Below are 458,084 nucleotides of genomic sequence, written 5' to 3' on the forward strand. Positions count from 1 at the left end.
CGGCGGCAGCAGCGGGACGAACCGCTTGGCGGAACGATCGAGGTTGCGATCGACGGCGTGACGGTGCGCATCGGCGCGGGCGCTCCGTCGGACACCATCGCCGCGGTGTTGCGGGCGCTGAAAGCCGGAGCGTGATCGGCCCGACGGGCGCGGTCCGGGTGATGGTGGCGACCAGGCCTGTGGACTTCCGCAAGGGCGCCGATGGGTTGGCGGCCCTGGTGCGGGAGAGCATGGCGGCGGATCCGTTCTCGGGCGCAGTCTACGTGTTCCGCGCCAAGCGCGCGGATCGGATCAAGCTGGTGTATTGGGATGGCACGGGTCTGTGCCTGTTCGCCAAGCGGCTGGAGGACGGCATCTTCCGCTGGCCGAAGATCGAAGATGGCGTGATCCATTTGTCGGCCGCGCAATTGTCGGCGCTGCTCGAAGGGTTGGATTGGCGGCGTGTCCACGCGGCGCGCGAGACGGTGACGCCGGCACAGCCCGGCTAACGCCTGGACGTTTGTTGCTGTGGCAAAGTGAATCAGCAGCATCGAGCACGTCGCAAAATGCTGGTAAACATGATCTGATTTGATCATGCCGCGCGACGCATTGCCCGATGATTCCGAGACCTTGAAAGCGATGCTGCTCGCCGAGCGGGTGCAGAACGAACGGCTGCGTCAGATCATCAGGGACCTGCAGCGCCACCAGTTTGGCCGCCGGGCGGAGACGCTGCCCGAGGACCAGATGCAGCTCGGTTTGGAAGACGTCGAGCAGGCGGCGGCGCGTGACGTCGCGGAAGCTGAGCAGGCGACACCGGCCGCACGACAGGCCGGAGCTGCGAAGCGTCGGGCCAATCGCGGCGCGCTGCCGGCGCATCTGCCGCGGATCGAGACCACCATCGATATCGACGACAAGACCTGCCGCTGCTGCCAGGGCGCGTTGCACCGGATCGGCGAAGACAAGAGCGAGCGGCTGGATATCGTGCCGGCGAAGTTCCGGGTGCTGGTCACGATCCGGCCGAAATACGCCTGTCGCCAATGTGAGGATGGCGTCGTGCAGGCCCCAGTGCCGGCGCGGCTGATCGAGGGTGGGCTTCCGACCGAAGCCACCATCGCCCAGGTGCTGGTCTCCAAATATGCGGATCATCTGCCGCTGTATCGGCAGGCCCAGATCTATGGCCGCCAGGGCGTCAACCTAGACCGCTCGACGCTGGCAGACTGGGTGGGCCATGCCGCCTGGCATCTGCGTCCGCTGCACCAACGCCTGCTCGACAAGCTCAGAGAGCGGCCAAAACTGTTTGCCGATGAGACGACGTTGCCGGTGCTGGATCCTGGTCGTGGTCGCACCAAGACCGGGCAGTTGTGGGCCTATGCCGCCGACGACCGGCCATGGAACGGATCCGAGCCGCCAGGCGTGGCCTATGTCTACGCGCCGGACCGCAAGGCCGAGCGGCCGATCGCCCATCTCGACAGCTTCAGGGGCATCTTGCAGGTCGATGGCTATGCCGGCTACCGCCGGCTGGCCGAGCGCGGCGACGTGCGGCTGGCGTTCTGTTGGGTCCATGTGCGGCGCAACTTCTACAAGCTCGCCACACCCGGACCTGCGCCGATCGCCAGCGAAGCACTGCAGCGCATCGCCGCGCTTTATGCGATCGAGAACGACATCCGCGGCCGCATCGCCGAGGAGCGTCGGACCGTGCGGCAGCAGAAAAGCCGCTCGCTGGTCGACGCATTGGAGAGTTGGCTGCGCGCAAAACTCGGGCTGATCAGCCAGAAGGGCAAGCTCGCCGAGGCAATCCGCTATGCGCTCTCGCGCTGGGAGGGTTTGGTCCGCTTCCTCGACGATGGCCGTATCGAGCTCGACAACAACGCCGTCGAGCGTTCTATCCGCCCGATCACACTGAACCGGAAAAATGCCTTGTTCGCGGGATCCGACGGAGGTGCCGAGCACTGGGCCACCATCGCCTCGCTGATCGAGACCTGTAAACTCAATGATATCGATCCGCTCGGCTACCTGACAGACGCCCTTACCAGGATCGCCAGCGGTCATCCCAACCGCGACATCGACGCGCTCTTGCCTTGGGCCTACCAAAAGCAAGACCTCAGAGCCGTGGCCTGAGAACGACGCTTACCCGGCTTCTTGTCTCGGCCACTCCTCAAGATAGATTCAGCCGTCAGTAGCGATTGACCGGAAGCACCATGATCTCCGCGATCTGCACATGGGCGGGTTGGTCGAGCGCGAACATGATGACGCGCGCCACGTCTTCCGGGTCGAGCGCCATCTTGAACTGGTCGAAATAGGCCTGCTCCTTCTCGCGGTCGCCGCGGTAGCGCGTCACGATGATGCCGGTGCGGGCGAGGCCGGGCAGGATTTCGGTAATGCGGATTGCGGTCTCCGCCAGTTCGCCGCGGATGGTCTCGGTGAACATGCGGATGCCGGCCTTGCTGGCGGAATAGGCCGCCATGTCCGGCACAATGCGCACCGCGTTGATCGAGCTGATATTGACCACATGGCCGTGGTTGCGCGTCACCATCTTCGGCAGCACCGCGCGGCTCATCCGCATGGTGCCGACCAGGTTGGTGTGGATGATATCGGTCCAGTCGTCCGCCGAACCTTGGTCGAAGCGGGTGCGGCCGCCGATGTCATGGCCGGCATTGTTGATGAGGACGTCAACCTGGCGGAAATCCTCGGGCAGGCCGTCGAGAATGCGATCGACGCCGGCGTGGTCGTTGATATCGAGGCGCACGGCATGCGCCATGGCGCCGAGCTCGGCAGCGAACTCCGCAAGCTGCTCGGCGTTGCGGTCCACCAGCACGATCCTTCGCCCCGATGCCACCACGGCGCGGGCGATTGCGCGGCCGAGTCCGCCCGCCGCGCCGGTCAAAAGTACGGAGTCCTTGCTATCTCTGGTCATTTGATCTCCCTCGGCGCACCGCATTGTTGGTCTGCAGCTTCGGGGTGCGTCCTGCGGTAAAATGGCAGAGCCGCGACGCTGTGTCCGCCATCCCGCGCGTGCTAACTGTTATGCCGAAACAGTGCGCCGTTCGAACGAAGCGCAAACGGGAGACCCATGGACCTCAAGCAACTCAAGGCATTTGCTACGCTCGCCGAATTCGGCTCGTTCTCACGCGCCGGTGCGGTGCTGTCGATCGCCCAGCCGGTGCTCAGTCGGCAGATCAAGGCGCTGGAGCAGGAGCTCGGCATCGAACTGTTCTACCGCAACGGCCGCGGTATCGTGCTCACCGAGGCGGGCAAGGTGCTGCAGAACTATGCCGGCGGCGTGCTTGATACCGTCGAGCGGGCTACGACGGAGGTGATCGCGCTGCGCAGCAGTCCGCGCGGCACCATCGCCATCGGCATGCCGCCCTCGGTCGGGTCGGTGCTTACCGTGCCGCTGGTGCAGTGCTTCCGTCAGGAATTCCCCGACATCGCCATGCATGTCGTGGAAGGTTTTAGCGGCCATCTGCTGGAATGGCTGATCACCGGCAAGATCGATGTGGCGGTGCTGTACAACGCGCCGCGTACCAGCAACCTGCGCGCCGAACCGTTGATCACCGAGGAGATCACCTTGCTCGGGCCCATGAGCGATCCCGCGGGTCTCGGCGACGGGCCGGTGCCGGCGTCGCGGCTGACCGAGATCCCGATGATCCTGCCGGGCCGCCCGCATGGCTTGCGGCTGGTGGTGGATGCGCTGCTCGGCGAAGCCGCGATCGCGCCGCGCATCGAACTGGAAGTCGACGCGATGCCCTCCACGCTTAGCCTCGTCGAGCAGGGCATGGGCTACACGTTGCTGTCCTATGGGCCGGCGCGGCATCTCGTCGCTGCCGGCCGCATGAAAAGCTGGTCGATCGTCGATCCCGTGCTGACGCGGCAACTGATCCTGGTGACATCGAGTCAGCGGCCGACCACTGCGGCGACGCGCGCACTGGCGCAGATGGTGCGGCAGCAGATCAAGGATCTGGTGCGCCGCGGGCTATGGGCCAAGGGCACCGGGCCATTGATGAGCTGACGATTTCGCTGCGCCGCAAACGACTGCGCGCGGCAAAGCTGTTATTCCGCAAACGACGATGCCCCCCGCCGGCAACTCCCGCTAGCTTCCGTCCAACATGAAACGGACCGGCGCGGTTGTGCGCCGGCAAGGGAGAGCGTTGATGGCTGGAGAGCTTCTCGGATTCGTTGGCGTCGGTCGCATGGGCGGTCCCATGTGTTCGCGTCTCCTGGACGCAGGCTACACACTGTGCGTCTATGACCGCGATCCGAATGCCACGGCGCCGCTCAAGGCGCGCGGCGCACAGGTCGCCAACTCGCCCGCAGAGGTCGCTTCCGCGGCCGAGATCGTGCTGATGAGCCTGCCGACGCCGGACATCGTCAAGGCTGTCGCACTTGGCGACAACGGCGTCGCCCACGGCAATCGCGTCCGCACATTGATCGATCTGTCGACCACCGGGCCGGGCGCCTCCACTATCGTCGCCGCTGGGTTGGCCAAGCACAACATCATCTTCGTCGACGCGCCGGTCAGCGGCGGTATCGCCGGCGCCAAGGGCGGCACGCTGGCCGTCATGGTGTCGTGCCCCAAGGATGTCTACGCGCCGCAGGTCGAGCCGATCCTGAAAAATTTCGGCAAGCTGTTCTACACCGGCGAGAAGCCGGGCCTCGCGCAGACCGCCAAGCTCGTCAACAACCTCCTGGCCGCCGCCGCGCTGGTGATCTCGTCCGAAGGCATGGCGATGGGCGTCAAGGCCGGGCTCGATCCGAAAATCCTGCTCGACATCATCAACGTGTCCTCCGGCCGCAACAGCGCCACGCAGGACAAATTCCCGCGCTCGGTGCTGACCGGCACCTTCGACTTCGGCTTCGCTACGGCGCTGTCCTACAAGGACGTCCGGCTCTGCCTCGACGAGGCCGAAGCGATGGGCATTCCCATGATCATGGGCGCGGTCGTGCGTCAGATCCTGGCGTTGACCCAGGCCAAATACGGCCCGGACTCCGACTTCACCTCGATCGCCAAGCTTTCCGAAGAATGGGCCGGCGTCGAGATCCGGGGATAGACGACAGCACCTTCGCGAAAAAGGGAAGCACGACAATGACGACGGCCGACAGGTCCAACAACAGGCAGGCATCGCTGGCGCGCACCATGGTGCGTGCGGCGAACGCCGTGCATTTGTCGGATCTGTCGCCGGCCGCCTGCGACAAGCTCAAGATCTGCCTGCTGGATTTCCTGTCCTGTGCCTTCGAGGCGCGCGACCTCGCCTGGAGCCGGCAGGCGATCGCCATTGCCGGCAATGCGGCGTCGGGCGCCACCATCGTCGGCACCGACATCGCGGCGTCGCCGGCCGATGCCGCCTTCGCCAATGCCACCATGGGCCACGGCCTGGTGCGCGAGGACATGCACGCCGGCAGCATCGGTCATCACGGCGTTGTGCTCTGGCCGGTGTTGCTGGCGCTGGCGCAGCGCAGCCAGGTGTCCGGCGCGCAACTGCTGATAGCGGCGGCGGTTGGCTACGAGGTCGGCGGCCGGCTCGGCCGCGCGCTATTCGATGCGGACCTCGCCCGGCTGTTTCGCCCCACCGGCATTCTCGGCCCGGTCGCGGGCGCGGTAGCCGGAAGCCGCCTGCTGTCGCTCGACGAGAATGCCGCGGTGTCTGCGCTGGCGCTGGCGGCCAATGCCTCGGCGGGCCTCAACCAGTGGCCGCATGACGGCGGCAGCGACATGTACTTTCATCCCGGCGCCGCCGCGCGCAGCGCCATCACCGCGGTCGCGCTGGCGGAAGCCGGCGCCTATGGCTCCGAACTGATTCTCGAGGGCGAGGCCGGGCTGTTCGCCGCGTTCCGTCGCGCCCTGGCGCCGCCTGTCATCACGCTGTTTCCCGGCGGCGAGGAAGAGATCCTGGCGGTCTACAACAAGCCGGTTCCGGCCTGCAATTTCGCCCAGACGGCCTGTCAGGCGGCCCTGCGTGTGGCGGAAGAGATCGACAACATTGCCGCGGTCGAGCAGATCACCGTGCACCTTCCGGATGCCGCGATCCGCTATCCCGGTTGCGATTTCACCGGCCCCTTCGAACGCGCGCTGCAGGCCAAGATGAGCATCCAGTACGGCGTCGCCGGCGCGCTGGTGCGCAAGGTGGTCGACGAGGACAATTATCGCAGGCTCGATGATCCCGACATCCTGCGCCTTGCGTCGATGATCCGGCTGAAGAGCGATCGCGAATTCACCGCGGCGTTTCCCGCGGCGCAGGGCGCGGAGGTCGAGGTCAGCCTCGCTGTCGGCGCGCGGATCAGCCGCCGGATTTCCGACGTCATCGCCGCCACCGAGGGCGAAGTGCGTGCGCGTCTCCGCGACAGCGCCGGTGCCGTGCTCGGCGTCAATCGCGCCGACGCCATCGAGGAAGCCATCGATCGCATCGAACGGAGCAGTAACGCCGGGCGCATTGCCGGGTTATGCGCGCTGACCGTGCGCGGCGGCAGATCACGTAGCTCCGCGGCGCGCGTCGCGGGCAGGGCAACCTGACGCGCAACGTTTTTGAGAACAGGCCACGGCCACAACGGGCGCCAAGTCCGAGGGTCGCGACAAGGGGAGAAACGACATGAAGGACAGGGGCAATGGCCTGCGCGCCATCGCGGCAAGGCGGCATCGATGATGTCGCAGGTCATCGAAAACATCCTGCAGGCACTGGTCGCTGGCCTCCTGGCCGGAGCGATCTACGGCCTGATGTGCGTCGGACTCGGCCTGATCTTCGGCGTGATGCGCGTCATCAACTTCGCCCAGGGCGATTTCATGATGCTCGGCATGTATGTCGCCTATTACCTGTTCCTGTCGTTCGGCATCCAGACTGCATTCGGTAACGTGCTCGGCCCCTATGTGGCGATCCTGCTGTCCGGCCCGCTGCTGTTCCTGTTCGGCTTCTGGATCCACAAGTTGCTGATTTCTCGGGTCACCGGCCAGCGCACCGCGACGCTGGAGGGCGAGGGTCACTTCGCCCAGTTGATCCTCACGCTCGGCGTTGCGCTGGTGCTGCAGAACGGCGGGTTGATCGTGTTCGGCTCGGTGCTGGCCTCGATCCGTACGCCGCTGTCGTCCAGCGCCTGGGAGATCGGGCCGCTCTGGAACGACCTCATCAGCATCTTTGTCAACAAGGCGCGCGGCATCGCCGCCATCATCTCGATCGCCGCGATGATCGGGCTTGCCGCGCTGATCACCCGCACCCGCATGGGCAAGGCATTGCGCGCCGCCGCCGACAACCCGGTCGCCGCCACCTATATGGGCATCGACATCGACAAGGCGCACCGCATCGCCTTCGGGCTCGGTACCGCGGTCACCGCGGTGGCCGGCGGGCTGCTCGCCACCAACTATCCGTTCCATCCCTATATCGGCATCGACTACGTCATCGTGATGTATGCCGGCGTCGTGCTGGGCGGCATGGGCAGCATCACCGGCGCGTTCTGGGGCGGCATGACCATCGGGCTCGTGCAGCAGCTTTCGACGCTGGTCCTGCCGACCCAGCCGCAGAACGCCGCGATCTTCGTCGTCTTCCTTTTGATCATTTTCCTGCGCCCTCAGGGGTTCTTTGGCCGCATGGTGGAGAGAACCTGATGCCGATGCTGTTGCGTTCTCTCGCGCCGACATTGCTCGCTGCCGCGATCTATGCCTGCCTCGCTCTTTTCGTTACCAACTCCTACTATCAGCTCACGCTGACTCTGGTGCTGGTGTGGGCGAGTTTCGGCCTGTCGTGGAATGTGCTGTCCGGCTACACCGGTCTGGTGTCGTTCGGCCACGCCGCGTTCTTCGGTCTCGGCGCCTACACCACGGCGCTCGGGCAGATCTATTTCGACATCACGCCGTGGCTGCTGATCCCCGCCGCCGCGGTGATCGGCGGCATTGCCGGCCTGCTGGTCGGCTTCCCGACCTTCCGGCTGCGTGGTCACTACTTCGCGCTGGCGATGCTGGCCTATCCGCTGGCGCTGCTCTACGTGTTCGAATGGCTCGGCTATCAGGAGCTGACGCTGCCGATCAAGCGCGACAATCCGTTCGCCTACATGCAGTTCTCCGATCCGCGGGTCTACACCTTCGTCGCCCTGGCGATGTTGCTCTGCATCGTCGCCATCACCCGCGCGGTGGAGCACTCGCGCTTCGGCATGGCGCTGCTGGCGATCAAGCAGAACGAGGCGGCGGCGGAGGCCGCCGGCATCGACACGCTGTCGTGGAAGCTGCGCTCCATCGCGCTGTCCGGCGCCATCGCCGGTGCGGTCGGCGCGTTCTATGCGGTGGTACTGCTGGTGGTCACGCCGCCCTCGGTGTTCGGCATGCTGGTGTCGGCGCAGGCACTGACGGTTTCGATGTTCGGCGGCGTCGGCACCGTGTGGGGGCCGCTGATCGGCGCTGCGGTGCTGGTGCCGGTGTCGGAGATCCTGCACGCCGAGCTCGGCGCAAAGATTCCCGGCATCCAGGGCGTGATCTTCGGCCTGGCTATCATCACCGTGATCCTGGTGGCGCCGGAAGGCGTGTTCTGGAAGGTGCGCGACCGCTGGATGAAGCGTCGTGCCGGCGCAGCAGCGGCACCAGCCGCCGACGCCGCGACTGCGCCGGAGCGTGTGATTCCGTTCGTAGCGGCCGCCAGGCGCACGGAACGGCCGCAAGGCAATGTGTTGCTCTCGGTCAAGGGCCTGTCGAAGTCCTTTGGCGGGTTGAAGGCGGTGCAGGATGTCAGCTTCGATATCCACGAAGGCATGATCCTCGGCATCATCGGCCCGAACGGCGCCGGCAAGACCACGCTGTTCAACCTGCTCAACGGTTTCTCTTTGCCGAACACCGGCGAGGTGCTGTTCGAGGGCCGCAACATGGTGGGGCGCAAGCCGCATGAACTGTGCCAGGTCGGCGTCGGCCGCACCTTCCAGGTGATGCGCCCGTTCCTGCGCATGTCGGTGCGCGACAACGTCCGCGTCGGCGCCTATGTGCAGGCGGCCAGCGAGGACGAGGCGCGCCGCTTCGCCGACGATGCGGTGGAACGGGTCGGGCTGACAGGTGTCGCCGACAAGGTTGCGGCCGAGCTGACTACCAAGGAGTTGCGGCTGATGGAGCTGGCGCGCGCGCTGGCCGGCAAGCCGCGCCTGCTGTTGCTCGACGAGACGCTGGCCGGGCTTGGCCATGGCGAGGCCGAGGAGGTCGTCGCCGTGGTGCAGCGGCTGGCGCGCGAGGGCGTCACCATCGCCATCATCGAGCACACCATGCAGTCGATGGTGAAGCTGGTCGACAGCTTCCTGGTGCTCGATCACGGCGCGGTGCTGGCCGATGGCGATCCCGTCAGCATCACCCGCAATCCCCGGGTCATCGAGGCCTATCTTGGAAAGAAATGGGTGAACCGTGCTCAAGCTTGATGGTATCTGCGCCGGATACTCCGTCGTTCCCGTCCTCAAGGATGTCTCGCTGACGGTCGAGGCCGGACAGTTCGTCGCCATCGTCGGGCCGAATGGCGCCGGCAAGACGACCCTGTTCAAGACCATTTCCGGCATCGTGCAGCCGAGCGCCGGTGCCATCCTGTTCGAGGGCGTCGACCTCGCCGACATTCCCGCCGCGAAGCGGCCGCATCTCGGCATCGCCCACGTTCCCGAAGGCCGCCAGGTGTTTCCGTCGCTGTCGGTGATGGAGAATCTCGAGATGGGCGCCTTTACCGACGCCGGTCGCCGCGCCTGGAAACAGAACCTCGAACGCATTTTCGCCCTGATGCCGGTACTGGCCGAGCGGCGCGATCAGTTCGCCGGCACGCTGTCCGGCGGCGAGCAGCAGATGGTGGCGATCGGCCGCGGTCTGGCATCTGCGCCAAAACTGCTGATGCTCGACGAGCCCTCCATGGGGCTGGCGCCGGCGATCGCCGATTTCATTTTCGAGAAGCTGATCGAGATCCGCGCCGAAACCAAGCTCACCATCCTGCTGGTCGAGCAGCGGGTCGCCGAGGCGCTGGAATCCGCCGACCGCGGCTATGTGCTGGAAGCCGGCCGTGTCGTGCTCGAGGGCAACAACGCGACGCTGCGGGCCGACGACCGGATCCGGCAGGCCTATCTCGGAATGTAAATCAAGCTCGCGGCCTCAACAGCGAGCCCAATGGGAGGATACAAAGATGACGAAGATACTTCCGGTGACACGGCGTACATTCGTGTCGGGTGCGGCCGCCATCGGTCTCACCGGCGTGGCGCGCGCGCAAGCGCCCGCCGACGTCAAGGTCGGCCTGATCGTGCCGCTGTCCGGCCTCTATGCCCGGCCCGGCGCGGTGATGAAGATGGGCGCCGAGCTGGGCATCGCCGATGTCAATGCGGCCGGCGGCATCAAGGCGCTGGGCGGCGCCAAGCTGCAGCCGGTCGCACTGGATTGCGGCGACACCGTCGAGAAGGCCAAGAACGCCGCGCAGCGCATGGTGGCGCAGGAGCCCGATCTGGTCGCCGCCACCGGCTCCTATCTCAGCCTCGTTCACGCTGGCCGTCAGCGAGGTCACCGAGCGCGCCGGCCTGCCGCTGCTGACGCTGTCCTATTCCGACCTGCTTACTGACCGCGGTTTCCGCCACCTGTTCCAGACCTCGGCCACCGCCGCGGCGCAGTCTGAACTTGGCCTGCCCGAACTGATGAAGCTCGCGGAAGCGGCCTCCGGCAAGCGGCCGAAGACCGTGGCCATTGCGATGGACAACACCGGCACATCGATTGCGACGGCCAAGGCGCTGAAGGAAAAGCTATTCCCGAAGCTCGGCCTCGAACTGGTGATGGACGAGGTGTGGACACCACCGCTGGCCGATGCCACGCCGCTGATCCAGAAGGTGCGCGCCACCAGGCCGGACCTGTTCCTGTTCATGCCGAACGCCGTGTCCGACGCCAAGCTCGGGCTCGAGAAGATGAACGAGTTCGGCCTCGGCCAGGGGCGTATCCCCACCATCTCCTTCAGCATTACCATCGCCGAACCCGACATGCTGCAGAGCGTGTCGCCGGAAGTCGTGCAGGGCATCATGACCATCGTCGCCAACTGGGGCGTCAAGGGCCAGGAGAAGCTGCTGGCGGATCTCAAGACCAAGTACAAGGAGCCGTGGATGACCCAGAACGTGGTCTCCACCTATGGCGACATGTGGCTGATCAAGGAAGCGCTGGAAAAATCCGGCAAGGCCGATCGCGCCGCTGTGTCCGAGGCGCTGCGCACCCTCGATGCCGGGCCCGCAAAATACTATCCGGGCGGCACGCTGAAGTTCGACGACAAGGGCCGCCGCGTCGGGGCCGGCGTGGTCATCGTGCAGTGGCAGAACGGCATTCCCGTCACAGTCTACCCGAACGATCTCGCGGTGGCGGCACCGTTCTGGCCCAAGAAGAGCTGAAAAAGAAGCGCTGAACAATCAAAACAAAATCATTTGGAGGACATCATGACCGATATGAGCAGGCTGGCCCTGACACGACGCACGATGCTGGCGGCGAGTGCCGCGACGCTGCTCGCGCCGCGCGCCTTCGCGCAATCGCCGGCCGAGGTGAAGGTGGGATTGCTGGTGCCGCTGTCCGGGCTTTATGCGCGCCCGGGCGCGGTGATGAAGATGGGCGCCGACATGGCGATCGATCACATCAACAAGGCCGGCGGCGTCAAGGCGCTGGGCGGCGCCAAGCTCAAGCTGGTGGTGCTGGATTCCGGCGACACCGTCGAAAAGGCCAAGAACGCCGCGCAGCGGATGGTGGCGCAGGAGACCGACTTGGTCGCCGCCAGCGGCGCCTATCTGAGCTCGTTCACGCTGGCTGCCACGGAAGTCACCGAGCGCGCGCAGTTGCCGATGCTGACCCTGTCCTATTCCGACCTGATCACCGACCGCGGTTTCAAATACGTATTCCAGACCTCGGCGACTGCGGCGTCGCAGGCCCGCCAGGCGCTGCCGCTGCTGATGAAGCTGGCGCAGAGCGCGTCCGGCAAGATGCCGAAGACCGTGGCGATCATCACCGACAACACCGGCGCGTCGGTGGCCTCGGCCAAGCCGATGCGCGAGGGTCTGCTCAAGGAGGTCGGCCTCGATCTGGTGATGGACGAGACTTTCACGCCGCCGCTGTCGGACGCCACGCCGCTGGTGCAGAAGGTGCGCGCCGCCAAGCCGGATCTGCTATTCTTCCTGCCCACGGTGATTTCCGACGCCAAGCTGGTCTTGGAGAAGATGAACGAGTTCGGCCTCAGCCAGGGCCGTATCCCGACCATCTCGTTCGGCATCGCCATCGCCGAGCCGGACATCCTGCAGACCATCAATCCGACGCTCCTGCAGGGCGTTATCACCTGCGTCGGCAGCCGGGCCACCAAGGGCCATGAGGCGCTGATCGCCGAATTGAAGAGCCGCTACAACGAACCGTGGATGACCCAGAACGCCATCTCGACCTATGGCGACATGTGGCTGATCAAGGACGCACTGGAAAAAGCGGGCAAGGCCGACAAGGTGGCGGTGGCCGACGCGCTGCGCAGCATGGATGGCGGGCCGTCCAAATACTATCCCGGCGGCATTCTCAAGTTCGACGACAAGGGACGCCGCGTCGATGCCGAAATGACGGTGGTGCAGTGGCAGAACGGAATTCCCGTCACTGTGTTCCCGCAGAAACTCGCCGTTGCCGAGCCGTTCTGGCCGAAGCGCTGAGCCACGATCCACCCGCCATCTTGGCGGGTGGCCCTATCCGACCAACACAGAAAGAAAAGTACATGAGCAAGGAAGTCTTCGATCGCGGTCTGGCTATTCGCAAGGACGTGCTGGGCAAGGAATTCGTCGAGAAGTCATTCGCGTCGGCGGATGATTTCAACATGCCGATGCAGGAACTGACCACCGAATATTGCTGGGGCGCCGTCTGGGGCCGCGACGGCCTGCCGCGCAAGACCCGCAGCATGCTCAACATCGCCATGCTGAGCGCGCTCAACCGGCCGCACGAGCTGCGCATGCACCTGAAGGGCGCGCTGGTCAACGGCGTCACCAAGGAAGAGATCAAGGAAGTGCTGCTGCAGGTCGCGATCTATTGCGGCATCCCGGCCGGTGTGGATTCGTTCCGTACCGCGCGCGAAGTGTTCGCTCAGATCGAAGCCGAGAAAGCCGGCAAGTAGGTCGCCTGCACCGACCTGACCGTCGCGGTCGCCGTTCTGCGCATGCTGAACGGCGGCCGCGTTGAAGTAAGAACGCTTCCATGAGATTTACCGTCAGTGAGGCCCGCGATCTCGCCGCGCGCGTGATGGCCGGGCTCGGTCACGATGTCGCAGATTCGGCGCTGATCGCCGATCACCTGATCGACTGCGAGCTGCGCGGGCTTGGCTATGGCGGCCTGGCGCGCGCCATCAGTATTGCCGAACGGCTGGCACGCACCGGCGATCATCGCCGCGCCATCCGCACACTGCACGAGACGCCGGTGTCGGCGCGGCTCGATGGCGGCGACCAGCTCGGCTATCTCGTCGCGCACCGCGCCACCCAGATCGCCATCGACAAGGCGGAGGCCACCGGCATCGCCGTGGTCGGCGCCAGCGACACCTGGTACACCGGCATGCTGTCGTACTATGCGGAGATGGCCGCGGCGCGCGGGTTGGTCAGCGTCATCGCATCCAATGCCTCGCCCTGGGTCGCGCCGCACGGCGCCACCGAAGGCCGCTTCGGCACCAACCCGATCTGCTTCGGTTTCCCCAGTGCCGATGAGCCGGTGATCTGGGACATCGGCACCTCCGCGATCATTCACGCCGAGGTGACGCTGGCCGGCCGGCTCGGCCGGCAGCCGCCTGTCGATGTCGCGTTCGACGCGGAAGGCCGGCCGACGCGCGATCCCGCCGCGGCACTCGCCGGCGCCTTTGCCGCCTGGGGTGGCGCCAAGGGATCGGGCCTCGGCATCGTGGTGCAGTTGCTCGGCATCATGGCCGGATCAAAGCCGATCCCGCCGGAGCTCGCCGGCTTCGGCTTCGTCATCATCGCCATGCGGCCGGATCTGATGGGCTCCGCCGACGAATTCCGCGCCAATGTCTCGGCCTATGCCGAAGCGGTGCGTGGCGCGCGGCCGGTCGAGGGCGGCGCGCCGGTGCGGATGCCGTTCGATCGCTCGCGCGCCGATCGCCAGCGCCGTCGCGATCTGGATGCGATCGAAATCCCCGACGAGATCTGTCGCCAGCTCGATGCTATCGTCGCGCGTCAACCTGCGAGTGAGACTTCATGACCACGTCATCCCATGCCATGAGCGGCATCGAGCCGTTCGAACTGTTCGCGATCCGCTACGGCGAGCACACCGGCCGCCGCGCCTCCGACAATTTCATCGGTGCCGACGTCCACGAGGCCGGCCGCAACCTCGACTACTTCGTCTGGGTGGCGCGTCGCTCCGACAAGGTGTTCGTCATCGACACCGGCTTCAATCCGACCTCGGCGGCGCAGCGCGGCCGCACCATGCTGCGGCTGCCCGCCGACGGCGTGCGTGCGCTCGGCATCGATCCGGCAGAGGTCGACCAGGTCATCCTCAGCCATCTGCATTACGATCACGCCGGCTCGCTCGGCGCATTCCCGCGCGCCTGCTTCCATGTCCAGGATGCCGAGGCGGCCTATGCCACCGGCCGCTGCATGTGCCACGGCTATCTGCGCCATCCCTTCGATGTAGAAGACGTCGTCGGCTTCGTGCGCAACGTCTATGCCGACCGCGTCGCGTTCCACGACGGCTTTTCCGAACTGGCGCCGGGGCTCACGCTGCACAAGGTCGGCGGCCATTCGGCGGGACTGCAGATCGTGCGGGTGTGGACGAAGCGCGGCTGGGTCGTGGTGGCGTCGGACGCCACGCACTATTACGACAATATGCTGCGCGGCCTGCCGTTTCCCGCGGTCTACAATGTCGGCGACATGATGGAGGGGTTTCGCACCGTACAGGCGCTGGCGGATAGCTCCGATCACATCATCCCCGGCCACGATCCTCTGGTGATGGCGCTGTATCCGCCGGTGTCGCGCGAACTCGACGGCATTGCGGTGCGGCTCGACGTGGCGCCGCGCGTGGACCGCGGCTGATGGCCGCGCAGCCGCGATCGGCGCTGGTCACCGGCTCCACCGGCGGGCTCGGCCTTGCCGTGGCCGACAGTCTGGCGGCGGCCGGCTTCAACATCATCCTGCACGGACTCGACGACCCGGCCGCCATGCAGCCGGCGACGCAAGCGCTGACGCAGCGTCACGGCATCGGCGCGGTCTATTGTCAGGCAGATCTCGCCGATCTCGCCGCGGTGGATCGGCTGATGCAGGCCGCGCGTGACGCGTTCGGCGGGCCCGACGTCGTGGTCAACAATGCCGTGGTGCGCCACTTCGCCCCGGTGGAGGACTTGTCCATCGACGACTGGCAGCGTTCGCTGGCGGTCAACCTCACCGCGCCGCTGCGCCTCATCCAGCTCGCACTGCCCGCCATGCGCGCGTGCGACTTCGGCCGCATCGTCAACCTGTCCTCGCAGTACGGCCAGCGCGGCGCCAAGGGCCGCGTCGACTACGTCACCACCAAGACCGGCATCCTCGGCCTGACCCGCACCGTGGCGCTGGAAACCGCCGGCACCGGCATCACCTGCAATGCCGTCAGTCCCGGCACCCTGCCGACGCCGGCGATCGCCAAGCGCATCGAGGCGCTCGCCGCGGCGCGCAACCTGTCCCACGACGACGCTGTGCGTGACTACATGAAAGAGCGGCAGCCGAGCGGCCGCTTCGTCGAGCTCGCCGATGTCGGCGCCGCCATCGTGTTCCTGTGCGGCCCTGCGGCGCGCGACATCACCGGCGCGGTGATCCCCATCGATGGCGGCTGGTCGGCCGCCTAGCCCGACAGTGCCGCGACGAGATCGCCGAGATCCGGCGCATGTTCGAGCGCTCGGATCGTCTCGATCGCTCTCGTGCTGTCGATGCCGGGCGCGCCGTCGCGCGCGCAGGCGCGAAACTTGGCTTCGATATCGGCGTCGGTGAGTGGCCGTGCCAGGCTGCCGCGCGCGGCGACGACCTCCATCGACAGCTTGCGGCCGTCGCGGCAGGCGATGCCGACGCGCGCGGCGCCGACCGGCATGGTGTCGTCGCGGACCGCACTCACCCTGCTGCGCATCGCAACGACATCGGCGTCGAACACGACGGTGTCGGAGAACTCATGGACGCCCGCACGGCCCAGCAGCAGCGCCACTGCGGCACAGTGATGGACACTGACGCGGGCGTCGCCGGCGGTGTTCACCACGCGGTCGCCGCGCGCCAGCAGCAGCGTGTCGCCGGTGACGTTCACCGCATCGATGTCGTCAGGCTTGAGCGCGTGGGCGGCGCGCAGGTCGAGGCAGGCGTCGATCACCGCATGCATGACAATGCCGGCCGGGTAGGGCTTGAAGGTGTTGCTCGCAAACTCCCAGCGCGTGCCGAGCTCGCCGATCATCGCGTCGATATCCGGCGTGTCGCCGCAGGCGCGCGCCCAGCCGAGCGGCCCCTCGATCGCGGTCGGCGCGGCCTGCTGGCCGGCTTCGGCGAGCATCGCGGCGAGCATGCCGCTGCGCGCGGTGTTGCCGACGCTGGCGTTCTTGCCTGCTGTCGGGAGATTTTCCACCAGCCCGGCGGACAGGCTGGCGGCGATGCCCAGCGCGTGGGCGGTGCGCGCGGCATCGAGGCCGAGCAGGCGCGCGCAGGCGGCTGCCGCGCCAAACACGCCACAGGTTGAGGTAATGTGCCAGCCGCGCGCGTAATGGCCCGGTGAGACGCCGAGCCCGATGCGGCAGGCGGTCTCGCCGCCGGCGACGAAGGCCTGGAGCAGTTGCCGGCCCGACAGGCCGCGCCATTCCGCCAGCGCCAGCGCCGCGAAAGCCACTGGCGCGGTGGGATGGATGATGGTGGGCAGATGGGTATCGTCGAAGTCGAGCAGGTTGCTGGCCACCGCGTTGACGAAGGCGGCGCTGCCGGCGTCCATTCGCCTGGTGCCGCCAACCAGCATGGCGTGCCGGTGATCGGAAAAGCATTGCAGCGTCTGCGCCAGCGTGACGACCACCGGCGCGCGCGCCGAACCGAATGCGGTACCGATGCCGTTCAGCAGCGAGCGTCGCGCAGCCCCACGGACGGCTTCGGGGAGGTCCTCCCACTGCATCGCGGAAATCAACTGCGCGAGGGCATGGGTGACGGTTGGCGTGGTTTTCATCGAGAAGCCCGAAAGTGCGCGATCTGGAACGAGATGCGTCGCCGAGGATGGTCGGCAATACATTGCCTGACAATGCCTATCGCTGGCCGGCAAATTGGTGCGCCGATCGCTATAACTGCTATTCCGATGTGAATTCCTTGGCCTGTCAGCGCCGAGGGATAGCTGCGCGCTGCATAGCTGCGGTCCCGTACCGAACCATTGAAGGCATCACGGCCGCAACGCGGGCGCGTCCATCGCCATGCCCCGCGCGCGAGACATCAGATAGAGCTCCAGTTCGACCAGCTCCGGTGCGCCGTAGTCGTAGGCCTGGGCGCGGACGCCGGCCATGCAGTTGCGCAGCCGGCGCTGCAGCGAGCCGATGGACTGCCATTCCAGCCGGTACAGCGGATAGCCGGTCGGATGGGCCTGGGTGATGGCGGAACCGGCGAGGTGCTTGTCCCAGTTGTCGTCGTGGCAATTGCTGCAGCCGAGATTGAGCTGGCCCTGCCGGCGCATGAACAACGCGTGGCCGGCGGCAACGAACGGCGCCAGCCGCGGGTCAGCGCCGGCGTCGATCGCCATGCCGCGCGATTGCCGGGCGACCAGGGCGGTCAGCGCCAGCAGCTCCGGGCTTTCATAGGCCAGGGGCGTGGCCTGCTGGTGCTGGCTGCGGCACAGGTTGATGCGCTGCTCGAGATTGACCGGCCGCCCCAGTGTCGCATCGAAAGCGGGATAGTGCGCCGCGACGCCGCGCATGCTTGCGGGATCGTTGTGGCAGTCGGCGCAGGCCAGGTTCGCCGTGCCGGATTTGTCCTTCCACAGTTTCTCGCCGTCGAGCACCGACAGCATGGCGGGATTGGCGGTGTCGTCGTTCTGGATCGCCTGCGTTTGTGGCGTCATGAACGTCGCGCCGGAGCGGCGCTCGGCCGGCGGGATCTCGGTGGCGAAGCCGAGCGCTCCCGCCTGCATCAGCAGCGTTGCCGCGATGATGCCAGTGCCTTTCATTCGACGATGATCGAGGCCGAGGCGGTTTCGGAAAAGCCGCGGTCGCCGGTCCAGTTGAATTCCAGCGTGCCGCTGTCGCTGGCGACCGTAAAGAATGACAGGAAGGGATTGGCGGCGATGGCCGGAAACAGCTCAGCACGAAAGATCTCCACGCCATTGTAGCGGCAGGAGAAGCTGGTGATGATGTTGCGGGGAATGGCCTCGCCGGTCACGGTGTGGCGGAAGCCGGTTTCCATGATATGCGACATCAGCGCCTTGATCTCGATGATGTCGCCGCGCTTGGCCTTCGGCGGCACGTTGATGAGGGCGGAGGGCATCAGCCGGCTTCCTCGGTGCAGGCGGCCAGAGTCACCACCACGTCGGCGCTGACCGACCAGAACGAACCGTCCGACAGTCGCGCGATGGCCACGATCTTCTGGGTATCGGCGAGCCGCATCCTGGTGCCGACCTCGGCGCGGCCGGCGCACGGGCCGATGAAGAAGTTTCCCACATTGGGTTGCGGGTTCTTCTCGTTGAACAGATGGATGCTGCGCACGAAGTCGGTGTCCGTCATCGGGCTGGAGACGCTGACAGTGACCGGCACGGTATTGCCGTTCTCCACCAGCGGCGGCACGTCGAGCTTGACGCGGCCGGCATGCACCACCGCGCCGCCCACGACGGCGTGGATGGCCGCGGCCAGCGAGTCGGGCGTCGCCTGTGCACTCGTCAGCGCGAACGGCGTGACGGTGATGGCCGCCATGCCGCCAGCCATCGTCAGGAAGCCGCGCCGTGTCGCGTCGGTGCTCGTGCTCATCATCCGTCCCTGTTCAATCCCGCAGCGTGGTGAGATAGGCCACCACGTCCTCGATCTGCCCAGCCGAGAGGATCGGCCGGTCGCGCCATGTCGCCGCCACCCGCTGCAGGCTGTCGACCCGGTAATAGGATGGCATGATGGTCGCGGGATTGAGGCGCGTCGCATCCACCAGCCGCAGCCGCAATTGTCCCTCGCTCCAGCGGCTGCCGCTGCCCGCGAGACCCGGCGCCAGATCGCCCTGCAGCACGGCCGCGTTCTGCGGCACCGCGTGGCACAGCACGCAGGTGGTCTGCCGGTTGGCGACCAGCGCGCGTCCGCGCGCGGCATCGCCCGGTGCGCCGGTCAACGACGCCGCGATGGCATCGCCCTCGACCACGTAGCCGACAAGCTGTTGCGCGCGGGACGCGCCGGGCAGCGCTGTGCAACACAGTGCCGCGAGCAGCAGACGCGCGATCCCCGGTGCTCTAGCCAAAGGCTTCGGCCGTGATGGTAGCGAACCAGGCATCGGCAAAGGCGGCCTCCTGCGCGCGTACCGCGGCCGGCGCATCGAGCGGGCTGACGCCGCCGGCGCCCTCCACATCCGCGAACAGGCCGTTCTTGGGCTGGTACACGCCGGCGATGGAGATGCCGTAATCGGGCGTCACCAGGCTGTAGCAGGTGTTGATCAGCTTGGGCTGCGGCGGCGCGTTGCCTGCCAGCAGGGTGACCACCGCGCCGGCGCAGGCCTTGGCCTGGGCATTGGCCGAAAAAGCCGATTTGGGCATCGCGCCGGCGATGCAGGCGTCGCCGATGACATGGATGTTCGGCACCAGCCGCGATTCGAAGCTGACCGGATCGATACTGCACCAGCCGGTCTTGTCGACGGCACCGGCCAGCACGGCGATCGCGCCGGCTTTCTGCGGTGGGATCACATTGGCGACCTGCGCGGTGTGCTTGCCGAAATCGGTGGTCAGCGTGTTGGTGGCCGGATCGACCGACGTCACCTTGCCGCCCTGTGACAGCGCAACCCATTCCACCATGCCGGGATACAGCTCTGCCCAGGCGCTCTGGAACAGTTTCTGTTTCGAGAAGGCATCCTTGGCGTCGAGGATGATCAGCTTGGAGCGCGGCTTCTTCGTCTTCAGATACCAGGCGATCAGGCTGGCGCGCTCATAGGGGCCGGGCGGACAGCGGAACGGATTGGCCGGTGCCGCGATCACCACCAGACCGCCATCGTCCATCGCCTCGAGCTGGCGGCGCAGCAGCGTAGTCTGCTCGCCGGCCTTCCAGGCGTGCGGCATTTTCCCGGCGGCAGCCTGGTCGTAGCCCTCCAGCGCGTCGAAGCGCAGGTCGATGCCCGGCGCCAGGACCAGCCGGTCATAGGTCAGCGACGAGCCGTCAGCGAGTTTGACGCTACGCGCCTGCGCGTCGATCCCTGCCGCCATCTGCGGGACCACGGCAATGCCCTCGGCCGCGAACTTTCCGTAACCGAATTGCTGCGCTTCCAGAGGCCGCATTCCGACGATCACCGCATTGCTGAACGGGCAGGAAGTGTAGGTGGCGTTGGGTTCGACCAGCGTGATCTGGATGCTGGGGTCGAGTTGCCGCAGCGCGCGGGCGCAACTGGCGCCGCCGAAACCGCCGCCGATCACCACGACCTTTGCCGCGCCCTGCGCCAGCGCCGGCCGCGCAAATCCCAGCGCGGCGGCGCCCATCGCCGCGCCGAAAAACTCCCGCCGGTTCGGATGACGCAAGCGGCTCATCTTGTGTCCTGTTGCTGTGCAGCGAGCCATGCCGCGATCGGGCGCACCTCGTCGTCGGAAAACCCCTTGGCGATGCGGTTCATCACCGTGGCCGGCCTGGAGCCGTCGCGAAACGCTGCCATGGCAGCGACGATCTCGCCGGCGTCGCGTCCACGCAGATGCGGCACCGGCGAGGTCGCACTACTGATCGTCGTGTGGCAACCGGAGCACGAAGCCGCGCCCGGTGGCGGCAGCGATGCTGCCTGCGACGGCGTGGCCGCAATCGCAAACAGGGCCATCGCCAATCCAACGGAACTGCGAAGCTCATTCATTCCCGTCATCCAGTGGAAAAGCGGAGGCTGCTTGCCTCTGCTCATATCAGGCAAAGCTGATGTCGTGGTTGCGCAGCGGCACCGAGCGGATGCGTTTGCCGGTGGCGGCGAAATAGGCGTTGAGCACCGCGGGCGCCGCGACGCAGATGGTCGGCTCGCCGACCCCGCCCCAGAATCCGCCGCTCGGCATGATGATCGACTCCACCTTGGGCATTTCGCTGATCCGCATCGAATTGTAGGTGTCGAAGTTATTCTCCTCGATGCGTCCGTCCTTCACCGTGAGTCCGCCATAGAACAGCGCGGACAGGCCGTAGACGAAGGAGCCAGCGATCTGCCGCTCGATCTGCGCCGGATTGACGGCGTAGCCGGGATCGGTGGCGGCAACGATGCGATGCACCTTGATCTTGTTGCCTGATGTCACCGAGATCTCGGTGGCGCCGGCCACGTAGCTGCCATAGCCCATGTGCTGGGCGATGCCGCGGAACACGCCCTTGGGCGGCGGCGTGGTCCAGCCGATCTTCTCGGCGACGGCATTGAGCACAGCGAGGTGCTTGGGGTGCTTGCCCATCAGCTTGCGGCGGAATTCGAGCGGGTCCTGCCCGGCAGACAGCGCCAGCTCGTCCATGAAGCATTCGAGATAGATGGCATTGTGGTTGACGTTGACACCGCGCCAGAAGCCGGGCGGCACGTGCGGGTTGCGCATGGAGTGTTCGACCAACAGGTTCGGCAGACTGTAGCCGATCGCCGCCTCGCCCTGCGGCGCAAGGCCCTGGAACGCCGCCGGATCCATGCCATTGACCAGCGCATCCGGACGCACGCTGAACAGGATCGACTGGCCGGACAGCCGGACCTGCAGCGCGGTCAGATTGTTGTCGGCGTCGAACGCGCCGGTCAGCTTGCACTGGGTGATCGGATGATACCTGCCGTGCTGCATGTCCTCTTCGCGCGACCAGATCAGTTTGATCGGCGTACCCGGCATCTGCTTGGCGATCGATACTGCCTGCCGCACATAGTCGGTCATGCTGCGGCGACCGAAGCCGCCGCCGAGCATCAGCTTGTGCACGTCGCATTTGTCGGCCGGCAGGCCGGAGGCCTCCAGCACCGCGGCGAAGGCGGCTTCGCCGTTCTGGGTGCCGGTCCACACTTCGCATTTATCCGCCGTGTAGAGCGCAGTAGCGTTCATGGGCTCCATGGTGGCGTGGTTCTGGTAGGGGTAGGAATAGACCGCCTCGATCTTGCGCGCGGCGCCGGCGACTGCGGCCTTGGCATCGCCGTTCTGGTTCCCGATAAAGGCGGGCTGCGCCGGGTCGAGGCCTTCCTCGAGCCATTTGGCGATGGAGGCACTGGACACCTTGGCGTTGTCGCCTTCGTCCCAGACGATGGGCAGTGCGTCGAGCGCGACCTTGGCGTGCCACCATGTGTCGGCGACCACGGCGACTGCGCTGTCACCCACCTTCACCACCTTCTTGACGCCCTTCATGGCGGCGACCTTGGAGTCGTCGAAGCTTTTCAGTCTGCCGCCGAACACCGGGCAATCCTTGATCGCGGCGTTGAGCATGCCCGGTAGCACCACGTCGACGCCATAGGTCATCTTGCCGGTGGTCTTGTCGGCGGTGTCCAGCCGCTTGACGCCCTTGCCGACGATCCGCCAGTCCTTGGGGTCCTTCAGCTTGACGTCGGCGGGTGGCGAAAGTTTTGCGGCGGCCTCGACCACCTTGCCGTAGGTGGTGGTGCGGCCCGACGGCTTGTGGGTGATGACACTGCTGGCGGCGCTGCATTCGCCGACCGGCACGTTCCATTCATTGGCGGCGGCCTGCACCAGCATCATGCGCGCGGTGGCGCCGCCCTTGCGGACATAGTCCTGCGAGGTGCGGATGCCGCGGCTGCCGCCGGTGGAGAAGTCGCCCCAGGCGCGCTTGCGGGCGACGCTCTGGCCCGGCGTCGGATATTCCGTCGTGACCTTGGACCAGTCGCATTCGAGTTCCTCGGCGACCAGCTGCGCGAGGCCGGTCAGGGTGCCCTGGCCCATTTCCGAACGCGCGATGCGGATCACCACGGTGTTGTCCGGGCGTATCACCACCCAGGCGTTGACTTCCGGCGATCCGTCGGCGGCGCGCACCACGCCGGGACCGCCGAACGGCAGGTCGAGCCCGAGCGCGAGGCCGCTGCCCACGGCGGCGGATCCGATGACGAAAGAGCGGCGGCTGAGGCTTGGCATATGGGTCATGTCATGTTCCTCAGGCGCTGGCGGCGGCGTGGATCGCTTCGCGCACCTGCTGGAAGGTGCCGCAACGACAGATATTGGTGATGGCCTCGTCGATGTCGGCGTCGGATGGTTTCGGCTTGTCGCGCAGCAGCGCGGTGACCGCCATGATCATGCCGCTCTGGCAATAGCCGCACTGCGGCACGTCGTTGTCGATCCAGGCCTGCTGCACCTTGTGCAACGTGCCGCCGGCGGCCAGTCCCTCGATGGTGACGATCTGCTTGCCGACGGCCTCGCCGACGGTCACGCCGCACGAACGGGTCGCGGCGCCGTCGAGATGTACGGTGCAGGCGCCGCATTGTGCAATGCCGCAACCATATTTGGTGCCGGTCAGGCCGGCATTTTCGCGGATAGCCCACAGCAAGGGCGTGTCAGCTTCGGCATCGATCTCGAATGTCTTGCCGTTGATCGTGAGGCTTGGCATCTTCCGTCCCCTTGCCGGGATTGTTGCTCCCATGAACGGCAAGGTGGCGCGAAAACTGGAATAGTTCAAATAAACAATTTGCGTTCGGCATGTGACCGACCGCGACGTTCCGCAACGTGTCGAACGCATGACGCGATCAACGGCGGTCTAGCGCTCGCTTTTCGGAAGTGACCACGGCGCGAATTTGCGCTGCACGATCACACACAGGCGGAACATCGCAAGGCTCAGCGCGACCAGCACGATCAGGCCGGCAAAGGCTTGGGGAACCTTGAAGAACGAGGTCGAGAACATGATAAAGAAGCCGAGCCCGCGCTCGGCCGCCACGAATTCCGCCACCACCGCGCCAACCACCGACAGGGTGGTGGCAATTTTCAATGCGCTGAAGATATAGGGCAGCGCGAAGGGCAGGCGGATATGCAGCACCTCGCGGGCGCGGCCGGCCTTGAGCGAGCGCGACAGCTCGATCAGTTCTTCAGGTGTCGCCAGCAGGCCGGTCACGGTGGAGACGACGATCGGAAAGAACGCGATCATGAAGGTGATCAGCACCCGCGGCAGGTCGGCGGCGCCGAGCGTGGTGACGATGATCGGCGCCACCGCGACCACCGGCGTCGACTGCACGATGATCAGGATCGGGTACAGCGTGCGCGACAGGAAGCGCGAATTGGCCAGCGCGATGGCCAACGGAATCGACACCACCACGGCGAGCACGAAGCCCATCGCCGCCACCCGCAGCGTCGCCCAGATATGGCCGAGCCACAGCGTCCATTCGATATTGGCGCCGGCGGTGACGATGGCGCTCGGCGACGGCAGCAGGAACGACGGGATGGCGAAGAAGCGGCATGAGCCTTCCCACAGCAGCAGCAGGGCGATGAAGGTCAGCGCCGGCGCGAAGCGGTTGAGTTGCACGAGGGTGCGGGAGAGGCGCGGGCTCATGGTCATGTCACCGGCCGGGTAAAGAGCTGGCCGCGAATGTAGTTGGCCATCTCGTTGAATGCCGGGTCGGACAGCGACGCCAGCGACCTTGGCCGGGCCAGCGGCACGTCGAGGATCTCGCGGACCCGGCCCGGGCGGGCGCTCATCACCACGATGCGGTCGGCGAGCAGCAGCGCTTCGGGGATCGAATGGGTGATGAACAGCACCGTCTTCGGCCGCTCGGTCCAGATCCGCAGCAGCTCGAAGCTCATCTCCTCGCGGGTCAGCGCGTCGAGCGCCGAGAACGGCTCGTCCATCAGCAGGATGTCCGGGTCGAGCAGCAGGGCGCGGGCGATGGCGACGCGCTGCTGCATGCCGCCGGACAGTTCGTCGATCTGCTTGGCGGCGAAATCGGACAGGCCGACCAGCGCCAGCAGCTCCTGCGCACGGACGCGCTCCTCCGCGGTGACGCGGCCGTATTTGTGGCGCATCGGGAAGGTGACGTTGTCGAGCACGTTGAACCAGGGCAGCAGCGTCGGCTTCTGGAACACGATGCCAATGTCGTCGCGCGGCTCGGTCACCGGCATGCCGTAGATGTCCAGCGTGCCGCCGGTCGGCTTGATCAGGCCGGCGATCAGCCTCAGCAGGGTCGATTTGCCGCAGCCGGACGGTCCGAGCACCGCGATGAACTCGTGGCGCCCGATATCGAAGGTGATGCCGTCGAGCGCCGTGACGGACGAGCCGTCATCCTTGCCGAAGGTCTGCTTGAGGTCGGCGAAGTGGATGACGGGCTGCGAGGTCAAGAGCGATGTCCGGGCAAATGATGGCTGGCAGGAACGGCGGGCGCCGGATCGCTCCGGCGCCCGTGCAGGATCACTTCGGCAGGAACGAGCGGTCGACCGCGGTCTCCGGGTCGAGCTTCTCGATCGGCATGTTCTGCGACTTGGCGGTCCATTCCCAGGTCTTGGCGAGCAGCGCCTTCTCGAAGGCGCCGGCGCCGTCCTTCTTGGCGATAGCGTTGTCCATCAGCGGAATGGAAGCTGCGAACTGCTTGTCGGCAACGGCCGCATCGATATCGCCCACCGAGGCCTTCACCGAGGCGCCGGCAAGTTTCGGATCGGCGATGGCCATCTGGTTGCCGGCCAGGAACGCCTTCAGGGTGCGCCGTGCCACGTCGGGCCGCTCGGCCAGGAATTTTTCCGATGCAAACACCGACAGGCCGTAGCCGGTGAAGCCGTAGTCGGACCACGAGATCACCTTCAGCTTCTTCTTGACCTCGTTCATCGGCCCCTCGAAACCGGGCGCCACCGTCACCCAGTTGATGGTGGCGTCGACCTTGCCCGATGCCAGCATCGGCGCCAGTGCGCCGGGGTCGACCTTGAGCAGTTCGACCTTGGCGGGATCGATGCCGTTGGCCTGCAGCAGCAGCGGCCACACCACGTTCGAGGAAGAGAAGGTGGCCGTGGCGATCTTCTTGCCGGCAATGTCCTTCAGCGAGTTGATGCCCGAGCCCTCCGTGGTGAAGATTGCATCCGGCTCGATAGTATAGAGCGAGGCGATCGCCTTGACGGGGACCTTGCTCTCCGCCCTGGCCTGCAGCAGCGCGGCGAGCCCGCCGGTGCCCATGTCGCCGGCGCCGGTGCCGAGCTTGGTCACCACGTCGGAGGAGCCGCGGCCGGACTGGATCGTCACCTCGAGACCCTCGGCGGCGAACAGGCCCTTGGCCTGCGCCACATAGACGGCGGCCTTGTCGCCGGCCGGCAGCCAGTCGAGCAGGAACGTCACCTTGTCGGCGGCGAAGGCCGGCGCCGCGGTCGTCAAGACAAGTCCGGTGACAGCCAGGGTGCGCGTGAGCAGTGAGCGGATCATTCGAGGGACTCCTTGTTTGAGGCTTCGTTTTGTTCGAGCTCTTGCACGAGCCGGACCAGATTTCGAACGCGGGCGAACGAGGGGGCGCAGCCAAACCGGGGGACTTGTCGGTCTGCCGCAAAATCATGAGCGGGCTGCCAGCCACGGGATGACGCAGGCTGCCAGTTTTTCAGGCATCGCCAGTTGCGGCGCGTGCCCGCTGTCGAGACCGACAACCCATGCGCCGGGGACCATGGCCTGCATGCGGCGCTGCGCAGCCAGCACCACCGAGCGATCCTGCAGCGCCTCGACATAGAGCCGGGGGACGGTGCCGAAGCGTTGCGACGTCAGCTGCGGGCTGATGGCGCGGCCGCCTTCCGCTTGCGGTGTCAGCCGCACGCTCGCCGCTTCGGCGTCGTCCTGGGCGCAGTCGTGATAGAAAATCTGCCGCGCCGCATCGGGCGGCACCGTCGATGTCACCCCATCGGCAGACCACACCAGATGCGGGCGAATTCCCGCCGCGGCCGGATCGGCGGCCACCAATGGGCCGACCACGTCGCCGAAGCTGCCGCCGTTCGGCAGCATCATGCCGGCCACATAGACCACGCCGCTGACGCGGTCGTGGCAACGTTCCGCGACTTCCGAGGCGATCACCCCGCCGCCGGAATGCGCCAGCAGCACGACCGGATCGTCGCCGGAACGAATCCTGTCGCCGACATGTGCGGCATAGACATCGAGCGAGACGTCCGCCGCCGGGGTTGAATCGTGGCCGTTGCCGGGAAGGTCGATCGCCTCGGCGCGGAAGCCGGCCTGCGCCAGCGCTGGCAGGAAGCGGGACCACGCCCAGCTTCCCTGCCAGGCGCCGTGGATCAGGATCAGTCTCACGTCGCGGGCGCGTAGGTGCGGGCGTACATGGTGCGCAGATGCGCCTCGACGGTGGTGGGCGGATATTTCGGCGCTTCGCCGGCGGCGAGGCAGGTCGGAATGCAGGCGACTTCGTGGTCGTAGTTGCCGACATAGAAGAACGGCACCGAATAGCGCTCGCGCCCGGAGGTGTTGATCACGCGGTGCAGGGTGGAGCGGTAGAGATCGTTGGTCCAGCGCGCGATCATGTCGCCGAGATTGACGATGTAGGTTCCCGGCACCGGCTCGGCGTGGACCCAGCCCTGGCTTTCCTGATCCCAGACCTGCAGGCCGCCGACATTGTCCTGGCGCAGCAGGGTCAGCCCGCCGAAGTCGGTGTGGGCACCGGCGCCGCGCTGCTCCGGAGCGTCGCCCGGCTGTTGCGGCGGATAGTGCAGCAGCCGCAGCGTCGCCATCGGATCCGCGCAGAAGTCCTTGAAGTAGTCCTCGTCGAGGTCGAGCGACAATGCGATGCCGCGCATCAGGCGCTCGCCGAGACCAAGCAAGGCCGTGAAGTAGTCGGTCATGGTGTCGTGAAAGCCGGGCCCGGCATTGGCCGGCCACTGGTTCGGGCCGTGGTTGAACTTGCCCGCCAGCACGCGCGGGTCATCGGCGGCGTGTTCTGGACCGATATAGAAGCCCTCCTTGAGGTCCGGCGGCGCGCCGGCCTCCAGCGTCTGGGCCTTCAGCGGCTCGTAGCCGCGATTGGCCTTCGAATGCGCCTTGTCGAGCGCCAGCTTGTCGGCAGCGGGGAGCGCGAAGAAGGTTTCCGCTTCCGCGAACACCTGCGCCACCAGCGTTTCGGGGATGCCGTGGTTCTTCACATAGAAGAAGCCCTTGTCGAGACAGGCGCGCCGGAGCTCCTGGGCCACGCCCCGGCGGTCCGCTGGATCGGCGCTCGAGAGACCGGAGATGTCGATGATCGGAAGCGCGGACGCGGCGACGTGGACTGCTTTCAGGGTGGCTGGCATGGTCGATCCCTCTGCGAGTTCCCGAGCCTTGCATGGGATGCCTGTGCTCAAAAGAACAGAGTTTCGAGCATGCCGATGCCGAAGCGGCATCAGCCAGGGCCAAGCGCCGCATTTTCCTCGGCTTCCCGCCGGTTCAATTCGTCGGCAAGGATCTGCACGAAGCGGTCGACGGCGGTTGGCAGGGCTCGGCCGGCGCGGACATAGACGCCGAGATCACTCCAGATCGGGCCATTGGCCTCCAGCGGCACATGGACCAGCCGGCCGGACGCCATGGCGCTGGTGAGGCCGATTCGGGTCTGGAACGCGACGCCGACCCCGCGCAACGCCAGTTCGCGCATCAGCTCGACCGAACCCGACATGACGGCCGGCTCGAGCGCGCGGGATATGCGCGAGATCTCCGGCGCCAGCAGCCGGTTGATCGACAGGTCGGGCGTCGCCAGGATGATCGGCGAATTGAGGCAGGCCGCCAGCGATGTCGTGGATTTGGCGGCAATGGGGTGATCCGGCGGGACCACCGCGCCGAGCCGGAAGCGATTGAGCGCGACCTGGTGCAGATCGCCGTTGCGCGGCAGCGCGAAGGCCAGGCCGATATCGCAAAGGCCCTCCGCGATCACGGACGGGATGGCGAAGGATCCCATCGTCTCGACGGTCACCGTGACACGCGGCGCGCGTGCGCGCATGCGCTGGATCGCATCGGGCAGGATCTCGCCGCACACGCCCTCGACAGCAGCGATGCGGATCTGTCCGGCGTGGCCGCCCTTGAGTGCGCCGATGTCGGTGCGCACCCGCTCGAGGTCCTGCAGCACTGCGATGACGTGACGCGCCATCGCCTCGCCGCTGGCCGTCAGCTTCAGCCCCGTTACCGTGCGGTCGAACAGTGCCGCGCCGACTTCCTTTTCCAGCTTCAGGATCTGCCGGTTCACCGCGGAGGACGCCACGTTCAATCGGCGGGCGGCTTCGCGGATCGACCCGGCACGCCGCACGGCCTCGAAATAATGGATCGCGGCCGAGTGGATGCGCATGGTCTACCCGGCCGCCGCCGTCACCAGCGCGATCAGCTCGGTGCCGTAACGCTCCAATTTCTTGTCGCCGATCCCCGGAATGCCGCGCAGTTGCGCCAGCGAGGTCGGGCGTGCGGTGGCTATGCCGTCGAGGGTGGCGTCGTGCAGGATGACGTAGGCCGGCACGCTGGTCTTCTTGGCGAGTTCGGAGCGCCAGGCGCGCAGAATGTCGAGCAGGTCCGGGTTGGCGTCGCCGTTGCTTGCCGTCGGAACGCCGCGCCGTCGTGCGCCACCGCGCTTGCCGAGCGGACCGGCGGCCTCTTCGCGCAGCATCACTTGCGTCTCGCCCTTCAGCACGCCGCGAGCTGATTCGGTTAGCGTAAGAGCGTTATAGGCCTCGCTGTCGGGGCGCAGATGGCCGAGCGCCACCAGTTGCCGGATCGCGGCGCGCCACTGCTTGTCGCTGAGGTCGGCGCCGACGCCGAACACCGAGAGCTTGTCGTGGCCGAACTGCTTGACCTTGTCGGTGTCGCGCCCGATCAGCACGTCGATCAGGTGCATGGCGCCGAACCGCTGCCCGGTGCGATAGGCGGTGGACAATAGTTTTTGCGCAATCACGCTGCCATCCTTCACCAGCGGCGGCGTCAGGCAGTTGTCGCAGTTGCCGCATTTCGCGTCCGTTACGGTCTCGCCGAAGTAGCCCAGCAGTGTTGTGCGTCGGCAATAGGTGGACTCGGCCAGGCTCACCAGCGCCTCGAGCTTGCTGATAGACACTCGCTTGAACGCTTCGGCGCCGGTGGATTCGTCGATCATGCGGCGCTGCTGCACGATGTCCGAGAGGCCGTAAGTCATCCAGGCATCGGACGGCTTGCCGTCGCGGCCGGCGCGGCCGGTCTCCTGGTAATAGGCCTCGATGCTTTTCGGCAGGTCGAGATGGGCGACGAAGCGCACGTCGGGCTTGTCGATGCCCATGCCGAACGCCACGGTGGCCACCATCACGATGCCGTCCTCGTTGATGAAGCGGTCCTGATTGCGCGCGCGCAAATCGGCGGGGAGGCCTGCATGATAGGGCAACGCCGGAATGCCCGCCTTGGTCAGCGCCGTGGCGGTGTCCTCGACCTTGGCGCGCGACAGGCAATAGACGATGCCGGCGTCGCCGGAATGGAATTCGTTGATGAAGGCCTGCAGCTGGGTCTTGCCGTTCAGCTTGTCGACGATCTGATACTTGATGTTCGGGCGGTCGAAGCTGGCGACGAAGCGCGGCGCGTCGTCGAGCTGCAGGCGATGGGCGATCTCCTGCCGGGTGAGATCGTCGGCGGTGGCGGTGAGCGCGATGCGCGGCACGTCGGGGAAGCGCTCGGCAATGACCGACAGGCCGATATATTCCGGGCGAAAGTCGTGGCCCCATTGCGACACGCAATGCGCCTCGTCGATGGCGAACAGTGCGATCTTGGCGCGGCCGAGCATGGTCAGGCAGCGTGGCGTCAGCAGCCGTTCCGGCGCCACATAGAGGACGTCGAGGTCACCGGCGAGTAGCCGGCGTTCGACCTCGTTGGCCTCGTCCCATGTCAGCGATGAGTTCAGCACCGCCGCCTTGACGCCGGCCTCGATCAGGCCCGCGACCTGATCGCGCATCAGTGCGATCAGCGGCGACACCACGATGCCGCAGCCCTCGCGCAGCAGCGACGGCAGCTGGTAGCACAGCGACTTGCCGCCGCCGGTGGGCATCAGCACCAGGCAGTTGCCGCCATTGGTGACGTGGCGGACGATCGCTTCCTGCTCGCCGCGAAAGCCGGGCAGGCCGAATACCGAGTTCAGGATCGACAGCGCATCGGGCGCCATATCGGACTCCCGGAGACGGGCGGTGAGGGTAGCGGGAGCGGGCATACAGCGGAAGATCCCTGATTCGTCCCCCACCTATAGCAGACAGGACGGCCGTTTCGGCCGGATGCGCGGCTTTACCCACGGCGGCCGAAGTTATATGACGAAACCGTGTCCGGCCTTGCCGCCGCCACACCGATCGCGCAGAGAACGCCGATGTCCTTCATCTTGCGCATTGTGTCATGGCTGACCAGCCGCGGTCCCCACGTCCGGCGGGTCGCGGCCAATGAGAATGCCGCGCCCAAGGGCCGGATTCGCAAAAAGAAGACGCCAAAGGCGCCGGTCGTCGTCCATGTGATCGGCCATCGGTTGCCCATCGCCCGGCTGGGGCGCGCCGCGGCGCTCGACATCTGGAACCTGTCGGATCCGACCCGGCTGGCGCTGCTCTATCTGCAGCACGGCCGCCGCCTGCGCCTGCCGGCCCCGCAGACCATCGTCGAGTTCGGCAAGGCTGCACAGCGCAGCAACTCCCGCGACTAGCGAGCTATCGTTCCGGGGCCGAAGCGGCGCCAGCCGCGACCGAACCCGGAATCTCGGCATGTTCATCGTCCCGTCTCGGGATTCCCCGCCAATCCGATTGGATGCGCTGAGGTTCACGTCCGGCCAACGCCGCCCGCGCACCGGAAGGACAATGTGTGGCTGCCCCCTTGCGGAACCAACGCGGTTCCGGTCGATTGACGGGCACACTCAACCGCGAGGCCAGCGATGACCGACAACAATTTCATGGGTGCCGAGCCCGGCTTTACCGAGCGCGTCAGGACCACAGCGCGTGAAGCCGCCAAGACCGGTGGCGAGATCGGCGAGATCTTCAGCGATGTCGTGGATCGCCTGAGCGACGTGGTGGATAACGCCCGCCGTCCCGGCAAGCCGCTCGATACGCTGAGCAAGGTTGTCCGCGAAGCGCCATTGGCGTCGCTATTCGTCGCCTTTGTCGTCGGCGTGGCGTTCGCGCGCAGGCGCTGATCGGATGGATGCGCGGACGCCGGCAAAACCGAATTTCGACGATCCGGACAGTTTCGTCCGCGTTCGCGGCGCCCGTGAACATAATCTCAAGAACGTCTCGCTCGACATCCCGCGCAACGCGCTGGTGGTGTTTACCGGCGTGTCCGGGTCCGGCAAATCCTCGCTGGCATTCGGCACGCTCTATGCCGAGGCGCAGCGCCGCTATCTGGAATCCGTATCGCCCTATGCACGGCGGCTGTTCAACCAGATGTCCATTCCGGAAGTCGACGAGATCGAGGGCCTGCCCCCCGCCGTCGCCTTGCAGCAGCAAAGGGGGGCGCCGACCACGCGCTCGTCGGTCGGCAGCGTCACCACGCTGTCGAACCTGCTCCGCATGCTGTATTCGCGCGCCGGCGATTACCCGCGCGGACAACCGCTGCTCTATGCGGAATCGTTTTCGCCCAACACGCCGGAGGGCGCCTGCCCCAATTGCCACGGCATCGGCCGCGTCCATGATGTCGCCGAAAAATCCATGGTGCCTGACGACAGCCTGACGATCCGCGAGCGGGCCATCGCGGCATGGCCGACCGCATGGGGCGGCCAGAACTTGCGCGATATCCTGGTCACGCTCGGCTACGACGTCGACACGCCGTGGCGCAACCTGCCGAAGAAGGACCGCGATTGGATCCTGTTCACCGACGAGCAGCCGACGGTACCGGTCTATGCCGGCTATACGCCGGCAGAAACCAGACGCGCGCTGAAGCGCAAGGAAGAGCCGAGCTACCAGGGCACTTTCACGGGCGCGCGAAAATACGTGCTGCAGACCTTTGCGACCACGCAGAGTGCGATGATGAAGCGCCGTGTGTCGCAGTTCATGCTGTCAAGCAATTGCCCGGTGTGCCACGGCAAGCGGCTGAAGCCGGACGCGCTATCGGTGACATTCGCCGGTTTCGATATCGCCGATCTCCAGCGCCTGCCGCTGAAGCGGCTCGACGCTCTGCTGCGGCCCTTTCCCGGCGCCCGGAACACGGTCTCCGCCGCGCATCCTGAAAAGGCGCTGGTGATTCATCGTATCGTTGAGGACCTGCTGGCGCGTCTTGCGGTGCTGCTCGATCTCGGCCTCGGCTATCTCGCGCCGGAAAGGAGTACGCCGACGCTGTCGCCGGGCGAGCTGCAACGGCTGCGGCTGGCGACGCAGGTGCGCTCCAACCTGTTCGGCGTGGTCTATGTGCTGGACGAGCCCTCCGCCGGGCTGCATCCGGCCGACACCGAGGCGCTGTTGCGCGCGCTCGACCGGCTCAAGGCCGCCGGCAACTCGTTGTTCGTCGTCGAACATGAACTCGACGTTATCCGCCATGCCGACTGGATCGTCGATGTCGGCCCCGGTGCGGGCGCGCACGGTGGCGACGTGTTGTACAGCGGGCCGCCCGCGGGACTGGCCGAAATCGAGGCGTCGCAGACGAGGCGCTATCTGTTCGACGATGGCGGCAGGCGAGAACGGCTGCCGCGGCCGCCGCGACAATGGCTCAAGCTCCGCGGTGTCACCCGCAACAATCTCGATCGTCTCGATGTCGACATTCCCCTCGGCGTGTTCACCTCGGTGACCGGCGTGTCCGGCTCCGGCAAATCCAGCCTGATCAGCCAGTTTCTAGTCGAGGCGGTGGCCGACCGGCTCGGCCAGCGCAGCGAGCCGGTCGAAGACGACGCTGACACGCTGCAGGAGGAGGGCATCAAGACACTCGGCGGCGATATCGTTGCCGGCATGGAGGGCATCAAGCGGCTGGTGGTGGTCGATCAGAAGCCGATCGGCCGCACCCCGCGCTCGAATCTGGCGACTTATACCGGCCTGTTCGACCATGTGCGCAAACTGTTCGCCGCGACCAAGCAGGCAAAGGCCCGCCGCTACGATGCCGGCCGGTTCTCCTTCAACGTCGCGAAGGGCCGCTGCGAGACCTGCCAGGGCGAGGGGTTTGTCAGCGTCGAGCTGCTGTTCCTGCCGTCGGTCTATGCACCATGCCCGACCTGCCATGGTGCGCGCTATAACGCCAAGACCCTGGAAATCAGGATCCGCGACAAGTCGATCGCCGATGTTCTCGCCATGACCGTTGATGCCGCATTCGACTTCTTTGCGGATGACGCCGCGTTGCAGCGCTCGCTCGGCGTGATCCGCGAGGTCGGGCTCGGCTATATCCGGCTCGGGCAATCGGCCACCGAACTGTCCGGCGGCGAGGCCCAGCGCATCAAGCTCGCCACCGAGTTGCAACGCGCGCACCGCGGCATGACGCTCTACGTCCTCGACGAGCCGACCACCGGGCTGCATCCGTCCGATGTCGACAAGTTGATGAGGCAGCTCGATGGCCTAGTGGCCTCCGGTAACACGGTGGTGGTGGTCGAGCACGACATGGACATGGTCTCAGCCAGCGACTGGGTAATCGATATCGGACCCGGGGCCGGCGACGAGGGTGGCACGGTGGTGGCGTCAGGAACACCCGCTGACGTGGCGCGGTCCCCGGAGAGCCGCACTGCTCTATATCTGGAGCGGGCGCGCCGCGGTCGCGCCTGACCGGATGGCGGTCAGGCCGCCATATCCCACAGCCGCGGTGAGCCGCGCAGCACCACCTTGCGGCCTTCGGTGGTGATCACGGGATGTCCGTCGGCGATCGCCGCCAGGTCGAGCGCGATCAGTTGCTCGATCATGTGCCCGCCGAGCTTGGCGGAAGCCGGTCCTGTCGGGCGCAGCGCCTTCAGGGCCGTCCATTGTTCGATTGTCAGTTGGTCGTCGATATCTGCGGTCATGGTCTTTCAGTTCTGAGTTCGTGCAGCACGGCTCTAGGCAACGACCATGAAGGTGATGCGACCATATTGCGCCGGTATCTTGTTTTCGTGGGGAAGGTCACGAACTGCGCGGTTTGGACGAGCGTTTTACGCGACTGTCACGTCAACGTGTCAACAGATCGACCCTGAACGGGGCGCGAATCGTGTGCGTGATTCGCGCGGTTTGGCCAAGGGAGAAATCTGCTGCGTGCGCTGCAAAAGGTGATCGGGGTGATTCGCAAGCGCGCGGGCTGGCGCGGCCTTGGCATGCTGGTCAGCCTGGTCATCGCCGTGGTCGCGTTCATGGCGCTGGCGCGGGCGCTCAAGGGCGTCGATCTCGACCAGGTGCTCGCCGCAGTCCGGCAGACGCCGGCCCTGCAGATCGTGCTGGCGGTGCTCTTCACGATTCTCTCTTATGCCAGCCTCACGCTCTATGATCTCCTTGCACTGCGCCTGATCGGCCGCCGCGACATTCCCTATTGCGTGGCGGCGCTGGCCAGTTTCACCAGCTATCCCATCGCCCACGGCACCGGCGCCGTGCTGCCGGTGTCGTCGGCGATTCGTTATCGCATCTATGCCGCCCATGGCGTCACCGTCGCCAATGTGGCGCGGATCTGCTTTCTCACTGGGCTAACCTTCTGGCTCGGCAATCTCGCGGCACTCGGGCTGAGCATCCTTTATGCGCCCGACGCCATCAGCCGCATCGATCATGTCTCACCGCAGGTCAACCAGATGATCGCCGGGGCGATGTTGCTTGTGCTCGCGCTCTATATCGCCTGGACCTGGAACAGCGCGCGGCTGTTCGGCGCACGGCGCTGGTCGGTGCCGCTGCCCTCGGGCAAGAACGTCTTCATCCAGATCGGCATCGGTATCGTCGATCTCGGCGCCGCGGCGCTGGCCATGTATGTGCTGATTCCCGCCGACATGAATGTCGAACTCGCCCGCGTCGTGGTGGTGTTCATCGCCGCGACCTTGCTCGGCTTCGCAAGCCACTCGCCGGCCGGCATCGGCGTGTTCGACGCCGCCATCCTGGTCGGCCTGGGTGGCGAGCATAACGAGCCGCTGCTGGCGGTGTTGCTGCTGTTCCGCCTGATCTATCACGTCACGCCGTTCATGCTGGCGCTGGCGCTGTTCAGCCTGCGCGAAGTGCTGCGCGCCATGGAGCGCCGTCGCGAACTCGCGCGCCAGGCCGCGGGCTAGCGCAGCGTCAGCACTGCCTGTTGCGCATAGCCGCGGAACGGTCGCTTGAAGGTGAGTTCGGCGCCGGATCGCGCGGCCAGGCGCTCGACGGCATTGCGCAAGTCGTTGCGCGGCGTCACGTCGAACAGGGCCAGCCAGCGCAGCAGTAGCTTTGCCGCAATTGTGGGAAGGCCGGACTGGTCGCCGAAATCGACGATGTGCAGTTTTCCGCCATGCTTGAGGCAGGCCAGCGCATTGTCGAGCACCAGTTGCCAGTCGGGGATCATCGACAGGCTGTAGCAGATCATCACATGGTCGAAGCGGGCGACCTGAAACATCTTTCCCGGATCGAAATGGGTGGCGTCACCGTGGGCGACGCGCACCGATCGGGCGAGACCGGCGCGGTCGATCGCCGCAATCGCGGTGGTCAGCATTTCCGTGGAAATATCGAAGCCGAAGATGGCGGCTTGGGGATAGCGCCGCGCGGTGTGGACCAGGTTGCGGCCGGTGCCGCAGCCGATCTCCAGCACGCTGGCGCCGGGCTTCGGCTGCAGGCCGTCGATCAGCTGGTCGCGGCCAAGCAGGTAGTAGCGTCGAGTCATGTCATAGATGTAGCGCTGCCAGCGGTACATCTTGTTCATGCGGACGGCGGCTTCCGCCGGCCGCACGGCCTCCACGCCTTCATCGGTCTCGAATACAGCCAGCATGATCACCTCGTCGCGCAGGGGTGGCTGCATTCTGCATTCCACTGTTACGCGACGGTCATGTGACAGCGCGCAGCACATGGAGCATGAGACTGTCGCAAAACCGCAGTCTGCGCTTGATATTTGTTTCAGATTGACGATTCGAGGGAACAATGAACACGCAGCAGCTCATCGCCGACGCCGTTCGCAACAGCCGCGGTCACCACGAGGCCACCATCTGGGACCGGCTGTTTGCCCTCTGGTTCCGCCGGCTGGTCTACACCCAGATCTGGGAAGACCCCGAGGCCGATCTTGCGGCGCTGCAACTGCCGCCCGGCGCCACCATCGTCACCATCTCCAGCGGCGGCTGCAACGCGCTGTCCTATCTCGCGGCGAGCCCGATGCAGATCTTTGCGGTCGATCTCAACGAGGCGCATCTGTCGCTGCTCAAGCTGAAGCTCGCCGGCTTTCGCGCGCTGACCGACTACGCCGACTTCTGGGAGTTCTTCGGCGAGGGCAATGCGGTCGCCAACGCCACGATCTATCGCGAGCGGCTGCGGCCGGTGCTCGACGCCGAGGCCCGCGCGTTCTGGGACGAGCGCGATTTCCGCGGCCGGCCGCGCTCGAGCTACTTCACCAACGGATTCTATCGTCACGGCGCGCTCGGGCATTTCATCGGCTTCGCGCACCGGCTGGCGCGGCTGGCCGGAATCGATCTCGCCGTGCTGCTGAAGGACGACGCGCAGTCGCCGGCGCGGCAGCGCGCACTGGCAAAGGTGCACCGGCTGTTTCATTCCCGGCTGGCGCGCTGGATGACGCGGACGCCGGCGCTGCTGTTCAGCCTCGGCATCCCGCCGCAGCAGCGCACGCTGCTCGGCGGCGACCAGCCGCTCAACGAGGTGCTGCACCAGCGCCTGTTGCGCCTGATCGACGTGCACCCCAACGCCACCAACTATTTTGCCTGGCAGGCGCTGGCGCGCAGCTATCCCGGCCCGGGTGACACATGCCTGCCGCTGTACCTGCAGCAGGGCCGCTTCGATGCCATGCGCGGCGGCGCCGGGCTGATCACCCCGGTGCACGCCAATCTCCGCGTGTTCCTGGAAAACCAGCCGGCGCGGCAGATCGATGCTGTCGTGCTGCTCGATTCCCAGGACTGGATGGCGCCCGATGAGATCCGCGCGCTGTGGAATGCGATCGACCGCGCCGGCAGCGACAAAGTGAAGATCATCTTCCGTACCGCAGGCGCGGAATCCTCGCTCGATCATCCCCACCTCGCCTCGCTGCAGCAGACCTGGCAGCGCGACGACGTGCGCAGCGCGCAGGGCCTGGCGCAGGATCGCTCGGGAATCTATGGCGGCTTTCACCTCTACACCCGCAAATGAGCGGCGGTGGGCGCTTGCGCGAATTGACGCGAGTGTCCTCCGCGCGTACATAGCCTTCCATTCGGACGACATCGCGGAGGGTAAAACCGTTCGCGATGTCAATGAGTTAATAGCGACGACGGACTTGCGCCGGTCGTCGTAGCCAACCGCTCTCGCATGGAAGATTGCATCATGATCAAGCGCCTCGTTCCCGGCAAGCGTCTCAGCCAGGCCGCCATCTACGGCAACACCGTCTATCTCGCCGGCCAGGTGCCCAACGATTACACCGGCAGCATCGAGGCGCAGACCACGGAAGTGCTCGCCAAGATCGACGCGCTGCTCAAGGAAGCCGGCACCGACAAGACCAAGATGCTGTCGGTCACCGTGTGGCTGCCCAGCATGGGCGATTTCGCCAAGTTCAACACCGTGTGGGATGCCTGGGTGCCGCAGGACAACACGCCGGCGCGTGCCTGCGTCGAGGCCCGCCTCGCCGATCCCTCGATCAAGGTCGAGATCGCCGTCATCGCCGCCATCGGCTGAAGCTGGTCATTCCGGGGCACGCTTCGGTCGGCGAAGGCCAGCTGAAGCGTGAACCCGGAATCCCGATCTATGCAGCTTCGCTAGGCCGGAACGTCTCCGGGACAAGGTTAAGCCGCTTCGATTTTAAAGGATCAAACTCTAGCAGTCTGCTGAAAAACCAGCTCGCCAAGCGGTTTTCTTGATGATTCACTTTGTCATCTCGAATCGGTGGAGACGAGCATGCGCGGCAATTTTGTGGATCAGGGCGGGTTGTTTTCGTACATTTCACCAGACAAGCGGGTGCCGACGAACCACCCTCTGAGGAAGATCCGCGAGCTTGTCCGGGATGTGCTGGGTGAGTTGAGCCGTAGCCTGGCGAAGCTTTACGCCAGCGAGGGACGTCCTTCGATTCCTCCCGAACAATTACTGAGCGCGCTGTTGCTGCAGGTGTTCTACGGCATCCGCTCGGAACGCCAGCTGATGGAGCAGCCTGAACTATAATCTTTTATATCGCTGGTTCGTAGGGCTTTCACCGGACGATCCGGTCTGGGACCCGACCACCTTCACCAAGAACCGCGACAGGCTGCAGAACGGCGAGGTGTTTGCGAAGTTCATGGCCAGGCTCCTGAACCATTCCCAGGTCAGGCCGCTATTGTCGAACGAGCATTTTTCGGTGGACGGGACGCTGATCGAAGCCTGGGCTTCGCAGAAGAGCTTTCGTCCCAAGGACGGCAGTGGCGACGATGACAACGGCGCCAATTTCCATGGCCAGAAGCGCAAGAACGACACCCATGCCAGCACCAGCGATCCCGACAGCAGGCTCTACCGCAAGGCGGCCGGGCGCGAGGCCAGGCTTTGCTATATGGGCCACGCGACCATGGAGAACCGGCATGGCCTGGCAGTCGCCGGCATGGTTACGCACGCCAATGGCACGGCCGAGCGCCGCGCTTCGGAGACGATGTTGAAGGCTCGGCGCAAGACGGCCCGCCGCCGCATCACGGCCGGTGAGGACAAGGCCTACGACACCGCCGATCATGTGGCCAAGCTTCGCGCCATCGACGTGACGCCGCATGTGACGCAAAACAACGCCGTCACCAAAGCCGGCAAGACCCGCACCAGCGCCATCGACGATCGCACCACACGACATCCCGGCTATGGCATGTCGCAATCACGCCGAGCGATGATCGAGTGCATCTTCGGCTGGGGCAAACAACACGGCACCATGCGCAAGACCAAGCATCGCGGCATCGGTCGCGTCGCCGCCGACTTTCTCCTTAACCTGATCGCCTACAATCTGATCCGCATCCCCAAACTGCTCGCAGCATAGGCCACCGGCTTCGGGGACAACCCCGGCACCCCGCCGATAAGCGCGCTCCCTCACCGCTCCCCACTTCGATAACGACCGCAGAGAGACAAGAAAACTCTCAAATCTAGGGTTTTTCAGCAGACTGCTAGAGATTGCGTTTCAGCGTCTCGGACGGGAGTTCGTCGAATTCCTTGCGGTAGTCGCGCGCAAAATGGCCGAGATTGGTGAAGCCGCATTCGAAGGCGACGCCGGTGATGGATGTCTTGCGGTCGGGGCTGGACAGTCGCCGATGCGCGCAGCGCAGCCGGGTCTGCTTGACGAATTTCATTGGTGTGGTGCCCAACGCCGAGAAATGCTTGTGGATGCTGCGCGGGCTGACGTCGTATTCGGCAGCGATCTCCGGAATCGAGATAGGCTTGTGCGAGTTGGCCTCGATGTGCCGCATGATGTCGCGCATGGCTTTCGGCGCGATCTCGGGCTGTTTGCGCGTCTTGGCATCGGAAATGTCGATCGTGGCGCCAAGGACGCTGGTCACCTCGTTGGCTGCATCGACGACGCAGGTTGCAATGCCGCGCATCCAGCGAATCGATCCGTCGGCGCGCACGATGCGATACTCGTGGGAATACGCCCCGCCATTTATCGCGCGTCTCATTGCCGAACATACCGACGCCCGATCATCGGGATGAACAAGCTCAAGAAACCGCTCGATCGACAGTTCGGATGTGGTGTCCGGAATGCCGAACAGGGAATTGTAGCGCTGCGACGGCTTCGCCTTGCGAGACTTGACGTCCCAGTTCCAGGTGACGAGGCCGCCCAACTCTTCGGCGACCTCGAGCTGCTGCTGCAGAACCTTCTCTTTTGTAATGTCCTCGATGACGGCCGCAGTCCAGCGGACACAACCATCGGGTCCGCGAATAGCCGTTGCCGTCACATTCACCCACAGCATCTCGCCATTTTTGAGCAGGTATCGTTCTTGGATTTTATATTGGTCGATCTCACCATGCAGCAGGCGCCGATTCTGCTCGACATTCCGGCCCCGGTCGTCGGGGTGCGTGAGGTCGATAAAGAAAATGCGGTTGCGCCGGATCTCGTCGCAGGAATAGCCGAGGATGCGGCTGAATTCCTTGTTGGCATAGATGATGTGCCCGTCGCGTGGGTCGACCAGCGAAATGCCGACCGCTAAAGCGTCAAGGAAGGCCGTTGGCAAATTTCCGATCAGTTCGAGTTCCGCGACTGACATTACCAAATGCGCTTACTTGCCGGCGTTCTGACAATCCGATTCATGGCAATCATTTAACAATAAAGCTTTGCCGTGCCAGCAGAACATTCACTCACGGACTGCGCAGTCTACTAAAAACGCGCACGCGGCGCCAGATTTTCGCTGGTGGTAACACGTCGCGGGTGCAACGCGTTCGTGTTGCACCGTTAAGCAATCAGCCAATAGCCAGCAAAGCAATAAGTACTACTGCGAGACAGGATTTGTCACAAATTGAGCGGGACGGGCGCTCGCAGGCGTAAGCCGTCCCTTACTAAGTCAGGCTATCTATCGCAGCTGGCAATGGTCGAACGTTGGGCGTCGAATTGCCGGCGCGGCGACGCTCGAGGGGCGGAATAGTCCGGCTCGATTGTAAGGGGGATTCATTGTGGGAAGCGTCTTTCATCTGCCCGGTGTTGCCGTCGCTGGCCGGTCTTGCCGCCGGACTCACCGACAAGGCCAGCAAGCTGGAAGCGGCGATTGCCACGATCGGGAAGTGCATCAGGGCCTGCGAACAATTCGTTCATACCTTTGAGGCTCTAATCGCTCGCGCGCGGTTCGAACAGGAAGCCGAACGTCCGTCTGCACGATCAGCTGTCGCTGGCATCGATCTAACTCGTCAGACTCAGTCTCACCTGTGTCACCGCCGATCGGTGCGGCGCAATCTCCGATACGCCGAGGGCTATGCATCGGCTGGGCTGAAACACCTGGGCCGCGTAGTTACCGCCGATCCAACCTGAAGTTCGAGCAAATCCGACATGAAGATGCGTCTGACAATTTCCCGTGCGGTCATCGTTTTTGGTGTGGTGACCGCGATCGGTCTCGCGGTCATCATCGGTACCAGTCTTTACGGCTTGACCCAGCTCAAGGTAGGCGGGCCGGTATACGATCGCGTCAAGCTTGGCAATGATCTGGTCGCCGATATTCTGCCGCCGCCTGAATATGTGATCGAGGCCTATCTCGAAGCCACGCTGGCGCTTCATGATCCGGCTTCGCTGGCGGTGCGTACGGAGCGGTTGACGCAGCTCAAGAAGGATTATGACGACCGCCGCGCGTTCTGGTCGGCGTCCGAACTCGAGCCGGGCATCAAATTCCTGCTGGTCGAAAAATCCGACAGTGAGGTGAAACGATTCTGGGAGGCCGTGGAGCAGAAACTGCTGCCGGCGCTCGGCAGGGGGGATGGCAATGCGGCGGCCGCTGCCTATGCCGTGATTACGGCTGCCTATACCGCGCACCGCGTCGTCATCGACGAGATCGTCAAGCGCACCAATGATGCCAATGCGGCCACCGAGGCGGCCGCGACCGATCGCGTTGCGACGTTCACGGTGCTGCTGTGGATTCTGTCAGGGTCGGTTTCCCTGCTCATCGGGGCCGGTCTCATTGGCGTCGCGGTCGGGGTGATCCGGCCGATCACCGGCATGACCGGCGTAATGCAGCGCCTCGCAGACGGCGAGCTGGAAACGATAGTGCCGTCGCTCGGTCGCGCCGACGAGGTGGGGGCCATGGCTCGCACGGTACAGGTTTTCAAGGACAGCGCGTTGCGGGTACGCTCCATGGATGCCGAGCAGGCCGTCATCAAGCGGCAGAACGACGAAGAGCGCAAGATGGCCATGCGGCAGGTTGCCGATGGCTTCGACCAGGCCGTGGGCCAGATCGTGCAAGCGGTGTCAGCGGCATCATCGGAGATCGAGGCGGCAGCGGGCAGCCTGACCAAAACGGCCGAGACCACGCAGTCGCTGTCGGCGACCGTGGCAGCGGCGTCGGAGCAGTCCTCCGCCAACGCTCAGTCCGCCGCGGCGGCGTCCGAGGAAATGGCCTCGTCGGTGACCGAGATCGGGCGCCAGGTTCAGGAGTCCCAGCGCATCTCCCGTGCCGCCGTCCAACAGGCGGAGCAGACCAATGCGCGCATCGGTGAACTGTCGCAGTCGGCGGAACGCATCGGCGAAGTGGTGAAGCTGATCGGCGCGGTGGCCGAACAGACCAACCTGCTGGCGCTCAATGCCACCATCGAGGCGGCGCGGGCCGGCGAGGCCGGCCGCGGCTTCGCTGTGGTCGCTTCAGAGGTCAAGGCCTTGGCTGCGCAAACAGCCAAGGCAACCGAGGAGATCAGCTTGCAGATCGCGCAGATGCAGTCGGCGACCGACCTGTCGGTGACAGCGATCCGCGATATCGGCGCCACTATCGGCCAGGTCTCGGAAATTTCGCAGGCGATCGCCGCGGCCGTCGAAGTGCAGGGCGCGGCCACCCAGGCGATTTCCCGCAGCGTGCAGCAGGCGGCGCAAGGTGCCACCCAGGTGGCCAGCTCCATCGTCGACGTCAACCGCGGCGCGTCGGACACCGGCGCGGCCTCCGAGCAGGTCCACGGTCTCGCCTGCGCGCTGATGAGCGAGAGCGATCACCTGCAGAGCGAGGTACAGAAGTTTCTCGCAGCCGTGCGCGCGGCGTGAATTTTACTGTCATTCCAGGGCGCGAGAGCGAAGCTCGAGCGGACCAGCAACCTCGATATGTCTTGAACATATCGGGATTCCGGCTTCGCGCGCAGCCAACACGACGTCCGCCCCGGAATGACCATCAATCGTACCACGGCCATTCGGCGCCGCCGTCATGGGTGACGGCGCCACCCGGCGCCTGGCCCACCAGCCGCGCGTATTTCGCTAGCGCGCCGGCGCGATGCCGCGGCGGACGCTGCACCCACGCGGCTTTTCGCGAAGCGAACTCCGCGTCGTCAATGAGCAGGTCCATGCGCCGCGCCGGCGCGTCGATGCGGATGCGGTCGCCGTCGCGCACGAGCGCCAGCGGCCCGCCGACAAAGGCTTCCGGCGACACGTAACCGATGCACATGCCGCGGGTTGCGCCCGAGAACCGGCCGTCGGTGATCAGTGCCACCTTCTCGCCCATGCCCTGGCCATAGATCAGGGCGGTGACGCCGAGCATCTCGCGCATGCCGGGGCCGCCGACCGGACCCTCGTTGCGGATTATCAGCACGTCGCCGGCGCTATAGGTCCGGGCCTTCACGGCGGCTACGCAGCTATCCTCGTCCTCGAACACCCGTGCGGTGCCCTCGAACACCGTGTTCTTCAACCCGGCGACCTTGATCACCGCGCCGTCCGGCGCGAGGTTGCCCTTCAGCACCGCGACGCCGCCATCCGGCATGATCGGTTTGGCTGCGCTGTAAATCACCTCGCCATCGGCCTTGTTGGCATTGCCGTATTCCTCGGCCAGCGTCGTGCCGGTGATGCTGAGACAGGAGCCGTCGATGTGCCCGCTCTCGATCAGCGCGCGCATCACCACCGCGCAGCCGCCGATGTCGTAGACGTCCTTGGCGGTGTACTTGCCGCCGGGCCTGAGATTGCCGATCAGCGGCGTGCGCGCAAACACCTCGCCGACATCATCGATGGTGAAGGTAATGCCAGCCTCGTTGGCGATCGCCGGCAGATGCAGTGCGGCGTTGGTCGAGCCGCCGGTGGCGGCGACCATGGCAGCGCCGTTCTCTAGCGATTTGCGTGTCACGATGTCGCGCGGCAGCGGACCGCCTTTACGCAGCATCTCCATGATCAGCCGGCCGGCGCGGCGCGCGGTGTGCGCGCGCTCGGCATAGACGCCGGGCACCATGGAGATGTTCGGCATGGTCAGGCCCATGGCCTCGGAGACCATCGCCATGGTATTGGCGGTGAACTGCCCGGCGCAGGCGCCCACTGTCGGCAGGCAGGCACGCTCGATGCCTTCCAGCGTGGTGGCATCGATCTCGCCGGTCATGAACGAACCGACCGCTTCGTAGGAGTCCAGCGCGGTGATGGTCTTGCCTTCATACTTGCCGGGCAGCGAGCTGCCGCCGTAGATGAAGATCGCCGGCACGTTGCAGCGGACCATGCCCATGATCACGCCGGGCAGCGTCTTGTCGCAGCCGCCGAAGCCGATCAGCGCGTCGAACGCGTAGCTGTGCACCACGGCCTCGATGGAGTCGGCGATGATCTCGCGCGACAGCAGCGAGAACTTCATGCCCTCATGTCCCATGCTGATGCCGTCGGACACCGAAATGGTGGAGAAGTCGCGCGGCGTGCCGCCGGCCTCGCTGATGCCGTCCCGCGCCGCCGCGACCTGGAAGTCGTGGGTCATGTTGCAGGGCGACAGGTCGCCCTTCATGCTGACCACGCCGACCATCGGCTTGGCGATGGCGTCGTCGTCGAGCCCGCTCGCGCGCATGAAGGCGCGATGCGGCGCGCGATCGAGGCCGTCCGTAGTGATGCGGGAGCGCAGTTTGGTCATAGGGGTGGCTTTCGGATTGGTCTCGCAGTTGCGTCACCCTCCCCTGGAGGGGGAGGGTCGGCGAACGTCGCGCGAAGCGCGTGTTCGGCGGGGTGGGGTGACGGCGGCAATGATGGAGCGCAACACTTCACCCCACCCCAGATCGCGCCGCGCTACGCGCTTTGCGATCCGACCCTCTCCCTCTAGGGAGGGTAAGAGAACAAGCCTTACTGGATCGGTGCCACGATGGTCGGGTGCTTCCACTGCATCGCGTCCATCTTCGGCAACATGCCGGCCTCGGTGTAGATGTCGAGCATCTTCTGCATCGCCGGGAAGTTCGGTGCGGCGCCGGGATCGCGCGCAAAATCGTTATCCTTCAGCAGATAGGTCTCCAGCACCGGGATCGGTGCCTTCATAACCTCGTTGACGACCTTCAGCGTTTCGTCGCGGTTGGCCAGCGCCTTCTTCATGCCCAGCGTGATGTCCGACACATAGGCCTTGGCGATCTCGGGGTTCTTGTCGACGAAATCAGCGCGGCAGGCTTCGAGGATGTGCACGATGTTCGGCATCGCCTCGTTCAGCGAGAACAGTTTTCGCGTGCCGCCCTTGGCTTCCATGCGCGCCGCGAACGGCTGGTTCATGTTGATGGCGTCGACGCGGCCCTGGCGCAGCGCGTCCTCGGAGGCGGCGAAGCCGATCTCGACCAGCTTGATGTCCTTCTCGGGGTCGACGCCGGCGCCCTTCAGCAGCATCTTGAACGGCCCGTAGGTGCCGCCGCCGATGACGGAGATGCCGACGTTCTTGCCCTTGAGGTCGGCGATGGTCTTGATCGGCGAGTCGTCCTTCACGGCCCAGTACACCGAGAAGCTGCCCGGCTTTTCCGAGACGTGCTGGGCGACGATGTAGGCTTTCAGGTTGCCGCCGTTGACGCCGTTGGCCAGCGACAGCACGCCCTGCGTGGCGCAGTCGAGTGCGCCCGCGGCCAGCGCCTGGGTCATCGGCGAGGTGCCCTGGAATTGGGTCCACTCGATATTGTAGACCTTGCCGAGATTGCTGAACTCGGTCGGGCGCTTCATCATCCAGTACTTGGATTCCTCGGCGGGAATCGTCCAGCCGACCTTGATGGTCGGAATGCTCTGCGCCTTCGCACCTGCGCTGGCCAGCGCACCTGCAGCAAATGCCGCAGCCATCAACCATTTCGATGTCGTCCGCTTCATGTCCGCTCTCCACTAAAGATGACCACCCGCGGTCTCGCGACCGTCGCTGGTGCAAGCCTTTCATGCTTCAAACAATCAGGCAAGTTGTCCGATGCTCAACATGTGCGCGGGGCCTGCTGCATCCTGCGGCAATGGCCGGCGCCGATGATATCACCGTTGATGCTGTGGCTGGTGCAGCGTAGACACCGCCTAGGACACGCGACAAGGGAGCCAGAACGTGCAGGCAGAACGACAGGAAAAGCTCGGCTATCTCGGTCTCGGGCTGATGGGACTGCCGATGACGCGGCGGCTGCTTCATGCCGGCCACAACGTCACGGTGTGGAATCGCTCGCCGGGCAAGGCCGCAGCCCTGGTCGAGGCCGGCGCCACCGCCGCCGCAAAACCCTGTGACGTTGCGGCCGCCGCCGAAATTATCTTCATGTGCCTGACCGACGCGTCGGCGGTGGAGGAAGTGGTGTTTGGCGCCGATGGATTGGCGAGCGTTCCGGGGGACGGAAAACTCGTCGTCGATTTTTCCTCGATCCATCCCGATGCGGCGCGCTCCATCGCGATCCGGCTGAAGGCCGCGAACGGCATGGTGTGGATCGATGCACCGGTGTCCGGCGGCACCAAGGGCGCGGAAGAAGCGACGCTGGCGATCATGGCCGGCGGCGACGCCGCCGACATCGAACGCGTCCGGCCCTATATCATGGCGATGGCCCGCGGCTTCACCCATATGGGTCCGATCGGCGCCGGCCAGACCACAAAACTCTGCAACCAGGTGATCGTCGGCTGTGCCATGGCGGTGCTGGCGGAGGCGACGCGGCTGGCCGTCAATGCCGGCATCGACGCCAAGCGGCTGCCGGAGGCGCTGGCCGGCGGCTTTGCCGATTCGATCCCGCTGCAGCTGTTCGTGCCGCGGATGGTGGCCGGCATCCACTCGCCGCCGCTCGGCCATATCGCGACCATGCTCAAGGACCTAGACACGGTGGTCGACGTCGCCCACGACACGCAGACCCCGGTGCCGATGGCGGCGCTCGCCGCGCAGTTGTTCCGCATGGCCGCTGCGACCCGCGGAACTGACGCCGACGCGCTGGAAATCTACAAGCTGTCGGCGCCGAAAGCATGAAGGTATTGGTGATCGGCGCCGCCGGCATGATCGGCCGCAAGCTGTGCGAGCGGCTGCTGAAGGATGGCCGCATTGGCGATGCCGACATTGCCGACCTCGTGATGGCTGACGCCGTTGCCGGCGATTTCGGCGCCGATGCTTCCTTCGCGCGACATATCGTCGTCGATCTGGCATCGCCCGAGGCGCCGGCGAAGCTGCTGGCGTCACGGCCCGATGTGATCTTCCATCTCGCTGCCATCGTGTCCGGCGAGGCCGAGCAGAATTTCGACAAGGGCTATGCCGTCAATCTCGACGGCACCCGCGCGCTGTTCGAGGCGATCCGCGCCAAGGAAAGCTACACTCCGCGCCTGGTCTATACGTCGTCCATCGCGGTGTTCGGCGCGCCCTATATTGGCCCGATCGCCGACGATTTCTTCCACACACCGCTGTCGAGCTACGGCACCCAGAAGGCGATCTGCGAATTGCTGCTGGCGGATTACAGCCGCCGCGGCTTTTTCGATGGCATCGGCATTCGCCTGCCGAACATCTGTGTGCGGCCCGGCAAGCCGAATGCAGCGTCGTCCGGCTTTTTCTCCAGCATCATCCGTGAACCGCTGGCCGGGCGGGAGGCAATCCTGCCGGTCGATCACAGCGTGGCGCAGACCCATGCCAGTCCGCGCGCCACGGTCGGCTTCCTGCTGCATGCGGCGACCCTCGACAGCGCCCGGCTCGGCGCCCGCCGCAGCGTGATGATGCCGGGCGTGCCCGCAACCGTCGGGCAGCAGATCGCAGCGCTGCGTCATGTGGCCGGCGATGCCGTGGTGTCACGCATCCGTCATGTGCCGGATCCCGCTGTCATGGCCATGGTCGCCGGCTGGCCTGGGACCTTTGAGACGCCGCGCGCATTGTCCCTGGGTTTCAGGGCTGACGACAGTTTCGAATCGATTATTCATAGCCATATTGAGGATGACCTCGGCGGTGCCTTCGTCGGCTGAGGCCAATTTGAACATTCGCGCATTGCGGAAAAGGATCACCGATGGCGCGAGAGCCTGTCGTAGTTGCCGCAGGCGGCATTGTCGTAAAGCGGGGCGCGTCGCCACTGATTGCAGTGGTGCAGATGCGCAAGCGCGCCGACTGGGTGCTGCCCAAGGGTAAGCTGGACCCGGGCGAGGCGCCGCGCGATGCGGCCGAACGCGAGGTGCTGGAAGAAACTGGCCATGCGGTGTCGGTGCACGAGTTTCTGGGAACGCTGGCCTACCCGCTCGGCGAACGCACCAAGGTGGTGCACTTCTGGCGTATGGAAGCCGACGCCGCGCCGAGCCGCAAACTGATGAAGGACATTGCTGCCGTCGAATGGTTGCCGATTGACAGCGCGCTGCTGCGGCTCACGCGCCAGCACGAGCAGGCCTTCCTCGCCCAGGTCGGGCCGCAGGCAATTGCGCCGGACGACGGGGCGCAGCCGCTGCCGCGCCCGCCGCTGGCGCCGGTGGCGGCGCCCGCACCGCGCGACGTGCTGCAAAAGATCTGGCGCTGGCTGGCAGGCTAGCGAGGAGGCGCTTTCTGTCTTCCCTCTCCCACCTGCCGGAGCTTCGCTTCGCGCGGGGGAGAAGGAGGAGCCCTCACTTGATCGGTGGCCGCGGCCATTTCGCCTCGCCGGGCTCCATCATGAAACGATAGTCCAGCGAATACCACGGCGCGGATACGTCTGCGGCGGTGGGGTGCGGCTGATCATGGCGCATGAAGCGACCGACCAGCGCCTCGGTGACGCCGAACTGCACGTCGCTGCCGAGGTGGGCATCGTCGTCGGCATAGACCTGCGAGATCACCGTCTTGAAGCCGGGTTTGTAGATCAGTGCATGGACATGGGCCGGCCGGAACGGGTGGCGGTCCTGTGCGTCGAGCAGCCGGCCCACCACGCCGTCGGTGGGAATCGGATAGCCGGCCGGCTTGACCGAGCGAAACCAGAATCTGCCCTCAGCGTCGGTGGTGAATTTTCCGCGCAGGTTGAAGTTCTCCTGGTCGGGGTCCTGGTTCTCGTACAGTCCGACCGGCGAGGAGTGCCAGATGTCGACCTCGGCCGCGGGCACCGGCGCGCCGCCGCGGTCCTGCACCACAGCGGTCATGAATAGCGCCGGGCCCGGGGTGTCGGAGCGGACGATCGAGCCGCCATTGTCGACCCGGGGCGAATTCAGACGCCAGAACGGCCCGAGCAGGCTCTGCGACGTCTCGGTGGTGCCGTTGGCGCCGTTGTTGAGCAGGCAGACCAGCGACGACACCCCGAGCGAGCCGGCCATCAGCACGGCCTCGTTGTGAGTGTCGGTGGTCAGCTTGCCGATCTCGTTGAGGATCGCGGCGGCGTCGCGAAATTCCTCTTCGGTGAGGCGGACGTCGCGGACGAAGCCGTGCAGGTGAGTGACCAGCGACACCATGATCTCGCGCATCCGCGGATTTTTCGTGCGTTCCATCACTTCCAGCACTGCCGGCGTGACGTCTTCTTGTCGCTTGATGGTGGTCATGGCGTGCTCCCGACTTTCTGCGCTTTTCCCACAAGGGAAGAACGGAAGAAAGCAAGACTCGCCTCAAACTTCAGCCTACGCCCCTCTGACAATCACCCCGTACCAGCCCAGCCCCTTGTAGGTTTCGTAGCCCGGTGTGGCATGGAATGCGACCTGGGCGCCGGAGCTTTGGTGGTAGAACCCGCTGCGGCGGCCGTTCAGTTGCAGCGGAATACGCTCGGTCAGCAGGCCCTCGCCGTCGGAGGCTGCGATGACGCGGAAATTGGAGTCCACCAGCAGCACGCGGGTGCGATCGTCGCCGACGCGCACGCCCTCGACGATGGCGCGGGCCTGAGCTTCCCAGTCGAAGTGGATGGCCAGCACGCCGAGAGGCCTGCCATTGGCCTTGCCGCCCTCGCGCACGCTGGCGCAATAGGTCGCCACCTGGGCGTTGTTCAGCAGCGGCTGCTTCTCCACGTCGCCGGCCACATAGTCGTCGCCGGAGCGCAGCTTTCTCGCGTCGCGAAACCATGCTGTGTTGGCGACATTATGGCCGCGGACGTTGAAGCGATCGCCGCGTCCGCTCGCCAGCACGTTGCCGTCGAGATCGCACAGCCACAGGTCGAGATACACGGTGTAGGCGCCGAGGATCACCGCAAGGCGCTCCGAGACATGGGCCACGGTGGAATTATCCGGCGCAGCGGCGCAGTCGACCACCGCAGAATCGGTTGCCCACCAGCGCACGTCGCAGGTGCGCTCATAGAGGTTGCGGTCCATCAGTTCGATGGCGTTCAGCGACAGGTCGACCATGCGCTCGCCGCGCGACCGTTCGGTCATGCGGTCGATGGATTGCATCAGGCTTCCTGTGCGTCCGGTGAGCTGGGTCTCCAGCTCTTTGGCGATGGTCTCGACCAGTTGGCCGACATTGCGTACTTCCTGCGCCACTACCGCGAAGCCCGCGCCGTGGACACCGGCGCGCGAACTCTCGATCAGCGCATTCAACGCCAGCATCTTCATCTGGTTGGTGATGTTCTGGATCGACTTGGTCTTCTCGCAGGCGATCTGGTTGACCTCGGACGTCAGCCGCGCGATCAGCGTCGAGATGTCCGAATCAGTTTCCGTTTCGCCAGGTTGGTTTGTGATCGCCCGCATGGGACTGCTGGCACGATCCATCGTCATAACCATCCCTGGTATCTCCTAATGGGAGCGGTGCACCGTGCCGGCCTGCGCGGTACGCGAATACAATTCCGCTACTTTCCATCATTTCGGCTAATGAGACATTAACCCAGCGGGCGTGTGGACTGCTCGTGAAACGCCAAAAGTGCTTATTCTTTCGGCAATTAGGCCGTTGTTGCAGCCGCCGGTACCTACGCTGGACCGCTGCCGGCGAAAGGTCGGCAACCCGATCTCAATCAAATGCCGGCAAGCTGCGCGTTTCCTGCTCCGGACCATTTCATGACCATGATCGACGACGACAGCAGAGCCACCGCCGCTGAACTGTCAGAGGAACTGATTTTCCTGATTGCAACGGCGCTGACCGACGCGCAGCGCAAACGCGCCACCGACCTGTTTCGCCGATTCGCGCGCCAGATCGAGTCCGAGGCCTGGCGTCGAGGTCGCGACAGCATCACGCCGGTCGTCAGTCCCACGGTCGCTCCAGTGGAGCCGGTGGCACAAGAGAGCGTCGCTGTTGGCGAAGCTGATGGGGCTGCTATCGAAACTGTTAGCGAAACCCTACCGCCCGATTACCGTGTCAGCCTGATCCCGCTAGTCGGCTGGCAGGATTGACGCGTCGCGACAGGCCGGATGACGGCCTTCGCGCATGTATCAATTGGCTTAACTATTTCAGGGCCAAATGGCGTTCGATGATTCGTGCCAGGGTAATCCAGTGACAAATGTGATTCAGTTTCCAGCGCGTGCCGTACTGCAATCTGACGACGACGAACTCGACCTGCTGAGCGCGGTCGACCTGGCGATCCGCGACCTGCGCGAGATCGCGCAGAGCGCAGGCGCCTCGGCGCAGGAGCGCGCCCTCGAATGCCTGTCGATGCTGGAAGGCGCCTACGCCGTGGCGACCGGCGGCTGATCGCGCCTCACCGAACTGCGACGCCATAGTAGTCGTCGATGTCGGCGGTGCCGCGACCCCAGTTCCAGTCATCGGCTCGGCGATGTTTCGGCGCGTCGTTGAGCTGGTCGGTTGTCACCATGGTCTGGTAGCCGCCGAGATCGACATTGTACTTCAGTGACGGCCACGGCAGCGGATAGAAATCGTCGCCGATGCCCAGGAAGCCGCCGAAGCTCAGCACCGCATAGGACACCCGGCCGCTGACTTTCTCGATCATCACCCGCTCGATGGTCCCGATCCGCTCGCCATCGGGCCCGTAGACCGCGGTTCCCTCCACCTTGTCGCTGCCGATCAGGCTCACGGTCTCGCGCGCTTCTGTGGTCATGGTCGTCTCCCGTATCGCTGGTTTTCGCAGAGGCAACGGCAGGGCAGCGTCAGCGTTCCCGGGCTCCGATGTCGCATCGCCCAAGTTGCGGTCGAAGCCATGGACTCCCGAAAATCGTATGCCTATATCCGTGCTTTCCCCTGACCGTGATCGAGCCTCCCGCATGACCACCACCGACATTCCCGCCGCCGAATCCCAGCCGTTCCAGGCCGAAGTCGCCGAATTGCTGCATCTGATGGTGCACTCGGTCTATTCCGAGACCGACATCTTCCTGCGCGAGCTGATTTCCAATGCTTCCGACGCCTGCGACAAGTTGCGTTACGAGGCGATCGCGCAGCCGGATCTGATGGCCGACGGCGCGCCGCTGAGCATCCGGATCGTGCCGAACAAGGCCGCCGACACCCTGACGGTGGTCGATAACGGCATCGGCATGAGCCGCCAGGAACTGATCGACAATCTCGGCACCATCGCCCGTTCCGGCACCAAATCGTTCCTGTCGCGCCTCACCGAGGCCAAGGATGGCGCCGGGCTGATCGGCCAGTTCGGCGTCGGCTTCTATGCCGCCTTCATGGTAGCCGACCGCATCACCGTCACCAGCCGCCGCGCCGGCTCTGAAGAGGCCTTCATCTGGTCGTCGTCCGGCGGTGCCGGGTTCGAGATCGCGCCAGCCAGCGAGGCCGACGCCGCCAGGATCGGCCGCGGCACCGAGATCGTGCTGCATCTGAAAGAGGACGCGAAGAAATATCTCGCAGGGTACGAGATCGAGCGCGTGGTCGGCGCCTATTCCGACAACATCCAGTTTCCGATCATGCTGCAGCCGGACGCCCCGGCAGCCGATTCGGAGCCGAAAGCCGAGGGTGAAGACGAGGCCAAGGACGAAGAAAAGCCCGACAACGAGCCGCGGCAGATCAATTCGGCCAGCGCGCTATGGCAGCGCTCCAAGTCGGAGCTGACGCCGGAGGATTACACCAAGGCCTACAAGTCGATCGCCTCCGCCTGGGACGAACCGGCGATGACCCTGCACTACCGCGCCGAGGGCCGCTATTCCTATGCGGTGCTGCTGTTTGCGCCATCGGCCAAGCCGTTCGACCTGTTCGAGCCGCAGCGCAAGGGCCATGTGAAGCTCTATGTCCGCCGCGTCTTCATCACTGCAGATGCCGACCTGCTGCCATCCTATCTGCGCTTCATCCGCGGGGTGATCGACAGCGAGGACCTGCCGCTCAACCTGTCGCGCGAGATGCTGCAAAACAATCCGCAACTGGCGCAGATCCGCAAGGCGGTCACCACCCGCGTCATAGGCGAGCTGGAAAGCCTCGGTGACAAGGAGCCGGAGACCTTTGCAAAGATCTGGGACGCCTTCGGACCGGTGATCAAGGAAGGCATCTACGAGGATTTCGAGCGCCGCGAAAAGCTGCTGGCGCTGTCGCGTTTCACCACCACGTCGGGCGAGAAGCGCTCGCTGAAGCAATATATCGCCGACCTCAAGCCGAACCAGACCGAGATCTACTATCTGGTCGGCGACAGTATCGAGCGGCTGAAGTCGAATCCGAAACTGGAATCCGCGACCGCCCGCGGCATCGAGGTGCTGCTGCTGACCGATCCGGTCGATGCATTCTGGACCTCGGGCGGCCTCGATTTCGACGGCAAGCCGCTGAAGTCGCTGAGCCAGGGTGACCTCAACCTCGACCTGATCCCTGTCGTTGACGAGGACAAGAAGGACGAGCCGACCTCGGAGACCGACGAGGCTGCCGTCATCGCCGTGATCAAGGAGGCGCTCGGCGATCGCGTCTCCGATGTGAAGGTATCGACCCGCCTCACCACCTCGGCCTCCTGCCTGATCGCCGGCGGCTTCGGACCCGACCGCGCGCTGGAGCGCATGCTGGCGCAGCAGAACCGCGGCGCTGTGACAAAACCGGTGCTCGAGATCAACATGAAGCATCCGCTCGTTGCGGCATTGGCCAAGGCCGACACCGCCAAGGGCGGCGAAGCCGCCGATCTGTCGATGCTGCTGCTGGAGCAGGCGCAGATCCTCGACGGCGAGTTGCCGGAGGATCCCGCGGCCTTCGCCAGCCGCCTGAACCGGCTGGTGCTGCGGGCGTTCTGACACCGAACCTTTTTGGCGCGGCGCCGAAGGCGCCGCGTCTTCTTTTGCCGGAGGTTCCCGCCATGAGCAGCGTGTTCGAAAAACTGATCAATAAATATGCCGAGCGCGGCGACTTCGAGCGCCTCAAGGGCTATCAGACCGATCGTCGGGCGATGCTCGAAAGCTTGCAGAACGGCACTTACGACAAGATGCACCTGACCTCCGACAACGACCCTGTGCCGTTGATGGCCGAGATCGAGCGGGAACTCGCCTGTATCGAAGCGGCGCTGCGCCAGCAGCAGTGACAAGAGTGCGTTGCAGCAAATGCTGCGCGCGTGCTTCATCGTGCCAATCGCTGATCCGGTCTGCGCTTTCCAGCTACGCCGAAAGATTAGCTGGGCAGTCACGAACTTCTAAAATAGCCTGCGCCCAATTAAAAATATTGGGAGGCTTGTGATGAAGTTCGGACCTTTGCTGTCGGCTGTTGCGGTATGCAGCCTGTGTCTCGCTGCGCCGGCTCTGGCGCAGGGAACTGCTCAAGGCGTCAAGATCGGAATTCTCAACGATCAGTCTGGCGTCTACGCCGATTACGGCGGCAAGTATTCCGTCGAGGCCGCAAAGATGGCGATCGAGGATTTCGGCGGCGAGGTGCTCGGCCAGAAAATCGATCTGGTCACTGCCGACCATCAGAACAAGCCCGACACGGCGATCGCGATTGCACGCAAGTGGTATGACGTCGACGGCGTCGACATGATCACCGAACTGACCACTTCGTCGGTGGCTCTGGCGGTTCAGGAATTGTCGAAGGAAAAGAAGAAGATCGACATCGTGGTCGGTGCCGCAACCTCGCGCATCACCGGCGATGCCTGCCAGCCCTATGGTTTCCACTGGGCCTATGACACCCACGCGCTCGCCGTCGGCACCGGCGGCGCGCTGGTGGAAGCCGGTGGCGACACCTGGTTCTTCCTCACCGCCGACTACGCCTTCGGCTACGCGCTCGAGCAGGACACCGGCGACATCGTCAAGGCCAAGGGCGGCAAGGTGCTGGGTTCGGTGCGTCACCCGCTCAACTCGTCGGACTTCTCGTCCTTCCTGCTGCAGGCGCAAAGCTCGAAAGCAAAAATCGTCGGCCTCGCCAATGCCGGCCTCGACACCGCCAATTCCATCAAGCAGGCGGCGGAATTCGGCATCGTCGCCGGCGGCCAGAAGCTCGCCGGCCTGCTGCTGACGCTGGCGGAAGTGCACGGTCTCGGCCTGCAGGCTTCGCAGGGACTGGTGCTGACCGAGGCTTATTACTGGGACCGCGACGACAAGTCGCGCGAATTCGCCGAGCGCTTCTTCAAGCGCACCCAGCGCATGCCGAACATGATCCAGGCCGGTACCTATTCGGCGACGCTGTCCTATCTCAAGGCGGTGAAGGCCGCCTCGTTCCAAGGACTCCGATGCGGTGGCCAGGAAACTCAAGGAATTGCCGGTGGACGATGCCTTCGCCAAGGGCAACGTGCTGGCCAACGGCCGCTTCGTGCATGACCTCTATCTGTTCGAGGTGAAGAAGCCGTCGGAATCCAGGAAGCCGTGGGACTATTACAAGCAGCTCGCCACCGTGCCCGGCAACAAGGCGTTCCCCACCGCCGCGGAGAGCGGCTGCCCGCTGACGAAGTAAAAAGACAATGCGGTCCTTTAACCTCTCCCCGCCCTTTGCGGGGAGAGGTTAATACCCCGTCATCTCCAGATAGCCGACGCCGCTATGGCTGCCGCGCAACGCGATCGGTCCTTCCCAATAGGCAAAGCTCGTCGCCATCCAGCTCATCGGATTGAGCGGCGCGGTGTCGATCGCGACGCCGCGCGATGCAACGACGATGCGCCACGATGTCGGTAGCTTGCGGCCGGCGACCTCGGTGGTGGCCGTTGGCGTCATGGCGATGGCCGTTGAGGCGATCTGCTCGGAGCGGCCATCGGGCGTGATCCAGTTGCCGGAAAAGTAGTTTGCGCCGCTCGCCTGCCGCAGCCGGAACAGCATCAGTTTTTCGCCGGACGAAAGATGCAGCGAGAACCAGTCCCAGCCGGTCTGGTCGGAGGCCAGCGGCTGGCTCGAATACTCACGGTCCATCCATGCCTGTCCGCTGACGTCGATGGTCCGGTCGTCGATCGTCAAGCTGCCCGCGGCCCTGAACCACGGCTGGCTGTAGTAATACGAAGCCTGCCCACGCTCGGATTTCCTGCTGTAGCCGCCGTCACCCTGCAGCACCAGGGGACGATCCGCGTCGAGCCGCAACGCGTAGCTGAAGTCGGCGCCCGACGCCGTGACCGCCAGCGGTGCTAGACTTGCGTCGGACATGCCGTCCAGTCCGCGCATCTCCCAGGCATCGATCCAGGCGCGAAACGGCTGTGCCGTCGCGCCTGCCTGGCCGATACCGCCGCGGGCAAGTGTCTCGCTCGACCGGTGGGTGCCGGCCGATGTCACCGCCGCGTGCCCCATCCAGATCTGCGGATTGGCCCAGCCCTCCGCTTGCGTGCCCGCGGCCATCGCCTGCCGGAACAGTGTCCACTGCACGCCATAGGCGGCGCCGTTGGCGTCGTTGAGATCTCGCGGTGAGGTACCACCACTCGATGCGATAGTCCGGATGCGGGCCGTGGTCGGCGGGAAATGACAGGGCCTTGCCCGGCACCACCGCCGCGAATCCTCCGGCGTCGCGGCCGAGGCCGGCAAAGCCCTGTGCCCCCGCGCGCGGCGCGCCGAGGCCGAGGAGTGCAAGGCCGCCGGCAAAGCCACGGCGCGTGATTCGGGGGCTATCGTTCATCGGCAAAGATCTTCACCAGTCGCGCGGGCTGCATCCGCAGCAACCCGATGATCGGCAGTAATGATGCCAGCAACGCGGCCAGCATCGCTACGCCCAGCAATTGCAATAACTGGAACGGAAAGACGGTGAACGGCAGCCGCCAGCCGAAAGCCTTCACGTTGACCACGGCGATCAGGCACCACGCCACCGACAAACCCAGCGGCAGCGCCAGCAGCGACGTGATCAGCGCCACCGCCATGGTCTTGAGCAGTTCGATGGCGGCGAGCCGACGCCGGGTGATACCGATTGCCCACAGCGGCGCCAGTTGCGGCAGCCGCGAATTGCTCAGGGTCAGCAGGCTGGTCAGCAGCGCCACGCCGGCGACGCCGAGGGTAAAGGCGTTCAGCGCCGCCGTGACGGCGAAGGTGCGGTTGAAAATCCGCAGCGACTCCGTCTTCACCGTCGCCTGGTCAGCGAGGTTGCGGCCGTCCAGGCTAAAGCGTTGCTGGATATCGGCCATCAGCTGCGGCACTGCGGCCGGCACGACCCGGAGCCCGAAGCGGGTGCGCGGAATATCGGGGAAGTGCTGGAACAGTGCGTCGACGGCGACGCCAAGCTGACCTTTCGGATTGCCGTAGTCGGCATAGATGGCCACGACGTCGAGTGTCCATTTTCCGGAGGCCACGGGCACCTCGACCTGGTCGCCGATCTTCAGCTTCAGGCGGCGCGACAATTGTTCGCTGATCAACGCGGCGTTGCCGGTCTTCACGCGGTCCCACGCGTCGACCGAAGATTCGAGCAAGGGCCACTGGTCGCGATAGGTGGCGTGATCGGCAAAGCCGAGCAACTCCACCGGCAGACCGGCCAGTCTGCACATCGGCGCGGCCACTCTGCAATGTGGCCTGCACTTCCGGGCGGTGCGCCAGCCAAGCCTTGATCTCCCCGGCCTGTGGGTCGCTGGCGGCGTTGAGATAGATCTCCGACGCCAACCGTCCGTTCAGCCAGCCCGTAAACGTGCGGCTGAAGCTCTCCACCATGGTGCCGACGCCGACATTGACCGCCAGCGCCAGCAGCAGCGCCATCAGCGCCAGCGACAGGCCGGACAGTTGCAACCGGCTGTCAGCCCAGAACCACGTGGTCAGCGGTCGCCGCGCCAGCCGTTCGCCGAGCGCCAGCACGCCGCCGAGGATCACCGGCAATGCCAGCGCCGCGCCAAGCAGCAGCGCCGCCAGCACGGCGAAGCCTGCGCTCAGCGAATCGCCGAAGCCGAGGAAGCCGATAGCCGATGCGAAGACGAGAAGTGCGGCGCCGCCCTGCCAGCACAGCCAGCGGTGTTGCGCCTGCTGCCAGGCGTAGGGTTGCGCCGCAACCAGCAAAGGCAGCCGCGCCGCTTTCACGAGACTTGCTGCCGCAGCCGCGACTGCGCCGATCACGGAGATGGCGAGTCCGGCCAGCCACCATTGCGGCTTCAATTGCAGCCGGCCGGGAATATCGGCGCCGTAGAGTCCGCGCAGGCTGGCGGCGACATCGGGCAGCAGCGATGCCGCGATCAGATAGCCGCAGACCAGGCCGACGAGGCCGGACAGCAGCGCGATGCTGACCAGTTCGCTCAGCAACACGGCGTTCAGCATCCGAGCCGACACGCCGCAGGCGCGCACGGTGCGCAGCATCGACCGGCGCTGTTCGAAGGCGAGACCGACGGCGGAATTGACGATGAACAGCCCGACCAGGAACGACAGCAGCCCGAAGGCCGTGAGGTTGAGATGGAAGCTGTCGGTGAGCCGCTGCAGGTCGGTCTCGGCCTCCGGCTCGACCAATCGCAACCGGTCACCGGCGACCGCTTCGAGCGGCGGGCGGGCGCCCTTGGTCTTGCCGATCGCCAGCCGCGAGATCCGATTCGGCATGTGCAGCAGCCGCTGCGCCACGCCGATATCGACGATCAACACGCTCGGCGCCAGTTGCCGCTGCATTTTGAGCGGTGGCAGGGCGCCAGCGCCGGCAATCTCCGGCGTGGCGCCTTCCGGCAGTGCGAGGTCAGCCAGCGTCTCCGGCGCCACCAGCGTCTGGCCGGGCGGCAGCAGGAAAGCCTGCACGCCGGCGCGGCCGATTTCCGGCGTCGCCGTCGTCTCCGCCGGCAGCGTCACCGGCTCGATGCCGAGCAGGCGCACCGAGCGGCCGCCAATGGTGACGCGGCCCTCCAGCATCGGCGACACCGGCCAGCCGGCGCGGCGCAAGTCGACGAACAGCTGTTGCGGAGAAGTGGCCCGGTCGCGGCCGACCAGCATCGCAGTGCGCGCACCGCCGAAGGTTGCCGCTGCGCGATCGTAGCTCGCGCGTGCCTGCTGGTTCAGAGCCTGCACGCCGCTCCACAGCGCGGTCGCCGAAATCAGCCCGACCAGCAAGGTAGCCAGTTGCATCGGGTGTCGGCGCCAGTGGCTCAGCAGCACCGCGAGGACCCACGCTGCGCGTGTCACGCGATCAGCCCGGCATGAAGACGGACCTGACGGTCGAGGGTAGCGGCGAGCCGCGCGCTGTGTGTCACCATCAGGAAGCCGCAGCCGGTGCGCGCCACAAGATCGCGCGCCAGTCCCAGCACCTCGTCGGCGGTGGCCTCGTCGAGATTGCCGGTAGGTTCGTCGGCAAGCAGCAGCAGCGGTTTCGCCGCCAGCGCGCGGCCGATGGCGACGCGCTGCTGCTGCCCGCCGGACAGTTGTTCCGGGTAGCGCTTGAGCAGCAATGCGAGGCCGAGGCGTTCGATGAGTTCCGCATGCCACGCCGCATCATGACGTCCCGCGATGCGCGACTGGAACGCCAGATTGTCGGCTACGCTGAGGCTGGGGATCAGGTTGAACTGCTGGAACACCAGCCCGAGACGGTCGCGGCGCAGCGCGGCGCGTGCCGGGTCGGGCAGGGCGGTCACGACAGTGTCGCCGAGCCGCACCTCGCCGCCGTCAGCCTGGTCGAGGCCGGCGATCAGATGCAGCAGCGTGCTCTTGCCGCTGCCGGATTCGCCGGTCAAGGCGACGCTCTCGCCGGCAGCGACATCGAGGTCGACGCCGCGCAGAACCGCCACCTGTTCCTGGGCCGAGCGATAGGATTTTGTGAGATGGCGGACGGTCAGCATGCCGGTCCATCCTAGCACGCCGGTTTGCGGGGCGTCCCGGGTGGCCGGCTGCCGGATGTTGCGCGAGTGTCACGACACAAGTCCTGGCGCAAATAGGAAGCCAGTCTACAAGTATCGCTGTTCGTCGTCGCGATCGCGCTTGGGGGTGGCGATGTCGCCGTCTTCGTCCTCATCGTCTTCTTCGGCCGGCGGGGGCGGCAATTTTGCCTTGTCGTCCTCTCGGACAGCGTCGCCATCCTCCGGCGTCTTGCGCTTTCCAGTCATCGTGGCGCCTTTCGTGTCGGATCGCACGGGAAAGGTGCTGCTCCGACCTCAATCTGAACGTCATTATGGGGCATATTCGCCGCTAACCAGCAATCTTCCCTGCCTTTTTTCACCATACGGTGCTAACGGGAGCCGAGTTTGCCAGCAATCCCGTTTTCCGGAGCGACGATGAAAAAGCCGAAGATCGAAATGGACGACCCGCAGCCCCGCAAGATCATCCGCGCCGACAAGGCACCGACCGAGGGTTACTCGCTGGTCGTGGACGGCCATTTCAAGTCGCATCACGACACGGTGGAAGCGGCCGAGGAAGCCGGCATGGCCTTGAAGAACAAGTACCCGATGCTGCAGATCCAGGTTTACGATTCCGCGACCAAGACCCGCACCATGATCGAATGGCCGGCTCCGGCGGCCTGAACCGTCAGGTTCTGCGACCGCCGCTCTGCTGACCGGCCAGCCAGTCCGCCAGCGCCGGGGTCTTTTCCGCCTTCTTGCTGCCCGGCTTCGCCGCCGCCTTCTTCTTGACGGTGGTGGCGCGAGGCGGCTCGGCGGCCTCGCGGGCCAGCCGCAGCGCTTTCAGCTTGGCCATGTTGTCAATCACGGCCTTCGCCGCCGCGTCGCGCTCGGATCGCCCGCTTTTGGCGTCGTGGGCGGCGCGTTCGGCCTTGCTGGTGCGCGCTTCCGCGCGGTCGCGATCGTCCTTTGACATCAGGTTGTCTTCTTTTTCTTTGGTTTCGGTTCGACCGGCTTGGCGCGGTCTTCTTCTTCCTTCGCAAGCCGCGCGGCGCGCAGGGTCTCGGTGCGCTTGCGAATCGCAATGTCGGCGGCCGCGATATCGGCCATCGCCTTGATGCCCTCGGCATCCTGCGCCAGTTTGCGGTTCAGCCGGATTTCCTTCATCTCGGCAGGGGTCTTGGGTTCCGGCTCGGTGTCCATGGTGTGCCTCAAAATTGGCCGCGAAGATGGCGTTGCGGCTACTGCTGCGCCACTCCTACCATGAAACATCGCGGCAAAGGCACCCCACCCGTCATATAACCGTGTCGCGCGGGTGTTTCGGGCGTGCAGTACATTCCGTCACAGGAATGCGCCGAGGTTAAATACCGGCCGCAGCGGTACGCTGGTGAACGGCGAGGGAGGGGCGAGGCGTGGCTGAATACGTGATCCAATTCGGCAAGGACGGCGGGCGCATCGAAGCCGACGGTCGGCTTGATGCCAAGGCGTTTCACCGCAATCACGAGGCGATCTGGGGCGTGCTGGCTCCATTTCTGGGCGGAAAGTCAGGCAACGTCGTCGAAGTCGGCAGCGGCACCGGTCAGCACGTGGTCGAATTCGCCGCGCGCAGTCCCGGCATCACCTGGTGGCCGAGCGATTTCAACGAGGCGCATCTCAAAAGCATCACCGCATGGACCATGCATACGCAACGCGCCAACGTCCGCGCGCCGCTGCGCATTGATGTGAGCGAACCCGCGTGGCTCGCGCACATGCCGGAGGGCGCCGCACCGGACCCGCTTTTGGCGGTGTTCTGCGCCAACGTCGTCCACATCGCCCCGTGGCCGGTGACCGAAGGCCTGCTGGCGGGCGCTGCACGCTACCTGCGCGCCGACGGTCGGTTGTTCATGTACGGGCCGTTCAAGCGCGGCGGTCACCATACCGCCGTCAGCAATGCGGTGTTCGACACCAGCCTCCGAAGCGGCAATCCTGAATGGGGCGTCCGCGACGTCGAGGAGCTGGAGCGCGTTGCCGGCAGCGTCGGTCTGAAGCTGATCGAGGTCGTCGAGATGCCCGCCAACAATCTTATCCTGGTTTTTGGAAGGATCGCGGAAGGCTGAAGCGTCCGATGCATGGGGCTGCCTCGTTTGCGCGTGTTGATTGCCGGTTGGCCGGGCTTCATAGTCCGCGGCGAAGCAACAAGGCCCGGACATACCGGGCCGCATCCGGGTGGATTCCCCCAAATGATCGATGTGACCGGCACACCCGAACTGTTCGATGACGCGCGGGCACGCTCCAATGTGCTGCGGCTGGCGGTCGCCCAGGCGCTCGCCGGCGCCAATTCGGCGGTGATTTTCGCCACTGGCGCCATCGTCGGTTCGACGCTGGCCCCCGATGCGTCCTACGCCACGGTACCGATCTCGATGTATGTGGTCGGCCTGGCCTGCGGGACCTTGCCGGTCGGTGCGATTTCCCGTGCCTACGGCCGTCGCGTCGCTTTCATCATCGGCAGCGGCTGCGGCGCGCTGTGCGGCGCGCTCGCTGCCGTGGCCATCCTGCGCGGTTCGTTCGCGTTGTTCTGCTGCGCCACCTTCTTCGGCGGGCTGTATGGCGCGGTTTCGCAATCCTATCGCTTTGCTGCCGCCGACGGCGCCAGCGTCACGTATCGTCCGAAGGCGGTCTCATGGGTGATGGCTGGGGGCGTCTTCGCCGGCGTGCTCGGGCCACAGCCGGTGCAGTGGACCATGGATGTCTGGCCGCCTTACCTGTTTGCGTTCAGCTTCACGGCGCAGGCACTGGTGGCGCTGATCGCCATGGCGCTGCTGTCCACCGTCGATGCGCCGAAGCCCGCAGCCGCGGATCTCCATGGCGGCAGGCCGCTGGCCGTGATCGCGCGGCAGCCGCGCTTCATCGCCGCGGCGATCTGCGGCGTAGTGTCCTATTCGATGATGAACCTGGTAATGACCTCGGCGCCCCTGGCGATGAAGCTGTGCGGACTGCCGCTCAGCGATTCAAACTTCGGCCTGCAGTGGCATATCGTGGCCATGTACGGACCGAGCTTCTTCACCGGATCTCTGATCGCGCGCTTCGGCGCGCCCCGCATCGTCGCTGCCGGCCTCGCGCTTGAAGCGCTGGCGGCAACCATCGGCATGTCGGGCATCACCACCATGCATTTCTGGTCCGGGCTGGTGATCCTGGGCATCGGCTGGAATTTCGGCTTCATCGGCGCCTCGGCGCTGGTGCTGGAAACCCACCGGCCGCAGGAGCGCAACAAGGTGCAGGCGTTCAACGACTTCCTGGTGTTCGGGCTGATGGCGGTGGGGTCGTTCTCGTCGGGCCGGCTGCTGGCGAATTTCGGCTGGTCGACGGTCAATGCCGTCGTGTTCCCGCCAATTCTCCTCGGTCTGATCGTGCTCACGCTGGCGGGTTTTGCCAAGCGACGTTCGTTGCAACAGGCGGGATCGATTCCGGAGCCGCTTTAGGCGGAGACGACCTACGACGTCAGCGGCCGGGCGGCGGTCTCGAAGCTGTCCCGCGGCCAGGTGATCTGCACCACGGCGCCATGATCCGGGAAGGTGCGGTTTGCGAATGTCACTTTCGCACCGGTGCGCTCCAGCAGCGTGCGCGCAATGAACACGCCGAGCCCGAGGCCGCCATGCCCGCTTTGGGCATCGTCGGAGCTGCGCCGCCGCGACAAATAGGGCTCGCCGATCCGCTTCAGAAGGTGCGGCGGAATGCCCGGTCCATCGTCCGAGATCGAGATCACCACGGTTTCCGCGTTCCACCAGGCGTTCACCTCCACCGTGCCGCGGGCAAAATCCACGGCATTCTCCAGGATGTTGCCGACGCCATAGAGAATCGCGGGGTTGCGCATGCCGACCGGCTCCGCCGCGCCAGTCACCGCGATGCGAATCCTGATGGCGACGCCGAAATCGCGGTGCGGGGCCACGGCTTCCTCGATCAGCGTGGACAGTGGCATCCGGTCGAATGGCGCGCCGCTCGACGACAGCTGCGTGATCTTGGAGAGAATATCGCGGCAGCGCTGCGCCTGTTCGCGCAGGGTCTTGAGATCCTCGGTGAGGGACGGATTGTCGTGCACGGTCTTTTCGAGCTCGCGCGAGATCAGGAAGATGGTGGACAGCGGCGTGCCGAGTTCGTGCGCGGCCGCGGCGGCAAGGCCGTCGAGCTGGGTGAGGTGCTGCTCGCGGGTCAGCACCAGCTCGGTCGCCGCCAGCGCGTCGGAGAGCTTGCGTGCCTCCTCGGTGACCTGGAATGCGTAGAGGCTGGTGACACCGATCGCCAGCAGGATCGAGAGCCAGACGCCGAGCAGATAGATCTGCGGCAGTACAAGGGGCTCGTCGGCATCCCATGGCAGCGGCAGGTGAAAGAAAGCCAGCAGCGTGGCGCAGGCGGCCGCGAGCACGCCGAGTGCGATGGTCAGCCGCGTCGGCAGCGCGGTTGCGGAAATCAGCACCGGGGCGAGAAACAGGAACGAGAACGGATTCTGCAAGCCGCCGGTGAAGTACAGCAGCGCCGCCAGTTCGGCGATGTTGAGCGCCAGCAGCGCCGCCGCATAGGCCGGTTCCAGCCGCTGCATCGGATTGAACACGGTCTGCAGCGCCAGATTGAGCGCTGCAGAGAGTCCGATGACAATGACGCAGGGAATGATCGGAACGTCGAAATCGAGGCCCTGGACCACGACGAAGATCGCCGCGAGCTGTCCCAGCGCTGCCAGCCAGCGCAGCCGCAGGATGGTATCCAGTCGTACGTAACGGCGCGGATGGCGAAGGTCGGACGCATCGAAATCGGTCATGCCGCAATTCTATCTGCATGATCAGCCGATCACAAACCGGAGCCGTCGGCGAACGGGCCTTGCATCGTGCGCTTCGATGCCGCAAGGAACGGCCCGCATGGTGATCGAAACCACATCCGCTCCCGAGCTGCGCGCAGCCGTCCCGGCCGGACCGGCGGCGATCGAGGTCGCGCATCTGGTCAAGGTCTACAAGGCCACCCGTGCCGTCGATGACGTCTCGTTCCGCATTGCCCAGGGCAGCATCACCGGCCTGCTCGGCGGCAACGGCGCCGGCAAGACCACGACCATCGCCATGATCATGGGGCTGGTGCTGCCGACCTCCGGCAACGTTCGTGTGCTCGGCTGCGCCATGCCCGAGCAAAGCGCGAGCGTGCTCGGCCGGATGAATTTCGAAAGCCCTTACGTCGACATGCCGATGCGGCTTACGGTGCGGCAGAATCTCACGGTGTTCGGCAAGCTCTATGCGGTTCCCGACCTGCGCGGACGGATCGCTGAGCTGGCCGAGGATCTCGATCTCGGCGATTTCATCGATCGCGCCAACGGCAAGCTGTCGGCCGGCCAGAAGACCCGCGTGGCGCTGGCCAAGGCGCTGATCAACCGGCCGGAGCTGCTGCTGCTCGACGAGCCGACGGCGTCGCTCGATCCCGACACCGCGGACTGGATCCGGCAGCATCTGGAGAACTACCGCAAGACCCACAACGCCACCATCCTGCTGGCGTCGCACAACATGCTGGAGGTCGAGCGGTTGTGCGACCGCGTCATCATCATGAAGCGCGGCCGGGTCGAGGACGACGACAGTCCGGCAAACATCATGCTGCGCTACAACCGCAATACGCTGGAGGAGGTGTTCCTCGACGTCGCCCGCGGCCGGGTCCAGGACCCCGCACCATGAGCATTGTCGAAACCCGCAACGGCATTGCCCTGCACCGCATCAACGCGATGGTTCTGCGCTACTGGTACCTGCTGCTGTCGTCGTGGCCGCGGCTGCTGGAACTGATCTACTGGCCGGCGCTGCAGATCATCACCTGGGGCTTCCTGCAGAATTACATCTCGCAGAATGCCGGGTTCTTCGCCCAGGCCGGCGGCACGCTGATCGGCGCGGTGATCCTGTGGGACATCCTGTTCCGCGGCCAGCTCGGTTTCTCGATCTCATTCCTTGAGGAGATGTGGGCGCGCAACCTCGGCAACCTGATGATGAGCCCGCTGAAGCCCATCGAGTTCCTGATCGCCCTGATGATCATGAGCCTGATCCGGCTGGCCATTGGCATCATTCCGATGCTGCTGCTGGCAGTGATCTTCTTCAACTTCAACATGCTCGGGCTCGGCCTGCCGCTGATCGCCTTCTTCTGCAATCTGATCTTCACCAGCTGGTCGGTCGGGATCTTCGTGTCCGGTCTGGTGCTGCGCAACGGGCTCGGCGCCGAGAGCATCGTGTGGACGCTGATGTTCGCGCTGATGCCGCTGGCCTGCGTCTACTACCCCGTGTCGGTGCTGCCGCACTGGCTTCAGGCCGTGGCCTGGACGCTGCCGCCGACCTATGTGTTCGAAGGCATGCGCTCGTTGCTGATCGATCACGTGTTTCGAACCGATCTCATGCTGACCGCCCTGGCGATCAACGCGGTGCTGTTTATTGTCTCATTCGTGGTGTTTCTCCTGCTGCTGAGAAGTGCACGCCGCGTCGGCTCGCTGGTATCGGGCGGCGAATAAGACCAGATTTCCAGGGAAAACACGGGGTTTTGCGCTGCAATCGCGGCAGCTGTGCCAATCGACCGGTTGACGCTTTCTTATGCAGTCCCCACTATCTTGCGGTGCAGAATAATCGTCAGTGAGGAAGAAATGCCGATCGGTGAATTTGGCAGGCCGCCCGACCTGCCATCGGAAGTAAGTCCGGCGCTGACCACGCCGATGTACTGGATGTATGAGATGGCGCATGCGTCGCTCAATCCGGCGCGCGCGGTGACCGATGCCACCAAGCTGCTGTTCCAGCATCCGCTCAATCCCTTCAGCCACACGGACTTCGGCAAGTCCGTCGCCGCCGGCTGCGAACTGTTCGAGCGCACCACGCGCCGCTACGGCAAGCCGGAATGGGGCCTCGACGATACCGAGGTGAACGGCGTGCGCACGCCGATCGAGATCCGTTCTGTGTGGGAGAAGCCGTTTTGCCGGCTGCTGTATTTCGATCGCAAGCATCCCCGCCCGCTGCGTGCGCCGCAGCCGCGCGTGCTGATCGTGGCGCCGATGTCCGGCCACTACGCGACGCTGCTGCGCGGCACCGTCGAGGCGTTCTTGCCGACCCATGAGGTCTACATCACCGACTGGGCCGACGCCCGGATGGTGCCGATCTCCGAGGGCCGCTTCGACCTTGAGGACTACATCGATTACGTCATCGAGATGCTGCACGCCTTGGGCGGCAACATGCATGTGATCGCGGTATGCCAGCCCTCGGTTCCGGTGCTGGCTGCGGTGTCGCTGATGGAAGCCGAAGGCGATCGCTTCGTGCCGGTCTCGATGACGCTGATGGGCGGGCCGATCGACACCAGGCGCAATCCCACCGCGGTGAACAATCTGGCCGCCGAGAAGGGCATCGACTGGTTCCGCAACCACGTCATCACCAAGGTGCCGTTTCCCAATCCGGGCGTGATGCGCGATGTCTATCCGGGCTTCCTGCAGCTGAACGGGTTCATAAGCATGAATCTCGACCGCCACATGGACGCGCACAAGAACCTGTTCAATCACCTGGTGCAGGGCGACGGCGACCTCGCCGACAAGCATCGCGACTTCTACGACGAATATCTGGCCGTGATGGACCTCACCGCCGAGTATTATCTGCAGACCGTCGACACCGTGTTCGTCAAGCACGCGCTGCCGAAGGGCGAGATGGTCCACCGCGGCCGGCGCGTCGATCCCTCTGTCATCACCCACGTGGCGCTGATGACGGTGGAGGGCGAGAACGACGACATCTCCGGGCTTGGCCAGACCGAAGCGACCCATTCGCTGTGCACATCGATCCCCGACGATCGCCGTGTGCACTACGTGCAGAAGGGCGTCGGGCACTACGGCGTGTTCAACGGCTCGCGTTTCAAATCGGAAATCGTGCCGCGCATTTCGGATTTCATGTTGTCGGCGGCGCATTCGAAGCAAACTGCAGACGCTGCTGAGTAGAAGTTCCGCATCACATAAGCAGGGACATCGCATCGACGATGTTGCTGTGTGACTCGATGCTTGCGCGCGCGGTTCGACTCGAAACCGCGCGCGTTAACCCTCTGAAATAGCGCCAGGAAATCGGCGTCAGCAGTCCGCTTGAAGAAATGAGGAAAATCTCATTTCTTCAAGCGATGAATCTATGTTGATTTGAATCAAGATTCCTGTTCCAGCCTACATCGGGTAGGTGACGTCGTTCAGGCGGCCCCTGTATATTGGGCAAATGATTTGTTTTTGCGCCGAGCGATTCCCCTGGCGGCAGATATGGCAGAATCCGGTCGACTTCCTGACGTCCGGATCTGCAGACATGGCCTTTCGCGCGCTTCTTTATCGTCGTCCCACCGAGCCTTCGACCCTTGCCGTCAAGCATGGCTCGCAAATATTCGCTGTCCGTCTGCGCCGCCACCGGCGCGCGCGGCGCTACACGCTGCGCATTCACCCAAGCGATCGCGAAGCGATCCTGACCATGCCGCCGCGTGGCACGCTCGCCGACGCCAAGGAGTTCGCGCAGCGCCACGGTGCATGGATCGCCGCGCGTCTCGGTCGTCTGCCGAAGGCTGCGCCGTTCCAGCCGGGAACAATCGTCCCGCTGCGCGGTGCCCCGCATAAGATCGTCCATCGCGCCGGCGTTCGCGGCACGGTGTGGGTGGAGACCCGCGACAGCGGCGACAAGATCATCTGCGTGGCCGGCGAGGCGGAGCATATCGACCGCCGCGTCCACGACTTCCTCAAGCGCGAGGCACGCAACGATCTGCAAAAGGCGTCGACGCATTATGCCGCGACGCTCGGCGTCAAGGTCAAGCGGCTGTCGATCCGCGACCAGTCGAGCCGCTGGGGCTCCTGCACCTCGGCGGGGTCGCTGTCATTCTCGTGGCGGCTGATCCTGGCACCGCCGCATGTGCTGGACTACCTCGCCGCCCACGAGGTCGCGCATCTAGTCGAGATGAACCATTCGGTGCGGTTCTGGAAGGTGGTGGCGAAGATCTGCCCGGCCACCGAACGCGCCAAGACCTGGCTCGACACCCACGGCAACGATCTGCACCGTTACGGGATTGCGGAGTAGCGATCCGTGTCCCGGACGCGCTGCGGCATTCTTATGCCGCTGCGCAGATCCGGGACCGTATCAAACGCCGGTGCCCGTAACGGCCGGCTCTGCGAAGCAATACTTCGTATTGCATCGCGTCCGGGGCACGAGACCGAGCGTTTCTCGCTCTATCTCCCGAACAACCGTTCCGTCAGCCAGCCATCCAGTCCGCTCGCCGCTTCCGGCCGCACGTTTTGCGGCGGCGGGGATCGCGTCGCGGGATAGTTCGCCTGGGTCGGCGCCGCCGGCTGCGGGCGATTGCCCGTATAGACCGGCGCGCTCGGCACGTAGCCGCGCGCCGGCGCCTGCTGTTCCGGCGGCGGGAGTTGCGATTGCGGCGCTGCGCCGGGCACCACCTGCGACACCGTTTGAGCGACGCTCGCGAAGAAGCTGCTCGGCACGGCGCCCGGGATCGGCGCCGGCGTGATGCCCTGATGCGCGGCCTTCATGAAGCGGGTCCAGATCTCCACCGGCAGGCCGCCGCCGGTGGCCTTCTTGGTCGGCGAGTTGTCGTCATTGCCGAGCCACACGCCGGTGACCAAGCGCGAGGTGTAGCCTATGAACCAGGCGTCGCGGAAATCCTGGCTGGTGCCGGTCTTGCCCGCCGCCTGCCAGCCCGGCAGTTCGGCTTTCTTTGCGGTGCCTGTCAGCAGCGTCTCGGTCATCATGGTGTTCATCATCGCCACCGCGCGGGCGTCGATCACCGCTGCGGGCGTGTCGGCCGGGCGCTTGTAGATCACCTTGTTGCCGTCGACGGTGCGAATGCGCTCCACCACATGCGGCGAAACACCGAGCCCGCCATTGCTGAACGGCGTATAGGCGCCGACCAGCTCGGTCAGCGACACTTCCGAGGTGCCGAGCGCGATCGAGGCATTGGCGTCGAGCTTCGAGGCAATCCCCATCCGGTGCGCGGTGCGCACCACGCTCTTGGCGCCGACCTCGAGTCCCAGTCGCACAGCCACCGTGTTCAGCGACATCGCCAGCGCCTGGGTCAGCGTCACCGCGCCAAAATATTCGTGGGTGTAGTTCTCCGGCTTCCAGCCCTTCACGTCCAATGGCGCGTCCTGGCGGATCGTTTCCGGCGTCAGGCCCGCCTCAATGGCGGTGAGATAGATGAACGGCTTGAACGACGAGCCCGGCTGCCGCTTGGCGGTGACCGCGCGGTTGTACTGGCTCTCGGCGTAATTGCGGCCGCCGACCATGGCGCGCACCGCGCCGTCCGGCGTCATCGCCACCAGCGCGCCCTGCGAGACGTTGAACTTGACGCTCTTGGCCGCCAGTTCGTCGATAATCGACGCCTCGGCCACCGCCTGCAGCTTCGGATCGATCGAGGTCTCGACCACGATGCTCTGGTCGATTTGACCGACCAGGTCGTCGAGCACCTCGCCGATCCAGTCGGCGACATAGTTCACGGTGCCGGCGCCGACCGCCTTCACATTGTACGAGGCGTGCGAGGTCGAGGCCTGCGCCTGCGCCGCGGTGATGAAGCCGGCGTCCTGCATCGATGCCAGCACGATCTTCGCGCGCGCCTCGGCGCCTTCCGGGTTGCGGTTCGGCGCCAGCCGCGACGGCGATTTGACGAGGCCGGCCAGCATCGCCGCTTCCGCCACCGTCACGTTCTTGGCCGACTTGCCGAAATATTTCTGCGCCGCGGCTTCCACGCCATAGGCGCCGGAGCCGAAATAGACCCGGTTGAGATACAGTTCCAGGATCTCGTTCTTGGAATGCTTGCGCTCCAGCCAGAACGCCAGCTCCATCTCCTGCAGCTTGCGCTTCATGGTGCGTTCCTCGGTGAGGAACAGGTTTTTCGCCAGCTCGCTGGGTCAGCGTCGAGCCGCCCTGCGACACGCCGCGATGCGCGATGTTGGCCACCGCGGCGCGCGCGATGCCCAGCGGATCGACGCCGTAATGCGAATAGAACCGGCGGTCCTCGATGGCGATGAAGGCCTTCGGCAGATACGGCGGCAGGTCCTTCAGCGCCACATTGGTGCCGGCCTGTTCGCCGCGCGTGGTCATCACCGTGCCGTCATAGCCGACGATCTGGATGGTCGGTGGCCGCTTGGGAATTTCCAGCGACTGGATCGGCGGCAGATGCGCGCCCACATAGATGATCACGCCGACCACGGCGATGGCGCCCCACAGCCCGAGCACCGCGCCCCAGTAGAAGGTTTTTCGGAAGAACGCGCCGATCCGGCTGTTGCCGCGCGCGCGGCTGGCCTTGCGCGGCTTTCGCGCGCCGCCGTCCGAGGATTTTCGCGGGTTCGCTTTCGGCGCGTCGTCGCCGCCCGAGACGCGATCGTCCGGCTTCAGCCGCAGCTCCGACAGCGAAGCTGCGAGCCCGAACACCGGCTCCTTGCGTCCGCCGCCTTTTTTCTTCGCCATCCGCCACCGCGCTTGTTGCTGCCGGACCCTACTGTTCCCGGTTTAAAGCGCCGTTAAGCGGAGGTTAACGGGATGCAAATGCGGGCGGGATTGGTGCAGGCCACCCCGCACTCCGCCTGTTGTCCCCGCGGATGCGGGGATCCAGTAAACGCGGGCATTATGATGATCGCCAGCGCCTGCGTGTACTGGGTCGCCGCTTTCGCGGCGATGACAACCGAGCTCCGCTGCGCGTCGCATGCTGCACCGCGTCGGGTAAAAACAGCGCCGCGGTTCATCCTCGGTGCACGTAGCAACAGCATTGCTTCCCGCGCACTGACGTTCCTGTGATCGGCAATTGATCGCACGCCATTGTTCCTCGGGCCTTTGCGAGGAACGTAATTTGGTGCTTCTCATTGATAGCAGGCGAAACAAATCACCTGGAGGTCACATGAAGAAGATCATTCTCGCCACTGCACTCGCCACCCTGATGTCGGGTTCCGCTGCCTTCGCGCAGGCCAATCCGAATGCACCGCAGCCCGGTTCGACCGGCGCCGGCGTCAACCAGCCCGCCACCACGGGAACCGGAACCGCGGTCGACCGTCCCGATTCGATGAAGAAGGACGGCATGCACTCCACCAAGAAGGAAGGCATGGCCAAGGACGGCATGCACAAGGGCAGCATGAGCAAGTAAGTCGCGTCAGCGGAGAAGAAGCCGCGCTGGAAACAGCGCGGCTTCTTTTAGTCAATGCTCTCGTGTCCCGGACGCGGTGCAGCGTGAAACGCTGCTCCGCAGAGCCAGGACCCACATTTTTCAAAAGGGAATGGACGCCGGATCTGCGGCGCACCACGCCGCAAGGGCGGCGTAGGGCGCCGCGTCCGGCGAACGATACAGCGGCACACGTTGCACTCACATCCCGAAAGTGGGTGCGGCGCTCATCCCGCCACGTCGTCCTCGATGATCGGGCCGAACAGCTCCCAGCGCTCGCCGTTGAATTTCATCATCTGCAGCCGCTTGTTGACGCGATAGTCGGTCGGCGAGGTGGTGATGCTCATGCCGGGCAGGCCGATATCGATCTTGATGTTGGACAGCGACGTCGCCTGCTTCATCACATTGGCGCGAGTGAGGTCGTCGCCGCAGCGCTTCAACACTTCGACCATCAGCTGCGCATTGCCGTAGCCATAGGTGTTGAAGTTCGAGTTCTTGTCGCCCTCGGGATAGTACTTCTCCATGAACGCCAGGTAGCGCTTCATGCCGGCATCGTCCTTCCATTGCGGGTCGGCCGGGTCCTTGCCGTAATTCACCGAGATCAGGCCTTTTGAGTTGTCCAGCCCCGCCGGCTGCAGCACCGCGCCCACCGAGGTGGCGTTGATGTCGACGATGTGTACCGGCTTCCAGCCGAGATCGGCGACTTTCTTGATCGCCTGCGCCGCGAATTTCGGCGTCGAGGCGCTGAACAGCAGGTCGGCGCCGGAGGATTTCAGCTTGACGATCTGCGAGTCGACGGTGGGGTCTGCCAGTTCGTAGGACGTGTCCGCCACGACCATGGTCGCCGCCTTGTCGCCGAGCCCGGCCTGGATGCCGGCGACGTAGTCGCGGCCGAGATCGTCATTCTGCCAGAGGATGCCGATCTTGGCATTGGGATAGTTCTTCAGGATGTACTTGCCGTAGATCCGGCCCTCGCTCTGGTAGTTGGGATTGTAGCCCATAGTCCATGGAAAGTTCTTGGGGTCGGTGAAGCGGGTTGCGCCGGTGGCGGCAAACAGTTGCGGCACCTGCTTCTGGTTGAGATATTTCTGCACGGCGGCGTTGGACGGCGTGCCGACGATCTGGAAGGTCAATAGTACTTCGTCGGATTCGACCAGTTTGCGCACCTGTTCGACGGCCTTGGGCGGCGAATAGGCGTCGTCATACTGGATCAGGTTGATCTTGCGGCCGTTGATGCCGCTCTGTTCGTTGATCATCTTGAAATAGGCGGCCTGGGTCTTGCCGATCGATGAATAGGCCGAGGCCGGACCCGAGAACGGCACTGTCTGGCCGATTTTTATTTCGCTGGCGGAGGCGCCGGGATCATATTTCGGTTCGGCGGCTGCCGGTGTGGCGAGCAGCGCAAGGCTTAATGCAGACGCGGCGAAGCAATGGAGATGCGATGCTCTCATGTGGTTGCCTTCCCTGATATGCGTCGACGTCATTCCATTGCTGGTGCCATCGTTGCCCGGAGTGTGGCGCAGGTGTTTTGCGAAGGCAAGAAGACAAGGAAGGTGTCGCGTTGCACGCGCTGCTGCCGCCTGCCGCTCGACCTGTCATCCCCGCGGATGTGGGGATCCAGTAGACGCGGGCGTCGCGGCTTCACGACCGATGCCGGAGATTTGTCGGGTCGCCCGCCTCCGCCGCCGATGACAGGCGGCCAAGGCGCGCAGCGTTGCGTCGAGCTACCCCAGCCAGACCGCGACCAGAGCCAGCGCCGCCGGCAACGCCTGGACCAGCAGGATCTTGCGGCTGACGCTGTAGGCGCCGTAGAGGCCGGCGACGATGACGCAGAGCAGGAAGAAGATCTTGATCTGCGATGCCACGGCGGCGACGGGGTGCAGCAGACCCCACAGCAGGCCGGCGGCGAGGAAGCCGTTGTACAGCCCCTGGTTGGCGGCGAGCACTGCCGATGCCTGCGCCTTCTCGCGCGTATTGCCGAAGGTCTTCAGGCCATAGGGGGTGGTCCAGAGAAACATCTCCAGCACCAGAAAATAGAGGTGCAACGCCGCCACCAGCGCCACCAGCGTGTTACCGATCATGGTCATATGAAGTCCCCCATTGCCGACCAATAGTGCACATCAGTCGGTGCGTGGTCCGACATAGCATGGCCGCGAGGCCTGCGTGTTCCCTATCTCTTTACCTAAACCGCCTCGCATCCTGTGTCAGATGCCGCATGGGTCTTGTCAAATCACCGGGGCGCGGTTCACATGCACCCAGTACGGGATAATTGATCGCTTCGTGCGGCGAGCGGCGTGCGGATTCCAGCATGAATCTTTCGACACGCCTGATGATCGCGATGACCGGGCTGGTGCTCGGCACCGCGGCGGCGGGACTGATCGGCTATCACAGCGTCGAGTCTTCGGTGGTGCCGCCGGCACTGGAGCGGCTCGGCACCCAGGCGCGCGCCCGGCTCGGCGTGCTCGACATCTATCTGAGCGGTCTGCGCAGCGACGTGCTCGGCATGCGCGCGGTGCCCTCCCATGACGCGCTGGTGCGCTCCATCCAGGCCGGAGGCAACGATCCGGTCGGCGGCACTGCGACCGAGGTCTGGCGCGAGCGCATCGAGCGCATCTATCTCGCGCAGCCGAAGGCCAAGCCGGCCATCCAGCAGTTTCGCCTGATCGGCCTCGCCGATGGCGGCCGCGAGATCGTCCGCGTCGACCGCTCCGGACCGGACCATTCCGCGCGCATTGTGCCGCAACAGGAGCTCGCGCCCAAGGGCGACCGTGGCTATTTCCGCAGCAGCATCATGCTGCCACCCGGCGAAGTTTACGTTTCGCCGATCGAGCTCAACCAGGAGCATGGCACGCTGGAAGTGCCGCACGTGCCGGTGATGCGCTTCGCCACGCCGCTGCACGACGCCGCTGGCCAGCCGTTCGGCATCGTCATCATCAACCTCGACCTGCGTCCGATCTTCGAACGGATCCGCGCCGCCATGGACGAGGATTCGCTGATCTACCTGGTCAATGCCGATGGCGACTTCCTGTTGCACCCGGACCCCGGCCATACCTTCGGTTTCGAGCTCGGCCAGCGCTACCGCTGGCAGGAGGAGCTGCCCGGGCTTGCCCGCGCGGTCGGCACCGCCGGGCGCGGCGCCGCGGTGGTCGCGGATCCCAGCGGCGCGCAGGTGGCGGTGGCGCTGGCTACTGCGCAGGTGGCTGATGGCCCGCGGCTCGGCATCATCGAGACCGATTCCTATGCCGTGCTGCTGGCTCCGGCCAGCGCGGCGCGGCGCTCCGACCTGCTCGCCGCCTGCGCCGCCGTGCTGCTCGCCATCCTGCTGGCGGTACTGTTGGCCCGATCGATGACAAGGCCGCTGATCGAGATCACCCAAGCGGTCGACCGATTCGCCGGTGGCGGGCCTATGACGGTGCCCCGGGGGCTCACCGGCGAGGTCGGCATCCTTGCCGCCGCCTTCACCCACATGGCCGAGGGCCTCACCGAGAAGGCCGAGGCGCTCCGTCGCAAGTCGGAGATGCTCGACAAGACCATCGACAGCATGGCCGATGCGGTGCTGATGATCGACGCCGAGGGCGGCGTGCTGTTCGGCAATGCGGTGTGGAAGCGTTTGATCGGCGATGTGCCGCCATACGGCACGCCGGGCTGGTCCAGGGCCTTTGACCGCTTCTACCCGGATGGCGCCACGCCGATCCCGGCGGATGAGACCCTGCTCGGACGCGCCGCGCGCGGCGAGGATTTTGACAATGTCGAGATCTGTATCCGCCGGCCCGGCGAAACCCGCATGATCCGGCTGGTCGCCAGCGGGCGCGCCGTTACCGACGGCGCCGGCGAGCGGCAGGGCGCCGTCATCGTCTATCACGACGTCACGGCATCGCGGGAGACCGAACGGCAGTTGTACCAGGCCCAGAAGATGGAAGCGGTCGGCCAGCTCACCGGCGGCGTGGCGCATGATTTCAATAACATCCTCACGGTGATCACCGGCGGCATCGAGATGATCGCCGACGGGGTGCAGGATCGCCCCGAACTGGCCAAGATCGCCGGGATGATCGACGAGGCGGTGGACCGCGGCAGCGGACTCACGCATCAGGCTGCTGTCGTTCGCTCGCCGGCAGCCGCTGCAGCCGCGCGCCATCGACGTCAATGCGCTGGTGCTGGACGCAACAAGGCTGCTGCGGCCGACGCTCGGCGAGCGGATCGAGATCGAGACCAGGCTGGTGCAGGGGCCGTGGCTGGCGCTGGCCGATCCGGTGCAGCTCGGCAACGCGCTGATCAACCTGGCGATCAACGCCCGCGACGCCATGTCGTCGGGTGGCCGACTCACCTTCGAGACCGCGAATGTGGTGCTCGACGAGGACTACGCGGCGCAGAACGCCGAACTCACCTCCGGCGCCTATACCATGGTGGCGGTCAGCGACAATGGCACAGGCATACCCGCCAGCGTGCGCGACCGGGTATTCGATCCGTTCTTCACCACCAAGCCGGTGGGCAAGGGCACCGGGCTTGGCCTCAGCATGGTCTATGGCTTCGTCAGGCAGTCCGGCGGCCACATCAAGATCTACAGCGAGGAGGGCGTCGGCACGACCATGAAGATCTATCTGCCGCGCGCCGTCGGCGCGGCCGATGCGCTACAGTCTGGAATGGCCCCGGAAATTATCGGCGGTCGCGAAACCGTGCTGGTGGTCGAGGACGACGATCTGGTCCGCCAGTACGTCATGACCAATCTGGCGGCGCTCGGCTATGCGGCGGTCGCCGCTGCCAGTGCATCGGACGCGCTGGCGCTGGCGGCGCACAGCCCACCGTTCGACCTGCTGCTCACCGACGTGATCCTCGGCGCCGGCGGCAATGGCCGGGAGCTGGCCAACGAGCTGGTGCGGCGGCAGCCGTCGCTCAGGGTGCTGTACACGTCCGGCTACACCGAGGATGTCATCGTCCACCACGGCCGCCTCGACCCCGGCCTGCACCTGCTCACCAAGCCGTATCGCCGCGCCGATCTGGCGCGGATGATCCGCCTGGTGCTGGGTGAGAAGGCCGTAGCGAAAGTCGCCGCGGAGAAGGCTTAGGGACTGCGCCACCTGGCGGATGGCCGCCTTCAGCCGCGCCAATCCGGCGCGGCTGAGAATACCACCGACGGCAAAGCCGGCTGACGCAGGCCCAAGCAAAACCGGTCGCGATCGCCCCGGCGGTCGCCGTGCGCGCACCATCCGATTGATACTGGGCGAAAAGTCCGACGAAAAGACGGGCTGCCGCTTCGTTCCGGTATAGGATCGTGCTGCTAGGTGGCGCATCGCATGGCCATGAGGTACTTTCGTCGCTCTGCTGCCGTCCAGGCGACCGGAGTTGAAGCATGCGATTGTCGGTGCGTCTCTCATTGGCGATGACCGCGCTCGTGCTGGCAGCGGTCGCTGCGATCGGTATTCTGGCCTATGTCAATATCGGCCGTGCGGTGGTGCCGACCGGCCTGACGGAGCTGGTCGGCAAGGCCAAGGCCCGGCTCAGCGGTTTCGAGTCGATCCTGCGCGTCGTCCGCAACGAAGTGCTGTCGGCCCGCAGTCTGCCGGCGCATCAGGGATTGATCCGGGCCGAGCGCAATGGCGGCGTCGATCCGCAGGATGGGCTCAGCGCCGACAAGTGGCTGCGTCATCTCACGGCCGACTACGTTGCGGTGATGGGTGCAAAGCTCGGCTTCGGAGCCTACCGCCTGATGGGGGTCGGGGGCGGCGGCCGCGAACTGATCCGGGTCGAGCGCCAGGGCGCCGATGGCGTCGTTTCCGTCGCGCCCCATGCCGAACTGACGCCGCGCGACCACGACCTGATGCGTCGCGCGCTGGCCGTGCCGCCTGACGAGGTCTATTTCTCGCCGATCCGCTTCGTGGCGCCGGGCGACAGCAGCGAATCGGTCGTACCGCGAATATCAGTTGCCGTCACGGTCCGGGATCCATCCGGTGATCCGTTCGCTGTGCTGGTGCTCGATTTCGATCTACGTCCGACGTTCGAGCGGATTCGCGCGGCGCTCGGTAACGACACCGAAGTCTATTTCGTCGACGCCAGCGGTCCCTATCTGCTGAATTATAGCGAAGGACGGATCGTAGCGGCCGAACCGGATCGCCGCTGGCAGGACGATTTCCCGAAGCTGGCCGACTCACTCGGCGACAAGCAGGGCACCGCGACCGTCTTTACCGCACCGGACGGTCGGCGGATCGCCGTGGCGATGGTGGTCGCGCCGCTGACCAGCGGCGTGCGTACCGGCGTGATCGAAACCCAACCGTTTGACAGGATTATCGCGCCGGCGATAGCGCTGCAAGGCACCGGCCTGATTGTCGCGCTGGTCGCCGTGATAGGTGCGGTGCTGCTTGCGGTGCTGCTGTCGCGCTCGCTGGCGCGGCCGGTCGTGCGGATCACCGCCGCCGTCGACGATTTCTCCCGGACCGGCCACCTCGTGGTGCCCAAGGGCCTCAGCGGCGAGACCAGCGTCCTCGCCTCTGCCTTTGCCCAGGCGGTCGGCAAGATCGAGGAGACGACCGCGGCGCTGCTTGGCAAGTCCGAGTTGCTCGACAAGATCATCGCCAGCATGGCCGACGCAGTCGTGGTGATCGACGCGGAGGGGCGGCGGGTGTTCGCCAATCCGACCTGCGTCGCGGTGTTCGGCGAGGCCGCCGAGATCGGCTCCGAGCGCTGGAAGATGAAATACAAGCGCTTTCTCGGCGACGGCGTGACGCCGATGCCGGAAGGCGAAAGCCCGTCGGTGCGCGCCCTTCGCGGCGAAAGCTTCGACAATGTCGAGCTCGGAATCCGGCATGGGGATCAGGCGCTGATCCAGCTCGCCGCCAGCGGCAGGCCGATCAAGAATGCCGACGGGTCGTTTGGCGGTGCGGTGGTCGTCTATCGCGACGTCACCGCGCTGCGCGAAACCGAGCGACAGCTTCGCCAGTCGCAGAAAATGGAAGTCATCGGTCAGCTCACCGGCGGCGTCGCCCACGATCTGAACAACATTCTCACGGTGGTCACCGGCGGCGTCGAAATGCTGTCCGACGGCGTGGCCGGTCAGCCCGCGCTCGAGCAAGTCGCCGAGATGGTCGACAGTGCCATCGGGCGCGCCGCCGACCTCACCAACGGGCTGCTGTCGTTCGCGCGCAAACAGCCGCTGCGTCCGCGCAGCATCGACGTCAATGCGCTCATCGCCGATACAGCGAAGCTGCTGGCCGCCACCCTCGGCGAGCAGATCGAGATCGAGATCGACCCGGGCCAGGGTCTGCGGCCGGTGCTCGCCGATCCCTCGCAACTCGGAAGCGCCTTGATCAACCTCGCCCTCAACGCGCGCGACGCGATGCGCGGCGGCGGCAAGCTGCTGCTGGAAACCAGCAATGTCGACCTGGACGATAGCTACGCGAATCAACACGACGAGGTCTCCGCCGGGCGCTATGTGATGCTGGCCGTCAGCGATACCGGCTCCGGCATCCCTGCAGCCATCCGCCACCGGGTGTTCGAGCCGTTCTTCACAACCAAGGACGTCGGCGAAGGCACCGGGCTTGGGCTCAGTATGGTGTATGGCTTCGTCAAGCAATCCGGCGGCCATATCGAGGTCTACAGCGAGGAAGGCCACGGGACCACGATCCGGTTGTATTTGCCGTGCGCCGCCGCACGGCAGCCGGAGGCCGATGCCACCGCGCCGCCGCCAGTACAAAGCGGTCGGGAGACGCTGCTGGTGGTGGAGGACGATCCGCTGGTGCGCAACTCCGTGATGACTCACCTCGCAGCACTCGGCTACACCGCCCATTCAGCCGCAACGGCGGCGGACGCGCTGACGATGGTCTATGGCGGCCTGGAATTCGATCTGCTGTTCACCGACGTGATGCTTTCGGGCGGCATCCACGGCCGGCAGCTTGCCGATGCGTTGCGCAAGTCGCGGCCGGGACTCAAGGTGCTGTTCACGTCCGGCTATACCGAGAACGCCATCATTCATCACGGCCGGCTCGATGCCGGCGTGCACCTGCTGTCGAAGCCGTATCGCCGGGCTGACCTGGCGCGGATGATCCGGCTGGTGCTGGACGAGAAGGTGGCGGAGGGCGTGTAGGGCGGCTGTCATTTCTGGATGCGGCAGACGGCGAGGCGCGCGGTTGTCCACTCTCGCACGCAGGCGGGGAGAGGGTGGCGCTCGCGTCAATCGGGATCGATCAAACCCTTGCGGGATGTAACAGTATGCCGGGTGAGGTGCCGGAGGCGATCCCGGCCCGGCGCAGTTTACCCGTCATGCGCTGCGGACGGTGAGCAGGAACTGCTCGACTTCGCGCTTGAGAAGCCCGCTTTCCCTCACCAGCGATGATGCAAGGGCGTGGACCTGACCGGAGGCCGCGCCGGTGTCGGTTGCACCGCGATTGACGTCGGCGATACTGTCGGACACCTGCGTGGCCCCTTGGGCTGCCTGCTGAACATTGCGGGCGATCTCCTGGGTCGCGGTGCCCTGCTGCTCGATCGCGACAGAGATCGTCGAAGATATCTGTGATATCTCCATGATGGTGTCGCCGATCTCTCTGATCGCGATCACCGAATGTTCGGTGGCGGCCTGCATCTGGGCGACCTGCTCGGTGATCTCGTCGGTGGCCCGCGCGGTCTGCGCCGCGAGTGCCTTCACTTCGGAGGCCACCACCGCAAAGCCGCGGCCGGAATCGCCGGCCCGGGCGGCTTCGATGGTGGCGTTGAGGGCCAGCAGGTTGGTCTGGGCGGCGACAGCGCCGATCATCTTGACCACTTCGCCAATCCGTGCGGCGGAGCGCGACAATTCGGCGATCCGGCCGTTTGTCTGCGCGGCCTGTTCGACAGCGGCGCTGGCGATCCGGCTGGAGTTCCGGACTTGCCGCGCGATCTCCGTGACCGACGCATCCATCTGCTGCGCCGCCGCGGCCGCCGACTGGACGTTGCCGGACGATTGCTCTGATGCGGCGGACACGGTCGCGGACAATTGCTGGGTGATTTCCGCTGTTCGCGTCAGGCTACCGGATGCCAACTCGATTTCGTTGGACGCCGATGAGACCGCTACGACGATCTGGCCCACGGCCTTCTCAAATCCGTCGGCAACCTCAAGCATGGCCGCCTTCCGATCAAGTTCGGCCACCAACCGCAACGACTCCTGGTCCGCGTTGAGCTGCCGGTTGTCGAGCAGCTTGTCCCTGAAGATCGCCAACGCGCGTGAAATGGTGCCGACTTCGTCGCGGCGGTCGAAGCGCTCGATCGGACTATCGAGATCACCCAGCGACAACGCCTGCATGGCGCCGGTCATCCTGACCAGCGGCGCTGCCAGCCAGCGCCCGAACAACAGCGCCGCCAGGGCGACGCCGCCGATGGTCGTACAGATAGCCCAGAAGATTCCTTGCCTTGTGGTCTGCAGTTCGGCCCGTACGGCATCGAGGCGCTGATTGGCTGCCTGGCGCACCTCGGTCAGGATCGGCCGGATGCGATCATAGATCTGGACCAGGTCAAGCGCTTCTTCATTGAGCGAACTTTGCCCCGCCATGAAGGCCTGGAAGCTGGTCCGGTAGATCTCGGTGAGGCTGGCGAGGTCGGCTTTCACCGTGGCGGGCAGTTCGGATTTTGAAAGTTCGATTGTGAATTCCCGTGCCCGCTTTTCGAGCTCCTCGCCGTATTTTTCGTCGCCGCGCAGCAGGAAATCCTTCTCGTGCCGGCGCATCATCAGCATCAGGACCGCAAGCCGCGGCTGGTCAAATTTCTTGAGTTGCTGCTCCACGGCATGCACGGCGGCGCGCAACTTGCCCTGCAGTCCGTCGTTCTCGTCGAAGCCGATCACCTTCTGCGCCGCCATCACATTGGAGAAGCGCGTCGTATACATATTGATTCCGCCGCGGAAGGATGCTGCGCGGCGAAGCTCGTCGTTTGCAGGCAATGTCGCGGCCAGCGTGTCGATGGCGGCAAGGTCGCTGTTGGCGGCGGCCAGGACCTCGCTGTGAGCAGCGATCTTCTTTTCGGTGGGTTTCTGCAGGAATTCGGTAGCGATCTGCCGCGCCTGCAGCAGGTCTTCGGAAATGCGCGCAGTGTGCAGCGCCAGAGCGGCAATGCTGTCGGCGGTTCGCTGGCTGCTTGTTTCGACGGCGAGGCCGATAAGATAGATCGTGCCGATCAGAGCCACTCCCGACAGGCCGAGTGCAAAGATCTGTGAGCGAAGGCCAAACGAGCGCATTCCACGTGGAATCGCGATCCGAAATCTCATCGAGAACCTTCAATTTGATTGATACTAAAAATTCGCAAGACAATTCGGTGATGATTATTTGAGATGCAATAATGAAGGCTTAAGCTCAAGACTGCACCGCTGCTCGGCCGCGGCCAGTCGGAATGCTCCGGTGGTACTCGCGTCAAGGACTCCGGCGCAGCTTACATTGCGCGCAGCCACTGCCGGACATTTGACCTCGCGTCGCATATGCCTGACATGCTCTGATCAGGCTGAGTGATCCCCCTTTGAACTGGAGAAACCGTGCGAATTTCCTCCATGCTGGCCGGCGCGCTGTTGCTGGCGCTTCCTGTGACCAGCCGGGCCGAGACGGTCTGGGACATGGCGACGGAGTACCCTCAGAACACCATGCCGGGCCTCGGCGTCACCACCTTCGCGAAACGCCTCGAAGAACTCAGCTCGGGAAATATCCGGATCAAGCCCGGATTCGATGCTGCGGCAGGGATCAAATCGGCGGGCATGCTCGCCGCGGTGGCGGACAATCGTGTGCAGGCGGGCGATGCGTTTGCCGGCGCGCTGGAAAATGAGGATCCGATCTTCGCGCTGCCGTCATTGCCGTTTCTGGCGACGTCGATCGCCGACGCCAGGCGTCTGGCCGACCTAGCGCGCCCGGTCATTGCGGCGGCGCTGCAGCAGAAGGGCCAGCGGCTGTTGTACCTGACGCCGTGGCCGCCGTCGGGCATCTGGTCGAAGGGACCACTGAAGACGCCCGCCGATCTGGCAAGCCTGTCGATCCGTACCTACGACAAGGTGTCGAGCGACGTTTTCGCTGCCGCCGGCGCCAAAGCGGCGAGCATCAGTTTTGCGGACACGATGCCGAAGCTGGTCGACGGCAGCATGAACGCGGTGCTGTCCTCGGGGGATGGCGGCGCCGGCAAGCGGATGGCCGAGTTTCTGCACCAGTTCACCGAGATCACCTATTCGCTGCCGCTTTCGGTGGCGAGCCTCAATCAGTCAGCCTATGACGGGCTTACCCCGGAGCTGAAAGCGGCGGTGGATGCCGCCGGCCGACAGACGGAAACTGAATTGTGGACTGCGCTATCGATCCGGCTGCAGGCGAACTACAAGCGCATGGCCGAGGATGGCGTCACCATCGATTCCAGCCCGGCACCGGACGTGGTCGCGGCGCTGAGGTCGGGATCCGTGTCGGCGCAGCGCGCATGGTGCAGTCGCGCCGGGGCCGTCTGCAACCAGATTCTGGATGCGTTTAACGCGGGCAAGAAATAGAGCGTCATCGATATGATGGCCACCCAACACGGCGATTCCGGGTGCGAACCCGGAATCGACCATTTGTTCTGCCGTGGCAGGTCGTTCCCGAAGTTACTGCTTCTCGATCTTCGTGATGCTCTTCGTCGCGCCGGTCTCGCTGACGGAGAACTTGACCTTGTCGCCGGCATGAATCGGCTCCAGCATTCCGCTCTCGACCTTGAACCGTTCGGCCGCGCCGGCACTGTTCGCGCCGACCGTTCCGCTTTGCGTGGGCTGGATCGCGATTGCGCCATTGATCCGATCGATCAAGGTAACCGTTCCCGTCCGTGCCTCCTGTGCCCAGGCAGCCGAACCGATGGTCATCAGTACAGCGCCCGCCACGATCATCTTTGCGAGTCTCATTGATTATCCCTCGGTTTGAAAGCAAGTGAGTACAAGCCGGAGGGAGGCGATTGGTTCCCGCCAAAGGCCGACGGGAATGCACGCGCCAGCGGACGCCCGCGGAACGCCTTGATTCCAGTCGCTTATATCCGCTCAGGCTGCCGGCGCGGCGGCGACGTCGCCGTTGGCAAGCAGGTGGATCAGCGCGCGCTTGATGGCCGCCTGCCGTGTCGGCGCGTTGATCTGCGCGCCCAAGAGGTCGGTGACGTAGAACACGTCGCGGGCGCGTTCGCCGAAGGTCGCCACATGGGCGGAGGCGATGTTGAGGTTGAGCTTGGAGATCGCGGTGGTCAGTTCGTAGAGCAGGCCGGGGCGGTCGAGGCCGGACACTTCGATCACGGTATAGCGTTCCGACCACTGGTTGTTGACGATGACCTCGGGCTCCACCGTGAACGGCCGCAGCTTGCCCTTGCTGGCGGCGCGCTTGGCGACGGTCTCCGGCAGCCGCAGCTTGCCTTCCAGCACGTCCTCGATCATCTCGCCGATCCGCGTGGCGCGGCGGCCCTCGTCGTCGTCGCGGTCGTATTCCCTGCGGATGGCGATGGTGTCGAGCGCACGGCCGTCGGTGGTGGTGTAGATCTGCGCGTCGACGATGTTGGCGCCGGCCGAGGCGCAGGCGCCGGCGATGATCGACAGCAGCCAGGGATGGTCGACCGCCAGGATCGTCAGCTCGGTGACGCCGCGAGCCTCGTCGAAGCCGACATTGATCGCCAGCTTGTGGCCGGCGGTCTCGGAGGCGCGCAGGAAGCGGGCGTGGCGCAGTTTGCGGTCGAGGTCGACCTTGAGCCAGTAGGCCGGATAGTGCCGCGCGATATAGGCGCTGAGCTCGGCCTCCGGCCATTCGGTGAAGGCGGCGCGGAATTCGCGCTGCGCGGCCTCGATGCGCTGGGCGCGGTTGACCTCGGAGAAGCCGCCGGTCAGCACCGGCTCGGTCTCGTAATACAACGTGCGCAGCAGCCGGGCCTTCCAGCCGTTCCAGACGCCCGGACCGACGCCACGGATGTCGGCGGTGGTGAGGATGGTCAGCAGCTTCATCTGCTCCACCGACTGCACCACGGCGGCGAAATTCTCGATGGTCTTGGAGTCCGACAGGTCGCGCGACTGCGCCACCGTGGACATGGTGAGGTGTTCCTCGATCAGCCAGGCGATCAGCTCGGTGTCGGCGGCATTGAAGCCGAGCCGCGGGCACAGCCGCCGCGCCACCTTGGCGCCGGCGGTGGAGTGATCCTCGGGCCGCCCCTTGGCGATGTCGTGCAGCAGCACGGTGGCATAGATCACTGCGCGGTGCTCGGGCTGGATCTTGCGCATCAGGTCGGAGGCGACAATGAACTCGTCATTTCCGCCGCGCTCGATCTCCTGCAGGATTCCGACGCAGCGCAACAGATGCTCGTCCACGGTGTAGTGGTGATACATGTTGAATTGCATCATGGAGACGATGCGGCCGAACGAACGGATGAAGTGGCCGAGCACCCCGGTCTCGTTCATCCGCCGCAGCACGATCTCGGCATTCTCCGAGGTCAGGATCTCCATGAACAGCTTGTTGGCTTCGGGATTCTCGCGCAGCGGCGCGTTGATCAGCCGCAACGAGCGGGTCACTGCGCGCATCAGGTCGGGATGGAATGCCAGGTTGTTCTTCTGCGCGAGGCGAAACAGCCGGATCATGTTGACAGGATCGTGCTTCAGCACGTCGGGGGCGGCAAGGTTGATGCGGTTGTTGTCGATGATGAAGTCGTCGCTCTCCGGCACCCGTTGACGCCGGGCGGTCGGCCGCAGCCGCGCCATCATCCGGCTCAGCACCAGCGCCGGCGCCGGCTTGGCCTGCTGGTCTTCCAGCTTCGCGCACAGGATCGCGGTGAGGTTGCCGACCTCCTTGGCGATCAGGAAGTAGTGCTTCATGAAGCGTTCGACGTCCTGCATGCCGGGATGCGAGGTGTAGCCGAGCCGCTGTGCGATCTCGCGCTGCATGTCGAACGACAGTCGCTCTTCCGGCCGGCGGCTGAGGAAGTGCAGGTTGCAGCGCACCGACCACAGAAAGTCCTCGCAGCGGCGGAAGGTGCGGTATTCATGCGCGTCGAACACGCCGCGCTCCACCAGCTCGCCGCTGTCACGCACGCGGTAGACGTACTTGGCGATCCAGAACAGGGTGTGCAGGTCGCGCAGGCCGCCCTTGCCGTCCTTGACGTTGGGCTCGACCAGGTAGCGCGACTGTCCGGCGCGCCGATGGCGCTCCTCGCGCTCGGCCAGCTTGGCGGTGACGAATTCGGTGGCGGTGCCCTGCACCACCTCGCTGTCGAACCGCGCGACCAGTTCGTCGTAGAGCGGCTGGTCGCCGGTCAGGAAGCGGGTCTCGAGAATCGCGGTGCGGATGGTCATGTCGCCGCGCGCCTGGCGGATCGATTCGTCGACCGAGCGGGTGGCGTGGCCGACCTTGAGGCCCATGTCCCACAGGCAGTACAGGATGGCCTCGGCGACCTGCTCGCCCCAGGCGGTCTGCTTGTAGGGCAGGATGAACAGCAGGTCGATGTCGGAGTCCGGCGCCATCAGCCCGCGCCCGTAGCCGCCGGTGGCGACCACCGCCATGCGCTCCGAGGCCGACGGAATCGACGAGCGGTACAGATGCCGCGTCGCGGCGGCATAGAGCATGCGGATGATCTCGTCCTGCACGACACACAATCGCTCGGCGCAACGCCGGCCGTGACGATCGATCAGCAGCACCGCTTCGGCGGTTTCCTTGGCCTTCTGCAGTTCGGCCTTCAGCATCTTGGCGACGGCGCCGCGGAACTGGTCGCCATGCCCGTGGTGCGTCGCAGCAAGCTCGTCGATCACGCCGGTGATCCGTGCGGTATCGAAGCCCTCGTCGGCGGCGGGTTTTGTGTCGGTCGCAACGCTGTCCATGGATAATCCCGATATCGGACGGCGCAGGCGCTGTCACGGTCATTGTGGCGATAGGGTTGCTGACACTGCACTTTTCCGGTCGCGGGCAGCCGGGCGTGCCGGATTGGTGCAATGCAGCACGGCAGGGCCGGCCGCGACCGCGTGATCGTCATGTAGTCGGGCCCGCGGCAAAGCGCTATATCTGGCGGGCAGGACAAGGAACAGCTCATGGACGCCGCCACCCTTCGCGCGACGCAGGCCCCGATCAAGGAGCGCTACAGGTCGGATCCCGCCGCCGCCCTCATCACACTGACGGCGAGCGGCTCGCTTGAGAGCGAGGGCATTGCCTGCAAGTTGGAAACCGGGCGTGCGCTGGGTGTCGCCGGGCTGCATCCCGGCGCCGGCGGCTCCGGCCTCGAACTGTGTTCCGGCGACATGCTGCTGGAGGCTTTGGTCGCCTGCGCCGGCGTCACCCTGAAGTCGGTAGCCACTGCGGTGGAAGTCCCCCTGCGCTCCGGCATCGTCATTGCGGAAGGTGATCTCGATTTCCGCGGCACCCTCGGCCTCGACAAGGAAGCCCCCGTCGGCATCAAGGCGATCAGGCTGCGCTTTGAGGTCGATACCGACGCGCCGCAGGACAAGCTCGATCTGCTGCTGAAACTGACCGAACGCTATTGCGTGGTCTATCAGAGCCTCAGGAACGGTCCGCAGATGTCGGTATCGATGACGCGGGTGTAGGACACGGCGCATCTTCACCCTCCCTTGAGGGGGAGGGGCGTATCGCGTAGTGCATCCCGCGAAACGATACGGGCGGGTGATTCCTCAGTTCCGCAACTATCGCAGTCGCCACCGCGACGCGCATCACGTTTCGCGTGCTGCACGCCGACCCTCCGCCTCCTCAAAGAGAGGGGGGCAAGAAAGAAGCGATGTCCCCCGAACTTGCCTTTGCCCTGACGCTGCTGCTGCGCATGGCGGTGACCGCCGCCTTCGTGGTCAGCGCCTCGATCATCATCGAACGCTCCGGACCGGTGATCGGCGCGCTGGTGGCGACGCTGCCGATCTCGGCCGGGCCGTCCTATGTCTTCCTGGCGATGGATCACGACGCCGCCTTCATCGCGCAGGGCACACTGGCGAGCATCCCGGTCAACGCCGCGACCATGTTCTTCTGCCTGACCTATGTATGGCTGGCGCAGCGCCGCAGCGTGATGGTCAGTCTCGGTGCCGCGGTGCTGGTGTGGTTCGCCCTGGCGGCGCTGGTGCGCAGCTTCGACTGGTCGCTCACTGCCGGAGTCCTGGCCAATGCGCTGGCCTTTGCGGTCTGTCTGCCGCTGATGGCGCGCTATCGCCATGCGCGGATGCCGCTGGTGACGCGGCTCTGGTATGACATTCCGTTGCGCGCCGTGCTGGTCGCAACGCTAGTCGCCACTGTGGTGACACTGTCGCACACCATCGGGCCGGCCGGCAGCGGCATCCTGGCGCTCTATCCGGTGGCGCTCACCAGCATGATCGTGTTGATGCACCCGCGGATCGGCGGCGTGCCGACCGCCGCGGTGATCGCCAACAGCGGCTGGGGCCTGATGGGGTTTGTGCTGTCGATCATGGTGCTCAACCTCACCGCGGTGCGACTGGGCTCGGCGCCCGCGCTGTGCCTCGCGCTGGCGATCTGCGTGGTCTGGAATCTCGGGCTGTGGTCGTTGGGACGATGGCGGGTGGCGCGATAGAAGCGACACATTCCTCGGACGCGGTGCACTGCGCCGCACTTCGCGGCGTGGTGCACCGCAGATCCGGGGCCCATCAATTTCGATTGGCTTTTGGGTCCCGGATCTGCGCGGCAGCGTGAAGAACGCTGCAGCGCGTCCGGGACACGTGCCTCACCCCTTCGGCAGTTTCGCCTTCAGCGCATAGAGTGCGTCCAGCGCATCGCGCGGCGACATTTCGTCGGGATGGATCGCTTTCAGTGCCTCGATGAGCTGCTCGGCCTCGGTCGGTGGTACGATTTCCACCGCGGAGCGTGAAGGGACCGCGAACAGCGGGAGATCGTCGACCAGCGCTCGCGCGCTCTGGCCGCGGTCCTGTGCTTCCAGCTTTGCCAGCACCGACTTTGCACGCGCAATCACCGGCGCAGGAAGCCCGGCGAGCTTCGCGACCTGGATGCCGTAGGAACGATCCGCCGAGCCCGGCAGCACCTCGTGCAGGAACACCACGTCGCCGTGCCATTCCTTGACCCGCACCGTGGCGTTGAACAACCGCGGCAGCTTGGCCGACAGCGCGGTCAGTTCGTGATAGTGTGTCGCGAACAAAGCACGGCAGCGGTTGCTCTCGTGCAGATGCTCGATCGAGGCCCAGGCAATGGAGAGGCCGTCGAAGGTCGCGGTGCCCCTGCCGATCTCGTCGAGGATCACCAGCGCGCGCTCGCTCGCCTGGTTCAGAATCACCGCGGTCTCGACCATCTCGACCATGAAGGTCGAGCGGCCGCGCGCCAGATCGTCGGCGGCGCCGACGCGGGAGAACAGGCGATCGACAATGCCGATGCGGGCGCGGCTGGCCGGCACGTAGCTGCCGATTTGCGCCAGCAGCGCGATCAGCGCGTTCTGCCGGAGGAACGTCGATTTGCCGGCCATGTTGGGGCCGGTGATCAGCCAGATCTGGCCGGATTTTTGCGCCGGACCGGGTGATAGATCGCAAGCATTGGCAACGAAGGAATTCCCGTCGCGGCGCAAGGCCTGCTCCACCACCGGATGGCGGCCGCCCTCGATGGCGAAGCCAAGCGACATGTCGACGTCCGGGCGCACATAATTGTCGTCGACCGCGAGCTTGGCCAGCGAGGTCGCGACATCGAGCAGCGCGAAGGCATGCGCCGCGGCGTGCAGGTCGTCGGAGGCGTCCATCACCATCGACTGCAGCCGGTCGAAGATTTCCAGCTCGAGTCCCAGCGCCCGGTCGCCGGCATTGGCGATCTTGGCCTCGATCTCGCCGAGTTCGGCGGTCGTGAAGCGGGTCTGCCCGGCCAGCGTCTGGCGGTGAATGAAGGTGGCATTCAGCGGCGGCGTCATCAGCTTGTCGCCGTGCTGCGCGGTCACTTCGACGAAATAGCCGAGCACGTTGTTGTGGCGGATCTTGAGGCCCTTGACGCCGCAGTCGTCGGCGTAGCGCGCCTGCATTGCCGCGACCACCAGCCGTGAGGCGTCGCGCAGGTTGCGGGTCTCGTCGAGCGCGGCTTCAAATCCCTCGCGGACAAAGCCGCCGTCGCGCTTCATCAGCGGCAGCTCTTCTGCGAGTGCGCGGGTAAAGGTATCGGCCAGTTCGCGCGACGATCGGCGCAGCGCGTCCATCGCCGCCGCGATATCGGCCGGCAGGCTGTCGATGCCGGACAGCCGCGCCAGCACCTTTTCGGCGGCCAGCACGCCGTCGCGCAAGGCGGCGAGGTCGCGCGGTCCGCCGCGGCCGACCGTCAGTCGCGCCAGCGCGCGCGACATGTCGGGGGCGGCCTTCAGCGCGGAACGGATGTCGTCGCGCAGCGCGCTGTCGGCCACGAACGCCGCCACCGCATCGAGCCTGCGGCCGATCGCGGCGGCGTCGGTGAGCGGGGCTGCGAGGCGTTGTGCCAGCAGCCGCGAGCCGGCGGCGGTCACGGTGCCGTCAATGGCGTCGAGCAGCGAGCCCTTGCGCTCGCCGCCGAGTGTGCGCGTCAGTTCGAGGTTGGCGCGGGTGGCGGGGTCGATCGCCATGGTGGTGCCGGCGGCCTCGCGTGATGGAGGCGACAGCGGCGGGCGTTTGCCGAACTGGGTGCGGTCGATATAGGTGACGGCGGCGGCCGCCGCGGCGGCTTCGAGCCGCGACAGGGCGCTGAGCCCGTCCATGGTGGCGACAGCGAAATAGTCGCACAGCCGGCGTTCCGCGGTGGCGCCGTCGAACACGTCGCGGGTCACCGGTGTCACCGCCGGCAGTTCGCGCAGCAGCCTGGCTGAGGTCGGGGTCGCTGTACAGCGCGTCGGTGACGATGGCCTCGTTGGGATTGATCCGCGCCAGCGTGGCGCCGAGCTCGGCCACGCTGCATTCGGTGACGTTGAATTCCGCGGTGGAGATGTCGATCCAGGCGAGACCCATGCGGTCGGTGCCGGCGGAGCCCTTCGCCCGGGCAATCGCCAGCAGGTAGTTGTTGGTCTTCGCGTCGAGCAGGGTGTCTTCGGTCAGCGTGCCCGGCGTCACCACCCGCACCACGTCGCGTTTCACCACGCTCTTGTTGCCGCGCTTGCGCGCCTCGGCCGGGTTCTCCATCTGCTCGCACACCGCGACGCGGTGGCCGAGCGCGATCAGCCGGTGCAGGTAGTCGTCGGAACGTTCCACCGGCACGCCGCACATGGCGATGTCGGCGCCCTGGAACCGGCCGCGCTTGGTCAGCACGATGCCGAGCGCCCGCGAGGCGATCTCGGCGTCCTCGAAGAACATCTCGTAGAAGTCGCCCATCCGGTAGAACAGCAGCAGGCCGGGATTGGCGGCCTTGATTTCGAGATACTGTTCCATCATCGGCGACACCTTGGTGGTGTCTTCGACGGGCGGTGCGGCGGGCTCGGGAGCCGGGATGTTCTGCTGGATCGTCATGGCGGCGGACGCTAGCAAATTTTACCGGGGCCATCACAGGGGATCGGGAAATTGCGGGTGTTTTCCCCGCCTTCGGACAACCTCCGCGCATATCGGCTCCGGCGCGAAAGCGGTCCTTCCTGACAGCGAGCATTTGACGGGCCGGGTGTGCCTTCCTAAAACACCTCCAAATCGGCGGTCCCCTGGGGATGGCGCCTTCAGGGAGACTCCAATGAGCGATGTATTTGTCTGCGACGCCGTCCGCACCCCGATCGGCCGCTTTGGCGGCTCCCTCGCCAAGGTCCGCGCCGACGACCTCGCAGCCAGCCCGATCAAGGCGCTGATGGAGCGCAACCCCGGCATCGACTGGAATGGCATCGACGAGGTCTATTTCGGCTGCGCCAACCAGGCCGGCGAGGACAACCGCAACGTCGCGCGCATGGCGCTGCTGCTGGCCGGACTGCCGGCGTCGGTGCCCGGTCTGACCCTGAACCGGCTGTGCGCCTCCGGCCTCGACGCCGTCGGTGCCGCTGCCCGCGCCATCCGCGCCGGCGAGATCGACTTCGCCATCGCCGGCGGCGTCGAATCCATGACCCGCGCGCCGTTCGTGCAGGGCAAGGCCACCGAAGCATTTTCGCGCTCGGCGGAGATCTTCGACACCACCATCGGCTGGCGCTTCATCAACCCGCTGATGAAGGAGAAGTATGGCGTCGATGCCATGCCGGAGACCGGTGAGAACGTCGCGCAGGACTTCCAGATTTCGCGCGCCGACCAGGACGCCTTTGCCATCACCTCGCAGCAGCGCGCCGGCCGTGCCATCGCATCGGGCTACTTTGCCGAGGAGATCATCCCGGTGATGGCGCCGGGCGGCAAGGCCGGTCCAACCACCGTCGACAAGGACGAGCATCCGCGCCCGGAAACGACGCTGGAAGGCCTCGCCAAGCTGCGCCCGATCGTGCGCAAGGACGGCACCGTCACCGCCGGCAATGCCTCCGGCGTCAATGACGGCGCCGCGGCGATGATCCTCGCTTCCGCCGCCGCCGTGAAGAAATACGGCCTGACCCCGCGTGCGCGCATTCTCGGCCTCGCGTCGGCCGGCGTGGCGCCGCGCATCATGGGCATCGGCCCCGTGCCGGCGACGCAGAAGCTGATGGAACGGCTCGGGCTGAAGATCAGCGACTTCGATCTGATCGAGCTCAACGAGGCCTTCGCCTCGCAGGGCATCGCCGTGCTGCGCCAGCTCGGTGTCAAGGAAGACGCCGACTTCGTCAATCCGCATGGCGGAGCCATCGCGCTCGGCCACCCGCTCGGCATGAGCGGCGCCCGCCTCGCCATGACCGCGGTGCACGGCATGGAGAAGCGCGGCGGCAAGCTCGCTTTGGCCACCATGTGCGTCGGCGTCGGCCAGGGCGTGGCCATGGCGATCGAGAAGCTGAACTGACACCGTCCTCATCCTGAAGAGCGCGCTCTTGCGCGCATCTCCTGCGAATGGCATCGCCATTCGTACGGGATGAGGGCCACACTCCTCATGGTTCGAGACGCGCGAAGACGCGCTCCTCACCATGAGGTCACCGTGATCTGGAGGAAAGCATGACGCTGATCTATCCCGTCGAAAGCAACATTGCGCACGCACCAAGGCTGTCGCCCGGCTACAAGAGCACGGTCAAGCGGTCGCCGCAGAAGCCGCTGATCATGATCAAGCAGTCGCTGTCGGAGCTGACCGGCCCGGCCTACGGCCACGAGACCGTGCGGCCCGGCGATGCCGACCTCACCACCCAGCATGCAGGCGAGCCGATCGGCGAACGCATCATCGTGTTCGGGCAGGTTCTGGACGAGGACGGCCGCGGCGTGCCGAACACGCTGGTGGAGCTGTGGCAGGCCAATGCCTGCGGCCGCTACATCCATGTGGTCGACCAGCATCCGGCGCCGCTCGATCCCAACTTCACCGGCGCCGGCCGCGCGGTCACCGACGCGCAGGGCAACTACAGGTTCATCACCATGAAGCCCGGTGCCTATCCGTGGGGCAACCACCACAACGCCTGGCGCCCGGCGCACATCCACTTCTCGGTGTTCGGCCACGCTTTCGTGTCGCGTCTGGTGACGCAGATGTATTTCCCCAACGATCCCTTGTTTCCGTTCGATCCGATCTTCAATTCGGTGACCGACGAGAAGGCGCGGATGCGCATGGTGTCGGACTTCGATCTCGATCACACCGAACCCGGCTGGGCTTTGGCCTATCGCTTCAACATCGTGCTGCGCGGGCGCAACGCCACGCCCATGGAGAACAAGTCGTGACCGGCATCACTCCTTCGCAGACCGTCGGCCCGTTCTTCGCCTATGGCCTGACCCCGACCGGCCGCTACGCCTGGAACGACGCCTTCACCAACAATCTGGTGACCGCGGACGTGTCCGGCGATCGCATTCGCGTCGAAGGCTTTGTCTATGATGGCGACGGCGCCATCGTGCCGGATGCCATGCTGGAGATCTGGCAGGCCGACGCCCAGGGCCGCTTCTCCGATCCGCAGGACGGTCGCGCTCTGTCCAATGCCAGCTTCAAGGGTTTTGGCCGCTGCGGCACCTCCACCGAGGGCATGTTCTCGTTCGATACCATCAAGCCCGGCGCGGTGGCCGGCACCGACGGCCAGCCGCAGGCGCCGCATATCCTGCTAGCGGTCTTCGGCCGCGGCATGACCATGCAGAGCATCACCCGCATCTACTTCGACGACGAGCCGTCGACGGCGAGCGATGCTGTGATGGCCCAGGTGCCCGCCGACCGCCGCGGCACTTTGATAGCCAAGAAGACCGCACCGGGCGTGTATCGCTTTGACATCCACCTGCAGGGCGACAACGAGACGGTGTTCTTCGACGTGTGAGTTGCGAGGCCTCCGCCCGCCCGGCGGAGGTGCGGAAAATGCACATAATGTCCACGCATCGAATTGGGTCGGGCCGCGCCACGCTGGCGGTGGATGTCGCCGGCAGCGGCGACCCCGTGGTGTTTCTGCATGCCGCGGTCTGCGACAGCCGGATGTGGCGCGGGCAATTCGATGGCGTCAGCGCCGGCCACAAGGCGATCGCCTACGACCGGCGCGGCTTCGGCGCAACGCACGGCGAGCCGGAAGACTTTTCCGCAGTTGCTGACCTGATGGCGGTGCTCGACGCCACGGCGGACGGCAAGCCGGCGATCCTCGTCGCCTGTTCTCAAGGTGGACGGATCGCGTTAGACGCCGCGCTGCGCCATCCGTCACAAGTCCTTGGCCTGTTTCTGATCGCACCGGGCATCGCCGGCGCACCGGAGGCGGTCTATCCGCCGGCCGTTGCGGACCTGATGGCCGGGTTGACGGAGGCCCAGCAGGCCGGCGATCTCGACTGTGTCAACGCCATCAAGGCGCGGCTGTTTCTCGATGGCCCGCTCGCCCCCGAGGGCCGCGTGGGCGGTCCGGCGCGCCGGCTGTTCCTCGACATGAACGGCATCGCGCTGCGTGCGTCGCCGCCCGGCACGGATCGCGATAGCGAGCAGACCTATAGCCGCCTCGGCGAGATAGGGGCTCCGTCGCAGGTGATCTGGGGGGAGTTCGAGTTCCCGCATATTCAACAGCGCAGCCGTCACATCGCTTCGACGCTGCCGAACGGAGCGGGGCAGATGCTGGCCGGCACCGCCCATCTGCCGAGTCTGGACCGGCCGGCCGATATCACCGCGCTGCTCACGGAATTTATCGGTCGCTGATCCTATGCCGCCTTGGCCTGGATGGCGTTGCAGAACTCCGCCAGCCGGTCGGCCAGCCGCAGCGTCGCCGGGCTGGCGCCGGGGGCGGCGATCAGCGCCACTTCGGTACGATCGATGGGCGCAAAGCCGTCTTTCCGGGTCAGCACCGCGTGGTCGGACTGGATCGCCATCTCCGGCAGAATGCTCAGGCCCAGCCCCGCCGCCACCGCGGCCTGGATGCCGGACAGGCTCGAGCTGGTATAGGCCATGTGCCAGCGCCGCCCGGCGGCCTCGATGGCATGGATCGCGCCGGTGCGGTACAGGCAGCCGGTGGGAAAGAAGATCAGCGGCACCGACTCGGCTTTGGCGTGGCTGGGATGCGACTTGCTGGTGACCCAGTGGATGCGCTCCGGCCATGATGCGATGCCGCCCTTGTCGCCGGCGAGGCGCTTGATCAGCGCCAGATCCAGGTCGCCGCGCTCCAGGTCCCGGCGCAGATAGACGCTTTGGTCGGCGCGCACGTCGAGCCGCAGCCCTGGCCGCGATCGTGAAAAACTCGCCAGCAGTTTTGTCAGCCGATAGGCGGCGAAATCCTCGGGAATGCCGAGCCGCACCGCGCCTTCGTGCTCCGGCTGCGCCAGCACGTCGCGGGCTTCCTCGGCCAACGCCAGCAACCGCCGCGCATAGGACAAGAGCTTCTCGCCGCACTCGGTGGGCACCACCTGCTTGCCGCTGCGGTTCAGCAGCGGACGGCCGATGTCGTCCTCCAGCCGCTTGATCTGCTGGCTGACGGTGGACTGGGTGCGGTGGACGCGTTCGCCGGCGCGGGTGAAGCCGCCGGAATCCACCACCGAGACGAAGCTCTTCAGCAGTTCGAGATCGAACATGGGTGCATCATTCATTTTTCCACTGATAAGTATTCTATCATTTAATTTCTCACTGACAAGGCGGGCGCCTACATCCTCCCCACAGGAGAATGACCATGTCGCTCGCAGCCCCGCTCGCCGTCACCCGCCGCGCCTTCGATCCGATGCCGATCGTCATCGCCGCGTTCTGCCTGCTGTGGAGCTTCGCCTTCGTGGCCGGGAAGATCGCGGTCACCGACTGCCCGCCGCTGATCCTGCTGGCGGCGCGGTTCTCGCTGGCCGGCGTGTTGATCCTCGGCATCTCCGCGCTGCGCCGCGACGCTGTCGCGATGGCGTGGCGCGACGTCGCCGCCTTTGCCGTCATCGGCATCGCCAACAACGCGCTGTATCTCGGGCTCGGCTACACCGGCCTGCAGACCGTCTCGGCCGGCCTCGGCGGTCTGATCGTCAGCGCCAATCCGGTGTTCACGGCGGTGCTGGCCGCTTTGCTGCTGAAGGAGCCGCTGACATGGCGCAAGGTCGCAGGTCTTCTGCTGGGCATCGCGGGCGTGGCCTCCATCGTCTGGCATCGGATCGCGGTCGGGACCGACAGCCTGCACGGCATCCTGTTCACGCTGGCGTCGCTCGCCTCCATTGTCGCCGGCACCATCCTGTTCAAGGTGCTGGCGCCGAAGGGCAGCCTGTGGATCGGCAACGGCATCCAGAATCTGGTGGCTGGCGTGGTGCTGATCCCGATTGCCTTCTCGGTGTCGGATGTCGGCGCGATCGTGCCGAGCGCGCGGCTGCTCGGCGCCTTTGCCTTCCTGACGCTGGGCGGCTCGATTGTCGCCTACCTGCTCTGGTTCCACATGCTGAAAGTGTGCGGTGCTTCCGCGGCGAGTGCCTGGCATTTCGTCATGCCGCCCCTCGGCATGCTGTTCGCATGGCTGGTGCTCGGCGAGCATGTCGAGGCCCGCGACCTCCTGGGCATCGTGCCGGTGGCGTTCGGCGTCTACCTGGTGACGCGGCCCGCAGCGGGTTCGCCGTCTCCCCTGCGACAGGAGTAGACCGTGTCCCCGCACCATCAAGGCGGCTGACGCCGAGATGGCGATCAGGCCTCTTGCGGGTTCCTGATTCGGAACGTTACCTGCCGACGCACGTTTGCCGTGGGCCGATCACGCAGGACAGTTTGAATGTCGGATAATATCGAGACCAATCCGCCGGCCAGCCTGCAGACAAATCTCGCCGAACAGCGTCTTGGCACGTTCCGGCTGAAGGGCTTTCTCAAGACCCTCGGGCCCGGCCTGATCACCGGCGCCTCCGACGACGATCCCTCGGGCATCGGTACCTACAGCCAGGCCGGCGCGCAACTCGGCTACGGCATCGGCTGGACCATGCTGCTGACCTTCCCGCTGATGGCGGCGATCCAGGAGATTTCCGGGCGGGTCGGCCGCGTCACCGGGCGCGGCATCGCCGGCAATGTCTGCCGACACTATTCGGCCACGCTGCTCAATATCGTGGTGGCGCTGCTGTTCGTCGCCAACACCATCAACATCGCCGCCGACCTCGGCGCCATGGCCGACGCCAGCAAGCTGCTGGTCGGCGGCCATGCGATTCTCTACGTGGTGTTCTTCGGCGTGATCTCGGTCGCGGCCCAGATCTTCTTCGACTACAAACGCTACGTCGCGGTGCTGAAATGGCTGACCCTGTGCCTGTTCGCCTATGTCGGCGCGCTGGCGGTGGCCAAGGTGTCGTGGGGTGAGGCGCTGACCGGCATCCTCGTGCCGCGCATGAGCTGGAGCGCCGACTATCTCACCACCATCGTCGCGATCCTCGGCACCACCATCTCGCCCTATCTGTTCTTCTGGCAGGCGTCGCAGGAGGCCGAGGACGAGCGCGTCGATCCCGACAAGCATCCGCTGATCGAGGCGCCGCTGGAAGCGGCGAAGGAGTTTTCCCGCATCCGAGCCGACACCATCGTCGGCATGGCCTTCTCCAATCTGATCGCGCTGTCGATCATCATCACCGCGGCGGCCACGCTGCACGCCACCGGCAAGACCGACATCCAGACCTCGGCGCAGGCCGCCGAGGCGCTGAAGCCGGTCGCCGGCGCCTTCGCCGAAGTGATCTTCGCGCTCGGCATCGTCGGCACCGGCCTGTTGGCGATTCCGGTGCTGGCGGGATCGACGGCCTATGCGGTGGGCGAGGGCCGTCGCTGGCGGGTGGGTCTGGCGCGCAAGCCGAGAGAGGCGGCGGCGTTCTACGGCGTGCTGGCGCTGTCCGGCGCGATCGGCATCGGGCTCAACTTCACCCCGATCAATCCAATCTCGGCGCTGTACTGGAGCGCGGTGATAAACGGCGTGCTGGCAGTGCCGGTCATGGTGCTGCTGATGATCATGTCGCGCCGCCGCGACGTGATGGAGGAGTTCGTCATCCGGGGGCCGCTGTACTGGTTCGGCTGGGCCTCCACCGTCGCCATGGCCCTGAGCGTCGTGGCGATGGGCGTGGGATTTTTTATGTAGGACCTCTGATGTCGTCGTCCGGCCCTGCGCGCACTTGCGCGCCGGGACCGGGCGACCCAGTAAACGCCGGCCTGTGTGTACTGGGTCACCGGCTTTCGCGGGTGACGACAACCGAGAGGGACACAGCGCAGTGCTCGTCGGCTGCCTTGAAACTCAATCCCGTCTGAACACCACCGACGCCATCCATCCGGTCATCAGCGCCATGAAGACGGTGAACAGCCCGTAGACGAAGGCGTGCTGGCGCGCGGAATTGGCGACGAACTGCTCGAAGCCGACCTTGACGATGTCGAAGGCGGTATCAGCCTTGGTCACCAGCGCGCCCGCGGCGAACAGCTTGATTTCCACCTCATAGGTGCCGATCGGGACTTCGGCGGGCAGCGGAATGCCGGTGCGGAACAGGGTCGGGGTCAGGAACGTCACCGCCGAGGTGGCTTCGCGATACAGGCCGTGCTCGGTGCGCAGCCGCACATAGGCGCTGCGGAACGGGTCGGTGGCCACCACGTCGGCGTAGTCGGAGCCGACCCGCTGGGTCAGCAGGATATTGTTGAGCCCGAGCTGCTGGCGGCGCTGCACCTCCCGCGGCGCGATGGCGTCGAGCGGCCGGTTGGCGAACACCGCCAGATAGGTCGGCACCTGCAGGAACTGGCGCGAGTCGGTGTTGATCCAGATCCCGAACTTGCGTTCCTTGCGCCGGGTTACCAGATCGGCGCGCGGTCCGCTGACGGTCACCACCAGGTCGTAGTTGCCTGATTTGGCCGGGGTGCTGTCGTCCTTTTCCACCGAGCCGAACAGCACCAGTTCCTCGCCGGAATAGTTCGGCGTCACCGTGACCCGGTGGTTCGACACCGAAACGATCAGCCGCTCGGCGGCGGCCGGCGCGGAGATCGCGCTTCCTGCCAGCATGACGCAGGTCCACAGCAGGGCGGCGCGCATGCTCATCCCGCGCCTCCGGTCTCGCGGATGGTGAAGAGGTCGCCGGGCTGCACCACCAGCTCGATGGCAAAGCGGATGCCAACCATCAGGATCAGCAGGCCGAGCAGCAGCCGCAGATTCTCGCCGCGGATCTTCTGGCCGGCGCGGGCGCCGAACTGCGCCCCGGTGACGCCGCCGATCATCAGGATCAGCGCCAGTACGGCGTCGACCAGATGGTTAGTGACCGCATGCAGCACGGTGGCGAAGATCATGGTGACCAGCGTCAGCACCATGGAGGTGCCGATCACCGTAGAGGTCGGCACCCGCAGCAGGTAGATCATGATCGGAACCAGGATGAAGCCGCCGCCGACGCCCATCACCGTGCCGATGAAGCCGATCAGCAGGCCGACGACGATGACGGGGATCACCGACAGATAGATCTTGGAGCGTTTGAAGCGCATCTTCAGCGGCAGGCCGTGGATCCAGCCATGGCTGCCGGAGCGGCGCAGCGGCACGGCGACGCCGCGCCGCACCCGCAGGATGGCGCGCACGCCCTCCCAGAACATCAGCCCGCCTACCGTGGTCAGCAGCACCACGTAGGACAGCGCAATCATCAGGTCGAGCTGACCGAGTGCGCGCAGTACGGTGAAGAACCAGACGCCGAGTATGGTGCCGACAATGCCGCCGGACAGCAGCAGCAGCGCCAGCGCGGGATCGATGGCGCGGCGGCGCCAGTAGGTCAGGGCGCCGGAAAACGACGAGGCGGCCATGTGGCTGGTCACCGAGGCGACGGCGACCGCGGGGGCGATGCCGATGAAGATCAAGAGCGGCGTCATCAGGAAACCGCCGCCGATGCCGAACATGCCGGACACGAACCCGACCGCCGCGCCCATCGCGAGGACGAGAAACACGTTGACCGGGATGTCGGCGATCGGAAGGAAAAGCTGCACGCGCGTTCGCTTCGGATGTGGTCGTGAGCAGGGCTTGCGCCGCTCACAGCCTGTTTCTTGGTGGCGCGGGTCGCGCGCCGCGCTCCCTGCATAGACGAATTCGCCCGCTGGCGGGATTAAAGAATCCGTCGAAGGCGGGTTTCCGGCTCCGCTTCGTCAGGCAATTTCCAAGGTGGTGAATGATTCAGATTAACGCGCGGCTGTCGTCTCACGATCATTGGAAGATCTCCTGCTAGGCCGGCAGCAGACCAGCGTCCCGGTAGCTATCGATGGTCGCGTCATAGAGCGAGATGTCCGACCGGCTCCTCGCCATCAACTGGGCGCCGGCGACGGCGGCGAAGATGGCGCGCGCGCGCCGCTCGCTCTCGCCGGAACTGACCACGGCTGCAGCGGTCAGAACCCTGCCGAGCCAGGCAACATTCACGTCGGCAAAGCTCTGGATCTCCTTCCTCACCGCGTCGGGCAGGTCGTCAACTTCGGCGGCCATGAAGCTGCACAGGCACATGCGATTGTCGTTCGTCAGCGCCCTGCGGAACGTATCGGGATATCGGCGCAGGGCATCTGCCGGATCCGCGGATCCGGCCAGCAGAGCCTCAAGGGCCGCCGCTGTGTCCTGCCAATAGCGTTTTGCGACCGCTGCGCCGAGATCGGCCTTGCTCGGGAAGTGATGGTAGATGCTCGCGGCCTTGATGCCGACTTCTGCCGCGAGATCGCGAAAATTCAGGCCGCCGTAGCCGTGCGCCTGAGCAGTGCCTTTGGCTGCCGCCAGGATAGCTTCCTTGGAATTTGAACTCATGCCCAATCCTCAGTCTCATCATCTGTGCCTACCAAGTGATAGATAGGCGTTGACTGTCAGACTTCACAACCTTAAAACGATGCCTACCAACTGATAGGTAGGGAGAATGAAGGTGGATGCTGACATGGTCGATATCGGATCAACCAGACCCGCGGCGATGACGATTTACGACTGGCCAACCGGCCCCTATCCGGCGCGCGTTCGCATCGCGCTGGCCGAAAAGGACCTGCAATCGCGCGTCCGCTTTGTGACCGTCGACCTGTTCAAGGGCGAGCACAAGCAGCCAGAACATCTCGCCCGGAATTACTCGGGCACGCTGCCGGTGCTCGAACTCGACGACGGAACCTTCATCGGCGAATGCACGGCGATCACCGAATATCTCGATGCGCTCGATGGCGCTCCCACGCTCACCGGCCGGACTCCGCGGGAAAAGGGCATGATCCACATGATGAGCAAGCGCGCCGAGCTGGAGCTGCTCGACGCCGTCAGCGTCTATTTCCATCATGCGACGCGCGGGCTGGGACCCGCCGTCGAGGTCTATCAGAACGCCGAATGGGGTTTCCGTCAGCGCGACAAGGCGCTGAAAGGAATGCACTACTTCGACGGCATCCTGAGAACCCGGCCGTTCGTCGCCGGCGAGGTGTTCTCGATGGCCGACATCACGGTCATCGGCGGTCTGATCTTTGCGGACATTGTGAAGCTCCCAGTGCCGGCGGAGTGCGCAACTCTTCAAGCCTGGTACGCGCGGATGCAGGAGCGCCCCAGCGTCAGGAACCGGGTGACGATGTCAGAACCGGCCGAAGCCCCAGTTTGAGCGGCGCGCGGATCAGCGCGCCGCGCGCTTGCCCGGCGTCGGCCTGGCGCTGGTCTGGGCCGGCGCCGCATCCCAGCCGCCGGCCGGCGTCGCCACGTTGATGGCGTCGTCGGGTTGGCCTTCCGGCACGAAGGTCTGGACGGCCAGCCGGGCCGCTGCCAGCGACTGCGGATCGAGCCGCTTGGCGATGTCGTCGCGCTTGCGGCCGGAATCGGCGTCGCCCTGGGCTGCGGCCAGGCTGAACCACTTGAAGGATTCGGCGAGGTTCTGGTCGACGCCGATGCCGCGCGCATAGAGGATGCCGAGGTTGAACTGGCTGTCGGCGACGCCGCGCTCGGCGGCCTTGCGGAACCACTGCGACGCGCTCTTGTAGTTGGCGCCCTTGGTGCCGCCATCGGCCTCGAGCACGGCGAGATTGTGCATCGCCTTGGCGTTGCCGCGGTCGGCTGCCTGCATGTAGTAGCGCCGCGCGGTGTCGAGGTCCTTCTTCACGCTGAGGCCCTTTTCGTAGAGCGTTCCCAGCCGGAACATCGCCGGCACGACGCCGGCCTGCGCCGCGCGGTCGTACCATTTGGCGGCCTCGTCGTAGCTCTGCGGCACGCCCTTGCCCTCGGCATAGCGCACGCCGACCTCGTAGGCGGCGCTGGCGTCGCCCTTCAGCGCGGCGTTGCGCAGCGCCACGCCGCCGATGCCGTCGGGCAGCCGTTCGGCGGCGGGCACCGGCACGACGGAGAGCTTGTAATTGCTGGCCGGCAGCACCGGCGCGGCCTGCGGCACGGTGATCGAGCCGGTGACGTCGCCGGCATTGGCCAGCGCAGCGGGAGCGGTGTTCTGCGGCGCGGCGAGTTCGGCCACGAACGGAACCGGTGCGGCCTGCGGTGCCGAAGCCTGGGGCGCTGGCGCCTGCGGTGCCATCGACTGGCGGCCGATCGGGGTCGGCGAGGTCATCGCCGGCGTGGTCTGCGACGGCGTTGCGGGCCGTGCCTGGGCCGGGGGTTCGATCGGCTCGGGCGGGGTCGGCTGCATCGGCTGGCTGTTCTCGGCCACCGGGGCCGGTGCACTGCCGTCGAGCAGCGTCATGGCCACCTTGAACGAGCCGAGCACGATCACCACCACGCTGGCGCCGACCAGCAAGGAGCGGATCTTCGCGCTGATGGTCGAGGCGCTCTTGTCGCCGGCGGCAGTGTTCGTCGCCGACTTCGCCGCGGTCTTCGCGGCAGTCTTGGACTTGTCGCCTCCCGGGGCGGACGCGGCGGCTTGCGCGGCGCGGCGCGCGGCGGCGATGAAGCTCGATGCGGTGGCCTGCTCGCGGGCGCCGGACGACAATTCGCTGATCGCTTCTTCCGAAGCGGCGATGCGCTCCGACGGCGACGGCGCCGCGCTGCGGCCCTGCGGACGGGTGCCGGGCTCGAGCGGATAATCGGGCGGCAGATCGGGCGCGATCGCCGTGCGCGCGGGTGCCGTGCCCTTGCGCGGATCGAGGATGTCGCTGATCGCCTTGGGCACGAAGGACGGCGCCGGCTCGTGCGACACCGCTGTGGCGGCGAACTCGCGCGGCGCGGCGTCGAACTGCTTGCCCTGCGGCTTGCTCGGAGGCTGGGGCGCGGCCGGTGGCTGCGGCGGCCGCACCGGCATCGCGCTTTGCGCCGGGTTCTGCAACTCCGGCCGGGGCGGCGGCGGCACGATCGGCGCGGATGCGATCGGGGGAGATGCGGGCTGCGGCGCTGCGGCCGGCACGTGCGCCTGCGCCTGCGCGGTGACCGGCGCGGCGCGCACCGCGCGCAGGTCGCCTTCGATCATGGCGAGCCGATCGACCACATGGCCGAGGGTATTGTGGACGACTTCGAGCGAATCCTGGGTGTGCCGGTCGGTCTCGGTCTGGCTGAAGCGCATGTCGGACAGTTCGCGCTTGATGGTGTCGACCAGCGCGGGATCCATCGACGGGCCGCTGCTGCGGCTGTCGACCAGTGCGCCGAAGGCGGTCTGTTGCTTCTCGAGGTGGCGCAGGATGTCCTGCAGCCCGTCCTCGACGCGGCCGAGATTGCCGGAGCGGTTGTCGGCGGCGTGCTCGAGCCGCTCGAGCAGATAGGACACGCGCTGTTCGAGATGCGCGAAAGTCGACGAACTGTCGTTGCCGACCGACAGATTGTCGAGCCGGTCGCTCAGCGCGCGCAACGCGGCTTCGAGCTGATCGGAGCTCGGCGTCGCCACCGGACGGTCGCGGTTTTCCAGCGTCGTGGTCAGCGTCGCAATGCGCGCCTCCAGGGCGGCGAAGGACTCGCTGTGATTGTCTGCCTGGGCGATCTGGTCGACCTTCGCCGACAGCTTCTGCACGTCGTCGCTGACCCGGGCCAGCGCCTCGTTGGAGGCGACGTTGGATACGATGGCGCGCAGCGCGGCGATGGCGCTGTCGAGCTGCTGCAGCGTGCCGGGATCGTCGCTGGAGCGCACGATCAGGTCGATCTTGGTGCCGAGGTTGCGGATCGTCTCGTCGAAACCGGCGAGCTGTTCGGCGGGCGTCAGGGTGCGCAGCGTCTGATAGATGTCGGCGAGCGCGCGCTCGAGGCCGGCCAGCGCCTGGCCGTTCATGCCGCTGTGCTTGCTGTCGTCGATGCGGCGGCCGAGCGAGCGGATCTCATTCTCGAGGGATTCGATGGCGCGGCGCGGCAGCGCTTCGGTGATGACGTTGCGGATCTCGGCCAGCTCGGAGCGGAATACGGCGATCGATTGCTCGACGGCGTTGTCCGGACGCTGCAGCGCCTCGATCTTGCTGGTGATCTGCGACGGCTGCCGTTCCAGGCCGGACATGTCGGGGGCGGGGGCCTGCACCACGGGCGCCGGCGCGGGTGCCGGCATCTGCGGCGCCGCGGCCGGAGCCGCCGGCGGTGCCATCGGCGCGTGGCGCGGCGCGGAAATGCGCTCGGAAGCGCCGTCGAGCTCGTGCTGGCGGGCGGCGATTTCGGCGATGGCGAAATCCAGCGAAGGCGTCAGCGGTGGCGAAGCTTCATAGGGCGGCGCAGCTTCATAGGCCGGCAGGCTGTAGGGCGGGCTGTTGTAGACCTGTGCGGCGGCGCGCTCGACCATGTCGGCGGTGCGCGGCGCCTCCTGCATCAGCGGGGCCGGCGCCGGGCTGCCGATTTGCGACAGCCGGGCGTCGAGCCGGGAAATGGCATCGTTGAGTTGCCGTGCCACGCCGGGTTCGCCGCGGACCGCGGGGCGGGACATCTGGTCGATCTGTCGGGTGATGGAGTCCAGTCGCTGGTGGATTTCAGCAACGTCCTGCACGTCGCGCTCCGGCAGCGGCGGACGGGCGGCCTGGCGCGGCGCTTCGCTGCGGCCATGCGGATGGGGTGACGTGTAATTCGCCGAGGACTCACCGATGGTCGAGTTCAGCCAGTCGCCCAGCGACATGCCGGCCCGTCGTGCGGCGGCTTCAGCCCGCTCCCGCACGGTCGGCTCGATACCTTCAACACTCCACGATACGCGCGAATTCATGCTTTCGTCCGGTTCCGAGCCTGGCGCAACTGCACCCGAGGCCTTCCCGCGCGTCCCACTCGACCGAGACAATCGAAAGCGGCGCAGGTCGTCTGCCTCTCGCTTCGACTTTTTCGTGTTACGGTAAATAACGGGTTAAGGAACTCGTCCGCAGGGCGCGAAAGTTAATCCGCGCCGGCCGACGAGGATTTAGCGCGTGAACAGCGCGCTGAGGTCGTCGATGTCGGCCTCCGTGATGGCGGTGTGTGCCTGGTGCATGACCGCGGGCTGGCCGATATAGGCCCAGTAGATGAACTCGGCGCGCGGCATCGCCCTTCGGACCTCAACCCCGGATTCGGTCAGCAGTTTGGCAATATAGGCCACACGCTGCACATCGACGGAGGCCACGACCGCTGCCGCCGACGCGTCGGCCGTCGCCCACGACCGGATGGCCCGGTCGAGGCTGCGATCCTCCTCGAAAGCGAGCCGCATCAAGGCCGTCAGCCGCGCCGGACCGGTGATGGTGGCATCGATGTCGCGAATCACCTGTTCGCCGGCGCGTACCGCCCACTCCCGCAACAGGGTCTGGCGGTAGTCGTCTATGTCCTTGAAATGCCAATAGAAGCTGCCGCGGGACACGTTCAGCCCGGCGGCCAGCGCGCCGACTTTCAGGGCACTCTCGCCCTGACCGGCCAGCGTTCGCAGGCCGTGCTTGATCCAGTCCGTTATGGTCAGCCGATCTTTCACGGCGTCACCATACACATATGTATTGACGGCAGCTACCCGTCGCGGATAGTTTTCCATGCAGGGATGTATGGAAGCGACAAAGGGTGCTGGCGATGACCGGACTCGACAGGTGGTACGCCTACATGCGCGAGCACGATCGCGCCGCGCTGTGGGATCTGCTGCATCCTGACGCGGTGTTCGAGAGCCCCGTCGTACATACGCCGCAACGCGGCCGTGATATCGTCTTCAAATATCTCGTCAGTGCCGAGCAAGTGCTGGGCGGTCCCGGCTTCGCCTATCGCGGCGAGTGGCGCAACGACACCGGCGTCGTCCTGGAATTCGATACCAAGCTCGAAGGCATCGCGATCAATGGCGCCGACATCATCACCTTCGATGGCGACGGCCGCATCACGCACTTCAAAGTCATGGTGCGCCCACTCAAGGCCATCAACCTTCTGCACCGCCTGATGGGCGAACAGCTTGCCCGCCAGCCAGCGATTTCCACTTAAGGATCCCCCATGCCCAGCTACAAAGCCCCCCTCGAAGACGTTGGTTTCCTGCTCAACGACGTATTCCAGTTCGATCGCTATAATAACCTGCCGGGATTCTCCGACGCCTCCGCCGATGTTCGCGAAGCGATCCTGCAGGAAGCGGCGAAACTCAGCGAGCAGGTGCTGCAACCGCTCAACCGCGTCGGCGATCTCGAAGGCTGCGTTCGCCACGACGATGGCAGCGTGACCACGCCGAAGGGTTTCAAGCATGCCTACAACCAGGTGACCGAGAGCGGCTGGCTCGGCCTGTCGGCGCCGGTGGAATATGGCGGTCAGGGCCTGCCGGTGGCGCTGTCGCAGGCGGTCAACGAATTCCAGTGCTCCGCCAACATGGCGTTCTCGATGTATGGCGGCCTTACCATGGGCGCCACCGCGGCGCTGGTGGTGCATGGCCGGCCGGAGCAGAAGGCGATCTTCCTGCCCAAGATGGTGTCCGGCGAATGGACCGGCACCATGAACCTGACCGAACCGCATTGCGGCACCGATCTCGGTCTGTTGCGCACCAAGGCGGTGAAGCAGGACGACGGCAGCTACAAGATCTCCGGCACCAAGATCTTCATCTCGGCCGGCGAGCATGACCTGGCCGACAACATCATCCATCTGGTGCTGGCGCGTATCGAGGGCGCACCGGCCGGCATCAAGGGCGTGTCGCTGTTCGTGGTGCCCAAGGTTCTGGTCAATGCCGACGGCTCATTGGGTGCGCGCAACGGTGTGTCGTGCGGCTCGATCGAGCACAAGATGGGCATTCACGGCAATTCCACCTGCGTGATGAACTACGACAACGCCCAGGGCTGGCTGATCGGTGAAGAGAACAAGGGCATGCAGGGTATGTTCGTGATGATGAACGAGGCCCGGCTCGGCGTCGCCGTGCAGGGCCTCGCGCAGTCCGAGGTCGCCTACCAGAACGCCGTGGCCTATGCGAAGGATCGCCTGCAGGGCCGCTCGCTGACCGGGCCGAAGGCGCCGGACAAGCCGGCCGATCCGATCATCGTGCATCCCGACGTGCGCCGCACGCTGTTGACCATCCGCGCCTTCAACGAGGCGGCGCGCGCCATGGTGGTGTGGACCGCGCTGAAGAGCGACGTCGCGCATCGCTCCGACGACGCCAAGGAGCGTCAGGCCGCCGACGACCATCTGGGCCTGATGACCCCGGTGCTGAAGGGCGTGCTCACCGATGGCGGCTTCGCCAATGCGGTCTCGGCGCAGCAGATGTTCGGCGGCCATGGTTATATCGCCGAATGGGGCATGGAGCAGTTCGTGCGCGATGCCCGCATCGCCATGATCTATGAGGGCGCCAACGGCATCCAGGCACTCGACCTGGTGGGTCGCAAGCTGCCACGCGACGGTGGCCGTGCTGCCATGGCCTTCTTCGGCGAGGTCGCCGCGTTTGCCAAGGAGCATGGCGGCGACGAGGCGATGAAGCCCTATGTCGATCCGCTCTCGGGCGCGCTCGGCCACTTGCAGCAGGCGACCATGTGGCTGATGAACAACGCCATGATGAAGCCCGACAATGCCGGCGCCGGCGCCACCGATTACATGCAGCTGTTCGGCCTCACCGCCTTCGCCTATATGTGGGCGAAGATGGCCAAGGTCGCGCAGGACAAGATTGCCGCCTCGGGTGCGACGCCTTATCTCACGACCAAGCTTGTCACCGGCCGCTTCTTCATGGAACGGATGCTGCCGGAAACTTCGGTCCACCTCGGGCGCGTCCAGACCGGTGCCGCGACGACCATGGAATTGCCGGCGGAGGCGTTCTAACGATTACGCTCTGCTCTCGAAGACACACTCAGACTGTCATCCCCGCGCATGCGGGGATCCAGTATACTCCGGTGGCAGAGATTAGATCGCGAACCACAGCGTTTACTGGGTCGCCCGGTCCTAGCGCGCAAATTGCGCGCTTGGCCGGGTAACGACAGTGAGTTTGAAGAAATCGCGTAAGTGAACATCACGACCTGAATAAAAGGGAGACCCCATGCCCGAGGCCTATATCTACGATCACGTGCGCACCCCGCGCGGCCGCGGCAAGGCCGACGGCGCGCTGCATGAAGTGACCGCGCTGGCGCTGGCCACCGCGCCGCTGAAGGCGCTGAAGGCACGCAACAACCTGCAGCCCCACGTCATCGACGACGTGATCCTCGGCTGCGTCGATCCGGTCGGCGAGGCCGGCGGCGACATCGCCCGCATGGCGGCGCTGTCGGCGGGCTACGGCAACGACGTGCCTGGCATCCAGGTCAACCGCTTCTGCGCCTCCGGCCTCGACGCGGTGAATTTCGCCGCTGCGCAGGTGATGTCGGGCCAGCACGCCATGACCATCGGCGGCGGCGCCGAATCGATGAGCCGCGTCGGCCTCGGCGCCTCCGGCGGCGCCTGGCCAGTAGATCCGTCCATCGCCGTGCCGGCTTACTTCATGCCGCAGGGCATCTCCGCCGACCTGATTGCCACCAAATACGGTTTCTCCCGCGACGACGTCGATGCCTATGCGGTGCAGAGCCAGCAGCGCTCCGCCAAATCCTGGGACGAAGGCCGCTTCGACAAGTCGGTGATCCCCGTCAAGGATATCAACGGCCTGACCATTCTGGCCAAGGACGAGCACATGCGGCCGTCGACGACGATGCAGTCGCTGGCGGCACTGCAGCCGTCCTTCGTGGCGATGGCCCAGATGGGCGGCTTCGATGCGGTGGCGATCCAGTCGCATCCGGAAATCGAGAAGCTGAACTACGTGCACCACGCCGGCAACTCGTCGGGCATCGTCGACGGCGCGGCAGCGGTGCTGCTCGGTAGCAAGGAAGCCGGCGAAAAAGCTGGCCTTAAGCCGCGCGCAAAAATCCGCGCCTTCGCCAATATCGGCTCCGAGCCGGCGATGATGCTGACCGGTCCGGTGGATGTGACGAAGAAGGTGCTGGAACGCTCCGGCATGAAGCTCGAGGACATCGATCTGTTCGAGCTCAACGAGGCCTTCGCCTCGGTGGTGCTGCGCTTCATGCAGGCGTTCGAGATCGACAACGACAAGATCAACGTCTGCGGCGGCGCCATCGCCCTCGGTCATCCGCTCGGCGCCACCGGCGCCATGATCCTCGGCACCGTGCTCGACGAACTCGAACGCACCGGCAAGTCCACCGCGTTGGTGACCCTCTGCATTGGCGGCGGCATGGGAACGGCCACCATCATCGAGCGGGTGTAGGTCTCTTCCTTCCCCTCCCCCTTGTGGGGGAGGGTGGATCGAAGCCCGCGAAGCGGGTTCGAGACGGGAGAGGGGCTACTTCTGCTAAGCGTGTTGCTCTCCCTCTCCCGCCTTCGCTCCGCTCAGGCACCCTCTCCCGCTGCGCGCAGCTTCGCTGCGCTGGGGGAGAGGGGAAGAAAGATCAACTCACATTGCGGATCATCATGGGCCCATCGATCAACGGCACATCGGGCAGCCTCATCAAAGCAGGCTTGGCGAAATGATAGCCCTGGAACAGCGAGATGCCGGCAGCGCGCAGCACGGTCAGTTCAAGGTCGTTCTCGACACCTTCGCCGAGCACGGCGATGTCGAGCTCGCGCGCGATGCCTACGATGCCGGCGACGATCGCCTGCTTGGCGCGGCTGAGATGAATGTCGCGCAGCAGTTCCATGTCGATCTTGATCAGGTCCGGCTGCATCCGCGACAGCAGGCTGAGCCCGGCATAGCCGGCGCCGAAATCATCCAGTGCGGTCCAGATGCCGAATTTGCGATAGGTCTCGACAATTTTCCGCACATGGGCGGCATCTTCTATCCGCTCGTTCTCGGTGAACTCGAACATCAGGTTATGGTGCGGAAAGTCGACGCGTTCGGCCGCTGCGAGCGATTTCTGAATGCAGGCGGTCGGCTCGTAGACCGCGTTCGGCATGAAGTTGATCGCCAGCCGAAGGTCGCGTCCCGCATACAAATCACCGGCCGTCTCGATCGCCATCACCCGGGCCGCCTGATCGAAGCGGTAGCGGTTGTCGTGGGTGACCTGGTCGAGAATCGAATAGGCGGACTCGCCGTTGACGCCGCGCACCAGCGCCTCGTAGCCCCAGACCCGGTTGGCCTTGAGATCGACGATCGGCTGGAATGCCATCTTGAACGCGAATGGAAGCGTGAAGTCGTCGCGACATCCGGCACACACGTTGCCCATGAAGTATACCTGTCAGAGAGTGTTCCTCTCTGGATAGGCTCGATCAATTGAGTAGTCGTTAAAGCAACTTAGCACGGTAGCGGACACAGGGAGCGCCACATGGCCCATACGAACTTCAAGATCGAAACCGACGCCGACGGTGTTGCGGTTGTCACCTGGGACATTCCCGGCCGTTCGATGAATGTGCTCGACGTCACCACCATCGAAGAACTCGGCGCCATCGTCGACCAGGTCACCGCCGATACCGCCATCAAGGGCGTCATCGTCACGTCGGGCAAGGACGCGTTTTCCGCCGGTGCCGACCTGTCGATGCTGGAGGGCATGAACAAGGCCTTCGCCGCCGCCCGTAAGGAGCACGGCGAGGAAGCCGCGCAAAAGTTGCTGTTCGACGAGAGCCGCAAGCTGTCGCTGACGCTGCGCAAGATCGAGACCTCCGGCAAGCCGTGGGTCGCGGCCATCAACGGCCTGGCGATGGGCGGCGCATTCGAACTGACGCTGGCGTGCCACTACCGTGTCGCGGCGGATAATCCGAAGACCCGGCTCGGTCTGCCCGAGATCAAGGTCGGCCTGTTTCCCGGCGGCGGCGGCACACAGCGCATCGCGCGCATGCTGCAGCCGCAGGACACCATGCAGATGCTGCTGAAGGGCGAGGCGATCAACCTCACCAAGGCCAAGGCGATGAAGTTGGTCGATGCGGTGGTGCCTGCCGCCGACATGATTTCTGCCGCCAAGGAATGGATCAAGGCCGGCGGCAAGGCCGTGGCGCCGTGGGACGAGAAGGGTTTTAAATTGCCCGGCGGCCCGGTGTACTCGAAGCAGGGCATGCAGATGTTCCCGGCCGGCAACGCCATCTATCGCCGCGAGACGTTCGACAATTATCCGGCGGCCCGCGCCATCATGCAGTGCGTCTATGAAGGCCTGCGGCTGCCGATGGATGCCGCGCTGCGCGTCGAGTCGCGCTACTTCGCCAAGATCCTGCAGAGCAAGGAAGCGGCGGCGATGATCCGCAGCCTGTTCATCTCCATGCAGGAACTGACCAAGGGTGCGCGCCGTCCGCAGAACGTGCCGCCGACCAAGGTCAAGAAGCTTGCGGTCATCGGTGCCGGCTTCATGGGCGCCTCGGTCGGCTTCGTCTCGGCGCGCGGCGGCATGGACGTGGTGCTGATCGATCGCGACCAGGCCAGCGCCGACAAGGGTCTCGGCCATTGCGAGGCGGCCATCGATGCGCTGATCAGCAAGGGTCGCGCCAAGGAAGCCGACAAGGCGGCGCTGATGGCCAGGATCACCGCCACCGCCGACTTCGACGTGATCAAGGACTGCGACCTCGTCATCGAGGCGGTGTTCGAGGATCGTGCGGTGAAAGCCGAGATCTACAAGAAGGTGCAGCCGCTCCTGAAGGAAGGCGCGATCATTGCGTCGAACACCTCGACGCTGCCGATCAACTCGCTGGCCGAAGAGTTTACCGACCAGTCGAAGTTCATCGGCATCCACTTCTTCTCCCCGGTGGAGAAGATGATGCTGGTGGAGATCATCGTCGGCAAGAACACCGGCGACGTGGCGCTGGCCACCGCGCTGGACTACGTCCGCGTGATCGGCAAGACGCCGATCGTGGTCAACGACTCCCGCGGCTTCTTCGCCAACCGCTGCGTGTTGCGCTTCACCGCCGAAGGGCTGGAAATGCTGATGGAAGGCGTGCCGCCGGCGATGATCGAGAACACCGCCAAGATGGCCGGCATGCCGGTCGGGCCATTGTCGCTGTCGGATGAAATCGCGCTCGATCTGGTGCTGAAGATCATGAAGGCCACCGAGGCCGATCTCGGCGCCCAGGCCGTCGACCAGGCGCAGAAGAAGCTGATCGTCGAGATGGTCGAGAAGCAGGAGCGTTTCGGCCGCAAGAACGGCAAGGGCTTTTACGAGTATCCGCCCAAGGGCAAGGGCTCGAAGAGCCTGTGGCAGGGGCTGGGCGCGCTGGTGCCGAAGCCGGTCGATCCCGATACGCTGGATGTCGAGGAGCTGAAGCAACGCTTCCTCGTCGTGCAGGCGGTGGAAGCCGCGCGCACAGTGGAGGATCACGTGATTACCGATCCGCGCGAGGCCGATGTCGGCTCGATCCTCGGCTTCGGCTTCGCGCCGTTCACCGGCGGCACGCTGAGCTACATCGACTTCATGGGCACCAAGAAGTTCGTGGAGTTGTGCCACAAGCTGGAGGCGAAATACGGCTCGCGCTTCACCCCGCCGAAGCTGCTCGAAGACATGGCCGCCAAGGGCGAGACCTTCTACGGCCGCTTCCCGCCGAAGAAGCTGGCGGCGGCGTAGTTTTATAGATCTACAGCACACTCACTTGTCATCCCCGCGCATGCGGGGATCCAGTAACCGCAGGCGTTTGTGATTGATCACAACCGGTTGCGACTACTGGGTCGCCCGGTCCAGGCGCGCAATTGCGCGCCTGGCCGGGCGACGACAGTTACAGCGGATGGTGCGAGTTCGCGCCGAAGAAGCTGGCGCGGCATAAGCGAAGCGCCCTTGCTTTCCCCTCTCCCCCAAACGCGGCGAAGCTGCGTGCAGGTGGGAGAGGGTGGATCGAAGCCCGCGAAGCGGGTTCGAGACGGGAGAGGGGGCCCTTGCTTCGGAGCGTTTGGCTCTCCCTCTCCCGCCTTCGCTGCGCCATAGCCGATGCTGCGCATCGGCGTCTATTTAAGAACGGCGGCCGAAGGCCGCCTGCGCACCCTCTCCCGCGGCGCGCAGCTTCGCTGCGCTGGGGGAGAGGGAAGAAAGAGCGACTCACGCCGCCCTCATCAGGTCTTTCTCGGTCAGCGCTTCCTGCACCTTCGCCGGCGCGTGACGCTCAGTTCCCGGCCCGGTTCTGTCGATCGTAATATTGCGGCATTGAACCCGGCTCCAGATCCTGCTCCGAGCGCCGCCCGAGAAAGAACAGGCCGCTGGCGGCGTCAGCCTTGGCCCGGCGACTGCCGAAGCCGTCGAAAAATCTGACCCAGAAGAACGGCAGGGCGGCAAGGCGGGACACGCCATCTCCGACGCCGAACGCCCTGACCAGATACCGGATCGACCACAGCAGCGCGACGCCGCCCCCGGTCACCGGCCCAGCGCTGATTTCCGTAAAGGACTTGAACAGCCAGCGATGCCCGCTCTGGGTATAGCGGGTGAAGTCGTATGCCCGCTCGTGGACCTGCTGCATGAACGGCGTTTCGGCGTAGACCAGACCGTCTTTCCGAAGCACCCGGTGGATTTCCGAGACCACGTTGATCGGATCGAGGACATGTTCAAGCACAGCCTGAATCCAGACACCGTCGAATGATTGATCCACGAATGGCAGCCGATGGGCGTCAGCCACCAGCGTGGTGTAGGGCGATGAAAAGACATCCGTTCCGACCACATTGAGGGCCGGGTCGTCGTAGAGCGGCCCTGCGCCCAAGCCAACCTTTGCCCCGCCGATCACCAGGATGAGAGGCCTTGCGGATCGGCTTTTTGCCAAAGCGATGAATGATCTGCAGTTCGCATCGGCGACCGGGTTCTTGCCGAATGTGAACCGGTGCAGCCGGGAGCCGATCGAATGGTTCTGGACATCGCGGTCGAGCACCGAGCCGCTGTGGTTATGATAGGTCGCACGCTCGAAAATGCTGGCCTCGAAATCGATGAGAACTTGCTGCCCGTCGACCATGGGAAATCCCGCGCGGGCGTATTCGCATTCCGCATTCGAGCAACGGGATTGCGCGCCCTGAAAGGCGATGGGGGATCTGCAGCGGGGGCAACAGGTGATGTCGCTCAAATCCTGGCTGTCATCAGCCGAAATCGTGGATGTCGGATTGTTCAGCATGATCGATCCGTACCTTTCGCAAATGCAAATGAGGTACCCATGCGGCCTCGCTGCAGTCTGAGAATGCGGCGTGCTCTGACCATGGCGGATCCGTGACGCGAAGGTGAATGATTGCGGCTTATCTAATGCGGGATACCTTTGCCGGGGCGCGCGGGTCTTCGCCGGCGGATCAAAACAAAAAGGGCCGGATCACCGATCCGGCCCTTTGCTCGCAAGCAGCGAAAATTCTCACGCCGCCTTCATCAGGCCTTCCTTGGTCAGCGCTTCCTGCACCTTCGGCCGCGCCGCGACGCGGGCCTTGTATGCCATCAGGTTCTTGAACTCCGAGAGGTCGATGCTCATCCGGTCGGCCCAGGCCAGCATGACGAACAGATAGCCGTCGGCGACGCTGAAATCCTTGCCTAGCAGGTAGTCGCGACCGGCAAGCGAGTCATCGATATACTTGAACTTGCCCATCAAGCGGGTCTTGAAGAAGCCCTTCACGGTGTCGTCGAAGGCGGGCTGGAACAGCGGGCTGAAATTCTTGTGCAACTCGCCGTTGATGTAGGTCAGCCATTGCTGCAGATGGCGGCGGGCATCGCTGCCCTGTGCCGGCGCCAGGTTCTTGGTCGAGGCCTGGTCGGCGATGTACTGCACGATCACCGGACCCTCGGTGACCATCTCGCCATTGTCGAGGCCGAGCGCCGGCACCTGGCCCTTGGGATTGATGGCGAGATAGTCGTCGCCGTTTTCCAGCTTCTTGGCCTTGAGGTCGACCTTGACGAGGTCGTAGGGGAGACCCGCTTCCAGAAGTGCGATATGCGGCGACAGGGAGCAGGCGCCGGGCGAATAATACAGCTTCATCGGGATTTCCTCCGTGGTGGTTATTGGCTTAACCAAACGCGTGACTAAATGCAGTTGCATGGAATAGTCAAGATTGATGCGGCTGCATCAAGTGCGCTAGGGTGCTCCCCAGCATGATGGATCGCCGATGAAACGCAAACCCTCCCTTGAGGCCACAGCCGCCTGGATCCGCCTGGTGCGGGTGCAGAGCCGGGTGCTGGACGCCGTTGAGCAGGATCTCAAGCGCGCCGGCTTCCCGCCGCTGGCGTGGTACGACGCGCTGCTCGAGCTGTCGCGCGCGCCGTCCGGCGAAATGCGGCCCGTGGAATTGGAAAAGCAGATGCTGATCCCGCAATATTCGACCTCGCGGCTGATCGACCGGCTGGTGGACGAGGGGCTTGCCGCGCGCCGCGAATGCAAGATGGACAAGCGTGGGCTGTTCGTGGAGATCACCGAAACCGGGCGCGACCTGCAGAAGCGGATGTGCTGCGCCTATTCCACCGCCATCGAGAAGCACGTCGGCTCGAAATTGTCGGATTCCGACGCCGCCAAATTGTGCGGCCTGCTCGACCGGCTCGGCTGCGCATGCCAAGAAGCGGCGGTGCCGGCCGCCAGAGACGCCGCGTCGGCCCGATGAACCTTATTGTACCTCCTGCGTCTGCGACCATCCCGGTCCGCAGCCGTCCCCGACACTGCGCGCGCGTGATCGCTGCGCCCTGCATCCGGAATTTCCATGGCGCGTGACCAGATCGATATGACGCCGCTGCAGTCGCGCGACGAACTCGTGGCGTGGATCGAGGCCGGCGTGAAGCCGCCGTCGGAATTCCGCATCGGCACCGAGCACGAGAAGACGCCGTTCACCCTGCAGGGCCACCACCCAGTGCCCTATGCCGGCGGCCGCGGCATCGAGGCGCTGCTGGAGGGCATGAAGCTGCTGCTCGGCTGGGAGCCGATCATGGAGGGCAAGCATATCATCGGCCTCTATGACGTGACCGGCGGCGGCGCCATCTCGCTGGAGCCCGGCGGCCAGTTCGAACTGTCCGGCGCGCCGGTAGAGACCGTGCACCAGACCCAGTCCGAGCTGATGGCGCATCTGGCGCAGGTGCGCGAAGTCGCCACTCCGCTCGGCATCGGCTTCCTCGGGCTCGGCATGACGCCATCGTGGTCGCGCGAGCAGATCCCGGTGATGCCCAAGGGCCGCTACAAGATCATGACCAACTACATGCCGAAGGTCGGCCAATACGGCCTCGACATGATGTATCGCACCTGCACTGTGCAGACCAACCTCGACTTCTCCTCGGAAGCCGACATGGTCAAGAAGCTGCGCGTCTCCGTGGCGCTGCAGCCGATCGCCACCGCATTGTTCGCCAATTCGCCGTTCACCGAAGGCAAGCCGAACGGCTTCCTGTCGTTCCGCTCGGAGATCTGGCGCGACACCGACAATGCCCGCTCCGGCATGATCCCGTGGGCGTTCGAGGACGGCATGGGATTCGAGCGCTGGGTCGATTATGCCCTCGACGTTCCCATGTATTTCGTCAAGCGCGGCGACGAGTACATCGACGTGTCCGGCTCCTCGTTCCGCGATTTCTTTGCCGGCTGCAACAAGATGATGCCCGGCGAAAAGCCGACCCTGTCGGACTGGGCCAACCACCTGTCGACGATCTTTCCGGAGGTGCGGCTGAAGCGCTACCTGGAGATGCGCGGCGCCGACGGCGTGCCGTGGGGCCGCTTGCCGGCGCTGCCGGCCTTCTGGGTCGGGCTGCTCTATGACGACGTTTCGCTCGACGCCGCCTGGGAGATGGTCAAGGACTGGACCGCCGAGGAGCGTCAGTCGCTGCGCGACCAGGTGCCGACGCTCGGGTTCAAGGCCAAGATCGGCGACCGCTACCTGTTCGAGATCGCCAAGGAGTGCATGGCGCTGGCCCATGCCGGGCTGCGCCGCCGCGGCCGGCTCGACCAGGGCGGCCGCGACGAGTCGCGGCACCTCGAGCCGCTCGACCGCATCATCGACGCCGGGAAGTCCCCGGCCGAGGAGATGCTGGACAAGTTCCACGGCTCCTGGCAGCACTCGGTGGAACCGGCCTACGCGGAATATCGCTTCTAGATCAGCGGCTTGCATGATTCTGCACAGCCGTTCATCCTTGGTACAGGAAGCTGGCGGTCAAATAGCGGCTCGCGCCGCTCCAGCGCCTGCCGAAAGCAACCGTCGATGTCGAGGAACTGCCTGATCAGAGCGTGCTGGGCCGCGTTCGCCCTGCTGGCACTGGTGGCTGGACCGGCAGGCGGGCAGACCAATTTCGACCGCCCCGGCGCCGACTATTCGCGCTCGCTGTCGCGGTCCGGCGATCCTGCCGAATGCGCGCTGATGTGCGAACGCGATCGCCGCTGCCGTGCCTGGAGTTTCAACTATCCGAGCGACAAATCCGAAGATGCGGTGTGCTGGCTGAAAGACAAGGTGCCGCCGCGCATCGAAAGCTTCTGCTGCGTCTCCGGCGTCCGTGGCGCCGGTGTCATCGAGCGGCGCACCGGTCCGGTGGAGACCTCCATCGACCGCTTCGGCGGCGACTACAAGAACTTCGAGATCAAGCCGGACGACAAGACCCGCAGCGACGAAGCCTGCCGCTCTGCCTGCGAATCCGACAACAAATGCCGCGCCTGGACCTATGCACGGCCCGGCTACGCCGGCCGCGGCGCGCATTGTTTCCTGAAGGACGACATCAAGCCGCCGCGACGCAGGCCGGGATTCACCTCTGGCGTGGTGCGGTAACGACGCGCGAACGGCTCATGGTGTCCATCGACGCCAGAAACGGGAGCAGAGGCGCGATCGTTTATTCTCTAAAGCTGCGTAACACCCCCGGTATTGGCCCGTATCTTCGTCACGGAACCTTGCTTTTGGTCCGCCGCTGCTCAACGCTTCCGATTGAGGATTTTATGATGATCTCGCGCAGATTGTTCGCCGCTGTTGCCGTTGCCTCGACCATGGCTGCCGTCGCATGGTTGCCGTCAGCGGTCGCCAGCGACACGGTTGTTCCGTTTTCACCGGCGGCCTTCAAGGCCGCGCAGGCGTCGGGCAGCCCGATCCTGGTCGAGATCCACGCCGACTGGTGCCCGACTTGCAAGGCACAGAAGCCGATCCTGGAGCGCCTGACCTCGAATGCGAAGTTCAAGGACCTGAAGGTGTTCCGGGTCGATTTCGATGCGCAGAAGGCCGATGTCAAAGCGTTCGGCGCGCAGATGCAGTCGACCCTGATTGTCTTCAAGGGCGCCAAGGAAGAAGGCCGCTCGGTCGGCGACACCAAGGAAGCGTCAATCGCATCGCTGCTCGACAAGAGCCTCTAGCCTTCCATGACCTCGCTTGCGTTGGCCTTCGCGGCCGGGCTGCTGTCGATCCTGTCGCCTTGCGTGTTGCCGCTGGTCCCCATCGTGCTGGGTGCCGCGGTGACCGAGCACCGGCTTGGCGCCGTGGCGCTGGCGGCGGGATTGGCGGTATCCTTCACCTTGCTGGGGCTGTTGCTGGCATTGGTCGGCTTCAGCCTCGGCATTGACGCGTCGGTGTTTCGCGCCGTCGCGGCGGTCATCATGATCGCGCTTGGTACGGTGCTGCTGGTACCGGTCTGGCAGGTCCGCCTCGCCGCGGCGGGCGGGCCGATCTCGGGCTGGGCCGATCGGCAGTTCGGCGGCGGTGCGTCGTCGGGTCTCGGTGGACAGTTTGCCATCGGCCTTTTGCTCGGCGCGGTGTGGTCGCCCTGCGTCGGCCCGACGCTTGGCGCGGCCTCCCTGCTGGCGGCGCAGGGCAAGGACCTGCTGCGGGTGGCGCTGACCATGATCGTGTTCGGCATCGGCGCGGCATTGCCGCTGGTACTGCTCGGCGAATTGTCGCGCGCCACGCTGATGCGTCTGCGGACGCGACTGCTGTCCGCCGGCAAGTTCGGCAAGAGTCTGCTCGGCGTTGCCTTCATCGTCATCGGCGTGGCGATTGTCAGCGGCGCCGACAAGACGATCGAGGCCGTTCTGGTCAATACCTCGCCGCCATGGCTGACGGAACTGACGACGTCGTTCTAGTTCGTGGCTAGACTAGGTTTCCGGGCGGCAGCACTTCCAACTCCGGCCACAGCGTCAGCCAGCGCGCAGCCTTGGCCCGGTAGGCCTCAGCGGAAAAATTGGGCGTCAGGTTGGGCCGCACGATCATCGCCGCGACGTCGTCGAGACCTGCGGGAGCATAGACATCGATGTCGCCTTGGGCGTTGCGTCGAATCCCGACTTGGGTGCAGCGGGTGAGGAAGCGATCAATGCCGTCGGTGGCGCGCGTCAGTGCGGGATAGGGTGTCCCGTGCTTTTGCGGATACCACAGGTGAACGCGGGCCTGGTTGCGCAGTTCGATCCGTGCGCCGAGTCTGTCGGACAGGTCGCGAAGCGAGGCGATGACGCGGTCTTCGGCCTCCCAGGAAGGGTCGGGATCGAAGTAGAACACGTCATAGTCGTTGATGCCGTAATCGACCGCGCATCCGGTGAGCGCATTCCAGGCCGTTTGGGTCAAGGATCCCGCGACGATCCACGCGTCGGGGAGGGCGCGCCTGTCGAGTTCGTCGAATAGCGCCGTGTGGATGGGATTGCGCAGTGCTGCGTCGAGAAAATCAGCGGAGGTCATGGCACCGCGGTTCGGTCTTCAGTGCGTGGAGCCCGAACTCGTTCGGAATTCGGTTGCGGGCTCCAGTTGCTCTCAATGCACCCCGGTGAAAAACCGCGCCATGCGGAAGCCCGATAGCCAGTTGCTCACCGGCTGGCTGCGCACGCCGAGGTCCCAGGAGCCGACGATGGCGTCGACGCGGCCGACCAGGTTGTCCATCGGCAGCAGGCCGACGCCACCCTGCGACACCGGCACGCGGCTGTCGGCGGAGTTGTCGCGGTTGTCACCCATCACGAACAGATGGTCGGCAGGCACCGTGACTTCCGGCGTGTTGTCGAGCCGTCCATTGTCGTAAAGCTTGAAGATCGGGTGCGACACACCGCCGGGCAGCGTCTCGACATAGCGTCGCGCGGGCTCGCCGCCGCCATTGTCGTCCTCGGCCTTGCCGATGCCGTCGGCCATCACTTGCGTCGCCACGCCGTTGAGCCAGACCTGGCCCTGCTTCACCTGGACGCGGTCGCCGGGCAGGCCGATGACCCGCTTGACCCACACCTGCGAGCGGTCGCCGGGCCAGCGAAACACCACCACGTCGCCGCGGTTCGGCGTCGAAGCGAACACCCGGCCGGTTTCCGGGAACGAGACGTGGATCGGCAGCGAGGCCGTGCTGTAGCCATAGGGAAATTTGCTCGCCAGCAGCGCGTCGCCGATCAGCAGCGTCGGCTCCATGGAGGCCGACGGCACGTAGAACGGCTCCGCCAGCGCACCCTTGGCAACGAATACGACGGCGACGATGGCGGCGATCTGGCCGAGTTGCCCCGACCAGCGTCTTGCCGTGGCCGAAAATGATGTGGTGTCTGCTTCCGTGCTCACGATCCCGTTCCTCCGACCGTAATCTTGTCCATGCGTAGCGTCGGCTGGCCGACGCCAACCGGCACGCCCTGGCCGTGCTTGCCGCAGGTCCCGATGCCGTCATCGAGCGCCAGATCGTTGCCTATCATGCTGACGCGATGCAGGTCGGTCGGTCCGTTGCCGATCAGCATGGCGCCCTTCACCGGCGCACCGATCTTGCCGTTCTCGATCCTGTAGGCCTCGGTGCACTGGAATACGTACTTGCCGGAGGTTATGTCGACCTGTCCGCCGCCGAAGTTCACCGCATAGATGCCGTTCTTCACCGAGGCCAGAATCTCCGCCGGGTCGCGCTGTCCGCCCATCATGTAGGTGTTGGTCATGCGCGGCATCGGCACATGGGCATAGCCCTGGCGCCGGCCGTTGCCGGTCGGCTTCATGCCCATCAGCCGGGCGTTCTGGCGGTCCTGCATGTAGCCGGTCAGGATACCGTCCTCGATCAGCACGGTGCGGCTGGTCGGGGTGCCCTCGTCGTCGATGGACAACGATCCGCGGCGCGACGAGATGGTGCCGTCGTCGACCACGGTGACGCCCTTGGCCGCCACCTGCTGGCCCATCAGCCCGGCAAAGGCCGAGGTCTGCTTGCGGTTGAAATCGCCTTCCAGCCCGTGGCCGACGGCCTCGTGCAGCATCACGCCGGGCCAGCCCGGCCCGAGCACCACGTCCATCTCGCCGGCGGGGGCGGGGATCGATTCGAGATTGACCATGGCCTCGCGGATGGCGCCGTCGGCGGCGTCGCGCCAGGCCTTGGTCTCGATGAAGCGGGCATAGCCCTCGCGGCCGCCATAGCCCTTGCTGCCGCTTTCCTGGCGGTCGCCCTGACCGGCAACGACGGAGATGTTGACGCGGGTCAGCGGGCGGATGTCGCGATAGCTCTCGCCGTCCGGACGCAGGATTTCCACCACCTGCCAGGTGGCGCTGACGCTGACCGAGACCTGTCGAACCCGCGGATCCTTGTCGCGCACATAGGCATCGATCTCGGCGAGCAGTTTGACCTTGGCCTCGAAGCCGGGCGCATCGAGCGGGTTGTCGTCGCCATAGAGCCGCACATTGGTGTGCGCCGGCGCCGCCGCAAAGGTGCCGCTGTAGCCGCCGCGCACGGCATGCACGGCATCCGCGGCCCGGATCAGCGCCGGGATCGAGACGTCCGAGGAATGCGCATAGCCGACGGCATCATCTTTCACCGCGCGCAGGCCAAACCCCTGGGCGGTATCATAGGTCGCCTGCTTCAGCCGGCCGTTGTCGAACCCCAGCGCCTCGCTCTGGCTGTATTCCAGGAACAGCTCGCCGTCGTCGGCGCCCTCGAGGCCCCGGATCGGCTGCTGGCGCACCTGGTCGCGGTCGAGATTGGCGCGGTCGATCAGGGAGGTGGTGGCGGGGCTGGTCATGAAGGCTCCGGGGCAATGGCGTTGTGGCACTGAAGATAGGCATTGCGGCGGAAGAAGGGGAGGGGAGTTTTCTCTCTTTACGTTCATGTTGGTGCTGCTGCGGCATCCGATGCGTGCTAGATTATCGGTATGGATTACCGTTCGATCGTCACCATTGAACCGGGCAAGCGCGGCGGTCGCCCCTGCATCCGTCATATGCGGATCGCCGTCGCGGACGTGCTGGGCTGGCTTGCCGCCGGCATGTCGCACTCTGAGATCATTGCCGATTTCCCGGAATTGACGGAAAGTGACATCCTCGCGACTCTGGCTTATGCGGCTGATCGCGAAAGGCGTTCGATCACAGCCCTGAAATGAAGCTGCTGTTCGACCAAAACCTGAGTTTCAGGCTTTGCGAGGCTATTGCCGATGTTCTTCCCGGTTCTATCCATGTCCGGCATGCCGGTATGGAAGCGGCGGACGATCGCACAATCTAGGAGTATGCCGAGCGCAATGGTTACACGATCGTCTCTCAGGACGCCGATTTCGCTGAGATGGCGATCCTGCTCGGTGGCCCGCCCAAAGTGATTTGGATCCGGGCCGGCAATCTGCCAACGATGGAGATAGCGTCGTTGCTGCGGCGTTACGCGCAGATCATTGCTGCGTTTGATGACGACGAAGCGGTCCGCCTCGAGATCTATTAGCCGTCACGTCGATTTTGCTGCGGCAAACCATAGTGGGCCAGCGCAACTGCTATGGCAGCTTGTCGTAGCCTTCGCCGATGCCGTTGAGGCTGAGCGGGAAGCCGATGCCTTCTTCGGGGGTCTCGAAGATGATGAAGGTAGCGGTCTTGGCGGTACGTAGCTGCCCGAGCAGCTTGTCGTCCATCACCACTTCGGCGACGCAGCCGTTAGGCAGGCAGCGCACGAAGCCGGCGCGGCCGACGTCGACGTTGTCCAGCTTGAGTCCGAGACCGGACGGCAGCAGCACGCCGAGCGGGGCAACCACCCGCATCAACTTGCTCTTCTGGTCGGCGGTTTTCAGCACGATCACGGTCAGGCCGGCATTGGAGCGGTCTTCGGCCACCACGCTCTGAATCAGGGCGCATTGCTCGGCCTGGGCGCCGGGCGGGGTGTCGCAACGGATCTGCCAGTCGCCATGGGTCGAGCGCACCGCGCCCTGGGCATGGCTGGCCGACGGCATGGCGGCGACGGCCGCCAGCGCCAGGCAGCCGGCTGCGAGACGACGCCAGCCGGCAAACGGCAAGGCGAGGCCCGTGGCCGATGTGTTCAAATGTTTCAAAAGCCCCATCAGGGTCTGTCCCTCGGCAAGTCGTCCGGGCAATGGACTGATACGGCAAAGACGGCGCCGTGAAGGCGTCCGTCGGACTCTGGCGCTACGGCGGCGAATCACCGCGCCGCGAGCCATCCCGCCTGTGCGTACATCGGGCCGTCAGCCTGTCAAGCGCCACCGGTATGGTCAAGCTGCAGTTTCGCTGAATTCGGTCCGGGAATTGTGGCGCCGGCACAATCCTTCCGGATGCATTGAACCCCGGTCCATTCCTGCATTGCGACCCGCCGCGAATTATGGTTTGAGAGGCTGGATTTCGACGCTTTCTAACAACCGGGCCTATGTCCGTTTGACGGGATGCGAGCTGAACAGCTTTTGCTGGGTAACACGGCGAACCGCCGGGCTATCTTGAGTTAGATCAATATGGGAGCGCGCGCGACATGAAGATGTCGAAGGGCCAGATTGGCCGCCGGTTGCTGGGGTTAGCGGTTGTTGGAGCCGGGCTCGCGTTGAGCGGGGCTGCGTTGGCCGAAATGGGTCAGCCCGCGCCCTGGGAATACAAGCTGCAGGAAGCCGCGACGCCGGTGATGGAAAACATCACCTGGTTTCACAATTTCCTGCTCTGGCTGATCACCGCCATCACTCTGTTCGTGCTGGTGCTGCTGATCATCGTCGTGGTCAAGTTCAACGCCAAGGCCAACCCGGTCCCCTCCAAGACCACTCACAACACCCTGATCGAGGTGGCGTGGACCCTGATCCCGGTGCTGATCCTTGTTGCCGTCGCGGTGCCGTCGTTCCGCCTGCTGTTCCTCGAGCTCGACATTCCCAAGGCCGACCTCACCGTCAAGGCGACCGGCAAGCAGTGGTACTGGAGCTACGCCTATCCCGACAACGGCAAGTTCGAATTTGACTCGCTGCTGGCCTCCGACAAGCAGCCGCGCCTGCTCGGCGTCGACAACGAGATGGTGGTGCCGGTCAACAAGGTGATCCGGGTCCAGACCACGGGCGCTGACGTGATCCATTCCTTCGCGGTGCCGTCGTTCGGCATCAAGATCGACTCGGTGCCGGGCCGGCTCAACGAGACCTGGTTCAAGGCGACCAAAGTCGGCATGTATTATGGCCAGTGCTCGGAGCTGTGCGGCAAGGATCATGCGTTCATGCCGATCGCGATCCGCGTTGTGAGCGACCAGGATTTCGCAGCCTGGATCGAGACCGCCAAGAAGAAATTCGCAACCAACCCGGGCAATACCTTTGCCTCGGCCGGGATCGCGGCGCAGTAAGCTCCGGCTTGCTGCTGTAACAGTTAAGGGCGACGGGGCCGCGAGGTCCAAAGACGACAAAGCAGGATTTGAAAATGGCAACGACCGCGGCAACACCGGCTCACGACGATCACGCCCATGACGATCATGCGCATGCCCATCCCACCGGATGGCGGCGCTACGTCTATTCGACGAACCATAAGGACATCGGCACGATGTACCTTATCTTCGCGATCGTGGCCGGCATCATCGGCGGCATCATGTCGATCCTGATCCGCATCGAGCTGATGTATCCGGGCGTTCAGATCTTCCACGAAAGCCATACCTACAACGTGTTCGTGACCTCGCACGGCCTGATCATGATCTTCTTCATGGTGATGCCGGCGATGATCGGCGGCTTCGGCAACTGGATGGTGCCGCTGATGATCGGCGCACCGGACATGGCGTTCCCGCGCATGAACAACGTGTCGTTCTGGCTGCTGCCCGCCGCCTTCGCGCTGCTGATCATCTCCACCTTCGTGGAAGGCGAGCCCGGCGCCAACGGCGTCGGTGCCGGCTGGACCATGTACGCGCCGCTGTCGACCTCGGGCCATCCCGGTCCGGCCGTCGACTTCGCGATCCTGGCGCTGCATCTCGCCGGTGCGTCGTCGATCCTCGGCGCCATCAACTTCATCACCACCATCTTCAACATGCGCGCGCCGGGCATGACCCTGCACAAGATGCCGCTGTTCGTGTGGTCGATCCTGGTCACCGTGTTCCTGTTGCTGCTGTCGCTGCCGGTTCTGGCCGGCGCCATCACCATGCTGCTCACCGACCGCAACTTCGGCACCACCTTCTTCGCGGCTGACGGCGGCGGCGATCCGATCCTGTTCCAGCATCTGTTCTGGTTCTTCGGTCACCCGGAAGTTTACATCCTCATCCTCCCGGGCTTCGGCATGATCTCGCAGATCATCTCGACCTTCTCCAAGAAGCCGGTGTTCGGCTATCTCGGCATGGCCTATGCGATGGTCGCCATCGGCGGCATCGGCTTCGTCGTCTGGGCGCACCACATGTACACTGTCGGCATGTCCAGCGCGACGCAGGCCTACTTCGTCGCCGCGACCATGGTGATCGCGGTCCCAACCGGCGTGAAGATCTTCTCCTGGATCGCCACGATGTGGGGCGGCTCGATCGAGTTCAAGGCGCCGATGCTGTGGGCTGTCGGCTTCATCTTCCTGTTCACCGTCGGCGGCGTGACCGGCGTCGTGCTGGCCAATGCCGGCGTCGACCGCGTGCTGCAGGATACCTACTACGTCGTCGCGCACTTCCACTACGTGCTGTCGCTCGGCGCCGTGTTCGCGATCTTCGCGGGCTGGTACTACTGGTTCCCGAAGATGTTCGGCTACATGTACTCGGACGCCATCGCCAAGGCGCACTTCTGGGTCACCTTCGTCGGCGTCAACCTGGTGTTCTTCCCGCAGCATTTCCTCGGCCTGTCGGGCATGCCGCGCCGCTACGTCGATTACCCCGATGCCTTCGCGGGCTGGAACCTGGTGTCATCGATCGGCTCCTACATCTCCGGCTTCGCGGTGTTGATCTTCCTGTGGGGCGTTGTCGATGCCTTCATGCGCAAGGAAAAGGCCGCCAACAGCCCGTGGGGTTCGGGCGCCACCACGCTGGAATGGACGCTGACCTCGCCGCCGCCGTTCCATCAGTTTGAAGTTCTGCCGCGCGTGCAGTAACGGCTTCGCGCGGCGCATCTTGCGCCGCGCCTTGAGTTGACGTCTCCGCCGCGACCGCAAGGTTGCCGGCGGAGACGCAGTTGAAAGAAGTGAGAACGCAATTGTCGGTACTCGACCAGAACGCCATCGACCTCACGATGCCCCGCATTTCCGAAGCGGGCGTCGCCGATTACATCGCGCTGCTGAAGCCGCGGGTGATGTCGCTGGTGGTGTTCACGGCTCTGGTCGGCTACGCGCTGGCCCCCGGCCATATCCATCCGGTGATGCTGTTCACCTCGATCCTGTGCATCGCGGTGGGCGGCGGCGCCTCCGGCGCGCTGAACATGTGGTACGAAGGCGACATCGACGCGCTGATGACGCGCACCGCCAACCGTCCGATCCCGCGCGGCCGAGTCACCCGGCCGGAAGCCCTGACCTTCGGCCTGGTGCTGGCGTTCTTCTCGGTGATGACACTCGGCATTCTCGTCAACTGGCTGGCCGGTGCGCTGCTGGCCTTCACCATCTTCTTCTATGTCGTGATCTACACCATCGCGCTGAAGCGCTGGACCGCGCAGAACATCGTGATCGGCGGCGCCGCCGGCGCCCTGCCGCCGGTGGTGGCGTGGGCCGCGGCGTCGGGATCGCTGTCGGTCGAGCCGCTGCTGCTGTTCCTGATCATCTTCTTCTGGACCCCGCCGCACTTCTGGGCGCTGGCGCTGTTCCGCAACGACGACTACTCGCGCGCCGGCGTGCCGATGCTGCCGGTGGTCGCCGGTCCCGACGCGACGCGGCTGCAGATCCTGCTCTATACGGTGGTGCTGGTGGCGATCGCCGTGGCGCCCTGGCCGCTCGGCTATTTCTCGGCGGTCTATGGCGTGGCGTCGCTGATCCTCGGCGCCGGCATGCTGTATTTCGCAATCAACGTCTACACCCGCCGCACCGGCAGCGCCGCGCTGCGCGCCACGCGAAAACTGTTTGCCTTCTCGATCCTGTATCTGTTCGCTCTGTTCGCCATCCTGCTGCTCGAGGTGGCCGTCCGCGCCATCTTGCCGCTGGTCTGGTAGAGGGATGCATGGTCCGATGGACAACAAGCCTAACCCGGTCAAGCCAGAGGGCATCGTCCTCACCGAAGCGCAGAAGAAGCGCCAGCGCGAGCGTTCGCTGGCGATCGCTTGGGCACTCGGCATTCTCGTGGTGCTGTTCTTCGCCGTCACTCTGGTCAAGGGACCGGGCGTTCTCGTCCGGCCGATGTGATTGACATGACCGACCGCACACCAGAGCAACCGACTGCCGCCAAGCCGCGCTTCCGCATCGGTGGCGATGTCAAGGTGGCGGCGTTGTGCGGCTTGCTGGTCGCCTTCATGGTCGGGGCATCCTACGCTGCGGTGCCGTTTTACAACTGGTTCTGCCGCTCCACCGGTTTCAATGGCACCACCCAGGTGGCGACCGCGGCGCCGAACTCCGGACCGCTCGCACGCACCATCGCGGTGCGCTTCGATTCCAACGTGTCGGGCGGGCTGCCGTGGAAGTTCGTGCCGGAGCAGACCGAGATCAACGTCAAGATCGGCGAAGTCGTCACCATCTTCTACACCGTGACCAACCGCTCGGCGCGGACCACCACCGCACAGGCCGCCTACAACGTGGCGCCGCTGACGGTCGGCGCGTATTTCCAGAAGATCAACTGCTTCTGCTTCACCGAACAGACGCTGGGCCCGGGCGAAACCCGCGAGATGCCGGTGGTGTTCTACGTCGATCCGGCGCTGGCCGCCGATCCGGAGCACGACAGCCTCAACAGCATCACCCTGTCCTATACGTTCTACCCCGTGCGCGATCCGGCGCCGAAGCCCTTGGCTTCGGGCGAGCCCGACAAGCGCAAGGGAAATCTTTGATACGCGTTTTGAATTCCTGAGACGAACTGGCTCCGGCGCAAACCGGGGCCGCTGACGGAGAGACCGCCATGGCCACCGCTGACGTAAAGCACCACGACTACCACCTCGTCGATCCCTCGCCGTGGCCGTTCGTCGGCTCGGTTGCCGCCTTCATCATGGCGGTCGGTGCCGTCAGCTGGATGCATCACATGTACGCCGCTGCGCCGATCGTGTTCGGCATCGGCACAATCGGCGTGCTCTACACTTTCGCCAGCTGGTGGGGCGACGTGATCAAGGAAGCCCAGTACAAGGGCGACCACACCCGCGTGGTGCAGATCAGCCACCGCTACGGCATGATCCTGTTCATCGCCTCGGAAGTCATGTTCTTCGTCGCCTGGTTCTGGGCGTTCTTCAACGCCTCGCTGTTCCCCGGCGATCCCGTCCACGTCACCCGCGAGGCGCTGTTCGGTGGTGTCTGGCCGCCGAAGGGTATCGAGACGTTCGATCCCTGGCACCTTCCGCTGCTCAACACGCTGATCCTGCTGACCTCGGGCACCACGGTGACCTGGGCGCATCACGCGCTGCTCGAAGGCGACCGCAAGGGCTTGAAGTACGGCCTGATCCTGACCATCCTGCTCGGCGCGCTGTTCTCCTGCGTGCAGGCCTATGAATACAGCCACGCCGCGTTCTCGTTCGCCGGCAACGTCTATGGCGCGACCTTCTTCATGGCCACCGGCTTCCATGGCTTCCACGTGCTGGTCGGCACCATCTTCCTGCTGGTCTGCCTGTTCCGCGCCTATGCCGGCCACTTCACGCCGAAGCAGCACCTCGGCTTCGAATTCGCCGCCTGGTACTGGCATTTCGTCGACGTGGTCTGGCTGTTCCTGTTCATCAGCATCTACGTCTGGGGCCGCGGCGCCGGCGCCATCGCCCACGCCGCGCACTGAACGCGTTGACGTGCTAGAAGAGGGCGGCCGCAGGGCCGCCCTTTTTCGTTTCGCTGACGATGCTTGCTTCTTCTTCCCCTCTCCCCCGCGCGCAGCGCAGCTGCGCGAAGGCGGGAGAGGGTGGACCGGACCAACGGGTCGGCGCAAAGTGCCGCCCGATGACAGGCTCCGTCCGGGCCGGGAGAGGGGGCAGCCCCAAGCGCCGGCCCCTCTCCCGCCTTCGCTGCGCGAAGGCACCCTCTCCCGCTGCGCAAAGCTTCGCTTTGCTGGGGGAGAGGGGAAGAAAGATGCCATGACCGATAGTGCTCCTTCCGTTACCCTCGCCCAGACCGTCCTCCGCGGCGTCGCCTGCAAATGCCCGCGCTGCGGCATTGGCAAGCTGTTCAAGGGCTTCATCGACCTGCGGCCGTCCTGCGAGAATTGCGGGCTCGATTACACCTTCATCGACACCGGCGACGGGCCGGCGATCTTCCTCATCATGATTGCCGGCGCCATCGTGGTCGGCTGCGCGCTGGTGGTGGAGATCAAGTACCAGCCGCCGTTCTGGCTGCATGCCGCTCTATGGCTGCCATTGATTCTGGCCACCACGCTGCTGCCGATGCGGTCGATGAAGTCGCTGCTGATCGCATTGCAGTTTCACCACAAGGCCGCGCCTGGCCGCCTGATCGATCGCGCCCCGAAATGACCGCTCACTCTGTGCCGCGTCGCGGCAGTATCGGCTTCGGCATCGTCACCCTGGTGATTGTCGCCGTGTTGCTCAGCCTCGGCTTCTGGCAGCTGCAGCGCCGCACCCAGAAGCATCTGCTGATCGCCGCCTTGACCGAGCGCCTTGCCGGCCAGCCGCAGCAATTGCCGGCACCGGCGCTCTGGCCGGCGCTGAGCCCGGAGCATGACGAATTCCGTCGCGTGACCTTCACTGCGACCTATGAGCCCAAGCCCGATGCCATGGTCTACGCTTCCGGCTCCGCGGTGCGCCTTGACATTTCCGGCCCGGTCACCTGGGCATTCATGCCGGCAAAACTCGCCGACGGCGCCACGGTGGTGATCAATGCCGGCGCGGTGCAGAACACCATGCAGGATCGGGCCCAGCAGGACCGCGCGGTCCAGCGCCTGGTCACCGGCGCGCCGGTGACGCTCACCGGCTATCTGCGCTTCCCCGAAGCCGCCGGCGCACTGACGCCGCATGACGATGTCAGCAAGCGGCTGTGGTTCACCCGCGACCAGCGCGCCATGGCCCAGGCGCTGAACTGGGGCGAGGTGGCGCCGTTCTATATCGACCTGGAATCGCCGGTGCCCGCCAGCAGCATTCCGAAGCCGGGCCCGCTCGAGGTCCAGCTCAAGGACGACCACATGCAATACGCTGTAACCTGGTTCGGCCTCGCCGCCGCCGTTCTGGTGGCGTTTGGTGTCTGGCTGAGGGGGCAGCGGAAGGCTTAGCCTCGTGTCCCGAACGCTGCGAGGTCCCGGCGCCTGCAACACACATCGCTGTCATCGCCCGGCCAGGTGCGCGCTTGCGCGTCTGGACCGGGCGCCCCAGTAAATACCGGCATCTGTGAGAAAGCCGCGGAACTTGCGTGTACTGGATCCCCGCATCCGCGGGGACAACGGAGCGTGGGGTGCCTGAGTACCGCATTTCCCCTTGCCTGCAAAACCCATTATGGTGGCCCGGCATTTCACCTGCGCGTGAGATAATCATCCCTTTACATCAAAGGCTTGGCGGTCATCCGCTCCTTTGGAGGACGTGTTGACGAACTATATTTCGACGCGGGGCGAGGCCCCGACCCTCGGATTTTGCGATGTCATGCTGACCGGGCTCGCCCGTGACGGCGGGCTCTACGTGCCGCAGACTTGGCCGCAGCTGAGCCCACAGGCCATCGCCGGGCTGTTCGGGCGGCCGTATTGGGAGGTTGCCGTCGAGGTGATCCGCCCGTTCGTGGCCGGCGAGATTTCCGACGACGATCTCGGACGCATGGCCAACGAGGCCTACGCCACCTTCCGCCATCCCGCCGTGGTGCCGCTCGATCAGACCGCGCCGAACCAGTTCGTGCTCGAGCTGTTCCATGGCCCGACGCTGGCGTTCAAGGACGTGGCGATGCAACTGATCGCCCGGCTGATGGATCACGTGCTGGCCAAGCGCAACCAGCGAACCACCATCGTGGTCGCCACCTCCGGTGACACCGGCGGCGCCGCCGTGGACGCCTTCGCCGGTCGCGACAATGTCGACCTGATCGTGCTGTTTCCCCACGGCCGGATCTCCGACGTGCAGCGTCGCATGATGACCACGTCGGGCGCGTCGAACATCCACGCACTGTCCGTCGAAGGTCACTTCGACGATTGCCAGGCGCTGGTGAAGGGACTGTTCAACCACCACAGCTTCCGCGATGCGGTGTCGCTGTCCGGCGTCAACTCCATCAACTGGGCGCGTATTGTCGCCCAAGTGGTGTACTACTTCACCTCGGCGGTGGCGCTCGGCGCGCCGCACCGCGAGGTCGACTTCACCGTGCCGACCGGCAATTTCGGCGATATCTTTGCCGGCTACGTCGCCAAGCGCATGGGCCTGCCGGTGCGCAAGCTGCGCGTCGCCGCCAACGTCAACGACATCCTCGACCGCACGCTGAAGACCGGCATCTACGAAGTGCGCGAGGTTCACGCCTCGATGTCGCCGTCGATGGACATCCAGGTATCGTCGAACTTCGAACGCCTTTTGTTCGAGGCCTCCGGCCGTGACGCCGCTTTGATGCGCGGGCTGATGGAATCCCTGAAGCAGTCCGGCCGCTTCGTGCTGCCGGAGTCGCTGCTGTCGGCGATATCAGCCGATTTCGAAGCCGGCCGCGCCGACGAGGACGAAACCGCCGCCGCGATCCGCGCCGCTTGGCGCGAAACCGGTGACCTCGTCGATCCGCACACCGCCGTGGCGCTGGCGGTGGCCGATCGCGACACCACCGAGATGCATGTGCCGAACATCGTGCTGTCCACCGCGCATGCAGCGAAGTTTCCCGATGCGGTTGAAGCCGCCTGCGGCGTCCGCCCGGCCTTGCCGGCCTATCTCGAAGGGCTGATGAGCAAGACAGAACATATCAAGGTCATGAAGAATGACCAAAGCGACATCGAGCGGTTCGTGCTGTCTGTCAGTCGCGCTGCGAAGCAGGGAGCCATCTGATGAGCGTCGAAGTCACCAAGCTGCCCTCGGGCCTGACGGTCGTCACCGATTCCATGCCGCATCTGGAAACCGCCGCCCTGGGTGTCTGGACCGGCGTCGGCGGCCGTGACGAGAAGCCGAACGAGCACGGCATCTCGCATCTGCTCGAACACATGGCGTTCAAGGGCACCAAGCGGCGCTCGTCGCGCGAGATCGTCGAAGAGATCGAGGCGGTCGGCGGCGACCTCAATGCCGGCACCTCCACCGAGACCACCGCCTATTATGCCCGCGTCATGAAGGACGACGTGCCGCTAGCGCTCGACGTGCTCTCGGACATTCTCGCCAATCCGTCCTTCGTGCCCGACGAGCTGGAGCGCGAGAAGAGCGTCATCGTGCAGGAGATCGGGGCGGCACAGGACACCCCGGACGACGTGGTGTTCGAACATCTCAACGAGCTCTGCTATCCCGACCAGCCGATGGGCCGCTCCTTGCTCGGCACCGCCAAGACGCTGAAGGCCTTCGACCGCGACACGCTGCAGAACTACCTGTCGACGCATTACCGCGGTCCGGAGATGGTGGTCGCCGCCGCCGGGGCCGTCGATCACAAGCGCGTGGTCGAGGAAGTCGCCGAGCGCTTCAAGAGTTTCGATTCCACCCCGGCGCCCAAGCCGCAGTCGGCGATGTTCGGCAAGGGCGGCTCCCGCGTGGTGCATCGCGACCTCGAGCAGGCGCATATGACGCTGGCGCTGGAAGGCGTGCCGCAGTCGGACCTGTCGCTGTTCAGCCTGCAGGTGTTCAGCAACATTCTCGGCGGCGGGATGTCGTCGCGGCTGTTCCAGGAGGTCCGCGAAAAGCGCGGCCTGTGCTATTCGATCTACACCTTCCATGCGCCCTATTCGGACACCGGTTTCTTCGGGCTCTATACCGGCACCGATCCGGCCGATGCGCCGGAGATGATGGAAGTCATCGTCGACGTCATCAACGACGCTGTGGAAACCCTCACCGAGGCCGAGATCAACCGCGCCAAGGCGCAGATGAAGGCCGGCCTGCTGATGGCGCTGGAAAGCTGCAGCTCGCGCGCCGAACAGCTGGCCCGGCACATGCTGGCCTATGGCCGGCCGCTCACCGTGCCGGAGCTGATGGGCCGGATCGACGCGGTCAGCGTCGAGACAACCCGCAACGCCGCGCACGGCCTGCTGTCGCGCAGCCGTCCCGCAGTGGTGGCGCTGGGCAGCGGCCGGGGTCTGGACAGCGCGGTGGGTTTTGCCGAAGGTTTGACCCACGTGAAGGACAAAGCCCAGCTACACTGACGCGGATCTCTTTTCGCGGCCCAGGGGGACGCCAGCATGGCGCTGTTTCGCTTACCATCGAACCTACCGGCGGCGCTTGCGCCGCGCGGCTACGGTCTGCTGCTGCGCGGGCCGGTCATGGCCGACTTCCCGCAATGGGCCGACCTGCGCGAACACAGCCGGGCTTACCTGACGCCATGGGAGCCGATCTGGCCGTCGGACGACCTGACCCGCGCCGGCTTCCGGCGCCGGCTGCGCCGCTACGCCGAGGATGTCGCCGCCGATCGCGCCTATCCGTTCCTGGTGTTTCGCGAATCCGACGGCACGCTGGTTGGCGGGGTGACCCTGGCCAACGTCCGGCGCGGCATCGTGCAGGCCGCCACAGTCGGCTACTGGGTCGGCCAGCCCTACGCCCATCAGGGCTACATGACCGCAGCGCTGCGGGTGCTGCTGCCCAGCCTGTTCGGCGAACTCAACCTGCACCGCGTCGAGGCCGCCTGCATTCCCACCAACACCCCGTCGATCCGGGTGCTGGAGAAATGCGGCTTTACCCGCGAGGGCCTCGCCCGCCGTTACCTGTGCATCAACGGCGTCTGGCAGGACCACCTGCTATTCGGCATCCTCCACGAGGATTTGCGGGGGTAGGGCCCGCCCCCCGGACGCGGTGCATCTGCCATCGCGCAGCGATGGTGGTGCTCCGCAGATCCGGGGTCCCGGTTGTCGCGAAATGCACCGGGATCCCGGATCTGCGCAGCGGCATGGCGGCGATGCAAGAGCATCGCCTGAGAATGCCGCAGCGCGTCGGGGAAGCGGTCTCCCACGCCATGCCTTGGGTTCGCCGCCATTGCGCTGTTATAAGGCCGCGTGCGGATCGGGGGCGATCGGCGGGCTATCGAGTTTCGGGGATATCCAGACAATGCGTGAGTTTCTGACGATGCAGGCCGCCGGCCGCGCCGCAACGCTGCGTAATCTTGCCGTGCTGGCAGTGGCCGGGGTCGCGTTGACCGGCTGCGGCGGCGGCAGCATGTTCGGCGGCGGTTCGCCGGGCGGCAGCCCCAGCCCGTCGATGACCGATCGCTTCAGCCGGCTGTTTACAGGCAAGTCCACCGAGGTCGGTGCACCACAGTCGCCGCAGACCGACGAGAACGACCTGACCTGTCCCTCGGTCAGCATCCGTCCGGGCGCCTCGACCTATGCGGTGGCCGCGCCCGGCAAGCAGGCCATCGGCAATGACCTGCGCTACCAAGCGACCATCACCCGCACTGCGCGCGACTGCAATCTGCAGAATGGTCAGGTCAACGTGCGGATCGGCATCCAGGGCCGGGTCATCGCCGGCCCGTCCGGCGCGCCTGCCAGCGTCGACGTGCCGCTTCGCGTCGCCGTGGTGCAGGAGGGCGTCACGCCGAAGACGATCGTCACCAAGGTCTACCAGACCACGGTGCAGATGGGCACCGACACCAGCGTGCCGTTCAGCCTGGTCGGTGAGGATCTGTCCTATCCGGTCCCGGTCGGCGCCGCCGGCGATTCCTATATTTTCTACATCGGCTTCGATCCGCAGGCCTTGAAGCCCGAGCGCCCGGCGCCGCGCAGCCGCAAGCGGTAGCGCGACCTACGCATCCTCGCCGGCCAGCGCGGCTTTCGCCGCCGCGCGCCGGCTGCGCTGCCACCACCAGGTGGCGGCGCCGACGCCAAGGGCCAGCAGCAGCACCGTGGGCATCCAGTAATGCTTGGCGGTGACTTCCAGCCCGGAGAACCCGCCGGCGCGGTCCAGCACCGACACCGCCAGCACGCCCGGCAGCACATGGGCTGGTGCCCACAGCAAAACCGCCAGGATGTTCACCGTGTAGAATCTCGCCGGAGCCATCCCCAATGCGCCGGCGGTCACCGGCACGAAGGCGCGGATCGGCGGAACGAAGCGGCCGAAGAACACCGCCCAGGTGCCGAAACGGCCGAAGAACGCCTCGCTCTGCGCGGCCGCCCCGGGATAGCGCGACATCGGCCAGGCGTTGAGAATGTTGCGCTGCTGGACATGCCCGACCCAGAAGGCAGTGCCGTCGCCGAGCACCGCGCCGGCGGCTGCCGCCAACAATACGCCGATCAGGTCGAGCTCGCCGCCGGGAACCAGCGCGCTCAGCGCCAGGATGATGGTCGAGCCGGGAATCACCGAGCCGACCACCGGCACCGCCTCCAGCCATGCGGCGAGGAACAGCACGAGATAACCAAGCCAGCCATGGGCGGCGATGAAATGCGTCAGCCAGTCGATCGATGAGGTCACGTGTGTCCTGTTCCTTCAGGGGCCTGACGCAAGGCCCCGTACAATATCATCAGCCAACACCGACCACGCGGCTGCGATCCGGGCCAGCCGCATGGAATCGGGTCGCGCCAGCACCGCCTGATTCGCAGGGCAGCCTTCCAAATTCCGCAGCGAATGCCTATCTTCATGATAAGGCTTGGGAACTTTGATTGCACCGCGGGCTTCTGCCGGCCCCGGTCCTCTGCTACGTTCCCACCAGTACCCCATCCGCAGCCATTTCAGATCTGGTTTCGGGACATTCCGGGACCACGGAGGATTGATGACCGCCGCCATATCCAAAGCCCACGACACCTCCGGATCTCTCACCGGCATTCCCGATATGAAAGTGTCGGTTCGGAAGGTCTTCGGCATCGACAGCGACCTCGAAGTGCCGGCCTTTTCCCAGGGCGACCCCCACGTGCCGGACGTCGACTCGGACTACCGCTTCGACCGCAACACCACCCTCGCCATTCTCGCCGGCTTTGCCCACAACCGCCGTGTGATGGTCACCGGCTTTCACGGCACCGGCAAGTCGACCCATATCGAGCAGGTCGCGGCTCGGCTCAACTGGCCCTGCGTGCGCGTCAACCTCGACAGCCACATCAGCCGCATCGACCTGGTCGGCAAGGACTCCATCGTGGTCCGCGACGGCAAGCAGGTTACCGAATTCCGCGACGGCATCCTGCCTTGGGCGCTGCAGCACAACATCGCGCTGGTGTTCGACGAATACGACGCCGGCCGTCCCGACGTGATGTTCGTGATCCAGCGCGTGCTGGAAGTCTCCGGCCGCCTGACCCTGCTCGACCAGAACAAGGTGATCAAGCCGCACCCGTCGTTCCGGCTGTTTTCGACCGCCAACACCATCGGCCTCGGCGACACCTCGGGCCTCTATCACGGCACCCAGCAGATCAACCAGGGCCAGATGGACCGCTGGTCGATCGTCACCACGCTAAACTATCTGGCCCATGACGAGGAAGTCGAGATCGTGCTGGCCAAGGCCAAGCACTACCGCAACCCGGAAGGGCGCGACATCGTCAACAAGATGGTGCGGCTGGCCGATCTGACCCGCAACGCCTTCGCCAATGGCGATCTGTCCACGGTGATGAGCCCGCGCACGGTGATCACCTGGGCCGAGAACGCCGAGATCTTCAGCGACATCGGCTTCGCGTTCCGCGTCACCTTCCTGAACAAGTGCGACGAGCTGGAACGCCCGCTGGTCGCCGAGTTCTACCAGCGCTGCTTCAACGCCGAACTGCCGGAAAGCTCGGTCAACGTCGCGCTGAGCTGACTCTTACTTCCCCTCTCCCCGGGGGCAGCGAAGCTGCACCTGGCGGGAGAGGGTGGATCGAAACCGCGAAGCGGGTTCGAGCCGGGAGAGGGGCGGTGCCAAACAATCCCCTTCTCCCGCCTTCGCTCCGCCGTAGCCGATGCGAAGCATCGGCGTTATTTTATAACGGCGGCCTGAAAGCCGCCTGCGCACCCTCTCCCGCCTCGCGCAGCTTCGCTGCGCGGGGGGAGAGGGGAAGGAAGCGAATGCGATGACCACACCCACCACCAACAAGTTCCGCCCGGGCGCCAAGGAAGCTCCCACCGAGCCGTTCAAGCGCGCGGTGACGTCGTGCCTGCGCGCCATAGCCAAGTCGCCGGAACTCGAAGTCAGTTTCGCCGCCGAACGCCCCGGCCTGTCGCCGGGCAAGGCGCGGCTGCCCGAGCCCGCGCGAAAGATGAGCAAGCGCGACGCCGCCATCGTGCGCGGCCACGCCGACTCCATCGCGCTGAAGCTCGCCTGTCACGATCCCAAGGTGCATCGCAAGCTGATGCCCGGCAATCCGCAGGCGCGCGGCGTGTTCGAGGCGGTCGAGCAGGCCCGCGTCGAGGCGATCGGCTCGCGCCGCATGGCCGGCGTGGCCAAGAACCTCACCGCGATGCTCGACGATCACTTTCATCGCGGCAAGTTCGACGAGATCACCGATCGCGCCGACGCGCCGTTGTCCGACGCGCTGGCGATGCTGGTGCGCGAACGGCTGACCGGTCTCGCGCCGCCTGCTGCGGCCAAGAAGATGGTCGACCTGTGGCGCCCGATCCTCGAGGACAAGATCGGCGCCCGCCTCGACCAGCTCGGCGACCTCACCGAGAACCAGGCCAAATTCGGCGATGCCGTGCATGACCTGCTGTCGGCGCTGGAGCTCGGCGACGAGCGCAACGCCGAGGCCGACGACGACGACAGCCAGGACGAGAACGAAGAGGGCGAGAGCGATCAGTCCGGCGGCGAAGGTTCGCCGGATTCCGACGCCGCGCAGGAGATGAGCGCCGACCAGGCGCAGCAGACCTCGGACGAAATGTCCGAGAGCGCCATGGAAAGCGCGCAGGCCTCCACGTCGGATACGTTCGACGACGGCGAACTCGGCGACGACGAGACGCCGGGCGAGGCCACGCGACCGAATTCCCGCGGCCAGAACGAACCGCGCGGCCCGGAATATCACGCCTTCGCGCCGAAGTTCGATGAGGTCATCGCCGCCGAGGACCTGTGCGACCACGACGAACTGGAGCGGCTGCGCAGCTATCTCGACAAGCAGCTGGCGCATCTGCAGGGCGTCGTGGCACGGCTCGCCAACCGCCTGCAGCGCAAGCTGATGGCGCAGCAGAACCGTGCCTGGGAGTTCGATCTCGAGGAAGGCATTCTGGATCCCGCACGTCTCTCCCGTGTGGTGACCGATCCCCATCATCCCCTGTCGTTCATGCACGAGAAGGAAGCGACCTTTCGCGATACGGTCGTCACCCTGCTGCTCGACAATTCCGGCTCGATGCGCGGCCGCCCGATCACCGTGGCGGCGACCTGTGCCGACATTCTGGCGCGCACGCTGGAACGTTGCGGCGTCAAGGTGGAAATCCTGGGCTTCACCACGCGGGCGTGGAAGGGCGGGCAGGCGCGTGAAGCGTGGCTCGCCGCCGGCAAGCCGGCCAATCCCGGCCGCCTCAACGATCTCCGCCACATCATCTACAAGTCCGCCGACGCCCCGTGGCGCCGCGCGCGCAAAAATCTCGGCCTGATGATGCGCGAGGGGCTGCTGAAGGAGAACATCGACGGCGAGGCGCTCGACTGGGCGCACAAGCGCCTGCTCGGTCGCTCCGAGCAGCGCAAGATCCTGATGATGATCTCCGACGGTGCACCGGTCGACGACTCCACGCTGTCGGTCAATCCCGGCAACTATCTCGAGCGGCACCTTCGCTACGTCATCGAGGAGATCGAGACCCGTTCGCCGGTCGAACTGATCGCCATCGGCATCGGCCATGACGTGACGCGCTACTATCGCCGCGCCGTGACCATCGTCGACGCCGAAGAACTTGGCGGCGCCATCACCGAAAAGCTCGCGGAGCTGTTCAGCGAGACTGCGGGCGCCGCACCGACTCACGGCAGGCGCCGGCGCAAGTCGAACTAATAAGAATGAAAGTGTTCCGGCCGGTGCGCTCCCTCCTCCCTGCGCGAAGCGAAGCTTCGCCAGGTGGGGGAGGGGAGCCCACCAGCCGCCGTGTTTTTCTATCGGCAGCTGTCGCAACGACGCTCACCTCAACCATTGCACTCCCTCGCTCCGCCCATGCCCAGGACACGCCGGTCCCGCCCACCGCCCGTGCGCCGGAAGCCATCGAGGTCGTCGCCCGTCCAATCACCTCGTTCGATCCGCGCGATCGCAGCCATGTCAGGTTCGGATCGCTGCATTATCGCAGCGGTCTCGTGCTGACCTCGTCGTTCCGCGACTTCGGCGGCCTGTCGGCGTTGCGGCTCGACGCGGTGGGTGAGAAATTCGTCGCCATCAGCGACAAGGGCCACTGGTTCACCGGGCGAATCCAATATCGCGATGGCGCCATGGTCGACCTCGTGGATGTGGAATCCGCGCCCATGCTCGGTGTCGACGGCCAGCCGCTGGCGGCGCGGAAATGGTACGACACGGAGTCCCTCGCCTTCGACGGCGCCGCTGCCTATGTCGGCATCGAGCGCGTCAACCAGATCGTCAGGTTCGATTTCGGCCGCGACGGCATCCGCGCCCGGGGCACGCCGATCGCGCTGCCGCCCGGCATGCGCAAGCTGCCCAACAACCGGGGCCTTGAAGCCATGGTGGTGGTGGGCAAGGGCCTGCCGCTGGCCGGCACGCTAGTCGCGATGTCCGAGCGCAGCCTCGACGCCGACGGCAACATCGTCGGCTTCCTGATCGGCGGCAAGACCTATGAAAAGGCGCCGGGCAGCTTCGCGGTGCGCCGTTCGGATGGCTACGATATCAGCGATGCGGTGCTGCTGTCGTCCGGCGATCTTCTCGTGCTGGAACGCAAGTTCTCCTGGAGCGGCGGCGCGGGCGTGCGCATTCGCAGGCTGCCGCTCGCTGCGATCGTGCCCGGCGCCACCGTCGATGGGCCGGTGATCTTCGAGGCCGATCTCGGCTACGAGATCGACAATCTCGAGGGCATCGATGCCCATGTGACGGCCGACGGAGAGACCGTGCTGACACTGATCTCCGACGACAATTTCTCCATGCTGCAACGAACGCTGATCCTGCAGTTCGCGCTGGTGGAGTAGGGAGGCTTCCTCGCCCTCCCCCTGAAGGCGGGGTGAGGATTACGCCGCCACGATCATCTTGCGGTGTGAGGCGATCAGCGCGCGGACTTCGGCGGCCGGTTTTGCGGGGCTGAACAGGTAGCCTTGCATCTCGGTGCAACCGAGCGTGCGCAGCAACTGCTTCTGCGCTTCGGTCTCGACGCCTTCCGCGGTGGTGGTCATGCGGCGCGAGCTGGCGATGTTGACCACCGCCTGCACGATGGCCGAGGAGCCGTCGGCCTCGGCGATGTCGGTGACGAAGCAGCGGTCGATCTTGATCTTGTCGAACGGGAAGCGCTGCAGATAGCTCAGGCTGGAATAGCCGGTGCCGAAATCGTCGAGCGCGATACGGACACCGAGCGCGCGCAGCCGGTGCAGGATGCCGAGCGCGACCTCGTCGTCGCGGATCAGCACGGCTTCGGTGATTTCCAGCTCAAGCCGCTCCGGCGCCAGCCCGGAGGTGACCAGCGCGGCCGCCACCTTGAGCGCCAGTAGATGGCTGCGGAACTGGACCGGCGAGACGTTGACCGCCAGCCGGATGTCGTCCGGCCAGCTCGCGGCTTCCATGCAGGCGGTGGTCAGCACCCATTCGCCGAGCTGGTTGATGACGCCGATGTCCTCGGCGACCGGAATGAATTCGGCCGGCGAGATCATGCCGCGCACCGGATGGCGCCAGCGCAGCAGTGCCTCGCAGCCGGTGATTGCGTCGTCGGCGAGCCGCAGCAGCGGCTGGTAGTAGATCTCGAATCCGCCCTTGATGAAGCCGCCGTCGGCGATGGCGTCGCGCAGGTCGTGCTCCAGGGTGCGGCGGGCCTGCACGCGGGCATCCATCGCCGGCTCGAAGAAGCGATAGGTGCGGCGACCGTCCGCCTTGGCGGCGTACATCGCCAAGTCGGCATTCTTCAGCAGCTGGTCGAGGTCGCTGCCGTCGCGCGGTGCCAGTGCGATGCCGATCGAGGCGTCGGTGAGCAGCCGGTGGCCGAGGCATTCGAACGGCTCGCGGATGGCCTCATAGATATGCGCCACCAGTGCAACGATGTCGCTCTGGTCCTTGACGTCGGTCTGCACGATGGCGAATTCGTCGCCGCCGAGCCGCGCCACCACGTCGCGGCTGCGCACGCATTCCCTCAGCCGTTCCGCCACCAGTTTCAGCAGCTCGTCGCCGACGGGATGGCCGAGCGAATCGTTGATGCCCTTGAACTCGTCGATGTCGATGTAGATCACCGCGCAGTTCTGGCCGCGCGCGACCCGCGTCAGTTCATGCGCGAGCTGGTCGCGGAACAGCGTCCGATTCGGCAGATCGGTCAGCGCGTCGTAATGCGCCAGATGGGCGATGCGTTCCTCGGTGCGGCGGCGTTCGGTGATGTCCTCGTGGGTGGCGACCCAGCCGCCGGAGGCGATCGGGTGGCCGAGGATCTGGATCGAGCGGCCGTCCGCGGTCTGCACGATGGCAAGCGTCTCGGTGTGCACCTTGCTCAGCACGCCATCGACATAGCTGTCGATGTCGCCGTGGAACGAGGCCGGTCTCCTTGCGGTGTGCGATCACTTCCCGGAATGTGCAGCCCGGCTTGATGACGTCCGGCGACAGCCGGTACATGGTCATGTAACTCTGGTTGCAGATCACCACGCGGGCCTGGGCGTCGAACAGCAGCAGGCCCTGGGTCATGTTGTTGATGGCGGTATCGAGCCGCTGCTTCTCCAGCGTCAGTTGTGCCTGCGCGAAGCCGTGCTGCCGCGTCACCTGGCGAATGATCAGGACCAGCAGGCCGGCGATGATCAGCACGCACAGTGCCGCGGTGCTGGTCAGGAACCGGGTCTGGGCGCGCCAGTCGGCGAGCACGCCGTCAATGGTCGCCGTGGCCACCAGCACGATGGGGAAATCGCGCAGCAGGCGCACCGAGCTCAGCCGCTCGATGTCGTCCAGCGGATTCCGCACGCGCATGGTGGTGGGCGACTCGCTGCGATTGACGTGCTGCATCAGCGGATCGGAACTGTAATTTTGCCCGATCTGCTCTTCCGTGTGGGGATAGGACGCCAGCAGCGTACCGTCGCGGTGGTACATGGAGATTGCAGAATTCTCCCCGAGCGTCACCGAGGCGAAGAACTGCTCGAACTGCGGCGCCTCGACGTTGCGGGTGACGACGCCGAGGAATTCGCCGTGTGGCCCGGTGAGTTTGCGGGCGAACAGCGTCTTCCATCGCCCGGTCAGGCGGCTGAGCATCGGCTCGACGATTTCCTCGTCCGAGCCCGTCACGCTCGCCTTGAGTGTCTTGAAATAGCTGCGTTCGCTGAGGTCGGCTTCCGGCGCCGGCCAGGACGGCGTCCAGTTGATCGGCTGGCCGTCGGCGTCGACCAGGTTGAGTTCGCCGCTGAACGTGTTGCTGACCTTGGCGCGCAGCATCAGATGCGCGTCATAGCCGGTCATATGCTCTTTGAAATGCTGCGGCGAGGCGACGTCGTGACTGCGCAGGTCGGCGAGCAGGCCGCGCTGGATCCGCTGCAGGTCCTCGAACTGCTGGTCGAAGTGGCGCGTCAGCAGCATGAGCGTGTTTTCGAGCTCGCGCTTGCTGCTTTCCAGCGCACGGTCGCGGAACGTGCCCACGGTGACCGCGGTTCCGATGGCGATGGCGGCAATGGCGAATGCGCCGCTGAGGATCAGCCAGTGCACCGGGTTGCGACGCACCACGGCCTGCTCGGCGCCGCCCACCGAAGCGCCTGCACCACCGCCTTTGCGTCTCCACCAGTTTCTCATGGCATTCCCCTCGGGCACATGAGTACCCCGGAGAAATGGAGGCGGGGTTAGCAAGTCAGGTGAACGGCAGGTTAAGAACAACGTCTGATGATATTATTGTGGCCTGTTTGCCTTGGTTTAGGCCGCAGCGACCTACGCCGCTACCGCATTCGCGCGATGGTGCGCCATCAGTGCGCGCACCTCGGCGGCAGGTTTCGCGGGGCTGAACAGCCAGCCCTGAATCTCGGTGCAGCCGAGCGCGCGCAGCGAGCTGCTTCTGCGCTTCGGTTTCGACGCCCTCCGCGGTGGTGGTCATGTTGCGCGACGCGGCGATGTTGACCACCGCCTGGACGATCGCCGGCGAGCCGTCGATCTCGGCGATGTCGGTGACGAAGCAGCGGTCGATCTTGATCTTGTCGAACGGGAAGCGCTGCAGATAGCTCAGCGATGAATAGCCGGTGCCGAAATCGTCCAGCGCGATGCGGACGCCGAGCGCGCGCAGCCGGTGCAGGATGTCGAGCGCTGCCTCGTCGTCGCGGATCAGCACGGCTTCCGTGATCTCCAGTTCCAGACGCTGCGGGCACAATCCGGACTGCGCCAGCGCCGCGGAGACCTTCAGCGCCAGAGACTGGCTGCGGAACTGGATAGGCGAGACGTTGACCGCGATCTTGATATCGTCGGGCCAGTTGGCCGCTTCCGCGCAGGCGGTGGCCAGCACCCATTCGCCGATCTCGTCGACGACGCCGATCTCCTCGGCGATCGGAATGAATTCGGCCGGGGAGATCATGCCGCGCACTGGATGGCGCCAGCGCAGCAGCGCCTCGCAGCCAGACACCGCGTCGTCGGCGAGCCGCAGCAGCGGCTGGTAATGGACTTCGAAGCCGCCCGCGACGAAGCTGCCGTCGGCGATCGCTTCGCGCAACTCCTGCTCGAGGGTGCGGCGCGCCTGGATGCTGGCGTCCATCCTCGGTTCGAAGAAGCGGTAGGTGCGGCGGCCATCTGCCTTGGCGCCGTACATCGCCAGATCGGCATTTCTCAACGAGCTGGTCGATATCCGTGCCGTCCTGCGGCGCCAGCGCGATGCCGATGCTGGCGTCGGTGAGCAGGCGATGGCCGAGGCATTCGAACGGTTCGCGGATGGCTTCATGGATCCGTGCCACCAGCGCGACGGTCTCGTCGCGGTCGCCGAGGTCGGTCTGGACGATGGCGAATTCGTCGCCGCCGAGTCGCGCCACCACGCCCGGACTGCTCACGCAGCCCCGCAGCCGTTGCGCCACCGCCTGCAGCAGCGCGTCACCGACCGGGTGGCCGAGTGAATCGTTGATGCCCTTGAACTCGTCCATGTCGATGTAGATCACCGCGCAGTTCCGGTCGCGCGGCAGCCGCGTCAGTTCCTGGTCGAGCAGGTTGCGGAACAGCGTACGGTTCGGCAGATCGGTCAGCGCGTCGTAGTGGGCCAGATGCGCGATGCGGTCCTCGGCGTGGTGACGTTCGGTGATGTCCTCATGGGTGGCGACCCAGCCGCCGCCAGCGATCGAGCGGGGCAGGATCTGGATCACACGGCCGTCCAGCGTATCCGCCGTGATGGCGGTCGAGCTGTCGACGGCCAGGGTCATCTGTGAGCAATAGGCGTCGATATCGCCCTTGAGTGAACCGTTGGCATGGCGCACCGCCACCGCGTCGCGGAACAGCGACCCTGGCCTGACGGCGCCCGCTGACAGCCGGTACATGTCGAGATAGCTCTGGTTGACCACGACGACGCGGCTCTCTGCGTCGAACAGGATCAGTCCCTGGGTCATGTTGTTGACGGCGGTGTCGAGCCGCTGCTTCTCCAGCGTCAACTGCGCCCGCGAGGCACGGTGCTGCAGCCTGACCTGGCGGATGATCAGCGACAGCAGGCCCACCACGAGCAGCGCCGCGAGCGCCGCCGCGGTGATCGTCAGCCGGGTCTGCGCGCGCCAGTCCGCCAGCGCGCTGTCGATCGGCACGCTGGCCACCAGTGCCATCGGGAAGCCGCTGATCCGCCGGATCGAGGAGAGCCGCTCGCGTCCGTCGACCGGGCTGACACTGATCATCGTCGCCGGCTCGGGACTGGCCTTCATGTGCGCAAGCAAGGCGTCGGGCTTGGCCTTGTGCCCGACCATCTCGATGAGCTGCGGATAGCGCGCCAGCAGCGTGAAGTCCTGGTGCCACAACGCCAGCGTGGTACCCGTGCCGAGCGAGATGGAGGCGAAGAACGCCTCGAACTGCGCGGGTTCGATGCCCCGCGTCACCACGCCCAGGAAGTCACCGTTCGACGCCGACAGCCGGCGGGCGAACAGCGTCTTCCGAGTGCCGGTGGTGCGACTGAGTATCGGCTCGACAATCTCGTCGTCGGCTTCGGGCGGAGCGGCTTTCGCGCGCTGGAAATAGGTGCGGTCGGCGAAGTTGAACACCGGCGCCGGCCATGACGTCGACCAGCCGATCAGGTGGCCGTCGGCGTCGAGCACATTGATGCTGCCGGTGCCGGTGGTGCTCATCTTGGCCTTCAGCAACCGATGCGCCTCGGGACCGCTCATCCGCTCTCTGAAGTGCTCCGCCGAAACGATCCCGCCGGATTGCAGGAAGGCGGCGAGATCTTCCTCCGTGCGCTTGAGGTCGGAGAAGTCCTGCTGGAAATGGCGGGACAGCAGCAGCAGGGTGTTTTCGAGCTCACGCTGGCTCGATGCCAATGCGCGCGCGCGGAAACTGTCCACGGCCATCGTGGTGGCCAGGGCGATGGCCACGATGGCCACTGCGCCGGTGGCCAGCAGCCAGCCCACGGGATTGCGCCGTGTCAACGCGTTGCCAAGCTGCCGTTCCCGTATTCGGACATTCATCATCCGCCCTCTCTCGGCGCCGAGATTACCGATCAGTCATGGAGGCCTCGTTACCAGGCTCGGTAAACCAGCCGTTAAGGTTCGTTCAGAATGGTGCCCGGTGCGCGTGGGGCGAAAATAGCGAGATATGCCATCGGCTTAAGTCGGAAATCGGACGCTTGCGCGGCTGCCGCATCGCCGCGATGGCGCGCGATCAGCGCGCGAATCTCGGCGGCGGGCAGGGCGGCACCGAACAGCCAGCCTTGCATCTCGGTGCAGCCGAGCGTGCGTAGCAGCTGCTTCTGCGCTTCGGTTTCTACGCCCTCTGCGGTGGTGGTCATGTTGCGCGACGCGGCGATGTTGACCACCGCCTGCACGATTGCCGGCGAGCCATTGACCTCGGCGATGTCGGTGACGAAGCAGCGGTCGATCTTGATCTTGTCGAACGGAAACCGATGCAGGTAGCTCAGGCTGGAATAGCCGGTGCCGAAATCGTCCAGCGCGATCCTCACACCGAGCGCGCGCAGCCGGTGCAGCATGTCGAGCGCTGCCTCGTCGTCGGAGATCAGCACCGCCTCGGTGATTTCCAGCTCAAGCCGCTGCGGCCGGAGGCCGGACCGGTCGAGCACTGAGGCGACCTTGAGCGCCAGCGTCCGGCTGCGGAACTGGACCGGGGAGACGTTGACGGAAATCTTGATATCGTCGGGCCAGTTCGCCGCTTCCCGACAGGCGGTGTCGAGCACCCACTCGCCGATCTTGTCGATAACGCCGATCTCTTCGGCCACCGGAATGAACTCCGCGGGCGAGATCATCCCGCGCACCGGATGCCGCCAGCGCAGCAGCGCCTCGCAGCCGCTGATCGCGTCGTCGCTCAGCCGCAAAAGCGGCTGGTATTGGACTTCGAAGCCGCCTTTCGTCAGATTGCCGCCGGCGATCGCCTCGTGCAGTTCCTGCTCGAGGATGCGGCGGCCTTGGATGCGGGCGTCCATCTCCGGCTCGAAGAAGCGGTAGGTGCGACGGCCGTCGGCCTTGGCGCTGTACATCGCCAGGTCGGCATTCTTCAACGGCTGGTCGATATCAGCGCCGTCCTGGGGAGCCAGCGCGACGCCGATGCTGGCGTCGGTGAGCAGGCGATGGCCGAGGCATTCGAACGGCTCGCGGATGGATTCGTAGATCCGATTCACCAGCGCGATGGTCTCGTCGCGGTCGCCGAGGTCGGTCTGGACGATAGCGAATTCGTCGCCGCCGAGCCGCGCCACCACGTCGAAGCTGCGCACGCAGCCCTGCAGCCGTTGCGCCACCGCCTTCAGCAGCGCATCGCCCACGGGATGGCCGAGCGAATCGTTGATGCTCTTGAATTCGTCCATATCGATGTAGATCACGGCGCATTGCTTGCCGCGGGCCACCCAACCCAGTTCCTGGGTCAGCAATTCGTGGAACAGGGTGCGGTTGGGCAGATCGGTCAGCGTATCGTAGTGCGCCAGGTGCGCGATGCGTTCCTCGACGCGGTGCCGCTCGGTGATGTCCTCGTGGGTGGTGACCCAGCCGCCGCCTGCGATCGGCTGGCTGAGCACGTGGACCACGCGTCCATCGTGCAGGTCGACGGTGACAGCTCGCCTTTTCTTGAACTCCTCCACCAGGACGACGCATTTGGAGTCGACATCGCCTTCTTGAAAGACGCCATTGGTTTCGTGATGTCTGATGGCGTCGCGAAACGAGGTGCCGGGCGGGATCGCGTTGGCCGGCAGGTGATACATGTCGAGGTAGCTCTGGTTGACGACGACGGCGCGGGCGTCGGCGTCGAACATCAGCAGTCCTTGATTCATGTTGTTGATGGCGGTATCGAGCCGCTGCTTTTCCCGCGTCACCAGGGTCTGCGCGGCACGGTGTTGGCGTCGGATCTGACGAATGATCAGGAACAGCATCGAGACGATAATCAGCGCCGCGGCTGCTGCGGCCGAGATCATCAGTTTGGTCTGCTCGCGCCAGTCAGCCAAGGCGGCGTCGACGGGGATGCTGGCCATCAGTCCAAGCGGGAAACCGTTCAAACGCCGGATCGAGGTCAGGCGTTCCTGATGGTCAACCGCGCTGACGTTGATCGTTGTCAACGGTTCTGAGTTGGCCTTGAGGTGATCAAGGATGATCTGGTTTTTTACCTTGTAGCCGTCCAGGCCTTCCTTTTGCGGATAGCGGGCGAGCAGCGTGCCGTCTTCATGCCAGACCGCAAAGACTGAGTCCTTTCCAAGTGAAATCGAAGCAAGGAAATTCACGAACTGCCACGGCTGCATGGCACGGCTCACGACACCGAGGAACTCGCCATTCGGCCCGTTCAGACGGCGGGCGAACACAAGTCGCCAGTCGCCGGTGATGCGGCTCACGGTCCCCTGGACGAATTCTTCGTCGGAGCCGGGCAGGCTCTTTGTCAGCTCCTGGAAATAGCTCCGGTCGCTGACATTCAACTTCGGTGCGGGCCACGACGAGGTCCAGTTGAGGTACCAGCCATCGGCGCCGATCAGGTTGATGGTGCCGGTCGCCTTGCGGTTGATTTTTCCCTTCAGTGCCAAGTGTGTTTCGTAGCTTCCCATCTGCCGCGTGAAGTCGGCGGGCGAGTCGATGCCGGCGATCCGCATGGTCGCAGAAAGATCCTTCTCAATCCGCTCGAGGTCGGCGAACTCTTGTTCGTAGTGCCGGGTCAACAGGACCAGGGCGTTTTCCAACTCGCGCTGGTGCGATTGCATGGCGCGGTCGCGGAATGTGTCGATGGCGACGGCAGTGGAGCCTGCAATGATGGCGATCAGGATCGATCCGGTGATGACCAGCCAGCGCACCGAATTGCGACGGGTGAGTGGGTCGTCCGCCTGCTGTTTGACTTGCTGCGAAATCATGATCCGCCTCTGAAAAAGGCAAACCTATCGTCTCAATTGTGGAGAGGATCTTACCGATTTCGCAGTGCGGGATCGCGCAGAGGTAGTATAATGGCGAACGGTGTAAAAAAAGTGAACGCCGTTCCTCGTATGTTCGTTTTCGTACATTGTTTGAGCATCGTTCAGGGTGGGGAGATTTCATCTCCGGCCGGTCGCCGGGGCCCGTATTCCGGCCGCGCGACACCCCCGATCTGGCCGGCCGGGCGGCATCGTGGTAGCGCTCGCGCCGGCGCAATGCGGGGCAGGACACCATGATCCAGGCGGTCATCTTTGATTTCGGCGGGGTGATCACCTCCTCGCCGTTCGAGGCCTTCGCCCGCTATGAGGCCGCGCACGGCCTGCCCGCCGACATCATCCGTCGCACCAATGCGGAAAACCATTTCGAGAACGCCTGGGCGCGGTTCGAACGTGCCGAGCTCGACATCGATGCCTTCGATGCGCTGTTCGCCCAGGAATCGGCAGCGCTCGGCGCCGAGGTGCGCGGCCGCGACGTGGTGGCGTTGCTGTCCGGCGAAATCCGGCCCGAGATGGTCGAGGCGCTGCGCCGCATCAAGGGCGCCTTCAAGACCGGCTGCATCACCAACAACCTGCCGGCCAATGCCATCGGCAGCGCCGGGGGCCGCTCGCTCTACGTGGCCGAGGTCATGACGCTGTTCGACCATGTCATCGAGTCCGCGAAAATCGGACTGCGCAAGCCGGATCCGAAGATCTACGCGATGATGACCGAAGCGCTGTCGGTCGATCCGCAGAACTGCATCTATCTCGACGACCTCGGCGTCAACCTGAAGCCGGCGCGCGCCATGGGCATGACCACTATCAAGGTGACCGATGCGGTGCAGGCGCTGAATGACCTGGAAGCCGCCACCGGCATGGCGCTGCGCTAGTCATGGACGACAGGTTCATCAAGCGGCTGCACAAGAAGGCCAGGAAGGGACGGCGCGGCTGGCCGATGGCCGCCATCGCCTGGTACGGCCCCGATGCCACCCGCGCCACCAAGGTCAATGTCAGCATCCTGCCGGCCTGGGATGCGCCGCCCACGACGATGCGCGCCTGGTCTGGCACCGAAGGCGACGTTCGGCACGACGGCGCCATTGCCGAGGCCGTGCTCGGCTTTATCGCCGAACACAACGCGCTGTCGGTCGGCATCGCGCCCAAGATCCTCGGCTGCCCGCACCAGCAGGGCATCGATTACGAGGGCGACTGGTGCCCGGATCCGGCCTGCGCCTACTGGCACGGCCGCGACCGCTGGACCGGGGAATTGGTGGAGTGATTGCCGGAGGCGCGAATCGGCGCCTGCCGGAACGATCAGGATGGGAAATCGGCTTCCAGAACCTCAATGCGATCGGCATGGATCGACCAGTGGGAGAGGCTTTCGGCCGTGCAGAAGTCGATTTTTGCCAGTTCGGCGGCGTCCTGCCTGTCGATCGCGCCGACTTCGAGCGCGTGCTGGCAGATTTCCCGTTGCTGGCCGTTGTCCCCCACGACGTCTTTCAGGAATCGAACGATGTAGCGCGACATTTTCAATTTCCCCTCGCTGGCAATGCTCTCTAAGGTGTATTTATGGTTGCGGCTGACATCCGCTATTGATGCGGATCAAATCGACACGTACAGGCGCTCAGCGACGCCCTGTATGTCGGGGTCCCTACACCGCGGCTGCGGCTATCAGCCATACCCTAATCCTCCATTTTCCAGCGCGCCGTCCGCTGCATTCGTCAATAGTTGGATCAGCTTGGAGTCCCGATCATGGACAAGACCGTTGCCAGGTTGAACGTCGAGCACTACCGCAAGCTGCTGGCGTCGGAGATCGACGACGCCAAGCGGCGCACCATCACCGCGCTGCTCGCGGCGGAGGAGGCCAAGCTCGCTGCGTCCGAGGCATCGAGCGAGCCGAAGCGCAGCGACGACAGGGCTTGAATTCGGTGCACCAAACGTTGATCGATACAGTGCGGTCGACCACACTTGGTCCGCATCACTTCGAATCACTGTCAGGCTGGGTATGACGAGCGCCGACCCTCCGTTCCATAGCGAGACCACGGCGCCCGCCCCCAGGGCCGGGCAACGGGTGGGGACGTGGCGCCTCGACCCTGCAACGAAGCGCATGACCTGTTCGGACACCGCGCGGGCGCTGTTCGGCGTTCCGCCGGACCGCGAGATCGATCTCGACCTGTTCCTGTCGGGTGTCGACGATGCCGATCGCGGCCCGACGGCGCAGGCGATCCGGCGCTGCATTGGCGGCGGCAGTCATTTCGACGCGCAGTTCAGGGTGCGGCGGCAGCCGGATGTCACCCATTGGGTCCACATGCTCGGCGCCCGCACGGTCGATGCCGACGGCGCGCCGCACAGCCTCGACGGCTTCGTGCTCGATATCGATGAGGACAAGCGCCTGCAACTGGCGCTCAAGCTGCGCGAGAATCACTTCCGCTCGATTCTCGACACCGCGCCGGAGGCGATGATCGTCATCGACGAGCGCGGCATCATTCAGTTTTTCAGCCGCGCCGCCGAACGGCAGTTCGGCTACCCGGCCGACGAGGTGGTCGGCACCAACATCCGCGTGCTGATGCCGGAGCCGGATCGCGGCAATCACGACGCCTATCTGGCGCGCTATCTGGCCACCGGCGACCGCCACATCATCGGCATCGGCCGTGTCGTCACCGCCCGCCGCAAGGATGGCGAGCTGTTCCCCATGCATCTGACCATCGGCGAGATGCAGTCCGAGGGCCGGCCGTATTTCACCGGCTTCATGCGCGACCTCACCGAACAGCAGCAGACAAGGGTGCGGCTGCAGGAGCTGCAGTCAGAACTGGTCCATGTCTCCAGACTCAGCGCCATGGGCGAGATGGCTTCGGCGCTGGCCCATGAGCTGAACCAGCCGCTGTCGGCGATCAGCAATTACATGAAGGGCTCGCGGCGGCTGCTCGCCGGCAGCATCGATCCCAACGCCGCGCGCATCGAGGCGGCGCTCGACCGCGCCTCGGAGCAGGCGATCCGCGCCGGCCAGATCATCCGCCGGCTGCGCAATTTCGTGCTGCGCGAGGCGTCCGAGAAGCGCATCGAAAGCCTGGCGCGGCTGGTAGAGGAGGCTGCGGCGCTCGGCCTCAGCGGCGCCGGCGAACAGGGCGTGACGCTGCGTTTCCATCTCGATCCGGCCTGCGACATGGTCCATGCCGATCGCGTCCAGGTGCAGCAGATCCTGGTCAACCTGTTCCGCAACGCGCTGGAGGCGATGTCGCAGACTAGGCGCCGCGAGCTCACCGTGTCCAGCGCCCCCTCCGCCGACGACATGGTCGAGATCGCCGTCGCGGACACCGGCCACGGCTTCGGCGTCGACATGCCCGTCAAGCTGTTTCAGCCATTCTACACCACCAAGGAAAGCGGTATGGGCATCGGGCTGTCGATCAGCCGCACCATCGTGGAGACCCATGGCGGCCGGATGTGGGCCGGCAGCAACGACGCCGGCGGGGCCACCTTCTTCTTCACGCTGCCGGTCGCCTCCATCAGGGAAACGGTGCATGTCGCAGAGTAACCGCCTTGTCTATGTCATCGACGACGATCCGGCGATGCGCGACTCGCTGGATTTCCTGCTCGGCGCCGCCGGCTTTGCGGTCCGGCTGTTCGAAAATGCCGAGGCGTTTCTCGGCGAACTGCCCGGCCTTGGCGCCGGCGCCGGCGCCGGCTGCGTGCTGACCGACGTCCGCATGCCCGGCACCGACGGCATCGAGCTGCTGCGCCGGCTCAATGCCGACAGCGCCAATAAGCTGCCGGTGATTGTCATGACCGGCCATGGCGACATTCCGCTGGCGGTGGAGGCGATGAAGCTGGGCGCGCTGGATTTCCTCGAAAAGCCGTTCGAGGACGAGCGGCTGGTGGCGGTGATCGAGACCGCGCTGCGGCGCAACGGCGGCGGCGATCCGGCGCCGGACCACGACGACATGCGGGCGCGGCTGGCGTCGCTGTCGCAGCGCGAGCTGCAGGTCATGAAGGGCCTGGTCACCGGCCAGTCCAACAAGCTGATCGCGCGCGATTACGACATCAGCCCGCGTACGGTTGAAGTGTACCGTGCCAACGTCATGACCAAGATGCAGGCCGCCAACATCACCGATCTGGTCCGCTTCGCCATGCGCGCCGGGCTTTTTGACGAATGAAAGACAGTGGATTGAGGCAGGTCAATTCGGGTCGCCGGCCCCCCGGCTAACCTCAAAGCATGACCGGTATTCAGCCTCCACATGACTCCGCGCTTCGCCCGCCATCCCCGAGATCGATGGTGTATGTGGTCGATGATGACGTTGATGTGTTGAAATCGCTACGCTTTCTGCTGGAAACCGAGGGGTTCGACGTGCGCACCTTCGGTAGCGGCGCGGCGCTGCTGGACAATGCCGCCGAGGGCGGCATCGACTGTCTGGTGATCGACTACAAGATGCCCGACATCGACGGCATCGAGCTGGCGCAGCGGCTGCGCCAGCGCAGCGTCACCGCGCCGGTGGTGCTGATCACCGGCTATCCCGACGAGCAGATCCAGTTCAAGGCCTCCGCGGCCGGCATCGCCCGGGTGCTGTTGAAGCCGCATATCGAGGACAGTCTGGTGCGCTCGGTCTGCGATGCCATGCAGGCCGGCGGCGGGCCGGTCCGCGGCGACCTCCGGTAGAGCCCTTAGGGGGAGGCCCCTAGGATATCGCACGGAATTTTCCGAGGTAGGCAATCACCGTAGCAAGGGTCATCCCAACCGAGGAGATGACCATGCTGCAGACCGAAATCACCACCGGAACCAGCCTCAGGATCGCACGGAACGCCAGCATCGCACCGTCGCCGGCCGCCGATCCGTTCGACGTGGTGGCGAGCTGCCCCGGCGTCGTCGCCAGCGAATTCACCTTCGGCAAGGACGAGGAAATCTACGGCGAGGACGAGCCCGCCGAGTATGTCTACCAGGTGCTGTCGGGCGCCGTGCGGACCTACAAATTGCTCAGCGACGGCCGCCGCCAGATCGGCGCCTTCCATCTCGCCGGCGATGTGTTCGGCCTCGACAGCACCACCGCCCACCGGCTCACCGCCGAGGCCATCAGCGCCACCACCGTCCGCCTGGTGCGCCGCCGTTCGCTGGAGACCGCCGCGGCGACCAATGCCGCCGTCGCCCACAGCCTGTGGAAGATGACCGCGCACGGTCTGCGCCACGCCGAGGATCACATGCTGCTGCTCGGTCGCAAGACCGCGCTGGAGCGCGTCGCCACCTTCCTCTTGGAAATGGATGCCCGTCTGGTCCGCACCGGCATGATGGCGCTGCCCATGGGCCGCCGCGACATCGGCGACTATCTCGGCCTCACCCTGGAAACCGTCTCGCGCACCTTCTCCGACCTCCACGAGAAGGGCATCGTCGCGCTCACCGGCGCCCGCCAGGTCGTGCTGCGCAACCGCCCCCGCCTCGCCAGCCTCGACGCGTAACGAAGACCGGCGCCGTTCGCGCCGGCCTGCACGATGGCAACGCGGCAGACTCTGATCGCGTTGCGGGAGATTTAATCGCGCCGCGCGAACCGTCGCAACCGCTGCGGCGCTTGAAGCGCTACAACCGCTTCAGATCTTGCAACGTGGCACTCGCCACAGATCCTGAAAGCCCCAACCCCCGTCAGAAATGTCCCCTCCCCCTTGCGGGGGAGGGTCAGGGCCACACGTCGTGACGCCAATGGCCACGCCCCTCAGCAAACGTAGGGCAGGTTAACCCCGGAGCTTGCGCACCGCGCAACGCCGTGGCGTAACCCGCCGCTCCTCGTCAAGCCTTCGCGCGGAATCCGTTATGACTCCGCCCTCACACCCCGACTACAGGATCGACCGATCGACATCCCGCACCTCGCCGGTGCGCGCATCGACATCGACCTCGATCCACTTGCCGTAGGTGTCGCGGCCCTCGATCTCCCACTGGTCGCCGTCGAAATGGGTGTTCTGCACCGTGACCAGGCCGATATCCCCAGCGATCGCCAGCGCCTGCTGCAAGGTCACCGGCCCCGTCGGCGCCGGCATCACGGCCACCCGCGGCGCCGGCTCGCGCACCAGATAGTCCGCGGCCATTGCCGGCGCCGCCGCGCCGATGGTCAGCGCCGTCGCCAGCATCGCCTTGCACATGATGTTCTTCATCGAAACTCTCCTCGATTTCCGCGCCGCTCACGCAGCGCACCATCGCAAGAACCAACGCCGCGCCGCGGTGTTCCCGCCGCATATGGGGCGATGTTGTGGAGGGGAGAGCGCGCGCGTCTGCTTCGCACAACCGTGCATGGTCTACGCACAAGTTCTTGCGCCCATCTTCTCTTGTCGCGCCCATTGTACTTGTTGCTGGATCGTATTCTTCCTTCCCCCACGCAGAGACAATGCCGCCGAATAGACTCTCATCGCCGCTGGTCACTTTGTTAGAGTCTGCTCTGAGTAGGAATTCGAATAACCGTCGCTTCGCTGGTGTCTCGAGAGTAATTGAACCAGCTTTGTGATCCTTGTACTTGTTTCAAGCGAGTTTCTTCCCAGACAGAAGTAGGGTCGTCGCGTCTCGTAATGAGGTTCCCATAGGAACGTTTCCCCAAGCATTTATGTCGCGGACAAATTTCCACTAAGCGGGGGCAGACTACAATCAAATGTATATGTTGCGGTGGTTGGGTGTACCTTTGGTTGCAATTTGCCGTGGCGAATAGCGGCCGTAAACGCCGTGCAATGGCTGCAAAATGAACCTTTTAGCGTTGAGGACCCAAAACAAAAAAAGGCCGGATCTTGCGATCCGGCCTTTTCAATTCAGTGGAGAAGCTTTGAAGCTCAGACCGCCGCGGCGGGGGCCTCTGCGGCCGGGGCCTTGCTGGCGTCGGTGATCTTCTTCTTCTCGATGGCGCGCTTGATCAGCACGGCCTTCTGCGACAGGTCGCCTTCCTTGGCCTTGATCAGGTAGGCGTCGAAGCCGCCGCGATGATCGACCGACTTCACCGCATTGGTCGAGACGCGCATGCGCACGCCGCGGCCGAGCACGTCGGACAGGAAGGTCACATTGACCAAGTTCGGCAGAAACCGGCGCTTGGTCTTGTGGTTGGAGTGGCTCACCTTGTGGCCCACCTGGGGACCCTTGAGTGTCAGTTCACAGCGCCGCGACATCGCGAAAATCCTCTGTCATCCCCGCCACGGCCCAAAGCCAGGCAGGGGTTCAAAATCACGTCCATTTCAGGAGCCGCGGACGTATAGGACGCGCGCGGCGATGCGTCAAGACGAAGCCTTGCGCAAAGTCGCAAGCGGGCCCTGCGGCGCGCCCAGTATAGCGCGGTTTTGCGTGCCGCTTCAATCATATAAACGACGTATTCGGCCATGAAATAGAACCCTTGAGCGGGTCCGGCGGCGGCCGCTTGGTCGGCGCCGGATTCGTGCTTAGATCTGCCAGAAGAGATCGGCAATGGCGCAGCCGGCCGGGCCGGGACGGTCCCGCAGGCGTCGCCGCTGCCCCCAACCCGCAGGGATCACCCGCCGCCGTGATGCGCTTTGCCACCGATCGACCGCGATTCCGCAGCGCCCCGGCCTGGCGCCGCCGTGGCCTGCTGGCCGTGGGGTTGTTTGCGGGGTTGTTCGCGCTGGCGACGATCGGGGCGGTCCGGCCGGCGGCGGCGCAGGGCAAGCTCGATGCGCATTATGAAGCCAGTCTGGCCGGGATTCCGGTCGGCAAGGGCGCCTGGACCATCGAGATCGCCGACGACCAGTATAATGCCGCGGCCTCCGGCGGCACCTCCGGCCTGCTGAAAGCCTTTGCCGGCGGCTCCGGCACCGGCGCCGCCACCGGCCGCATCGTCGCCGGTGCCCTGGTGCCGTCGAACTATACCGCCACCACCACCGCGTCGAAGAAGTCCGAGACCATCCGCATGGCGCTGCAGGGCGGCGGGGTGAAGGAGTTTTCCATCGAGCCGGAGCCGCCGGCGGATCCCGAGCGTATCCCGGTCACCGAGGCGCATCGCCGCGGCGTGATCGATCCGATGACCGGCTCGCTGCTGCGGGTGGCCGGCAGCGGGGATGTGCTGTCGGCGGATGCCTGCCGCACCAGCACGTCGATCTTCGACGGCCGCATGCGCTACGACCTCAAGCTCGACTACAAGCGCATGGACACCGTCAAGGCCGAGAAAGGCTATCACGGCCCGGTGGTGGTCTGCGCGGTCTACTTTTCGCCGCTGGCCGGCTACATCCCGGACCGCGCCGCCATCAAATATCTCGCCGCCCAGCGCAACATCGAAGTCTGGCTGGCGCCGATCGCCGGCACGCGGGTGCTGGTGCCGTTCCGCATGACGGTGCCGACGCCTTTGGGCACCGCGATGCTCGAGGCGGTCGATTTCGTCACTACGGCGGTGCCGCCGCGGCTGGCCAAAACCCAGTAAACGCTTGCCGCAACTTCGCCGCCGGTTTGCCGCAACGCCGTCGCGACGAATGTCGCCGCCGCAGGCAGCAGGCCAAGGGGCATGACAGGCCGCATGACTCGTCTTGACTCCTGGCGCAATCGTGCGCCGCGCCGGTTAACCCGCGCGCTCGAAATCGTTCTCTTGTTGGCCGTGATGAATCTTGATCTAGTGATCGAACTTGCAGATGAACGCGAGATATTGCGGTGAACCCCGGCGGAGAGGAGGCGAGTCACCGATTCGGGCGCGATTCGTTCCGGACTCGTTCCAAAGCTTAAAAACATCCGTGCCGATGCGTCGCATTGGGACATACACCTGATCGCCCGCGACGCAGAAACCCTTGATCAACATGGCTTCCTTCCATTTCTCGGCTTCCAGCGGCCACGACCGCGCGCCCGGCGCCGGCGTCACTGCCGTGCTCGGCCCGACCAACACCGGCAAGACCCATCTGGCGATCGAGCGCATGCTGGCGCATTCCTCGGGCATCATCGGGCTGCCGCTGCGGCTCCTAGCGCGCGAGGTCTACAACAAGATCGTCGCCCGCGTCGGTCCGGACGCCGTGGCGCTGATCACCGGCGAGGAAAAGATCAAGCCGCCGAAGCCGCGCTACTGGGTCTCGACGGTGGAAGCGATGCCGCGCGATCTCGACGTGTCATTTTTGGCCGTCGATGAAATCCAGATCGCCGCCGATCTCGAACGCGGCCATGTCTTCACCGATCGTATTCTCAATCGCCGTGGCCGCGACGAAACGCTGCTGCTCGGCGCCGCCACCATGCGCCCGATCATCGAGCGGCTGCTGCCGGGCGCCAGCATCGTCACAAGGCCGCGGCTCAGCCAACTGGAATTCGCCGGCGATCGCAAGATCACCAGGCTGCCGCGCCGCTCGGCCATCGTCGCGTTCTCCGCCGATGAAGTCTACGCCATCGCCGAACTGATCAAGCGCCAGCACGGCGGCGCTGCGGTGGTGCTGGGCTCGCTGTCGCCGCGCACCCGCAATTCGCAGGTCGAGATGTTCCAGTCCGGCGATGTCGACTATCTCGTCGCCACCGATGCCGTCGGCATGGGCCTCAACCTCGACGTCGAGCATGTCGCCTTCGCCAGTGATCGCAAGTTCGACGGCTATCAGTTCCGTCGTCTCAATCCGTCGGAGTTTGCGCAGATCGCCGGCCGCGCCGGCCGCGCCACCCGCAACGGCACCTTCGGCAGCACCGGCCGTTGCCCGCCGTTCGAGCCCGAACTGGTCAACGCGTTGCAGAACCACACCTTCGACAGCGTGAAGGTGCTGCAATGGCGCAACGCCAAGCTCGATTTCTCGTCGATTGCCGCACTCCAGGTGTCGCTGGCGCTGACGCCGAACCATGACGCGCTGACCCGCGCGCCGATCGCCGAGGACCTGCGCGTGCTCGATCACCTCGCCCGCGATGCCGATATCCGCGAGATGGCGGTCGGCGCGGCAGCGGTCGAACGGTTGTGGGATGCCTGCCAGATCCCCGACTACAGGCGCACCGCGCCGGCGGTGCACGCCGAACTTGTGACCACTTTGTATGGCTTCCTGATGCGGCGGGGGCGCATTCCAGATGCCTGGTTCGGCACCCAGATCGCGCAAAACGACCGCACCGACGGCGATATCGACACTTTGTCGGGCCGAATCGCACAGATCCGAACCTGGACCTTCGTGGCGAATCGCCCGGATTGGCTGTCAGATCCCGACCATTGGCAGGGAATTTCGCGCGAACTTGAAAATAAACTGTCAGATGCACTGCATGAACGGCTCACGGAGCGTTTCGTTGACCGTCGTACCAGTGTATTGATGCGCCGCTTACGGGAAAACACGATGTTGAATACTGAAATTGGCAAGACCGGCGAAGTGATCGTAGAGGGCCATGTAATTGGCCGTCTCGACGGGTTTACGTTCGCGCCCGATGCGGCCGAAGCCGGCTCCGATGCCAAGGCATTGCAGGCGACCGCGCAAAAGGCGCTGGGCGGAGAAATCGAGGCGCGCGCCGAGAAACTGGCGAATGCGGCCGACGATCAGTTCGTCCTGGCCTCCGACGGCGTGCTGCGCTGGACCGGCGACGCGGTGGCGCGCCTGGTCGCCGCCGACGACGTGTTGCATCCCCGCATCCGCATCATTGCCGACGATCGCCTCAGCGGCCCGCCGCGCGAGGCCGTGCAGGCCCGCCTTGAGCTGTGGCTGAAGACCCATATCGAAAAGCTGCTCGGTCCGTTGTTCGATCTCACCAAGGCCGAGGACATCACCGGCATCGCCCGTGGCATCGCCTTCCAGCTCACCGAAGCGCTCGGCGTGCTGGAGCGACAGAAGATCGCCACCGAGATGAAGGATCTCGACCAGCCGTCGCGCGCCACCCTGCGCAAATATGGCGTGCGGTTCGGCGCCTATCACATCTATGTCCCTGCGCTGCTGAAGCCTGCGGCGCGCGCGCTGGCGCTGCTGCTGTGGGCGCAGAAGCAGGACAATGCCGATATGGCGGCGTTGTCCACCGCGCAGCATCTGGCCGGCTCCGGCCGCACCTCGTTCCCGGTGGACAAGCTGCTCGACCGCGATGCCTATCGCATCCTCGGCTATCGCCAGTGCGGCGAACGCGCGGTGCGCGTCGATATTCTGGAGCGTCTGGCCGATCTCATTCGTCCGGCATTGGCGTGGCGCGAAGGGTCATTGGGCGAAAAGCCCGCCGGTGCCTTCGATGGCCGCGGCTTCGTGGTGACCCAGGCGATGACCTCGCTGACCGGTTCGGCCGGCGAGGATTTTGCCTCGATCCTGCGCGCGCTCGGCTATCGCATGGAGAAGAAGCCGCCATTGCCGCCGGCCGCGCCGAAGCCGGTGGTGGAAGCGGTGGCCGCTGAGGCTGTCGACGCCGCTCAGGCGGACACCAGCGACGAGACAATCGCCGAGGAGCCGGCTGTCGCCATTGCGACCGGTGAGATCTCCGACATCACCAGCGATGCCGCTCCGGTTGAAGTGGCGGCTGATATCGCCGAGGAACCGGCCGTCGCCGTCGCGACCGGCGAGATCGCCGACATCACCAACGACGCTGCCCCGGTTGAGGAAGCCGTCACCACGTCGGCGTCCCTGCTGCCGGAAGTGTCGCCTGTTTTCGAGAGCGAGTCTGCCCCGGCCGAGGCCGCAGCGGATCCCGCGACCGCTGTTGCGGATGCCGGCGCGACCGAGGCTGTTGTGGCTGACGTCACTCCAACCGAACAGGCTGCACCTGTTGAAGCAGCGTCGGAAACTTCGGCTGAGACCGTCGCCACCGATGTGCCTGCTGAAGCCGCAGCTCGCCGAAGCGCCCGCTCCGGCCGTGGTGGAAATGGTGGATGTCTGGCGCCCAGGTGGCCGTTCCGAAGAACGCCGTCCGCCACGCCACGATCGCAACCGGCATCAGCGCAACAACAATGCGCCGGCCACCGCCGAAGGCGAAGCTGCATCCGCCGACGGCGCGAAGCGCGATCGACCCAACCACGGCCGCCGCAACAACGAAAACCGCCGCCCGCGCGGCGATGCACCCGTGGCCAATGCCGGGGCACTTGTGGAAGGCCAGCCCAATCGCGGTCCGCGCGACAACGACAACAAGGGCCGGCCGCCGCGCGAGCGCTTTGGCGACAAGGGCCCGGGCGACAAGAAATTCGGCGACCGCGGCAAGGGCAAGTTCAAGGGCGGCGACCGCGACAAGGGGGCCGCGACGGCCGTCCGGATCGTGGCGACCGCAGCGGCGGCGCGACCCGGCCGTACGCCAGCAGCGCGCCGCCGCGCGAGCGCGACCGGCCGATAGATCCCAATTCTCCGTTTGCCAAGCTGGCGGCGCTCAAAGAGCAGATGACCGCCCGCAAGGATTGAGGATTCTTACCTCGCCCCGCTTAGCGAAGCTTCGCTTCGCCGGGCGGGGCGAGGGAAGAACGCGCGCGCGCAGCGACAGGTGGTGATTGGAGCGCCAGCGTCTCGATAAATGGCTGTGGCATGCACGGGTGGTGAAAGCCCGCACCAGTGCTGCTGCGCTGGTCGAAGCCGGCCATGTCCGCGTCAACGGCAACCGGGAGACAGCGCCGGGCCATCCGGTCAAGCTGGGCGATGTGGTCACGGTGGGGCTGGATCGCACCGTACGCGTGCTCAGGGTCGCCGGCTTTGCCGAGCGGCGCGGCGATGCCACCCTGGGGCGCGCGCTGTATGCCGATCTGCAGCAGCGGTCAGAGTAGTTTTGTGCTGGCCAGGCGGGCCTCGGGGCAACATTCTCCCTTCCGGCGAAAACGCATTGATCGAACCGCGCCGCATCCCTTGCGGCTTGGGGGTGGGTGCGCTACGCAAACATTCAAAATTGAACGTTTCCGGAGTCCTCGATGACTTACGTCGTCACTGAAGCCTGCATCAAGTGCAAGTACACCGACTGTGTGGAAGTCTGCCCCGTGGATTGCTTCTACGAGGGCGAGAATATGCTGGTGATCCATCCGGACGAATGCATCGATTGCGGCGTCTGCGAACCGGAATGTCCGGCGGATGCGATCAAGCCGGATACCGAGGCGGGCCTCGAGAAGTGGCTCGAAGTGAACACGGAATATGCCAAGAGCTGGCCGAACATCACTCAGAAGAAGGATGCGCCGGCCGACGCCAAGGATTTCGATGGCGTCGAAGGCAAGTTCGACAAGTTTTTCTCGCCCGCACCGGGTACCGGCGACTGATCTGGATCCGCTCATCTGACGGATTATTGACCGGCAGAATCGTCGCCGACGTTTACCCTGCCCTGGGATTATGCCCCGTCGCTGGCCCGAGAACGGCCGCGGGCGGGCATAAATCATTGATTTTTGCGGGAAATGTGCTATTATAGGCACAATTCAAGAAGCTGGACCCATTTGGTGCCGCTCGATGGCCCCTGCCGGGTTTCCCGTTTAATCATCAAACAGGGGCGTGGCAGTACCCGCGCATCAGGCTGTGTCACAGAAAACGCGTAAAAAGAGTATCTCTAAGGCTGCAAAGAAAGCCCCTGCGGCCAGCCGCAGTGCAACCAAAGGCCGTGCCCGGACTCCCGCCAAGGCGACCCGGACCGCCGTAAAGGCTGCCACTGCCAAGCCTGCTCCTGCAAAGTCCTCCAAAAACAAAAGAAGTTCAATGCCAAGCAAGACTGCGAAAACCTCCGCCAAGTCTGTTGAGTCAAAGTCTGTTGAGTCCAAGGCCCCCGCTGCGAAGCCGGTCGCTGCCAAGGCTGCGCCGAAGGCCGCAACCAAGGCGGTCGCGAAGCCGGTTGCGGCTGCTGCCAAGCCGGCCGCCGTGGCACCTCGCGTGGAGGAGCCGAAGAAGGTGCTGACCCAGCGCCAGGGCTTCAAGACCAATGAATTCGTGGTCTATCCGGCGCATGGCGTCGGCCAGATCCTGGCTATCGAAGAGCAGGAAATCGCCGGCGCCAAGCTGGAGCTGTTCGTCATCAATTTCATGAAGGACAAGATGACCCTGCGGGTGCCTACCGCCAAGGTCGCCAATGTCGGTATGCGCAAGCTGTCGGAGCCGGCGCTGGTGAAGCGCGCGCTGGAGACCCTGAAGGGCCGCGCACGCATCAAGCGTACCATGTGGTCGCGTCGCGCCCAGGAATACGAAGCCAAGATCAATTCCGGCGACATCGTCGCGATTGCCGAGGTGGTCCGCGATCTGTTCCGCTCGGACTCGCAGCCGGAGCAGTCCTACAGCGAACGTCAGCTGTATGAAGCTGCGCTGGATCGTCTGTCCCGTGAGATCGCGGTGGTCCAGCACGTGACCGAGACCGAAGCGGTCAAGGAAATCGAAGGCCAGGCTGGCCAAGAGCCCGCGCCGCGGCGCCAAGGCCGAAGCCGGTGCCGAAGCCAGCGCTGATGATGCCGACGCCGATGGCGACGATGTCGCCGCCGCCGACGAAGCGGCGTAAGCGGTTTCTACGGTTTGAGATCAAAAGCCCGGCTGAAACGCCGGGCTTTTTTAATGGAGCGCCGTCACCCTGAGGTGCGAGCTCTTGCGAGCCACGAAGGGCGACGGCGCGGAGCACCATCCTTCGAGGGGAGCCGAAGTCGGCTCGCACCTCAGGATGACGGTTGAGCATGTTCCGACGTTATCGAGACGAAGTCGGTCAGCGCGTCAATCCACGACGATCTTGACGCGATCGCGGACCTTGATGGTGGCTTGGGCATCGAGGCCGTTGAGCACGCGAAAGCGCTCGGCGGGGCGGTCGACGCCGGCCATGCGGTGCGACATCGATTCGACGGTGTCGCCGGGCTGCACCGTCATGATCTTGATGCGCAGCGGCCGCGCCGCCTGGATTTCTGCCAGCGTCAGGCGGCGGAAGGAATTGACCGTCTCGCGGGCGTTGCGTTCGCTCTCGCTGGTCTTCTGCTTGGCGGCGAAAATGAAGCGATAGACGTCGCTGCCGAACCGCAGCGCATAGACCCGGAACTGCCACTGATCGCCCTGTGCGGTGGCGGCGGCGGCCGGAAACCCATTGATGGTGAGGTCTTCCGTCGAGGCCCTGTCGACATTCTCCATCCAGCCGGAATTCAGGTAGTCGCCGAGCGACTGCTCCGCCGGCACCCGCACCACGTCGAACCGCATGGCCTGGTTGCTGCCCTCGCGCACGCCGATCACCGCCTGCGCAGTATTGTCGAGCGTGAAGGACTCCGGCGCCTGAAAGGTGAAGCCGAGCTTGGGATGCAGGAAGCGCCGCCCGCGCACAAAGCCTTCGCTGGGATCCTCGCCATAGACGATGTTGTCGATCGCCGCGAGATAGGTCTCGCGGTCGCGCTCGCCTCCATCGGGCGAGGAGTATTGCCGTGCATTTGCCTGGGCGTTCTGTACGCGCTCCGGCGTGGCGGGATGCGACGACAGGAAGTCCTGGGCGCGCGGGTCGAGCGGCGATCGCGCAGCCTTCAGCGCCGCATTGCGCTCCATCGAACTCAGAAAGCGCGCGGCGCCGTAGGGATCGAAATGCGCGCGGGCGGAAATGCCGACGCCGATGCCATCGGCCTCGAATTCCTGGGCGCGCGAAAAGCTCGCCATCGTCAGCTTGGATTTCGCCAGCGCCAGCGCCGACAGGTCGGGATCGCTGCCCATGTCGGTGACCACGCGGGTGACGACGGCAGCCTGGCGTGCCTGCTCCTCGCGGATCGAGGCGTGTTTGGCGAGCACATGGGCCATCTCGTGCGACAGCACCGAAGACAGCTCCGATGTGTCCGATGCCAGCGCGATCAGGCCGCGCGTTACATACAACTGGCCGGATGGCAGCGCGAAGGCGTTGACCGCGCCGGAGTTCAGGATGGTGACCTTGTAGGTGAGGTCCGGACGTTCGGAGGCCGCCACCAGCCGGTCCACCGTCTTGGTGATCAGCGCTTCCAGCCGGGGATCGTCATAGGACCCGCCATAGGAAGCGAGGATGCGTTCATGCTCCTTCTCGCCGGCCGGGGTCTGCACCACCGGCACCTTCGGCGGCTTGGCGGGACTTGTCGGCCTGGCACTACTGACATCGAAGCGGCTGGCGTCGCCGCAGCCGCCGAGGGCAAACAGCGCGCACAGCAAAGCAGGCGCAGCCCAAAGGCGGCGGCTCATGCTGGTTTGCCGACCCACACCTGTCACAACCTTGACTGCCCTTTTGGTCTAGTCGTCCCCGACCAGTTCCAGTTGCCCCACCCGGAGCGCCTCGATCCGCGGCCCATTCCGCAGCTCGACCCAGCCGCGGACGCGAATCTGTCGTGTTTCGAGCGACTTAGGCGATATTCCCGCGCCCTCGAACGCAGCCATCATGCGCCTTGAAATAGTCACAGCAAAGTCCTGTGTCCAGCGTCTGCCAAAATTCAGATAGGTGGTCGTCCCAGCCTGCCGAACCGACCGAACCCGTCCTTCGACCACCGTGAACTGCCCAATCCTGGTCAAAATATCGCCCGGACTTTCCGCGTTTTTTATGACGGCGGACCTGCCCCAGATGCCGCGCCTGGCCCTGCGGGCAGCCGCCTCGGCCGCCTTCAGGAGAGCGGCGCAGGGCGGATCGGTCACCTCTGCCGACGCCAGCGCCACGCCCTGGCTCAACAGTGCCTGCTGGACGAGGTCGCCCTGATCGACGAACGCGAATGCCGGCTGCCGGCCGTAACGGTCCGGCATGTCGCTGTCACCGTGCAGCGTCACCTCGCGACCGGCGATCAGCGCGGCCAGCGCATCCTTGCCCAATGACGCGGTCGGGAATTCTATTCCGGCCAGCCGCACCTCGCGACCGTCGTCGAGCCGGAAGGTGCGGCTGTCGATAACGGCGCTGACGCGGCCCGCGCCTTGCGGTTCAAAACTGCAGCCGATCATAGCGGCGGCGGGCGCCGTCGCCATGGTCGTCGTTGCGATCAGTAGTACCAGTCCGTATCGCGTGACCGTCGTCGTCATTGCCGCATCCGGAAGTAACGGGCGCTACCGATGACTTCTATCGGAAATTGCGTGGGCCGCGAAAGCTAACCGCCGGTACGACAGTCTGCGCGATTTGTTCTCCCGCATTCCGCTTGACGGAAGGTGCGCGCCTTTTTGCTCCGACTCCTGTGATCGCCGTGGCTTGCCGCTGGAACTGGCTTGCGTCATGATCGCCGCAACAAAATCTGTGCCGCGCAACATGCGACGGTGCTCAAGGGAGGCCTTCGTGAAGAGAATTGTTTCAGGTTTGCTGGCGTCGGTCATGGCAATGACGGTTACCTCGGCGATGGCGCAGACCAAGCCGCTGAAGCTCGGTGCCATCCTCGATATGTCCGGCCTGTATGCCGATATCACCGGGACGGGCTCGGAGACTGCAGCCAAGATGGCGGCGGAAGATTTCGGCGGCGAAGTGCTCGGCCGCAAGATCGAGATCGTCGCGGCAGACCATCTCAACAAAGCCGACCTGTCCGCCAACATTGCCCGCGACATGCTCGACAATCAGGGCGTCGAAGCCATCGTCGACGTGGCCGCATCCGCTACCGCTCTGGCCGCCGGGGAAATCGCCAAAGCCCGCAACAAGATCATCATCTTCAACGGCCCCGGCTCGATCCGCCTGAGCAACGAGGCCTGCGGCCCCTACACCGTGCACTATGTGTTCGACACCTTTGGCCAGGCCAACGTCACCGGGCTCGCCACTGTGAAGACCGGGCTCGACAGCCGGTTTTTCCTGACCGCCGATTACGCGTTCGGCGCGGATCTCGAGAAGGACACCACCGCGGTGGTGCTGAAGTCCGGCGGCAAGGTGCTCGGCGCCGTCAAGCATCCGCTCAATACCTCGGACTTCTCCTCGTTCCTGCTGCAGGCGCAGAGCTCCAAGGCCAAGGTGATCGGCCTCGCCAATGCCGGCGGCGACACCATCAACGCCATCAAGCAGGCCGCCGAATTTGGCCTGACCAAGAGCGGTGGGCAGAAATTGTCGCCGCTTCTGGCCTTCATTTCCGACATCGACAGCGTCGGCCTGGAGACTGCGCAGGGTCTTATCCTTGCCGAAGCCTTCTACTGGGATCTCAACGACGAGACCCGCGCCTTCACCAAGCGTTTCCAGGAGCGCACCAAGCGGGTGCCGACCTCCGCGCAGGCCGGCGTCTATTCCTCGGTGTTGCATTATCTGAAGGCCGTGAAGGCCGCCGGCACCACCGACGCCGCGCCCGTGATGAAGCTCATGAAGGACACGCCGATCAACGACATGTTCGCCAAGAATGGCAGGATCCGCGAAGACGGTCGCATGGTCCACGACATGTATCTGTTCGAAGTGAAGAAGCCGTCGGAGTCGAAGGGGCGCTGGGACGACTACAAGCTGCTCGCCACCGTGCCGGGCGATCAGGCGTTCCAGCCGCTGGAAGCTTCGCGCTGTCCGCTGGTGAAGAAGTAAGGCAACGACGACCATCGGTCATTGCGGCGTGCGCGCAATGACCGATGGCGCCGAGGACAAGAATAACAACAAGAACAAAAAGAAGGACACTGCGATGAACGACATGGTTCTCCAGGCGCTCGACAACGGACTGCTGACCATCACCATGAACCGGCCTGACCGGCGCAATGCGCTGAATGTCGAGATGACGCAGGGGCTAGTGGCGGCGGCGCGGCGGGCGGCGGAGGACCACGAAGTGCGCGCCGTGCTGCTGAAGGGCGCCGGCGGCACGTTCTGCGTCGGCGGCGATGTCAAATCGATGGCCGCCGGCCGCGCGCCATTGCCGTTCGAGGCCAAGATGGCCAACCTGCGGCGCGGCATGGAAGTTTCGCGCATCCTGCATGAGATGCCGAAGCCGGTGGTGGCGCAGGTCGACGGCGCTGCCGCGGGCGCAGGGCTGTCCATCGCGCTCGCATGCGACATCCGCGTCGCCAGCGCATCGTGCAAGATCACCACGGCCTTCGCCAAGGTCGGGCTGTCCGGCGATTACGGCGGCACCTATTTCCTCACCCACCTGCTGGGAAGCGCCAAGGCGCGGGAGCTCTATCTGATGTCGCCCGTGCTTACCGCGCAGGAAGCGCTGGCGCTCGGCATGGTCACCCGGGTAGTCGACGATGCCGAGGTCGGAACCGCAGCCCACGACCTGGCGATGTCCTTCGCCCAGGGGCCGACGGTCACGCTCGGCTACATCAAGCGCAACATCAACAACGCCGAGCACCTCTCGCTGGAAGCCTGCTTCGATGCCGAAGCCATGCACCACTCGCGTGCCAGCGACACCGCGGACCACAAGGAGGCCGCTGCGGCCTTCGTCGAGAAACGCAAACCCGTTTTTCATGGGCATTGATATGCCGGGGGCAGGCACATGAGCCAGATGCGACTGCGTCAGATCTGTCTTGTGGCGCCGAACCTGGAGCCTGTGGTCGGCGACATCGCCGCCATCATGGGACTCGACGTCTGCTATCGCGACCCCCATGTCGCCACCTACGGTCTGGAAAACGCGCTGCTGCCGGTGGACACCATGCTGCTGGAGGTGATTGCGCCGATCGAGCCGGGCACCGCGGCCGGACGTTTCCTGGAGAAATCCGGCGGCCACGGCGGCTACATGGCGATCTTCAGTTGCGACGATCCCGACGAGCGCGGTCGCAACGCTGAAGCCATGGGCGTGCGGATCGCCAACGTCATCGACCATCCGCCCTATCACGGGGTGCAACTGCATCCGCGCGATTGCCGGGCGGCCTTCATCGAGTTCAATCACACCGACGGCAGCGACGATATCCGCGGCGCCTATCCGCCGGCGGGACCGTTCTGGCAGCGATCGATCCGCACCGAGACGACCAAGGCGCTGGTCGCGGTGGAGATCCAGTCGCCGCAGCCGGACGATCTGGCGGCGCATTGGGGCCGCATCATCGGCGTTCCCGTCAGCGGCGCCGACACCGGCGAGCCGCGGCTGGAACTGGTCAACTGCCGCTTCAACTTCGTCCATGGCGCCGTCGAGGCGATCACCGGGCTGACTTTCGGGGTCAGCGATGTCGAGGCGGTGCGCGCCGCCGCGCGGGCCCGCGGTTGTCCTTGCGCCGGCGATGCGTTCCTGTTGACCGGGGTGACATTCCACCTCGTGGCCTGATCGCATTCGCCGGCCGCTTTAGAAGACAACAACAGGACCGCAAATGACGGCCAGCGCGCGCCACCATCCGCTCGACACGTTCTTTTCGCCGTCCAGCATCGCCATCATCGGCGCGTCGCGCGATGCGATGAAGATTCCCGGCCTGCTGTTGGCGTTCCTGCGCAAGAACCAGTTTCCCGGCCGGATCTATCCGGTCAATCCGAACTATGCCGACATCGACGGGCTCAAGTGCTATCCTTCGGTCACCGCCATCGGCCAGCCGATCGATCTGGCCATCGTCATCATCCCCGCGCGTGCCGTGCTCGACGCGCTGCACGAATGCGCCGGCCTTGGTGTCAAGAATGCGGTGATCATCTCGTCGGGTTTCGCCGAGGAGGGCGGCGATGCCATTGCGATGCAGGACGCCATCGCCGGTCTGGCGAAGCGCACCGGCATGCGGATCTCCGGCCCCAATGCCGAAGGTTTCTTCAACGAGATCGGGCAGGTCGCGGCGACCTTCAGCCCGACGGTGGACGTCAGGCCGGATCAGCCGCGGTTGATCGCCACCCGGAAGCGCATCGGCATCGTCGCGCAATCCGGCGGCATCGGCTTTGCCATCTATCACCGCGCGAGAGCGCTGGGCATTGCGCTGAGCTATGTCATCTCGACCGGCAACGAGTCCGATCTCGGCGCCGGCGAATTCCTCGACTACATGGTGCAGGATCCGCTGACCGATGTGATCCTGCTGTTCATCGAAGGCATCCGCGACACCGACAGCTTTCTCGCCGCCGCTCGACGCGCGGCCGAAACCGGCAAGCCGGTGATCGTGACGAAAGTCGGCCGTTCCGGCGCCGGCGAGCGCGCCGCCGCCTCGCACACCGCCAGCATGGCCGGCTGGTCCGCGGCCTATGACGCGGTGTTCGCCAAATACGGCTTCATCGTCTCCAACGATCTCGACGAGGCCGTCACCATCGCCGCTCTGCTGATATCGACACCGCTGCCGAAGGGCGACCGCGTCGCCGTGGTCACGGTGTCCGGCGGCGCCGGCATATGGGGCGCCGACGCGCTGGCGGGGCAGGGGCTGCAGGTGCCGGAATTGTCCGCGCAGTTGCAGACGGCCATTCGCGGCCTGATCCCCTCCTATGGTTCGCCGCGCAACCCGATCGATATCACCGCACAGGCGGTGCACAGCGGCGGCCTGCAGAAGACCATCGAACTGCTCGACGAATCCGACGAGGTCGATGCCATCCTGGTGGTGATCTCGCTGTCGAGCGAGACCCGCATGCCGTTCAAGCAGCCGGAGCTTCAGCCGGTCATCGACGCCAAACGCAAGACGATCGTGTTCTGGTCCTACACGCTGCCGTCGGGTTTCGCCCGCACGGGTCTCGCAGCCTCCGGGGTGGTGGTGCTGTCCGGCCTGACGCATCTCGTGGTGGCGCTGCGCCAGATGGCGGCGCGCGCCCGTTTCAGGCCGGTCGCGCCGGTGGAGCAGCAGTCGGCCCGGCTGCCCGACCTGTCCGCGTATCTGACGGCGGCGACGCTATCCGAGTACGACAGCAAGGCTCTGTTACGCGCTGCCGGTGTTGAGTTGCCGGGCGAGATCCTGGTGCAGGAAAGGCGCACGCTCCAAAGCGAGATCGCCAGGCTCGGCTTCCCGCTGGTGCTGAAGGTGCAATCGCGCGACATTCCGCACAAGAGCGAGATCGGCGGCGTGCGTATCGACATCGCCACGGAAGACGCCGCTTTCGCTGCCTATGATGCGCTGCTGGCCAATGCGCAGCGGCTCCGGCCGGATGCCGCGATCCAGGGCGTGCTGCTCGGTCCGATGGCCGACAAGGGCGTCGAGATCATTGTCGGCACCCTGACGGACGCCACTTTCGGGCCGCTGGTGATGGTCGGGCTCGGCGGCGTCACCGCGGAACTGTTCAGGGATGTGGTGTATCGCCCGGCGCCGGTCGGTCCGGCCGAAGCCATGTCGATGCTTCGCGAGTTGAAGGCCGCAGCTCTGCTCGACGGGTTTCGCGGCGCGCCGAAGGCCGACGTGCCGGCGCTGGCTGCGCTGATCGCCCAGCTGTCGCAGATCGCCGCGGACGCGAAGGATGAGATTGCCGAGATCGAGATCAACCCGGTGCTTGTGCATGCCCTGGGCGACGGCGTCACCATCGTCGATGCGCTGGTGGTACCGAAGCCGCGACCGTAAGCTTGACGCGGCAGCCTAGTCCATCACCGCGGCATGATCGCTTGGCGCCTTCGACTGCGCGCGCAACGCCGCCTTCGATGAGCCGATCATCAGCGCCAGCGGAATCGCCAGCAGTGTCACCACCATCACCGTCTGATAATCCAGCCCGAAGGCGATGATCGTCGCCTGCAGCGTGACGATGGCGTCGGCCGCGGCGCGCCCGGCGTCGGTAGTGAGATCGAGCATCTCGCGGACGCCGGGCATCTGCAACGCGTTGTTGAACGGCGTGACGTGTTCGACCAGCACCGCATGGGCCATCCGTGTGCCCGAGGTGAGCTGCGCGATGACCAGTGAGATACCGATCGAACTGGCGACATTGCGCAACAAGGTCAGCATCGATGTGCCGTCGGTGCGCAGGTGGTTGGGCAGCGTCAGGAAGGCGACGGTGGAGAGCGGCACAAACACCAGGCCGAGGCCGAAGCCCTGCGCAATGCTGACGATGACGATCTCGGTCACGCCGGTCTGGTCGGTCCAGCGCGCGGTGAAGAACAGGCCCAGCGAGATCAGCGCCATGCCGGCCATGATCAGTGTCCGCGCCTCGATATATTTCATGAAACGGCCGACCAGCATCATGGCGACGAAGGTGCCGGAGCCACGCGTTGCCAGCAGCAGGCCGGCGGTGAGAATCGGATAGCCGATCACGTTCTGCAGGAACGGCGACGACAGCGCCATGGTCGAATACAGCACCAGGCCCATCACAGCCATGAACACGCAGCCACCGACGAAATTCTTGTCCTTGAAGATCGCAAACTGGATGAAGGGGCGGTTCGACGTCAGCGAATGCGCGAAGAAGTAATAGAAGCCGACGATGGCGATGATGGTCTCGATGATAATCTCGTTGGATTCGAGCCAGCCCAGCTGCTCGCCGCGGTCAAGCGCCAGCTGCATCGAGCCGATACCGAGCGCCAATGCGCCGAATCCGAACCAGTCGAACTTCAGTTCGGCATTGGTCTTGGTCTCGTCCATGAACACCATCAGTCCAGCCACTGTGACAATGCCGAACGGGATGTTGACGAAGAACACCCAGTGCCAGGAATAGGTTTCGGTCAGCCATGCGCCGAGCGACGGACCCATGATCGGGCCGAGCATCACGCCCATGCCCCAGATCGACATCGCCTTGGCGCGCTCGTGCAGCGCGTAGCTATCGAGCATGACGGCTTGCGACAACGGCACCAAAGCTGCTCCGAACACGCCCTGCAGCAGACGGAACAGCACCATCTGGCCGATATCCTGGGCGAGGCCGCACATCACCGAGGCGATGGTGAAGCCGGCGGAGCAGATGATGAAGATCTTCTTGCGGCCGAACCGGTTGGCAACCCAGCCGACCGGTGCGGTCATGATCGCGGCGGCGACGATGTAGGACGTCAGCACCCAGTTGACCTGGTCCTGCGAGGCCGACAGCGAGCCCTGCATATAGGGCAGCGCCACGTTGGCGATGGTGGTGTCGAGCGCCTGCATGATCGTCGCGGTCATGGCGCAGATCGTCACCATGGTCCGGCGCATGCCGGGTTGTGCAGACGAAGGGGCGGTTGCCGACGCCACCGGATCAGTCCTGCTTCGCGACGGCCGGCGACATGCCGAACAGCGCCGCCAGCGAGCGGTGATGATTGGTGTCGATCGACGTATACGAGCTCATGCCGGCCTTGAGTTTCTTCACTGCGGGATCGGCATTGTCGAGATAGATCCGCACCGGCACGCGCTGCACCACCTTGACGAAGTTGCCGGTGGCGTTCTGCGGCGGCAGGATCGCGAACTGCGCGCCGGTGCCCGGGCTCAGCGAGCCGACGGTGCCCTTGAAGACGTGGTTGGGGAACGCGTCGACGTCGATATCGACCTTCTGGCCGACCGCAATATAGGTGAAGTCGGATTCCTTCAGGTTGGCGTCGACCCACGGTTTGGAATCGTCGATGACGCTGAGGATCGGCGTGCCCGCGGCCACAAATCGGCCGAGCTGGATGTTGTCGACCTGGGTGGCAGTACCGCTCATCGGCGCGCGCAGCACCGTGTGGTCGAGGTTGCGTTGCGCCTGTTCCAGCGCTGCCTTGGCCTGGGCGTAGGGCGGGAATTGCGCAAGCGGCAGGTCGGGATTGCCGAGCAACTGGTTCTTCGCGGTGGACAGTTGCTGCTTCAGCAATTCGAGCTGCGCGCGGGCAGTCACCAGCGCGGAGCCGGCATTGTCGAGATCGAGTTGCGAGCCGAAATTGCTTTTCGCCAGCGTCGCCTTGCGTTCGACGTCGCGCTGCTTCAGGTCGGCGCCCTGCTGCATCAGGTCCTGCATCTGGCCGTAGATCTTCAAGTTGCTGACCAGGTTGTCATAGGTGGTCTGCTGCTGATCCAGCGTCGCCTGAGCCTGCTGCACGGCAAAACGGAACGGCACTGGGTCGATCTCGAACAGAACGTCGCCCGCGTTGACGTGCTGGCCCTCGCGCACCACCACCTTCTCGACCTTGCCGGAGATGTCCGGCGTGATCAGCACCTTCTGGGCGCCGACATAGGCGTCGTCGGTGGTCACGTAGCGGCCGCCGCTCAGATAGAAGGCGATGCCGCCGACCAGCGCGACGATCGGCAACGCGACCAGCAGCAAGGTTCGCCGGTAGCGTCGCAGGAAACCGGGACGGGCCGGCGCCGTGGTCGCCGAATCCCCGACAGCCTTGTCCGGAGCCCCCGTTTCGGGCGCGAGTTTCAGTGCGGGTTCAGCCATAGGTCGATTCCTTGAGCAGGTTGGGCGTCGGCGCGGGAGCGGGGTGCTGGATCGCCTCGCGGACGTTGTCCTTGACGATTTCGAGTTGGGCGACCAGCAGACGGGTATCCCCGGCGCTGAGGCCGGCCAGAGCCGTGTCCGTCAGTTCGTTGCGCAGCCGGCCGAGCTTCCGCATCAGCGGCCGGGCGGCTTCGGTGAGATACAGGCGGTTGACCCGACGATCGCTGTCGTCGCTGCGGCGTTCGATCAGGCCGAGGTCGCACAGCTTGTCGATCAACCGGGTCAGCGTGATCGGCTGGATTTCCAGCAGGTCGGCGATTTCGGTCTGCTTCAGGCCTTCAGTACGTTCCAGCTTGGCCAGAACGCTCCATTGCGCCTTGGTCAGGCCGAACCGCCGCGCCTGCTTCTCGGCATATAGCCGCAGCAGGCGCTGGGTTTCGAACAGCGCAAACAGGAAGTCGACATTGGATCCGGGCATGGTTACTCCGTATGAATGTGACATAATAAGCAATGCATATTATATCGATCCTATATCTTTTAGGGGCAGCCCTGCATGAATGGCATGGCTCCCACAGATGCGCTGGCGATCTGCCGATTTTGCGAGCGGAATCGGCGCGGACGCACTAAATGTCGGTGATGACCCTTGCCAAGCCGCATTTCCCGGCCCCCGGCCACGATCACGACCGCTGCACCGCGGACGCGATTCAGCACGCCGAAACGGTCTGCGCCGGCCGGTCGCAGAAATTCACCCCGATCCGCCGCCAGGTGCTGGGCGCCCTGCTGGGCAGCCATCGGCCGCTCGGCGCCTATGAGGTGATCGACGAACTGGCCAAGACCATGTCGCGCCCGGCGCCGATCACGGTGTACCGCGCGCTGGATTTCCTGATGGAGAACGGCCTCGTTCATCGCATCGAGAGCCGCAACGCCTTCCTGGCCTGCGCCCACGACCACGCCGAGGCGTCGATGGTGGCGTTCCTGATCTGCGACAAATGCGGCTCGGTCGGCGAGGTGCCGGCCGCCAAGGTGGCGCAGAGCCTGAACGACGCCGCGCGCACCACCGGTTTCGCACCCAAACTCTCGGTGGTGGAAATCACTGGCACCTGCGCACACTGCCAGACCGTCTGAGAACAACAGCAGCAACAAGAACAACACGGCGGCAAGCCGGACCGAGGCCCGATGTCAGCACCACCCCTCCCGATCCCGCCCGGCGGGCGCCCGCTTACCCTTGGCGCGATCGCTCTGATGCTGTTGCTATGCCTGACTTGGGGCTTCAACCAGATCGCCATCAAGCTCGTGCTGCCGGAAATCCCGCCCTATCTGCAGGCAATGCTGCGGTCCGCTGGGGCCTTGGTGGTGATTGTGGCGATCGCCGCGATCCGCGGCACGCCACTGTTTGTGCGCGACGGCACCTTGAAAATCGGATTGTCTTGCGGGGTTCTGTTCGGCGTCGAGTTCGTGCTGATCTTTCATGGCCTGGAATACACTTCGGCCAGCCGTGCCGCTGTGTTCCTGTATACGGCGCCGTTTTTCGTGGCCGCCGGTTCCTATCGGTTTCTCGGCGAGCGGCTGCGCGCCGTGCAGTGGACCGGGCTGGCGGTGAGCTTCGCCGGCGTTGCTTTTGCCATCGGCGTGCCGCAACCCGATGTCGATGCCAAGGTGCTGCTCGGCGACCTGATGGTCGTGGGCGGCGCGGTGATGTGGGCGGCGACCACCTTGTGCGTCAAGGCGACGAAGCTCGGCCGGTGCCCTCCGGAAAAGGCCTTGGGTTACCAGGTGGCGGTATCGATCCCGATCCTCGGCCTCGCGGCCTGGCTTGCCGGCGAGACCATTCCCGGCATCCCCGGCGCGTTGACGCTGGGCCTGATGGCCTGGCAGGCGATCTGGGTGGTCGGCATGACCTTCCTGGTCTGGTTCAGCCTGGTGAGGGTCTATTCCGCCAGCAAGCTGTCGGCCTTCACTTTCATCACCCCCTTGATCGGCGTCGCTGGCGGTTATCTGATCATGGGCGACCGCCTCACCCCGGCCTTCGGCGTCGCCGCGATGCTGGTCGTGGCCGGGCTGTATCTGGTGAACAAGCCGGCGTCGGTGGAGGTATGAGCGGCGGCTCGGCCGAACGAAAATGGAACAAATTGGCGTCCAAACGCCGAAAATGGCCCGCGCACGTCAGCAAATTGTCAGTATTTACCGCTATCACCCCTTATCCTAGACGCCCTGGCTGGCTATTTCAGGGCTACGGCGCACGTCACGGTGACCACTCGTCCATTGCTGAATGTCACCAAAACCTGATATTCGAGACCTCATGAACATGCTTGAAAAACCGCCGCAGAGCGATGTCGCCGGCCCGATGGCCCGGCATCGCAGCATCCAGGTCATGGTTGGCAATGTCGCCGTCGGCGGCGGGGCGCCGATCGTCGTGCAGTCGATGACCAATACCGACACAGCAGACATCCAGGGCACCATCGAGCAGGTCGCAGCCCTCTCGCGCGCCGGCTCGGAAATGGTCCGCATCACCGTGGATCGCGATGAAGCCGCTGCAGCCGTGCCGCATATCCGCGATGAGCTGCGCAAGCGCGGCATCACCACGCCGCTGATCGGCGATTTCCATTACATCGGCCACAAGCTGCTCGCCGACCATCCGGCCTGCGCCGAGGCGCTCGACAAGTACCGCATCAATCCCGGCAACGTCGGCTTCAAGGCAAAGCGCGACACCCAGTTCACCGACATCGTCGAGATGGCGCTGAAGTACAACAAGACAGTCCGGATCGGCGCCAACTGGGGCTCGCTCGATCAGGAACTGCTGACCAAGCTGATGGACGAGAACGCGCTGCTGCCGCAGCCGAAGGATGTCCGCGCGGTGACCCGCGAAGCGATGGTCCAGTCGGCCTTGCTGTCGGCCGCCCGCGCCGAGGAAATCGGCCTGCCGAAGAACCGCATGATCCTGTCGGCCAAGGTTTCGGCGGTGCAGGACCTGATCGCGGTGTATCAGACGCTCGCCGAACGTTCCGACTACGCCATCCATCTCGGCCTCACCGAAGCCGGCATGGGCTCCAAGGGCATCGTGGCGTCCTCGGCGGCGCTCGGCATCCTGCTGCAGCAGGGCATCGGCGACACCATCCGCATCTCGCTGACGCCGGAACCCGGCGGCGACCGCACGCTGGAAGTCCAGGTCGCGCAAGAATTGCTGCAGACCATGGGTTTCCGTACCTTCGTGCCGCTGGTCGCGGCATGCCCCGGCTGCGGTCGCACCACCTCGACCACGTTCCAGGAACTGGCGCGCTCGATCCAGGATTTTATCCGCGTCGAAATGCCCAGCTGGAAGACCCGCTATCCCGGCGTCGAGTCGCTGAACGTCGCCATCATGGGCTGCATCGTCAACGGCCCCGGCGAGTCCAAGCATGCCGACATCGGCATCTCCTTGCCCGGCACCGGTGAAACCCCGGCCGCGCCGGTGTTCGTCGACGGCAAGAAATTCCGCACCCTGCGCGGTCCCAACATCGCCACCGAGTTCAAGGCCATGGTGATCGACTATATCGATCACCGCTACGGCTCGGGCGCGGCGCTGCCGGCGGGAGTGGGCGCCGACGCGGCGGAGTAATATGTGGCTCGCCGGTGGGACTATCCCTCCGCCGGCGATTGCTTGCGGGCTGTGTGGCGCACGTTGAGTATTTGGACCTCCTCCGCGGCCTCGACCACCCTGTAGATGATCACATACGGATAGTTCGTAACCGTCAGCTTGCGTATTCCTGTGCGCCTTGTCTCTTCCCCCTTGAAGGGAAATTCACCAAGCGATTCGGCTCGTTCTATGATGTGTCTGGCCACCGATGCGGCTGACCTTGGGCTGTGCTTAAGAATATAAACGAAGATATCTTCAAGTTCGTTGGTCGCAGATTCTAACCAGCGAACCTTCATTTGAAATAGCGGTTGAACAGGGCCTCCACTGCGCCGTCGGGTGCAAAGCGTCCCGCATCGGCATCCGCTATGCTGCGTTCAATCGCGGCATAATCTTCTTCGTTAAGTTCGTGCTCAATCTGACGACCAGCCTCGATCTCGCCAACGAAACGAATAAGTTTGTCCTGGTCCTCTTCGGGCCAGGCTGCGACGCGATCCAAAAGGATTTCGAGGCTCTCTCTCGTCATCGAGTCAAACTAGCAGATTTTTATCTCCATCGCACCAGATTTAGGTCGAGCGCCGCCTCACAATGGCAGCGTCCGATACTCCCGGTTCGCAATACTCGCCTCCTCCAGGTCGAGATCGCGCTCGATCCGGCGCCGGCTTTCGTCGGTGATCTTGCCGTCGCGCAACTGCACGTGGATGAACTTGCGCTCCGCCGCGATCAACTCGCGGACCAGGTCGGTGCCGAGCGCCGAGGCGCCCTCGTTGTCGGGGTCGAGGCCGTCCGGCAACTGGCCGGAGCGGGTCTCGTGGCGGGCGCGCAGCAGCTTGACGACTTCGTCCGATAGTTCGCGATCGTCGGTCATGGCGTCGAGCGACGCCAGCGCTGCCGCGAGCGCTTCCCGGCGGGCCGCGATTTCCGCCTCGTGCTCGGCCACCACTTCCTCGCGGCCGGTGCGGCCCATGCCGAGCAGTTTGACGACGACCGGCAGGCCGAGGCCGAAGCCGACCAGCGTCACCAGGATGACGTTGAACGCTACGAACAGGATCAGGTCGCGCGACGGAAAGCCTTCGCCGGAGGGCAGCGCAAACGGCAGCGCCAGCGCCGCCGCCAACGAGACCGCGCCGCGCACCCCGGTGAATGCGACTACGAAGGTCCAGCGCCAGTTCGGTGCCGGGTCGCTCTTGCGCAAAGCGGGGCTGAAGAAGCGCGGCAGGTAGATCGCCGGATAGACCCAGGCGAAGCGGGCCACGACGATCACCACGGCGACCAGCGCCGACGCCAGCATGATGTCGTCGAACGGGAACGCCTTGGATTTCTCGAGCAACAGGCGCATCTGGAAACCGGTGAGCAGGAACAGCAGCCCCTCGATCAGGTAGATCATCAGGTCCCAGAAGAAGATGCCCTGCAGGCGTGTGGCGGCGGAGATCAGCAGCGGCCCGTTCCAGCCGATGTAGAGGCCGCAGGCCACGGTGGCGATGATGCCGGAACCGCCGAAGTGTTCGGGAATGAGATAGGCCACATAGGGCGTCAGCAGCGACAGGGTGATCTCGACCTGCGGGTCGCGCGCGCGGTGACGCAGGCGCAGGCTGAGCCAGCCGACGAAAAGGCCGAACGCCAGTTCGCAGGCCAGGATGGCGGCAAAGGTGCCCGCGGCCTTGGGCAGCGAAAATGCGCCGGTGGAGATCGCCACGACAGCGAAGCGGTACAGGATCAGCGTGGTGGCGTCGTTGGCAAGGCCCTCGCCCTCAAGCACCACCAGCATGCGGCGCGGCAGCCCGAGCCGGCGCGCAATGGCCAGCGGCGCTACTACATCGGGCGGCGCGACGATGGCGCCGAGCAGGAAGCCGACGCCCCAAGGCAGGCCAATCAGGTAATGCGTTGCGGTCGCCACCAGGCAGGCGGTGAAGATCACGCAGCCCACTGCCAGCAAGGTAATGATGCGCAGGTTGCCGCGAAACTCGCGCCAGCTCATGGCGACGGAAGCCGAATAGATCAGCGGCGGCAGCACCACCAGCAGCACCAGTTCGGGCGGCAGTTCGACCGTCGGCATGCCCGGCACGAAGGCCAGCGCGATGCCGGCCAGCAGCGACAGGATGGCGGGAGCGACATCGATCCGCCGCGCGACATAAGCGGTGCCCGCGAGCGCCGCGAGCAGGATCAGGAAAATCTGGAACTTGGCTTCCACGCGGGCAGTTTCCTGTGAGCGTCCAATTTGCCTGTCGGGACTTCGAGGTCAATGCGGAGGAGAAAGAAGCGGTCAGATCGCGCTGGCTGCGATGTTGACCATCAGCGCCACCAGAGCGGTGTTGTAGATGAAGGACACGATGCCGTGCGCGGTGGCGGTGCGGCGGATGCCCTTGGTGGTGATGCCGACATCCGAGACCTGCGCGGTCATACCGACCACGAAGGAGAAATACACGAAGTCCCAGTAGTCCGGATCTTCAGGCTTGTCGCCGGCGGGGAAGGTAAGGCCGCCGGGCTTGGCGCCGCGATAGTATTCGTGGGCGTAATGCAGCGCGAAGATCGTGTGCACCGCCGCCCAGGACAGCGCGATGGTGGCCGTGGCCAACCCCAACTCCCACGGCGTGCGATGGCCCTGGCCGAGCTCGAACACGATGGCCGCGATGCTCGCGAAGGCGCCGAACGCCGCCACCAGAAGGATGAAGACGCTGCCGTCGTCCTGCAGGATGGCGTTGCGGCGGATATGCGCCAGCCCGCAGCGCGACATCATCCACAGCACCAGAACCAGATAGAACGCTACGAATACGTCCCAGCCGATCAGCAGCCGGGTGACCAGCCGCATCGAATCCGGCAACATGAAGAACGCCACGAAGCCCAATGCCATGGCGAGAAAGGTGCGCGGTCTCCCGTAGACGATGCGCACCGGCTTCGGCAGTTTGCGGAAACGCGCGAGAAGCTCGTCGACCTCTTTCTTGGCCGGCGTCGCCACCGTCAATTCTTGCGTTCGGCGACGAAGCGGGCAGCGGCGCGCAGCACGTCGCCCTTGGCGCCGAAGATCGACAAGGCGGCGTCCGCGGTGGCGATCAGGTCGCTGACGCGCTGCTTGGCGCCAGCTACGCCGAGCTGGGTCACGAAGGTGGTCTTGCCGAGGGCGGCGTCGGCGCCGGCAGGCTTGCCGAGCGAGGCGGCATCGCCTTCGACGTCGAGCAGGTCGTCGGCGATCTGGAACGCTTCGCCGAGCGCGCGGCCGTAATCGTCGAGCGCCTTGTACTGGTCAGGGGTGGCCTGGCCGAGCAGCGCGCCGGCGATGCAGCCGAAGCGCAGCAGCGCACCGGTCTTCATCTGCTGCACGCGCGCCACGTCGACCGGTCCGGTATCGCCAAAACGGCCTTCGCCGGCCAGATCGAGCATCTGGCCGCCGACCATGCCGCCGAGGCCGGCGCAGCGCGCCAGCGCCCGGGTCAGCAGCAGGCGAACCGTGGCATCGGAGTGGATCTCGTCCCGCGTGACGATGTCGAAAGCCAGCGTCAGCAGCGCGTCGCCGGCGAGGATCGCGGTGGCGTCGTCGGTGGCCTTGTGCAGGGTGGGGCGGCCGCGGCGCAGGTCGCTGTTGTCCATCGCCGGCAGGTCGTCATGGATCAGCGAATAGCAGTGGATGCATTCCAGCGCAGCGCCGACCAGCAGCGCGGCCTCGCGCGGCACGCCGAACACGGCGGTGCTCTCCACCACCAGGAACGGCCGCAGCCGCTTGCCGCCGCCCAGGCTGGAATAGCGCATGGCGTCCATCAGCCGCTTCGGGCGCGCAATCTCGTCCGGCTCAACGCCGTCGCCGAGCAGCCGGCCGAGCACGGCTTCGGTGTCCTCGGCGGTCTGGTCCAGGCGGGTGGCAAAATCGGTGGTGGCAACGCCGGTCATCAAGAATAGCTCCAGATCGAAATTTGGCGGACAATCGTTCATGGCAAAGGCCACGTCAATTCTGGGAGGCGCTGCTGGCAGGGTTCTTCGGCCGGATCCGTCCGGCAAGCTTAACCGCCTTGAAAAATGCGCGGAATCCCCGCTTGATGAGCGCAATCGTGCACGCGCGGGACGCTTGTGCCCCCGACAGACGGAAGTCCTGACTTTGCGCATTGCCCGCCGCCTGTTGCTGATCGCGCTGCTGCTCCTGCTGCTGCCCTATATCCTGACGCCACTCTATAGCGCCGGCCACCCGGTCTCGGCGCTAATGGCCTGGCGCTGGGTCACCGGGGCGCCGGTGGCGCGGCAATGGATCGATCTGGCCGCCATGGCGCCATCGCTGCCGCGCAGCGTGGTGGGCTCGGAGGACGCCAAATTCTGTAGTCATCACGGCATTGACTGGGATTCGCTGCAGAACGCCATCGAGGACGCCCAGGAGGGCGAGGTCTCCGGCGGTGGTTCCACCATTACCCAGCAGGTGGCGAAGAACCTGTTCCTGTGGCCCGGCCGCAGCGTGGTCCGCAAGGCGCTCGAGTTCCCGCTGGCGCTGTGGATCGATCTGGTGCTGTCCAAGCAGCGCATCCTGGAAATCTATCTGAATATCGCTGAAATGGGCCCGTCCGGGCAGTTCGGGGCCGAGGCCGGGTCGCAATATGCGTTCGGGCGCTCGGCCGCCGCCCTGACATCGCGCGAGGCGGCGCTGCTGGCGGCCATCCTGCCCAACCCGGTCACCCGCAGCGCCAGGACGCCGGGACCGGGGGTGCGCCGCTTGGCCTCCACCTACCAGGCGCGGGCGCAGGCGGCAGAACTGCAGCGCTGCTGGGGGTAGACGTGATCATTCCGGCCGGCGCCGCGGTCTGGCGGTGTCCCGGAACCACGAGGGGAGCGAATTTTCCCGCGCCAGCGCCCTAGCATTGCCGTCCTCGTTCCGTTATAAGCGCGGCCTTATCAGCGATTTTGCCTGCGCCACCGGCGCCGGGCCGTCCGTTCGCGGATGAAAACCGCACCAACAGACAAGACCTGCAAGGACCATCCCATGGCCGTTCCGAGAAGAAAAACATCGCCGTCGCGACGTGGCATGCGCCGTTCAGCCGACGCGATCAAGACCCCGACCTATGCGGAAGACAAGGATTCCGGCGAGCTGCGCCGTCCGCATCATCTCGATCTGAAGACCGGCATGTATAAGGGCCGCCAAGTCCTGAAGAAGAAAGAGTCCTGATCGCCGGTTGAGGCGACGTCGCACCTGCGGCGTACCTCGCGGTCTTTTCTGGATTAAGGCCCCGGCATCAGCAAGCGGGTCGACGCGCGAGCGGGCGGGTACAGGCAAACTGTATTTCCGCCCGAATTCGCTCCAACTTTAGAGCTAAGACGCTCTTGCGGGCGCGTCACATCAGGCACTGCCTGAGAGTGGTATGTCCCCCTCGTTTCCTCGCTTGCAAAAAGGCCTCGCCGATGTTCCCGCTGCTGCTGATCCCGCTGGCGATCTGCAACATCATCGTGTTCCTGATGCCCGGCCTGTCGCTTTCGGCGCCGTTGATCACGCTGCCGTTGATGTCAGGCGCGAGCTGGCCGGTGACGCTCAGTGACGTGCTGCTGGCCTTCGGCGTGGTGCTGCTGCTGCTCGAGGTGATGAAGGCGCGGCAGCCCGGTGCGAAATACTTCACCGACCATTTCCTGTCGCTGCTGGTGTTCGGCGGCGCTGCTGCGGAATTCCTGCTGCTGCCGCAGTTCGGCACCTCCACCTTCTTCCTGCTGACGCTGATTGCGCTGGTCGATTTCCTCGCCGGCTTGGCGTTGCGGGTACGCCGTCCGCGCCGCGTGGCGGCCGTGGCGCCGGCCCCGGTGCAGGAACCGGCCCGGGTCGACCCCGCGCCGCGCTACGAGCCGGAACCTGCTCCGGCACCGGTGGTGGTGCCCGCCGCTCCGGTGGCAGAAGCCGCTCCGCTGGATCATCACGAGCCGAAGTTCGAAACCAAGGCGCCGGAGATCGTGGTGCACGACCCGTCGCCCCAAGTTTCACCTCCCCCGGTCTCGCCGCCTCAGGTGTCGTCGCCTCAGGTCTCGTCACCCGACCTGCAGCCGGACAACGGCTCGCACCCATCGCGCGACATTCCGCCCGCGCGCTGATCGCTTCAAGCCGTCCGATAGGTACGCAGGCCGTTCGGCTGCGCTGGCTGGTTCTGGTTGGCCGAGGCACGGTATGCCGCCTCGACATCGGAGATTGCCGCGCGCCGCAACACCCGCGTCTGCGGATCCTGCTCGGCCATGGCAATCAGATGCGTCAGGAAGGTTGGGTCGGGGCGTGACAGCCCTGACGACAGCGTTGCTGTGGGGGCAGCGGGGCTGACCTGCACCAGCGCGACGCTGGCTCTGGGCACCACCACATCACCGGCGCGCCGCATCTGAACGGCGGGACGGCTGGCGAGCGGGCTGATATCGGCGATCGGCATGCGCAGGATCCGGTTGTCTCATTTTGGGTCACAATGAGCCCTGTCCTGTCTGCTTCGCAAGGGGCGTGCCGCCTGGGTGCGGATTGGCGGCCACGGAAAATGATACCGGCGGCGGTAACGTTTGTTAATTCTTTAGGAACTTTACCTAGTCTGCGCCGCGACGGTCGCCCTATTCTCAACCATTCTCAATTGGCGAATCACCCTGCAGCGTCCCAAAATGAGGCGACTTTGACATCCGCCGCACCTCCGAACCTTCCTGATTCGCCCAGCGCCACAGCCTCAGAGCGCGCTCCGTCGCAGCCAGAGGCATCCGCCATCCTCGCTGCGCTCGGCCATGCCGCCTTTGTCTGGGATCTTGCCAGCGACGCCATGGTCTGGACCGAGCAGGCCGCGTCGGTATTCGCAGATATCCCGCCGGACTTTCTGGCCACCGGCAGCCGTCTGGCGACGCTCATCGAGCCGCAGCGCAGCATCCGTTCCGACGTGCTGACGCGCACGCCGCCGTCGGATCGCGGTGAGAGCGTGCCGTATCGCATCGAATATGGCGTGCGCGCCAGCAGCAGCGCCGCGGTGTTGTGGATCGAGGAAAGCGGCGCCTGGTTCGCTGGCACTGACGGCAAGCCGGCACGCGTGCAAGGCATCGTGCGCGTCAACAACGAGCGCCATGCGCGCGAAGAGCAACTGGTGCAGTTGGCGCAGCACGACCCAGTGACCGGTGAACTCAACCGGGTGCATCTGGTGGCCTCGCTGGCAGAGGCGGTCGAGGAGACCGCGCGCTTCCGCTCCTCCTTTGCCTTCATGCTGATCGGCATCGATCACCTGTCACGAATCAACGAGGCCTTCGGCTTCGACGTCGCCGACGAAGTGATTCGCGAGGTCGCACGGCGCATCCGCCTCAGGCTGCGGGGCGGCGATGTGCTGGGCCGCTTCTCCGGCAACAAGTTAGGACTGATCCTGAAGAACTGCAGCGTCGATGACGCCAACGTTGCTGCTGAACGCTTCCTGCAGGGTATTCGCGACGAAGTGGTTCCGACGAAATCCGGCCCGGTGTCGGTGACCGCGACGATCGGTGCGGTCAGCGTGCCGCGCTATGCGCGCAGCGTCGACGAGGCGATGAATCGCGCCCAGGAAACCCTCGATATGGCCTGCAAGCGGCGGCTCGGCTCCTATGCGACGTGGCGACCGAACGTGGAGCGGGATGCGCAGCGCCGGGTCAACATCCGCGTCACCGACGAGATCGTCACCGCGCTGAACGAGCGCCGCATCGTGATGGCGTTCGAGCCGGTGGTTCGGGCCGGGTCGCGCGATGCCGCCTTTTACGAATGCCTGGTGCGGATGCGTCAGGAAGACGGTCGGCTGCTGCTGGCGCCGGACATCGTGCCGGTGGCGGAGAAGCTCGGCCTGATCCGGCTGGTCGATCATCGCGTGCTTGAACTGGTGGTCGCCGAGCTTTCGGCGTCGCCGAACATCCAGCTCAGCCTCAACATCTCGCCGGGCACCACCATGGATCCCGACTGGTGGGCCTGTGTCGAATCGATGATGCGCGCCAACCCCGGTGCCGCCGAGCGGCTGATCGTGGAAATCACCGAGACCGTGGCAATCCAGGACCTCGATGACGTGCGCGGCTTCGTCTCCCGGGTGAAGGATTTCGGCGGTCGCATCGCCATCGACGATTTCGGCGCCGGCTACACGTCGTTCCGCAACCTGCGCAAGCTCGGCGTCGACATCGTCAAGATCGACGGTGCCTTCGTGCAGAACCTCGCCCGCTCCGCGGACGACCGGGCCTTCGTGCAGACGCTGATCGATCTCAGCCGGCGGCTCCGGATCAAGACGGTGGCGGAATGGGTGCAGGATGACGAATCGGAAGCGTTGCTGCGCGATTGGGGCTGCGACTACATCCAGGGCAGACTGATCGGCCTGGCCTCGCCGCAGCGGCCATGGCTCTCGTCGGACTCGTCCTCGGTGCCCGCGGCGGGCTGATCGGCCGCCGCGTCACACTCTGGATCAATCGTCCTTGTGCTCTTTCTCGGCTTCCCGAACGGGCTCTTTCGACATCCGCTCGAGCCGTTCCTGCATGTCCTTCATCTGGCGGCGCAGGTCGTCCATGGAGTCGGCTTCCACGGCCGGCTCCGGGGCGCGCTGAGGTTCGGCCGCAGCGCTGCCGCCACGTGGCGGCACGAACGGCTTGAACATCGAGAAGGTCTGCTGAAACAGTTCCATGTTGCGGCGGACATGCTCCTCCAGCGGCGCGAACGGCGTCATGCTGAAGGTGTTAGTCATCTGCTTGCGGAACTGCTCCTGCTCGCGGGTCAGCGAATCGATGGACTGCTCGAGATATTTCGGCACCACCATCTGCATGCTGTCGCCGTAGAACCGAATCGGCTGGCGCAGGAAGGTGGTCGGCAGCAGGTTCTGGCCGGCCTTATTTTCCTGTTCGAAGATGATCTGCGCCAGCACGGAGCGGGTGATGTCGTCGCCGGTCTTGGCGTCGTAGACGAGGAAATCCTCGCCGTCCTTCACCATCGCGGCGAGATCCTCAAGCGTCACGTAGGTGCTTGTTCCGGTATTATAAAGCCGGCGATTAGCGTATTTCTTGATCGTCGTAGGCTGGTCTGTTTTCGCCATGGGCTCACACATACGTACCGAGGACAGGAACCCGCCGGCATCGCGCCGTAGGGGAGGCATACGAGCTACGCAACGCAGCAAGGAAAGCACGATCATGACGCTTCCGCTACCGTTTTGTGCGGCACGGTTAAGATCAAGGCGATGAAGCTGCTCAGGAATGTGCCAAGAACTCCATTTTGAGTGCGATGCGGCGGGATTTTCCGTGCTTGCCAATTGACAGGGTCGCACGGGGTTAACAGGATGGTTTCACCCACTTAGATCAAAGACCCGGAATGACAGGGCGCGCTACAACGGCCGCTCTCGTCCAAAAACCTCAAGCCAAGGAGATGTCCATGTCCGACGATGTCGTCATCGTCAGCGCCGCCCGCACCCCGGTCGGCAGCTTCAACGGCGCCTTTGCCACCATGCCGGCCCATGACCTCGGCGCCATCGCCATCAAGGCGGCTCTGGAACGCGGCGGCATCGAGCCGGGCCGCGTCTCGGAAGTCATCATGGGTCAGATCCTGACCGCGGCCCAGGGCCAGAACCCGGCGCGTCAGGCCTCGATCGCCGCCGGCATCCCGGTGGAAAGCCCGGCCTGGGGCGTCAACCGGCTGTGCGGCTCCGGCCTGCGCACTGTCGCGCTGGGCTATCAGGCGCTGCTCAACGGCGATTCGGAGATCGTCGTCGCCGGCGGCCAGGAATCCATGAGCATGGCGCCGCATGCGCAATATCTGCGCGCCGGCATCAAGATGGGTCCGGTGGAGTTCGTCGACACCATGATCAAGGACGGGCTGTGGGATGCCTTCAACGGCTATCACATGGGCAACACCGCCGAGAACGTGGCGCGGCAATACCAGATCACCCGCGCGCAGCAGGACGAGTTCGCGGTTCACTCGCAGAACAAGGCCGAAGCGGCGCAGAAGGCCGGCAAGTTCAAGCAGGAAATCGTCCCCGTCACCATCAAGTCGCGCAAGGGAGACATCATCGTCGATACCGATGAATACCCGCGTCACGGCGCCACCATCGAGGCGATGGGCAAGCTCAAGCCGGCGTTCGAGAAGGACGGCACCGTCACCGCCGGCTCGGCCTCCGGCATCAACGACGGCGCCGCCGTTGTCGTGCTGATGACCGCCAAGCAGGCAGCCAAGGAAGGCAAGACCGTGCTCGGCCGCATCGTGTCGTGGGGTCAGGCGGGCGTCGATCCGAAGATCATGGGCACCGGGCCGATCCCGGCATCGCGCGCCGCGCTGAAGAAGGCCGGCTGGACCATCAACGATCTCGACCTGATCGAGGCCAACGAGGCCTTTGCGGCGCAGGCCTGCGCCGTCAACAAGGATCTCGGTTGGGATACGTCGAAGGTCAACGTCAATGGCGGCGCCATCGCCATCGGCCATCCCGTCGGCGCATCCGGCGCCCGCGTGCTGGTGACGCTGTTGCACGAGATGGAAAAGCGCGATGCGAAGAAGGGCCTCGCGACTCTTTGCATCGGCGGCGGCATGGGCATCGCGATGTGCATTGCACGCGACTAATCCTGCGGCGCGGGATGATGAAAACATCATCTCGCGAGTGCACTGCACACACTGCTAAACAAAACGCTCGGCATTCGTGCCGGGCGTTTTTTCTTGATGTTGGTCAATGCGACGGCTTAATTCAGAACGACATATTCGAGAGCTACATAAGAAGACCGAGGGGAGGAGTTCGATATGGCGCGTGTTGCATTGGTCACCGGAGGGACGCGGGGAATTGGTGCTGCGATCAGCAAGGCGTTGAAGGCAGCCGGCTATCATGTCGCGGCCAGCTACGCCGGCAACGATGCGGCGGCGGACAAATTCAAGGCCGACACCGGCATTCCTGTCTACAAATGGGACGTCAGCTCGTTCGACGCCTGCGCCACCGGAGTCAAGCAGGTGGAGACCGATCTCGGCCCGGTCGACGTGCTGGTCAATAATGCCGGCATCACCCGCGACGGCGCATTTCACAAAATGACGCTCGAGCAGTGGAATGCGGTGATCAACACCAATCTCGGTTCGCTGTTCAACATGACGCGACAGGTGATCGAGGGCATGAGGGCGCGCAAATTCGGCCGCGTCATCAACATCTCCTCCATCAACGGCCAGAAGGGCCAGTTCGGCCAGGTGAATTATTCGGCAGCCAAGGCCGGCGACATCGGCTTCACCAAGGCGCTGGCGCTGGAAACTGCGCGGGCTGGCATCACCGTCAATGCGATCTGTCCGGGCTACGTCAACACGGAGATGGTGCAGGCGGTGCCCAAGGACGTGCTGGAGAAGAGCATTCTGCCGCTGATCCCGGTCAATCGCCTCGGCGAGCCCGAGGAAATCGCCCGCGCTGTGGTGTTCCTCGCCGCCGACGAGGCCGGCGGCATCACCGGCGCCACCATGTCGATCAATGGCGGGCAATACATGGCGTGATGATTTCTTGCCCTCCCCTGGAGGGGGAGGGTGAAGGAAGCGCCCTCTTTATCAAATTGAACTGGCTTCCATGTCTCCCCGCACTGCGACGCTGATCGGACTGACGGCCATCCTGATGTGGTCGCTGCTGTCGATGCTGACCGTGGCCACAGGAGCGGTGCCGCCGTTCCAGCTGGCCGCGATGACATTTGCGATCGGCGCGCTGGCCGCTGCCGCGGGCTGGATCGGTCGGCCTGCGGCGGTTCGTGCGTTGCGGCAGTCGCCGGTGGTGTGGCTGGTCGGCGTCGGCGGGCTGTTCGGCTATCACGCATTGTATTTCGCAGCATTGCGGCTGGCGCCGCCGGCCGAAGCCGGCCTCTTGAACTATCTGTGGCCGCTGCTGATCGTGCTGTTCTCCGCGCTGCTGCCCGGCGAACGGCTGGCGCCGCATCACATCATCGGCGCCTTGCTCGGCCTTGCCGGCACCGTGCTGCTGCTGGTCGGCAATGTGCATTTCGTGCTGGAGGCGGCGCCTCAGCTGATCGGGCTTGGGCTGGCTTTCGTCGCCGCCTTCGTCTGGGCCGGCTATTCGGTGTTGTCGCGCCGACTCAAGGCGGTGCCGACCGATGCGGTGGCCGGTTTCTGCATGGCCACCGCGCTGCTGGCAGCAGCCACCCATCTGGCGGTCGAGACCACGGTCTGGCCGGGCAGCGTCACGGCGTGGCTCGCCGTCGTCGCGCTCGGCATCGGTCCGGTGGGAGCCGCGTTCTACGCCTGGGACATCGGCATGAAGCGTGGCGACATCCGCGTGCTGGGCGCTGCGTCCTATGCCACGCCGCTGTTGTCGACCGCATTCCTGATCCTGGCCGGCTATGCGCAGCCGTCAGCCAACATCGCCATCGCCGCGGTACTGATCGCCGGCGGCGGGTTGATCGCGGCGAAGGATATGTTGGGGAAGCGGAGTTAGAGCTGCAAGCAGGCGGAAAGCCCCACGCTCGACTGTCATCGCCCGGCTTGACCGGGCGAGCCAGTAAACGCTGTCGTTGCGGATGATATCGGCGGCAAACACGAACGCCGTCGGCTACTGGATCGCCCGGTCCCGGCGCGCAATTGCGCGCCAGGCCGGGCGACGACAACTGAATTCTGGGCAGCTATGCGGGCATCCAGTCCTTCGGCGCCAGTTCGAATGTCGCAAAATCGAATCCGGGCGCCACGGTGCAGCCGACCAGCGTCCAGTCGCCGGTGGTCGCCGCGGCCTGCCAGGCGTGAACAGGCACGATGGCCTGCGGCATTTCGCCCGCGGCCAGATCGGGGCCGAGCACGATGGTGCGCTCGCCCTGGGCGTCGGCGATACGAAGCGTCAGGGCACTGCCTGCGTAGTAGTGCCAGATCTCCACCGCATCGATGCGATGCCAATGCGAGGACTCGCCGCGTGCCAGCAGGAAGTAGATCGCGGTGGACAGCGAGCGTCCGTCCGCATCCACCCGGGCATCGCGAAACGTCTCGCGAAAATGCCCGCCTTCGGGATGCGGCCTGAGATCGAGCCGCGCGATGATCTCGGCCGCGGTCTCTGTCACGACTTGTTCTTGCGCTCGCGCAGTTCGGCGAACACGTCGTCGGCGCTGGCACCCTTCAGCCGCACGCCGGCGGCGACGGTCGGCTCGTCGGCGCGCAGGAATACGTTGGTCTGCTTCTCGTCGCCGAGCAGCGCGGGAATGGTCGGCTGTCCCGCCGCACGCAGCTGCGCCACCTGCGCGGCGCGCGCCTGCAGCGCGGCATTGCCGGGCTCGATGCCGAGCGCGAACTTGACGTTGGCGGCGGTATATTCATGGCCGCAATACAGCCGGAAATCGTCGGGCAGCGCGCGCAACTTGATCAGCGACTGCCACATCATCGGATAGCTGCCCTCGAACACCCGGCCGCAGCCGCCTGAGAACAGGGTGTCGGCGGCGAACAGCGCCTTGTCCTCGTCGAACACATAGGAGACATGGTCGAGGGTGTGGCCTGGCGTTTCCAGCACCCGCGCCAGCAGCGTGCCGACCTTGACGATGTCGCCCTGGGCGACGCGCACATCCACCAGCGGGATCGGCGCGGTCTGGTCGTACGGCGCCACCACGCGGCAGTTGTACTGCTGCTTGAGCTCCTTGATGCCGCCGACATGATCGGCGTGGTGATGGGTGACCAGGATGTCGGTGAGCTGCCAGCCTTCGCGCTCGAGCACCCTGATGATGGGACCGGCTTCGGGGGCATCGATCGAGGCGGTGGCACCGCTCTGCGGATCGTGAATCAGATAGCCGAAATTGTCGGTCAGGCAGGTGAACAGGCGAATTTCGGCGGCCATCATGTCTCCGGGATCTGATCGGACAGAGCCATGACATATGGCGTTAACGATCAGTCGGCAATGCGTGATTGGTGGCCCCATCGTGTGGGGCGACGTGCTAGATTTGCCCGATGACCATCGACGTGATCGATCTCCGGGATTTCTATTCGCGCCGCCTCGGTATTGTGGCGCGGCGGCTGATCAATCGCGGCATCCACGCGCAATGGCCGCATGTCCAGGGCCAGCGCGTGCTCGGGATCGGCTACCCCACGCCCTATCTCGGCCTGTTCCGCGAAGACTGCGAGCGCTGTATCGCCTTCATGCCGGCGGCACAGGGCGTGCTGAAATGGCCGACCGCGAAGCCGGCCCTCGCCGCTCTGGTCGACGAGTTCTCGCTGCCGCTGCCCGATGCCGCCGTGGACCGCATCCTGCTGGTCCATGCGCTGGAGATGTGTGACGATCCCGAGGGCCTGTTGCGCGAGGTGTGGCGGGTGCTGGCGCCGTCCGGCCGCGTGCTGGCGGTGATCCCGAATCGGCGCGGCGTCTGGACCCGCACCGACAACACGCCGTTCGGCCACGGCCGGCCCTATTCGCGCTCCCAGATCACGCAACTGTTACGCCAGACCTGGTTCACGCCCACGTCGTGGAGCGAGGCGCTGTTCATGCCGCCGTTTGGCGGCGGCTGGTTCCTGCGGTCGGCGATGGCCTGGGAGAAGGTGGGCGCGGCGCTGTCGCTGCCCTTCGCCGGAGTCCACATCGTCGAGGCCACCAAGCAGGTTTACCGCGCGATTCCGGCGCATCGCGAGCGCACGCGGCTGATTCCGGCGCTGCAGCCGGTGCTGGTACCGTCATCCCTTCAGCGCGACGAGGACGGCGTCCCCGAAGCCGAGCCGCAATCGCGATGAGCGGACTCTTAACCAAACCGAGCAGCTTTTCGGCAGATCCGGCGTTTCGGCCGCAATTCGGCCCCGGCACGAAGTTTTAACTTAACGCGACCAAGGGTAATCGAGGGTATCGGGAACCCCGCTGCTGCGGCCGGTTGGCTTGCGAGCAGGGGGGCTTCCGGATAAGTTCGCCCATGCTACGGGCATGGACGGTGGATTTTGGGGTGCGTTGTGCCCATCGGCTGCGGAGCTTCATTTTGATCAATCGCTCGCTCGCTCGCGCGCTCGTCACGTCGGTTGTGCTTGCGACCGGCATGGTGCTGGCCGGCTGCAATAGCGACGAGATTTCACTGGCCAACAACGCCAAGGCCAACAAGCCGATCCCCGAGAAGCTCATCGCCGAGATGCAGGCCAAGGACATGGACCCGCAGTCGCCGATGCTGGTGCGCGTGTTCAAGCAGGAGGCCGAGCTCGAGGTCTGGAAGCAGACCCGCTCCGGTCAGTTTGCGCTGCTCAAGACCTACCCGATCTGCCGCTGGTCCGGCGATCTCGGCCCCAAGGTCAGGGAAGGCGACCGGCAGGCGCCGGAAGGCTTCTACAACATCACGCCGGCGCAGATGAATCCGCAGTCGGCCTACTACCTGTCGTTCAACACCGGCTACCCCAATGCATTCGACAAGTCGCTGGGACGCACCGGCTCGCAGCCGATGGTGCACGGCGATTGCTCGTCGCGCGGCTGCTACGCCATGACCGACGAACAGATCTCGGAAATCTATACGCTCGGTCGCGAGTCCTTCTTCGGCGGCCAGCGCCTCGTTCCAGTTCGCGGCATTCCCCTTCAGGATGACGCCGGTGAACATGGCGAGGCATCGCAACAACCCGAACATGCCGTTCTGGAAGATGATCAAGCAGGGCTACGATCATTTCGAGGTGACGCGGCAGGAGCCCAAGGTCGAGTTCTGCGAGAACAAGTACGTGTTCGATCCGGCGCTGCCGGCGAACACGAACATGTCGCGGGCGCCGGTGTTCAACGCCTCCGCCAAGTGCCCGGCCTATACGATTCCGCCGGAGATCGCCGATGCGGTCGCCGCCAAGCAACAGCAGGATGACGCCAAGACTGCCGAACTGATCGCCAAGGGGACGCCTGTGGCCATGCGCCGGCCGGACATCGACGGCGGCATGAACAAGGTATTCGCTTCCAAGATCCCGGACGGCTCCACCGGCCTGTCTGAACCGGACGTCCCGGGCATGCAGACCGCGGCCTATGCGCGCGCGCCCGGCACCATCCCGCCGCACGTCAACCCGCCCAAGCCCAACATCGCGCCGAGCTCGGCGTCGCTGTTCGCCGCCTCGGATGAGCCGGTGGTGGCGGTGACGCCGGCCACCCGCGTCGCATCGGCGTCGTCGGAGGGTGGCTTCTTCAGCAACCTGGCGAAGAAAGTCGGGATCGGCGGCGCGTCCGAGACGACGGCAACCGCAAAAGTCGCATCGCCGGAAAAGCCCAAGCCGGCCGTAATCAAGCCCGCCGCCGCGGCACCGGCAGCGAAGCCGGTAGAAACCAAGCACGTCGCAACGGCCGCCAAGCCTCAGCTCAAGCCGACTGTCGCCGAGCAGTCCGCTGCCGCCGCGACGCCCGCCGGCAATGCCCTGGCTGGCGCTGCTGCTGTGGTGCCCGCCAACTCGTTCGACTCCCGCTTCTCGGCGGCCAGGTAGAACTTCAGTTCAGTTAGGTGGAAGGTGCCTTTGGTACCTCTGCCCGCTAGGCAAGGCTTTGCCAAGCGGGAGATCGCGGCTTGATGGACCGCGGGTCATTCGAGCCGGCGAGCCGCAGCCAGAGTTTCACTCGCTGGCTCGCCCTTACGCGGAGATTTCGCTGCACTCAGGCTCCGACCTCTCCCCGCAAGCGGGAAGAGGTTGGTTCACGCGCTGCTCAGCTCACGCATACTTTCCGTGGCAGTGCTTGTAGCGCTTGCCGGAGCCGCACGGGCAATCCTCGTTGCGGCCGACCTTGCCCCAGGTGTCGGGGTTGGCGGGGTCGCGCACCACGGTGTCGACGCCCATCGGCGGCGCCAGCGCGGCGTTGGCATAGGCCATCTCGTCCTCGCCGGTGTTGGGGTCGAGCTTGTGCGCTTCCATCACGGGCAGTTCGGGCTGCACGTCCGGCGGCACGATCTCGACGCGCATCAGCCGAGCCGTCACCGCTTCGCGCAGGTTGCCGACCATCGCCTCGAACAGGTTGTAGGCTTCCGCCTTGTATTCCTGCAGCGGATCGCGCTGGCCATAGCCGCGCAGGCCGATCACCTGGCGCAGATGATCCAGCATCACCAGATGCTCGCGCCAGAGGTGATCCAGCGTCTGCAGCAGGATGGTCTTCTCGACGTAGCGCATCACGTCGGGGCCCCACTGCGCCACCTTGGCAGCCATGTGCTCGTCGGCGCGCTTCTCGATGCGGTCCAGCAGCTCCTCGTCGGCGATGCCTTCTTCCTTGGCCCATTCATCGACCGGCAGGTTGAGGTCGAGCACGCGGGTCAGTTCTTCCTTGAGACCAACCACGTCCCACTGCTCGGCATACTGGTTTTCCGGCACGTGCTTGGTGACCAGATCCTCGACGAAGGCGCGGCGCATGTCGGCGACGGTGTCGGCGACATTGTCCGATTTCATCAGGTCGACGCGCTGCTCGAAGATCACCTTGCGCTGATCGTTCTGGACGTCGTCATACTTCAGCAGATTTTTGCGGATGTCGAAGTTGCGCGCCTCGACCTTCTGCTGCGCCTTCTCCAGCGCCTTGTTGATCCACGGATGGATGATGGCTTCGCCTTCCTTGAGACCAAGCCGCGTCAGCATGGTGTCGAGCCGGTCGGAGCCGAAGATCCGCATCAAGTCGTCTTCCAGCGACAGGAAGAACTTCGAGCGGCCGGGGTCGCCCTGGCGGCCGGAGCGGCCGCGCAGCCGGTTGTCGATGCGGCGCGATTCGTGGCGTTCGGAGCCGATGATGTAGAGGCCGCCGGGCCGGGTCACGGTCTTGGCCGGCTTGCTGCCCTTGGCAGGCTCGGTCTCGACGGTTTCCTTGGCGTTCAGCACCATCTCGCGGAAGGTGGCAATCTCGGCCTTGATCTCCTCGATGCGCGCGGCCTTCTCGGCCTCGTCGGTCATGTCGGCGGTCTCGATCGCCGCCCGCATTTCCAGCGAGCCGCCGAGTTTGATGTCGGTGCCGCGGCCGGCCATGTTGGTGGCGATGGTGATCGCGCCGGGAACGCCGGCCTCGGCGACGATATAGGCTTCCTGCTCGTGGAAGCGCGCGTTCAGCACCGCGAACAGCTTCGCCGGCTTGCCGGCGCGCGCTGCGGCGTAGAGCTTGTCCATCGCCTTGGGCTTGTCGAATTCGATCTGCTTGTAGCCGTGCTTGAGCAGGTATTCGCCGAGCACTTCGGATTTCTCGATCGAGGCGGTGCCGACCAGCACCGGCTGCATCCGCGCATTGGCGCGCTCGACTTCGGCCATGATGGCGGCGTGCTTCTCGTTCTGGGTGCGGTAGACCTCGTCGTCCTCGTCGAGACGACCGATGCCGACATTGGTCGGCACTTCCACCACTTCCAGCTTGTAGATGTCGAACAACTCGTCGGCTTCGGTCAGCGCCGTACCGGTCATGCCGGCCAGCTTCTGATACATGCGGAAATAGTTCTGGAAGGTGATCGAGGCCAGCGTCTGGTTTTCCGGCTGGACGGTGACGTGTTCCTTGGCCTCCAGCGCCTGGTGCAGGCCTTCCGAATAGCGCCGGCCCTGCATCATGCGGCCGGTGAATTCGTCGATGATTATCACCTCGTCGTCGCGGACGATGTAGTCCTTGTCGCGCTGGAACAGCGAATGGGCGCGCAGCGCCTGGTTGATGTGATGTACGACGGAGACGTTCTCGACGTCGTACAGCGTCTCGCCCTTGAGCTGGCCGGCCTCGCGCAGCAGGGTCTCGATCTTCTCCATGCCGGCTTCGGTCAGCGTCACCGTGCGCTGCTTCTCGTCGACCTCGAAGTCGGTCGTCTTCTCGAGCTTGGGCAGGAAGGTGTCGATGGTGTTGTAGAATTCCGAGCGATCGTCGAGCGGGCCGGAGATGATCAGCGGCGTGCGCGCTTCGTCGATCAGGATCGAGTCGACTTCGTCGACGATGGCGTAGAAGTGGCCGCGCTGGACCATGTCCTCCAGCCGGTACTTCATGTTGTCGCGCAGGTAGTCGAAGCCGTATTCGTTGTTGGTGCCGTAGGTAATGTCGCAGGCGTAGGCGGCCTGGCGCTCGGCATCGTCGAGGCCGTGGACGATGACGCCCGTGGTGAGACCGAGGAAGCCGTAGATCTGCCCCATCCAGGCCGAGTCGCGCTTGGCGAGGTAATCGTTGACGGTGACGACGTGGACGCCCTTGCCGGCAAGGGCGTTGAGATAGACCGCCAGGGTCGCGACCAGGGTTTTACCTTCGCCGGTCTTCATCTCGGCGATGTCGCCCTCGTGCAGCACCATGCCGCCGATCAGCTGGACGTCGAAGTGACGCTGGCCGAGGGTGCGCTTGGCGGCCTCGCGGACCGTGGCGAAGGTTGGAACCAAGAGATCGTCGAGGCTTTTACCGGCAGCGAGCTGGGCGCGGAAATCCACCGTGCGGGCGCGCAAGGCCTCGTCGGAAAGGGCCGCGATTTCGGGTTCCAGGGCGTTGATCGCCTCGATCCGCGAATTGTAGGCCTTGATGCGGCGGTCATTGGCGGAGCCGAAAAACTTGCGGGCGAGCGCGCCGATCATAACGAATTCCTGTCTTTGCAGTTCGGCGTTGCCGCCGTGACGTGGTCCACCGGGTCGGCGGTCAATTCTGGACGCATCGCGGCAGGATCCCGACCCCGGAAGCCGTCGCGACATGAGTGGGAATTGCGCAATCCGAGGTTCAATGGCAGCCGGGCTTCAGATAACGGCGGCGCAGCCAAAAGCGCGCCATCGCCACCGGCCCGGTTTTGCAGAGATATGGCTGCCCCACAGGGTTGTCAACGGCGCGAACCTGTCAAGGATTTCATCATTTTGACAGAGTTTTCGCGTTGCCAAGACGGGTGCTTTGAGTGACTGTCCCGCCGACCCCAACAGCCCCTACTTGTGAGATAAGGATTTTCCATGACGATCGTATCGCCCGACAAGAAACCGGGCCAGCGCCCGGGGTTCGCCCTGGCCGCCGTCACAGGCGCTTTTGCGGTGGCATTGCTCTCCAGCGTTGCGGTCTATGCGCAGGATGCCAATCCGGTGCTGGCCAAGGTCAATGGCTCGGAGATCCGCCAGAGCGACGTGGCGATCGCCGAAGAAGAGCTCGGCCCCAGCCTGGCGCAGATGGATCCGGCGTCCAAGAAAGAGAACGTGCTGGCCTTCCTGATCGACATGAAGATCGTCGCCAAGGCTGCCGAAGACAAGAAGATCGCCGACCGCGAGGACTTCAAGACCAGGCTGGCCTTTGCCCGCAACCGTCTGCTGATGGACAACCTGCTGGCTGTCGAAGGCAAGGCCGCGACCACCGATGAGGCCATGAAGAAGGTCTATGAGGACGCTGCCAAGCAGATCACCGGCGAGCAGGAGGTTCACGCCCGCCACATCCTGGTGGAGACCGAGGCCGAGGCCAAGACGGTCGAGGAGGAGCTGAAGAAGGGCGCCGACTTCGCCGAACTGGCCAAGAAGAAGTCGAAGGATCCAGGTGCTGCCGATGGCGGCGATCTCGGCTTCTTCACCAAGGACCAGATGGTGCCGGAATTCTCCGCCGTCGCTTTCGCGCTGGAGCCGGGCAAGATCTCCGATCCCGTGAAGTCGCAGTTCGGCTGGCACGTCATCAAGGTCGAGGAAAAGCGCAACCGCAAGGCGCCGGACTTCGCGCAGGTCAAGCCGCAGATCGAGACCTACGTGGTGCGCAAGGCCCAGGCCGAGTTCGTCACCAAGCTGCGCGAAGGCGCCAAGATCGAGCGCATGGACCAGGCTGCCGCAACGCCGGCAATCGCCAAGTCCGCCGATGCCCCGAAGGCTGACGCACCGAAAGCTGATGCGCCGAAGCCGGCCGACAGCAAGATGGCGCCCGCCAAGAAGTAAGCGAGCGAAGTAAGTAAGCGCGAAGCTCCGATCTTCCCCTCTCCCGCCAGCCGCCGCGCAGCGGCGGCTGGCGGGAGAGGGTGGATCGAAGCCCCGCAAAGCGGGGTTCGAGACGGGAGAGGGCTCTTCTTTAGAGTTTGTGGCTCCCTCTCTCCCGTCCGCGCTTCGCGCGGCCACCCTCTCCCACGAGGGGGAGGGGAAGATGGAGCCAAGACATGCGCGCGCTTTTGCTCAAACGACGACCGCAACAAAAAGCCCGCTTCCTCGCAGAAGGCGGGCTTTTGCTGTCGGAGAAGAGGTCTCAGCCGATCTTGCGGCCGATATCCAGGAACTTCTGCCGGCGCTGCTGGCGCAGCGTGGCGGCGTCGAGCCCGCGCAGGTCGTTGAAGGCTTGCGCAATGGCGTCGCCGGCGGTGGCGATCATCGCGGGCGCATCGCGGTGCGCGCCGCCGGCCGGCTCGCGCAGCACCTGGTCGATGACGCCGAACCGCATCAGGTCCTGGGCGGTGATCTTCATGTTGGTCGCGGCTTCCTGGGCCTTGGTGGAATCGCGCCACAGGATCGACGATGCCGCTTCCGGCGAGATCACGCTGTAGATGGCGTGTTCCAGCATCAGCACCCGGTTGCAGGTGGCGATGGCAATGGCGCCGCCGGAGCCGCCTTCGCCGATGATCACGGCGACATTGGCGACGCCGAGTCCGAGGCAGGCATCGGTGGAGCGCGCAATCGCCTCGGCCTGGCCGCGCTCTTCGGCGCCGATGCCGGGATAGGCGCCGGCGGTATCGACCAGCGACAGCACGGGAATGCCGAAGCGGTCGGCCATTTCCATCAGCCGGACGGCCTTGCGATAGCCTTCCGGCCGCGCCATGCCGAAGTTGTGCTTCAGCCGGCTTTCGGTGGTGTTGCCCTTCTCCTGGCCGATCACGCATACGCTCTCGCCCCGGAACCGGCCGAAGCCGCCGACCAGCGCCTCGTCGTCGCCGAACTTGCGGTCGCCGGCCAGTGGCGTGAATTCGGTGATCAGCGCGTCGATGTAGTTCATGCAGTGCGGGCGCTGCGGATGCCGCGCCACCTGGGTCTTCTGCCACGGCGTCAGATTGACGTAGAGGTCATGCAGCGCATTGGCCGCCTTGTCCTCGATGCGGCTGATCTCGTCGCCGATGTCGCTGCCGGAGGCGGCGAGCGCGCGCAGTTCGTCGACCTTGGAATCAAGTTCGGCGACGGGCTTTTCGAAGTCGAGATAAGAGCGCATGGATTCGGTCATTCACAACATATGGGGAATGGAGGCGGCGAGCGAAACTGCAGTCGCAGGCTTTTCAAGTCAAATGGCCTGCCAAGTCAACAATTACATGTTGAAAATCAACGGGTTATTTTTTACTCAAGGCCCGAAAGGTAACCCTATGAACACATCAACTGTCATGAATGATGGCGAGCCCGGCCAAAACCGTTTCGCATACGGTCGGGGGCAACGCACGCTGCACTGGACGATGGCACTCATCATTGTCCTGGCCATCGTGCTGGGCGTGATCGCGGCCTTCCTGCCGGTCGGCCAGCAGCCGCGCAAGGGCCTGCTGGAGATTCACAAGTCGCTCGGCATGACCGCACTGGTGCTGCTGATGGTGCGGCTGGCCTGGCGGGCATGGGCTGGCGAGCCGCCTTATCGCCGGCCGCTGGATCGCATGACCCATTGGGCCAGCCGCGCCGGTCATGCGGCGCTTTACGTCCTGATGATCGCCATGCCGGTGACTGGCTATATGTTTTCCGCCGCCGGCGGCTATTCGCTGCCGTGGTTCGGCCTATTCCAGTGGCCGCGGGTGCTGCCGCGCGACAAGGCCGTCACCGACTGGGGCGAGTTGCTGCACGATCGTGTTGCCTGGGTCATCGGTGCGGTGGTGCTGCTGCATCTCGCCGCGGTGGCCTGGCATCACTGGATCAAGCGCGACGAGGTGCTGTCGCGCATGACCGGTGGGCGCGGCCGGGACTGATCAGTCCTCGATCTTCTCATGGGCATCGGCGATGCCGCGCTTCCAGTAGCCGGCGGCCTTGACCCATGCGCGCGGATGGTTGCGCTCATCGACCATGTCGCCGCGCAGGTGGCGCGCGACGGAGGCTTCTGCGGCGATCCACACAAAGCCATCGCCGTCGGGAAACGAGTGGTCGGCAAGCGCCGCGTGCAGCAGTTCGGCGTCGTCGAAGTCGGCATGGCGTGTCACCCAATGCGGCGTCCACGCGGCGTGCGTGTCGAACTGCTGCCCCGCACCGGCGCCGCCGATGACGAAGGTGGTCACCGGAACGCCGGCGCGCAGTTCCTCGACCCGCCGGCCGATGGCCGGCAATGCGGTCTCGTCGCCGATCAGCAGGTACCAGTCGAAATCGTCGGGCACTACCGATGACCCGCGCGGCCCGCCGATCTGCAGCATGTCGCCCGGTTTCGCCGATGCCGCCCATTGCGTCGCCGGCCCCGCATCATGCAGCGCGAAGTCGATGGTCAGCATACCCTTGCCGGTGTCGAACCGTCGCGGCGTGAAGTCGCGACGGGCCGGTTCGCCGTCCCCATTGGGAAAGAACAGCTTGATGTGATCGTCATGCGAGGCGCTGACGAAATCGTGCAGTTCCGGCGACGCGAAGTTCACACGAAGCATGTGCGGCGACAGTTGCGCGATGGATTGCACCGTCAGCGTGCGGCGACGCAATTCGTGCCGCACGCGGACGGTCTGATGACGTTGATCGATATCCATCAGAGCCGCTCGATTTTTTGCGCGGCTTCGTCGATCAATGCCACCGCCTGCAGCAGCCTGTCGCGGTCCAGTCCCTCGCCGAGCCGGTGCATCAGCACGCTCTTCAGGTTGTGCATGGCGCGGCGGACCGGCACGGAGTCGGTGCGGTCGCGCATGGCGGCGAGAGCGTCGAGCCGGGCGAACATCGCTGCCACCTCGGCGGCGTGGTCGGCCAGATGCGCGGTGCCCTCCGGCGTGACGGCGAACTGCTTGCGCGCGCCTTCGGTGAGTTGCTCGCTGATCAACGCCATGTCGCTGAGCAGGGTCAGGGTGGGATAGACGATGCCGGGGCTCGGCGCATAGGCGCCGCTGGTGCGCTCCTCGATGGCCCGGATCAGGTCGTAGCCGTGGCGCGGCTTGTCGGCGATCAGCTTGAGCAGCACGAGCCGCAACTCGCTGCCGTCGAACATCCGCCGCCGTCCGCCGCCGCGACCATGACCGCGACCGCTGTCGTCGGATTCCCAGCTGCCGCCTTCGCCGCGCTCATGCCCGCCACCGCGCGGACCGGCGTGGCGTTCCCCGCAGTGCCGACCCTCGCCGTGTAGTCCTTGCCCATGTCGTCCTTCACCGCCATGGCGTCCGTGGAAACGGCCACCCGGCTCCTGATGTCGAAAATTATACATCTTGTTACCTCTAAGTTTGGTTTTGATACCTCCAAGATATATCTCAATGACGAGCAGTCAAGATATATCTTGGATTATTTTAGAGCGAGGGAATTGTCGTCCAGGGAAGGAGGCGGGCTGTTCAGCCCTTCTCGGCCAACGGGTGCAGGTCGCGCACCAGGCTCTTGAGGCGCTCTTCCACCACATGGGTGTAGATCTGGGTGGTGGAGATGTCGGTATGCCCGAGCAGCGTCTGGACGATGCGGAGATCCGCGCCGTTGTGCAGCAGATGGCTGGCGAAGGCGTGGCGCAACACGTGCGGGCTGACAAGTCGCGGCGACAGCCCGGAGGCGGCGGCGAGTTCCTTGAGATCGCGGGCAAAATGTTGCCGCGTCAGGTGGCCGCTTTCGCCGAACGACGGGAACAGCCATTTGGACGCCGCAGATTTCTTCGGCTGTTCGCGTTGCGCGGCATCCATGGCCGCGAGGTAGTCCGCCATCGCCTGCTTGGCGGTCTCGTTGAGCGGCACCAGCCGCTCCTTGTTGCCCTTGCCGCGCACCACGATCATGCGGGCGTCGCGGCGCGCTGCGGTCAGCGGCAGCGACACCAGTTCGGAAACCCGCAGCCCGGTCGCGTACAGGACCTCCAGCAGGCAATACAGCCGCGCCGCGCGCAGGCGCTGCGGCGCTGCGGCGTACGCTGCTGTGGCCAGCGTCTTGGCGCGGGTCAGCATGGCGTCCACATCGGCGATCGACAGAACCTTGGGCAGGCTGCGGCCGCGCTTGGGGCCGGACAGGATCGCCGCCGGATCATCGTTGCGAATGCGCTCGCTGAGCAGGAAGCGGAACAGGTGGCGCAGCGCTGACAGCCGCCGGGCTACAGTGGTCGACTTGAAGCCGCGACCGTCGAGATCCTCGAGGTAGTCGCGCAGCATCTGCGTGTCGGCAGCTAGGAACCCTGATTTGGCGTGGGCGGCAAACTCGGAAAAATCCTCGAGATCGCGGCGGTAGGCATCCAGCGTGTTCTCGCCGGCGCCCTGTTCGGCAGCCAGCATGTCGAGGAACAGGGCGGAGAGTTTGCCGTCGGAAGTTTTGCCAGTGCTCATGCGCCAATCATAGCGCACGAGCCGAATCTCCGAAGCTGTTTTCGTCAGGCGCGCGGCACGATCGACGTCGCCTGCGACCACACCACCATCCAGTGCCCGTCGCGCCGCTCGTAGGCGTCGGTGTGCCAGTAGTCGCCGGCCGGCACATGGTGGCCGCCGAACACCACTTCGAGACGCGCGCGATAGCGAATCACCGCGCTGGTTTGTTGCAGACGTACGGCGATGTTACCGGGCTCCCACACCAGATAGTTGATGTGTCCGCCGGCCACCGCGCCGAGATATTCGGCCTTCGACAAGGCCGCGCCGATCGGCGTGATCAACTGGAAGTCCGCCGCGTGCAGCGGTTCGGCCACGGCCATGTCGGCGCCGACCAGCGCGCGCAGCCGGGTGCGTTCGATGTCGCGAAGCTGCTCGGCTTGCGGGGAGGTCGGTTCGGCGAGGGATGAGGTCACAGGAGGCTCCGTTAAAAGGGGATGCGAAGGGGTCAGGCGGCCGCGACGAGGCCGTGATCGATCAGGCTCTGGGCGGTGGCGCGAATGGCTTCGCGGGCCGGCCGCGGCTGCCATCCCAGCAATCGTTGCGCCTTGGCGGCGCTGACGCTGAGGTCGAGGTCGAGCTCGTTCACGATCATGCGCGACCGCGCGCTGAACGGCGCCATTATCCGGATCATCCAGTTCGGCACGTCGCCCGACGGCAACAGGGCAGCCCGCTCGGGAAAAGCCTCGGCGAGCACTGCCGCCATGTCGCGCATCCACAGAAACTCGCCGGCGGCGATGAAGCGCTGGCCGGACGCCTCCGGATGCGTCATCGCGCGGATATGGACATCGGCCGCGTCGCGCACATCGACGACCGCAACGCCGAAGCGCGGCACTCGCTTCAGTCCGCCGTTCATCATTTGCTGGATCAGCCCCACCGAGGTGCCGAACTCCGGCCCCAGCAGCGGGCCGAAGATGATGCCGGGGTTGATCACCGCGAGGTCGAGTCCGGTTTCCCCGGCAAAGGCCCAGGCCGCGCGCTCCGCCAGCGTCTTCGATTTGTAGTAAGGCGTGGCGCGCTTGCCGGCCGTATCGGTCCATTCATTTTCCGTAAAGGGCGCCACGCCGCTGCCGTGATTGGTGGCGGCGATCGACGAGGTCAGCACCACCCGCGTCACGGCGGCGCGCTGCGCCGCGCGCAGCACCCGCAACGCGCCATCGCGCGCCGGGCCGATCAGCTCGTTCTCGTCTGCTGGTATCCCGGCCGGAAAAGGTGAGGCGGTGTGGATCACGTAGCGGCAGCCGGCAGCCGCTTCGTCCCATCCGGCGTCGGCGCGCAGGTCGGCTTCGATGAAGCGGAGCCTGCGGCGGGCGGCCGGCGTCGCGCAAATCTGTTGCGCGATGCGGTCGGCATCGCCGAGGCGGCGAAGGCTGCCGCGCACAGCGTAGCCTCCCGCCAGCAATTGCCGGGCGATATGGCCGCCGAGAAATCCGCCGATCCCGGTCACCAGGACCGTGGAAAGCTCTGTCATGTTCAGTCCTTTTCGCGGGTAGCGAGAAAATTCAAATTAGACACATAGACATAATTTGTCCAATAGTCTTTTGACGCTTTGGACGGAGACTGTCAATCTGTCTGAATGACTGAACGCGATGCCAAATCCGACCACATCCTCGACGCGGCCCTCCCGGTGTTTGTTCGCCATGGCTTCCGCAAGGCCTCGATGGCGGACATTGCGCGCGCCGCGGGGATTTCGCGGGCGTCGCTCTATCTCAGCTTCAGCAGCAAGGAGGAGGTGTTCCGCGCCGGATCGACGCGCGCCCACGCCCGGACGATGCAGGACGTCGCGGCGGTGCTGGCGGGCCCCGGCGACGTGTTCGAGCGGCTCGAAGCTGCCGTCGCTGCGTTCCACCGCGGCCTGATCGCGCCGTTTGCCGGCAGCGCCGATGCGGTCGAGCTGTTCGACGTCAACATGGCGCTGGCCAGGGACATCACGCTGGCGGCTCGCGAAAGGCTGGTCGCTTTGCTGGCACAGGCGCTGGCCGATGCGCATCGTGCCGGTGTGATCGCCCCGGATCCGCTGCAGGCGCGGCCCGCCGATATTGCGGGCGTCATTGTCGCTGCGATGGACGGGATCAAGCACGCGCCCGGCGATGGCGGCCAACGCGAAGACCACATGCGGCTCTTCATGCGCCTGCTGCGCGCCGCTATTTCTTGAGAAACTTGTCCGGCTGGATGGTCACGGTCATTTCCCGCGGCTTCGGCGTGACGAAATTGGCCAGCGCGTAGATCGCCGCATAGCCGATGCCGCCGATCACCGCGACGACCGTCAGAAAGCGGAACAGGCTGGGCATAGCGGGGAACTCAAGGCGGCGATGGAGGTCGGGCGCGGCAGGGCCGAGTAGCAGCATGTTCGATGGGTTGTTGCAAGAGTCTGTGGCAACGGCGGCAGCCGGGGTAGTATAGGTGACGCCAAATGTGGCAATCGTTGCCATATTCGTTTGAGTGCCCGATGTCGCAGACCACCACCACCACCCAGCCAGCCGGCGCCAGCACATCCCAGGAGGCCGACATCGTCGCCGCCCTGGGACGGCGTTCGGTCGTGCTGGTCGGGATGATGGGCGCCGGCAAGTCCACGGTGGGGCGGCGGCTCGCCAGCCGGCTGCGGCTGCCTTTCATCGATGCCGATACCGAGATCGAGGCCGCTGCCGGCATGTCGATCCCGGATATTTTCGAGACCCACGGCGAGCCGCATTTCCGCGACGGCGAGGCCCGGGTGATCGCCCGCCTGCTTGAGAGCGGGCCGCAGATCCTGGCCACCGGCGGCGGTGCCTTCATGCGCGAGGACACCCGCGCCCGGATCCGCGACAAAGCCATCTCCATGTGGCTGAAGGCCGACGCCGACGTGATCCTGCGCCGGGTCCGCCGCCGCACCGGCCGCCCGTTGCTGCAGACCGCCGATCCCGCCGCGACCATCGGGCGCCTGATCGAGCTGCGCCATCCGGTCTATGAGGCCGCCGAAATCACCATCGCCTCGCGCGACGTGCCGCACGAAAAGGTCGTCGACGAATGCATCGCGGCGCTGCACGACCATCTGTTGCACGCCAATATCGCGGCCGGCGTCATCACCGGGCCAAGCGAGCCCCTGAGCAGGACATCATGACCGCGCCTTTGAAACATTCCGATCCGATCACTGTCGAGGTCGCGCTCGGTGATCGTACCTATGACATCATCATCGGCCGCGACGTGCTGCCGTCGCTGGGCGCGCGCATCAAGGCGCTGCGGCCCGGCGTGCGCACCGCCATCGTCACCGACCGCGCCGTGGCGAAGCACTGGCTGAAGGCGACCGAGGCATCGCTGGCCGAGGCCGGCATCCCGACCTCCAGCTTCGTGGTCGAGGAGGGCGAGGGCTCCAAGAGCTATGCTGGTCTGGAAAAGGTCTCTGAGGCGCTGATCGCCGCAAAGATCGAGCGCAACGATCTGGTCATCGCGCTGGGCGGCGGCGTGGTCGGCGATCTCGCCGGCTTTGCCGCGGCGATCCTGCGCCGGGGCGTCGATTTCGTGCAGGTGCCGACCTCGCTGCTGGCCCAGGTGGATTCCTCGGTCGGCGGCAAGACAGGCATCAATTCGCCGGCCGGCAAGAACCTGCTCGGCGCCTTCCACCAGCCGGTACTTGTGGTCGCCGACACCGCGGTGCTCGACACGCTGTCGCCGCGCCAGTTCCGCTCCGGTTACGCCGAGGTCGCCAAATACGGCGTGCTCGGGGACGAGGCCTTCTTCGCCTGGCTGGAAGCCAACCATGCCGACATCGTGCGCGGCGGTGCCGCTCGCGAACACGCCATCGCCACCTCATGCCGCGCCAAGGCCGGCGTGGTGGCGCGCGACGAGCGCGAGAACGGCGAGCGGGCGCTGCTCAATCTGGGCCACACCTTCGGCCACGCGCTGGAGGCGGTGACCGGCTTCTCCGATCGCCTGTTCCACGGCGAAGGCGTTGCGGTCGGCATGGTGCTGGCGGCGCAATTGTCGGCGCAACTCGGCATGATCGCAGAGAGCGACGCGCAGCGCGTGCAGCGTCATCTCGTCGAGGTCGGTCTGCCGACGCGGCTGCAGGACATTGCCGGTTTCACCCAGGAAGGCCTGGCCGACGCCGATCGGCTGATGGCGCTGATGGCGCAGGACAAGAAGGTCAAGCGCGGCAAGCTCACCTTCATCCTGCTGCAGGCGGTGGGGCAGGCGGTGATCGCCGGCGACGTCGAGCCCGCCGTCGTCCGCGACTTCCTTCAGACAAAACTGGCCGGATGAGCGCGTTCGGTCTCGTGTCCCGGACGCGGTGCGATGCGCCGCCCCTTGGCGGCGTCATGCACTGCAGAGCCGGGACCGTGCAAAGCGCCGGCGTTTCTGGCGGTCCCGGCTCTGCGGAGCGGCACAAGTGTGCCGCACCGCGTCCGGGACAAGTACAAGGCTGTATCCGACCCCAAATATCGGCGACAAGGCCTGGCATTCGCAGGGCCAGTGCGGGACCAACATGAACTCGACTGTTTCCAACCTGCTGATCGCCTTTTTCCTGCTGGCGGCGAATGCCTTCTATGTCGCGGCCGAATTCGCGCTGGTGTCGAGCCGTGGCTTTCGCGTCAAGGCGATGGCCGAGCAGAACCGCTTCGGCGCGCGGCTGCTGCAGCAGATGATGAGCAACGTCGAGGCCTACCTCGCCTGCTGCCAGCTCGGCATCACCATGGCTTCGCTCGGGCTCGGCTGGGTCGGCGAGCCCACCGTCGCCGCTTTGCTGAAGCCGCTGCTCGATCCACTGGGCCTGTCGGAGTCGGCACTGCACTTCACCTCGTTCCTGACCGGCTTTCTGGTCTTCTCGTCGCTGCATATCGTGATCGGCGAACAGGTGCCGAAGACGCTGGCGATCCGCCAGCCGGAGCCGGTGTCGCAGTGGATCGCCTATCCGCTCTACGTCTCCTACGTGCTGTTCTGGCCCTTGAACTGGCTGCTCAACAACGCGTCGCGCACGGTGCTGCGGCTGCTCGGCGTGCAGGAAACCTCGCAGCACGAGATTCTCACGGGCCGCGAGATCGAGGGGCTGGTGGGCGAATCCGCCGAGCACGGCAAGATGGAAAGCGGCGAGGCCGAATATATCCAGAACGTGTTCCGGTTCGGCGACCTCGCAGTGTCGGACGTGATGGTCCATCGCACCGCGATGGTGACGCTGAACGCCGACCTGCCGTCGGAGGAACTGGTGCGCGATGTGCTGGCCACCGAATACACCCGGATTCCGCTGTGGCGGGAGAAGTCGGAAAACATCATCGGCGTGCTGCACGCCAAGGACCTGCTGCGCGCGATCCGCGCAGCCGACGGCGATACGTCGAAGATCGACGTCGCTTCCATCGCGCTGCCGCCATGGTTCGTGCCGGAGATGCGGCCGCTGTCGGATCAGCTCAAGGCGTTCCGCCGCCGCAAGACCCACTTCGCGCTGGTGGTGGATGAGTATGGCGAAGTCGAAGGCATGGTGACGCTGGAAGATATCCTGGAGGAGATCGTCGGCGACATCTCGGACGAACACGACGTGGTGGTGGCCGGCGTCCGTGCCCAGCCCGATGGCTCCGTGGTGGTGGACGGTTCGGTGCCGATCCGCGACCTCAACCGCGCCATGGACTGGCATCTGCCGGACGAGGAGGCCACCACGGTGGCCGGCCTGGTGATCCACGAGGCGCGTTCGATCCCCGAACGCGGCCAGAGTTTTACCTTCCATGGCTTCAGGTTTCGCGTCCTGCGCCGCGAGCGCAACCGCATCACCGCGTTGCGCATCGGCCCGGTGCCGACGGAGCCCGAGCCGGAACAGAAGAAGCCGAGGGCGGGAACCGCCTTCTAGGAAGCCTCGCCCGGTGCCAGCGCCTTGACGGCCAGGGCGTGCACTGTCCCGGCCAGTTCCGCCGCCAAAGTAGCGTTGACCATGCGATGGCGATCGATCCGGCTCTTCCCTTCGAAGGCCCGCGATACAATATTGACCCTGAAATGGGTCTCGCCGCCCGGCCGATGGCCGCTATGGCCTTCATGCAGGTGGGACTCGTCGATCACGTCGAGGCTTTGCGGAGCGAAAGCCTCTTGCAACTTCTTTGTGATGTCATCTTTGGCGCTCATGGAAGAGAATTAACGCCGCTTCCGCGGGATCGTCAATTGCGATGGTCTGCGGCGCAACACAGGTAGGGTAATCGCAATGTCAAGACTTGAAGCTTTTCGTGTTGCGTTGTCATAGTCAGCCATGGCCATCGACTCATCCAAGTTCTTCGACAGCATCCGCATCAAGCCTAACAAGCTGAGCGCCAAGCAGCAGGCTGCCGCGCGCGAAGAAGCGCAGATGTGTGAGGCGCCCAATTGCAAGAACAAGGGCGGCCATCGCGCCCCCAAGGGCCGCGGCAATGACAAGGAATACTGGCACTTCTGCCTGAACCATGTCCGCGAATACAATCAGGGCTACAATTTCTTCCAGGGCATGGCCGCCGACGCCGTCGCGCGCTATCAGAAGGACGCGTTGACCGGCCACCGTCCGACCTGGAAGATGGGCGCCAACGGCACCAAGGGCAAAGGCAAGACCGCCGAGGCCGATCTGGAAGGTGCCGCCGATCCGTTCGCCATGTTCAGCGAGCTCAACGGCCGCGCCAGCCTGGCGTCCCGGTCCGGGCTCCCGCACCGAGGCCCCCAAGGCGGAAACCCGCAAGATCTTCAATGCCGAGCGCAAGGCGCTGCAGGTCATGGGCCTCGGCCCCGATGCCACGCTGGAAACCGTGAAGTCGACCTACAAGGCGCTGGTGAAGCAGCACCATCCCGACGCCAATGGCGGCGACCGTTCCACCGAGGATCGGCTGATCGAGATCATCAAGGCGTATAATTATCTGAAGACCGTGGTTCGCGGATCGTAGCGTCCTAACCTCTCCCCGCCCTTTGCGGGGAGAGGTCGCTGCGTCTTCGCGGCGGGTGAGGGGCGAGGCACGCGATCTGCCGCTTGCTCATGCGATCGACACGCTTGGCCGTCACGAAATGGCTGCGCGACAGGAAAACCCGGAAGATCGGGTGACCATCGTGCCTCGCCCCTCACCCGAAGCCCTCGCTGCGCTCGGACTTCGACCTCTCCCCGCAAAGGGCGGGGAGAGGTTAAGATCAGAGGTCCAGACACAAAAAAGCCGGCGCGAAATTCGCGCCGGCTTTTTGTTGAACGTCGAAACCTCAGTTCAGCTTGGCGCGGACCTCAGTGATGCCCTTGGCGAGCAGATCGTCGGCAACCGAACCCTTGACCGACTGCGAGAGGATCGTGGTCGCCGCGGTGACGGCGGCATCGGCTGCGGCAGCGCGGACGTCGGCCAAAGCCTGAGCTTCGGCCAGCGCGATCTTGCCTTCCGCCGACTTGGTGCGGCGGGCGACGAAATCTTCCATCTTGGTCTTGGCTTCGGCGGCGATGCGCTCGGCCTCTTCCTTGGCGGAGGTGATGATGTCGGCGGCCTCGCGTTCGGCCGCGGCGTGGCGCTTCTTGTAGTCCGCGAGCAATGCGGCGGCTTCGTCGCGCAGCTTGCGGGCATCGTCGAGCTCAGCCTTGATCCGGCTGCTGCGGTTGTCGAGTGCTTTCAGCAGGGTGCGGTGAATGCCGAAATAGCCGAACACCGCCATCAGGATGACGAAGGCGACGGCAACCCAGAATTCCGCTTGTAAACCGAACATCGCTTATCCCTTCAACGAAGCATCGAGCGCGGCGTTGACGACGCCGGCGTTCGGGCTGGTGCCGGTGAGGCGTTCGACGATGGCCGAAGCGGTGTCTGCGGCGATGCCGCGGACATTGCCCATCGCCTGCTCGCGCATGGTGGCGATGGTCTTTTCCGCCGAAGCGAGCTTCGCAGCGAGGCTCTCTTCCAGCCTGGCCTTGGCCTGTTCCTGCTCGGCATTGAGTTTCTCACGCACCTCGGCCGCCATCGCCTGTGCCTTGGCGCGGGCAGTGGCGAGTTCGGTCTCGTAAGCCTTCAGTGCCAGATCGGAATCGGCCTTCAGCTTCGCGGCTTCGTTCAGGTCGGTGTCGATGACCTTCTGCCGATCCGCAAGGACGCCGCCGACACGCGGCAGCGCCAGGCGCGATACGATCAGATAGAGCAGGCCGAACGCGATCGCGAACGACACCAGCTGTGAAGCGAAGGTGTTGCTCTCGAACGGCGGGAACGAAGCCTTGTGCCCACCGTCAGCCTCGGTGTGCGCTGCCGCACCCTTGGATTTGCCCTGACCTTCAGCCACAGCAGTCTCCTTATCGATCGGAAACGCCCCGCGATGGGGGCGCAAACCGGATCAGTTTCTGGCTTAGACGGCGAACAGCAGCAGGAGCGCGATCAGCAGCGAGAAGATGCCGAGCGCTTCAGTCACGGCGAAGCCGAAGATCAGGTTCGCGAACTGGCCCTGCGAAGCCGAGGGGTTGCGCAGCGCGCCGGCGAGGAACTGGCTGAAGATCATGCCGACGCCGATGCCGGCGCCGCCCATGCCGAGACAAGCAATGCCTGCGCCGATGTACTTAGCTGCGATGGGATCCATGGTAAAACTCCTTCTGGGATAGGTTATGAGAGAGGTGAGGGGTGATTTCGGCCGGGTCGCTTAGTGTCCCGGATGAAGGGCGTCGTTGAGGTAGATGCAGGTCAGGATGGTGAACACGTAGGCCTGCAGGAAGGCGACCAGCAGTTCCAGCGCGGTCAGCGCCGTGGTCATCGCCAGCGGCAGGACTGCGCCGAATACGCCGATGGCACCAAGTGCGCTCAGCGACGTCACAAAGCCTGCAAACACCTTCAGCGTAATGTGGCCGGCCAGCATGTTGGCGAACAGACGGACCGAATGCGACACCGGACGGGACAGGAACGAGATCACCTCGATCACGGTCACCAGCGGCAGGATGTAGATCGGAATGCCGTGCGGCACGAACAGCTTGAAGAAGCCGAGGCCGTTCTTGTAGAGGCCGTAGAGCAGCACCGTCAGGAATACCATCAGCGCCAGCGCCACGGCGACGATGAGATGGCTGGTGACAGTGAAGGTGTAGGGGACGATGCCGATCAGGTTCGCGGTCAGGATGAACATGAACAGCGAGAACACGAACGGGAAGAACTTCATTCCCTCTTCGCCGATGCTCGATCGCACCGTGCCGGAGACGAATTCGTAGGACAGCTCGGCGACCGACTGGAAGCGGCTCGGGATCAGCGCGCGTCCGGCGCTGCCGCCGATCATCAGCACCGACACCAGCGCCACGGCGCCGAACATGTAGGCCGAGGAATTAGTGAAAGCGATTTCCTGGTTGCCGATATGGCCCAGGCTGAAGATCTTGTGGATCTCAAATTGATGGATCGGATCGGCCATCCACGTCGGTCTTTCATCTCTGCCGGATCGCCCGGCAATTAAACGCTGCGCAGGTGCGCGCGAAATCTATGGCGTCCGCCCGACGCCGGCCGAGCGCATCACGTTGATCACGCCGGCGACAAAGCCGAGCAGCATGAACACGATCAGCCCCCAGGGCGATGTCGGCAGCAGATGATCCAGGCCCCAGCCCAGAATCGTGCCGACGACAACGCCCGCGACCAGTTCCGAAGAGAGCCGGAGACCCACCGCCATGGCCGAAGCCCTGGACTGTGCGTTTCCGCTTCCAGTTTCGGATTGGTCAGTCTGAACTTTGCGGTCATCCTGAATTTGGGACAATCGCCGATGCAGACTTCCGAGCCTTGCGGAAAGCGCAGCCTCGTCAGGAGGCGGTTTCCCGCCACTTCCGCTCCCGCCATCATTGTCCCGTGTGTCGTCGGTCATGCTCTCGACACCCGAAAAAACGCTGCAATTGCTGGAAATAACGCCCCGTTACCCTTCAAAGCCGGGCGGACCATACTTAGCACGTCCTGCCAAGTCAAGATTGCCTGATCATCGCTTAGCACGTTGATTTGCTTGATTTTATTGCGAAAAATCGCAGCCGGCTGCGTGCGATCGCCGCACTGCACAGTGAGTTTTACAGTGATCTGTCTTGCGCCATCCGGCACGCTCTGGTCCGATGCCGGCGCTTCGCCAAATTATCCCCGCCTGGAGACCGCATGTCCCGTGAGATCGACTACTATTTTTCGCTGCCGTCGCCTTGGGCCTATATCGGCCACAAGCCGTTCCGGGAGCTGGTAACCACTTACGATCTCAAGGTGAATCACAAGCCTGTGTTTCTTGGCGAACTGTTCGCCGAGACTGGCGGACTGCCGCTCGGCAAGCGCCACCCGGTGCGCCAGCGCTACCGGATGCTGGAATTGCAGCGCTGGCGCGCCAAGCGCGGGCTCGATTTTCACCTGCAGCCGAAGGCATGGCCGTTCAATGGACGGTTGGCCGACGGCGTGGTGATTGCGGCGCTCGAGGCCGGCTTCGATCCCGATGCGTTTCTTTGCCGCGCCTATCCGGCGGTGTGGGAAGACCAGCTTGACCTCGCCGATGCCGCCACGCTGGTCCGCCTCGCCGACGAGTCCGGCCTGCCGGGCAAGCAACTGGTGGAGCGCGCCGGCTCTGACGCCATTGGCGCCATCTACGCGCAGAACCAGCAAGACGCGCAGGCCGCGGATGTGTTCGGCTCGCCGGCCTATGTGCTGGATGGCGAAGTGTTCTGGGGCCAGGACCGGATCGAATTGCTGGCCGATGCGTTGAAATCCGGCCGCGCGCCCTTTCGCTCCGAGGCGTAGAATAGGGCGGGCGATTCCTCAGGGAGCCTTGCCATGACCCTTGCGACATCTTCCGGTCTGCGTGTCCTGCAGCCCGCGGCGTTGGCCGCGGCATTGGCCTGTCTCGGCGGCAGCGCCCAGGCGCAGGCGCTGCCGGACATCGAGAACGGCCGCTACACCCTGTCGCCCATCGCCGATGGCGTGGTGCGGCTCGACACCCGCACCGGCATGGTCTCGACCTGCACCGACAAGGGCACTGGCTGGGCCTGCTACGCGATGCCCGACGAGCGCGCAGCGCTCGATGCCGAGATCGGCCGGCTGCAGAAGGACAACGAATCGCTGAAGGCACAACTGGCGGCACGCGAGCCCGTCGCGCCCGGCAAGATCGACGAGCCGCTGCCGAAACAGGACTCGCTGAAGAAGCCCGATCCGAAAGTCGCCGATGGCACACGCAAGCTCGAGATTCCGCTGCCCAGCGATCGCGACATGGACCGCATGATGGCCTTCGTCGAGAACGCCTGGCGGCGCCTCATCGATATCGCCAGCCGGGTCCAGCGCGACGTCAGCGGCAAGATCTGAGCGCGCATGACCTCACGCTCGATTTCCCGTTCGGCGCCGTCCATCGTCCGCGCGGACACCGTAGCCTCGTCCACGCTCACGGTGCAGACGCCGGGCGCGGGCTTCATCGATCTCACGTCTGACGTCGCCAAATTTCTCGCCGAGATCGGCGCGCGCGATGGCGCACTGACGCTTTTCATCTGCCACACCTCGGCGTCGCTGACGATCCAGGAAAACGCCGATCCCTCGGTGCTGGTCGACCTGATGACCATCCTCGATCGCCTGGCGCCGCAGGATTTTGGCTGGACCCACGACACCGAAGGCCCCGACGACATGCCGGCCCATGTCCGCACCATGCTCACCGCCACCTCGCTGCAGGTGCCCGTGTTGTCCGGGCGGATGGCGCTGGGCACCTGGCAGGCGATCTATCTGATCGAACACCGCCGCCGCCCGCATCGCCGCGAGGCGGTGCTGCAATTTGTCGGGGCGGCGGGATAGCAGCGTTGTTCTTATCCCTCCCACCCGCGTATTCGCGGTGGGGAGGGTGGCCGCGCGCAGCGCGGTCGGGTGGGGGGTGGTGCAACACCGAGGACTGCGCGTGGTGCGCCCCCACCCCGACCTCCACTTCAACGATGCTGCGCATCGTCTCGTTCGGTCGACCCTCCCCACTGCGCTTCGCTTGGGGGAGGGAGACCATGCGCACTTCGCAAAACAAAAAACCGGCCGCGGATTGCTCCGCGGCCGGGTTCGTTTCATCCGAAGTTTGTCCGGCTGCGTGCCGCCGGACAAACTCAGTTGGTATTGATGTCGACGTCCTTGGTCTCCGGCAGGAAGAAGATGCCGATGACCACGGTGATCGCGGCGAAGATCACCGGATACCACAGGCCGGCATAGATATCGCCGGTCGAGGCCACGATGGCGAAGGCCGTCGCCGGCAGCAGGCCGCCGAACCAGCCGTTGCCGATGTGGTAGGGCAGCGACATCGAGGTGTAGCGGATCCGGGTCGGGAACAGTTCGACCAGCATCGCCGCGATCGGGCCATAGACCATGGTCACGAACATCACCAGCACGAACAGCAGTCCGATCACCGCCGCGACCTGCGGACGGAAGATATCGAACGGATGCGCCATCTTCACGATCTGCGCATCGCCGGCCTTCGGGTAGCCCGCGGCCTGCACGGCTGCGAGCACGCTCGGGTTGGACGCTGCGGCGGTGTAGGGCACATCCTTGCCGTTCACGACCACCTTCACGCCGGAGCCGGCGGCGCCGTAGGAGGTCGAGTACTTCACCGACGACTGGGCCAGGTAGGCGCGCGCCAGATCGCAGGGCGTGCTGAACACGCGGGTGCCGACCGGGTTGAACAGATCGCCGCACAGCGCGGGATCGGACACAACTTCGACCTTCACGGTCTCGATGGCCTTTTCCAGGGTCGGATTGGCGTTCGACGTGATCATCCGGAAGATCGGGAAGAACGTCAGCGCCGCGATCAGGCAGCCTGCCAGGATGATCGGCTTGCGGCCGATCTTGTCGGACAGGGCGCCCCAGAACACGAAGAAGCCGGTGCCGAGCAGCAGCGACCATGCGATCAGCAGGTTGGCGGTATAGCCGTCGACCTTGAGGATCGATTGCATGAAGAACAGCGCGTAGAACTGGCCGGTGTACCACACCACGCCCTGGCCCATCACGCCGCCGAGCAGCGCGATCAGCACGATCTTGGCGTTGCTCCAGTTGCCGAAGGCCTCGGTGAGCGGAGCCTTGGAGCTCTTGCCCTCGTCCTTCATCTTCTGGAACACCGGCGATTCATTCAGGCGCAACCGGATCCACACCGACACGCCAAGCAGCGCGACCGAGACCAGGAACGGAACGCGCCAGCCCCAGGCGGCGAATTCCGGCTCGCCCAGGATCGTTCGCGTGAACAGGATCACCAGCAACGACAGGAACAATCCCAGCGTGGCCGTGGTCTGGATGAACGATGTGTAGTAGCCGCGCTTGCCGGGCGGCGAGTGCTCCGCCACATAGGTCGCAGCACCGCCGTATTCGCCGCCGAGCGCGAGGCCCTGCAGCAGGCGCAGGCCGATCAGGATGATCGGAGCCGCGATGCCGATGGTGGCGGCGCTCGGCAGGATGCCTACGACGAAGGTCGACAGACCCATGATCAGAATGGTGACGAGGAAGGTGTACTTGCGGCCGACGATATCGCCGACGCGACCGAACACGATGGCGCCGAACGGGCGAACGATGAAGCCGGCGGCGAAGGCCAGCAGCGCGAAGATGTCGCGCGTCGCCTGGTTGAACATCGGCGCCTTGGTGACGGGATCGATGACGCCGAAGAACTGCGCGCCGATGATGCTGGCGAGCGATCCGAACAGGTAGAAATCGTACCACTCGAAGACGGTGCCGAGCGACGAGGCAAGAATGACGAAACGTTCGTCCTTCGTCATGCCTCCAGCGCGTGGAGATGTTGCAGCTATCGTTGACATGTGTATCGCTCCCCGAATTCGTTGATATGGTCGGCGCCGCCGCGCCGGTCTCTTGCCGGATGGTTGCAGCTTGCTTCCACCTCAAAGTAACACTGGCGTGATACGCGCCCCAATAAGACTTTCGGCTCTGGGTTGTGCGCGGCGAGCCAATGGATGGCGTCCCTCGCTGCCGGGACATCCGCGAGCCCGCGGCCTGCCGAGACGTATTGCGGCGCACCATGTTGCGGGTTAACTGCTTTGCCGCGTGGCAACATTGCAGGCTTGCCAGATGCCGGCGGTCAGACGACACTTGCCCGGTTGACGTCGCTTTTGCCTATGTTCACAACTCGATCACCGGAGTTCCGATGCCGGTCGCAAGGATGAAATGACCGCCGCTTCGACCATGCGCCTTATTGTTGCCGACGATCATCCGCTATTTCGCGGTGCATTGCGGCAGGCCCTGCTGGGCGTGTTGCCTGAGGCCCGCATCGACGAGACCGGCACTTTCGACGATCTCACCAAATCGCTGGAGCAGGACGCCGATGTTGACCTGGTGCTGCTGGACCTGTCGATGCCGGGGATATCGGGCTTCTCCGGCCTGATCTACCTGCGCGCGCAATATCCCGCGGTTCCTGTGGTGATCGTCTCCGCCAGCGACGACGTCGGCACGATCAGGCAGTCGCTGGATTTCGGCGCCTCGGGCTTCATTCCGAAGCGCTTCGGCGTCGAGACGCTGCGCGACGCCATTCTGAAGGTGATGGACGGCGACGTCTGGGTTCCGCCCGATATCGACATGGCGGCGGCAGCCGATCCCGAAATGTCAAAACTGCGCGACCGCCTGGTGACGCTCACGCCGCAGCAGGTGCGGGTGCTGATGATGCTGTCGCAGGGCCTGCTCAACAAGCAGATCGCCTATGAGCTCGGTGTCTCCGAAGCCACCATCAAGGCCCATGTCTCGGCGATCCTGCAGAAGCTCGGCGTCGAAAGCCGCACCCAGGCGGTGATTGCCGCCGCAAAAATCGCCGGTCGTCAGTGGCGCCAGGGCGAGCCGGCGGCGCAATAGGCGAGGCGAAACGCAGTCTCTGGTGTCGGCAGGCGTCTCGGACTTCTCCGTTGTCTTCGCCCGGCTTGACCGGGCGACCCAGTACACTCGGGCCAACGTTTACTGGATCGCCCGGTCCCGGCGCGCAATTGCGCGCAGGCCGGGCGACGACAGCGTAGCGTGGGCGGTCTATTGCTGCTGCTACTCCGCCGCCATCATCTGCTGGGCGCGCCATTGCCCGAGCAATGCGCGCAGCGATGCCGGCTTCACCGGCTTGTTGAGCACGGCGATCTTCTCCTGGCGCGCCGCCTCGCGGACATGCGGGCTGCGGTCGGCGGTGATCAGGATCGCCGGGATGGCCGGACCGAAGCGGCTGCGAATTTCCCGGATGGCGGCGACGCCGTTGCCGCGATCGAGATGATAGTCCACCAGCAGTCCGGTGAGCCGCTTGCCGGCGGCCTCGATTTCGGCAATCGCCTCGATCGCCGCTTCCGGATCGGCGACGGCGACCACCACTGCACCCCACGCAGTCAGCAACGTCTTCATGCCGTCGAGGATGGCCGCATCGTTTTCGATGCAGACGATCAGCGTGCCCGACATCGGCGATTTCGACAGCGGGGTCGCTGATGTCACCGCGGTGGTGTGGTTGATGGCCTTGGCGATCGGAACGGTGACCGAAAAGAACGATCCGCCGCTGCGGTTGGAGTCGAGGGCGATGCCGTGGTTGAGCACATGGGCGAGGCGCTTGACGATGGACAGGCCGAGGCCCAGCCCGCGGGCGATCCGGGCGCCCTGTTCGAGCCGGTGGAACTCCTTGAAGATCTCGCCGCGCTTCTGCACGGGAATGCCGACGCCGGTGTCATAGACGCCGATCTGCAGGGACTTGCCGCGGCGGCGGCAGCCGACCAGCACGCGGCCGTGCGGCGTGTACTTGATGGCATTGGAGATCAGGTTCTGCAGCAGCCGCCGGAGCATCAGCCGGTCCGACTCGACCGGCAGCGAGCACGGCACGAAGGTGAGCGCGACGCCGCGGGCGCGGGCGATCGGCGCGTATTCGATCTCCAGCGAGCGCATCAGGTCGCCGATCCGGAAGCTGGAGATCGACGGGTTCATGGCGCCGGCGTCGAGCCGCGAGATGTCGAGCAGCGCGCCGAGAATTTCCTCGATGGCTTCCAGGGAGTCGTCGATGTTCTCCACCAGCCGTGCGTCCTCGCCGCCGCTCTGTCGTTCCACCAAGCTGGTGACGTAGAGCCGCGCCGCGTTCAGCGGCTGCAGGATGTCGTGGCTGGCGGCAGCCAGAAACCGCGTCTTGGAGATATTGGCGTCTTCCGCGGTACTCTTGGCCCTTGCCAGTTCGGAGTTCAGCCGCGTCAATTCCTCGGTGCGGTCGCGCACGCGTTTTTCCAGCGTCGCATTGGCGCGTTCCAGCGCTTCGGCGGCCTCGAAGCTCGGCGTCACGTCGGAGAAGGTCAGCACCAGTCCGTTGTCCGGCATCCGGTTGGCGCGCACTTCGATCACGATCTGGCGGTCTGGCAGCCGCTCCAGATAAGGCTCGCCCTCGGTGGTGTAGGCGATCAGCCGCATCTGCGTCAGCGTCGCATTGTCACCGAAGCCGGATGCGCCCTGGCCGCCGATGAATTCGAGGATCTCTTGCAGCGGCACGCCGATCTGCACGATCTGCGGCGGCAGGCCGAGAATCTCGCCGAACTGCCGGTTCGAACAGATCGGCTGCAGGTCGGGATTGAACACGGCGATGCCCTGGCGGACATGATTCAGCGCGGTCTGCAGGACCTCGCGGTTGAAATGCAGCGCCGCGTGGGAATCGTCGAGCAGCTTCAGGGCGGCCCTGGCGGACACCGTGCGCTTGCGCAGCAGCAGTGACATGACCAGCCGCGACGAGGCCGCCCCGATCGATGAGGCGATCAGGTGTTCGGCGTGCTGCAGCAGTTCGAAATCGGCGGGCGCGGCGGGATCGAGGTTGACGCGCTGGCTGGCGGCAAAGGCCTCGAAAGACTCCCGCGCCCGCTCCGGGCCGAGATACTGCGTCACGGTGCCCAGAATATCCTGCACCGTTACGGTGGACCGCCAGCGCCGGAACGCCGGCGTCATCGGCGCCATGGTGTTAGGAACGAACAACTCCGCCTGCAGCCGCTCGATCGATGACGGCTGCCGCAGCAGCGACAGCACCACGTAGGTCAGGATGTTCAGCGACAGGCTCCACAGCGTGCCGTGCAGCAGCGGCGGCAGGTCGGCGCCGAACAGGTCCTGCGGTCGCAGCGCTTCGATGCCGAACGGCCCGTGCTGCAGCAGCAGCATGCCGGCGGTGTTGCCGTCGAGAAAGCTCGGAATGAACAGCGTATAGGCCCACACCGCAAAACCGACCAGCATGCCGCCCATGGCGCCGCGCGCGGTGGCGCGGCGCCAGATCAGGCCGCCGAAAAACGCCGGCGCGAACTGTGCGATGGCTGCGAAGGACAGAAGGCCGATGGCAGCGAGCTGGGTGTTGCCGAGTGCGCGAAAATACAGATAGGCCATAGCCATGATGGCAAAGATCGCAAAGCGCCGGACCTTGAGCAGGAAATAGCCGAAATCTGCGTTGCCGTTCGGCGCATGCGGGCCGCGCTGCAGCACCAGCGGCATCACGAGGTCGTTGGAGACCATCACCGCCAGCGCCACGCATTCGACGATCACCATGGCGGTGGCCGCCGACATGCCGCCGATGAACACCACGATGCTGAGGAAGGTCGAGCCGGCCTCGATGGGCAGCGCCAGCACATACATGTCGCTGTCGACGGCGCCGAACGGGAAGGTGACCAGCCCGGCCAGCGCGATCGGAATCACGAAGATATTGATGGCGATCAGATAGAGCGGAAACAGCCATTTCGCGCGGCTGACCTCGGCGTCATCCGAGTTCTCCACCACGCTGACATGGAATTGCCGTGGCAGCAGCATGATGGCGCAGAACGACAGCAGCACCATGGTGAGGAAGTTGCCCACCGACGGCACGTAGGCGATGGCCCGCGCCGCCTCCGGCGTCTTCAGCGCACGCTCCATCAGATCGACCGGGCTGAACATCCAGAACGTCACGAACAGGCCGGCGGCGATGAAGGTCACCAGCTTGATGATGGATTCGGTGGCCACCGCCAGCATCAGCCCATGCTGATGTTCGGTGGCATTGGTCTGCCGGGTCCCGAACAGCACGGCGAACGCCGCCATGGCCAGCGTCACGATCAGCGCGATGTCGCCGACGATCGGGATGTTCTCGATCGCCTGATCCTCGCCGAGGATAGTGGAGAGCGACGACGCCACGGCCTTGAGCTGCAGCGCGATGTAGGGCACCGAGCCGATGATGGCGATGACCGCGACGGTGGCGGCTACCGCCTGGCTCTTGCCGTAGCGGGCGGCGATGAAGTCGGCGATCGAGGTGATGTTTTGCGATTTCGCGAGCTGGATCACCCGGCGCAGGATCGGCGTGCAGAAGCCGATCATCAGGATCGGTCCGAGATAGATCGCCAGGAAGTCGACGCTGGTCCGGCTGGCCACGCCGACCGAGCCGAAGAATGTCCATGAGGTGCAGTAGATCGCCAGCGACAGCGGGTAGATCAACGCGCCGGCGCGGCCGCGCTGGAGCAAGGCGATACGGTCGCCGTAGCTGGCGACGCAGAACAGAAATCCGATATAGCCGAAGGCGGCTGCGATCACGCCCCAGTCGTGAAGCATCGTCACTCCCGTGCGGCGGGCTCAGGCCCGTCCGTCGTGGGAAAACCTAGCCTGTTGAGTGGATGCAGGCGATAGGGATTTGTCGCGTTCCCCGGGCGCGATGCAGCACGAAGTGCTGCTTCGTAGATCCGGTGTCCAGCTTTTTGACCGGAATCCCTGATCTGCGGAGCAGCGCGAAGAACGCTGCAGCGCGCCCGGGAAACGCATAGGCCGGATTGTTTTACTCCGCCGCCATCGCCTTGGCGTTGAGCGGAAGTCCGAGCTGATCCCAAACCTGAACCAGGGCGTCGGCGAGCTGATCGATCAGCGCGTCGTCATGATAGGGCGACGGCGTGATGCGCAGCCGTTCGGCGCCCTTGGGTACCGTCGGATAATTGATCGGCTGGATATAGATGCCGTGCTGTTCCAGCAGCAGGTCGCAGGCCTTCTTGCAGCGCTCGGGATCGCCGACGAACAGCGGCACGATGTGGGTGTCGCTCAGCATGACCGGCAGGCCGGCGGCGTTGAGGATCGCCTTGACGCGCGCGGCGCGGTCCTGGTGGCGCTCGCGCTCCCAGCTCGAGGTCTTGAGGTGGCGGATCGCCGCGGTGGCTGCCGAGCAGATCGCCGGCGGCAGCGCGGTGGTGAAGATGAAGCCCGGTGCGTAGGAACGCACCGCGTCGACGATGTCTTTGCTGGCGGCGATATAGCCGCCGAGGCAGCCGAACGCCTTCGCCAGCGTGCCTTCGAGAATGTCGATGCGATGCATTACGCCGTCGCGTTCGGCGATGCCGCCGCCGCGCGGGCCGTACATGCCGACCGCATGGACTTCATCCACATAGGTCATCGCGCCATACTTCTCGGCGAGATCGCAGATCTTGGCCAGCGGCGCGATATCGCCATCCATGGAATACAGGCTTTCGCAGGCGATCAGCTTCGGCCGGTCCGGACCGGCGGCGATCAGCAATTCCTCGAGATGGGCGACGTCGTTGTGGCGGAAGACCACGCGTTCGCAGCCGGATTGCCGGATTCCTTCGATCATCGAATTGTGGTTGAGCGCGTCCGACAGGATCAGGCAGTTCGGAATCAGCTTGGTGAGCGTCGAAATGCCGGTCTGGTTGGAGACGTAGCCCGAGGTGAACAGCAGGGCCGCTTCCTTGCCGTGCAGGTCGGCGAGTTCTTCTTCGAGCTGGACCAGCGGATGATGGGTGCCGGCGATGTTGCGGGTGCCGCCGGCGCCGGTGCCGACCCGGGTCGCGGTCTCGACCATGGCGCCGACAACTTTCGGGTGCTGGCCCATGCCGAGATAGTCGTTGGAGCACCAGATCACCACGTTGCTGGACCCCTTGGGGGAGTGCCAGACCGCGTGCGGAAACCGCCCGGCGATTCGTTCGAGATCCGCGAACACGCGATAACGCCGCTCGTCGTGCAGTCGGTTGAGGGCGTCAGAGAAGAACTTGCTGTAATCCATCGCGAAAAACCTGATGCGGAACCCGAACGGAGGCGATTGCGTGTCAGGGCGTTTTAGAGCGTTTCCAGCTTTCATGTCGAGCTGAAATGCGCTTCCAGGCACCCGTTGCGAGTTGGCAGACTAGCGCCAAACGCACAGCTAATCTTGAGCCAGATCAAACAGCTGGACGCTATTTGCCGGTCCCCGTCGCAGGCCCGCCGCGGGTCACACAGCGGTGAAGCGCAAAACACCGTCCGGTCGTTGGACAACGCTCAGGCGGTTCTGGTTCAGCATATAATTGACGTGGGCGATCAGTTCGCCGGCAGCAAAACCGGTCTGATGCGCATCGAGCTTGTGCTTGTGGAAGATGACCGGGACCAGCTCCGCCGAGGTCATCGGCGTCTCCTTGCACGCTGCCGCGATCATCTGGCAGCGCTCCTCGTGATGATCGGCGAGCTGCTTGATCCGGACCTTGACGCCATGGAACGGTACGCCGTGACCGGGCAGCACCAGCACGTCGTCGGGCAGCGTTTCGGACAAACGCCTGAGCGAACGCAGGTAGGCGCCGAGCGAATTCTCTTCGGGCTCATGGGCCCAGACGCTGACATTCGGCGAAATCTTGCTGAGCACCTGATCGGCGGACAGAAACAGCCCGTCGGCAGCGCAATACAGCATCACCTGGTCGGGCGAATGGCCGGCGCCGGTGATGACGCGGAAGGTGCGCGTGCCGATGGTGAAGTCATCGCCATCGGACAGCCGGCGATAGACGGCGGGCAGCGGCACGGTCTTCTTCAGATAATCCTGGCCGCGGCCGAGCAGTTGCTCGGTGATGTCCTCGTCCATGCCGTGGCGGCGGAAGAACAGTCGCGAATTGACCAGCCGCTCGTCGCTGCGGCGGACCTGATGGTAGACGCCCTGCAGATATTCGATCTGCGACATGTAGAACGGGCAGTTGAAACGCTGCACCATCCAGCCGGCCTGACCGACATGGTCGGGATGGGCGTGGGTCACGATCACCTTGCTGATGGTCTTGCCGGCCAGCGGGCCGTCGAACAGCGCGGTCCAGGCCGCGATGGTGGCCTCGTTGCCGATGCCGGTATCGACCATCGCCCAGCCGTCGCCGTCGGCCAGCAGGTAGATGTTCACATGGTTGAGGCGGAACGGCAGGTCGAGCCGGATCCACAGCACGCCCGGGGCGATTTCGACCACCTGATCGGGGCCGGGATGGGCCTCCCAGGGATATTGGAGGCCGTCGGTCGGGGTGGGAATGGCGTCTGTTTTCGAATGCATGGCTTCTGTCGCTATGTCTTTGCACCGGCTTAGCGGGACAAGCTGCGCGGCGCCAGCCGAATTGTGGGCCGGCGCCGCAGGGCCATATTCCGCGCGGTGGTTAGCCGGCGGCTACAGACGCCGCCGGCAGTTCCAGACCTGTCGGCTCAAGCCGCACGTCGTCGAGCGCGGAATGAATGCCGAGGCGATCGAGCAGTTCGACGTCGCGGGTGGTCTGCGGGTTCCTGGTGGTCAGCAGCACGTCGCCGATGAAGATCGAATTGGCCCCGGCCAGAAAGCACAGCGCCTGCAGCTCGTCCGACATGTACTGGCGGCCCGCAGACAGCCGCACCACGCTTTTCGGCATCATGATGCGCGCCACCGCGATCATGCGCGCCAGCGCGATCGGATCGGCGCGCTCCGCAGTGTCATTGACCGGAACACCCTTGACCTCGTTCCACAGGTTGATCGGCACGCTCTCCGGATGGTTCGGCAGGTTGGCCAGCAGCACCAGCATGCCCAGGCGGTCCTCGACCTGCTCGCCCATGCCGACGATGCCGCCGCAACATACTTTCAACCCGGCGTGGCGCGCATTGGCCAGCGTCTCGATGCGGTCTTCCATGGTGCGCGTGGAGATGATGCGGCTGTAGAATTCGCGCGAGGTGTCGATGTTGTGATTGTAGAAATCGAGTCCGGCGTTTTGCAGCCGCTGTGCCTGGTCTTCGGTGATCATTCCGAGTGTGGCGCAGGTCTCGAGACCCAGGCCCTTCACCGCGCTGACCATGTCGCAGACCCGGTCGAGATCCTTGTCCTTCGGGTTGCGCCATGCGGCGGCCATGCAGAACCGGCTGGCGCCTGACTCCTTGGCACGCTGCGCGGTGGCGACCACGGCCTCACGATCCATCAGCTTGGTCGCGGCGACGTCGGTGTCGTAATGTGCGCTTTGCGAGCAGTAGCCGCAGTCTTCCGGGCAGCCGCCGGTCTTGATGCTGAGCAGGCTCGCGGTCTCCACATGATTCGGATCGAAGTTGCCGCGGTGAATGCCTTGCGCCTGGAACATCAGGTCGGCGAACGGCAGGTCGTACAGCGCCTGTGCCTCGGCGCGCTGCCAGTCGTGGCGGAGGTGAGGTGCGCCGTTCGATACGGTGGATGATGCGGTCATGGGAATCCTCGTGCTTCGGCCGTGCCGGAGGTCATTGGGTACCGCAGCTGTCCATGAAATCGACGGCCGAAACAAGGAGCGGTCGCCGATTGCAGTCATGCCGAGGTTGAACGGCAAGGCGATTGACGGTGCTCCCGCCTGGCTCTTGAAAAAGTGCCGGTCAAACAAAAAGGCCGGCGCAAGCGCCGGCCTTTTCTCGTCCGAAACCGCGTGAGCGGTCTCGATCAGACGAAGATCAATACTTCGCGAGGAGCGGCGCGCCGCCCAGGTTGAAGTGGTAGTTCAGGCCAGCCTTGACGGTGTGCTGTTCGCTGGTGGACGAACCGAGAGCGGCCAGCGGTGCAGCGGCGAAGGAGGTCTTGCCGAAGTTGTAGTACTGGTACTCGATGTTACCCGACCAGTTCTGGGTGAACAGGTATTCCAGACCGCCACCGACGGTGTAGCCATCCGTGTTGCCGTTCACGCCGACCAGGGTCGGACCGGTGACCGAGCGGCTGCGATCCGAGAACGCGTAACCGCCCTTGGCGTACAGCATGGCCGGACCCCAAGTGTAGCCGAGACGGCCGGTGACCGAGCCGAGGCCCTTCAAGCTGCTGTTGTAGGTGTAGCCTGCAACGGTCGGGAAGGTGACGGTGTTGCCGCTGTTGCTGGTCCAGTCGTACTGGGCTTCGACACCGAACACCCAGTTCGGGGCGAACTGGTAGTTGTAGCCGCCCTGGACGCCGCCCATGAACTTGCCATCGTTGCTGCTGCTGCTCACGCCGCCGGGGAAGCCGTTGCCGCCGCCGAATGCGCCGCCGACGTTGCCGCCGATGTAGAAGCCGGTCCAGTTGTAGATCGGGGCTGCGACGTAGGCCGGTGCCTTGGTGTAGGGGCGAGCGGCGAGATCGGCTGCAAGTGCAGGCACAGTCGCGCCGAGAGCGATCAGAGCCACAGTACCGAGAAGGAAGTTCTTCATTTTATTTTCTCCAGAAATTATTTCAGATGAGCCGCGCGTCGGCTCCGTCCATGGCGTGGATGTAGACAGCTTTTGCATTAAATACTGTCACCCATAGGCCACAGCCGGCGAGAACCGAACCATCTGACAACACACGGCTTTTCGATGCTTAATGCGGCCCTAATGAAATCTCAATTCAGCCTTAATTGGCCTCGCTTTGAGGCATTCCTGTAGCGATTTGATGCGCATTGCGAGTGTTCGGCATTGGGCTAAATCTCTGCGCGAATTTCCATGCGATCACCGCGCGCAATTGTGGTTAGCAAATCGTGTCAACGGCGGCCGCATAGCGTGACGCCGCGGGCTGAGTCTGTACTGACCCTCGCGTTTGTCCGGATCTTGCGATGCGCGGCGCTGGACGGGCATTCAGGCGCTTGTCCCAAAGATCTTTGATAATCGCTTGGCAGCGAAGCCACATGACAGCGGGTCGTGCGCGCGGCCATGTCGTTGCGCGTGAACTCCCCACCATCTGCATCCCCGAAGGCGTCTTCGTCACCGCCGTGTCCTGCAACCTGCGGAGGACGGCCTGCGCGACCAGGTGGTCGATCCCGACGATCGCCATCCGGGCGGTCTCACGGTGATGGTCGCCGGCGACGCGTTGCTGGCGCGATGCAATCCAGGTTTCGCCACGGCAGGTGCAACAGATCGCCGATCGCGGATGCCAGAGATGGGAACGGCGCGCATCCTGCGCATGCGGGCAGCGCGCGTTCGTCCAGTGTGTCCGTTCCGCAACGCGTTCTTGGAAACCGCGTCGCTCTCGTACAGGACAATTCAACGTCCCGCCCAGCCCAAGACGTCGCTCCGGCCCGATGCGATAGCTGCCCGAACAGCACGCTAAGCGCCTGCCGAGTCGAGGGAATTCTGAATGGATACGCAAGAGAACGAAGGCCGCGAGGCCATCGCCATGTTTTTTCGGCTGCATTCGACCAAGGCGCGCCGTCTGCTGTCCTCGGCCTCTGTGCTCGCTTTGGCGCTGTTTGGATCACTCGGGGCGGCCGTGGCGGCGTCACCTGTTTACTGGACCGGGACCGCTTCGAACGACTGGTTCGACGGCACAAACTGGCAGAGCGGCAGTGCCCCGGGCGCGACGCAGGAGGTCGATATCAATGTGTCGGGCGCAAACGCTCCGGTTATCAATGGCGCCAATGCCGTTGTGGGAGTTGTCGTCCTGGGCGCTGCCGCGGTTGATCCTGGTGAGCTGACGATATCGAACGGGGGAACGTTGACCAGCGTCAGCGCTTTTGCCGGAAACGGCGCGACATCTATGGTGACGATCACGGGGGCCGGCTCAAGCTGGGCAAACAGTTCGACTTTGAAGCTCGGTGGAGCGGGCAGCGGTGCGCTGATGATCCAAGATGGCGGTACGGCCATCGTTGGCGTCACCACGCTCGGAAACGGCAATGGCTCCGTCGGCTCGGTGACAGTGACCGATGCCGGCTCCAGCTTGACCACCGCCGATCTTTTCCTGGGCAATGACGGCGTCGGCAGGCTGACAGTCTCCAATGGCGGTACGGTCGGCAGCACGATCGCTTATCTGGGTTATCTGTCCGGCGGCACGGGCATCGCTTCGGTCGACGGCGCGGGCTCGACCTGGATCAACTCCGGAGACCTCACGGTCGGCGATGCAGGCACCGGCACGCTGAACATCACCAAAGGCGGCCACGTCGCTGATGTGCTGGGCTCCATCGCGACCAATATAGGCTCGCGCGGCACGGTGACGGTCGATGGCAGCGGGTCGACATGGACCAACAGCGGCAATCTCAATATCGGCGGTTCAGGCGTAGCCACCCTCGCCGTCTCGAATGGCGGCGCGGTCAGCGATAGCATCGGCTATATCGGTCTCGGCGCTGGCGCGGTCGGCTCCGTGACGGTCGATGGCACAGGCTCGATCTGGTCCAACACGGCGCTGGCCGTCGGCTATAGCGGCGCGGGTGTTCTGTCCGTCACGAATGGCGGTTCCGTTACCTCCGGGCAGAGCATCATCGGGCTCAATGCAGGTTCGACCGGCACGGCAACCGTCAGCGGCGCGGGGGCGAGCTGGGCCAATAGCGCCGATCTCAGGATCGGCCAACTGGGCACCGGCACGTTGAACATTGCCAATGGCGGCTCCGTCAGCAACACGGACGCTGCTCTGGGCTTCTTTGCCAGTTCCAGCGGCAGCGTGACCGTAGACGGCGCAGGCTCTAGCTGGACCAGTAACATTCTCTATGTCGGCTATGGTGGTGAAGGCGCACTCACGGTCTCGAACGGAGGCGTGGCCACCGATGCCGGGGGCGTGGTCGGCTTCCAGCTGGGATCCCGCGGCGCTGTGACGATCTCCGGCGCGGGCTCGCTCTGGTCCAACAGCGGAAGCCTCGTCCTCGGCGATCTCGGCACCGGCGCATTGACGATCGCAAATGGTGGCGCGGTGTCGGTCGGGGGCTTTGTCAAGCTGGCGAGCCAGGCGGGTTCGGTCGGCACGCTCAACATCGGCGGCGCGGCCGGAACGGCGGCGGAGGCTGCCGGTACGCTCAACGCGGCATTGGTCCAGTTCGGCGCAGGCACCGGCTCGATCAACTTCAACCATACGAGCGCGAGCTATGCCTTCGCCCCGGTCATCACCGGCGTCGGAACGATCAACCAGATCTCCGGCAATACGAACCTGACCGCAGACAACAGCGGCTTCACCGGCACGACCAATATCACGGGCGGTCGTCTGGCCGTGAACGGTTCGTTGGCGAACGCGCTGGTGTCGATATCGGACGGCGGCATCCTGGGCGGCAACGGAATCGTCGGCAGCACCTCGGTCCTGTCGGGTGGCGTCATCGCACCGGGCAACTCGATCGGCACGCTAACCGTCAATGGCAACATCACCCAGGCGGCAGGTTCGGTCTATCAGGTCGAATTGACCGCGTCCGGCCTGTCGGACCGCATCAGCGCGACCGGCACGGCGACGATCGCCAATGGCGCCAGTCTCAGCATCATCAAGACCGATGCCGCTCCCTATGCCGTCGGCACGCGCTACACGGTCTTGCAGGCCGATGGCGGTGTGAACGGTGCCTATACGCTGGCCAACAACGGTGGCATCACGGCCTTCCTCGGGCTGGTCGGCAACTACGACGCGACGCATGCCTATCTCGACGTGGTGAAGGTGAAGTCCTTTGCTTCGGTCGGGGCGACGCGCAACCAGATCGCCGCCGCCGGCGGCACTGAGAGCCTCGGCAGCGGCAATGCACTCTATGGCGCTGTCCTCAACATCCAGACGGACGCCCAGGCCCGGGCAGCGTTCGATCAGCTCTCGGGTGAGATTCATGCCTCGGCCAAAGGCGTGATGATCGAGGACAGCCGCTTCATCCGCGAGGCGGCCATCGACCGCCTGCGCTCCGCCTTCGACGGAGCCGGAATGGCCTCAAGCCCGGTGGCGACCTATGCCGATGGCAAGCCGGTGCTCGCGCCGGCCACGACGGGTCGCCTCGCGGTCTGGGGGCGCGGCTTCGGGTCCTGGGGATCGATGCAGGGGAACGGCAATGCCGCCACCTTCCAGCGAGACCTCGGCGGCTTCTTTATGGGCGTGGATGCTCCCGTCGCGGACGCGTGGCGCATCGGCGCGATCGGTGGCTACAGCCGCTCGTCCTTCAAGGTCGGCGATCGCAACGCATCGGGCTCGAGCGACAACTACCATGCCGGTCTCTATGGTGGCACGAATTGGGGCAATCTCGCCCTCCGCTCCGGCCTTGCCTATACGTGGCATGATATTTCGACCAGCCGCAATGTCGCCTTTTCGGGCTTCGCCGATGCGCTCAAAGCCGACTATGGCGCGGGGACGGCGCAGGCCTTCGGCGAACTCGGCTACCGCATCAAGGCTGCCCATGCCGTCTTCGAACCCTTCGCCAATCTTGCTTATGTCAATCTCGACACCAGCGGCTTCACCGAGAGGGGCGGAATGGCAGCGCTTACTAGCCAGGGCAGCAATAACGGCGTGACTTTCAGCACGATCGGCCTGCGGGCTTCGACGGACATCGCTGTGGGCAGTGGCGTGGCCATGGCGGCGCGCGGCATGCTCGGGTGGCGCCATGCCTATGGCGAGACCACACCGGTTTCGGTGATGAACTTCTCCGGCGGGTCGGCCTTCAGCATCGCCGGGGGCCCTATCGCCGGGAACGCTGTCGTCGTCGATGTCGGTCTCGATCTCAACATTGCCCCCAACGCCACGCTGGGGCTCTCCTATGGCGGACAGTTCGGTTCGGGCCTCACCGACCAGACCCTCCACGGCAACCTTAACGTCAGGTTCTGAAAGCTGCATGGATCAGGAGACGATCCGGCTGCTTCAGGAGAGTTTCAGGAAGGTCGCCCCTGTTGCCGACAAGATCGGGGCGGCCTTCTTCGGTCGAGGCAGATCATGCGGTCATGAGCGAGGCTCTGCTCCGTGGGGCGAACGGACTCCGGGCGGTGTCCGCGCGTCCCAGGCGAAGCACGCCTGGATCAAGGTCTGCGGAGGCACTCGCCAGCGTAAGGCTCGCCCCGGCGAAAGAACCTGGCGTGGTGCGATCATGACGGCGCGCCGGCGCTCGTCGCCCGAGCTTTCCGGGATGGTGCCTGCACGTACCGGTTCTGACCGTGCCCCGCTTCAGTCCTGATTCCTGGCCTCGCTCGGCGTCATGCCGAACCGGCGACGGAAACTGCGGTTGAAATAGGATATGTCGCTGAATCCAGCAGCCATCGCGATCGAACTGATGGTACGGCCGGCGAGGCGCGGATCGTGGAGCATGGCGAGGGCGCGTTCAAGGCGCAGGCCGAGCACGTATTCGGAAAAGCTCAGGCCCTCGATCTGAAACAGCTTGCGCACGTAATTCGCGGAAATGCGCAGCGACAGCGCGATCGTCTCGGCGGAGAGATTGTCACGGCCGAGCTGAGCCAGGACTTCACCCTTGACCGCGCGCAAGCGCTGCGCGCACGCCGCGATCAGCCAGCAACTCCTGAGCATCATTGCGTGCTCCCAGCAGAACGGCCACCAGATCGCGCAGATGCAGGGCAACCGCGCCCTGCAATTCCGGCGAAGCCGTTTCGCCAAGCGCCATGGCACTCCTGGCATAGTCGACCAGCAGGCGCAGGGCGTCGGCTTCAGGGGTGAAGGGATGCATCAGAGCAGAGCCGATATCGCCCACATAGGGCATCATCGAAGCCTTGGGTACGACGACGCTCAGCAGGACACCGTCATCTTCCAAGGTATGGCTGGCGAGTTCGGCGGATGACATCAGCACTGCGCCGCCCTCCGGAACGGTCACTTCGCACCCGAGCTGGCGGGCCAAAGAGCGTCCTTTCGTCGTCACGGCGAGCACAAGCGAGTCCGATGCCGTAGGGAGAAGTGGCCGCGTGATGCTGGTGCGTGTCGCCGATCGGGAGCCGAGTACGACATTCACTCCCGGCAGCGCGCGCAACACGACGTCGGCGCGAAATGGCTTGTCGCTGAGCGGCTCGATATCCACATTGAACAGGTGACGGCTGTAGATCTCCCGCCAGACCGCAAAGCGGTGGCGCCCGTCAAGATCGTCTGTCGAAAGCCGCACCTTCCCGGCATGTGCGGCATGCCTGCGACCGCTTTGATCCTGATCGTTGTTCATCGCGGGCACTGAGGAAAGCCGCGTTGTTTGTGCACTCGCGTCGTCGATGCCCTTTCCGCTCTGAAATGGAGATCAGTCTTCAAGATGTTCGCTCCAGTCCATGTAGTCGAGAAAGTATATTACCGACTCTAGCTGATCGTTCCGGTCATCCTAAAGGCCATCCCGGATTCGATTGCAACGCCATGCTCGGTGAAGGCAGAAATTAATGCGCAAAACTTGGTCTATTCCCGTTTGGGACAATTCGTCGTCACATCCAGACCAAGACGCCATGCCTGTCGGGTGCGATAGCCTCCACGTAATGTGGATGAAGGCGACCTGATGCGATTGAATTCGAAGACGATGGCGAGCGCCTTGATCGCCTTGGGCGTCGGCTTCGGCCTCCACGCAGAACGAGGCGAGGCAGCCGCTGCCGCGGGCACAAACCTTGGTAAAACCTCGCAGCAGACTGGCCCTTGGCTTCAGGCGGTCCAACTTGCGCAAGCGCAACAGGCCACCTCGCCGCTTCCTGGAGGCGCCTCGTCCCTGAGTGAAACCTATGAGGACTGGCAGGTTTCGTGCGTGCACCAGGGCGGGGCCAAACGTTGCGCGCTGTCGCAGAGCCAGACGCAACAAGCGGGCCAGCGTGTTCTGACGATCGAAATCGGCGCGCCCGTCGCTAACAAGGCCACTGGCATTGTTGTGTTGCCCTTCGGCCTGGCTCTCTCCTCCGGTGCCGTGCTTCAGATCAACGACAAGCCGGCCGGACAACCGCTTCCCTTCCGGACATGCCTCCCGGTTGGTTGCGTGGTGCCGGTGAGCTTCGAGGCGCCAACGCTTGCGCTGCTGCGGGGCGGGGGCGCGCTCAAGATCAAGGCTGTTGCCGACGGCGGTCAGGATGCCCCGTTCTCTATCTCGCTCAAGGGATTTGCCGCCGCCCTCGATCGGGTCGCCGCACTCTCCAAGCTGTAGGAATTCTGGCCGCAAAGCGGACGGCGGCGCGGTCGCTGTGTAGATTTGCGCCGTCCGTGCTGTTGGCGTCCGCTCGGCCTTTTCCGGGGGGCCGTGAAGGGGGAAAAACGCGTCGCTCACCCGACCTCGCGCGCGGATCCCCGCTATTTCGGCCGCTTCATCGATTGGCTCAAGGACGAGATGGTAGCCGGCGGACACTAACTGGAGGATACCTCCCCGCCTGCACTTCTGAGATCAGGCGCAACCACACTTGATGAAACGATAATGAAGTTGATCCCCTTTCGCTTCGACACAACCGACGGTCGGTGAAGGAAAGTGAACTGGCAGGAGCAATGTACCGGTGTCGGCGACGGACGACAGAAACTTGAGCCGAGTCTCGGCGGCCTTCGGCGGATCCACGTCGAAGATCGTGGTCCAGCCGGGCTCACGAACCTGAAGAATGTGGTGCATCAGATCGCCGGTGACGATCGCGCGCTGTCCTTTCGAATTGATCTCGACGCAACAATGGTAAAATGAGTGCCCAGGTGTCGGCAGCAGCGTGATGGTATCGTCGAGTTGGAAATCATCTTCGACCAGCAGCGCCTGTCCAGCGGCGACGATCGGCTCGCAATTCATTCGCCATACGCCGCCCTCTGCGCCGAGCCGTTCTTGGCCCTTCCTGTCTTCGGCCTCCCACGCCTCATATTCACGCCGGTGAAAAATGTACTTTGCATTGGGAAAGGTGGGGACCCAGCGACCGTCGATCAGCCTGGTGTTCCAGCCCGTGTGGTCGAAATGCAAATGGGTGCAGAAAACATAGTCGATATCCTCGAATGTCAGGCCATGTGCCTGGAGACCGTCCAGCCACGGTTGCTTGGGGAAATCGTAGGGCGGGGGAAATCCCTTGTGCTCACCCGTGCAGGTATCGATCAGAATCGTATGCCTCGGCGTCCGGACGACAAAGGTCTGGTAGGTGATGACCAGAAGGTCCTTTACCTTGTCATAGACAAATGGCGGGAGTTCCTGAAGGTGGCGTTGCCCGACTGCGGCATCGTAGGCCGGAAACATCATCCCCGGCGCGCGCCAGGCGCCATCTCTCTCTATGATGCTGTTGATGGTGACGTCGCCGACGCGAAGCTCTTCCACTTTAATGTCCCTTTCGGCATTTCAACAAGTCTTGCCAGGCGCTGACCAGCGGTCCCGGATTGTAGAAATTGGCTCGAATCACAGCCCCAGATAAGCTCGCCTCACATGCCCATGACCGCGCGACTGCGCTGACGTATCCTGCCTGACCCGCATCTGCTCGCGAATGAAAACATCTCGCCAGAGGTTGATGCCAGCATTGCAAAGGCTTGAAGATACGGGCGCGCGGAATGTTAATGGGTACATTGTCAGTCCGGAGAGATTTGGCGGTAATGTTGATGACCTGCTCGAAAGGTAGACGCCGCAGGACGATGATTAAGATGGGCGACGAACGCCAGGAGGGACAGTCTCCGACAGCAGAAGCCCGGATCCAATTAGAATATCGGCTGTCGCGTTGATGTCGGCTTGGATGGCGGACTCAGCCGCGACCGGGTCCCGTTTACGGAGAGCGTCCAGGATCTCGTAGTGGTGCGAAATCATGGCTCTTCCGCCCGCATTGTAGACGGCGGCAATCAGAGGACCCATCCGCAGCCACATGTTCTCGATCAACTCCTGCAGCGTGGGCAGCCCAGCGATTACGGCGATTTCGGAGTGGAACAGGCGATTGAGTTTGATGGCAGTGATCGTGTTGCCGTCAGTTCTGGCCGCCTCGTTTTCCTCAAGAATCCGCGTCAGCAAGACTTCCGATGCGCTGTCGATTTTAGTTGCCGCGAGTTGCGCCGCCAATCCCTCGATCCTAAGTCGGATCAGGCGAACTTCCTGAAATTGATCGAGCCGCATGCGCGGAACGCGGATGTCCTTGACGCCGCGCATCTCGAGCGCACCCTGCTTCACCAGCCGGAGGAGCGCGTCTCTGACCGGCGTGACGCTTACGCCCAGCTGATCTGCCAAGGCGCGAATTCGGACTTTGTCGTCAGGCTGAAGCTGCCCTTCGATCAGCGCCAGGGAAATCTGCGAATACACGGTTTCGTAGAGGCTGCTCCGATCAAGCGTGCCGAATACGTCCTTCACGGTGGCCCTTTTCATGTCTGGACGCGGCAGCCGCCGTTTCCGGTCAATGCCGCTGCACCGTAACAGAGCAATCAACAGAGGACTAGCTGCTGATATTTGATGCATCAAAACGTCTTGACGCATGATGCATCAAAAAATAGAAGCGTTCTGTCGCAAATCAATAACTTGAAGCCGTGCGTTCGCGCCGGGGGGGACATCATGGTGCAGCCGCAACCAGTCAGAGCCGCGCTCGCGGCGTTTTTGGGTACCGCGATTGAGTGGTACGATTATTACATTTACGGAACCGCCGCCGCTCTCGTATTCGGAGATGTGTTTTTCGCGACAGACGACCCTTTCGTGGGCGTTCTCGCTTCCTTGGCGACCTTTGCCGTGGGTTTCGTAGCCAGACCATTCGGAGCTCTGGTATTCGGGCATCTCGGTGACAAGGTTGGTCGCAAGAAGAGTCTCGTCTTTACGTTGCTGTTGATGGGAACCGCGACGACGGCCATCGGTCTGCTTCCAAGCTTTCATTCGATTGGTGTGACGGCAACGATCCTTCTCGTCATTCTCCGACTGGTTCAGGGCTTCGCTGTCGGCGGCGAATGGGGTGGAGCGGTTCTGATTGCCACTGAACACGCGCCCGAAAAATGGCGCACATTTCTCGCGGCTGCTCCGCAGTATGGAAGCCCCATCGGTCTCATCCTCTCTACGCTGGCATTTCGTGCCGTGTCGTCACTCCCAAAAGATGACTTCCAGTCCTGGGGATGGCGGATTCCCTTCATTCTGAGCGGACTTCTGGTCATCGTCGCCTTCATTATTCGTGCGGGTGTCAACGAAAGCCCCGAAATGGTCGCGCAGCTCGCAAAAGACCGGAGTCATGAGACCGTTCCAGTCCGTGATGTATTGAGGACCAAAAAGAAGGCTGTCGTGCTCGGAATTGGCCTTTCTCTTCTGGGCATTGCAGGCTTCTATTTCATCACGACGTTCATGATCAGCTACACGACGACCTATCTCAAGATTCCGAAGAGCGAAATTCTGGACATCATTTCCTGGATCGGCGTCGTGCAGCTGTTTGCCACCGCAGCTGGCTCTTACGTCGCCCACAGGATCGGCGAGCGTCTGCTGCTCCTTCTCGCAACAGGCGGCGCGGTCTTGTGGTCGGCACCTATGATGATGCTCATCATCACAGGCGATATCTCCAAAATCGCCATCGGCATTTTGGTGGCGACCGTCCTGATCGGCATGTATTACGCCGTCATTGCCGCCTATCTGCCGCGCGCGTTCCCGGTGCGCATGCGATACACGGGCATTTCGCTGAGCTTCCAACTTTGCGGCGCCATCTTCGGCGGCACGACACCGATTGTCGGCGTCTGGCTTGCGCATTCGTATGGACTTCAGTGGGGACCGCTCGCAGCGCTCTTCGCCGTTATCGCCGGCGGCGCGTTCCTGTCGATCTACTTCCTGCCGATCGAGACAGCGGAATCCGTCGCCAATTCAGACGCTTCGCAGTTATCGCAGCCGACCGCCGCGGTCGCCAGCTAAATCGAACTTTTCGGAACGCGGCGTCCTGCGTTAATCGGGCCACCGCGTTCCGGCCAGCAAATCTCAAGACAGGACCGACATATGGCTTTGGTTACTCCGCTCGATATCTCGAAAGCGGGTGACGCGTTGTCAGCGCACTGGGATTTGCTGCCGCTGCAGCAAGTCGAGGAGCTGGTCGCCCGGGCCTATGGGATCCGCGGTGTAGTCGCCCGTCTGTCCAGTGAGCGCGATGAAACCTTCAAGCTGACGTCCACCGACGGGCCGGATTATATCCTCAAGATTGCCAACCCCTTCGAAGACCCCGCCGCATTGTCGTTCCAGGACGGCGCATTGCGCCATCTCGAGACGGTCGGCTCGCGCGTCCCGGTGCCGCGCCTGATTGCGACGAAAGATGGTGAGCGCAGCTACGTTTACCTGGTTCCTGGCGGTCAAACTCGAATTGTTCGGCTTCTCAGTTACCTCGCCGGAGACCAGCTCTCCCGGTTGCCGCCATCGCCGATCCGCAACCGAAACCTTGGCTCGGTTCTCGCCCGATTTGGCAAGGATCTGGAGAATTTCGACGGCCGGCCGCCGTCGGAAAAGCTGCTGTGGGATATCAGCCATACGCTCGACCTCGCCGGACTGATCATCCATGTCGGCAAGGATCGTCAGGGTCTGGTCATGGACGTTCTCGCCGAATTCGAACGGACGGTTCCGCAAGCGAGTTCGCAGCTGCGGCACCAGATCATCCACAACGATTTCAACCTGCACAACATCCTCGTCGATCCCGCCTCGCCGCTGGAGATCGCCGGTGTGATCGATTTCGGCGACATGGTGTTCGCGCCGCGCATCAACGATCTCGCCGTTGCGCTCGCCTACCACGTCGGCGAGGAGGATTGGCAGGTCCTGATGGGCGCCATGCTAGCCGGCTACTGCGCCGAGAACCGGCTTGAGGACAGCGAGATCGCAATTTTGCCGGTTCTCATCAAAGCCAGGCTGGCGATCGCGATCATCATTCCGGAGTACCGGGCCGCGAGCCGTCCGGGAAATCGGGACTACATCATGCGAAATCACGGGGCAGCGTTGCTCGGCCTGCAACGTCTGTCCGGAATGTCAGAGTCGGAATTCCTCCGGTTCGTTTCGGCCAATTGCAAGGAATAGACTGATGGCCATGGTCAATGCATTCACCGCCGACGATTTCGCGCGGTTGGACGCCGAAGAACGAGCGCTGATCGCGCGGCGACTGCGTGTCCTCGGCCCGGCCTATCGATTGTTCTATGAGCATCCGCTGCACATCGTGCGCGGCGAGGGCGTCTGGCTGTTCGATAGCAAGGGAAATCAATATCTCGACGCCTACAACAATGTTGCGTCGATGGGGCATTGCCACCCGAAAGTCGTCGAGGCGATTGTCACGCAGACCGGAATTCTGAACACACACACGCGCTATCTGCATGAATCGATCATCGATTATGCAGAAGCATTGACAGCGACGTTTCCGCCGGACCTGAGCCAGGTGATGTTCACCTGTACGGGCAGCGAGGCGAACGACCTCGCCGTCCGGATCGCACGGCATGCCACGGGCGGCACGGGCATTATCGCCACCAAACTGGCCTATCACGGTCTGACGAGTGCGGTCGCCGAGTTTTCGCCTTCGCTTGGCGAGTTTGTCGATCTCGGGGTCCATGTGCGCACCGTCACGGCGCCCGACTCCTATCGGATGGCGCCGGAGGATATCGGCGAGCGCTTCAGGACGGATGTTCAGGCAGCGATCGACGATCTGAAGCGTCATGGTATCAAGCCGGCGCTATTGATCGTCGATACGATTTTCTCCAGTGACGGCGTGGTAGGCGGACCCAAAGGCTTCCTGAAGCCCGCCGTGGACGCCATTCATGCTGCGGGCGGCCTGTTCGTCGCCGACGAGGTGCAACCGGGATTCGGCCGCACCGGTGACGAGATGTGGGGTTTCATGCGCCATGGCGTCGCGCCCGACCTGGTCACCGTGGGCAAGCCGATGGGCAACGGCTATCCGATGGCAGGCGTCATCATGCGTCCGCAAGTGGTCGCCGAGTTTGGCGAGAAGGCGCGCTATTTCAACACATTCGGCGGCAATCCCGTTGCTGCTGCAGCCGGCAAGGCCGTTCTCGACGTCATCAAGTCCGAGAAACTGCAGGAGAATGCGCGCCTTGTCGGTGCATTCATGCAAGACGAATTCCGCAAGCTCGCGTCGGAGTTTTCCGTGATCGGCGATGTCCGTGGCGCCGGGCTCTTCGTCGGTGTCGAACTCGTCTCGGATCGGACACGGAAGGTGCCTGATGCGGCAGTGACGGCACGGATTGTGAACGGGTTGCGTGAACGACGCATCCTGATCAGCGCGTCGGGGCCGGGCGCCAATGTGCTGAAAATTCGTCCGCCAATGGTGTTTTCCCGCGAGAACGCCGAAATGCTGGTCGCGAGCATGCGTGACGTTCTCGAGACCCTCAAATGATGACGACCAAAACAGTAAAAATCATTCTGGAGCAATTCCGGGACCGCTCAGGAGGTTGTTGCTGCTTTGCATTCTCGAAAGAGGAGGATGACGCGCGCGATTTTCGCGTTTTGTGATGTACTGCCGCCGGTTCGTGCCGTCGGTTGACCGCCTCGGTCGTAACGAAGCCGAATGCGCATCGCTCAAGAGAGCGCGTGCAAGCGGTCTCCTGCACGCAGCCCTCATTTTTGCGGTCTACTGTGTGCTTTTTTGGCAAACGCGGGCCCTAGCTGGTTCATGGAAGGAAGAAGCTCGATGTCGCCCAATGAAACGCAGAAGCGCCAGATCCTCGAAGCCGTCGATGCGCTGTTCGATGAGCAACTCGAATTTCTGAAGCAGATCGTCCGAATCCCGTCGCAGCGCGGTGAGGAGGAAAAAGCTCAGATGTTCATGGCCGACGCGATGGCTGCGCTCGATCTGGACGTCGACAAGTGGATCATCGACGTCGAAAGCATCAAGGACCATCCCGGCTTTTCCCCGGTCTCGATCTCCTATGAAAGGTCGTGGAATGTCGTCGGCACGCACCGACCCAAGCAGACCGGTGGGCGCTCGCTGGTGCTCAACGGCCACATCGATGTGGTTCCGACGGGCGCCGACCGGTCCTGGACCTATGGTCCCTATGAACCGACAATCAAGGACGGCTGGATGTATGGCCGCGGCGCCGGGGACATGAAGTCCGGACTCTCGGCAAATCTTTTTGCGTTCAAAGCACTGAAGAGAATTGGTCTGCAGCCCGCAGCGATCGTGTACGTCCAGTCGGTCGTCGAAGAGGAATGTACTGGCAATGGCGCACTCGCCTGCGTTGTTCGCGGATATACGGCCGACGCGGGCTTCATTCCCGAGCCGCTTGAGCCGAAATTGTTGCGCGGACAGATCGGACCGATCTGGATTCGGGTGGAGGTTTCGGGCGCGCCGGGACACGCGTCTGGCGATTTCGGTCTGGGGGCCGATGCAATCGGCAATGCGATCGAGCTAATCCAGTCACTCAAGGAACTCGAAGCACGGTGGAATGCCCGCAAGGGATCGTATCCGCCGTTTCAAAATCATCCGCATCCCATCAATTTCAACGTTGGACGCATCCAGGGAGGCGAATGGACGTCGAGCGCGCCGTCAGCATGCGTATTTGAAGTGCGTGTGGCGGTGTATCCCGGCCAGGCCCCAGCCGACGCGTGCAAGGAATTCGAGACCTATGTGGCCGAGGTTTCGTCGCGCAACCCGTTTTTGTCCAAGAATCCCCCAACCATCAGCTATCCCGGCTTCATGCAGGAGGGATATCACCTGACGGGCGCAGACGAGCAGGAGAGTATCCTCGGTCGTTGCCATGCGGAGATTTGGGGTGAAGCGCTCAAGGAGCACGCATTCGCCGCAACAACCGATGCGCGATCATTCGGACTCTATGGCGGATGCCCTACGCTGGTTTACGGCCCCTACTGCCGGAACCCGCACGCCTTCGACGAATGCGTCGATCTGGAATCGCTTCGGAAGGTCACCAAGACGCTCGCACTTTTCATGGCCGAGTGGTGCGGCGTGGAAGGCGTTGAATGATCCTGCGACGTGCTGCGTCATAGAGAGATCGGATCATGCCCCGTCGCGTGGTATAGCTGCCTGAAGGCCACCACGATTGCCGGCCGCGGCGGGACTGGCCATGTCGCCACCGCGGGCATCCCAACGATGGGATTGTCGCTGATGGGCGCGATGGTTTCCAGCGTCATGTGGCGGGCGCGCTGGACAGCCCATCCATCGTTTTGTTCGAGCAAGATTGTGCCAACGAGACATTGGATGGCAGCCTCGTTAGGGAAGTTGCCGGTCCCGACGATGTCGCAGTGGTGTGTCAGGCGATCGAGAAGCGCGGTCGTCATCTTTGCGTCGCTGAACACGCTGGGCCATTTGCCAAAGGCAACATTGGTGGTGACGACGACGGACGTGCGCCCGTAGAGCCGGCGATGAGGTGGAACAGCAACTGGTCGCCGGATTGCGCGAAAAGCGCCCGCGCGCGGCGTGCCGAATCCTTCGCGGCAAAAAAAGACCCGATCGGACGGCTTGTGCGAGTTTTGTGCGAGCAGGGACGCATTTGGGTGGTTTTCTCGAGCCGAGATAGCCAAAACGGTTCGAACCGGCTCCGGCGCATTTCCTGAAAAATGCCAATTTTTCAATCATTTCCGCCCGGAAATGCTGGTGCTGCCACACAGTATCGAACTGTGGACCTCTCCATTACCAATGGAGTGCTTGGAAGTTCGAATTCTTCTTTAAGTTAAACGGCTTATCAGGTTTACGAGCGAGCGGCTGTGCTGTGCGGTCGTGTTCCCGGAGGTGGTGTAGCTCGGTAGGGCAAAGCCGCCCGGACGCGCGCGCCCAATAGCGCCGTAGCGGGCGGGCGCCTTTGCGGTGGTCACCGGCAGTTCTCCGGTAGGATCGGGTTGCGATACGCCAACGCAACCGAGGAACCACCGATGACCGACGATATGATGAACCTGCGCACGCTCGCAGAGAAGACCCCCGACGCCGATCTGTTGCGGGAGATGATCGGCTTTGCCGCCCAGCGCCTGATGGAGCTGGAGGTCGAGGGCCAGACCGGGGCGGCCTACGGCGAGAAGAACCCCGAGCGCCTGGCCCAACGCAACGGCTATCGCGACCGGATCTTGGAAACTCGCGCCGGCGCAGTCGAACTGCGCATTCCCAAGCTGCGCAGGGGCTCCTACTTCCCGGGCTTCCTGGAGCCGCGCCGCATGGCCAAGAAGGCGCTCACCGCCGTGGTGCAGGAAACTTACGTGCAGGGCGTCTCGACCCGTTCGGTGGACGACCTGGTGCAGGCCATGGGCATGACCGGGCTCTCCAAGAGCCAGGTCAGCCGGCTGTGCGGCGAGATCGACGACAAGGTGAAGGCGTTCCTCGCCCGTCCGATCGAGGGTGACTGGCCGTATCTGTGGATCGACGCCACCTACGTGAAGGTGCGCCAGAACGGCCGCATCGTCTCGGTTGCGGTGATCGTCGCGGTCGGCGCCAACAGTGACGGCAGGCGCGAGGTTCTGGGCATGGATATCGGCCCGTCCGAGGCCGAGACGTTCTGGACCGCGTTCCTGCGCAAGCTGGCCCGCCGCGGCCTGCGCGGCGCCAAGCTGGTCGTCTCCGACGCTCACGAGGGCATCAAGGCCACCGTGGCCAAGGTGCTCAAAGCCGGCTGGCAGCGCTGCCGCGTCCACTTCATGCGCAACGCGCTGGCGCATGCCGGCAAGAGCGGCCGGCGCGTGATCTCCGCCTTCATCGCCACAGCCTTTGCCCAGGACGATGCCGAGGCCGCGCGAACCCAATGGCGCAAGGTCGCCGACCAACTCCGTCCCAAGCTGCCGAGACTTGCTGGCTTCCTCGACGAGGCCGAGACCGACGTGCTCGCCTACATGACCTTTCCGCCGCAGCATCGGACCAAGCTGCACTCCACCAACCCGATCGAACGCCTGAACGGCGAGATGAAGCGGCGGACCGAGGTGGTCGGCATCTTCCCCAACGAGGATGCCATTGTCCGCCTCATCGGCGCGATCCTGCTCGAACAGAACGATGAGTGGGCGGTCCAGCGTGCCCGCTACATGACACTGGAAACCATCGCGCCATTGAGCGATGATCCGACCGTCAGCCTTCAGGCTATCGCCAGGCCGACCGGCCCGGCCTTGCCGGCGAACGCGGTGACCGCCGTCAGCTACACCACGCCAGGGGACACGATCCGCGACGGTCAGTATTTCATCGATCGTGGTCGCGTTGAGGCTCCGCTTGAAAGCCGCCTTCACCACGTGATCCTGCAGATAGCGACCAGACTTGCTCCGGCGCCCCCGACGCCCATCGTCCAGAAGATGATCCGGAAGGATTTTCCGAACGTCCAGGCGCCCGCACCTGCGGCGGATGTACGCGTTTCCTCGAGGCCCAGGATCCTGGCGTAAGGTGGCATGCACCTCGTTTCGCCCGCCGCCAGAGCCTCCTCCGCGAGTTTCACTAGACCCGATCCTCGCCTGTCCAGCCGCTGGAACACGAACGCGAATAGCGCAAGAAGGGCACCCAAAATGGCGGTCAGGGGCGCCATCGGTTTTCCGCCCTGCAGGCTGGCGGCGATCCCCGTCGTCAGTATGCCCGACAGAACGACGAAGAAGTTAAATACGGACATCCGCTGCTGCGCATGCAGTGCGAAGTATCGCCAGGCATGGTCCGGAGGCTGAAGAGGCGTATCCGCCGGCTCCTCGTATGAGGAAATGAAAGTATGTTTCTAGAAGTAGCCGGAATTGTTCAAACCATTTCCGGCGACGAAGGATACGACGTGGCCCGTCTTTCGCGGATCGAAGTCGCCGTGATCGTCTGCATCTCTCGGGGATCGCGCGGCGCGCAAGAAATCCCCAATTCACAAGTCGAGCGAAACACAGCGCCTCGCGCACCGTCCGTGGCCTAGACAGGGCGGAAATTCCTGACGATGAACCCTTCGCGCAGCGCCGTCGCGGCATCTTTCAGCGAGTGCCGAAATGACCGGGCCAAGTCTTATTGTAAATCCCTGACAACGCGAAAGCCGTTTGCGTAGTAGCGGACATCCTGATCGTAGCGAAACCGAGCGGATGAAGTCGCCGCACTGGACTTGTTTGCGAACGAGCCTCCACGCAGCACGCGTTGCTGACATTGCCCCGAGGTCCGGACCGCGCCGTCCATCGGAGCCTTGGTGTAGTCGTCATTCCAGCAATCCTCGACCCATTCGTAGACGTTGCCGGACGTGTCGTAGAGGCCGAACCCATTCGGTCGGAAGGATCCGGTCGGCAGCGCCTTGCGGAGCGGTGCGGCGCCGCAGTCCTCACAGTTGGCATTGCCTTTGCCGACATCGCGACCCCACCAATATTTTGAAGTGGTACCGGCCCGTGCGGCGTATTCCCATTCGGCCTCACTCGGCAACCGATAGGGACGGCCTGTCTTCCGGCTAAGCCAGATGACGAAAGCCTTGGCATCGTCCCAACTGATATTGAGCACCGGCTGATCGCCGCGGCCCCATCCGTGATCGTCCTCGGCTGCCTTGCAGCCGCCGGCCGAGACGCAGGCATCCCATTCGCGGAAGCTTATCTCGCGGCGCCCGATGGCGAAAGATTTGGCGACCGTCACCCGATGAGGAGGCTTTTCGAACGGAATGTCGCGACTACCCATCTCGAAATCCCCGGGCGGCACCACCACCATTTCCGGGCACTCCGGGCAGTCGCGGAGCAGTTCGCCGGGTTCCGGGGGTGGGGCGGATACCGCTGCAATAACGATCGTGCCGAGCGTGGGCACGGCCCCCGTGACCATGTCGTTCAAGCTATTCGGGCTGTGACCAGCCTTCACTGCTGGCGTGGTCGCGACGGCGACGGATAATACGAAAATGACTGCGGCGAGGACTTTTCTAACCATCAGACTGTCTGCATGAGTTCCATTCAGATAGTGCGCTTCTGGACACTCTAGGTTTCCTTGCAAGAGGATCCATATCGGAGGGTCGCACGGGTTGCATCAGACTCAAAGGTCTAACGCGCCTGTTTCGATCAAATCTTCCATCTGCGTCTGAAGGCTGATCCCTGCAAGGTGCATTGATCGCGGCCCTCAACCGTATGGCTGAGGACTGTGTTCGAACCGATCGCGCAGTCGTAGTACAAATTGAATGGGTGCCGATCCTCTGTTATATGATTGCTATGCGAAACGGATAACGCGTTCGACAATGTTGCGCGCGGCTTGTTTGATACCTTGGTGACACCGTCATTTACGGAGAAAACCTCGTGGTTAGAAAGTCAGCCGCTACCGCGATTGCGCTAATGTTCATATTTGCAGCCCCTCTCGGAGCAGCTTATGGCCAATCCTCCCCCCGCGGCGGTCCGTCGCCATCGGCTGCGGGGGCATCGGTGTACTTCGTCGACCTCAAGGATGGACAGACAGTCCCGCCGAAGTTTACCGTGCACTTCGGTCTGAAGGGCATGGGCGTGGCGCCGGCCGGTTCGGACAAGGAAAATTCTGGACATCATCACCTGCTGATCGACACCGATCTGCCCCCGCTCGACGAACCGATCCCCAACGACTTCAATCACCTTCATTTTGGCGCCGGCCAGACCGAAGCCGAGGTGTCGTTGCCTCCCGGTCCGCATACGCTGCAGCTGCTGCTCGGCGACAAGAACCATGTCCCAAACACGGTTCCATTGATGTCCGCGCGCATCAAAGTCACGGTCGTCGGTGGCGCCAGCGCGCCAGCGGTCGCGCAATCGGCGGGCGTTCGCCATCCGTCCCCCGCCGGCGCCAAGGTCTACTTCGTGTATCCGACGGACGGCGCCTATGTCACCAAGACACCCGTCATCCGTTTCGGGCTGATCGGCATGGGCGTGGCTCCCGCGGGCTTTGAAAAGGTCAATACCGGCCATCATCATCTGCTGATCGATACGGATCTTCCGCCGATGGATCAGCCGATACCAAACGACTTCAACCATCTTCATTTCGGTTCGGGCCAAACTGAAGCGAAGGTCACGTTGCCACTTGGCAAGCACAAGCTGCAGCTGGTGCTCGGCGACGAAAACCACGTCCCGCACGATCCTCCGGTCTATTCGCCACCGATCGATGTCACGGTCACAGAGAGCGGCAAGGAGCCAGAGGTGCGCAAGCCGCCTCGTCAGCGTGTGTCGCAACGAACGTCGAGGCCGCATCAGCGGTCACAGATCCGCTCCTCGCGCGCGCCGGAGCGGGAAATCAACAGGCGGGATGACGGCTTTCCGCTGTTTTTCTTCGGGCCGCGATAAGCGAGATGAGCAAGTTTCTTTCAGCAAATGCGGCCATCCTGCTTGGTTTCGCGTTGCTGACTTGCTCGGTCGTCAGTGCGAGCGCCGAGCGCCGCGTGGCGCTCGTTGTTGGGAACGCCCACTACAATAACCCGAGCCTGGTCCTCACGAATCCAAAGAACGACGCAGAAGATGTCGGCGCCGCGTTAATTGCGATCGGGTTCGAGGTGATCCAGGCGATCGATACCAATCGGCGTGACCTCGATCTGAACATGGCCAAGTTTGCACGGCTGGCGACCGATGCGGACGCTGCGCTTTTCTTCTACGCCGGACATGCGCTGCAATATCAGGGCCGTAACTACTTGATGCCCATCGATGCGGAAGTCGAGGACGAGGTCAGTCTGCGCTACCAGATGATGCTCATTGACGACGTTCGTGCCGCCCTGGACCGTGCCAGCGGGGTCAAGATCATGATCCTCGACGCATGTCGCAACAACCCTGTCGTCGATTCGCTGCGGCGCAAGACGAGCGGCGAAAGCCGGGCGATCGGCGCGACCCGTGGGCTGGCCAGAACTGACAAGACGCAGGGCATGGTCGTGGCCTACTCGACAGCGTCGGATCAGGTCGCAGCCGACGGCAAGGGCCGCAACAGCCCGTTCACGGATGCTTTCTTGAAACGACTGAAGGAGCCGGGGCTGGAAATCGAACAGTCTGTTTCGCAGGGTTGCGTCTGACGTCAATTCTGAAACGCAGGGGCGGCAGCGCCCCGAAACCTATGTCTCTTTGCTTAGCGATTACTATTTGAACCAGACCGATCGCATCGCGTTCGAAGCTGTGAAAGACAGCCCCGACGTCAATGTCCTGCGTAACTTCCTCCTCAAATACCCGTCGTCAAGCTATGTGTCCGACGCCCTGTCACGAATACAAAGCCTCGACGCGGCGACCCAGCAGAGGCAAATTCAGAAGGTCCGGCAGGAGGAGGCCGCGCGGCAGATTGAACAACAGCGCCGCGCCGAACAGGAGGCGGCCGAACGCAAGTTAAGTGAACAACGCCGAATTGAACAGGAAGCGGCGGAGCGAAAACTGGCCGACCAGCGACGTGCCGACAAGGAAGCCGCCGAGCGGAAAGCAGATGAGCGACGTCGGGCGGAGGCCGCGGAACTCAAGTTGAGCGAGCAACGCCGAATCGAACAGGAGGCAGCGGAGCGAAAGCTGGCCGACCAGCAGCGTGCTGAAAAGGAGGTCGCGGACCGCAAGTTGAACGAGAAGAAAGCCGCTGTCGTGGCGGCGGAGAAGACTCGGCTGGATAACGAGGCCGCAACGCGTCTGCGGCAGAATGCCGACAAAGCAGCCCCCCCGCCGATGCCTCCGGGTTCCGCGCCCAATGACATGCCGTCGAAAGATAAAAGCACCGCCAGGATCGCTGGCGTCGAAAGGACTGATACAGCCCCTTCGATCGCGAGCAAGCCGTCGACGAGCGTGGAATCCTCGTCTTCTGCGGTGGGCGGCGCCTCCGATCAGGCCTGTGAACGCGATCGTACGCGGCTCATCAGGTTGCGCGGAAACCCCGTTCGCGACGAGATCGTTCAGTTTGAGCGTGAACTGTCTTGCGAGCGCCTGCGCCCGCAACTGGTGAGATTGCGCGAGAGCATCCTTCCGCCAGATCCCTCGTCAGGCGGCGCTTCCGTTGAGACGGCCAAGGTCGTTCCCTCGCCTCCGTTGCTGCCGGCGGTGGTGACTGGGTCTGCAGCGGGCAAGGCCGCTCAGGAACCTGCGCCCCCCAACTACCGGAGCCAACGCCACCGAAGCAGCCCGCCAAATTGCCCATAACTTCGTCCAACGATGTCGAGACGTGCCAAAAGGAGTCCGACCGTCTCGCGCGGCTACGTGCCAATCCGTCGCGACCCGAGCTCATCGAATTCGAACATAGTCTTGTTTGTGAAAGGCTGCGGCCCCAGATCGTCAGGTTGCGTGAGAGCCTGCCGCTGTCCGCGGATAATGCTCCGGCTGACGGTGCCAGCCGTGCTGCGCCGCAGGCCACAGCGAATGCGCGCGAAGCCGGTTCCAATGCGCCGAAGGTCAGGATGGCGCCTGCGCTCCCGGCTCCATCTTGCGACGAAGAGCGCGCACGCCTGGCACAATTGCGCTCCAGTCCGTCCCGGGACGACGTCGTCCGATTTGAAGCGGAGCTTGCCTGTGAGGCGTTACGTCCGCAGGTGATGCGGCTGCGAGAGAGTCTGCCGGGCGGCTAGTTGGCTCCCTAAAGCTATTTGATCACATAGGATTTAACGTCGAGCCACCGGCTGTTTGCGCCCAGTTTGCCGGTTGCGGTGTCGGGAATTCGAAGTTCGTTGATCCATTTTTCCACGTAGTTCGCGATATCTGTGTCCGTCTCGAGCCGATGAGGAAGGTCGGGCAGGTCAAGAAGTTGCACACGCTTCTCGCTCAGGATGGCAATGACGGCAGCAGCTCCTGTTGGTGGGGAGATGATGTACTGAAAGCCGCGGGCCGCCGCCGCGGCTGTTGGCAGGACCAGGGTCTCACCAGGCTTGAGGACGTTCATGTCTGTATTGTCGAGCTGTGAGAGCAGCTCGGGGTTCGGAAATATCTGTGTCATCTTTCCGGACGCGTCGATGTCTACCAACAGCAGATAGCCCGGCTTCCTGGCTGTGATGCGGAAAGTGACCTTCGAACCGACCTCGATCGGACGGCTGGCGATCATTTCGAGGCTTACATTGGTTGCAGCCGCCTGTTGTTGCGCCGCTGGCGTTTCCACCACCAGAATGCCTGAATAGGCGGGTCCGCGTTGACCTCGCTGCGATGGTAAGTCCTGTCCGGTTAGATGCGCGCGCTGGACGGAACCGGAACCGGTCGCTGCGTGGGCGTGACCGGCGCATAGCGGGATCATAACCCACAGGGCTTGCAATCCACGCAGGCTTAATCGCGACATCATCGGCGTGCTTTGCAATCCTAGGGAACAGAAAAGAAGCCGATCGAGCCAATGCGCGCATCAGGCGGAGCATAGCGAGCAATGGCTTGAATCACCTGTCCCGGCGCCCGTCGCCGGTTGAGATGCAACAAGAGGCTCTCCAGTTCTGCCATGCGCTGCTGCGACGTGATTGCGACGACCTGCTCGGCGCCAAAAGGTTCCCGGACTCGCAGCGGCAGGCGCAAATTCGCTGACTGGTTGAGCGAGGCATCAGAGCCTATCGGGTAAAGCATCTGGATCGTGCCGTCTCCCGATACATTGAACAAGAGCACGGCGCGGTTATTCACGTCAGATATATCGATGTCGATGGTCTGATTGCTGCGATGTTGCCGGTCATCCGGGGAAACCCGCATTATCTGTGGCGAACGCGTCGCGAACTTCTTGAGGTCGCGGATCGCAGCGGTGCGATCGACAACGGATGCAAGGTCTGTTGGGTCCACCTTGAATGCGACAACGTCACCCCAAGCGATGACATCCTGCGATGAAGGGTCCCAGATGAGATCAGGGTTGTCAGTTGGTTGAACGGATTCGATCGTGACGTCGCGTGACTTCACATCCGGCAGCGCTGATGTCGAGCCATCCAGAACTGCAAGCCGGATCGGCGCTGCGATGCGTTCCTGTGTGAAGCCGTTGCCTGCGGGCGGCGCGGGGGGCCCAAGCGACGGTGCAGGAGCTGCATTGGTGGATGGAGGGGGGCTATTGGGCGCCTGCATCAAGACCACGCCTCGGGTGAGGTCGAAAACCACATCAGAGTCAGGCGACTGGCCGGGCGATGTGACGGTCACGATATTCTGGCGTTGATCGGATAGTTGATACACGACCTGACGAACGTTAGCGAACAATTCGCTCACTGTGATGCGCCCATCGTGATTGGTGTCCGCGCCGCCCTCGATGGCACGCGCGACGGCGTAGCTCAGTGCGCCGCGCAGACCGCTGATGCCGGGAATTCGGACTTCCGGCGCTTTGGTGCTGCGGTCGACTGCGGCTAGGAACGCAGTACGGTCGAAGTCGAACTCGCTCCGCGGATCGCTCTTGTCCGACACCGGCTGGAGCTTGTCGACCAGCAGCGTATAGCGGGGAACCTGGCGGAAGCTCATTTCCTCTGCGCGGGGATCAATCTCGCGCGCCATTCCGCCCCCATGGCAGGTATCTGCAACGAACACAACTTTGGCGCCGCGCATTTCGAACTGCTTAATGAAATGATTGAACTCGCTTGCCAGGATTCGCTGCACGGATCCTGCGGCCGTAGGCGCGAAATCGGGCAGAAGAAAAACGTTCTCCATGCCATCTGGTTCGGAGCCCTTGATGCGCTCGGGCTCCTGTGCGCCGTGTCCGGCTATCGAGAGGAAGATGACGTCATTGCTTTTGGTTCTTTGCAGCAGCGCATTCATTTCGCGAAGCACCGCTGCGCGCGATGCCTGGGCATCGACGAGCACCGTGACGTCAGTGACGCCCATTCCCTTCAGCGACGCCTCGACGTCACGTGCGTCGGCCACGGCACCCTTCAGAGGGCGGACCTGCTGATACGCGTCGATTCCTATGACGAGCCCATGGACGCTGCCGCCGCCGGGACTTGCGATCGAGATTCCGCCCGTGGCCCAGACCTGACCGGTCGAAAACCACATCAATGCAGCAACGGCGAACGCAGCAGATCTGTTCATTTCATGCCTATCGGTGCACATTATTTCCTGCGGCTATTGCTTTTTTTGCTGATTGACGTCGCCGCGTCGTCTTTATATGTCTCTGCCGAGACGACCATCTGATCATCGGCCAGTCCGCGAAACCGGACCGGAACGTAACCACGTGCCAGCAACGCCGCCAAAGGATAGACATTTCGGCACACACGGCCATTACAGCCTCCCGTCGAGGCCTCCATCACTTCAGCCTTGCGATCGGGTGTGAAGCGCAGGAACAGCATGACGTGCGAGCCCGCCTTGTTTAAGGCATCGCCTGGTCTCAAATCCCAAGGATTCTCCAGCGGCCTCGCGATCGCCGGGATGGCTGCGGTCGTATAGTGGACCGACAAACCCCATGTGGCGCTGACGAATGCCGAGCAATCCACGCCGGCGACGTCGCCGCGCGGCGTATCCCGCGTGCAGACGTTGCCCGCCTTGATACCCCGGTCTATCTGCGCGCGGAAGCTCGCCAGCGAACCGTGACATCCCCAGCAGTAAGGCACGCCACGGACCTGTTGATTGACCTTTCCCTGCAGATACCATGGCCGACGAATGCGGCTGAAGCCGCTACACGCGCTGTCCGGATCGCTGCCGTAGTTGGCTGGCGTCAGGTTCCATTGCAAACCCTCAAAGGCGAAAGCCGTCTCCACGACCTGCTGGCGGTTCGACGGCCGGATGGCGGCAATGGCGCCGAAATTTTTCGTTATCCCGACGAGCGTTCCGTCCTGTCGTAGCGGGCGGACGTCGATCATCTGCGCGTTCGCCAGTTGGCGAAACCCGACGCCGACCACGGCGACCGAGTCGGCCTTGGTGCGTAGAAAAAATACGTCACCGTCGCCGGAGATGGCGACGAAACGACGCGTCAGCGGCGTGTTTGCCAACGGCAGTTCATAGACGCCCTCAAGCTTGCCGTCAGGTTTGAAGCGCGCGACGAAGGTCGATGCCTGTCTGGTGGATTCCGGGATATCTTCGGCCAGTACATAGAGGCGGCCGTTGTTGTCGACCTCGAGGAATTCGACAGCGCCGAGCCGATTGCGAACCCGCAAATCCAGTTCGGCAACTCTCGCGTTGTCGTCCTTGCTGCGGACTTCGATATGTACGCTGCTGTCAGTCTTCGGAACGACGTCCGCCACCACCGAGCCTTTGCCGCGCGAGGCGACAAACTGCCGGCTGAGCGGCCTCTTCTTCGTGATCGTGACGGCTCGGGTGCTTTCATCCAGCAGCTCGGACGCGGCGCCGGGGAGTTGTGATCCCATCTGGGCAAAGGCGGAGGTCACGAATGGATCCTCAATGCCGCGCGTTATCACCTCCTCGAGAGTAACGGGCTCCGTCGAGATACCACGGGTCGACTGTGCGGCGGCCTTCAGCGTCCGGACCGATCCGTCCCAGACCAGGATGTCGTCCGCACGCACCACGATATCGGTCGGCTGCACATCGTCGGGCATCTTCAGGATCGCCGGCTGCTCCCCGGGCTGCCTGGGATCGAATTTCAGAATGCGCCCGTTGATTTGGTCGAGCAGGAACACGTTCCCGTCCTTGTCCAGCGTCAGCGCCTGGGGCCCGGACAATTCGATATCTTCGCCGGCTTCAACGATGCCCACCGCATCCGCTCCGGTGCCGCTGAAAAACTGTTTGATGATGGTGTCATCAGCGACCGCCACGGAGGCCGATGCGATGATCGCGCCGCAGCTAACAATCCAGGCCGCACACCTCAGACGAAACATCTTCACCTCAAAGTCTTGAGCCGATGCCATCACGCAGCGCCAAGGCGATACCGAACTCCGTACTGCAGGGTGTCAATATACGTCGATCTGGATCATATTTGAAGGAGCCAAACGCGATCCGACAGGGTGCGCAAATAGCCATACGTACTAACACGCGGAAGAAGGAGTGGGGTGATGAGGGATTTGGTTCGCTGCGCTCTGGTCATAGCGGCCACGACGAGTTGGCACACCTCGGCGCAGTCTAACGATTCCGCGGCTGAGCTGTCGATCGGCGGCCTCAGGTTCATGCAGACGAACGCCATTTCTATGGAGAGCGAAGAACTGCGAATTGCACTCGACAGCATCAGCATTCGCTATCAGTTCGCGAACCTGTCGGGCAAGCCGGTGACATTAACGGTCGCGTTCCCGCTGCCGGATATCGATCTTTCCGAACCGGAGAGTATTGTTCTGCCGGCAGGAGATCCGCTCAATTTCGTGGCGTTCGAGACCAAAGTCGACGGCCGCCCAGCGAAATTTACCTTCGATCAGCGCGCCTGGATCGGCGACAAGGATGTCAGCAGTCTGCTCAGTCAGTTGCAGTTTCCGATGCTGCCGATCGGAACGAGGGAGGTCCGCATCGCGGATCTGCGGGAGGCCACGCGGGAAAAGCTGCTTTCCAACGGGCTGCTCACGGCGATAGGCAACAGCGACAACGGCCGTCCGATCTACAGCTTTGCGTGGATCGTCAAAACCTCCGCGGTGCGTCAGCAGACCTTTCCGCCGGATCGATCCGTGACCGTCGAGCATCGCTACAGACCCAGCGTCGGTACGGCAGCCGATACGATTTTGCGGACCCCGCTTCGAAAGAACAAGGCGCTTGCGGGACAGATCGAACAGTACAAAAAGGACTTTTGCATAACCGATGGAATGTTGACCGGCCTCGATCGGCTCGCCGGTAAGGGGGCGCTGCAGGAGCGACGTATCAGCTATGTGCTTCATACCGGCGCGAACTGGGCGGCACCGATCAAGACGTTCAAGCTCGTCGTCGATCCGGGCGGCAAGGAGCGTTTTGTCAGTTTTTGCAGTACGGGCCTCAAGCCGGTCGAGAACCGCCCGTTCGAATACGAAGCCACCAATTTCAAACCCGATACAGATCTGAAGGTTCTGGTGGTCGGCAAGTTCTAATGGCGCTTGCACTTGGCGCCGCGTCATTTGCCCAGACGGAAGTACCTCGCTGCTGCCGTCATGTTCGTCCCTTCCGCTTGCGTATCGGCGAGGACCTTCGGAAAGAATTGATCCGCTGCGACGGGACGCTGTAGCTTCAGCGCGTCGACAGGCTGAGCTGTCGCAACGGCCATCAGGAGTTGCGGTCGGGCCGGTCCGTCGCTTTTCTGCATGCCGATCGAGAAAGCGAGTACGTCGATACCGGGCTTCATGAGGCTGGACAGGTTCTGCACCTGGCCGGCGTCGGAGATCAACAGCAATTCGACCGTACGATTGGCTACGTTCTCGACGGTGCCATTCAGCGTCTCGCCGTTCGGCACGTCGGTCGAGGCCAGCAAAATCCGGGGCGTACGTAGCCGCTCGCCGCGTGACTGGTTCAGGAAGCGAACCGCGGCACACTGCTGATCCGTGATCAGGCGCGCGCCGATCGACGGGGCGAAGCCCAGGGCGCGTTTGAAATTCGCCGCGAATTCGTCGAAGCGCGCGGGAGTGGCTGCGAGACCTTCCAGCACGGCCGCGTTGGTGCTGATCGCCACCGGCATCAGGAAGAGACATTCGCCGCCTTCATAGCGTTCGACAAAATTGCGGATCTGGTCAGGCCGGCTGACGGATCCATCGATCGGAGGTATCGTCAAAGGGGGCGTGCGTGCGATCGGCGGACCTGCATCCGGCGCATTGATGGGGGAGGCGACTTGGGTCGCGGAGCCGCGGAGCCCGGACTGAGCTGAGGTGCGTCCAGCGAGGGCGCGTCGGCATCGTTAGTCGAATAAACCGCATAGGCCACCACGCCCGCGGCGATGAGCGTGGCGGCACCGGCTGCAATGAGCCAGGTCGGAACCTTCCGTGCGCCGGCGACGGGCGATGACGGACTGCTCGCATCGGCTGTTGCGCGTTTGAATGTTTGCGCCGGCTCCGCTGCGCCGAACGTCTGGGTTGTGATCTCCTCCATGGAAGCCAGGCGCTTGGCCGGATCGGGTTCCAGCATTTGACGCAACAAGGGTCGAAAGCGTGCGTCGACAGCATCGAGATTGGGAATTTGCCGCCGCTTCTCGACGAGATCGAACTGACTGCCGCCCATGTCCAGTTTCTGCCCGCAGGCGGCATAGTAAAGCACGAGGCCAAGGCTGTAGATGTCCGATTTTGGCGTGATGTCGCCGCCGTACAAGCCGACCTGCTCCGGCGAGACGTAATTCTCCTTTCCGGCGAAGCCGGAGCCGATGATCGTCGGGTCACCGCCCTGGGTCGACCGGGCGATGCCAAAATCGATGATCTTGGCCTTCGTGACGTCTCCATGCGGAACGATGATATTGTCGGGCGAGACATCCCGGTGAACGATTCCGCGTTCATGCGCAGCCTGAAATCCTGAAGCGACGCGACGCAGCAACTTCCCCAGTTGTTCGAATGGTAGCGGGCCCTCCAGCAGCATGTCCGAGAGCGACCGCCCGTCAACAAACTCCATTGCCAGATAGGGCCGCTGCAACACCGGCTCCACTGTAAACAGGAAATATCGCACGATGGCGTCGTGCGGGAGATGGTGCAGGGCCGCCGCTTCGCGACGGAAGAGAGCCAGCGAGATTTCGTTGTCGGCGACGTCCGGGAGCAGCATCTTGATGGCGACGGCGGCACCGGTCTGGATCTCATGGGATTTATAGATCTCGCCCATGCCGCCGGCGCCGATCATCTCGTCGATTTCGTAAATGCCGTTCAGCCGGGTTCCGGGGGGGACACCGCGACGTTGCGGTCGATAGGGGCTCTGCTGGCTCACGCGCGAAGCCCCGTCCGCTTCCTGCCGGAAAGGCATGTCGGACGCGATGAAGGATCACGTGGCTGCGGCGGTACGACGAAACTCGTCACGCTGGTCTCCGCAATGATGCGTGGCGCTGTCACGGTCCCGCACTCGCCAATCCGGGGAGAGATATAGCACAGCTCTGTCGACCAGGTGCATGACGCGGCCCGGCCGGCATGGATGTTAGGCCGGCCGGCCATGCCGGTGCAAGTATCGGCCGGCCAATCGCGCTTCGACGTCCGCCCGGTCGTTGGTCAGCGGGATTTGGCCCGGGCCTTTTTCGACCGCTTCTTGGCGGTGGATCGCGGCGGACGAACAGCTGGCTTGAGGGAGGCTCGTTTTTCCGGCGGTCTCGCCGCAGAGACGGGCGGCGCGGTCAGTGCGGCAAAGTCTGCCTCGATCTGATCCGCCAGGCTTTGCAGACCGTAGAGAAGATTGAACATGACCGGGTCGGCCTCGGCGGATACGTGCTTGGCCGCCTCCTTGAAGTTTTCGCGGGCGATTACATAACCAGCGCGCATGGATTGGGTCCTCCCTCAATGACAACGTCGTCGCGTCAGTTGGTTCAATGCCGGTTTCCGCGCATGTGATGCGCGAGCAGTCAGTCGTCCCTGTCTTCGAAGCGCCACAGCTCTCCCCATTCACCGGTCCAGATATTGTCGGGGTCGATGATGACGATCGGCAGCTTTTTGGCGTTGGCGAGCTGAATGGTGCCGATCACCGCGTTGCGAACCGGCATTTCCTCGCTCGTCAGGTCGGCCGGCAACTGATCGGGCGCTGCCGATTTCGGGCAATGAATGATCCCGATCTCGCCATCGTCTTTCTTCATCAGCTTCAGATTGATGGCATTCGGCTGGAAGTCGTCAACCTGCTCAAAACGGTTTTTCGCCATGATCACTTCCAGCCATGGGAAAAATCGTCATTCTCGACGGTGATCTCGACATCCTTCAGCTTTTCCTTGCTCAGGGCATGCTTGAGGAATTCGCGCGAAAGCGCCGGCAGGATCGAATTGTTGATGATATTGTCGATCATCCGCCCGCCGGAATCGGGATCGTTGCACAGCGAGACGATGCGATCGACCACGGCGTCGCTGTAGCTGAAGTTCGCGTCGTGGTTTTCGCGTACACGCCGACCGATCCGGTCGAGTTGCAACCTGGTGATGCCGCCCAGCATCTTGTTGGACAGCGGGTAATACGGGATCGAGACGATGCGGCCGAGCAGAGCCGCAGGAAAGATCTTCAACAGCTCTGGACGCAGTTCCTGCGCCAGCGCCTCCGAATCGTCGCGATATTTGGGATCGGCGGACAGTCCCATGATCAGATTGGTACCGACGTTGGTCGTCAGGATGATCAAGGTGTTCTTGAAATCGATCCGTCGGCCGTTGCCGTCATCCATGAAGCCCTTGTCGAAAACCTGGAAGAAAATCTCGTGTACGTCGGGATGGGCTTTCTCCACCTCGTCGAGCAGGATCACGCTGTATGGCTTGCGGCGAACGCCTTCCGTCAACCGGCCACCCTCGCCGTAGCCGACATAACCGGGCGGGGCGCCTTTCAGCGACGATACGGTATGCGCCTCCTGGAATTCCGACATGTTGATGGTGATCATGTTCTGCTCGCCGCCGTAGAGCGCTTCCGCGAGAGCGAGCGCGGTCTCTGTCTTGCCGACGCCGGAGGGACCGCACAGCATGAAGACGCCGATCGGCTTGTTCGGGTTGTCGAGCTTGGCGCGATTGGTCTCGATACGGCGTGCGATCATGGCGAGGCCGTGCGATTGCCCGACAACGCGCCTGTTGAGAATTTCAGGAAGGCGCAGCACGTTCTCGATATCGTCCTTGACCATCCGGCCGACAGGTATACCGGTCCAATCGGACACGACCGACGCTACGACCTGCGCATCGACATGTGCGTAGATCATTCTGTGCTCCGGATCCCGCGATTCCAGCGCATCGACCTTTTCCCGAAGCCGCGTGCGGGTTTCCTCGTCACCGACCGCGGCGGCCGGGCTAAGTTCCGGCGCGTTTGTAGCCGGTGACGGCTCTGCCGGCGGATAGAGAATATCGCGCAGGCTGCGGATCTCCCCCACCAGCGCGCGTTCGGTTGCCCAGTCGGCTTCGAGGACCGCAAGGGATTCTTTCAGAGTTGCGATCTCGGCGTCGATTGCGGCAATCCTGCCTTGGTCCTGCGCCCCGAGGTCCTGATCGGTGATCAGCGCGGCCTTCTCGGCCTCGCGGGACGAAATCGTCGCGGCCTGATCTTCGATCGCCGCGGGAATGCCGCTCTGGCTGATCGCCACTCGCGCTGCGGCGGTATCCAGAAGGCTGACAGCCTTGTCCGGCAGTTGCCGTGTCGGAATATAGCGGTGCGACAGGTTCACGGCAGCGACGATGGCAGCATCGGAGATCCGTACCTTGTGGTGCCTCTCCATCGGGCCGAGCATGCCGCGCAACATGTCGCAGCATTTGCCGACATCGGGCTCGCCGATCTGGATCGGCTGGAAACGACGCGTCAGCGCCGGGTCCTTCTCGATATACTGGCGGTATTCCGACCAGGTCGTCGCCGCGATGGTGCGAAGCGTGCCCCGGGCCAGCGCGGGTTTAAGCAGGTTGGCGGCGTCACCGGTACCGGCGTTGCCGCCAGCGCCTATCAGCGTATGGGCTTCGTCCACGAAAAGGATGATCGGAATCGGCGATTGTTGAACCTCGTCGATCACGGAGCGCAGCCGTTGCTCGAATTCACCCTTCATGGAGGCGCCGGCCTGCATCAATCCGATATCCAGCGCGCAGAGCCGGACGCCGCGGAGCGGCGGGGGTACGGTTCCGGCGGCGATCCGCTGGGCAAATCCCTCCACGACCGCGGTCTTGCCGACGCCTGCCTCGCCGGTCAGGATCGGATTGTTCTGGCGTCGTCGCATCAACACGTCGATGATCTGGCGAATCTCCTCGTCACGCCCAAGGATCGGATCCATGTCCCCCGATTTTGCCCGCGCGATCAGGTCCTGCGAAAATCGGTCGAGTGCGGTGGTGCCTTTTTGCGAGGTCGTATCGGAGCTGCCGCCGGCGACCAGTCCCGATCCGTCCATCGGCCGGAGATTTTCTTCCGACGATCCCGCCCATATGGCCCTGTATTCAGCCGTCAGGACGTCGACCGAGACCTTGGCGAATTCGGATGAGAGTTCGGTGAAGGCGCGGCGGAGTTCTCGGGATTGCAGGGCGCCGACGAGGATGTGGCCGGTACGGATCTGCGTTTCGCCGAAAAACAGGGTGGCGTAGTGCCAGCCACGATCGAGCAGGTCCATGACGGTATTGGAGACCGCCGGCATTTCGGTTTCGTTCTTGCGAAAGCCGTTGAGCGCGGCGCCGATGTCGGTCGACAATCTGGCCGGGTTGATCTTGAAGTGGTTTGCGGTGAGGCCGATATCGGTCTGCTCGCTCTGCAGGATGTGGGACATCCAGTGAGCCAGTTCGACGTTTCGGTTGCCGGCCCCCTTGGCCTGACGCAAGGCCTTGAAGAAGGCCTCATAAGCCACACGGTTGAGTTTGCCCGCGACGGTTTCCAGACTGATATCGGTCATTCCGTCTCCTCTCCCGTCATTGGTTTCGGGCCATGTTCTTGCGCTTCAATTTCATGCGCTCGGTCGGATGAAACCGCGCATCGCGTCGGAAGCTTTCAGTACCGGTCCAGTTCGGCGCCATCCAGCTGGTCCAGCCAAGCTGGCCGAAGCGTCCGAGCCTGACGGGCTCCGCGGCACCGGCCGGAATGGCCAGTTCCGCGTCCCAATCCAGTTGCTCGCCGTTATACAGAAACACCAGATCGGCGAGCGGTTCGCAGAGGTCGCCGGTTGGCAGAAACTGGATGTATTGCGCCAGATTTTTGGTGAAGATCCGGACCCGGATCTTGTCCTGCACGCTGAACACGGTCCGTCCGAGCAAGGCGCCGTCGCCAAGGATGTTGTAGCTCTGACCGATAAACGTCCATTCTGCGCGCTCGATCTCAAGTCGCGTGCCGACAAACTCTTCGACTTCCGCGTCGACCGCAAACAATCCGCAAATGGCGTCTGTCAGTCGCGACGCGGATCTGGCCTGCGCTCCCATCAGACCGGAAAAGCCGAGCTTGGTCACATCAGGGATGCTGTCTCGATCCTGATAGGGGCCCGATCCAATGCCGATGGCCGATCCGATATAGGCGATGAAGCGGTCGTCATGAGGGCGGTCATGTTGAACGATCGGCCGGGAGTCCGCCCAGGCGCGGTAGAACAACTGGATGAACCGGTGGTTGAAGACATCGAGGAAGCGAGGAAAGGCGTCGTCTTGCGCGAGGACATACTGGAAAGCTTCCTCGGTCGTGGCCAGGGGCAGCGGGCCCTGCGGTCCCAGCAGGCCCATATATTTCACGTAAATCTTCGGCGGCTTGCCGTCCTGCAGCGAGATGCGCGCGAGGTTGGACGCCGGGAAGTCCATAAATGGATCCTGCCCGAGCCTGACCAGTTCATCGCGCTGCGACGTGCTGCCGCCGATACGCGGCAAGTCGGCGAACGTGCGTTCGAGCTGTCGCAGGACGGCGAAATAGTCGAAGCGCCACGGTTCCTTCTCCAGGTTATCGAAGAGTGTCACGTTGCGCCCCGATCGATCATAGCGGCCTCCGTGTACCGATACGTGGCGGCCAGCGCATGATCTCGCCGCGCTCGACGGAGCGGATGACGGTCTGTGTAAAGTGATTGAAGCCGGCATATTCGGAGAAGAACCGTTCCAGCACTGCCCCGAGCAGGAAAATGCCGCTTCCCTCGAAAACCTTCTCGTCGATCGTGACGGTGATCTCGATACCCCTGCCAGCGCCGATGCCGCTGCGCTGCCGCATTCGGCGGACGATCGGCCGGCTGTCGACGCTGCGCACGCCGCGGATACGACGCTCGGCCACGGCATCGTTCGTATTGGCAAACATCGTCAGTATTTCGCGCAGCGCCTGAGCGTCGTTGCCGGCTGCGCGCTGGACCAGGCCCAGATGGTTGGTGCTGAGCATGTTCACGAGGCGCCACGTGACAGTGCCGGTATGAGCCGTCTCGCCGCGACTGCGCAACTGCGTCACGACAGGTTCGCGCGGCGGCGTCGGGCCGGCGACGCAGGTCAGATCCAGCGTGAAATCGTCGATCAGATGGAAGTCCGCGCCTCCGGTGCCGACCGGGAGATGCTCGGTCAGATGCCGGTTCGAGCACAGCGCGCGCACGCTCAGTTCCGAAATCGCGTTGGCGTCGTCGGTGCCGCCGGCGGCGCTGAGCGAAATGAACATGTCGGTCCCGGTATAGTCCGAGGAAAAGCCGACGCGCTTCTCTTCGACGCTGCGCCGGCGCGGAAGCCGGCGGGTCGTATAGTAGACGTCCGATGCGACCTGGCCGTCGAGCGACGCCGCATAAAGCGGTTTGACCGGGACTTTGTCCTGACCGCCGGGGTAATGCGCGAATACGTCGAGCAGCCGATGCGGCTCGAAGTCGAGATAGTGACTCCGGTCAGGCACGACGTGATATTCGTGCTGGCTCGATGTCGCGGGAATTCGATCGGTCGTCTTCTCGAACAGATTGATCGCCGGCGCGGCGTAGAATGCAAACATCGCGGGCTGGACCGCCGCCGGCAGGCGCGAATTCACCTCGTCGAAGCAGAACAGGATATCGATCGTCTTTGCCTTCAGGCGAGGCATGACCTCGTCGAGCCGGCTGAGATTGAGGCCGAGAAATTTGCCGGGGAACACGAAAAACTCGCGCAGCAGGTCGAAACCCTCGAATACGCGATGATCGTTCGGAAATAGCGTTTCGTCGCGCCCGAAGCCGACCTGCTGCACCATCTCGGGCGGCGCGCTGTACACGACAGGATCGCCGAATTCGTCGAGATGACGGAAGTAGACCCCTTTGCAATGCGCAAGAACCTGCTCGTACAGCGCCACGGAGTCGGCTTCCGGGCCGACGAAATACAGCGGCAAATCCGTGGTCTTGCAGCCCGCGAACAGGGCATCCGGCTTCTTCGCGACCTCGGCGTCCGACGGCTCGTCCTCGCGCCGCGCGGTCGATCTGTAGGTCAGCGTCAGGCGCATGCCGGCTCGCACGCCGGCGCCGGCACGGACCCCCAGCGCCTGAAGCGGGGCGGGCGACGAGAAGTACTCGGCGCCGGTCAGTTCGAAAGGCCAAATCGTAATTCCCGCCGAGAGGCGATAGCGGCATGCGATCTGCCGGTCGATCTGGCGGAATGTGGCATCGACGTAGGATCCGCGGGGGACCGCATGCCCGTCGCGCAAGGCGGGATCGCCATATATCGGTTCGACGCGAACCAGCATCATCGAGGGCGTCGGCGCGAGATAGTGGGGAACCAGCTGCTCGAGCAGATTGGAGGTGAATTCCGGAAATTCGTGCTTGAGCTTCAGCCGAACGCGGGCGGCGAGAAAAGCCGCGCCTTCGAGCAGGCCGCCGATCATCGGATCGATCCGATCCTCGAGCAGGCCGCCCAGCCGCTCTGCGACGCCGGGATATTCGTCGGCAAAATCGCGCGTTTGCTCATGAAGCAGCTGAAGTTCTCGATTATACAGATCGAGAAATTCTCTGTTCATGACCGGATCACAGACGATTCACGATGATCTTGCCGGTGTCGATGACGTCGGCGACGAACTGGACGGGGATGTTGACCGGATCGCATGTCAGATCGGCGTTCACCACGAATCTGATTCTGAGCTCCGCCGCATCGACCGTGTTGTCTCTCTCTATATGAAGCGATGCCTGGGCCAGCCGCGGCTCGTAGTTCGTGATCGCCTGCTTTAGTTCACCGGGAATGTGGTTGACGCCAATCTCATCGATCGTGCGATGAGAAATATCGGGAATGCCGAAATTGATGATCGATCTGCGTGCGTATGGAAAATCATCCATCTCGATGGTTGATTCCAGCGCCACCGTATTGAGCAGAGCCTCCAGATCGCGGGAGACCTCGCGCCGCAGCAGGTCCTCGGTGATGACCTGTCGGCCCCGCACGCGACGGCCGGCAATAATACGATCGCCGGCCTCGTTGCGTAGATCGGCTTTCAGGGCTGCGTCCTTGGCTTCATGCGCCGCGCGGAACGCGTACATCAGCGGCGGGCTCAGGCGGGACTTCTTCGTTACATCTGCCATGCCGGACCCGATCCGATTGCCACCAAACAAAGTCTGTCCGCGTCACGCATCTGGCGCCCTTGCGCGGAGCGAGGGCGCCTCGAATGCGCGATCATCAACTGATCTTCTGAGACTGAATATCGAACCCGAAATCCGTCGCTCCGCCGGCATCGCCGGTGTCCTGCTGCAGCTTGTAAGTCTGCTTGAATTCCGCGAACACTAGCGAAACAGTCTCATGAAGAATCTGCTCGGAACCGGAGCCGCTCCAGGATACGTTGCTGACCATGATGTCCTTGAGGTCGATCGTCAGATAATCAACCTTGCTGTCACCATCCAACTTTCGGCAGGTGATTTTTCCTGAACCGATATGTTTGCCTGTCGCACACGCCTTGAACAGCGTGATCGAGGCCTTGTCGCAAATCTTGTTGACGTGAATGGAGCTGAAATTGGCCTGGGTCGATTGCCCACCCTGACCGACCTTGAACGAGGCAGGATTGTCTACGCTCCAGCCCCAACTGTTGATTTCGATTTCGTTCGGATGGGCGAGGTCTTGCGATTCACCCTGCACGTCGTCAAGCTTCAAGAACATCTCGGCCATTTATTCATTCTCCAATGTCAACGCCAAGGTTTGATGCGACCGCGTCTTCGCCGTCCGTTCGGTGTCAGTACGGCTCGGCTATTTGTCGGTATCGATCGACGACAGGTTCAATCGCTTTTCACTTTGCGATTGGCAGTCGCGAAACCAGTCGAAGGCCGATATCCATTCCTTCAAGCTGAAAATGCGGCCGCAACTCGAAGGTCGCTGAGTAATAGCCGGGGTTCTCTTCGTTCTCGACGATGTTGATCTTGGCGCCGGCGAGCGGGCGGCGGCATTTGGTTGCTTCGCTGGAGTTCTTCGGATCAGCATCGACATATTCGCTGATCCAGTTGGTCAGCCACTTCTCCGGCTGCTCCTTCTCGTAGTAGGAGCCGACCTTGTCGCGAACCATGCATTTTAGATAGTGCGCAAAACGACAGACCGCGAACATGTAAGGCAGCCGGGAAGACAGGTTGCTCGATGCCGTTGCCTGAACATTGTTCTGGTAGGCTTTCGGCTTGAACAGTGATTGGGCGCCGATAAATGCCGCGCGATCGGTGTTCTTGCGGTGAATGAGCGGGATCAGTCCCGACTTGGCCAGTTCCGCCTCACGGCGGTCGCTGATCGCGATTTCGGTCGGGCACTTCATGTCGACGCCGCCGTCATCGGTCGGAAAGGTGTGAGACGGCAGGTCGTCGACCTCGCCGCCCGATTGCACGCCGCGAATGCGGGCACACCACCCGTGCTCCTTGAATGCCCGGTTGATGTTGGCAGCCATCGCATAGGCTGCGTTCATCCAGGCATATTTCTCGCCCCGATGACCGTCGGTGTCCTCCTCGAAGGCGAATTCGTCGACGGGTTCGGTCTTCGAGCCATATGGAAGACGCGCCAGCACACGCGGCATGCACAGCCCGACATATCGCGCGTCGTCGGAATCCCGCAGAGACTTCCAGGCCGCATATTCGGGCGTGTCGAACAACTTGCTGAGGTCGCGCGGATTCATGAGTTCGTTCCACGAATCCATGCCCATTAGGGTCGAATCTGCGGCGGCAAAGAACGGCGCATGCGCCGCAGCCGCAATCTTGCTGAGGTCGCGCAGAAGCTGCACGTCGGTCGGCATGTGGCTGAAATAGAAGTCGCCGACCAGGCAGCCATAGGGCTGCCCGCCGAGCTGGCCGAATTCCTCTTCGTAGATCTTCTTGAACAGCGGGCTCTGGTCCCAGGCTGCGTTGGGATACTGCCGAAGGTGGCGATACAGTTCGTTTTTGGACACGTTCATGACGCGGATTTTAAGCATCGCGTCGGTCTCCGACTGGAAAACCATGTGCTTGAGGCCGCGCCAGGCGCTTTCGATCTGCTGGAACTCGGGCGCGTGAATGATCTCATTCATCTGAGCGGACAGCTTCTTGTCGAGCTGAGCGATCATCTCTTCCAGCGTATCGAGAACGTCCGCCTTGATCAGGCTGGTGTCCGCAAGTGCCTGCTCAACTAGCGTCTTGACGGCGTTCTCGACTTCCGTCGCGGCCCGTTCCGTCCTTGGCTTGAAGCTTTTTTTAAGCAGTTCCTGAAATTCGTCCGCTTCGCGTGTTTCGACCAGCGCACCTTGTTCGGCGTGGGCTTTTTCAGTCGCCATGACTGGACTTTCCAATGTTCGGGTTCGTTAGGTCGTACCGTTACCTTCGCCGCCCTTGTCGGTTGCGCGATTCTTCACTGCGGCCATGAGCTCAGGATCGGACAGCAGCTTGCGCAGCCGATCCTCTGCCGCGACTTTGCCGTCCATGTACCGAACGAGGTTTGCAAGCTGCGTTCGCGCTTCGAGCAGCTTGGCGACCGCGGGCACTTGTCGTGCGACGGCCGCAGGCTCGAAGTCAGCCATCTTGTTGAAACGCAGGCTGACGCCGATCTTGTCGCCACTGCTGTCCGAGAGCTTGTTGTCGACCCGGAAACTTACGCCCGGCTGAATGGCCGCCATGCGCGCGTCGAGATTATCCATGTCGATATCGAGAAATTTGCGCGCGTGCATCTCGTCCTTTTCAACACCTGGCGTATTGCCGGACAGATCCGACATCACACCCATGACGAAAGGAATTTCGACCTTTTCTTCGGCGTTCGCCGGATTTTCGTAGGTGATATGAACCCGCGGAGGGCGATTTCGGCGAATAAATTTTTGACCACTGTCTTTTGCCACGCGCTGTCCCCTGTTGGAACCGGCCGCCGACTAAACATGCAGCAATTAGAAGTAATTTTTTGCTGCGCGTCAATCGGCGAGTCCTGCACCTCTATCGAACTCATCGCACCGGCCACTGATGGCCGTTAGAGGTAGTAGCGCGAACCGGTTCGAAGGTTCACTTGTCCGACGCGATATTTTTCAGAGCGGCTTTCGGCAACACATCCCGCAGGACGCTCATGAAATCCCGTTCCGCGAGCGCGCGTGCGCGGTCGCACAGCATGGGAATGGGACTTGAGGGCTCGGAGTGCCGGAAGAACCGTTGGACCTGATCGAGCAATGCGATGGCCTGCGACCGGCTCGCGACCCGGAACCGCGGCGTTGATCCGGCCGCCGCATCGGGTGTAGCTGCCTCGGGCGTGGAAGTGATTGGCGAGACTGCGGAAAGTCCCGACAGCTTTCCGACAGGAAGTTCGAATACCTGGTCGCCGCCGATCAGGAAGGCGGCCTTGTCCATCTGGGTCGGCACGAGAATGGACAGCACTTCGTAAAACGATTTTCCGATCAGCAGATGCGCCTGGCGGACCAATGGCAGGATCGGACTGGAGGGTTCGAACTGACTGTAGTAGCTGGCAATTGCGGCAAGCGCCTCGCTGGCTTGTGCGAGCGTTCCCGGCGCTTCAAATGTGGACGATCGCGCACTGGCGTCGCTGTCTGGAGCAGAGTCCGCGGCATTCCCTTCCGCGGGAGCGGCTTGTTCACGCTCAAGGCCATTCGGGTCGATGAACAGCGAGATCTTGCCCACCAGCGCTGACAGGTTTTCGAGCCCCGGCGTAACCTGATGGAGCGCAAGCGCATTGCGTATCTGCGCCAGGGAGCCCCTGAGCGATGTAAGAGTTCGTCGTGCCGTCGCCAGCGCGTCGGCATCGGTGTCACTGTGGGCTTCGACGATGGCGGCCGGCGACAGCTTGGTCTCGCCGGGGCGCGGAGCCACCTCGCCCGTGGCGATCATCCAGCCGCGATAGCTGATCGGTCCAGACCGGCGGGTGTCGAACAGCGGCGCATACTGAAGAGGAAAGATGGCCATCGGGCCATCGAGTTCGGACAGCGCGGTCTCGCGCATGAGGATGTCGCCGTCCTGCGGACGCGGGTGAATGTCATCCCAGTACCGATCGAGCCAGGATGCGATCGAAGCCACCGTGTCGGAGAAGCCGGCGAGATCCCTGTTGAGAATAGAGAGTCGCGCATTCAGCGCCATCAGGCGAAGGTCTCTGGTGCGATCGAAAAGCGGCGCCAGCGCGGCCAGTCGACCGGGCAGATCGATCGTCGTCCGGTCGAATGGCTTCTTGTCGTCCAGCGAAAAAAACGACGTAGGCAGAATGCCTTCGGTATGAGCGACATAGTTGAGATAATCGGCGTCGCCGTCCATGTCGAGGTCCGGTCCGCACGGATCCGTTGCGCTGAGAGGCTGCCAAAGTCCGGCGAGCACCGGCACGTCCGCCGCATCCAAAGCCGGTTCCGGGGCCGATTGATCTTCGTGCAAAGGCGGATTGGAGACGAGGTCAACTTCCGTCACGACTCGCCTCTCCGTCATTTCCTCCAGCGAGGTGCTGGAGTCGATGCTTGCACGATGACACGTCAGGTCGCCATTCAATTAGGATAGCAGATCAGGAAGCCCTGCCCAAACGGCTTCGTCGTGTAGTAACTGATCGGACGCTTCACATGCGCGCCGCGAAAGACAAAGAGTGAGCGATCCGTATTATTCAAGAATACCGGAAAGACATCATTCTCAAAGTGATAATTTGGATCGCTGGAGGGGTCTGGGAACCATGGCTCCATCGCAGTAACGGTGCTGGTCGTCAGATCGATGGCATGAATGACGTTGACATGTCCGCCCAGGACGCCGGCCCGGAACGCGATGATGAAGGGAAGCTTCGACGGCACAAAGTATTGGCTGACCGCCGTCGGCCCGACGCTGTCACACGTTATGCGGACGTTCTGGCGTTCGTAAAAATTCCGCAGGTTCGTCAGCGACATCGTGCCGTCCGAATTCCAGATGTGGGCTCCCAGGACCATGAGCGTGGACTGGGAGATTTCAGTACGGTCCGGCAGCGCACGTAGCCACCAGGCCAGGCAGGCGGCCCAGCACATGGTCGCATCCATCTGGCCTTCCGGCCTGACGCCGGAATCGTTGCCTGGCAGTGAACCATCGGCCCGCGTTACCTGTACTTGCAGGCCGACATTGATGTACTGGCCGCCGACGGGGCGTGCTGGCGGTCCCGCCGGAAAGCGCAAGTCGCCCCGAAACGGTATCAGGCCGACATCGAGCAGGGTTGTTCCGATCGCATTGCCGCGAAGGGAGATCACCTGCTGGCCGCCGGCCGCGCGCATCCGGATGTCATCGTTCTTGACGACGTTGTCATTGTTCGAGGTGACGCCGAGCGAGGTTCCCGTTCCGGCGGGGCCGATCAGCAGGATATCCCGCGTTTCACCCACCGGGATCTGCATCCGCCAGATCGATCCGGGCTGCCTGCCGTCGGTGTCGTACCCGGCCGGTCCGGCATTCGGCGGTTTTGCGAAGTACACCAATGAATCGCCCATAGGCAGGCCCTCCGCGCTGACGTCCCGATATGCGCACAACTTGATCTTGCGCTGACTCTATATTGGTCCCGATCCCAGCCCGTTGGTTCAAATCCGGTTGGTGCCACGATCGCAGAATGCCCGGTTCAACAATAACCGTGAGATCCATTGAACCAATACCGGCGCTGCGCGACAAATGACTTGATGCCTTGCGATGTCGGCAGGTCGTATTGTCGGGCATGCTCTCCAGCCCAACAGGCTGGCGGCTGCGGTATGGGAATGGATGCGATGCCCGGAAGAATGATCTGGCACGACAAGCGGCTCAAGGGAACGCCTCCACCGATCGCCCCTAATATTCACGTCGTCGATAAAGACACCGATCTCGGTGGTTCGATCGGCTGGATTGCGCATTATGCCGGCTCGCAGAACGGCCTCGATGAGCTGCTCGTGATGTGTCACGGGTTCGAAGGAAACTTCAACATCTCGCAGCAGATATCGACCAATAGGCGGGTCGGCGGGTTTGGCTTGCAACTGTGCCGTGAGGGGCTGAGTCTCATGACTGTCGGCAAGACCATGGCCTGGAAACGCGGCAGTGGGCTGATCCGACGTATCACGGTCTATGCCTGCGGAACTGCGCAGACCGGTCCCGGCAATGCCGGCACTTACGCCGATGGCAAGCGTTTCATGGGCGAACTGGCGATGGCCAGCGGCGCCTACGTGATCGCCGGCCGCGATGCCCAGGCTTACAATCCGGAGTCGGTTCGCATGAATTCCCCGCTCCCGATCGACTTCGGCGACTGGGAGGGACCAGTCTATCTGTTCGATCCCGCCGACGGCAGCGCAAGACCCTGTCAGCCCGGGCCCATGATCTGACGGCCGTCCGATATCGTTACACCAGGCCAGCAAGACTATAGTCGACCAGGGAAAGCAGATGCAGGAGCGAACGACGGCAAACATCAGGCCGCGGTCTCGGGCCGACGCTGACAATTTCAGCGGGTTTAGTCTGCTTGGCGCGACGCGCGAGAGTTTTCGGCTTTTTCGGAACTTGCGAACGGGGCATTGGCCCGAGCCGGTGAGGGCCTGACCTGTTCGATGATGGATGTAGCTTCCTTATAAGGACGAGAACCAGATGGGACTGCTCACTCAGGATGGCCGCGTTGCAGAATTAACGACCCCGCTGGGCAAGAACGTCCTTGTTCTGATGAAATTTGAGGGCACGGAGGCGCTGGGCGAACTGTTCGAATTCCATGTGGACGCGCTGAGCGAGGACGAGAATATCGATTTCGACAAGGCGCTTGGACAGTCATGTACGATCAAGCTGAAGGCCTATGAAGGCAAGGTCCGGATGTTCGATGGTATCCTGGCGCAGGCCCAATGGGTCGGAAAGTCGGACGATTTCTTTCATTACAAGCTCGTCCTGCGGCCGTGGTTCTGGATGCTGGGCTACAAGGCCGACTGCCGGATCTTTCTCGACAAGGACGTCAAGGACATCATCCGCGAGGTCTTCACCAAGGGCGGCTTCAACGATTTCGAGTTCCGGACCACGGCGGACTACGACAAGATTCATTACTGCGTGCAGTATCGTGAAAGCGATCTCGCCTTTTGCCATCGACTGATGGAAGAATACGGCATTTACTACTTTTTTGAGCATTCCGACGGCAAGCACACGATGGTGCTGGCGGACTCGCCCTCGTCGCATCGGCCGAATCCGCAGGTTCCCAAGCTTCCGTTCATCTACCTGAGCGGTGTCGAACTCCGCCTCGACCAGCACCTGTTCGGCTGGATATCGGAACGCCGGTTCCGTACCGGAAAAGTGGAGTTCAACGACTATGACTACCTGAAGCCGAACAAGAAGTTGCGCGCGCCTAACGAGGCCTCGGAGAAATATGCCTTCTCGAAGCTTGAGGTCTACGACTATCCGGGCAAATACGACGAGGAGAGCAAGGGCAAGAAGTTTTCCAGATTCCGGCTCGAGGCCGAACAAGCCGTCGATCACCGCCGCCTGGTCGAGGGCGACGCCGCTTCGCTTTTTCCGGGAAGCCTGGTCGACGTCGAGCGCCATCCGGTCTCGTCGGAAAACCAGTCCTATCTGGTGCTGCGTTCCACCCATCGGTTCGGCACCCAGCACTATCGCTCCGGCTGGGGCAAGGAGGCCGATCAAGTCTATCACGGGGAATACGAGTTCGGTACCAAGAACCGCCCGTTCCGCATTCTCCCGGATACGCCAAAGCCCTGCATCTGTGGCATCCAGACAGCCAAGGTGGTCAGCAAGAAAGGTGAGGAAAGCGAGGAGATCAGCACCGACGAGAACGGCCATATCTGGGTTCAATTCTTCTGGGACCGTGAGCCGAAGAAGTCATGCCCGGTGCGTGTGGCACACGCCTGGTCGGGAAAGAAGTGGGGCACCCAGTTCATCCCACGGGTCGGCATGGAGGTTGCTGTGGCCTATCTGGAGGGAGATCCCGATCGCCCGCTGGTCATTGGCTGCATCTACAATGGCGACAACAAATTTCCTTACGAGCTGCCGGCCCACAAGACCCAGTCCGGTACCAAGTCGGATTCGACGAAGGGCCATAACGGCTACAACGAATTCATGTTCGAGGACAAAAAGGGCAGCGAGCTCATTCGCATGCATGCGCAGCAGGATCATCTCGTCGTGATCAATGCCAACCAGACTGGCAAGGTCGGCACGGTCGACCTCGACTCTCCTGCGCTCGGCGGCGACCAGACCTGGACCGTCGGCGGCAACCGCTCCTGGACGATCCAGAAGGGCGACGACAGCGTCGAAGTGCAGATGGGCAGCCAGATCATCAACATCGACATGGGCGCCCAGAGCACCACCGCGATGATCTCGATCGAGGATTCTGTGCTGATGAGTTCGGTCACGGTGATGCCGGCAACCGTCAACACCGAGGCGCCGATGATCAACCGGCTGGCGCAGGCCATGATCAACGATACGGCCGGGGCGATGATCAATATCACGGCGCCCATTATCCACCTCAACGGAGTCGTGCTGATCAACGGCATGATGCCGGTCGTCATCCCCATCCCGGTCGGTTGAGTTTTATCTGGAGTGTAACCCGTTGGGAGTTCAAGAAGTTCGGATGTCTCGCGCTCGTTTCCCCACCGTCCAGTCGTTGCTCGAGACCTTTCCCGAACTTGCCAAGGGAGCCACGAGCGCGGCCGTCCACGACACGCCGGTGGCGCATCTGAAGAAGCTGCTGGCGCAGGACAAGCTCGAGGAGGCAATCAATTTTTGTGCCCACTTGCTGCCACGTCGGGAAGCGGTCTGGTGGGCCTGTGGCAGCGTCCGGATGCTGCTTGGGGACATTCCCCGCGATCGCGCGGCTTGTCTGGTCGCTGCGGAGAAATGGGTCGAACGGCCCAGCGAAGAATTGCAAAAGACGGCGCTGAAACTCGGAACCGAAAGCGACAGCAACGACGCGTTGAGCTGGCTGGCGTTGGCCGCGGGTTGGGCCGGCGGGGTGATGCTCGCAAAGTCCGATGGTCCTGTTCCCATGCCGCTTTACCTCACCGCTCGGGCGGCGCGCGTCGCCATACAGCTCGCCGCCGTCGGCATGCAGAAAGCGGAGCGCGCCGATCGGTTGAAGCGATGTCTCGCCGAAGGCATCAGGCTCGCGGAGAAAAATCTGTGAAGTATCGCGCACTACGCAGAAGTGTCGTGACGGGCAATTCCTCCGTCGCTTGGGTGCATGGAAACGCCTTGAACGCGGAACGGAGTAGACCTAAGATTTCAAGCGACGACTACGCTCTCCGTAGTGCGGGAGGACGGTTCGATCAATTCAGATCCCATGCCTGCGAGCTAGTCGAATGACTCTGACGCTCCGGATCGACAACGAGACCAGCCTGCCTGATGGCGGTCCGTTGAGTGTTTCGATTGCCGGCAAACGTGGGGTGGATATCGGTCGCGATCCCTATCTCGACTGGACCCTTCCGGATGCGACGCGCTTTATCTCCGGCAAACATTGCGAGGTGAGGTGGCACGACGATGGATACTGGTTACACGACATTTCGACCAACGGCACGTTTCTGGACGGAGAGGATAGCCGCCTCAGGGGGCCGCACCGGCTCCGCAATGGTGACCGTTTTCTGATCGGGCGATACATTATCCTGGTCGAGCTCGATGAGCAGGAACCACCGGCGCTGCAGGCAACATCGGGTAGCGGCGCGAGCACCAGTTACGGAGAATTGTGGGACGCGCCGGGCGACGCGGCGCCGCCGATAGATCCGCGAATGCTGAAAGCGCCGCGGGATATGTCGCCGGTGAAGCCCGATTTCCTTGACTGGGCAATCGATGTGCCCTCGGTGCATCCTTCCGCAACGCCCGGTGTGCAACAGCCACTGCAGCAATCCGCGGCCGAGGTCTGGAACTCCGATACGGAGGAGAGCTGGTCGCAGGCAACGCCGAAACCGCCGCCTCCGCCCCCCGAACTGGTCCCGGTTCCAACGCCGCGTCGACCCGTATGGATTACGGCTGAACCCGATGGCCCGTGGGCCGCCCCGCTGTCAGCGAAAGCCGAACTCCAGCACGAGCGCCGTGGCAACGTCTCGGCGCCGGCAACGTCCGCCCCCGTCGATGATCGCGTGCCGGCTGTGCCCGCCATGCCTATCGAACCGCCGACGCGCACGTCAGCCGACGTCGCGCTCGGCGAAGCGTCCGACTTTATACGCCTCGTCGCACGCGGTGCCGGCCTGGACGACGAGGCGCTGGCGAGCCGTGATCCTTCCGAACTGGCCAAGGAACTCGGTGAGCTTTTGCGGCTGGTGACGGACAACATGAAGCAACTGCTCGAAGCACGTCAGCACGCCAAGCGTTTGGCTCGCAGTTCGAACCAGACCATGATCAAGGCGCTGGAAAACAATCCGATCAAGTTTGCTCCGACGACCGACGATGCGATGCGCATTATGTTCGGCAAACCGACGCGGAGCTATCTCGATGCGCGAAGGGCGCTTGCAGAGGGGTTCGACGATCTGAAATTGCACCAGATCAAGACATACACGGCCATGCAGCAGGCTCTGAAACTGATGTTCTCAGCCTTCGATCCGGCGAGAATCGAAGCGGACTTGCAAAAGGATCGAGGATTCATCGGAGCCATCGGATCGCGCAAGGCGCGACTGTGGGACAGTTACGTCACGGGCTGGCAGACACGGATCGCACGGCACGAGGACGGTGTACTCAACGCTTATATGGAGTTGTTCGCCGAATGCTACGATCGCGAGGAGCGGCGCGACTAGCGTCGCCCTCTTGACTGGCGTCGAGTCGCCCACGGCGGCGGGCGTGCGAAAACGGGATGACAACGTGCTTGAGAAGTTCGATCGGCATTTGCTGGAAAAAGAATAGGTCGGTTCGAGAATGTCCTGGTACTCCAAAGTGGCGTGGACAGAGGGCTTGTTTCTTCGTCCTCATCACCTTCAGCAAAACGACCGCTACCACGAGCATGCCCTGGAATCCCGGGTACGGTATGTTACGCCATATCCTTGGGGCTTCTCGCATCTGGAAATCGACCGCGATCTGGCGCAGCAAAGCAAATTTGCTCTCCGTCGCGCATCCGGAATCATGCCGGACGGAACGCCTTTCGACATACCGGGCGACAGCCCGTTGCCGGCACCCATCATCGTGCCCGATACGGCTTCGCAACAGATCGCATATCTTTCGATGCCGGTGGCCGCTGCCAATATGCGTGAGGCGGACGATCGGGAGAGCGACAGTGCGGCGCGCTTCATGATCGGCGCCGAGACTTTCATCGACTCGACGTCGTCGTTGCGGATCGAAGAGGAGATCGACGTCGCCTTCCCGCGGCTTGGCTTTGAACTGCGGAAGACGGCCAAGCCCGGCTATATCGGCCTTGGCATCGGCCGGATTCTCGAGGTACGCGACAAGCAGATCGTCTTCGATGAAAAATACGTCCCCCCCGTTCTGATTTGCGGGGCCCACCCGGTCGTGGACGGCTGGATGGATCGCGTCGTCGGCTGGATCGACAACAAGCTCGAAGAACTTGCGCGTTACGCGGCGGATCCCACCGCCGGCGGCGGCCTGCAGAGTGTCGACTACTTTGTTCTGCAACTGCTCAACAGGCATATCGCGGTCCTGAAACACTTTCGGCAGTCGGGCTACCTGCACCCGGAACGCCTGTTCGAGGAGTTTCTCCGTCTGGTCGGGGAATTGGCGACCTTCGCGACTCCGGAGCGCCGCGCGCGTGAATACCCGGCTTACGATCATGACGATCTGGAGAATGTCTTCGGCCCCGTGATGCGGGACCTCCAGGAGTTTCTCGGCGCGCGGCTCGGCCGCCGCGCGATCCGGCTCGAACTCATCGAACGCGCCGCCAATGCGTTCGTGTCCACAATCCGCGATCGCTCGCTGTTTCGCAACGCGACATTTGTTCTGGAGGTCGCGGCGCGTCGGCCTCTGACCGAAATTCAGAGCCAATTCCCGCAGCCGCTGAAAGTCGGGCCGAATACCAAGATGAACGAGATCGTGCATGCCCATCTTCCCGGCGTACCGCTCGTCCACCTCCCGACGCCGCCGCCGCAAATCCGCGCCATCACCGACCACGTCTATTTTTTCTTTGACCGAAAGTCGCCGTTGTGGCCTGAATTCTCGACGGCGAGTTCGATCGGACTGCACTTTTCAGGCGATTGGCCCGAACTTGAACTAGAGTTGTGGGCCGTTCTGGAAGATCGGCGATGAGTGACAAGGTCCCGCCACGAGGCCCGTTCGGCGTTCCCAGCGAGCGGACGATCGTTCGGCCCAATCCGGGTGGGCGGCGGCCGGAGGCGCCCGCTTCACCGGGCGCTCCGACGCCGGTCGGTTCCGGCAGTCCGCCGCCGCAGGCCACGCCGGCGGTCGGAGCGCGCTACGTGCCGTCGGGCGCACCCGGTGATTCCAACTCCGACGAATGGATCCTCACCGAACGGCAGCAACAGGCGCCGCAAACAGGCCCGGCAGTTTCGCCCGTCAAGATCGACGAACTGGTCGCGCCCAACGAGAACCCGATTCTACGTTCGGCCGGTCCGCTGTTGCTCCTGCTCGGTCGTCTGCGCGTCGCACTCGCGCGGGCGTCGTTTGCCAGCCTGATGGAGCAGGTTGCAGATGCCATCATCTTCTTTGACAAGGACATCCGTTCCGCCGGCGTCTCGGAAACGCATGCGAACGCAGCGAAGTACATCATCTGCGCCACCGCCGACGATATCGTTCAGAATATTCCGACCGAGGACCGCCACGTCTGGACCCAGTACAGCATGCTTAGCCGCTTCTTCGGCGAGCGCATTGGCGGCGTACGATTTTATGAGGAGTTGACGCGGTTAAAGCAGGACCCTGTCGTCAATTATAATGTGCTCGAACTGCAACACACCTGTCTGGCGATCGGCTTTCATGGCATCCACCGCACCTCGGCCGGCGGCGTCGCCACTTTGCAGCAGATCCAGCGTGATCTCTACGAGACGCTGCGCCGGGTCCGTCCCAAGGCCTATCGCGAATTGTCGCCGCGCTGGCAGGGACAGAACCTCGCAGGCCAGACCTCGCGCGTGCGGGTGCCGTGGTGGGCCGTGCTTGGCGTGACCGGCCTTGCGCTGTTCGGCGTTTATTTCGTGTTGCTTTACTGGCTGACCGGTGGAGCCGACATCGCCGCCGCCGCGCTGGCGAACATGCACGACACCGGTAAGCTGTCGCTGACCCGCAAGGTTCAATTGCCGGCGCCGCCGCCCTATGTGCCGCCGCCCGAGCCCGACACGATCACCCAGCTGCAGCGCATCTGCGCGGCGCTGAAGCCCGAAGTAGCGGCCGGCAAGGCCGCCGTCGAACAGACCGCTAACCAGATCATTATCCGGGTCGGCAACGTGCTGCTATTCAATTCGGGATCGGCCACCGTCCTCGACGAATTCAAGCCGATTTCCGAGCGTGTCGCGCAGACGCTCGACAAGGAGGAGGGCTTCATCAAGGTGATCGGCCATACCGACAGCACGCCGATCGGCGCCAGCAATGTCCGTTTCCCTTCAAACTACCAATTGTCGGTGGAGCGCGCCAAGAGCGTCGTGGCGCTGTTCAGCAAGTCGCTGGCCAAGCCGGATCGGCTGCAGAGCGACGGCAAGGGTGAGACCGCGCCGATCGCCGACAACAAGACCGCCGAGGGACGCGCCAAGAACCGGCGCGTCGAGATGTTAATTCCACGGACAGATACCGGCCCGGTCACAGAGCGGACCTGCCGCCAATGAAGGGCATCGCATCCAGAGACGTTATCCGGATCGTGCTGTCGGGGATCGGTCTCACCTCGATTTGCGCCCTGATCTATTTCCTCGGACCGCTGATCTCGATCGGCGGCTATCGCCCGCTGGAGAGCTATGTCGGCCGCGAAATGGCGATTCTGGTGGTCGGCGCGATCTTTGCGTCGGTGATGACCTTCCGCTGGAACCGACGCAAGAAGGCGGCGGCGAAACTCTCGGAAGGGATTGCCGAGGCCGACAAGATCGAGGACGATACCGACGTCCTCAAGGATCGCATGAAGGACGCGCTCGCCACGCTGAAGACGGCGAGCGGCGGCAAGGCCGACTTTCTTTACGACCTTCCGTGGTACGTGCTGATCGGGCCGCCGGGCTCGGGCAAGACCACGGCGCTGGTCAATTCCGGCTTGAAGTTTCCGTTGTCGCGGGGCGCGACGCCGAAGGCGATCGCCGGCGTGGGCGGCACACGTTACTGCGACTGGTGGTTCACCGAAGACGCCGTGCTGATCGATACGGCCGGTCGCTACACGACCCAGGATTCCGACGTGAAGGCGGACAAGCAGAGCTGGTTCGCGTTTCTGGATATTCTCAAGAAGAACCGGCCGCGTCAGCCGATCAATGGCGTGCTTGTCGTCATTAGCCTTGAAGACCTGATGACGCTGGACCCCGGCGAGATCGCCGTCCATGCAGATGCCGTCCGGGCGCGGCTGCTCGAGTTGCACGACCTCCTCAAGGTCGATTTCCCGGTCTACGCGCTGTTCACAAAAGCCGATCTGGTCGCCGGATTTCGTGAGTATTTTATCAGCCTCACGGACGAGGGCCGCCGTCAGGTCTGGGGCGCGACGTTCCAGACGGATGACAAGACCCGCAACCTGGTCGGCAATGTTCCCGCTGAGCTCGACGCGCTCGTCGAGCGGTTGAACTACGATCTCACAGATCGATTGCAGGAGGAGCCCGCGCCTGGAAATCGCGTTCTGCTGTATGGATTTCCAACTCAGATCTCTGCTCTCAAGGGCCACCTGTTCGATTTTCTCAATCAGATATTCGAGCCGACGCGGTATCATGCCAATGCGACGCTACGGGGATTCTATTTCACCTCGGGCACACAGCAGGGCACGCCAATTGATCGGCTGATCGGCGCGCTCGCGAAAAGCTTCGGGGCGGAGCAGGTCGGTGCGCAGGCTTATTCCGGTCTTGGCAAGAGTTTCTTTCTCACCGACCTGATCCTCAAGGTGATCGTCGGCGAGGCCGCCTGGGTTTCGACCGACCGCGCTGCCGTCCGTCGTGCCCGCATCGTCAAAGCCTGCCTGTATTCGCTGGTATCATTGGTCGCCATCGCCGCGACGGCACTGTGGATCGTCAGCTACACGCGCAACCGCGAGCTGATCTCGCGCACGCAATACGCCGTTGCCGAGTACAGTCAGCAGGCCGGTCCCTATGCGCATGAGACGGTGATCTCCGACCGCGACCTCCACAAGGTGTTGCCGCTGCTGTTCAAGCTGCGCAACTTGCCTGCTGGCTACGCCAGCCGCGGCACGCCGGTGCCGCTGCTGGCGACGTTCGGCCTCAGCCAGCGTGACCGGCTGCAGAATTCGGCCGCGCAGGCCTATCACATCGGCCTGGAGCGGCTGTTCCGGCCGCGGCTGATGTTCCGCCTCGAAGAGGTGCTCGATGCCAACAAGGGCAATCCCGGACAGCTCTACGAGCCGCTCAAGGTCTATCTGATGGTTGCCGGCCTGCAGAAGACCGACCGCGATCTGGTGGTGACGTGGATGCGCAACGACTGGAGCGAAACTCTCTATACCGGCGCCTCCAATGCCGACGGCCGCAAGGCGCTGCTGGAGGAGATCAACGCGATGTTCGATCTCGAAGGGGGCGATGAGCCGCTGATAGAGCCGAACACCGGACTGATCGACGAATGCCGCCGCATCCTCGCGCGGCTCAATATCGCCGATCGCGCCTATCAGCTGCTGAAATCGCAGGCCCGCCCGGCGATCGCGCCCGACTGGGTCGCGGCGCGGCGCGGCGGTCCGGATTTCGCCACCGTGTTCGAGAGCGCCAGCGGCGATAATGTCGAGGCGGTCAGCGTGCCCGGCTTCTATACCTATGCCGGCTTCCAGCGCGCTTTCATCGACAAGCTGCCGACCATCGCGGAGCAGTTGAAGAGCGATAACTGGGTGCTGGGCGACGTGGGCAAGATCGACGCCATCACCTCGCAGTTCGACAGCCTGAGTGCGGACCTGCTGCGGCGCTATTCGCGCGACTTCGTGGCCGCCTGGAAGCAGGCATTCGATCGGCTGCGCATCCGCCCGCTCAACGGCGGCAAGCCGAAATACGAAGCACTCAACGCGGCTGCGGCCACGACCTCGCCCGTCCGCCTGCTGATCGAGTCGATCCGCGACGAGACCGCGCTGACGCGCGAGCAGAAGGACGCCAAGGAAAAAGACGGTGCGAAGAAGGACGGCGCATTGCCGTCGCTGATCACCTCGCAAGGCGGCTCGCCGGGCGCCAGCATCGAGGCAGAGTTCAAGCCATTTCATCAGGCGGTGGAAGGCGACGGAGCGCGGCGGCTGATCGACGTCATCGTCGGCGATCTCACTGCGATCAACAACAGCCTGCAGACGCTGGTGCTCAATCCCGCGCAGGAGCAGCAGGCCACCGCCGCACTTCGCGTCCAGGTCGCCCAGTTCAAGAACGATTCATTGCGGATGCCGAACCCATTCAACAACATGCTGCTGCAATCGGCGAATTCGTTCGAGAACACCATCGCCAACGACACCTACCGGCAGATCCGCGACGAATTCCAGAAGTTCGTCTATGCGCCGTGCCAGAGCCTGGCGACCGGCCGCTACCCGCTCGACCGCGGTGGCCGCACCGAGATCGGCCTCGCCGATTTCGGAAGGCTGTTCGGCGGCAACGGCTATTTCGACGGCTTCTTCAAGAAATACCTCGAACCCTATGCCGACACCTCGACGCGCGAATGGAAGTGGCGGCAGGAAAATCCGGTTGCCAAGCAGATGTCGGCGGAAACGCTGCGCCAGTTCCAGCGCGCTTCGCAGATCAAGGACGCGTTCTTTCCGACCAACGGCAACGTGCCTTCGATTAGTCTCAGCGTCACCCCGCCGCTGCTGCCCGTGACGGGTTTGACCGCAAAGCTCGAGATCAATGGCGTCGCCGCCACCTCGTCCAATCAGCAAAACCCGGCGCCGATCGCGGTCACCTGGCCCGGCGCGGGCGGCAAGACAGCGGTGTCGCTGGCGCAGGAGCCGGCGGTGCCCGGCACGCTGCCTTCGGAGATCGCCGGCGGCACCGGGCAGTGGGCGCTGTTCCGGCTGCTCGACAAGGCCTCGAAATCGGCGCGACCGAACGGCGTGTTGGCGAGCTGGATCGTCGGCGGTCGCGAGGTGGCGTTCCAGATCGGCACGGGAACGGTGGTCAATCCGCTGCGGCTGCCGGCGATGTCCGAATTCAAATGTCCGACTACGCTGTGAGACGACATGAACTGCAGCCTCTACGGTAAGCTTCCGTCGAAGCGCGATTTCGTCGCGGTCCGGGCGCCGCGCGCTTTTCTGGGTGCGTGGGAGCCGTGGCTGCAGGCGGCGATCTCGTCCTCGCGCAACGAACTCGGCGAGGATTGGCAATCGGCATTCCTGATGGCGCCGATCTGGCGCTTCTGGCTTGGCTCCGACCTTTGCGGCCGCAGCACGATCGGTGCCTTCATGCCGTCGCTCGACGGTGTCGGCCGCTATTTTCCGCTGACGGTGTTCGCCTGCGCGGATGACGGCGCATCCATTGCTCCACCCGAGCTCGACCCGCAGGAGAGCTGGTTCGCCGCGGCTGAGACCTTTTTGATGTCGGCCCTCGATCAGGATACGACTTACGACGTCGTATCGGCTCGCCTCGACCAGCCGATACCTCCGGCGCAGGGAGGGGCCGCCCTGCCGCAAACCGGTTCGGCCTTCGATACGGCGGCCTTTGCGGCTGGCGACGGTATCCTTGACGGAACGTTCGAGGCGCTGCGTCTGCGTCAGCATGACGACGTCTATGCCGCTGCGTCGTTCTGGTGGACGATCGGCGGCGAAAGCTATCCGCCTCGCGCCCTGGCGGCCAAACACATGCCCGACCCTTACATTTTCTCGCGAATGCTGACCGGTCAATTCGCGGCAGCATGACCGGGGAATGCCGATATGGGGAACGAAACCGCATGGATGAACCGACGTCGCGAATATTAGTCGGCGCAGCCACCCATGTGGGCAACGTTCGACGACGCAACGAAGACAGCTATCTCGTTGCAACCCATCGTGGACTATGGGCGGTTGCCGACGGCATGGGGGGCATGACGCAGGCGACGTCGCAAGCCGGGTCGCAGTCGAGGAGCTGAATGCGATACCGGCACCGGCAAGCGCAGCCGAACTGCTCGCGAGCTGCGAGGCGCACATGGTCATCGCCAACAGTCGGCTCAGGCAACTGGCTGACGAGCGTGGCGCGCTCATCGGTACCACGATTGCCATCCTGCTGGTATTTGGTGGATCCTATGCCTGTGTGTGGTCGGGGGACAGTCGAATCTATCGCATTCGCGGCGCCGCCATCGAGCAAATATCGATGGATCATACGGAGATTCAGGAGTTGATCTCTGAGGGCAAGATCGGCACCGAGGAGGCGGCGACCTGGCCGCATCGCAATGCGGTCACCCGGGCAATCGGCGTGTTCGAATCTCCCGAACTGGAAATAAAAAGCGGTATGTTGGAGCCCGGCGATGGCTTTGTCATTTGCAGCGACGGCCTTACGGCTCATGTCAGCGACGAGGAAATTCTCGCGCTGGCCGGAAAAAATCCGGCGCAGGTGGCGTGCGATCTGCTGCTGCAGCTCACGCTCGATCGTGGCGCGTCCGACAATGTGACACTGGTGATCGTGCAGGTCGGCGCCGTATCGACAGTTCGGGCGGGGCAGGAATAGGTGGCATCGATATGTCCCAGCCAAGCGGAAGACGCAGACCTGCAACATGCGCGCGCGAAGGATCCCCCCAATGAAGCCTATGATCGTTTTGACATTCGCAGGCGTGTTGCTCCTGTCGGCATCGGGGCCGGTGAGGGCGCAGTCGACTGTGGTCAGAGGAACGAGCGGCTATCTGTCAGAATGGGATTTGAGCGGCCGGGTGACCATGACGTCGGAACGGAACGGTCGCTCCCTGGCCGGCATGTTGACGATGACCCATACAGGGCTCTGCAGCCCCGAAGGCCCCGTTGAGAAGACCGCCGAGTTTCGCGCCAGGATCATTGGCGCGCGACCATTGGCACGTATCGAGGGAGCCATTGTGCTGGAGGGGGCCGTCTGCACGTTCGGCGGGCCGCTGGCGGGCCGCTTTGGCGGATCGATGGACTGCCCCGACGCGAAAGGCGTTCCGGTGACGCTGACGATACAGTAAATCGGCTTATAAGCCGGGGCTGCCAATGTCGTTACGGCGGGGAAGATTGACGCGAACCTTGAGCAGGTCTTTGGCCTTATCGCGCTCGCGCTCGCGCGCGCCGGCGAGCGAGAAAGTGCCATCCTCCCGTTCCCGTAAGGGCCGTGTGAAATTCCAGCCCGCCGAAGCGGGCGAGAAAAAGCCGAACGCTTGTGCCAAAAGTGTGCCAGCCGGCACAGGCTTTCACGATGCGTTCTGGTCGAAACAGCGCGTTCTGGCTGGTATAGCCGAAAGCCCGGCCGATCGCAGGGGGGGCAGGCAAATGCTTGATGTTGTTGGCTTATTTAAGGAAGGGGAATGGTGCTGCCACACAGGATCGAACTGTGGACCTCTCCATTACCAATGGAGTGCTCTACCACTGAGCTACGGCAGCATGCGGATGCAGGAATCAGCCATGGGCGACCTGCTCGGCGGGGCGATCCTTGCCACATGCTCTCAGGCCACGCAAGCGCCGCGGCCGTCGAACGGGTCATTATCCGCCAGCCGTCAGGCAACGGCGGCCGCCATCCGCATCCCATGGCTAGATTCGGGGCCGGGGCGGTCCGGCTCCAACGAGATCCCAGGGCTTTGGCCAGCCGTGGCCGCAGCCGCGCCGGGCCCACCGGTGATAAGGTCGCACCCCGTCCGCCGGGTTTGTTGCGGGCGCGAAGCCAGTGCATATTTACCGGCCACCGGGCCGTCACCTGACCGAGCACCATGCCATGACCGATGCCAAAACCGACGCCAAGCCAGACGCCAAGACCGAACGCCCGCATGTCGCTGCCCGGCAGAACCGGTTGCGCGAGGCGCTGCGTGCGAATCTGAAGCGGCGCAAATTCCAGGCCCGTGGCCGTGCCGATCAGCCGCCGGAGCCGGCGGGCGGCCCGGCCAGCGATAGCAATGACCCGCGTACAGACAGGATGGAGCAGGATGGCAACGACTAGCGGCACGGCGGACACTTCGATGCCGGACTCCTCCACAGCGGCCGGCGCCGTCGGCCTGGCCCGCGGAGTTGAGCTGCATCCGCGCCACGATCAGGCCTTTCCGACCCTCACGCCGCCCGAAATCGAGCGGATGCGCCGTTTCGGCGAGGTAGTCCGCTACAAGGATGGCGACATGCTGTTCGAGACCGGCAAGCCCGGTCCCGGCATGTTCGTGATCCTGTCCGGCCATGTCGCCATCACCCAGCTCGACGGGCTCGGCCATGTCACCCCGGTGGTGGAGCAGGGCGCCGGCCAGTTCATGGCCGAGATCGGCCAGTTGTCGGGTCGTGTGGCGCTGGTCGACGGCCAGGCCGAAGGCGACGTCGAAACCCTGCTGATCCCGCCGGAGCGGCTGCGCGCGCTGCTGGTGGCCGAGGCGGATCTCGGCGAGCGCATCATGCGGGCGCTGATCCTGCGCCGGGTCAGCCTGATCCAGGGTGGCGCCGGCGGGCCGGTGCTGATCGGGCCGCCGAACGCGCCGGACGTCATCCGGCTGCAGGGCTTTCTTACCCGCAACGGCTATCCGCACCATCTGCTCGATCCGGAGTTCGACAAGGACGCCGCGGATCTGATTGCGCGCTATACGCCGACCCCGCGGGATCTGCCGCTGGTGGTGGTGCCCGACGGCACCGTGCTACGCAATCCCTCGGTCTCGGACCTGGCCCGTACCATGGGCATGATCGGCCATATCCCCAAGGGCAAGCTCTACGACGTCGCAGTGGTCGGCAGCGGTCCGGCCGGCCTGTCGACGGCGGTGTATGCGGCGTCGGAAGGGCTGTCGGTGGCGGTGTGCGATTCCCGCGCCTTCGGCGGCCAGGCCGGTGCCAGCGCCCGCATCGAGAACTATCTCGGCTTCCCCACCGGGATTTCCGGCATGGCGCTGACGGCGCGGGCCTATAACCAGGCGCAGAAATTCGGCGCCGACATCATGATCCCCATCACCGTACAGTCGCTGGACTGCGGCCGCGACGACGGCGCCTTCGCGCTGGCACTCGATGACGGCGAGGAACTGCGCGCCAGATCCATCGTGGTGGCGTCGGGCGCACGCTACCGCCGTCCGGATATCGCGCAACTCTCGGATTTCGAGGGCCGCGGCGTCTGGTACTGGGCTTCGCCGATCGAGGCGCGGCTGTGCAAGGAGCAGGAGATCGTGCTGGTCGGCGCCGGCAATTCGGCAGGGCAGGCCGCGGTGTTCCTCGCCGCCCATGCCGCCCGCGTTCACATGGTGATCCGCGGCGGCGGCCTCGGCGCCAGCATGTCGCGCTATCTGATCGAGCGCATCGAGGCAACGCCGAACATCGAGTTGGTGTTCAATACCGAGGTGGTCGGGCTCGAGGGCCAGCCGGAGTCGGGGCTTTCAGGCGTGCGCATCCGCAGCCGGCTGTCCGGCGGCGAATCCGCCATGGAGATCCGCAACCTGTTCCTGTTCGTCGGCGCCGATCCGGCCACCGGCTGGCTCGGCGGCTGCGGCGTGACGCTGGACCGCGGCGGCTTCGTGACGACCGGCGTCACGGCCGACGGCGAAACCGCGTCGGCGCTGGAAACCTCGGTGCCCGGCGTGTTCGCGGTGGGCGACGTCCGCTCGGGCTCCGTCAAGCGGGTCGGCGGCGCCATCGGCGAGGGTGCCCAGGTGGTCGCGGCGCTGCACGGATTTCTCGGCGACACGGCAAAGCCGGCGCTCTAGTCTTTTGTTGGAGCATGATCTTTTCCGAAAACCGGGATCCACTTTTCGGGATCATGCTCTAGGATACCGGTTGCGACGTTCAAAAAAAGCAATCCGGAGGAATGCAATGGCCCAGGTTCTCGTGCTCTACAAGACGCCGACCGATCCCGCTGCTTTCGACAAATATTACGCGCAGACGCACATCCCGCTGGCCAAGAAGATTCCCGGGCTCAAGAAATACGAGATCAGCCAGGGCGCCGTCGCCACGCCGGCCGGGCCGTCCGGCATCCATCTGGTGGCGACGCTGACCTTCGACAGCATGGCGGCGATCCAGGCCGGCCTCGGCAGCGCCGAGGGCCAGGCCGCGGCCGGCGATCTGCCGAATTTCGCCAGCGGCGGCGTCGATCTGCTGATGTTCGACACCAAGGAAGTTTAAGCGCCTGAAACCCGAACGGAGATGACCGTGGCCAAACCCTGCCTGCATCTGAAAGACATTCGCGATGTCACGCCCAGCGCGCTGGGTTGCGAGGAGTGCCTGAAGAGCGGCAGCGTTTGGCTGCATCTGCGCATCTGCCGGACTTGCGGCCATGTCGGCTGCTGCGACGATTCGCCGAACAAGCACGCCACCAAACATTTTCATGCCACGCAGCATCCGATCATCGAAGGCTACGATCCGCCGGAAGGCTGGGGCTGGTGCTACGTCGACGAGGTGATGTTCGACCTGTCGAACCGCAAGACGCCGCATAACGGCCCGATCCCGCGCTACTACTGAAGCGCTTGGCTCCGTGTCCCGGACGCGATGCATCGCGCCCCCTCGGGGCGTGGTGCTTCGCAGAGCCGGGACCGTACCAGACGCCGGAGTTCGTCACGGTCCCGGTTCTGCGGAGCAGCGTTTCACGCTGCCCCGCGCCCGGGACAAGCCATAGTTCGCTCTGTCACCTCGGCCACGCCCGCATCGCCAGCTCCGCGGTCTTCTGCAGCTCCTTGCGGGTGGCGCCGTCAGCGGACTGCACCGCCATGCCGCAGATCACCGCGCGCAGATAGCGCGCGAGGTCCGCGGGGCTGGCGTCCCTGGGCAGGTCGCCTTCGGCCCTGGCGCGCTGCAACCGCTTGCGGATCAGCTCCTCGGCCAGGACTCGCCGCGCGCTCTGGTCCTCGCGGATCGCATCGCCGGCCTCGCCGCAGGCCAGCGCGCCCTGCACGCCGAGACAGCCTTTGGGGTTTTGCGCAGCGCCATGCAGTGCCACCGCGCCGGCCAGCAGTTGCTCGGCGACCTCGCGCGCGGTCGGCGCCAGCAGCGCCTTCGGCGTATAGCTGCCGTGGCTGGCCTCGTAGCGGTCCATCGCCTTGCGGAACAGCGCTTCCTTGCTGCCGAACGCGGCGTAGAGGCTCGGCGGGCTGATGCCCATGGCCGCCGTCAGGTCGGCCAGCGACGCGCCCTCATAGCCCTTACGCCAGAACACCTGCATGGCGTTTTCCAGCGCGGTGTCGGCGTCGAATGTGCGTGGGCGTCCTGCCATCTGGTGTCCTTTTGCGCTGGCACGGTCAGTCGTCTTGACAGCATCGGCCAAACGTAATTACGTAGTGGTCATTACATAATTACGGATATGGGGTTTGTCATGTCGACCATGCTGAAAAATTTCTGCGCCGCCGTGATCTGCATCATGGCTGCGGCAGCCATCACGGGGCCGGTCGCGGCGCAGGCGCCGCAGAGCCGGTTCGCCGAGGCGAACGGCGTCCGGATGCATTACCTGATCGCCGGCAAGGGCGATCCCATCGTCCTGCTGCACGGCTATGCCGAGACCAGCCGCATGTGGCTGCCGCTGATCGCCAAACTCGCCGCCAATCATACGGTGATCGCGCCGGACCTGCGCGGCTTCGGCTCCTCCGCCGCGCCCGCCGACGGCTACACCAAGGCGGCGATGGCGCGCGACGTTCATGCGCTCATAACCGGGCTGAAGTATTCGAAGGTCAAGATCGTCGGTCACGACATCGGGCTGATGGTGGCCTATGCCTATGCCGCGCAATATCCTGCCGAGGTCGATCGCATCGCGCTGATGGATGCCTTCCTGCCCGGCGTCGGTGACTGGACCCATGTCTGGCTGCTGCGCGATCTCTGGCATTTCCACTTCTACGGCAAGACGCCGCTGGCGCTGGTCAGCGGACGCGAGCGCATCTATTTCGAACATTTCTGGAATGATTTCGCCGCCGACCCGAAGAAGTCGGTACCGGAAGCCGATCGCGTGTTCTACGCCAAGGAATACGCCAAGCCCGGTCATATGGCCGCCGGCTTCGAGGTGTTCCGCGCCTTCGAGAAGGACGCCGCCGACTTCGCCGAATTCGCCAAGGTGAAACTGCCGATGCCGATGCTGGTGCTATCAGGCGATAAGGCCGGCGGCACCTTCCTCATCGAGCAGGGCCGCATGGTGGCGACCGATGTGGACGGCGTCATTGTCAAGGGCTCCGGCCACTGGCTGATGGAGGAAGCGCCGGACCAGGTCATCCCCAGGTTGGTCGCGTTTCTCAACAGGTAGGCTCCCTGCGACAAAATAAAGCATGATGCTCAACCTTTATTGATCGGTTCGCACGCAAGTGATGCGTTGCGTGCGTCCGGCACGTCTGGCAAATCCGGAAATCGCCCGGTACCATAGGGTGTATTTCAAGAGGGGGTGCATCATGGTTCTCGGTATGAGTCTGGCAACATTTACGTTGCTCCACGTCATCATCAGTCTGGTCGGCATCGTGTCGGGGCTTGTCGTCCTGTACGGACTGTTCGGCTCCAACCGGATGAGCGGCATGACCGCCATCTTCCTGGTCACCACCATCCTGACCAGCGTTACCGGTTTCCTGTTTCCGTTCACCCGGCTGTTGCCCTCGCACATGGTGGGCATCCTCTCGCTGGTGTTGCTGGCGGTGGCGTGTTTTGCGCTCTACAGCAAGAACCTGGTCGGCCCATGGCGCTGGATCTATGTGCTGACCGCGATGGTCTCGCTGTATCTCAACGTGTTCGTGCTGGTCATCCAGAGCTTCCTCAAGGTCGGCCCGTTGCATGCGCTGGCGCCGAGCGTGCCGCCGTCGGAGCCGCCCTTCGCGATCGTGCAGGGTGTCGTGCTGGTGTTATTCGTCGCGGCTATCGTTGCCGCGGTGAGAAAATTCCGCCCGCCCGCGGTGATCGCTTTCTGATCCCTGCACTGCAAGGGCGCGCCGCCGAGGCGCGTCGCTTACGCAATCCATCCATCCACCGAGCAAGGAAAGGCTGCTGCATGCCATTTGTCACCACGAAGGACGGCGTCGATATCTTCTACAAGGACTGGGGCACCGGGCAGCCGATCGTGTTCAGCCATGGCTGGCCGCTGTCGGCGGACGACTGGGATCCGCAGCTGCTGTTTTTCCTGAGCAAGGGCTTTCGCGTGATCGCCCATGACCGCCGCGGCCACGGCCGGTCCAGCCAGGTCGGCGACGGTCATGATATGGATCACTACGCCGACGATCTGGCGGCGGTGACCGCGCATCTGGATCTGAAGGATGCGATCCATGTCGGCCACTCCACCGGCGGCGGCGAGGTCGTGCACTACATCGCGCGCCACGGCGAGAGCCGCGTTGCCAAGGCGGCGATCATCAGCGCGGTGCCGCCGCTGATGGTGAAGACCGCCGCCAATCCCGGCGGACTGCCGAAGGACGTGTTCGACGGGCTGCAGGCGCAGCTCGCCGCCAACCGCGCCAAATTCTATCGCGATCTGCCGGAGGGCCCGTTCTACGGCTTCAACCGGCCGGGCGTCACGGCGATCGAAGGCGTCATCGCCAACTGGTGGCGGCAGGGCATGATGGGCGGCGCCAAGGCGCATTACGACGGCGTCGTCGCCTTCTCGCAGACCGACTTCACCGAGGACCTCAAGAAGATCACGGTGCCGGTGCTGGTGATGCACAGCGAAGACGACCAGATCGTGCCCTATACCGATGCCGGTCCGCTGTCCGCAAAGCTGCTGAAGAACGGCACGCTGAAAACGTACAAGGATTTTCCGCACGGCATGATCACCACCCAGGCCGAGACCATCAACGCCGACCTGCTGGCCTTCATCAAGGGCTGAGCTGGCCGTTGGTCCTTGCTCTCTCTCCCGCAAGCGGGAGAGAGCATTCCTTGCATGCGGCGTCATCGACTCCAGGTCGGCGTTGGGCACTAATTCTTCGACCTGTGTGCGGGCGGTTCGTCGAGAACGGCCCGGATACTCTTGAAGGTGCGCCTGACCAGCGCTTCGGGCTTTTCATGGGCGTCCTGCGCCAGCCAGGCCTCGCTGGCGAGGCGGATGGCGCCGGTGGTGATCATCGCCACCAGCCGGGCGCGCGCCTGCCCGGCCTTGTCGCTGGCGCGCCTGCCGAGCGCCGCCGCCATCGCCTGCTCCATCTTCTCGTACTTCACCTGCTCGCGCGCCCGCAGCGCCGGTGTGTCGCGCTTCAGGCGCGCCAGGGCGATGGCCTCGTCGGGCTTGAGCTGGCGCGCCATCGTCAGGATGGCGTTCTCCGCCGCTGTCAGCATCGGCTCGTCGGCGGGCCGCTCGGCGATCGCCGCGATCAGGGCGTCGGTGCTGGCATCCTGCCAGGCCAGCACCACGTCTTCCTTCGATGCGAAGTAATGGAAGAAGCTGCGGCGCGAGATCTCCGCCGCTGCGGCGATGTCGTCCAGCGTGGTGGCCTCGAAGCCGCGGGCTAGGAACAGTTCGATGGCCACCCGGGTCAGCCGTTCCCTGGTCTGCCGGCGCTTGCGCTCGCGCAGTCCGTCCGCGGACGGAGTCCGCGTCGTCGTGACTTTCGGTTTTGATTTCAGTGGCTTGACTGTGCTCATCGCGATCAACATAAGACGCCGGTGCACCTATTGCAAATATGCACTGAGTGCACATTTATGCCTGCGGCCCTCGTGATGAGGGCGAATGTGGGGAGACGATCATGACCGACTGGAGCACCGCCGACATTCCGCCGCTGGCCGGCAAAATCGCCGTGGTCACCGGCGCCACCGGTGGTCTCGGCTATGAGACGGCGCTGGCGCTGGCCGGTGCCGGCGCCGAAGTGGTGCTGACCGGCCGCAATGACGCCAAGGGCAGCCGCGCGCTCGAGGCGATCTGTGTCCGGCATCCGGAAGCCCTCATCAGTTATGAAACGCTCGATCTCGCCAGCCTCGCTTCTGTGGCCAGTTTCGCAGCCCGGTTCGCGCGTCTTCACACCTCGCTCGATCTGCTCATCAACAATGCCGGCGTGATGGCGCTGCCGTCGCGGCAGACCACCGCCGATGGCTTCGAGATGCAGTTCGGCACCAACTACCTCGGCCATTACGCGCTCACCGCGCACCTGCTGCCGATGCTTCGCCGCGGCACCGCGCCCCGCGTCGTCAATCTCAGCAGCATCGCGCATCGCGGCGGCGCCATCGACTTCGACGATCTGCAAGGCGCGAAATCCTATTCGCCGATGAGGGCCTACAACCAGTCGAAGCTGGCGATGTTGATGTTCGCCCTCGAACTGCAGCGTCGCAGCGATGCTGCCGGATGGGGCTTGCTCAGCAATGCCGCGCATCCCGGCTATGCGCTCACAGATCTGATGACCAATGGTCCCGGCGCCAACGGATGGATGGCGCTGGCCGCCCGGTTGCTGCGCCCGATGAGTCATTCGGCAGCGGCCGGCGCATTGCCGACGCTGTTCGCAGCCACGTCGCCCGACGCGAAGGCGGCCGGTTACTACGGGCCGAACGGGTTCTTCGAATTGAGGGGGCCGCCGGCACCCGCGAAGATCATGCCGCAGGCGCAGGATGTCGCGGTCGCCGCGCGGCTCTGGGAGGTCTCGGCGGCGCTCACCGGCACATCGTTCGAACAGGCGGCCCGGGCCGCGCTGATCACAGCGACAGCGGCTATGCGGCCCGAAGAATCACCGTCGCCGCGAAGTTTGGCCGCGCGATGATCGCGGTGGCGCGCGACGGTGATCCGAAGCGCGTGCTGACAAGCGAACACATCAACCGCATCGGCTGATGCGCTGTGCAATTTTGCTCGCCGAATCGATGGCGCCGACGCGGAACGTGAATCCCGCGCGCTGCATCCCACCTGGATGCGGCGCGTTGGTGATCGCATGCGCGCACGATCATGGTAGGGCCGTACCCAAAAATATCGCACGCCGCAGCTTCTGACGATTTGTGCCGCGCATCGCGTGAATTGATTGGCGCGCGTAAGATTTGATCGATACAACCTCAGCAAGCAATCGGCTTCGATTGCCCGATCAAAACATCTGAGAGCAATCTGCGCGTGACGATCCCGTCCGTGCGCGATCCCGTCGCTGTGGCGCTGGCATGCATGCGTGTCGCCCCGTGGATCGCCGGTCTCAAAGGACCACGTTCGATGCATCGACGATATCAGCACCTCAACATTCCCACCGAGATCATGCGCTCGGTGGTGGGAATCTCGGAAGTCGGGAGCATCACCAAGGCGGCCAAGCTGCTGGGTCTCAGCCAGCCCGCCATCAGTTCGCAGATCAAGCGCATCGAGCACGCGGTGGGCGGCAGCATCTTCCAGAAATCGGCCAACGGTTCGGCGACCACCGAACTCGGCAAGCTGGTGCTCACCCAGGCACGCAGGATTCTCGAGGCCAACGACCAGCTGCTGCGTCTGCGCGGAACCTCGTCGGACGATCATTCGGTGCGGCTCGGGCTCAGCAACATCTATGCGCCGAAGATCATGCAGGGGATAGTGAGGAGCGATCTGGCGAGCATCTGCATCTATGCCGACAATTCCGCCGAGATCGCCAAGGGCCTGCTCGACGGGTTCATCGACATCGGATTGTTCCTGGTCGGTCCCGACGCCTCGCCGGATATGTCGCTCGACGTGATCGCGGAGCACAGCGAGGACATGACCTGGGTTCGGTCGCCCGACTTCACCATCAGCCCCGGCGCGCCAATCCCGTTGCTCACCTGGCCCGGTCAGGTCACCCATGACCTGATGATCCAGGCACTGGAGCAGAAGGGCATGATCTACCGGATCGCCTTTTCCGCTCCGGACTCCCACGCCAGGATCGAGGCCGCCAAGGCCGGCATCGGTTTGACGGTGCTGCCGACCTGCGTCGTCCCCGCCTCGCTGGTGACGGCCTCCGATTATTATCTGCCGGCGTTGCGCGCGCCGAAGCTGTTGCTGTGCAAGCGCCCCGGCCACGAATGGGCGAACACGCCATGGTTCGGCGCGCTGCAGACGGCGTTCCAGACATTGTAGCTTTGCCCGGGCGGATATTCGACAAGCCCAAATGCCGGTGATAAAAGTCGCGGACATGTCAGGGACAACCATGCGACGCCAGCTGGAGACATTCATTCCAATCGTGCTGTTCGCCGTTCTGGTGCAGCTTCTGGCGCCGATCGGCGCGTTTCGTGCTGTGGCCAGCACGGTCAGCGATCCCGTGGCGATGGCGCAGATCTGCTCGGGCATGCACGCCGGCGATGCCGGGCATAGCACGTCCGATCAGCCCACCGATTGCTGCGCCTTCTGTGCCTGCGCCCACGCGTTCACCGTGACCATGACCACGCCGCCGCCTGGCTTCGTGCGCCTGCAACGGTCGTTTCAGCAGGTCGCCTGGCTTGAAGCCGCGAGGGCGGCATCGACGGTCCGCGCCGGTTCCAACGCGCAGGCCCGCGCGCCGCCCACGCTGTCCTGATCTTCAGCCGTTGCTGTGCGTTGCTGCCTGACCGCTGACGCGGCTGCGCGCGTTTCATCGATCCAATCCCCACATTCTGAAAGAGTCCGTCATGACATACGCCACCCGTCATCTCTCCGCCGTCCTCGTCCTCGGCGCCCTGTTGGCCACGCCGGCGCACGCCGACGACGTCAAGGCCGGCGATCTCGTCATCAGCCAGCCGTGGACCCGCGCCACGCCCGGCGGCGCCAAGGTCGCCGGCGGCTATCTCACCATCGAAAACAAGGGCACCGCGCCTGACCGCCTGGTCGGCGGTTCGACCGAGGCTGCGGGCCGCCTCGAGGTGCATGAAATGGCCACGACCAACGGCGTCATGACCATGCGCCCGCTGGAGTCTGGATTGGCCATCGCGCCCGGCAAGACCGTGAAACTCGCGCCCGGCGGCTATCACCTGATGCTGATGGATCTGAAGGGCCCGTTGAAGCAGGGCGACAAGGTGGCGGTGACCCTCGACTTCGAGAAGGCCGGCAAGGTCAAAACCGTGTTCGATATCCAGGGCGTCGGCGCACAGGCACCGGGCGCCAGCGCCGCTCCGGCACACGACATGAAGGATATGCCGGGTCACTCCGGCATGAAGAAGTGAGGGCCGGATCATGCTGACCATGAGAACGGCAGCGGCTGCGGCCGCCGCGACGGCGCTGATCTCGCTCGCGGCGCCGGCCGTGGCGCATGTGACGGCGCGTCCCGACGAAGCAACCGCCGGCGCCTATTTCCAGACGGCGTTCAATGTCGGCCATGGCTGCGACGGCAGTGCCACGGTCGCCGTGCGCGTCAAGATGCCCGAGGGCGTGCTGTCGGTGAAGCCGCAGATGAAGCCGGGCTGGACCGTGGAGATCAAGAAGCGGACGCTGGCTGCGCCGCAGCCTTCGCTGCACGGCAAGACCATCACCGAGACCGTGGACGAGATCTCGTGGCGCGGCGGACCGTTGCCGGACAGCATGTACGACACCTTCGGCGTCAACATGAAGCTGCCCGACACGCCCGGCCAGACGCTGTACTTTCCGGTGGTGCAGGAATGCGAGAAGGGCGCCAATCGCTGGATCGAGATCCCGGCGGCCGGCGAGGGCGCCGAGAAGCTGCATGAGCCGGCGCCCGGGGTGCGATTGAAACCGAAGGCGCCGTGATCCGCTCGACGCCATGGCGTCGATGGCGGCTGCTGTTCTGGTGCGCGCTTTTGCTCGCGCTGGCGCAGCCGTCGGCGGCATCGGCCCATGCCAGCCTGGTTGCCAGCGATCCCGCGCCTGAGGCGGTGCTGGCGGCTGCGCCGGCATCGCTGACGCTCAGCTTCAATGAGGCGGTCGAGCCGCTCGCCATGCGGATCGTCGATCGGCATGGCGTCGCTTCCGACGTCACGCAGATCGCGCGTCACGGTGCCAGCCTGGTGCTGATGCCGTCCGCGGCTTTGGTGCCCGGCGCCTATATCCTGAGCTGGCGGGTGGTCTCCGAAGATGGCCACCCGGTCGGCGGCGCGCTGACGTTCTGGATCGGCGCCCGCAGCGTCCCGGCGCCGGATCTGGTCAGCAGCGACAGCGTCGCGCTGCGCGGCGCGATCTGGGCCACGCGTATCGTCATCTATCTCGGCCTGTTCGTCGGCGCGGGCGGCGCGTTCTTTCTCGCACGGATGAAAATGCCGCGCGGCATGCGCCGGCTCCGCATCGCGATCGCAGCGGTCAGTGTTGCCGGCCTGCTCGCGCTCGCTTTGTCCATCGGCCTGCAGGGGCTCGACGCGCTGGCGGCGTCGGCGTCGGCGCTGGTGCTGCCGGCGGTGTGGCGCGCCGGGGCCCACGGCTCGTTCGGGCTTGCCGCCGCCATCGCTGCGCTCGCGCTCATCGCCGGGCTGCTGTCGTTGCGCACCCGCGCGCGACTGGCAAAAGCCCTGTCGTTGCTGGCGCTGCTCGGCGCCGGAGCGGCCCTTGCCGCCACCGGCCATGCCGCCACCGCCGAGCCGCGCATGGTGGCCATCGCCGCGGTGGCGCTGCATGGCGCAAGCCTCGCGTTCTGGATTGGTGCGCTGCTGCCGCTGGCGTGGCTGCTCGGCCGCGGCGACCGCGTGCGGCGTCCTCTGCTTGGATTTTCGCGCGCGGTGCCGTTCGCGGTGGCCGGCCTGCTGGCCAGCGGGTTGCTGCTCGCGGTCCTGCAGTTGCAGCACATCGCGGCGCTGTGGAGCACCGACTACGGCCGCGTGCTGATGGCCAAGCTTGCGCTGGTCGCGCTGCTGCTGGCGCTGGCGTTGTGGAACCGGCTGTCCCTGACCCCCGCGGTCGCGGCTGGCGCGGCACCGGCGCGCCGCCGCCTGCGGATGTCCATTGCCGGCGAACTGGTGCTGGTGGCGGTCATCCTCGGCGTGGTGGCGCTGTGGCGCTTCACGCCGCCGCCGCGCCTGCTGGTGGTGAAAGGCGATGACTTCTTCACCCACATCCATACCGACAAGGCGATGGCCAATGTGACCATCACGCCCGGCCATGCCGGGCCGCTCGATATCGCCGTGCAACTGGAGACGCCGGACGAACGACCGCTGACGGCGATGGCCGTGTCGGTGACCCTGTCGAATCCGGCGATCGGCGTCGAAGCGATGACGGCGCAGGCCCAGCGGCAGGAGGACGGCACCTGGCGCGTTCATATGAGCGCCTCGGTTCCCGGCCGCTGGATGCTCGGTCTGGTCATTCTGATTTCCGATTTCGAGCAGGTTCGCGTCGAGGCGCCAATCCTGATCAAATAATCTGTGTGATTTGCGTTTTGAAATCACGAAGCGGCCTGGCCGGGTCGTCCATGCGCCGAGCGACAGGAGCCATGCGCGTTCGCACTGCGAATTGACTGACCGTCGCAACGCGTCCAAAGCTTGGAAAGCCTCCAATCTGGAATTCAGTGAATGAACGATCGCCCTCTCGCCTCGGCCCTGTCGCGACGATCGCTGCTGGTCTCCACGGCGGCCTTGCTCGTCGCCGGCGCGACGACCGCCCGGGCCCGCACCATCGCGCAAGGTTTGCCTTGGGAGCCGGGCACCGCGACGCCGCCGATTCCGGTGCGGCCGGGTCCGTGGATGTTCTTCACGGCAGACGAAGCGGCGACCATCGAAGCCGCAGTCGATCGCCTGATCCCGCCGGACGAGCGTGGTCCCGGCGGCAAGGAGTCCGGCTGCGCGGTGTTCATCGATCGCCAGCTCGCCGGTCCCTACGGCGTCGGCGCCGGTCTCTATCTGCGGCCGCCGTTCATGCCGGGTGTCGCCGGGCAGGGCTATCAGTCGCCGGAAATGCCCGCGGTGCGCTACCGCGCCGGGCTGAAGGCGTTGGCCGACTACATCAAGGCGAATTTTTCCGGAAAGACTTTTCGCGATCTGGCGCCGGACGATCAGGACAAGGTGCTGTCGGGTCTCGAAACCGGCAAGATCGATCTCAAGCCGGTCAACAGCGCCGGCTTCTTCGCGCTGCTGCTGAAGAACACCCAGGAGGGTTTCTTCGCCGATCCCATCTATGGCGGCAACAAGGACATGGCCGGCTGGAAGCTCGTCGGCTTCCCCGGCGCGCGTTACGACTACCGCGACTGGGTCGGACGTCACAACGAGAAATATCCGCTGCCGCCCGTCGGCATCATGGGCCGATCCGACTGGACAGTGAAAGAATAAGATGGCGCGCAAGCTTCCCCGCAAAGATGTGGTGATCGTCGGTCTCGGCTGGACCGGATCGATTCTCGCTTATGAAATGGCCAAGGCCGGCCTCGACGTGGTGGCCATCGAGCGCGGCCCGTGGCGCGACACCGCCACCGACTTCCCGCCCGGCTATGCCCAGGACGAACTGCGTTATGGTGTGCGTCTCGACCTGTTCCTGCGCCCGGATCAGGAGACCCTGACCGTTCGCAACAACATGAAGCAGACCGCGCTGCCGATCCGCAGCTTCTCCGGCTTCCTGCCGGGCAACGGCGTCGGCGGCGCCGGCGTGCACTGGAACGGCCAGACCTGGCGCTTCCTGCCCAACGATTTCAACCTGCGCAGCCATCTCGAAGAGCGCTACGGCGCCGACAAGATCCCGGCCGACATGACCATCCAGGACTGGCCCGTCACCTATGACGAGCTGGAGCCGTATTACGATCGCTTCGAAAAGCTGGCCGGCATCTCCGGCAAGGCCGGCAATCTCAAGGGCCAGATCCAGCCCGGCGGCAATCCGTTCGAGGGCTGGCGCAGTTCCGAATATCCGACCCCGCCGCTGAAGCAGAATTACGGCTCCACATTGTTCGCCGAGGCCGCGACCAAGCTCGGCTACAAGCCGTTTCCGCGACCGTCGGGCAATATCAGCAAGGCCTATCTCAATCCGCTCGGCGTCAAGATGGGGCAGTGCACCTATTGCGGGTTCTGCGAGCGCTTCGGCTGCGGCAACTATTCCAAGGCCAGCCCGCAGGTCTGCGTGTTGCCGGCCTTGATGCGGATGCCGAATTTCTCCGCGCAGACCGAATCCGAGGTCACGAAGATCAACCTGGACTCGACCGGCAAGAAGGCCACCGGCGTGACGTACGTCGACACCTCCGGCGAGGAATGGGAGCAGCCCGCCGACATCGTGCTGGTCTGCGCGTTCTCGCTGTTCAACGTGCGGCTGATGCTGCTGTCGGGCATCGGCACGCCTTACGACCCCGTCACAGGCAAGGGCGTGGTCGGTCGCAACTACGCCTACCAGACCACGTCCGGCGTCTCGATGATCCTCAAGGACAAGATCCTCAACAACTTCATCGCCACCGGCTCCGGCGGCATGATGATCGACGAGTTCAACGGCGACAATTTCGACCACAAGGATCTCGGCTTCTTCGGTGGCGGCTATATGGGCTCGGGCCAGACCGGTGCGCGACCGATCACCACCATGCCGGTGCCGAAAGGCACGCCGAAATGGGGCGCGCAGTGGAAGAAGGCCGCGGCGGAAACCTACGACAGCGCCTACGGCATCTCGACCCACGGCAGCTCCTACAGCTACCGCGACTGCTACCTCGATCTCGATCCCACCTACAACGATCGCTTCGGCCGGCCGCTGCTGCGCATGACGTTCGATTTCAAGGACAACGAAATCAAGATGTCGCAGTTTCTCACCGATCGGCTCGCCGAAATCGCCAAGGCGCTCGATCCGGTGGAGATGACCGCCAACCCGCGCAAGGGGCCGTGGAATTCGACGATCTACCAGACCACCCACAACACCGGCGGCACGGTGATGGGCGCCGATCCCGCGACCTCGGTGGTCAATCGCTACTGCCAGAGCTGGGACGTGCACAACGTGTTCGTGCCCGGCGGCGCCTCGGTGTTTCCGCAGAACCACGGCTACAACCCGACCGGCACGGTCGGCGCGCTGGCCTACTGGACGGCGGATGCCATCAAGGATCGCTATCTCAAGAATCCCGGTCCGCTGGTTTAGGATGCGCGCGATGAACCGTTCTTTCGCCGCTGCGGCGCTTCTCGTCTCGTTCACCGGTCCGGCCCTGGCGCAGGATCCCCAGAGCTTCGAGCGCATCGAGCGCGGTCGCAACCTCGCGGTGCTCGGCGACTGCATCGGCTGCCACACCGCGCCGGGCGGCGCGCCGTTCGCCGGCGGCCTCGCGCTGGAAACCCCGTTCGGCAAGCTGGCGCCGCCGAACATCACGCCGGACCGCGAGACCGGCATCGGCAATCTCACCGATGACGAATTCGTCTCGGCGCTGCAGGAAGGCCGCAGCCACAACGGCAGGCGGCTGTATCCGGCGATGCCCTATCCCGCCTATACGAAAATGACCGAGGACGACGTGCGGGCGCTGCGGTCCTACTTCAAGACCATTACGCCGGTGCGCAATGAAGTCGTCGCCAACCAGTTGCCGTTTCCGTTCAACATCCGTCTCGTCATGGCGGTGTGGAACTGGATCAACTTCATTCCGGGCCGCTACCAGCCCGATCCCGCGAGGTCGGACGAATGGAATCGCGGCGCCTATATCGTGCAGGGGCCGGCCCATTGCGGCACCTGCCATACCGCGAAGACGCTGCTCGGCGGCGACAAGACCTCGGCGCCGCTGGCCGGCGGAACGTTGCAGGGCTGGTTCGCGCCGAACATCACACCCGACACTCACAAGGGCATCGGCAAATGGTCCAAGCAGGAACTGGTGCAATATCTCAAGACCGGCGCCAATGACTGGACGCTGGCCTCCGGTCCGATGTCGGAAGCGGTGACGCATTCCACCTCGCAGATGGCCGACGCGGATATCGCAGCGATCGCCACCTATCTGAAGGACTCCGGCGCGCCTGCCGGTGCGGCGAAGCCGGCGCCGGTCGCGGCCAGCAGCAATGCGATGGTTGCCGGCGCGGCGATCTACAAGGACAACTGCGCCGCCTGCCACAAGGACAACGGCATGGGCGAGACGCTGCTGTTCCCGAAGCTGGCCGGCAGCGCGCTGGTGCAGTCCGACGATCCCACCACGCTGGCCCATGTGGTGCTGACCGGCAGCCGCGCCGTCGCCACGGCGGGCGCCCCGACCGGACCGGCGATGCCGGCGTTCGACTGGCGTCTCAACGACGCCCAGCTTGCCGCGGCGCTGACCTACATCCGCAACAGCTGGGGCAATGCGGCAACCGCCGTTCCGGCCAGCGCGGTGGCGAGCCAGCGCGCGGCATCGGCGAAGATGCCGTAGGTCTCGTGTCTCGGGCACGATCCTGATGTTGATCGTTTCCCGGGCGCGCAGCACTGCCGGCAATGCGTAGCATTGCCGGCAGTGCTGCTGCGCAGACCCGGGACCCAGCTTGCTTGATATCAACAAGCTGTGGGCCGGATCTGCGGCGCACCACGCCGCAAGCGCGACGCAGTGCACCGCGTCCGGGGAACAGACCGAACTCGGACTGCGATATTTTTTCCTAGACTCTATAGACGATCATCAGTTTAGGTTTATAATCCATTGCATCCCGCCCCACCGAGAGAGGCGACTCGCGATCGTCAGGTTCGCGGGGCGGGGTGCGGTGGACGCGGCAGCGTCAGGCGCGGACTTCGGTTCAGGGCTCGCCAGAATGGCCAGTGAGAACCGGAGGAAGCGCAGACGACAGCGCTGCGCGGACGGCGAAGGCGTGTGGTCCTGGTGCCCCGCGTGAGCACCAAGCCCGGTGGAGAGTCCGCGGCAACCCGTCCGTGGAACACCCTCAACCGGAAGCGACGGCGACGAGAAACCGTGTCGGCCGCCGGGGAGAGCACGACATAGACCGTTAACACCACTGCGCGCGGGCACCCGGCGTTCCGCGCGCCCTCTCGATTCGGAGGGCAAGGGAATGCAGCACAGCCCGGACGCGGAGGCGTCGCGGGATTGTCGTTGCTTGGCTGTTTGACAGTTGAATCAGGAAAGCCAAGGCACGTGTCCCGGACGCGCTGCGGCGTGAGCGACGATGCGCAGCATCGTCCGAAACGCTGCTGCGCAGATCCGGCCCAGCTTCTTGATGTCACCAAGCTGGGCTCCGGATCTGCGGCGCACCACGCCGCCAGAAGGCGGCGCGTTGCACCGCGTCCGGGGAACGTGAGCCCGGTCGCGCCGCCCTTACACCCGGATCATGCGCTTGCCGCGGTTCTCGCCGGCGAGCAATCCGATCAGCGCCGCCGGCGTGTTTTCCAGGCCGTCGATGACATCCTCCTGGACCTTGAGTTGTCCCGCGGCGACCCAGGACTGCAACTCGGCCAAAGCGGCGTCGCGCTGGTTCATATAGTCCATCACGATGAAGCCCTGCATGATCAGGCGCTTCACGACGATCAGCCCGGGCACGCCGCGCGGGCCCGTGGCCTGCGGCGCGCCGTCATATTGCGAGATGGCGCCGCAGCAGCCGATGCGCCCGCGCAGGTTCATTTGCGCCAGGCAGGCTTCGAGGATCTCGCCGCCGACATTGTCGAAGTACACGTCGATGCCGTCGGGCGCCGCGGCCTTCAGCGCCTTGAACAGGTTGCCGTCCTTGTAGTCGACCGCGGCGTCGAAGCCGAGTTCCGACGTCAGCCAGTGACACTTGTCCTTGCCGCCGGCGATGCCGACCACGCGGCAGCCCTTGATCTTGGCGATCTGGCCGACGATGGAGCCGACCGAGCCGGCGGCCGCGGAGACCACCACGGTCTCGCCGGCCTTCGGCTTGCCGACATCGAGCAGGCCGAAATAGGCGGTCAGTCCGGCGATGCCGTAGACGCTGAGCAGATGGGTCATCGGTTCTAGTTTCGGCATCTTGCTGAGCTGCTTGGCCGGCACCGCGGCAAAGTTCTGCCAGCCGGTATCGCCGAACACGATATCGCCGGCGACAAGCCCCGGCGCCTTCGACGAGATGACCTCGGCGATGCCGCCGCCGGCCATTACCGTATTGGTCTCCACCGCCGCGCGATAGGTCGCGCCATGCATCCACGCCCGGTTGGCGGCGTCGAGCGAGATGTAACGCACGCGCAGCAGGGCCTCGCCGTCCTTCGGCTCGGGAATGGCGCTCTCCGACATCTTGAAGTGTTCAGGCCCGAGCTTGCCGGTGGGCTTCTCGACCAGCAGTACCTGGCGATTGGTTGTGGCGGTCATGGCGTCTCTCCATTGTCGACTGTCGGTTTTGCCCGACAAGCAGGTTTTCAGTCAGAAGAACTTCAAATCCTCGGCGCGGCCGCCGCGCAGCACGGTAAGGTATTCGATCGCCACGAACAGCCCGCCGGCGACATAGATTTTTCGGTTCAACCGGCGCGCCAGTCGCTGGCTGATCTCGATCGCGTCCTCGATGGTGGCGGCGACATGCAGCGTCGCCTGCGGATAAGCGCGCTCCGCCGCAGCCGCGATCAGTTGCACAGCGGCGCCCTTGTGATAGGCGCGGGTGCAGACGATGGTGTCGAAATGCGGCGCCGGCTGCTGCGCGATGTCATCGACGCTCTTGTCGCCGGACACGCCCAGCACGAGAAGCCAGCGCTCGTCGCCATGGATGGCCCGCAGGCTCTTCAGCGCCTGCGCCACGCCATCCGGCGTGTGGCCGACGTCGATCACCGTCAGCGGATCGGCCTGCACCACTTCCAGCCGCCCCGGCCAGCGCGCCGTGCGCAAACCCGCAGCGATGGCAGCGTCGACGGTCTCGTCGGCGTTCGCCGGATGCATCCGCTTCGACCACAGCAGGAAAAGCGCGGCGGCAATGGCGGCGTTGTTGAACTGGAAGTCGCCGAGCACGCTCATCTCGAGCCCGTGGATGCGGTGGCCGCGGAACGACAGGTCGAACTGCTGCCGCGTCGCCGACATCGCCTCGTTGCGGATCGCGATCTGCTCGCGCACGTAGATCGGGGTGACCTCGCGATGGCGAAGATATTCGCCGAGGTGCCGCTGCAGCGGGCGGCAGTTCTCGCCATAGACGATAGTGCCACCGGCGGCACAGGCATCGCTCTTGTCGGAGGCGATCAGCTCCAGCGAATGGCCGAGCAGGTCGACGTGTTCGTAATCCACCGAGGTCACGCAGGTGACGGTCGCGCCGACCAGGCGCACCGGATCGTAGCGGCCGCCAATGCCGGCCTCGAACACCGCGAAGTCGCAGTCGCTCTCCTGGAAGTACAGGCAGGCCAGTGCGAATTGCGCTTCGAAGGCGCCGAACGTTTCGTGCAGCCCGCTGCGGCCGAGATCGACGATGGCGGTGGCGACTCTCAGCATCAGCGCGGCCAGCTCATCGTCGCCGATGGCGACGCCGTCGATCTGGAAACGTTCATTAAAGCGTATGAGATGCGGCGATGTGAACAGCCCGGTGCGCAGGCCGCCGGCGTGCCCGATGCTGGCGGTGAAGGCCGCGGTGCTGCCTTTGCCATTGGAGCCGGTCACCACCACGGAGCGTTGCCGCAGGCGTTCGCGGTCGACGCACAGCGCGGCCAGCAGCGCGGCGAGGCGCGACAGGCAGATGCCCGCGCCGTATTTCGGCAGGTTAAACACCGAGCAGGCCCGTCGCAGCAAAGGTATGCTGCCAGATCGCCAGGATCAGGTCGGCGCGATCGCTGTCCTCGAGAAACCGGATCGACGGATTGGCATTCACTTCGATGATCCTGATGTTGTCGGCCTCGCCCGCGACATCGGTGAACATGTCCACGGCTGCGGCGCGCAGGCCGAGCGCGCGGACGGCCTGTGTCGCCAGGGCAAAGGCGGCACGTTCCGCGCCGGGCGCTTCGAATAGCATGGATCCGCCGGCACTGCGATTCATGCGGCCGGGAATGTCGCGCCGGGAGCCCGCCGGCAGCACGACATCGCTGTCGCCGGACTCTGGCTGCCCCAGCGTGACCGGTGAGAGGCCACGGGATTGCAGGGCGATATCGTGGTCGGCGAGCAGTTCGGAGATGGCGTGCGTCCCGTCGCCCACCAGCGATGGCGGCAGCTTTCGCGCCGAATAGAGGATCCGGTCGTCCAGCACGAAGATCCGGTATTCGCGTCCTGACACGACCGGCTGCAACAGCACCGCATCGTAGTAGCGCGCGACCTCGTCCAGGTAGTCCGCGAGGCCGCTCTCGGTGTCGATCGTCTGCGCAAAATCGCCGCGCGATCCGGCCAGCGGCTTGAGGAAGGCGACGCCGCCGAGCTGTCGGAAACAGGCGACGACATCGGCGCGCTCGTGGCCGGGCGGGCGATGCGCGCGGTGGCGCTCATGCAGGAAGAAATACTGCCCGCCGAGCGTCGGCAGTCCGGCGCGGTCGAGGGCCACCTGGGCGAAGTATTTGTCGCCCGCAAGCGTCGCTGCCGTGGCGGAATTCTGCGGATAGAACGAGCCGCGCCCGGCGCTGAAGCACACGCTGTCGCCGGCCGAGCTGACGCGGAAGACCAGTCCCGTACCCTTGTCGAGCTCCTCGAACCTCAATCCGAACGTGGCGCAGGCAAATTCGGCATAGATCGTCTGGTCGGGGTAGAAGGCGGGTTTTCCGGCCCGGAATTTCTGCAGGCTTGGCATCGGGCACCGGTTTGGCGATCCCCTGCGGGCCGCTCGGTCTGCTTTGTCGGATGGCCGGACACATTACCGGATCGCCGAAGCCGCTTCCACAGCGGAACGCTGCGAAATTTAATGTCGATTTGTGCCTTCACGACGCAAGTTAATTCGCTGTCGCCCTGCGCCCATCGCATGGGTTACCTGCTTTTGGAATTATTCCGCCCGCGAGTCCGAATCCGCAATTGCGCCGCCGGCGAAGTTTGACTAATTGTCCCGTTACGCAAGTGCGAGATGCCGAATTCTTCAATTACTGCAACGGTTTCTTGACCTTTTAGGGCGTGGAACGACAGCTTTGTTCCACAAAAGATACGCAGTGGAAAATCAATCTCATGAGCGCGTTCAATCAAGAGACGATTCTGTCTGTCCAGCATTGGACGGATACGCTTTTCAGCTTCACCGCCACCCGCAGCCCAAGTTTCCGCTTCCAGAACGGGCAGTTTGCCATGATCGGCCTCGAGGTCGACGGCCGCCCGTTGCTGCGCGCCTACAGCATGGCGAGCGCCAACCATGAGGAAGAGCTGGAGTTCTTCAGCATCAAGGTCGCCGACGGTCCGCTGACCTCGCGGCTGCAGAAGATCAAGGAAGGCGACAAGATCCTGGTCGGCCGCAAGGCGACAGGCACCCTGGTTGCCGACAACCTGCTGCCCGGCAAGCGTCTGCTGCTGCTGTCCACCGGCACCGGCCTCGCGCCGTTCGCGAGCCTGATCAAGGATCCCGACATCTACGAGCGCTTCGAGACCGTCGTGCTGGTGCACGGCTGCCGGCAAGTCTCGGAACTCGCCTATGGCGAACGACTGGTCGACAAACTGGCCAAGGACGAACTGTTCGGCGAGCTGATGAAGGACAAGTTCATCTACTATCCTACCGTGACGCGCGAGCCGTTCCGCAACCGCGGCCGGATCACCGACCTGATTACATCGGAGCAGTCTGTTCAACGACAGCGGCATGCCGCCGCTGGACATCGCGACCGACCGCATCATGATGTGCGGCAGCCCGCATATGCTGGAGGACCTCAAGGTGCTGCTGGAAACGCGCGATTTCACCGAAGGCAGCCACAATACGCCCGGCCATTTCGTCATCGAGAAGGCTTTCGTCGAGCGCTGATCTTCCGCGAGACATGATTGCACTGCACCGCAAAACCCGCGCCCTGGCGCGGGTTTTGTCATTCGCGGGAGTGGGCAATCCCTGTAAGGATCAATTGATTGTCACTTCCTGCGGTCGGTATCCTGACCCAAGCAGTGTAACAATTGATCGCCCGCGGCCGTAATCGCTGCGCAAATGATGTCACGGATGGGTCTTATGGAAACGTTGATGCTCCCCTTCTCGCCGCGCTTCATCGTTCTGACGATTTGCAGCGTGGTGACGGTGCTCCTGATCGGCATCGCGCTGTCCGACCACAAGGTGTTCGACCTGGTGCTGATCCCGACTTTGGTGTTTGCCGGGCTGACTGCGCTCGGTATCCGCGATCTCGTGCAGAAGGATCATGCGGTGCTGCGCAACTATCCGATTGCCGCGCATCTGCGCTTCCTGCTCGAGGAGATCCGGCCGGAGATGCGGCAGTACTTCTTCGAGAGTGAAAAAGACGGCATGCCGTTCAGCCGCGACACCCGCGCCGTCGTCTACCAGCGTGCCAAGATGGTCCTCGACAAGCGTCCGTTCGGAACGCAGAAGAACGTCTACGAGCAGGGCTATGAGTGGATGCACCATTCGGTGGCACCCAGGCCGCACGCCAGCGAAGCGTTCCGCATCAACGTCGGCGGACCGGACTGCGCCAGACCTTATTCCGCGTCGGTGTTCAACATTTCCGCCATGAGCTTCGGCGCGCTCAGTCCCAATGCCATTCGCGCTTTGAACGCCGGCGCCAGAAAGGGCGGCTTCGCTCACGATACCGGCGAAGGCGGCGTCAGTCCGTATCATGAGGAGATGGGCGGCGATCTGATCTGGGAGATCGGCTCCGGCTATTTCGGTTGCCGCAATCCTGACGGCTCGTTCAATGCGGAGAAATTCGCGAAGGTCGCGGCGAGCGATCAGATCAAGATGGTCGAGCTCAAGGTCAGCCAGGGGGCCAAGCCCGGCCATGGCGGCGTGTTGCCGGCGGCCAAGGTGTCCGAGGAAATTTCCCGCATTCGCGGCGTCGGCATGGGCGAGGACTGCATCTCCCCGGCCTACCACAAAGCCTTCTCGACCCCGGTCGGCATGATGGAGTTCATCGGCGAGATGCGGCGGTTGTCCGGCGGCAAGCCGGCTGGCTTCAAGCTGTGTATCGGCCATCCCTGGGAGTTTCTGGCCATCTGCAAGGCGATGCTGCAGACCGGGATCTATCCGGATTTCATCGTCGTCGACGGCAACGAGGGCGGCACCGGTGCCGCGCCGCTGGAGTTCATGGATCATCTGGGCATGCCGATGCGCGAGGGCGTCAATTTCGTCCATAACGCGTTGGTCGGCATCAACGCTCGTGACCGTATCAAGATCGGTGCCTCCGGCAAGATTGCCACCGCCTTCGATGTTGCCCGGGCCATGGCGATCGGCGCCGACTGGTGCAATTCGGCGCGCGGCTTCATGTTCTCTCTGGGCTGCATCCAGTCGCTGAGCTGCCACACCGATCGCTGCCCGACCGGTGTCACCACGCAGGATCCGACCCGAGCCCGCGCGCTGGTGGTGCCTCAAAAGACCGACCGCGTGCATAACTATCACCAGGCGACCTTGCATGCGCTGGCCGAACTGATCGCCGCCGCCGGCCTCGATCACCCGCAGGACATCCGGCCGATCCATTTCTCGCATCGCGATTCCGGCAGCGACGTGCATTCGTTCACGCGGCTTTATCCATCGCTGCGGCCGGGCGAGTTGATCGACGGCACCGGCGACGCCCGCTTTCGCGAAGCGTGGAATATGGCCAGCGCCGAGACGTTTGCGGCGGTGAGCTAGACTGTCGTTCCGGGGCGCGTGCGGCTGACGCCGCCCAGCGCGCCCGCAATGACAGCGATCAGAACTCGCCGTGCAGCCGTCCCGAAAACACCGACACAGGACCGCGGTCGGCATTGTAGGCGGGATTGGTGATCGGCTGGTAGTCGGCGGTCAGAGTCGGCTGCTTGTTGAGCGCGTAGGCATAGTAGGTCTCGAGCACGCGTTCGCGGCGGTAGTTCAACTGGCCATCGCCGATCAGGACGCCCAATCCGCCGGCCGCGATGAAATCGCGATGATCGTTGGACAGTCCGTTGATGGCGCCGCCGATGCCGACGACGTCGTCGGGCCGACCCCAGCGCGTGCCCTTGATCGACGTGCCGAGCGACAGGCTGGAATCAATGTCGGTGAAGGCCATGATCTCGGTCTTGCCGTCGTTCCAGCTCCAGCGCGCGAACAGGCCGACGTCGTCGTTAAGCGCCTGCTCGAGGCTGACGACGTAGCCATACTTGATGCGGCCCTGTCGGGTCTGTGCAATGTCGAGATTGAATGCGCGATTGTTCAGCGTATCGCGATAGCTGCCTGAAAACGCGCTGTTCAGCCAGGCGATCGTCCGGAGTTTTCCGGGCTGCGAGAAGAGCGTGTAGCGTGTTTCCAGTTCGAGCACATAGCTGCCACGTTGCAGAATCTTGGTGTCGAAGTTGTTCGAGTTGGAGACGTCACCCATCAGGAAATAGCCCGCGCGCAAGGCCCATTGCTTCTGGTTCAATTCGGCGGTGGCGCCATAGGTCAGGCCGACCTTGTCGGCGGAATAGTCGAAGGCGCCGGGCGCCCACATCGACCAGTTCATGAAATCCTTGCGGGTGTCCTTGGCGTAGGAATTGCCATCGAAAATATCCATGACTGCAAATTTGCCGGCCTGCACGGTCAGCCTGTTGACATCGACCTTGCCGCCTAGCTGGGTCGGGCCGCTGGCGAGTTCTTCCTGCTCGCCGCCGAATCCCCAAGTCTGGCGCAGGATCAGCCGCGAGGTGTTGTAGTGCGGATAGGGGAAGTTCGATTTTTGCGCCTCGCCGTTGGGAAAACCGGCGGCGCCAACGGTGTTGTTGAGTCCAAATCCCTGCAGCAATTCGGGATTGTAGTAGACCTCGCCGCCCTCCCAGAGCCGCGCATTGAGGAACAGGCTGTTGCTCCAGGTCGCCTGGTACTGCGAGGCTGGCGTGAAGCTGTTGGTGCCGGTGTAGGGCGCGCGGAACGACGGGTAGCCCTGGCCCAGATAGGTCGTCTGGCCGTGAATTTCCCAGCGGTTGGATTCCGGGTCGGTGATGCCGGCCAGCTTCGGCAGACTGCCGGGCGACCAGTCGATCTTGCGGTTGAGCCCGACGCGGAGCATCTGGAAATCTGTCGCGGACTGATACTGCGCGCCGGATGCGAACTGCACATTGGCGTCGCCAAAACGACTGTAGAGATATTCGACGCGCGCCGTCCAATGCGGAGAGAACGCATATTCGACGCCGGCGCCCGCCGCCCAGCCGAGCCGCATGTTGACCTGTTTTTCCCGGTCGCCGACTGTCGGCGTGTTGACAAAGCGCTCGCCGATGAAGGCCAGTCCGCCGGTCGCATAGGTCAGCCACGGGCCGGCAACCATGCCGAGCCGTCCACGCAGGGTGCCGGAGAAATCGACCTGATCGAGAATCTGCGAATTCGCAGAGCCCACGTTTGCGGCGATGGAATTGCCGTCGATATAATTGGGAAACGTCACGTCGGTCTCGAGGCCGAGCAGCACCCCGGATGGCAACTGAAGGTTATAACCGGCCTGCAGGCCGCCGACCGGTCCGCCGAAGCCGTTGCTGACGCCTGTGGCAGCCGGATCGCGCAAGGTCGCGTTGGCGTTACCGCGGCCATAGCCGGCATGGGCGCCGAGGTAGAATCCGGTCCAGTCCACGATCGGCTGCAGCCGGGGCGCCTTGACGGGCATTCCAGGCGCGACGTCTGCGGCCCCTGCCGAGCCGCTGAACACGACCGCGCTGAGCGCGCATCCAATCCAGAGGCGCTTCATGAACGGATCCAGGGGGTCGAAAGGGCTCATGCCTGTGTCATTTCCGATTTTGCCTGTCCCGAACGTCGGTCGGGCCAGTGGCGTCGCGCTTGGTCCGCGCAACGAATGAGAGCACGCGCGGTCCGTCTGGCTTGCCGCATCGCACAATTGCCTCAAACGCCGGCGGAACCCAACCAGTGTCTCGCGACCATGCCCAAATATAAATGCAACTAATTCGCAAGAGCAACAAGCAATTGCGTCTATGCTCCTGAATGGCATGCGAGTGTGACGGTTGGGTCACAATCGGCTCGCAAGGACCCGGGCGAGAGACGGTGGTCAAAAAGATGACCCGCCCGGGGGGACAACCGGGCGGGTCGGTGCGACACGGGGTGGATGAGGCGCCCGTGCCGGACGCGAATCCACATCGATCAGATCAGGGCTCAGTAGTTGCAGGTGCGGACGCGGCCGACATAATTACCGTAGGCATCGAACTGACGGACCCAGCCGCAGCGGCGATAGGCGTAGCCATTGCCGTAACCGTAGTAGCCGGTCTCGCTGGCGGCGATGGCGCTGCCGACGGCAACCGCACCGAGCACGCCGGCGGCGACGCCGAAACCAACGCCGGGACCCTTGGCCTGGGCCTGTTGTGTGGACGACGCGACGGTACCGGTGACAGCGAGCGCGGCGAGGGCGAGAGCAGCAAGCTTGGACTTGATCGACATGGGAAACTCCATCCTGTTGAAGCGGCCATCGTGGTCCGCATGACAGTTGGTCGAAGCGTTTCCGGAGCGGGTTCGAAACTGCATCATGGAAATTTGGTTTCAGCCGCGTGTCGTCGTGGTGCGATCCGCGCGCGGCACGAAACAGTTGCCGCAGTGCTACCGGCCTGCGTCGGGCCTGTTTGCCAACGCCGCCAGATCGAAGCGGCCGACATCGGCCAGCAATTCGCAGAAGGCGCGCGCGCCATGGTCGAGCAGCGCCTCGCCCTTTTCCGCCGAGGCCTGGGTGGCATCGCCCACCGCGCCGCTCACATGCAAATCCTCGGTCTGCCAGGCGAACGGTGCCGGGCGATGCGCGGACAGCCAGCGAAAATCCTTGTCCATGGACGCAGTCGCGGCGGGGAAATCTGCGATCTTGTCTCGACGCACATGCTGCGGATACGCCGCCAGCATGATCGATGTCTCCACCGCGCCGCCGTGAATGCCGTGGCGCAGCTCGTCGGCGGTGAACAGGCCGTCCGGCGCGCCGAAGCGATTCCATCCGGTGGTTACCGCGAGCATGCCGTGGCGGGCACGCAGATCCTGCGCCACCAGCGTCATCGCCGCGCTGTTGCCGCCATGGCTGGTGACCATCACGAGCTTTCTGATGCCGGCTCGGGCGAGGCTTTCGCCGATGGCCATCCAGCCTTGCAGCGCCGTCTCGGTGGTCAGCGTGAGCGTGCCCGGAAACGCCAGGTGTTCGGTGGAAATGCCGACCGGCTGCAGCGGCAGGAAGGTGGCGGGCAGGGCGGCCGGCAGCAGGCTGCGAACACGGGCGAGATAGGCCTCGGCGATCAGGACGTCGGTGCCCACCGGTAAATGCGGACCGTGCTGTTCGGTGGCAGCCAGCGGCAGCACGGCGATCCATTGCGCCGTGTCGGTGGCTGCCATGTCGGGCCAGTGGATCCCGGTCCAGTCGCGGGAGGGAACGTCAGAAGTCATCGCACGAAATGTTTCTTTGGCTGAATTCGCAGGGTAATTTGTCGCGGTTTCCCACCGTGGGTGGTCAATTCGGCCCGGGGCCTGTACCACCCGGCTGGCTTCATCATGGGCCAAAACGATCAACGGAGTCCAATCATGAGCCCGCTTTGTCTGCTGCGAGCGTTAACATTTGGCGCGCTGGCCATGCTGGCCGCGCCGGCGCACGCAGAAACGCTCGACAAGGTGACGTTCGGCACCAACTGGGTCGCCGAGGCGGAGCATGGCGGCTTCTTTCAGGCCGTCGCTGACGGAACCTACAAGAGCTACGGGCTCGACGTGACCATCGTGCCGGGGGGGCCGAACATCAACAACGGCATCCTGCTGGTGGCCGGCAAGCTCGATTTCTACATGAGCGCCAACACCCTGAAGTCGTTCGACGCGGTCACCAACAACGTGCCGCTGGTCACTGTCGCTGCGATTTTCCAGCGGGACCCGCAGGTATTCCTGGTGCATCCCAATCCCAAGGTGACCAAGCTCGAAGACCTCAAGCCGCTGACCATCTTCATCTCCAAGGAGGGAGTCGCCGGCTACTTCCAGTGGATGAAGAACGAATTCGGGTTCAGCGACAACAAGGTCAAGCCCTACACCTTCAACGCGCAGCCGTTCCTGGCCGACAAAAACAGCGCCATGCAGGGCTATGTCACCTCCGAGCCTTTCGTGGTGGAGAAGCAGGCCGGCTTCAAGCCGACGCTGATCCTGCTCGCGGATTATGGCTTCGATGGTTATTCCACGCTGATCGAGACCCGGCGCGACCTGATCGACAAGAAGCCCGACCTGGTGCAGCGCTTCGTCGATGCCTCGATCATCGGCTGGTACAATTATCTCTACGGCAACAACAAGCCGGCCAACGACCTGATCAAGAAGCTCAATCCGGAAATGACCGACGACGTGCTGGCCAATTCGGTCGCCAAGATGAAGGAATATGGCATCGTGGATTCCGGCGACAGCCTGCGCGACGGCATCGGCGCCATGTCCGAAGCCCGCGTCGCCAGCTTCTTCGACAAGATGTCGCGCGCCGGTGTGGTCAAGCGGGATATCGATTTCCGCAAGGCCTACACGCTGCAGTTCGTCAACAAGGGCGTGGGCCTGGATCTGCGGTCGAAGAAATAACGCCGTGACCGGTCCCGCTTTGCCAGATCTCCCCGCAGCCGCGCCGGCAGGCGTGTCGGTGAGCCTGCGTGGCGTCACCAAGGTCTATGACAATGGACTCCGGGCACTCGGCCCGCTCGACCTCGATGTCCGCAGCGGTGAATTCGTTTCGCTGCTGGGATCGTCGGGCTGCGGAAAGTCCACCGCGTTACGACTCATCGCCGGCCTGTCGGCGCCGACCGCGGGCACGGTGCAGGTGTCGACCCGCGCCACCGGCCACGCCATCGGTTTCGTGTTTCAGGAGCCGACCCTGATGCCGTGGAGCAGCGTGCGCGACAATGTCCGGCTGCCGCTGAAGCTGGCTCGTGAGCCGCGGGGAGCATCCGATCGGCGCGTCGACGCCGCGCTGGCGCAGGTCGGTCTCGGCGAATTCGCCGACGCCTTTCCGCGCGAATTGTCCGGTGGCATGAAGATGCGGGTGTCACTGGCGCGGGCGCTGGTCACCGATCCCGATATCCTGCTGATGGACGAGCCCTTCGCTGCGCTCGACGAGATCACCCGCTTCAAGCTCAACAACGACCTGCTGGCGCTGTGGCGTCAATTGCGCAAGACCGTCATCTTCGTCACCCATTCGGTGTTCGAGGCGGTCTATCTGTCGCAGCGGGTGATCGTGATGAGCCAGCGCCCCGGCCGCGTCAGCGCGCAATTCCCCATCGAGGCGCCGGAGCTGCGCGACGACGATTTCCGCACCTCGGTTGCCTATGCCACCCGTTGCCGCGATGTCTCGCTGGCACTGGCTGAGGCCGGTGACGCCGGGAGTGGCGCATGAGCGCGCTGGAAAAGGTGCCGGATCTGTCGATCGAGTCCGAGGTTGCGCGCAACGGCCGTGGTCGCTGGGCTCAGATCGTTCTGCCGGTCGTCGTCCTGCTGGCCGGCATTGCGGCCTGGGATCTGGCGGTCCGTCTCAACGGCATCCCGCCCTATCTGCTGCCCGGTCCCGGGCTCGTGTTCCGCACGCTGATCGCCGACTGGTCGATCCTGTCGGAATCGCTCGGCGTTACGCTGCTCACCGCGTTGGAAGGCTTCATCGCCGCGGCCATCGGCGGCGTGGCGCTGGCGCTGCTGTTCAGCCAGTCGAAGTGGCTGGAATATTCGCTGCTGCCCTATGCGATCGTGCTGCAGGTGACGCCGGTGATCGCCATCGCGCCGCTGATGCTGATCTACCTGCCGCAGCAGACCGCTGTCGTGGTGTGCGCCTGGATCGTGGCGTTCTTTCCAGTGCTGGCGAACACGGCGCTCGGCCTGCGTTCCGTGGACCGGAACCTGGCCGGCCTGTTTCAGCTCTACGGCGCATCGCGCATGCAGACCCTGCTGTATCTGCAGCTGCCGGCGGCGCTGCCGCTGATGCTGGGCGGATTGCGTATTGCCGGCGGATTGTCCCTGATCGGCGCGGTCGCCGCCGAAATCGCGGCCGGCGCCGCAGGAGCCGGCTCGGGGCTTGCCTACCGGATCTCGGAATCCAGCTACCGGCTCAACATTCCCCGGATGTTCGCCGCCTTGCTGTTGCTCTCTGCCGCAGGGATTGTCATTTATATGCTCCTCGCGCTGGCCTCGCATCTGATGTTGCGGCGATGGCATGAGAGTGCACTGCGAAAGGAAAATTGATGGCTACGGGAATTTCGTCGGAAAAGATCGATCTGCTGATCTACGGGCCGAGCAAGGCCACGGTCGACAAGGGCTTTTCCGATCAGTACGTGCTGCACAACGCCGAAACCCAGCACGATCTCGAGCGGGTGCCGGCGGACGTTGCCGCGCGTATCCGCGGCATCGCCGTCACCGGCCAGGTGCCGGTCAACAGCGCCGTGCTGTCGGCCTATCCGAAGGCCGAGATCGTTTCCAGCTTCGGCGTCGGCTACGACCACATCGACGCCAGATATGCCGCCGACCACAACATCATCGTCACCAACACGCCGGATGTGCTGACCGAGGAAGTGGCCGACACCGCGCTCGGCCTGTTCATCGCGACCGCACGCGAATTCATCAAGGCGGATCGCTATGTCCGCTCCGGCCTGTGGCTGACGCAGCCTTATCCGCTCACCGTCGGCTCGCTGCGCGATCGCAAGGTCGGCATGGTCGGCATGGGCCGCATCGGCCAGGCCATCGCCCGCCGCCTCGACGCTTCGCTGGTGCCGGTGGTGTATCATTCGCGCAAGCCGGCGGACGGCGTTGCCTACAAGCACTATCCGAACCTCATCGAGATGGCGAAGGCGGTCGACACGCTCATCGTCATCACGCCGGGCGGGCCGTCCACCGCCAACCTGGTCAATGCCGAGGTGATGAGTGCGCTGGGTCCGCGCGGCATCATCGTCAACGTGGCGCGCGGCTCGGTCATCGACGAACCGGCGCTGATCGCGGCGTTGAAATCCGGAACCATTCTGGCGGCCGGGCTCGATGTCTTCGCGCAGGAGCCGAAGGTGCCCGACGAACTGCGCGCCATGCAGAACGTCGTGCTGCTGCCGCATGTCGGCTCGGCCTCGGTGGTGACGCGCAACGCCATGGATCGGCTGGTCGTCGACAATCTGAAAGCCTGGTTCGCCGGCAAGGCGCCGATGACCCCGATCCCGGAGACTCCGGTCAAGGGCCGCTGACCATGCGCACCGCGTCCTGCTTCGGTTTCGTTCTGGCGACTGCGGCCATGCTGGCCGGATCGCCAGCGCCGGCGCAGGACGCCAGCCTGAACAAGAGCATGATCGGGCAGTGGGAACTGTCCACCACCGAGCGCAGCAAGACCTGTGTGGTGACGATAAAGCCCGATGTCGTGCCGCGCGGCCTCAAGCTCGAACTCGAACCGGATTGCGCCAAGGCGTTGCCGTTCACCGGCGCCATCAAGAGCTGGAGCATCAAGGGCCTCGATATCGTGCGGCTGCAGGACGCCGCGGGCGAGCCGGTGATCGACTTCACCGAGGTCGAGAGCGGGATCTTCGAGGGGTTGCGCAGCGGCGAGGGCGTCTACATCCTGCAGAACCTTGCGGCCGCGCGCTCGCTGGCGAAGTCGATGGATCAGATGATCGGCGACTGGTCGATGGTCCGCGGCAACGGCAGCGTCGTCTGCGGCCTGACCCTGACCAACACCGAAGCCGCGCAGGACAGTTTTGCCGTCTTCCTCAAGCCGCGCTGCGATCCCACGGTCGCCAAATTCAATCCGACGCTGTGGCGGCTGGAGCGCGGCGAGTTGCAGATGATGTCGTCAAGCGGCGAGGTCTGGCGCTTTGAGGCCGACGACAACGCGCAATGGCGGCGTGTGCCGGACAGTGCCGATCCGCTGATATTGTTGCGGAATAATTAGGGCTCGTTCCATCGAGGTTACCTCATCCTGAGGAGCGGTCGGCTTCGACCGCGCCTCGAAGGATGGCTGCATGGTCCTAATGGTTCGAGACGCGCGCAAGAGCACGCTCCTCACCATGAGGGGCCGTGGTGGGGACCCAGAACAAAGCGTTCAGATCAGCTTCAGGCCCTTCAAGCTCGCATGCCCGTTCTTGCCGACGATGATGTGGTCGTGCACCGCGATCCCCAGCGGTTTTGCGACATCGATCACTGACCGTGTCATCTGCACGTCGGCCTGTGACGGCGTCGGGTCGCCGCTGGGATGATTGTGCAGGAGTCTTCTTCTCTCACGTAACGTATTGAAAATTAATCGTTTTAGAGAGCTGATTTATCTGTGAGGGGGCGGCAATTGGGAGCGGTTCTGTGTGCTCGTCTGGGATTCTCACGCTTCTTCATCCTTATCCACGTCGAGTCCTTTTGACGCGCGGCACGTCACCGTATTCTTCCGATCCCAGGCATCAAGCTCATTCGTCGGATACAAAACGGCCTTGCCAATTTTGACGAAGGCTGGGCCTACCTTCATCGCTCGCCAATTTCGAAGAGTGCCAATTGAAACACTGCCACGATATCTTTCAGACACTTCTTCGGCGGTCAGAAACTTTCTATCAGACATCGACCTCTCCCTAGCGTTGCCAACAACCGATCACATTCGGGAAGGCTAAAGAGCACCAAATCATGCTCGCGGACTGTCTGATGGAGCGGCCGCACGTATGTTGGAAGAGGAGGATTTCCGCCGTCGTGAAAACGGATGCAGCGGGATAGAAGAAGGAATGGTTGCCAGTTCGTGTGCGCTAGATGTTTGGTCCCAGCATTTGATGGTGCATTATTCTCCGACGGTTGGAAGGATGCGCTATGGGACAGGTTCACCACGGGAGCGCCACAACGACAGCGGCGGTCCGTCGAGCGATACAACATAGTCAAGAGAGCCTGAGGGTCTTGGCCAGGCGGCATGGGATCAATCCCAAGACCGTCGCCAAGTGGAAGGCGCGGGCCTCGGTCGAAGATCTACGAACCGGGCCGAAAGACCCGAAGTCGACGGTTCTGACGGTCGAGGAAGAGGCGCTTATTGTCGCCTTCCGGCGGCACACGCTGCTGCCGCTCGATGACTGCTTGTATGCCCTGCAACCAACCATCCCGCATCTGACGCGCTCGTCACTGCATCGCTGCCTGCAGCGCCACGACATCTCGCGATTGCCTGAAGTCGAGGGCGACAAGCCAGATCGGCGTAAGTTCAAGACCTATCCGATCGGCTACTTTCACATCGACATCGCCGAGGTCCGCACCGAGCAGGGCAAGCTCTATCTGTTCGTGGGGATCGACCGGACCTCAAAGTTCGCCTTCGTCGAGTTGCACGAGAAAGCCACTCGGCGCATCGCCGGCGACTTCCTGCGCCACCTGATCGCGGCCGTGCCCTACAAGATCCACACCGTGCTGACCGACAATGGCACGCACTTCACCACGCCCGGTGCCGGTGGCTCAGCGGTCCCTGAGATCAAGCTGGCCCTCGAGCGTGGCGAGCCGGTCTGGGCCCATGGCTTTGAGTTGGCTTGCGCCCAGGCCGACATCGATCATCGCCTCACCAAGCCCAAGCACCCCTGGACCAATGGCCAGGTCGAACGGATGAACCGGACTATCAAGGAAGCGACCGTCAAGCGCTTCCACTACGAGACCCACGACCAACTCCGTCGCCACCTCGGCGACTTCATCGACGCCTACAACTTCGCGCGTCGGCTAAAGACCCTGCAGGGCCTCACACCCTACGAGTACGTTTGTAAGATCTGGACAAAAGAGCCCACCAGATTCAATGTTGATCCGACCCATCAAAGTCCGGGACTAAACATCTAGATCTGTGCATCGGATGATGCAGAATAAATGCCTAATGCGGCTCAATATCCTATTCGAAGCCCGACCCCGAACCGCCTAAATTAGCTCAATGGAGGGAACGGCAGCTTGTGGCGCGCGAGGCGGCCGTTCGTTTGTCTCTCGGTCCATGTGCCTGCCGACGCATATTCGCTAGTCGCAGGATCTAATGCGTAACAGGGCTCGAGTTGAGTCGCCGTCCTTCTTCGCGTGGTCACTACTACGGACGCGAAATGCGCAAACACGCGAAGAGAATACGGCCCAACAAGAGGCGTTGCCTGTCGCGCAATCATTGTATGATCGGTGAGCAACATTGACCAGTATTCCTACGTCTCGATTACTTAACACCAACAGCCGAACTGCGGCAGCATGTTCGGGTCGAGCTTATCGACTGATTCGCCAGAAAACTTAAACCTCGCTCTCGCCGTCCTTGCGGATCGGTGATTGCAAACCCGACTCTTTGGAGAACGAACATGACTTTAGCCAAGCGAGCACAGATTGGGCCGGCCCGGCGCGAAGAATTCGGGCATACTTCTAGCGGTACCGATCGCAGTGCTGGCCAGGCTGAAGTCCAGCGCAAGCGGGCCCGCACCTTTGCGCGCCAGCAGAAGGTCGCCGAGCGAGTTGCAGCCGCGACGGCGGAAATGGCTTCGGCAATCAGCGAATCCGCTTCGGCAGCGCAGGAACTTTCCAAGTCGATGGAGCAGATAGCGGCTGGCGCCGAAGAGGCATCTGGCGCCGCGCAGCAATCGCTCGTCGCGGTGACCGATATCGCCACCGGCGTGACCCAGGCGAAGGAGAAGGCCGAAATCTCGCGGCAGAAATCCGAGGCGCTGCAGGCTCTGCTCGGAGAGCTGAACTCTCAGATCAGCGCCTCGGTCGCCAATATCGGTGCTGGCGCCGACCGCCAACTCGCTTCCGTTCAAATGGTCGTCGAACTTGAAAAGCAGGCAGCCGACATTGGCGAAATCGTGAAAGCGGTCGCGCGCATCGCCGATCAAACCAACTTGCTTGCCCTCAACGCCGCCATCGAGGCAGCCAGGGCGGGCCAGCACGGCAAAGGCTTCGCGGTAGTCGCCGATGAAGTAAGAGCTCTGGCTGAGACGTCCGAAAAGAGCGCCAGCGAAATCCAGGGCCTCGTTGGCCAGATTCAAGGCGAAGTTAAGACCATCGCCGACGGCATCAACGGAGCGGCCGAGGCGGCCCGAGTTGAAGCCGAGAAGGGCAAAGCCGTCACCGTGCAGCCGGAAAAGGCGCGGTCCGACATGCTTGGGATCGTTGCGGGAAGCACAGAAATCGCAAGCGCGGCGCTGCAGTCCGACCTGGCCACCAAGGAAGTGCAGAAGGGTTCGGAGCAGATTGCGGCGGCGGCAACCGAGCAGTCGGCGGCCTGCGAAGAGGCCTTAAAGACGGTCGATCAGCAGAACGTGGCGCTGAACCAAAGCCAGACCGCGTCGGAAGAATTGTCCACGCTTGCCGACGAACTGAAGAACAGCACCGACATTTCGAAAAGCGCGGAGGAAATGGCTTCCGCGGCCGAGCAGCTATCTTCCGCGGTTCAGGAAATCAGCGGCTCGGCGACCCAGATCATGGCGGCGATTGAGCAAATCAACAAAGGATCGCAACAGGCCGCCGCCGCCGCACAGCAGTCGAGCGCCGGCAACTCCCAAATCGAAAAGGGCGCTGCGCTATCGCAGGAGCGTGCGAAGGCCGGGCTGGAATCAGGTCGTACAATCTCCGACCTGGTGAAGGCAAGTCGCTCTGCGGTCGAAGAACTCATCTCGGGCGTCTCCAAGGGGCTGGAAGAGACCAACAAGAGCGGCGAGCTCATCGCCACGCTGGAGCAGGTCAGCCGGCGTATCGACAAGATCGTCGACTCGATCACGACGGTGTCGATTCAGACCAATATGCTGGCGATCAACGGATCGATCGAGGCGGCCCGCGCCGGCGAGTTCGGCAAGGGTTTTATGGTGGTCTCGACTGACATCCGCAACCTCGCGCGGGAATCAGCGGAGAATGCCGACCGCATCAAGGACGTCGTCAAGGCGACCCAGGACCAGATTGTCGCGGTCCGGCGCGATCTGGAGCAGATTGCCGCGGCAGCCGTGGTGGAAGTGCAGAACAATAAGGCCATCACGACTAACCTCGCAATGGTTGAGCAGGACATGGCGATCGTGCTGAGCGGCAACGAGGAAATCCTCAAGGGTGCGGACATCATCCTGACCGCGGTACAGGAAGCGCAGAAGGCGACGCAGCAGATTGCTATCGCAGCAGACCAGGCCAGCAAGGGAGCTGTCGAGGCAGCAAGCGCGGCGAAACAGCAGTCGAAGGGTGCCGAGGAATTGGCGGTCGCAGTCGAGGAAATAGCCTCGCTCGCCGACGAACTCCAGAACTCACGAGATTAATTGGAAAGGTTACGCTCGTGAATATGGAATCAGACCTGATCGACGCCCCGCCACTGTCTCCGGTGGATGAACCGGCCGGAGACAACCGGCAACACGTCAACTCAACCGGCGAAAACCGGCAGTACGTCACCTTCCACATCGACGACGGCATCTTCGCGGTCCCGCTCGCCGAAGTGCAGGAAATTATTCGGATGCCTGAGATCATTCAGGTGCCCCTCAGTCACGAAAGCCTAGAAGGTCTGGCGAATCTGCGCGGCACAGTAATGTCCGTCACCAGTCTGCGGCGGATATTCCGTTACCCGAATGTCGAACACAACGACGCAACGCGCGTGGTCGTTATCAATCAAGGCATCCCCGTTGGCCTCGTCGTCGACCGGATGTCGGCAGTTGTGACAGCGGCGCTCGATCAGATCGAAAGTGTTAGTTCGATCGAGGCGACGGTCAATACCGATCTTCTGCGCGGCATGATCAAGACGGCCGACGGGAAAGGGATGATCATGATTCTCGACCCCGTTCGGCTTTTCGAAAGCGATTCTGGCTCGGGGCATCGAGGCCCTCAGAAAGCTGGTAACGGCGAGATCGACGCAGTCGTGGAACAGGCGACCGCGACGACCGACGAAATGCAGCTTGTGAGCTTCGAGGTTGCCGGACAGGAATACGCGCTTTCGATCGAGAACGTTCAGGAGATCGTCCAGGTTCCCGACCATATCAACCGGATGCCCAAAACCGATGCGCATGTCCTTGGCGTGGTGACGCTGCGCAATCGGCTGCTGCCGCTTGTCAGCCTGCGTGAAATGTTCGGCCTGCCTGCGGTTGCGCTCGATGACCGCAACAAGATCGTGGTGGTGCCGCTGCCCGACCAGTCCTCGGTTGGAATCGTCATGGATACGGTCAAGGAAGTCTTGCGCGTGAACCGCAACATGCTCGATCCGGTGCCGAGCCTGATGCGGGGTGGGAAAGCCAACGGCGAGATCCAGGGCATTTGCCGGCTGAACGGTGGCAAACGACTGGTTTCGGTGCTGTCGGCGGAAGCCTTGTTTGAGAACGAGGTAGTTCGTCGCGCGGCAGAGAACGTCGATTCAGAGGGAAACGTGGAGGACATCATGGCTGCGGACCAGGTCGACGGCGCGACCGCGCTGGCGGAGGAAGAGCAGTTCGTGGTGTTCCGCCTCGCCGACGAGGAATACGGCGCCCCGATCGGTTCCGTACAGGAGATCGTACGAGTCCCCGATACACTGACGCGTTTGCCAAAGGCTCCTAGTTTCATCAAGGGTGTCGTGAACCTCCGGGGGGCGGTACTGCCGGTAGTCGATCAGCGGACGCGGTTCGATCTCGATGATATCGAGCGCAACGACCGCCAGCGGATCATGGTGTTCACGATTGATGGTGTGCGTACCGGATTCATCGTCGATTCGGTCTCCGAAGTCCTGAAGATTCCACGCAATTCGATCGGACCGACACCTTCGCTCTCTGAGGAACAGGCGCGCATCATATCGCGCGTCGCCAATCTCGAGAAACAAAAGCGAATGATCCTGCTGATCGACACCGATCATCTGCTGGAAAGACACGAGATTGCGACGCTTGAGGAAACCTCCGGTGGAGCCAGGCAACGCGCTGCGGTCGAAGAACTGAGCGCGGCGAATGCTTAAGCTCCTGATTGCCGACGATTCCGCCCTGATGCGCAAGTGTCTGGGCGACATCTTCAAAGCCGAAGGCGATTTCGAGGTGAGTTTTGCCCGCAACGGCGCGGAAGCATTGTCGATGGCGCGGTCCATAGCTCCCGACGTGATCACGCTCGACGTGAACATGCCGGAGATGGATGGGATCACTTGCCTCAGTCGCATCATGGTCGAATGTCCAAAGCCCGTGGTGATGGTTTCGTCGATCACCGGCGAAGGCGCGGAGGTGACGCTGCAGGCGCTGAGCCTCGGCGCCGTAGATTTCATTCCTAAACCGGACGGCACGGTCTCGCTGCACATTGACAAGATCAGGGTCGCGCTGGTTGCCAAGGTTCGCAGTGCCGCGAGAGCACGCATCAGCAAGAGCCGCGGACTTCTCGATCGCGTCCGCCACCGCGCCCAGTCGGTAGAAGACGCGAGGCGTTCGGCAAGTAGCGCGAGAACTGGAGGTTCAGGTACGGCAAAAGGAGTGGTTCTGATCGGTGTATCGACCGGAGGACCGGGCGCGATCGAGACGGTTCTGCCGCGGCTGCCGGGTAATTTTCCTTGGCCGATCCTGATCGCGCAGCACATGCCTGAAAGCTTCACCGGGGTGTTTGCACGTCGGATCAATAGTTTGTCAGAACTCGAAGTCGTCGAGGTAACTCGGCCGATGCCGCTGCGAGGCGGTGTCGCCTATGTCGGACGCGGAGACGCCGACTTTCTGGTCGTCGTCCGCGCAGGTGTTCTCGCTGCCATTCCGGTTCCCGCGTCTCCGCTGCACAACTGGCATCCAAGTGTAGAACGCTTGGTCGAGAGCGCGCTGGAGCATGTAACCCCGGAGCATCTTCTCGGGGTCATGCTCACCGGCATGGGTGACGACGGTGCGCGCGCCATGGCCGAGCTAAAGTCGCGCGGCGGCCGGACCATCGCGGAGTCGGAGGATACCGCGGTTGTATGGGGAATGCCTGGCGAACTGGTAAAGCGCGGCGGAGCTACGATTGTGCTCCCGATCGAGCGAGTTGCAGATCAACTCCGGCGATGGACGAACTGACATGCCATTAGTGAGATTTGCTTCCGATGTGCCGCATACGAAAACTGAAACTTTCGAACTTCGTGAGGATCAGTTAACCGGCAATGATGTCGACGAACGGCGGCGTGCGGCGCGCGCCCTGTCCGGGAACCCGGCTGCAGCAGCCACTCTGGCTGCCCGCCTCGAATGTGAGCCTGATCCCCGGGTACGCGACGCTCTGTTCGGCAGTCTGGCCGATATCGGCGGAGCGCTGGCAGCCAAATTGATCGCTTCGTTTATCCGCAGCGATGATGCCAATCTGCGTGGGGGTGCCATCGAGTCACTGAAACGTCTGGACAATGATGCTGTAACCGTGCTTGACGCGCTTATGAACGAGTCGGACGTTGACGTCCGTATTCTCGCCATTGAAGTCACGAGGGCGTGGCCGAGCGAAGTGGCCAACCCGCGGTTGCTGCGCGTTTTCGAGCACGAGCCGCACGTCAATGTTTGTGCTGCGGCTGTGGATGTAGCGACAGAGGTTGGGACGAAAGAGTTACTGGCGGCGCTCTACGGGCTTCGTACTCGCTTCGCCGGAGAGCCCTTCCTCGTGTTCGCCATCGACATCGCCTGTGACCGCATCCGCTGCAACGATCCGCGGGGCGCGTGATGCCGGTCCTGGCGCAACGCCCCACGGCAACGCATTCAATCAGCGAAGTCGAGTATCAGAAATTTTGCGAATATTTCTATCGACGTACCGGTATCTCGTTTGGCGACAACAAGCGGTATTTTGTCGACAAGCGTCTCATTGACCGCATTCAGAAGAGCGGCGCCGCTGGCGCGAGCGACTACTTCGAGCGCTTGCGGCGGCACGACGCTGCCGGCGAGATCGAAATCCTGATCAATCTGCTAACCATCAACGAGACATATTTCTATCGCGAGGATCACCAGCTTGAGTGCCTGGTCAGCAGTATTCTTCCCGAACTGGTCTCCGACCGCCGCAAGGGCGACCGTATCCGCATCTGGTCGATGCCGTGCTCGACCGGAGAAGAGCCCTACTCGATAGCCATGTACCTTCTCGAGAACTGGGCGCAGGTCGATGACTACGACATCGAAATCATGGCGTCCGACATCGACACCAATGTCCTGCGCGCGGCGGAAGACGGCAAATACGACGCAAGGTCGCTGCATCGGCTTTTGCCGTCGCTGGTGCGCAAATATTTCGTGTCGGCAGGGGCGGAAGGTTTCCGGCTGATCGACGCAATCCGCCAATCTGTGCGTTTCACGAAGGTGAATGCGAGCGATGTCGCGGAGATGCGCCAGTTCGCCAGCCTCGATGTTATCTTCTGCCGCAACATGCTGATCTATTTCGATGACCGCTCCAGGCGACAAGTTGTCGAGTCGTTTTACGACAGTCTTTGTCAGGGAGGCTTTATCTGTCTGGGGCATTCAGAATCAATGAGCCGGATATCTTCGTTGTTCGAGGTCAGAAAATTTCCGCAGGCGATCGTCTACCAGAAACGTGGAGGTCCCCGGTGAACATGCACTTGGTAACGTCGGCGGAGCCGGTTCCAGAAGATCTCGTCTCCACAGATTCTCGTCGTCGATGACGCAACCGTCGTCCGGCTCTACTATCGGCAGATCCTTGAACGCGAAGGTTACCGCGTGGAAGAGGCAATCAACGGCATTGAGGGCTTAGAGAAGGCGCTTCAGACACCGTTCGATCTCTGTATCGTTGACGTCAACATGCCAATGATGGACGGCTACACCTTCCTGCATGCGCTGCGGCGGGAACCGATCACGCATGCGATGCCGGCGCTCATGACTACGAGCGAAGCCTGCGCGGAGGATCATCGAACCGCGCTCAAGGCGGGCGCCAATGCCTATCTGGTCAAGCCGGTCTCACGGGATCAGCTTGCACTTTATGTCGCCGCCCTGCTCGGAAGGAGCGTCGCATGAACGAGCTGCTCGCCCAATTCGTCGCCGAGGCACGCGATTTGCTGCAGGAGGCCGGTGAGGACCTGCTGGCGCTCGAGCGCGCCCCTGACAATCAGGAGGCCATCAATCGCCTGTTTCGCTCGGTTCATACGCTCAAGGGATCGTCGGGCCTGTTCGACGTTCAACCCCTTACCCAGCTTCTGCACGCGGGAGAGGACATTTTCCAGGCGGTACGAGAGCATTCGCTTCTGCTGACGCCGGAAATGGCCGATCTCACGCTAAAGACCCTGGATCAGGTAGGACGATGGATCGAGCATCTCGATCGCCACGAGGCACTTCCGGGCGATGCGGCGCCGATCGCAAGGGAGCTGGTCGCCGAGCTGCGTGGGAGTTTCAACAAAGGGCCGATCGAAGCGCTCGTTAACCCCTTTGCTCCCAAAGCAAACGCTTCCAGTCCGGCCGTCTCGCTCGGCCGTTGGTTTGGGAAAGAAATGATCGCGAATGCTGCAATAGCGGCTCGCGAAGAGTCGATTAGCCTAGTCTCCTACCTGCCCGAGGAAGGCTGCTTCTTCAAAGGCGAAGACCCTCTCCATTTGGCAATGCAGATTCCGCAATTGCAGGCGCTCGGCATCGAAGAGCGACTGCCCTGGCCGGCGCTCTACGATCTCAATCCGTTCAGCTGCAATCTGGGCTTCCATGCCTTGTCAACGGCAGACCGTCCGGAATTGGAGACGCTCTTCCGATGCGTTCCTGATCAGGTGACGATCACCGAGATTACCGCTTCGGCGTTGGCCGATTCGCTGAGCGAGGTCGCATCCGGGATCGTCTTGCCTGCCGTGGTCGAGGCGCTGCTGCGGGAGCAGATTGATCTGCTCGAGTTTGATGCGCCGCTGGAAGAGTTTGCAGGGCGGGTCTCTTCCGCGGCTCGAGTTGCCGCAAACGCATTGTGCTTCGCCGGGTATTCCGAAGACGCTGCGATACTCGAAACGGCGCAAGCCGAGTCGCTCGGCGCAGGATGGACCGCGCCGCTGCGCAATGCGATCGCTGATCTGCTTCGACCCGGGGTCGATTCGGCGAACAATGTCCCAGAACAGGCTATGTCAGGACAAGCAGTCCAGTCCGGACCAGGCGACACAACCGAACGAGCAGGACCAAAGACGCTGCGTGTAGATCAGCAGAAGGTCGATGCGCTGATGAACCTGATCGGCGAGCTTGTGGTTGCAAAGAACAGCCTGCCATTCCTCGCGCGGCGGGCCGAACAGCAATTTGGCTCGCGCGAACTCAGCCACGAGATCAAGGATCAGTACGGCGTCATTGACCGCATTGCGCAGGAGCTGCAGGGTGCCGTGATGGCTATCCGCATGATGCCTGTTGGTCAGGTATTTCAGCGGTTTCCGCGACTGGTGCGCGACCTGGCACGCAAACTAGGCAAGCAGGTCGATCTTGTCATCGAAGGCGAAGATACCGAGGCCGACAAGAACGTCATCGAGAGCCTGTTCGACCCGCTGCTGCACATGGTCCGCAACAGCCTCGACCATGGAGTCGAATCGCCCGAAAAACGGTTGGCCTTCGGCAAGCCGAGTACCGCGAGAGTAAAGCTACTGGCGCGGCGCGATGGCGACCAGGTGGTGATCGAAGTCGTCGACGACGGACGCGGTATCGATCCGGATGCAATAAAGCGCAAGGCCTACGAACGCGGGCTGATCGACGAGATGCGTCTTGCCACCATCACCGACGACGAGGCCACGATGCTGGTGTTCGCCGCGGGTTTTTCGACGGCTGAGACCATCTCCGACGTTTCCGGCAGAGGCGTCGGTATGGACGTGGTACGCAACGCTGTCGAGAAGGCCGGTGGCCGCATCGCGATGACCAGCGTCAAGGGCGCCGGCACGACGGTCCGGATCGACCTGCCACTCAGCATGGCCGTAAGCCGGGTGATGACCGTAGCCTTGGGCAACAACCTGTTCGGCGTTCCGATGGATTTGATCGAGGGGATCGTGAAAGTTCTTCGCAGCGATATCGTTCGTATCAAGGAATGCGAGGCTTTTGTTCTGCGCGATCGGGTGGTTCCGCTTGTTCGATTAACTCAGCTTCTCGATCTACCAGGCGAACCGGCCGCGGGCGAGGAGATCGCCGTACTAGTGGTCCGCGTCAACGGGCAAACGATCGGACTTGGGATATCGGCCTTCGGTGAAGGAATGGAAGTCATCCTGAAGCCGCTTGAAGGCATGCTCGCGAAGATTGCGGGATATGCCGGGACTGCCTTGCTCGGTGACGGCCGCGTGTTGCTCGTGCTCGATCTCAAGGAGTTGATCCAATGACCGTCCGGCGCGCTGGCGATACGATATTTCTCGAAGGCGTCTGTGCCGTCGAGGACGCTGAGGCCCTGTTGCAGCATCTCCAGACCGGAGCGGATCTGATCGACTGGTGCGGGTGTAGCCATCTGCACGCGGCTTGCTTTCAAATGGTACTAATTGCGCGGTTGCCGATGAAAGGCCCGCCCGCAAACCCGGAGATCGCCCGCTGGCTTGAGCCGATCCTTCATTCAATTGAAATGCCTTCAGTGCAGGTTGTTGAAGCCGAGCCCGTATTTGAATTGGAAAATTAAGTCATGCCAGCGATCCTTATTCTTGACGACTCGGCCACGATGGTCATGAGCCTGTCGCGTATCCTGAAAAGCGCCGGCTATGAAGTCGAGACTGCGAGCAATGGCAAGGAAGGCATGGCCAAGCTTGCCGGCGGCCTTAAGCCGAGCGTCATTCTTACGGATATCAACATGCCGCAGATGGATGGCATTACTTTTATCAAGGAGGCCAGGAAGTCGGCATCGACCCGGTTCACTCCGATCATCGTGCTGACCACCGAATCCGGCGGACAGAAGCGGGACGAGGCGCGTGCGGCGGGCGCTTCGGCGTGGCTCACCAAGCCCACTGAGCCCAACGAGTTGCTCACCGCGCTAAAGCAGCTTCTGCCGTCGAGTTGAGGAAATGGCCATGCAATTCGATACCAAAGCCAGCGATAAGCTCGTTTGCGCCGTGCTCGCGGCGCAAGTCTCTGAGCTTCGCGGTCGCATCGATATCGGCGCGACGGTCGAACTGCTATGGCAAACATCCGACGTGCTTTCACTGTTGTCAGGTCTGGTCCTCGAATTTTCGAAGCGCTGTAGTGATTCTGATTCCAATCTATACGAGGAATGCAAAGCCGCGATCGCGGCGGAAGCCAAAATAAATCGGTCGCTCGAAAGTCTCGCCTTTGCGCAGGCCCAGCGCAATGACTTCACGTGCCAAACCGTCGACTGCGTGGTAACGGCCCTCGAACGCATGGCCGTCGTTGATATGTCGTCCGACGCACGGCTGTCGCTAAACGATTTGGCGGCGCTATATGTCTCAGAAGAGCAGCGCGAGGTACACAATAACGCCGTTCGCCAATTTTCTTTCGCTGCGGGACGAAACGGCGCCAGGGGCAGCAGCCGAGAAGAGTCCGCCGGATGACCATTGCCCTCCCGGCATCGACCTTTGTTAGCGTCCGTACGCCACGGATCGTGCTCGTGCCGATGCTTGCCAGCGTCGCGTGCGGCGTTGCCATCATGATAACGCCCGATACGCCCTTTTTGGCGCGGATGCTTGGCGCGGTGGTCACCGGAATTTCGCTGTTAGCGGCGATAAGACGTTACCGGCCCCCCACTATCGAAGTCGATCCGCCGCGACTTCCTGTCCGCGCGATGGAAGCCGCCGCCGAAGAACTGACAGTAGACGAGCCTCGCCCGGGCACTCATTCACGGGTGCTCGTAGGCGTTCACTCGGGTACCGCGCAGGATATGCAGACCGCAATGCGATTGTTCGGCTCGGCAATTGTCGACCAGGTCGACACCTCCGTGAATACTGTGCTCGCCGACAATCACCAAATGCGCGAGATGGCAAACGAGATGGCCATCGCATCGACTCAGGCGAAGGATCAGTTTAAGGGCGCTATGTCGCGTGCGGTTGATGCTGAAAGCGGCATCGAGCAACTGAATGCATTCGGCAGCGAACTCAGCGGTTCTATCCGGTTCATCGGCTCAGAAGTTAAGCGCTCGATTGCAATTGTTAGGGAAGCCTCCGACCAGGCGGAGATCACAAGGGGCTGCGTCGAAACCATGGCGACGCTTTCGCGATCGGTGTCCGATGTCACCAAGATGATCGACGTTATCGCCCGGCAGACCAGGATGCTGGCTCTCAACGCGAGTATCGAAGCGGCGCGCGCCGGCGAGGCTGGCAAGGGTTTCGCTGTAGTGGCCAATGAGGTGAAACAACTTGCGCACCAGACCGCAGAGGCAACACATACGATCGGTCAGAAGATCGCCGAGATGACCGGCATGGTCGCCGAGAGTGTGAAGTCACTGCAAGCTCTGGTGGGAACAATTGCGAACGTCGATGCGGCCAGCGGTTCAATTGGAAAGGCCCTTATCGAGCAGGAGAGCGTGGCCACGCGGGTCTCCACAAACCTGGAAAGCATGCGGGACGCGGTGTTCACGCTGTCGCGCGAAATCCGCGAGGCGGCTCAGATCGCTTCCAATAGCGGGATGTTGTCGGAAATCGTGCTGGAGACGGCGAATTCGGTCGATGGCCATATGAATGCGTTGAAGAGTAAGCTTGAGGATATCGGCACGGGCATGGGGCCTGCCTCGCAGCCGGCCGCGGAAAATAAGGCTCTCTCGTGAGGCCGCGAATGCAGGACCCATTCATACCGCTTTCGGCGCAGCTGCGGCAACGGACCGCGCCTCTGCATCGAGAGATCGAGGTCCTGCTTCGGCTGCCTGGCGCCATTTGCAACCGCGGCGACTATCAGGACTGGCTCGGCCGTTTCCTCGGATTTTACGATCCGCTCGAGCACTCGCTGGCGAAGTTCGCCGGCTGGGATTCACTCGGCCTCTTGACGCCCCCGCGCCACCACTCCTGCGCCCTGGTTGATGATCTTGTTGGTCTGGGCGTTGATCCGCGCGAACTGCCGCGGGCTTCGCCGGCACTGGTGCCCGATCTGCCGACCTTTGCGCACGCGATCGGCGCACTTTACGTCATCGAAGGAGCTGCACTCGGCGGGCGGATGATCTTGCGTGACATCGAGCCGCGGATTGGCGCCGCGATTGCCGGAACGACGCAGTTCTTCGGTGGACGGGGCGGCGCGGTTGGTCCGGCGTGGCAAGAATTTCGATTGGCGTTGGATGAGTTTGGATACATGGAGCCGGAACATTGTGTCGAGGTAGTAGACGGCGCGCAGCGAACCTTTCGGGCCATGATGGTCTGGTTTGCGCCGTTTTGCGCCTTGAAAGTCGGCCAACCGTGAACGTTGGACAGCAGCCACACGCCCGGCTCGCTACGCTCGCCCTTGATATGTCGCGATGCGAGCAAGAGCCGATTCATATCCCCGGCGCTATTCAGCCGCACGGCGCGCTGCTCGCGACGCTGATCGATAGCGGGCTGGTGACCCATGCCAGCGCCAATCTGTCGGCGATTTTGGGCTGTCCCGCCGAAGCGGCGCTTGGGCAGCCGCTGCACCATGTGATCGGCGAAGGGGCGGCCGACGTTCTGCAGGTTGTCGCGCCGGCCGGTCGGGTTGAGCCGCGCCAGCGGATCTTTCTTCTTCCCGGGCCGGCTGGCGGACTTCTCCAACTGCGCTCCTATCGATCCGGCCGCCATCTCTGCGTTGACATCGAGCCGATGCAGCCCGACAGGCCGCGCGGACTGGTTGTCAGCATGTTGCAGTCGGTGCTCGGGACATTGGAGAGTGCAGCCACCTGTAGCGAGCTATGCGAACTCGCGGTTCGCGGATTGGCCACCATCGCCGGTTATGATCGGGTTATGGTGTATCGCTTCAGCCCGCACGGGCATGGAGAAATAATTGCAGAGGCCTGTGTGGCGGGACTCAAGCCATATCTGGGTCAGTGGTATCCTGCGGCGGACATCCCATCGCAGGCCAGGCGGCAATTGTTGCGCCAGCGCGTCGGCTCGGTCGCCGATTCCAGCTATCGGCCGATTTTGCTGCTCACGGATCCCGAGTCGGATGACTGCGATCCGCTCGACCTCACCCATAGTGCGCTACGTAGCGTCTCGCCGATACACCGCGAATATATGCGTAATATGAACACGGCGGCAAGTCTGACGATCGCGCTTACAGACGGCGAGCATCTCTGGGGCATGATGGCGTGCCATCACACAACGCCGCGGATCGTCGAGCCTGAATTGCGGGTGGTCGCCGACTTGATGGGGCAGTTCCTATCGCTGCTGCTCGGTAGTCTGAGCGAGGCGGAGATGCTGGCCACGCGGCTTGGGCGAACGTCAATCTTGCGTGCATTGGCCGATCGACTCGCTGCCGCCGTTTCGTTGTCGGACGCCTTTGCCACGGCAAGGCAGGAGCTCCTGGGTCTGGTGGATGCGGCTGGGGCGATGTTGCGGCTTTCCGGGAAAGTCTTTTTCATCGGGGACACGCCATCGCAGCCCGAGGCGGAACGTGCCCTTGCGCTGCTGCTGCCGAAAGCTGGCGGCGGGGCGTTGGCGGTAGACGACTTGACCTTAACCTATCCCGATCTCGCCGGCTGCGCCAGTCAAGGTAGCGGCGCGCTGCTGCTGCCACTCGCCGGCAGTGCTGGTGACGCGATCCTGTGGTTCCGGCCTGAACTGGCGCATACGATTGTCTGGGGCGGCAACCCGGCCGAGCATGCCGCTATCGACCCTGTCACCGAGCGAATCTCCCCGCGTGCCTCGTTCGCGGCATGGAAGGAGATCATGACGGGTCATTCCGTGCCGTGGGTGGAGGCTGATCTAGCCCTCGCACGCGACCTGGGGAGCATAGTCATGGTGGAGGTGGCCAAGCGCACCAAAGTCGAGCTTTTCGAACTCCGCCACCACGATCCGCTGACCGGGCTGCCCAATCGAACGCTGCTACAGAAGCGCCTAGCGGAGGCCGAAAGAGAGACTGGGACGGTTGTCACTTTGCTGTTCCTCAGTCTCGACGAGACAAAGGACATCAACGAAACTATGGGGTACGCGGCAGGGGACGAACTGCTGATCGAAATGGCGCAGCGCCTGGTCGTCGCCGCAGGTCCGGGAAACTTTGCGGCGCGGCTAGGGGGCGCCGAATTTGTCGTGCTCTGCCGCGGTCTGCAACCAGCAGCGGCAGCCGAACTCGGTGAAGAGATTCGGCGTGCGATTGCGGTGCCCTATGAACTCTGCGGACGTTTGTTTCACCTGGCATCCGGCATCGGCATCTCAGTTGTGGATCAATCGAATATGATTGATCCCGCCAGTGCGGCAAACGATGCAATGCGGGAAGCGATCGTCATGATTGGGGCCAAGCAAAGGGCCGAAGCTCAGAGGCAGAAAATGGAAACACTCGGTCGAACGATGGGCGGGGTCGCCCACGAAATCAACAACATGCTCCAGCCGGTCACGCTTCTGGCCCAGGATGTCATCGACAAGGACCTGGTCATCGGCGAGGGCAAGCAGCATCTCGACATCGTGCTCGACTGCAACATGAAGGCGCGGCAGATCATTGGAGATATGCTGGCGTTTTCCAGACCGACGGTGTCAAACGGCGAAATCCATGATCCGCTCGTACTCTTGCACGATAGCCTCCCGATCGTGCGGCAAGCCGTCCCGACCGACGTTGTTATCTCGATCCGAATCGAGGGGCGTCTGCCCCTGGTCAAGATCGACCGCACCACGTTCGTCCAGATACTCCTAAATCTCGCTATCAATGCAGCGGCGGCGATGAACGGTCAGGGTGAATTGACGATCGCTCTGGAAGAGGACGTTCGCGAACACGGGGAAGCGGATTTGGCTCTGTCAAACAGCTTCATGCGGTTATGTGTGATCGACAGTGGCTGCGGCATGGATAAGGCAACGTTGGATCGCGCCTTCGAACCGTTCTTCACCACGAAGCCCGTTGGGCAGGGGACAGGGCTTGGGCTCTCCCTCGTCTACGGCCTCGTCCGCGATATCGGTGCCTCGGTTGTGCTCGCCAGCGAGCCCGGTTGCGGGACGACGGTGACAATCTTAATACCGGGAAACAACGGAGAAATGAAAAATGGCGGCGGTATTGGTAGTTGAAGACGTTCCGGCGGTGTTGTTGTCGCTCAAAATCGTTCTGGAGGGGCAAGGTCACAACGTCACCAGCGCGCTGGATGGAGAGCAGGGATTGAAGCTGCTCACAGATACGCCCTTTGACCTCGTGATCACAGATATCTGGATGCCCGTTTCGAACGGGACCGATGTCATCCGCGAGGGTCGGGCACGGTCGCCGGGAACGCGCTTCCTGGCCATCACCGGTGGAGATCCTAATGGTTGCGGATCGAGGGAGAGGCTGCCCGAGCAGGATTTCGGGGCCGACCAGGTATTGCTGAAGCCCTTTGAAAAGCAGGAGCTGCTGAACGCCGTGTCGTCGATTCTTCAACGCGCGGTCTAGTTCACCTGCCAATTCGGCCATTGGCATCAAATCGCCGATCTCCCAGAGGCCGTAGTCAAGGGCTGCTCCATAGCATCTGATGTACGGGCAGCCGCTGTTGGCACGTGGGCCACGCTGGTATGCATCGAATGCTCGCCGAAATCTCCTTGGGTTGGGCAATCAAGGGCGAAATGCAATACGCTTGGACTGATCGGTAGCGTCGTTGCTTATATTGTCTCAATTCGCGTTCATGCGATGCGAGCAATGTCGTCGTGGTTCTTCATATCGTCGTAACGCCGGCGTGGCTACACTGTGACGCCAATATTCATGACGGTGCGGATGCGATGGTTCTTGCTGAAGATATTGAAATCAAACTTGTTGAACTGAATGGAAGATCGAAGCTGAATTGTCAGTTTTGGTGCGCGCCTCGTTCAGCGTACCACGCTCTCACAAGGCGCCCTTATGACAGTCGAAGACATTGCGGATAAGGGGGCCGACAAGGAGCATGCGGAGGCTCGCTCCGATATGCTGATGCTGATCGGCAACCGTCTGATATTGCGGGAACGGTTGGCGGCAGCCTTCTCCGAGCGCGGCCGACAAGTTGTCTCCGTACTGGCGATCGACCTGGATCGGTTCAAGGCCGTCAATGACGCGTTGGGCCATGATATAGGCGATGCGCTGTTACGCATGGTAGCGCACCGTATCGAATCCGCGCTGGGGCGCGACGATTTCGCCGCGCGTTGTGATGGCGACGAATTCTATGTCGTGCAAAGCAAACAACCTCAACCTCAGGCCGCGGCGCAATTGGCAAAGTGGCTCATCGACCTGTTGAGCCGATCCTATCTGCTGAAAGGCCATCTCATCAATATCGGCGCCAGCGTTGGGATCGCACAAAGCCCAATCGCTGACGGGAGCGAAATCTTAAAATACGCAGAACTGGCGCTCTGTAGCGCCAAGCAGAAAGGCCGGGGCAGATACTGCTTCTTCGAGACGGCGATGGACGACGAGATGCAAGCCGGCCGCAATCTCGAAATCGATTTGCGGCGCGCTCTTGCGCTGCGAGAATTCGCACTGGTCTATCAACCCCAGTATAACCTGAAATCAAGGAAAATTACTGGCTTCGAGGCGCTGCTCCGGTGGAATAGCGCAAGCAGGGGGCAGTGCCGCCAGCCGAATTCATACCTCTATCCGAAGAAACCGGTCTCATCGGCCCCATCGGTGAATGGGTGATGCGGACTGCATGCCGCGAAGCTGCCAGTTGGGCAGAGCCCCTCGGCATTTCAGTCAACGTTTCGGCGGTTCAGCTCAGCGGCAATCATCTTGCCGCCACGGTCGTGTCTGCTCTCGCCGAAAGTGGCCTGGAGCCGCGACGGCTGGAGCTGGAAATCACGGAGAGCGTACTCTTTGCAGACGACAAATCCGCGCTACAGGTCTTGCGCCGGGTTCGCGAACTTGGCGTACGGGTGTCGATGGATGATTTCGGAACCGGCTATTCATCCCTAAGCTCTCTGCGCAGCTTCCCCTTCGACAAAATCAAGATCGATCAATCTTTCGTCCGCGCGGGCCTCGATGATCGGGCCGCCATGGCGATTGTGCGTGCGATAGCGGCACTCGGCCGAAGTCTGGGAATGACGACGGTCGCGGAGGGCGTTGAAACCGAGGAGCAGATGGCCCTAATCCTCGCCGCCGGTTGCACCGACGTCCAGGGGTACCTCATCAGCAAACCTCTTCCTCCAAACATGATATCGGAGTTCCTCCGAGCGCACGGCAACCACTCGTTGGCCCAGCCAAGTATCGTCATCAAGCGAACATCGAATGCGCCGGATTTTGAAATTTCGAGAGGGGCCAACAAATGTCGATCGAGCTTTACCGCCTCGTCTACGTCAGCAAGAGTCGCATCAGGGGAAATTTCGCGGAAATAGCCGAAGAGATCGCGGGAATTCTTTTGTCTTCGCAGTCAAATAATGCGCGCGTCGCCATCACGGGTGCGCTCATATTTAATACCGGGATCTTTGCGCAGGTGCTGGAGGGGGATCGTCGCGACGTCGAAGCCACGTTCGAACGTATCCAGCGCGATCGTCGCCACGGCGATTTGCAGGTGCTGGAATTCGCGCAGGCGTCGGGTCGCAGATTTCCGTCATGGTCGATGGGATATGTCGGACGCTCGCGAGAAGGTCAGGATCTATTCGGTCGCATGGGGCAAGAAACCGGATTCGAGGCGAAGCGGCTTGAGGGAGAGCGGATTTTCGAAGTCATCTATATGATTGCGCTTGAAGAGGAAGCGCGTGCCGCCTGAACGAAGGGCGGCGGCATAGCCATCTTCGGCATTGACACTGCCGGCCTAGAGTAGTCGCGCGGTCGCAGAAGGCCCCTTGGAGAGCGAGCGGGGCTTTGTTGTTAAGCCTTCTTGTCGAGCGTCATTTCGCCGCCGAGAAAATTGGCCTCGTCCAGGCGGCCAAGCAACAGGTTGGCGTCCGTCACCGTCGGTTCGTCGCCGCCACGCCCATAGCAGGCAGGTCCGGGCATCGAGCCGGCGCTTTGTGGTCGGACCCGCAGCGAGTTTCCTTCGCCGATACGGGCGATCGAACCGCCACCCGTGTCAACTTCGAAGATATCGATCATCGGAATCTGGATTGGCAACGCCTTCTCGTAGCCGCCGATCAGCGCCGAGCCAGTAGCCAGCGACTCACCGTTGCTGATCACGCCGGCCTTCGCCGTGGTCCCCCCCAAGTCGAAGGCAATCGCGTCACTAAGTCCCATCTGTGAACAGATGGCTTGCGCGCCGATCACTCCCGCCGCCGGACCGGATTCCAGCATGCGCACACAATCGCGCCGTGTGTGACTGATTGTGCAGGAGTCTGCTCCTCTCTTGCCATACGTGCCCCATCTATTAGCGCCGACGATGTCGAGCGAGGCACTTACCTCGTAATGGACAAATTCGCCGGTCAACTCGGTTGCGCTTGGCACGAGACTGACGTCGATGACGCTGATCGCGCGACGCCGATCCGCGACCTGCTGAACCTCGTGCCAATGTCCGAAAACAATAAGCCGCTGCAGTCCTTGGGGTGCGATACTGGCCGCCGGCGGCCTGCACTGCGCCCACGGCTTCCGCTCGACCGCGTAGTCGCGGCATCGAGCATCTACGACGTCAAAGTATTGCCGGTCCTTGGCTGAACCAGAAGTGGGCATCGACCATCATGCAGCGCTTTGACCGTACGTTCTCGACCAGCAGGATTCTGCTGCTGTTGTTGTCGGCTGCAAACATTGTCACGGCGGCGACTTCTGCTTCCGCTCAGAATGCAAATGACAGGATCGCTTGCGATCATCTCAAGTCCGTGGATATCGGCGGCGACACCACGGTCATTCTGACCAGGGAATTCAGGACGGGCGATCCAATTGCCCTCGACGAGGCCCAGAAGCTGTCAGCCCCCAAGGCGCAGAAGGATGTGTGTCTCGTCAAACTGATCATCGGCCCTGGCAGGCCTGGTCCGGCCGATGCGCCGTCGTCCTCCGCGGGCATCAGCCTGAACGTGTGGCTGCCGGCTGCGACCAACTGGAACAAACGTTACATGGCCTATGGTCAAGGCGGGTATGCCGGCTCGGCCGATTTCAAGTCGGTGACTGCCCTGAACGTCCGCGTACTTACGGCGGTGGCCGCGGCGCAAACTGGGTATGTGACATCCAATAGCGACGACGGCCATGCCTATGGCGGCAGTGCTCACATCGGCAGCCCCAAGAACTTGAACGGCGCAGCCTCCTGGAAATTCGCCGTCGCATCGCCGGAGAAGGTGCGCGACTGTTGAGGTCCCAGATCGAGCTTCTTCACCTTTCCGTTCTCAGGCGAGAAGTCGATCGCCTTGAGATCGACCCAGAATGTATTCGGTGTCAGCACCGATTCAAAGAAGTACAGCTTGCGTTGATGGTCGGCGACGGTGCGCCATCGGGTCGAAGAAATATTGGGCTGGTCCGGCGTCGAAATGCCGAATGGTACAGACACGTTGCGGATCACGCTGAAGACGCTCGCTAAGGCGCGGTCGGGATTTTCGTCCTTCGGGATTGCTTTGACGTAGAAAGCCGCCCGAGCGAACCGATCTGCGGCGCGGTTCGTGCCCGGCAGCATCACCGTGCCGCCAATCTCCTTCCAGTATTCATTCAACGCCAATTGCTGTTCGAAGATGGGGGAGTTGGTCATCACCTGGTACTTCCGGTCGTGATGGATGACCGGTTTGCCGTTGATGTATTCGATGATCGCGCTGTCACCTGTGGCATCCGAGATCGACAGATGAAGCGTGGCGAGCAACTTCTGCCCGGGCACGTCGGCCGTGACAATCGTAAAAGGATCGTTCTCAAGTACCTCAACCGCCTCCTGAACTGTCGCGAAATTGTCGAGCACATATTGCGCCCAGGCAGCGATGGACAGGCCCGGCTTGCTGGAGTCGAGCTTTGGATATTGGGATTCCGTGAGCCAGAGGATGTTGGCGACAAGTCCCGCCTCGTTCATGCCGTCCGAGGTCGAAACCTCATAAGCCGAAGCGACCACGCTGCCATATTTGGATTTCCATTGCAGAGAGTTCGGCCCGACCTCTCCGCTCCGCGCAATGCCTCTCGGGAAAATCCAGAGATTGGTGGGCATCTCAAATCGCCAATCCATCGAGCGCGCAGTGATGACCTGCCTCTTGGCGCCGAGATAGACCAGCCGCGTACAGGCGAGCGACAGCGAAGGTGCGGCGGCGATCACCGCCGCCAGAGTGGTTGCTAGAATGCGCGACAGTGCAGAGCTTTTCATTCTCATCACCTTCTGGAGCTGTTGGAACAACCATCTCGTGTGGAATTGCTTCCAGAAGACCCTGATCCCAGCAACGGATTATGCGCTGATCTAGATCAGAGGCCCGGCGCCCTTCAATCCGCTCTGGCGATTGCGGCTGCGGTCGTAGAGCGCTTGGCGCCTCCGGCTCTTGCCGATCCGTCAGAAACTCACGCTCCTGATTCAAAGGAGAAAATCGCCGATTCAGAAGCGGCCGGGTTTCAGCGACTATCGGAATCGATCGGTCGATTCTCGACGCCAGCCGCAATAAAGGACGGTCCGCCGAGCCGCGGAGAAAGACCGCCGCACGGACGGTTCGTTGCTGATGGCAACGCAGGCTGGCAAGCCAACCCATAGAGGTGAGAAAGAGCCAGATCGGAGCGAAGGTCGCGAACACGAGCACCGGCGTATTGCGCAGCATTGACTCAGATCAACACAAATGATTGACGTCGAGAGCATGTTTGCAGAGCTGCGCACTGTGATTCATCATAGAAGTGCGCTCTGCTCGATAGTTTCGCCGCTCGCTGGAACGCCTACGGAGCCAGCCGACGCGCCGCGGATCAATCACCTATTGGGAACGAAGATGAAGTATCTTTTCACAGCATTTTTTGTGGCTGCAATCGTCGCCTTGGCTTCGGGCGTCTCGCAAGCCGATTCGGGAAAAATTTGGTACGTGAATCAGGCAAGTAAGAGTGCGGGGGACGGGCGCACCTGGAAAGCCCCGTTCCAATCCCTGCAGGATGCACTATCAGCGGCCTCCAAGAACGACGAAATCTGGGTGGCGCGCGGCACGTATTTTCCCGATGCGACCGATCAGAACAAGTCTTTTACCCTCAAGGAGGACATCGCTGTCTATGGGGGCTTTTCAGGCAACGAAACGGCGCGGCAGCAAAGGGATTTTCGAAAGAACGTAACCATACTCAGCGGCAATATCGGCAAGGGCGACAAGACGAAAAACACAAAGACTATTATTATGGGCGCTGACCGAGCCATTCTGGATGGCTTCACGGTCTCGGATGCTTACGGGACGGACAAGCCCCGCATGCATCTCGTGCCGGCCGACATTCTCAAGAACGACATGGTCGTTGGCGGCGGCATGAGAAACTTCATGACCAGCCCCATCGTGCGCAACGTCGTCTTCAAGAACAACTACTCGCCGAAGGGCGGCGCCGTTTACAATGTGCACAAGGCGGGCGCGGACCAGGCCGCCTTCATCAATGTCGATTTCATCGACAATGTAGCCGAGCTGCGCGGCGGCGGCGTAAGCAACGATCTCGGCGCTATGCCGCGCTTCATCAACTGCCGCTTCATCGGCAACCGCAGCAACGACAAAGGCGGCGGCCTTTACAACGACTTTGCCGCGTCGCCGCTTGTCTTCAACTCGCTGTTCACAGGCAACTCGGCCGTGAGCGCCGGCGGCATCGGCAACGACGGCGGCTCAGCACCATTGCTCGTCAACGTGACAATCGTGGGCAACAAGGCCAGCAGCGAGTTGGGCCCGGGCCTTTATCAGGGGACCGGTGCGAACAGCAATCCGATCCTCATCCGCAGCGTTGTCGATAACGTCTATAATTGGCATGAGGACATTGTGTCGGAGGTCGGCTCGCTCGCTCCTGCGGGAAGCACGCTGCCGCTGGCCGAATTCATCGCCATCAGCAACCTCAAGGGAGAGTTGGAGCCCGTTGCACTTAAATCCGCGCCGGCTTATGCGCGCGGTTACCAGCCCGGCTTGGACGGCGCGCTCCTGCTGAAGAACGGCTTGGTCGAGAAACTCGTCCAGATTTACGTAAGGAACAGCGGCGCGGTCGAATATCAGGACGAGTACATCCGGCCGACGGTCAGCGCCAAGGCCGTATCCGCGCCGGTCATCTACGTCGTCCCGAACAACCCGGCCAAGGCACAGGACGGACTTTCCTGGGCAACCGGGTTCACCGACTTACGGGCGGCCATCGACCTCGCCTCGGCCTCGAAGGCGGCGGTTTGGATCAAGGCCGGCACGTACGGGCCTGCCAAGAAGGACGGCCGTATCGCGGCCTTCATTCTCTATGATGGCGTGAAGCTATACGGCGGGTTTGCCGGCACTGAAACTACCCTGGAGCAGCGTCACGCCGCTGGCGCGCGGACAATTCTGAGCGCGAAGGCCGTCAAAGACGGCTATCGATATGCGCACGTCCTCTATGGCGCCGATGACGCGCTGCTCGACGGATTGACGCTGCGTGACGGTCGCGCGGTCGGCCGGACTTACAACGGCAAGGGCGGCGGGTTGCTTGCCTATCACGCCGGCAAGAAATTTCTGCCGCGCGAGGCCGCGATCGGATTCAAGATGACGCTGCACAATTGCCGCTTCGAGCACAACGAAGCACTCGAAGGCGGAGCGATTTATGCCTACGGCAAGGCCAATCTCACGATCTCCGAAACCGCCTTCAAAGGCAATCGGGCCGTCTATGGCGGCGCCAACGTCAACCGCGAGGGCGTCGTCATCACATGTCAGAAGTGCTCGTTCACCGGCAATCAGGCATCGCAGGATGGCGGCGCAACCTACGAGGATTACGGCTCGCATGTGAGCTATGAGCAAGCCCGGTTTACGGCCAATAGCGCGCGCCATCAGGGCGGCGCCATCTATGAGATCAGCCGGGCCTCGCAATTGGAGGCGACAGTCGTCGGCGTCAACAAGTCGGCATTCGTCAAGAACAAGGCGCGCGACGGCGCCAGCATCTATAATCTCGATGGTAGTACGCTGACGATCACGAACTCGACCTATCCGGCCAAAACGGTCTACAGCCGGACGCCATCCGAGAGCAAATAGAGGCGGCAACGCCGTGCCACGCCGCAAGTCAGCAGAGGGTGTCGAGAAGAGCTTGCGGGCGGATGATCGCCTTGTCAGGGCCGCTTCGGCAATGACAAGACCTCCCCTCCAAACGAACCGAAGGAATCGAGCATGGCGTCCCTCCCGAATGCCGTCCCTCGCCCGTCGCAGACGACGCAATCGCAGGCGTCAAAGGGCGGCCTCGACCTGCCGCGGCGGGCGCTCCTCCTCGGTGCCGGGGCCACCGCCGCCGCTTTATGCGCTGGCGCGACGCCGGCGCTGGCCGCGGGCGAAGGCAGGCTGGGGCGGGCCGGCATCGATCGCTCATGCCGCGTGAGCGCCGCGCGGCTGGATGCTCAGGTCGCCAAGGCCTTTCCCCTGTTCAACAAGCCCACCGTCCTGCCGTCCTTTGACGCGCAAAAGGACGGGGCGCGCTTTGATGTCGATCTTCACCGCATCGTCACGCATACGGTGGTCCCTGAGACCGGCGAGAGGCTGAAGATCAGCGGTCTACTGGCTGTACCTGCCGGCATCAAGGGCGAACTGCCTCTCGTGTCCTGGCAGCACGGCACAATCTTGTCGTTCGATCAAGTGCCTTCTAACCTCACGCGTCTCGCCGACCCGGCGTATGAATTGACCGACGCGGCGGACTCGCTTGAAACGCTCTTCGATGTTCAGCGATTCGCGGGGCGCGGCTATGCCGTCATAGCAGCCGATTACGTCGGCAAGGGACCGTTCCGCGACGGCCGCGGCGAAGGCTACGCGGTCAAAGGCGTAAGCGTCAGCACCTGCATCGACATTCTTGCAGCGGGACAGGACGCGATGCGATCGTTGGGCCACAGGTCATCCAAGCTTTTCCTGCATGGCTGGTCGCAGGGCGCACTCAACACACAATGGCTGCATCAGGCATTACGGGCAAAATCCCGCCCGATCGCGGCGACCGCCGTAGCCAGCCCGTTCAATGACCTCAACGAAGCCTGGAGTTTCTGGGCCGGTTTTCAGACATTCGCCTTGCCTAGGGGCGTGACGTCCTATCCGGCGCTGCCGAACTGGATATCGCTGTGCATGATCGTTGCCCTGGGCAGCTATGAGCTTCAGTACAAATTGACTGGGCTTCTGCGGAGCGCGGTCCGGCCGGAATTCCAGGATATGGCTCTCAACTACTGGAAGGACTATCAGACCGACTTCGACCCAAACAAGGCGTTCCCCGCCGGTTCAGACCTGTTGGTTCCGGAGTTCTTCGATCACGCGACCGACGATCGCAACAGCGCCTTCCTTAGGCACCTGGCAGCCAATCGCGCCTCCTACTGGAACTACGACGCACCGATCCGCTTCCACTACGGCCTGGCGGACGAGGCAATCCATCCTGCGATGGTTTTCCGCGCACTGGCTGCAGGCGGCAGGTTTGCGAGCGGGGTTCCGGTTGCGGGCGGCAGTCACCGCGCGACGTTTCTCGCGGGTCTCTACGGCGACGCATCAACGCTTCGCGGCTCAGACAATTTGTTGAAGTGGTTCCACACCTACCTTGAGTGATCGAAAGGGAAACCCACCCATCTGCGCGCTATTCTGCGCCACAGCCCTCGCGCCGTATGAGGCTGCTGTACATGGACTAAGTCGGATCGTACATTCAGGATTCCCAAATGTGAAAAAGCGTCCAAGATCGACCCCTCCACCGCTCTTTAGATCAATGGCTTAGCCCACCGATCGGCTTCGGGACGCTGCGCCGATTTACACCAGAAGCCAAAAGACGCGTTTCGCGGCCCCTCGGTCGAAATTCTGTGTGCGGACCACTTGGGTAAGGATGCTCCGTTCCTACTGTATTCGCCTGATAGCCGCGGCACCGTTCCATGCTAACGAAATCGCAAGTGTCTTTTGTGACAGAAAATATGCTGAACAGAGACTACCGAGTCCCTGGAAGCCCTTGGCTTGTCACGCCCTGATACCCTGGAAGAGGACCGTCTCATGAAGAAGCTTCGCGCCATCGGCCCGATCGTCTGCGCCGCGATCACGTTCGTGAGTGTTGTCGCCAATGCCTGCACCCGCTTTATCTATGAGACGGGGAACAAAACCTTCGTCGTCGGTCGCTCGATGGATTGGATGGAAGACCCCAAAACCGACCTGTGGGCTTTTCCCCAGGGCATGAAGCGTGATGGCGGCCTGGGGCAGGGTTCCATGAGCTGGACGTCGAAATATGGTTCTGTGATCGCATCTTTCTATAATGTCGCCACTGTCGAAGGCATGAATTCCGCCGGCCTCGTTGCCAACACACTCTATCTTGTCGAGACGGATTACGGGGATGCCAAGACTGCGGGCAAGCCGCTCATGTCGGTCGGCGCTTGGACGCAATATGTGCTAGATAACTTCGCAACCGTAGCCGACGCCGTGGAGGCGCTCTCCAAGGAACCCTTTGCCGTTGTCGCACCGGCGCTTCCCGATGGCAGTGCGGCGGGTGGACATCTCTCTCTGGCGGATGCCACGGGCGATAGCGCGATCTTCGAATATCTGAATGGCAAGCTCGTTATTCACCATAGCCCGAAATACACGGTGATGACGAACTCGCCGACCTTCGATCAGCAATTGGCGATCGCGACCTATTGGAAGAATATCGACGGCCTGTCTTTCCTGCCGGGAACAATCAATTCCTCTGATCGCTTTGTGCGGACAAGCTGGGCTCTCAACGCCGCGCCTAAGGAGAAAGACAATCGCCTGGCAATTGCCACATCCTTCTCACTGATCCGTAGCATCTCGGTGCCGCTCGGCCTCACCGAAGCAGGGAAACCAAATATTGCCGGCACCATCTGGCGGTCGGTCTCCGATATCAGCACCAAGCGATACTACTTTGAATCTTCCTATAATCCGTCGATCTTCTGGGTTGATCTCGATAAACTTAAGCTCTCGGCTGGTTCGAAGCCCAGCCGCCTCGATCTCACCGGCCGTCCAATCTATGCGGGCGAAGTATCGGACAAGTTCGTCGCGACCGAACCTTTCAAGTTCCTGTCGCAGTAACAGAGGACGCCAAGCGTATCGCAACTGCGGCGCGAGATGCGCAGCCTTGTGGAATTTGGGAGCAGCTTGGCTGTTGGATCGATAGGTTCATCGTGTGCAGCATTAGAGGGCTATAGCGTAGACATAGCGCTCATCATCGTCGTTCGTCGCCCGCCGGCCACTTGAAATCCTTGAACGTCTTGCCCATAGGTCTTTGATTTCTCTAGAATGACACACAAACCCACTCACCCCGCCTCGTCGACCGTCATCCTCATCGTGCTCGGCATGCTCTCGGCCTTCGCGCCGATGGCGACGGACCTCTATCTGCCCGGATTCCACCTGCTCGCCGTCTCCTTCGGCGTTGGTGACGACAGCATTCAGAACACGCTCTCGGTCTTCTTCCTCGGGCTCGCCGTCGGCCAGGCCTTCTACGGCCCGCTCATTGACCGATGGGGGCGGCGTCTGCCACTGCTCGTCGGCATCGGCCTCTATGTCGCGATGACGATCGTCTGCCTCGGCACCTCCGATATTCACGTCTTCACGGTGGCCCGCTTTCTCCAAGCCGTCGGCGGATGTGCCGGCATGATCGTGGGGCGTGCGATCGTCAATGATCTTTTCGAGGAACGCGACAGTGCCAAGGCCCTGTCGTTGCTGATGATCGTCATGACCGTCGGCCCCATCGTCGCCCCGACGATCGGCGGCCTGATCCTCGCCGTGGCGAACTGGCGCTTCCTCTTCGTCCTCATCCTGCTGTTCGGGCTGGCCTGCGGCGCGTTGACGATCGTCTTCCTGCCTGAAACGCTACCGAAGGAGAAGCGTAAGACCTCGGGCCTGGGCAGCGCCTTCAGCGACTACTGGCGACTTCTCCGCTGCCCGGCGTTCCTGGTGCCGACCCTCGTTGGCGGCCTGGCGCAGGCGAGCCTGTTTGCCTTCATCGGCGGCTCCTCCTTCGTCTTCATCCAAAAATACGGTGTGAGCGAACAGACCTTCGGCTATCTCTTCGGCGCCATCTCTTTCGGATTGATCGTCGCGGCCCAGGCCAATCGCATGATGCTCGAATGGTGGAACACGCGGACGCTGCTGTCCTGGTCCCTGGCGTTCAATCTCGTCTCGGGCCTCGTGCTGCTCTCCGTCGCCGCGACGGGCCACCTGTTCTGGTTGGTCGCCGCCCTCTGGGTTACCATGGCCTCGGTCGCCGTCATCGGATCGAATTCCGCCGCTGTCGCCATGACCGAGGCCGGCGTGGAGTCAGGCAGCGGCTCCGCCCTGATCGGCGTGCTGCAATTCGGCTTGGCCTTCGCTGCGAGCAGTGTCGTCGCCGCCCTCCAGAACGGCACCGCCTATCCGATGACCGGCGTCATCTTCGCCTGCGGTCTTCTCGCCACCGCGACCTGGATGCTCGGCCGACGCCTCGCGGCGACGGAGAACGAAACCGCAGCGCTTCGTTAACAAAGAACCCGAGCCACCTCAGTCGGCATCTCTTTGGAGATTGGGAGCGTGCGGGAGTGTCGGTGTTGCCCCGCGATCCCGAAATCGACATGTGCGCCCGCACGGCCGCGGGGCAGCGAAATACTCAAACGGAGCAGATTCCTTCAGGGTCTTCCCCGGCAACGGACATTTACCCGATTCCTGGGATGGTTCAGCGCCCGGCTATTCAGGGCAACCGTGACATCGGAAAATTGTCGCCCGCGGGGTTCGACATTGTGCTTGCCGAGGCATTGGATCGCGTCTCTCGCGATCAGGCGATGTGGCGACACTGTTCAAGCATCTGCGTTTCGCCGGCGTGCAGATCGTCACTCTGGCTGAAGGCGAAATCTCTGAGCTTCATGTCGGCCTCAAAGGAACGATGAATGCCCTGTTCCGGAAGGACCTCGCTGCTAAGACCCATCGCGGTTTGCGCGGCCGGTTGGACCTTAGGCGAGTCCCAGCAAGCGCGCTCAAATCCCCCACATAGTAACGTCTGAGCGGTCGCCGTTCGCGTTAAGAAATGCCGCAACGAAATCGCAACGAATTGGGTGAAACGACCGTGAACAAAACGAGACGGAAACACTTGTCGCAACGAGAGAAATAAACAGCTTAGAGGAAGTTAACTGCGTTCGGGACGTAGGGACTGTCCGCTTCAGACGGCCACCATCGCGAATGTCGGTATCGGTGGTTGCGCCTCCCCGATTTGAACCTATCGCGCTCCTGGGGCGGCTCTCAGCGAGGATCAGACTGAATCCAGATTACTGTAAAGGCTTGGTAGCTAATGTGTTGCGTTCTTGCGCTCGCTCGCGTCATCAGGCTTCTGAAATAGATCCGTCATCAGGTTCCGACAGCCATGTGCAGATGTGCACTCAGCGTCGGACACGAGATTGCTCTTCATCCGCTATGGTTTGGACGACGTGCAGATCCATTTCTGTGTGAGGTGATAAACGTGCCACCTCAGACGCCACCTTCGCCCAATGCCAGAATTCGGCCATGTTACCTGCGCTTCGACTGCGAGCCGCTAGACGTTGCGCCGCGTAGTAGGTGCCGGGCTCATCGTCGACAAGCAGTATGCGCGCATCGGCTTGGTACCGCCGCCGAATGGTGCGTCTCTTTTCAAGCCAAGTAGCTAAGGTCTGAAACATCTGCTTGGTTCTCGAGAAAATCACAACCTGCTGTTGCGTAGAATTGGCCGTCAAGCTGCTCTACGGTTTTGCTCCCTGTTGAGCAGGCCGGTGACGAACTTGTCCCATTTCTTCATGCCAGTACGCTTCTCCGGCATGTAGTTCCAGCGGTCGTAGTTCTTGGAGCTGACATCATGCAGTGCGTGATTTTGCAGCCGATCCCTGATTTCCTTCGAAAGACCAGCCTTGCCGGCGAGCGTTTTCCAGGTGCGGCGCAAATCCCTGTTGGCAACAACCGGGATCACACCGCGGTCAGGTTGCCGCCAGATGAAGCTGTAAAGTGTATTGTGGCTGACGGGCTTGGTGGGATCCATCGCCGATGGAAAGAACCAGCCATGGGCGTTGGGCTTGATCGAATCGATCAGCTCGGCTGCTAACATGGGGACGGGAATGGCATGCGGCGTGCTATTCTTTGTTTTCGACCAGTCGATGATGCGTTCATCCGCATCCCATTGATCGACATGAAGGCGAGCAATCTCCTCGACGCGCTGTCCCGTCAGCATCAGAAGGCGGACGGCGCGGGTATAAGGCGGATGCACCGGAGTATCCGGACATTCGAGCCAGCGATATAGCTGGACGAATTCGTCCTCATCCAGCCAGCGCGTTCCGATATTCTTCGGTTCGGTAGGGATGCCTGCTGCGGGATTATAGACGAGTTGAAAGCGGCGAGGGGAGGCGTTCCGATAATCGTGTTCGGACTTCATGCCCCAACCATAGGCTGAGCGGATGTAACTGCGGACATGGTCCGCCATGACACGAGCGCCTCGGTCGCAGATGGGGCGAATGACCTCCGCGACCTCGTCAGGCTCTATCCCGCGGGCAAGGCGGTTGCGCCCAAGCGTGTCGGCGACTTTGTTCAAGCCTTTCTCAACATCAATCCACGAAGGTTTGCCGTTATCTTTCAAATACTGCACGTAGGCTTCGAACAGATCGGCGACGGTGCCTGGACGCGTATCCGTAGCAATCTTGATGCTACGACCTTTCTGGATCAGATCAGCATAGTCGCGCTTAAAGACCTCACGGACTTGCGCGAGCGACATCGACGGATAGTTGCCGAGTTTCGCCTTCGTGCGTTTCCCGTCGCGCCATTGCTGGGCCATCCACTCGGCCGTGACGCGCTTGGGCATTGCCTTCAGCACAAGCACGAGTCGACCGGTCCCGCGACCTTCGCCATCCGCAAGACTTTCCTGCTTCCCGGATTTCTCCACGCGCTTGATAGCTTGGCGAACGGCTCCGTCGGTGAGGCTGGGCATGACGAACTCTTGTGAAGTTGGGGGCGGTATAGTCTCGGCGATTGGGGACAGTAGTGCTTTCGATCGACAAGAACAGCCCCCAATACGCCAAGCTCCGTCCCCAGTGCGCAAGGATAAAAAGATCAATGATTCAATGTAATTGAACGTGATCGATCGTGACTTTGAAGAGCGAGATGGGTGGTTGTGCACCATGATGATCGCGGTGGCGGAGAGCTCCAGGGCACGCTTCACCACCTCGCGGGGATAGACCGGCGTGTGGTCGACGGTGCCGACCTGCTGCACCTCGTCGGATATCGGCTGGTTGCGCTTGTCGAGAAACAGGACGCGGAACTGTTCCTTGTCGGCGAAGGCCATGGCGGTGCGGCAATAGTCGATCACCGTGGCCCATGACGACAGCACCGTGCGCTGTTTCAACTGGCCCCTGGCGACGCGGCTGGCGGCTGCGGCGATCAGCTTGATCTCGATGATGGTGGATTCGCCGAGACCGGCAATTTCACGCAACCGGGCCTCCGGCGCGTGGACCGCCTCGGCAAACGAGCCGAACTTGCCGATCAGCGCCTTGGCCAGCGGCTTGACGTCGCGCCGCGGCAGCGCCCGGAACAGCACCATCTCCATCAGTTCATAGTCGCTGAGCGCGTCGGCGCCGGCGCCGCGAAAACGCTCACGCAAGCGCTCGCGATGGCCGTGATAATGCGGTGCTTCGTCGAGTCCGGGGAGGGCGGCGCTAGGCTGCTTGGCATCTGCGGGCATGGACGCAACGGGGTCGGTGAACGGTGCCCGTCAGCATGCCGTGCCCGGCAGCTTTTGCAACTACGAATTGCCGCGATTGACCATTGTCCGTCATGGTGAGGAGGCGCCTTGTGGTGCCCTCTCGAACCTTGGGACGTGACAGCCATCCTTCGAGACGCGCGCAAGGGCGCGCTCCTCAGGATGAGGACGGAGAGATCAGGCCGCGGACGGCGGCTGTTCGTTGTGCCGCTTCGACAAGGTGAATATCTCGACGCCGGTGGCGGTGACGCCGACGGTGTGTTCGAACTGCGCGGACAGCGAGCGGTCGCGGGTCACCGCAGTCCAGCCGTCGGACAGGATCTTCACATGCGGCTTGCCGAGATTGATCATCGGCTCGATGGTGAACAGCATGCCGGGCTTCAGCGGGACGCCTTCGCCGGGACGGCCGACATGGATGATGTTCGGCTCGTCGTGGAACATGCGGCCGAGACCGTGGCCGCAGAAATCACGCACCACGCTCATCTGCTGCGGTTCGACGAAGCTCTGGATGGCATGGCCGATATCGCCGGTGGTGGCGCCCGGCTTCACCGCGGCGATGCCGCGCATCAGGGATTCGTAGGTCACCTCGATCAGCCGTTCGGCCTTCCGGGCGATCGGCCCGATGGCGTACATCCGGCTGGAATCGCCGTACCAGCCGTCGACGATGAAGGTGACATCGACGTTGACGATGTCGCCTTCCTTCAGCACGCGGTCGCCGGGCATGCCATGGCAGACAACGTGGTTGATCGAGATGCAGGTGGAGTAGCGGTAGCCGCGATACATCAGGGTCGCCGGATAGGCGCCGTGGCTGAAGGCGAATTCGCGGACGAAAATGTCGATCTGCGAGGTCAGGACGCCGGGCTTGACCACATCGGTCAGTTCGTCGAGGCATAGCGATGTCAGTGCGCCCGCCTTGCGCATGGCGGCAAAGGCGCCGGGACCGTGCAGCTTGATCTGCCCGGTTTTGCGCAGGGATGCTTCGGAAGCTTCGACGTAGCTCATAGGATGATTTGCCGGGGAATGAATGACTGGACCCAATTTAGTGATCGGGGCGGTCAGCGCAAGCCGGAGTTGCCCTGCGGACGCCCGATAGCCGGCTTTTGCGACTCGATCGGCACAGATTCGGCCAGAAACAGCCCGTCATGGGCGATCCTGCAGGTGTAGGCGATCGCCTCGACCCCAGTGGCGCGCGCGGCGTCGAACGCCCGGCCATAGGCCGGATCGATGTCGCGGGCCAGGGCGAAGGCCGTAGAAGAGCCGATCTGGATCACGAACAGCATCACCGCGCGGGCACCGGCCGCCGCGACGATGGCCAGTTCGTCGAGGTGGCGGGCGCCGCGGGCGGTCACCGAGTCCGGGAACTCGGCAAGGCCGGGCCGGCGCATCATGTGGACGTTCTTGACCTCGACATAGCAGGGCGGCCGCGTCGGGTCCTCAAGCAGGAAATCGACCCGGGAGGCTTCACCATATTTTACCTCGCGGCGGATGCTGGCGTAGCCGGCAAGTTCCGGGATGGCGCCTCCGGCCAGCGCCTCTGCCACGATGGCGTTGGGGTGCATGGTGTTGACCCCGACCAGTTCGGCGCCGCCGCCGAAATCGACCTCGATCAGCTCCCACGAATACGGCAGCTTGCGCGTGACGCTCGGCGACTTCGATAGCCAGACGCGGGCGCCCGGCGCCTGCAGGCCCATCATGGCGCCGGGATTGGCGACATGCACGGTGAGCTGTGTGCCATCGGCCAGCTCGACGTCGGCGAGGAAACGCTTGTAGCGCCGCAGCAGCGTTGCGGGGATCAGTTCGGCCGCAAATCGCATGCGCTCAACTCTGGACTTCGACGGTGGTCTCCACCGGCAGCGCGCCGCCGCGAATGCGGATCTCGCGCACCGGATAGGGGACGCGGATTCCCTCGCGCTTGAACGCGTCCCACAGGGCCAGCATCACGTCGCTTTTCACCGCGTCCATGCCGTCCGGATCGGCGATCCAGAACGTCAGCGAGAATTTCATGCCGGCCTCGGCGAATTCGGTGAGCAGGCAGTTCGGCGGCTTCGGCTTTGTCGCGCGCGGCGACGCCGCAGCGATATCGATGGCGAGCTGGCAGACCAGCCGCGGATCGGCGTCGTAATTGGTGCCGAAATTGACTTTCACCAGCGTGTTCTTGTCGGTGTAGGTCCAGTTCACCACCTTCTGGGTGATCAGGTCCTCGTTGGGAATCAGGAATTCGCGGCCGTCGCCGGCGGCGACCGAGATGTAGCGCGTGTTCATCGCGCTGATCCGGCCGGAGCTGTCGCCGATGGTGACGAGGTCGCCGGGCTTCACCGACTTGTCGGCCAGCAGGATGACTCCGCTGATGAAATTGGCGACGATCTTCTGCAGACCGAAACCGATGCCGACGCCGATCGCGCCGGAGAAGATCGCCAGTGCCGACAGGTTGATGCCCACGGCGCTCATGACCATGGTGATGGCCAGCAGCATCAACGCCAGCCTGACCATCTTGACCAGCAGCACCTGGATCGACGGCGTCAGGTCACGCGACTGGCGGATCCGGACTTCGAGGAAGTTGCTGGTCAGGTTCGACAGCCACAGCGCCACCGCGAGCAAGACGCCGAGCTTGATCAGCAGCAGCGGGGTCAGCCGCAGGCCGCCGAGATCGATCGCCACCGAATCCAGCGCGTCGATGGTCGGGCCGAGCTGGCCGACAATGCTGAGCGCGGCCACCAGCCAGGCCGATATGGCGACAAGGCGGACGATGAACTCGTTGCGGATGACGCTGGTGACCAGGCGAATGATCAGCCAGGCCAGCGCCAGCTTGGCGGAGATCACCAGAAGGTAGCTGCGGCTGGGCCAGGTCGCGCTGACCATCACGACGCGCGCCACCGCCATCAGCAGGGCGAACACCACGGTCGAGGCGCAGCCGATGAAGACCCGCATGAAAAGGCGCAGCGGAGCCGGCCACCCCATGGCCAGCGAGGTGGTGTCGAGCCGGGCGCGCACGCCCGCACCCACGGCGAAGGCGATCCCGGCGCCGGCCAGCATCAGGCCGAGCTGCATGTAGAACCAAGGCGACGCGATCTCCGCACCGAGGGAGCGACCGAGCGCCAGCACGAATTCATGGATGTCGGTCAGGTCAAACATCGTCGACGTCTCGTCTCCTGCGGGGGGGCGGGGCCCGTGTCGCATATTTGATTCGAATACCGCGCAGGTTCACACAAGCACCGTGGCTGCGCCATCTGTGTAGCGTCCCATGGGCAGGAATAGCAGTGAATCGGGTGCTTTGACGTGCCTGTCAGAAAACGTTTGGCGGCAATGGGTGACGGCGATAAGGATGCAACTGCAGCTATTTGCGAAGACGGAGCCTTATGGCCTCACTTGATTCAGTCAGCATTGCCATCCTGCTCGGCGCGGTCCTGGTCATGGCCGGTATCCTGTCGAGCCTGCTGGCGCTGCGCTTCGGCGCCCCCCTGCTGCTGATGTTCCTGCTCATCGGCATGCTGGCCGGTGACTCCGGCCCGGGCCAGCCGCGGTTTGACGATGTGCGCCTGACCTATCTGGTGGGCTCGGTGTCGCTGGCGCTGATCCTGTTCGACGGCGGATTGAAAACCCGGTTTCAGAGCATTCGCACCGTACTGGCGCCGTCGATGCTGCTGGCGACCGTCGGCGTGCTGCTGACAGCGCTGATCACCGCGCCGGTGGCCAAATATGCGCTCGACCTCAACTGGGTCGAGGCACTGCTGGTGGGCGCCGTCGTCGCCTCAACCGACGCTGCCGCGGTTTTCCTGCTGGTCCACGCGCAGGGGCTGCGCCTGCGCCCGCGCGTCGGTGCCACGCTGGAAGTGGAATCCGGCACCAACGATCCGTTCGCGGTATTTCTCACCCTGGCGCTGGTGAAGCTGATTTCCGTGGGCGGCACGTCGATCTGGCACGTGGCCATGGAATTCAGCCAGGAGGTAGCGCTCGGCGCCCTGATCGGTGTGGTCGGCGGCCGCCTCGTGGTGCTGGCGCTGAACCGGGTCGCATTGCCGCAGGGGCTCCATGCCCCCTTCGTCTGCACCGCGGCGCTGGTGATCTTCGGGATGTCGCAGATCGCCCATGCCTCTGGATTTCTCGCGGTCTATCTCGCCGGCATCATCATCGGCAACCGGCCGACCCGCGCGCATAATTCGGTGGTGGCGTTTCTCGATGCCGCCACCTGGCTGGCGCAGATCGTGATGTTCGTGCTGCTCGGCCTGCTGGTGTCGCCGCAGCGCCTGCTCGGCAGTATGCTGCCGGCGGTCGGGGTGGCGCTGGTGCTGATGCTGGTGGCGCGTCCGGTCGCGGTGTTCCTGTGCCTCGCGCCGTTCCGCTTCAACTGGCGTGAGAAGATGTTCGTGGCCTGGGTCGGGCTGCGCGGTGCGGTGGCGATCTTTCTGGCGTCGATCCCGATGCTGGTCGAATTGCCCAAGGCCTATCTGTATTTCGACGTCGCCTTCGTCGTGGTTATCATCTCGCTGTTGCTGCAGGGCTGGACGCTGGCCTTCGCCGCGCGGAAACTCCACGTGGCGCTGCCGCGCACCGACAAGGGGCCGCGGCGCATCGAGCTCGATCTGCCCGGCCAGCTCGAACAGCAGCCGGTCGGCTATGCAGTGCGGCCGAAGAGTCTGTATCTGAAGCGTGGGCTGATCCCGTCCTGGTCGAAGCCGACTCTCGTCATCCGCGATCAGCGCATCCTGTCGCCCGCCGAGGCCGAGCCGGTCGCTGCCGGCGACTACATCTATCTCCTGGCTCCGCCGGAAAAGGCGGAGTCACTGGATCGCTTCTTCGTCGACATGCCGCCGAGCACAGCGCCAGACCCGCATCTGCTTGGCGATTTCATGGTGCTGGGCGACATCACGCTGGGCGACTTGGCCAACATCTACGGCGTCTCGGTGGATCCCGATCAGGCCGCGCTGACGCTGGCGGATTATTTCGATGTGCATCTCGACCACGCGCCCACTGTAGGCGCCACGCTGCCGCTCGACACTATCGTGCTGGTGGCGCGCAGCCTCGGCGGCGGCCGCGTCAATGTGGTCGGACTACGGCTGCCGGAGGACGAAGTGCCCGCGGTCAGGCTGACGCCGGGCGGCAAGCTGAAGCGCAAGACGGCCGCGATCTGGGCGTCGCTGGCAGGCTACTGAGCGCGCCTGCGCTACTCACGGCGCCGCAAGCACTTGGCGGCATGCGGGCGGCAGTTCTGCCAGCGTCATCGGCGGCTTCGGTTTGGGCGGCGTGGCCGGCTGCCTGGGATGCAGCACGGAGTCGCTGAACCAGTAGGCGAAATCGCTGGCGGCGCAGCCTTCGCTGTCGGTCGGCGGCGGCTGCGGCTCGCAGGCTGTGCTGCCCAGCGGACATTTGATGCGGACATGGAAATGATAGTCGTGGCCGTACATCGGACGGACTTTCGACAGCCGGCTGCGGTCACCCTTGGCTTCGCGGCACAGCGCCTTCTTGATGGCGGCGTTGACGAAGATGCGCTCCACGCTCGGCTCCTGCGCCGCGGCGCGGATCACCGACAGATGACTCGGCGTCCACGCGGCGGGATCGATATCGAGCCGGTCGCGGCGGACCATCATCACCGCCGACATCTCTTCGCGCTCGTTGCGCGACAGTCTCCGGTTCGGCATCGGCGTCAGCCAGATGTCGGCATCGAGGCCGACCTGGTGGCTGGCGTGGCCGGTGATCATCGGGCCGCCGCGCGGCTGCGACATGTCGCCGACCAGCAGGCCCGGCCAGCCGGCCACCTTGTGCGCCCTGGCGGACAGTCGTTCCAGCAGCGCCACCATGTCGGGATGCGCCCAGTTGCGGTTGCGCGACAGCCGCATCACCTGCCAGGTGTCGCCATTGATCGGCAGCGCCTCGGCGCCGGCGATGCAGCCCTTGGCATAAAAACCGATCGCCTGGGTCGGCAGCCGGGCCGGCAACACCTTGCGGCCGAACAGCTCCTTGGCGCCGATGTGCGGATCGTTGGGGTTGGCCAGCGGCGGCAATGGCTTTGGATCGACGCTGCCCTTGTCCTGCGCCATCGCGCCATGGGCCAGCATGGGCGACATCAGCAGCAAGGCGAAAATCAGCCGTGTGGTCATGAGCGTCACTTCATCTTTCGCAGGAGTCGGATGTGAGCAGGGCGCAGCGATTCCGACAAGAGGCGGACGCGCTTGTGCCGAATCCGTTGAAGCCACGGTTGTGAATCGTCACTCCCGTATCGGTATTGGAGTGTTCGTTAATGACTTGCTAACCACGTGCAAGATTGCCGGTAATTTTGGCCCAACTGCGCCCGGCAGTGCATTTTCCGGCGCAGGCGAGGGTCGTGTTGCTCGCGGCACGTGCTCTCTAGCGCAATAATGCGTGAATGCCTGCGCGGGTTAACAAGCCGTGAACACGGATCAAAAAGATCGCATACCAAACGTGCAAAGCTTGTGCACACGCGCGCGGCAGATGACCACGCGTGATTGCATTCGAAAGGCAAGTGATACTGTTTTTTCAGACACTTCTTGCACTAAAGGGCACGCGCAGAATGCGAGTGGAAGATCTATGCCGAAATTCCGGCCGTCAGCCAGGAAGCCTCCGAAATCCGCGGTGAAAGCCCGTGCGCCGCGGCTTGCCCGCTCGGCGCAGCCCGCCGCGAAGCTGACGCTCAAGGTCCGGCGGCCGTCGACGCCGATCGGGGAGATCGTGCGCAAGCGAGCCGAAGCCGAGGCGGCGATCGCGCAGGCCCGCACGTCCCATGAGCGGCTGCGCGAAGCCATCGAGATCCTGCCGCAGGGCATCGTGTTTCTCGATGCCGAAGGCCGCTACATCCTGTGGAACAAAAAGTACTCCGAAATCTACAGTCGCAGTTCGGATCTGTTCCGGGAAGGCGCGCGCCTGCAGGACACCATCCGCGTCGGCGTCGCCCGCGGGGACTATCCCGACGCGGTCGGTCGCGAGGAGGAGTGGATTGCCGAGCGGCTGGCCAAACTCCAACAGCCCGGCGAGCAGCACGAGCAGCACCTGGCCGATGGCCGCTGCATCCTGATCGACGAACGGCTGACCGAAGACGGCGGCCTGATCGGCATCCGCATCGACATTACAGAACTGAAGCAGCGCGAAGCCTCGTTCCGGCTGCTGTTCGACAGCAACCCGGTGCCGATGATCGTCTGCGGGCAGGATGACGAGCGCATCCTCGGTGTCAACGATGCCGCCGTCGAGCACTACGGCTATACGCGCCCCGAATTCGAGAAGCTGACGATCCGCCATCTCCATGCGTTCGAGTCCGACGTGCCGTGGGCCGGCGATCCCAGCAGCGACGAACAGGCGGTGCGCACCTGGAAGCACGTCAAGGCCGACGGCACGCTGATCGATCTCGCGATCTATTCGCGGCGCCTCGTCTATGACGACGAGCCCGCGGTGATGCTGGCGCTGCTCGACATCACCGAGCGCAAGCGCGCCGAGATGCGGCTGGCCTTCATGGCGCATCATGACGGGCTGACCGGGCTGCCCAACCGCAACCTGCTGCGCCAGCGCCTCGATGAGATCCTCGCCCAGACCCGGCGCAGCGGCGAGAAGACCGCTGTGCTGTTTCTTGGGCTCGACAACTTCAAGGCGGTCAACGACACGCTCGGCCACGAGGTCGGCGACAAGCTTTTGCGCGGCGTCGCCCGCCGGCTGCGCTCGTCGCTGCGCGAGGAAGACGCCATGGCGCGGCTGAACTCGGACGAGTTCGCCATCGTCCAGAGCGGCATCGACCGCCCCGAGGACGTAGTCTTGCTGGCCCGCCGGCTGCTTGAAGCGATCGGTGAGCCCTATCTGCTCGACGGCCACTCGGTCGTGATCGGCGCCAGCATCGGCATCGCCATGGCGCCGAGCGATGGAGATGAATCGGAGCGGCTGCTGAAGAACGCCGACATGGCCATGTCGCGGGCCAAGAACGACGCGCGCGGCACCTTCAGCTTCTTTGAAACCGACATGGACGCCCGTGCGCAAAGTCGCCGCAAGATCGAGATCGATCTCCGCGCCGCGATCCAGGGCGACTTGCTGCGTCCGTTCTACCAGCCGCTGATCGACCTGAAGAGTGGGCGCATCACCGGCTTCGAGGCGTTGGTGCGCTGGCAGCATCCGGAGCGCGGCATGATCTCGCCGGGCGATTTCATTCCGGTCGCCGAAGATACCGGCCTGATCAATGTGCTGGGCGCGCAGATCCTGCGCCGCGCCTGCATGGAGGCCGCACAGTGGCCCGACGATGTCCGCGTCGCCGTCAATCTGTCGCCGTTGCAGTTCCGGGTCGGCAATCTGCTGTCGCTGGTGATGGACGCGCTCAAGCAATCGGGCCTGCCGGCGAAGCGGCTCGAACTCGAAATTACCGAGACGCTGCTTCTGGAAAAGAGCAGCCAGGTGCTGGCGACGTTGCACGCGTTGCGCGCGCTCGGCGTGCGCATCTCGATGGATGATTTCGGTACCGGCTATTCGTCGCTCAGCTATCTCCGCAGCTTTCCGTTCGACAAGATCAAGATCGACCAGTCGTTTGTGCGCGGCCTCGGTGGCAACCGCGATGCCCAGGCGATCGTACGTTCGATCATCAGCCTCGGCATGGGCCTCGGCGTCACCATCACCGCCGAAGGCGTCGAGACCGAAGCCGAACTGGCCTGCCTGCGCGCCGAGGGGTGCGACGAGGCGCAGGGCTTCCTGTTCAGCAAGGCTCGGCCCAATGCCGAGATCATCGAACTGCTGAAAGCGCAATGCGGTGCCGACCCCGGTTCCGAATTGACGGTCCGCGCCCAGGTGGCGTGAACGGGACCGGTCTCGGCGGCGTTTCCGGGCCGCGTATCCGAAAAAAACGCGCGATGGGTATTGGCATATCGCAGCAGCCCCGTTCCGATCGCGTCGATTTATCCCGTCGTTAAGGCGCGGCGCGTAGTTCTTGCTCCGGCGGGGCGCCGACGCCATTTTTCGCGGCCTCTTATTTCTTTGAAAGCTATTGCGGTGACGGATTCCAAACAGCGGCTGGGCTGGTTGCAGGTGCTGCGCGGTACCGCCGCCGCCGGCGTGGTCATCTCCCATTGTGCGGTGTATCTGGTCCCCGACGCCTCGACCGAGTGGCTGCTCGGCGCGTTGCATCATCTCGGCTCCGGCGTCGATCTGTTCTTCGTCATCAGCGGCTTCATCATGGTGCATACCACCATGGGCGATCGCGGCGGATGGCGCTCGGCGGTCCGCTTTGCTGGCAAGCGCATGCAGCGGGTATGGCCGGCCTATCTTGTCCTGACGCTGGTCGTCGGCTTCGCGCGTTTCGGCTGGGGCCTGATCGGCGACGATGCCACGCGGCTAATGCTGATCAAATCGCTGCTGTTCGTGCCGGGAAGCTACGACACGCTGTTTGCCGACCAGATCATCGGCCCCGGCTGGACGCTTGGCTTCGAAGTCTATTTCTATGCTGTGTTTGCCGTCTCGCTGCTGTTTGCGCGCTGGCGCTGGCTGTTTCTCGCCGCCTGGTGCGTCGTCACACTGCTGGTCATCCCGCTGGCCTATGGCGCGTCGCTGACCGGCATCTACGAATCCTGGGCGACGGCGTATCCGTTCGGCTACCTCAAGCTTGCGACCAGTCCCTTCGTGTGGGAATTCGCGCTCGGCGGATTGGCGGCGGTGCTGCATCGTTCGCGTCTGCGCATCGGCCGCGCCTGGATGTGCCGTGCGACCGCCGCCGCGGCCACCGTGTTCGCGCTGTGGAACACGTTCGATCCGATCCTGCCCGGTACGCTCGGCCTCGCCTCCGGCTATGCCATGCTGATCGTCGCGCTCTCGACGGCGGGCGAAACCATCGACCTGCCCGAGCTGCGCGGATTGCGCTATCTCGGCGACATTTCCTACACGTTGTATCTTGAGCACATGATCGTCATTCACGGCCTGCGCTGGCTCTATGCGTCGGCCGGGCTGAGCGATCTGTCTGCGGCCTGGCTCAACGTTCCCGTCACGCTCGCCGCCTGCGTTGCCGCCGCCGCGCTGACCAGCCGCTTCCTGGAACGCGACATGCTCAAGCTGTTCTGGTCGGTTTGCCGCCTGGCATGGGCGGAGCCGCCGCCGCGCGGTGCAGCACCACCCGACACCATCCCGCTTCCTGTTGCATCGTCGCGACCGGCCGAAGCGTAAGACGTCGCGAACGGTATTCGCTTCATCGGCTGGCAATCATTCTGTGCCAGGGTGCGGCCTTGCTCAAACCAAGAGTGAGTCGTTGATGTCCTTGATGCAGAAATCGTTCGCCGCGCTCGCCTGCGTGATGTCCCTGATCGCCGCAGCGCCCGCGATGGCGGCATCCATCCCGGCTGGACCGGCAGGCGAGGCATTCTACACCCCCCCATCCCCGCTCCCCTCGGGCAAGCGCGGTTCGGTGATCTGGGCGCGGCCTTTCGAGGGCACCATGGCGCTGCCGAGCGCCGCGCAGAACAGTCTCGTCTTGTACCGCTCGAGCAGTGCGGCAGGCGGCATCGTGGCGGTGTCCGGCACGCTGTCGATTCCCAAGGGCGATGCGCCGGCCGGCGGCTGGCCGGTGATCGTCTGGACCCACGGCACCACCGGGCTGGCGGCGGCCTGCGCGCCGTCGCGCGACACCGACAGCGGCCCCGAACACGCCTATATCGCGGTGATCCGCATGCTGCTCGACAGCTACGTCAAGCAGGGTTACGCCATCGTCGCCACCGACTATGAAGGGCTCGGCGTGGCCGGCAATCATCCGTTCCTGCAGGGCGTGCCGACCGGCCGCAACGCGCTCGACATGCTGCGCGCGGGGCGCGAGATCGTGCCCAGCCTCGGCACCGACTATACGGTCGTCGGGCATTCGCAGGGCGGCCAGGTCGACCTGTTCGCCGCGTCGATCGGGCCGTCTTACGTACCCGAATTCAAGCTGCACGGCAACGTCGCCTTCGCGCCGGGCTCGCACATCATGGACCGGCTGAAGCTGGTGATGACCTCGGCCAAGAACGAGCTGTCGCTGCCCTACGTGCTGTACACGCTGCAATCCTTTGCCCGCAGCAATTCGGCCATCGATCTCAAGCGCATCCTGACTCCGACAGCGCTGTCGCATCTGCCGGACCTGATGCAGGGCTGCATGACCCATGCGCTGACCACCGGCTACTGGTCGACGGCCATCGCCAAGGACCAGTTCGTGAAGCGGCCGGACCTGCGCGCCTTCAAGATGATGGCGCGCCGCAACGAGCCCGGCCTGCTGCGCATCAAGACGCTGACCCGGATCGTGCAGGGCAAGGACGACGTCACCGTGATGCCGGAGGCCACCGACGACGCCGCGCGCCAGCTCTGCGCCCGCGGCAACCGGCTCGATTACGTGCCTGTCGCCGGCGCCGACCATGACGGCTCGATGATCAAGGGCGGCGCCGACGCCCAGGCCTGGGTCGTCGCGCGCTTCAAGGATCTGGAGGCCACGAGCAACTGCAAGGCGCTGCCGAAGGCTGGGAAGTAACGGGGAGGGGGGCCGGACGGATCAGCGAAGCGTGATCCGTCGGCCTGCCGCGGCGCAATACGCTACGCTATCGCGGCCCATGTGATTGCCGTGATTCCAGAGATGTTCGCGCATCTTGGGATTACGGGCTCGCTCGCAGCCGGCGCTGCGTTCGCCCCGGAATGACAGGCGCGTGGTGCCTCAGCTATCCACCTTCAGCGCGGCGATGAACGCCTCCTGCGGGATGTCGACCTTGCCGAACTGCCGCATCTTCTTCTTGCCTTCCTTCTGCTTCTCCAGAAGTTTTCGCTTACGCGAAATGTCGCCGCCGTAGCACTTGGCGGTCACGTCCTTGCGCAGCGCGCGGACGGTTTCGCGGGCGATCACCTTGCCGCCGATGGCGGCCTGGATCGGGATCACGAACATGTGCGGCGGGATCAGGTCCTTCATCTTCTCGACCATGGCGCGGCCGCGGCCTTCGGCGCGGGTGCGATGCACCAGCATGCTGAGCGCGTCGACCGACTCGGCATTGACCAGGATCTGCATCTTGACGAGATCCGCGGCCTTGTAGTCGGTGAGGTGATAGTCGAAGGAAGCATAGCCCTTGGAGATCGACTTCAGCCGATCGTAGAAATCGAACACGACTTCGTTGAGCGGCAGGTCGTATTTGACCATGGCGCGGGCGCCAACATAGGTCAGCTCCTTCTGGGTGCCGCGGCGCTCCTGGCACAGCTTCAGCACGGAGCCGAGATATTCGTCGGGGGTGAGGATGGTGGCCTCGATCCATGGCTCCTGGATCTCGGCGATCTTCACCACATCCGGCATGTCGATCGGATTGTGGATCTCGATCTCCTGGCCGTCGGTGAGGTGCATCTTGTAGATCACCGACGGCGCCGTCGCGATCAGGTTGAGATCGAACTCGCGGCTGAGGCGCTCCTGGATGATCTCCAGATGCAGCAACCCGAGGAAGCCGCAGCGGAAGCCGAAGCCCAGCGCGGCGGAGGTCTCCATCTCGAAGGAGAAGCTGGCGTCGTTGAGCCGCAGCTTGCCCATGGCGGCGCGCAGGGTCTCGAAATCGTCGGCGTCGACGGGGAAGAGGCCGCAGAACACCACGGGGACGGCAGGCTTGAAGCCCGGCAGCATCTCGGTGACCGGGCGGCGGTCGTCGGTGATGGTATCGCCGACGCGGGTGTCGGCGACTTCCTTGATGCCGGCGGTGATGAAGCCGATCTCGCCGGGGCCGAGCTCGTCCACCGTGGTCATCTTCGGCGTGAAGTAGCCCACGCGCTCGAGGTCGACCGCGGCGTTGGTGCCCATCATGCGGATGCGCATGCCCTTCTTCATCACGCCGTCGACGACGCGGACCAGCACGACGACGCCGAGATAGACGTCGTACCACGAGTCCACCAAGAGCGCCTTGAGCGGTGCGTCCTTGTCGCCCTTGGGCGGCGGCAGCCGGGTGACGATGGCTTCCAGCACCAGGTCGATGCCGATGCCGGTCTTGGCCGAGATCATCACCGCGTCGGAGGCGTCGATGCCGATGACGTCCTCGATCTGCTTCTTGACCTGGTCGGGCTCGGCGGCGGGCAGGTCGATCTTGTTGAGCACCGGGACGATCTCGTGGCCGGCATCCAGCGCATGATAGACGTTGGCGAGGGTCTGCGCCTCGACGCCCTGCGAGGCGTCGACCACCAGCAGCGAGCCTTCGCAGGCCGCCAGCGAGCGTGAGACTTCGTAGGCGAAGTCGACGTGGCCGGGCGTGTCCATCAGGTTGAATATGTATTCCTTGCCGTCCTTGGCATGGTAATTCAGGCGCACCGTCTGCGCCTTGATGGTGATGCCGCGCTCGCGCTCGATGTCCATCGAGTCGAGCACCTGCTCCTTCATCTCGCGCGCCTGCAGACCCCCGGTCGTCTGGATCAGACGGTCGGCGAGGGTCGACTTGCCATGATCGATGTGGGCGACGATGGAGAAGTTGCGGACGTTCGAAATCGGGACAGTTGTCATGGGCGCGGGATAGCATTCGCGCCGCAAAGCGGCAACCTTATTGCGGCTTTACAGCGGTTTAGGGCGGCTTTTCCTCACGGCATCCTGATTTCGCTGGCGGGCAAAACGCGCTAGGCAGGGGGCCATGACCAGTACCCTTTCCCTGCCTGCGCGGCCCCGGTCCCGCTGGCATTCGCAATTCCGCCGCGGCGCTGCCCGGCTTGTCGCCTGGGCCGGCGACGAACGCCTCAGCTTGTGGCTCGCGCTCGGCTTCACGCTCGCCCATGTGGTGTTGTGGACCGCCATCCTGACCCAACTCAAGGCGGCGCAGGACGTGCATTTCGACGTCGCCGAGGCCTATGCCTGGGGTCAGAAGTTCCTGCTCGGCTATGGCAAGCACCCGCCGCTGTCCGGCTGGGTGGCGGGCGCCTGGTTCATGCTGTTCCCGCCGGCGGACTGGGCCACCTATGCGCTGGCCATGACCACGGTCGGAACCGGCATGATGATCTGCTGGGCCATCGCGCTGAAGGTCGTGGATCGCCGCCGCGCGTTCCTGGTGCTGGTGATGCTGGCGCTCTATCCGATCTTCAACTTCAAGGGCTTCAAGTACAATCCGGACCTGTTGCGGCTGGTCACCCTGCCGCTGGTGGTGCTGGCCTATCTCGACGCCTTCGACAAGCGCACGCTGCGCTCGGGTGTGCTGCTCGGCCTCGCCGGCGCGCTGGCGCTGATGACCAAATACTGGGTCGCGACCATGATCGGCGCGGTCGGCCTCGCCGCGCTGATCCATCCGGCGCGTATGGCGTTCCTGCGCTCATGGGCGCCGTGGGCGGCCATCGTCACCATGGCGGCGGCGATGATTCCGCATTTCATCTGGCTGCGGCAGGTCGATTTCGTGCCGTTCACCTATGCCGGTGGCACCTATGCGCAGTCGAACCGCAGTGAAAACGTGCAGCTCGTGCTCGGCTATATCGGCCACAATCTCGCGCTGCTGGCTTTGCCAATGGCGCTGGCCGCCGCGGCGATCGCCTGGCGCCGGCGCTGGTGGACCATGGCGTGGCGCGACCCTGCTGGCTTCATTGCGCAGCCCTGGTCGCGCGCCGCCAATCCCGGCGTGCGGACCGATCAGGCGCTCAATGTCTGGCTCATCCAGGCCATCGTCGCGGTCGGGCCGCCGGTCGGCGCGCTGATCTTTGAGATCTACCTCAAGACCGACTGGGGCATCTCGCTGTTCTTCCTGGTGCCGTTATCGGTGGTTGCGATTCCGTCGCTACGGGTGCGGCGCGCCGCGCTGGCGCGGCTGGCTGCGATCTGGCTGGTGCTGACGCTGGCGGTGCTGGCAACGGCGCCGCAGATTGCGCTCCTCACCCTGCCGCGCAATGCCGACGGCAGCATGAGCCATGGGTCTCATTCACAGCCGGCGCGTGAACTCACCGATGTGTGGCATCAGCGCTTCCACAGCCGCTGGCCGGTGGTGGCCGCCTATACCGACGTCGGCGACCCCATGACCTTCTACAGCGTCGATCATCCGATGCCGCTGACGCCGAACGAGCCGTGGTCCTCAGGCCTGAGTTCGCTGGACGAGGCGAAGCGCGACGGCTTCATCGGCATCTGCGAGGTGGGGGACTGGCACGAGCAACTCTGTGGCGACTGGATGAAGGTCAATGCGGCCAATGCCGAGCGCATGGTGATCACGACGCGGCGGTTCTTCAAGGGCCATGCCGGCGCAGCGACCGTGTGGAATGTCTATGTCGTGGCGCCCGGGCAGTGAGGGGCTCGCTTCTTCTTTCGCCCGCCGGGCTAAGCTTCGCGCGGTGGGGAAGCAAGAAAGGGGGCGACCTACTCTTCGCCGAACTTGCTGCCGACCAGTTCGGTCAGCGCGGCGATGGCGGCTTCGGCGTCTGGGCCGATGGCGGAGACCATGATGGTGGTGCCGGGGCCGGCTGACAGCATCATCAGTCCCATGATCGAGTTGCCGCCGACCGTCTCGCCGTTGCGGGTGACGGAAACCTCGGCGTTGAAGCGTTCGACCATCTGCACGAATTTCGCAGACGCGCGCGCGTGCAGGCCGCGCTTGTTGATAATGGGAAGTTCGCGGGAGACCGGGCTGGAGCCGGTGCCGATGGTCTCGGGCGCGCCTGCCTGGTCGGTCCTGTCGGTCATTTGCCGGCAAGCACGCGGCTGGCGATGGTGACGTATTTGCGGCCGGCTTCCTGGGCCATGGCGATGGCGTCGGGAAGCGTGCGCTCCTCGCGGACCTTGGCGAGTTTGACCAGCATCGGGAGATTAATGCCTGCGAGCACCTCCACCTTGGGGCGGCTCATGCAGGAGATCGCGAGGTTCGACGGTGTGCCGCCGAACATGTCTGTGAGGATAGCGACACCGTCTCCGGTATCGACGCGGTTCACCGCTTCGATAATGTCACTTCGACACAAATCGGAATCATCTTCAGCGCCGATCGTGACGGCTTCGATTTGTTTCTGCGGACCCATCACGTGTTCAAGCGCTGCCTTAAATTCGTCGGCAAGGCGCCCATGGGTCACAAGTACTAGACCAATCATCGGAAACTCCTCGTGGGTGCTTTTGGTGCACCGCACGAAAGGGCCACTTTGACCATCCAGAGCCCCTATGCAAGAGGGCTCTTCGCGATTCTCCCTTAAAAATGCGAGCGTAGGGGGAGGCGGCGCGGGTCTATTCGGTGGCGATAGTGGGGGATATATGGTTACCAAACCCCTTCAGGCAATCGTCCATCTGTCTTATCAATTCGTAACCTTCGGTTGTCGTCAGCGCGGCGACCACCAAGGGTAACGCGAAAAAGCCCTGTGCCACCGGGATTCGCGGCAATTCGATGCCCATCACGGTGGTGCGCAAGGCTGCCGGCGGCGGCAGCCGTTCAGCGTCGCCGGCGTCAAGATCGACCACCAGGCGAACCGTGGCCTCGGCGACGAAGGTCATTCGCCGGATGCCGAGCCCGCGGACCTCGATCAGTCCCGCGAGCTCCGGCGCCGGTCGGGCCACCAGCGCGCCGTTCCGATGCTCCGCCAGGATACGGTCGTCACCGACCAGGGTCGCAGGTGGCAAAACGCCGCTGCGCCCGGCCAGGATCAGATCGAAGGCCAGCCGCGACTTGCCCGAGCCCGACGGCCCTCGGATCAGCACCGCGCCGAGGTCGCCGACCAGCACGGCAGAGGCGTGGATGCTCGGGCCGGGCGATGTCATGTGGCCGGCAGCCGGACGACGAAGCGGGCGCCTAGGACGGGGATGTCGCCTGCCGGTCCAGCCGGGCCGACGCGGTTTTCGGCCCAGATACGGCCGCGATGGGCCTCGACGATCTGCTTGGAGATCGACAGGCCGAGGCCGGAATTCTGGCCGAAGCCCTGGTGCGGCCGGTCGGTATAGAAGCGCTCGAAGATCCGTTCCAGCGCCTCGTCCTCGATCCCCGGGCCGTCATCGTCGACCAGGATCTCGATGTCGGATTTCAGCCGGCGGCAGACGATGCGCACCTTGCCGCCCGGGGTCGAGAACGACTGCGCATTGACCAGCAGGTTGGAGATCACCTGGCCGAGCCGGGAGTCGTGGCCGGGCACCGAGAAGGTATCGGAGGCCGGGCCTTCGAAACGGACCTCGACGCCGACGTCGTGGCCGAGCTTGGTCTCGTTGGCCACCGAGGTCAGGGTGGTCAGCAGGCGGCGGATGTCCACCGGCGCCACCTCGTTGCGCTGCAGCTCGGCATCGAGCCGGCTGGCGTCGGAAATATCCGAGATCAGGCGGTCGAGCCGCTTCACGTCGTGTTCGATCACCGCCAGCAGCCGGCCGCGGCTGTTTTCGTTCTTCGCCAGCGGCAGCGTCTCCACCGCCGAGCGCAGCGAGGTCAGCGGGTTCTTCAATTCGTGCGACACGTCGGCGGCAAAACTCTCGATCGCCTCGATGCGATTGTAAAGCGCGTCGGTCATGTCGCGCAGTGCGCCGGAGAGATGGCCGATCTCGTCGCGGCGGCTGGTGAAGTCGGGAATTTCCACGCGGGTGCGGATGCGGCGGCGGACCCGCTCGGCGCTGTCGGCGAGTCGGCGGACGGGGCCCGCGATGGTCGAGGCCAGCAGCAGCGACAGCACGATCATCACCACCGCCGCCACCGCGAACACTTTCAGAATCGCAAGGCGCTCGGCGGTGACCATCTGGTCGATGTCGTCGCCCTGCGTCGACAGCATCAGCGAACCATGCACCGCGCGAAAACGCTGCACCGGCACGGCCACCGAAACGATCACTTCGCCGCGCTCGTTGATGCGCACCATGCTGCTCTTCATGCCGTCCAGCGACTGGACGACTTCCTGATAGCCGTTGCCGTTTTCCGGGCCGAGCTCGCGGTACAGCGGCAGGTCGCCGCGGTTGAGCCAGGTGCGCACCGCGATCATGGCGCGTTCGGCGAAGCCGGGCTTTTCGGTGGAGGGCGGCGGCAGTTCGAAGCGCAGCACGTCGCCGCGGCCGTACAGGCTGCGGCTGTCGAGGATCAGCACGCCATCTCGATCATAGATGCGGGCGCGCGTCTTGGTTGGCGAGATCAGTCGCCGCAGCACCGGCGCGACGCGTTCGGGATTGATCGGGAAATCCAGCCCCGACAATTCGTCGGGGGCGCCATAGGTCTCGCCGGGCTTGAGGTCGAGCAGCCGGTCCGGATCGATAGTGATGGTGTTGGTCTCCACCGTGGCGGAGGCGGCGATGGCGCCGGCGATGATCTCGGCCTGCACCAGCAGGCTCTGGGCGCGCGCATCGATCAGGCCGGCCCGGAATTGCGACAGATAGAGAATGCTGGCGACCAGCGCGATCAGGCCGGCGAGGTTCAGCGAGACGATGCGGCGGGTCAGGCTGGAAAAGGTCAGCGCGACGAAGAACCGCCGCGCGCTGCGCAGCCAGTTCAGCGGCCGCTGCCAGCCCGACGTTTCGGTGTTGACGGCGGAGTCCGGCGCGAGCGGCGACGTGCCGTCGGTGTCCAGGCTTCCATCAGGCTGCGTTCGATCCAGCAATGCTAAAGCCCGGTTGTTGGCGATACGTCGCGCCCTGTTCCGCAGTCTACGCCAAGCCGCCGGGGCCGTCAGGCCCCAGCGGCTGTTGTTTCCGGCGCGTCTGATCAGGTTTCCTTGAAGCGGTAGCCGACGCCGTACAGGGTCTCGATCATCTCGAAGTCGTCGTCGACCACCTTGAACTTCTTGCGCAGCCGCTTGATGTGGCTGTCGATGGTGCGGTCGTCCACATAGACTTGGTCGTCATAGGCGGCGTCCATCAGGGCGTTGCGGCTCTTCACCACGCCCGGGCGGGTGGCCAGCGCCTGCAGGATCAGGAATTCGGTGACCGTGAGGGTGACCGGCTCGTTCTTCCACGTGCAGGTATGGCGTTCAGGATCCATGCGCAGCAGCCCGCGGTCCAGCGCCTTGGCGTCGGTTTCCTTCGGCGCAGCGGTGGGATCCTTCGGCGCGGCGCGGCGCAGCACGGCCTTGACGCGCTCCACCAGCAGCCGCTGCGAAAACGGTTTGCGGATGAAATCGTCGGCGCCCATCTTGAGGCCGAACAATTCGTCGATCTCCTCGTCCTTGGACGTCAGGAAGATCACCGGCAGGTCGGACTTCTGCCGGAGACGGCGCAGCGTCTCCATGCCGTCCATGCGCGGCATCTTGATGTCGAGGATCGCCAGGTCCGGCGGGCTGGTCCGGAAACCGTCGAGAGCCGACGCACCATCCGTGTAAGTCATGATGCGATAGCCTTCGGCTTCAAGCGCGATCGAGACGGATGTGAGAATGTTGCGGTCGTCGTCGACCAAAGCGATTGTGGGCATGAGCCTGCTTTCCGAAGCGGGAGTGGCGAGACGCGAAGGATTTCGACAATCCGCCGTTAGAGGTGGCCTTGAGAGCACAGTCAACGAGCAATGCAAGCTGGGCTGAAATGTGACCGAGTTCCCTGAACGTCTGAATGATCTGTCGGTTCCATTGCATATAGCCATTGGATTGGCGAGAAAAAGGCACTTTTTGCAATGAGATGCCGGAGATTGACCGATGCAACCGACCGCTGATTTCGATCCTGCCCGGCTGGCCCGTTCGCTGCTGCGGCGCAGCCGGCAGGGCGCCCTGGCCACCCTGATGGCCGGCACCGGCGCGCCATACTGCTCGCTGGTCAACCTTGCCAGCGCCCCCGATGGGGCGCCGATCCTGCTGATTTCACGACTTGCCGTGCACACCCGCAATATCCTGGCCGATCCCCGGGTGTCTGTCATGCTCGACGAGCGGGCCGCCGGCGATCCGCTGGAAGGCGCGCGAATCATGCTGGCCGGGGTCGCCGAGCCGGCCGAAGGCGACGTTGCGGCAAACCTGCGGCAGCGCTACCTCAATGCCCATCCATCGGCAGAAGTGTTTGTAAACTTTGCGGATTTCTCGTTCTTCCGGATCGCGCCCACAGGCGCTCACCTGGTTGCCGGGTTTGGCCGCATCAATGACCTCGCGCCAGTGCAATTTCTCACCGATCTCAGCGATGCCGACGCCTTGCTCGAGGCCGAGCAGAGCGCGGTCGATCACATGAATACCGACCACCGCGATGCGCTCAATCTGTATGCCACCCGATTGCTCGATGCTGCGCCCGGAGACTGGCGTTGCACCGGCTACGATCCCGACGGACTCGATCTCGCCGATGGTGCGACCGCACTGCGGCTCGATTTTCCGCGGCGCATCGTCACGCCGGGTGCACTGCGACAAGTGCTCGTCGAGCTTGCAGCGCAAGCGCGCGGCTGAACTTTGAGCAGGATCAAGGCTCGCGCTAGAGTAAACCAAATATGACGGATCGGCTTGGCATTTCGGACGTTGGTCACTATTAGGTCGCCGGACCACGACCCCAGCGCTATATTGGAGGGCTACCGCGGTCGATCGGCGACGTCAGACCATCGCCAACGCAAGGCACGCGGGCTCAAGGAGGATTTTCTGTGCAAGAGACGGGCGTACGCAACGGTGCCTTTGGCGCCGACAAATTCGGATTGAAAAATCTCAAGGCTGTGCACTGGAATCTTGGCGCGCCGCAACTCTACCAGTACTCGCTGGCAGCGGGCGAAGCCGTGCTGTCTGCCGATGGCGCGCTGTGTGCCGACACCGGCGACTTCACCGGCCGCAGTCCGAAGGACAAGTTCACGGTACGCGATGCCTCCACCGAAAACATGTGGTGGGCCGGCAACCAGTCGATCACGTCGGAGCAGTTCGAGGCGCTGTACGTCGACTTCAAGAAGCATGCTGAAGGCATGTCGCTGTTCGCGCAGGATCTGTTCGGCGGCGCCGACCCTACGTTCCAGATCAAGACCCGCGTCTTCACCGAACTGGCCTGGCACTCGCTGTTCATTCGCACGCTGCTGATCCGGCCCGAGGCCGCTGTGCTGCCGCACTTCGTGCCCGAACTCACCATCATCGACCTGCCGAGCTTCAAGGCCGATCCGAAACGCCATGGCGTCCGCTCGGAGAATGTCGTGGCCATCGATTTCGCCCGCAAGATCGTCCTGATCGGCGGGTCTTATTATGCCGGCGAGATGAAGAAGAGCGTGTTCACCACGCTGAACTACTACCTGCCCGCCAAGGGCGTGCTGCCGATGCATTGTTCGGCCAATGTCGGCCCGAACGGCGACACCGCGGTGTTCTTCGGACTGTCCGGCACCGGCAAGACCACGCTCTCAGCCGATCCGAACCGTACCTTGATCGGCGACGACGAGCACGGCTGGGGTCTCGACGGCGTCTTCAATTTCGAGGGCGGCTGCTACGCCAAGTGCATCAAGCTGTCCGGCGAAGCCGAGCCCGCGATCTACGCTGCCAGCAAGCGCTTCGGCGCCGTGCTCGAGAACGTGGTGCTCGACGAGGATACGCGGGTGCCGGATTTCGACGATGGCTCGAAGACCGAGAATACTCGTTCGGCCTATCCGCTCGACTTCATCCCGAACGCCTCGCGCACCGGCCGCGCCGGCCAGCCGAAGAACGTGGTGATGCTTGCCGCCGACGCCTTCGGCGTGCTGCCGCCGATCGCGAAATTGTCGCCGGCGCAGGCGATGTATCACTTCCTGTCCGGCTACACCGCGAAAGTGGCCGGCACCGAGCGCGGCCTCGGCAACGAACCGCAGCCGGAATTCTCGACCTGCTTCGGCTCGCCGTTCCTGCCGCTCGATCCGTCGGTCTACGGCAACATGCTGCGCGACCTGATCGCCAAGCACAATGTCGATTGCTGGCTGGTCAACACCGGCTGGACCGGCGGCAAATACGGCGTCGGCAGCCGCATGCCGATCAAGGTGACGCGTGCATTGCTGACCGCCGCACTCGACGGCTCGCTGCGCAACGTCGAATTCCGCACCGACAAGTATTTCGGCTTTGCTGTGCCGACCGCATTGCCGGGCGTGCCGAGCGAAATCCTCGATCCGGTCAATACCTGGAAGGACAAGGCCGAGTTCGACAAGACCGCCCGCGCGCTGGTCGGCATGTTCCAGAAGAACTTCGCCAAGTTCGAAGCCCAGGTCGACGCCGACGTCCGCGCCGCTGCGCCCGATCTGAAGCTCGCGGCGGAGTAGGTTTCGCTGCATCGGTGTGGATTGCAAAAGGGCGGCCGCAAGGCCGCCCTTTTTGTTTCTTGTTGCTCAATTTTGCCAACCTCTCGGCTGTCATCGCCCGGCCGGCGCGCACTTGCGCGAAGGACCGGGCGACTCAGTAGACACAGGAGTTTCGGCCTAAGTCGCGCTGCACCCGCAGGACCGGGCGGAGCGCTTGATTTGTCCGCTTCGCGCAACTTTGAGGCCGGCATGTACTGGGTCGCCCGGTCCTTCGCGCAAGTGCGCGCAGGCCGGGCGACGACACCTGAGTGTTGGGTTTTCCGGAGTGTAGTCCGCTTGCTCACCCGGAAAAAAACTGTCATCGCCCGGCTTGACCGGGCGACCCAGTAAACACAGACTTTAACGATGCGCGAGCATCACTACTACGTCTACATCCTCGCCAGCCAGATCGGGGGCACGCTGTATATCGGCGTGACCAATGATCTCATTCGTCGGGTGTACGAGCACAAGACAAAAATCGCGGAAGGCTTCACCAGGAAGTATGGCGTCGATCGACTGGTCTATTTCGAGTATTTCGATCACATCGAACACGCCATCCATCGCGAGAAGCGCCTGAAGAAATGGCCACGGGCCTGGAAGATCGCGCTGATCGAGAAGGATAATCCGAACTGGGATGATCTACCCGGTCATTGCGGTGTTGTGAGCGCCAGTGCGGGGCGGACAGGCCGGCGTGTACTGGGTCGCCCGGTCACGGCGCGCAAGTGCGCGCCGGCCGGGCGATGACACCGCGTGTGTATGTCGCCGACGCGCGCTATGTCGACTGGCCATCCGGGTTCGACGCCGCGACGCTGTCGAGCAGCCAGGTCTTGAACGCCAGCATCGCCGCGGTCGGGCGCTTCGATCGCAGTGACGTCAGCCAGTAGGCGCCCAGGGTGATTTCGATCTTGAACGGACGCGCCAGCCGGCCCTCGCGCAGTTCATGGGCAAACATGCTGGCGGGCAGCAAAGCGACACCGGCGCCGCGCGCGGCAACTTCCGCCATGGTGATCGAGGAATCGAAAATCGCACCGGTGATCGTCGGGCCGGCGATCCCCGCTTCGGCAAACCACCGGGGCCACTCGTCCGGTCGATAGGAGCGCAGCAATGGCTGGCGCTTGAGATCCGCAGGCCTGCGCAGTTCTTTTGCGATCTGCGGCGTGCAGGCCGGCGTCAGCGGCGCGGCGAAAAGTCGCGTGGCTTCGGTGCCATGCCACAACCCGTCGCCGAACCTGATCGCGAAGTCGAGGCCTTCGCCGGCAATGTCGACGCGGTTGTTGTTGGTGAGCAGCCGAAGGTCGACATAGGGGTGAGCGCGTTCGAACGCCGTCAGGCGGGACAGCAGCCAGCCGGTCGCGAAGGTTCCGACCACGCCGACGGTGATGACCTCGCGGAAGCGGCCGTCCTCGAAGCGGTCCAGCGTTGCACGGATGCGCTCGAACGATTCGGCAATCGTCGGCAACAGCGCCTGCCCCTCGTCGGTCAAAGCGAGGCCGCGCGGGAGCCTGCGAAACAGTTGGACGCCCAGCGTGTCTTCCAGGCTCTTGACCTGATGACTGACCGCCGCCTGCGTGACCCGCAGTTCCAGCCCGGCGCGCGTGAAGCTGAGTTGCCGTGCCGAAGCCTCGAAGGCGCGCAGGGCGTTGAGCGGCAGATGCGATGACTTCATTTTGCGACCCAAATTTTTCTTATGTCTCGCCCCATGAATGATCGTTTGTCAATGTCCGTCGCGCTCCGCATCTTGCCGCCGCAACGGAGGACGATGCGAATGATCAACAGACGTAGGTTTTTGATAGCAACCGGCGCGAGCCTTACTGGAGCGGGTTTGATGAGCCGGCCGAACGAGGCGCTCGCCGCAGGCGAGCCGAACAATGCGATCGCCGCGACATTGAAGAGGCTGGAGTCCGAGAGTGGCGGGCGACTCGGCGTCGCCATGCTCGACACCGCGACGGGCGCGCAAATCGGTCATCGCGCGGACGAGCGGTTTCCCATGTGCAGCACCTTCAAGGCGCTTGCCGTCTCTGCGGTTCTCAAGCGCGTCGATGCAGGCAAGGAAAACCTCGAGCGACGGATTCGCTTCGGCAAGAGCGACCTCGTGGCCTATTCGCCGACGACGCAGGGACGCATCGACGGAGACGGCATGTCGGTGGCCGAACTCTGCGAAGCGGCGATCACCCTCAGCGACAATACGGCCGCCAATCTGCTGCTGGCGAGCCTGGACGGACCGGCCGGGGTCACCGCCTTCGTGCGCACGCTTGGCGATCAGGTCACCCGGCTCGATCGCATCGAGCCCGCTCTGAATGAAGGCAAGGTTGGCGATCCGCGCGACACCACGACGCCGAACGCCATGGCATCCGATTTTCGATCGCTGGTCACGGGCGATGCGCTGTCGTCCGGGTCGCGCGATCAACTGATTGCCTGGCTGGTCGGCAACAAGACGGGCGACACCCGGCTGCGCGCCGGGCTGCCTCCCGGCTGGCGCGTCGGCGACAAGACCGGCACCGGGGAACAGGGCACGGCAAACGATGTCGCAGTGATATGGCCGCCGCAGCGCGCGCCGATCATGCTCGCAGTCTACCTGACGCAGTCGAGTGTTTCGCCGGAGCGGAAAAATGCAGTCATCGCGGCGGTCGCGCAGGCGATTGCGGCCACGATCGACCGGAAGGGCTGACGACCGGGCGTGAAGGAGGCGGCTATGCGGACGCTTCCTTCTGTTGGTCGGGCGCGCAAAAACGGCGCCGGCGTTTACTGGGTCGCCCGGTCCTTCGCGCAAGTGCGCGCTGGCCGGGCGACGACAGCTGAGTGTGGGGCTTGAAGGATCAGGCTTGACCGCGCCGCCAAGTGCACGGATCTTGCGAGACACTTGTCTTCTCCGGAGGCTGGCCATGCTGCGATCGCTTGCTGTTGTGATGGCGTTGCTGGGTGCGCAGGTCGCGCCGGTCCTGGCGCAGGATGCGCCGCGCGGCAGCGAGTGCCTGGCGATGGCCGGCGCGCCGCCGCGCGCCGTGCCGGTCAGCCTGCGGCGTACCGCGGCGAAGGCCGAGGAAGTGGCGATCAGCTATGCCGGCCATTCCACCTATGTGATCGATACGCCGGGCGGGGTGCGGATCGCGACCGACTACAGCGGCTTCCACAGCGCCGGCCGGCTGCCCGACGTGGTCACCATGAACCGCGCCCACAGCACGCACTACACCCTCAATCCCGATCCGAAGATCGGGCTGGTGCTGCATGGCTGGGGCGACGACGGCAGACCGGCGCATATCGACCGGCGCGTCGGCGATGTGCTGATCCGCAACGTCACCACCGACATTCGCCGCTACATGTTCGACGAGAGCAATGCGGCGATGATCCGCGACGGCAATTCGATCTTCATCTTCGAGGTTGCCGGCCTGTGCATCGGCCATCTCGGCCATCTCCACCACAAGCTCGACGAGAGCCATTTCGCGGCGATCGGCCGGCTCGACATCGTGATGGTGCCGATCGACGGCAGCTACACCATGTCGCTTGACGGCGTGTCCGAGATCACCAAAAGGCTGCGCGCCTCGATCGTGCTGCCGATGCACCGCTTCATGACGCCGCTGAGCGAATTCATGAGCAAGATCGGCCAGCAGTTCGCCATCGACCGGCGCAGCGAGCGCACGCTGCGGATGTCGCTGGGGGCGCTGCCAGCGGTGCCGACGGTGATCATCCTCGACGGGGTGTAGGCAAAGCGCGGCGCGGTTACTTGCGGTCGAGGTGCCAGGCACCATCCCAATCGCCGCCAGGCGGGGTCGCTGCGAGGGTCTCGATCCGCGCGAGCAGGGTGGTCGACGGCCCGTCGTCGGGCGCCGCCTGCAACGCGGCCGTGAAGGCGCGGCGGGCAGCGTCCCAGTCCTGCGCGCGATAGGCGGCGAGCCCTTCAGCGTAACTGGTTCGCAACAGCGTCTGGTCCGGCGTCAGTTCGCCTTTTCGGGCCATGATCTCATACACGGCCTGCGACCGGCTTTGGCCGAGCACCACGAGCCGGTCGATCTCGCGTACCTCGATCGCGGCGCCCGCCTGCGCGACGGTGGCCTCGGACGCCAGCAGGCGACTGCCATAGAGCTTGTTGGCGCTCTCCAGCCGCGACGCCAGATTCACCGTGTCGCCCATGACCGTGTAGCTCATCATGAGTTCGGAGCCGATACTGCCCACCAGCGCCTCGCCGGTGGCGATGCCGATCCGGATGTCGCATTCGACAGGAATGGCGCGGACGCCGAGCAGCTCGGGCAACTCCCTGCGCAAGCCGGCGATCCGTCCGGTCATGTCGAGCGCAGCCAGGCAGGCCAGGGTCGCCTGATCGGCATCCTCGACGAAGGGGGGCCCCAATAGGCCATGATCATGTCGCCGATGTACTTGTCGATGATGCCGCGGTGGCTGCGAACCGGCGCCGACATGGTGGAGAAATAGTGGTTCATGATGCGGACCAGGCCCTGCGGCGTGACGCCTTCGCTCAGCCGGGTAAATCCCTTCATGTCGCAGAACAGCACCGTCATGACGCGGCGCTCACCCTCGGCCGCAGCCACTGCCGGCTGGTCGATCAATCCTTCCACCACCTTCGGGTCGATATAGAGGCCGAAGGTTTCGCGGATGCGCTCGTTGTGGCGCAGCTTCTCGACCATGCGGTTGAATGCGGCCGACAACTGGCCGATCTCGTCGCGCGTGGTGACGTCGATGGAGCCGTCGAGGCGCCCCGCCTCGATCTCGCGGGTGCCCTCGAGCAACCGCTGCACCGGGCGGGTAATGCCGCCGCTGACCAGCAGCGCGAAAATCAGCCCGATGATTCCGGCGAGGGCCGTCACCACCGCCGAAATGAAGATCGTCCGTTTCTGGTCGCGCATCGTCGCTGCGCCGCTGGCATAGACCTGCAGCAGCATGTCGGCGCGGATCGCATCGACCGAATTGTTCAGCTCATCGCGGATGGCGTCGACCCGCTCCAGCGTCTGCCTGGCTTCGGCGAAGTTGCGGGACTCGAGCTGCGCCAGCAACTGGGTGCGCTCGTCATCCAGATGGCTGCGAAAGCTGGTGATCGCGATTTCGATCCGGCTTTCGATGCGGCCGAGCGCGGCATTGTCCGACTGCGTATTGGGGTCGTCGATGATCGCGTTGATGAGCTGGAGCGCGGCCTGCGCCTCGCGTTCGGTCTCGAGGCCTTTTGCGTCGAACAACTTCAGCCGCTCGGCGTAACCGGTGTCGCTCGCGGGCGACTGCATCTTGGCAGTCGCCATGCGGCGCAGCGACATCGCGCTCTCCAGCGAGTTGATGTTCATCCGCGCCAGATGGCCGTAGGCCGGAATGTACTTTGTCGTCAGTTCGTCGAGCAGGATCCCGACCCGGCCGGCCATATACATCGACAGGATCGACGTGATCACCATCAGGACGATCAACCCGACGGCGATGCCGAGAATCTGTCGTCTAATCGATATCCGTATCATGGGTGCCCGCTCGGAAGCTTCAAAAGAGGCCGATGGAACCGTATGGCGACGCCGATGTCAGGTGTCAAATCGCGGGGGAGAGGGGCCGGCCGTCGCCGGCTTTGCGGCCGTCACATGAAATGCAGCGCGCCGCGGATGCAGACATAGACGCCGGTGATGATGACCACGGCGGCGAAGGTGGCGCGTAGCGCGCGGTCGTGGCTGCCGATGACCTTGCCGGCGGCGATGCCGATGAGGCCGCCGAGCAGGCCGCCGGCGATGAAGATCCCCGCCAGCCGCCAGTCGGTCAGTCCGGAGAGGGCGTAATTCGCCGCGGTGGAGGCGCCGAACGCCACCACCGACACCAGCGAGGTGCCGATCGCCGCGGTCATCGTCATGCCGGTGGCCAGCATCAGACCGGGCACGATCAGGAAGCCGCCACCGATGCCGAAGAATCCGGCCAGCAGGCCGACCACGAAACCGACCCCGATCAGCATCGGCAGCATTTTGCGCGCGGTGGCGCGGGTCAGGTTGATCGATGGATCGCCGCTGCCGCTGCGCTTGCGCAGCATCAGGGCGCCGATGGCGATCATCAGTAGGCCGAACAGGAACAGCAGTTTCTGGCCGTCGACCTGCTTGGCGATGCTGGAGCCGGCAAAGGCGCCGCCGATGCCGGCCAGCGAGAACACGATGGCGCAGGGCCAGCGGACGTTGCCGGCCCGCCAGTGCGACAGCATGTTGGCGAAGGCCGAGACCGCCACCGCAATGGCGCTGGTGCCGATCGCCACATGGGGCGAGGTCACCCCGACCACATAGACCAGCAGCGGCACCGCCAGCACCGAACCGCCGCCGCCGATCAGTGCCAGGATGAAGCCGACCAGTCCGCCGGACAGGATCGTCGCGACGTCAGCGGAAGCAAACCACATAGAAGACTTTCGTTCAGCCGTGCGCCGGCACTGTGTTGCGGCGATTCCACGGCGCGAACGCCAGGACCCGGGCCATCATACAGGTGCCAGTGACGCCGGAAAACACCAAGCCGGCGCCGATCGCGGCCGACAGCAGATAGAAGCCGGGGTGCAGCAGCGCGCCCAGCGCCGCGCCAGCGACCACCATCGAACCGGCGGTGATCTGTACCTGGCGCATCATTTCGATGGGCGGCTTCGTGCTTTCGACGATGGGGAGGCCGGCGGCTTTCCAGGCGTCGATGCCGCCGTCGAGGATATAGGCCTCGCAATCGGTGCTGGCCTTGAGGCGGCCAGCATTGGCAGCCGTACGGCCGCCGGATTTGCAATGGAAGATCACCGCCTGCGCGTCGACGTCGATCGGGCCGAGCCGCGACAGCGGCTCATGGCGGGCCTGGGCGATGCGGGCGCGGGCGTGTTCGTCGGCCTCGCGGATATCGACCAGGACGGCGCCCTCGGCGATCAGCTGTTTGGCTTTGTCGGGGGAGATGTGGGGAAGCGTCATGGCAGACTCCTTACGGTGTTGGCGAGGTGCGGCAGTACAGCCGGTGCAGTTGCGCCATCAGTTGCTCGATGCGGGGATCGGAAATCCGGTACCAGAGCGTCTGGCTGTCGCGGCGAAAGGTCACGATGTTCTCGTCGCGCATTTTGGCTAGGTGCTGCGACAGCGCCGACTGGCTGAGGCCGACCGCCTGGACCAGCGCGCCGACGGTCATCTCGCCGGCTTCGACCAGCTTGCACAGAATCATCAGCCGTCGTTCGTTGCCGAGCGCCCGCAGGGTGTCGGCCACCTCCAGGGCGTTGGCGGCGAAATCGTCGGTGTTGAGGGCGGGGCTTGCGGGCATCTCGGTCTCGAATATTAGGTATTGCTTATTTAGAAGATGCTAATATAAATGTCAACAGCATTCGACTTCAGGAGTTCTGCGCCATGACCAGCACCGCAAATCCCGTGATCAGGGCATTTTTCGACGAGCCGACCAACACCATCAGCTATCTGGTCAGCGATCCCGCCACGAAACGCGCAGCCGTGATCGATCCGGTGCTGGACTACGACCATCGCGACGGCAGCGTCGATATCCGCTCGGTGGAGACGATCCTCGAGGCGGCGAAGGCCGACGGCCTGACCATCGACTGGGCGCTGGAAACCCACGCCCATGCCGACCACCTCTCAGGCGCGCCGTATATCAAGGCGAAGACCGGTGCCAGGATCGGGATCGGCGAACACATCAAGGACGTGCAGCGCATCTTCCGGCCGGTGTTCAACGCCACCGACCTGCGCACCGACGGCAGCGATTTCGACCGGCTGTTCGCCGATGGCGACCGTTTTGCCATCGGCGAGTTGACCGTGGAGGTGCTGCACACGCCCGGCCATACGCCGGCGGACGTATCCTACAAGATCTCAGACGCGGTGTTCGTCGGCGATACCCTGTTCATGCCGGACTACGGCACCGCGCGCGCCGATTTCCCCGGCGGCGATGCGCATCAGCTCTATCGCTCGATCCACCGGCTGCTGGCGCTGCCGCCGGAGACGCGGCTGTTCATGTGCCATGACTACAAGGCGCCGGGCCGCGACAGCTACGCCTGGGAGACCACCGTGGCCGGGCAGCGCGAGGGCAACGTCCACGTCAAGGCCGGCGTCAGCGAGGAACAGTTCGTCGCCATGCGCAACGCGCGCGATGCCACGCTGTCGGCGCCGACGCTGCTGCTGCCCTCGATCCAGGTCAACATCCGCGCCGGGCATTTCCCCAAGGCGCAGCAGAACGGCGTGCACTATCTGATGCTGCCGGTCCACGCCAAGGAAGGCGCGGAGGCCGGGATTTCATAAGCTGCACGGCGACAGCGCGCACGACAAAAAGGGCGGCCAGCGGGCCGCCCTTTCGTTGTCAGGGGACGCGAGGTCTACGACGCCGCGCGCAGGGCTTCGCTCCATTTCGGATCATGGCCTTCGACCGGCTTCATCTTGCGGATGTGGCCGTCGAGTTCGATGTGCAGCTCGGTGAGCTGCTTCTCGCGGCGGCCCAGCACTTCGAAGTGCTTCGGCTTGCGGCGCGGTTCGCCCAGCGTTTCATAGCCGGCGGCGCGCGCTGCCTTCAGCGCCTTGCCGGAATCGGCAGGCGCGTGGTGATCGTCGTGCTCGTGCGGCTTCTTCTTGTGCTCGATGGCAAAGGTCTTTCCGCCGTGCGTGAACCGGTTCACCTTCAGTTCCGAAGGCTTCTGTTCGCCGTCGAGGCTGACCTCGTCGCCGACTTCAAGGGCGAACTGTTCGAGCCCCTTCGGCGTGACGTCGGCGAGCACGGCGCCGTGGCCGGTCTGCACCACGAAGCGGTGACCGAACACGTGGGTGATCTTGCCGGTGACGGTGGTGATGTGATGATCGGGCATGTCTGTTCCTTGCTGGATTGAATGTCGGGAGCGGCGGGCCGGATCGCTCCGGCCCGGCCGTGATGTCAGCGCGTCAGCGCGTCAACGCGGGCGTGGCGGCGGCGGAGCGTCGTCGTCGTCGCGATCACCCGGCGGCGGCGGGGGCGGCGGGCCACGATCGGCGCGGGCACCCGGGCCATCCTCATCCGGGCCGCCCCGCGGTCCCTTCGGCCCTTTGGGGCCCTTCGGTCCTTTCGGACCATGGGGCGGGCCGAACGCCTCGTTGCGGCCGTCGGCATGGGCCACGATCTCGGCGCGGACGATCCCGCGGTCGAAGCGGCCCTGGACCGTGACGGCCTCGCCCTTGGTCACCACCGGGCGGTCCTCGCCGCGCGGGCCGGTATCAACGAGCGCGCGGCCGCTGGGATCCTGGATCACGAACTTGTTGCCGAAGATCTCGGCGACCTCGCCCTTGATGGCCACCGGGCTGGCGTCGGTCATCCTGTCGATAGGCGCGGGCTGCAGCAGCATCACGCTCTGCGCCTGCCAGCGTTCCGCGATGCGGGTGCCGCCGGCGCCCAGCGCCGCGCCGGCGACCAGCACTGCAACGAGCGCGCCGGCGCCCATGGCGCTGCGCGACATGCGCAGCCGGGGCTGCGGGGGCGGCAGCGCGCGCGGTTCGGAGGTGGTGTCGGGGTCTGTCATGGTGGTCTCCTGTCATCGGGGGTGGATGGCAGGCAGACTAGCGGAGCGCCCGAAACCCACCCTGAACCGAACCGTTCAGACTGGGTTAAGCTCGGCGGCGTAGCCCTCGCGCGAATGCAAGGTATGGACACCCCATGAAAGTGCTGCTGGTCGAGGACGACATGCTGCTGGCCGACGAGATCGCGCACGCGTTGCGGCGGGAGAACTTTGCCGTCGATATCGCCGGCGACGGCGAGGAGGGCCACTTTCTCGGCGACACCGAAAGCTATGACGCCGCCGTGCTCGATCTCGGCCTGCCGAAGATGCCGGGTGCCGCGGTGCTGCGCGCCTGGCGCAAGAGCGGGCGGCAACTGCCGGTGCTGATCCTGACCGCGCGTGACGGCTGGACCGAGAAGGTCGACGGTTTCAAGGCCGGCGCCGACGACTATCTGACAAAGCCGTTTCGTGTCGAGGAACTGATCATGCGGCTGCGCGCGCTGGCCCGGCGCTCGGCCGGCCACGCCGCGCCGGAGATTGCCTGTGGGCCGCTGTCGTTCGATGCGCCGACCGGCGTATTCGAGCTCAACGGCCTGCCGCTGAAACTGACCGCGCTGGAATGGCGGGTGCTGCAGGCGCTGATCATGCGCAAGGACGTGGTGTTCGATCGTCTCGAACTGATGGAGAAGGTCTATGAGGACGATGCCGGGACCGATTCCAATTCGCTGGAGGTGATCGTGGCGCGGCTGCGCCGCAAGATCGGCCACGGCATGATCGAAACGGTGCGCGGCCGCGGCTATCGTCTCGCGTCAGGCGGCGCCTGATGCTGGGCGATGCCTCGCTGAGCAGAAGGCTGCTGATCGCTGCGGGATTTTTCATCGCGGTTGCCATGGTGATCGCCACGGTGCTGATCGGCTTTGTGCTGCATCGCTTTGTGCAAGGCCAGATCGACCAGCGCCTCGATACCCAGATCGTGTTCCTGTCGTCGATGCTGCGCGCGGACGGCAACGGCCGCATCAGCCTGGTGGGCAATGCCGACGGCCCGCCGTTCGAGCGTCCGCATCGTGGCTGGTACTGGCAGGTGACGGGGCCGGCCAACACGCTGCGCTCCGCCTCGCTCGAAGGCGACGACATCGCGCGCGTGGCGCCCGCCGAACCCGCGCCGCCGTCGCGTCCGCGCGAGGACCGCGAGCCGCGCGATAAACGTCCGCGGCCTGCCGACGGGCCGGGACCGGGCGACGAGCCGCTGCATTTCCGGATCAAGCAGGTTGCTGTATCCGGCGCGCCGCTGACCATCGTCGCCTCGGCGCCGCGCGCCGCGGTATGGGGACCGTTGCGCGAGGCGATGACCACGCTGGGCTTTTCGCTCGCCGTGCTGGGGCTTGCGCTGGTGACGGCGATGATGTTTCAGATCCGGCTCGGGCTGCGACCGCTGGAGCGGCTGCGCCGCGCGGTGGCCGATGTCAGGCGCGGCGCGATCGAGCGGGTGCCGGCGCGACAGCCGCAGGAAATCCAGCCGCTGGTCGTCGAACTCAACGGCCTGCTCGACGAGAACGCCGCCAATCTGGAGCGGGCGCGGCGCCACGTCGCCAATCTCGCCCATGGCCTGAAGACGCCGCTGGCGACGTTGGCGATTGCGGTGTCCGGCGCACGCGATCCGGCAACGCTGCAGCCGCTGATCGGGCTGATGGAGCGGCGCATTCGCCATCACCTCGGCCGCGCCCGCAGCGCCGCGCTCAGCGGCCCGGTGCGTACGCAGACCCTGATCGCGCCGCGGCTCGCCGATCTCGGCGCGGTGCTGGGCAAGATCAACGCCGCCAAGCCGGTGCTGTTCGCGCTCGATGTGCCCCACGATTGCGCGGTGGCCTGCGAGCAACAGGACTTCGATGAGATGGCCGGCAACCTGATGGAGAACGGCTTCAAGTGGGCGCACGGCAAGGTCGCCGTTCACGCGGTGCGCGAGGGACGCATGGTGGTGCTGAGCTTCGAGGATGACGGCAATGGCTTGCCAACGGCGCAGCGCGAGCAGGTGCTGCGCCCCGGCGAACGGCTCGACGAAAGCGCGCCGGGGTTCGGCTTCGGCCTGTCGATCACCAGCGAACTGGCGGAGCTTTATGGCGGAGACCTACGGCTCGTCGAATCGCCGCTCGGCGGCCTGCGCGCGATATTGCGGCTGCCGGCCGCGTAGCGAGGCCGGCCGACGGTGTTTTGCATTTCGTTTGATGTCCGGACGGCGAATGGAAACATCCAGACACGTCACGCAATGTTCGATTAACCCCCGCGCACTCGTAGTGTTCCGCAGTGGAATCACGCGGAGCACAGCGGCATGGCCGATATCTTGAGCATACTGCAGTCGAGCTATACGGCGTCGGCGCTGACCACGCCGTCGAAGACGCCCTATACCGCGGTGGACCCCGCCAGCTACCAGGGCAGCTGGACCGGAACCTATGCCAACAAGAAGGACTTCAAGATCACCGTGTCCGACGTGCAGGGGTTCCGCGCACAGGTGAAATATGAAAGCGCCGGCACGGTCAAATATCAGAGCGTGCTGATCAAGGACAGCGCGTTCCGGATCGGCGACACCAAGTTCACCCTGACCAAGCCGGGGATCGCCACCATCAAGAATGCCGTCACCGACGCCGCCACAGGCAGCAGCTATCTCGATACGGCGCAGGCCAAGCAGCAGACCTGACGCGCAGGCTTACCTGCAGGCCGCCATTGTGCTGGATCAATGCACCCGGGCTCTGCGCGGGTGACGCTGCATGAATGATTGTCCGTCGCTTCGCGGATCAGGGAATCATTATGCAAATCAACAGACTCTGGCTGGCGGTTGCACTCCCGCTCGGCCTGCTGTGCGGGCTGTGGCTCCTCAGCGTTCCCGAGGGAACTCTTGCCGGCGACTTCTGGTCATGGCGCAAGGCGCTGATCTATTTGACCGGCGTGCTCACCATGGGATCGATGTCGCTTGGCGTCATGCTGGCGGCGCGCCCGGTGCAGGTGGAGAGCGCGCTCGGCGGCCTCGACAAGTTCTATCGCCTGCACAAATGGTTCGGGGTCACCGGTCTCTGCCTGGCGCTGATTCACTGGCTGCTCGAGGTGGGTCCGCGCTGGCTGACGCAATGGGGCTGGCTGACCCGCCCGGCGCGGCCGCCGCGTGTCGCAGAGGCTGTCACCGGCTTCGATGCGTTTCGCGATCTCAAGGACACCGCCACCGGTCTCGGCGAATGGAGCCTGTATCTGCTGATCGCGCTGGTGCTGCTGGCGTTGTGGAAGCGATTTCCCTACCGGGCCTTCCTGACGACGCATCGGCTGATGGCGCCGATCTATCTGGTGCTGCTGTTTCACGCCGTGATTCTGGTCGATCGCAGCTACTGGCTGTCGCCGCTGGGGCCAGTGCTCGGCCTGCTGATGGCCGGTGGCGGCATCGCGGCGCTGGTGTCGCTGTTCCGTCGCATCGGCAGCACGCGCAAGTCTGTCGGACGCATCGAATCGCTGAAACGCTATGACGACAATGCGGTGCTCGAAGTTGCGGTCCGGCTGGAGACCGCGTGGCCTGGCCACCGCGCCGGCCAGTTCGCCTTTGTCGATTTCGGCGGCGGCGAAGGTGCTCACCCGTTCACCATCTCCTCGGCCTGGCATGGCGACGGGCACTTGCAGTTCAGCATCAAGGGCATCGGCGATTATACGCGGACGCTGCCCGATCGCCTGTCGATCGGCCAGGAAGCCACCATCGAGGGGCCTTACGGCCGGTTCGACTTCGCCGGCGCGCGTTCGCGTCAGGTGTGGGTGGCCGGCGGCGTGGGGATTACCCCGTTTGTCGCCCGACTGGCAGCGCTGGCGGCCGCGGATCATGACGGCAACGTGGACCTGATCTACTGCACCAGCGCTCCGTCCGGCGCATTCATCGACAAGATCAAAGCGCTCGCGGCGCAAGCCGGGGTGGGCTTTCACGTAGTGGTGTCGCAGCGCGACGGCCAATTGACCCTGGACCGTCTCGCAGCATGGATTCCGGCGTGGAAGACTGCGGACGTCTGGTTCTGCGGCCCGTCCCGCTTCGGCGATGCGTTGCGCCGTTCGATGATCCTGCGCGGCCTGTCGGCCCCGCAGTTTCACCAGGAACTGTTCGAGATGCGCTGAGCGGGCTCGCGCCATGGCTAGAGCGCAATTGGTTTTGATTGAATCATGTCCCGGCCGCGATGCATCACGCCCGCTTGGGCGTGGTGCTTCGCAGAGCCGGGACCGTACCAAACTCGGTGTCTGTGACGGCTCTGCAGTGCATGACGCCTCCTGACGGAAGCGCATTGCACTGCGTCCGGGACACGATTCAAGCGAACGGAATCAGACTCTAGCTGCCCTTGCCCAGCACGGCGCGTGCGGCCGGGGCAGGAGGAGCGGCGGAGGTCACCGGCACGTCCCAGATGTCGGAGGCATATTCGGCGATGGTACGATCCGACGAGAACCACGCCATCCGCGCCACGTTGAGGATGCTGGCGCGGGTCCATGCCGAGCCTGCGCGCCAGCGCGTGTCGATACCGCGCTGCGCCTCGTAATAGGAGTCGAAGTCCGCCGAGACCACGTAGTGGTCGAGATGGCGCAGCGCGTGACCGACCGACATGAAGCGACCGGGATCGTCGGGCGAGAAATCGCCGCGCTCGATGGCGGCGATGGCGTCGGCGAGATGCGGCGACTTGCTGATGACGTCATGGGCGTCGAGCCCCGCGGCGCGGCGTGCCATCACCTCGGCGGCGTTCATGCCGAAGATCGCGATGTTCTCTGCGCCGACATTGTCGCGGATCTCGATATTGGCGCCGTCGAGCGTGCCGATGGTCAGCGCGCCGTTCAGCGACAGCTTCATGTTGCCGGTGCCGGAGGCTTCCATGCCGGCGGTGGAGATCTGCTCCGACAGATCGGCGGCGGGAATGATGATCTCGGCGAGACTCACATTGTAGTCCGGCAGGAACGCGACTTTCAGGTTGCCGCCGATCGCCGGATCGTTGTTGACGACCTCGGCGACGTCGTTGATCAGCTTGATGATCAGCTTGGCGTAGCGATAGCTCGCCGCCGCCTTGCCGGCGAAGATCTTCACCCGCGGCACCCAGTCGCGCTGCGGATCGGCCTTGATGGCGTGATACAGCGCCACGGTCTCCAGCAGGTTCAGCAGTTGCCGCTTGTATTCGTGGATGCGCTTGATCTGCACGTCGAACAGCGCCGACGGATCGACCTGGATGCCCAGCTTCTCGCCGATCACCCGCGCCAGCGCGATCTTGTTGTGATGCTTGACGCGGCGGAACGCCTGCTGGAATGCGGCGTCGCCGGCATAGGCCTCGAGCTTCTCCATGCGGGTCGGATCGTCGAGCACCGCATCGCCGCAGGTGGCGCGCATCAGGTCGGTGAGTTTCGGATTGGCCAGCATCAGCCAGCGGCGGAAGGTGATGCCGTTGGTCTTGTTGGTGATGCGGCCCGGATAGAGCTGGTTGAGATCGTGGAATACGGTCTCCTTCATCAGATCGGAATGCATCGCCGAGACGCCGTTGATGCGGTGCGAGCCGATGAAGGCGAGGTTGCCCATGCGGACGCGGCGGCCGGCGCTCTCGTCGATGATCGACACCGAGGCGCGATAGGCGGTGTCGCCCTTGCGGGTGGCGTCGGCGCGGTCGAGATGGGCGGTATTGATGCGGTAGATGATTTCGAGATGTCGCGGCAGCAGCCGTTCGAACAGTTCGACCGGCCAGGTCTCGAGCGCCTCGGGCAGCAGGGTATGGTTGGTGTAGGACAACGTGGCGTTGGTGATCTGCCACGCCGCGTCCCAGCGCATGTTGTGGATGTCCACCAGGATGCGCATCAGCTCGGCGATGGCGAGACTCGGATGGGTGTCGTTCATCTGCACGGCGGCCTTGCCGGCGAGGCCGCGCAGGTTGCCGTCGGAATCCAGGTGACGCTTGACCAGGTCCTGCAACGACGCCGACACGAAGAAGTATTCCTGGCGCAGCCGCAATTCGCGGCCGGCGGCGCTTTCGTCGTTGGGGTAGAGGAATTTGCAGATCGCCTCAGCGCGCGCCTGTTCGGCGGATGCGCCGAGATAGTCGCCGGTGTTGAAGACGTCGAGCCGCAGCGGATCCGGCGCCCGCGCCGACCACAGCCGCAGCGCATTCACATGCTGGCCGCGCCAGCCGACGATCGGCGTATCATAGGCCACGGCTTCCACGGTCTCGCCGGGATGCCAGACCGTGCGCTGGCGTTCGCCGTCGACGACGGTTTCCACGTTGCCGCCGAAGTGGACGTGATACATCACTTCGGGCCGCTGCAATTCCCAGGGATTGCCGAAGCCCAGCCACTCGTCGGGATATTCCTGCTGCCAGCCGTGCGAGATGATCTGCCGGAACAGCCCGAAATCGTAGCGGATGCCGTAGCCCATGGCCGGGATGCCGAGCGTCGCCATGCTTTCCATGAAGCAGGCGGCCAGCCGGCCGAGGCCGCCATTGCCCAGCGCGGCATCGGGTTCGCATTTGCGGAGGTCGTCGAGGCCGACGCCGAGGTCGCCCAGCGCGGCATTGAACAGCGCCAGCAGCCCCATATTGTTCAGCGCGTCGGTGAACAGCCGGCCGATCAGGAATTCCAGGCTGAGGTAATAGACCCGCTTGCGGCCGGCGTCATAGCTCTCCTTGTCGGTCACCAGCCAGCGGTGGACGATGCGGTCGCGCAACGCCAGCGCTGTCGCCTTGTACCAGTCCTGCTTGGTGGCGATCGCCGCATCCTTGCCGATGGTCAGCGTCAGCTTGACCAGGATGGCGCTCTTGATCTCCGCGAGCGCCAGTTCGTCAATCGGCGGCGAGTGGGGCTGAAACGGAGCTGAAATGACTGGATCTGACAATATTCCATCCCGGTGCTGTGTCTGTCCCAAATGATACTCCCAATATGCCGGGATCGGAACCCGCCGGCGTGGTGAGGTTTTCACGCGAGCGTGGCGCAGATTTGGGCAAGGACGCAGGGGATGCCGGGGCGCCACGCCCGCCCGGCGCGGGAAGGGGCGTGGAACGGCTGTCGCTGCGCAAAGCGCTCAGTCGCTCAATTCGTTAAATTTTTATCAATGCTCAGTTTTTTCTTGGTGTCCGGAACCGGACATGCAACCTTGAGCTATCACCGCCCTGATGGCTTTTACCGGTGAGGGAGATCGTCAGATCCCGCCACGACATAGGGTGCACCGTGATTCAACCTCTCCCCGCGCCATTTTCCTGCCATTTCGACTCCGCGTGTGACGGGCTCGACGGTGACTTCTGCGCCTTCGAATTTCCCTGGTGCGAGGGATGTCCGAAATCGCCGCTGGAGAAAGCCGGCAGCCTGGAGGACCCGCTGAAATCGAAGGTCTGGCTCAGGTGGGCCAACGGGCTGGTCGCGGCGACCAAATGACCATGGCGTTCGGAATTAGTCTCGGAACAAATTAAGAACACTTTAGCAAGTCTTTGATATAGCATCGTGATTCGGCGCGGGTCGCGCCCTATATCTATGGTCTGTGCAAGCCTGTGAGGACTACATGTCCACCATCGCCTTCGATCAGTTCGCTCTCACCCGTATTGCCGATTTTGCCCGCTCGCTGTCGCGGCTGCATCAGGTGGCCCGCCGCCACCCCGTCGACGACGACCAGATCGACCGCGAATTCAACGCGGTGTGCCAGTCGGTGTGGGGCTACACCACCGACGATTTCAGCGACGATCTGTTCTCGCTGGACGACCATGCCTGGCTGGACACGCTGGACGAGGCCCATGCGCGGATCTTCGCCGCGGAACAGGGCTACGACCTGATCGGCGACGAGGGCATGCTGACCGACTGGTGGGGCTATTGCTGGATGATCCTGGCCGAGAAGCGCGGGCTGCTGACGCTGGAAAATCGCGCCGCGGCGCGCGCCGCGATCGAGGAACGATATTCCTCGGCCCCCAACGTGATCGGCTTCATCGTCGCGCGCTGACGGCGGACGTCAGTCCAGTTCGGCGCGCTTGGCGCGGGCCGCCGGGCTGGTTTTCGGCGCCACCGTCACGGCCGGGACGATATCGCGGCCGGTTTCGGCCATCGGCGCAGCCTCGTTGATCATCTCGGCTGCGACCGGAGCCACCTTCATCTCGCCGAGCCGGGCGCGGACGTCGGGCGTGAGGCCGGGATAGGACGCCACCGGGGTGAATTCCAGGGTCTGCGCGGTGCCGTTGCGCGCCCCGGAATAGGCGACGAGGCCGCTGGTGGTGGCGATCACGTCGCCGGGGCGCAGCGAGGTGTCGAGCGACAGGTCGATCGGTGCGAGACCGGCGGGATCGCGGCCATTGCAGGTGCAGTCGGCGCGCAGCGCCTTGCGATAGGCGTAGGCATTTTCCATGTCGGCATAGCGCTCGCCGGCGCTGGTCGATGCGCTGTCGATATTGCTGCCGAGGAACACCTTGGTAGCGCTGGCCGGGCAGAACGCCTGGCACATCTGCGCCGGGCTGGCCGCGCTACGCGACAATGCGAAATATTTGCCGTCGCAGGTGCGCACGCAGAAAGCGGGGCCGGAGCCCCCTGACGAGGCCGAACGCTGCGGCGGCGGGGGGCCGCGGGGGTGTTGAGGCCGAACGGATCGGCGAAGAAGTTGGTTTCCGGCGGCGCGCCCCTGCGCGGCTGCTGCTTCTGCGACGGGGCGCCGCCGAACAGGAAATCGAAGAAGCCTTCGGCGGACGCCATGCCCGGCGTCAGTGCCAGCGCGAGGGCCACGCCCAGGACAGGCGCAACGCGGCGGATCGGCGACCAAAACCTCGATTGTGTACGCAACGCCCGCTCCGCCCATCGCAATTCCGGCCGGAACGGCATCGCCCCGGCGGGGTCAACATTAATGCGGGATGGTAAACGAGGAGTGTAGATGGCTGACACCGGAGTGTCACGAAGGGCGGCCGACGACCGTGGGGTGGGCTTTTCCGGCCGTGGCGCTACAGGAAGAACACCCACCCGATCAGCGCGAACACCGGCAGCAGGATCGCCGCCGACCACAAGATATAGCCGAAGAAGCTCGGCATCTTGACCCCGGCGTCGCGGGCGATGGCATAGACCATGAAATTGGGCGCGTTGCCGATGTAGGAGTTGGCGCCCATGAACACCGCGCCGGCCGAAATCGCCGCCAGCGTCATGGCCCCCGTGGTCATGAGGGTTTTGGCGTCGCCGCCGGCCAGTTCGAAAAACACCAGATAGGTCGGGGCATTGTCGAGGAACGACGACAGCCCGCCGGTCAGCCAGAAATAGGCCAGGTTGTTCGGACTGCCGTCGGCATGGCTGACCAAAGCGACGAGCGGCGCGAAGTCACCCTGTGCTCCGGCCTGCAGCATCGCCATGACCGGCACGATGCAGATGAAGATGCCGGCGAACAGCACGGCGACCTCGGTGATCGGCCCCCACGAAAAGCCGTTGGCGGCGCGGTGTTCGGACCTTGTCAGCACGATCGAGGCGATGGTCACCAGCACGAAGACGAGGTCGCGCATGACGTTCTGCAGCTCGAGCGTGGCGCCGGCGACGGTGACCGACAGGCCGGGCTTCCAGCTGGCGCTGATCAGGATCGCCGCGATGATGACCACGAGCAGCAACAGGTTGATCTTGCCGTGCAGCCGCAGCGGCGAATCCGGCGTCGGGTCGGCCTTGCTGGGGAAGTTGCCTTCGCGATGATGCAGCACGACGTCGATGATCATGAACACGAACAGCACCAAGCCGCCAGCTAGCAGGGTTTCGCGGAACAGATGCGTCGTGGTCCAGAAAAAGTCGACGCCCTTGAGAAAGCCGAGGAACAGCGGCGGGTCGCCCAGCGGCGTCAGCGAGCCGCCGATGTTGGAGACCAGGAAGATGAAGAAGATCACCACATGGGCGTTGAAATAGCGGTCGTCATTGGCGCGGATCAGCGGACGGATCAGTATCATCGACGCACCGGTGGTGCCGACCACGCTGGCGAGCAGCGCGCCGACCCCGAGCAGCACCGTATTGGTGAAGGCGCTGTCGTGCAGGTTGCCCTCGACGAAGATCCCGCCAGCGACTGTAAACAGCGCCAGCAGCAGCAGGATGAAGGGGACATATTCCAGCAGCACCGTGTGCGTCAGCGTTGCCGTCACCGTGTGGGCGTCTACGAGCATGAACAGCGGCACCACCACGAGCGCGGCCCACAGCGCAGCGAACTTGCCGTAATGGTGTTCCCACAGATGGGGATACAGCACCGGTCCGGTGGCGATGCACAGCAAAATGCCGGCGAAGGGTAGAGCCCACAGCAGCGACAGGCTGGCGCCATTAAGTCCTTCTGACGCGAAGGCGGGGGCAGGGCTGAAAACGAGACCGACGGCCAGCAGCGCAGTGGCGCGCAGGAACCGGCCGGGGTGACGCGATCCGGCACGGGCCGGCGGCACAGTATGAGTCATCTGGTGATTCCCCCGAGGACGGTCGTGTCCAGCGCTAGACGCCGATCCAGGTCAGCAGCGCGAACACCGGCAGCAGCACCGCAAACGACCAGACGATATAGCCAAAAAAGCTCGGCATCTCCACGCCCTGTTCGGAGGCGATGGCATAGACCATGAAATTCGGGGCGTTGCCGATATAGGTCAGCGCGCCCATGTAGACCGCGCCCATGGAGATCGCCGCCAAGGTCGGCGCCAGCGTCGTCATCAACTGCGCGGCGTCGCCGCCGGCAAGGCCGAAGAACACCAGATAGGTCGGCGCGTTGTCGAGAAAACCGGACAGCAGGCCGGTCAGCCAGAAATACATCGCATTCTGCGGGCTGCCGTCGGCCGCGGTGACCGCCGTCAGCAGCCAGGCGAACGGGCCGTCGTGGCCGGCGCCGAGCATTGCCATCACCGGGATGATGCAGGTGAAGATCGCCGCGAACAGGATCGCCACCTCGCGGATTGGCTCGAAGGTGAAGCCGTTGGCCGCGCGGTGTTCGTCGGGCGTCAGCCACAGCGACAGCCCCGCGATGGCCAGCAGCGCGGCATCGCGGGCCAAGTTCTGCAGTTCGACGTGGGTGCCGTAGATGTCGAATTCGATGTGTGGCTGCCAGGCGGCCGAGCCGAGAATCGCCGCGATGATCAGCGCCATCAGCAGCAGGTTGATCAGGCCATGCATCTCGATGCGCAGCGGCTCTCCGTCATGAGCCGGCGTCTCGCGGCGAGCGAACCAGGCGTCGACGGCGACGAAGATCGCCAGCACGATGCCGGACACCAGCAGGGTCTGCCACCACAGATGCGTGGTGGTCCAGAAGAAGCTGACGCCTTTCAGAAAGCCGATGAACAGCGGCGGATCGCCGAGCGGCGACAGTGCGCCGCCGATGTTGCAGACCAGGAAAATGAAGAACACCACCACATGGGCGTTGGCCGGGCGCCCGGCATTGGCGCGCAGCAGCGGCCGGATCAGGATCATCGCCGCGCCGGTGGTGCCGACGAAGCTGGCGATCGTCGTGCCGAACGCCAGCAGGCCGGCATTGACGGCCGGCGTGGCGCGCAGATTGGCTTTGATGAGGATGCCGCCGGCCACCACATAGAGCGCAAACAGCAGCACGATGAAGGACATGTACTCTGCCAGCGCGGCATGGACGAAGGCCGTTGCCGCGGCCGGGACGCCGTAAAGCAGCGCCAGCGGCAACAGCGCTGCGATACCCCAGGCCAGCGCCAGCTTCCCGTAGTGACCATGCCAGATTTTTGGGAACAGCAGCGGACCGGTGGCGATGGTCAGCAGGATGCCGAGGAAGGGTATGGCCAGCGGCCATGTCAATGTTGCGCCGTCGATCTGCATCCGGACGGGCTAGCAATATTGCGGCCAGGCCGCAAACGCGACAACGGGCCGCAGCGATCAGTGATCGCAGCGATCAGCGGTTGAGGAACTCGCCGGCCTTGTACAGCGAGCGGAACGGCACGCCGGCCTTGGCGAAATTCTCCGCGGCGCCTTCCTCGCGGTCGACCATGGTGTAGACCAGCGCCACCTCGCCGCCGGCCTCGCGCACCGCGTCGAGCGCCTTGATGGCCGAGCCGCCGGTCGTGGTGACGTCCTCGACGATGACGATCCGCTTGCCGTTCAGGCTTTCGCCCTTGGCAAGGCCTTCCACGGCCAGCCGGGCGCCATGTTCCTTCGGCCGCTTGCGCACGAAAAACGCCGCGATCGGGTGGTTCTTCAGCCACGACAACTGGGCAATGGCGCCGGCGAGCGGCACGGCGCCCATCTCCAGTCCGCCGACATAATCGAGATTGTCGTCCTTCAGCGCGTCGAAGGTCAGCTCGGCCAGCAATGCCGCGCCCTCGGGGTCGCACATGGTCGGCTTCAGGTTGAAGTAGAAATTGCTCTTGCGGCCTGACGCCAGGGTGATTTCGCCATAGCCGAACGAGCGGGCGTGGATGATGTCGAACAGGCGGGCACGGGAGGCTGATCTGGACAAGGGCTGTCTCGCTGGTCAGGAGATTTTGGCGGTTTTAGCGGCAGTGCCCGCGCAACTCCAGTGCCGTTTGCCCCCGTCCACCGCAAGCGGTCAGGACAGGCCGAGGCCGCTGAGCCCGGCCAGCGCGCCGAAGCCGAGCGCCCACAGCGGGTGGATGCGGCTGGTCAGCATAGCCAGCGCGCAGGCCGCGGTGATGGCGGCGAGGCCCCATGAGTGGTCGGAGGCGACGGTGATCAGCGCGGCGCTGGCGGCGACCAGCCCGACGGTCATCGGCACCAGGCCAGCCTGCACCACGCGCCGCCACGGCCGGTCCTTGAAGCGCTGCCACACCTGCAGCACCAGCGCGGTGACCAGCGAGGACGGGCCGAACTTGGCCAGCGACGACACCAGAACGCCGGCCCAGCCGGCGACGCGCCAGCCGACCAAAGTCACCACCATCATGTTCGGCCCGGGGGCGGCCTGCGCCAGCGCGAACATGGCGCTGAAGTCGCGCGCCGACATCCAGTGATGGATATCGACCACCTGGCGCTGCATCTCCGGCAGGATGGTATTACCGCCGCCGAAGGCCAGCAGCGACAGTTCGGCGAAGATCGCGGCGAGCGACAGCAGCACGGCGGTCATCGCGGCCACCGCCAGGCAGCGAGGATGCTGAGCGACGCCAGCACCAGCATGGTCGGTAGCAGCGGCAGCCGCAGCACGGCAATGGCGACGAAGCACAGCGCGGCGATGGCTATCCCGATGGGGTGGGTGCGTAGCGGCCACGCCACCTTCACGGCCATCGCGACCAGCAGCCCCGCGGCCGCTGCGGCAAGGCCGGCGAACATATGCTGGATGTGCGGATCGTTCTGGAAGCGGTCATAGACCATGCCGAGCATGACCACGATCAGGGTCGGCATGGCGATCAGGCCGAGCAGCGCCGCCAGTGCGCCGCGCACGCCGCGAAAATGCAGGCCGATGGCCACGGACAGGTTGATGATGTTGCCGCCGGGCAGGAACTGGCACAGGCCGAGCAGATCGGTGAATTCCGGGCCGGTCAGCCAGCGCCGCTTCTCCACGATCATTCGCCGCGACATCGGCAGCACGCCGCCGAAGCCGATCATGCCGAGCCACAGGAAGCCGGTGAACAATTCGCCGGTGGTCGGCGACGGCTGCCCGGTGGTGGTCGTCGTCGTCGTTGCAGCAATGGTGGCGTCCATGGCAGGCCCTGCTCGTTGATGGCTCCTTGCTAGGCCCGCGCCGGCCGCGTGTCCAATATATGGTTTACTTCATTTTCATATGCTAAAGATATGGCATGATCGAGCTGCGTCACCTTCGCTATTTCATCGCCGTGGCCGAGGAGGGCCATGTCACCCGTGCCGCAGCGCGGCTCGGCATTCAGCAGCCGCCGCTGAGCCAGCAGATCCGCGCGCTCGAGGATCTGGTCGGCGTGGCGCTGTTCTATCGCCTGCCGCGCGGCGTTGAACTGACCGAGGCCGGACGGGTGTTTCTCGGCGAGGCCCGCGCCGCGCTGGCCCAGGTCGGGCATGCGGTGGAGGCCGCCCAGCGCACCGCGCGGGGCGAGCAGGGTCGGCTGGCGGTGGGCTTCACCAGTTCGGCCGCCTTCCATCCGTTCATCCCGGCGGTGGTGCGCGCGTTCCGGCAGCAATCGCCGGAGGTCGAACTGGTGCTGGAAGAGAGCAGCACCGGCGAGCTGATCGAAGCGCTGCAGCGCCAGCATCTCGACGTCGCTTTCGTCCGCGTGCCGGCGGGGGAGGCTGCGGGCATCACCATCGAGGCGCTGCTGAACGAGGCCATGCTGGTGGCGCTGCCGGCGCACCATGCGCTGGCGCGCGGCGGCAAGCGCCGCAGCATCCGGCTGACCGAACTGGCCGACGAGACCTTCATCCTGTCGCGTCGGCCGACCGGGCCGGGATTGTACGATGCGATCATCTCGGCGTGCCGGGCCGCCGGGTTCAGCCCGCGGGTCGGGCAGGAAGCGCCGCGCATGATGTCGACGCTGAGCCTGGTGGCCGCCGGTCTCGGGGTCTCGATCGTTCCGGAATCCATGCGCCGGCTCAACACCGAAGGCATCGCGTATCTCACTTTGTCGGATGCGCCGCGGCTGGTGGCGCCGTTGCATCTGGCCTGGCGTAGCGCCAGCGTGTCCGGCGCCATGGCGCGGCTGATCGCACAGGTTCGCGCCATGGCCAGCCGCGCGTAGACATTTTCCCGCGGATCACGCAACGTCGGCGTCTGCATTGCAACGAGAAGGCACCGATGACCATCGAACTGCACACATGGAATACGCCGAACGGCCGCAAGATCTCGGTCGCCCTGGAGGAAATGGGACTGCCCTACAAGGTGGTCCCGGTGAACATCACCAAGGGCGAGCAGTTGAAGCCGGACTTCCTCGCCATCAGCCCCAACAACAAGATCCCGGCGATCGTCGATCCCGATGGTCCGGACGGCAAGCCGGTCAGCGTGTTCGAATCCGGCGCCATCCTTCTGTATCTCGGCGAGAAGACCGGAAAATTCCTGCCGAAATCGCTGGGCGAGCGCATCCCGGTGTGGGAATGGCTGATGTGGCAAATGGGCGGCTTTGGCCCGATGCCCGGCCAGGTTCATCACTTCATCGCGCTCGAGGACGAGGCCAAGCGCGCCTATGGGCTGCAGCGCTATTCCGACGAGACGCGGCGGCTCTACGGCGTGCTCGACCGCCGGCTTGCGACCCACGAATTCGTCGCCGGCGAATTGTCGGTGGCGGATTTCGCGATTCTCGGCTGGGCCTGGCGGCATGAACGCCACAAGGTGTCGTTCGATGATTTTGCCAATGTGGGCCGTTGGTACAATCAGCTAATGGCGCGGCCGGCGGTGAAGCGCGGGTTCGACGTGAAGCTGGATTGACGATTCGTCTCACCCTGCAAAGAGCCGCTCATCCGGCGACCTGATCCAGGCAAGTGGTTTCATCGGCAGTGGCGACTGCGCCGCTGCCGATGGATTCCGCCATTTCGTCGAGCAGATCGCGAAGAATGACGATCGCCGCATCGCCGCGTGGCATGGGCCTGCCGAAGAGATAGCCCTGCAGGTAGTCGCAATTCAGGTCTCGGAAGAATTCGGCCTGCGCCTCGGTCTCGATGCCTTCGACCGTCACTTCCATGTTCAGGGTGCGGCCGAGCCCGATGATCGTCTGTAGCACCGGGGTGACGGACTGTTGCGATGCCTCTTCTTCCGGAACAAACGACTTGTCGACCTTGATCTTGTCGAACGGCAGCCTCCAGAGATAGCCGAGGCTTGAATAGCCGGTTCCGAAGTCGTCCATGACGATCGCAGCGCCGGCATTCTTGAGTTCAAAGAGCTGCTCGATCACATCGTCGATGGCCTCGAGTAGCAGCCCTTCGGTGATCTCCAGTTCGAGCCGGCCGGCACCAAGTCCGCTTGCCGCAATGGCGTCGGCGACAATAGCGGCGATCGAATTCGGGCTCCTGAATTGCACCGGCGACAGGTTGACGCTGATCTTCAGGTGAGCCGGCCACGTCGCGGCCGCCGCGCAGGCGTTCCTGATGACCCACGCGCCCAGGCTGTCGATTGCACCCATGTCTTCGACCATCGGAACGAATACCGACGGCGAAATGAATTCGCCGCGATCGTCGCGTAACCTCAGGAGCGCCTCGAATCCGTCCAGCCTGCCGCTTCTTCGAACCAACGGTTGAAAATACACTTCGAATTTTTCCCGCGCGACGGCGTCACGGATATGGGCCTCGAGCTGACGGCGCGTCAGCATCGCATCGCGCATCTCAGGGGCAAATACCACATAGCACGCGCGACCGGCGTGCTTGGCCCGGTACAGCGCGATATCGGCATCTTCGAGCAGTTCATCCCCGGTCGCATGCGAGACGGTCGCGCCGGCGCTGCCGACACTGCCGGAAACGATTACGCTGTGATGGCTGAGTTGAAACGGCTTGGCCAAAGCGCGCGTGATCCGATCGGCCATCACGCCGACCTCACCGGGATCCTGCAGGTTGGTTTGCGCGACGGCAAACTCGTCGCCGCCAAGCCGGGAGATGATATCTTCCGGACCAAGCAGCCGCTTCAGTCGTTTGGCCACCGCGCGAAGCAGTTCGTCGCCGACACCGTGCCCGAGTTGATCGTTGATTTCCTTGAATCTGTCGAGATCGATATAATGGACGGCAACACGCGAGCGCGACTGCAATCTCGACATGGCGCCCGTCAGGCTGGCCAGGAAACTTCCCCTGTTCAGCGTGCCGGTCATCGAATCGTGATGTGCGAGATAGTGGACATGCTGGTCGGTGTCCCGCTTCTCCCGTTCGTGCCGTGCAAAGAGTGCCGCCACGCCGAACAGGATGAGGATCACGACAGTCGTCGCCGCGGTGATGGCCAGCACGATCATGCGGCTGCGCTGCTCTGCCGCCGCCAGGTAGGGCTCGATGACTTTTGTCACCTCCATGACCGCACGAACGTCGTCGAGCTTCCAATCTCTTTTCGGTGATTCCGGACTGTTGTTGTGGCAACTCACGCAGGCCGCCTCGGTCATGCGATCCGGTACCGCGATGCGCAGCAGGCGCTTGCCGTCGCGCGTTTCCTCGCGCGAAACGATCGCAGACGGATCGCGCTGGAACGCATCCCACGCGGTGGTCTGGAAACTGTCCATGGTCCGGCCGGCCCGGTTCGGCCAAGGGTACGGGCTGATCAGCGAGAGGGTGGTATCCCTCTCCTTGAGTAGATCGGAGATGTCCTGGACGAAGGTGGCCGGTAGCGGGATCGCGTTGGGATTTCCCTTGTGATCGTGCGACGGGGTCAGGTGTCCGCTTGCCAGCTCCTTTGCGACCACGTTCCGCGTGTAGTAGCCGCGCGTCAGCTTGATCTGGTCGACGGTCTCGATGTTGCTGCGATAGGCGGCCTCGATGGCGGCTGCCTTCATCGCATCGGGAAGATAGATGCCGATGGCGAGGAGACCGACGGCCAACGCCAGCGCCACGCTTGCCGCCGCGACGAATTCCGGGCGCAACTTCAATCGATCGAGAAGACGCTTTCGACGCCGAGGCATAGGTATTATCCGCCAGATGATCGGCGAAGCCTAAAGTAATCAGATTAATTTGAGCCGAATATAACAGGCCATGGCAACGTTGAAACGTCCGTAGAACTACGTGAATGGGCACGCATGTTTGCCCGTCGAAGCTGCATCGATGGCGGGTCGTCAGCTTCAGTTGCCAGACTGATCGCCAGACTTATGTACCTATGTGATAGGTCTGGAGGGCGGCCATGCGCGCGTCGATTTGCAGTGGTACTTTCAGAAACCGCAGGTATCATTGCGCTCATAGTTGAGCCGAATGTCGGCCACGTCGTCTCTCAACACAGAAGAAGGAGCGTCAGCTCCGTCGCGTCTCCAACGCCATGCGCACCGCGAGGCCGGCGAGCACGGTGCCCATCAGCCAGCGCTGCAGCTTGAGCCAGATCGGGCGCTGCCCGAGAAACAATGCGATCGAGCCGGCGCCGAGCGCGATTAGCGCGTTGACGCCGACGCTGATGACGATCTGCACCGAACCCAGCGCCAGCGACTGCGTCAGCACGCTGCCCATGGCGGGATCGATGAACTGCGGCAGCAGCGCCAGATACAGCATGGCGATCTTCGGATTGAGCAGGTTGGTAACGAACCCCATGGCGAACAGTTTGCGCGGGCCGTCGACGGCGAGCTCCTTCACCTGGAACGGGGAGCGGCCATTCGGTTTCAGCGCCTGCCACGCCAGCCAGCCGAGATAGGCCGCGCCGGCCAGCCTCAGCGCGTCATAGGCATAGGGCACCGCGAACAGCAGCGCCGTGATGCCGAACGCCGCGCACAGCATGTAAAAAACAAAACCCAAGGCCACGCCGCCGAGCGACACCATGCCGGCCGCGGCGCCCTGGGTGATCGAGCGCGAGATCAGATAGATCATGTTCGGCCCGGGCGTCAGCACCATGCCGAGGGAGACCAGGGCGAAGGCGAGCAGTGAGGTGATGTGGGGCATGAGGGTCTCGGAGATTGAATGATTGTCTGAAGGCGATCAGGCCGCAGCCGCTGAGCGTGTCACCGGAGAAATCTTCTCTAGTTCCTTGCCGATATGACGTTCGGCCATCCGCATATCGTAGGCGTTCTGCAAATTGAGCCAGAGCTGTGCCGACGTGTCGAGCGCCTTTCCAAGCCGGAGGGCGGTGTCCGCGGTGATGCCGGCCTCTTCATTGGCTAGCCGCTCGATTCGGGTGCGGGGGACGCCGCAAGCCTTCGCAAGGCCGCCGGCGGACAGCCCGAGCGGAACAAGAAATTCCTCGCGCAACACTTCTCCGGGATGCATGGGGGGCAGCTTCTTGACCATCGAATTTCCTTACATCAGCATTGTCAGTGGTAATCGACAAATTCCACATCCGTCGGACCTTCCGAGGTCCAGACAAAGCAGATCCTGAACTGATCGTTCACACGGATCGAATGTTGGCCCTGACGGTCTCCTTTCAAGGCCTCCAGTCGATTTCCAGGCGGAGATTGCAAATCGTGCAGCGAGGTCGCCGAGTCCAGATAGTTCAATCGCCGTCGCGTCACCTTCAGCAGAGCAGCCGGAAAGCCCTTGAGAGCCTCTCCGTCAAATGCCGCCTGTGTCATCCGGTTTTTGAAACTCTTGATCACCGGCCCAGTGTATCATTTTCCGATACGCCGGACCAGCTGATTGTATCGAGATTCGATACATGCTGCTTACCGACCTCGACGCGGTTAATGCGCCTCTTCCCAGTTATTGGCCGCCCGTGCGTCGACCTGCAGCGGAACGTGCAAGATCACCGCCGGGAACGGCGCATCCTGCATGACGCGCTGGACCACCAGCAGCGTGGCGGCGACCTCGTCGTCGGGCACCTCGAAGATCAACTCGTCATGGACCTGCAGCAGCATCTGCGCCGAGAGTTTCTTCCCGCTCAAAGCGTCCTCCATCCGCACCATGGCGCGGCGGATGATGTCGGCGGCGGTGCCCTGCAGTCGCGCGTTGATGGCGGCGCGCTCGTTGAAGGATCGGATCGAGGCGTTGGAGGCCTTGATGTCCGGATAGTGGCACTTCCTGCCGAACAGGGTTTCCACATAGCCGTGCGCGCGGCAGAAATCCCGCGTCGCGTCCATATAGGCGCGGATGCCGGGGAAGCGCTCGAAGTACTTCTTGATGTAGGCGCCGGCCTCCTCGCGGGGAATGCCGAGCTGGTTGGCGAGGCCGAAGGCCGAGATGCCGTAGATGATGCCGAAGTTGATCGCCTTGGCGCGGCGGCGGATATCGGCCGGCATATCCTTGACCGGTACCCCGAACATTTCCGACGCAGTCATGGCGTGAATGTCGATGCCTTCCTGGAACGCGGTGCGCAACGCCGGCACGTCGGCGACCTCCGACAGCAGCCGCAGCTCGATCTGCGAATAGTCCGCCGACACCAGCTTGTGGCCGGGGGCGGCGATGAAGGCGCGGCGGATTTTTCGGCCGTCCTCGGTGCGCACCGGGATGTTCTGCAGGTTCGGCTCGTTGGACGACAGCCGGCCGGTGGTGGTCGCCGCCAGCGCATAGGTGGTATGGACGCGGTGGGTCTGCGGATGAACGTAGTTGGGCAGCGCATCGGTATAGGTCGATCGCAGTTTTGAGACCTGGCGCCAGTCAAGGATCATGCGCGGGAAGGCGTGGCCTTCCTCGGCGAGGTCCTCGAGGATCGAGGCCGAGGTCGACCACGCGCCGGTTTTGGTCTTCGAGCCACCCGGCAAAGCCATCTTGCCGAACAGGATGTCGCCGAGCTGCTTCGGGCTGCCGATGTTGATATCCTCGCCGGCGATCTCGCGGATCTCCGCCTCGATGCGCGCCGCCGTCTGCGCGAAATCCGCCGACAGTTTCGACAGCACCTGGCGGTCGATGGAGATGCCGCGCCGCTCCATGCGGGCCAGCACTGATATCAGCGGTCGCTCCAGCGTCTCGTAGACCGTGGTCATGTGCTCGGCGGGCAACCGCGGCTTCAGCACGCGCCACAGCCGCAGCAGCACGTCGGCATCCTCGGCGGCATAGGCGGTGGCCTTGTCGATGGCCACCTTGTCGAACACCAGCTTGTTCTTGCCGGAGCCGATCACGTCGCCATAGCTGAGATTGGCGTGACCGAGCCAGCGCTCGGTCAGAGCGTCGAGGCCATGGGCATTGCGTCCTGCGTCCAGCGCATAGGACATCGGCTGGACGTCGTCGGCATTGCGGATGGTGATGCCGTGCTGGGCCAGCAGCACCGCGGTGAACTTGATGGCGAAGCCGATCTTCAGAATGCCTTCGGATTCCAGCAGCGGCTTCAGTGCTTCCAGCGCGTCGGCGGGCCGGATCTGGTCGGGCTCCAGGCCGGAGGCGAACAGGCCGGACGCGTCGCCGGACTGCCGGTGGCCGAGCGGAATGTAGCAGGCGTCGTTGGGTCCGAGTGATAGCGCGAGGCCGACAAGGTCGGCCTGCATCGGATCGATCGAGGTCGCCTTGGCCTCGAAGGCGAAATGGCCGAGGTCGTGGATGCGCGAGATCCACTGGCTGAGCTCCGCCAGCGTGCGCACCGGCACATAGGCTTCGCGGTTGACCGGGACTTTTCGCGCGGCTTCGGCGCGGGCGGCGGCAAGCGAGATCGGGGAGAGCGCAGGGCGGCCGGTGACACCAGCGGAGGTGTGGGCGCTGCCGCTCTTCGCCGGCGCTGCGCTCCCTCTCCCGCTTGCGGGAGAGGGGCGGGGTGAGGGCGAGTCGCCTGGGAACAGGCCCTCACCGGCATCGTTGCGCGAGGCGCCCTCGCCCTTGCGCGGCTGCACCACGCCATCGCTGACCCATTCGGCGTCCACATCGGCCGGATCGATATGCGAATACTCCGCGACGCGCCGCGTCAGGGTGGAGAATTCCATGTGCTTGAGAAACGCGATCAGCTTCCGCGCGTCGGGCTCGTGCACCGCGAGTTCGTCGAGCGGCACATCGAGCTTGACGTGATCGTCGAGCAGCACCAGTTGCCGCGAGATCCGCGCCTTCTCGGCATGTTCGATCAGCGATTCCCGTCGCTTCGGCTGCTTGATCTCGGAGGCGCGGGCGAGCAGCGTTTCGAGGTCGCCATATTCGTTGATCAGCTGCGCCGCGGTCTTGATGCCGATGCCGGGCACGCCGGGGACGTTGTCGACGCTGTCGCCGGCCAGCGCCTGCACCTCGACCACCTTGTTCGGCGGCACGCCGAATTTCTCGATCACCTCGGGGATGCCCAGCCGGCGGTCCTTCATGGTGTCGTACATGGTGACGCAGTCGGTGACGAGCTGCATCAGGTCCTTGTCCGACGACACGATGGTGGCGGTGGCGCCGCGTTCGCAGGCCTCGCGCACATAGGTGGCGATCAGGTCGTCGGCCTCGAAGCCGCCCTGTTCGATGCTCGGCAGGTCGAAAGCGCGCACGGCGTCGCGGATCAGCGCGAATTGCGGGATCAGGTCGTCGGGCGCCGGCGGCCGGTGCGCCTTGTATTCCGGATACAGCTTGTTGCGGAACGTGACTTCCGACTTGTCGAAAATGACCGCCAGATGGGTCGGCCGGTTGTCCGGCGGCATGTCGCGCAGCAGCTTCCACAGCATGTTGCAGAAGCCCAGCACGGCATTGACCTGCAGCCCGTCGGACTTGCGGTTGAGCGGCGGCAGCGCGTGGTAGGCGCGGAAAATATAGCCTGAGCCGTCGACCAGGAAGACATGGTCGCCCTTGCCGGGAATGCTGGCGGGGGTCGAGGCGGTGGCGGCGGTCTGTTCTGATGTTTTCGGCATGGCCGCAATTTAGAGATTCCTGGCGCGGAATGACACCCCCACTCAGTTGTCATCGCCCGCTTTCGCGGGCGATGACAACTGAGTGGGGTGCGAGGTCGCTTGCATCCGACCCGGTTCCGTGAGCCCTTGCGGCCAGCTCCGAGCCAAGGAATTCCGATGCCACCACAAATCGACGTGCTGATGGAAAAATTGCGGGCCGTCGAGGCCGAGATCGAGGTCGAGCTGACCAAGCGCCGGGAGGCGCTGCGCTACCGGATCGAGAACAGCAAGATCGTGTTCGCTGACGATGTGCTGGCGGTTCAGCGCGCCATCAAGGTCAACCTGGCGCGCTACATCCGCAATGCCAACCCCTTGGTGGTGCTGACCGCGCCGGTGATCTATTCGCTGATCATCCCGTTCGTGGTGCTGGACCTGTTCGTGATGGCCTACCAGGCGATCTGCTTTCCGGTCTACAAGATATCGAAGGTGCGGCGCCGCGATTACCTGGTGTTCGACCGCCACCATCTGGCCTATCTCAACATCCTCGAAAAAATCAATTGCGCCTATTGCTCCTATGGCAACGGCGTCCTTGCCTTTGCACGCGAGGTGGCCGCGCGTACCGAGGTGTACTGGTGTCCGATCAAACATGCCCGCCGCGTGCTCGGTCCCCACCCGTATTACCAGGGCTTTGCCGATTTCGGCGACGCCGAAGCCTTCCGCGCCAAGATCGACGGCATGAAGATCGACGGCGGAAAGCCGAACCTGCCATGACCCAGGGGCGTCATCGTCCGGCCGTTGATCGGTTTGCTGCGCTGGCCTAATGCGCGCCCTTGCCAAGGAAAATCTGGTAGAAGCTTGTGGCGATTTCGATCGCGATGAGGATCACGACGATGAGTTCCAGTCGAAGCGAGCGTCGGGTGTCGATGATATCAGCCAATGTCTCTGCCGTCTCGGCAATGACCGCGACCTTTCGATCGAGCGTTTCGACCCGCTCCTTCAACTCGTACTCGTCTTCCAGCCGGGCATAGAGCCGCTCCAGATCGGGGCGATCCCACAACGCGTCGGGCTTCTCCGCCACCGCAACGCGACCGGATACCCGGTGCTGCACCAGCAAGGCGTTGCCGATCAGTTTCAGGATCTCGGTTCGATTGCGGCGGGTTCGTCCGCGGGTGGCCAGTTCGGCGGCAAAGGGTTCGATAATGCCGAAGACCTTGGTCACCTCGCGCTCGTCGCTGGCCAGCGCAACGCTCTTGGCCAGCACGTCTGCGACGATCAGGATTCGCGGCGACGACATGTCGCCAAGTTTGATCGGGCCGCCTGCGGCGATCTGGTCGTCTGCGCCGCCGGCGATCTCGACGGTCGTGCTTTCTTCCTCTGCCTGTCCGATCCGGCCCAGGATCCGGCCAGCGACGGAATCGAGAAAGGCAGCCTCTTCTGCGGCGGTCAGGCCCACCAGAACCGCAACGCCATAGCGGAAGAGAATCGCCGCGCCGCGCGCCCCGGCACGAACGGCAAGGGGATTCGCTGAAATGATATCGCCCTCGTAGCCCGACGTGTTGATCCGGTCGCCAAGGTGGAGGGCGTGAACCGAGATGCGGCCTGTGAGTTCTGAATCGATCATGCCAGGGAGCCTGTCATCAAAGTCTATCGCAAATACCGGGGATACGGCATTTCAGATTCGACCGCCGGAGATCGTGCCGGGCCCACTGCGCAGGTCACCGTCCGAACAGCGGCACGGGCGGAGGTGTCGTGGAGCCGGTGGCAAGCGAGCGCTGGACCATGATCGTATCGGCCCAGCGGCCGTGTCGATAGGCAATGCCCGGCAGCAATCCTACCCTGGCGAAGCCGAACTTGTCGTGCAGCCCGAGCGAGGCGGTGTTGTCGGCATCGATGTAACCGATCATCTGCCGGAAGCCCGCCGCGGCGCAGACGTCGATCAGCTCCCGCATCAGGCGTTGCCCGATGCCGTGGCCGACATGCTCGTCATGGATATAGATCGAGTGCTTGACGGTGAAGCGATAGGCCGGTCGCTTGCGGAACAGCACCACATAGGCATAGCCGACGACTTCGCCGCCCCGCGTCGCCACCAGATGCGGGAAGCGGCGGCTCTTCAGGTTCTTGCGGCGGTCGCGCAGGTCGTCGGGCTGCGGCGTCTCGCCGTCGCTCACGCCTTCGTCGATGCCTTGGCGGATATGGCGACGGTAGATCGCCAGCATGGCCTCGACATCCGTGTCGCGGGACGGCCGCACGACAATCGGGGGACTGTTTTCGCTGGGTATTGTGGTGTCCATACGCGCTTCGCTATTCGCTGGCGACGTAAGTGTAAAGACGGATGCGGCCGTTCGCCTCTACCTTGCGGTAAATGCCCTGGATTTCCACGTCGAAGCCGGGGAACGTATTGAACGACGTCTCGAACATCTTGAGATAGTCGATCATCGGCTGCGCCCGCGCGCTGAGGCGCTCGCCCGGCACGATCGTCGCGATGCCCGGCGGGTAGACCACGAAAGGCGTGGTCGCGATGCGGCCGGCGATCTCGTCGATCGGCAGGTAGTCGACATCGTTACGCACCAGCACGCGCGCAGCGTCATGCGGCGACATCGCGATTTCCGGCAGATGCTCGGAGGCGAATTGCCTGGCCTGCAGCACGCTGACATCGGCATTGCGGAAGAAGCTGTGCATCTCCCCGCACAGGTCGCGCAGCCGGACGCCGGCGTAGCGCGCCGGCCGGCGCCGCGCGAATTCGGGGATGGCCTCTTCCAGCAGCGCGTTGTCGTCGTGCAGTTTTTTGAAGGCGACAAGGCCCGATATCAGCGTGCCGGCCTTGCTGGCCTCGACGCCCGGCGTCAGCAGGAACAGCAGCGAGTTGAGGTCGTTCTTTTCCGGGACGATACGGTTTTCGCGCAAGAACTGCGCCACCACCGGCGCGGGGATGCCGTGTTCGGCGTAACCGCCGGTGGCGCGATCGAAACCTGGGGTCAGCAGCGTCAGCTTGTTCGGATCGGTCATAGCGAAGCCGGCCGCCATGCCCGGGAAGCCGTGCCAGGCGGCATCCGGCGCCAGTTGCCAATAGGACGGGTTGGTCGCCAGCTGGTCGGTGCTGACGCTCTCCCACGGCACATCATGCACGCCGCCTTCGTGGGCCGCGTCGGGTATAGCGACGCGCTCGGGCACGAAGGGTTCGAAGAACCAGCGCCGCTCGGGGCGCGCCTCCTTCTCCTCGAACTCGCGGCGGACGGCGCGGATCTTCTTGCGCAGTTCGATGCCCAGACGGATCGTGTCGTCCCACAGCACTTCGCCCGAGCGGCCCTTCATCATCTGCGCGCCGACGTCGAGCGAGGCGAACAGCGGATAAAAGGGAGACGTCGAGGCGTGCTGCATGAAGCTCTCGTTGAAGCGGCGATGCTCCACCCGGCGCTTCTGACCGCGGATGTGGCGGTCCTTCATGTGGATCTGCGACGCCTGCGAAAAGCTCGCGAGCTGCTTGTGGGTCGACTGGGTGGCGATGATGCCCGGCGAGTCCGGGCCGAGATCGCCGAGGCCCATGGCGAAGCGGCCGGCATAGAGCGGGTGGAACTTCATGAAGCCCGCCCAGGCCTCGTCGAACAGGATGTAATCGCAGAGATGGCCGATGCGCTTGATGATCATCTCGGCGCTGTAGATGGTGCCGTCATACGTGCATTGTTCGATCACCGCCACGCGGAACGGGCGCGGACGTTTCCAGGCATCCTTGTCGGTCACCAGCGGATTGACGCGGATGCGCTCGCGCAGGGCCTCCTCTTCAAAGGCCTCCCAGTTCATCGGGCCGATCAGCCCCCAGGGATTGCGCACGGTGGGCACATAGATCGGCACGCCGCCGCAGATCATCAGCGCGCCATGCAGGGCGGCCTTGTGGTTGTTGCGATCGAACAGCACCAGATCGCCGTCGGTCACCAGGGCGGACAGGGCCACCTTGTTGGAGGTCGAGGTCCCGTTGAGCACGAAATAGGTCTTTTCCGCGCCGAAGATTTTTGCGGCCTCTTTCTGCGCCTGCAGCGCGGGGCCTTCATGGGTCAGGAGGTCGCCGAGATCGAGCACCGAGTTGTCGAGGTCGTCGCGGAACACGGCTTCGCCGAGATGCTCCATGAACACCCGTCCGATCGGGCTGCGGCTGTAGAACACGCCGCCGTTGTGGCCGGGGCAGGTCCATAGCTGGTTGCCTTCCTCGGCATAGTCGACCAGCGCGCCGAAGAACGGCGTCTTCAGCGTCTCGGCATACTGCTTCATGCGGCTGATGAGGTTCTTGGCGATGAACGGCGGCGTCTCCTCCGACAGGAAGATATAGCCGTCGATGAAGTCGAGCACCTCGACCGGCACGTCCTCGAACCGCTTGCGGCGAATCAGCAGGATGATGGGGAAGTCGAGGCCGCGTCGCCGCATCAGGTTGATCAGCGCCGCCGTCTTGCCTTCCAGGCCCTTCTTGCCCCAATCGACCACCATGCACCCGATCGCGGCGTCGGTCTGCACCGCGATGGCGGCGTCCTCCAGCTTGCGGGCTTTGACCACCTCGAAGCCGGATCGCTCGATCTCGTCGACGATCTGGTTCAGGCGGACGCCCTCGAGATCGTCCGCGTCGAAGGTCGGCATCGCGAACAGGAAATTGAAGCGTTTGAAATAGTCCATGTGTCCACCGAATGTGTCCGAGGCGATCTGTCTCGCTGGGTTACATGACGAATAGGTGACTAAGCCAGCCCGCAGGCCTCTATCCGCCGGAAAAGATGTTTGGGAACTGTCGGCGCCGCATTATGGCAGCCTCAGGCTGTATGCAAGCCGAACATGTCTCCGCGATGGCGTGGCAGCGGGGCAAGCTGAAGGGGGGCCGTCCGGCCCTGCTGGAGCCGGCCGGCGTTTTGGCGCTGCCGTCAGGTCACCGGCCTGTCGCAAATCCTTCGGCTGCCGGTCAACTGCCATGGGCATGCTCCGCCGCGATTCGACGGGGTGCCATGGTCGCAACGATATCCAGCTATGCAAGGCCGACACGACGCCAGTTCCTGTCGCGTTCGGCCTCATCGGCCGCGCTGGCCGGGATCGGCTGCATCGCCGCGCCGTTTCTCAGCCGCGCGGCGGACCGCCCCAACATCAGTTGCGGCCTGCAGTCCGGCGACGTCTCGAGCGACAAGGCCGTGGTCTGGGCGCGCGCCGACCGCGCCGCGTGCATGCAGGTCGACTACGCCACCACCGAGAGCTTCCACAATATCCTCGGCTCGCGCCGGGTCGATGCACTGCCCGAGAGCGATTTCACCGCCAAGCTGCTGCTCGACGGGTTGCCGCCCGGCCAGGACATTTTCTATCGCGTGCGATTCGACGACATCGCGGACGGTCGTTTCGCCGGCGAAACGCAGGTCGGGCATTTCAGGACCGCGCCTGCCGTGATGCGGTCGATCTCGTTCGTGTGGTCGGGCGATACGGTGGGGCAGGGCTGGGGCATCGATCCCGCCCGCGGCGGCCTGCGCAGCTACCGCACCATGCTGGACAACCGGCCGGACTTCTTCATCCATTCCGGCGATCACATCTATGCGGATTGCCCGATCGAGGCCGAACTGAAGCTGCCGGACGGCGGCATCTGGCGGAATATTGTGACGGAGGAAAAATCCGTCGTGGCCCATAGCCTCGCGCAGTTCCGCGGCAACTACAAATACAACCTGCTCGACGACAACCTGCGTGCCTTCAACGCGCAGATTCCGATCCTCGCGCAATGGGACGACCACGAGGTCACCAACGACTGGTCGCCGATCGGATCGGTCGACGAGAGCGGCTACGACGAGCACGGCGTCTCGCGACTGGTGTCACGCGCGCGTCAGGCCTTCCACGAATTCATCCCGATGCGAGGGCAGCCGGAGCAGGGCGGTCGGGTCTATCGCAAGGTCGAATACGGCCCGCTGCTCGACGTGTTTCTGCTCGACATGCGCTCCTATCGCGACTCCACCTGGAACAAGGGCGACGAGCGGGATCCGGCCTTCATCCTCGGTCCGGTGCAACTGGCGTGGCTGAAGCGCGAACTGGCGGCGTCGAATGCAACGTGGAAAGTGATCGCCGCGGACCTGCCGATCGGGCTGATCAGCCTCGACGCCATCGCGCTCGGCGACGGGCCGCCGTCACGGCGCGAGCACGAGATCGCGGATCTCCTGTCGTTCATCAAACACGCCGGTGTCGTGAACACCGTCTGGCTGACCGCGGACATGCACTACACCGCCGCGCATTACTACGATCCGAACCGCGCGGTCTTCCAGGACTTCGCGCCGTTCTGGGAATTCGTCTCCGGGCCGCTGCACGCCGGAACCTGGGCTCCCGGCGAGCTCGACAATACGTTCGGGCCCGAAGTGAGATACGAAAAGGGCTGCAGCGCGACCCAGGGCGAGAACCTGGCGCCCTGCTTCGGGCTGCAGTTCTTCGGCCATGTCAGCATCGACGGCGGCACCGAAGCGATGACAGTCACGCTGAAAGACGTCGATGGCCGCGCGCTGTGGTCGGTGCAGATTCCGCCGAAGCCGGACGCCAGGACTGGCCCGGTGCTGTCGCAGCACTTCTAGAGCGGAGTGAATCCGCATAGCCGTCGCTTGGGGCGGCTATCTGTTTCGCGCAATGGGCGTGTCGCCACGCGCCCGATCCTCATTGCAGAAATTGCCTGAACCGCCGCAGCGAAAAAAAGAACAGGATGCCGCCGATGCCGAACAGCGCGGCGAGCTGTGGCCACACCACGTCGAGGCCTGCGCCGCGGAACAGGATCGCCTGTGCCATGATCACGAAGTGCGTATTGGGCGCCGCGAGCATGATGTACTGGATGACCTCCGGCATGCTCTCGCGCGGCGTCATGGCGCCGGACAGCGCCTGCAGCGGCAGCAGGATCAGCATCAGCAGCAGGCCGAACTGCGGCATCGTGCCGGCCATGGTCGCCAGGAAGATGCCCATGCAGGTGGTGGCGAACAGCTGCAGCGTTGCGCCGAGCAGAAACAGCAGCATCGATCCCTGGATCGGGACGGCGAGAAAGCCCTGCACGACGAACAGCAGCGAGGCGCTGGACGCCAGCAGGACGACCAGGCCCATCGACCAGATCTTGCTCGCCATGATCTCGAACGGCGTCACCGGCATCACCAGCAGGTGTTCGAGGGTGCCGTGCTCGCGTTCGCGGATCAGGGCGGCGCCGGTCAGGATGATCGACAACATGGTGATCGCGGTGATGACCTCGCTGACGGCGCCGAACCAGCCTTTGTTGAGCTGGGCGTTGAAACGCACCCGCAACGCCAGGTCGACGGCCACCGTGGTCGGAGCCCGGTAGTGCTTGAGAAACTCCGTGACCTCGCTGGTAACGATCGACTGGATATAGCCGCCGCCGGAGAACGCCTGGGTCATGCGGGTGGCGTCGATGTTGAGCTGGATGGTCGGCGACTTGCCGGCCAGCAGGTCGCGCTGGAAGTTCGGCGGGATGTCGAGCGCAAAGGTGTCGATGCCAGCGTCCATGCGGCTGTCCATCTGCCGCTGGCTGATCAGGCTGGGACTCGAAAAATACGGCGGAGTGAATGCTGTGATGATGCGCGATGACACCGGCGACTGGTCCTCGTCGACGATGGCGATGGCCGCCTGGTTGAGGGTTTCCGGCAGCGCCTTCGAGGCGGTGTAGATCGAGAATGTGAAGGCGTAGCCGATCAGAAACAGCAACATCGAATCGCGGGCCAGCCCGCGCAGTTCCTTGACGCCGAGTTCGAGGATGTTGGCCAGCCGCATGCTCAGTCCGCCTGCTTCCTGAGGAGCGCCGCGCCGAGAGCCAGCAGGATCGGGATGGTGATCAGTAGCGGCCAGAACGAACCGGCCAGCTCGGAAATGCCAAGGCCCTTTGAAAACGTGCCGCGGGTGATGTTGACGAAATAGGTGGTCGGGTAGATTCGCCCGATGACGGCGCCGGCGCCCTGCAGCGACGACACCGGATCGATCAGGCCGGAATACTGGATGGCGGGGATCAGGGTCAGCAGCGCGGTGCCGAAGATCGCCGCGATCTGGCTGCTCATGAAGGTCGAGATCACCAGTCCCATGCCAGTGGTGACGATGACATAGAGGAACGCGCCGGCGGCGAAGGTGGGGAAACTGCCGGTGAACGGTACCTGAAAGGCGAACATCGCGAAGGCCGTCAGCAGCAGGAAGTTCAACATCGCCAGTGCGACATAGGGAATCTGCTTGCCTACCAGGAATTCGAGCCGCGTGACCGGGGTGACGTAGAAATTGATGATCGATCCGAGCTCCTTCTCGCGGACCACGCTGAGCACCGCGAGCATCGCCGGGATCATCAGCAACAGCAGCGGAATCACGGCCGGCGCCATCGCCACCAGGCTCTTGATGTCGGGATTGTAGCGGTAGCGCAGCGCGATCTGGAAACTCCCGGCGGTTGCGGCGTTGCCGTAGAGTTCGCGGGCCTTCTGGGTCAGCCAGGAGAGATGCATGGCCTGCACATAGCCGCGCGCGGTTTCCGCGCGCACCGGCATGGCGCCGTCGATCCAGGCGCCGATCTCGACATTCTTGCCACGCGCCACGTCGCGTCCGAAGCCGGGCGGGATTTCGATCGCCAGGCTCAACTCGCCGGTGCGCATGCGGCGGTCGAGATCGGCATAGTCGGTGATGGCCGCGGCCTCCCTGAAATAGCGGGAGCCGGCGATCTGCAGGATGTAGTCCCGGCTGATGGTGGAGTCGTCGCGGTCGAGCGCGGCGAAAGTGAGGTTCTCGAGGTCGAGATTCAGGCCGTAGCCGATGACGAACATCAGGAGGACGCTGCCAATCATGGCGAGCGTGGCGCGGATCGGATCGCGGCGCAGTTCTAGCGTCTCGCGCCTGGTGTAGGCCAGCATGCGGCGCAGATCGAACCATCGCTTGCTGCCGCTGTGCGCGGGGGCCAAGGGTTGCTGAACCGCCGAGTCGGCCGTGGATGCGCCGGTCTCCGCTGGCGCAGCATCCGCTCGTCCCATGGCATCCTGCAGATAGGCAATGAACGCCTGCTCAAGTGTCGCCGTGGCGCGAACCTTCTTGATCGCCGCCGGCGTGTCGCTGACCAGCACCTTGCCCGCATGCATCAGCGAGATGCGATCGCAGCGCTCCGCCTCGTTCATGAAGTGGGTGGAGATGAAGATCGTGACGTTGTCGTTGCGCGACAGGTGGGACAGGATCTGCCAGAAGCCGTCTCGCGCCACCGGATCGACGCCGGAGGTCGGTTCGTCGAGGATGAGGATGTCCGGCGAATGGATCATCGCCACCGCCAGCGACAGCCGCTGGCGCACGCCGAGCGGCAGCGGATCGGGCAGGGAGTCCAGCACGGCTGCCAGATCGAACCGCTGCACCATCTCCGCGATCCGTGCGGGAATCGCGGCGGGATCCATCCGGAACAGGCGCGCGTGCAGCTCGAGATTCTGCCGCACCGTCAGTTCGGAATACAGCGAGAATGCCTGTGACATGTAGCCGACGCGGCGCCGCACCTCCATGTCGGTGGAATCGATGAGATTACCGAACAGTTTTGCGATGCCTCCGGTGGCCGGCAGCAGCCCGGTCAGCATCTTCATGGTGGTGGTCTTGCCGCAGCCGTTGGAGCCGAGAAAGCCGAAGATCTCGCCGCGTCCAATGCGAAAGCTGACATCGTCGACGGCGGTGAAGTCGTGGAAGCGCATGGTGAGATGCTCGGCCTCGATGGCGACGTCGCCGTCCAGGGCCGCGGGTCGCGGCGGGATCATCACTTCCTTGTAGTCGCGGCGATCTTCTTCAGGGAGCAGGGCGATGAACGCGGCGTCGAGCGTTGTGGCACCGGTCTGCCGCAGCAACTCGGCAGGCGCGCCGGTCGCCAGCGCGCGGCCGGCATTCATGGCCACCAGATGATCGAAGCCGGCGGCCTCTTCCATATAGGCGGTGGCGACAATGACACTCATGCCCGGCCGTGAGGCGCGAATGCCGTCGATCAGCTCCCAGAACTGACGGCGTGACAGCGGATCGACGCCGGTGGTGGGCTCGTCGAGGATCAGCAGGTCGGGATCGTGGATCAGCGCGCAGCACAGGCCGAGCTTCTGCTTCATGCCGCCGGACAGCTTGCCCGCCGGCCGTTCGGCGAACGGAGCCAGCCCCGTGCTGTGCAGCAACTCGCGGATCCGGCGTTCGCGCTCACGTTTGCCATGCCCGAACAGCCGGCCGAAGAAGTCGATGTTCTCGAACACCGACAACGTCGGATAGAGGTTCTTGCCGAGTCCCTGCGGCATATAGGCGATGCGAGGGCAGGTCTGCATGCGCAGGCGGGCATCGGCCATGTCGGCGCCCAGCGTTTCGATATGGCCGCTCTGGATCGCGCGCGCGCCGGCGATCAGCGACAGCAGGCTGGATTTGCCGACACCGTCCGGACCGATCAGGCCGACCATGCAGCCGGCGGGGAGGTCCAGGGTGATGGAATCGAGCGCCAGGATCTTGCCGTAGCTGAGTCCCACCGCGTCGAGGCGCACCGCCGGCGCTGGTGCTCCCTGTGCGGTCGACTCGTTCATTGCGCCAGCGTTCCGTTCAGGCTTTTCGGCCACTCCGCTTTGGGATCGAGCCGCACATAGGCCATGCCGGGCAGGCCGGTCTTCACCCGCTGGATATATTTGCGCAGCAGTTCCGGCGGGATGTGCGCCTTGACCCGGAACATCAGCTTGAGGCGTTCTTCTTCAGTCTCCACGGTCTTGGGCGTGAACTGGGCGACGTCGGCGACGAAGGTGGCCTTGGCGGGAATCACCACCTGCGGCAGCGCGTCCAGCACCAGGCGAACGTCGGCGCCCAGGGAGACTTGTCCGGCCTGCGTCGTCGGCAGGAAGAAGGTCATGTAAACATCGCCGAGATCGACCAGGTTGAGCACCCGTCCCCCGGCAGCGAGCACTTCGCCGGGCTGCGCCACGCGGTATTGCACGCGTCCGTCCCGCGGCGATTTCAGCGTGCTGTCGTTGATCTCGACCGTAATGCTGTCGATGGCCGCCTGCGCCGCATCGACTGCGGCGCCGGCGTCGATCACCTGTGCCCGCGCGGCGCTGATGGCTGCCTCCGAGGCGGCGATCTGGGCCTGCGCTGCAGCCACCGCGGCCTTGCCGCCTTGGGCATTGGCGCGGTCATCGTCGAGCACCTGCTGTGACACGGCGCTGCTGGTGATCAATTGCTCGGAGCGCGTGAGTTTTCTTTGCAGCGTGTCGAGCTGGGCATCGCGCTGCGCCAGCACGGCAACCGCCGCGGTTCGTTCGGCTTCCCTTTGCTTCACCAGGCTGTTGGCGGTGTCGATGCTGACCTTGGCCCGGTGCAACTGTGCGTTCGCCTGGCGACGCTGTGCCTCCAGCTGGTCGGTGTCCATCCGCGCCAGCACCTGGCCGGCCGAGACGAAGTCGCCCTCCGCGACCAGGATCTCGCGAATTCGCCCGGCGGCTTTGGTGGAAATATCGATTTCGGTCGCCTCGATGCGACCATTGCCGCTGCCAATTCCGGGCGGCAGCTGGTTCCCGCCAAATCGATGCCAGGCGTAGTAGCCGCCGCCGGCAACGATGACGAGCAGGCCGGCCAGCAGCCAGCGTTTCCAGTCCAGTTTCAGCAACGGATTTGCTCCCGCTTGGTGTGAAGGAAGCCGCGCCTCAATCAAGGCGAGAGACGATGGCCGAACCTATGCGCCGCGTTGATGGATCACCTTGACCTGCCTCAAGGTTCTCGCGCGACGCGAGAGCCGGCCACAAATTGTGGGTCAATGCACAAGCGCGTGACATTTTGTTTTTCGAACAGGCATGTATTCTGAGCCCGCAGTTCAAGCTGGCCGTATCTGTGCTGAAGCTCGATGCCGAATGGATCCCTTGTCATGACCGCAACCAGCCACGGCGATTTTTATGCCGGCATTCCGGTGTTTCACGGCTTCGGCAGCCTGATGGACCCGGCGTTGTATTCGGCCCTGCCCGATGACTGGACCATCGGCATCGCCGATATCGTGGAATCCACCAGGGCGATCGCGCAACAGCGTTACAAGGCCGTCAACATGGCCGGGGCGGCAGTGATCGCGGCGGTCACCAACGGGCTGGAAGGGCGCGAATTTCCATTCGTGTTCGGCGGCGACGGCGCCAGTTTCGCGGTCGGGCCCGACGATCTCGCTTGCGCCCGCGATGCGCTTGCCAGCACGGCGACCTGGGTCAGGGAGGATCTCGACCTGGCGATGCGGGTCGCGCTGGTCCCGGTGTCTGCCATTCGCGCCCAGGGCTTCGACGTCCGGGTGGCGCGCTACGCGCCATCGCAGAACCTGTCCTACGCCATGTTCACGGGCGGCGGCATCGGCTGGGCGGAGGCGGCGATGAAGCGCGGTGAATTTGCCGTGCCGATGGCGCCAGCGGGGGCGGTCCCCGATCTGTCCGGCCTGTCATGCAGGTTTGAGGAAATCCCCGCGGTGCGCGGGCTGATCCTGTCGGTGCTGGTGGTGGCTGTCGCCGGCGCAGACCCGGGCGCGTTCCGTAAGGTGATCGAGGACATGGTCGCGCTGGTGGAGCGCAGTCCCGACGCCGGTCGCCCGGTGCCCGCGGGCGGACCGCCGCTGCGCTGGCCGCCGGCGGGTCTCGATTTCGAGATGCGCGCAGCGCGCGGCCGTCCGCGCGTGGCCCGGCGCGTCAGGGTGCTTGGTAGAACGCTTATGGCGTACATCACCGTGCGGTTCGGCATCAGCGTCGGTGGCTTTGTGCCCAAGACCTATATGCAGCAACTGGTCGAGAATTCCGACTTCCGCAAATACGATGACGGCCTGCGGATGATTCTGGATTGCACGCCTGAGCTTGAGGGCGCGATCGAGCGGCGCCTGATCGCCGCCGCATCAGCAGGGACGATCCGCTACGGGCTGCACCGCCAGGATGCCGCGATGATGACCTGCTTCACGCCGTCAGCCCTGCGCAGCGATCACGTACATTTCATCGATGGCGCGCGCGGCGGCTATGCTTCGGCGGCCACCGCGCTCAAGGCGATGGCCGTTCAGACGGCATGATCAGGGGTGTCTTGAAACCGCGATTTCAGCGCGCCGATTTGCTCCAGAGCTCGCCGCCGCAGATTGCGCCGACGCAGCCCTCGACCCGCAGCGCTGTGGGTCCGGTAACCGACACGTTGCTGTCGTACATCCTGCCGTCGTCGGAATTGTAGATCTGTCCGGACCACTTGTTGGGGCCGACCGGCTTCATGCCGAAGAACAGCTGAACACCGATCATCGACCGGTTACGCAAAGCGGGATCGGGATTTTTGTCGTCGACAGCCGGCTTCCCGGTGGCCGGATCGAGCTTGTCGCGTAGCGAAACGATCGCGCCGCACAGATTGCCGCCGCAACGGGACACGCGAACCCGCGCGTCTCCTTTTTCCGTAAGCCAGACACCGGTCGCATCTTCGGCAGACTGCGCCTGCGCAACACTGGACATCGCTAGCATGCCCAGCGTTGCGATCAGCATCCTGAATCTGAAAGTCATGAAGTTCTCCCGCTCATGACAGTCTGAATAACAAGAAATCCGATTTGTGCAATGCCGTATCGGTGTCATGTTCCGCACATTGTCGCCGCACGCAGAGCGAAGCCACGCCGCACCGTTCATTCACCACGGCAGTCCGCACAGATCGATCTCGCCCTCATGCGGCGCGCGCTTGAGATGGAAGACCATGGGAAGCATCGCGTCGAATCGGACCCGGCCGCCGGGCTGTTCGGCCCAGACCTCGCCCATGAATCGCTTCCAGCCGCGACTGGCATAAAAGGCTTCATTGTGGGGGTCGCAGAACAGCAGCGCGAAATCTGTCGCGCGTTCGTCCTTCAGGGTTTGGACGGCAGCATTGAGTGCGACGCTGGCCAGTCCGCGTCCGCGAAAATCCGGATGCGTCGCGACGCCGCCGATCCCGCCCGCGCGCAGCTTGCGTCCGTTCCAGGTCACGTCGCGGCGGAAAATCCCCACATGGCAGACCAGTTGTTCGTCGGATTCGACCAGGACCCGCAGGTCCGCATCGGCAAAAACGATATGGCCCCACGGCAGCTGGCGCAGCACGTCGTCCGGCCAGACGAGGTCGAACAGCTGCGCGACCGCAGGCGGCGCGGCACCGCCGGTTAAAATCTCGATTTCGATGCTCATGGCGCGATCCCTCTGCTTGCGTCGCGTTCTTGCAGGGCGGCACACGGGGAGCAAGCTGTCTCGGCCGGCATCGTGGCCAACTGTCGCGCTCATGTCTGCTGCTGTATTTCGGCCATGGAACCTTCTATAAGGGTTCCCGTTGAACCAACTCTCCCATTATTGCGGATCTTGACCCATGACGTTCACGCTTCCCAATCTTCCTTACGCCTATGACGCGCTCGCGCCCCATATGTCGAAGGAAACGCTGGAATTTCATCACGATAAGCATCATCAGGCTTACGTGACCAACGGCAACAACCTGCTCAAGGGCACCGAATTCGAGGGCAAGTCCCTCGAAGACATCGTGAAGGGTTCGTTCGGCAAGAATGCGCCGCTCTTCAACAATGCCGGTCAGCACTACAATCACCTGCATTTCTGGAACTGGATGAAGCCGAACGGCGGCGGCGACAAGCTGCCCGGCCGGCTCGAGAAGAAGATCACCGAGGATCTCGGCGGTCTCGAAAAGTTCAAGACCGATTTCGCCGCCGCAGGCGTCGGCCAGTTCGGCTCCGGCTGGGCCTGGCTGTCGGTCAAGAATGGCAAGCTTGAAATCTCCAAGACCGCCAACGGCGAGAGCCCGCTGGTGCACGGCGCCACGCCGATCCTCGGCGTCGACGTCTGGGAGCACTCCTACTACATCGACTATCGCAACCGTCGTCCCGACTATTTGAAGGCGTTCGTCGATCACCTGGTGAACTGGGAATACGTCGACGAACTGTTCTCCAAGGCCTGATTGTTACGACATTGAATGTCAGGGCGGTGGCGCAAGCTGCCGCCCTTTCGTTTTTGCAGGTGTTGTGCGACGAAGCGCAGCATGTTGCCATGACGCGCAGGCGCCAATGGCCCCCTCCCCGCAAGGGGGAGCGGAGAAGCGCGCCACGCGCCGTATGAGCGGACAAAAAACGGTTGGTGAATCAATGCTAAATTACGTTCTGGTGTTTATCGGAGGCGGACTCGGCTCGACGTTGCGCCATACCATCAACGTCACATGCGCGCGCTGCCTGGGCACGGCGTTTCCCTGGGGCACCTTCATCATCAACATCACCGGTTCGACGGTGATGGGCCTGATCGCCGGCTATCTCGCCTTCAAGGGCGAGGCGTCGCAGCCGTGGCGGCTGTTTCTGATGACCGGCATTCTCGGTGGCTACACCACCTTCTCGGCATTCTCGCTGGATGCGGGGTTGCTTTATGAGCGCGGCGAGCCGGGGCTGGCGCTGCTCTACGTGCTGGGCTCGGTTCTGCTGGCGATTATCGGCCTGTTCGCCGGACTGGCGCTGGTCCGGCATTTTACCTGAACAGGACGTTGCACAAGGTTATGTTATAATATAACAAATGGGCAGGGCGACCTCAGGTCGCCCGATATCTTTTGCCCAGGCGCATCGATGCCGCATACGCACGACCACCCGCATTCCCATGCTCACAGCCATGGCCCGTCCGCACCGCATCCGGCCCAGCCGGCGCCGTGGTCGATCCTGCGCATGACCCTGCTGTCGCGGCTGTCGGCCGCGCTGCTGGTCAGCGCCGCGCTATGGGCGGTCGTTCTGACGGCCATGAGGTAGCGCCATGGTCGCCCAGCTCAGCTTTCACGACGTCACGCTCGGCTACGACCGCCATCCGGCGGTGCACCACCTGAACGGCGAGATCGCCGCCGGCAGCCTGCTGGCCATCGTCGGCCCCAACGGCGCCGGCAAGTCGACGCTGTTTCGCGGCATCGTCGGCATTCTCAAGCCGCTGGCCGGCGCGATCGGGCTCGGCGACCTCAAGCCGCGCGAGATCGCCTATCTGCCGCAGAGCGTCGATATCGACCGCACGTTTCCGATTTCGGTGTTCGATTTCGTCGGCACCGGGCTGTGGCGCACCACCGGTCTGTTTGGCGGGATGGGTAAGAAGGCGCGGCGACAGATCGCGGATGCGCTCGCCGCAGTCGGCCTCAACGGCTTCGAGAACCGCACCATCGGCACGTTGTCCGGCGGGCAGATGCAACGCATGCTGTTCGCGCGCGTGCTGTTGCAGGACGCGCGCGTCATCGTGCTCGACGAGCCGTTCAACGCCATCGACGCAAAAACCTCGGCCGACCTGATCGGCCTTGTCAGGCACTGGCACGCCGAGAAGCGCACCGTGCTGGCGGCGCTGCACGACATGGATCTGGTGCGCGCGAATTTTCCCGACACCTTGCTGCTGGCGCGCGGCGAAGTGGCGTGGGGGCCGACGGCGCAGGTGCTGACCGCGGAAAACCTCAAGGAAGCGCGGCGCATGTGCGAGGCCTTTGACGACGGCGCGTCGGCTTGCGTCGCACCGCCGCGGGCGGCATGAGCATGCTGTACGATGCGCTGATCGCGCCGTTCATCGATTTCGAATTCATGCGCCGCGCGCTGGCCGGCGTGATTGCGCTGGCGCTTGGCGGCGCGCCGATCGGCGTGTTCCTGATGCTGCGGCGGATGAGCCTGGTCGGCGACGCCATGGCGCATGCGATCCTGCCGGGTGCTGCGGTCGGCTTTCTGTTTTCAGGTTTGAATCTGTTCGCGATGACGTTTGGCGGGCTGATTGCAGGCTTTTCCGTCGCGCTGCTGGCCGGGCTGGTCTCGCGCGTCACCGAGATCAAGGAGGACGCGTCATTGGCGGCGTTCTATCTGGTGTCGCTGGCGCTCGGCGTCACCATCGTGTCGATGCGCGGCACCAATATCGATCTGCTGCATGTGCTGTTCGGCAACATCCTGGCGCTGGACGATCAGACGCTGCTGGTGATCGCCTTCAATGCGACCATCACGCTGATCGTCATGGCGGTCATCTACCGGCCACTGGTGGTCGAATGCGTCGATCCGGTTTTCCTGCGCACCGTGAGTCGCGCTGGCGCGCCGGCGCATCTCGCCTTCCTCGCGCTCGTCGTGATCAACCTGGTCAACGGCTTTCACGCGCTGGGCACGCTGCTTGCGGTGGGGCTGATGGTGCTGCCGGCGGGCATCGCGCGGTTCTGGTCGCGCGATATCACCGGCATGATCGTCATCGCCGTCGCAAGCGCCATGCTGGCCGGCTACTTCGGACTGGTGTTGTCGTTTCAGACCAAAGTGCCGTCCGGGCCGGCCATCATCCTGGTCGCGGCCGGAATTTACGTGATTTCGGTTTTGTTCGGCAATGTCAGTGGCTTGGTCCGGCAGTTGTTTCCCGGCCGGCATCTCGAGGCGTAAGCCCCAAATCCTGAGACGAAGTGGTGCAATTCATGTGGCGTTTTTGTGCTGTTCTGGGCTCCCTGTTAGCCCTTGGTTTTGCTGGTATTTCCGGCGCCTCCGCGCAGGATAAGATCCATGTCGTGGCGAGCTTCTCGATCCTCGGCGACTTCGCCAGAAATGTCGGCGGCGATCGCGTCAGCGTCACCACGCTGGTCGGTCCCGACGGCGATGTTCACGTCTACACGCCGTCGCCGGTCGACGCGAAGAAGGTCGCCGATGCGAAACTGCTGATCGTCAACGGGCTCGGCCTCGAAGGCTGGCTGCCGCGGCTGGTGCAATCCTCCGGCGGCAAGGCAACCATCGTCGCCGCCAGCGACGGCATCGCGACCCGCAAGCTGGACGGTCACGCCGACCCGCATGGCTGGCAGTCGGTGGCCAACGCGAAAATCTACGTCACCAACATCCGGAAAGCGTTGAGTGTCGCTGACCCCGCCGGCGCCGCGTCCTACAACGCCAATGCCGAGGCCTATCTGGCGAAGCTGGATGCGCTGGATGGTGAGGTGCGCAGCGCGGTGGCCACGATTCCGCAGGGCCGCCGCAAGGTGATCTCGACCCATGACGCGTTCGGCTACTTCGCTGCCGCCTACGGCCTCGCCTTCATCGCCCCGCAGGGCGTCTCCACCGAGGCCGAGCCCAGTGCCCGCGACATCGCGGTCATCATCACTCTGGTCAAGACCGGCAAGATCCCCGCGGTGTTCCTGGAAAATATCAGCGATCCCCGGCTGATGCGCCGGATCAGCGCCGAGACCGGGGCGAAGATCGGCGGAACGCTGTATTCCGACAGCCTGACCCGGGAAAACGGCGACGCCCCCACTTACATTGATATGGTCAGGCACAATATAAAGGCGCTGACGAGCGCGCTGACCAGCTAGCGCAGGGGCACCCCTGCTGCCGGCGCGCACCAAGCCCCGCTGGAGTGACCATGTCTGAAGCGACCGCCGCCAAAATCCCCGTGACCGTGCTGACCGGCTATCTCGGCGCCGGCAAGACCACGCTGCTGAACCGCATCCTGTCGGAGAATCACGGCAAAAAATACGCGGTCATCGTCAACGAATTCGGCGAGATCGGCATCGACAACGACCTGATCATCGGCGCGGATGAAGAAGTGTTCGAGATGAACAACGGCTGCGTCTGCTGCACCGTCCGCGGCGACCTCGTCCGTATTCTCGACGGGCTGATGAAGCGCAAGGGCAAGTTCGACGCCATCATCCTGGAAACCACCGGCCTCGCCGATCCCGCGCCGGTGGCACAGACCTTCTTCGTCGACGAGGACGTGCGGCTGCACACCCGCCTCGATGCGGTCGTCACGGTGGCCGATGCCAAGTGGCTGAGCGAGCGGCTCAAGGACGCGCCGGAAGCCAAGAACCAGATCGCCTTCGCCGACGTCATCGTGCTCAACAAGATCGATCTCGTCACCAAGCCGGAGCTTGCCGAAGTGGAAGCGCGCATCCGCGCCATCAACCCCTATGCCAAGCTGCATCGCACCGAGCGCGCGCAGGTCAAGCTGTCCGACGTGCTGGAGCAGGGCGCCTTCGATCTCGACCGCATCCTGGAGATCGAGCCGGAATTCCTCGATGCCGAGGACGGGCATGATCATGACCACGATCATCACGGCCACGACCATCATCACCATGACCACGGCATGAAGCACTATCACGACGAGGACATGCAGTCGCTGTCGCTGCGCACCGACAAGCCGCTCGACGCCGCCACCTTCATGCCGTGGCTGCAAGGGCTGGTCGCCGCCGAAGGCGCCAAGATGCTGCGCTCCAAGGGCATCCTGTCGTTCATCGGCGACGATGACCGCTATGTGTTCCAGGGCGTTCACATGATGCTGGAAGGCGATCACCAGCGCCCGTGGAAGGACGACGAGAAGCGCGAGAGCCGCCTCGTCTTCATCGGTCGCGACCTGCCGGAACAGATGATCCGCGACGGCTTCGCCAACTGCATTCCCGCGTGATGAGCGACTTCAATCCGCTGCAGGAGCAGGAATCCATCGTCTCGGTCACCGACCGCGTGGTGCCGGTGGCGATCGGCGCGCAGGTGATCGCGATTCATTTTCTCGGCGATCGCGCCGCCTTCGTCGGCGCCGAGGAGACCGTGACGCTGGTCAGCGGCAGCGGCGAGATGACGCCGGTCGCAGTGGCCAGCGGCGGCATTCTCTGTGCCGCCTCCGACGGCAACCGCGTGGTGATGGGCGGCGACGATGGCAAGCTTGTCGCGCTCGACCGCAACGGCAAGGTCACGACGCTAGCCACCGACGCCAAGCGGCGCTGGATCGACAACGTCGCTTTGCATCCCGACGGCGCGGTGGCGTGGTCGGTGGGCAAGGTGGCGTTCGTGCGCCAGCCGAAGAACGAGGAGAAGTTCTTCGAGGTGCCGTCGACCGTGGGCGGCCTGGCTTTCGCGCCAAAGGGGCTGCGGCTGGCGATTGCGCACTACAACGGCGTGACGCTGTGGTTTCCCAACATGGTGGGCAAGGTCGACGTGCTGGAATGGGCCGGCTCGCATCTCGGCGTCACCTTCAGCCCCGACAACAAGTTCCTGGTCACCGCAATGCACGAGCCGGCGCTGCACGGCTGGCGGCTGGCCGACAGCAAGCACATGCGCATGACCGGCTATCCGGCGCGGGTGCGCTCGGTGTCGTGGAGTGCCGGCGGCAAGGGACTGGCGACGTCAGGCGCCGACAGCGTCATCGTCTGGCCGTTCGGCAGCAAGGACGGCCCGATGGGCAAGGAGCCGGCGATGCTGGCGCCGCTCAAGGCCAAGGTCACCATGGTGGCCTGCCATCCGAAGCAGGACATCCTCGCCTGCGGCTACAGCGACGGCACCATCCTGATGGCGCGGATGACCGACGGCGCCGAGATCCTGGTGCGCGCCAACAAGGGCGAGCCGGTCACCGCGCTGGCCTGGAACGCGAAAGGCACGCTGCTCGCCTTCGCCGCCCAGGACGGCGATGGCGGGCTGCTGGAGCTGTAGGAGCGGACTCGTGTCCCGGACGCGGTGCAGCGCTCTTGCGCTGCTCCGCAGATCCGGGATCCCGCTTTCCCCTGTAAATAGCTGGGCCCCGGCTCTGCGGCGCACCACGCCACCCGACGATGCTTCGCATCGTCCGGCGACGCAGTGCACCGCGTCCGGGGCACCATTTTGGTCGCGACGGCGACTCGGCGCTGCGGCGCCGCCCGTGCCTACTTCAGCAGCGCGCGGATCTTGTCCGCGTCCGCCGGTGTGACGGGATTGTAGACCACCATGTTGAGGTCGGGCCGGCCGTCGACGGCGAAGGACGAGAATTCCATCGACAACGGTCCGGCGATCGCATGGTGCAGGACCTTGGTGCCGTCGCCATGCTGGCACTGCACATCGTTGTCGCGCCACATCGCCGCGAATTCGGGGCTGGTGGCGCAGAGCTCGTCGACCAGCGATTGCACGTTGCCCGCCGCACCGGCACGCGCCACATCGGCGCGGAACGACGCCACCACATAGCGGGCGACGCTTGGCCAATTGGGCTGCGCGCCACGGACCCGGCTGTCGCGGAACATCAGACGCAGGATATTGCGCTGTCCATCGGGCAGTTTGCTGTAGTCGGTGAGGACCGCCGCAGCGGCGCTGTTCCAGGCGATCACGTCCCACGTCGCCGTGCGGACGAAGGCCGGACTGTAGGCGAGCGTATCGAGCAGGCGTTGCAGGCGCGGTGAGATACCGTCCGGCGCCTGATAGCGGGCGGCGGGGAGCCGGCCGAGACCGAGCAGAAACAGATGTTCGCGCTCCGCGCTGGTCAGCATCATGGCGCGGGCGATGCGATCCAGCACGTCGGCGGAAGGCGCGCCGCCGCGGCCCTGCTCCAGCCAGGTGTACCAAGTGGCGCTCACATGGGCGCGCTGCGCCACTTCTTCGCGTCGAAGTCCCGGCGTTCGCCGTCGCTGCAGCGAAAAGCCGAAGGCCGCAGGATCGAGCCTGGCGCGGCGATCCTTGAGATAAGCCCCGAGCGGGTTGGCGTCCGTCATGCTGTTAGCAATTATACCCGTATAAGCTCACTACTTTACCCGAATGATGAACCTACCATATCCCTGCCTTCTGAACAGGGAGACTTTCTCATGCGTGTCTTCGTCACCGGCGCCGCCGGATTCATCGGCAGCGAAACGACAAAGGAGCTGATCGCACACGGGCATCAGGTGGTCGGCCTCGCGCGCTCCGAAGCCAACGTCGCGACGCTCAAGAAGCTCGGCGCGGAGGTTCATCGCGGCTCGCTGCAGGACCTCGACAGCCTGAAGAGCGGTGCGAGGGATGCAGACGGCGTGATTCATCTGGCCTTCATCCATGATTTCGCGAAATACGCGGAGAATGGCGCGATCGACAAGGCGGCGATCGAAGCCATGGGCGATGTGCTGGCAGGCACCGACAAACCTTTCATCGTCACCTCGGGAACTGGCCTCGTCGCGCCGGGTATGGTGGTCACCGAAGATATCAGGCGCGAGACCAGCGCGCATGTTGAGCGCGTGTCCGAGCAGGCGGGCCTGGCCTATGCGTCGCGCGGCGTGCGCGCGATGGTGATCCGCCTGCCGCAGGTGCATGGCGCCGCCGGCAAGGCCGGGTTGATCTCTTATCTGGTCGAGCTTGCGCGCCAGAAAGGCGCCGCCGCCTATGTCGGCGAAGGCGCCGAACGCTGGGCTGCGGCGCATGTGCTGGATGTCGTGCGCCTGTACCGGCTTGCGCTGGAGAACGGCGCGGTGGACGGGATCTACCACGCGGTTGGCGAGGAAGGCGTGGCCATGCGCGAGATTATCGACGTGGTCGGCCGCGCGCTGAATGTGCCGGTGGTGTCGATCACGAAGGAGGAGGTTGGCGATTATTTCGGGTCGCTGGCGGTGTTCGCCGGTCTGGACATGCCGGCCTCCAGCGCCCTGACACAGCAGCGGCTCGGCTGGACGCCGACCGGGATCGGCCTGATCGCCGACATCGGCCAGCCCGGCTACTTCAAGGCTTGAGCGCTCTCATCCCGAGAGCCTGACCGAGAAGCGACCAACAAGATAAGGCTCAGTCGTCATGGCCGGCGATATGCCGGCCATCCACATGGTCGCGAAACATCGTGGATGGCCGGGACAAGCCCGGCCATGACAAATTTGGCGGGCGTTTGAGTGTCCTGTCCAACGCCTGAGAATGCAGCTCGCTTGGCAGGACGCGCGGCCGCTACTTGAAGAACGTCTTGAGACCATCAATCACCACCTCCGGACATTCCTCCGGCACGAAGTGTCCGCAGCCCTTCGCCGTTCCGCCGCTGACATTGGTGGCGGCGGTCCGCAGCACGTCGACGAGGTTATCGCCGACGCCGAATTCGGCGCCGATCGCCAGCACCGGCATCGCCAGTCTGTGCTGCGCGCGCGCCCGGGCCTGCGCCAGCCCGTCGCTGCCGAACGCGGCGCGGTAATAGGCGAAGCCGGCGCGGACGGCGCCGGGCTGGCGGTAGATGTGGACATATTCATCGAGATCGGCTGCGCCGATGGCCCAGGTCTTTGACGCCTTGTTCTGAAACAGCCAGGTGAGGTATTCGCGCTCGCGGCCCTGCACCAGCAGCTCCGGCAGATCGTCGAGCCGGTTGAAGGCGAAATGCCACGACTTCACATTGGCGGCGTCGCTGGGGATGCCCGCCGGCGCCGGCGGCGTGACGCCGGGCAGGGCGGCGTCGAACAGCGCCAGGCGCTTGACGTCGCCGGGCCAGTCGGAGCCATAGGCATAGCCGATCCAGGCGCCGACATCGTGGCCGGCGACATCGATCGGCCCGTCTTGGGTCAGGGCCAGTGCCTCCACCAGCGCGTGGACGTCGGTCGCCACGGTCTTCATATCGTAGCCCGACGCCGGATGGCCGGAGTCGCCCATGCCGCGCGGATCGATGACCACCACATGGCGCCCGGCGGCGGCGAGGGCGGGCATGACGTGCCGCCACGCGTACCAGCTCTCGGGCCAGCCGGGGATCAGCAGCAAGGGCGCGCCGCTGCCGCCCTCCACATAATGCAGGTGCACGCCGTTCACGCTGACGCTGCCGTGATGAAAGGTGGTCCAGAAGCTGGCGGGATCGAAAGCCGGGGCGGCTTGCGGCTGTGCAGCTATCCGCGCCGGCACCAGCACGCTCGCGGCCAGTGCGAGGCCGAGGGCGAGACGGCGCAGGGAGGCCGCGGGCGACGTCGATTTGGATTTCAGGGTGGTCTGCATGGTCTATCCTTCCGTTGCGAAATACGCGAGTGCGGCGATCGGGAAGGCGATCCCGATCGACGATGCCAGTGCCCAGCCGCCATAAGCGAAGGTCCAGCCGCCGAGTGCGGAGCCGATGGCGCCGCCGGCGAAGAACGTCGCCATGTAGATGCCGTTGAGGCGGCCGCGCTGTTCGGCGCCGAGCGCGAAGATGGCGCGTTGTCCGAGCACGAGATTGGCCGACACGCCGAAGTCGAGGACGATCGCTGCGACGACCAGCAGGGTCAGGGCTGCCGGCGATCCCGCCGCGCCAAGCCAGGTCAGCACGAATGCGACAGCGACGGCCGCCATGGCCAGCGCGGTGGCCGCGCGGGTCCAGCCGCGATCGGCGAGCCGGCCGGCTATCGGCGCGGCAATGGCACCGGCGACGCCAGCCAGGGCGAACAGGCCGATTCCGGTCTGCGACAGCCGGAAGGCCGGTCCGGCCAGCAGCAGCGGCGTGACGGTCCAGAACAGGCTGAAGGACGCAAACAGGCAGGCTTGATAGAGCGCACGCCGCCGCAGCACCGGCGTCGTGTGGACGAGCTGGGCCATCGAGGTCAGCAACTGGCGATAGCTTCGGCTGCGCGTGGGGCACACGCCGCGGCAGGACCTTGCGCAGCACGATGGCCAGCACCACCATCATCGCCGCCGACAGCACGAACACCACCGGCCAACTCGACAGCGCCGCCACCAGACTGGCCGCCGGCCGCGCCAGCATGATGCCGAGCATCAGCCCGCCCATGACGTTTCCGACCACCCGGCCGCGAACCGCTTCCGGCGCCAGATGCGCGGCATAGGGCACCAGGATCTGCACCGCCACCGACCCGACGCCGATCGCCAGGCTGGCCGCCAGCAGCGGCAATGGGCTGGACGCCAAAGCGGCACCGAACAGGGCCAGAGCGGCGATGGCGATGACGCCGAGCACCAGCCGGCGGTTCTCGACGAGGTCGCCGAGCGGGACGACAAGCAGCAGGCCGGCGCCATAGCCGATCTGCGTCAGGGTGACGATCAGGCCGGTCGCCCCGGAGGGCAGGCCCACGGCGGCGCCGATCGGCCCCGCCAGCGGCTGGGCATAATAGATATTGGCAGCGATCAGGCCGCAGGCGACGGCGAGAATGCCGGTCAGCCGGGTCGACATCGGGGGCGCCGCGGCGGGTCGGCTTGGGGCGGGGGCGTGCATCGTACAACTCCATATAAGGGAGCGATTGATCCCTAATTACGCAAAAAAATCAGTCGAGCAGCTTCATGGCGGCATCGACCACGGCGGCCATCTCCTTGCGCGAGCGCCCGGTCTTACCGGCCACGCGCATGCCGCTGGTGACGCAGAGCATCAGCAGCGCCAACGCCTTCGGATCGCGCTGCGACGCGATCGAGCCGTCGGCCTGTCCCTGCGCGATCAGTTCGGCGAACCGCGCTTCGTTGCGCTTCACCGCCGCACCGACCGACGTTCGCAGATCCGCGTCGAAGGTGGCCAGTTCGACGGCGCTGCCGACCACGAGACAGCCACGCCGGCCTTCCTCGCCGTGCGAGGATTCCGCATAGATGTCGAGCACGGCGCGCAGTCGCTCGCGTCCGGAGCGCGCCGTCGCAAAGCGTTGCGCCGCCAGTTCGTCGCGCTTGCCGACGTAGCGGGCGAGGGCGGCGAGGAAGATCGCCGGCTTGTCCTTGAATGCCTTGTAGATGCTGCCCGAGGCCAGCGACATGGCGGCCTTGAGATCGGCAATCGAGGTGGCGTGAAAACCGCGCTCGCGGAATACGACGATCGCCTTGTCCAGCGCATCGCCGATGTCGAACTCCCTGGGGCGGCCCGGGCTTCTCATGATGTGCGTCTCGCGTTGCATGAGACCGATATAGAGATCGATCATTCCCTAATCAAGAGGGCTCATCGAAGGATGGCGCCGCGTCGCATCCCGGGCCGCTTGTCATCCGTTTGTCATCTGCTGTACGCATGACACCGCCATGCGTTTTCTCACCACGTTCCAGACCTACGACTTTCTCGACACGCTGCTCAGCCTGTCCGCGGCATTCGTGCTGGGGACGCTGATCGGCGCCGAGCGGCAGTACCGGCAGCGCACCGCCGGGCTGCGCACCAATGTGCTGGTGGCGGTGGGGGCTGCGGCCTTCGTCGACCTGGCGATGCATCTGGCCGGGGCCGATGGCGGCGTGCGGGTGATCGCCTATGTGGTGTCGGGCATCGGCTTTCTCGGCGCCGGCGTCATCATGAAGGAAGGCACCAATGTCCGCGGCCTCAACACCGCGGCGACGTTGTGGGGATCGGCGGCGGTGGGCTCCTGTGCCGGGGCCGACATGATCGCGCAGGCCATGGCGCTGACGGTGTTCGTGCTGGCCGGCAACACGCTGCTGCGGCCGCTGGTGAATGCCATCAACCGCGCGCCGCTCGACGAGCGCTCGTCGGAGGCGACCTATTTCGTCAAGCTGACGGTCGCCACCGACGCACTCGCCGACATGCGCGACCTGCTGGTCGAGCGGCTGGAGCGCGCCAAATATCCGGTGGCCAGTGTCGATATCGCCGAGCATGGCGACGACATGCAGGAAATCTCCGCCATGCTGGTGAGCACGGCGATTGACCCGGCCGAGCTGGATGCGGTGGTCGCGGAATTGCAACGCGGCAAGGACGTCGAGCACGCGACCTGGGAAGTCAGCACCAAGGACTAGGCAGCTCCGCACAGTGGAGCCATTGCCGGCTCATGCGGCAACCTGGCCGGATGGCGCGGGGAACCTTGCGATCCCCCATCCGTTGTTCGCCTGATATAACCGTGGTGGACAGCATGACCCCGATCCAGACCAAACGCGCCTTGCGCACAGACCTGCTGCTTGCCGGCGCAATGGTGGTTGCCGGTTCGGCGATCGCCCTGGCTTCCGTGGTGCAGTTGAAGGCGCACGATCCGCAGGTCATGGCGCAGGCCACCCCGCCGCTGCAGTCGACGCCGGGGGCGGCCAGCAAGCCGGCAGAGCCGGCGGAGCCCGCCACCACCGGCGCGCGACCGCACGATATTCCCCCGCAGCCTGCGCGTCCGGACCAGGACGCGCAGGCTGCCGGCGCGAAACCGGCGCTGCCGCCGGCCCCAGCCGAAAAAACCGCGCCGCCGATCCCGGCAAAATGAGGCGTTCATTTTCCGCCCGGGCGTGCCCAGGCCGACACGGCCCGCAAAGCGCGAGGCTGGCATCCGCAGATGCAATCCAGATTTCCGTTGGTCCCGCAATGAGTTAAGCTATGGCGCGCGGTGGCTGATGCACCGGCACAGCCGTCCACCCCCCCCCGGTGCGCATCCCGGCTTTGCTGCAAATTGGACGCTTTCAGCGCAGTTGCTCGGCCCGGATCGCGGGACGGTTGCTCATTTTGCATGCACGACAACAGGCCGGCCACCGCTTCAAGCGGGGCGCCGGTTTGCACTTTGAGCGCAGTATGGGCAAAAGCCCCTAATATCGCGCAGCGAATCAAAGGAAAGCACAATGCCCAAGTTGAACAAGTCTCAATTGATCGATGCGATCGCGGAAGCCAGCAACGTCTCGAAGAGCGATGTGAAGTCCGTGATCGAGAACCTGACGGCTGTCGGATACAAGGAATTGAACGAGTTCGGCGAGTTCACCATTCCCGGCTTTGCCAAGCTTTCGGTCGTCACTAAGCCGGCGACGGAAGCCCGCAAGGGCATCAATCCGTTCACCAAGGAGCCGATGGATTTCGCGGCCAAGCCGGCCAGCAAGAAGGTCAAGGCGCAGCCGCTGAAGGCACTCAAGGACGCCGTCTAAGCGCGTCCCGTCCGCCTGAAACCCGGAACGCGAGCGCGTTCCGGGCGGATGCTTGGCCGCGCCAGCGGCTTAACACACCGGCAGATCGCCCGCTCTTAGGCCGGCTTCTGCCCGCCGCCGCGGTGTTTTCGAAGCGACCATCCACCACCAACCATCATCACAGAATCCCGCTCTCCGTCTCAATGCAGTCGGCGCGGGATCGGTATCGCCTGTCTTGCCGGGCGCGTCGATGCGGGCTATGCGTTATATAGATTAAGTATATCGCGCTGGGATCCCTCGATGTCCATCGAAGCCACCATCACGCTCCGCAGCGCGGACATGTCGGCCGTCGGCCGCGAACGGATTCGGCTGCTGCAGGCGGTCGCGCGCGAAGGCAGCATCGCCGCCGGCGCCAGGGTCGCGGGCCTCACCTACAAGGCCGCCTGGGATGCGCTCGACGCCATGACCAACCTGTTCGGCCAGCCGCTGCTGGAAACCCGGACGGGCGGAAAGGCCGGCGGCGGTGCCAGCCTGACGCCGACCGGCGTGCGGGTCATCGAGGCCTTCGGCCGCCTCGAGGCGGAAATGGCCCGCGTCTTCCGGACCCTCGAGCCGGCGCTGGCCGGCAGCGGGATCACTCCCTTCAACCTCGTCTCGGGCTTCTTCATGCGAACCAGTGCGCGCAATGCGCTTCGCGGCACCATCACCGCCATCCACTCGGATACGCTCAGCGCCGAGGTGGCGATCGACGTATCCGGCGACACCACGATCTACGCGCTGGTGACCGCCGAAAGCCTGCGCGAACTCGGGCTCTGCGTCGGCCGCGATGCCATCGTGCTGGTCAAGGCACCGTTCGTCATCATCGCCCCTGGCGCCGAAGCGCCGCTGGTGTCGGCGCGCAATTGCATTCGCGGCACGGTCCGGCGCTGCGACATCTCTGCGGTCAACGCCGAGATCGTGCTCGACATCGGCAACGGCAAGACCCTCGCGGCCTCGATCTCCGCGCGCAGTGCCACAGCCATGGGCCTCGCGCCGGGGGATGCCGCCTGCGCGCTGTTCGACGCCGCCCACGTCATTATCGCCATCGACTGATCAGCAGGAGAGTCCCCGTGAAACCGATCAACCTCGTTCGCCTCGCCGGCGCCCTTGCAATCTTCGGCCTGACCTCGGGCAATGCCTTCGCGGCCCAGACCAATGTCGCGGTGGCCGCCAACTTCACCGGCGCCGCCAAGGAAATCGCCGAGGCGTTCCAGAAGAAGACCGGCCACGAGGCGGTGCTCAGCTTCGGCGCCAGCGGGCAGTTCTACACCCAGATCACCCAGGACGCACCGTTCCAGGTGTTCCTGTCGGCCGACGACGAGCGCCCGAAAAAACTGGTGGAGGACGGCCTCGGCATCGCCGACAGCCGCTTCACCTATGCCATCGGCAAGCTCGTGCTGTGGAGCAAGAGCGCCGATCTGGTGAAGGGCGAGGACACCCTCAAGACCAACGCCTTTACCAGGCTTGCGATCGCCAACCCCGCCGCTGCGCCCTATGGCACCGCCGCCATCGAGACGCTGAAGGCGCTGAAGATCTACGATGCCGTGCAGCCGAAGATCGTGCAGGGCAATTCCATTTCCCAGGCGTTTCAGTTCATCGACACCGGCAATGCCGAGCTGGGATTCGTCGCGCTGTCGCAGCTCGCGGGCAATACGACCGGCTCGCGCTGGCTGGTCCCCGCGGCGCTCTACACGCCGATCCGCCAGGACGCGGTGCTGTTGAAAAAGGGCGCGTCCAGCGAGGCGGCGATCGCTTTCATGGCCTTCCTCAAGGGGCCGGAGGCGCGCGCCGTCATCGAAAAATACGGCTACGAATACGGCAGCGAACGCTAGACGCAGATGGGCGGACTTCCCGCAGACATCTGGCAGCCGGTTCGGCTCACCGTCGAACTGGCCGCCATCACCACGATCATCCTGCTGATCGTCGGCACGCCGATCGCGTGGTGGCTGGCGCGCTCCAAGGCGTGGTGGAAGGAAGCGGTGGCCGCCGTGGTCGCGCTGCCGCTGGTGCTGCCACCCACCGTGCTCGGCTTCTATCTGCTGGTGGTGCTGGGACCGGACGGTCCCGGCGGCGCGCTGGCCGGCCTGTGGGGCGCGCGGACGCTGGCCTTCACATTTGAAGGCCTGGTGATCGGCTCGGTGGTGTATTCGATGCCGTTCGTGGTGCAGCCGATCCGCAATTCCTTTGCAGCCATCGGCGACCGTCCGCTGGAAGTGGCCGCCACCTTGCGGGCGTCGCCGCGCCGCGCGTTCTGGACGGTGGCGATTCCGCTGGCGCGGCCGGGATTTCTGGCCGGCGCGGTGCTCGGCTTCGCGCACACCGTCGGCGAGTTCGGCATCGTGCTGATGATCGGCGGCAATGTGCCGGGCAAGACCAAGGTTCTGTCGGTGGCGATCTTCGACTATGTCGAGACGTCGCAGTGGCGCGAGGCCAATATCCTGGCGGCCGGCATGGCCGTGTTCGCGTTCATCGTGATTCTCGCCATGACCTTGCTCGAAAAGCGCATCGCGCGGATCAACGCATGACCGCCACTCATTCTCCGACGATCCGGGCGGCGTTTCGCGGCACACTCGGCGGCTTTACGCTCGACGCGTCGTTTGAAGTGCCGGCCACCGGCGTCACCGCGCTGTTCGGCCCGTCCGGCTGCGGCAAGTCCACGGTGCTGCGCTGTCTTGCCGGCCTGCAGCACCTGGCGGGCAGCTTCTGCGCTGTTAACGGCGACGTCTGGCAGGACCGTAATATCTTCCGCGAGCCCTATCAGCGCCCGATCGGTTATGTGTTTCAGGAAGCCAGCCTGTTCCAGCATCTCTCGGTCCGGCGCAACCTGCTCTACGGCGCGCCGCGCGACGGCTCGGACTCCGGCGGCATTCCGTTCGACGAGGTGATCGATCTGCTCGGGCTCGGCCATTTGCTCGATCGTTCGTCGCAGCATCTGTCCGGGGGCGAACGGCAACGGGTGGCCATCGGTCGCGCGCTGCTGTCGCAACCGAAGCTTCTGCTGATGGACGAGCCGCTGTCGGCGCTGGACCGGCTCACCAAGGACGAGATCCTGCCGTTCCTGGAGCGTCTGCACCAGCGGCTGTCGCTGCCTGTGATCTATGTCAGCCACGACATGGCCGAGGTCGAGCGGCTGGCCGATCATCTGATCCTGATGCAGGCCGGGTCGGTGCTGGCGGCCGGCCCGCTCGGCGTCCTGCAGAGCGATCCGTCGCTGCCGCTGGCCGTCGGTCGCGACGCCGCCGTCAATTTCGATGCGACGGCCGGATCCTACGATGCGGCGTATGGAATTCTGACCCTTCATGTCGACGGCGGTCAATTGCTCGTCCCTGCGCCGCAGGTTACTGCGGGGGAGCGCCGGCGCCTGCGCATCGCCGCCAGCGACGTGAGCCTGGCGCGGGAAGCGCAGCAGGCGAGCTCGATCCTCAACGCGCTGCCGGCGCGGATCGTTTCGAAAACCGCGATCGGGCCGAGCGAGGTGCTGGCGGTGCTGGCGCTCGGACCCGACGGGGGCGGCGCGAAACTGCTGGCGCGGCTGACGCGCCGGTCGTGGGATCTGCTCGAACTGGCCGAGGGAATGGCCGTCATCGCGCAGGTCAAAGGCGTCGCGCTGGCGCCGGCGCGCGGGCAGGTCGCCGCCGATGGCGCCGCTCTTGCCGCACCAACCCGTCCCGCCTGATTCCATAGCACCGCAGAAGATGTCGACGTCAACCGGCTGTCACGGCGGCCGGGCCGCGGATCGGTTGCGTGCGCCCGCAATATAGGGTAGCCCCCTATATTATATTTCGCGAGGGCAAGCCGTGTCGCATACGATCAAGGACAAGAAGAAGCTCGTCTCCCGGGTTCGGCGCATCAAGGGGCAGGCCGAGGCGGTCGAGCGGGCGCTGGAGGCGGAGCTCGGCTGCGCCGACGTGCTGATGCTGGTGGCGTCGATGCGCGGCGCCATCAACGGCCTGATCACCGAGGTGATCGAGGACCACATCCGCCACCATGTGGTCGATCCCGCCACCGAGACGAATGCCGACCGCGCCCGGGGCACCACCGACCTGATCGACGCGCTGCGCACCTACCTCAAATAGGAGATGCGCTCATGACCCCGTTCGCCGACATCATTCAGCAGGGCGCCGGTCACGCGTGGCTGTTCGTGCCGAGCGCCATCCTGCTCGGCGCGCTGCACGGACTGGAGCCGGGCCATTCCAAGACCATGATGGCGGCATTCATCATCGCCGTTCAGGGCACCGTCTCGCAGGCGGTGTTGCTCGGCCTGTCGGCAACCCTGTCGCATACCGCGGTGGTCTGGGTGGTTGCGCTGGCCGGCCAGTATGCCGGCCAGGAATGGGGCGGCGAGGCCACCGAGCCATATTTCCAGCTCGCCTCGGCGGTCATCATTGTCGCGGTCGCCGTCTGGATGCTCTGGCGTACCTGGCGCGAGCAACATGCCGGGCACGGCGATCACCATCACCACCATCATGGCGACGACGTTCGCAGCATCGCGACCGGCAGCGGGCTGCTTCTGTTCGAAGTGTTTGAGGATGGCGTGCCACCGCGCTGGCGCATCCGCGCCGAGGGCGCGCTGCCGCCGGCGCAGGATATCTCCGTGGACATCATGCGTCCGGACGGCAACCGCCAGAGTTTTGGCTTTGCTGCCGGCCAGGGCTGTCTTGAAAGCGTCGACGAAATTCCCGAGCCGCATGCCTTCACGGCTTCGCTGCGGCTGCGCCACGGCGAGACGGTCGAAGTTCATGACGAAGTGTTCGAGGAGCACGATCACCAGCATCTGAATCTCGGCGAAGAGGACGACGCCCACGCGCGCGAACACGCCGCCGACATCCGGCGCCGCTTTAGCGGCGGCAAGGCGACCACCGGCCAGATCGTGATGTTCGGTCTCACCGGCGGCCTGATTCCCTGCCCCGCCGCGATCACCGTGCTGTTGCTGTGCATCCAGCTCAAGCAGATCAGCCTCGGCGTGGTGCTGGTGCTGTGCTTCAGCATCGGGCTGGCCTTGACGATGGTCTCGGCCGGCGTGCTGGCCGCGCTCAGCGTCAAACACGTCGCGACGCGCTGGTCGGGCTTCGGCACCTTTGCGCGACGGGCGCCCTACGCCTCCGGCGGCCTGATCATCCTGGTCGGACTCTACATGGGCGTGCAGGGCTGGAACGGCATCCGCCATTCCCGCGCGGCCACGCCGGCGATTACAACGTCGGCCCGCGCGATCTAGATTCGCTCCGGGGGAAGGTCGATGTCAGCAGCCGTCTCCCGCACGCCGCGCAAGTGCACGTAGACATAGTCCTGGTCGACGACGCGGAAGCCGATCCGCCGGCACATCTTTAGGCAGTGTAGGTTGCTGACGAGCACGCTGGCGCGCGGTGCCTTGCCCCGGTCGAGGGCGCGCCGCATCATGGCGCCGACGAACGCGGCGCCGAGGCCGCGGTTCTGGTTTTCCGGCATCAAGGCGATGTCGACGAACAGTTCGGCATCGCCCTCGTCGTTGGAGATCCAACAACAACCGGCTCGACCGGCTGAGCGATGCGGCGCCCGCAGCCGCGGCTGGCACCGGCGGCGCGCCGGCCGTGACGCAGACCGCTGAGGGCGCCGCGCAGCCGGCCGACCCGCGGCAGGATGCGCAGGCCTCGGTGCAGCAGCCGGCCGTGCAGTAGCGCCCGGCGCAAGGGAAGGACACACCGTGCTGCTGCCGCACCGGCGCCACCGCTCATGGTTTCGCTGCGCGATCTCTGTCGTGGCGTCGATGGCTGTCTGCGGCGGGCTGCGGGCGCAGGGCGCCGCCGATCAGTTGCCGTCGCTGCCCGACAATGCCGCGGAGATCCGCGCCCAGCTGACGCCGCGCAACTACACCACGCTGTCCAGCGAGATATCGGGGCGGATCGACGGCATCCTGACGCGCGTCGGGCAGCATTTCAGGAAGGGCGACTTGCTGATCCAGTTCGACTGCGTGACCCAGCGCGCGCAGGTGGCGCGGGCCAAGGCGGTGGCGACCCAGGCCGAGAAGACCGCGGCGATCAACCAGCGCCTCGCCAATCTCAAATCGATCAGCCAGCTCGAGCTCGACGTCTCGCGCGCCGAGGTCGAGAAGACCAGGGCGGAGCTCGCCATTGCCGCCGCCGCCGCCTCGAAATGCGAGATTGCCGCGCCGTTCAGTGGCGTCACGGTGGAGCAGAAGGCGCAGGAATTCCAGTACGCCGCGCCGGGCCAGCCGCTGCTGGAGATTCTTGACGACCGCAGCCTCGAAGTGGAGCTGATCGCGCCGTCGCGCGGGCTGGCCTGGCTGAAGCCCGGCTACGCCTTCCAGGTCCATATCGAGGAGATCGACAGGACCTATCCCGCCGAAATCACCCGCATCGGCGGCCGGGTCGATCCGGTCAGCCAGACCATCAAGGTATTCGGCGAGATCCGCGGCGATGCTACCGAGCTGATGGCCGGCATGAGCGGTCGCGCCTACATCCCGCCGCCGAAGAAGTAGCAGCATGGATGGGCCCGGCGCGTCTCACACGCGCTGCCTCGACCAAGTCAGTCTGATTAATTTGTAGCCGCTCGCAGCGCATGCTGCGGCGCGATGCAGTTGTGCTGCACGTCATTCAAACTTTGTGGCTGCGCCATTGCGGCCGGCGTGGTCCGCGACAATTCGCTGCATGGTGGCGATGAAGTCGGCCTGTTCCGCCTTGCTGAGTTTGCCGAGCGATGCACGATGCGCGTCGCGCGCGGCGGTCTCGATCTTCGCCAGCAGTGCTGTTCCGGCCGGCGTCAATCGGCAGATCCGGGCGCGGCGATCGTCCGCATCCACCGGCCGCTCGACCAGCCGGCGCGCCTCCAGTCGTTTCAGGGCGCCGGTGGTCGTGGTCCGATCCAGCGCGATATCGGCCGCCAAAGTGGTCTGATCGGCGGTTCCACGCTCCGCCAGCGCCGACAGCAGGCTGTATTGCAGCGGCGTGACTTCGAAGGCGCCGCAGGCTTTCCTGGAACAGGGCGACGTGGATCTGATGCAGACGCCGGATCAGGAACCCGGGCCGTTCCGCGAGCGGCCACGGGCGTTGGCTCCGCTCGCTGCGCTTGTTCGCCTTCTGCAACGTTCATCTCCTTGTGCGCGACGTCTGCCGGCCGCCCGCACTTTCGACGAGCGGCTCGGCAGTTATGGCACGAGCCTTGCTTTTGTAAAATACGAAGTATGCTTCGTATTTTGGCGGGCCGGCAAAGCCCGCCAGAAAACGCAGAGGAGAGTAGTGATGTCTATCAGCCCGACTTTCGACCTGTTGCTGCGCGGCGGACGCGTCATCGATCCCGCTTCGGGCATCGACGGCATCAGGGATGTCGCCATCCGCAACGGCAAGATCGCTGCAGTACAATCGGATATCCTGCCGACTAGTGCCAAGGAAGTCATCGATGTGACCGGCAAGTTAGTGCTGCCTGGCCTGATCGACACTCACGCGCATGTCTATCAATACGTCTCCGGCCGTTTCGGCATGAACCCAGACATGGTCGGTGTGCAGTCCGGCGTCACCACGCTGATCGATCAGGGCGGCCCGTCCTGCATGACGCTGCCGGGCTTCCGCCACTTCATCGCCGAGCCCGCAAAATCAAGGGTCTACGCCTTCCTGTCGGCCTATCTGGTCGGCGGTCTCGAGGGTCACTTCTATCCCAACCTGTACAGCCCCGATGGCGTCGACATCGACGCCACCGTGAAGGCGGCGCTGGCCAATCCCGATCTGGTGCGCGGCATCAAGGCCCATGCCGAGATCGGCGGTTTCGCGCGCTGGGGCATCCGCGTGCTGGAGATGGCGGCAGAAATCGGCAAGCGCACCGAACTGCCGGTCTATGTGCATTTCGGCCAGCTCTGGGGCCTGCCGGAAAGCGGCACCAATGGCGAGGACGTCGACACGATTTTGGAGCGGGTGATCCCGCTGCTGAAAGAGGGTGACGTGCTGGCGCATCCGTTCACGCGGCATCCCGGCGGTTTCGTCAATCGTGACGGCGAGGTTCATCCGGTGATCAAGGCTGCGATCGATCGCGGCCTCAAGATCGACGTCGGTCATGGCAGCCACTTCTCCTATCGCCTGGCGAAGAAGGCGATTGCCGCCGGCATCGTGCCGACCACGCTTGGCGCCGACATCCATGGCTACAACACCCATGTCCCCGCGCCGGCCGGAACGCCGGACCAGCATGAGGACGAAGAGAACCATCCGTTCGCCGGGCAGGCCAAGTTCAGCCTGGTGCAGGCCATGAGTTCGATGATGGCGCTGGGCCTGACGCTGGAGCAGGTGGTGCCGATGGTGACGTCGAACCCGGCCAAAATGATCGGCCTGTCGGACAAGGTCGGCTCACTGAAGGTCGGCATGGATGCCGACGTCTCGGTGATCACGACGAAGCCGGGCCGCTACACCCTGCGCGACAACGAGAACACCGAAGTGGTGGCCGATGGCCTGATGCAGCCGCTGTTCTGCCTGCGCGCCGGCGTGCGCCATGACGCTGTGGCGGCGATCTTGCCAGAGGCGGTCGCCGCCTAAGCGGCGATCGATCCATTAGGGGCGAGGGTTCGAGCATGCGCGACGCGCGCGATCTTTCTTCGACAGAGCCTGCTGAAAAGCAGGGCGTCGGCGCGCGCGTGATGCGCAAGGAAGACGACCGCCTGATGCGCGGTCGTGGCCAGTTCGTCGCCGATATCAGGCTGGCCGGCTTGCAGGACGTCGCCTTTCTGCGCAGCCCGGTCGCCCATGCGCGGATCCGCGCTATTCATGTGCCCGAGCGTTACCGCGACGTGGTGTTCACGGCGGCGGAACTTGATGGCGTGAAGCCGATCCGTGCGGTGACGAGCCTGCCGGGCTTCAAGATTTCCGACCAGCCGATCCTTGCCACCGACAAGATCCGCCAGGTCGGCGAACTTGTCGCCATGTGCGTCGCCGCGACCCGCGCCGAAGCCGAGGACATGGCGGCGTCGATCACCCTCGACCTCGAGGAGCTGCCGGCGGTGCACGACATGCTGCAGGCCCGCGAGCCCGGCGCGCCGCTGGTGCACGAGCACTGGGGCGACAACGTCTTTCTCGAAAGCTTCTTCGAGACCGATATCGCCTCGGCGCTGGATGCGCCGATCAAGGTGACGCGCGAGATTTCCACGGCACGACAATGTATGTCGCCGCTGGAAGGCCGCGGCGTGGTCGCCTCGTTCGATCATCGTCTCGACCAACTCACGCTCCATACCGGCAGCCAGATGCCGCATATCGTGCGCAACGGTCTGTCGGACTGCCTTGATATGGATCAAGGCCAGATCCGCATCGTCTCGCCGGATGTCGGCGGCGGCTTCGGGCACAAAGGGATTCTGCTGCCGGAAGAAGTTTGCCTGTCGTGGCTGACCATGAAGATCGGTAGGCCCGTGCGCTGGATCGAGGATCGCCGCGAACATCTGGTGGCATCAGCCAATTGCCGCGAGCATCACTACAGCATCACCGTCTACGCCGATCGCGATGGCAGACTGCGCGGCATCGATTGCGAGGCCACCGTCGATTCCGGCGCATACTCGTCCTATCCGTTCTCCGCGTGTCTCGAAGCCGCACAGGTGGTCAGCATTCTGCCCGGGCCCTATCTGATGCCGGCCTATCGCTGCCGCACCTTTTCGGTGGCCACCAACAAATGTCCGATCCTGCCCTATCGCGGCGTCGCGCGCACCGGCGTCTGTTTTGCGCTGGAGATCATGCTCGATCTGGTCGCCGCCGAAGCCGGGCTCGAACCGGGCGAGGTGCGCCTGCGCAATCTGGTGCGACCGGAGCAGATGCCGTTCGACAACATCACGAAAAAGCATTTCGATAGCGGCGACTATCCCGAGGCGATGCGCCGCGCGCTTGACATGATCGACGTCGACGCGGTGCGGGCACGTCAACGCCGCGGCGAAGCCGACGGACGGCTGATCGGCGTCGGCCTGTCGATCTATTGCGAGCAGGCAGCGCACGGCACCTCGGTCTATTCCGGCTGGGGCATTCCGATGGTGCCCGGCCACGAACAGGCCACCGCGCGGCTGACGCCCGATGGCGGGCTCGAACTGCGCGTCGGCGTGCATTCCCACGGCCAGGGCATGGAGACCACGCTGGCGCAGGTCGCCCATGAAATGCTCGGCATCGATGTCGCCAAGGTCCGCGTCGTTCATGGCGACACGGCGATGACTCCGTATTCGACTGGCACATGGGGTTCCCGCTCCATGGTGATGGCCGGCGGCGCGGTGGCCACCGCCTGCGCCGAGCTTGGCGAACGCGCCCGGAAGATCGGCGCCAAGCTGCTGCAGTGTGACGAGGCCGACGTGATCCTGACCGACGGCGAGGTGCGCGGCGTCAGCGGCAGCGTAACGCTGCAGGAGATCGCATACACCTGGTATCGCCGCCCGCAGGATCTGCCGGGCGATGTCGACCCCGCCGGCCTCGAGACCACCTCCGGCTACAAGCCGCAGCGCGATTCCGGCACCTTCAGCTATGCCGCGCATGCTGTCATCGTCGCCGTCGATCCCGATCTCGGCGACGTCGAGATTCTCGACTACGTCATCGTCGAGGACGGCGGCGTGCTGGTCAATCCGATGATCGTCGACGGCCAGATCTTTGGCGGCCTGGCGCAGGGCATAGGCACCGCGCTCTATGAGGAGATGCCGTTCGATCGCGCCGGCCAGCCGCTGGCCACGACGCTCGCCGACTACCTGCTGCCTGGTCCGACCGAAGTCCCGTCTCCAAGGATGGACCATATGGAGACGCCGTCGCCCTACACGACATTCGGCGTCAAGGGCATCGGCGAGGGCGGTGCCATCGCGCCGCCGGCGGCGATCGCCAATGCCGTCAACGACGCGCTGCGCGGCCTCGGCGTCGAGTTGCTGCATTCGCCGATCACGCCGCGGCGCATCGTCGAAGGCATTCTGGCTGCTGGCGAAACGGAAAGGCCCGCGGCATGAAGCCGGCCCCCTTCGCCTATGAACGGCCGCGCGATCTCACCGCGGCGCTTGCTGCGATCTCCGGCGATGGCGTCACAAAGATCATCGCGGGCGGTCAGTCGCTCGGCCCGATGCTCAATCTGCGGCTGGTGGCGCCCGACCTGATCGTCGATATCGGCGGGCTCGCTGAATTGAAGCATGTGGATCGCGTCGGCGACGATCTGGTGATCGGCGCCTGCGTGACTCACGCGGATATCGAGGACAATCGTATTCCCGACGTGACCAGAGGCGCCATGCAGCGCGTCGCCTCGGTCATCGCCTATCGTGCGGTGCGCAACCGCGGCACCGTCGGCGGCTCGCTGAGCCACGCCGATCCGTCGGCGGACTGGATTTCGGCGCTGACGGCGCTGGGTGCCACGCTCACTTTGCGTCGTGCGATCGGCGCGCGACGCGTTGCGATGAGTGAGTTCGTGCTGGGCGCGCTGGAGACGGCTCTGCAACCCGGCGAGATGATCGAGTCAGTGCGCGTGCCGGCGATGTCGGCCTCAGCGCGCTGGGGCTACGTCAAGGCCTGCCGCAAGACCGGCGAATTCGCCCATGCCATTGGCGCGGTGATGATCGATCCCGAGGCCGGCACCGCACGCATTGTGATCGGTGCCGTCGAGGCGGCGCCCGTGGTCATCGACGATGCAACGGAGCTGTTCGGCGGCCGCATTGGCGGCGACTTCGGCGGCAAGTTCGATCCGCGCGTGGTGGACAGAATCCTGGCGAAGGCCGGCATCACCGATGCTGCTGACCGCCATATCCATGTCGCCGTGCTGCGAAAAGCCATCGCGCAGGCCGCGGCATGAACAATATCGGACTCACAGTAAACCATCGCGCGGTCCATGCGCTGGTCGAGCCGCGCACCAGCCTCGCCGATTTCCTGCGCGACGAGCGCAACCTCACCGGCACCAATCTCGGCTGCGAGCACGGCGTCTGCGGTGCCTGCACGCTGCTGCTCGACGGCGTGCCGGCGCGTTCCTGCATCACCTTTGCGGTGTCCTGCGACGGCGCCGATGTCACGACCATCGAAGGCCTCGACGACGATGAGATCGCCACGGAATTGCGCGCTGCCTTCAGCCGCGAGCACGCGCTGCAGTGCGGCTACTGCACGCCGGGCATGCTGGTGTCGGCACGCGATCTGGTGAAGCGGCTGCCGGATGCCGACGAGCAGGCGATCCGCGTGGGCATGAGCGGCAACCTGTGCCGCTGCACCGGCTATGTCGGCATCGTCCGTGCCGTGCAGTCGGTGATTACGGCGCGTCGCGCCCGCGGGATCGCGGCGGAGCATGATGCTGGGCGCAAGTTGATCGGTCCGGTGGGTTCGGGCCATGCTGCCTGCGTCAGTGCGAAACCATCCGCCGCCATGGTTGCGCCGGTCGAAACTATCACCGCAGTCGCGCAGCTCGTCATTCCCGACTTCACGCCATCGACCGTTCTCGATCGGCACTTTGACGTCGCGCATTCGCCCGCAAAAGTGTTTGCGATGTTCGAGGATATCGCCGCTGTCGCGGCCTGCCTGCCCGGCGCGTCGCTGACGGGCACGCCGGTGCCGGAGCGCGTCGAGGGCGCGATTCGCGTCAGGATCGGTCCGATCTCCGCGAATTTCAGCGGTGCGGCGCGGGTCGAGAGCGATGCCGCGCAGCTGTCCGGCCGCATCCTCGGCATTGGCGTTGACCAGCGCAGCCGCTCACAGACGCAGGGCGAGATCCGCTATCGGTTGCTGCCGCTTCAGGATGGTGCTGCGACGCGCGTTGAGTTGTCGATCGGCTACAGCCTGACCGGCATGCTGGCACAGGTTGGCCGTTCCGGCCTGGTGCGCGATCTCGCGGCACGGCTGATTGCAGAATTTGCGCGCAATCTGGATCGCCGGCTGTCGCATGGCGCAAATGCAGCGGTGGCGCCCGCCGCCGAGCTCAACGGTATTTCGCTTGTCTTCGGGCTGCTGCGCGATCGCGCAACACGCGCGCTGCGCCGGGTTATCGGCCGCGGAGACACGGCATCATGAATCGGCGCCCGCATATCCTGCGCGGCGGCGACGTTTGGACTGCGCCCGTTTCACCAGCGTTCATTGGGAGAATGACATGATACGAACCTTCAAGGCCGTGCCGGCGATCGCGCTTGCGTTCGCTCTGTTCGACGGCGCGGCTCACGCGCAAACCATCAAGATCGGCGTCAACGAGCCGCTGACCGGCGCGTTCGCCGCATCCGGCACCTATGTCGTCAACGGCGCCAAGATCGCGGCCGACGAGATCAATGCCAAGGGCGGCATTCTCGGCAAGAAGATCGAACTGGTCATCGAGGACAACAAGAGCAACCCGACCGAAGCCGCGGCCGTTGCCGAGAAGCTGATCACCCGTGACAAGACGCCGGTGCTGCTCGGCGCCTGGGGTTCCAGCCTGACGCTGGCCGTGATGCCGAAGCTTGTGGAATACGAGACGCCGATGGTGGTCGAGACCTCGTCGGCCGGCAAGATCACCACCTCGGGCAACCCCTACATCTTCCGCATCTCGCCGCCGTCGGCGGTCGAAGGCGCGGCATTCAGCAAGATCATCGACAAGCTGGCGATCAAGAAGGCCGATTTCCTCGTCATCAACAATGACTGGGGTCGCGGCACTGCCGAGGACTTCGGCAAGATGATGAAGGAGCACGGCATCACGATTGGTTTGGTCGAGACCATGGACCAGTCGGCGCAGGACATGAGCGCGCAGCTTGCCAAGATCAAGGCCAGCGATTCCGAGACCGTCATCGTCACCACCGCGGTCGACCAGCCGACGCTGATCTTCAAGCAGGCCGCGGCCATCGGCCTGAAGAAGCGCATCATCACCACCGGCGGTTCGCAGAACCCGGACCAGATCATCGCCCAGGCAGGTGCTGCCGCCAACGGCACCATGCATCTGACCACGTTCCTGCCGTGGTATCCCGACAAGACGCCGAACCCGGAGGCCACCAGCTACTTCATCGGCGAGTGGAAGAAGCGCGGCTTCGACTTTGCCGGCTGCACCGAGAGCTTCCGCGGCTATGACGGCATCCGCACCATCGCAGCAGCCATCGAGAAGGCCGGCAAGGCCGAGCCCGCCGCCATCAAGGCCGCGCTGTGGGAGATCAACATCAAGGGTCTCAACGGCGATATCGTGTTCAAGAAGTCGGGTCCTGCCGGCCAGGAAAGCGGCCAGAGCTTCCCGAACGTCTATCTGATCGAAATCGCCGACGGCAAGGTCGGCATGAAGGCGCTGTAATCTCAAACTGTCGTTCCGGGACGCGAGCGCATCAGCGCGAGCGAGCCCGGAACCTCAGGATGGGACGATGAACATGTCGGGATTCCGGGCCTGCATCAGTCGGCTCCGCCGCCTGCTGCATCCCGGAATGACATAGAGGACCGAATTTGACCCAGCTTCTGCAACATCTGCTCAACACCCTCGTGCTCGGCGGCACTTATGCGCTGCTGGGCATCGGGTTGACGCTGATCTTTGGCATCATGAATGTGGTGAACTTCACCCACGGCATCCTCTACACTTTCGGTGCCTACATGATGTTCATCGTGGTGCATCAGTTCGGTCTTAATTTCTTTCTCGCGATTCCTGTGGCTATCGCTGCCGGCTGGCTGCTCGGCGCCGCCATCGAATTGCTGTTGCTGCGGCCGCTGCGCGGCTCCGATATCGACACCACCATGCTGGTGATGATCGGCGCCTGGATTGCCATGCAGTCCGGCGCGCTGTGGATCTGGGGTGGGGTGGCGAAGTCGGTGAGCAATCCGTTTCCCGATGCGCCTCTGGTGCTCGGTCCGGTCTCTGTGTCATGGCTGCGCCTGTTCGTGCTGGCCGCTGCCGCGCTGCTGATCGTTATCGCCTATCTCCTGATCAACCGGACAAAACTCGGCAAGGCCATGCGCGCCACCTTCCAGGATTCGGACACGGCGGCGCTGATGGGGATCAATGTCGGCTGGATCTACACCTCCACCTTCGCCATCGGCTCGAGCCTTGCTGCGGCTGCCGGCGCGCTGCTCGGCCCGGTCTATGTCATCTTCCCGCAGATGGGCGATCTGGCGGCGGTTAAGGCCTTCGCCATCGTCATCCTCGGCGGGCTCGGCAACATCACCGGCGCGGTGATCGGCGGCTTCATGCTGGCCCTCGCCGAAGAACTCGGCGCCGGCTACGTCTCGTCGGGCTATCGCGATGCCATGGGCTTTGTGATCATCATCGCCGTACTGATCTTTAAACCCACCGGGCTGTTCGCCCGTGCGGAGCGCGTCGGATGAGCCGCATCGTGACGCTGCTCTGCCTGCTGGTCTTCGCCTCTGTGCCATTGTGGCTGCAGGACCCATATTTGCTGAATGCCCTGATCACCACCGGCATCTTCATCATCGCCGCCATGAGCCTCAACCTCCTGCTCGGCTTCACCGGCCAGCTCAGCCTGGGCCATGTCGCCTTCTTCGGCATCGGCGCCTACGTGTCCGCGCTGACGGCGCTGGGTTTTGATGTGCCGATCTATGGCGACTTCCACATCGTCCATGTGCCGTGGCCGCCGGTGACCGGATTCGCTCTCGCGATCGCCATCTCCGCCTTCTGCGGCTATCTGGTCGGTCGCCTCTCCTTCAGCGTGCGCGGCGCGTATTTCGTGATCGTCACCATTTCCTTCGCCGAGGTGGTGCGGTTGGTGGCGTTGAACTGGGTCGAGCTGACGCAGGGGCCTCTGGCGCTGACCAATATTCCGTCGATCACAATTGGCCTGCCCGGGCTCGGCTATCTCGTGCTGAAGACCAAGCTGCAGAACTACTATCTGGTGCTCGCCGTTGCGGCCTTGTCCTATCTCCTGATCGCCCGTCTGGTGCATTCGCATTACGGCCGCGCCATGCGCGCACTGATGGAGAACGAGACGCTGGCGGTCGCTGTCGGCATCGACGTGACGAAGACACTGACGCTCGCGGCGGTGATCTCGGCCGGCATCGCTGGCGCCGCCGGCAGCCTCTACGCGCACTACATCCGCATCATCGATCCCGACGTCTTCGCCTTCATCACCACCGTCACCATGGTGATCATGGTGGTCTCGGGCGGCAAGGGCTCGCTGGCCGGACCGGTGGTCGGCGGCGTGATCTTCGGCCTGTTGCCGGTGTTCCTGCGGCCGATCATGCCGCCGGAGGCGCAATGGATCACCTATGGCGGCGTGCTGATCGCGATTCTGTTCGTGCTGCCGCGCGGCATCGTGCCGACACTGGCGCCGCTGCTCGGCCTGTCGCGCCCCGCCGCGGACAGACCGGCCAAGGCCATCGATGTGGTGGAGGAAGGCGCATGACCATGCAGTCCGGTTCGCGCGAGATCGTGCTCAGCGTCGAGAACGTTGCCATGCAGTTCGGCGGCCTGGTGGCGCTGTCGGATCTGAACTTCTGCGTCGGCGAAGGCGAGATCCTCAGCCTGATCGGCCCCAACGGCGCCGGCAAGACCACGGCCTTCAACCTGATGACCGGGTTTCTGACGCCGACCAGGGGCCAGGTGAAGTATCGCGGCACGCCGCTGAAGGGTTTGAAATCGCACGAGATCGCCGATCTCGGCCTGGTCCGCACGTTCCAGCGCACCAGCGTGTTTCCGCGCGATACGGTGTTCGACAACGTGCTGATCGGCCTGCACCGTCAGGGCAAGGTGTCGCTGCTGGATGCCATCCTCGGCCTGCCGCGTGCCCGCGCGTCCGAGCGGCTGCTGCGCGAGCGCGCCGCCGAACTGGTACGCTGGATCGGGCTCGAGGCCCGCGCCAACGATCTCGCCGGCTCGCTGTCCTATGGCGAGCAGCGGCTGGCCGGCGTGGCGCTGGCGCTGGCGGCGCAGCCGTCGATGCTGCTGCTCGACGAACCGGTCTCCGGCATGAACGCCTCGGAGACCCACACCTTTGTGCAACTGATCCGCAATATCCGCGACTGCGGCGTCACCATCCTGCTGGTGGAGCACGACATGCCGATGGTGATGGGCGTGTCGGATCGCATCGTGGTGCTGAACTACGGCCGCATCATCGCCGAGGGCACGCCCGAGGTGATCCGCAACGATCCCGCGGTGATCGAGGCCTATCTCGGGCAAGGCGCCAGTCACGCCGCGAAGAAGGTGGCTGTGCATGCTTGAGATCAACGATCTGGTCTGCGCCTACGGGCAGGTCACCGCGCTGCGCGGCGTCACGCTGAGTGTGAAGGCCGGGCAGTTGGTGGCGCTGATCGGCGCCAACGGCGCCGGCAAGAGCACCACGCTGCGCGCGATCTCGGGCCTCGTGCCGCCGCGCAGCGGCAGCTTGAGGTTCGAGGGCGACGATATCACCGGCGCCAGCCCGCAGCAGGTGCTGACGCGCGGCATCGCGCATTGTCCGGAAGGACGGCGGGTGTTTCCGCACATGACCGTCGAGGAGAATCTCGACATGGGCGCCTATCTGCGTTCCGATTCTTCGGAAATATCCGCGGATCGCGACCGGATCTATGGTGAGTTCCAGCGCCTGGCCGAACGCAGGAAGCAGGCGGCGGGGACGTTGTCCGGCGGCGAGCAGCAGATGCTGGCCATCGGCCGCGCGCTGATGTCGCGACCGCGGCTGGTGATGTTCGACGAGCCGTCGCTCGGGCTCGCGCCCAATATCGTCGAGCGCACCTTCGCCATCATCCGCGCCATCCGCGATGCCGGTACCACTGTACTTCTGGTCGAGCAGAATGCCTTCGCGGCGCTCGAGATGTGCGACCATGCCTATCTGCTGGAGGCCGGGCGTGTGGTGTTGTCCGGGCTGGGTGCCGATCTGATCGAGAACGAGCATGTGCGGCGGGCCTATCTTGGCGGTTGAGGCCATCTGCGGCCGACGCGCCGCATGCGGCTATCCGTGGGGTTCATTCAGGGATGATATCGGACAGTGAACACTGGATCGCCGCTTGCACCCTGGAACGCCTGGCTGAAAAGACGATCGTCTGCGCGCGGATCGGCGGCGTCGATCTGATTGTGGTGAGGGATGGCGCGCGGATCTTCGCTTGCGAGAGGGCCTGCCCGCATGAACAGGCCGATCTGGCCCAGGGCCGCGTTGCCGATGGCCGGCTGTTTTGTCCGCGTCACCTCGCTTGGTTCAGTCTGCCGACCGGCGAGATCTCGCCGGGCTGGTCGAGCCGCGCGCTGCGACGTTATCCGGTGCGGATCGCAGAGGGGCAGGTCTGGGTTTCCGTCGATACGGCACTGCGCGTCGACCCGGTTGTTCCCGGGAACTAGCTTGTGTTTACGGGAACTAACCTTCGGGCTTCGGAAGCCACATGTGTGACCGTCATGGTTGTTGAGGAAGTACTCACTTGGTAATCGGAAGTTTGCGTTCGCAGGCGGAATTTCTTTGAAGATCTAGATACTTGAGCTAGTAATAAAAGACGCGGTTGTTGCCATTCGAGCTACGACTGCGCGTGGCGATGGTTGTCGCCGAAGCTCGATGCAATGCGCGGAAACAGCGCGAAAAGAAAAGTTCGGGGTCGTGACGCACATTGCACTGGTTGCAGCTACGCCTTTCTATGGTCCTCGCGGTTGGGTGCAATGGCCGGGCAACGAAGACTATTCTTTTCAGTTCATGCAGATTCTGGGCGCGGCCCAGGACGGCGGTAGCACTATTTCGGAGTGTTTTCGCGCTGCAAGCAGCATCAATCCCGGCGATGATGAAAGCTGGTATCGGGAGTGGAAGAAACTCGCTGATACTTCAAAGGAGCGCGGCGATACCGCATTCCATAGCGGGCATACCGAGACCGCACTGAGCAACTGGCTGCGAGCCATGAACTATTTTCGCGCAGCGCAGACCTTTCTCGGTACCAATGATCGTCGGCGCAGTGCCGCCATCGCGCACATGCAGGCTTGCTCGCAGCTCTACCTGCGCGCCGCGTCGGTGGGCGAGACCGTCGAGATTCCGTGGGCGGAGAATGAGGTTCTGCAGGGATACTTCCTGCCGGCGCCCCAGCGTGGAGGCGCATCGCCGACGGTGATCTGCTTCGGAGGCCCCGACAGGTTCAAGGAAGAATACCTGCACAGCCTGCCGCGCTACGCGCATCGGCGCGGGCTATCGTTGCTGCTCGTCGATTTGCCCGGCTATCGGCCCGGCGCCTTGAGCGACGACGGTGCGCCGGGTCGCTTCGATATCGAAACGGCAATCAGCGGCTGCATGGACCATCTCATCGCCAACGATGGGGTGGATCCCGAGCGAATCGCAGTGTTCGGCGACGGCTTGGGCGCGGCCCTTGCGACGCGGGGAGCCAGCCTTGATCATCGCTTCGCCGCGGTCGTCTGCGATGGCGGCATCTGGGATCTGCACGAGCGGGCGTTTCTGACGGTAAATATCGCCAGCGGCGGCTGTGGCGGCACGGCCGGATTCGACAAGCTCTGCGGCGGCAGCATTGCCAAGAACATTCGATGTCCGATTTTGGTGACGATCGGCGAGCATGACTGGCTGGACGCCGGCCACGTGACCGGCTGTTGCCAGGCCTTGCGGGCCAGCGGCCTCGACATCGATCTGAAGATCTTCACCGCTGCCGAGACCGCAGCCGGGCCCGGGCATGTGGACAATCCGACCATCGGAAATGAGTTCATCTTCGACTGGATCGCCGATCGGCTGCGCGGTCCCGCGGCATAGCCCCGGTCGAGACTTCGTCCGGTGGCCGGCGTCGCACCTGCCGGAAAACTCAGCTATCCACCGCGAGCATCAGGTTGGCTTTTTCCAGCCGTACCTTGAGCCGGGCCATATGAGACGCGACCTCCAGCAGCGCGGCGGGGTCGAATTCTGCCATCACGAAAGCGAACAGCGCATCGCGACGGGACGACAGCGTTGCGATCTTCTTGCTGGCCTTGTCGGACAGCGACATCAGCACCACTCTGGCGTCCTCGCGGGACGGGATCCGGCGCAGAAAGCCGTTCTTCTCGAGCATCTTGGACTGGGTCGTCACGAAGGACGGGTCGACATGCAGCATGGCCGAGACATCCTTGACTGGAACCCCCTTGCCGCGGTCGAGATCCCCGATGGCCATGAGGATCATCCATTGCGGGCCGCTGATGCCGAGTTCCTTGGCCCAGAAGTAGCGGATTCCGTCGAGATGGATGTTGATTGCAGCAATGTCCCAGGTGAATTGCCGCAGGAGTTCCTGATTCTTGCCTGCCAGGTGCGCCGGTAGTGTTTCTTCGTCGGTGCCGAAGTCTTCGTCCACCCTGATTACGCTCGCTCGATTAGCCATGACTCGTCCTGCAGTTTTCCAATTTACATAACTCTATCAGGCAATTGCGACAGGCAAGCCACAACTTCGTGTGTTGCAGGGAAACCACACTGCGGCGCGATAAAGATGCATGAGTTCATAAAGTATTTTGCTTAAGCGAAGCGCGCAGGCATTGTCCGTTTCGGCGATGGGGCAACCCGCAGTCGTCCCGTTGAAGTAATTCGCTTTAGTACCTCGCGTTATGCGGGTGGGACCGAAGACGCGAAGTACCAGGCGGTAGTGGGGGACTAAGGGAACAATCTTCGGGTGATCGTCACCCGGCGGATCCGGAACCTTCCCTTTAAGAACAACTTGGAGGTTTACCATGACAACGATTAAGGGCCTTATTCTCGGCTCCGCGGCGGGTCTTCTCGCCATCGGTGGAGCACAGGCAGCCGATCTTCCGATGAAGGCCAAAGCGGTCGAATACGTGAAGATCTGCTCGCTCTACGGCGCAGGCTTCTACTACATCCCGGGCACCGACACCTGCATCAAGCTCGGTGGCGCAATCCGTATCGACACCGCGCTCAACGGCAACATCTACGACGCCCCGCAGTGGCAGGGTGGCGCTCCCGGTTCGCAGGCTTGGTCGCGTGACTTCTTTCAGACCCGCGCTCGTTTCAACGTGAACATCGATACCCGCACGGCCACCGAATACGGTGTTCTGCGCACCTATGGTGACGCGAAGTTCGACTGGACTCGTGGCGTTTCGGGCATTGCTGGCGGCGCACCGGTCGAGGTCGACTATGCGTTCATCCAGTTCGCCGGCTTCACCTTCGGTAAGTCGGTCTCGATGTTCGATCCGCAGTGGGCGCTGGCCAAGCCGACGATTTCGTCGGGCCTGAACGCCGGCTCCAACAACGCGACCGGCGTCCCGATGCTGGCCTACACGGCTTCCTTCGGCAATGGCATGTCGGCCACGATCTCGCTGGAAGACGCGCAGCCCTACCGCACCGCCGGTGTGGTCAATACGTCGCTCGCCTTCAGCACGGCCTCCTTGCTCACAGGCGGTGCATACGGCCCTGGCAACTTCACCGGCAACCAGTCGGGCGGCGATCATATGCCTGACATCGTTGGCAACCTGCGCCTCGATCAGGCATGGGGTTCGGCCTTCGTGTCGGCAGCTGGTCATGAAGTTCACGGCGCCTACTACAACGGCACCGTCGATACCGGCCGTCCGGCCACGACCTGGGGCTACGCCGTCAGCGGTGGCTTCGAACTGAAGAACCTGCCCACCGGCGCCGGCGACAGCTTCAAGATGGAAGCAACCTACGCAAAGGGCGCTGCCAAGTATGTCTGGGGTGGCACGCTTGATACCTCGGGCGCAGGGCGGTACTTCCGCGCCAGCGGTCCGAGCGCAGGCACCCTCGCTTTCGGTTACGTGCTTGACGGCGTGTACACCGGAACGAACGCTGGCAACGGTACCGGGATCGACCTGAGCACCGCTTGGGACGTCAGCGCGTTCTATGAGCACTACTGGAATCCGGCATGGCGTACCTCGGTGTTCGGCAACTACAGCCAGATCTCCTACGGTGCTGCCGGTAACCAGGCTCTAATTACGGCTCTGTCGTTCGGTGGCACGGCCGCTGGTACTGGCTTCATCACTCCCACCGGTGGCGACATGAAGCTCTCGACGGCTCAGGTCGGTACCCGTACCGCCTGGACCCCGGTGAAGGATCTCACCATTGCGGCTGAGTTCGTCTACAGCCGCTTGAACACGAACCTCAGCGGAACCTACACCAACGCGGGTGGAGTGAGCGGTGCTCCGGCGGGTGCCGTGTACGGTCTCGGTGGCCAGAACATCTACAACGGCGGGGTTCAGATCTCCCGCTCCTTCTGATCCTGATCGTCTCACGACGCTCAATATCTGAAACAAAGACCCCCGGCAGGAAACTGCCGGGGGTCTTTGCTTGCGCGCATGGCCAGCGTGTCGCGCTCCCCGCGGCTGTCGACCTGTGCCCGTCCGGCGTCTATAAGGCCGCTCTGTCGCACCGGGAAAGGGCACGCTCGCGAATGGCATCCGCCGCTGAACTCTTCAAACGGGGCATCGCGTCTTTCCAGCAGGGGCAGTTCGCCGAGGCCGAACGATCCTTCAGGCAGTTGCTGCGCAAGGAGCCGCGCCATCCGGCCGCGCTGAACCTTCTCGCCGTTGTTCTTGTGGCGCAGAAGAAGTTCGCCGAGGCCGAACCCCTGCTGCAGTCTGCGCTGAAGCTGAGCGCAACCTCTGATGCAACGTTCTACAATTACGGGTTGGTCCTCAAGGCGCTGCGCCGTCCAGAGGAGGCCGTGCAGCGCTTCACCGAGGCGATCGCGCTCAATCCCGGCAGTGCCGACAGTTGGAATGCGCGCGGCGCGGCGCTGAACGATCTCAACGATCCCCAGGCCGCCATCGCCGACTTCGACCGGGCCGCTTCGCTCAATCCGAACGACCCGGCGACTTTCTTCAACCGGAGCCGATCCCTCACCAGGCTGAAACGCTATGACGACGCGCTGGTCGCGTGCGACCGGGCGCTGGCGATGAAGCCGGGGATGGCGGAAGCCTGGTTCAGCCGCGGTTTTATCCTTCAGAAGTTGCGGCGCCCCGCCGAGGCCGCCGGCGCCTATGCCCGCGCGCTTGAGATCGACCCGCAAATGCCACTGGTGAAGGGCGATCTGCTGCACCAGAAAATGCTGACCTGCGACTGGAGCGGAGCCGACCGTCTCATCGCTGAGATCGACCGCGATCTCGCCGCGGGGCGCCTGTGCGTTGAACCCTTTGCCTGGCAGGGTCTAGCCACGTCGGAACGCAGTTTGCAGCGCTGCGCCGAACTCTACAGCGCAAGCCGTTTCCCCGCGCGATTCGACAAGGCGAATCTGCCGGCACTGCGCACAGAGGGCAAGATCCGCATCGGTTACCTGTCAGGCGAATTTCGCCAGCAGGCCACATCGTTGCTGCTGGTCGGCGCCCTCGAGCAGCACGACAGGCAGCAATTCGAGGTTTTTGCCATCGACAACGGCTTTGACGACGGCAGCGCGACGCGCCGACGCATCGATGCCGCCGTCGACGGCGTGATCGACATCGCTGCCTTGCCAGACCCGCAAGCGGTGGCCGCGATTCGCGCTGCTGGCATCGACATCCTGGTCAATCTGAACGGCTATTTCGGCGACGCCCGCACCCGCGTATTCGCGCGGCGGGCGGCACCCATTCAGGTCAACTATCTCGGCTTCCCCGGCACGCTGGGCGCGCGCTACATGGATTACATCATCGCCGATCGTCACGTGCTGCCCGCCGAGCACCGGCAGTTCTACAGTGAGAAGGTCGCGTGGCTGCCCGACTGCTACCAGGCCAACGACCGTCACAGGCCGATTGCCGAGCGGACGTTCAGCCGGCCGGAGTGCGGCCTTCCCGCCGAGGGATTCGTTTTCTGCTGCTTCAACAACAACTACAAGATCACGCCCGTCAGCTTCGACGGATGGATGCGCATCCTGAATCAGGTGCCCGGTAGCGTGCTCTGGCTGCTCGAGGACAATGCCGCCGCCGCCGCCAATCTGCGTCGCGAAGCCGTCGCGCGCGGCGTCGATGCCGGGCGTCTCGTCTTCGCGGGACGGATGCCGGGGGACGAACATCTCGCCCGGCATCGCTGCGCCGACCTGTTTCTGGACACGCTGCCTTACAATGCCCACACCACGGCCAGCGACGCACTATGGGCCGGCCTGCCGCTGCTGACCTGCCGCGGCGAAACCTTCGCGGGCCGGGTGGCGGCCAGTCTGCTCTACAATATCGGCCTGCCGGAACTGGTCGCCACGTCGCAGTCGGACTATGAGCGTCTGGCGATCGAACTGGCGACGCAGCCGGCACGTCTGGCGGCGATCGCACGGACACTCCGGGACAACCGGCTTGCCGCCCCGCTGTTCGATACGGCGCGAGTGACTGAGCACATCGAAACGGCCTATCTGGCCATGGTCGAGCGTTCCCGGGCCGGCCTGCCGCCCGATGACATCGCGGTGGCCGCGCGCCCCAGGGTGTCCCGCTGAGGGCGAGTCGTGGTTAATGTTCCACCGGGCGATCAACTTTCGAGGAGTTCCATCATTTTCCGAATAGCCTGATTAAATCAGGTATTGAACTCATCGTTCTAAGTCATGTAGTCTTCACATGCGCAGCCGGCAAATTCTTTGACGGCAGATTGTCTCAAGGAGACGACGCACTTTTATACGTAAACCTCCGAAACCTCCGGCAATGCCCTGCCGGAGGTTTTTCGGTTTCTGGCCTGGCGCTTCGCCAGCCCGATCGGCAACAGACTGTAGAGGCGATGAGCCCGGTAGCCGGCCACTTCTGTATTAACTGCATATCAGGCCTGACGAGCTATCTGACCGGTATTGCACGGGATTTGTTGCTTTGCCGAGCCGTTGTGGCTAAAAGCCGCTCACCGGAGAGCAAAAAAATGGCGCACAACTACGCGATTAACGACGACGTTCACCACCAGCTTCAGGGTCCCCAAGGCCGCGCCATGGTCAAGGAGCGAAGCGTGTACACCATCACCTCCTGCCTGCCCATCGAGGCCGACGGCCGTCCGCGCTACCGCATCAAGAGCAAGACGGAAAACGTTGAGCGCGTGGTGACCGAGGAGCAGATCAGCCGCCTCGGCTGATCCCTTCGATACCGGGCCGCGCCTGTCTGGCGCGCCCGACTGTGATCGCTTCATCCAGACCAGTCGCCTTGGCTCGCGACACCTCTTGTTGCACCCCTATGAGGCCCGATCGGCTTGCGCGCAGCTTGCTGACCGGTTGCAGGGGAGTCGCATAGCGCCCTATGTTGCCAGCCGGCGAACGGCGAATGGCATCGTCGGTATCGCGCGATCCTGACATCATGCCCGGACCGAGGCTCCCTTGATCGACAAGCTCGAACTGTTGCTGGCGCTCGCCAAGGAACGGCACTTCGGCCGCGCCGCCGAGGCCTGCGGCGTCACCCAGCCGACCATGTCCACCAGCCTGAAGCAGCTTGAGGAATTCCTCGGCGTCATGCTGGTGCAACGCGGCTCACGTTTCCAGGGCTTTACCCCGGAGGGCGAACGGGCGCTCGACTGGGCGCGGCGCATCGTCGGCGACGCCCGCGCCATGCGCCAGGAAATCAACGGCCTCAAGGATCGCCTGTCCGGCGAGATCCGCATCGCGGCGATCCCGACCGCGCTCGGCATGGTGGAGTCGCTCACCACGCCGTTCCGCGCCCGCTATCCCGACGTGCGCTTTCGCGTGCAGTCGTGCACCTCGGCGGCCGTGCTCGGCCTGCTGGAAAATCTCGAGGTCGATGCCGGACTCACCTACATTGAGAACGAACCGCTCGGCAAGGTTCGCTCGATCCCGCTGTATCAGGAGAGCTACCGTTTGCTGACGTCGCCCGACGGCATGTTCGGCGACCGCGACGAAGTGACCTGGAAGGAAGTCGGCCAGGTGCCGCTATGCCTGCTGACGCCCGACATGCAGAACCGCCGGATCATCGATCGCGCGCTAAAATCGGTCGGCGCCGAGGCGGTGCCGACGTTGACCTCGAATTCGATCATCGTGCTGTACACCCATGTGAAGACCGGCCGCTGGGCCAGTGTGATGCCTGCCAAGCTGGCGCAGACGCTGGGCCTCACCGGAGCAGTGCGGATGATTCCGATTATCGATCCCGTCGTCACCTATGGCGTCGGACTCGTGGTGCCGCAGCGCGACCCGATGACGCCGTTGATCGCGGCCCTGGTGCAGATTGCGCGCGAAGTGGCGCCGTCGCTGGAAGCTTGACGCCGCGATTCCGCTCTCGCTGTTCATTCCGGTTGCCGATCGTGTGATGTCGTTTCCTGATCGATCAGGTTTCCGTATCGCAGCATGAGACTGCTTTATTGATCTTTGGATTAATTCCAACTCTCATTGGCGCCTGAACATCAACGTCGGGCACGCCAATGACCTCACGCTATGAACCTTGGGACGAGACGCGGAGCGCGGAGATCATCGCGGGCCTTTCGCATGTGGAGGGCGGCACGCTGGTTATCCTGCATGCATTGCAGGAAGTCTTCGGCTACGTGCCGGAGCCGGCGATTCCGATGATCGCGTCGGCGCTCAACCTGTCGCGCGCCGAAGTCTACGGTGTCTTCACTTTCTATCACGATTTCCGCCATGAGCCTGCGGGCCAGCACGTGCTGAAGCTGTGCCGCGCCGAGGCTTGCCAGGCCGCCGGCGGCGATGCGCTGGCGGCGCGCGCCGAATCCAGCCTGGGCATCAAGCTCGGCAACACCACGGCGGATCAGCGCGTCACGCTGGAGTCGATCTATTGCCTCGGCCTGTGCGCCACCGCGCCATCTGCCATGCTCGACGGCCGCGTGGTCGGACGCCTCACCGAGAAGCGCCTCGATGCGCTGGTCGCGGAGGCGCAGCGATGAAGATCTTTATTCCCCGCGATGCCGGCGCGGTTGCTGTCGGTGCCGACGACGTGGCTGACGCTTTCGTGCGCGCCGCCGAAGCGCGAAAGCTCGAGCTCGAGATCGTGCGCAACGGTTCGCGTGGACTTTACTGGCTGGAGCCGATGATCGAGATGGCGACGCCGCAAGGCCGCGTCGCCTTTGGCCCGGTGGCCGAGGACGATGTCGATGCGGTGCTCGACGCGATGATCGCCGACGCGGCGCATCCGCTGCGTCTTGGTGTCACAGAGGAGATCCCCTGGCTGAAGCGGCAGACCCGCCTAAGCTTCGCGCGCTGCGGTGTCATCGACCCGCGCTCGCTCGACGAATATCGCGCTTATGACGGCTACAAGGGCCTGGCGCGCGCGCTGACCTTGACACCGGCGCAGATCATCGCCGACGTCACCACCTCCGGCCTGCGCGGTCGCGGTGGTGCCGGCTTCCCCACCGGCATCAAGTGGAAGACCGTGGCGGACACCGCCGCCGATCGAAAGTTCATCGTCTGCAACGCCGACGAGGGTGACAGCGGCACCTTCGCCGACCGCATGCTGTTCGAGGGCGATCCCTTTGTGGTGATCGAGGGCATGACCATCGCCGGCATCGCCGTGGGCGCCACCAAGGGCTACATCTACATCCGCTCGGAATATCCCCACGCCATCGCCGCCACCAACATCGCGATCGCCGCAGCCGAGCGCGCCGGTTTCCTCGGCGCCAATATCTGCGGCTCCGCGCACAGCTTCGATCTCGAAGTCCGTGTCGGTGCCGGCGCCTATGTCTGCGGCGAGGAGACGGCGCTGCTGGAAAGTCTCGAGGGCCGCCGCGGCATCGTCCGTGCCAAGCCGCCGCTGCCGGCGCACAAGGGCCTGTTCGGCAAGCCCACGGTGATCAACAACGTGCTGTCGTTCGCGGCAATCCCCTTCATTCTCAACGACGGTGCCAAGGCCTATGCGGAATTCGGCATGGGCCGCTCGCGCGGCACCATGCCGATCCAACTCGCCGGCAATATCAAAAACGGCGGGTTGTTCGAGGTCGCGTTCGGCATCACGCTTGGCGAACTGGTCGACGAGGTCGGCGGCGGCACCTTGAGCGGCCGTCCGGTCCGCGCCGTGCAGGTCGGCGGTCCGCTCGGCGCCTATTTCCCGCGCGAGTTGTTCGATACGCCGTTCGACTACGAGGCCTTTGCCAAGCGCGACGGGTTGATCGGCCACGGCGGCATCGTGGTGTTCGACGACAGCGTCGACATGGCGAAGCAGGCGCGCTTCGCCATGGAGTTCTGTGCCGTCGAGTCCTGCGGCAAGTGCACCCCATGCCGCATCGGCTCCACCCGCGGCGTCGAGACCATCGACAAGATTCGCCGTGGCGAGCGCGTGGCCGAGAACACCGCCGTGCTGGAAGATCTCTGCCATACCCTGAAATTCGGCTCGCTCTGTGCGCTCGGCGGCTTCACGTCCTATCCGGTGATGAGCGCGCTGAAGCACTTTCCGGACGACTTCGCGCCGACGCCGGCCCGCCTGCAAGCAGCAGAATAGGAGCACCTCATGTCGCTCGTTCATGAAATCGATTTCGGCACCCCGCGCTCCAAGGCTGAGAAGATGGTCACACTGACGATCGACGGCAAAAGTATCTCCGTTCCCGAGGGCACCTCGATCATGCGTGCCGCCATGGAGGCGGGCACCCAGATTCCAAAGCTCTGCGCCACCGACATGGTGGATGCGTTCGGCTCGTGCCGGCTCTGTCTGGTCGAGATCGAGGGCCGCGCCGGTACGCCGGCCTCCTGCACCACGCCGGCCATGGAAGGCCTTGTGGTCCACACCCAGAATGAACGGCTGAAGACGCTCCGCAAGGGCGTGATGGAGCTGTATATCTCCGACCACCCGCTGGACTGCCTGACCTGTGCCGCCAACGGCGACTGCGAGCTGCAGGACATGGCAGGGGCAGTGGGCCTGCGCGACGTACGCTACGGCGATGCTGGCGAGAACCACGTCTTCGCCAAGGCACATAATCACTCGCCCGATCATTCGCCCCATGATTGCGAGAACGACCGCTGGATGGCGAAGGACGAGAGCAATCCGTACTTCACCTATGATCCCTCGAAGTGCATCGTCTGCTCGCGTTGCGTCCGCGCCTGCGAGGAAGTGCAGGGCACCTTCGCGCTGACCATTTCCGGCCGCGGTTTCGACAGTCGGGTGTCGCCCGGCATGAGCGAGAGTTTTCTCGGCTCCGAATGCGTGTCGTGCGGTGCCTGCGTGCAGGCCTGCCCGACCGCGACGCTGACTGAGAAGTCGGTGATTGCCATCGGCCAGCCCGAGCATTCGGTCGTCACCACCTGCGCCTATTGCGGTGTCGGCTGCACCTTCAAGGCCGAAATGCGCGGCGAGGAAGTGGTGCGCATGGTGCCGTACAAGGACGGCAAGGCCAATCGCGGCCATTCCTGCGTCAAGGGTCGGTTTGCCTGGGGCTACACCAACCACAAGGAACGCATCCTCAACCCGATGATCCGCGAGAAGATCACCGATCCCTGGCAGGAAGTATCATGGGACGAGGCGTTCAACTTTGCCGCCGCAAAATTCAAGGGCATCCAGGCGAAATACGGCCGCGATTCGATCGGCGGCATCACCTCGTCGCGCTGCACCAATGAAGAGGTCTTCGTGGTGCAGAAGCTGATCCGCGCCGGCTTCGGCAACAACAATGTCGACACCTGCGCCCGCGTCTGCCATTCGCCGACCGGCTACGGCCTGTCGTCGACTTTCGGCACCTCGGCCGGCACCCAGGATTTTGATTCCGTCGAACAGACCGATGTGGTGATGATCATCGGCGCCAATCCCACCGACGGCCATCCGGTATTCGCCTCGCGGCTGAAGAAGCGGCTGCGCGCCGGCGCAAAACTGATTGTCGTCGATCCGCGCCGCACCGACATTGTCCGCTCGGCGCATATCGAGGCGCAGCACCATCTGCCGCTGATGCCCGGCACCAATGTCGCCGTGCTCACTGCCATCGCCCATGTCATCGTCACCGAAGGCCTCGCAGACGAGGCCTTCGTGCGCGAACGCTGCGACTGGAGCGAGTTCGAGGACTGGGCGTCGTTTCTCGCGCAGCCCAACCACTCGCCCGAAGCCACCGCCATCATGACCGGCGTCGATCCCCGGGAATTGCGCGAAGCGGCCAGGCTGTTCGCCACCGGTGGCAATGGCGCGATCTATTACGGGCTCGGGGTCACTGAGCACAGCCAGGGCTCGACCACGGTGATCGCCATCGCCAATCTCGCAATGGCCACCGGCAATATCGGCCGTCCCGGCGTCGGCGTGAACCCGCTGCGCGGCCAGAACAACGTGCAGGGCTCCTGCGACATGGGCTCGTTCCCGCACGAGCTGCCGGGCTATCGCCACATCTCCGGCGATGCGGTGCGCGAGACCTTCGAGTCGCTGTGGAACGTCAAGCTCAATCCCGAGCCGGGCCTGCGCATTCCCAACATGTTCGATGCCGCCGTCGAAGGCACCTTCATGGGCCTCTACGTGCAGGGCGAGGACATCCTGCAGTCCGATCCCAACACCAAGCATGTGGTATCGGCGCTGTCGGCGATGGAATGTGTCATCGTCCAT

At 64.2% G+C, this 458,084-nt stretch carries 394 protein-coding genes, 1 tRNA gene and 25 pseudogenes (2 of these 420 cut by a window edge); 243 read left to right on the plus strand and 177 right to left on the minus strand.

Annotation, left to right across the window (positions count from 1 at the left end; translation table 11 throughout):
• From tnpA to tnpC, 3 genes are all read left to right on the plus strand, one after another.
• Positions 1-135, plus strand: the final stretch of a protein-coding gene (gene tnpA, locus ACUXVA_RS07890; RefSeq protein WP_445491550.1) for an IS66-like element accessory protein TnpA. It extends 258 nt beyond the left edge of the window; the window shows 135 of its 393 coding nt (coding positions 259-393); the start codon falls outside the window, past its left edge; the stop codon is at positions 133-135.
• Complete coding sequence (gene tnpB / locus ACUXVA_RS07895) at positions 132-488, plus strand: IS66 family insertion sequence element accessory protein TnpB (protein WP_265079591.1); 357 nt, start codon at positions 132-134, stop codon at positions 486-488. The genes tnpA and tnpB overlap by 4 nt, the downstream gene beginning before the upstream one ends.
• 85 nt (positions 489-573) lie before the next feature.
• Entirely contained in the window at positions 574-2,097 is a 1,524-nt protein-coding gene (gene tnpC / locus ACUXVA_RS07900; protein ID WP_445491552.1) for an IS66 family transposase, read from the plus strand.
• 55 nt (positions 2,098-2,152) lie between these two features.
• Here the strand turns inward: tnpC and ACUXVA_RS07905 are convergent, their stop codons facing one another.
• Positions 2,153-2,893 (minus strand): SDR family oxidoreductase, encoded by a 741-nt coding sequence (locus ACUXVA_RS07905; RefSeq protein WP_265080807.1) that lies wholly within the window; start codon positions 2,891-2,893, stop codon positions 2,153-2,155.
• A 156-nt stretch (positions 2,894-3,049) separates the two neighbouring features.
• Between ACUXVA_RS07905 and ACUXVA_RS07910 the strand changes: the two genes are divergently transcribed.
• The 12 genes and pseudogenes from ACUXVA_RS07910 (at position 3,050) to ACUXVA_RS07965 (ending at position 15,764) form a co-directional block, all read left to right on the plus strand.
• Positions 3,050-3,988 carry a LysR family transcriptional regulator gene (locus ACUXVA_RS07910; RefSeq protein ID WP_265080806.1) on the plus strand — a complete coding sequence of 313 codons (939 nt, stop codon included), beginning with the start codon at positions 3,050-3,052 and terminating at the stop codon, positions 3,986-3,988.
• A 142-nt stretch (positions 3,989-4,130) separates the two neighbouring features.
• A complete protein-coding gene (locus ACUXVA_RS07915; protein WP_265080805.1) occupies positions 4,131-5,027 on the plus strand; it encodes an NAD(P)-dependent oxidoreductase in 897 nt (298 codons plus the stop codon).
• Between the two features lie 35 nt (positions 5,028-5,062).
• Positions 5,063-6,487, plus strand: coding sequence for an MmgE/PrpD family protein (locus ACUXVA_RS07920; protein ID WP_265080804.1), 1,425 nt, complete (start codon positions 5,063-5,065; stop codon positions 6,485-6,487).
• Positions 6,488-6,613: 126 nt separating this feature from the next.
• The gene (locus tag ACUXVA_RS07925; protein ID WP_445491556.1) at positions 6,614-7,570 is read left to right on the plus strand and encodes a branched-chain amino acid ABC transporter permease; all 957 of its coding nucleotides are present in this window, start codon (positions 6,614-6,616) and stop codon (positions 7,568-7,570) included.
• Positions 7,570-9,351 (plus strand): branched-chain amino acid ABC transporter ATP-binding protein/permease, encoded by a 1,782-nt coding sequence (locus ACUXVA_RS07930; RefSeq protein ID WP_265080802.1) that lies wholly within the window; start codon positions 7,570-7,572, stop codon positions 9,349-9,351. Before ACUXVA_RS07925 ends, ACUXVA_RS07930 begins: the two co-directional genes overlap by 1 nt.
• Positions 9,338-10,045 (plus strand): ABC transporter ATP-binding protein, encoded by a 708-nt coding sequence (locus ACUXVA_RS07935; RefSeq protein WP_265080801.1) that lies wholly within the window; start codon positions 9,338-9,340, stop codon positions 10,043-10,045. The genes ACUXVA_RS07930 and ACUXVA_RS07935 overlap by 14 nt, the downstream gene beginning before the upstream one ends.
• Before the next feature lie 46 nt (positions 10,046-10,091).
• A pseudogene (locus ACUXVA_RS07940) lies at positions 10,092-11,325 on the plus strand (ABC transporter substrate-binding protein).
• A gap of 45 nt (positions 11,326-11,370) precedes the next feature.
• Entirely contained in the window at positions 11,371-12,606 is a 1,236-nt protein-coding gene (locus tag ACUXVA_RS07945; protein WP_445491559.1) for an ABC transporter substrate-binding protein, read from the plus strand.
• A 62-nt stretch (positions 12,607-12,668) separates the two neighbouring features.
• Positions 12,669-13,061 carry a carboxymuconolactone decarboxylase family protein gene (locus tag ACUXVA_RS07950; protein ID WP_445491561.1) on the plus strand — a complete coding sequence of 131 codons (393 nt, stop codon included), beginning with the start codon at positions 12,669-12,671 and terminating at the stop codon, positions 13,059-13,061.
• 80 nt (positions 13,062-13,141) lie between these two features.
• On the plus strand, positions 13,142-14,149 hold the full coding sequence (locus ACUXVA_RS07955) for an Ldh family oxidoreductase (RefSeq protein WP_445491563.1): 1,008 nt from the start codon (positions 13,142-13,144) through the stop codon (positions 14,147-14,149).
• Entirely contained in the window at positions 14,146-14,979 is an 834-nt protein-coding gene (locus ACUXVA_RS07960) for an N-acyl homoserine lactonase family protein (RefSeq protein ID WP_445491565.1), read from the plus strand. The genes ACUXVA_RS07955 and ACUXVA_RS07960 overlap by 4 nt, the downstream gene beginning before the upstream one ends.
• The gene (locus ACUXVA_RS07965) at positions 14,979-15,764 is read left to right on the plus strand and encodes an SDR family oxidoreductase (protein ID WP_445491567.1); all 786 of its coding nucleotides are present in this window, start codon (positions 14,979-14,981) and stop codon (positions 15,762-15,764) included. Before ACUXVA_RS07960 ends, ACUXVA_RS07965 begins: the two co-directional genes overlap by 1 nt.
• Here the strand turns inward: ACUXVA_RS07965 and ACUXVA_RS07970 are convergent.
• From ACUXVA_RS07970 to recQ, 16 genes are all read right to left on the minus strand, one after another.
• A complete protein-coding gene (locus ACUXVA_RS07970) occupies positions 15,761-17,104 on the minus strand; it encodes an MmgE/PrpD family protein (RefSeq protein ID WP_265080795.1) in 1,344 nt (447 codons plus the stop codon). The genes ACUXVA_RS07965 and ACUXVA_RS07970 overlap by 4 nt on opposite strands.
• Before the next feature lie 207 nt (positions 17,105-17,311).
• Positions 17,312-18,088, minus strand: a complete 777-nt coding sequence (gene soxA, locus ACUXVA_RS07975; protein ID WP_265080794.1) for a sulfur oxidation c-type cytochrome SoxA — start codon at positions 18,086-18,088, stop codon at positions 17,312-17,314.
• Entirely contained in the window at positions 18,085-18,405 is a 321-nt protein-coding gene (soxZ, locus tag ACUXVA_RS07980; protein ID WP_265080793.1) for a thiosulfate oxidation carrier complex protein SoxZ, read from the minus strand. Before soxZ ends, soxA begins: the two co-directional genes overlap by 4 nt.
• Positions 18,405-18,881: a SoxY-related AACIE arm protein gene (locus ACUXVA_RS07985; protein ID WP_445491570.1), complete on the minus strand. Its 477-nt coding sequence runs from the start codon at positions 18,879-18,881 to the stop codon at positions 18,405-18,407. The genes soxZ and ACUXVA_RS07985 overlap by 1 nt, the downstream gene beginning before the upstream one ends.
• A gap of 13 nt (positions 18,882-18,894) precedes the next feature.
• Entirely contained in the window at positions 18,895-19,353 is a 459-nt protein-coding gene (gene soxX, locus ACUXVA_RS07990; protein WP_445491572.1) for a sulfur oxidation c-type cytochrome SoxX, read from the minus strand.
• Positions 19,346-20,623: an NAD(P)/FAD-dependent oxidoreductase gene (locus ACUXVA_RS07995; RefSeq protein ID WP_265080790.1), complete on the minus strand. Its 1,278-nt coding sequence runs from the start codon at positions 20,621-20,623 to the stop codon at positions 19,346-19,348. The genes soxX and ACUXVA_RS07995 overlap by 8 nt, the downstream gene beginning before the upstream one ends.
• Positions 20,620-20,934: a c-type cytochrome gene (locus ACUXVA_RS08000; protein ID WP_445491575.1), complete on the minus strand. Its 315-nt coding sequence runs from the start codon at positions 20,932-20,934 to the stop codon at positions 20,620-20,622. The genes ACUXVA_RS07995 and ACUXVA_RS08000 overlap by 4 nt, the downstream gene beginning before the upstream one ends.
• A gap of 46 nt (positions 20,935-20,980) precedes the next feature.
• Entirely contained in the window at positions 20,981-23,161 is a 2,181-nt protein-coding gene (locus ACUXVA_RS08005) for a xanthine dehydrogenase family protein molybdopterin-binding subunit (protein WP_265080788.1), read from the minus strand.
• A gap of 10 nt (positions 23,162-23,171) precedes the next feature.
• Entirely contained in the window at positions 23,172-23,621 is a 450-nt protein-coding gene (locus ACUXVA_RS08010) for a (2Fe-2S)-binding protein (protein WP_265080787.1), read from the minus strand.
• A 147-nt stretch (positions 23,622-23,768) separates the two neighbouring features.
• Positions 23,769-24,554, minus strand: a complete 786-nt coding sequence (locus ACUXVA_RS08015) for an ABC transporter permease (protein WP_265080786.1) — start codon at positions 24,552-24,554, stop codon at positions 23,769-23,771.
• A 2-nt stretch (positions 24,555-24,556) separates the two neighbouring features.
• The gene (locus ACUXVA_RS08020) at positions 24,557-25,336 is read right to left on the minus strand and encodes an ABC transporter ATP-binding protein (protein ID WP_265080785.1); all 780 of its coding nucleotides are present in this window, start codon (positions 25,334-25,336) and stop codon (positions 24,557-24,559) included.
• Positions 25,337-25,406: 70 nt separating this feature from the next.
• Entirely contained in the window at positions 25,407-26,402 is a 996-nt protein-coding gene (locus ACUXVA_RS08025) for an ABC transporter substrate-binding protein (protein ID WP_265080784.1), read from the minus strand.
• A gap of 123 nt (positions 26,403-26,525) precedes the next feature.
• On the minus strand, positions 26,526-27,266 hold the full coding sequence (locus tag ACUXVA_RS08030; RefSeq protein WP_445491579.1) for an alpha/beta fold hydrolase: 741 nt from the start codon (positions 27,264-27,266) through the stop codon (positions 26,526-26,528).
• Positions 27,263-28,255: an isopenicillin N synthase family dioxygenase gene (locus ACUXVA_RS08035; RefSeq protein WP_265080782.1), complete on the minus strand. Its 993-nt coding sequence runs from the start codon at positions 28,253-28,255 to the stop codon at positions 27,263-27,265. Before ACUXVA_RS08035 ends, ACUXVA_RS08030 begins: the two co-directional genes overlap by 4 nt.
• Positions 28,256-28,344: 89 nt before the next feature.
• A complete protein-coding gene (locus tag ACUXVA_RS08040; protein WP_445491582.1) occupies positions 28,345-29,277 on the minus strand; it encodes a LysR family transcriptional regulator in 933 nt (310 codons plus the stop codon).
• Between the two features lie 3 nt (positions 29,278-29,280).
• Entirely contained in the window at positions 29,281-31,098 is a 1,818-nt protein-coding gene (gene recQ, locus ACUXVA_RS08045) for a DNA helicase RecQ (RefSeq protein WP_265080780.1), read from the minus strand.
• A gap of 195 nt (positions 31,099-31,293) precedes the next feature.
• Here recQ and ACUXVA_RS08050 point away from each other — a divergent pair, with 195 nt between their 5' ends.
• The 3 genes from ACUXVA_RS08050 (at position 31,294) to uvrA (ending at position 34,642) form a co-directional block, all read left to right on the plus strand.
• A complete protein-coding gene (locus ACUXVA_RS08050) occupies positions 31,294-31,617 on the plus strand; it encodes a hypothetical protein (RefSeq protein ID WP_445491584.1) in 324 nt (107 codons plus the stop codon).
• A gap of 225 nt (positions 31,618-31,842) precedes the next feature.
• Positions 31,843-32,100, plus strand: coding sequence for a hypothetical protein (locus tag ACUXVA_RS08055; protein WP_265080778.1), 258 nt, complete (start codon positions 31,843-31,845; stop codon positions 32,098-32,100).
• A 4-nt stretch (positions 32,101-32,104) separates the two neighbouring features.
• Positions 32,105-34,642: an excinuclease ABC subunit UvrA gene (gene uvrA, locus ACUXVA_RS08060; RefSeq protein WP_445491586.1), complete on the plus strand. Its 2,538-nt coding sequence runs from the start codon at positions 32,105-32,107 to the stop codon at positions 34,640-34,642.
• Between the two features lie 11 nt (positions 34,643-34,653).
• Here uvrA and ACUXVA_RS08065 read toward each other — a convergent pair whose 3' ends face one another.
• Positions 34,654-34,875 (minus strand): hypothetical protein, encoded by a 222-nt coding sequence (locus ACUXVA_RS08065; protein ID WP_265080777.1) that lies wholly within the window; start codon positions 34,873-34,875, stop codon positions 34,654-34,656.
• Between the two features lie 249 nt (positions 34,876-35,124).
• Here ACUXVA_RS08065 and ACUXVA_RS08070 point away from each other — a divergent pair, with 249 nt between their 5' ends.
• Complete coding sequence (locus tag ACUXVA_RS08070; protein ID WP_265080776.1) at positions 35,125-36,093, plus strand: lysylphosphatidylglycerol synthase transmembrane domain-containing protein; 969 nt, start codon at positions 35,125-35,127, stop codon at positions 36,091-36,093.
• On the opposite strand, the gene ACUXVA_RS08075 is transcribed toward ACUXVA_RS08070, so the two are convergent.
• Positions 36,090-36,779 (minus strand): class I SAM-dependent methyltransferase, encoded by a 690-nt coding sequence (locus ACUXVA_RS08075; protein WP_413776553.1) that lies wholly within the window; start codon positions 36,777-36,779, stop codon positions 36,090-36,092. The two genes, ACUXVA_RS08070 and ACUXVA_RS08075, sit on opposite strands and share 4 nt — an antisense overlap.
• A 149-nt stretch (positions 36,780-36,928) precedes the next feature.
• Here ACUXVA_RS08075 and ACUXVA_RS08080 point away from each other — a divergent pair, with 149 nt between their 5' ends.
• The 3 genes and pseudogenes from ACUXVA_RS08080 to ACUXVA_RS08090 all read left to right on the plus strand — a co-directional run bounded on the left by ACUXVA_RS08080 (position 36,929) and on the right by ACUXVA_RS08090 (position 39,962).
• Positions 36,929-38,137 (plus strand): DUF3419 family protein, encoded by a 1,209-nt coding sequence (locus ACUXVA_RS08080; RefSeq protein ID WP_265080775.1) that lies wholly within the window; start codon positions 36,929-36,931, stop codon positions 38,135-38,137.
• A 171-nt stretch (positions 38,138-38,308) separates the two neighbouring features.
• Positions 38,309-38,656, plus strand: coding sequence for a RidA family protein (locus tag ACUXVA_RS08085; protein ID WP_265080774.1), 348 nt, complete (start codon positions 38,309-38,311; stop codon positions 38,654-38,656).
• 219 nt (positions 38,657-38,875) lie between these two features.
• A pseudogene (locus ACUXVA_RS08090) lies at positions 38,876-39,962 on the plus strand (IS5 family transposase).
• A 124-nt stretch (positions 39,963-40,086) separates the two neighbouring features.
• Here ACUXVA_RS08090 and ACUXVA_RS08095 read toward each other — a convergent pair.
• Positions 40,087-41,181 (minus strand): PAS domain-containing protein, encoded by a 1,095-nt coding sequence (locus ACUXVA_RS08095; protein WP_265080773.1) that lies wholly within the window; start codon positions 41,179-41,181, stop codon positions 40,087-40,089.
• Between the two features lie 779 nt (positions 41,182-41,960).
• Between ACUXVA_RS08095 and ACUXVA_RS08100 the strand changes: the two genes are divergently transcribed.
• Positions 41,961-43,643 carry a methyl-accepting chemotaxis protein gene (locus tag ACUXVA_RS08100; RefSeq protein WP_445493264.1) on the plus strand — a complete coding sequence of 561 codons (1,683 nt, stop codon included), beginning with the start codon at positions 41,961-41,963 and terminating at the stop codon, positions 43,641-43,643.
• A 124-nt stretch (positions 43,644-43,767) separates the two neighbouring features.
• Here ACUXVA_RS08100 and ilvD read toward each other — a convergent pair whose 3' ends face one another.
• Together ilvD and ACUXVA_RS08110 are read right to left on the minus strand one after the other, a co-directional pair.
• Positions 43,768-45,462, minus strand: coding sequence for a dihydroxy-acid dehydratase (gene ilvD, locus ACUXVA_RS08105; protein WP_265080772.1), 1,695 nt, complete (start codon positions 45,460-45,462; stop codon positions 43,768-43,770).
• Positions 45,463-45,668: 206 nt separating this feature from the next.
• Positions 45,669-46,658: an ABC transporter substrate-binding protein gene (locus tag ACUXVA_RS08110; protein ID WP_265080771.1), complete on the minus strand. Its 990-nt coding sequence runs from the start codon at positions 46,656-46,658 to the stop codon at positions 45,669-45,671.
• A 217-nt stretch (positions 46,659-46,875) separates the two neighbouring features.
• On the opposite strand from ACUXVA_RS08110, the gene ACUXVA_RS08115 reads away from it, so the two are divergent.
• From ACUXVA_RS08115 to ACUXVA_RS08125, 3 genes are read left to right on the plus strand one after another with little or no spacing between them, the layout of a single operon-like run.
• Positions 46,876-47,766 carry an NAD(P)-dependent oxidoreductase gene (locus ACUXVA_RS08115; protein ID WP_445491591.1) on the plus strand — a complete coding sequence of 297 codons (891 nt, stop codon included), beginning with the start codon at positions 46,876-46,878 and terminating at the stop codon, positions 47,764-47,766.
• Positions 47,763-48,740, plus strand: a complete 978-nt coding sequence (gene denD / locus ACUXVA_RS08120) for a D-erythronate dehydrogenase (protein ID WP_265080770.1) — start codon at positions 47,763-47,765, stop codon at positions 48,738-48,740. The genes ACUXVA_RS08115 and denD overlap by 4 nt, the downstream gene beginning before the upstream one ends.
• 41 nt (positions 48,741-48,781) lie before the next feature.
• Entirely contained in the window at positions 48,782-49,291 is a 510-nt protein-coding gene (locus ACUXVA_RS08125) for an NUDIX hydrolase (protein ID WP_265080769.1), read from the plus strand.
• 73 nt (positions 49,292-49,364) lie between these two features.
• Here the strand turns inward: ACUXVA_RS08125 and ACUXVA_RS08130 are convergent, their stop codons facing one another.
• Positions 49,365-50,261 (minus strand): dioxygenase family protein, encoded by an 897-nt coding sequence (locus ACUXVA_RS08130; protein WP_265080768.1) that lies wholly within the window; start codon positions 50,259-50,261, stop codon positions 49,365-49,367.
• A gap of 75 nt (positions 50,262-50,336) precedes the next feature.
• Positions 50,337-51,392, minus strand: a complete 1,056-nt coding sequence (locus ACUXVA_RS08135; protein ID WP_413776552.1) for a methyl-accepting chemotaxis protein — start codon at positions 51,390-51,392, stop codon at positions 50,337-50,339.
• A 303-nt stretch (positions 51,393-51,695) separates the two neighbouring features.
• On the opposite strand from ACUXVA_RS08135, the gene ACUXVA_RS08140 reads away from it, so the two are divergent.
• Together ACUXVA_RS08140 and ACUXVA_RS08145 are read left to right on the plus strand one after the other, a co-directional pair.
• A complete protein-coding gene (locus tag ACUXVA_RS08140) occupies positions 51,696-52,028 on the plus strand; it encodes a hypothetical protein (protein WP_445491594.1) in 333 nt (110 codons plus the stop codon).
• A gap of 100 nt (positions 52,029-52,128) precedes the next feature.
• The gene (locus tag ACUXVA_RS08145; RefSeq protein WP_265080766.1) at positions 52,129-52,326 is read left to right on the plus strand and encodes a hypothetical protein; all 198 of its coding nucleotides are present in this window, start codon (positions 52,129-52,131) and stop codon (positions 52,324-52,326) included.
• 7 nt (positions 52,327-52,333) lie between these two features.
• Here the strand turns inward: ACUXVA_RS08145 and ACUXVA_RS08150 are convergent, their stop codons facing one another.
• The gene (locus ACUXVA_RS08150; protein WP_265080765.1) at positions 52,334-52,690 is read right to left on the minus strand and encodes a PRC-barrel domain-containing protein; all 357 of its coding nucleotides are present in this window, start codon (positions 52,688-52,690) and stop codon (positions 52,334-52,336) included.
• A gap of 163 nt (positions 52,691-52,853) precedes the next feature.
• Between ACUXVA_RS08150 and htpG the strand changes: the two genes are divergently transcribed.
• From htpG to ACUXVA_RS08165, 3 genes and pseudogenes are all read left to right on the plus strand, one after another.
• Positions 52,854-54,794: a molecular chaperone HtpG gene (htpG, locus tag ACUXVA_RS08155; RefSeq protein ID WP_265080764.1), complete on the plus strand. Its 1,941-nt coding sequence runs from the start codon at positions 52,854-52,856 to the stop codon at positions 54,792-54,794.
• 62 nt (positions 54,795-54,856) lie between these two features.
• Positions 54,857-55,078, plus strand: a complete 222-nt coding sequence (locus tag ACUXVA_RS08160; RefSeq protein WP_265080763.1) for a hypothetical protein — start codon at positions 54,857-54,859, stop codon at positions 55,076-55,078.
• A 151-nt stretch (positions 55,079-55,229) separates the two neighbouring features.
• A pseudogene (locus tag ACUXVA_RS08165) lies at positions 55,230-56,436 on the plus strand (ABC transporter substrate-binding protein).
• A gap of 48 nt (positions 56,437-56,484) precedes the next feature.
• On the opposite strand, the pseudogene ACUXVA_RS08170 reads toward ACUXVA_RS08165, so the two are convergent.
• The 4 genes and pseudogenes from ACUXVA_RS08170 to ACUXVA_RS08185 all read right to left on the minus strand — a co-directional run bounded on the left by ACUXVA_RS08170 (position 56,485) and on the right by ACUXVA_RS08185 (position 60,941).
• Positions 56,485-57,574, minus strand: a pseudogene (locus ACUXVA_RS08170) (lipocalin-like domain-containing protein).
• Positions 57,564-60,027 (minus strand): annotated as a pseudogene (locus ACUXVA_RS08175) (FtsX-like permease family protein). The pseudogenes ACUXVA_RS08170 and ACUXVA_RS08175 overlap by 11 nt, the downstream one beginning before the upstream one ends.
• Entirely contained in the window at positions 60,024-60,677 is a 654-nt protein-coding gene (locus ACUXVA_RS08180) for an ABC transporter ATP-binding protein (protein ID WP_265080759.1), read from the minus strand. Before ACUXVA_RS08180 ends, ACUXVA_RS08175 begins: the two are co-directional and overlap by 4 nt.
• A gap of 105 nt (positions 60,678-60,782) precedes the next feature.
• Positions 60,783-60,941: a hypothetical protein gene (locus tag ACUXVA_RS08185; protein WP_265080758.1), complete on the minus strand. Its 159-nt coding sequence runs from the start codon at positions 60,939-60,941 to the stop codon at positions 60,783-60,785.
• A 168-nt stretch (positions 60,942-61,109) separates the two neighbouring features.
• On the opposite strand from ACUXVA_RS08185, the gene ACUXVA_RS08190 reads away from it, so the two are divergent.
• Positions 61,110-61,355: a hypothetical protein gene (locus tag ACUXVA_RS08190; protein ID WP_265080757.1), complete on the plus strand. Its 246-nt coding sequence runs from the start codon at positions 61,110-61,112 to the stop codon at positions 61,353-61,355.
• A 4-nt stretch (positions 61,356-61,359) separates the two neighbouring features.
• On the opposite strand, the gene ACUXVA_RS08195 is transcribed toward ACUXVA_RS08190, so the two are convergent.
• Both ACUXVA_RS08195 and ACUXVA_RS08200 read right to left on the minus strand, forming a co-directional pair.
• Complete coding sequence (locus ACUXVA_RS08195; protein ID WP_265080756.1) at positions 61,360-61,647, minus strand: hypothetical protein; 288 nt, start codon at positions 61,645-61,647, stop codon at positions 61,360-61,362.
• The gene (locus tag ACUXVA_RS08200; protein WP_265080755.1) at positions 61,647-61,874 is read right to left on the minus strand and encodes a transcriptional regulator; all 228 of its coding nucleotides are present in this window, start codon (positions 61,872-61,874) and stop codon (positions 61,647-61,649) included. Before ACUXVA_RS08200 ends, ACUXVA_RS08195 begins: the two co-directional genes overlap by 1 nt.
• 209 nt (positions 61,875-62,083) lie before the next feature.
• Here ACUXVA_RS08200 and ACUXVA_RS08205 point away from each other — a divergent pair, with 209 nt between their 5' ends.
• Both ACUXVA_RS08205 and ACUXVA_RS08210 read left to right on the plus strand, forming a co-directional pair.
• On the plus strand, positions 62,084-62,767 hold the full coding sequence (locus tag ACUXVA_RS08205; RefSeq protein WP_265080754.1) for a class I SAM-dependent methyltransferase: 684 nt from the start codon (positions 62,084-62,086) through the stop codon (positions 62,765-62,767).
• Positions 62,768-62,890: 123 nt separating this feature from the next.
• On the plus strand, positions 62,891-64,129 hold the full coding sequence (locus ACUXVA_RS08210) for an MFS transporter (protein ID WP_445491600.1): 1,239 nt from the start codon (positions 62,891-62,893) through the stop codon (positions 64,127-64,129).
• Positions 64,130-64,140: 11 nt separating this feature from the next.
• Here ACUXVA_RS08210 and ACUXVA_RS08215 read toward each other — a convergent pair whose 3' ends face one another.
• Positions 64,141-65,460, minus strand: coding sequence for an ActS/PrrB/RegB family redox-sensitive histidine kinase (locus tag ACUXVA_RS08215; RefSeq protein WP_265080752.1), 1,320 nt, complete (start codon positions 65,458-65,460; stop codon positions 64,141-64,143).
• Between the two features lie 97 nt (positions 65,461-65,557).
• Here ACUXVA_RS08215 and ACUXVA_RS08220 point away from each other — a divergent pair, with 97 nt between their 5' ends.
• The 4 genes from ACUXVA_RS08220 to ACUXVA_RS08235 all read left to right on the plus strand — a co-directional run bounded on the left by ACUXVA_RS08220 (position 65,558) and on the right by ACUXVA_RS08235 (position 69,724).
• The gene (locus tag ACUXVA_RS08220) at positions 65,558-66,352 is read left to right on the plus strand and encodes an ABC transporter ATP-binding protein (protein ID WP_265080751.1); all 795 of its coding nucleotides are present in this window, start codon (positions 65,558-65,560) and stop codon (positions 66,350-66,352) included.
• Complete coding sequence (locus ACUXVA_RS08225; RefSeq protein WP_265080750.1) at positions 66,349-67,167, plus strand: ABC transporter permease; 819 nt, start codon at positions 66,349-66,351, stop codon at positions 67,165-67,167. The genes ACUXVA_RS08220 and ACUXVA_RS08225 overlap by 4 nt, the downstream gene beginning before the upstream one ends.
• Before the next feature lie 129 nt (positions 67,168-67,296).
• The gene (locus ACUXVA_RS08230; RefSeq protein ID WP_265080749.1) at positions 67,297-68,622 is read left to right on the plus strand and encodes a polyhydroxyalkanoate depolymerase; all 1,326 of its coding nucleotides are present in this window, start codon (positions 67,297-67,299) and stop codon (positions 68,620-68,622) included.
• Between the two features lie 262 nt (positions 68,623-68,884).
• Positions 68,885-69,724, plus strand: coding sequence for a M48 family metallopeptidase (locus ACUXVA_RS08235; RefSeq protein WP_265080748.1), 840 nt, complete (start codon positions 68,885-68,887; stop codon positions 69,722-69,724).
• A 149-nt stretch (positions 69,725-69,873) separates the two neighbouring features.
• On the opposite strand, the pseudogene ACUXVA_RS08240 reads toward ACUXVA_RS08235, so the two are convergent.
• Positions 69,874-72,127 (minus strand): annotated as a pseudogene (locus tag ACUXVA_RS08240) (PBP1A family penicillin-binding protein).
• 427 nt (positions 72,128-72,554) lie between these two features.
• Between ACUXVA_RS08240 and ACUXVA_RS08245 the strand changes: the two are divergent.
• On the plus strand, positions 72,555-72,797 hold the full coding sequence (locus tag ACUXVA_RS08245; RefSeq protein WP_265080746.1) for a hypothetical protein: 243 nt from the start codon (positions 72,555-72,557) through the stop codon (positions 72,795-72,797).
• 242 nt (positions 72,798-73,039) lie between these two features.
• Here ACUXVA_RS08245 and ACUXVA_RS08250 read toward each other — a convergent pair whose 3' ends face one another.
• Together ACUXVA_RS08250 and ACUXVA_RS08255 are read right to left on the minus strand one after the other, a co-directional pair.
• Entirely contained in the window at positions 73,040-74,263 is a 1,224-nt protein-coding gene (locus ACUXVA_RS08250; RefSeq protein WP_445493265.1) for an ABC transporter substrate-binding protein, read from the minus strand.
• A gap of 273 nt (positions 74,264-74,536) precedes the next feature.
• Positions 74,537-74,899: a DUF1304 domain-containing protein gene (locus ACUXVA_RS08255; RefSeq protein ID WP_265080744.1), complete on the minus strand. Its 363-nt coding sequence runs from the start codon at positions 74,897-74,899 to the stop codon at positions 74,537-74,539.
• Between the two features lie 416 nt (positions 74,900-75,315).
• Here ACUXVA_RS08255 and ACUXVA_RS08260 point away from each other — a divergent pair.
• From ACUXVA_RS08260 to ACUXVA_RS08270, 3 genes and pseudogenes are all read left to right on the plus strand, one after another.
• Positions 75,316-76,632 (plus strand): annotated as a pseudogene (locus ACUXVA_RS08260) (HAMP domain-containing protein); the annotation flags it as partial.
• Between the two features lie 331 nt (positions 76,633-76,963).
• On the plus strand, positions 76,964-77,875 hold the full coding sequence (locus tag ACUXVA_RS08265) for an ATP-binding protein (RefSeq protein ID WP_445491605.1): 912 nt from the start codon (positions 76,964-76,966) through the stop codon (positions 77,873-77,875).
• A 284-nt stretch (positions 77,876-78,159) separates the two neighbouring features.
• The gene (locus tag ACUXVA_RS08270) at positions 78,160-80,886 is read left to right on the plus strand and encodes an ATP-binding protein (RefSeq protein ID WP_265080743.1); all 2,727 of its coding nucleotides are present in this window, start codon (positions 78,160-78,162) and stop codon (positions 80,884-80,886) included.
• 174 nt (positions 80,887-81,060) lie between these two features.
• On the opposite strand, the gene ACUXVA_RS08275 is transcribed toward ACUXVA_RS08270, so the two are convergent.
• Complete coding sequence (locus tag ACUXVA_RS08275; RefSeq protein WP_445491607.1) at positions 81,061-83,034, minus strand: methyl-accepting chemotaxis protein; 1,974 nt, start codon at positions 83,032-83,034, stop codon at positions 81,061-81,063.
• 261 nt (positions 83,035-83,295) lie between these two features.
• Here ACUXVA_RS08275 and ACUXVA_RS08280 point away from each other — a divergent pair, with 261 nt between their 5' ends.
• Positions 83,296-84,279 carry a TRAP transporter substrate-binding protein gene (locus ACUXVA_RS08280; RefSeq protein ID WP_445491609.1) on the plus strand — a complete coding sequence of 328 codons (984 nt, stop codon included), beginning with the start codon at positions 83,296-83,298 and terminating at the stop codon, positions 84,277-84,279.
• 93 nt (positions 84,280-84,372) lie between these two features.
• Here ACUXVA_RS08280 and ACUXVA_RS08285 read toward each other — a convergent pair whose 3' ends face one another.
• Positions 84,373-84,648, minus strand: a complete 276-nt coding sequence (locus ACUXVA_RS08285) for a copper-binding protein (protein ID WP_265080739.1) — start codon at positions 84,646-84,648, stop codon at positions 84,373-84,375.
• 147 nt (positions 84,649-84,795) lie between these two features.
• Positions 84,796-87,597, minus strand: a complete 2,802-nt coding sequence (locus tag ACUXVA_RS08290; RefSeq protein ID WP_445491612.1) for a [protein-PII] uridylyltransferase — start codon at positions 87,595-87,597, stop codon at positions 84,796-84,798.
• Positions 87,598-87,804: 207 nt separating this feature from the next.
• On the opposite strand from ACUXVA_RS08290, the gene ACUXVA_RS08295 reads away from it, so the two are divergent.
• Positions 87,805-88,314 (plus strand): OsmC family protein, encoded by a 510-nt coding sequence (locus ACUXVA_RS08295; RefSeq protein WP_265080737.1) that lies wholly within the window; start codon positions 87,805-87,807, stop codon positions 88,312-88,314.
• A gap of 188 nt (positions 88,315-88,502) precedes the next feature.
• On the plus strand, positions 88,503-89,297 hold the full coding sequence (locus ACUXVA_RS08300) for a hypothetical protein (RefSeq protein ID WP_265080736.1): 795 nt from the start codon (positions 88,503-88,505) through the stop codon (positions 89,295-89,297).
• A 150-nt stretch (positions 89,298-89,447) separates the two neighbouring features.
• Here ACUXVA_RS08300 and mutS read toward each other — a convergent pair.
• Positions 89,448-92,178, minus strand: a pseudogene (gene mutS, locus ACUXVA_RS08305) (DNA mismatch repair protein MutS).
• Positions 92,179-92,389: 211 nt separating this feature from the next.
• Here mutS and pcaF point away from each other — a divergent pair.
• The 4 genes from pcaF (at position 92,390) to ACUXVA_RS08325 (ending at position 95,881) form a co-directional block, all read left to right on the plus strand.
• On the plus strand, positions 92,390-93,598 hold the full coding sequence (gene pcaF, locus ACUXVA_RS08310) for a 3-oxoadipyl-CoA thiolase (protein WP_265080734.1): 1,209 nt from the start codon (positions 92,390-92,392) through the stop codon (positions 93,596-93,598).
• A 149-nt stretch (positions 93,599-93,747) separates the two neighbouring features.
• Complete coding sequence (gene pcaH, locus ACUXVA_RS08315) at positions 93,748-94,452, plus strand: protocatechuate 3,4-dioxygenase subunit beta (protein ID WP_265080733.1); 705 nt, start codon at positions 93,748-93,750, stop codon at positions 94,450-94,452.
• On the plus strand, positions 94,449-95,030 hold the full coding sequence (gene pcaG, locus ACUXVA_RS08320) for a protocatechuate 3,4-dioxygenase subunit alpha (RefSeq protein WP_265080732.1): 582 nt from the start codon (positions 94,449-94,451) through the stop codon (positions 95,028-95,030). The genes pcaH and pcaG overlap by 4 nt, the downstream gene beginning before the upstream one ends.
• Positions 95,031-95,149: 119 nt before the next feature.
• A complete protein-coding gene (locus ACUXVA_RS08325; RefSeq protein WP_445491616.1) occupies positions 95,150-95,881 on the plus strand; it encodes an alpha/beta fold hydrolase in 732 nt (243 codons plus the stop codon).
• Positions 95,882-95,883: 2 nt separating this feature from the next.
• Here the strand turns inward: ACUXVA_RS08325 and ACUXVA_RS08330 are convergent, their stop codons facing one another.
• A complete protein-coding gene (locus tag ACUXVA_RS08330; RefSeq protein ID WP_265080731.1) occupies positions 95,884-96,747 on the minus strand; it encodes a LysR family transcriptional regulator in 864 nt (287 codons plus the stop codon).
• Positions 96,748-96,842: 95 nt separating this feature from the next.
• On the opposite strand from ACUXVA_RS08330, the gene ACUXVA_RS08335 reads away from it, so the two are divergent.
• Positions 96,843-97,772, plus strand: a complete 930-nt coding sequence (locus ACUXVA_RS08335; RefSeq protein ID WP_265080730.1) for a DMT family transporter — start codon at positions 96,843-96,845, stop codon at positions 97,770-97,772.
• A gap of 126 nt (positions 97,773-97,898) precedes the next feature.
• Positions 97,899-99,227 carry an NRAMP family divalent metal transporter gene (locus ACUXVA_RS08340; protein WP_445491619.1) on the plus strand — a complete coding sequence of 443 codons (1,329 nt, stop codon included), beginning with the start codon at positions 97,899-97,901 and terminating at the stop codon, positions 99,225-99,227.
• A 153-nt stretch (positions 99,228-99,380) separates the two neighbouring features.
• Here ACUXVA_RS08340 and ACUXVA_RS08345 read toward each other — a convergent pair whose 3' ends face one another.
• The 3 genes from ACUXVA_RS08345 to ACUXVA_RS08355 form a co-directional block, all read right to left on the minus strand.
• The gene (locus tag ACUXVA_RS08345) at positions 99,381-100,160 is read right to left on the minus strand and encodes a TIGR02186 family protein (protein ID WP_265083877.1); all 780 of its coding nucleotides are present in this window, start codon (positions 100,158-100,160) and stop codon (positions 99,381-99,383) included.
• Positions 100,161-100,162: 2 nt separating this feature from the next.
• Positions 100,163-101,089, minus strand: coding sequence for a sulfite exporter TauE/SafE family protein (locus ACUXVA_RS08350; protein WP_445491621.1), 927 nt, complete (start codon positions 101,087-101,089; stop codon positions 100,163-100,165).
• A gap of 232 nt (positions 101,090-101,321) precedes the next feature.
• Positions 101,322-101,885, minus strand: a complete 564-nt coding sequence (locus tag ACUXVA_RS08355; RefSeq protein ID WP_265080729.1) for a TetR/AcrR family transcriptional regulator — start codon at positions 101,883-101,885, stop codon at positions 101,322-101,324.
• Between the two features lie 157 nt (positions 101,886-102,042).
• On the opposite strand from ACUXVA_RS08355, the gene ACUXVA_RS08360 reads away from it, so the two are divergent.
• Positions 102,043-102,699: a glutathione S-transferase gene (locus ACUXVA_RS08360; protein WP_265083875.1), complete on the plus strand. Its 657-nt coding sequence runs from the start codon at positions 102,043-102,045 to the stop codon at positions 102,697-102,699.
• A 12-nt stretch (positions 102,700-102,711) separates the two neighbouring features.
• On the opposite strand, the gene ACUXVA_RS08365 is transcribed toward ACUXVA_RS08360, so the two are convergent.
• Together ACUXVA_RS08365 and ACUXVA_RS08370 are read right to left on the minus strand one after the other, a co-directional pair.
• Positions 102,712-106,194, minus strand: a complete 3,483-nt coding sequence (locus ACUXVA_RS08365; RefSeq protein ID WP_445491623.1) for a hypothetical protein — start codon at positions 106,192-106,194, stop codon at positions 102,712-102,714.
• A gap of 189 nt (positions 106,195-106,383) precedes the next feature.
• The gene (locus tag ACUXVA_RS08370; protein WP_265080728.1) at positions 106,384-106,920 is read right to left on the minus strand and encodes a TetR/AcrR family transcriptional regulator; all 537 of its coding nucleotides are present in this window, start codon (positions 106,918-106,920) and stop codon (positions 106,384-106,386) included.
• 92 nt (positions 106,921-107,012) lie between these two features.
• On the opposite strand from ACUXVA_RS08370, the gene ACUXVA_RS08375 reads away from it, so the two are divergent.
• The 3 genes from ACUXVA_RS08375 (at position 107,013) to ACUXVA_RS08385 (ending at position 110,631) form a co-directional block, all read left to right on the plus strand.
• Positions 107,013-107,408 carry a nuclear transport factor 2 family protein gene (locus tag ACUXVA_RS08375; RefSeq protein ID WP_265083874.1) on the plus strand — a complete coding sequence of 132 codons (396 nt, stop codon included), beginning with the start codon at positions 107,013-107,015 and terminating at the stop codon, positions 107,406-107,408.
• A 9-nt stretch (positions 107,409-107,417) separates the two neighbouring features.
• Positions 107,418-109,208, plus strand: a complete 1,791-nt coding sequence (locus tag ACUXVA_RS08380; RefSeq protein WP_445491625.1) for an acyl-CoA dehydrogenase C-terminal domain-containing protein — start codon at positions 107,418-107,420, stop codon at positions 109,206-109,208.
• A gap of 214 nt (positions 109,209-109,422) precedes the next feature.
• Positions 109,423-110,631, plus strand: coding sequence for an acetyl-CoA C-acetyltransferase (locus ACUXVA_RS08385; RefSeq protein ID WP_265080727.1), 1,209 nt, complete (start codon positions 109,423-109,425; stop codon positions 110,629-110,631).
• Positions 110,632-110,812: 181 nt separating this feature from the next.
• On the opposite strand, the gene ACUXVA_RS08390 is transcribed toward ACUXVA_RS08385, so the two are convergent.
• Positions 110,813-111,586: an EAL domain-containing protein gene (locus ACUXVA_RS08390; RefSeq protein WP_265080726.1), complete on the minus strand. Its 774-nt coding sequence runs from the start codon at positions 111,584-111,586 to the stop codon at positions 110,813-110,815.
• A gap of 99 nt (positions 111,587-111,685) precedes the next feature.
• Here ACUXVA_RS08390 and ACUXVA_RS08395 point away from each other — a divergent pair, with 99 nt between their 5' ends.
• Entirely contained in the window at positions 111,686-113,902 is a 2,217-nt protein-coding gene (locus ACUXVA_RS08395; RefSeq protein WP_445491628.1) for a 3-hydroxyacyl-CoA dehydrogenase NAD-binding domain-containing protein, read from the plus strand.
• Positions 113,903-114,431: 529 nt separating this feature from the next.
• Here the strand turns inward: ACUXVA_RS08395 and ACUXVA_RS08400 are convergent.
• Complete coding sequence (locus tag ACUXVA_RS08400) at positions 114,432-115,421, minus strand: methyltransferase domain-containing protein (protein WP_265080724.1); 990 nt, start codon at positions 115,419-115,421, stop codon at positions 114,432-114,434.
• A 228-nt stretch (positions 115,422-115,649) separates the two neighbouring features.
• Positions 115,650-116,264, minus strand: a complete 615-nt coding sequence (gstA, locus tag ACUXVA_RS08405; protein WP_265080723.1) for a glutathione transferase GstA — start codon at positions 116,262-116,264, stop codon at positions 115,650-115,652.
• A 127-nt stretch (positions 116,265-116,391) separates the two neighbouring features.
• Between gstA and ACUXVA_RS08410 the strand changes: the two genes are divergently transcribed.
• The 5 genes from ACUXVA_RS08410 (at position 116,392) to ACUXVA_RS08430 (ending at position 120,305) form a co-directional block, all read left to right on the plus strand.
• A complete protein-coding gene (locus ACUXVA_RS08410) occupies positions 116,392-116,880 on the plus strand; it encodes a MarR family winged helix-turn-helix transcriptional regulator (protein WP_265080722.1) in 489 nt (162 codons plus the stop codon).
• Positions 116,881-116,976: 96 nt separating this feature from the next.
• Positions 116,977-118,347 (plus strand): glutamate--cysteine ligase, encoded by a 1,371-nt coding sequence (locus tag ACUXVA_RS08415; protein WP_265080721.1) that lies wholly within the window; start codon positions 116,977-116,979, stop codon positions 118,345-118,347.
• A gap of 105 nt (positions 118,348-118,452) precedes the next feature.
• Positions 118,453-119,010: a PAN domain-containing protein gene (locus ACUXVA_RS08420; protein WP_265080720.1), complete on the plus strand. Its 558-nt coding sequence runs from the start codon at positions 118,453-118,455 to the stop codon at positions 119,008-119,010.
• A gap of 212 nt (positions 119,011-119,222) precedes the next feature.
• Positions 119,223-119,582, plus strand: coding sequence for a thioredoxin family protein (locus ACUXVA_RS08425; RefSeq protein ID WP_413776551.1), 360 nt, complete (start codon positions 119,223-119,225; stop codon positions 119,580-119,582).
• A gap of 6 nt (positions 119,583-119,588) precedes the next feature.
• On the plus strand, positions 119,589-120,305 hold the full coding sequence (locus ACUXVA_RS08430) for a cytochrome c biogenesis CcdA family protein (protein WP_265080719.1): 717 nt from the start codon (positions 119,589-119,591) through the stop codon (positions 120,303-120,305).
• Between the two features lie 7 nt (positions 120,306-120,312).
• On the opposite strand, the gene ACUXVA_RS08435 is transcribed toward ACUXVA_RS08430, so the two are convergent.
• The 3 genes from ACUXVA_RS08435 to tldD all read right to left on the minus strand — a co-directional run bounded on the left by ACUXVA_RS08435 (position 120,313) and on the right by tldD (position 123,164).
• Positions 120,313-120,891: a nucleotidyltransferase family protein gene (locus ACUXVA_RS08435; RefSeq protein WP_265080717.1), complete on the minus strand. Its 579-nt coding sequence runs from the start codon at positions 120,889-120,891 to the stop codon at positions 120,313-120,315.
• A gap of 72 nt (positions 120,892-120,963) precedes the next feature.
• A complete protein-coding gene (gene lepB, locus ACUXVA_RS08440) occupies positions 120,964-121,740 on the minus strand; it encodes a signal peptidase I (RefSeq protein ID WP_265080716.1) in 777 nt (258 codons plus the stop codon).
• Positions 121,737-123,164 carry a metalloprotease TldD gene (gene tldD, locus ACUXVA_RS08445; protein ID WP_445491632.1) on the minus strand — a complete coding sequence of 476 codons (1,428 nt, stop codon included), beginning with the start codon at positions 123,162-123,164 and terminating at the stop codon, positions 121,737-121,739. The genes lepB and tldD overlap by 4 nt, the downstream gene beginning before the upstream one ends.
• Before the next feature lie 129 nt (positions 123,165-123,293).
• On the opposite strand from tldD, the gene ACUXVA_RS08450 reads away from it, so the two are divergent.
• Both ACUXVA_RS08450 and ACUXVA_RS08455 read left to right on the plus strand, forming a co-directional pair.
• Positions 123,294-123,518, plus strand: a complete 225-nt coding sequence (locus ACUXVA_RS08450) for a DUF433 domain-containing protein (RefSeq protein ID WP_265080714.1) — start codon at positions 123,294-123,296, stop codon at positions 123,516-123,518.
• A pseudogene (locus tag ACUXVA_RS08455) lies at positions 123,515-123,844 on the plus strand (DUF5615 family PIN-like protein). Before ACUXVA_RS08450 ends, ACUXVA_RS08455 begins: the two are co-directional and overlap by 4 nt.
• Before the next feature lie 49 nt (positions 123,845-123,893).
• Here ACUXVA_RS08455 and ACUXVA_RS08460 read toward each other — a convergent pair.
• Positions 123,894-124,451, minus strand: a complete 558-nt coding sequence (locus ACUXVA_RS08460; protein WP_265080713.1) for an invasion associated locus B family protein — start codon at positions 124,449-124,451, stop codon at positions 123,894-123,896.
• 419 nt (positions 124,452-124,870) lie between these two features.
• Between ACUXVA_RS08460 and coxB the strand changes: the two genes are divergently transcribed.
• The 12 genes from coxB to ACUXVA_RS08520 all read left to right on the plus strand — a co-directional run bounded on the left by coxB (position 124,871) and on the right by ACUXVA_RS08520 (position 136,235).
• On the plus strand, positions 124,871-125,710 hold the full coding sequence (coxB, locus tag ACUXVA_RS08465) for a cytochrome c oxidase subunit II (protein WP_265080712.1): 840 nt from the start codon (positions 124,871-124,873) through the stop codon (positions 125,708-125,710).
• Between the two features lie 74 nt (positions 125,711-125,784).
• Positions 125,785-127,410, plus strand: a complete 1,626-nt coding sequence (gene ctaD, locus ACUXVA_RS08470) for a cytochrome c oxidase subunit I (protein WP_265080711.1) — start codon at positions 125,785-125,787, stop codon at positions 127,408-127,410.
• Between the two features lie 101 nt (positions 127,411-127,511).
• Positions 127,512-128,453, plus strand: coding sequence for a heme o synthase (locus ACUXVA_RS08475; RefSeq protein WP_265083871.1), 942 nt, complete (start codon positions 127,512-127,514; stop codon positions 128,451-128,453).
• 16 nt (positions 128,454-128,469) lie between these two features.
• On the plus strand, positions 128,470-128,643 hold the full coding sequence (locus ACUXVA_RS08480) for a CoxF protein (protein ID WP_265080710.1): 174 nt from the start codon (positions 128,470-128,472) through the stop codon (positions 128,641-128,643).
• Positions 128,644-128,648: 5 nt separating this feature from the next.
• Complete coding sequence (locus tag ACUXVA_RS08485) at positions 128,649-129,278, plus strand: cytochrome c oxidase assembly protein (RefSeq protein ID WP_265080709.1); 630 nt, start codon at positions 128,649-128,651, stop codon at positions 129,276-129,278.
• A gap of 68 nt (positions 129,279-129,346) precedes the next feature.
• Entirely contained in the window at positions 129,347-130,204 is an 858-nt protein-coding gene (locus ACUXVA_RS08490) for a cytochrome c oxidase subunit 3 (protein ID WP_265080708.1), read from the plus strand.
• Positions 130,205-130,496: 292 nt separating this feature from the next.
• Positions 130,497-130,889 carry a DUF983 domain-containing protein gene (locus ACUXVA_RS08495; protein WP_265080707.1) on the plus strand — a complete coding sequence of 131 codons (393 nt, stop codon included), beginning with the start codon at positions 130,497-130,499 and terminating at the stop codon, positions 130,887-130,889.
• Positions 130,886-131,641 (plus strand): SURF1 family protein, encoded by a 756-nt coding sequence (locus tag ACUXVA_RS08500; RefSeq protein ID WP_265080706.1) that lies wholly within the window; start codon positions 130,886-130,888, stop codon positions 131,639-131,641. Before ACUXVA_RS08495 ends, ACUXVA_RS08500 begins: the two co-directional genes overlap by 4 nt.
• A gap of 307 nt (positions 131,642-131,948) precedes the next feature.
• Positions 131,949-133,364 (plus strand): threonine synthase, encoded by a 1,416-nt coding sequence (gene thrC, locus ACUXVA_RS08505; protein WP_265080705.1) that lies wholly within the window; start codon positions 131,949-131,951, stop codon positions 133,362-133,364.
• Complete coding sequence (locus ACUXVA_RS08510; RefSeq protein WP_265080704.1) at positions 133,364-134,653, plus strand: M16 family metallopeptidase; 1,290 nt, start codon at positions 133,364-133,366, stop codon at positions 134,651-134,653. Before thrC ends, ACUXVA_RS08510 begins: the two co-directional genes overlap by 1 nt.
• 36 nt (positions 134,654-134,689) lie before the next feature.
• Complete coding sequence (locus ACUXVA_RS08515) at positions 134,690-135,277, plus strand: GNAT family N-acetyltransferase (RefSeq protein ID WP_265080703.1); 588 nt, start codon at positions 134,690-134,692, stop codon at positions 135,275-135,277.
• 271 nt (positions 135,278-135,548) lie between these two features.
• A complete protein-coding gene (locus tag ACUXVA_RS08520) occupies positions 135,549-136,235 on the plus strand; it encodes a hypothetical protein (RefSeq protein ID WP_445491640.1) in 687 nt (228 codons plus the stop codon).
• Positions 136,236-136,241: 6 nt separating this feature from the next.
• Here ACUXVA_RS08520 and ACUXVA_RS08525 read toward each other — a convergent pair whose 3' ends face one another.
• Positions 136,242-136,907 (minus strand): DedA family protein, encoded by a 666-nt coding sequence (locus ACUXVA_RS08525; protein WP_265080701.1) that lies wholly within the window; start codon positions 136,905-136,907, stop codon positions 136,242-136,244.
• Positions 136,908-137,205: 298 nt separating this feature from the next.
• On the opposite strand from ACUXVA_RS08525, the gene cobS reads away from it, so the two are divergent.
• The 3 genes from cobS (at position 137,206) to ACUXVA_RS08540 (ending at position 141,495) form a co-directional block, all read left to right on the plus strand.
• Positions 137,206-138,213 carry a cobaltochelatase subunit CobS gene (cobS, locus tag ACUXVA_RS08530; protein ID WP_265080700.1) on the plus strand — a complete coding sequence of 336 codons (1,008 nt, stop codon included), beginning with the start codon at positions 137,206-137,208 and terminating at the stop codon, positions 138,211-138,213.
• 250 nt (positions 138,214-138,463) lie between these two features.
• Positions 138,464-140,365 (plus strand): cobaltochelatase subunit CobT, encoded by a 1,902-nt coding sequence (gene cobT, locus ACUXVA_RS08535; RefSeq protein WP_265080699.1) that lies wholly within the window; start codon positions 138,464-138,466, stop codon positions 140,363-140,365.
• 23 nt (positions 140,366-140,388) lie between these two features.
• Positions 140,389-141,495, plus strand: a complete 1,107-nt coding sequence (locus ACUXVA_RS08540) for an esterase-like activity of phytase family protein (protein ID WP_445491643.1) — start codon at positions 140,389-140,391, stop codon at positions 141,493-141,495.
• Positions 141,496-141,534: 39 nt separating this feature from the next.
• Here ACUXVA_RS08540 and ACUXVA_RS08545 read toward each other — a convergent pair whose 3' ends face one another.
• From ACUXVA_RS08545 to ACUXVA_RS08560, 4 genes and pseudogenes are all read right to left on the minus strand, one after another.
• Positions 141,535-142,959 carry a putative bifunctional diguanylate cyclase/phosphodiesterase gene (locus ACUXVA_RS08545; protein ID WP_445491646.1) on the minus strand — a complete coding sequence of 475 codons (1,425 nt, stop codon included), beginning with the start codon at positions 142,957-142,959 and terminating at the stop codon, positions 141,535-141,537.
• A 70-nt stretch (positions 142,960-143,029) separates the two neighbouring features.
• Positions 143,030-144,265: pseudogene (locus ACUXVA_RS08550) on the minus strand (PAS-domain containing protein); the annotation flags it as partial.
• A 132-nt stretch (positions 144,266-144,397) separates the two neighbouring features.
• Positions 144,398-147,102, minus strand: a pseudogene (locus ACUXVA_RS08555) (bifunctional diguanylate cyclase/phosphodiesterase).
• Positions 147,103-147,176: 74 nt separating this feature from the next.
• Entirely contained in the window at positions 147,177-149,966 is a 2,790-nt protein-coding gene (locus tag ACUXVA_RS08560; RefSeq protein ID WP_445491648.1) for a bifunctional diguanylate cyclase/phosphodiesterase, read from the minus strand.
• A 290-nt stretch (positions 149,967-150,256) separates the two neighbouring features.
• Here ACUXVA_RS08560 and ACUXVA_RS08565 point away from each other — a divergent pair, with 290 nt between their 5' ends.
• Positions 150,257-150,889 carry an HAD-IA family hydrolase gene (locus ACUXVA_RS08565; RefSeq protein WP_265080696.1) on the plus strand — a complete coding sequence of 211 codons (633 nt, stop codon included), beginning with the start codon at positions 150,257-150,259 and terminating at the stop codon, positions 150,887-150,889.
• Between the two features lie 2 nt (positions 150,890-150,891).
• The gene (locus ACUXVA_RS08570; RefSeq protein ID WP_265080695.1) at positions 150,892-151,275 is read left to right on the plus strand and encodes a hypothetical protein; all 384 of its coding nucleotides are present in this window, start codon (positions 150,892-150,894) and stop codon (positions 151,273-151,275) included.
• Positions 151,276-151,310: 35 nt separating this feature from the next.
• Here the strand turns inward: ACUXVA_RS08570 and ACUXVA_RS08575 are convergent, their stop codons facing one another.
• The gene (locus tag ACUXVA_RS08575; protein ID WP_265080694.1) at positions 151,311-151,523 is read right to left on the minus strand and encodes a hypothetical protein; all 213 of its coding nucleotides are present in this window, start codon (positions 151,521-151,523) and stop codon (positions 151,311-151,313) included.
• Between the two features lie 225 nt (positions 151,524-151,748).
• On the opposite strand from ACUXVA_RS08575, the gene ACUXVA_RS08580 reads away from it, so the two are divergent.
• From ACUXVA_RS08580 to ACUXVA_RS08600, 5 genes are all read left to right on the plus strand, one after another.
• Positions 151,749-151,919 carry a hypothetical protein gene (locus tag ACUXVA_RS08580; RefSeq protein ID WP_265080693.1) on the plus strand — a complete coding sequence of 57 codons (171 nt, stop codon included), beginning with the start codon at positions 151,749-151,751 and terminating at the stop codon, positions 151,917-151,919.
• Between the two features lie 82 nt (positions 151,920-152,001).
• A complete protein-coding gene (locus ACUXVA_RS08585; protein ID WP_265080692.1) occupies positions 152,002-153,528 on the plus strand; it encodes a sensor histidine kinase in 1,527 nt (508 codons plus the stop codon).
• Entirely contained in the window at positions 153,515-154,147 is a 633-nt protein-coding gene (fixJ, locus tag ACUXVA_RS08590; protein ID WP_265080691.1) for a response regulator FixJ, read from the plus strand. Before ACUXVA_RS08585 ends, fixJ begins: the two co-directional genes overlap by 14 nt.
• Before the next feature lie 116 nt (positions 154,148-154,263).
• On the plus strand, positions 154,264-154,647 hold the full coding sequence (locus tag ACUXVA_RS08595) for a response regulator (protein ID WP_265080690.1): 384 nt from the start codon (positions 154,264-154,266) through the stop codon (positions 154,645-154,647).
• Between the two features lie 92 nt (positions 154,648-154,739).
• Positions 154,740-155,438 carry a helix-turn-helix domain-containing protein gene (locus ACUXVA_RS08600; protein WP_265080689.1) on the plus strand — a complete coding sequence of 233 codons (699 nt, stop codon included), beginning with the start codon at positions 154,740-154,742 and terminating at the stop codon, positions 155,436-155,438.
• Positions 155,439-155,810: 372 nt separating this feature from the next.
• Here ACUXVA_RS08600 and ACUXVA_RS08605 read toward each other — a convergent pair whose 3' ends face one another.
• Entirely contained in the window at positions 155,811-156,125 is a 315-nt protein-coding gene (locus ACUXVA_RS08605; protein WP_265080688.1) for a PepSY domain-containing protein, read from the minus strand.
• 663 nt (positions 156,126-156,788) lie between these two features.
• On the minus strand, positions 156,789-157,118 hold the full coding sequence (rpmB, locus tag ACUXVA_RS08610; RefSeq protein ID WP_265080687.1) for a 50S ribosomal protein L28: 330 nt from the start codon (positions 157,116-157,118) through the stop codon (positions 156,789-156,791).
• Positions 157,119-157,489: 371 nt separating this feature from the next.
• Here rpmB and ACUXVA_RS08615 point away from each other — a divergent pair, with 371 nt between their 5' ends.
• The 6 genes and pseudogenes from ACUXVA_RS08615 to ACUXVA_RS08640 all read left to right on the plus strand — a co-directional run bounded on the left by ACUXVA_RS08615 (position 157,490) and on the right by ACUXVA_RS08640 (position 164,301).
• Positions 157,490-158,377, plus strand: coding sequence for a DUF3108 domain-containing protein (locus tag ACUXVA_RS08615; RefSeq protein WP_413776550.1), 888 nt, complete (start codon positions 157,490-157,492; stop codon positions 158,375-158,377).
• A gap of 93 nt (positions 158,378-158,470) precedes the next feature.
• A complete protein-coding gene (locus ACUXVA_RS08620) occupies positions 158,471-158,605 on the plus strand; it encodes a hypothetical protein (RefSeq protein WP_265080685.1) in 135 nt (44 codons plus the stop codon).
• A 139-nt stretch (positions 158,606-158,744) separates the two neighbouring features.
• Positions 158,745-162,251, plus strand: a complete 3,507-nt coding sequence (locus tag ACUXVA_RS08625) for a helicase-related protein (RefSeq protein WP_445491654.1) — start codon at positions 158,745-158,747, stop codon at positions 162,249-162,251.
• Between the two features lie 86 nt (positions 162,252-162,337).
• On the plus strand, positions 162,338-162,607 hold the full coding sequence (locus ACUXVA_RS08630; RefSeq protein WP_265080684.1) for an RNA-binding S4 domain-containing protein: 270 nt from the start codon (positions 162,338-162,340) through the stop codon (positions 162,605-162,607).
• Positions 162,608-162,748: 141 nt separating this feature from the next.
• Positions 162,749-163,087: a ferredoxin FdxA gene (gene fdxA / locus ACUXVA_RS08635; protein WP_265080683.1), complete on the plus strand. Its 339-nt coding sequence runs from the start codon at positions 162,749-162,751 to the stop codon at positions 163,085-163,087.
• Positions 163,088-163,514: 427 nt separating this feature from the next.
• Positions 163,515-164,301, plus strand: a pseudogene (locus ACUXVA_RS08640) (CarD family transcriptional regulator).
• Positions 164,302-164,507: 206 nt separating this feature from the next.
• Here the strand turns inward: ACUXVA_RS08640 and ACUXVA_RS08645 are convergent.
• Positions 164,508-165,968 carry a M48 family metalloprotease gene (locus tag ACUXVA_RS08645; protein ID WP_265080681.1) on the minus strand — a complete coding sequence of 487 codons (1,461 nt, stop codon included), beginning with the start codon at positions 165,966-165,968 and terminating at the stop codon, positions 164,508-164,510.
• Positions 165,969-166,016: 48 nt separating this feature from the next.
• Positions 166,017-166,787, minus strand: a complete 771-nt coding sequence (locus ACUXVA_RS08650; RefSeq protein WP_413776410.1) for a thermonuclease family protein — start codon at positions 166,785-166,787, stop codon at positions 166,017-166,019.
• A 283-nt stretch (positions 166,788-167,070) separates the two neighbouring features.
• Here ACUXVA_RS08650 and ACUXVA_RS08655 point away from each other — a divergent pair, with 283 nt between their 5' ends.
• From ACUXVA_RS08655 to ACUXVA_RS08670, 4 genes are all read left to right on the plus strand, one after another.
• The gene (locus ACUXVA_RS08655; protein ID WP_445491658.1) at positions 167,071-168,240 is read left to right on the plus strand and encodes an ABC transporter substrate-binding protein; all 1,170 of its coding nucleotides are present in this window, start codon (positions 167,071-167,073) and stop codon (positions 168,238-168,240) included.
• Between the two features lie 94 nt (positions 168,241-168,334).
• Positions 168,335-169,123, plus strand: a complete 789-nt coding sequence (locus ACUXVA_RS08660; RefSeq protein WP_265083867.1) for an enoyl-CoA hydratase — start codon at positions 168,335-168,337, stop codon at positions 169,121-169,123.
• A gap of 18 nt (positions 169,124-169,141) precedes the next feature.
• Positions 169,142-169,903 (plus strand): hypothetical protein, encoded by a 762-nt coding sequence (locus tag ACUXVA_RS08665; RefSeq protein ID WP_265080679.1) that lies wholly within the window; start codon positions 169,142-169,144, stop codon positions 169,901-169,903.
• Positions 169,904-169,946: 43 nt separating this feature from the next.
• Positions 169,947-172,082 carry an acetate--CoA ligase family protein gene (locus tag ACUXVA_RS08670; protein WP_265080678.1) on the plus strand — a complete coding sequence of 712 codons (2,136 nt, stop codon included), beginning with the start codon at positions 169,947-169,949 and terminating at the stop codon, positions 172,080-172,082.
• A 15-nt stretch (positions 172,083-172,097) separates the two neighbouring features.
• On the opposite strand, the gene ACUXVA_RS08675 is transcribed toward ACUXVA_RS08670, so the two are convergent.
• From ACUXVA_RS08675 to ACUXVA_RS08685, 3 genes are read right to left on the minus strand one after another with little or no spacing between them, the layout of a single operon-like run.
• Entirely contained in the window at positions 172,098-173,624 is a 1,527-nt protein-coding gene (locus ACUXVA_RS08675) for an MDR family MFS transporter (protein WP_265080677.1), read from the minus strand.
• A gap of 43 nt (positions 173,625-173,667) precedes the next feature.
• Positions 173,668-174,822, minus strand: a complete 1,155-nt coding sequence (locus ACUXVA_RS08680; RefSeq protein ID WP_265080676.1) for an HlyD family secretion protein — start codon at positions 174,820-174,822, stop codon at positions 173,668-173,670.
• The gene (locus tag ACUXVA_RS08685) at positions 174,815-175,300 is read right to left on the minus strand and encodes a MarR family winged helix-turn-helix transcriptional regulator (RefSeq protein ID WP_445491661.1); all 486 of its coding nucleotides are present in this window, start codon (positions 175,298-175,300) and stop codon (positions 174,815-174,817) included. Before ACUXVA_RS08685 ends, ACUXVA_RS08680 begins: the two co-directional genes overlap by 8 nt.
• Positions 175,301-175,458: 158 nt before the next feature.
• Here ACUXVA_RS08685 and ACUXVA_RS08690 point away from each other — a divergent pair, with 158 nt between their 5' ends.
• From ACUXVA_RS08690 to ispG, 3 genes are all read left to right on the plus strand, one after another.
• Positions 175,459-175,947 carry a Fur family transcriptional regulator gene (locus ACUXVA_RS08690; RefSeq protein WP_445493266.1) on the plus strand — a complete coding sequence of 163 codons (489 nt, stop codon included), beginning with the start codon at positions 175,459-175,461 and terminating at the stop codon, positions 175,945-175,947.
• 117 nt (positions 175,948-176,064) lie between these two features.
• A complete protein-coding gene (locus tag ACUXVA_RS08695; RefSeq protein ID WP_413776408.1) occupies positions 176,065-176,919 on the plus strand; it encodes a DMT family transporter in 855 nt (284 codons plus the stop codon).
• Between the two features lie 202 nt (positions 176,920-177,121).
• Positions 177,122-178,417, plus strand: coding sequence for a flavodoxin-dependent (E)-4-hydroxy-3-methylbut-2-enyl-diphosphate synthase (gene ispG / locus ACUXVA_RS08700; protein WP_265080673.1), 1,296 nt, complete (start codon positions 177,122-177,124; stop codon positions 178,415-178,417).
• A 20-nt stretch (positions 178,418-178,437) separates the two neighbouring features.
• Here ispG and ACUXVA_RS08705 read toward each other — a convergent pair whose 3' ends face one another.
• The 5 genes from ACUXVA_RS08705 to ACUXVA_RS08725 all read right to left on the minus strand — a co-directional run bounded on the left by ACUXVA_RS08705 (position 178,438) and on the right by ACUXVA_RS08725 (position 182,314).
• Positions 178,438-178,731: a type II toxin-antitoxin system RelE/ParE family toxin gene (locus ACUXVA_RS08705; protein WP_413776407.1), complete on the minus strand. Its 294-nt coding sequence runs from the start codon at positions 178,729-178,731 to the stop codon at positions 178,438-178,440.
• Positions 178,728-178,931: a hypothetical protein gene (locus tag ACUXVA_RS08710; protein ID WP_265080672.1), complete on the minus strand. Its 204-nt coding sequence runs from the start codon at positions 178,929-178,931 to the stop codon at positions 178,728-178,730. Before ACUXVA_RS08710 ends, ACUXVA_RS08705 begins: the two co-directional genes overlap by 4 nt.
• Before the next feature lie 84 nt (positions 178,932-179,015).
• Positions 179,016-180,623: a Na+/H+ antiporter gene (locus ACUXVA_RS08715; RefSeq protein ID WP_445491665.1), complete on the minus strand. Its 1,608-nt coding sequence runs from the start codon at positions 180,621-180,623 to the stop codon at positions 179,016-179,018.
• A gap of 72 nt (positions 180,624-180,695) precedes the next feature.
• Entirely contained in the window at positions 180,696-181,388 is a 693-nt protein-coding gene (locus ACUXVA_RS08720; RefSeq protein WP_265080670.1) for a DUF1345 domain-containing protein, read from the minus strand.
• Between the two features lie 2 nt (positions 181,389-181,390).
• The gene (locus ACUXVA_RS08725; protein ID WP_445491668.1) at positions 181,391-182,314 is read right to left on the minus strand and encodes a polyprenyl synthetase family protein; all 924 of its coding nucleotides are present in this window, start codon (positions 182,312-182,314) and stop codon (positions 181,391-181,393) included.
• A 205-nt stretch (positions 182,315-182,519) separates the two neighbouring features.
• Between ACUXVA_RS08725 and mtgA the strand changes: the two genes are divergently transcribed.
• The 3 genes from mtgA to ACUXVA_RS08740 all read left to right on the plus strand — a co-directional run bounded on the left by mtgA (position 182,520) and on the right by ACUXVA_RS08740 (position 184,480).
• Positions 182,520-183,182 (plus strand): monofunctional biosynthetic peptidoglycan transglycosylase, encoded by a 663-nt coding sequence (gene mtgA, locus ACUXVA_RS08730; RefSeq protein ID WP_265080668.1) that lies wholly within the window; start codon positions 182,520-182,522, stop codon positions 183,180-183,182.
• Between the two features lie 207 nt (positions 183,183-183,389).
• On the plus strand, positions 183,390-183,572 hold the full coding sequence (gene rpmF, locus ACUXVA_RS08735) for a 50S ribosomal protein L32 (RefSeq protein WP_184257785.1): 183 nt from the start codon (positions 183,390-183,392) through the stop codon (positions 183,570-183,572).
• 233 nt (positions 183,573-183,805) lie between these two features.
• Entirely contained in the window at positions 183,806-184,480 is a 675-nt protein-coding gene (locus ACUXVA_RS08740) for a hypothetical protein (protein WP_445491671.1), read from the plus strand.
• 5 nt (positions 184,481-184,485) lie between these two features.
• Here ACUXVA_RS08740 and ACUXVA_RS08745 read toward each other — a convergent pair whose 3' ends face one another.
• Positions 184,486-184,803: a hypothetical protein gene (locus tag ACUXVA_RS08745; RefSeq protein ID WP_265080667.1), complete on the minus strand. Its 318-nt coding sequence runs from the start codon at positions 184,801-184,803 to the stop codon at positions 184,486-184,488.
• Between the two features lie 315 nt (positions 184,804-185,118).
• Here ACUXVA_RS08745 and ACUXVA_RS08750 point away from each other — a divergent pair, with 315 nt between their 5' ends.
• A complete protein-coding gene (locus ACUXVA_RS08750) occupies positions 185,119-186,783 on the plus strand; it encodes an EAL domain-containing protein (RefSeq protein WP_445493267.1) in 1,665 nt (554 codons plus the stop codon).
• A 24-nt stretch (positions 186,784-186,807) separates the two neighbouring features.
• On the opposite strand, the gene phaR is transcribed toward ACUXVA_RS08750, so the two are convergent.
• Positions 186,808-187,428 carry a polyhydroxyalkanoate synthesis repressor PhaR gene (gene phaR, locus ACUXVA_RS08755; protein WP_445493268.1) on the minus strand — a complete coding sequence of 207 codons (621 nt, stop codon included), beginning with the start codon at positions 187,426-187,428 and terminating at the stop codon, positions 186,808-186,810.
• Positions 187,429-187,760: 332 nt separating this feature from the next.
• Here phaR and ACUXVA_RS08760 point away from each other — a divergent pair, with 332 nt between their 5' ends.
• The 3 genes from ACUXVA_RS08760 to yddG all read left to right on the plus strand — a co-directional run bounded on the left by ACUXVA_RS08760 (position 187,761) and on the right by yddG (position 190,785).
• Entirely contained in the window at positions 187,761-188,939 is a 1,179-nt protein-coding gene (locus tag ACUXVA_RS08760; RefSeq protein WP_445491673.1) for an acetyl-CoA C-acetyltransferase, read from the plus strand.
• A gap of 174 nt (positions 188,940-189,113) precedes the next feature.
• On the plus strand, positions 189,114-189,839 hold the full coding sequence (gene phbB / locus ACUXVA_RS08765; RefSeq protein WP_265080666.1) for an acetoacetyl-CoA reductase: 726 nt from the start codon (positions 189,114-189,116) through the stop codon (positions 189,837-189,839).
• A 70-nt stretch (positions 189,840-189,909) separates the two neighbouring features.
• A complete protein-coding gene (yddG, locus tag ACUXVA_RS08770) occupies positions 189,910-190,785 on the plus strand; it encodes an aromatic amino acid exporter YddG (RefSeq protein WP_265080665.1) in 876 nt (291 codons plus the stop codon).
• Positions 190,786-190,969: 184 nt separating this feature from the next.
• Here yddG and ACUXVA_RS08775 read toward each other — a convergent pair whose 3' ends face one another.
• Positions 190,970-191,395 carry a cupin domain-containing protein gene (locus ACUXVA_RS08775; RefSeq protein WP_265080664.1) on the minus strand — a complete coding sequence of 142 codons (426 nt, stop codon included), beginning with the start codon at positions 191,393-191,395 and terminating at the stop codon, positions 190,970-190,972.
• Positions 191,392-192,159 (minus strand): hydroxyacylglutathione hydrolase, encoded by a 768-nt coding sequence (gloB, locus tag ACUXVA_RS08780; RefSeq protein WP_265080663.1) that lies wholly within the window; start codon positions 192,157-192,159, stop codon positions 191,392-191,394. The genes ACUXVA_RS08775 and gloB overlap by 4 nt, the downstream gene beginning before the upstream one ends.
• 110 nt (positions 192,160-192,269) lie before the next feature.
• Here gloB and ACUXVA_RS08785 point away from each other — a divergent pair, with 110 nt between their 5' ends.
• Both ACUXVA_RS08785 and ACUXVA_RS08790 read left to right on the plus strand, forming a co-directional pair.
• Positions 192,270-193,043 carry a methyltransferase domain-containing protein gene (locus tag ACUXVA_RS08785; protein ID WP_265080662.1) on the plus strand — a complete coding sequence of 258 codons (774 nt, stop codon included), beginning with the start codon at positions 192,270-192,272 and terminating at the stop codon, positions 193,041-193,043.
• Positions 193,044-193,279: 236 nt separating this feature from the next.
• A pseudogene (locus ACUXVA_RS08790) lies at positions 193,280-194,735 on the plus strand (L,D-transpeptidase family protein).
• Between the two features lie 222 nt (positions 194,736-194,957).
• Here the strand turns inward: ACUXVA_RS08790 and secA are convergent.
• The gene (secA, locus tag ACUXVA_RS08795; protein WP_445491677.1) at positions 194,958-197,801 is read right to left on the minus strand and encodes a preprotein translocase subunit SecA; all 2,844 of its coding nucleotides are present in this window, start codon (positions 197,799-197,801) and stop codon (positions 194,958-194,960) included.
• A 360-nt stretch (positions 197,802-198,161) separates the two neighbouring features.
• Between secA and ACUXVA_RS08800 the strand changes: the two genes are divergently transcribed.
• Complete coding sequence (locus ACUXVA_RS08800) at positions 198,162-199,115, plus strand: peptidylprolyl isomerase (protein WP_265080659.1); 954 nt, start codon at positions 198,162-198,164, stop codon at positions 199,113-199,115.
• A gap of 301 nt (positions 199,116-199,416) precedes the next feature.
• Here ACUXVA_RS08800 and ACUXVA_RS08805 read toward each other — a convergent pair whose 3' ends face one another.
• Positions 199,417-200,379 (minus strand): acetyl-CoA carboxylase carboxyltransferase subunit alpha, encoded by a 963-nt coding sequence (locus ACUXVA_RS08805; protein ID WP_265080658.1) that lies wholly within the window; start codon positions 200,377-200,379, stop codon positions 199,417-199,419.
• Between ACUXVA_RS08805 and ACUXVA_RS08810 the strand changes: the two genes are divergently transcribed.
• Positions 200,366-201,100: a cytochrome b gene (locus ACUXVA_RS08810; protein ID WP_265080657.1), complete on the plus strand. Its 735-nt coding sequence runs from the start codon at positions 200,366-200,368 to the stop codon at positions 201,098-201,100. The two genes, ACUXVA_RS08805 and ACUXVA_RS08810, sit on opposite strands and share 14 nt — an antisense overlap.
• On the opposite strand, the gene ACUXVA_RS08815 is transcribed toward ACUXVA_RS08810, so the two are convergent.
• From ACUXVA_RS08815 to ACUXVA_RS08840, 6 genes are all read right to left on the minus strand, one after another.
• Positions 201,101-201,853, minus strand: coding sequence for a siderophore-interacting protein (locus ACUXVA_RS08815; RefSeq protein WP_445491680.1), 753 nt, complete (start codon positions 201,851-201,853; stop codon positions 201,101-201,103).
• The gene (locus ACUXVA_RS08820) at positions 201,853-202,302 is read right to left on the minus strand and encodes a PadR family transcriptional regulator (RefSeq protein ID WP_445491682.1); all 450 of its coding nucleotides are present in this window, start codon (positions 202,300-202,302) and stop codon (positions 201,853-201,855) included. Before ACUXVA_RS08820 ends, ACUXVA_RS08815 begins: the two co-directional genes overlap by 1 nt.
• Entirely contained in the window at positions 202,260-202,487 is a 228-nt protein-coding gene (locus ACUXVA_RS08825) for a hypothetical protein (protein WP_265080654.1), read from the minus strand. Before ACUXVA_RS08825 ends, ACUXVA_RS08820 begins: the two co-directional genes overlap by 43 nt.
• Before the next feature lie 149 nt (positions 202,488-202,636).
• The gene (gene xerD / locus ACUXVA_RS08830) at positions 202,637-203,599 is read right to left on the minus strand and encodes a site-specific tyrosine recombinase XerD (protein ID WP_265080653.1); all 963 of its coding nucleotides are present in this window, start codon (positions 203,597-203,599) and stop codon (positions 202,637-202,639) included.
• 44 nt (positions 203,600-203,643) lie between these two features.
• A complete protein-coding gene (locus ACUXVA_RS08835) occupies positions 203,644-204,051 on the minus strand; it encodes a nuclear transport factor 2 family protein (protein WP_265080652.1) in 408 nt (135 codons plus the stop codon).
• A gap of 32 nt (positions 204,052-204,083) precedes the next feature.
• Positions 204,084-205,106: an SDR family oxidoreductase gene (locus ACUXVA_RS08840; protein ID WP_265080651.1), complete on the minus strand. Its 1,023-nt coding sequence runs from the start codon at positions 205,104-205,106 to the stop codon at positions 204,084-204,086.
• Between the two features lie 105 nt (positions 205,107-205,211).
• On the opposite strand from ACUXVA_RS08840, the gene ACUXVA_RS08845 reads away from it, so the two are divergent.
• Complete coding sequence (locus ACUXVA_RS08845; RefSeq protein WP_265080650.1) at positions 205,212-205,790, plus strand: TetR/AcrR family transcriptional regulator; 579 nt, start codon at positions 205,212-205,214, stop codon at positions 205,788-205,790.
• On the opposite strand, the gene ACUXVA_RS08850 is transcribed toward ACUXVA_RS08845, so the two are convergent.
• Complete coding sequence (locus ACUXVA_RS08850; RefSeq protein ID WP_265080649.1) at positions 205,780-205,926, minus strand: histidine kinase; 147 nt, start codon at positions 205,924-205,926, stop codon at positions 205,780-205,782. The genes ACUXVA_RS08845 and ACUXVA_RS08850 overlap by 11 nt on opposite strands.
• 158 nt (positions 205,927-206,084) lie before the next feature.
• Between ACUXVA_RS08850 and ACUXVA_RS08855 the strand changes: the two genes are divergently transcribed.
• The 3 genes from ACUXVA_RS08855 (at position 206,085) to ACUXVA_RS08865 (ending at position 209,447) form a co-directional block, all read left to right on the plus strand.
• On the plus strand, positions 206,085-206,735 hold the full coding sequence (locus ACUXVA_RS08855; RefSeq protein WP_265080648.1) for a shikimate kinase: 651 nt from the start codon (positions 206,085-206,087) through the stop codon (positions 206,733-206,735).
• Positions 206,732-207,874 (plus strand): 3-dehydroquinate synthase, encoded by a 1,143-nt coding sequence (aroB, locus tag ACUXVA_RS08860; protein ID WP_265080647.1) that lies wholly within the window; start codon positions 206,732-206,734, stop codon positions 207,872-207,874. Before ACUXVA_RS08855 ends, aroB begins: the two co-directional genes overlap by 4 nt.
• A 223-nt stretch (positions 207,875-208,097) precedes the next feature.
• Entirely contained in the window at positions 208,098-209,447 is a 1,350-nt protein-coding gene (locus ACUXVA_RS08865; protein ID WP_265080646.1) for a hemolysin family protein, read from the plus strand.
• Here the strand turns inward: ACUXVA_RS08865 and ACUXVA_RS08870 are convergent.
• Entirely contained in the window at positions 209,444-209,716 is a 273-nt protein-coding gene (locus ACUXVA_RS08870; protein ID WP_265080645.1) for a BolA family protein, read from the minus strand. The two genes, ACUXVA_RS08865 and ACUXVA_RS08870, sit on opposite strands and share 4 nt — an antisense overlap.
• 121 nt (positions 209,717-209,837) lie before the next feature.
• On the opposite strand from ACUXVA_RS08870, the pseudogene ACUXVA_RS08875 reads away from it, so the two are divergent.
• A pseudogene (locus tag ACUXVA_RS08875) lies at positions 209,838-210,495 on the plus strand (J domain-containing protein).
• Positions 210,496-210,799: 304 nt separating this feature from the next.
• Here ACUXVA_RS08875 and ACUXVA_RS08880 read toward each other — a convergent pair.
• The 5 genes from ACUXVA_RS08880 to ACUXVA_RS08900 form a co-directional block, all read right to left on the minus strand.
• Positions 210,800-211,288, minus strand: coding sequence for a F0F1 ATP synthase subunit B family protein (locus ACUXVA_RS08880; RefSeq protein ID WP_445491688.1), 489 nt, complete (start codon positions 211,286-211,288; stop codon positions 210,800-210,802).
• A gap of 3 nt (positions 211,289-211,291) precedes the next feature.
• Positions 211,292-211,849: a F0F1 ATP synthase subunit B family protein gene (locus ACUXVA_RS08885; RefSeq protein ID WP_265080642.1), complete on the minus strand. Its 558-nt coding sequence runs from the start codon at positions 211,847-211,849 to the stop codon at positions 211,292-211,294.
• A 63-nt stretch (positions 211,850-211,912) separates the two neighbouring features.
• Positions 211,913-212,140, minus strand: a complete 228-nt coding sequence (locus ACUXVA_RS08890; protein WP_143571636.1) for a F0F1 ATP synthase subunit C — start codon at positions 212,138-212,140, stop codon at positions 211,913-211,915.
• 60 nt (positions 212,141-212,200) lie between these two features.
• A complete protein-coding gene (locus ACUXVA_RS08895; RefSeq protein WP_265080641.1) occupies positions 212,201-212,950 on the minus strand; it encodes a F0F1 ATP synthase subunit A in 750 nt (249 codons plus the stop codon).
• A 66-nt stretch (positions 212,951-213,016) separates the two neighbouring features.
• Positions 213,017-213,391: an AtpZ/AtpI family protein gene (locus tag ACUXVA_RS08900; RefSeq protein WP_265080640.1), complete on the minus strand. Its 375-nt coding sequence runs from the start codon at positions 213,389-213,391 to the stop codon at positions 213,017-213,019.
• A 275-nt stretch (positions 213,392-213,666) separates the two neighbouring features.
• Between ACUXVA_RS08900 and ACUXVA_RS08905 the strand changes: the two genes are divergently transcribed.
• Genes ACUXVA_RS08905 through ACUXVA_RS08915 form a run of 3 tightly spaced genes read left to right on the plus strand, consistent with a single transcriptional unit; the run spans position 213,667 to position 215,325 of the window.
• On the plus strand, positions 213,667-214,290 hold the full coding sequence (locus ACUXVA_RS08905) for a 2-hydroxychromene-2-carboxylate isomerase (protein WP_265080638.1): 624 nt from the start codon (positions 213,667-213,669) through the stop codon (positions 214,288-214,290).
• Between the two features lie 33 nt (positions 214,291-214,323).
• Positions 214,324-214,848: a hypothetical protein gene (locus tag ACUXVA_RS08910; protein WP_265080637.1), complete on the plus strand. Its 525-nt coding sequence runs from the start codon at positions 214,324-214,326 to the stop codon at positions 214,846-214,848.
• A gap of 6 nt (positions 214,849-214,854) precedes the next feature.
• Positions 214,855-215,325 carry a secondary thiamine-phosphate synthase enzyme YjbQ gene (locus ACUXVA_RS08915; protein ID WP_265080636.1) on the plus strand — a complete coding sequence of 157 codons (471 nt, stop codon included), beginning with the start codon at positions 214,855-214,857 and terminating at the stop codon, positions 215,323-215,325.
• Between the two features lie 293 nt (positions 215,326-215,618).
• On the opposite strand, the gene ACUXVA_RS08920 is transcribed toward ACUXVA_RS08915, so the two are convergent.
• The gene (locus tag ACUXVA_RS08920; protein ID WP_413776406.1) at positions 215,619-217,268 is read right to left on the minus strand and encodes an MFS transporter; all 1,650 of its coding nucleotides are present in this window, start codon (positions 217,266-217,268) and stop codon (positions 215,619-215,621) included.
• A 403-nt stretch (positions 217,269-217,671) separates the two neighbouring features.
• Between ACUXVA_RS08920 and ACUXVA_RS08925 the strand changes: the two genes are divergently transcribed.
• On the plus strand, positions 217,672-218,349 hold the full coding sequence (locus ACUXVA_RS08925; protein WP_265080634.1) for a response regulator: 678 nt from the start codon (positions 217,672-217,674) through the stop codon (positions 218,347-218,349).
• 180 nt (positions 218,350-218,529) lie between these two features.
• Here the strand turns inward: ACUXVA_RS08925 and ACUXVA_RS08930 are convergent, their stop codons facing one another.
• From ACUXVA_RS08930 to ACUXVA_RS08950, 5 genes are all read right to left on the minus strand, one after another.
• A complete protein-coding gene (locus ACUXVA_RS08930) occupies positions 218,530-222,048 on the minus strand; it encodes a NahK/ErcS family hybrid sensor histidine kinase/response regulator (RefSeq protein WP_445491694.1) in 3,519 nt (1,172 codons plus the stop codon).
• Positions 222,049-222,268: 220 nt separating this feature from the next.
• Complete coding sequence (gene hemA / locus ACUXVA_RS08935; RefSeq protein ID WP_445491696.1) at positions 222,269-223,498, minus strand: 5-aminolevulinate synthase; 1,230 nt, start codon at positions 223,496-223,498, stop codon at positions 222,269-222,271.
• 204 nt (positions 223,499-223,702) lie between these two features.
• Positions 223,703-224,767 carry an MBL fold metallo-hydrolase gene (locus tag ACUXVA_RS08940; RefSeq protein WP_265080632.1) on the minus strand — a complete coding sequence of 355 codons (1,065 nt, stop codon included), beginning with the start codon at positions 224,765-224,767 and terminating at the stop codon, positions 223,703-223,705.
• A 100-nt stretch (positions 224,768-224,867) separates the two neighbouring features.
• The gene (gene bioB, locus ACUXVA_RS08945) at positions 224,868-225,908 is read right to left on the minus strand and encodes a biotin synthase BioB (RefSeq protein WP_265080631.1); all 1,041 of its coding nucleotides are present in this window, start codon (positions 225,906-225,908) and stop codon (positions 224,868-224,870) included.
• Between the two features lie 235 nt (positions 225,909-226,143).
• Complete coding sequence (locus ACUXVA_RS08950; protein ID WP_265080630.1) at positions 226,144-226,866, minus strand: outer membrane protein; 723 nt, start codon at positions 226,864-226,866, stop codon at positions 226,144-226,146.
• A 901-nt stretch (positions 226,867-227,767) separates the two neighbouring features.
• On the opposite strand from ACUXVA_RS08950, the gene ACUXVA_RS08955 reads away from it, so the two are divergent.
• Positions 227,768-231,175: an autotransporter domain-containing protein gene (locus tag ACUXVA_RS08955; RefSeq protein WP_265080629.1), complete on the plus strand. Its 3,408-nt coding sequence runs from the start codon at positions 227,768-227,770 to the stop codon at positions 231,173-231,175.
• A gap of 333 nt (positions 231,176-231,508) precedes the next feature.
• On the opposite strand, the gene ACUXVA_RS08960 is transcribed toward ACUXVA_RS08955, so the two are convergent.
• Together ACUXVA_RS08960 and ACUXVA_RS08965 are read right to left on the minus strand one after the other, a co-directional pair.
• Positions 231,509-231,823 carry a helix-turn-helix transcriptional regulator gene (locus tag ACUXVA_RS08960; protein ID WP_445491699.1) on the minus strand — a complete coding sequence of 105 codons (315 nt, stop codon included), beginning with the start codon at positions 231,821-231,823 and terminating at the stop codon, positions 231,509-231,511.
• Positions 231,804-232,502, minus strand: coding sequence for an AraC-like ligand-binding domain-containing protein (locus ACUXVA_RS08965; RefSeq protein ID WP_445491701.1), 699 nt, complete (start codon positions 232,500-232,502; stop codon positions 231,804-231,806). Before ACUXVA_RS08965 ends, ACUXVA_RS08960 begins: the two co-directional genes overlap by 20 nt.
• 318 nt (positions 232,503-232,820) lie before the next feature.
• Between ACUXVA_RS08965 and ACUXVA_RS08970 the strand changes: the two genes are divergently transcribed.
• Positions 232,821-233,450, plus strand: coding sequence for an invasion associated locus B family protein (locus tag ACUXVA_RS08970; protein WP_265080627.1), 630 nt, complete (start codon positions 232,821-232,823; stop codon positions 233,448-233,450).
• Positions 233,451-233,684: 234 nt separating this feature from the next.
• Here the strand turns inward: ACUXVA_RS08970 and ACUXVA_RS08975 are convergent, their stop codons facing one another.
• On the minus strand, positions 233,685-234,575 hold the full coding sequence (locus tag ACUXVA_RS08975) for an MBL fold metallo-hydrolase (RefSeq protein WP_445491703.1): 891 nt from the start codon (positions 234,573-234,575) through the stop codon (positions 233,685-233,687).
• 312 nt (positions 234,576-234,887) lie between these two features.
• Entirely contained in the window at positions 234,888-235,583 is a 696-nt protein-coding gene (locus ACUXVA_RS08980; protein WP_265080625.1) for a GntR family transcriptional regulator, read from the minus strand.
• A gap of 198 nt (positions 235,584-235,781) precedes the next feature.
• On the opposite strand from ACUXVA_RS08980, the gene ACUXVA_RS08985 reads away from it, so the two are divergent.
• From ACUXVA_RS08985 to ACUXVA_RS09000, 4 genes are all read left to right on the plus strand, one after another.
• Positions 235,782-237,104, plus strand: a complete 1,323-nt coding sequence (locus ACUXVA_RS08985) for an MFS transporter (protein ID WP_265080624.1) — start codon at positions 235,782-235,784, stop codon at positions 237,102-237,104.
• Between the two features lie 81 nt (positions 237,105-237,185).
• The gene (locus ACUXVA_RS08990) at positions 237,186-238,244 is read left to right on the plus strand and encodes a phosphotransferase (protein ID WP_265080623.1); all 1,059 of its coding nucleotides are present in this window, start codon (positions 237,186-237,188) and stop codon (positions 238,242-238,244) included.
• Positions 238,245-238,248: 4 nt separating this feature from the next.
• Positions 238,249-239,568 (plus strand): aspartate aminotransferase family protein, encoded by a 1,320-nt coding sequence (locus tag ACUXVA_RS08995; protein WP_265080622.1) that lies wholly within the window; start codon positions 238,249-238,251, stop codon positions 239,566-239,568.
• A gap of 294 nt (positions 239,569-239,862) precedes the next feature.
• A complete protein-coding gene (locus tag ACUXVA_RS09000; protein WP_265080621.1) occupies positions 239,863-241,152 on the plus strand; it encodes an ArgE/DapE family deacylase in 1,290 nt (429 codons plus the stop codon).
• Positions 241,153-241,406: 254 nt separating this feature from the next.
• Here the strand turns inward: ACUXVA_RS09000 and ACUXVA_RS09005 are convergent.
• A pseudogene (locus ACUXVA_RS09005) lies at positions 241,407-241,588 on the minus strand (ATP-binding protein); the annotation flags it as partial.
• Between the two features lie 469 nt (positions 241,589-242,057).
• On the opposite strand from ACUXVA_RS09005, the pseudogene ACUXVA_RS09010 reads away from it, so the two are divergent.
• Positions 242,058-243,251, plus strand: a pseudogene (locus tag ACUXVA_RS09010) (IS256 family transposase); the annotation flags it as partial.
• 871 nt (positions 243,252-244,122) lie between these two features.
• On the opposite strand, the gene ACUXVA_RS09015 reads toward ACUXVA_RS09010, so the two are convergent.
• A complete protein-coding gene (locus tag ACUXVA_RS09015) occupies positions 244,123-245,010 on the minus strand; it encodes a formylglycine-generating enzyme family protein (protein ID WP_265080619.1) in 888 nt (295 codons plus the stop codon).
• Between the two features lie 482 nt (positions 245,011-245,492).
• Between ACUXVA_RS09015 and ACUXVA_RS09020 the strand changes: the two genes are divergently transcribed.
• The 3 genes from ACUXVA_RS09020 to ACUXVA_RS09030 all read left to right on the plus strand — a co-directional run bounded on the left by ACUXVA_RS09020 (position 245,493) and on the right by ACUXVA_RS09030 (position 248,183).
• Entirely contained in the window at positions 245,493-246,374 is an 882-nt protein-coding gene (locus ACUXVA_RS09020) for a DUF4399 domain-containing protein (protein WP_265080618.1), read from the plus strand.
• 5 nt (positions 246,375-246,379) lie between these two features.
• Positions 246,380-247,087, plus strand: a complete 708-nt coding sequence (locus ACUXVA_RS09025; RefSeq protein WP_445491708.1) for a caspase family protein — start codon at positions 246,380-246,382, stop codon at positions 247,085-247,087.
• 67 nt (positions 247,088-247,154) lie between these two features.
• A complete protein-coding gene (locus ACUXVA_RS09030; protein WP_445491710.1) occupies positions 247,155-248,183 on the plus strand; it encodes a hypothetical protein in 1,029 nt (342 codons plus the stop codon).
• Between the two features lie 436 nt (positions 248,184-248,619).
• Here ACUXVA_RS09030 and ACUXVA_RS09035 read toward each other — a convergent pair whose 3' ends face one another.
• Genes ACUXVA_RS09035 through ACUXVA_RS09045 form a run of 3 tightly spaced genes read right to left on the minus strand, consistent with a single transcriptional unit; the run spans position 248,620 to position 252,772 of the window.
• Entirely contained in the window at positions 248,620-249,306 is a 687-nt protein-coding gene (locus ACUXVA_RS09035; protein WP_445491712.1) for a DUF4384 domain-containing protein, read from the minus strand.
• A gap of 17 nt (positions 249,307-249,323) precedes the next feature.
• The gene (locus tag ACUXVA_RS09040) at positions 249,324-251,003 is read right to left on the minus strand and encodes a caspase family protein (RefSeq protein ID WP_445491714.1); all 1,680 of its coding nucleotides are present in this window, start codon (positions 251,001-251,003) and stop codon (positions 249,324-249,326) included.
• Between the two features lie 20 nt (positions 251,004-251,023).
• Positions 251,024-252,772, minus strand: coding sequence for a hypothetical protein (locus ACUXVA_RS09045; RefSeq protein WP_445491716.1), 1,749 nt, complete (start codon positions 252,770-252,772; stop codon positions 251,024-251,026).
• A gap of 144 nt (positions 252,773-252,916) precedes the next feature.
• Here ACUXVA_RS09045 and ACUXVA_RS09050 point away from each other — a divergent pair, with 144 nt between their 5' ends.
• Positions 252,917-253,906 (plus strand): DUF4424 family protein, encoded by a 990-nt coding sequence (locus tag ACUXVA_RS09050; RefSeq protein ID WP_445491718.1) that lies wholly within the window; start codon positions 252,917-252,919, stop codon positions 253,904-253,906.
• A 23-nt stretch (positions 253,907-253,929) separates the two neighbouring features.
• On the opposite strand, the gene ACUXVA_RS09055 is transcribed toward ACUXVA_RS09050, so the two are convergent.
• The 13 genes from ACUXVA_RS09055 to ACUXVA_RS09115 all read right to left on the minus strand — a co-directional run bounded on the left by ACUXVA_RS09055 (position 253,930) and on the right by ACUXVA_RS09115 (position 268,195).
• On the minus strand, positions 253,930-254,487 hold the full coding sequence (locus tag ACUXVA_RS09055) for a hypothetical protein (protein ID WP_265080611.1): 558 nt from the start codon (positions 254,485-254,487) through the stop codon (positions 253,930-253,932).
• A gap of 89 nt (positions 254,488-254,576) precedes the next feature.
• A complete protein-coding gene (locus tag ACUXVA_RS09060; protein WP_445491720.1) occupies positions 254,577-255,710 on the minus strand; it encodes a serine/threonine-protein kinase in 1,134 nt (377 codons plus the stop codon).
• A 275-nt stretch (positions 255,711-255,985) separates the two neighbouring features.
• Complete coding sequence (locus ACUXVA_RS09065) at positions 255,986-256,252, minus strand: hypothetical protein (RefSeq protein ID WP_265080609.1); 267 nt, start codon at positions 256,250-256,252, stop codon at positions 255,986-255,988.
• Positions 256,253-256,332: 80 nt separating this feature from the next.
• Complete coding sequence (locus ACUXVA_RS09070; protein WP_265080608.1) at positions 256,333-256,623, minus strand: hypothetical protein; 291 nt, start codon at positions 256,621-256,623, stop codon at positions 256,333-256,335.
• 2 nt (positions 256,624-256,625) lie between these two features.
• Positions 256,626-259,301 (minus strand): type VI secretion system ATPase TssH, encoded by a 2,676-nt coding sequence (gene tssH, locus ACUXVA_RS09075; RefSeq protein WP_445491723.1) that lies wholly within the window; start codon positions 259,299-259,301, stop codon positions 256,626-256,628.
• A gap of 16 nt (positions 259,302-259,317) precedes the next feature.
• A complete protein-coding gene (gene tssG / locus ACUXVA_RS09080; protein WP_265080606.1) occupies positions 259,318-260,457 on the minus strand; it encodes a type VI secretion system baseplate subunit TssG in 1,140 nt (379 codons plus the stop codon).
• Positions 260,357-262,318, minus strand: coding sequence for a type VI secretion system baseplate subunit TssF (gene tssF / locus ACUXVA_RS09085; RefSeq protein WP_445491726.1), 1,962 nt, complete (start codon positions 262,316-262,318; stop codon positions 260,357-260,359). Before tssF ends, tssG begins: the two co-directional genes overlap by 101 nt.
• Positions 262,319-262,325: 7 nt before the next feature.
• Positions 262,326-262,871 carry a type VI secretion system baseplate subunit TssE gene (tssE, locus tag ACUXVA_RS09090; RefSeq protein ID WP_265080604.1) on the minus strand — a complete coding sequence of 182 codons (546 nt, stop codon included), beginning with the start codon at positions 262,869-262,871 and terminating at the stop codon, positions 262,326-262,328.
• A gap of 94 nt (positions 262,872-262,965) precedes the next feature.
• Positions 262,966-263,448, minus strand: coding sequence for an Hcp family type VI secretion system effector (locus ACUXVA_RS09095; RefSeq protein ID WP_265080603.1), 483 nt, complete (start codon positions 263,446-263,448; stop codon positions 262,966-262,968).
• 118 nt (positions 263,449-263,566) lie between these two features.
• On the minus strand, positions 263,567-265,060 hold the full coding sequence (gene tssC / locus ACUXVA_RS09100; protein WP_445491729.1) for a type VI secretion system contractile sheath large subunit: 1,494 nt from the start codon (positions 265,058-265,060) through the stop codon (positions 263,567-263,569).
• Positions 265,061-265,087: 27 nt separating this feature from the next.
• Complete coding sequence (gene tssB, locus ACUXVA_RS09105) at positions 265,088-265,615, minus strand: type VI secretion system contractile sheath small subunit (RefSeq protein ID WP_445491731.1); 528 nt, start codon at positions 265,613-265,615, stop codon at positions 265,088-265,090.
• 157 nt (positions 265,616-265,772) lie between these two features.
• Positions 265,773-267,170: a type VI secretion system protein TssA gene (locus tag ACUXVA_RS09110; RefSeq protein WP_445491734.1), complete on the minus strand. Its 1,398-nt coding sequence runs from the start codon at positions 267,168-267,170 to the stop codon at positions 265,773-265,775.
• 74 nt (positions 267,171-267,244) lie between these two features.
• Entirely contained in the window at positions 267,245-268,195 is a 951-nt protein-coding gene (locus ACUXVA_RS09115; protein ID WP_265080600.1) for a hypothetical protein, read from the minus strand.
• 267 nt (positions 268,196-268,462) lie between these two features.
• On the opposite strand from ACUXVA_RS09115, the gene ACUXVA_RS09120 reads away from it, so the two are divergent.
• The 10 genes from ACUXVA_RS09120 (at position 268,463) to ACUXVA_RS09165 (ending at position 281,840) form a co-directional block, all read left to right on the plus strand.
• Entirely contained in the window at positions 268,463-269,047 is a 585-nt protein-coding gene (locus ACUXVA_RS09120) for a hypothetical protein (RefSeq protein ID WP_265080599.1), read from the plus strand.
• Positions 269,048-269,303: 256 nt separating this feature from the next.
• The gene (locus ACUXVA_RS09125; protein ID WP_265080598.1) at positions 269,304-271,235 is read left to right on the plus strand and encodes a type VI secretion system Vgr family protein; all 1,932 of its coding nucleotides are present in this window, start codon (positions 269,304-269,306) and stop codon (positions 271,233-271,235) included.
• Between the two features lie 43 nt (positions 271,236-271,278).
• The gene (locus tag ACUXVA_RS09130; protein ID WP_265080597.1) at positions 271,279-271,830 is read left to right on the plus strand and encodes a DUF6931 family protein; all 552 of its coding nucleotides are present in this window, start codon (positions 271,279-271,281) and stop codon (positions 271,828-271,830) included.
• A gap of 175 nt (positions 271,831-272,005) precedes the next feature.
• A complete protein-coding gene (tagH, locus tag ACUXVA_RS09135; RefSeq protein ID WP_445491738.1) occupies positions 272,006-273,430 on the plus strand; it encodes a type VI secretion system-associated FHA domain protein TagH in 1,425 nt (474 codons plus the stop codon).
• Positions 273,431-273,548: 118 nt separating this feature from the next.
• Entirely contained in the window at positions 273,549-274,886 is a 1,338-nt protein-coding gene (tssK, locus tag ACUXVA_RS09140) for a type VI secretion system baseplate subunit TssK (protein WP_445491740.1), read from the plus strand.
• Positions 274,883-276,409: a type VI secretion system protein TssL, long form gene (tssL, locus tag ACUXVA_RS09145; protein WP_265080596.1), complete on the plus strand. Its 1,527-nt coding sequence runs from the start codon at positions 274,883-274,885 to the stop codon at positions 276,407-276,409. The genes tssK and tssL overlap by 4 nt, the downstream gene beginning before the upstream one ends.
• On the plus strand, positions 276,406-279,906 hold the full coding sequence (gene tssM / locus ACUXVA_RS09150; RefSeq protein ID WP_445491743.1) for a type VI secretion system membrane subunit TssM: 3,501 nt from the start codon (positions 276,406-276,408) through the stop codon (positions 279,904-279,906). Before tssL ends, tssM begins: the two co-directional genes overlap by 4 nt.
• Before the next feature lie 6 nt (positions 279,907-279,912).
• Positions 279,913-280,587, plus strand: a complete 675-nt coding sequence (gene tagF, locus ACUXVA_RS09155) for a type VI secretion system-associated protein TagF (protein ID WP_445491745.1) — start codon at positions 279,913-279,915, stop codon at positions 280,585-280,587.
• 136 nt (positions 280,588-280,723) lie between these two features.
• Positions 280,724-281,371, plus strand: coding sequence for a PP2C family protein-serine/threonine phosphatase (locus ACUXVA_RS09160; protein ID WP_445491747.1), 648 nt, complete (start codon positions 280,724-280,726; stop codon positions 281,369-281,371).
• 70 nt (positions 281,372-281,441) lie between these two features.
• Positions 281,442-281,840, plus strand: a complete 399-nt coding sequence (locus ACUXVA_RS09165) for a hypothetical protein (protein ID WP_265080592.1) — start codon at positions 281,442-281,444, stop codon at positions 281,838-281,840.
• Between the two features lie 6 nt (positions 281,841-281,846).
• Here ACUXVA_RS09165 and ACUXVA_RS09170 read toward each other — a convergent pair whose 3' ends face one another.
• Together ACUXVA_RS09170 and ACUXVA_RS09175 are read right to left on the minus strand one after the other, a co-directional pair.
• Positions 281,847-282,056 (minus strand): hypothetical protein, encoded by a 210-nt coding sequence (locus ACUXVA_RS09170; RefSeq protein ID WP_445491750.1) that lies wholly within the window; start codon positions 282,054-282,056, stop codon positions 281,847-281,849.
• 121 nt (positions 282,057-282,177) lie between these two features.
• Positions 282,178-282,252 (minus strand) — tRNA-Thr (locus tag ACUXVA_RS09175).
• 328 nt (positions 282,253-282,580) lie between these two features.
• On the opposite strand from ACUXVA_RS09175, the gene ACUXVA_RS09180 reads away from it, so the two are divergent.
• The 4 genes from ACUXVA_RS09180 to ACUXVA_RS09195 all read left to right on the plus strand — a co-directional run bounded on the left by ACUXVA_RS09180 (position 282,581) and on the right by ACUXVA_RS09195 (position 285,276).
• Positions 282,581-282,802 carry a hypothetical protein gene (locus tag ACUXVA_RS09180; protein WP_265080583.1) on the plus strand — a complete coding sequence of 74 codons (222 nt, stop codon included), beginning with the start codon at positions 282,581-282,583 and terminating at the stop codon, positions 282,800-282,802.
• Entirely contained in the window at positions 282,789-284,525 is a 1,737-nt protein-coding gene (locus ACUXVA_RS09185) for an FAD-dependent oxidoreductase (RefSeq protein WP_445491752.1), read from the plus strand. The genes ACUXVA_RS09180 and ACUXVA_RS09185 overlap by 14 nt, the downstream gene beginning before the upstream one ends.
• Positions 284,526-284,631: 106 nt before the next feature.
• Positions 284,632-284,940 carry an EthD family reductase gene (locus tag ACUXVA_RS09190; RefSeq protein WP_265080582.1) on the plus strand — a complete coding sequence of 103 codons (309 nt, stop codon included), beginning with the start codon at positions 284,632-284,634 and terminating at the stop codon, positions 284,938-284,940.
• A 27-nt stretch (positions 284,941-284,967) separates the two neighbouring features.
• On the plus strand, positions 284,968-285,276 hold the full coding sequence (locus tag ACUXVA_RS09195) for a UBP-type zinc finger domain-containing protein (protein WP_413776404.1): 309 nt from the start codon (positions 284,968-284,970) through the stop codon (positions 285,274-285,276).
• Positions 285,277-285,439: 163 nt separating this feature from the next.
• On the opposite strand, the gene ACUXVA_RS09200 is transcribed toward ACUXVA_RS09195, so the two are convergent.
• On the minus strand, positions 285,440-286,024 hold the full coding sequence (locus tag ACUXVA_RS09200; protein ID WP_265080580.1) for a TetR/AcrR family transcriptional regulator: 585 nt from the start codon (positions 286,022-286,024) through the stop codon (positions 285,440-285,442).
• A 99-nt stretch (positions 286,025-286,123) separates the two neighbouring features.
• On the opposite strand from ACUXVA_RS09200, the gene ACUXVA_RS09205 reads away from it, so the two are divergent.
• The 3 genes from ACUXVA_RS09205 to ACUXVA_RS09215 all read left to right on the plus strand — a co-directional run bounded on the left by ACUXVA_RS09205 (position 286,124) and on the right by ACUXVA_RS09215 (position 288,592).
• Positions 286,124-287,038: an alpha/beta fold hydrolase gene (locus tag ACUXVA_RS09205; protein WP_265080579.1), complete on the plus strand. Its 915-nt coding sequence runs from the start codon at positions 286,124-286,126 to the stop codon at positions 287,036-287,038.
• Positions 287,039-287,180: 142 nt separating this feature from the next.
• A complete protein-coding gene (locus ACUXVA_RS09210; RefSeq protein ID WP_445491755.1) occupies positions 287,181-287,687 on the plus strand; it encodes a hypothetical protein in 507 nt (168 codons plus the stop codon).
• An 80-nt stretch (positions 287,688-287,767) separates the two neighbouring features.
• A complete protein-coding gene (locus ACUXVA_RS09215; RefSeq protein WP_265080577.1) occupies positions 287,768-288,592 on the plus strand; it encodes an alpha/beta fold hydrolase in 825 nt (274 codons plus the stop codon).
• Between the two features lie 89 nt (positions 288,593-288,681).
• Here ACUXVA_RS09215 and ACUXVA_RS09220 read toward each other — a convergent pair whose 3' ends face one another.
• Positions 288,682-289,344, minus strand: coding sequence for a TetR/AcrR family transcriptional regulator (locus ACUXVA_RS09220; protein WP_265080576.1), 663 nt, complete (start codon positions 289,342-289,344; stop codon positions 288,682-288,684).
• 101 nt (positions 289,345-289,445) lie between these two features.
• Between ACUXVA_RS09220 and ACUXVA_RS09225 the strand changes: the two genes are divergently transcribed.
• The 9 genes from ACUXVA_RS09225 (at position 289,446) to ACUXVA_RS09265 (ending at position 298,844) form a co-directional block, all read left to right on the plus strand.
• Positions 289,446-290,447, plus strand: a complete 1,002-nt coding sequence (locus ACUXVA_RS09225) for an SDR family oxidoreductase (protein ID WP_445491758.1) — start codon at positions 289,446-289,448, stop codon at positions 290,445-290,447.
• Positions 290,448-290,878: 431 nt separating this feature from the next.
• The gene (locus tag ACUXVA_RS09230; RefSeq protein ID WP_265080575.1) at positions 290,879-291,742 is read left to right on the plus strand and encodes a LysR family transcriptional regulator; all 864 of its coding nucleotides are present in this window, start codon (positions 290,879-290,881) and stop codon (positions 291,740-291,742) included.
• 70 nt (positions 291,743-291,812) lie between these two features.
• Positions 291,813-292,178 carry a DUF2946 family protein gene (locus tag ACUXVA_RS09235; RefSeq protein ID WP_265080574.1) on the plus strand — a complete coding sequence of 122 codons (366 nt, stop codon included), beginning with the start codon at positions 291,813-291,815 and terminating at the stop codon, positions 292,176-292,178.
• A gap of 91 nt (positions 292,179-292,269) precedes the next feature.
• On the plus strand, positions 292,270-292,800 hold the full coding sequence (locus ACUXVA_RS09240) for a copper chaperone PCu(A)C (RefSeq protein ID WP_265080573.1): 531 nt from the start codon (positions 292,270-292,272) through the stop codon (positions 292,798-292,800).
• A gap of 10 nt (positions 292,801-292,810) precedes the next feature.
• On the plus strand, positions 292,811-293,341 hold the full coding sequence (locus tag ACUXVA_RS09245; RefSeq protein ID WP_265080572.1) for a YcnI family protein: 531 nt from the start codon (positions 292,811-292,813) through the stop codon (positions 293,339-293,341).
• Positions 293,338-294,936, plus strand: coding sequence for a copper resistance CopC/CopD family protein (locus ACUXVA_RS09250; RefSeq protein ID WP_445491762.1), 1,599 nt, complete (start codon positions 293,338-293,340; stop codon positions 294,934-294,936). Before ACUXVA_RS09245 ends, ACUXVA_RS09250 begins: the two co-directional genes overlap by 4 nt.
• A 150-nt stretch (positions 294,937-295,086) precedes the next feature.
• Complete coding sequence (locus ACUXVA_RS09255) at positions 295,087-295,839, plus strand: gluconate 2-dehydrogenase subunit 3 family protein (RefSeq protein WP_265080569.1); 753 nt, start codon at positions 295,087-295,089, stop codon at positions 295,837-295,839.
• A gap of 1 nt (position 295,840) precedes the next feature.
• Positions 295,841-297,604: a GMC family oxidoreductase gene (locus ACUXVA_RS09260; protein ID WP_265080568.1), complete on the plus strand. Its 1,764-nt coding sequence runs from the start codon at positions 295,841-295,843 to the stop codon at positions 297,602-297,604.
• Positions 297,605-297,614: 10 nt separating this feature from the next.
• A complete protein-coding gene (locus ACUXVA_RS09265; protein WP_265080567.1) occupies positions 297,615-298,844 on the plus strand; it encodes a cytochrome c in 1,230 nt (409 codons plus the stop codon).
• 888 nt (positions 298,845-299,732) lie between these two features.
• Here the strand turns inward: ACUXVA_RS09265 and ACUXVA_RS09270 are convergent.
• From ACUXVA_RS09270 to ACUXVA_RS09280, 3 genes are read right to left on the minus strand one after another with little or no spacing between them, the layout of a single operon-like run.
• Complete coding sequence (locus ACUXVA_RS09270; protein WP_445491765.1) at positions 299,733-300,734, minus strand: NADP-dependent oxidoreductase; 1,002 nt, start codon at positions 300,732-300,734, stop codon at positions 299,733-299,735.
• A 51-nt stretch (positions 300,735-300,785) separates the two neighbouring features.
• Entirely contained in the window at positions 300,786-302,126 is a 1,341-nt protein-coding gene (locus tag ACUXVA_RS09275; protein ID WP_445491767.1) for a bifunctional folylpolyglutamate synthase/dihydrofolate synthase, read from the minus strand.
• Positions 302,098-303,108: an ATP-grasp domain-containing protein gene (locus ACUXVA_RS09280; RefSeq protein WP_265080565.1), complete on the minus strand. Its 1,011-nt coding sequence runs from the start codon at positions 303,106-303,108 to the stop codon at positions 302,098-302,100. Before ACUXVA_RS09280 ends, ACUXVA_RS09275 begins: the two co-directional genes overlap by 29 nt.
• Before the next feature lie 365 nt (positions 303,109-303,473).
• Here ACUXVA_RS09280 and ACUXVA_RS09285 point away from each other — a divergent pair.
• Positions 303,474-304,248 (plus strand): annotated as a pseudogene (locus ACUXVA_RS09285) (ferredoxin--NADP reductase).
• 174 nt (positions 304,249-304,422) lie between these two features.
• On the plus strand, positions 304,423-306,069 hold the full coding sequence (locus ACUXVA_RS09290; protein ID WP_445491770.1) for an FMN-binding glutamate synthase family protein: 1,647 nt from the start codon (positions 304,423-304,425) through the stop codon (positions 306,067-306,069).
• Between the two features lie 58 nt (positions 306,070-306,127).
• On the opposite strand, the gene ACUXVA_RS09295 is transcribed toward ACUXVA_RS09290, so the two are convergent.
• The 3 genes from ACUXVA_RS09295 to ACUXVA_RS09305 form a co-directional block, all read right to left on the minus strand.
• Positions 306,128-308,104, minus strand: a complete 1,977-nt coding sequence (locus ACUXVA_RS09295) for a carbohydrate porin (RefSeq protein ID WP_445491772.1) — start codon at positions 308,102-308,104, stop codon at positions 306,128-306,130.
• A gap of 419 nt (positions 308,105-308,523) precedes the next feature.
• Positions 308,524-308,805, minus strand: a complete 282-nt coding sequence (locus ACUXVA_RS09300; RefSeq protein WP_265080563.1) for a hypothetical protein — start codon at positions 308,803-308,805, stop codon at positions 308,524-308,526.
• A gap of 156 nt (positions 308,806-308,961) precedes the next feature.
• Positions 308,962-309,783 carry a creatininase family protein gene (locus ACUXVA_RS09305; RefSeq protein ID WP_265080562.1) on the minus strand — a complete coding sequence of 274 codons (822 nt, stop codon included), beginning with the start codon at positions 309,781-309,783 and terminating at the stop codon, positions 308,962-308,964.
• Positions 309,784-309,918: 135 nt separating this feature from the next.
• Here ACUXVA_RS09305 and ACUXVA_RS09310 point away from each other — a divergent pair, with 135 nt between their 5' ends.
• Genes ACUXVA_RS09310 through ACUXVA_RS09330 form a run of 5 tightly spaced genes read left to right on the plus strand, consistent with a single transcriptional unit; the run spans position 309,919 to position 314,257 of the window.
• Positions 309,919-310,932, plus strand: a complete 1,014-nt coding sequence (locus ACUXVA_RS09310; RefSeq protein WP_445491775.1) for an ABC transporter substrate-binding protein — start codon at positions 309,919-309,921, stop codon at positions 310,930-310,932.
• 4 nt (positions 310,933-310,936) lie between these two features.
• Positions 310,937-311,740, plus strand: a complete 804-nt coding sequence (locus ACUXVA_RS09315) for an ABC transporter ATP-binding protein (protein ID WP_265080561.1) — start codon at positions 310,937-310,939, stop codon at positions 311,738-311,740.
• A complete protein-coding gene (locus ACUXVA_RS09320; protein WP_265080560.1) occupies positions 311,737-312,576 on the plus strand; it encodes an ABC transporter permease in 840 nt (279 codons plus the stop codon). The genes ACUXVA_RS09315 and ACUXVA_RS09320 overlap by 4 nt, the downstream gene beginning before the upstream one ends.
• The gene (locus ACUXVA_RS09325; RefSeq protein ID WP_445491777.1) at positions 312,576-313,559 is read left to right on the plus strand and encodes a 2-hydroxyacid dehydrogenase; all 984 of its coding nucleotides are present in this window, start codon (positions 312,576-312,578) and stop codon (positions 313,557-313,559) included. The genes ACUXVA_RS09320 and ACUXVA_RS09325 overlap by 1 nt, the downstream gene beginning before the upstream one ends.
• A 2-nt stretch (positions 313,560-313,561) precedes the next feature.
• Positions 313,562-314,257, plus strand: coding sequence for a protease inhibitor Inh/omp19 family protein (locus ACUXVA_RS09330; protein ID WP_265080558.1), 696 nt, complete (start codon positions 313,562-313,564; stop codon positions 314,255-314,257).
• A gap of 150 nt (positions 314,258-314,407) precedes the next feature.
• Here ACUXVA_RS09330 and ACUXVA_RS09335 read toward each other — a convergent pair.
• Positions 314,408-314,572, minus strand: a pseudogene (locus ACUXVA_RS09335) (JAB domain-containing protein); the annotation flags it as partial.
• A 105-nt stretch (positions 314,573-314,677) separates the two neighbouring features.
• Positions 314,678-314,908: a helix-turn-helix domain-containing protein gene (locus tag ACUXVA_RS09340; protein WP_265080557.1), complete on the minus strand. Its 231-nt coding sequence runs from the start codon at positions 314,906-314,908 to the stop codon at positions 314,678-314,680.
• 239 nt (positions 314,909-315,147) lie between these two features.
• On the opposite strand from ACUXVA_RS09340, the gene ACUXVA_RS09345 reads away from it, so the two are divergent.
• The 17 genes and pseudogenes from ACUXVA_RS09345 (at position 315,148) to ACUXVA_RS09425 (ending at position 333,879) form a co-directional block, all read left to right on the plus strand.
• Positions 315,148-316,140 (plus strand): IS481 family transposase, encoded by a 993-nt coding sequence (locus ACUXVA_RS09345; RefSeq protein ID WP_265078738.1) that lies wholly within the window; start codon positions 315,148-315,150, stop codon positions 316,138-316,140.
• A gap of 488 nt (positions 316,141-316,628) precedes the next feature.
• The gene (locus tag ACUXVA_RS09350; RefSeq protein ID WP_445491780.1) at positions 316,629-318,560 is read left to right on the plus strand and encodes a methyl-accepting chemotaxis protein; all 1,932 of its coding nucleotides are present in this window, start codon (positions 316,629-316,631) and stop codon (positions 318,558-318,560) included.
• 23 nt (positions 318,561-318,583) lie between these two features.
• Positions 318,584-320,209 (plus strand): chemotaxis protein CheW, encoded by a 1,626-nt coding sequence (locus tag ACUXVA_RS09355; protein WP_445493269.1) that lies wholly within the window; start codon positions 318,584-318,586, stop codon positions 320,207-320,209.
• A complete protein-coding gene (gene cheB / locus ACUXVA_RS09360) occupies positions 320,202-321,272 on the plus strand; it encodes a chemotaxis-specific protein-glutamate methyltransferase CheB (protein ID WP_265080555.1) in 1,071 nt (356 codons plus the stop codon). The genes ACUXVA_RS09355 and cheB overlap by 8 nt, the downstream gene beginning before the upstream one ends.
• A gap of 1 nt (position 321,273) precedes the next feature.
• Positions 321,274-321,897 carry a HEAT repeat domain-containing protein gene (locus tag ACUXVA_RS09365; protein WP_445491782.1) on the plus strand — a complete coding sequence of 208 codons (624 nt, stop codon included), beginning with the start codon at positions 321,274-321,276 and terminating at the stop codon, positions 321,895-321,897.
• Positions 321,897-322,766: a CheR family methyltransferase gene (locus tag ACUXVA_RS09370; RefSeq protein ID WP_265080553.1), complete on the plus strand. Its 870-nt coding sequence runs from the start codon at positions 321,897-321,899 to the stop codon at positions 322,764-322,766. Before ACUXVA_RS09365 ends, ACUXVA_RS09370 begins: the two co-directional genes overlap by 1 nt.
• Positions 322,767-322,820: 54 nt before the next feature.
• The gene (locus ACUXVA_RS09375; protein WP_445493270.1) at positions 322,821-323,186 is read left to right on the plus strand and encodes a response regulator; all 366 of its coding nucleotides are present in this window, start codon (positions 322,821-322,823) and stop codon (positions 323,184-323,186) included.
• Positions 323,183-325,486: a chemotaxis protein CheA gene (locus tag ACUXVA_RS09380; protein WP_265080552.1), complete on the plus strand. Its 2,304-nt coding sequence runs from the start codon at positions 323,183-323,185 to the stop codon at positions 325,484-325,486. The genes ACUXVA_RS09375 and ACUXVA_RS09380 overlap by 4 nt, the downstream gene beginning before the upstream one ends.
• Complete coding sequence (locus ACUXVA_RS09385; protein WP_265080551.1) at positions 325,483-325,773, plus strand: hypothetical protein; 291 nt, start codon at positions 325,483-325,485, stop codon at positions 325,771-325,773. Before ACUXVA_RS09380 ends, ACUXVA_RS09385 begins: the two co-directional genes overlap by 4 nt.
• Positions 325,774-325,776: 3 nt before the next feature.
• Positions 325,777-326,148, plus strand: a complete 372-nt coding sequence (locus ACUXVA_RS09390; RefSeq protein WP_265080550.1) for a response regulator — start codon at positions 325,777-325,779, stop codon at positions 326,146-326,148.
• Positions 326,149-326,158: 10 nt separating this feature from the next.
• The gene (locus ACUXVA_RS09395; RefSeq protein ID WP_265080549.1) at positions 326,159-326,656 is read left to right on the plus strand and encodes a hypothetical protein; all 498 of its coding nucleotides are present in this window, start codon (positions 326,159-326,161) and stop codon (positions 326,654-326,656) included.
• Entirely contained in the window at positions 326,653-327,864 is a 1,212-nt protein-coding gene (locus ACUXVA_RS09400; protein WP_445491787.1) for a methyl-accepting chemotaxis protein, read from the plus strand. Before ACUXVA_RS09395 ends, ACUXVA_RS09400 begins: the two co-directional genes overlap by 4 nt.
• 8 nt (positions 327,865-327,872) lie before the next feature.
• Positions 327,873-328,487, plus strand: coding sequence for a biliverdin-producing heme oxygenase (locus tag ACUXVA_RS09405; protein ID WP_265080547.1), 615 nt, complete (start codon positions 327,873-327,875; stop codon positions 328,485-328,487).
• Positions 328,484-331,249 carry a diguanylate cyclase domain-containing protein gene (locus tag ACUXVA_RS09410; protein ID WP_265080546.1) on the plus strand — a complete coding sequence of 922 codons (2,766 nt, stop codon included), beginning with the start codon at positions 328,484-328,486 and terminating at the stop codon, positions 331,247-331,249. The genes ACUXVA_RS09405 and ACUXVA_RS09410 overlap by 4 nt, the downstream gene beginning before the upstream one ends.
• On the plus strand, positions 331,227-331,604 hold the full coding sequence (locus ACUXVA_RS09415; protein ID WP_265080545.1) for a response regulator: 378 nt from the start codon (positions 331,227-331,229) through the stop codon (positions 331,602-331,604). The genes ACUXVA_RS09410 and ACUXVA_RS09415 overlap by 23 nt, the downstream gene beginning before the upstream one ends.
• Positions 331,605-332,114: 510 nt before the next feature.
• Positions 332,115-333,505 (plus strand): annotated as a pseudogene (locus ACUXVA_RS09420) (putative bifunctional diguanylate cyclase/phosphodiesterase).
• Complete coding sequence (locus tag ACUXVA_RS09425; RefSeq protein WP_265080542.1) at positions 333,436-333,879, plus strand: BLUF domain-containing protein; 444 nt, start codon at positions 333,436-333,438, stop codon at positions 333,877-333,879. Before ACUXVA_RS09420 ends, ACUXVA_RS09425 begins: the two are co-directional and overlap by 70 nt.
• Before the next feature lie 101 nt (positions 333,880-333,980).
• Here ACUXVA_RS09425 and ACUXVA_RS09430 read toward each other — a convergent pair whose 3' ends face one another.
• Positions 333,981-334,772, minus strand: coding sequence for a hydantoinase/oxoprolinase family protein (locus ACUXVA_RS09430; protein WP_445491791.1), 792 nt, complete (start codon positions 334,770-334,772; stop codon positions 333,981-333,983).
• Positions 334,773-334,780: 8 nt separating this feature from the next.
• On the opposite strand from ACUXVA_RS09430, the gene ACUXVA_RS09435 reads away from it, so the two are divergent.
• Positions 334,781-335,386: a tannase/feruloyl esterase family alpha/beta hydrolase gene (locus tag ACUXVA_RS09435; RefSeq protein ID WP_265080541.1), complete on the plus strand. Its 606-nt coding sequence runs from the start codon at positions 334,781-334,783 to the stop codon at positions 335,384-335,386.
• Here ACUXVA_RS09435 and ACUXVA_RS09440 read toward each other — a convergent pair.
• The gene (locus tag ACUXVA_RS09440; RefSeq protein WP_265083855.1) at positions 335,302-336,375 is read right to left on the minus strand and encodes a linear amide C-N hydrolase; all 1,074 of its coding nucleotides are present in this window, start codon (positions 336,373-336,375) and stop codon (positions 335,302-335,304) included. The two genes, ACUXVA_RS09435 and ACUXVA_RS09440, sit on opposite strands and share 85 nt — an antisense overlap.
• 595 nt (positions 336,376-336,970) lie before the next feature.
• Between ACUXVA_RS09440 and ACUXVA_RS09445 the strand changes: the two genes are divergently transcribed.
• From ACUXVA_RS09445 to ACUXVA_RS09465, 5 genes and pseudogenes are all read left to right on the plus strand, one after another.
• Complete coding sequence (locus ACUXVA_RS09445; protein ID WP_265080540.1) at positions 336,971-339,193, plus strand: DUF1565 domain-containing protein; 2,223 nt, start codon at positions 336,971-336,973, stop codon at positions 339,191-339,193.
• A gap of 132 nt (positions 339,194-339,325) precedes the next feature.
• Positions 339,326-340,726 carry an alpha/beta hydrolase family protein gene (locus ACUXVA_RS09450; protein ID WP_445491794.1) on the plus strand — a complete coding sequence of 467 codons (1,401 nt, stop codon included), beginning with the start codon at positions 339,326-339,328 and terminating at the stop codon, positions 340,724-340,726.
• Between the two features lie 429 nt (positions 340,727-341,155).
• Complete coding sequence (locus ACUXVA_RS09455; RefSeq protein WP_265080538.1) at positions 341,156-342,199, plus strand: linear amide C-N hydrolase; 1,044 nt, start codon at positions 341,156-341,158, stop codon at positions 342,197-342,199.
• Between the two features lie 207 nt (positions 342,200-342,406).
• On the plus strand, positions 342,407-343,627 hold the full coding sequence (locus tag ACUXVA_RS09460) for a multidrug effflux MFS transporter (protein ID WP_265080537.1): 1,221 nt from the start codon (positions 342,407-342,409) through the stop codon (positions 343,625-343,627).
• Between the two features lie 194 nt (positions 343,628-343,821).
• Positions 343,822-344,090 (plus strand): annotated as a pseudogene (locus tag ACUXVA_RS09465) (recombinase family protein); the annotation flags it as partial.
• Positions 344,091-344,840: 750 nt separating this feature from the next.
• On the opposite strand, the gene ACUXVA_RS09470 reads toward ACUXVA_RS09465, so the two are convergent.
• The 5 genes and pseudogenes from ACUXVA_RS09470 to ACUXVA_RS09490 all read right to left on the minus strand — a co-directional run bounded on the left by ACUXVA_RS09470 (position 344,841) and on the right by ACUXVA_RS09490 (position 349,982).
• Positions 344,841-346,082 carry a tyrosine-type recombinase/integrase gene (locus tag ACUXVA_RS09470; RefSeq protein ID WP_445493271.1) on the minus strand — a complete coding sequence of 414 codons (1,242 nt, stop codon included), beginning with the start codon at positions 346,080-346,082 and terminating at the stop codon, positions 344,841-344,843.
• Positions 346,083-346,249: 167 nt separating this feature from the next.
• Positions 346,250-346,832, minus strand: a pseudogene (locus ACUXVA_RS09475) (JAB domain-containing protein); the annotation flags it as partial.
• Between the two features lie 195 nt (positions 346,833-347,027).
• Positions 347,028-347,852, minus strand: coding sequence for a type I methionyl aminopeptidase (gene map / locus ACUXVA_RS09480; protein WP_265080536.1), 825 nt, complete (start codon positions 347,850-347,852; stop codon positions 347,028-347,030).
• A 53-nt stretch (positions 347,853-347,905) separates the two neighbouring features.
• Complete coding sequence (gene sfsA, locus ACUXVA_RS09485) at positions 347,906-348,664, minus strand: DNA/RNA nuclease SfsA (protein ID WP_265080535.1); 759 nt, start codon at positions 348,662-348,664, stop codon at positions 347,906-347,908.
• A 4-nt stretch (positions 348,665-348,668) separates the two neighbouring features.
• On the minus strand, positions 348,669-349,982 hold the full coding sequence (locus ACUXVA_RS09490; protein WP_445491798.1) for a mechanosensitive ion channel family protein: 1,314 nt from the start codon (positions 349,980-349,982) through the stop codon (positions 348,669-348,671).
• 224 nt (positions 349,983-350,206) lie between these two features.
• Between ACUXVA_RS09490 and ACUXVA_RS09495 the strand changes: the two genes are divergently transcribed.
• A complete protein-coding gene (locus ACUXVA_RS09495; RefSeq protein ID WP_445491800.1) occupies positions 350,207-352,000 on the plus strand; it encodes a potassium/proton antiporter in 1,794 nt (597 codons plus the stop codon).
• Positions 352,001-352,015: 15 nt separating this feature from the next.
• Here ACUXVA_RS09495 and mepA read toward each other — a convergent pair whose 3' ends face one another.
• Positions 352,016-352,945, minus strand: a complete 930-nt coding sequence (mepA, locus tag ACUXVA_RS09500) for a penicillin-insensitive murein endopeptidase (protein ID WP_445491802.1) — start codon at positions 352,943-352,945, stop codon at positions 352,016-352,018.
• 448 nt (positions 352,946-353,393) lie between these two features.
• Here mepA and ACUXVA_RS09505 point away from each other — a divergent pair, with 448 nt between their 5' ends.
• The 3 genes from ACUXVA_RS09505 to ACUXVA_RS09515 all read left to right on the plus strand — a co-directional run bounded on the left by ACUXVA_RS09505 (position 353,394) and on the right by ACUXVA_RS09515 (position 358,308).
• Positions 353,394-355,628: a putative bifunctional diguanylate cyclase/phosphodiesterase gene (locus tag ACUXVA_RS09505; protein ID WP_445491804.1), complete on the plus strand. Its 2,235-nt coding sequence runs from the start codon at positions 353,394-353,396 to the stop codon at positions 355,626-355,628.
• A gap of 192 nt (positions 355,629-355,820) precedes the next feature.
• The gene (locus ACUXVA_RS09510) at positions 355,821-356,984 is read left to right on the plus strand and encodes an acyltransferase family protein (protein WP_265080532.1); all 1,164 of its coding nucleotides are present in this window, start codon (positions 355,821-355,823) and stop codon (positions 356,982-356,984) included.
• An 85-nt stretch (positions 356,985-357,069) separates the two neighbouring features.
• Positions 357,070-358,308 (plus strand): alpha/beta fold hydrolase, encoded by a 1,239-nt coding sequence (locus tag ACUXVA_RS09515; RefSeq protein ID WP_445491806.1) that lies wholly within the window; start codon positions 357,070-357,072, stop codon positions 358,306-358,308.
• 180 nt (positions 358,309-358,488) lie between these two features.
• Here the strand turns inward: ACUXVA_RS09515 and lepA are convergent, their stop codons facing one another.
• Entirely contained in the window at positions 358,489-360,294 is a 1,806-nt protein-coding gene (lepA, locus tag ACUXVA_RS09520; protein ID WP_265080530.1) for a translation elongation factor 4, read from the minus strand.
• 124 nt (positions 360,295-360,418) lie between these two features.
• Between lepA and ACUXVA_RS09525 the strand changes: the two genes are divergently transcribed.
• Positions 360,419-362,044: a glycosyltransferase family 39 protein gene (locus ACUXVA_RS09525; protein WP_445491809.1), complete on the plus strand. Its 1,626-nt coding sequence runs from the start codon at positions 360,419-360,421 to the stop codon at positions 362,042-362,044.
• A gap of 68 nt (positions 362,045-362,112) precedes the next feature.
• Here ACUXVA_RS09525 and ACUXVA_RS09530 read toward each other — a convergent pair whose 3' ends face one another.
• The 5 genes from ACUXVA_RS09530 to ACUXVA_RS09550 all read right to left on the minus strand — a co-directional run bounded on the left by ACUXVA_RS09530 (position 362,113) and on the right by ACUXVA_RS09550 (position 366,100).
• The gene (locus ACUXVA_RS09530; protein WP_265080528.1) at positions 362,113-362,436 is read right to left on the minus strand and encodes an HPr family phosphocarrier protein; all 324 of its coding nucleotides are present in this window, start codon (positions 362,434-362,436) and stop codon (positions 362,113-362,115) included.
• Entirely contained in the window at positions 362,433-362,834 is a 402-nt protein-coding gene (locus tag ACUXVA_RS09535) for a PTS sugar transporter subunit IIA (protein ID WP_265080527.1), read from the minus strand. Before ACUXVA_RS09535 ends, ACUXVA_RS09530 begins: the two co-directional genes overlap by 4 nt.
• Before the next feature lie 130 nt (positions 362,835-362,964).
• Entirely contained in the window at positions 362,965-363,492 is a 528-nt protein-coding gene (locus ACUXVA_RS09540) for an HPr kinase/phosphorylase (RefSeq protein ID WP_265080526.1), read from the minus strand.
• Positions 363,489-365,294 carry a sensor histidine kinase gene (locus ACUXVA_RS09545; RefSeq protein WP_320109675.1) on the minus strand — a complete coding sequence of 602 codons (1,806 nt, stop codon included), beginning with the start codon at positions 365,292-365,294 and terminating at the stop codon, positions 363,489-363,491. Before ACUXVA_RS09545 ends, ACUXVA_RS09540 begins: the two co-directional genes overlap by 4 nt.
• A 104-nt stretch (positions 365,295-365,398) precedes the next feature.
• On the minus strand, positions 365,399-366,100 hold the full coding sequence (locus ACUXVA_RS09550; protein ID WP_044412750.1) for a response regulator transcription factor: 702 nt from the start codon (positions 366,098-366,100) through the stop codon (positions 365,399-365,401).
• Positions 366,101-366,317: 217 nt separating this feature from the next.
• Here ACUXVA_RS09550 and ACUXVA_RS09555 point away from each other — a divergent pair, with 217 nt between their 5' ends.
• From ACUXVA_RS09555 to ACUXVA_RS09565, 3 genes and pseudogenes are all read left to right on the plus strand, one after another.
• Positions 366,318-367,046, plus strand: coding sequence for a HugZ family pyridoxamine 5'-phosphate oxidase (locus ACUXVA_RS09555; protein ID WP_445491812.1), 729 nt, complete (start codon positions 366,318-366,320; stop codon positions 367,044-367,046).
• Between the two features lie 188 nt (positions 367,047-367,234).
• Complete coding sequence (locus ACUXVA_RS09560) at positions 367,235-368,848, plus strand: phosphoenolpyruvate carboxykinase (protein WP_265080525.1); 1,614 nt, start codon at positions 367,235-367,237, stop codon at positions 368,846-368,848.
• Positions 368,849-369,232: 384 nt separating this feature from the next.
• Positions 369,233-369,508: pseudogene (locus tag ACUXVA_RS09565) on the plus strand (GIY-YIG nuclease family protein); the annotation flags it as partial.
• Positions 369,509-369,638: 130 nt separating this feature from the next.
• On the opposite strand, the gene ACUXVA_RS09570 reads toward ACUXVA_RS09565, so the two are convergent.
• Complete coding sequence (locus ACUXVA_RS09570; protein WP_265080523.1) at positions 369,639-370,532, minus strand: LysR family transcriptional regulator; 894 nt, start codon at positions 370,530-370,532, stop codon at positions 369,639-369,641.
• A 93-nt stretch (positions 370,533-370,625) separates the two neighbouring features.
• On the opposite strand from ACUXVA_RS09570, the gene bla reads away from it, so the two are divergent.
• Together bla and ACUXVA_RS09580 are read left to right on the plus strand one after the other, a co-directional pair.
• Positions 370,626-371,534, plus strand: coding sequence for a class A beta-lactamase (gene bla, locus ACUXVA_RS09575; protein WP_413776402.1), 909 nt, complete (start codon positions 370,626-370,628; stop codon positions 371,532-371,534).
• Between the two features lie 214 nt (positions 371,535-371,748).
• Positions 371,749-372,567: an MBL fold metallo-hydrolase gene (locus ACUXVA_RS09580; protein WP_265080521.1), complete on the plus strand. Its 819-nt coding sequence runs from the start codon at positions 371,749-371,751 to the stop codon at positions 372,565-372,567.
• 16 nt (positions 372,568-372,583) lie between these two features.
• Here the strand turns inward: ACUXVA_RS09580 and ACUXVA_RS09585 are convergent.
• The 4 genes and pseudogenes from ACUXVA_RS09585 to ACUXVA_RS09600 all read right to left on the minus strand — a co-directional run bounded on the left by ACUXVA_RS09585 (position 372,584) and on the right by ACUXVA_RS09600 (position 376,102).
• Positions 372,584-374,316 (minus strand): annotated as a pseudogene (locus ACUXVA_RS09585) (adenylate/guanylate cyclase domain-containing protein).
• 110 nt (positions 374,317-374,426) lie between these two features.
• Positions 374,427-375,221: a sulfite exporter TauE/SafE family protein gene (locus ACUXVA_RS09590; protein WP_265080520.1), complete on the minus strand. Its 795-nt coding sequence runs from the start codon at positions 375,219-375,221 to the stop codon at positions 374,427-374,429.
• Between the two features lie 13 nt (positions 375,222-375,234).
• Positions 375,235-375,762: a rhodanese family protein gene (locus ACUXVA_RS09595; protein ID WP_265080519.1), complete on the minus strand. Its 528-nt coding sequence runs from the start codon at positions 375,760-375,762 to the stop codon at positions 375,235-375,237.
• A gap of 10 nt (positions 375,763-375,772) precedes the next feature.
• Complete coding sequence (locus ACUXVA_RS09600; RefSeq protein ID WP_265080518.1) at positions 375,773-376,102, minus strand: ArsR/SmtB family transcription factor; 330 nt, start codon at positions 376,100-376,102, stop codon at positions 375,773-375,775.
• 83 nt (positions 376,103-376,185) lie between these two features.
• Between ACUXVA_RS09600 and ACUXVA_RS09605 the strand changes: the two genes are divergently transcribed.
• Positions 376,186-377,082: an MBL fold metallo-hydrolase gene (locus ACUXVA_RS09605; RefSeq protein ID WP_265080517.1), complete on the plus strand. Its 897-nt coding sequence runs from the start codon at positions 376,186-376,188 to the stop codon at positions 377,080-377,082.
• 74 nt (positions 377,083-377,156) lie between these two features.
• Here the strand turns inward: ACUXVA_RS09605 and ACUXVA_RS09610 are convergent, their stop codons facing one another.
• Both ACUXVA_RS09610 and ACUXVA_RS09615 read right to left on the minus strand, forming a co-directional pair.
• Positions 377,157-377,639 carry a hypothetical protein gene (locus ACUXVA_RS09610; RefSeq protein WP_265080516.1) on the minus strand — a complete coding sequence of 161 codons (483 nt, stop codon included), beginning with the start codon at positions 377,637-377,639 and terminating at the stop codon, positions 377,157-377,159.
• 81 nt (positions 377,640-377,720) lie between these two features.
• A complete protein-coding gene (locus ACUXVA_RS09615) occupies positions 377,721-378,323 on the minus strand; it encodes a hypothetical protein (RefSeq protein ID WP_265080515.1) in 603 nt (200 codons plus the stop codon).
• A 134-nt stretch (positions 378,324-378,457) separates the two neighbouring features.
• On the opposite strand from ACUXVA_RS09615, the gene ACUXVA_RS09620 reads away from it, so the two are divergent.
• The 4 genes from ACUXVA_RS09620 to ACUXVA_RS09635 all read left to right on the plus strand — a co-directional run bounded on the left by ACUXVA_RS09620 (position 378,458) and on the right by ACUXVA_RS09635 (position 382,436).
• Complete coding sequence (locus ACUXVA_RS09620; RefSeq protein ID WP_265080514.1) at positions 378,458-379,123, plus strand: response regulator transcription factor; 666 nt, start codon at positions 378,458-378,460, stop codon at positions 379,121-379,123.
• Positions 379,123-380,487, plus strand: a complete 1,365-nt coding sequence (locus ACUXVA_RS09625; protein WP_445491819.1) for a sensor histidine kinase — start codon at positions 379,123-379,125, stop codon at positions 380,485-380,487. Before ACUXVA_RS09620 ends, ACUXVA_RS09625 begins: the two co-directional genes overlap by 1 nt.
• Positions 380,488-380,625: 138 nt before the next feature.
• Positions 380,626-380,991 (plus strand): hypothetical protein, encoded by a 366-nt coding sequence (locus ACUXVA_RS09630; protein WP_265080512.1) that lies wholly within the window; start codon positions 380,626-380,628, stop codon positions 380,989-380,991.
• Positions 380,992-381,101: 110 nt separating this feature from the next.
• Positions 381,102-382,436: a ferredoxin reductase family protein gene (locus ACUXVA_RS09635; RefSeq protein ID WP_265080511.1), complete on the plus strand. Its 1,335-nt coding sequence runs from the start codon at positions 381,102-381,104 to the stop codon at positions 382,434-382,436.
• A gap of 208 nt (positions 382,437-382,644) precedes the next feature.
• On the opposite strand, the gene ACUXVA_RS09640 is transcribed toward ACUXVA_RS09635, so the two are convergent.
• The gene (locus ACUXVA_RS09640; protein ID WP_265080510.1) at positions 382,645-385,170 is read right to left on the minus strand and encodes a glycogen/starch/alpha-glucan phosphorylase; all 2,526 of its coding nucleotides are present in this window, start codon (positions 385,168-385,170) and stop codon (positions 382,645-382,647) included.
• A 660-nt stretch (positions 385,171-385,830) separates the two neighbouring features.
• Here ACUXVA_RS09640 and ACUXVA_RS09645 point away from each other — a divergent pair.
• A complete protein-coding gene (locus ACUXVA_RS09645; protein ID WP_445491822.1) occupies positions 385,831-386,262 on the plus strand; it encodes a hypothetical protein in 432 nt (143 codons plus the stop codon).
• A 9-nt stretch (positions 386,263-386,271) separates the two neighbouring features.
• Here the strand turns inward: ACUXVA_RS09645 and ACUXVA_RS09650 are convergent.
• The 6 genes and pseudogenes from ACUXVA_RS09650 to ACUXVA_RS09675 all read right to left on the minus strand — a co-directional run bounded on the left by ACUXVA_RS09650 (position 386,272) and on the right by ACUXVA_RS09675 (position 391,907).
• Positions 386,272-387,002 (minus strand): annotated as a pseudogene (locus ACUXVA_RS09650) (DUF2865 domain-containing protein).
• 242 nt (positions 387,003-387,244) lie between these two features.
• Positions 387,245-388,708: a sodium:proton antiporter gene (locus ACUXVA_RS09655; protein WP_445491824.1), complete on the minus strand. Its 1,464-nt coding sequence runs from the start codon at positions 388,706-388,708 to the stop codon at positions 387,245-387,247.
• 34 nt (positions 388,709-388,742) lie between these two features.
• Positions 388,743-390,074 carry a sodium:proton antiporter gene (locus tag ACUXVA_RS09660; RefSeq protein ID WP_265080508.1) on the minus strand — a complete coding sequence of 444 codons (1,332 nt, stop codon included), beginning with the start codon at positions 390,072-390,074 and terminating at the stop codon, positions 388,743-388,745.
• 73 nt (positions 390,075-390,147) lie between these two features.
• A complete protein-coding gene (gene pyrE / locus ACUXVA_RS09665; protein WP_265080507.1) occupies positions 390,148-390,711 on the minus strand; it encodes an orotate phosphoribosyltransferase in 564 nt (187 codons plus the stop codon).
• Between the two features lie 90 nt (positions 390,712-390,801).
• On the minus strand, positions 390,802-391,332 hold the full coding sequence (locus tag ACUXVA_RS09670) for a chromate transporter (protein ID WP_265080506.1): 531 nt from the start codon (positions 391,330-391,332) through the stop codon (positions 390,802-390,804).
• A complete protein-coding gene (locus tag ACUXVA_RS09675; RefSeq protein WP_265080505.1) occupies positions 391,329-391,907 on the minus strand; it encodes a chromate transporter in 579 nt (192 codons plus the stop codon). Before ACUXVA_RS09675 ends, ACUXVA_RS09670 begins: the two co-directional genes overlap by 4 nt.
• Before the next feature lie 95 nt (positions 391,908-392,002).
• On the opposite strand from ACUXVA_RS09675, the gene ACUXVA_RS09680 reads away from it, so the two are divergent.
• Entirely contained in the window at positions 392,003-392,911 is a 909-nt protein-coding gene (locus ACUXVA_RS09680; RefSeq protein ID WP_445491827.1) for a LysR family transcriptional regulator, read from the plus strand.
• Positions 392,912-392,967: 56 nt separating this feature from the next.
• Positions 392,968-393,594, plus strand: coding sequence for a glutathione S-transferase family protein (locus ACUXVA_RS09685; RefSeq protein WP_445491829.1), 627 nt, complete (start codon positions 392,968-392,970; stop codon positions 393,592-393,594).
• A gap of 28 nt (positions 393,595-393,622) precedes the next feature.
• On the opposite strand, the gene ACUXVA_RS09690 is transcribed toward ACUXVA_RS09685, so the two are convergent.
• The 5 genes from ACUXVA_RS09690 to polA all read right to left on the minus strand — a co-directional run bounded on the left by ACUXVA_RS09690 (position 393,623) and on the right by polA (position 400,501).
• Positions 393,623-395,755, minus strand: a complete 2,133-nt coding sequence (locus ACUXVA_RS09690; protein WP_445491831.1) for an EAL domain-containing protein — start codon at positions 395,753-395,755, stop codon at positions 393,623-393,625.
• A gap of 322 nt (positions 395,756-396,077) precedes the next feature.
• The gene (locus ACUXVA_RS09695; protein ID WP_265080503.1) at positions 396,078-396,713 is read right to left on the minus strand and encodes a LysE family translocator; all 636 of its coding nucleotides are present in this window, start codon (positions 396,711-396,713) and stop codon (positions 396,078-396,080) included.
• 36 nt (positions 396,714-396,749) lie between these two features.
• On the minus strand, positions 396,750-397,058 hold the full coding sequence (locus ACUXVA_RS09700; RefSeq protein ID WP_445491833.1) for a HigA family addiction module antitoxin: 309 nt from the start codon (positions 397,056-397,058) through the stop codon (positions 396,750-396,752).
• A gap of 23 nt (positions 397,059-397,081) precedes the next feature.
• Positions 397,082-397,363 (minus strand): type II toxin-antitoxin system RelE/ParE family toxin, encoded by a 282-nt coding sequence (locus tag ACUXVA_RS09705; protein ID WP_445491835.1) that lies wholly within the window; start codon positions 397,361-397,363, stop codon positions 397,082-397,084.
• A gap of 84 nt (positions 397,364-397,447) precedes the next feature.
• Positions 397,448-400,501: a DNA polymerase I gene (polA, locus tag ACUXVA_RS09710; RefSeq protein WP_445491837.1), complete on the minus strand. Its 3,054-nt coding sequence runs from the start codon at positions 400,499-400,501 to the stop codon at positions 397,448-397,450.
• Positions 400,502-400,657: 156 nt separating this feature from the next.
• Between polA and ACUXVA_RS09715 the strand changes: the two genes are divergently transcribed.
• On the plus strand, positions 400,658-401,251 hold the full coding sequence (locus tag ACUXVA_RS09715) for a hypothetical protein (RefSeq protein WP_265080500.1): 594 nt from the start codon (positions 400,658-400,660) through the stop codon (positions 401,249-401,251).
• Positions 401,252-401,297: 46 nt separating this feature from the next.
• On the opposite strand, the gene ACUXVA_RS09720 is transcribed toward ACUXVA_RS09715, so the two are convergent.
• The 3 genes from ACUXVA_RS09720 to ACUXVA_RS09730 all read right to left on the minus strand — a co-directional run bounded on the left by ACUXVA_RS09720 (position 401,298) and on the right by ACUXVA_RS09730 (position 405,139).
• Positions 401,298-402,101: an RMD1 family protein gene (locus ACUXVA_RS09720; RefSeq protein ID WP_265080499.1), complete on the minus strand. Its 804-nt coding sequence runs from the start codon at positions 402,099-402,101 to the stop codon at positions 401,298-401,300.
• A 94-nt stretch (positions 402,102-402,195) separates the two neighbouring features.
• The gene (locus tag ACUXVA_RS09725; protein ID WP_265080498.1) at positions 402,196-402,771 is read right to left on the minus strand and encodes a GNAT family N-acetyltransferase; all 576 of its coding nucleotides are present in this window, start codon (positions 402,769-402,771) and stop codon (positions 402,196-402,198) included.
• 10 nt (positions 402,772-402,781) lie between these two features.
• Positions 402,782-405,139 (minus strand): Orn/Lys/Arg family decarboxylase, encoded by a 2,358-nt coding sequence (locus ACUXVA_RS09730; protein ID WP_445491840.1) that lies wholly within the window; start codon positions 405,137-405,139, stop codon positions 402,782-402,784.
• A 320-nt stretch (positions 405,140-405,459) separates the two neighbouring features.
• Between ACUXVA_RS09730 and ACUXVA_RS09735 the strand changes: the two genes are divergently transcribed.
• Complete coding sequence (locus ACUXVA_RS09735) at positions 405,460-407,046, plus strand: alkaline phosphatase D family protein (RefSeq protein ID WP_445491841.1); 1,587 nt, start codon at positions 405,460-405,462, stop codon at positions 407,044-407,046.
• A gap of 79 nt (positions 407,047-407,125) precedes the next feature.
• Here the strand turns inward: ACUXVA_RS09735 and ACUXVA_RS09740 are convergent, their stop codons facing one another.
• From ACUXVA_RS09740 to ACUXVA_RS09750, 3 genes are read right to left on the minus strand one after another with little or no spacing between them, the layout of a single operon-like run.
• Positions 407,126-408,238, minus strand: coding sequence for an ABC transporter permease (locus ACUXVA_RS09740; protein WP_265080496.1), 1,113 nt, complete (start codon positions 408,236-408,238; stop codon positions 407,126-407,128).
• 2 nt (positions 408,239-408,240) lie between these two features.
• On the minus strand, positions 408,241-411,015 hold the full coding sequence (rbbA, locus tag ACUXVA_RS09745) for a ribosome-associated ATPase/putative transporter RbbA (RefSeq protein WP_445491843.1): 2,775 nt from the start codon (positions 411,013-411,015) through the stop codon (positions 408,241-408,243).
• Complete coding sequence (locus tag ACUXVA_RS09750; protein WP_265083850.1) at positions 411,012-412,082, minus strand: HlyD family secretion protein; 1,071 nt, start codon at positions 412,080-412,082, stop codon at positions 411,012-411,014. Before ACUXVA_RS09750 ends, rbbA begins: the two co-directional genes overlap by 4 nt.
• Positions 412,083-412,340: 258 nt before the next feature.
• Between ACUXVA_RS09750 and ACUXVA_RS09755 the strand changes: the two genes are divergently transcribed.
• Complete coding sequence (locus ACUXVA_RS09755) at positions 412,341-413,501, plus strand: DUF3095 domain-containing protein (RefSeq protein WP_445491845.1); 1,161 nt, start codon at positions 412,341-412,343, stop codon at positions 413,499-413,501.
• A gap of 25 nt (positions 413,502-413,526) precedes the next feature.
• Here the strand turns inward: ACUXVA_RS09755 and ACUXVA_RS09760 are convergent, their stop codons facing one another.
• Positions 413,527-413,970, minus strand: coding sequence for a DUF2147 domain-containing protein (locus ACUXVA_RS09760; protein WP_265080494.1), 444 nt, complete (start codon positions 413,968-413,970; stop codon positions 413,527-413,529).
• Positions 413,971-414,090: 120 nt separating this feature from the next.
• Complete coding sequence (locus ACUXVA_RS09765; RefSeq protein WP_445491848.1) at positions 414,091-414,615, minus strand: GNAT family N-acetyltransferase; 525 nt, start codon at positions 414,613-414,615, stop codon at positions 414,091-414,093.
• A gap of 175 nt (positions 414,616-414,790) precedes the next feature.
• Here ACUXVA_RS09765 and ACUXVA_RS09770 point away from each other — a divergent pair, with 175 nt between their 5' ends.
• From ACUXVA_RS09770 to ACUXVA_RS09805, 8 genes are all read left to right on the plus strand, one after another.
• Entirely contained in the window at positions 414,791-415,387 is a 597-nt protein-coding gene (locus tag ACUXVA_RS09770) for a superoxide dismutase (protein ID WP_265080492.1), read from the plus strand.
• A 184-nt stretch (positions 415,388-415,571) separates the two neighbouring features.
• Positions 415,572-415,949 carry a fluoride efflux transporter CrcB gene (crcB, locus tag ACUXVA_RS09775; protein ID WP_265080491.1) on the plus strand — a complete coding sequence of 126 codons (378 nt, stop codon included), beginning with the start codon at positions 415,572-415,574 and terminating at the stop codon, positions 415,947-415,949.
• Between the two features lie 87 nt (positions 415,950-416,036).
• Positions 416,037-416,213, plus strand: coding sequence for a hypothetical protein (locus ACUXVA_RS09780; RefSeq protein ID WP_265080490.1), 177 nt, complete (start codon positions 416,037-416,039; stop codon positions 416,211-416,213).
• Between the two features lie 4 nt (positions 416,214-416,217).
• The gene (locus tag ACUXVA_RS09785) at positions 416,218-416,967 is read left to right on the plus strand and encodes a metal ABC transporter ATP-binding protein (protein ID WP_445491851.1); all 750 of its coding nucleotides are present in this window, start codon (positions 416,218-416,220) and stop codon (positions 416,965-416,967) included.
• A 2-nt stretch (positions 416,968-416,969) separates the two neighbouring features.
• Positions 416,970-417,839 (plus strand): metal ABC transporter permease, encoded by an 870-nt coding sequence (locus ACUXVA_RS09790; RefSeq protein ID WP_265083849.1) that lies wholly within the window; start codon positions 416,970-416,972, stop codon positions 417,837-417,839.
• A 32-nt stretch (positions 417,840-417,871) separates the two neighbouring features.
• A complete protein-coding gene (locus ACUXVA_RS09795) occupies positions 417,872-418,753 on the plus strand; it encodes a metal ABC transporter substrate-binding protein (RefSeq protein WP_445491853.1) in 882 nt (293 codons plus the stop codon).
• A 50-nt stretch (positions 418,754-418,803) separates the two neighbouring features.
• Entirely contained in the window at positions 418,804-419,841 is a 1,038-nt protein-coding gene (locus ACUXVA_RS09800; RefSeq protein ID WP_445491855.1) for a CobW family GTP-binding protein, read from the plus strand.
• Positions 419,841-420,860: a WD40 repeat domain-containing protein gene (locus tag ACUXVA_RS09805; protein ID WP_265080486.1), complete on the plus strand. Its 1,020-nt coding sequence runs from the start codon at positions 419,841-419,843 to the stop codon at positions 420,858-420,860. Before ACUXVA_RS09800 ends, ACUXVA_RS09805 begins: the two co-directional genes overlap by 1 nt.
• A gap of 209 nt (positions 420,861-421,069) precedes the next feature.
• Here ACUXVA_RS09805 and ACUXVA_RS09810 read toward each other — a convergent pair whose 3' ends face one another.
• Entirely contained in the window at positions 421,070-421,885 is an 816-nt protein-coding gene (locus ACUXVA_RS09810) for a helix-turn-helix transcriptional regulator (RefSeq protein ID WP_265080485.1), read from the minus strand.
• 90 nt (positions 421,886-421,975) lie between these two features.
• On the opposite strand from ACUXVA_RS09810, the gene ACUXVA_RS09815 reads away from it, so the two are divergent.
• A complete protein-coding gene (locus ACUXVA_RS09815; protein ID WP_445491858.1) occupies positions 421,976-422,866 on the plus strand; it encodes an SDR family oxidoreductase in 891 nt (296 codons plus the stop codon).
• A 202-nt stretch (positions 422,867-423,068) separates the two neighbouring features.
• Here ACUXVA_RS09815 and ACUXVA_RS09820 read toward each other — a convergent pair whose 3' ends face one another.
• From ACUXVA_RS09820 to ACUXVA_RS09830, 3 genes and pseudogenes are all read right to left on the minus strand, one after another.
• Positions 423,069-424,088 carry an alpha/beta fold hydrolase gene (locus tag ACUXVA_RS09820; RefSeq protein ID WP_265080483.1) on the minus strand — a complete coding sequence of 340 codons (1,020 nt, stop codon included), beginning with the start codon at positions 424,086-424,088 and terminating at the stop codon, positions 423,069-423,071.
• A 3-nt stretch (positions 424,089-424,091) separates the two neighbouring features.
• Positions 424,092-425,289, minus strand: a pseudogene (locus tag ACUXVA_RS09825) (MFS transporter).
• A 49-nt stretch (positions 425,290-425,338) separates the two neighbouring features.
• Positions 425,339-425,974: a TetR/AcrR family transcriptional regulator gene (locus ACUXVA_RS09830; RefSeq protein ID WP_445491861.1), complete on the minus strand. Its 636-nt coding sequence runs from the start codon at positions 425,972-425,974 to the stop codon at positions 425,339-425,341.
• A 94-nt stretch (positions 425,975-426,068) separates the two neighbouring features.
• Here ACUXVA_RS09830 and ACUXVA_RS09835 point away from each other — a divergent pair, with 94 nt between their 5' ends.
• The 9 genes from ACUXVA_RS09835 (at position 426,069) to ACUXVA_RS09875 (ending at position 433,113) form a co-directional block, all read left to right on the plus strand.
• Positions 426,069-426,785, plus strand: coding sequence for an MgtC/SapB family protein (locus ACUXVA_RS09835; RefSeq protein ID WP_265080480.1), 717 nt, complete (start codon positions 426,069-426,071; stop codon positions 426,783-426,785).
• A gap of 113 nt (positions 426,786-426,898) precedes the next feature.
• Complete coding sequence (locus tag ACUXVA_RS09840; RefSeq protein ID WP_445491863.1) at positions 426,899-427,234, plus strand: hypothetical protein; 336 nt, start codon at positions 426,899-426,901, stop codon at positions 427,232-427,234.
• 349 nt (positions 427,235-427,583) lie between these two features.
• Positions 427,584-427,880 (plus strand): HU family DNA-binding protein, encoded by a 297-nt coding sequence (locus ACUXVA_RS09845; protein WP_265080479.1) that lies wholly within the window; start codon positions 427,584-427,586, stop codon positions 427,878-427,880.
• Between the two features lie 279 nt (positions 427,881-428,159).
• Entirely contained in the window at positions 428,160-428,951 is a 792-nt protein-coding gene (locus tag ACUXVA_RS09850; protein WP_265080478.1) for a TOBE domain-containing protein, read from the plus strand.
• A gap of 17 nt (positions 428,952-428,968) precedes the next feature.
• Complete coding sequence (gene modA, locus ACUXVA_RS09855) at positions 428,969-429,730, plus strand: molybdate ABC transporter substrate-binding protein (RefSeq protein WP_445491866.1); 762 nt, start codon at positions 428,969-428,971, stop codon at positions 429,728-429,730.
• Between the two features lie 6 nt (positions 429,731-429,736).
• The gene (gene modB, locus ACUXVA_RS09860) at positions 429,737-430,423 is read left to right on the plus strand and encodes a molybdate ABC transporter permease subunit (protein ID WP_445491868.1); all 687 of its coding nucleotides are present in this window, start codon (positions 429,737-429,739) and stop codon (positions 430,421-430,423) included.
• Positions 430,420-431,574, plus strand: coding sequence for a molybdenum ABC transporter ATP-binding protein (modC, locus tag ACUXVA_RS09865; RefSeq protein ID WP_445491870.1), 1,155 nt, complete (start codon positions 430,420-430,422; stop codon positions 431,572-431,574). The genes modB and modC overlap by 4 nt, the downstream gene beginning before the upstream one ends.
• Positions 431,575-431,695: 121 nt before the next feature.
• Positions 431,696-431,974: a metal/formaldehyde-sensitive transcriptional repressor gene (locus ACUXVA_RS09870; protein ID WP_265080475.1), complete on the plus strand. Its 279-nt coding sequence runs from the start codon at positions 431,696-431,698 to the stop codon at positions 431,972-431,974.
• Between the two features lie 11 nt (positions 431,975-431,985).
• Positions 431,986-433,113: a nickel/cobalt efflux transporter gene (locus ACUXVA_RS09875; protein WP_445491872.1), complete on the plus strand. Its 1,128-nt coding sequence runs from the start codon at positions 431,986-431,988 to the stop codon at positions 433,111-433,113.
• On the opposite strand, the gene ACUXVA_RS09880 is transcribed toward ACUXVA_RS09875, so the two are convergent.
• Complete coding sequence (locus ACUXVA_RS09880) at positions 433,110-433,577, minus strand: GNAT family N-acetyltransferase (protein WP_445491874.1); 468 nt, start codon at positions 433,575-433,577, stop codon at positions 433,110-433,112. The two genes, ACUXVA_RS09875 and ACUXVA_RS09880, sit on opposite strands and share 4 nt — an antisense overlap.
• Before the next feature lies 1 nt (position 433,578).
• Between ACUXVA_RS09880 and ACUXVA_RS09885 the strand changes: the two genes are divergently transcribed.
• Complete coding sequence (locus ACUXVA_RS09885; RefSeq protein ID WP_445491876.1) at positions 433,579-434,373, plus strand: efflux RND transporter periplasmic adaptor subunit; 795 nt, start codon at positions 433,579-433,581, stop codon at positions 434,371-434,373.
• Positions 434,374-434,484: 111 nt separating this feature from the next.
• Here the strand turns inward: ACUXVA_RS09885 and ACUXVA_RS09890 are convergent, their stop codons facing one another.
• Positions 434,485-434,892, minus strand: a complete 408-nt coding sequence (locus ACUXVA_RS09890) for a MarR family winged helix-turn-helix transcriptional regulator (RefSeq protein ID WP_445493272.1) — start codon at positions 434,890-434,892, stop codon at positions 434,485-434,487.
• Positions 434,893-435,133: 241 nt separating this feature from the next.
• Here ACUXVA_RS09890 and ACUXVA_RS09895 point away from each other — a divergent pair, with 241 nt between their 5' ends.
• The 11 genes from ACUXVA_RS09895 to ACUXVA_RS09945 all read left to right on the plus strand — a co-directional run bounded on the left by ACUXVA_RS09895 (position 435,134) and on the right by ACUXVA_RS09945 (position 447,459).
• Positions 435,134-436,411 carry an amidohydrolase/deacetylase family metallohydrolase gene (locus ACUXVA_RS09895; protein WP_445491878.1) on the plus strand — a complete coding sequence of 426 codons (1,278 nt, stop codon included), beginning with the start codon at positions 435,134-435,136 and terminating at the stop codon, positions 436,409-436,411.
• A gap of 35 nt (positions 436,412-436,446) precedes the next feature.
• Positions 436,447-438,828 (plus strand): xanthine dehydrogenase family protein molybdopterin-binding subunit, encoded by a 2,382-nt coding sequence (locus tag ACUXVA_RS09900; protein ID WP_445491880.1) that lies wholly within the window; start codon positions 436,447-436,449, stop codon positions 438,826-438,828.
• Positions 438,825-439,658 (plus strand): FAD binding domain-containing protein, encoded by an 834-nt coding sequence (locus ACUXVA_RS09905; RefSeq protein ID WP_445491882.1) that lies wholly within the window; start codon positions 438,825-438,827, stop codon positions 439,656-439,658. Before ACUXVA_RS09900 ends, ACUXVA_RS09905 begins: the two co-directional genes overlap by 4 nt.
• Positions 439,655-440,857 (plus strand): xanthine dehydrogenase family Fe-S subunit, encoded by a 1,203-nt coding sequence (locus tag ACUXVA_RS09910; protein ID WP_445491884.1) that lies wholly within the window; start codon positions 439,655-439,657, stop codon positions 440,855-440,857. Before ACUXVA_RS09905 ends, ACUXVA_RS09910 begins: the two co-directional genes overlap by 4 nt.
• A gap of 76 nt (positions 440,858-440,933) precedes the next feature.
• A complete protein-coding gene (locus ACUXVA_RS09915; protein WP_445491887.1) occupies positions 440,934-442,088 on the plus strand; it encodes an ABC transporter substrate-binding protein in 1,155 nt (384 codons plus the stop codon).
• Positions 442,089-442,234: 146 nt separating this feature from the next.
• A complete protein-coding gene (locus tag ACUXVA_RS09920) occupies positions 442,235-443,107 on the plus strand; it encodes a branched-chain amino acid ABC transporter permease (RefSeq protein WP_445491889.1) in 873 nt (290 codons plus the stop codon).
• Positions 443,104-444,141, plus strand: a complete 1,038-nt coding sequence (locus ACUXVA_RS09925; protein WP_445491891.1) for a branched-chain amino acid ABC transporter permease — start codon at positions 443,104-443,106, stop codon at positions 444,139-444,141. Before ACUXVA_RS09920 ends, ACUXVA_RS09925 begins: the two co-directional genes overlap by 4 nt.
• Positions 444,138-444,956, plus strand: a complete 819-nt coding sequence (locus tag ACUXVA_RS09930) for an ABC transporter ATP-binding protein (protein WP_265080462.1) — start codon at positions 444,138-444,140, stop codon at positions 444,954-444,956. Before ACUXVA_RS09925 ends, ACUXVA_RS09930 begins: the two co-directional genes overlap by 4 nt.
• Positions 444,949-445,653, plus strand: a complete 705-nt coding sequence (locus ACUXVA_RS09935) for an ABC transporter ATP-binding protein (RefSeq protein WP_265080461.1) — start codon at positions 444,949-444,951, stop codon at positions 445,651-445,653. The genes ACUXVA_RS09930 and ACUXVA_RS09935 overlap by 8 nt, the downstream gene beginning before the upstream one ends.
• Positions 445,654-445,706: 53 nt before the next feature.
• Positions 445,707-446,066 carry a Rieske (2Fe-2S) protein gene (locus ACUXVA_RS09940; RefSeq protein WP_445491894.1) on the plus strand — a complete coding sequence of 120 codons (360 nt, stop codon included), beginning with the start codon at positions 445,707-445,709 and terminating at the stop codon, positions 446,064-446,066.
• A 208-nt stretch (positions 446,067-446,274) separates the two neighbouring features.
• A complete protein-coding gene (locus tag ACUXVA_RS09945; protein WP_445491896.1) occupies positions 446,275-447,459 on the plus strand; it encodes an alpha/beta hydrolase family protein in 1,185 nt (394 codons plus the stop codon).
• A 49-nt stretch (positions 447,460-447,508) separates the two neighbouring features.
• Here ACUXVA_RS09945 and ACUXVA_RS09950 read toward each other — a convergent pair whose 3' ends face one another.
• Positions 447,509-448,027, minus strand: coding sequence for a MarR family winged helix-turn-helix transcriptional regulator (locus ACUXVA_RS09950; protein ID WP_445491898.1), 519 nt, complete (start codon positions 448,025-448,027; stop codon positions 447,509-447,511).
• A 370-nt stretch (positions 448,028-448,397) separates the two neighbouring features.
• Here ACUXVA_RS09950 and ACUXVA_RS09955 point away from each other — a divergent pair, with 370 nt between their 5' ends.
• The 7 genes from ACUXVA_RS09955 to fdhF all read left to right on the plus strand — a co-directional run.
• Complete coding sequence (locus tag ACUXVA_RS09955) at positions 448,398-449,912, plus strand: porin (protein ID WP_445491900.1); 1,515 nt, start codon at positions 448,398-448,400, stop codon at positions 449,910-449,912.
• 173 nt (positions 449,913-450,085) lie between these two features.
• The gene (locus tag ACUXVA_RS09960; RefSeq protein WP_445491902.1) at positions 450,086-452,086 is read left to right on the plus strand and encodes an O-linked N-acetylglucosamine transferase, SPINDLY family protein; all 2,001 of its coding nucleotides are present in this window, start codon (positions 450,086-450,088) and stop codon (positions 452,084-452,086) included.
• Positions 452,087-452,493: 407 nt separating this feature from the next.
• Positions 452,494-452,700: a hypothetical protein gene (locus ACUXVA_RS09965; protein ID WP_265080455.1), complete on the plus strand. Its 207-nt coding sequence runs from the start codon at positions 452,494-452,496 to the stop codon at positions 452,698-452,700.
• A 238-nt stretch (positions 452,701-452,938) separates the two neighbouring features.
• On the plus strand, positions 452,939-453,832 hold the full coding sequence (locus ACUXVA_RS09970; protein ID WP_265080454.1) for a LysR family transcriptional regulator: 894 nt from the start codon (positions 452,939-452,941) through the stop codon (positions 453,830-453,832).
• A gap of 158 nt (positions 453,833-453,990) precedes the next feature.
• On the plus strand, positions 453,991-454,467 hold the full coding sequence (locus tag ACUXVA_RS09975) for a formate dehydrogenase subunit gamma (RefSeq protein ID WP_445491905.1): 477 nt from the start codon (positions 453,991-453,993) through the stop codon (positions 454,465-454,467).
• The gene (locus ACUXVA_RS09980) at positions 454,464-456,014 is read left to right on the plus strand and encodes a formate dehydrogenase beta subunit (protein WP_445491907.1); all 1,551 of its coding nucleotides are present in this window, start codon (positions 454,464-454,466) and stop codon (positions 456,012-456,014) included. Before ACUXVA_RS09975 ends, ACUXVA_RS09980 begins: the two co-directional genes overlap by 4 nt.
• 9 nt (positions 456,015-456,023) lie before the next feature.
• Positions 456,024-458,084, plus strand: partial view of a formate dehydrogenase subunit alpha gene (gene fdhF / locus ACUXVA_RS09985; protein WP_445491909.1) — the 5' portion only. The gene runs 849 nt beyond the window's last position; 2,061 of the gene's 2,910 nt are visible here — the first part of the coding sequence; it begins with the start codon at positions 456,024-456,026; the stop codon falls past the right edge of the window.

The organism is Rhodopseudomonas sp. RCAM05734, from assembly GCF_052658035.1.

Coding starts and splice junctions, on each gene's coding strand:
- tnpC (WP_445491552.1), top strand. CDS start 574: ATGCCGCGCGACGCATTGCCCGATGATTCCGAGACCTTGAAAGCGATG.
- ACUXVA_RS07905 (WP_265080807.1), bottom strand. CDS start 2,893: ATGACCAGAGATAGCAAGGACTCCGTACTTTTGACCGGCGCGGCGGGC.
- ACUXVA_RS07910 (WP_265080806.1), top strand. CDS start 3,050: ATGGACCTCAAGCAACTCAAGGCATTTGCTACGCTCGCCGAATTCGGC.
- ACUXVA_RS07915 (WP_265080805.1), top strand. CDS start 4,131: ATGGCTGGAGAGCTTCTCGGATTCGTTGGCGTCGGTCGCATGGGCGGT.
- ACUXVA_RS07920 (WP_265080804.1), top strand. CDS start 5,063: ATGACGACGGCCGACAGGTCCAACAACAGGCAGGCATCGCTGGCGCGC.
- ACUXVA_RS07925 (WP_445491556.1), top strand. CDS start 6,614: ATGATGTCGCAGGTCATCGAAAACATCCTGCAGGCACTGGTCGCTGGC.
- ACUXVA_RS07930 (WP_265080802.1), top strand. CDS start 7,570: ATGCCGATGCTGTTGCGTTCTCTCGCGCCGACATTGCTCGCTGCCGCG.
- ACUXVA_RS07945 (WP_445491559.1), top strand. CDS start 11,371: ATGACCGATATGAGCAGGCTGGCCCTGACACGACGCACGATGCTGGCG.
- ACUXVA_RS07950 (WP_445491561.1), top strand. CDS start 12,669: ATGAGCAAGGAAGTCTTCGATCGCGGTCTGGCTATTCGCAAGGACGTG.
- ACUXVA_RS07955 (WP_445491563.1), top strand. CDS start 13,142: ATGAGATTTACCGTCAGTGAGGCCCGCGATCTCGCCGCGCGCGTGATG.
- ACUXVA_RS07960 (WP_445491565.1), top strand. CDS start 14,146: ATGACCACGTCATCCCATGCCATGAGCGGCATCGAGCCGTTCGAACTG.
- ACUXVA_RS07965 (WP_445491567.1), top strand. CDS start 14,979: ATGGCCGCGCAGCCGCGATCGGCGCTGGTCACCGGCTCCACCGGCGGG.
- ACUXVA_RS07970 (WP_265080795.1), bottom strand. CDS start 17,104: ATGAAAACCACGCCAACCGTCACCCATGCCCTCGCGCAGTTGATTTCC.
- soxA (WP_265080794.1), bottom strand. CDS start 18,088: ATGAAAGGCACTGGCATCATCGCGGCAACGCTGCTGATGCAGGCGGGA.
- soxZ (WP_265080793.1), bottom strand. CDS start 18,405: ATGCCCTCCGCCCTCATCAACGTGCCGCCGAAGGCCAAGCGCGGCGAC.
- ACUXVA_RS07985 (WP_445491570.1), bottom strand. CDS start 18,881: ATGAGCACGAGCACCGACGCGACACGGCGCGGCTTCCTGACGATGGCT.
- ACUXVA_RS07995 (WP_265080790.1), bottom strand. CDS start 20,623: ATGAGCCGCTTGCGTCATCCGAACCGGCGGGAGTTTTTCGGCGCGGCG.
- ACUXVA_RS08000 (WP_445491575.1), bottom strand. CDS start 20,934: ATGAATGAGCTTCGCAGTTCCGTTGGATTGGCGATGGCCCTGTTTGCG.
- ACUXVA_RS08005 (WP_265080788.1), bottom strand. CDS start 23,161: ATGACCCATATGCCAAGCCTCAGCCGCCGCTCTTTCGTCATCGGATCC.
- ACUXVA_RS08010 (WP_265080787.1), bottom strand. CDS start 23,621: ATGCCAAGCCTCACGATCAACGGCAAGACATTCGAGATCGATGCCGAA.
- ACUXVA_RS08015 (WP_265080786.1), bottom strand. CDS start 24,554: ATGAGCCCGCGCCTCTCCCGCACCCTCGTGCAACTCAACCGCTTCGCG.
- ACUXVA_RS08025 (WP_265080784.1), bottom strand. CDS start 26,402: ATGATCCGCTCACTGCTCACGCGCACCCTGGCTGTCACCGGACTTGTC.
- ACUXVA_RS08035 (WP_265080782.1), bottom strand. CDS start 28,255: ATGCCAGCCACCCTGAAAGCAGTCCACGTCGCCGCGTCCGCGCTTCCG.
- ACUXVA_RS08040 (WP_445491582.1), bottom strand. CDS start 29,277: ATGCGCATCCACTCGGCCGCGATCCATTATTTCGAGGCCGTGCGGCGT.
- recQ (WP_265080780.1), bottom strand. CDS start 31,098: ATGGCGCCCGATGCGCTGTCGATCCTGAACTCGGTATTCGGCCTGCCC.
- ACUXVA_RS08050 (WP_445491584.1), top strand. CDS start 31,294: ATGTCCTTCATCTTGCGCATTGTGTCATGGCTGACCAGCCGCGGTCCC.
- ACUXVA_RS08055 (WP_265080778.1), top strand. CDS start 31,843: ATGACCGACAACAATTTCATGGGTGCCGAGCCCGGCTTTACCGAGCGC.
- uvrA (WP_445491586.1), top strand. CDS start 32,105: ATGGATGCGCGGACGCCGGCAAAACCGAATTTCGACGATCCGGACAGT.
- ACUXVA_RS08065 (WP_265080777.1), bottom strand. CDS start 34,875: ATGACCGCAGATATCGACGACCAACTGACAATCGAACAATGGACGGCC.
- ACUXVA_RS08075 (WP_413776553.1), bottom strand. CDS start 36,779: ATGCTGGCTGTATTCGAGACCGATGAAGGCGTGGAGGCCGTGCGGCCG.
- ACUXVA_RS08080 (WP_265080775.1), top strand. CDS start 36,929: ATGAACACGCAGCAGCTCATCGCCGACGCCGTTCGCAACAGCCGCGGT.
- ACUXVA_RS08085 (WP_265080774.1), top strand. CDS start 38,309: ATGATCAAGCGCCTCGTTCCCGGCAAGCGTCTCAGCCAGGCCGCCATC.
- ACUXVA_RS08095 (WP_265080773.1), bottom strand. CDS start 41,181: ATGTCAGTCGCGGAACTCGAACTGATCGGAAATTTGCCAACGGCCTTC.
- ACUXVA_RS08100 (WP_445493264.1), top strand. CDS start 41,961: ATGCGTCTGACAATTTCCCGTGCGGTCATCGTTTTTGGTGTGGTGACC.
- ilvD (WP_265080772.1), bottom strand. CDS start 45,462: ATGACCAAACTGCGCTCCCGCATCACTACGGACGGCCTCGATCGCGCG.
- ACUXVA_RS08110 (WP_265080771.1), bottom strand. CDS start 46,658: ATGAAGCGGACGACATCGAAATGGTTGATGGCTGCGGCATTTGCTGCA.
- denD (WP_265080770.1), top strand. CDS start 47,763: ATGAAGGTATTGGTGATCGGCGCCGCCGGCATGATCGGCCGCAAGCTG.
- ACUXVA_RS08125 (WP_265080769.1), top strand. CDS start 48,782: ATGGCGCGAGAGCCTGTCGTAGTTGCCGCAGGCGGCATTGTCGTAAAG.
- ACUXVA_RS08130 (WP_265080768.1), bottom strand. CDS start 50,261: ATGACCACCATCAAGCGACAAGAAGACGTCACGCCGGCAGTGCTGGAA.
- ACUXVA_RS08135 (WP_413776552.1), bottom strand. CDS start 51,392: ATGCGGGCGATCACAAACCAACCTGGCGAAACGGAAACTGATTCGGAC.
- ACUXVA_RS08140 (WP_445491594.1), top strand. CDS start 51,696: ATGACCATGATCGACGACGACAGCAGAGCCACCGCCGCTGAACTGTCA.
- ACUXVA_RS08150 (WP_265080765.1), bottom strand. CDS start 52,690: ATGACCACAGAAGCGCGCGAGACCGTGAGCCTGATCGGCAGCGACAAG.
- htpG (WP_265080764.1), top strand. CDS start 52,854: ATGACCACCACCGACATTCCCGCCGCCGAATCCCAGCCGTTCCAGGCC.
- ACUXVA_RS08160 (WP_265080763.1), top strand. CDS start 54,857: ATGAGCAGCGTGTTCGAAAAACTGATCAATAAATATGCCGAGCGCGGC.
- ACUXVA_RS08180 (WP_265080759.1), bottom strand. CDS start 60,677: ATGCTGACCGTCCGCCATCTCACAAAATCCTATCGCTCGGCCCAGGAA.
- ACUXVA_RS08185 (WP_265080758.1), bottom strand. CDS start 60,941: ATGACTGGAAAGCGCAAGACGCCGGAGGATGGCGACGCTGTCCGAGAG.
- ACUXVA_RS08190 (WP_265080757.1), top strand. CDS start 61,110: ATGAAAAAGCCGAAGATCGAAATGGACGACCCGCAGCCCCGCAAGATC.
- ACUXVA_RS08195 (WP_265080756.1), bottom strand. CDS start 61,647: ATGTCAAAGGACGATCGCGACCGCGCGGAAGCGCGCACCAGCAAGGCC.
- ACUXVA_RS08200 (WP_265080755.1), bottom strand. CDS start 61,874: ATGGACACCGAGCCGGAACCCAAGACCCCTGCCGAGATGAAGGAAATC.
- ACUXVA_RS08210 (WP_445491600.1), top strand. CDS start 62,891: ATGATCGATGTGACCGGCACACCCGAACTGTTCGATGACGCGCGGGCA.
- ACUXVA_RS08215 (WP_265080752.1), bottom strand. CDS start 65,460: ATGACCGATTTCGATGCGTCCGACCTTCGCCATCCGCGCCGTTACGTA.
- ACUXVA_RS08220 (WP_265080751.1), top strand. CDS start 65,558: ATGGTGATCGAAACCACATCCGCTCCCGAGCTGCGCGCAGCCGTCCCG.
- ACUXVA_RS08225 (WP_265080750.1), top strand. CDS start 66,349: ATGAGCATTGTCGAAACCCGCAACGGCATTGCCCTGCACCGCATCAAC.
- ACUXVA_RS08230 (WP_265080749.1), top strand. CDS start 67,297: ATGCCGATCGGTGAATTTGGCAGGCCGCCCGACCTGCCATCGGAAGTA.
- ACUXVA_RS08235 (WP_265080748.1), top strand. CDS start 68,885: ATGATTTGTTTTTGCGCCGAGCGATTCCCCTGGCGGCAGATATGGCAG.
- ACUXVA_RS08245 (WP_265080746.1), top strand. CDS start 72,555: ATGAAGAAGATCATTCTCGCCACTGCACTCGCCACCCTGATGTCGGGT.
- ACUXVA_RS08250 (WP_445493265.1), bottom strand. CDS start 74,263: ATGAGAGCATCGCATCTCCATTGCTTCGCCGCGTCTGCATTAAGCCTT.
- ACUXVA_RS08255 (WP_265080744.1), bottom strand. CDS start 74,899: ATGACCATGATCGGTAACACGCTGGTGGCGCTGGTGGCGGCGTTGCAC.
- ACUXVA_RS08270 (WP_265080743.1), top strand. CDS start 78,160: ATGCGATTGTCGGTGCGTCTCTCATTGGCGATGACCGCGCTCGTGCTG.
- ACUXVA_RS08275 (WP_445491607.1), bottom strand. CDS start 83,034: ATGAGATTTCGGATCGCGATTCCACGTGGAATGCGCTCGTTTGGCCTT.
- ACUXVA_RS08285 (WP_265080739.1), bottom strand. CDS start 84,648: ATGATCGTGGCGGGCGCTGTACTGATGACCATCGGTTCGGCTGCCTGG.
- ACUXVA_RS08290 (WP_445491612.1), bottom strand. CDS start 87,597: ATGGACAGCGTTGCGACCGACACAAAACCCGCCGCCGACGAGGGCTTC.
- ACUXVA_RS08295 (WP_265080737.1), top strand. CDS start 87,805: ATGGACGCCGCCACCCTTCGCGCGACGCAGGCCCCGATCAAGGAGCGC.
- ACUXVA_RS08300 (WP_265080736.1), top strand. CDS start 88,503: ATGTCCCCCGAACTTGCCTTTGCCCTGACGCTGCTGCTGCGCATGGCG.
- pcaF (WP_265080734.1), top strand. CDS start 92,390: ATGAGCGATGTATTTGTCTGCGACGCCGTCCGCACCCCGATCGGCCGC.
- pcaH (WP_265080733.1), top strand. CDS start 93,748: ATGACGCTGATCTATCCCGTCGAAAGCAACATTGCGCACGCACCAAGG.
- ACUXVA_RS08330 (WP_265080731.1), bottom strand. CDS start 96,747: ATGTTCGATCTCGAACTGCTGAAGAGCTTCGTCTCGGTGGTGGATTCC.
- ACUXVA_RS08335 (WP_265080730.1), top strand. CDS start 96,843: ATGTCGCTCGCAGCCCCGCTCGCCGTCACCCGCCGCGCCTTCGATCCG.
- ACUXVA_RS08340 (WP_445491619.1), top strand. CDS start 97,899: ATGTCGGATAATATCGAGACCAATCCGCCGGCCAGCCTGCAGACAAAT.
- ACUXVA_RS08345 (WP_265083877.1), bottom strand. CDS start 100,160: ATGCGCGCCGCCCTGCTGTGGACCTGCGTCATGCTGGCAGGAAGCGCG.
- ACUXVA_RS08355 (WP_265080729.1), bottom strand. CDS start 101,885: ATGAGTTCAAATTCCAAGGAAGCTATCCTGGCGGCAGCCAAAGGCACT.
- ACUXVA_RS08360 (WP_265083875.1), top strand. CDS start 102,043: ATGACGATTTACGACTGGCCAACCGGCCCCTATCCGGCGCGCGTTCGC.
- ACUXVA_RS08365 (WP_445491623.1), bottom strand. CDS start 106,194: ATGAATTCGCGCGTATCGTGGAGTGTTGAAGGTATCGAGCCGACCGTG.
- ACUXVA_RS08375 (WP_265083874.1), top strand. CDS start 107,013: ATGACCGGACTCGACAGGTGGTACGCCTACATGCGCGAGCACGATCGC.
- ACUXVA_RS08380 (WP_445491625.1), top strand. CDS start 107,418: ATGCCCAGCTACAAAGCCCCCCTCGAAGACGTTGGTTTCCTGCTCAAC.
- ACUXVA_RS08385 (WP_265080727.1), top strand. CDS start 109,423: ATGCCCGAGGCCTATATCTACGATCACGTGCGCACCCCGCGCGGCCGC.
- ACUXVA_RS08390 (WP_265080726.1), bottom strand. CDS start 111,586: ATGGGCAACGTGTGTGCCGGATGTCGCGACGACTTCACGCTTCCATTC.
- ACUXVA_RS08395 (WP_445491628.1), top strand. CDS start 111,686: ATGGCCCATACGAACTTCAAGATCGAAACCGACGCCGACGGTGTTGCG.
- ACUXVA_RS08400 (WP_265080724.1), bottom strand. CDS start 115,421: ATGCTGAACAATCCGACATCCACGATTTCGGCTGATGACAGCCAGGAT.
- gstA (WP_265080723.1), bottom strand. CDS start 116,264: ATGAAGCTGTATTATTCGCCCGGCGCCTGCTCCCTGTCGCCGCATATC.
- ACUXVA_RS08410 (WP_265080722.1), top strand. CDS start 116,392: ATGAAACGCAAACCCTCCCTTGAGGCCACAGCCGCCTGGATCCGCCTG.
- ACUXVA_RS08415 (WP_265080721.1), top strand. CDS start 116,977: ATGGCGCGTGACCAGATCGATATGACGCCGCTGCAGTCGCGCGACGAA.
- ACUXVA_RS08420 (WP_265080720.1), top strand. CDS start 118,453: ATGTCGAGGAACTGCCTGATCAGAGCGTGCTGGGCCGCGTTCGCCCTG.
- ACUXVA_RS08425 (WP_413776551.1), top strand. CDS start 119,223: ATGGCTGCCGTCGCATGGTTGCCGTCAGCGGTCGCCAGCGACACGGTT.
- ACUXVA_RS08430 (WP_265080719.1), top strand. CDS start 119,589: ATGACCTCGCTTGCGTTGGCCTTCGCGGCCGGGCTGCTGTCGATCCTG.
- ACUXVA_RS08435 (WP_265080717.1), bottom strand. CDS start 120,891: ATGACCTCCGCTGATTTTCTCGACGCAGCACTGCGCAATCCCATCCAC.
- tldD (WP_445491632.1), bottom strand. CDS start 123,164: ATGACCAGCCCCGCCACCACCTCCCTGATCGACCGCGCCAATCTCGAC.
- ACUXVA_RS08450 (WP_265080714.1), top strand. CDS start 123,294: ATGGATTACCGTTCGATCGTCACCATTGAACCGGGCAAGCGCGGCGGT.
- ACUXVA_RS08460 (WP_265080713.1), bottom strand. CDS start 124,451: ATGGGGCTTTTGAAACATTTGAACACATCGGCCACGGGCCTCGCCTTG.
- coxB (WP_265080712.1), top strand. CDS start 124,871: ATGAAGATGTCGAAGGGCCAGATTGGCCGCCGGTTGCTGGGGTTAGCG.
- ctaD (WP_265080711.1), top strand. CDS start 125,785: ATGGCAACGACCGCGGCAACACCGGCTCACGACGATCACGCCCATGAC.
- ACUXVA_RS08480 (WP_265080710.1), top strand. CDS start 128,470: ATGGACAACAAGCCTAACCCGGTCAAGCCAGAGGGCATCGTCCTCACC.
- ACUXVA_RS08485 (WP_265080709.1), top strand. CDS start 128,649: ATGACCGACCGCACACCAGAGCAACCGACTGCCGCCAAGCCGCGCTTC.
- ACUXVA_RS08490 (WP_265080708.1), top strand. CDS start 129,347: ATGGCCACCGCTGACGTAAAGCACCACGACTACCACCTCGTCGATCCC.
- ACUXVA_RS08495 (WP_265080707.1), top strand. CDS start 130,497: ATGACCGATAGTGCTCCTTCCGTTACCCTCGCCCAGACCGTCCTCCGC.
- ACUXVA_RS08500 (WP_265080706.1), top strand. CDS start 130,886: ATGACCGCTCACTCTGTGCCGCGTCGCGGCAGTATCGGCTTCGGCATC.
- ACUXVA_RS08510 (WP_265080704.1), top strand. CDS start 133,364: ATGAGCGTCGAAGTCACCAAGCTGCCCTCGGGCCTGACGGTCGTCACC.
- ACUXVA_RS08515 (WP_265080703.1), top strand. CDS start 134,690: ATGGCGCTGTTTCGCTTACCATCGAACCTACCGGCGGCGCTTGCGCCG.
- ACUXVA_RS08520 (WP_445491640.1), top strand. CDS start 135,549: ATGCGTGAGTTTCTGACGATGCAGGCCGCCGGCCGCGCCGCAACGCTG.
- cobS (WP_265080700.1), top strand. CDS start 137,206: ATGACCGCCGCCATATCCAAAGCCCACGACACCTCCGGATCTCTCACC.
- cobT (WP_265080699.1), top strand. CDS start 138,464: ATGACCACACCCACCACCAACAAGTTCCGCCCGGGCGCCAAGGAAGCT.
- ACUXVA_RS08560 (WP_445491648.1), bottom strand. CDS start 149,966: ATGATTTCGCAGCAAGTCAAACAGCAGGCGGACGACCCACTCACCCGT.
- ACUXVA_RS08565 (WP_265080696.1), top strand. CDS start 150,257: ATGATCCAGGCGGTCATCTTTGATTTCGGCGGGGTGATCACCTCCTCG.
- ACUXVA_RS08570 (WP_265080695.1), top strand. CDS start 150,892: ATGGACGACAGGTTCATCAAGCGGCTGCACAAGAAGGCCAGGAAGGGA.
- ACUXVA_RS08575 (WP_265080694.1), bottom strand. CDS start 151,523: ATGTCGCGCTACATCGTTCGATTCCTGAAAGACGTCGTGGGGGACAAC.
- ACUXVA_RS08580 (WP_265080693.1), top strand. CDS start 151,749: ATGGACAAGACCGTTGCCAGGTTGAACGTCGAGCACTACCGCAAGCTG.
- ACUXVA_RS08585 (WP_265080692.1), top strand. CDS start 152,002: ATGACGAGCGCCGACCCTCCGTTCCATAGCGAGACCACGGCGCCCGCC.
- fixJ (WP_265080691.1), top strand. CDS start 153,515: ATGTCGCAGAGTAACCGCCTTGTCTATGTCATCGACGACGATCCGGCG.
- ACUXVA_RS08595 (WP_265080690.1), top strand. CDS start 154,264: ATGGTGTATGTGGTCGATGATGACGTTGATGTGTTGAAATCGCTACGC.
- ACUXVA_RS08600 (WP_265080689.1), top strand. CDS start 154,740: ATGCTGCAGACCGAAATCACCACCGGAACCAGCCTCAGGATCGCACGG.
- ACUXVA_RS08605 (WP_265080688.1), bottom strand. CDS start 156,125: ATGAAGAACATCATGTGCAAGGCGATGCTGGCGACGGCGCTGACCATC.
- rpmB (WP_265080687.1), bottom strand. CDS start 157,118: ATGTCGCGGCGCTGTGAACTGACACTCAAGGGTCCCCAGGTGGGCCAC.
- ACUXVA_RS08615 (WP_413776550.1), top strand. CDS start 157,490: ATGCGCTTTGCCACCGATCGACCGCGATTCCGCAGCGCCCCGGCCTGG.
- ACUXVA_RS08620 (WP_265080685.1), top strand. CDS start 158,471: ATGACTCGTCTTGACTCCTGGCGCAATCGTGCGCCGCGCCGGTTAACC.
- ACUXVA_RS08625 (WP_445491654.1), top strand. CDS start 158,745: ATGGCTTCCTTCCATTTCTCGGCTTCCAGCGGCCACGACCGCGCGCCC.
- fdxA (WP_265080683.1), top strand. CDS start 162,749: ATGACTTACGTCGTCACTGAAGCCTGCATCAAGTGCAAGTACACCGAC.
- ACUXVA_RS08645 (WP_265080681.1), bottom strand. CDS start 165,968: ATGAGCCGCCGCCTTTGGGCTGCGCCTGCTTTGCTGTGCGCGCTGTTT.
- ACUXVA_RS08650 (WP_413776410.1), bottom strand. CDS start 166,787: ATGACGACGACGGTCACGCGATACGGACTGGTACTACTGATCGCAACG.
- ACUXVA_RS08655 (WP_445491658.1), top strand. CDS start 167,071: ATGGCAATGACGGTTACCTCGGCGATGGCGCAGACCAAGCCGCTGAAG.
- ACUXVA_RS08660 (WP_265083867.1), top strand. CDS start 168,335: ATGAACGACATGGTTCTCCAGGCGCTCGACAACGGACTGCTGACCATC.
- ACUXVA_RS08665 (WP_265080679.1), top strand. CDS start 169,142: ATGAGCCAGATGCGACTGCGTCAGATCTGTCTTGTGGCGCCGAACCTG.
- ACUXVA_RS08670 (WP_265080678.1), top strand. CDS start 169,947: ATGACGGCCAGCGCGCGCCACCATCCGCTCGACACGTTCTTTTCGCCG.
- ACUXVA_RS08675 (WP_265080677.1), bottom strand. CDS start 173,624: ATGCGCCGGACCATGGTGACGATCTGCGCCATGACCGCGACGATCATG.
- ACUXVA_RS08680 (WP_265080676.1), bottom strand. CDS start 174,822: ATGGCTGAACCCGCACTGAAACTCGCGCCCGAAACGGGGGCTCCGGAC.
- ACUXVA_RS08685 (WP_445491661.1), bottom strand. CDS start 175,300: ATGCCCGGATCCAATGTCGACTTCCTGTTTGCGCTGTTCGAAACCCAG.
- ACUXVA_RS08690 (WP_445493266.1), top strand. CDS start 175,459: ATGACCCTTGCCAAGCCGCATTTCCCGGCCCCCGGCCACGATCACGAC.
- ACUXVA_RS08695 (WP_413776408.1), top strand. CDS start 176,065: ATGCTGTTGCTATGCCTGACTTGGGGCTTCAACCAGATCGCCATCAAG.
- ispG (WP_265080673.1), top strand. CDS start 177,122: ATGAACATGCTTGAAAAACCGCCGCAGAGCGATGTCGCCGGCCCGATG.
- ACUXVA_RS08705 (WP_413776407.1), bottom strand. CDS start 178,731: ATGAAGGTTCGCTGGTTAGAATCTGCGACCAACGAACTTGAAGATATC.
- ACUXVA_RS08725 (WP_445491668.1), bottom strand. CDS start 182,314: ATGACCGGCGTTGCCACCACCGATTTTGCCACCCGCCTGGACCAGACC.
- rpmF (WP_184257785.1), top strand. CDS start 183,390: ATGGCCGTTCCGAGAAGAAAAACATCGCCGTCGCGACGTGGCATGCGC.
- ACUXVA_RS08740 (WP_445491671.1), top strand. CDS start 183,806: ATGTTCCCGCTGCTGCTGATCCCGCTGGCGATCTGCAACATCATCGTG.
- ACUXVA_RS08745 (WP_265080667.1), bottom strand. CDS start 184,803: ATGCCGATCGCCGATATCAGCCCGCTCGCCAGCCGTCCCGCCGTTCAG.
- phaR (WP_445493268.1), bottom strand. CDS start 187,428: ATGGCGAAAACAGACCAGCCTACGACGATCAAGAAATACGCTAATCGC.
- ACUXVA_RS08760 (WP_445491673.1), top strand. CDS start 187,761: ATGTCCGACGATGTCGTCATCGTCAGCGCCGCCCGCACCCCGGTCGGC.
- phbB (WP_265080666.1), top strand. CDS start 189,114: ATGGCGCGTGTTGCATTGGTCACCGGAGGGACGCGGGGAATTGGTGCT.
- yddG (WP_265080665.1), top strand. CDS start 189,910: ATGTCTCCCCGCACTGCGACGCTGATCGGACTGACGGCCATCCTGATG.
- gloB (WP_265080663.1), bottom strand. CDS start 192,159: ATGGCCGCCGAAATTCGCCTGTTCACCTGCCTGACCGACAATTTCGGC.
- ACUXVA_RS08785 (WP_265080662.1), top strand. CDS start 192,270: ATGACCATCGACGTGATCGATCTCCGGGATTTCTATTCGCGCCGCCTC.
- secA (WP_445491677.1), bottom strand. CDS start 197,801: ATGATCGGCGCGCTCGCCCGCAAGTTTTTCGGCTCCGCCAATGACCGC.
- ACUXVA_RS08800 (WP_265080659.1), top strand. CDS start 198,162: ATGACGATCGTATCGCCCGACAAGAAACCGGGCCAGCGCCCGGGGTTC.
- ACUXVA_RS08810 (WP_265080657.1), top strand. CDS start 200,366: ATGGATTCGGTCATTCACAACATATGGGGAATGGAGGCGGCGAGCGAA.
- ACUXVA_RS08805 (WP_265080658.1), bottom strand. CDS start 200,379: ATGACCGAATCCATGCGCTCTTATCTCGACTTCGAAAAGCCCGTCGCC.
- ACUXVA_RS08815 (WP_445491680.1), bottom strand. CDS start 201,853: ATGGATATCGATCAACGTCATCAGACCGTCCGCGTGCGGCACGAATTG.
- ACUXVA_RS08820 (WP_445491682.1), bottom strand. CDS start 202,302: ATGTTCGACGGCAGCGAGTTGCGGCTCGTGCTGCTCAAGCTGATCGCC.
- xerD (WP_265080653.1), bottom strand. CDS start 203,599: ATGAGCACTGGCAAAACTTCCGACGGCAAACTCTCCGCCCTGTTCCTC.
- ACUXVA_RS08840 (WP_265080651.1), bottom strand. CDS start 205,106: ATGACAGAGCTTTCCACGGTCCTGGTGACCGGGATCGGCGGATTTCTC.
- ACUXVA_RS08845 (WP_265080650.1), top strand. CDS start 205,212: ATGACTGAACGCGATGCCAAATCCGACCACATCCTCGACGCGGCCCTC.
- ACUXVA_RS08850 (WP_265080649.1), bottom strand. CDS start 205,926: ATGCCCAGCCTGTTCCGCTTTCTGACGGTCGTCGCGGTGATCGGCGGC.
- ACUXVA_RS08855 (WP_265080648.1), top strand. CDS start 206,085: ATGTCGCAGACCACCACCACCACCCAGCCAGCCGGCGCCAGCACATCC.
- aroB (WP_265080647.1), top strand. CDS start 206,732: ATGACCGCGCCTTTGAAACATTCCGATCCGATCACTGTCGAGGTCGCG.
- ACUXVA_RS08865 (WP_265080646.1), top strand. CDS start 208,098: ATGAACTCGACTGTTTCCAACCTGCTGATCGCCTTTTTCCTGCTGGCG.
- ACUXVA_RS08870 (WP_265080645.1), bottom strand. CDS start 209,716: ATGAGCGCCAAAGATGACATCACAAAGAAGTTGCAAGAGGCTTTCGCT.
- ACUXVA_RS08880 (WP_445491688.1), bottom strand. CDS start 211,288: ATGTTCGGTTTACAAGCGGAATTCTGGGTTGCCGTCGCCTTCGTCATC.
- ACUXVA_RS08890 (WP_143571636.1), bottom strand. CDS start 212,140: ATGGATCCCATCGCAGCTAAGTACATCGGCGCAGGCATTGCTTGTCTC.
- ACUXVA_RS08895 (WP_265080641.1), bottom strand. CDS start 212,950: ATGGCCGATCCGATCCATCAATTTGAGATCCACAAGATCTTCAGCCTG.
- ACUXVA_RS08900 (WP_265080640.1), bottom strand. CDS start 213,391: ATGACCGACGACACACGGGACAATGATGGCGGGAGCGGAAGTGGCGGG.
- ACUXVA_RS08905 (WP_265080638.1), top strand. CDS start 213,667: ATGTCCCGTGAGATCGACTACTATTTTTCGCTGCCGTCGCCTTGGGCC.
- ACUXVA_RS08910 (WP_265080637.1), top strand. CDS start 214,324: ATGACCCTTGCGACATCTTCCGGTCTGCGTGTCCTGCAGCCCGCGGCG.
- ACUXVA_RS08915 (WP_265080636.1), top strand. CDS start 214,855: ATGACCTCACGCTCGATTTCCCGTTCGGCGCCGTCCATCGTCCGCGCG.
- ACUXVA_RS08920 (WP_413776406.1), bottom strand. CDS start 217,268: ATGACGAAGGACGAACGTTTCGTCATTCTTGCCTCGTCGCTCGGCACC.
- ACUXVA_RS08925 (WP_265080634.1), top strand. CDS start 217,672: ATGACCGCCGCTTCGACCATGCGCCTTATTGTTGCCGACGATCATCCG.
- ACUXVA_RS08930 (WP_445491694.1), bottom strand. CDS start 222,048: ATGCTTCACGACTGGGGCGTGATCGCAGCCGCCTTCGGCTATATCGGA.
- hemA (WP_445491696.1), bottom strand. CDS start 223,498: ATGGATTACAGCAAGTTCTTCTCTGACGCCCTCAACCGACTGCACGAC.
- ACUXVA_RS08940 (WP_265080632.1), bottom strand. CDS start 224,767: ATGCATTCGAAAACAGACGCCATTCCCACCCCGACCGACGGCCTCCAA.
- bioB (WP_265080631.1), bottom strand. CDS start 225,908: ATGACCGCATCATCCACCGTATCGAACGGCGCACCTCACCTCCGCCAC.
- ACUXVA_RS08950 (WP_265080630.1), bottom strand. CDS start 226,866: ATGAAGAACTTCCTTCTCGGTACTGTGGCTCTGATCGCTCTCGGCGCG.
- ACUXVA_RS08955 (WP_265080629.1), top strand. CDS start 227,768: ATGGATACGCAAGAGAACGAAGGCCGCGAGGCCATCGCCATGTTTTTT.
- ACUXVA_RS08965 (WP_445491701.1), bottom strand. CDS start 232,502: ATGAACAACGATCAGGATCAAAGCGGTCGCAGGCATGCCGCACATGCC.
- ACUXVA_RS08970 (WP_265080627.1), top strand. CDS start 232,821: ATGCGATTGAATTCGAAGACGATGGCGAGCGCCTTGATCGCCTTGGGC.
- ACUXVA_RS08985 (WP_265080624.1), top strand. CDS start 235,782: ATGGTGCAGCCGCAACCAGTCAGAGCCGCGCTCGCGGCGTTTTTGGGT.
- ACUXVA_RS08990 (WP_265080623.1), top strand. CDS start 237,186: ATGGCTTTGGTTACTCCGCTCGATATCTCGAAAGCGGGTGACGCGTTG.
- ACUXVA_RS08995 (WP_265080622.1), top strand. CDS start 238,249: ATGGCCATGGTCAATGCATTCACCGCCGACGATTTCGCGCGGTTGGAC.
- ACUXVA_RS09000 (WP_265080621.1), top strand. CDS start 239,863: ATGTCGCCCAATGAAACGCAGAAGCGCCAGATCCTCGAAGCCGTCGAT.
- ACUXVA_RS09015 (WP_265080619.1), bottom strand. CDS start 245,010: ATGGTTAGAAAAGTCCTCGCCGCAGTCATTTTCGTATTATCCGTCGCC.
- ACUXVA_RS09025 (WP_445491708.1), top strand. CDS start 246,380: ATGAGCAAGTTTCTTTCAGCAAATGCGGCCATCCTGCTTGGTTTCGCG.
- ACUXVA_RS09035 (WP_445491712.1), bottom strand. CDS start 249,306: ATGATGTCGCGATTAAGCCTGCGTGGATTGCAAGCCCTGTGGGTTATG.
- ACUXVA_RS09040 (WP_445491714.1), bottom strand. CDS start 251,003: ATGAACAGATCTGCTGCGTTCGCCGTTGCTGCATTGATGTGGTTTTCG.
- ACUXVA_RS09045 (WP_445491716.1), bottom strand. CDS start 252,772: ATGGCATCGGCTCAAGACTTTGAGGTGAAGATGTTTCGTCTGAGGTGT.
- ACUXVA_RS09050 (WP_445491718.1), top strand. CDS start 252,917: ATGAGGGATTTGGTTCGCTGCGCTCTGGTCATAGCGGCCACGACGAGT.
- ACUXVA_RS09055 (WP_265080611.1), bottom strand. CDS start 254,487: ATGCCGGTGGCGATCAGCACCAACGCGGCCGTGCTGGAAGGTCTCGCA.
- ACUXVA_RS09065 (WP_265080609.1), bottom strand. CDS start 256,252: ATGCGCGCTGGTTATGTAATCGCCCGCGAAAACTTCAAGGAGGCGGCC.
- ACUXVA_RS09070 (WP_265080608.1), bottom strand. CDS start 256,623: ATGGCGAAAAACCGTTTTGAGCAGGTTGACGACTTCCAGCCGAATGCC.
- tssH (WP_445491723.1), bottom strand. CDS start 259,301: ATGACCGATATCAGTCTGGAAACCGTCGCGGGCAAACTCAACCGTGTG.
- tssG (WP_265080606.1), bottom strand. CDS start 260,457: ATGCCGGCTTCAATCACTTTACACAGACCGTCATCCGCTCCGTCGAGC.
- tssF (WP_445491726.1), bottom strand. CDS start 262,318: ATGAACAGAGAATTTCTCGATCTGTATAATCGAGAACTTCAGCTGCTT.
- tssE (WP_265080604.1), bottom strand. CDS start 262,871: ATGGCAGATGTAACGAAGAAGTCCCGCCTGAGCCCGCCGCTGATGTAC.
- ACUXVA_RS09095 (WP_265080603.1), bottom strand. CDS start 263,448: ATGGCCGAGATGTTCTTGAAGCTTGACGACGTGCAGGGTGAATCGCAA.
- tssC (WP_445491729.1), bottom strand. CDS start 265,060: ATGGCGACTGAAAAAGCCCACGCCGAACAAGGTGCGCTGGTCGAAACA.
- ACUXVA_RS09115 (WP_265080600.1), bottom strand. CDS start 268,195: ATGGGCGATTCATTGGTGTACTTCGCAAAACCGCCGAATGCCGGACCG.
- ACUXVA_RS09120 (WP_265080599.1), top strand. CDS start 268,463: ATGCCCGGAAGAATGATCTGGCACGACAAGCGGCTCAAGGGAACGCCT.
- ACUXVA_RS09125 (WP_265080598.1), top strand. CDS start 269,304: ATGGGACTGCTCACTCAGGATGGCCGCGTTGCAGAATTAACGACCCCG.
- ACUXVA_RS09130 (WP_265080597.1), top strand. CDS start 271,279: ATGTCTCGCGCTCGTTTCCCCACCGTCCAGTCGTTGCTCGAGACCTTT.
- tagH (WP_445491738.1), top strand. CDS start 272,006: ATGACTCTGACGCTCCGGATCGACAACGAGACCAGCCTGCCTGATGGC.
- tssK (WP_445491740.1), top strand. CDS start 273,549: ATGTCCTGGTACTCCAAAGTGGCGTGGACAGAGGGCTTGTTTCTTCGT.
- tssL (WP_265080596.1), top strand. CDS start 274,883: ATGAGTGACAAGGTCCCGCCACGAGGCCCGTTCGGCGTTCCCAGCGAG.
- tssM (WP_445491743.1), top strand. CDS start 276,406: ATGAAGGGCATCGCATCCAGAGACGTTATCCGGATCGTGCTGTCGGGG.
- tagF (WP_445491745.1), top strand. CDS start 279,913: ATGAACTGCAGCCTCTACGGTAAGCTTCCGTCGAAGCGCGATTTCGTC.
- ACUXVA_RS09160 (WP_445491747.1), top strand. CDS start 280,724: ATGGGCGGTTGCCGACGGCATGGGGGGCATGACGCAGGCGACGTCGCA.
- ACUXVA_RS09165 (WP_265080592.1), top strand. CDS start 281,442: ATGAAGCCTATGATCGTTTTGACATTCGCAGGCGTGTTGCTCCTGTCG.
- ACUXVA_RS09180 (WP_265080583.1), top strand. CDS start 282,581: ATGACCGATGCCAAAACCGACGCCAAGCCAGACGCCAAGACCGAACGC.
- ACUXVA_RS09185 (WP_445491752.1), top strand. CDS start 282,789: ATGGCAACGACTAGCGGCACGGCGGACACTTCGATGCCGGACTCCTCC.
- ACUXVA_RS09190 (WP_265080582.1), top strand. CDS start 284,632: ATGGCCCAGGTTCTCGTGCTCTACAAGACGCCGACCGATCCCGCTGCT.
- ACUXVA_RS09200 (WP_265080580.1), bottom strand. CDS start 286,024: ATGGCAGGACGCCCACGCACATTCGACGCCGACACCGCGCTGGAAAAC.
- ACUXVA_RS09205 (WP_265080579.1), top strand. CDS start 286,124: ATGTCGACCATGCTGAAAAATTTCTGCGCCGCCGTGATCTGCATCATG.
- ACUXVA_RS09210 (WP_445491755.1), top strand. CDS start 287,181: ATGGTTCTCGGTATGAGTCTGGCAACATTTACGTTGCTCCACGTCATC.
- ACUXVA_RS09215 (WP_265080577.1), top strand. CDS start 287,768: ATGCCATTTGTCACCACGAAGGACGGCGTCGATATCTTCTACAAGGAC.
- ACUXVA_RS09220 (WP_265080576.1), bottom strand. CDS start 289,344: ATGAGCACAGTCAAGCCACTGAAATCAAAACCGAAAGTCACGACGACG.
- ACUXVA_RS09225 (WP_445491758.1), top strand. CDS start 289,446: ATGACCGACTGGAGCACCGCCGACATTCCGCCGCTGGCCGGCAAAATC.
- ACUXVA_RS09230 (WP_265080575.1), top strand. CDS start 290,879: ATGCATCGACGATATCAGCACCTCAACATTCCCACCGAGATCATGCGC.
- ACUXVA_RS09235 (WP_265080574.1), top strand. CDS start 291,813: ATGCGACGCCAGCTGGAGACATTCATTCCAATCGTGCTGTTCGCCGTT.
- ACUXVA_RS09240 (WP_265080573.1), top strand. CDS start 292,270: ATGACATACGCCACCCGTCATCTCTCCGCCGTCCTCGTCCTCGGCGCC.
- ACUXVA_RS09245 (WP_265080572.1), top strand. CDS start 292,811: ATGCTGACCATGAGAACGGCAGCGGCTGCGGCCGCCGCGACGGCGCTG.
- ACUXVA_RS09255 (WP_265080569.1), top strand. CDS start 295,087: ATGAACGATCGCCCTCTCGCCTCGGCCCTGTCGCGACGATCGCTGCTG.
- ACUXVA_RS09260 (WP_265080568.1), top strand. CDS start 295,841: ATGGCGCGCAAGCTTCCCCGCAAAGATGTGGTGATCGTCGGTCTCGGC.
- ACUXVA_RS09265 (WP_265080567.1), top strand. CDS start 297,615: ATGAACCGTTCTTTCGCCGCTGCGGCGCTTCTCGTCTCGTTCACCGGT.
- ACUXVA_RS09270 (WP_445491765.1), bottom strand. CDS start 300,734: ATGACCGCCACAACCAATCGCCAGGTACTGCTGGTCGAGAAGCCCACC.
- ACUXVA_RS09280 (WP_265080565.1), bottom strand. CDS start 303,108: ATGCCAAGCCTGCAGAAATTCCGGGCCGGAAAACCCGCCTTCTACCCC.
- ACUXVA_RS09290 (WP_445491770.1), top strand. CDS start 304,423: ATGATGTCACGGATGGGTCTTATGGAAACGTTGATGCTCCCCTTCTCG.
- ACUXVA_RS09295 (WP_445491772.1), bottom strand. CDS start 308,104: ATGAAGCGCCTCTGGATTGGATGCGCGCTCAGCGCGGTCGTGTTCAGC.
- ACUXVA_RS09300 (WP_265080563.1), bottom strand. CDS start 308,805: ATGTCGATCAAGTCCAAGCTTGCTGCTCTCGCCCTCGCCGCGCTCGCT.
- ACUXVA_RS09305 (WP_265080562.1), bottom strand. CDS start 309,783: ATGACTTCTGACGTTCCCTCCCGCGACTGGACCGGGATCCACTGGCCC.
- ACUXVA_RS09310 (WP_445491775.1), top strand. CDS start 309,919: ATGAGCCCGCTTTGTCTGCTGCGAGCGTTAACATTTGGCGCGCTGGCC.
- ACUXVA_RS09320 (WP_265080560.1), top strand. CDS start 311,737: ATGAGCGCGCTGGAAAAGGTGCCGGATCTGTCGATCGAGTCCGAGGTT.
- ACUXVA_RS09325 (WP_445491777.1), top strand. CDS start 312,576: ATGGCTACGGGAATTTCGTCGGAAAAGATCGATCTGCTGATCTACGGG.
- ACUXVA_RS09330 (WP_265080558.1), top strand. CDS start 313,562: ATGCGCACCGCGTCCTGCTTCGGTTTCGTTCTGGCGACTGCGGCCATG.
- ACUXVA_RS09340 (WP_265080557.1), bottom strand. CDS start 314,908: ATGTCTGATAGAAAGTTTCTGACCGCCGAAGAAGTGTCTGAAAGATAT.
- ACUXVA_RS09345 (WP_265078738.1), top strand. CDS start 315,148: ATGGGACAGGTTCACCACGGGAGCGCCACAACGACAGCGGCGGTCCGT.
- ACUXVA_RS09350 (WP_445491780.1), top strand. CDS start 316,629: ATGACTTTAGCCAAGCGAGCACAGATTGGGCCGGCCCGGCGCGAAGAA.
- ACUXVA_RS09355 (WP_445493269.1), top strand. CDS start 318,584: ATGGAATCAGACCTGATCGACGCCCCGCCACTGTCTCCGGTGGATGAA.
- cheB (WP_265080555.1), top strand. CDS start 320,202: ATGCTTAAGCTCCTGATTGCCGACGATTCCGCCCTGATGCGCAAGTGT.
- ACUXVA_RS09365 (WP_445491782.1), top strand. CDS start 321,274: ATGCCATTAGTGAGATTTGCTTCCGATGTGCCGCATACGAAAACTGAA.
- ACUXVA_RS09370 (WP_265080553.1), top strand. CDS start 321,897: ATGCCGGTCCTGGCGCAACGCCCCACGGCAACGCATTCAATCAGCGAA.
- ACUXVA_RS09380 (WP_265080552.1), top strand. CDS start 323,183: ATGAACGAGCTGCTCGCCCAATTCGTCGCCGAGGCACGCGATTTGCTG.
- ACUXVA_RS09385 (WP_265080551.1), top strand. CDS start 325,483: ATGACCGTCCGGCGCGCTGGCGATACGATATTTCTCGAAGGCGTCTGT.
- ACUXVA_RS09390 (WP_265080550.1), top strand. CDS start 325,777: ATGCCAGCGATCCTTATTCTTGACGACTCGGCCACGATGGTCATGAGC.
- ACUXVA_RS09395 (WP_265080549.1), top strand. CDS start 326,159: ATGCAATTCGATACCAAAGCCAGCGATAAGCTCGTTTGCGCCGTGCTC.
- ACUXVA_RS09400 (WP_445491787.1), top strand. CDS start 326,653: ATGACCATTGCCCTCCCGGCATCGACCTTTGTTAGCGTCCGTACGCCA.
- ACUXVA_RS09405 (WP_265080547.1), top strand. CDS start 327,873: ATGCAGGACCCATTCATACCGCTTTCGGCGCAGCTGCGGCAACGGACC.
- ACUXVA_RS09415 (WP_265080545.1), top strand. CDS start 331,227: ATGGCGGCGGTATTGGTAGTTGAAGACGTTCCGGCGGTGTTGTTGTCG.
- ACUXVA_RS09425 (WP_265080542.1), top strand. CDS start 333,436: ATGTCGATCGAGCTTTACCGCCTCGTCTACGTCAGCAAGAGTCGCATC.
- ACUXVA_RS09430 (WP_445491791.1), bottom strand. CDS start 334,772: ATGCCCACTTCTGGTTCAGCCAAGGACCGGCAATACTTTGACGTCGTA.
- ACUXVA_RS09435 (WP_265080541.1), top strand. CDS start 334,781: ATGCAGCGCTTTGACCGTACGTTCTCGACCAGCAGGATTCTGCTGCTG.
- ACUXVA_RS09440 (WP_265083855.1), bottom strand. CDS start 336,375: ATGAGAATGAAAAGCTCTGCACTGTCGCGCATTCTAGCAACCACTCTG.
- ACUXVA_RS09445 (WP_265080540.1), top strand. CDS start 336,971: ATGAAGTATCTTTTCACAGCATTTTTTGTGGCTGCAATCGTCGCCTTG.
- ACUXVA_RS09450 (WP_445491794.1), top strand. CDS start 339,326: ATGGCGTCCCTCCCGAATGCCGTCCCTCGCCCGTCGCAGACGACGCAA.
- ACUXVA_RS09455 (WP_265080538.1), top strand. CDS start 341,156: ATGAAGAAGCTTCGCGCCATCGGCCCGATCGTCTGCGCCGCGATCACG.
- ACUXVA_RS09460 (WP_265080537.1), top strand. CDS start 342,407: ATGACACACAAACCCACTCACCCCGCCTCGTCGACCGTCATCCTCATC.
- ACUXVA_RS09470 (WP_445493271.1), bottom strand. CDS start 346,082: ATGCCCAGCCTCACCGACGGAGCCGTTCGCCAAGCTATCAAGCGCGTG.
- map (WP_265080536.1), bottom strand. CDS start 347,852: ATGAGCTACGTCGAAGCTTCCGAAGCATCCCTGCGCAAAACCGGGCAG.
- sfsA (WP_265080535.1), bottom strand. CDS start 348,664: ATGCGATTTGCGGCCGAACTGATCCCCGCAACGCTGCTGCGGCGCTAC.
- ACUXVA_RS09490 (WP_445491798.1), bottom strand. CDS start 349,982: ATGTTTGACCTGACCGACATCCATGAATTCGTGCTGGCGCTCGGTCGC.
- ACUXVA_RS09495 (WP_445491800.1), top strand. CDS start 350,207: ATGGCCTCACTTGATTCAGTCAGCATTGCCATCCTGCTCGGCGCGGTC.
- mepA (WP_445491802.1), bottom strand. CDS start 352,945: ATGACCACACGGCTGATTTTCGCCTTGCTGCTGATGTCGCCCATGCTG.
- ACUXVA_RS09505 (WP_445491804.1), top strand. CDS start 353,394: ATGCCGAAATTCCGGCCGTCAGCCAGGAAGCCTCCGAAATCCGCGGTG.
- ACUXVA_RS09515 (WP_445491806.1), top strand. CDS start 357,070: ATGTCCTTGATGCAGAAATCGTTCGCCGCGCTCGCCTGCGTGATGTCC.
- lepA (WP_265080530.1), bottom strand. CDS start 360,294: ATGACAACTGTCCCGATTTCGAACGTCCGCAACTTCTCCATCGTCGCC.
- ACUXVA_RS09525 (WP_445491809.1), top strand. CDS start 360,419: ATGACCAGTACCCTTTCCCTGCCTGCGCGGCCCCGGTCCCGCTGGCAT.
- ACUXVA_RS09530 (WP_265080528.1), bottom strand. CDS start 362,436: ATGACCGACAGGACCGACCAGGCAGGCGCGCCCGAGACCATCGGCACC.
- ACUXVA_RS09535 (WP_265080527.1), bottom strand. CDS start 362,834: ATGATTGGTCTAGTACTTGTGACCCATGGGCGCCTTGCCGACGAATTT.
- ACUXVA_RS09540 (WP_265080526.1), bottom strand. CDS start 363,492: ATGACATCGCCCGGCCCGAGCATCCACGCCTCTGCCGTGCTGGTCGGC.
- ACUXVA_RS09550 (WP_044412750.1), bottom strand. CDS start 366,100: ATGCCCACAATCGCTTTGGTCGACGACGACCGCAACATTCTCACATCC.
- ACUXVA_RS09555 (WP_445491812.1), top strand. CDS start 366,318: ATGCAACCGACCGCTGATTTCGATCCTGCCCGGCTGGCCCGTTCGCTG.
- ACUXVA_RS09570 (WP_265080523.1), bottom strand. CDS start 370,532: ATGAAGTCATCGCATCTGCCGCTCAACGCCCTGCGCGCCTTCGAGGCT.
- bla (WP_413776402.1), top strand. CDS start 370,626: ATGCGAATGATCAACAGACGTAGGTTTTTGATAGCAACCGGCGCGAGC.
- ACUXVA_RS09580 (WP_265080521.1), top strand. CDS start 371,749: ATGCTGCGATCGCTTGCTGTTGTGATGGCGTTGCTGGGTGCGCAGGTC.
- ACUXVA_RS09590 (WP_265080520.1), bottom strand. CDS start 375,221: ATGTGGTTTGCTTCCGCTGACGTCGCGACGATCCTGTCCGGCGGACTG.
- ACUXVA_RS09595 (WP_265080519.1), bottom strand. CDS start 375,762: ATGACGCTTCCCCACATCTCCCCCGACAAAGCCAAACAGCTGATCGCC.
- ACUXVA_RS09600 (WP_265080518.1), bottom strand. CDS start 376,102: ATGCCCGCAAGCCCCGCCCTCAACACCGACGATTTCGCCGCCAACGCC.
- ACUXVA_RS09605 (WP_265080517.1), top strand. CDS start 376,186: ATGACCAGCACCGCAAATCCCGTGATCAGGGCATTTTTCGACGAGCCG.
- ACUXVA_RS09610 (WP_265080516.1), bottom strand. CDS start 377,639: ATGCCCGATCATCACATCACCACCGTCACCGGCAAGATCACCCACGTG.
- ACUXVA_RS09615 (WP_265080515.1), bottom strand. CDS start 378,323: ATGACAGACCCCGACACCACCTCCGAACCGCGCGCGCTGCCGCCCCCG.
- ACUXVA_RS09620 (WP_265080514.1), top strand. CDS start 378,458: ATGAAAGTGCTGCTGGTCGAGGACGACATGCTGCTGGCCGACGAGATC.
- ACUXVA_RS09625 (WP_445491819.1), top strand. CDS start 379,123: ATGCTGGGCGATGCCTCGCTGAGCAGAAGGCTGCTGATCGCTGCGGGA.
- ACUXVA_RS09630 (WP_265080512.1), top strand. CDS start 380,626: ATGGCCGATATCTTGAGCATACTGCAGTCGAGCTATACGGCGTCGGCG.
- ACUXVA_RS09635 (WP_265080511.1), top strand. CDS start 381,102: ATGCAAATCAACAGACTCTGGCTGGCGGTTGCACTCCCGCTCGGCCTG.
- ACUXVA_RS09645 (WP_445491822.1), top strand. CDS start 385,831: ATGTCCACCATCGCCTTCGATCAGTTCGCTCTCACCCGTATTGCCGAT.
- ACUXVA_RS09655 (WP_445491824.1), bottom strand. CDS start 388,708: ATGACTCATACTGTGCCGCCGGCCCGTGCCGGATCGCGTCACCCCGGC.
- ACUXVA_RS09660 (WP_265080508.1), bottom strand. CDS start 390,074: ATGCAGATCGACGGCGCAACATTGACATGGCCGCTGGCCATACCCTTC.
- ACUXVA_RS09670 (WP_265080506.1), bottom strand. CDS start 391,332: ATGACCGCCGTGCTGCTGTCGCTCGCCGCGATCTTCGCCGAACTGTCG.
- ACUXVA_RS09675 (WP_265080505.1), bottom strand. CDS start 391,907: ATGGACGCCACCATTGCTGCAACGACGACGACGACCACCACCGGGCAG.
- ACUXVA_RS09680 (WP_445491827.1), top strand. CDS start 392,003: ATGATCGAGCTGCGTCACCTTCGCTATTTCATCGCCGTGGCCGAGGAG.
- ACUXVA_RS09685 (WP_445491829.1), top strand. CDS start 392,968: ATGACCATCGAACTGCACACATGGAATACGCCGAACGGCCGCAAGATC.
- ACUXVA_RS09690 (WP_445491831.1), bottom strand. CDS start 395,755: ATGCCTCGGCGTCGAAAGCGTCTTCTCGATCGATTGAAGTTGCGCCCG.
- ACUXVA_RS09695 (WP_265080503.1), bottom strand. CDS start 396,713: ATGCCCCACATCACCTCACTGCTCGCCTTCGCCCTGGTCTCCCTCGGC.
- ACUXVA_RS09700 (WP_445491833.1), bottom strand. CDS start 397,058: ATGGTCAAGAAGCTGCCCCCCATGCATCCCGGAGAAGTGTTGCGCGAG.
- polA (WP_445491837.1), bottom strand. CDS start 400,501: ATGCCGAAAACATCAGAACAGACCGCCGCCACCGCCTCGACCCCCGCC.
- ACUXVA_RS09715 (WP_265080500.1), top strand. CDS start 400,658: ATGCCACCACAAATCGACGTGCTGATGGAAAAATTGCGGGCCGTCGAG.
- ACUXVA_RS09720 (WP_265080499.1), bottom strand. CDS start 402,101: ATGATCGATTCAGAACTCACAGGCCGCATCTCGGTTCACGCCCTCCAC.
- ACUXVA_RS09725 (WP_265080498.1), bottom strand. CDS start 402,771: ATGGACACCACAATACCCAGCGAAAACAGTCCCCCGATTGTCGTGCGG.
- ACUXVA_RS09730 (WP_445491840.1), bottom strand. CDS start 405,139: ATGGACTATTTCAAACGCTTCAATTTCCTGTTCGCGATGCCGACCTTC.
- ACUXVA_RS09735 (WP_445491841.1), top strand. CDS start 405,460: ATGGTCGCAACGATATCCAGCTATGCAAGGCCGACACGACGCCAGTTC.
- ACUXVA_RS09740 (WP_265080496.1), bottom strand. CDS start 408,238: ATGCGGCTGGCCAACATCCTCGAACTCGGCGTCAAGGAACTGCGCGGG.
- rbbA (WP_445491843.1), bottom strand. CDS start 411,015: ATGAACGAGTCGACCGCACAGGGAGCACCAGCGCCGGCGGTGCGCCTC.
- ACUXVA_RS09755 (WP_445491845.1), top strand. CDS start 412,341: ATGACCGCAACCAGCCACGGCGATTTTTATGCCGGCATTCCGGTGTTT.
- ACUXVA_RS09760 (WP_265080494.1), bottom strand. CDS start 413,970: ATGACTTTCAGATTCAGGATGCTGATCGCAACGCTGGGCATGCTAGCG.
- ACUXVA_RS09765 (WP_445491848.1), bottom strand. CDS start 414,615: ATGAGCATCGAAATCGAGATTTTAACCGGCGGTGCCGCGCCGCCTGCG.
- ACUXVA_RS09770 (WP_265080492.1), top strand. CDS start 414,791: ATGACGTTCACGCTTCCCAATCTTCCTTACGCCTATGACGCGCTCGCG.
- crcB (WP_265080491.1), top strand. CDS start 415,572: ATGCTAAATTACGTTCTGGTGTTTATCGGAGGCGGACTCGGCTCGACG.
- ACUXVA_RS09780 (WP_265080490.1), top strand. CDS start 416,037: ATGCCGCATACGCACGACCACCCGCATTCCCATGCTCACAGCCATGGC.
- ACUXVA_RS09785 (WP_445491851.1), top strand. CDS start 416,218: ATGGTCGCCCAGCTCAGCTTTCACGACGTCACGCTCGGCTACGACCGC.
- ACUXVA_RS09790 (WP_265083849.1), top strand. CDS start 416,970: ATGCTGTACGATGCGCTGATCGCGCCGTTCATCGATTTCGAATTCATG.
- ACUXVA_RS09795 (WP_445491853.1), top strand. CDS start 417,872: ATGTGGCGTTTTTGTGCTGTTCTGGGCTCCCTGTTAGCCCTTGGTTTT.
- ACUXVA_RS09800 (WP_445491855.1), top strand. CDS start 418,804: ATGTCTGAAGCGACCGCCGCCAAAATCCCCGTGACCGTGCTGACCGGC.
- ACUXVA_RS09805 (WP_265080486.1), top strand. CDS start 419,841: ATGAGCGACTTCAATCCGCTGCAGGAGCAGGAATCCATCGTCTCGGTC.
- ACUXVA_RS09810 (WP_265080485.1), bottom strand. CDS start 421,885: ATGACGGACGCCAACCCGCTCGGGGCTTATCTCAAGGATCGCCGCGCC.
- ACUXVA_RS09815 (WP_445491858.1), top strand. CDS start 421,976: ATGCGTGTCTTCGTCACCGGCGCCGCCGGATTCATCGGCAGCGAAACG.
- ACUXVA_RS09820 (WP_265080483.1), bottom strand. CDS start 424,088: ATGCAGACCACCCTGAAATCCAAATCGACGTCGCCCGCGGCCTCCCTG.
- ACUXVA_RS09830 (WP_445491861.1), bottom strand. CDS start 425,974: ATGATCGATCTCTATATCGGTCTCATGCAACGCGAGACGCACATCATG.
- ACUXVA_RS09835 (WP_265080480.1), top strand. CDS start 426,069: ATGCGTTTTCTCACCACGTTCCAGACCTACGACTTTCTCGACACGCTG.
- ACUXVA_RS09840 (WP_445491863.1), top strand. CDS start 426,899: ATGACCCCGATCCAGACCAAACGCGCCTTGCGCACAGACCTGCTGCTT.
- ACUXVA_RS09845 (WP_265080479.1), top strand. CDS start 427,584: ATGCCCAAGTTGAACAAGTCTCAATTGATCGATGCGATCGCGGAAGCC.
- ACUXVA_RS09850 (WP_265080478.1), top strand. CDS start 428,160: ATGTCCATCGAAGCCACCATCACGCTCCGCAGCGCGGACATGTCGGCC.
- modB (WP_445491868.1), top strand. CDS start 429,737: ATGGGCGGACTTCCCGCAGACATCTGGCAGCCGGTTCGGCTCACCGTC.
- modC (WP_445491870.1), top strand. CDS start 430,420: ATGACCGCCACTCATTCTCCGACGATCCGGGCGGCGTTTCGCGGCACA.
- ACUXVA_RS09875 (WP_445491872.1), top strand. CDS start 431,986: ATGACCCCGTTCGCCGACATCATTCAGCAGGGCGCCGGTCACGCGTGG.
- ACUXVA_RS09895 (WP_445491878.1), top strand. CDS start 435,134: ATGTCTATCAGCCCGACTTTCGACCTGTTGCTGCGCGGCGGACGCGTC.
- ACUXVA_RS09900 (WP_445491880.1), top strand. CDS start 436,447: ATGCGCGACGCGCGCGATCTTTCTTCGACAGAGCCTGCTGAAAAGCAG.
- ACUXVA_RS09905 (WP_445491882.1), top strand. CDS start 438,825: ATGAAGCCGGCCCCCTTCGCCTATGAACGGCCGCGCGATCTCACCGCG.
- ACUXVA_RS09910 (WP_445491884.1), top strand. CDS start 439,655: ATGAACAATATCGGACTCACAGTAAACCATCGCGCGGTCCATGCGCTG.
- ACUXVA_RS09915 (WP_445491887.1), top strand. CDS start 440,934: ATGATACGAACCTTCAAGGCCGTGCCGGCGATCGCGCTTGCGTTCGCT.
- ACUXVA_RS09925 (WP_445491891.1), top strand. CDS start 443,104: ATGAGCCGCATCGTGACGCTGCTCTGCCTGCTGGTCTTCGCCTCTGTG.
- ACUXVA_RS09930 (WP_265080462.1), top strand. CDS start 444,138: ATGACCATGCAGTCCGGTTCGCGCGAGATCGTGCTCAGCGTCGAGAAC.
- ACUXVA_RS09935 (WP_265080461.1), top strand. CDS start 444,949: ATGCTTGAGATCAACGATCTGGTCTGCGCCTACGGGCAGGTCACCGCG.
- ACUXVA_RS09940 (WP_445491894.1), top strand. CDS start 445,707: ATGATATCGGACAGTGAACACTGGATCGCCGCTTGCACCCTGGAACGC.
- ACUXVA_RS09945 (WP_445491896.1), top strand. CDS start 446,275: ATGCAATGCGCGGAAACAGCGCGAAAAGAAAAGTTCGGGGTCGTGACG.
- ACUXVA_RS09955 (WP_445491900.1), top strand. CDS start 448,398: ATGACAACGATTAAGGGCCTTATTCTCGGCTCCGCGGCGGGTCTTCTC.
- ACUXVA_RS09960 (WP_445491902.1), top strand. CDS start 450,086: ATGGCATCCGCCGCTGAACTCTTCAAACGGGGCATCGCGTCTTTCCAG.
- ACUXVA_RS09965 (WP_265080455.1), top strand. CDS start 452,494: ATGGCGCACAACTACGCGATTAACGACGACGTTCACCACCAGCTTCAG.
- ACUXVA_RS09975 (WP_445491905.1), top strand. CDS start 453,991: ATGACCTCACGCTATGAACCTTGGGACGAGACGCGGAGCGCGGAGATC.
- ACUXVA_RS09980 (WP_445491907.1), top strand. CDS start 454,464: ATGAAGATCTTTATTCCCCGCGATGCCGGCGCGGTTGCTGTCGGTGCC.